Origin of the sequence: Pseudomonas parakoreensis (genome assembly GCF_021602155.1) — a bacterium.
Lineage (GTDB): Bacteria > Pseudomonadota > Gammaproteobacteria > Pseudomonadales > Pseudomonadaceae > Aquipseudomonas > Aquipseudomonas parakoreensis.
Map to the genome: position 1 here is coordinate 57,672 of NZ_BQHY01000002.1, position 461,373 is coordinate 519,044.

At 60.7% G+C, this 461,373-nt stretch carries 378 protein-coding genes, 2 tRNA genes and 6 pseudogenes (1 of these 386 cut by a window edge); 195 read left to right on the plus strand and 191 right to left on the minus strand.

What is annotated here, in order from left to right:
• Window positions 1-327, plus strand: partial view of a phosphoglucomutase (alpha-D-glucose-1,6-bisphosphate-dependent) gene (gene pgm / locus L6D63_RS02820; RefSeq protein ID WP_047294570.1) — the 3' end only. Its footprint begins 1,320 nt before the window's first position; 327 of the gene's 1,647 nt are visible here — the last part of the coding sequence; the start codon falls outside the window, past its left edge; the stop codon is at window positions 325-327.
• Between the two features lie 173 nt (window positions 328-500).
• Here pgm and L6D63_RS02825 read toward each other — a convergent pair whose 3' ends face one another.
• Window positions 501-1,196 carry a pirin family protein gene (locus tag L6D63_RS02825; RefSeq protein ID WP_131670489.1) on the minus strand — a complete coding sequence of 232 codons (696 nt, stop codon included), beginning with the start codon at window positions 1,194-1,196 and terminating at the stop codon, window positions 501-503.
• 279 nt (window positions 1,197-1,475) lie between these two features.
• On the opposite strand from L6D63_RS02825, the gene L6D63_RS02830 reads away from it, so the two are divergent.
• Window positions 1,476-3,950, plus strand: coding sequence for a UvrD-helicase domain-containing protein (locus tag L6D63_RS02830; protein ID WP_131670488.1), 2,475 nt, complete (start codon window positions 1,476-1,478; stop codon window positions 3,948-3,950).
• A 70-nt stretch (window positions 3,951-4,020) separates the two neighbouring features.
• Here L6D63_RS02830 and L6D63_RS02835 read toward each other — a convergent pair whose 3' ends face one another.
• Entirely contained in the window at window positions 4,021-4,293 is a 273-nt protein-coding gene (locus L6D63_RS02835) for a DUF1652 domain-containing protein (protein ID WP_047294563.1), read from the minus strand.
• A 263-nt stretch (window positions 4,294-4,556) separates the two neighbouring features.
• Here L6D63_RS02835 and L6D63_RS02840 point away from each other — a divergent pair, with 263 nt between their 5' ends.
• From L6D63_RS02840 to L6D63_RS02905, 14 genes are all read left to right on the plus strand, one after another.
• Window positions 4,557-5,372, plus strand: a complete 816-nt coding sequence (locus tag L6D63_RS02840; protein ID WP_131670487.1) for a helix-turn-helix domain-containing protein — start codon at window positions 4,557-4,559, stop codon at window positions 5,370-5,372.
• 52 nt (window positions 5,373-5,424) lie between these two features.
• Complete coding sequence (locus L6D63_RS02845; RefSeq protein WP_131670486.1) at window positions 5,425-6,831, plus strand: NAD(P)/FAD-dependent oxidoreductase; 1,407 nt, start codon at window positions 5,425-5,427, stop codon at window positions 6,829-6,831.
• Between the two features lie 31 nt (window positions 6,832-6,862).
• Window positions 6,863-7,207 (plus strand): cupin domain-containing protein, encoded by a 345-nt coding sequence (locus L6D63_RS02850; protein WP_131670484.1) that lies wholly within the window; start codon window positions 6,863-6,865, stop codon window positions 7,205-7,207.
• Between the two features lie 56 nt (window positions 7,208-7,263).
• Window positions 7,264-8,349: a polyamine ABC transporter substrate-binding protein gene (locus L6D63_RS02855; protein ID WP_131670483.1), complete on the plus strand. Its 1,086-nt coding sequence runs from the start codon at window positions 7,264-7,266 to the stop codon at window positions 8,347-8,349.
• 456 nt (window positions 8,350-8,805) lie between these two features.
• A complete protein-coding gene (locus tag L6D63_RS02860; protein WP_047294553.1) occupies window positions 8,806-10,272 on the plus strand; it encodes a serralysin family metalloprotease in 1,467 nt (488 codons plus the stop codon).
• Window positions 10,273-10,364: 92 nt separating this feature from the next.
• Window positions 10,365-10,793: an AprI/Inh family metalloprotease inhibitor gene (locus L6D63_RS02865; protein ID WP_198758677.1), complete on the plus strand. Its 429-nt coding sequence runs from the start codon at window positions 10,365-10,367 to the stop codon at window positions 10,791-10,793.
• 203 nt (window positions 10,794-10,996) lie between these two features.
• Window positions 10,997-12,772, plus strand: a complete 1,776-nt coding sequence (locus L6D63_RS02870) for a type I secretion system permease/ATPase (protein ID WP_131670482.1) — start codon at window positions 10,997-10,999, stop codon at window positions 12,770-12,772.
• Entirely contained in the window at window positions 12,769-14,118 is a 1,350-nt protein-coding gene (locus L6D63_RS02875) for an HlyD family type I secretion periplasmic adaptor subunit (RefSeq protein ID WP_095669112.1), read from the plus strand. The genes L6D63_RS02870 and L6D63_RS02875 overlap by 4 nt, the downstream gene beginning before the upstream one ends.
• A gap of 2 nt (window positions 14,119-14,120) precedes the next feature.
• Window positions 14,121-15,485, plus strand: a complete 1,365-nt coding sequence (locus L6D63_RS02880; protein ID WP_131670480.1) for a TolC family outer membrane protein — start codon at window positions 14,121-14,123, stop codon at window positions 15,483-15,485.
• Between the two features lie 172 nt (window positions 15,486-15,657).
• Window positions 15,658-18,609 (plus strand): autotransporter serine peptidase EprS, encoded by a 2,952-nt coding sequence (gene eprS, locus L6D63_RS02885; RefSeq protein ID WP_131670479.1) that lies wholly within the window; start codon window positions 15,658-15,660, stop codon window positions 18,607-18,609.
• A gap of 303 nt (window positions 18,610-18,912) precedes the next feature.
• Window positions 18,913-21,999: an autotransporter serine protease gene (locus tag L6D63_RS02890; RefSeq protein ID WP_131670478.1), complete on the plus strand. Its 3,087-nt coding sequence runs from the start codon at window positions 18,913-18,915 to the stop codon at window positions 21,997-21,999.
• Window positions 22,000-22,055: 56 nt separating this feature from the next.
• Window positions 22,056-23,744, plus strand: coding sequence for a polyurethane esterase (locus L6D63_RS02895; protein ID WP_131670477.1), 1,689 nt, complete (start codon window positions 22,056-22,058; stop codon window positions 23,742-23,744).
• A 197-nt stretch (window positions 23,745-23,941) separates the two neighbouring features.
• Window positions 23,942-25,795 (plus strand): polyurethane esterase, encoded by a 1,854-nt coding sequence (locus L6D63_RS02900; protein WP_131670476.1) that lies wholly within the window; start codon window positions 23,942-23,944, stop codon window positions 25,793-25,795.
• Between the two features lie 256 nt (window positions 25,796-26,051).
• Window positions 26,052-26,426 carry a hypothetical protein gene (locus tag L6D63_RS02905; protein ID WP_047294539.1) on the plus strand — a complete coding sequence of 125 codons (375 nt, stop codon included), beginning with the start codon at window positions 26,052-26,054 and terminating at the stop codon, window positions 26,424-26,426.
• A 120-nt stretch (window positions 26,427-26,546) separates the two neighbouring features.
• Here the strand turns inward: L6D63_RS02905 and L6D63_RS02910 are convergent, their stop codons facing one another.
• Complete coding sequence (locus L6D63_RS02910) at window positions 26,547-26,771, minus strand: YgdI/YgdR family lipoprotein (protein ID WP_047294538.1); 225 nt, start codon at window positions 26,769-26,771, stop codon at window positions 26,547-26,549.
• A gap of 205 nt (window positions 26,772-26,976) precedes the next feature.
• Here L6D63_RS02910 and L6D63_RS02915 point away from each other — a divergent pair, with 205 nt between their 5' ends.
• The 4 genes from L6D63_RS02915 to L6D63_RS02930 all read left to right on the plus strand — a co-directional run bounded on the left by L6D63_RS02915 (window position 26,977) and on the right by L6D63_RS02930 (window position 33,519).
• Window positions 26,977-28,629 carry a VRR-NUC domain-containing protein gene (locus L6D63_RS02915; RefSeq protein ID WP_131670475.1) on the plus strand — a complete coding sequence of 551 codons (1,653 nt, stop codon included), beginning with the start codon at window positions 26,977-26,979 and terminating at the stop codon, window positions 28,627-28,629.
• Window positions 28,626-30,917 (plus strand): ATP-dependent DNA helicase, encoded by a 2,292-nt coding sequence (locus L6D63_RS02920; RefSeq protein WP_131670473.1) that lies wholly within the window; start codon window positions 28,626-28,628, stop codon window positions 30,915-30,917. Before L6D63_RS02915 ends, L6D63_RS02920 begins: the two co-directional genes overlap by 4 nt.
• A 76-nt stretch (window positions 30,918-30,993) precedes the next feature.
• Complete coding sequence (locus L6D63_RS02925; RefSeq protein WP_131670472.1) at window positions 30,994-32,916, plus strand: hybrid sensor histidine kinase/response regulator; 1,923 nt, start codon at window positions 30,994-30,996, stop codon at window positions 32,914-32,916.
• 66 nt (window positions 32,917-32,982) lie between these two features.
• A complete protein-coding gene (locus L6D63_RS02930) occupies window positions 32,983-33,519 on the plus strand; it encodes a hypothetical protein (RefSeq protein ID WP_041064140.1) in 537 nt (178 codons plus the stop codon).
• 54 nt (window positions 33,520-33,573) lie between these two features.
• Here L6D63_RS02930 and L6D63_RS02935 read toward each other — a convergent pair whose 3' ends face one another.
• The 5 genes from L6D63_RS02935 to L6D63_RS02955 all read right to left on the minus strand — a co-directional run bounded on the left by L6D63_RS02935 (window position 33,574) and on the right by L6D63_RS02955 (window position 38,356).
• The gene (locus tag L6D63_RS02935; RefSeq protein ID WP_047294696.1) at window positions 33,574-33,870 is read right to left on the minus strand and encodes a hypothetical protein; all 297 of its coding nucleotides are present in this window, start codon (window positions 33,868-33,870) and stop codon (window positions 33,574-33,576) included.
• 187 nt (window positions 33,871-34,057) lie between these two features.
• On the minus strand, window positions 34,058-35,401 hold the full coding sequence (locus L6D63_RS02940; protein ID WP_131670471.1) for a cation:proton antiporter: 1,344 nt from the start codon (window positions 35,399-35,401) through the stop codon (window positions 34,058-34,060).
• Window positions 35,402-35,437: 36 nt separating this feature from the next.
• Window positions 35,438-36,049 (minus strand): Yip1 family protein, encoded by a 612-nt coding sequence (locus tag L6D63_RS02945; RefSeq protein WP_121185548.1) that lies wholly within the window; start codon window positions 36,047-36,049, stop codon window positions 35,438-35,440.
• An 88-nt stretch (window positions 36,050-36,137) separates the two neighbouring features.
• Complete coding sequence (locus L6D63_RS02950; protein WP_131670469.1) at window positions 36,138-36,995, minus strand: glucose 1-dehydrogenase; 858 nt, start codon at window positions 36,993-36,995, stop codon at window positions 36,138-36,140.
• Window positions 36,996-37,201: 206 nt separating this feature from the next.
• A complete protein-coding gene (locus L6D63_RS02955) occupies window positions 37,202-38,356 on the minus strand; it encodes a MalY/PatB family protein (protein ID WP_047294527.1) in 1,155 nt (384 codons plus the stop codon).
• A 320-nt stretch (window positions 38,357-38,676) separates the two neighbouring features.
• On the opposite strand from L6D63_RS02955, the gene fdnG reads away from it, so the two are divergent.
• From fdnG to L6D63_RS02990, 7 genes are all read left to right on the plus strand, one after another.
• Entirely contained in the window at window positions 38,677-41,742 is a 3,066-nt protein-coding gene (gene fdnG / locus L6D63_RS02960) for a formate dehydrogenase-N subunit alpha (RefSeq protein WP_143519843.1), read from the plus strand.
• Window positions 41,743-42,678, plus strand: coding sequence for a formate dehydrogenase subunit beta (fdxH, locus tag L6D63_RS02965; RefSeq protein ID WP_131670467.1), 936 nt, complete (start codon window positions 41,743-41,745; stop codon window positions 42,676-42,678).
• Window positions 42,675-43,340 (plus strand): formate dehydrogenase subunit gamma, encoded by a 666-nt coding sequence (locus L6D63_RS02970; protein WP_131670465.1) that lies wholly within the window; start codon window positions 42,675-42,677, stop codon window positions 43,338-43,340. Before fdxH ends, L6D63_RS02970 begins: the two co-directional genes overlap by 4 nt.
• Window positions 43,341-43,343: 3 nt before the next feature.
• The gene (fdhE, locus tag L6D63_RS02975) at window positions 43,344-44,270 is read left to right on the plus strand and encodes a formate dehydrogenase accessory protein FdhE (protein WP_131670464.1); all 927 of its coding nucleotides are present in this window, start codon (window positions 43,344-43,346) and stop codon (window positions 44,268-44,270) included.
• A gap of 49 nt (window positions 44,271-44,319) precedes the next feature.
• Window positions 44,320-45,732, plus strand: coding sequence for an L-seryl-tRNA(Sec) selenium transferase (selA, locus tag L6D63_RS02980; RefSeq protein WP_131670463.1), 1,413 nt, complete (start codon window positions 44,320-44,322; stop codon window positions 45,730-45,732).
• Complete coding sequence (gene selB / locus L6D63_RS02985; protein WP_047294513.1) at window positions 45,729-47,645, plus strand: selenocysteine-specific translation elongation factor; 1,917 nt, start codon at window positions 45,729-45,731, stop codon at window positions 47,643-47,645. Before selA ends, selB begins: the two co-directional genes overlap by 4 nt.
• Before the next feature lie 7 nt (window positions 47,646-47,652).
• Window positions 47,653-47,748, plus strand: a tRNA-Sec gene (locus tag L6D63_RS02990).
• A gap of 248 nt (window positions 47,749-47,996) precedes the next feature.
• Here the strand turns inward: L6D63_RS02990 and L6D63_RS03000 are convergent.
• Both L6D63_RS03000 and L6D63_RS03005 read right to left on the minus strand, forming a co-directional pair.
• On the minus strand, window positions 47,997-49,289 hold the full coding sequence (locus L6D63_RS03000) for an OprD family porin (RefSeq protein ID WP_131670462.1): 1,293 nt from the start codon (window positions 49,287-49,289) through the stop codon (window positions 47,997-47,999).
• Window positions 49,290-49,483: 194 nt separating this feature from the next.
• On the minus strand, window positions 49,484-50,866 hold the full coding sequence (locus L6D63_RS03005) for an aspartate aminotransferase family protein (RefSeq protein WP_131670461.1): 1,383 nt from the start codon (window positions 50,864-50,866) through the stop codon (window positions 49,484-49,486).
• 159 nt (window positions 50,867-51,025) lie between these two features.
• Here L6D63_RS03005 and L6D63_RS03010 point away from each other — a divergent pair, with 159 nt between their 5' ends.
• The 3 genes from L6D63_RS03010 (at window position 51,026) to L6D63_RS03020 (ending at window position 54,391) form a co-directional block, all read left to right on the plus strand.
• Window positions 51,026-51,631 (plus strand): TetR/AcrR family transcriptional regulator, encoded by a 606-nt coding sequence (locus L6D63_RS03010; RefSeq protein ID WP_131670460.1) that lies wholly within the window; start codon window positions 51,026-51,028, stop codon window positions 51,629-51,631.
• A gap of 146 nt (window positions 51,632-51,777) precedes the next feature.
• Window positions 51,778-52,617, plus strand: coding sequence for a hypothetical protein (locus tag L6D63_RS03015; RefSeq protein WP_131670459.1), 840 nt, complete (start codon window positions 51,778-51,780; stop codon window positions 52,615-52,617).
• Between the two features lie 151 nt (window positions 52,618-52,768).
• Window positions 52,769-54,391, plus strand: a complete 1,623-nt coding sequence (locus L6D63_RS03020; protein ID WP_131670458.1) for a mechanosensitive ion channel family protein — start codon at window positions 52,769-52,771, stop codon at window positions 54,389-54,391.
• Between the two features lie 22 nt (window positions 54,392-54,413).
• On the opposite strand, the gene L6D63_RS03025 is transcribed toward L6D63_RS03020, so the two are convergent.
• Complete coding sequence (locus tag L6D63_RS03025; protein WP_373873755.1) at window positions 54,414-55,055, minus strand: DUF3313 domain-containing protein; 642 nt, start codon at window positions 55,053-55,055, stop codon at window positions 54,414-54,416.
• A gap of 65 nt (window positions 55,056-55,120) precedes the next feature.
• A complete protein-coding gene (locus tag L6D63_RS03030) occupies window positions 55,121-55,444 on the minus strand; it encodes a hypothetical protein (protein ID WP_047294501.1) in 324 nt (107 codons plus the stop codon).
• Window positions 55,445-55,609: 165 nt separating this feature from the next.
• Here L6D63_RS03030 and L6D63_RS03035 point away from each other — a divergent pair, with 165 nt between their 5' ends.
• The 6 genes from L6D63_RS03035 (at window position 55,610) to L6D63_RS03060 (ending at window position 62,214) form a co-directional block, all read left to right on the plus strand.
• Entirely contained in the window at window positions 55,610-56,320 is a 711-nt protein-coding gene (locus tag L6D63_RS03035; RefSeq protein ID WP_047294499.1) for a response regulator, read from the plus strand.
• On the plus strand, window positions 56,317-57,645 hold the full coding sequence (locus L6D63_RS03040; protein ID WP_131670456.1) for an ATP-binding protein: 1,329 nt from the start codon (window positions 56,317-56,319) through the stop codon (window positions 57,643-57,645). The genes L6D63_RS03035 and L6D63_RS03040 overlap by 4 nt, the downstream gene beginning before the upstream one ends.
• Before the next feature lie 62 nt (window positions 57,646-57,707).
• Window positions 57,708-58,892, plus strand: a complete 1,185-nt coding sequence (locus L6D63_RS03045) for a DUF2252 family protein (protein WP_121185517.1) — start codon at window positions 57,708-57,710, stop codon at window positions 58,890-58,892.
• A gap of 93 nt (window positions 58,893-58,985) precedes the next feature.
• Window positions 58,986-60,275: an NAD(P)/FAD-dependent oxidoreductase gene (locus L6D63_RS03050; protein WP_131670455.1), complete on the plus strand. Its 1,290-nt coding sequence runs from the start codon at window positions 58,986-58,988 to the stop codon at window positions 60,273-60,275.
• A 13-nt stretch (window positions 60,276-60,288) separates the two neighbouring features.
• Window positions 60,289-60,846 (plus strand): helix-turn-helix domain-containing protein, encoded by a 558-nt coding sequence (locus L6D63_RS03055; RefSeq protein ID WP_121185513.1) that lies wholly within the window; start codon window positions 60,289-60,291, stop codon window positions 60,844-60,846.
• 21 nt (window positions 60,847-60,867) lie between these two features.
• Window positions 60,868-62,214 carry a glutamine synthetase family protein gene (locus tag L6D63_RS03060; protein WP_131670454.1) on the plus strand — a complete coding sequence of 449 codons (1,347 nt, stop codon included), beginning with the start codon at window positions 60,868-60,870 and terminating at the stop codon, window positions 62,212-62,214.
• Window positions 62,215-62,216: 2 nt separating this feature from the next.
• On the opposite strand, the gene L6D63_RS03065 is transcribed toward L6D63_RS03060, so the two are convergent.
• The 3 genes and pseudogenes from L6D63_RS03065 to L6D63_RS03075 form a co-directional block, all read right to left on the minus strand.
• Window positions 62,217-64,838 (minus strand): bifunctional diguanylate cyclase/phosphodiesterase, encoded by a 2,622-nt coding sequence (locus L6D63_RS03065; protein WP_131670453.1) that lies wholly within the window; start codon window positions 64,836-64,838, stop codon window positions 62,217-62,219.
• Between the two features lie 169 nt (window positions 64,839-65,007).
• Complete coding sequence (locus tag L6D63_RS03070) at window positions 65,008-65,946, minus strand: AraC family transcriptional regulator (RefSeq protein WP_131670452.1); 939 nt, start codon at window positions 65,944-65,946, stop codon at window positions 65,008-65,010.
• 24 nt (window positions 65,947-65,970) lie between these two features.
• A pseudogene (locus L6D63_RS03075) lies at window positions 65,971-66,803 on the minus strand (oxidoreductase).
• Window positions 66,804-67,129: 326 nt separating this feature from the next.
• Between L6D63_RS03075 and L6D63_RS03080 the strand changes: the two are divergent.
• The 7 genes from L6D63_RS03080 to L6D63_RS03110 all read left to right on the plus strand — a co-directional run bounded on the left by L6D63_RS03080 (window position 67,130) and on the right by L6D63_RS03110 (window position 74,968).
• On the plus strand, window positions 67,130-67,798 hold the full coding sequence (locus L6D63_RS03080) for a GntR family transcriptional regulator (RefSeq protein WP_041064037.1): 669 nt from the start codon (window positions 67,130-67,132) through the stop codon (window positions 67,796-67,798).
• A 79-nt stretch (window positions 67,799-67,877) separates the two neighbouring features.
• Window positions 67,878-68,684, plus strand: coding sequence for an ABC transporter substrate-binding protein (locus tag L6D63_RS03085; RefSeq protein ID WP_131670451.1), 807 nt, complete (start codon window positions 67,878-67,880; stop codon window positions 68,682-68,684).
• A gap of 11 nt (window positions 68,685-68,695) precedes the next feature.
• Window positions 68,696-69,472 (plus strand): amino acid ABC transporter permease, encoded by a 777-nt coding sequence (locus L6D63_RS03090; RefSeq protein ID WP_027611757.1) that lies wholly within the window; start codon window positions 68,696-68,698, stop codon window positions 69,470-69,472.
• A 2-nt stretch (window positions 69,473-69,474) separates the two neighbouring features.
• Window positions 69,475-70,254: an amino acid ABC transporter ATP-binding protein gene (locus L6D63_RS03095; protein ID WP_047294482.1), complete on the plus strand. Its 780-nt coding sequence runs from the start codon at window positions 69,475-69,477 to the stop codon at window positions 70,252-70,254.
• A gap of 20 nt (window positions 70,255-70,274) precedes the next feature.
• Window positions 70,275-71,366, plus strand: a complete 1,092-nt coding sequence (locus tag L6D63_RS03100) for a polyamine ABC transporter substrate-binding protein (RefSeq protein WP_131670450.1) — start codon at window positions 70,275-70,277, stop codon at window positions 71,364-71,366.
• Window positions 71,367-71,391: 25 nt separating this feature from the next.
• A complete protein-coding gene (locus L6D63_RS03105; protein WP_131670449.1) occupies window positions 71,392-73,002 on the plus strand; it encodes a gamma-glutamyltransferase family protein in 1,611 nt (536 codons plus the stop codon).
• Between the two features lie 106 nt (window positions 73,003-73,108).
• Window positions 73,109-74,968, plus strand: a complete 1,860-nt coding sequence (locus L6D63_RS03110; RefSeq protein WP_047294478.1) for an ABC transporter ATP-binding protein — start codon at window positions 73,109-73,111, stop codon at window positions 74,966-74,968.
• Here the strand turns inward: L6D63_RS03110 and L6D63_RS03115 are convergent.
• Window positions 74,959-76,365, minus strand: a pseudogene (locus L6D63_RS03115) (amino acid permease). The gene L6D63_RS03110 and the pseudogene L6D63_RS03115 sit on opposite strands and share 10 nt — an antisense overlap.
• A gap of 408 nt (window positions 76,366-76,773) precedes the next feature.
• Between L6D63_RS03115 and L6D63_RS03120 the strand changes: the two are divergent.
• Window positions 76,774-77,229, plus strand: a complete 456-nt coding sequence (locus L6D63_RS03120; protein ID WP_131670448.1) for a VOC family protein — start codon at window positions 76,774-76,776, stop codon at window positions 77,227-77,229.
• A gap of 742 nt (window positions 77,230-77,971) precedes the next feature.
• Here L6D63_RS03120 and L6D63_RS03125 read toward each other — a convergent pair.
• Window positions 77,972-79,003, minus strand: coding sequence for a GNAT family N-acetyltransferase (locus L6D63_RS03125; protein WP_131670447.1), 1,032 nt, complete (start codon window positions 79,001-79,003; stop codon window positions 77,972-77,974).
• A 205-nt stretch (window positions 79,004-79,208) separates the two neighbouring features.
• On the opposite strand from L6D63_RS03125, the gene L6D63_RS03130 reads away from it, so the two are divergent.
• Entirely contained in the window at window positions 79,209-79,673 is a 465-nt protein-coding gene (locus L6D63_RS03130) for a DUF3429 domain-containing protein (protein WP_131670446.1), read from the plus strand.
• Between the two features lie 94 nt (window positions 79,674-79,767).
• On the opposite strand, the gene L6D63_RS03135 is transcribed toward L6D63_RS03130, so the two are convergent.
• The 9 genes from L6D63_RS03135 to L6D63_RS03175 form a co-directional block, all read right to left on the minus strand.
• The gene (locus L6D63_RS03135; protein WP_236170271.1) at window positions 79,768-80,817 is read right to left on the minus strand and encodes a 3-oxoacyl-[acyl-carrier-protein] synthase III C-terminal domain-containing protein; all 1,050 of its coding nucleotides are present in this window, start codon (window positions 80,815-80,817) and stop codon (window positions 79,768-79,770) included.
• Window positions 80,818-80,997: 180 nt separating this feature from the next.
• Window positions 80,998-81,891: a LysR family transcriptional regulator gene (locus L6D63_RS03140; protein WP_047294470.1), complete on the minus strand. Its 894-nt coding sequence runs from the start codon at window positions 81,889-81,891 to the stop codon at window positions 80,998-81,000.
• A gap of 81 nt (window positions 81,892-81,972) precedes the next feature.
• The gene (locus L6D63_RS03145) at window positions 81,973-83,025 is read right to left on the minus strand and encodes an alpha/beta hydrolase (protein ID WP_047294467.1); all 1,053 of its coding nucleotides are present in this window, start codon (window positions 83,023-83,025) and stop codon (window positions 81,973-81,975) included.
• A 50-nt stretch (window positions 83,026-83,075) separates the two neighbouring features.
• On the minus strand, window positions 83,076-84,020 hold the full coding sequence (locus tag L6D63_RS03150; protein WP_174376813.1) for an alpha/beta hydrolase: 945 nt from the start codon (window positions 84,018-84,020) through the stop codon (window positions 83,076-83,078).
• Window positions 84,021-84,141: 121 nt separating this feature from the next.
• A complete protein-coding gene (locus L6D63_RS03155) occupies window positions 84,142-84,918 on the minus strand; it encodes a carboxymuconolactone decarboxylase family protein (protein WP_179294982.1) in 777 nt (258 codons plus the stop codon).
• Window positions 84,919-85,144: 226 nt separating this feature from the next.
• A complete protein-coding gene (locus L6D63_RS03160) occupies window positions 85,145-85,612 on the minus strand; it encodes a (R)-mandelonitrile lyase (RefSeq protein ID WP_047294465.1) in 468 nt (155 codons plus the stop codon).
• A 60-nt stretch (window positions 85,613-85,672) separates the two neighbouring features.
• A complete protein-coding gene (locus L6D63_RS03165) occupies window positions 85,673-86,665 on the minus strand; it encodes an aldo/keto reductase (protein ID WP_047294464.1) in 993 nt (330 codons plus the stop codon).
• A 24-nt stretch (window positions 86,666-86,689) separates the two neighbouring features.
• Entirely contained in the window at window positions 86,690-87,280 is a 591-nt protein-coding gene (locus L6D63_RS03170) for a flavodoxin (RefSeq protein WP_047294463.1), read from the minus strand.
• Window positions 87,277-88,266, minus strand: a complete 990-nt coding sequence (locus L6D63_RS03175; RefSeq protein ID WP_131670444.1) for an aldo/keto reductase — start codon at window positions 88,264-88,266, stop codon at window positions 87,277-87,279. Before L6D63_RS03175 ends, L6D63_RS03170 begins: the two co-directional genes overlap by 4 nt.
• Window positions 88,267-88,586: 320 nt before the next feature.
• On the opposite strand from L6D63_RS03175, the gene L6D63_RS03180 reads away from it, so the two are divergent.
• The gene (locus tag L6D63_RS03180) at window positions 88,587-89,258 is read left to right on the plus strand and encodes a lipopolysaccharide kinase InaA family protein (RefSeq protein WP_121185473.1); all 672 of its coding nucleotides are present in this window, start codon (window positions 88,587-88,589) and stop codon (window positions 89,256-89,258) included.
• A gap of 130 nt (window positions 89,259-89,388) precedes the next feature.
• Here the strand turns inward: L6D63_RS03180 and L6D63_RS03185 are convergent, their stop codons facing one another.
• Window positions 89,389-90,141, minus strand: coding sequence for an SDR family NAD(P)-dependent oxidoreductase (locus L6D63_RS03185; RefSeq protein ID WP_047294458.1), 753 nt, complete (start codon window positions 90,139-90,141; stop codon window positions 89,389-89,391).
• A 109-nt stretch (window positions 90,142-90,250) separates the two neighbouring features.
• Between L6D63_RS03185 and L6D63_RS03190 the strand changes: the two genes are divergently transcribed.
• Window positions 90,251-91,168, plus strand: a complete 918-nt coding sequence (locus L6D63_RS03190) for a LysR family transcriptional regulator (RefSeq protein WP_131670443.1) — start codon at window positions 90,251-90,253, stop codon at window positions 91,166-91,168.
• A gap of 62 nt (window positions 91,169-91,230) precedes the next feature.
• Here the strand turns inward: L6D63_RS03190 and L6D63_RS03195 are convergent, their stop codons facing one another.
• The 4 genes from L6D63_RS03195 to L6D63_RS03210 form a co-directional block, all read right to left on the minus strand.
• A complete protein-coding gene (locus tag L6D63_RS03195) occupies window positions 91,231-92,148 on the minus strand; it encodes an AraC family transcriptional regulator (RefSeq protein ID WP_131670526.1) in 918 nt (305 codons plus the stop codon).
• Between the two features lie 81 nt (window positions 92,149-92,229).
• A complete protein-coding gene (locus L6D63_RS03200; RefSeq protein WP_047294454.1) occupies window positions 92,230-92,487 on the minus strand; it encodes an Atu4866 domain-containing protein in 258 nt (85 codons plus the stop codon).
• 25 nt (window positions 92,488-92,512) lie between these two features.
• The gene (locus L6D63_RS03205) at window positions 92,513-92,881 is read right to left on the minus strand and encodes a hypothetical protein (RefSeq protein WP_131670442.1); all 369 of its coding nucleotides are present in this window, start codon (window positions 92,879-92,881) and stop codon (window positions 92,513-92,515) included.
• A 176-nt stretch (window positions 92,882-93,057) separates the two neighbouring features.
• A complete protein-coding gene (locus L6D63_RS03210) occupies window positions 93,058-93,822 on the minus strand; it encodes an SDR family NAD(P)-dependent oxidoreductase (protein WP_236170272.1) in 765 nt (254 codons plus the stop codon).
• 285 nt (window positions 93,823-94,107) lie between these two features.
• On the opposite strand from L6D63_RS03210, the gene L6D63_RS03215 reads away from it, so the two are divergent.
• The 3 genes from L6D63_RS03215 to L6D63_RS03225 all read left to right on the plus strand — a co-directional run bounded on the left by L6D63_RS03215 (window position 94,108) and on the right by L6D63_RS03225 (window position 96,433).
• Entirely contained in the window at window positions 94,108-95,052 is a 945-nt protein-coding gene (locus tag L6D63_RS03215; protein WP_047294449.1) for a helix-turn-helix domain-containing protein, read from the plus strand.
• 178 nt (window positions 95,053-95,230) lie between these two features.
• Window positions 95,231-95,965 (plus strand): SDR family oxidoreductase, encoded by a 735-nt coding sequence (locus L6D63_RS03220; RefSeq protein WP_131670441.1) that lies wholly within the window; start codon window positions 95,231-95,233, stop codon window positions 95,963-95,965.
• A gap of 225 nt (window positions 95,966-96,190) precedes the next feature.
• Window positions 96,191-96,433, plus strand: a complete 243-nt coding sequence (locus L6D63_RS03225; protein WP_103367089.1) for a hypothetical protein — start codon at window positions 96,191-96,193, stop codon at window positions 96,431-96,433.
• A 43-nt stretch (window positions 96,434-96,476) separates the two neighbouring features.
• Here L6D63_RS03225 and L6D63_RS03230 read toward each other — a convergent pair whose 3' ends face one another.
• The 5 genes from L6D63_RS03230 to L6D63_RS03250 form a co-directional block, all read right to left on the minus strand.
• Window positions 96,477-97,379 carry a bestrophin family protein gene (locus L6D63_RS03230; RefSeq protein WP_131670440.1) on the minus strand — a complete coding sequence of 301 codons (903 nt, stop codon included), beginning with the start codon at window positions 97,377-97,379 and terminating at the stop codon, window positions 96,477-96,479.
• A 180-nt stretch (window positions 97,380-97,559) separates the two neighbouring features.
• Window positions 97,560-98,516 carry a 2-hydroxyacid dehydrogenase gene (locus L6D63_RS03235; RefSeq protein ID WP_131670439.1) on the minus strand — a complete coding sequence of 319 codons (957 nt, stop codon included), beginning with the start codon at window positions 98,514-98,516 and terminating at the stop codon, window positions 97,560-97,562.
• Window positions 98,517-98,547: 31 nt separating this feature from the next.
• On the minus strand, window positions 98,548-99,312 hold the full coding sequence (locus tag L6D63_RS03240; RefSeq protein ID WP_131670438.1) for an SDR family oxidoreductase: 765 nt from the start codon (window positions 99,310-99,312) through the stop codon (window positions 98,548-98,550).
• A 45-nt stretch (window positions 99,313-99,357) separates the two neighbouring features.
• Window positions 99,358-100,050: a fumarylacetoacetate hydrolase family protein gene (locus tag L6D63_RS03245; RefSeq protein WP_047294438.1), complete on the minus strand. Its 693-nt coding sequence runs from the start codon at window positions 100,048-100,050 to the stop codon at window positions 99,358-99,360.
• A 99-nt stretch (window positions 100,051-100,149) separates the two neighbouring features.
• Entirely contained in the window at window positions 100,150-101,499 is a 1,350-nt protein-coding gene (locus L6D63_RS03250) for an MFS transporter (protein WP_095669163.1), read from the minus strand.
• Between the two features lie 590 nt (window positions 101,500-102,089).
• Here L6D63_RS03250 and L6D63_RS03255 point away from each other — a divergent pair.
• The gene (locus L6D63_RS03255; RefSeq protein ID WP_095669164.1) at window positions 102,090-103,022 is read left to right on the plus strand and encodes a helix-turn-helix transcriptional regulator; all 933 of its coding nucleotides are present in this window, start codon (window positions 102,090-102,092) and stop codon (window positions 103,020-103,022) included.
• A gap of 93 nt (window positions 103,023-103,115) precedes the next feature.
• Here the strand turns inward: L6D63_RS03255 and L6D63_RS03260 are convergent, their stop codons facing one another.
• The 3 genes from L6D63_RS03260 to L6D63_RS03270 all read right to left on the minus strand — a co-directional run bounded on the left by L6D63_RS03260 (window position 103,116) and on the right by L6D63_RS03270 (window position 108,152).
• A complete protein-coding gene (locus L6D63_RS03260; RefSeq protein WP_131670437.1) occupies window positions 103,116-104,405 on the minus strand; it encodes a carbohydrate porin in 1,290 nt (429 codons plus the stop codon).
• 105 nt (window positions 104,406-104,510) lie between these two features.
• Window positions 104,511-106,916 (minus strand): glucose/quinate/shikimate family membrane-bound PQQ-dependent dehydrogenase, encoded by a 2,406-nt coding sequence (locus L6D63_RS03265; RefSeq protein ID WP_131670436.1) that lies wholly within the window; start codon window positions 106,914-106,916, stop codon window positions 104,511-104,513.
• 366 nt (window positions 106,917-107,282) lie between these two features.
• On the minus strand, window positions 107,283-108,152 hold the full coding sequence (locus tag L6D63_RS03270; RefSeq protein WP_131670435.1) for a LysR family transcriptional regulator: 870 nt from the start codon (window positions 108,150-108,152) through the stop codon (window positions 107,283-107,285).
• A gap of 182 nt (window positions 108,153-108,334) precedes the next feature.
• On the opposite strand from L6D63_RS03270, the gene L6D63_RS03275 reads away from it, so the two are divergent.
• A complete protein-coding gene (locus L6D63_RS03275) occupies window positions 108,335-109,102 on the plus strand; it encodes a sulfite exporter TauE/SafE family protein (RefSeq protein ID WP_131670434.1) in 768 nt (255 codons plus the stop codon).
• Between the two features lie 51 nt (window positions 109,103-109,153).
• Here the strand turns inward: L6D63_RS03275 and tspO are convergent, their stop codons facing one another.
• The 9 genes from tspO to L6D63_RS03320 all read right to left on the minus strand — a co-directional run bounded on the left by tspO (window position 109,154) and on the right by L6D63_RS03320 (window position 117,942).
• Window positions 109,154-109,597 (minus strand): tryptophan-rich sensory protein TspO, encoded by a 444-nt coding sequence (tspO, locus tag L6D63_RS03280; protein WP_047294693.1) that lies wholly within the window; start codon window positions 109,595-109,597, stop codon window positions 109,154-109,156.
• 59 nt (window positions 109,598-109,656) lie between these two features.
• Entirely contained in the window at window positions 109,657-111,846 is a 2,190-nt protein-coding gene (locus L6D63_RS03285) for a PAS domain-containing hybrid sensor histidine kinase/response regulator (RefSeq protein WP_131670433.1), read from the minus strand.
• A 159-nt stretch (window positions 111,847-112,005) separates the two neighbouring features.
• Window positions 112,006-113,544 (minus strand): cryptochrome/photolyase family protein, encoded by a 1,539-nt coding sequence (locus L6D63_RS03290; RefSeq protein WP_131670432.1) that lies wholly within the window; start codon window positions 113,542-113,544, stop codon window positions 112,006-112,008.
• 25 nt (window positions 113,545-113,569) lie between these two features.
• Window positions 113,570-113,875 carry a DUF6482 family protein gene (locus tag L6D63_RS03295; protein WP_131670431.1) on the minus strand — a complete coding sequence of 102 codons (306 nt, stop codon included), beginning with the start codon at window positions 113,873-113,875 and terminating at the stop codon, window positions 113,570-113,572.
• Between the two features lie 14 nt (window positions 113,876-113,889).
• On the minus strand, window positions 113,890-114,600 hold the full coding sequence (locus L6D63_RS03300; protein WP_131670430.1) for an SDR family NAD(P)-dependent oxidoreductase: 711 nt from the start codon (window positions 114,598-114,600) through the stop codon (window positions 113,890-113,892).
• Window positions 114,597-115,139 carry a DUF3833 domain-containing protein gene (locus tag L6D63_RS03305; RefSeq protein ID WP_131670429.1) on the minus strand — a complete coding sequence of 181 codons (543 nt, stop codon included), beginning with the start codon at window positions 115,137-115,139 and terminating at the stop codon, window positions 114,597-114,599. The genes L6D63_RS03300 and L6D63_RS03305 overlap by 4 nt, the downstream gene beginning before the upstream one ends.
• Before the next feature lie 106 nt (window positions 115,140-115,245).
• Entirely contained in the window at window positions 115,246-115,806 is a 561-nt protein-coding gene (gene folE / locus L6D63_RS03310) for a GTP cyclohydrolase I FolE (RefSeq protein WP_047294417.1), read from the minus strand.
• Window positions 115,807-116,044: 238 nt separating this feature from the next.
• Window positions 116,045-117,169 (minus strand): alkene reductase, encoded by a 1,125-nt coding sequence (locus tag L6D63_RS03315; protein WP_131670428.1) that lies wholly within the window; start codon window positions 117,167-117,169, stop codon window positions 116,045-116,047.
• Window positions 117,170-117,264: 95 nt separating this feature from the next.
• Window positions 117,265-117,942 carry a type 1 glutamine amidotransferase domain-containing protein gene (locus tag L6D63_RS03320; protein ID WP_131670427.1) on the minus strand — a complete coding sequence of 226 codons (678 nt, stop codon included), beginning with the start codon at window positions 117,940-117,942 and terminating at the stop codon, window positions 117,265-117,267.
• Window positions 117,943-118,138: 196 nt separating this feature from the next.
• Here L6D63_RS03320 and L6D63_RS03325 point away from each other — a divergent pair, with 196 nt between their 5' ends.
• Entirely contained in the window at window positions 118,139-118,732 is a 594-nt protein-coding gene (locus L6D63_RS03325; protein ID WP_131670426.1) for a TetR/AcrR family transcriptional regulator, read from the plus strand.
• A 44-nt stretch (window positions 118,733-118,776) separates the two neighbouring features.
• Here L6D63_RS03325 and L6D63_RS03330 read toward each other — a convergent pair whose 3' ends face one another.
• The 10 genes from L6D63_RS03330 to L6D63_RS03375 form a co-directional block, all read right to left on the minus strand.
• Window positions 118,777-119,682 (minus strand): amino acid ABC transporter substrate-binding protein, encoded by a 906-nt coding sequence (locus tag L6D63_RS03330; protein WP_131670425.1) that lies wholly within the window; start codon window positions 119,680-119,682, stop codon window positions 118,777-118,779.
• A gap of 48 nt (window positions 119,683-119,730) precedes the next feature.
• Window positions 119,731-121,071 carry a putrescine-ornithine antiporter gene (gene potE / locus L6D63_RS03335; RefSeq protein ID WP_131670424.1) on the minus strand — a complete coding sequence of 447 codons (1,341 nt, stop codon included), beginning with the start codon at window positions 121,069-121,071 and terminating at the stop codon, window positions 119,731-119,733.
• Between the two features lie 67 nt (window positions 121,072-121,138).
• Window positions 121,139-122,566, minus strand: a complete 1,428-nt coding sequence (locus L6D63_RS03340) for an efflux transporter outer membrane subunit (protein WP_131670423.1) — start codon at window positions 122,564-122,566, stop codon at window positions 121,139-121,141.
• Window positions 122,567-125,776 (minus strand): efflux RND transporter permease subunit, encoded by a 3,210-nt coding sequence (locus L6D63_RS03345; RefSeq protein ID WP_131670422.1) that lies wholly within the window; start codon window positions 125,774-125,776, stop codon window positions 122,567-122,569.
• A complete protein-coding gene (locus L6D63_RS03350; protein ID WP_131670421.1) occupies window positions 125,773-126,990 on the minus strand; it encodes an efflux RND transporter periplasmic adaptor subunit in 1,218 nt (405 codons plus the stop codon). The genes L6D63_RS03345 and L6D63_RS03350 overlap by 4 nt, the downstream gene beginning before the upstream one ends.
• A gap of 91 nt (window positions 126,991-127,081) precedes the next feature.
• Entirely contained in the window at window positions 127,082-128,272 is a 1,191-nt protein-coding gene (locus L6D63_RS03355; RefSeq protein ID WP_131670420.1) for a cation:proton antiporter, read from the minus strand.
• A gap of 115 nt (window positions 128,273-128,387) precedes the next feature.
• Entirely contained in the window at window positions 128,388-128,807 is a 420-nt protein-coding gene (locus L6D63_RS03360) for a DUF6691 family protein (protein ID WP_131670419.1), read from the minus strand.
• A gap of 2 nt (window positions 128,808-128,809) precedes the next feature.
• Window positions 128,810-129,244, minus strand: coding sequence for a YeeE/YedE family protein (locus L6D63_RS03365; RefSeq protein ID WP_131670418.1), 435 nt, complete (start codon window positions 129,242-129,244; stop codon window positions 128,810-128,812).
• A 41-nt stretch (window positions 129,245-129,285) separates the two neighbouring features.
• Window positions 129,286-130,395, minus strand: coding sequence for an ArsO family NAD(P)H-dependent flavin-containing monooxygenase (locus L6D63_RS03370; protein ID WP_131670417.1), 1,110 nt, complete (start codon window positions 130,393-130,395; stop codon window positions 129,286-129,288).
• A gap of 85 nt (window positions 130,396-130,480) precedes the next feature.
• Window positions 130,481-131,404: a LysR family transcriptional regulator gene (locus L6D63_RS03375; protein ID WP_131670416.1), complete on the minus strand. Its 924-nt coding sequence runs from the start codon at window positions 131,402-131,404 to the stop codon at window positions 130,481-130,483.
• A gap of 201 nt (window positions 131,405-131,605) precedes the next feature.
• Between L6D63_RS03375 and L6D63_RS03380 the strand changes: the two genes are divergently transcribed.
• Both L6D63_RS03380 and L6D63_RS03385 read left to right on the plus strand, forming a co-directional pair.
• Window positions 131,606-131,818, plus strand: a complete 213-nt coding sequence (locus tag L6D63_RS03380) for a tautomerase family protein (RefSeq protein ID WP_131670415.1) — start codon at window positions 131,606-131,608, stop codon at window positions 131,816-131,818.
• Window positions 131,819-131,864: 46 nt separating this feature from the next.
• A complete protein-coding gene (locus tag L6D63_RS03385; RefSeq protein WP_095669183.1) occupies window positions 131,865-132,578 on the plus strand; it encodes an SDR family NAD(P)-dependent oxidoreductase in 714 nt (237 codons plus the stop codon).
• A 72-nt stretch (window positions 132,579-132,650) separates the two neighbouring features.
• On the opposite strand, the gene L6D63_RS03390 is transcribed toward L6D63_RS03385, so the two are convergent.
• The 3 genes from L6D63_RS03390 to L6D63_RS03400 form a co-directional block, all read right to left on the minus strand.
• Window positions 132,651-133,310: a carbonic anhydrase gene (locus L6D63_RS03390; protein WP_047294386.1), complete on the minus strand. Its 660-nt coding sequence runs from the start codon at window positions 133,308-133,310 to the stop codon at window positions 132,651-132,653.
• Between the two features lie 292 nt (window positions 133,311-133,602).
• Window positions 133,603-134,118, minus strand: a complete 516-nt coding sequence (locus L6D63_RS03395) for a cupin domain-containing protein (protein WP_041063917.1) — start codon at window positions 134,116-134,118, stop codon at window positions 133,603-133,605.
• Between the two features lie 143 nt (window positions 134,119-134,261).
• The gene (locus L6D63_RS03400) at window positions 134,262-135,158 is read right to left on the minus strand and encodes a helix-turn-helix domain-containing protein (RefSeq protein WP_047294383.1); all 897 of its coding nucleotides are present in this window, start codon (window positions 135,156-135,158) and stop codon (window positions 134,262-134,264) included.
• A 161-nt stretch (window positions 135,159-135,319) separates the two neighbouring features.
• On the opposite strand from L6D63_RS03400, the gene L6D63_RS03405 reads away from it, so the two are divergent.
• The 5 genes from L6D63_RS03405 to L6D63_RS03425 all read left to right on the plus strand — a co-directional run bounded on the left by L6D63_RS03405 (window position 135,320) and on the right by L6D63_RS03425 (window position 141,571).
• Window positions 135,320-136,678 carry a glutamine synthetase family protein gene (locus L6D63_RS03405; RefSeq protein WP_041063837.1) on the plus strand — a complete coding sequence of 453 codons (1,359 nt, stop codon included), beginning with the start codon at window positions 135,320-135,322 and terminating at the stop codon, window positions 136,676-136,678.
• 94 nt (window positions 136,679-136,772) lie between these two features.
• Window positions 136,773-137,861 carry a polyamine ABC transporter substrate-binding protein gene (locus tag L6D63_RS03410; protein WP_041063835.1) on the plus strand — a complete coding sequence of 363 codons (1,089 nt, stop codon included), beginning with the start codon at window positions 136,773-136,775 and terminating at the stop codon, window positions 137,859-137,861.
• Window positions 137,858-139,159, plus strand: a complete 1,302-nt coding sequence (locus L6D63_RS03415; protein ID WP_131670414.1) for an NAD(P)/FAD-dependent oxidoreductase — start codon at window positions 137,858-137,860, stop codon at window positions 139,157-139,159. Before L6D63_RS03410 ends, L6D63_RS03415 begins: the two co-directional genes overlap by 4 nt.
• 191 nt (window positions 139,160-139,350) lie before the next feature.
• The gene (locus tag L6D63_RS03420; RefSeq protein ID WP_131670413.1) at window positions 139,351-141,006 is read left to right on the plus strand and encodes a PqiB family protein; all 1,656 of its coding nucleotides are present in this window, start codon (window positions 139,351-139,353) and stop codon (window positions 141,004-141,006) included.
• 16 nt (window positions 141,007-141,022) lie between these two features.
• Window positions 141,023-141,571: a PqiC family protein gene (locus tag L6D63_RS03425; protein ID WP_131670412.1), complete on the plus strand. Its 549-nt coding sequence runs from the start codon at window positions 141,023-141,025 to the stop codon at window positions 141,569-141,571.
• Here the strand turns inward: L6D63_RS03425 and L6D63_RS03430 are convergent.
• A complete protein-coding gene (locus tag L6D63_RS03430; RefSeq protein ID WP_131670411.1) occupies window positions 141,532-142,839 on the minus strand; it encodes a sensor histidine kinase in 1,308 nt (435 codons plus the stop codon). The genes L6D63_RS03425 and L6D63_RS03430 overlap by 40 nt on opposite strands.
• A gap of 314 nt (window positions 142,840-143,153) precedes the next feature.
• On the opposite strand from L6D63_RS03430, the gene pmrG reads away from it, so the two are divergent.
• The 6 genes from pmrG to L6D63_RS03460 all read left to right on the plus strand — a co-directional run bounded on the left by pmrG (window position 143,154) and on the right by L6D63_RS03460 (window position 151,218).
• Window positions 143,154-143,834 carry a lipopolysaccharide core heptose(II)-phosphate phosphatase PmrG gene (gene pmrG / locus L6D63_RS03435; RefSeq protein ID WP_131670410.1) on the plus strand — a complete coding sequence of 227 codons (681 nt, stop codon included), beginning with the start codon at window positions 143,154-143,156 and terminating at the stop codon, window positions 143,832-143,834.
• 294 nt (window positions 143,835-144,128) lie between these two features.
• Window positions 144,129-145,850, plus strand: a complete 1,722-nt coding sequence (gene arnT / locus L6D63_RS03440) for a lipid IV(A) 4-amino-4-deoxy-L-arabinosyltransferase (RefSeq protein ID WP_131670409.1) — start codon at window positions 144,129-144,131, stop codon at window positions 145,848-145,850.
• On the plus strand, window positions 145,847-147,364 hold the full coding sequence (locus L6D63_RS03445) for an ArnT family glycosyltransferase (protein WP_131670408.1): 1,518 nt from the start codon (window positions 145,847-145,849) through the stop codon (window positions 147,362-147,364). The genes arnT (L6D63_RS03440) and L6D63_RS03445 overlap by 4 nt, the downstream gene beginning before the upstream one ends.
• 186 nt (window positions 147,365-147,550) lie before the next feature.
• Complete coding sequence (locus tag L6D63_RS03450) at window positions 147,551-148,564, plus strand: iron ABC transporter substrate-binding protein (RefSeq protein ID WP_131670407.1); 1,014 nt, start codon at window positions 147,551-147,553, stop codon at window positions 148,562-148,564.
• 3 nt (window positions 148,565-148,567) lie between these two features.
• Complete coding sequence (locus tag L6D63_RS03455; RefSeq protein ID WP_131670525.1) at window positions 148,568-150,163, plus strand: ABC transporter permease; 1,596 nt, start codon at window positions 148,568-148,570, stop codon at window positions 150,161-150,163.
• Entirely contained in the window at window positions 150,160-151,218 is a 1,059-nt protein-coding gene (locus tag L6D63_RS03460; protein ID WP_131670406.1) for an ABC transporter ATP-binding protein, read from the plus strand. The genes L6D63_RS03455 and L6D63_RS03460 overlap by 4 nt, the downstream gene beginning before the upstream one ends.
• Here L6D63_RS03460 and L6D63_RS03465 read toward each other — a convergent pair whose 3' ends face one another.
• Complete coding sequence (locus L6D63_RS03465) at window positions 151,219-152,109, minus strand: site-specific integrase (protein ID WP_108182683.1); 891 nt, start codon at window positions 152,107-152,109, stop codon at window positions 151,219-151,221.
• A gap of 437 nt (window positions 152,110-152,546) precedes the next feature.
• Between L6D63_RS03465 and arnB the strand changes: the two genes are divergently transcribed.
• The 14 genes from arnB to L6D63_RS03535 all read left to right on the plus strand — a co-directional run bounded on the left by arnB (window position 152,547) and on the right by L6D63_RS03535 (window position 168,222).
• The gene (arnB, locus tag L6D63_RS03470) at window positions 152,547-153,695 is read left to right on the plus strand and encodes a UDP-4-amino-4-deoxy-L-arabinose aminotransferase (RefSeq protein WP_131670405.1); all 1,149 of its coding nucleotides are present in this window, start codon (window positions 152,547-152,549) and stop codon (window positions 153,693-153,695) included.
• Window positions 153,692-154,723 (plus strand): undecaprenyl-phosphate 4-deoxy-4-formamido-L-arabinose transferase, encoded by a 1,032-nt coding sequence (arnC, locus tag L6D63_RS03475; RefSeq protein ID WP_121185406.1) that lies wholly within the window; start codon window positions 153,692-153,694, stop codon window positions 154,721-154,723. Before arnB ends, arnC begins: the two co-directional genes overlap by 4 nt.
• Window positions 154,720-156,711, plus strand: coding sequence for a bifunctional UDP-4-amino-4-deoxy-L-arabinose formyltransferase/UDP-glucuronic acid oxidase ArnA (gene arnA / locus L6D63_RS03480; RefSeq protein ID WP_121185404.1), 1,992 nt, complete (start codon window positions 154,720-154,722; stop codon window positions 156,709-156,711). Before arnC ends, arnA begins: the two co-directional genes overlap by 4 nt.
• Complete coding sequence (arnD, locus tag L6D63_RS03485; protein ID WP_041063807.1) at window positions 156,711-157,595, plus strand: 4-deoxy-4-formamido-L-arabinose-phosphoundecaprenol deformylase; 885 nt, start codon at window positions 156,711-156,713, stop codon at window positions 157,593-157,595. The genes arnA and arnD overlap by 1 nt, the downstream gene beginning before the upstream one ends.
• A complete protein-coding gene (gene arnT / locus L6D63_RS03490; protein ID WP_131670404.1) occupies window positions 157,592-159,241 on the plus strand; it encodes a lipid IV(A) 4-amino-4-deoxy-L-arabinosyltransferase in 1,650 nt (549 codons plus the stop codon). Before arnD ends, arnT (L6D63_RS03490) begins: the two co-directional genes overlap by 4 nt.
• Window positions 159,238-159,582 carry a 4-amino-4-deoxy-L-arabinose-phosphoundecaprenol flippase subunit ArnE gene (gene arnE, locus L6D63_RS03495; protein ID WP_047294350.1) on the plus strand — a complete coding sequence of 115 codons (345 nt, stop codon included), beginning with the start codon at window positions 159,238-159,240 and terminating at the stop codon, window positions 159,580-159,582. Before arnT (L6D63_RS03490) ends, arnE begins: the two co-directional genes overlap by 4 nt.
• A complete protein-coding gene (gene arnF / locus L6D63_RS03500) occupies window positions 159,579-159,992 on the plus strand; it encodes a 4-amino-4-deoxy-L-arabinose-phosphoundecaprenol flippase subunit ArnF (protein ID WP_047294349.1) in 414 nt (137 codons plus the stop codon). Before arnE ends, arnF begins: the two co-directional genes overlap by 4 nt.
• Complete coding sequence (locus L6D63_RS03505; RefSeq protein ID WP_047294348.1) at window positions 159,989-161,368, plus strand: UDP-glucose dehydrogenase family protein; 1,380 nt, start codon at window positions 159,989-159,991, stop codon at window positions 161,366-161,368. The genes arnF and L6D63_RS03505 overlap by 4 nt, the downstream gene beginning before the upstream one ends.
• Window positions 161,365-162,963, plus strand: a complete 1,599-nt coding sequence (locus tag L6D63_RS03510; protein ID WP_131670403.1) for an ArnT family glycosyltransferase — start codon at window positions 161,365-161,367, stop codon at window positions 162,961-162,963. Before L6D63_RS03505 ends, L6D63_RS03510 begins: the two co-directional genes overlap by 4 nt.
• Before the next feature lie 79 nt (window positions 162,964-163,042).
• Entirely contained in the window at window positions 163,043-163,561 is a 519-nt protein-coding gene (locus L6D63_RS03515; protein WP_131670402.1) for a GNAT family N-acetyltransferase, read from the plus strand.
• 142 nt (window positions 163,562-163,703) lie between these two features.
• Window positions 163,704-164,882 (plus strand): MFS transporter, encoded by a 1,179-nt coding sequence (locus L6D63_RS03520; RefSeq protein ID WP_131670401.1) that lies wholly within the window; start codon window positions 163,704-163,706, stop codon window positions 164,880-164,882.
• A 155-nt stretch (window positions 164,883-165,037) separates the two neighbouring features.
• Window positions 165,038-165,724, plus strand: coding sequence for an HPP family protein (locus L6D63_RS03525; RefSeq protein WP_131670400.1), 687 nt, complete (start codon window positions 165,038-165,040; stop codon window positions 165,722-165,724).
• Between the two features lie 236 nt (window positions 165,725-165,960).
• Complete coding sequence (locus tag L6D63_RS03530) at window positions 165,961-167,067, plus strand: enoyl-CoA hydratase/isomerase family protein (RefSeq protein WP_131670399.1); 1,107 nt, start codon at window positions 165,961-165,963, stop codon at window positions 167,065-167,067.
• A gap of 3 nt (window positions 167,068-167,070) precedes the next feature.
• The gene (locus tag L6D63_RS03535) at window positions 167,071-168,222 is read left to right on the plus strand and encodes an acyl-CoA dehydrogenase family protein (protein WP_095669204.1); all 1,152 of its coding nucleotides are present in this window, start codon (window positions 167,071-167,073) and stop codon (window positions 168,220-168,222) included.
• A gap of 116 nt (window positions 168,223-168,338) precedes the next feature.
• Here the strand turns inward: L6D63_RS03535 and L6D63_RS03540 are convergent, their stop codons facing one another.
• From L6D63_RS03540 to L6D63_RS03565, 6 genes are all read right to left on the minus strand, one after another.
• Window positions 168,339-169,112, minus strand: a complete 774-nt coding sequence (locus L6D63_RS03540) for an enoyl-CoA hydratase (protein WP_131670398.1) — start codon at window positions 169,110-169,112, stop codon at window positions 168,339-168,341.
• A gap of 119 nt (window positions 169,113-169,231) precedes the next feature.
• A complete protein-coding gene (locus L6D63_RS03545) occupies window positions 169,232-170,359 on the minus strand; it encodes an acyl-CoA dehydrogenase (RefSeq protein ID WP_131670397.1) in 1,128 nt (375 codons plus the stop codon).
• Window positions 170,360-170,503: 144 nt separating this feature from the next.
• Entirely contained in the window at window positions 170,504-171,697 is a 1,194-nt protein-coding gene (locus L6D63_RS03550) for an acetyl-CoA C-acyltransferase (RefSeq protein WP_131670396.1), read from the minus strand.
• A gap of 12 nt (window positions 171,698-171,709) precedes the next feature.
• Complete coding sequence (locus L6D63_RS03555; protein ID WP_131670395.1) at window positions 171,710-172,471, minus strand: SDR family NAD(P)-dependent oxidoreductase; 762 nt, start codon at window positions 172,469-172,471, stop codon at window positions 171,710-171,712.
• A gap of 15 nt (window positions 172,472-172,486) precedes the next feature.
• The gene (locus tag L6D63_RS03560; RefSeq protein WP_131670394.1) at window positions 172,487-174,151 is read right to left on the minus strand and encodes an AMP-binding protein; all 1,665 of its coding nucleotides are present in this window, start codon (window positions 174,149-174,151) and stop codon (window positions 172,487-172,489) included.
• Between the two features lie 245 nt (window positions 174,152-174,396).
• Entirely contained in the window at window positions 174,397-175,413 is a 1,017-nt protein-coding gene (locus L6D63_RS03565) for an AraC family transcriptional regulator (RefSeq protein ID WP_131670393.1), read from the minus strand.
• A gap of 288 nt (window positions 175,414-175,701) precedes the next feature.
• Here L6D63_RS03565 and efeU point away from each other — a divergent pair, with 288 nt between their 5' ends.
• From efeU to efeO (L6D63_RS03585), 4 genes are read left to right on the plus strand one after another with little or no spacing between them, the layout of a single operon-like run.
• Window positions 175,702-176,556: an iron uptake transporter permease EfeU gene (efeU, locus tag L6D63_RS03570; protein WP_131670392.1), complete on the plus strand. Its 855-nt coding sequence runs from the start codon at window positions 175,702-175,704 to the stop codon at window positions 176,554-176,556.
• 8 nt (window positions 176,557-176,564) lie between these two features.
• Window positions 176,565-177,764, plus strand: coding sequence for an iron uptake system protein EfeO (gene efeO, locus L6D63_RS03575; RefSeq protein WP_131670391.1), 1,200 nt, complete (start codon window positions 176,565-176,567; stop codon window positions 177,762-177,764).
• 17 nt (window positions 177,765-177,781) lie between these two features.
• A complete protein-coding gene (efeB, locus tag L6D63_RS03580) occupies window positions 177,782-179,080 on the plus strand; it encodes an iron uptake transporter deferrochelatase/peroxidase subunit (RefSeq protein ID WP_131670390.1) in 1,299 nt (432 codons plus the stop codon).
• A gap of 25 nt (window positions 179,081-179,105) precedes the next feature.
• Window positions 179,106-179,930 carry an iron uptake system protein EfeO gene (efeO, locus tag L6D63_RS03585; protein ID WP_131670389.1) on the plus strand — a complete coding sequence of 275 codons (825 nt, stop codon included), beginning with the start codon at window positions 179,106-179,108 and terminating at the stop codon, window positions 179,928-179,930.
• Window positions 179,931-180,039: 109 nt separating this feature from the next.
• On the opposite strand, the gene pssA is transcribed toward efeO (L6D63_RS03585), so the two are convergent.
• The gene (gene pssA, locus L6D63_RS03590) at window positions 180,040-181,383 is read right to left on the minus strand and encodes a CDP-diacylglycerol--serine O-phosphatidyltransferase (protein WP_047294318.1); all 1,344 of its coding nucleotides are present in this window, start codon (window positions 181,381-181,383) and stop codon (window positions 180,040-180,042) included.
• Between the two features lie 204 nt (window positions 181,384-181,587).
• Between pssA and L6D63_RS03595 the strand changes: the two genes are divergently transcribed.
• A complete protein-coding gene (locus L6D63_RS03595) occupies window positions 181,588-182,151 on the plus strand; it encodes a TetR/AcrR family transcriptional regulator (protein ID WP_131670388.1) in 564 nt (187 codons plus the stop codon).
• A gap of 56 nt (window positions 182,152-182,207) precedes the next feature.
• Entirely contained in the window at window positions 182,208-182,687 is a 480-nt protein-coding gene (locus L6D63_RS03600) for a nuclear transport factor 2 family protein (protein WP_047294316.1), read from the plus strand.
• 122 nt (window positions 182,688-182,809) lie between these two features.
• Here L6D63_RS03600 and sfnG read toward each other — a convergent pair whose 3' ends face one another.
• Window positions 182,810-183,892 (minus strand): dimethylsulfone monooxygenase SfnG, encoded by a 1,083-nt coding sequence (sfnG, locus tag L6D63_RS03605; RefSeq protein ID WP_121185367.1) that lies wholly within the window; start codon window positions 183,890-183,892, stop codon window positions 182,810-182,812.
• Between the two features lie 358 nt (window positions 183,893-184,250).
• Between sfnG and L6D63_RS03610 the strand changes: the two genes are divergently transcribed.
• Entirely contained in the window at window positions 184,251-185,030 is a 780-nt protein-coding gene (locus L6D63_RS03610) for a TSUP family transporter (protein ID WP_047294312.1), read from the plus strand.
• Here the strand turns inward: L6D63_RS03610 and nudC are convergent.
• From nudC to L6D63_RS03625, 3 genes are all read right to left on the minus strand, one after another.
• Window positions 184,998-185,828 carry an NAD(+) diphosphatase gene (nudC, locus tag L6D63_RS03615; protein ID WP_131670387.1) on the minus strand — a complete coding sequence of 277 codons (831 nt, stop codon included), beginning with the start codon at window positions 185,826-185,828 and terminating at the stop codon, window positions 184,998-185,000. The two genes, L6D63_RS03610 and nudC, sit on opposite strands and share 33 nt — an antisense overlap.
• A gap of 6 nt (window positions 185,829-185,834) precedes the next feature.
• Window positions 185,835-186,647, minus strand: coding sequence for a crotonase/enoyl-CoA hydratase family protein (locus tag L6D63_RS03620; protein WP_131670386.1), 813 nt, complete (start codon window positions 186,645-186,647; stop codon window positions 185,835-185,837).
• 249 nt (window positions 186,648-186,896) lie between these two features.
• On the minus strand, window positions 186,897-187,670 hold the full coding sequence (locus L6D63_RS03625; protein ID WP_095666616.1) for a class I SAM-dependent methyltransferase: 774 nt from the start codon (window positions 187,668-187,670) through the stop codon (window positions 186,897-186,899).
• 175 nt (window positions 187,671-187,845) lie between these two features.
• Between L6D63_RS03625 and L6D63_RS03630 the strand changes: the two genes are divergently transcribed.
• The 4 genes from L6D63_RS03630 to pncA all read left to right on the plus strand — a co-directional run bounded on the left by L6D63_RS03630 (window position 187,846) and on the right by pncA (window position 190,360).
• Window positions 187,846-188,379 (plus strand): tetratricopeptide repeat protein, encoded by a 534-nt coding sequence (locus L6D63_RS03630; RefSeq protein ID WP_047294307.1) that lies wholly within the window; start codon window positions 187,846-187,848, stop codon window positions 188,377-188,379.
• A 90-nt stretch (window positions 188,380-188,469) separates the two neighbouring features.
• Window positions 188,470-188,928 carry a sigma-70 family RNA polymerase sigma factor gene (locus L6D63_RS03635; protein WP_236170278.1) on the plus strand — a complete coding sequence of 153 codons (459 nt, stop codon included), beginning with the start codon at window positions 188,470-188,472 and terminating at the stop codon, window positions 188,926-188,928.
• Window positions 188,925-189,683, plus strand: a complete 759-nt coding sequence (locus L6D63_RS03640) for an anti-sigma factor family protein (protein WP_131670384.1) — start codon at window positions 188,925-188,927, stop codon at window positions 189,681-189,683. The genes L6D63_RS03635 and L6D63_RS03640 overlap by 4 nt, the downstream gene beginning before the upstream one ends.
• 50 nt (window positions 189,684-189,733) lie before the next feature.
• Window positions 189,734-190,360, plus strand: coding sequence for a bifunctional nicotinamidase/pyrazinamidase (pncA, locus tag L6D63_RS03645; RefSeq protein ID WP_121185359.1), 627 nt, complete (start codon window positions 189,734-189,736; stop codon window positions 190,358-190,360).
• 107 nt (window positions 190,361-190,467) lie between these two features.
• On the opposite strand, the gene L6D63_RS03650 is transcribed toward pncA, so the two are convergent.
• A complete protein-coding gene (locus L6D63_RS03650) occupies window positions 190,468-191,769 on the minus strand; it encodes an ATP-binding protein (protein WP_121185357.1) in 1,302 nt (433 codons plus the stop codon).
• A gap of 4 nt (window positions 191,770-191,773) precedes the next feature.
• Window positions 191,774-192,475 carry a response regulator gene (locus L6D63_RS03655; protein ID WP_003224662.1) on the minus strand — a complete coding sequence of 234 codons (702 nt, stop codon included), beginning with the start codon at window positions 192,473-192,475 and terminating at the stop codon, window positions 191,774-191,776.
• Between the two features lie 277 nt (window positions 192,476-192,752).
• On the opposite strand from L6D63_RS03655, the gene L6D63_RS03660 reads away from it, so the two are divergent.
• The 3 genes from L6D63_RS03660 (at window position 192,753) to L6D63_RS03670 (ending at window position 198,241) form a co-directional block, all read left to right on the plus strand.
• Complete coding sequence (locus tag L6D63_RS03660) at window positions 192,753-193,910, plus strand: efflux RND transporter periplasmic adaptor subunit (protein WP_047294300.1); 1,158 nt, start codon at window positions 192,753-192,755, stop codon at window positions 193,908-193,910.
• Between the two features lie 15 nt (window positions 193,911-193,925).
• Window positions 193,926-197,024, plus strand: a complete 3,099-nt coding sequence (locus L6D63_RS03665) for an efflux RND transporter permease subunit (RefSeq protein ID WP_131670383.1) — start codon at window positions 193,926-193,928, stop codon at window positions 197,022-197,024.
• Window positions 197,025-197,599: 575 nt separating this feature from the next.
• Window positions 197,600-198,241 carry a DUF1345 domain-containing protein gene (locus tag L6D63_RS03670; protein WP_047294296.1) on the plus strand — a complete coding sequence of 214 codons (642 nt, stop codon included), beginning with the start codon at window positions 197,600-197,602 and terminating at the stop codon, window positions 198,239-198,241.
• Between the two features lie 52 nt (window positions 198,242-198,293).
• Here the strand turns inward: L6D63_RS03670 and L6D63_RS03675 are convergent, their stop codons facing one another.
• Together L6D63_RS03675 and L6D63_RS03680 are read right to left on the minus strand one after the other, a co-directional pair.
• Window positions 198,294-200,828 carry an autotransporter outer membrane beta-barrel domain-containing protein gene (locus L6D63_RS03675; protein WP_236170273.1) on the minus strand — a complete coding sequence of 845 codons (2,535 nt, stop codon included), beginning with the start codon at window positions 200,826-200,828 and terminating at the stop codon, window positions 198,294-198,296.
• 259 nt (window positions 200,829-201,087) lie between these two features.
• Complete coding sequence (locus L6D63_RS03680; RefSeq protein ID WP_236170274.1) at window positions 201,088-203,928, minus strand: hypothetical protein; 2,841 nt, start codon at window positions 203,926-203,928, stop codon at window positions 201,088-201,090.
• Between the two features lie 233 nt (window positions 203,929-204,161).
• Here L6D63_RS03680 and L6D63_RS03685 point away from each other — a divergent pair, with 233 nt between their 5' ends.
• The 5 genes from L6D63_RS03685 to L6D63_RS03705 all read left to right on the plus strand — a co-directional run bounded on the left by L6D63_RS03685 (window position 204,162) and on the right by L6D63_RS03705 (window position 209,536).
• A complete protein-coding gene (locus L6D63_RS03685; protein ID WP_121185351.1) occupies window positions 204,162-205,190 on the plus strand; it encodes a LacI family DNA-binding transcriptional regulator in 1,029 nt (342 codons plus the stop codon).
• 178 nt (window positions 205,191-205,368) lie between these two features.
• Complete coding sequence (locus tag L6D63_RS03690) at window positions 205,369-206,151, plus strand: AP endonuclease (RefSeq protein WP_131670382.1); 783 nt, start codon at window positions 205,369-205,371, stop codon at window positions 206,149-206,151.
• The gene (locus L6D63_RS03695) at window positions 206,144-207,202 is read left to right on the plus strand and encodes a sugar kinase (protein ID WP_131670381.1); all 1,059 of its coding nucleotides are present in this window, start codon (window positions 206,144-206,146) and stop codon (window positions 207,200-207,202) included. The genes L6D63_RS03690 and L6D63_RS03695 overlap by 8 nt, the downstream gene beginning before the upstream one ends.
• Window positions 207,203-207,245: 43 nt before the next feature.
• The gene (locus L6D63_RS03700) at window positions 207,246-208,544 is read left to right on the plus strand and encodes an MFS transporter (RefSeq protein ID WP_131670380.1); all 1,299 of its coding nucleotides are present in this window, start codon (window positions 207,246-207,248) and stop codon (window positions 208,542-208,544) included.
• A 14-nt stretch (window positions 208,545-208,558) separates the two neighbouring features.
• Window positions 208,559-209,536 (plus strand): NAD(P)-dependent oxidoreductase, encoded by a 978-nt coding sequence (locus tag L6D63_RS03705; RefSeq protein WP_131670379.1) that lies wholly within the window; start codon window positions 208,559-208,561, stop codon window positions 209,534-209,536.
• 142 nt (window positions 209,537-209,678) lie between these two features.
• On the opposite strand, the gene L6D63_RS03710 is transcribed toward L6D63_RS03705, so the two are convergent.
• The 4 genes from L6D63_RS03710 to L6D63_RS03725 all read right to left on the minus strand — a co-directional run bounded on the left by L6D63_RS03710 (window position 209,679) and on the right by L6D63_RS03725 (window position 215,378).
• The gene (locus L6D63_RS03710) at window positions 209,679-210,866 is read right to left on the minus strand and encodes a pyridoxal phosphate-dependent aminotransferase (RefSeq protein WP_047294279.1); all 1,188 of its coding nucleotides are present in this window, start codon (window positions 210,864-210,866) and stop codon (window positions 209,679-209,681) included.
• Between the two features lie 41 nt (window positions 210,867-210,907).
• Window positions 210,908-212,533, minus strand: a complete 1,626-nt coding sequence (locus L6D63_RS03715; protein WP_131670378.1) for a methyl-accepting chemotaxis protein — start codon at window positions 212,531-212,533, stop codon at window positions 210,908-210,910.
• Between the two features lie 335 nt (window positions 212,534-212,868).
• The gene (locus L6D63_RS03720) at window positions 212,869-214,011 is read right to left on the minus strand and encodes a glycerate kinase (protein WP_131670377.1); all 1,143 of its coding nucleotides are present in this window, start codon (window positions 214,009-214,011) and stop codon (window positions 212,869-212,871) included.
• Window positions 214,012-214,256: 245 nt separating this feature from the next.
• Window positions 214,257-215,378, minus strand: coding sequence for a sugar diacid recognition domain-containing protein (locus L6D63_RS03725; RefSeq protein WP_131670376.1), 1,122 nt, complete (start codon window positions 215,376-215,378; stop codon window positions 214,257-214,259).
• A gap of 172 nt (window positions 215,379-215,550) precedes the next feature.
• Between L6D63_RS03725 and L6D63_RS03730 the strand changes: the two genes are divergently transcribed.
• From L6D63_RS03730 to rarD, 4 genes are all read left to right on the plus strand, one after another.
• Entirely contained in the window at window positions 215,551-216,861 is a 1,311-nt protein-coding gene (locus L6D63_RS03730; RefSeq protein WP_041063709.1) for an MFS transporter, read from the plus strand.
• 177 nt (window positions 216,862-217,038) lie between these two features.
• The gene (locus tag L6D63_RS03735; RefSeq protein WP_131670375.1) at window positions 217,039-217,938 is read left to right on the plus strand and encodes a LysR family transcriptional regulator; all 900 of its coding nucleotides are present in this window, start codon (window positions 217,039-217,041) and stop codon (window positions 217,936-217,938) included.
• A gap of 68 nt (window positions 217,939-218,006) precedes the next feature.
• Window positions 218,007-219,020: an aldo/keto reductase gene (locus tag L6D63_RS03740; protein WP_047294268.1), complete on the plus strand. Its 1,014-nt coding sequence runs from the start codon at window positions 218,007-218,009 to the stop codon at window positions 219,018-219,020.
• A 260-nt stretch (window positions 219,021-219,280) separates the two neighbouring features.
• Window positions 219,281-220,162 (plus strand): EamA family transporter RarD, encoded by an 882-nt coding sequence (gene rarD / locus L6D63_RS03745; RefSeq protein WP_131670374.1) that lies wholly within the window; start codon window positions 219,281-219,283, stop codon window positions 220,160-220,162.
• Between the two features lie 119 nt (window positions 220,163-220,281).
• Here the strand turns inward: rarD and hppD are convergent, their stop codons facing one another.
• Together hppD and L6D63_RS03755 are read right to left on the minus strand one after the other, a co-directional pair.
• Entirely contained in the window at window positions 220,282-221,358 is a 1,077-nt protein-coding gene (gene hppD, locus L6D63_RS03750; protein ID WP_047294263.1) for a 4-hydroxyphenylpyruvate dioxygenase, read from the minus strand.
• Window positions 221,359-221,603: 245 nt separating this feature from the next.
• Window positions 221,604-222,551 carry a DMT family transporter gene (locus L6D63_RS03755; protein ID WP_131670521.1) on the minus strand — a complete coding sequence of 316 codons (948 nt, stop codon included), beginning with the start codon at window positions 222,549-222,551 and terminating at the stop codon, window positions 221,604-221,606.
• Window positions 222,552-222,629: 78 nt separating this feature from the next.
• Here L6D63_RS03755 and L6D63_RS03760 point away from each other — a divergent pair, with 78 nt between their 5' ends.
• The 3 genes from L6D63_RS03760 (at window position 222,630) to L6D63_RS03770 (ending at window position 225,753) form a co-directional block, all read left to right on the plus strand.
• Window positions 222,630-223,502: a LysR family transcriptional regulator gene (locus tag L6D63_RS03760; protein WP_047294259.1), complete on the plus strand. Its 873-nt coding sequence runs from the start codon at window positions 222,630-222,632 to the stop codon at window positions 223,500-223,502.
• A gap of 115 nt (window positions 223,503-223,617) precedes the next feature.
• A complete protein-coding gene (locus tag L6D63_RS03765) occupies window positions 223,618-225,153 on the plus strand; it encodes an EAL domain-containing protein (RefSeq protein ID WP_131670373.1) in 1,536 nt (511 codons plus the stop codon).
• 234 nt (window positions 225,154-225,387) lie between these two features.
• Window positions 225,388-225,753 carry a histone-like nucleoid-structuring protein, MvaT/MvaU family gene (locus tag L6D63_RS03770; RefSeq protein WP_003224630.1) on the plus strand — a complete coding sequence of 122 codons (366 nt, stop codon included), beginning with the start codon at window positions 225,388-225,390 and terminating at the stop codon, window positions 225,751-225,753.
• A gap of 216 nt (window positions 225,754-225,969) precedes the next feature.
• Here the strand turns inward: L6D63_RS03770 and L6D63_RS03775 are convergent, their stop codons facing one another.
• A complete protein-coding gene (locus L6D63_RS03775; RefSeq protein ID WP_131670520.1) occupies window positions 225,970-226,488 on the minus strand; it encodes a DUF4946 domain-containing protein in 519 nt (172 codons plus the stop codon).
• A 139-nt stretch (window positions 226,489-226,627) separates the two neighbouring features.
• Here L6D63_RS03775 and gloA point away from each other — a divergent pair, with 139 nt between their 5' ends.
• Window positions 226,628-227,149, plus strand: a complete 522-nt coding sequence (gene gloA / locus L6D63_RS03780) for a lactoylglutathione lyase (RefSeq protein ID WP_131670372.1) — start codon at window positions 226,628-226,630, stop codon at window positions 227,147-227,149.
• A 126-nt stretch (window positions 227,150-227,275) separates the two neighbouring features.
• Here the strand turns inward: gloA and ahpF are convergent, their stop codons facing one another.
• The 3 genes from ahpF to L6D63_RS03795 form a co-directional block, all read right to left on the minus strand.
• The gene (gene ahpF, locus L6D63_RS03785) at window positions 227,276-228,838 is read right to left on the minus strand and encodes an alkyl hydroperoxide reductase subunit F (protein WP_131670371.1); all 1,563 of its coding nucleotides are present in this window, start codon (window positions 228,836-228,838) and stop codon (window positions 227,276-227,278) included.
• A 132-nt stretch (window positions 228,839-228,970) separates the two neighbouring features.
• Window positions 228,971-229,534, minus strand: a complete 564-nt coding sequence (gene ahpC, locus L6D63_RS03790; protein ID WP_003224621.1) for an alkyl hydroperoxide reductase subunit C — start codon at window positions 229,532-229,534, stop codon at window positions 228,971-228,973.
• Between the two features lie 136 nt (window positions 229,535-229,670).
• Window positions 229,671-230,609: a site-specific integrase gene (locus L6D63_RS03795; protein WP_041067146.1), complete on the minus strand. Its 939-nt coding sequence runs from the start codon at window positions 230,607-230,609 to the stop codon at window positions 229,671-229,673.
• Window positions 230,610-230,786: 177 nt separating this feature from the next.
• On the opposite strand from L6D63_RS03795, the gene L6D63_RS03800 reads away from it, so the two are divergent.
• Window positions 230,787-231,803, plus strand: a complete 1,017-nt coding sequence (locus tag L6D63_RS03800; RefSeq protein ID WP_131670370.1) for a DNA-binding protein — start codon at window positions 230,787-230,789, stop codon at window positions 231,801-231,803.
• Here the strand turns inward: L6D63_RS03800 and gorA are convergent.
• Together gorA and L6D63_RS03810 are read right to left on the minus strand one after the other, a co-directional pair.
• A complete protein-coding gene (gene gorA, locus L6D63_RS03805) occupies window positions 231,800-233,158 on the minus strand; it encodes a glutathione-disulfide reductase (protein WP_121185323.1) in 1,359 nt (452 codons plus the stop codon). The two genes, L6D63_RS03800 and gorA, sit on opposite strands and share 4 nt — an antisense overlap.
• Window positions 233,142-233,369, minus strand: a complete 228-nt coding sequence (locus L6D63_RS03810) for a hypothetical protein (RefSeq protein WP_047294243.1) — start codon at window positions 233,367-233,369, stop codon at window positions 233,142-233,144. The genes gorA and L6D63_RS03810 overlap by 17 nt, the downstream gene beginning before the upstream one ends.
• Between L6D63_RS03810 and L6D63_RS03815 the strand changes: the two genes are divergently transcribed.
• Together L6D63_RS03815 and L6D63_RS03820 are read left to right on the plus strand one after the other, a co-directional pair.
• Window positions 233,356-235,602, plus strand: coding sequence for a TonB-dependent siderophore receptor (locus tag L6D63_RS03815; RefSeq protein WP_131670369.1), 2,247 nt, complete (start codon window positions 233,356-233,358; stop codon window positions 235,600-235,602). The genes L6D63_RS03810 and L6D63_RS03815 overlap by 14 nt on opposite strands.
• A gap of 204 nt (window positions 235,603-235,806) precedes the next feature.
• Complete coding sequence (locus tag L6D63_RS03820; protein ID WP_095666646.1) at window positions 235,807-236,016, plus strand: hypothetical protein; 210 nt, start codon at window positions 235,807-235,809, stop codon at window positions 236,014-236,016.
• 83 nt (window positions 236,017-236,099) lie between these two features.
• On the opposite strand, the gene L6D63_RS03825 is transcribed toward L6D63_RS03820, so the two are convergent.
• From L6D63_RS03825 to L6D63_RS03845, 5 genes are all read right to left on the minus strand, one after another.
• Entirely contained in the window at window positions 236,100-236,597 is a 498-nt protein-coding gene (locus tag L6D63_RS03825) for a GNAT family N-acetyltransferase (RefSeq protein WP_121187753.1), read from the minus strand.
• 153 nt (window positions 236,598-236,750) lie between these two features.
• A complete protein-coding gene (locus tag L6D63_RS03830) occupies window positions 236,751-237,332 on the minus strand; it encodes a DinB family protein (RefSeq protein WP_047294237.1) in 582 nt (193 codons plus the stop codon).
• A gap of 17 nt (window positions 237,333-237,349) precedes the next feature.
• Complete coding sequence (gene zapE, locus L6D63_RS03835; protein WP_121185316.1) at window positions 237,350-238,468, minus strand: cell division protein ZapE; 1,119 nt, start codon at window positions 238,466-238,468, stop codon at window positions 237,350-237,352.
• Window positions 238,469-238,596: 128 nt separating this feature from the next.
• The gene (gene speB / locus L6D63_RS03840) at window positions 238,597-239,556 is read right to left on the minus strand and encodes an agmatinase (protein ID WP_131670368.1); all 960 of its coding nucleotides are present in this window, start codon (window positions 239,554-239,556) and stop codon (window positions 238,597-238,599) included.
• A 16-nt stretch (window positions 239,557-239,572) separates the two neighbouring features.
• Window positions 239,573-240,664, minus strand: coding sequence for a polyamine ABC transporter substrate-binding protein (locus tag L6D63_RS03845; protein ID WP_131670367.1), 1,092 nt, complete (start codon window positions 240,662-240,664; stop codon window positions 239,573-239,575).
• A 99-nt stretch (window positions 240,665-240,763) separates the two neighbouring features.
• Between L6D63_RS03845 and L6D63_RS03850 the strand changes: the two genes are divergently transcribed.
• From L6D63_RS03850 to L6D63_RS03860, 3 genes are all read left to right on the plus strand, one after another.
• Window positions 240,764-241,657 (plus strand): LysR family transcriptional regulator, encoded by an 894-nt coding sequence (locus L6D63_RS03850; protein ID WP_131670366.1) that lies wholly within the window; start codon window positions 240,764-240,766, stop codon window positions 241,655-241,657.
• A 215-nt stretch (window positions 241,658-241,872) separates the two neighbouring features.
• The gene (locus L6D63_RS03855) at window positions 241,873-243,339 is read left to right on the plus strand and encodes a nucleobase:cation symporter-2 family protein (protein WP_086791097.1); all 1,467 of its coding nucleotides are present in this window, start codon (window positions 241,873-241,875) and stop codon (window positions 243,337-243,339) included.
• A 64-nt stretch (window positions 243,340-243,403) separates the two neighbouring features.
• Window positions 243,404-243,877, plus strand: coding sequence for an LEA/WHy family protein (locus tag L6D63_RS03860; protein WP_007966053.1), 474 nt, complete (start codon window positions 243,404-243,406; stop codon window positions 243,875-243,877).
• Window positions 243,878-244,017: 140 nt separating this feature from the next.
• Here the strand turns inward: L6D63_RS03860 and L6D63_RS03865 are convergent, their stop codons facing one another.
• Window positions 244,018-244,941, minus strand: coding sequence for a carbon-nitrogen hydrolase family protein (locus tag L6D63_RS03865; protein WP_047294229.1), 924 nt, complete (start codon window positions 244,939-244,941; stop codon window positions 244,018-244,020).
• A gap of 84 nt (window positions 244,942-245,025) precedes the next feature.
• Between L6D63_RS03865 and L6D63_RS03870 the strand changes: the two genes are divergently transcribed.
• Complete coding sequence (locus L6D63_RS03870; protein WP_047294227.1) at window positions 245,026-245,940, plus strand: LysR family transcriptional regulator; 915 nt, start codon at window positions 245,026-245,028, stop codon at window positions 245,938-245,940.
• Between the two features lie 8 nt (window positions 245,941-245,948).
• On the opposite strand, the gene L6D63_RS03875 is transcribed toward L6D63_RS03870, so the two are convergent.
• The gene (locus tag L6D63_RS03875) at window positions 245,949-246,203 is read right to left on the minus strand and encodes a hypothetical protein (RefSeq protein WP_003224595.1); all 255 of its coding nucleotides are present in this window, start codon (window positions 246,201-246,203) and stop codon (window positions 245,949-245,951) included.
• 153 nt (window positions 246,204-246,356) lie between these two features.
• Between L6D63_RS03875 and L6D63_RS03880 the strand changes: the two genes are divergently transcribed.
• Window positions 246,357-246,674: an ElaB/YgaM/YqjD family protein gene (locus L6D63_RS03880; protein WP_007961870.1), complete on the plus strand. Its 318-nt coding sequence runs from the start codon at window positions 246,357-246,359 to the stop codon at window positions 246,672-246,674.
• 166 nt (window positions 246,675-246,840) lie between these two features.
• On the opposite strand, the gene L6D63_RS03885 is transcribed toward L6D63_RS03880, so the two are convergent.
• Window positions 246,841-247,881 carry an Ldh family oxidoreductase gene (locus tag L6D63_RS03885; RefSeq protein WP_047294225.1) on the minus strand — a complete coding sequence of 347 codons (1,041 nt, stop codon included), beginning with the start codon at window positions 247,879-247,881 and terminating at the stop codon, window positions 246,841-246,843.
• Between the two features lie 233 nt (window positions 247,882-248,114).
• On the opposite strand from L6D63_RS03885, the gene L6D63_RS03890 reads away from it, so the two are divergent.
• Window positions 248,115-252,941, plus strand: coding sequence for a DUF6543 domain-containing protein (locus L6D63_RS03890; protein ID WP_236170275.1), 4,827 nt, complete (start codon window positions 248,115-248,117; stop codon window positions 252,939-252,941).
• Window positions 252,942-252,995: 54 nt separating this feature from the next.
• On the opposite strand, the gene L6D63_RS03895 is transcribed toward L6D63_RS03890, so the two are convergent.
• Window positions 252,996-253,265 carry a PepSY domain-containing protein gene (locus L6D63_RS03895; protein ID WP_047294224.1) on the minus strand — a complete coding sequence of 90 codons (270 nt, stop codon included), beginning with the start codon at window positions 253,263-253,265 and terminating at the stop codon, window positions 252,996-252,998.
• Between the two features lie 152 nt (window positions 253,266-253,417).
• Here L6D63_RS03895 and L6D63_RS03900 point away from each other — a divergent pair, with 152 nt between their 5' ends.
• Window positions 253,418-254,419, plus strand: coding sequence for a FecR family protein (locus tag L6D63_RS03900; protein WP_047294222.1), 1,002 nt, complete (start codon window positions 253,418-253,420; stop codon window positions 254,417-254,419).
• Between the two features lie 89 nt (window positions 254,420-254,508).
• On the opposite strand, the gene pvdQ is transcribed toward L6D63_RS03900, so the two are convergent.
• A complete protein-coding gene (pvdQ, locus tag L6D63_RS03905) occupies window positions 254,509-256,854 on the minus strand; it encodes a bifunctional acylase PvdQ (RefSeq protein WP_131670364.1) in 2,346 nt (781 codons plus the stop codon).
• 288 nt (window positions 256,855-257,142) lie between these two features.
• Between pvdQ and L6D63_RS03910 the strand changes: the two genes are divergently transcribed.
• A complete protein-coding gene (locus L6D63_RS03910) occupies window positions 257,143-257,520 on the plus strand; it encodes a fe2+ zn2+ uptake regulation protein (protein WP_047294218.1) in 378 nt (125 codons plus the stop codon).
• A gap of 18 nt (window positions 257,521-257,538) precedes the next feature.
• On the opposite strand, the gene L6D63_RS03915 is transcribed toward L6D63_RS03910, so the two are convergent.
• The gene (locus tag L6D63_RS03915; RefSeq protein WP_041067099.1) at window positions 257,539-257,727 is read right to left on the minus strand and encodes a hypothetical protein; all 189 of its coding nucleotides are present in this window, start codon (window positions 257,725-257,727) and stop codon (window positions 257,539-257,541) included.
• A 157-nt stretch (window positions 257,728-257,884) separates the two neighbouring features.
• Between L6D63_RS03915 and L6D63_RS03920 the strand changes: the two genes are divergently transcribed.
• The 6 genes from L6D63_RS03920 to L6D63_RS03945 all read left to right on the plus strand — a co-directional run bounded on the left by L6D63_RS03920 (window position 257,885) and on the right by L6D63_RS03945 (window position 265,336).
• Window positions 257,885-258,022 carry a hypothetical protein gene (locus L6D63_RS03920; RefSeq protein ID WP_177327908.1) on the plus strand — a complete coding sequence of 46 codons (138 nt, stop codon included), beginning with the start codon at window positions 257,885-257,887 and terminating at the stop codon, window positions 258,020-258,022.
• 251 nt (window positions 258,023-258,273) lie between these two features.
• Window positions 258,274-259,539 carry an MFS transporter gene (locus L6D63_RS03925; protein WP_131670363.1) on the plus strand — a complete coding sequence of 422 codons (1,266 nt, stop codon included), beginning with the start codon at window positions 258,274-258,276 and terminating at the stop codon, window positions 259,537-259,539.
• A complete protein-coding gene (locus tag L6D63_RS03930) occupies window positions 259,539-260,669 on the plus strand; it encodes a LuxE/PaaK family acyltransferase (protein WP_131670362.1) in 1,131 nt (376 codons plus the stop codon). The genes L6D63_RS03925 and L6D63_RS03930 overlap by 1 nt, the downstream gene beginning before the upstream one ends.
• Before the next feature lies 1 nt (window position 260,670).
• Window positions 260,671-263,073 carry an aldehyde dehydrogenase family protein gene (locus L6D63_RS03935; RefSeq protein WP_131670361.1) on the plus strand — a complete coding sequence of 801 codons (2,403 nt, stop codon included), beginning with the start codon at window positions 260,671-260,673 and terminating at the stop codon, window positions 263,071-263,073.
• A gap of 50 nt (window positions 263,074-263,123) precedes the next feature.
• Window positions 263,124-264,413, plus strand: coding sequence for a phenylacetate--CoA ligase family protein (locus L6D63_RS03940; protein WP_131670360.1), 1,290 nt, complete (start codon window positions 263,124-263,126; stop codon window positions 264,411-264,413).
• Window positions 264,413-265,336: a GNAT family N-acetyltransferase gene (locus L6D63_RS03945; RefSeq protein ID WP_131670359.1), complete on the plus strand. Its 924-nt coding sequence runs from the start codon at window positions 264,413-264,415 to the stop codon at window positions 265,334-265,336. Before L6D63_RS03940 ends, L6D63_RS03945 begins: the two co-directional genes overlap by 1 nt.
• A 42-nt stretch (window positions 265,337-265,378) precedes the next feature.
• On the opposite strand, the gene L6D63_RS03950 is transcribed toward L6D63_RS03945, so the two are convergent.
• Window positions 265,379-265,906, minus strand: a complete 528-nt coding sequence (locus L6D63_RS03950) for a hypothetical protein (protein WP_047294205.1) — start codon at window positions 265,904-265,906, stop codon at window positions 265,379-265,381.
• Between the two features lie 380 nt (window positions 265,907-266,286).
• On the opposite strand from L6D63_RS03950, the gene L6D63_RS28920 reads away from it, so the two are divergent.
• The 16 genes from L6D63_RS28920 (at window position 266,287) to L6D63_RS04030 (ending at window position 286,964) form a co-directional block, all read left to right on the plus strand.
• Complete coding sequence (locus L6D63_RS28920; protein WP_041067073.1) at window positions 266,287-268,278, plus strand: methyl-accepting chemotaxis protein; 1,992 nt, start codon at window positions 266,287-266,289, stop codon at window positions 268,276-268,278.
• A 164-nt stretch (window positions 268,279-268,442) separates the two neighbouring features.
• Window positions 268,443-268,889: a DUF411 domain-containing protein gene (locus tag L6D63_RS03960; RefSeq protein WP_095135615.1), complete on the plus strand. Its 447-nt coding sequence runs from the start codon at window positions 268,443-268,445 to the stop codon at window positions 268,887-268,889.
• Window positions 268,889-269,323 (plus strand): YqaA family protein, encoded by a 435-nt coding sequence (locus L6D63_RS03965; RefSeq protein WP_047294201.1) that lies wholly within the window; start codon window positions 268,889-268,891, stop codon window positions 269,321-269,323. Before L6D63_RS03960 ends, L6D63_RS03965 begins: the two co-directional genes overlap by 1 nt.
• Before the next feature lie 86 nt (window positions 269,324-269,409).
• Window positions 269,410-270,459 carry an alpha/beta fold hydrolase gene (locus tag L6D63_RS03970; RefSeq protein ID WP_095666662.1) on the plus strand — a complete coding sequence of 350 codons (1,050 nt, stop codon included), beginning with the start codon at window positions 269,410-269,412 and terminating at the stop codon, window positions 270,457-270,459.
• A 13-nt stretch (window positions 270,460-270,472) separates the two neighbouring features.
• The gene (locus L6D63_RS03975; RefSeq protein WP_047294197.1) at window positions 270,473-271,426 is read left to right on the plus strand and encodes a D-2-hydroxyacid dehydrogenase family protein; all 954 of its coding nucleotides are present in this window, start codon (window positions 270,473-270,475) and stop codon (window positions 271,424-271,426) included.
• Window positions 271,427-272,001: 575 nt separating this feature from the next.
• A complete protein-coding gene (gene glgA, locus L6D63_RS03980; protein ID WP_095666664.1) occupies window positions 272,002-273,588 on the plus strand; it encodes a glycogen synthase GlgA in 1,587 nt (528 codons plus the stop codon).
• Between the two features lie 17 nt (window positions 273,589-273,605).
• Complete coding sequence (treZ, locus tag L6D63_RS03985) at window positions 273,606-275,408, plus strand: malto-oligosyltrehalose trehalohydrolase (protein ID WP_131670358.1); 1,803 nt, start codon at window positions 273,606-273,608, stop codon at window positions 275,406-275,408.
• Window positions 275,405-277,483 carry a 4-alpha-glucanotransferase gene (malQ, locus tag L6D63_RS03990; RefSeq protein WP_131670357.1) on the plus strand — a complete coding sequence of 693 codons (2,079 nt, stop codon included), beginning with the start codon at window positions 275,405-275,407 and terminating at the stop codon, window positions 277,481-277,483. Before treZ ends, malQ begins: the two co-directional genes overlap by 4 nt.
• Window positions 277,480-280,248, plus strand: coding sequence for a malto-oligosyltrehalose synthase (locus tag L6D63_RS03995; protein WP_131670356.1), 2,769 nt, complete (start codon window positions 277,480-277,482; stop codon window positions 280,246-280,248). Before malQ ends, L6D63_RS03995 begins: the two co-directional genes overlap by 4 nt.
• A gap of 27 nt (window positions 280,249-280,275) precedes the next feature.
• Window positions 280,276-280,596, plus strand: a complete 321-nt coding sequence (locus L6D63_RS04000) for a DUF2934 domain-containing protein (RefSeq protein WP_131670355.1) — start codon at window positions 280,276-280,278, stop codon at window positions 280,594-280,596.
• Between the two features lie 243 nt (window positions 280,597-280,839).
• Window positions 280,840-282,999 carry a glycogen debranching protein GlgX gene (gene glgX / locus L6D63_RS04005; protein WP_047294185.1) on the plus strand — a complete coding sequence of 720 codons (2,160 nt, stop codon included), beginning with the start codon at window positions 280,840-280,842 and terminating at the stop codon, window positions 282,997-282,999.
• 1 nt (window position 283,000) lies between these two features.
• Entirely contained in the window at window positions 283,001-283,999 is a 999-nt protein-coding gene (locus L6D63_RS04010) for an acyl-CoA dehydrogenase family protein (protein ID WP_131670354.1), read from the plus strand.
• A complete protein-coding gene (locus L6D63_RS04015; RefSeq protein ID WP_047294181.1) occupies window positions 283,996-284,769 on the plus strand; it encodes a PIG-L deacetylase family protein in 774 nt (257 codons plus the stop codon). Before L6D63_RS04010 ends, L6D63_RS04015 begins: the two co-directional genes overlap by 4 nt.
• Window positions 284,766-285,365: an SAM-dependent methyltransferase gene (locus L6D63_RS04020; RefSeq protein ID WP_131670353.1), complete on the plus strand. Its 600-nt coding sequence runs from the start codon at window positions 284,766-284,768 to the stop codon at window positions 285,363-285,365. The genes L6D63_RS04015 and L6D63_RS04020 overlap by 4 nt, the downstream gene beginning before the upstream one ends.
• Window positions 285,362-286,048, plus strand: coding sequence for a glycosyltransferase family 2 protein (locus L6D63_RS04025; protein ID WP_041067035.1), 687 nt, complete (start codon window positions 285,362-285,364; stop codon window positions 286,046-286,048). Before L6D63_RS04020 ends, L6D63_RS04025 begins: the two co-directional genes overlap by 4 nt.
• Window positions 286,049-286,205: 157 nt before the next feature.
• On the plus strand, window positions 286,206-286,964 hold the full coding sequence (locus L6D63_RS04030) for a PIG-L deacetylase family protein (RefSeq protein ID WP_047294177.1): 759 nt from the start codon (window positions 286,206-286,208) through the stop codon (window positions 286,962-286,964).
• A gap of 57 nt (window positions 286,965-287,021) precedes the next feature.
• On the opposite strand, the gene L6D63_RS04035 is transcribed toward L6D63_RS04030, so the two are convergent.
• Together L6D63_RS04035 and L6D63_RS04040 are read right to left on the minus strand one after the other, a co-directional pair.
• A complete protein-coding gene (locus L6D63_RS04035; protein WP_131670352.1) occupies window positions 287,022-287,381 on the minus strand; it encodes a DUF6124 family protein in 360 nt (119 codons plus the stop codon).
• 141 nt (window positions 287,382-287,522) lie between these two features.
• Complete coding sequence (locus L6D63_RS04040; RefSeq protein ID WP_131670351.1) at window positions 287,523-287,894, minus strand: DUF6124 family protein; 372 nt, start codon at window positions 287,892-287,894, stop codon at window positions 287,523-287,525.
• Window positions 287,895-288,436: 542 nt separating this feature from the next.
• Between L6D63_RS04040 and L6D63_RS04045 the strand changes: the two genes are divergently transcribed.
• Window positions 288,437-289,219 (plus strand): endonuclease/exonuclease/phosphatase family protein, encoded by a 783-nt coding sequence (locus tag L6D63_RS04045; RefSeq protein ID WP_095669223.1) that lies wholly within the window; start codon window positions 288,437-288,439, stop codon window positions 289,217-289,219.
• A gap of 147 nt (window positions 289,220-289,366) precedes the next feature.
• Here L6D63_RS04045 and glgB read toward each other — a convergent pair whose 3' ends face one another.
• The 3 genes from glgB to L6D63_RS04060 form a co-directional block, all read right to left on the minus strand.
• Window positions 289,367-291,598, minus strand: coding sequence for a 1,4-alpha-glucan branching protein GlgB (gene glgB, locus L6D63_RS04050; protein ID WP_131670350.1), 2,232 nt, complete (start codon window positions 291,596-291,598; stop codon window positions 289,367-289,369).
• A 2-nt stretch (window positions 291,599-291,600) separates the two neighbouring features.
• Window positions 291,601-294,942, minus strand: coding sequence for a maltose alpha-D-glucosyltransferase (gene treS, locus L6D63_RS04055; RefSeq protein ID WP_131670349.1), 3,342 nt, complete (start codon window positions 294,940-294,942; stop codon window positions 291,601-291,603).
• A gap of 156 nt (window positions 294,943-295,098) precedes the next feature.
• A complete protein-coding gene (locus tag L6D63_RS04060) occupies window positions 295,099-297,096 on the minus strand; it encodes an alpha-1,4-glucan--maltose-1-phosphate maltosyltransferase (protein ID WP_121185274.1) in 1,998 nt (665 codons plus the stop codon).
• A gap of 217 nt (window positions 297,097-297,313) precedes the next feature.
• Here L6D63_RS04060 and L6D63_RS04065 point away from each other — a divergent pair, with 217 nt between their 5' ends.
• Window positions 297,314-297,472, plus strand: coding sequence for a hypothetical protein (locus L6D63_RS04065; protein ID WP_003224520.1), 159 nt, complete (start codon window positions 297,314-297,316; stop codon window positions 297,470-297,472).
• A 114-nt stretch (window positions 297,473-297,586) separates the two neighbouring features.
• On the opposite strand, the gene L6D63_RS04070 is transcribed toward L6D63_RS04065, so the two are convergent.
• Window positions 297,587-298,099 carry an MgtC/SapB family protein gene (locus tag L6D63_RS04070; RefSeq protein ID WP_047294165.1) on the minus strand — a complete coding sequence of 171 codons (513 nt, stop codon included), beginning with the start codon at window positions 298,097-298,099 and terminating at the stop codon, window positions 297,587-297,589.
• Window positions 298,100-298,221: 122 nt separating this feature from the next.
• Between L6D63_RS04070 and L6D63_RS04075 the strand changes: the two genes are divergently transcribed.
• The 3 genes from L6D63_RS04075 to mapR all read left to right on the plus strand — a co-directional run bounded on the left by L6D63_RS04075 (window position 298,222) and on the right by mapR (window position 301,673).
• A complete protein-coding gene (locus L6D63_RS04075) occupies window positions 298,222-298,470 on the plus strand; it encodes a DUF3203 family protein (RefSeq protein ID WP_095669224.1) in 249 nt (82 codons plus the stop codon).
• A gap of 195 nt (window positions 298,471-298,665) precedes the next feature.
• Window positions 298,666-300,096 (plus strand): cytochrome c oxidase accessory protein CcoG, encoded by a 1,431-nt coding sequence (ccoG, locus tag L6D63_RS04080; protein ID WP_047294668.1) that lies wholly within the window; start codon window positions 298,666-298,668, stop codon window positions 300,094-300,096.
• 167 nt (window positions 300,097-300,263) lie between these two features.
• Window positions 300,264-301,673, plus strand: a complete 1,410-nt coding sequence (mapR, locus tag L6D63_RS04085) for a GntR family transcriptional regulator MpaR (RefSeq protein WP_008087199.1) — start codon at window positions 300,264-300,266, stop codon at window positions 301,671-301,673.
• Between the two features lie 150 nt (window positions 301,674-301,823).
• Here mapR and L6D63_RS04090 read toward each other — a convergent pair whose 3' ends face one another.
• The 7 genes from L6D63_RS04090 to tpx form a co-directional block, all read right to left on the minus strand.
• Window positions 301,824-302,570 carry an SDR family oxidoreductase gene (locus L6D63_RS04090; protein ID WP_047294160.1) on the minus strand — a complete coding sequence of 249 codons (747 nt, stop codon included), beginning with the start codon at window positions 302,568-302,570 and terminating at the stop codon, window positions 301,824-301,826.
• 152 nt (window positions 302,571-302,722) lie between these two features.
• Window positions 302,723-304,804, minus strand: coding sequence for a putative bifunctional diguanylate cyclase/phosphodiesterase (locus L6D63_RS04095; RefSeq protein ID WP_131670348.1), 2,082 nt, complete (start codon window positions 304,802-304,804; stop codon window positions 302,723-302,725).
• A gap of 253 nt (window positions 304,805-305,057) precedes the next feature.
• Window positions 305,058-306,518 (minus strand): efflux transporter outer membrane subunit, encoded by a 1,461-nt coding sequence (locus tag L6D63_RS04100; RefSeq protein WP_131670347.1) that lies wholly within the window; start codon window positions 306,516-306,518, stop codon window positions 305,058-305,060.
• Entirely contained in the window at window positions 306,515-309,622 is a 3,108-nt protein-coding gene (locus L6D63_RS04105) for an efflux RND transporter permease subunit (RefSeq protein ID WP_131670346.1), read from the minus strand. The genes L6D63_RS04100 and L6D63_RS04105 overlap by 4 nt, the downstream gene beginning before the upstream one ends.
• A 142-nt stretch (window positions 309,623-309,764) precedes the next feature.
• The gene (locus L6D63_RS04110) at window positions 309,765-312,866 is read right to left on the minus strand and encodes an MdtB/MuxB family multidrug efflux RND transporter permease subunit (protein ID WP_041066988.1); all 3,102 of its coding nucleotides are present in this window, start codon (window positions 312,864-312,866) and stop codon (window positions 309,765-309,767) included.
• Window positions 312,863-314,170 carry an MdtA/MuxA family multidrug efflux RND transporter periplasmic adaptor subunit gene (locus tag L6D63_RS04115; protein ID WP_047294150.1) on the minus strand — a complete coding sequence of 436 codons (1,308 nt, stop codon included), beginning with the start codon at window positions 314,168-314,170 and terminating at the stop codon, window positions 312,863-312,865. The genes L6D63_RS04110 and L6D63_RS04115 overlap by 4 nt, the downstream gene beginning before the upstream one ends.
• A 175-nt stretch (window positions 314,171-314,345) precedes the next feature.
• Window positions 314,346-314,846, minus strand: coding sequence for a thiol peroxidase (gene tpx / locus L6D63_RS04120; protein WP_041066982.1), 501 nt, complete (start codon window positions 314,844-314,846; stop codon window positions 314,346-314,348).
• Window positions 314,847-315,178: 332 nt separating this feature from the next.
• Between tpx and L6D63_RS04125 the strand changes: the two genes are divergently transcribed.
• Entirely contained in the window at window positions 315,179-315,604 is a 426-nt protein-coding gene (locus L6D63_RS04125; protein WP_041066976.1) for a YciI family protein, read from the plus strand.
• 37 nt (window positions 315,605-315,641) lie between these two features.
• On the opposite strand, the gene L6D63_RS04130 is transcribed toward L6D63_RS04125, so the two are convergent.
• The 4 genes and pseudogenes from L6D63_RS04130 to L6D63_RS04145 form a co-directional block, all read right to left on the minus strand.
• Window positions 315,642-316,313 carry a DUF3313 domain-containing protein gene (locus L6D63_RS04130; protein ID WP_047294146.1) on the minus strand — a complete coding sequence of 224 codons (672 nt, stop codon included), beginning with the start codon at window positions 316,311-316,313 and terminating at the stop codon, window positions 315,642-315,644.
• 261 nt (window positions 316,314-316,574) lie between these two features.
• Entirely contained in the window at window positions 316,575-317,549 is a 975-nt protein-coding gene (locus L6D63_RS04135; protein WP_131670345.1) for a hypothetical protein, read from the minus strand.
• A gap of 307 nt (window positions 317,550-317,856) precedes the next feature.
• Window positions 317,857-318,336 carry a DUF934 domain-containing protein gene (locus tag L6D63_RS04140; protein WP_047294142.1) on the minus strand — a complete coding sequence of 160 codons (480 nt, stop codon included), beginning with the start codon at window positions 318,334-318,336 and terminating at the stop codon, window positions 317,857-317,859.
• A pseudogene (locus L6D63_RS04145) lies at window positions 318,333-320,006 on the minus strand (nitrite/sulfite reductase). The gene L6D63_RS04140 and the pseudogene L6D63_RS04145 overlap by 4 nt, the downstream one beginning before the upstream one ends.
• Window positions 320,007-320,350: 344 nt before the next feature.
• Between L6D63_RS04145 and ccoN the strand changes: the two are divergent.
• Together ccoN and L6D63_RS04155 are read left to right on the plus strand one after the other, a co-directional pair.
• Window positions 320,351-321,778, plus strand: a complete 1,428-nt coding sequence (ccoN, locus tag L6D63_RS04150; protein ID WP_131670344.1) for a cytochrome-c oxidase, cbb3-type subunit I — start codon at window positions 320,351-320,353, stop codon at window positions 321,776-321,778.
• An 18-nt stretch (window positions 321,779-321,796) separates the two neighbouring features.
• Window positions 321,797-322,015, plus strand: coding sequence for a hypothetical protein (locus L6D63_RS04155; protein ID WP_047294138.1), 219 nt, complete (start codon window positions 321,797-321,799; stop codon window positions 322,013-322,015).
• A 111-nt stretch (window positions 322,016-322,126) separates the two neighbouring features.
• Here L6D63_RS04155 and L6D63_RS04160 read toward each other — a convergent pair whose 3' ends face one another.
• Window positions 322,127-322,618 carry a hypothetical protein gene (locus L6D63_RS04160; RefSeq protein ID WP_131670343.1) on the minus strand — a complete coding sequence of 164 codons (492 nt, stop codon included), beginning with the start codon at window positions 322,616-322,618 and terminating at the stop codon, window positions 322,127-322,129.
• A 205-nt stretch (window positions 322,619-322,823) separates the two neighbouring features.
• Here L6D63_RS04160 and L6D63_RS04165 point away from each other — a divergent pair, with 205 nt between their 5' ends.
• On the plus strand, window positions 322,824-323,516 hold the full coding sequence (locus L6D63_RS04165; RefSeq protein WP_131670342.1) for an aspartate/glutamate racemase family protein: 693 nt from the start codon (window positions 322,824-322,826) through the stop codon (window positions 323,514-323,516).
• 114 nt (window positions 323,517-323,630) lie between these two features.
• Here L6D63_RS04165 and L6D63_RS04170 read toward each other — a convergent pair whose 3' ends face one another.
• Window positions 323,631-324,140: a GNAT family N-acetyltransferase gene (locus tag L6D63_RS04170; RefSeq protein WP_047294132.1), complete on the minus strand. Its 510-nt coding sequence runs from the start codon at window positions 324,138-324,140 to the stop codon at window positions 323,631-323,633.
• 387 nt (window positions 324,141-324,527) lie between these two features.
• Here L6D63_RS04170 and L6D63_RS04175 point away from each other — a divergent pair.
• The 4 genes and pseudogenes from L6D63_RS04175 to L6D63_RS04190 all read left to right on the plus strand — a co-directional run bounded on the left by L6D63_RS04175 (window position 324,528) and on the right by L6D63_RS04190 (window position 331,089).
• Window positions 324,528-324,898: pseudogene (locus tag L6D63_RS04175) on the plus strand (DUF6124 family protein).
• A gap of 184 nt (window positions 324,899-325,082) precedes the next feature.
• Window positions 325,083-327,524: a hypothetical protein gene (locus tag L6D63_RS04180; protein ID WP_131670341.1), complete on the plus strand. Its 2,442-nt coding sequence runs from the start codon at window positions 325,083-325,085 to the stop codon at window positions 327,522-327,524.
• 461 nt (window positions 327,525-327,985) lie between these two features.
• A complete protein-coding gene (locus L6D63_RS04185; RefSeq protein WP_131670340.1) occupies window positions 327,986-328,357 on the plus strand; it encodes a DUF6124 family protein in 372 nt (123 codons plus the stop codon).
• 170 nt (window positions 328,358-328,527) lie between these two features.
• Window positions 328,528-331,089 carry a hypothetical protein gene (locus L6D63_RS04190; protein ID WP_131670339.1) on the plus strand — a complete coding sequence of 854 codons (2,562 nt, stop codon included), beginning with the start codon at window positions 328,528-328,530 and terminating at the stop codon, window positions 331,087-331,089.
• A gap of 179 nt (window positions 331,090-331,268) precedes the next feature.
• Here the strand turns inward: L6D63_RS04190 and L6D63_RS04195 are convergent, their stop codons facing one another.
• From L6D63_RS04195 to L6D63_RS04255, 13 genes are all read right to left on the minus strand, one after another.
• Window positions 331,269-332,246, minus strand: coding sequence for a LysR family transcriptional regulator (locus L6D63_RS04195; RefSeq protein WP_131670338.1), 978 nt, complete (start codon window positions 332,244-332,246; stop codon window positions 331,269-331,271).
• 165 nt (window positions 332,247-332,411) lie between these two features.
• The gene (locus L6D63_RS04200) at window positions 332,412-333,359 is read right to left on the minus strand and encodes a peptidylprolyl isomerase (protein ID WP_131670337.1); all 948 of its coding nucleotides are present in this window, start codon (window positions 333,357-333,359) and stop codon (window positions 332,412-332,414) included.
• Window positions 333,356-333,826: a YbjN domain-containing protein gene (locus L6D63_RS04205; protein WP_095666689.1), complete on the minus strand. Its 471-nt coding sequence runs from the start codon at window positions 333,824-333,826 to the stop codon at window positions 333,356-333,358. The genes L6D63_RS04200 and L6D63_RS04205 overlap by 4 nt, the downstream gene beginning before the upstream one ends.
• 21 nt (window positions 333,827-333,847) lie before the next feature.
• Window positions 333,848-334,477, minus strand: a complete 630-nt coding sequence (locus tag L6D63_RS04210; RefSeq protein ID WP_131670336.1) for a DNA repair protein — start codon at window positions 334,475-334,477, stop codon at window positions 333,848-333,850.
• Between the two features lie 18 nt (window positions 334,478-334,495).
• On the minus strand, window positions 334,496-336,193 hold the full coding sequence (locus tag L6D63_RS04215) for a putative porin (RefSeq protein ID WP_131670335.1): 1,698 nt from the start codon (window positions 336,191-336,193) through the stop codon (window positions 334,496-334,498).
• Between the two features lie 39 nt (window positions 336,194-336,232).
• Window positions 336,233-336,937 carry an energy transducer TonB family protein gene (locus L6D63_RS04220; protein WP_047294116.1) on the minus strand — a complete coding sequence of 235 codons (705 nt, stop codon included), beginning with the start codon at window positions 336,935-336,937 and terminating at the stop codon, window positions 336,233-336,235.
• 3 nt (window positions 336,938-336,940) lie between these two features.
• Window positions 336,941-337,366, minus strand: coding sequence for an ExbD/TolR family protein (locus L6D63_RS04225; RefSeq protein WP_007955109.1), 426 nt, complete (start codon window positions 337,364-337,366; stop codon window positions 336,941-336,943).
• Window positions 337,367-337,377: 11 nt separating this feature from the next.
• Window positions 337,378-339,177: a DUF2341 domain-containing protein gene (locus tag L6D63_RS04230; protein ID WP_131670334.1), complete on the minus strand. Its 1,800-nt coding sequence runs from the start codon at window positions 339,175-339,177 to the stop codon at window positions 337,378-337,380.
• Between the two features lie 12 nt (window positions 339,178-339,189).
• Window positions 339,190-340,788, minus strand: a complete 1,599-nt coding sequence (locus tag L6D63_RS04235; protein ID WP_131670333.1) for a ShlB/FhaC/HecB family hemolysin secretion/activation protein — start codon at window positions 340,786-340,788, stop codon at window positions 339,190-339,192.
• A gap of 57 nt (window positions 340,789-340,845) precedes the next feature.
• A complete protein-coding gene (locus L6D63_RS04240; RefSeq protein ID WP_080963271.1) occupies window positions 340,846-341,457 on the minus strand; it encodes a transposase in 612 nt (203 codons plus the stop codon).
• 228 nt (window positions 341,458-341,685) lie between these two features.
• Window positions 341,686-342,894: a DSD1 family PLP-dependent enzyme gene (locus L6D63_RS04245; RefSeq protein ID WP_236170280.1), complete on the minus strand. Its 1,209-nt coding sequence runs from the start codon at window positions 342,892-342,894 to the stop codon at window positions 341,686-341,688.
• A 74-nt stretch (window positions 342,895-342,968) separates the two neighbouring features.
• A complete protein-coding gene (locus L6D63_RS04250; protein ID WP_236170281.1) occupies window positions 342,969-344,297 on the minus strand; it encodes a D-arabinono-1,4-lactone oxidase in 1,329 nt (442 codons plus the stop codon).
• Between the two features lie 76 nt (window positions 344,298-344,373).
• Window positions 344,374-344,727: a c-type cytochrome gene (locus tag L6D63_RS04255; RefSeq protein WP_131670330.1), complete on the minus strand. Its 354-nt coding sequence runs from the start codon at window positions 344,725-344,727 to the stop codon at window positions 344,374-344,376.
• 348 nt (window positions 344,728-345,075) lie between these two features.
• Between L6D63_RS04255 and L6D63_RS04260 the strand changes: the two genes are divergently transcribed.
• The 3 genes from L6D63_RS04260 to L6D63_RS04270 all read left to right on the plus strand — a co-directional run bounded on the left by L6D63_RS04260 (window position 345,076) and on the right by L6D63_RS04270 (window position 349,756).
• A complete protein-coding gene (locus L6D63_RS04260; protein WP_095666697.1) occupies window positions 345,076-346,701 on the plus strand; it encodes an NADP-dependent glyceraldehyde-3-phosphate dehydrogenase in 1,626 nt (541 codons plus the stop codon).
• A 46-nt stretch (window positions 346,702-346,747) separates the two neighbouring features.
• Window positions 346,748-347,788 carry an FUSC family protein gene (locus L6D63_RS04265; protein ID WP_236170282.1) on the plus strand — a complete coding sequence of 347 codons (1,041 nt, stop codon included), beginning with the start codon at window positions 346,748-346,750 and terminating at the stop codon, window positions 347,786-347,788.
• A gap of 78 nt (window positions 347,789-347,866) precedes the next feature.
• The gene (locus L6D63_RS04270) at window positions 347,867-349,756 is read left to right on the plus strand and encodes an acyltransferase family protein (protein ID WP_131670328.1); all 1,890 of its coding nucleotides are present in this window, start codon (window positions 347,867-347,869) and stop codon (window positions 349,754-349,756) included.
• Here the strand turns inward: L6D63_RS04270 and L6D63_RS04275 are convergent.
• Window positions 349,743-350,639 carry a DMT family transporter gene (locus L6D63_RS04275; RefSeq protein WP_047294091.1) on the minus strand — a complete coding sequence of 299 codons (897 nt, stop codon included), beginning with the start codon at window positions 350,637-350,639 and terminating at the stop codon, window positions 349,743-349,745. The genes L6D63_RS04270 and L6D63_RS04275 overlap by 14 nt on opposite strands.
• A 151-nt stretch (window positions 350,640-350,790) precedes the next feature.
• On the opposite strand from L6D63_RS04275, the gene L6D63_RS04280 reads away from it, so the two are divergent.
• Together L6D63_RS04280 and L6D63_RS04285 are read left to right on the plus strand one after the other, a co-directional pair.
• Window positions 350,791-351,228 (plus strand): Lrp/AsnC family transcriptional regulator, encoded by a 438-nt coding sequence (locus L6D63_RS04280; RefSeq protein ID WP_007915449.1) that lies wholly within the window; start codon window positions 350,791-350,793, stop codon window positions 351,226-351,228.
• A 58-nt stretch (window positions 351,229-351,286) separates the two neighbouring features.
• A complete protein-coding gene (locus tag L6D63_RS04285; protein ID WP_131670327.1) occupies window positions 351,287-351,613 on the plus strand; it encodes a YceK/YidQ family lipoprotein in 327 nt (108 codons plus the stop codon).
• Window positions 351,614-351,676: 63 nt separating this feature from the next.
• Here the strand turns inward: L6D63_RS04285 and L6D63_RS04290 are convergent, their stop codons facing one another.
• Window positions 351,677-352,348, minus strand: a complete 672-nt coding sequence (locus L6D63_RS04290) for a Bax inhibitor-1/YccA family protein (RefSeq protein WP_027613775.1) — start codon at window positions 352,346-352,348, stop codon at window positions 351,677-351,679.
• A 123-nt stretch (window positions 352,349-352,471) separates the two neighbouring features.
• Between L6D63_RS04290 and L6D63_RS04295 the strand changes: the two genes are divergently transcribed.
• A tRNA-Ser gene (locus L6D63_RS04295) sits at window positions 352,472-352,559 on the plus strand.
• Between the two features lie 508 nt (window positions 352,560-353,067).
• On the opposite strand, the gene L6D63_RS04300 is transcribed toward L6D63_RS04295, so the two are convergent.
• The 4 genes from L6D63_RS04300 to L6D63_RS04315 all read right to left on the minus strand — a co-directional run bounded on the left by L6D63_RS04300 (window position 353,068) and on the right by L6D63_RS04315 (window position 357,548).
• The gene (locus L6D63_RS04300) at window positions 353,068-354,444 is read right to left on the minus strand and encodes a GntP family permease (RefSeq protein ID WP_131670326.1); all 1,377 of its coding nucleotides are present in this window, start codon (window positions 354,442-354,444) and stop codon (window positions 353,068-353,070) included.
• Between the two features lie 90 nt (window positions 354,445-354,534).
• The gene (locus L6D63_RS04305) at window positions 354,535-355,365 is read right to left on the minus strand and encodes an amidohydrolase family protein (RefSeq protein WP_047294085.1); all 831 of its coding nucleotides are present in this window, start codon (window positions 355,363-355,365) and stop codon (window positions 354,535-354,537) included.
• A 28-nt stretch (window positions 355,366-355,393) separates the two neighbouring features.
• Window positions 355,394-356,683 carry an MFS transporter gene (locus L6D63_RS04310; RefSeq protein ID WP_047294083.1) on the minus strand — a complete coding sequence of 430 codons (1,290 nt, stop codon included), beginning with the start codon at window positions 356,681-356,683 and terminating at the stop codon, window positions 355,394-355,396.
• A 133-nt stretch (window positions 356,684-356,816) separates the two neighbouring features.
• Window positions 356,817-357,548, minus strand: a complete 732-nt coding sequence (locus tag L6D63_RS04315) for a GntR family transcriptional regulator (protein WP_047294081.1) — start codon at window positions 357,546-357,548, stop codon at window positions 356,817-356,819.
• A gap of 504 nt (window positions 357,549-358,052) precedes the next feature.
• On the opposite strand from L6D63_RS04315, the gene L6D63_RS04320 reads away from it, so the two are divergent.
• Window positions 358,053-358,481, plus strand: coding sequence for a hypothetical protein (locus tag L6D63_RS04320; protein ID WP_236170276.1), 429 nt, complete (start codon window positions 358,053-358,055; stop codon window positions 358,479-358,481).
• 308 nt (window positions 358,482-358,789) lie between these two features.
• Here L6D63_RS04320 and L6D63_RS04325 read toward each other — a convergent pair whose 3' ends face one another.
• Window positions 358,790-359,020, minus strand: a complete 231-nt coding sequence (locus L6D63_RS04325) for a hypothetical protein (RefSeq protein WP_027613841.1) — start codon at window positions 359,018-359,020, stop codon at window positions 358,790-358,792.
• Between the two features lie 214 nt (window positions 359,021-359,234).
• On the opposite strand from L6D63_RS04325, the gene L6D63_RS04330 reads away from it, so the two are divergent.
• Window positions 359,235-359,759 carry a GAF domain-containing protein gene (locus L6D63_RS04330; protein WP_047294079.1) on the plus strand — a complete coding sequence of 175 codons (525 nt, stop codon included), beginning with the start codon at window positions 359,235-359,237 and terminating at the stop codon, window positions 359,757-359,759.
• Between the two features lie 371 nt (window positions 359,760-360,130).
• On the plus strand, window positions 360,131-360,679 hold the full coding sequence (locus L6D63_RS04335) for an Hsp20/alpha crystallin family protein (protein ID WP_095666713.1): 549 nt from the start codon (window positions 360,131-360,133) through the stop codon (window positions 360,677-360,679).
• Window positions 360,680-360,774: 95 nt separating this feature from the next.
• Here the strand turns inward: L6D63_RS04335 and L6D63_RS04340 are convergent, their stop codons facing one another.
• From L6D63_RS04340 to L6D63_RS04355, 4 genes are all read right to left on the minus strand, one after another.
• On the minus strand, window positions 360,775-361,029 hold the full coding sequence (locus L6D63_RS04340; RefSeq protein ID WP_047294075.1) for an Lpp/OprI family alanine-zipper lipoprotein: 255 nt from the start codon (window positions 361,027-361,029) through the stop codon (window positions 360,775-360,777).
• A 189-nt stretch (window positions 361,030-361,218) separates the two neighbouring features.
• A complete protein-coding gene (locus L6D63_RS04345) occupies window positions 361,219-362,106 on the minus strand; it encodes a universal stress protein (RefSeq protein ID WP_095666714.1) in 888 nt (295 codons plus the stop codon).
• A 65-nt stretch (window positions 362,107-362,171) separates the two neighbouring features.
• Window positions 362,172-363,566, minus strand: coding sequence for an MBL fold metallo-hydrolase RNA specificity domain-containing protein (locus tag L6D63_RS04350; protein ID WP_131670325.1), 1,395 nt, complete (start codon window positions 363,564-363,566; stop codon window positions 362,172-362,174).
• Window positions 363,567-363,647: 81 nt separating this feature from the next.
• Window positions 363,648-363,881, minus strand: coding sequence for an Lpp/OprI family alanine-zipper lipoprotein (locus L6D63_RS04355; RefSeq protein ID WP_047294072.1), 234 nt, complete (start codon window positions 363,879-363,881; stop codon window positions 363,648-363,650).
• Between the two features lie 234 nt (window positions 363,882-364,115).
• Here L6D63_RS04355 and L6D63_RS04360 point away from each other — a divergent pair, with 234 nt between their 5' ends.
• Window positions 364,116-364,763 carry a BON domain-containing protein gene (locus tag L6D63_RS04360; RefSeq protein WP_047294071.1) on the plus strand — a complete coding sequence of 216 codons (648 nt, stop codon included), beginning with the start codon at window positions 364,116-364,118 and terminating at the stop codon, window positions 364,761-364,763.
• 27 nt (window positions 364,764-364,790) lie between these two features.
• Window positions 364,791-365,216 carry a potassium channel family protein gene (locus tag L6D63_RS04365; RefSeq protein ID WP_108182555.1) on the plus strand — a complete coding sequence of 142 codons (426 nt, stop codon included), beginning with the start codon at window positions 364,791-364,793 and terminating at the stop codon, window positions 365,214-365,216.
• Between the two features lie 4 nt (window positions 365,217-365,220).
• Here the strand turns inward: L6D63_RS04365 and L6D63_RS04370 are convergent, their stop codons facing one another.
• On the minus strand, window positions 365,221-367,596 hold the full coding sequence (locus tag L6D63_RS04370) for a phosphoketolase family protein (RefSeq protein WP_131670324.1): 2,376 nt from the start codon (window positions 367,594-367,596) through the stop codon (window positions 365,221-365,223).
• Window positions 367,597-367,773: 177 nt separating this feature from the next.
• Here L6D63_RS04370 and L6D63_RS04375 point away from each other — a divergent pair, with 177 nt between their 5' ends.
• Window positions 367,774-368,757, plus strand: a complete 984-nt coding sequence (locus L6D63_RS04375) for a zinc-dependent alcohol dehydrogenase family protein (RefSeq protein ID WP_131670323.1) — start codon at window positions 367,774-367,776, stop codon at window positions 368,755-368,757.
• 56 nt (window positions 368,758-368,813) lie between these two features.
• Here L6D63_RS04375 and L6D63_RS04380 read toward each other — a convergent pair whose 3' ends face one another.
• Window positions 368,814-370,319, minus strand: a complete 1,506-nt coding sequence (locus L6D63_RS04380) for a sensor domain-containing diguanylate cyclase (protein ID WP_131670322.1) — start codon at window positions 370,317-370,319, stop codon at window positions 368,814-368,816.
• 402 nt (window positions 370,320-370,721) lie between these two features.
• On the opposite strand from L6D63_RS04380, the gene L6D63_RS04385 reads away from it, so the two are divergent.
• Both L6D63_RS04385 and L6D63_RS04390 read left to right on the plus strand, forming a co-directional pair.
• Window positions 370,722-371,417 (plus strand): SDR family NAD(P)-dependent oxidoreductase, encoded by a 696-nt coding sequence (locus tag L6D63_RS04385; protein WP_047294060.1) that lies wholly within the window; start codon window positions 370,722-370,724, stop codon window positions 371,415-371,417.
• A gap of 120 nt (window positions 371,418-371,537) precedes the next feature.
• A complete protein-coding gene (locus L6D63_RS04390; protein ID WP_230679373.1) occupies window positions 371,538-372,527 on the plus strand; it encodes an AraC family transcriptional regulator in 990 nt (329 codons plus the stop codon).
• Window positions 372,528-372,533: 6 nt separating this feature from the next.
• On the opposite strand, the gene L6D63_RS04395 is transcribed toward L6D63_RS04390, so the two are convergent.
• A complete protein-coding gene (locus L6D63_RS04395) occupies window positions 372,534-372,947 on the minus strand; it encodes a cupin domain-containing protein (protein ID WP_121185182.1) in 414 nt (137 codons plus the stop codon).
• A 301-nt stretch (window positions 372,948-373,248) separates the two neighbouring features.
• Between L6D63_RS04395 and L6D63_RS04400 the strand changes: the two genes are divergently transcribed.
• Window positions 373,249-374,283, plus strand: coding sequence for an alpha/beta fold hydrolase (locus tag L6D63_RS04400; RefSeq protein WP_131670321.1), 1,035 nt, complete (start codon window positions 373,249-373,251; stop codon window positions 374,281-374,283).
• 25 nt (window positions 374,284-374,308) lie between these two features.
• Here the strand turns inward: L6D63_RS04400 and L6D63_RS04405 are convergent, their stop codons facing one another.
• Genes L6D63_RS04405 through L6D63_RS04425 form a run of 5 tightly spaced genes read right to left on the minus strand, consistent with a single transcriptional unit; the run spans window position 374,309 to window position 379,621 of the window.
• Window positions 374,309-375,331 carry a GlxA family transcriptional regulator gene (locus L6D63_RS04405; RefSeq protein ID WP_131670320.1) on the minus strand — a complete coding sequence of 341 codons (1,023 nt, stop codon included), beginning with the start codon at window positions 375,329-375,331 and terminating at the stop codon, window positions 374,309-374,311.
• Window positions 375,332-375,381: 50 nt separating this feature from the next.
• A complete protein-coding gene (locus tag L6D63_RS04410; protein WP_095666723.1) occupies window positions 375,382-376,503 on the minus strand; it encodes an agmatine deiminase family protein in 1,122 nt (373 codons plus the stop codon).
• 47 nt (window positions 376,504-376,550) lie between these two features.
• On the minus strand, window positions 376,551-377,654 hold the full coding sequence (locus L6D63_RS04415) for an extracellular solute-binding protein (RefSeq protein ID WP_131670319.1): 1,104 nt from the start codon (window positions 377,652-377,654) through the stop codon (window positions 376,551-376,553).
• Between the two features lie 2 nt (window positions 377,655-377,656).
• Window positions 377,657-378,565, minus strand: a complete 909-nt coding sequence (gene aguB, locus L6D63_RS04420; RefSeq protein ID WP_131670318.1) for an N-carbamoylputrescine amidase — start codon at window positions 378,563-378,565, stop codon at window positions 377,657-377,659.
• Window positions 378,566-378,568: 3 nt separating this feature from the next.
• Entirely contained in the window at window positions 378,569-379,621 is a 1,053-nt protein-coding gene (locus tag L6D63_RS04425) for an agmatine deiminase family protein (RefSeq protein WP_131670317.1), read from the minus strand.
• Between the two features lie 111 nt (window positions 379,622-379,732).
• Between L6D63_RS04425 and L6D63_RS04430 the strand changes: the two genes are divergently transcribed.
• Entirely contained in the window at window positions 379,733-380,593 is an 861-nt protein-coding gene (locus L6D63_RS04430; protein ID WP_131670316.1) for a LysR substrate-binding domain-containing protein, read from the plus strand.
• On the opposite strand, the gene L6D63_RS04435 is transcribed toward L6D63_RS04430, so the two are convergent.
• Window positions 380,571-381,497, minus strand: coding sequence for a LysR family transcriptional regulator (locus L6D63_RS04435; protein ID WP_131670315.1), 927 nt, complete (start codon window positions 381,495-381,497; stop codon window positions 380,571-380,573). The two genes, L6D63_RS04430 and L6D63_RS04435, sit on opposite strands and share 23 nt — an antisense overlap.
• A gap of 122 nt (window positions 381,498-381,619) precedes the next feature.
• Here L6D63_RS04435 and L6D63_RS04440 point away from each other — a divergent pair, with 122 nt between their 5' ends.
• The 5 genes from L6D63_RS04440 to phnE all read left to right on the plus strand — a co-directional run bounded on the left by L6D63_RS04440 (window position 381,620) and on the right by phnE (window position 385,525).
• Complete coding sequence (locus tag L6D63_RS04440; RefSeq protein ID WP_108182541.1) at window positions 381,620-382,012, plus strand: RidA family protein; 393 nt, start codon at window positions 381,620-381,622, stop codon at window positions 382,010-382,012.
• A gap of 270 nt (window positions 382,013-382,282) precedes the next feature.
• On the plus strand, window positions 382,283-383,146 hold the full coding sequence (locus tag L6D63_RS04445) for a putative selenate ABC transporter substrate-binding protein (protein WP_041072554.1): 864 nt from the start codon (window positions 382,283-382,285) through the stop codon (window positions 383,144-383,146).
• Window positions 383,143-383,940: a phosphonate ABC transporter ATP-binding protein gene (locus L6D63_RS04450; RefSeq protein WP_131670314.1), complete on the plus strand. Its 798-nt coding sequence runs from the start codon at window positions 383,143-383,145 to the stop codon at window positions 383,938-383,940. Before L6D63_RS04445 ends, L6D63_RS04450 begins: the two co-directional genes overlap by 4 nt.
• Window positions 383,934-384,761, plus strand: coding sequence for a PhnE/PtxC family ABC transporter permease (locus tag L6D63_RS04455; RefSeq protein ID WP_108182539.1), 828 nt, complete (start codon window positions 383,934-383,936; stop codon window positions 384,759-384,761). The genes L6D63_RS04450 and L6D63_RS04455 overlap by 7 nt, the downstream gene beginning before the upstream one ends.
• The gene (gene phnE / locus L6D63_RS04460) at window positions 384,758-385,525 is read left to right on the plus strand and encodes a phosphonate ABC transporter, permease protein PhnE (protein WP_131670313.1); all 768 of its coding nucleotides are present in this window, start codon (window positions 384,758-384,760) and stop codon (window positions 385,523-385,525) included. The genes L6D63_RS04455 and phnE overlap by 4 nt, the downstream gene beginning before the upstream one ends.
• Window positions 385,526-385,535: 10 nt before the next feature.
• Here the strand turns inward: phnE and L6D63_RS04465 are convergent, their stop codons facing one another.
• Window positions 385,536-386,309, minus strand: a complete 774-nt coding sequence (locus tag L6D63_RS04465) for an AraC family transcriptional regulator (protein ID WP_095666732.1) — start codon at window positions 386,307-386,309, stop codon at window positions 385,536-385,538.
• A 200-nt stretch (window positions 386,310-386,509) separates the two neighbouring features.
• On the opposite strand from L6D63_RS04465, the gene L6D63_RS04470 reads away from it, so the two are divergent.
• The 6 genes from L6D63_RS04470 to L6D63_RS04495 all read left to right on the plus strand — a co-directional run bounded on the left by L6D63_RS04470 (window position 386,510) and on the right by L6D63_RS04495 (window position 394,021).
• The gene (locus L6D63_RS04470; protein ID WP_131670312.1) at window positions 386,510-388,138 is read left to right on the plus strand and encodes an APC family permease; all 1,629 of its coding nucleotides are present in this window, start codon (window positions 386,510-386,512) and stop codon (window positions 388,136-388,138) included.
• A gap of 22 nt (window positions 388,139-388,160) precedes the next feature.
• Window positions 388,161-389,087 (plus strand): 4-hydroxyproline epimerase, encoded by a 927-nt coding sequence (locus L6D63_RS04475; RefSeq protein ID WP_131670311.1) that lies wholly within the window; start codon window positions 388,161-388,163, stop codon window positions 389,085-389,087.
• Between the two features lie 51 nt (window positions 389,088-389,138).
• Complete coding sequence (locus tag L6D63_RS04480; protein WP_047294039.1) at window positions 389,139-390,086, plus strand: dihydrodipicolinate synthase family protein; 948 nt, start codon at window positions 389,139-389,141, stop codon at window positions 390,084-390,086.
• A 58-nt stretch (window positions 390,087-390,144) separates the two neighbouring features.
• Complete coding sequence (locus tag L6D63_RS04485) at window positions 390,145-391,722, plus strand: aldehyde dehydrogenase (NADP(+)) (RefSeq protein ID WP_131670310.1); 1,578 nt, start codon at window positions 390,145-390,147, stop codon at window positions 391,720-391,722.
• A gap of 2 nt (window positions 391,723-391,724) precedes the next feature.
• On the plus strand, window positions 391,725-392,990 hold the full coding sequence (locus L6D63_RS04490; protein ID WP_131670309.1) for an NAD(P)/FAD-dependent oxidoreductase: 1,266 nt from the start codon (window positions 391,725-391,727) through the stop codon (window positions 392,988-392,990).
• 68 nt (window positions 392,991-393,058) lie between these two features.
• Entirely contained in the window at window positions 393,059-394,021 is a 963-nt protein-coding gene (locus L6D63_RS04495) for a Dyp-type peroxidase (RefSeq protein ID WP_131670308.1), read from the plus strand.
• A gap of 27 nt (window positions 394,022-394,048) precedes the next feature.
• Here L6D63_RS04495 and L6D63_RS04500 read toward each other — a convergent pair whose 3' ends face one another.
• The 3 genes from L6D63_RS04500 to L6D63_RS04510 form a co-directional block, all read right to left on the minus strand.
• Window positions 394,049-396,037: a peptidase U32 family protein gene (locus tag L6D63_RS04500; protein WP_131670307.1), complete on the minus strand. Its 1,989-nt coding sequence runs from the start codon at window positions 396,035-396,037 to the stop codon at window positions 394,049-394,051.
• Between the two features lie 150 nt (window positions 396,038-396,187).
• Entirely contained in the window at window positions 396,188-396,352 is a 165-nt protein-coding gene (locus L6D63_RS04505; RefSeq protein WP_179294925.1) for a hypothetical protein, read from the minus strand.
• 109 nt (window positions 396,353-396,461) lie between these two features.
• Window positions 396,462-396,704: a DUF465 domain-containing protein gene (locus L6D63_RS04510; protein WP_042559423.1), complete on the minus strand. Its 243-nt coding sequence runs from the start codon at window positions 396,702-396,704 to the stop codon at window positions 396,462-396,464.
• Window positions 396,705-396,907: 203 nt separating this feature from the next.
• On the opposite strand from L6D63_RS04510, the gene L6D63_RS04515 reads away from it, so the two are divergent.
• The gene (locus L6D63_RS04515) at window positions 396,908-397,429 is read left to right on the plus strand and encodes a DUF4142 domain-containing protein (RefSeq protein ID WP_121185148.1); all 522 of its coding nucleotides are present in this window, start codon (window positions 396,908-396,910) and stop codon (window positions 397,427-397,429) included.
• Between the two features lie 62 nt (window positions 397,430-397,491).
• Here L6D63_RS04515 and L6D63_RS04520 read toward each other — a convergent pair whose 3' ends face one another.
• Complete coding sequence (locus tag L6D63_RS04520) at window positions 397,492-397,761, minus strand: hypothetical protein (protein ID WP_095666739.1); 270 nt, start codon at window positions 397,759-397,761, stop codon at window positions 397,492-397,494.
• A gap of 251 nt (window positions 397,762-398,012) precedes the next feature.
• Between L6D63_RS04520 and L6D63_RS04525 the strand changes: the two genes are divergently transcribed.
• From L6D63_RS04525 to L6D63_RS04550, 6 genes and pseudogenes are all read left to right on the plus strand, one after another.
• Window positions 398,013-398,864, plus strand: a complete 852-nt coding sequence (locus L6D63_RS04525; protein ID WP_047294027.1) for an STAS domain-containing protein — start codon at window positions 398,013-398,015, stop codon at window positions 398,862-398,864.
• A gap of 4 nt (window positions 398,865-398,868) precedes the next feature.
• Window positions 398,869-399,231 (plus strand): STAS domain-containing protein, encoded by a 363-nt coding sequence (locus L6D63_RS04530; RefSeq protein ID WP_041072523.1) that lies wholly within the window; start codon window positions 398,869-398,871, stop codon window positions 399,229-399,231.
• Window positions 399,228-399,632 carry an anti-sigma regulatory factor gene (locus L6D63_RS04535; protein WP_041072521.1) on the plus strand — a complete coding sequence of 135 codons (405 nt, stop codon included), beginning with the start codon at window positions 399,228-399,230 and terminating at the stop codon, window positions 399,630-399,632. Before L6D63_RS04530 ends, L6D63_RS04535 begins: the two co-directional genes overlap by 4 nt.
• A pseudogene (locus tag L6D63_RS04540) lies at window positions 399,629-400,638 on the plus strand (ATP-binding protein). Before L6D63_RS04535 ends, L6D63_RS04540 begins: the two are co-directional and overlap by 4 nt.
• The gene (locus L6D63_RS04545) at window positions 400,631-401,506 is read left to right on the plus strand and encodes a sensor histidine kinase (protein WP_131670306.1); all 876 of its coding nucleotides are present in this window, start codon (window positions 400,631-400,633) and stop codon (window positions 401,504-401,506) included. The pseudogene L6D63_RS04540 and the gene L6D63_RS04545 overlap by 8 nt, the downstream one beginning before the upstream one ends.
• Complete coding sequence (locus tag L6D63_RS04550) at window positions 401,496-403,439, plus strand: response regulator (protein WP_131670305.1); 1,944 nt, start codon at window positions 401,496-401,498, stop codon at window positions 403,437-403,439. The genes L6D63_RS04545 and L6D63_RS04550 overlap by 11 nt, the downstream gene beginning before the upstream one ends.
• Window positions 403,440-404,877: 1,438 nt before the next feature.
• Here the strand turns inward: L6D63_RS04550 and L6D63_RS04555 are convergent.
• From L6D63_RS04555 to L6D63_RS04565, 3 genes are all read right to left on the minus strand, one after another.
• Entirely contained in the window at window positions 404,878-407,511 is a 2,634-nt protein-coding gene (locus L6D63_RS04555) for an excinuclease ABC subunit UvrA (RefSeq protein WP_131670303.1), read from the minus strand.
• Window positions 407,512-407,693: 182 nt separating this feature from the next.
• Window positions 407,694-409,805, minus strand: coding sequence for a hybrid sensor histidine kinase/response regulator (locus L6D63_RS04560; protein ID WP_121185137.1), 2,112 nt, complete (start codon window positions 409,803-409,805; stop codon window positions 407,694-407,696).
• Between the two features lie 135 nt (window positions 409,806-409,940).
• Window positions 409,941-410,630 carry a GntR family transcriptional regulator gene (locus tag L6D63_RS04565; protein WP_047294016.1) on the minus strand — a complete coding sequence of 230 codons (690 nt, stop codon included), beginning with the start codon at window positions 410,628-410,630 and terminating at the stop codon, window positions 409,941-409,943.
• Window positions 410,631-410,649: 19 nt separating this feature from the next.
• On the opposite strand from L6D63_RS04565, the pseudogene L6D63_RS28735 reads away from it, so the two are divergent.
• Window positions 410,650-410,748 (plus strand): annotated as a pseudogene (locus L6D63_RS28735) (hypothetical protein); the annotation flags it as partial.
• Between the two features lie 121 nt (window positions 410,749-410,869).
• Here the strand turns inward: L6D63_RS28735 and L6D63_RS04570 are convergent.
• From L6D63_RS04570 to L6D63_RS04605, 8 genes are all read right to left on the minus strand, one after another.
• Window positions 410,870-411,529, minus strand: a complete 660-nt coding sequence (locus L6D63_RS04570; RefSeq protein WP_131670302.1) for a DUF799 domain-containing protein — start codon at window positions 411,527-411,529, stop codon at window positions 410,870-410,872.
• Window positions 411,526-411,894, minus strand: coding sequence for a DUF4810 domain-containing protein (locus tag L6D63_RS04575; protein ID WP_003225593.1), 369 nt, complete (start codon window positions 411,892-411,894; stop codon window positions 411,526-411,528). Before L6D63_RS04575 ends, L6D63_RS04570 begins: the two co-directional genes overlap by 4 nt.
• 29 nt (window positions 411,895-411,923) lie before the next feature.
• Window positions 411,924-412,610 (minus strand): CsgG/HfaB family protein, encoded by a 687-nt coding sequence (locus tag L6D63_RS04580; protein WP_236170283.1) that lies wholly within the window; start codon window positions 412,608-412,610, stop codon window positions 411,924-411,926.
• A 252-nt stretch (window positions 412,611-412,862) separates the two neighbouring features.
• Entirely contained in the window at window positions 412,863-415,940 is a 3,078-nt protein-coding gene (locus tag L6D63_RS04585) for an error-prone DNA polymerase (protein ID WP_131670300.1), read from the minus strand.
• A complete protein-coding gene (locus tag L6D63_RS04590) occupies window positions 415,937-417,352 on the minus strand; it encodes a Y-family DNA polymerase (RefSeq protein ID WP_131670299.1) in 1,416 nt (471 codons plus the stop codon). Before L6D63_RS04590 ends, L6D63_RS04585 begins: the two co-directional genes overlap by 4 nt.
• A 7-nt stretch (window positions 417,353-417,359) precedes the next feature.
• Window positions 417,360-417,977: a translesion DNA synthesis-associated protein ImuA gene (gene imuA / locus L6D63_RS04595; RefSeq protein WP_007968686.1), complete on the minus strand. Its 618-nt coding sequence runs from the start codon at window positions 417,975-417,977 to the stop codon at window positions 417,360-417,362.
• Window positions 417,977-418,594 (minus strand): transcriptional repressor LexA, encoded by a 618-nt coding sequence (gene lexA, locus L6D63_RS04600; RefSeq protein ID WP_131670298.1) that lies wholly within the window; start codon window positions 418,592-418,594, stop codon window positions 417,977-417,979. The genes imuA and lexA overlap by 1 nt, the downstream gene beginning before the upstream one ends.
• Window positions 418,595-418,801: 207 nt before the next feature.
• The gene (locus tag L6D63_RS04605; protein ID WP_131670297.1) at window positions 418,802-419,719 is read right to left on the minus strand and encodes a LysR family transcriptional regulator; all 918 of its coding nucleotides are present in this window, start codon (window positions 419,717-419,719) and stop codon (window positions 418,802-418,804) included.
• 103 nt (window positions 419,720-419,822) lie between these two features.
• Here L6D63_RS04605 and L6D63_RS04610 point away from each other — a divergent pair, with 103 nt between their 5' ends.
• From L6D63_RS04610 to L6D63_RS04620, 3 genes are all read left to right on the plus strand, one after another.
• A complete protein-coding gene (locus tag L6D63_RS04610) occupies window positions 419,823-421,565 on the plus strand; it encodes an amidohydrolase (protein WP_131670296.1) in 1,743 nt (580 codons plus the stop codon).
• A 139-nt stretch (window positions 421,566-421,704) separates the two neighbouring features.
• Window positions 421,705-422,442 (plus strand): TorF family putative porin, encoded by a 738-nt coding sequence (locus tag L6D63_RS04615; RefSeq protein WP_131670295.1) that lies wholly within the window; start codon window positions 421,705-421,707, stop codon window positions 422,440-422,442.
• A 200-nt stretch (window positions 422,443-422,642) separates the two neighbouring features.
• A complete protein-coding gene (locus tag L6D63_RS04620) occupies window positions 422,643-424,301 on the plus strand; it encodes a phosphoethanolamine transferase (RefSeq protein WP_131670294.1) in 1,659 nt (552 codons plus the stop codon).
• 125 nt (window positions 424,302-424,426) lie between these two features.
• Here the strand turns inward: L6D63_RS04620 and L6D63_RS04625 are convergent, their stop codons facing one another.
• From L6D63_RS04625 to L6D63_RS04675, 11 genes are all read right to left on the minus strand, one after another.
• The gene (locus L6D63_RS04625) at window positions 424,427-424,705 is read right to left on the minus strand and encodes a DUF971 domain-containing protein (protein WP_131670293.1); all 279 of its coding nucleotides are present in this window, start codon (window positions 424,703-424,705) and stop codon (window positions 424,427-424,429) included.
• Entirely contained in the window at window positions 424,702-425,664 is a 963-nt protein-coding gene (locus L6D63_RS04630; protein ID WP_131670292.1) for a HEAT repeat domain-containing protein, read from the minus strand. The genes L6D63_RS04625 and L6D63_RS04630 overlap by 4 nt, the downstream gene beginning before the upstream one ends.
• Window positions 425,661-426,509 (minus strand): ABC transporter ATP-binding protein, encoded by an 849-nt coding sequence (locus L6D63_RS04635; protein WP_131670291.1) that lies wholly within the window; start codon window positions 426,507-426,509, stop codon window positions 425,661-425,663. The genes L6D63_RS04630 and L6D63_RS04635 overlap by 4 nt, the downstream gene beginning before the upstream one ends.
• Entirely contained in the window at window positions 426,509-427,291 is a 783-nt protein-coding gene (locus L6D63_RS04640) for an ABC transporter permease (protein WP_131670290.1), read from the minus strand. Before L6D63_RS04640 ends, L6D63_RS04635 begins: the two co-directional genes overlap by 1 nt.
• Window positions 427,292-427,423: 132 nt before the next feature.
• Window positions 427,424-428,827, minus strand: a complete 1,404-nt coding sequence (locus L6D63_RS04645) for an ABC transporter substrate-binding protein (protein ID WP_131670289.1) — start codon at window positions 428,825-428,827, stop codon at window positions 427,424-427,426.
• Window positions 428,828-429,067: 240 nt separating this feature from the next.
• On the minus strand, window positions 429,068-429,313 hold the full coding sequence (locus L6D63_RS04650; protein WP_042559450.1) for a 4Fe-4S dicluster domain-containing protein: 246 nt from the start codon (window positions 429,311-429,313) through the stop codon (window positions 429,068-429,070).
• Between the two features lie 25 nt (window positions 429,314-429,338).
• Window positions 429,339-431,069, minus strand: coding sequence for a fumarate reductase/succinate dehydrogenase flavoprotein subunit (locus L6D63_RS04655; RefSeq protein ID WP_131670288.1), 1,731 nt, complete (start codon window positions 431,067-431,069; stop codon window positions 429,339-429,341).
• Window positions 431,066-431,818, minus strand: coding sequence for a GntR family transcriptional regulator (locus L6D63_RS04660; protein WP_041062347.1), 753 nt, complete (start codon window positions 431,816-431,818; stop codon window positions 431,066-431,068). Before L6D63_RS04660 ends, L6D63_RS04655 begins: the two co-directional genes overlap by 4 nt.
• A 186-nt stretch (window positions 431,819-432,004) precedes the next feature.
• Complete coding sequence (locus L6D63_RS04665) at window positions 432,005-432,970, minus strand: Gfo/Idh/MocA family protein (RefSeq protein ID WP_131670287.1); 966 nt, start codon at window positions 432,968-432,970, stop codon at window positions 432,005-432,007.
• A 27-nt stretch (window positions 432,971-432,997) separates the two neighbouring features.
• Window positions 432,998-433,885, minus strand: a complete 888-nt coding sequence (locus L6D63_RS04670) for a Dyp-type peroxidase (RefSeq protein ID WP_095666760.1) — start codon at window positions 433,883-433,885, stop codon at window positions 432,998-433,000.
• A 141-nt stretch (window positions 433,886-434,026) separates the two neighbouring features.
• A complete protein-coding gene (locus L6D63_RS04675) occupies window positions 434,027-435,067 on the minus strand; it encodes an AraC family transcriptional regulator (protein WP_131670286.1) in 1,041 nt (346 codons plus the stop codon).
• 210 nt (window positions 435,068-435,277) lie between these two features.
• Here L6D63_RS04675 and L6D63_RS04680 point away from each other — a divergent pair, with 210 nt between their 5' ends.
• The 3 genes from L6D63_RS04680 (at window position 435,278) to L6D63_RS04690 (ending at window position 436,947) form a co-directional block, all read left to right on the plus strand.
• The gene (locus tag L6D63_RS04680; RefSeq protein WP_047293969.1) at window positions 435,278-436,225 is read left to right on the plus strand and encodes a SphA family protein; all 948 of its coding nucleotides are present in this window, start codon (window positions 435,278-435,280) and stop codon (window positions 436,223-436,225) included.
• Between the two features lie 271 nt (window positions 436,226-436,496).
• Complete coding sequence (gene relB, locus L6D63_RS04685; RefSeq protein ID WP_131670285.1) at window positions 436,497-436,688, plus strand: type II toxin-antitoxin system RelB family antitoxin; 192 nt, start codon at window positions 436,497-436,499, stop codon at window positions 436,686-436,688.
• A complete protein-coding gene (locus L6D63_RS04690; RefSeq protein WP_131670284.1) occupies window positions 436,678-436,947 on the plus strand; it encodes a type II toxin-antitoxin system RelE/ParE family toxin in 270 nt (89 codons plus the stop codon). Before relB ends, L6D63_RS04690 begins: the two co-directional genes overlap by 11 nt.
• A gap of 64 nt (window positions 436,948-437,011) precedes the next feature.
• Here the strand turns inward: L6D63_RS04690 and L6D63_RS04695 are convergent, their stop codons facing one another.
• From L6D63_RS04695 to gspG, 9 genes are all read right to left on the minus strand, one after another.
• Entirely contained in the window at window positions 437,012-449,503 is a 12,492-nt protein-coding gene (locus L6D63_RS04695) for a filamentous haemagglutinin family protein (protein ID WP_131670283.1), read from the minus strand.
• 203 nt (window positions 449,504-449,706) lie between these two features.
• Window positions 449,707-450,819, minus strand: a complete 1,113-nt coding sequence (locus L6D63_RS04700) for a substrate-binding domain-containing protein (protein WP_047293964.1) — start codon at window positions 450,817-450,819, stop codon at window positions 449,707-449,709.
• A 514-nt stretch (window positions 450,820-451,333) separates the two neighbouring features.
• Window positions 451,334-452,548, minus strand: coding sequence for a type II secretion system inner membrane protein GspF (gspF, locus tag L6D63_RS04705; RefSeq protein ID WP_131670282.1), 1,215 nt, complete (start codon window positions 452,546-452,548; stop codon window positions 451,334-451,336).
• Window positions 452,548-453,954, minus strand: coding sequence for a type II secretion system ATPase GspE (gene gspE / locus L6D63_RS04710; RefSeq protein ID WP_131670281.1), 1,407 nt, complete (start codon window positions 453,952-453,954; stop codon window positions 452,548-452,550). The genes gspF and gspE overlap by 1 nt, the downstream gene beginning before the upstream one ends.
• 613 nt (window positions 453,955-454,567) lie before the next feature.
• The gene (gene gspD, locus L6D63_RS04715) at window positions 454,568-456,952 is read right to left on the minus strand and encodes a type II secretion system secretin GspD (protein WP_131670280.1); all 2,385 of its coding nucleotides are present in this window, start codon (window positions 456,950-456,952) and stop codon (window positions 454,568-454,570) included.
• The gene (gene gspM, locus L6D63_RS04720) at window positions 456,949-457,497 is read right to left on the minus strand and encodes a type II secretion system protein GspM (protein ID WP_131670279.1); all 549 of its coding nucleotides are present in this window, start codon (window positions 457,495-457,497) and stop codon (window positions 456,949-456,951) included. Before gspM ends, gspD begins: the two co-directional genes overlap by 4 nt.
• On the minus strand, window positions 457,490-458,674 hold the full coding sequence (gene gspL, locus L6D63_RS04725) for a type II secretion system protein GspL (protein WP_131670278.1): 1,185 nt from the start codon (window positions 458,672-458,674) through the stop codon (window positions 457,490-457,492). The genes gspM and gspL overlap by 8 nt, the downstream gene beginning before the upstream one ends.
• The gene (gene gspK, locus L6D63_RS04730; protein ID WP_131670277.1) at window positions 458,671-459,624 is read right to left on the minus strand and encodes a type II secretion system minor pseudopilin GspK; all 954 of its coding nucleotides are present in this window, start codon (window positions 459,622-459,624) and stop codon (window positions 458,671-458,673) included. Before gspK ends, gspL begins: the two co-directional genes overlap by 4 nt.
• 8 nt (window positions 459,625-459,632) lie before the next feature.
• The gene (gene gspG, locus L6D63_RS04735) at window positions 459,633-460,091 is read right to left on the minus strand and encodes a type II secretion system major pseudopilin GspG (RefSeq protein WP_131670276.1); all 459 of its coding nucleotides are present in this window, start codon (window positions 460,089-460,091) and stop codon (window positions 459,633-459,635) included.
• 148 nt (window positions 460,092-460,239) lie between these two features.
• Here gspG and gspI point away from each other — a divergent pair, with 148 nt between their 5' ends.
• Window positions 460,240-460,614, plus strand: a complete 375-nt coding sequence (gspI, locus tag L6D63_RS04740) for a type II secretion system minor pseudopilin GspI (protein WP_047293948.1) — start codon at window positions 460,240-460,242, stop codon at window positions 460,612-460,614.
• 209 nt (window positions 460,615-460,823) lie between these two features.
• Here gspI and L6D63_RS04745 read toward each other — a convergent pair whose 3' ends face one another.
• Window positions 460,824-461,180, minus strand: coding sequence for a DUF6124 family protein (locus L6D63_RS04745; protein WP_131670275.1), 357 nt, complete (start codon window positions 461,178-461,180; stop codon window positions 460,824-460,826).
• Between the last annotated feature and the right edge of the window lie 193 nt (window positions 461,181-461,373).

Consider the following 461,373-nt stretch of genomic DNA (forward strand, 5'->3'; position numbering starts at 1 on the left):
GAGCTGGGCGAACCATTCTCGGTGCGCGTCGATGCCAAGGCCAACCCTGAGCAGAAAGCCCTGCTGAGCAAACTGTCGCCGGAGCAAGTGACGTCGACCGAACTGGCGGGCGAGAAGATTCAGAGCATTCTCAGCCATGCGCCGGGCAACGATCAGGCCATCGGCGGTTTGAAGGTGATGACCGAAAACGGTTGGTTCGCTGCACGTCCTTCCGGCACCGAAGACATCTACAAGATCTACGCCGAAAGCTTCATTGGCGACGACCACCTGAAGCAACTGGTGGCTGAAGCGCAAACGCTGGTGGATGGTGCAATCAGCACCAAGTGATCTTCAGGGAGGTGAGTTCTTCCTGTGGCGAGGGGATTTATCCCCGATGGACTGCGTAGCAGTCCGCTCCATTGAAAAGACGGCCGCTTTGCGGTCTATCGGGGATGAATCCCCTCGCTACAACAAAAGGGCGACTGTAATGGTCGCCCTTTTTTTGCCTGCAAATCAGCCGATCAAGCCAGATCCACCAAAACGATTTCGCTGTCTTCGAGTGCCGTCACCATCAGCACCGCCTCCTGCTCGACGGCAACGCCATCTCGAGCTTGTGCACGCAAGCCATTGACTTCAATCAGGCCGGTGGCGGGCACCAGATACGCACGGCGTCCTGCATCCAGTTGATATTCAGCTGTTTCGCCCGCCTTTAGGTTGGCTGCGACCAGTCGCGCATCGGCGCGAATGCGCAAGCTCTGATCATCGCCTTCTTTGCCGCTGGCCAGGGTGACAAAGCCTTCGCGCTGACCTTTGGGGAACGGTTTGGCACCCCACGATGGCGGCGCCCCGGTTTCCGTCGGCAGAATCCAGATCTGAAAGATTCGGGTCTCCTTGTCTTCCAGGTTGTACTCACTGTGCGCAATGCCGGTACCGGCGCTCATGACCTGTACGTCGCCGGCTTCGGTACGGCCCTTGTTGCCGAGGTTGTCCTGGTGGGTAATCGCACCTTCACGCACGTAGGTGATGATTTCCATGTCGCGGTGCGGATGTAACGGGAACCCGGTGCCGGCGGCGATCACGTCGTCATTCCACACCCGCAGATTGCCCCAGTTCATGCGTTGCGGGTCGTAGTATTCGGCGAACGAAAAGTGGTGATGGGCATCCAGCCAGCCGTGATGAGCGCCGCCCAGTGTGTTGAATGGTCTGAGTTCAAGCATGATCGTCTCCTCTAAAGGTCCGTCATGGGGCGTAACGCCAGAGCCACGAAGCGAGACCGTCGGTTAATGACGGGCATCATCCATCAGTCAATCATCGATAAAAAGCGTAAAAAGTGCGGCATTCTCATCGAATCCGTTGATGGGAAGCTGGCTCGAAACGATCTCACCCCACTTTCATTTCATCGCCTAAACCTATGAGCTGTAAGCATTTCGCTAGAACTCAGGGGCAAATAAAGACACCATAGCCCCCAACAGCCTCACACACTGGAGCCCCTCAGCGTGGCGCAACACACTCCCGATCTGCCTCCCGAACTCCGTCCACTGGCCGAGATGCCATGGTTCAAGCGTCTGGCCGCGCGTTTCTTCGGCCACGGCCTGACGCGCTTGCGCGCTCAACACCGCGCGTCATGGTTGCATGGTCAGGCTGACGGCTTTCGCAGTGGCCACACCGCTGGTGTGGAGTACGGCTTCAAGGAGGGCAAACTCGAAGGCCTGGAGGAGGGTCGGCAAGTGCTGTTGATTCGTGACAGTCGCAGCACCGAACATCGTCCGCCGAACGTGGACAATCATTTGTTCGACGACTGGCGCCTGCCCCTCAGTGCCGAGCTGAAGAAGCGTATGAAGGCCGATGTGGCGCGCTTGCTGCCCGAACATGCTCAGCCAAGCGCCGCGCAATGGAAAATGATTTTCAGTGATACGCCTTCGACCTCGGTGATTGCCGGTGCCGGAGCGGGCAAATCGACGACGCTGGTACTAAGGATTCTGTTGCTCACTCACTACCTGGGCTTTGAACTTGATTCGATGACCGTGGTGACCTTCACCCGCGAGTCTCGCAAGGACTTCATCAACAAACTGATCGAATTGTTTGCGCTCTGGGGTTTAGCCCTGAGCCTGAAACAGGCGCGGGAACTGGTGCGCACCTTTCACTCGCGGATTCTGCCGATGGTGCGCAGTCTGCCGGGATTTGAGCGCTTGCAGGCGTTCGAGAACCTCAGCGACCGAATTCAGGGTGCTGACGAAGAGGTCGACAGCAATCCATTCGATTTGCGGATCAACGACGCTCAGCGCCGCCAGCTCAATGCCTGTTACCACCGGTTGTTCACGGAAGACGAGCGTTTCCGTCAGCTCATTCAGCCGTTGGCCAAGGCGGGTTTGCAGCTCAAGGAGCTGGAACGCGATCACCCGGACGTGCAAAAGCGCATGGCGGTGACAGAGTTGGCGGCCAAGCGCGATGAAGAGCTGTGCGATGCCATCGAAGACTTGTGGTTTCGCGCAGGCGCCTGGCCGATCAAAGGCATCGAGCCCAGCCGGCAGACGTTCGAGATCAACGGTTCGACCTTTCACTGCCATGGCTACATTCCCAGCCTCGATGCCTGGGTGATGCTCGGGTTCGATCCTCGGGAAAACCCGCAGATCTGCCGACCCAACGCCAGGCTCGGAGTGCGCGCCGAGTGGGCAGTCAAGCGCACCCTGTTTCAAGCTTTCTGTCGTAAGCCATTGATTTGGTTGGATAGTTACGAAGCTTCGAAGCGGGTCTTGTCGACGTTGGCAGGCGACGCGAGCGCCGGTCCAGGCTTCGATTACAAGGTCAAAGGTGAGCTGGTTTCGGCGCCGCTGCTGGACTGCTTTGTCGCGGCGGCCGGCTTCATCGAAAACCTCGGGCTGGACGTGCCGGACGCTGTCGGCCGGATGAGTTTCGCCAAGGACGATCCGGACCGGTTCTTCTTCGAGGCGCTGAGCCTGTTCTGGCGTGCCCTGGAGGATCATTTGCTCGATCAGAAGCCGCCGGTGATGACCTATAACCGGATGTTTGCGCTGTTCAGCGAACATTCGCCAGAGAACCTCAAACTGCTCAGTGACGAGCTGCTGCGCCCCATGTCGCACTTGATGATCGACGAGTTTCAGGACGTTTCGCCGCAAATCGTCTCCTGGATTCGTGCCAGTCTGGCGGAAATCCGCAGTCGTGGCCCGGCGATGCATGTTGGGCGGGGCGCACAGCGTTCGTCGTTGCTGTGTGTGGGCGATGACTGGCAGTCGATCTACGGCTGGCGTGGCAGTTCGCCGAGTTATTTCATGGAATTCAACAAGGAATTCCCTTCACCGGGCACTACACGGGTGATGCTCAGCGACAATTATCGCAGTCATCAACACATCATCGATGCCGCTGAACACATCGTCCGTGCGGCGCCGGCAATCCCGGGCAAAAAAGCCAAAGCCAGCGGCGCCCCCAAGGCCTTGTGGCCGGTGAGCGTGCTGGAGCGCGATGATCAGGCTTTGGGGCAGCGCTTGGCCGAACACTATAATCGCGGCGATTCAATCTTGATGCTGTATCGAAAAGGTAGCGATAAGTCGTTGATTGAACAGCATATTCATTCTGTAGTTAATGTTGATTCGAGCTTGCCGTACGAAGCGCGACGCCTGAAACAGCTGACTTACCACAGTGCCAAGGGACTGCAAGCCGATGCGGTGTTTCTGCTGGGTGACTGCCAGCACCTGACCAGTTCTCCGTACAAGAACCAGGTGTATCGCATGGCCGGCCTGGGCAAGGCTGGCGACAGTGAGCCCTATGACACGGCGCAGAAGGACGAAATATTGCGGCTGGCCTACGTCGGCATCACCCGGGCGGTCAGCCATTGCTATTGGTACGTCGAGCCGCAGGACACTCAGTCAGTCAATATGCCGAGAGCGTCTGACCGGGTGGCCCAAGACAAGGCATTCTTCGTCGATCATCGTAAGCAGCCGCAAACCGCGTGATGCACGCCCACACGCTCACGCACAAAAAAGCCCGCCGGAATTGGCGGGCTTTTTCATTAAAAACAAAAGGTTAAGCGTAACTCTTGAGAGACTCTGGAGGAATGAAAGTCTCCAGTTCGTCTTCCACGGCTTCAATGATTCGTTCGACATCAGCCGCGTTCATCACCGTGGCGCAGGGAATGCCGGCGATGGCGATCATGGTTTCACCGCTGGCACGATCGAACAGTCGGGCAATCATGCTGCCCGGCGCATCCATCGTCGCTTCAAAACCCATTGGATGAAAATGCCAGCGCATCAGCTGGCACGCGTTGGGGAAGGTGACTTTACTGGAACCTTTATTCATGTGTTGCCCGCCTTCTTCATCGAGCCATTCCTTTTGCTCATGTTAGGTGGGAAGAGCCTTCATTGGCTCAACCGGTCAGTGACATTAAAAGTAGCATCCGCATGTGAATTTTCCGTGAGCTTTTTCAGTTCATTTTGCGATTGCTGCGCATTTTTTGATGTAAGTCACGCCTCATTCACTCATCGCCAAAAGGCCACTACGGTTTACTGATTGATCGTCTGGGTGAAGTTGGGCAAGCTCGGTGCTTTTGCGCAGAGCCCTTTATGCATGTCGACGACGACGGCCCAGAACAGACCCCGGCCACGGCCGCTACGGTCATGCGCTATCACTTGAGCTGGAAACATCGCGACCTGGACAGCGTCATGGCGCTGTACCACCCGGACGTTCAGTACAACGATTTCTTTCAGAATCGGGTGCTCGGTTTTGATGAGTTACGTGAGTACGTGCGTGTCAGCATGCCGCGAGAATCCGACGAAGCGCTGGAGCATTGCGACCGGATCCGCGTGGATGGCAACACTGCCTACATTCAGTACGAAGTGACCTTGCGCGGTGGCGACGGACTGGTGTCGTTCCGTTCCAGTGAAGCGATCACGGTGAAGGACGGCCTGATCTGGCGGGTCAACGAATACGCCTCGCTGGTTCGCACGCCAACCGGTGGCACCGTTGCACCCAGCCAGCGTCCGGCGGTGAGTCGACTGGGCCTGTCACCGCGCCAGATCAGTTTCATGGCCGAAGACCTGCAGCAATATTTCGAACGGCAACAGCCTTACCTCGATCCCGAGCTGGATCTGCAACGGGTGGCGAAGGAGTGCGGGTACAGCCGCAATCAGATTTCCTACCTGCTCAATCAGGTGCTGGGGCAGAGCTTCTATCGATACGTCAACCAGGCGCGCCTGCAGCACTTGCTCAAGTCACTGGATCACGCCACGCCACCGCTGCGGATCGATGAACTGGCATTTGCCGCCGGTTTCAACTCGCTGTCGGCGTTTTACAGTTGCTTTCGCCAGCACACCGGCCAGTCGCCGAAGGCCTACGCCAAACAAATTTCTTTGCGGGCACGCGCGCAAGACAGTGATTGAAGACTCGCACTAGGATCGACGCCATCGAAGGTTTTCAGTGGCGGAGTCTTGCATGCCGGCGTGGCGCACTATCAGTTTGTGGATGGATCAACTCGACGAGCCGCTGATCGCGCGGCCGGCGCTGGAACAGGATCTGGATGTCGACGTGGCCATCATCGGCGCCGGTTATACCGGGCTGTGGACCGCGTACTACCTGAAGAAACTCGCGCCGGGTCTGGATATCGCCATCATCGAGGCGCAAACCGCCGGTTTCGGTGCGTCCGGGCGCAATGGTGGCTGGCTGATGGGCAATCTGCTGGGCGAGGATCGACTGCTCGCCGGCCTCTCGCCACAACAACGCCGCGCCTCTTTTGATCTGCTGCACAGCATCCCCGATGAAGTGGAAGTTGTCCTCGAACGTGAGGGCATCGACTGCGATTACCGCAAGGGCGGGGTGCTGTACTGCGCCGCTCGCTACCCGGAACAGGAAGCCAGCCTGCGCGAATACCTCGACAAGCTGCACGCCCAAGGCCTGACCGACAACGATTACCGCTGGCTGAGCCCCGAACAACTGGCGCAACAGATTCGCGTGGCGAAACCCTACGGCGGCATCTATGCGCCGCACGTGGCGACGATTCACCCGGCGAAACTGGTGCGCGGTCTGGCGCGTACCGTGCAGAACATGGGCGTGAAGATCTACGAAAACAGCCCGGTCACGCACTGGCAGTCCGGTAGTTTGCGCACGGCCAGGGCCAGTGTGCGCAGCCGCTGGATCGTGCCGGCCGTTGAAGGCTATTCGGTGACGCTGCCGCCGCTGGGTCGCTATCAGTTGCCGGTGCAAAGTCTGATTGTCGCCACCGAACCACTGTCGGCTGCGACCTGGGATGAAATCGGCCTCAACCGTGGCCAGGCCTTCAGCGAGTTCAGCCGTCAGGTCACTTATGGCCAGCGCAGTGCCGATAACCGACTGATCTTCGGCGCTCGCGGGGGCTACCAGTTCGCCGGCAAGTTGCGCCACAACTTCGATCTGACCCGCGATGAAGTCGAACTGCGGCGTTATCTGTTCGGTGAGCTGTTCCCGCAACTGAAAAACGTGCAAATCACCCACGCCTGGGGCGGCAACCTCGGCATGTCGCGGCACTTCAAGCCACACATGCTTTGCGATCGCGCCAATGGCATCGCACTGTCCGGCGGTTATGGCGGGGAGGGCGTGGGTGCCAGCAACCTCGGCGGCCGCACCCTGGCCGATCTGATTCTGGAGCGCGACACCGAACTTGCGCAGCAGCCGTGGGTGCTGCCAGACGGCGGGATTCATGCATTGCGCGCCTGGGAGCCGGAACCGTGCCGCTGGCTCGGTTACAACGCGATCATCAAAAGTTTTGTCCACGAAGACCAGACCCTGGCCAATCCGGCCACCGCACCGTGGCGGCGCAAGCTCGCCAGTCAGGTCGCGGGCTTCATGGAAGGTTTCATGCACTAACCGCCGTTTTCTTCACAAGACAGGTCTCACCATGAGCATTACGCAGTTCAAGAACACCGCCAGCCTGCAACTGGACCAATCCAACCCGGTCGCCCTACCGATCGGCGAGCCGGTCGCGATGACCTCGACCACCAGCGTCGAGCGCGACGACCGCGTCGAAACCGGCGTCTGGGAATGCACCCCGGGGCGCTGGCGCCGGCAGATTACCGCGCAAGAGTTCTGCCATTTCATCTCCGGGCGTTGCACGTTTACCCCGGACAACGGCGGTGAAACCCTGCACATACAAGGTGGCGACGCACTGATGTTGCCGGCCAACACGCTCGGCATCTGGGATATCCATGAGACCGTGCGCAAGACCTACGTCCTTATTTTCTGATTGTTTGATCCTTTGATTGCCTGCCAACAAAAATAGCCACTACAGGAATCGACCCCATGATCCAGAAAACCCTCGCTCTGGCGCCGCTGCTGCTGGCTGCCTCCATTAGCCATGCCGCCGAAACGGTGAAGATTTACAACTGGTCCGATTACATCGCGCCGGATACCACGAAAAACTTTCAGAAAGACACCGGCATTGGCGTCACCTACGACGTCTACGACAGCAACGAAACCCTCGACGGCAAGTTGATGACCGGCAAATCCGGGTATGACGTGGTGTTCCCGTCCAACCACTTCATGGCGCGGCAGATCCAGGGCGGGGCGCTGAAGAAGCTCGACAAGAGCCAGTTGCCGAACTGGAAGAACCTCAACCCGGTATTGCTCAAGGCCTTGCAGGTCAATGACCCGAACAACGAGCACGGCTTTCCGTACCTGTGGGGCAGCACCGGCATCGGCTACAACGTCGCCAAGGTCAAAGCGGTACTGGGCGACAACGCGCCGGTGGATTCCTGGGACCTGATCTTCAAACCCGAGTACATGGAAAAACTGCAGAAGTGCGGCGTGGCGATCCTTGATAACGGCCCGGAACTGCTGCCGGCGGCACTCAACTACCTGGGTTTGCCACCGCATAGCAAGAACCCCGAGGACTACAAGAAAGCCGAAGCACTGCTGATGAAAGTGCGGCCGTATGTCAGCTACTTCCATTCCTCGAAATACACCAGTGACCTGGCCAATGGCGATATCTGCGTGGCGGTCGGTTTTTCCGGCGACATCCTGCAAGCGGAAAACCGCGCCAAGGAAGCGAAGAACGGCATCGACATTGGATACGCGATTCCCAAGGAGGGCGCGGCAATCTGGTTCGACATGGTCGCCATGCCCGCCGATGCGCCGGACGAGAAGGCCGGGTACGCGTTCATGAACTACCTCCTGCGCCCGGACGTGATGGCCGGCATCAGCAATTACGTGCACTACGCCAATGGCAACCAGCAGGCCGACGACCTGATCGACCCGGCCATCAAAAGTGACACCAAGGTCTATCCGAGCCCGGAGATGATGGGCAAGCTGTTTGCGCTGGAGGCGATGCCGCTGAACATCGACCGGATTCGCACCCGTGTCTGGAACAAGATTCGTACTGGTAGCTAACCCACCCCAAACCCTGTAGGAGCTGCCGAAGGCTGCGATCTTTAGATCTTCAAATGCAAAGATCGCAGCCTCGTTCCACTCGACAGCTCCTACAGGGGCAGGGGTATCAGGCGCTATTAAATAGTTGATATCAATACACTGGCATCGCACTAATAGAGTGCAGGAAAGTGAGACGCGTCTAACAAAAAACAACTTACCAATATTTAATATTTAAATAGAAAATCGTCAGACAATTGGAGGCGGTGAAACCGGGTAAAACAATCTTTCGACCCCGCAGGCTTTGTTTACGGTAGTTTTGCGCAACAGTGCAATTTGATCTCAAAAAAAGGCTAGACGTATGATTTCAAATTGTGTCAGGTTCGTTACGCCTTCATTGGGCGAGTGATAGGACGATCTCGCCAGGGATCGTCGCTATCTGACAAAAACTGTTCCATTGCTAAACAAGGAAGTGTGTTTATGTCGAAAGTAAAAGCTAACGCTATTGATATCACCGCAGACACATTCGTGCCTGTGGGCGCAGTGCAGTCTCTGGCGGCAACCAGCTCCGCCTGGAATCAGATCAATAGCTTCAGCCATCAATATGATCGTGGCGGCAACCTCACGGTCAATGGCAAACCCTCCTTTTCCGTCGACCAGGCCGCAACCCAATTGCTGCGCGACGGCGCTGCCTATCAGGACAAGGATGGCAGCGGCAAGATCGAACTCACCTACACGTTCCTGACTTCGGTATCGTCCAGCACGATGAACAAGCACGGGATCACAGGGTTCAGCCAGTTCAGTAATCAACAGAAAGCCCAGGCCGTGCTCGCCATGCAATCCTGGGCCGATGTGGCCAACGTCACCTTTACCGAGAAAGCCACTGGCGGTGACGGCCACATGACCTTCGCCAACTACAGCGGTGGCGTGGACGGCGCAGCAGCGTTCGCCTACCTGCCGGGTACCGGTCCTGGTTACGACGGCACTTCGTGGTACTTGATCAACAGCGGTTACACCCAGAACAAGACCCCGGACCTGAACAACTACGGTCGTCAGACCCTGACCCACGAAATCGGCCACACCCTTGGCCTGGCGCACCCGGGCGACTACAACGCCGGCAACGGCAACCCGACCTACAATGACGCCACCTACGGGCAAGACACCCGCGGCTACAGCGTCATGAGCTACTGGAGCGAAAGCAATACCAGCCAGAACTTCAGCAAGGGCGGCGTAGAAGCCTATTCCTCAGGCCCGCTGATGGACGACATTGCAGCGATCCAGAAACTCTACGGCGCCAACATGAGCACCCGTACCGGTGATACGACCTACGGCTTCAACTCCAACGCCGGTCGCGATTTCCTCAGCGCCTCGTCGTCGAGCGACAAGCTGGTGTTCTCGGTGTGGGATGCGGGCGGCAAGGACACCTTCGACTTCTCGGGTTTCACCCAGAACCAGAAGATCAACCTCAATGAAGCCTCGTTCTCCGACGTGGGCGGCATGATCGGTAACGTATCCATCGCCAAGGGCGTGACCATCGAGAACGCCATCGGCGGTTCGGGCAACGACCTGCTGATCGGTAACAGTGCGTCCAACGAGCTCAAGGGCGGTGCCGGCAACGACATCATCTACGGCGCCGGTGGTGCGGACAAACTGTGGGGCGGTTCGGGTTCGGACACTTTCGTGTTCGCCTCCAGCTCCGACTCCAAGCCGGGTGCAATCGACCAGATCCTCGATTTCGTCAGCGGTCTGGACAAAATCGACCTGAGTGCCATCACCAACGGCTCCGGCCTGCACTTTGTCAGCAGCTTCACCGGTTCGGCCGGCGACGCGATCCTGACCTCGTCGGGCGGCAACAGCCTGTTGTCGGTGGACTTCTCCGGGCACGGCGTGGCGGACTTCCAGGTCAGCACCGTTGGCCAGGCAGCGACCAGCGACATCGTGGCGTGATGTAAACGGGAAAGCGGCGCTTCATGCGTCGCTTTCTTTGCTTGCATCGTTTTGATGGCTGGGCAAGGCTAGGTGCCGGAGCGAATTTTCTGATGATCCGTAAAGTTTTTACCTACAAGGGAATGGCGTGGCTTTCGGCGGCGCTGATCATGATTTCTGGAGAAGCAACCATGGCAAGCAGCCTCAGACTGGAAGACCCCTCCGTGTTCGCCGGGCAGTGGCAGGCGATTCTGACTGCGCCCGATGACGCCCCAGAGGCGCAGGCATTGCAGGATAAACCCTCGAACACCTGTCTGATCGATCTGGAACCCAACCAGACACTGGGCAAGGGCGCCGAATGCCTGGGGGCATGGCTTGAGCAAGCGCCAGTCGGCTGGTTTCCTGATCCGGACGGCCTGTCGATTACCGGCAAGGAAGGTTCAAGAATCCAGTTCTTCAGCCGACAACGTGATGGGCTTTATCTGAGCACTTTGAAGTCGGGACTGGTGATTACGCTGACGCGCCATACACCGCAGCCGTGAACAACGGTACCGACTGAACCGTTGACTATAAGGTTTGATGTTGCAGTTATAAGCAACAGCTCAATGCAACGAGTGGCGTTGAACTGTTGAAAGTTGTTATTGAAGTGTAAGTGCAAGTTGCAAGAACCCGTCCGGTCTGTGCACGGATAATTAATAGAAGCGTCTCGCCAAAGAATGGCGGGGATTACATTCAGGAATAATCAATGAAGATGGCGAAGGCCCCAGCCACCGCTCCCTTATTCAAGGCTTTGGGTGACTATAAAAGCATTCTGATCAGCGTTGGGTGCTTTACCGCACTGATTAACGTGCTGATGCTGGTGCCCTCCATTTATATGCTGCAGGTCTACGACCGCGTGCTGTCTTCGCAGAACGAAACCACCCTGGCGATGTTGTCCTTGATGGTGGTCGGCTTTTTCGCCTTCATCGGCATGCTGGAAGTGGTGCGCAGTTTCATCGTGATCCGCATCGGCAGCCAACTGGAGCGCCGCTTCAACCTGCGGGTGTATCAGGCAGCGTTCGAGCGCAACCTGTTCAAGGGCGAGGGTAACGCCGGGCAATCGCTGGGCGACCTGACCCACATTCGCCAATTCGTCACCGGCCCGGCCCTGTTCGCGTTTTTCGACGCGCCGTGGTTCCCGGTCTATCTGTTCGTGATTTACCTGTTCAACGTCTGGCTCGGGGTCCTCGCCACGGCGGGTGCGCTGCTGCTGATCGCGCTGGCGTGCCTCAACGAATACATGACCAAGAAGCCGCTGGGCGAAGCTGCCGGTTACTCGCAGAAATCCAGTCAACTGGCGACCAGTCACCTGCACAACGCGGAAACCATTCAGGCCATGGGCATGCTTGGCGCGTTGCGCAAGCGCTGGTTCGGCGTGCATTCGCGCTTCCTCGGTCTGCAGAATCAGGCCAGCGACACTGGTGCGGTGATCAGCTCAATCAGCAAGACCCTGCGCCTGTGCCTGCAATCGCTGGTGCTGGGCCTCGGTGCGTTGCTGGTGATCAAGGGCGACATGACGGCCGGGATGATGATCGCCGGTTCGATCCTGATGGGCCGGGTGCTGAGCCCGATCGATCAGTTGATCGCCGTCTGGAAACAGTGGAGCGGGGCGAAGCTCGCCTACCGCCGTCTGGATGCCTTGCTGCAGGCGTTCCCGCCGAGCGACGAGGCCATGGCGTTGCCTGCGCCAAAGGGCCAGATTGCCTTTGAGCAAGTCAGTGCCGGCCCACCGGGGCAACGCGCGGCGACCCTGCACATGGTCAACTTCGCGATTGGCGCGGGCGAAGTGCTGGGCGTGCTCGGCGCTTCCGGGTCCGGCAAGTCGACCCTGGCCCGAGTGCTGGTCGGCGTGTGGCCGACCCTGGGTGGCACGGTGCGCCTGGACGGTGCCGACATCCATCGCTGGAACCGCGATGAGCTCGGCCCGTACATCGGCTACCTGCCACAAGACATCGAACTGTTCAGCGGCAGCATCGCCGAAAACATTGCCCGGTTCAGTGAAGCCAACCCGGAAAAGGTCGTGGCTGCCGCGCAACAGGCTGGCGTGCACGAGATGATTCTGCGGATGCCGCAAGGTTATGACACACAGTTGGGCGAGGACGGCAGCGGTCTGTCCGGCGGCCAGAAACAACGTGTCGCATTGGCGCGCGCCCTGTATGGCGACCCGAGCCTGGTGGTGCTGGATGAGCCGAACTCCAATCTCGACACCGTCGGTGAGGCTGCGCTGGCCAGCGCCATCGCCCAGCTCAAGGCCAAGGGCACTACCGTGGTGCTGGTCACACACCGCTCTTCGGTACTCGCCCAGGCCGACAAGTTGCTGGTGCTCAACGACGGTCGTCTGCAGGCATTCGGTAACAGTCAGGACGTACTCAAGGCGCTGTCCGGCGCTCAGGAACAATCACGGGAAAAATCTACGCAGGCACCGGGCGGGCTCAGCATGAGCCGGCAGTACCAGCCCACGACAAGGAATTCGGGTGTATGAGCAGCGCCAGCATGAACACTGAAAACGAAGCCTCCATGGAACACGCATACGTCACCGAGCGCCCGGAGCGCGATGCGAGATTCTTCGCGCGCATGGGCTGGATTCTGGCCATCGTCGGCGCTGGCAGTTTCTTCACCTGGGCCGCACTGGCGCCGCTGGATCAAGGCATTCCGGTGCAGGGCACCGTGGTGGTGTCGGGCAAGCGCAAAGCCGTGCAGTCGATGAGCAGCGGCGTGGTCAGCCGGATTCTGGTGCGCGAAGGCGAGATCGTCAAACAGGGCCAGCCACTGTTCCGCCTCGACCAGACCCAGGTCGCGGCCGACGTGCAGTCGCTGCAAGCCCAGTACCGCATGGCTTGGGCCAGCCTCGCGCGTTGGCAGGCCGAGCGCGATAACCTCAAGCAGGTGACCTTTCCGGCAGAGTTGAGCAATGATCCGGATCCGCGTCTGGCGCTGGTCCTTGAAGGCCAGCGTCAACTGTTCAGCAGCCGCCGCGAAGCGTTCTACCGCGAACAGGCCGGCCTGCGCGCCAGCATCGAAGGTGCCACCGCGCAACTGGCGGGCATGCGTCGCGCCCGCACCGACCTCAACGCCCAGGCCGATTCGCTGCAGCAGCAACTGAGCAACCTGCAGCCGCTGGCGGACAACGGCTACATCCCGCGCAACCGCTTGATGGAGTACCAGCGGCAGCTGTCGCAAGTGCAGCAGCAACTGGCGGAAAACACCGGTGAAAGCGGCCGGGTGGAGCAGGGCATCCTCGAATCGCGCCTGAAGCTGCAACAGCATGGCGAGGAATATCAGAAGGAAGTGCGCACGCAACTGGCCGACGCGCAGCTCAAAAGCGTGACCCTGTCCGAGCAACTGACTTCGGCCGGTTTCGACCTGCAGCACAGCGAGATCCTCGCCACCGCCGATGGCGTGGCGGTCAACCTCGGCGTACACACCGAAGGTGCCGTGGTGCGTCAGGGCGAAACCCTGCTGGAGATCGTCCCGCAAGGCACCACCCTGGAAGTCGAAGGGCACTTGCCGATCAATCTGATCGACAAGGTTGGCACGCATCTGCCGGTCGATATCCTGTTTACCGCGTTCAACCAGAGCAAGACCCCGCGCGTGCCGGGTGAGGTCAGCCTGATTTCCGCCGACCAGATGGTCGACGAGAAAACCGGCGTGCCGTACTACGTGTTGCGCAGCAGCGTCAGTGATCAGGCGATGGAAAAACTCCACGGCCTGGTGATCAAGCCCGGTATGCCGGCGGAAATGTTCGTGCGCACGGGCGAACGTTCACTGCTCAACTACCTGTTCAAACCGCTGCTCGATCGGGCCGGCTCCGCGTTGACCGAAGAATAAGGATGTTCGGCTGTATGAATAAGCTTTCGATGTTGGGGGCGGCGTTCGCGCTGCTCGCAGGAAACAGCGCACTGGCGGCCATGGGGCCATTCGAGGTCTACGAACAGGCATTGCGCAACGATCCGGTGTTCCTCGGCGCGATCAAGGAGCGCGACGCGGGCCTGGAAAACCGCATCATCGGCCGCGCCGGACTGTTGCCAAGACTGGGTTACAACTACAACCGGGGTCACAACACCTCGAAGGCCACGCAACTGACCGCTCGCGGCAACCTGACCGAAGACCGCAACTACAACAGCTATGGCTCGACCCTGACCTTGCAGCAACCGTTGCTCGACTACGAAGCTTATGCGGCGTATCGCAAAGGCGTGGCGCAGTCGCTGTTCGCCGACGAGGCGTTTCGCGGCAAGAGTCAGGAGCTGCTGGTACGGGTGCTGGACAACTACACCAAGGCCTTGTTCGCCCAGGATCAGATCGACATCGCCCAGGCCAAGAAGAAGGCTTACGAGCAACAGTTCCAGCAGAACGAACACATGTTCAAACAGGGCGAGGGCACGCGCACCGACATTCTGGAAGCCGAGTCGCGCTACGAACTGGCGACCGCCGAAGAGATCGAGGCGCGCAACGAGCAGGACGCCGCGCTGCGTGAACTGGGCGCGCTGGTCGGCGTGCAGACAGTGGATATCAGCGAGCTGGCACCACTGGATCAGAACTTCCAGACCTTCGCGTTGATGCCGGCCAACTACGACACCTGGCATGAGCTGGCGATCAGTAACAACCCCAATCTGGCGTCGCAACGGCAAGCGGTAGAAGTGGCCAAGTACGAAGTCGAGCGCAACCGCGCCGGGCACCTGCCGAAAGTCAGTGCCTATGCGTCGATCCGCAAGACTGAATCGGACAGCGGCAACACCTATAACCAGCGCTACGACACCAACACCATCGGCTTTGAAGTCAACGTCCCACTGTATGCCGGTGGCGGGGTGTCGGCCTCGACCCGTCAGGCCAGCCGCACCATGGAGCAGGCGGAATACGAACTCGACGGCAAGACCCGCGAAACCTTGATCGAACTGCGCCGCCAGTTCAGCGCCTGCCTGTCGGGCGTCAACAAATTGCGCGCCTACCAGAAGGCCCTGGCGTCGGCTGAAGCGCTGGTGGTGTCGACCAGGCAAAGCATTCTTGGCGGTGAACGGACGAACCTCGATGCGTTGAACGCCGAACAGCAACTGTTTACCACCCGCCGCGATCTGGCTCAGGCACGCTACGACTATCTGATGGCCTGGACCAAACTGCATTACTACGCGGGAACCTTGAACGAACAGGATCTGGCGCGGGTGGATGAGGCGTTCGGACAAGGCCCGAAAACCCAGTAACACTGAAAATCCTGTAGGCGCTTTAAGCAGAGCAAAAGATCGCAGCCTGCGGCAGCTCCTACATTGAGCAAGGACTGGCTGAACTGTAATCCCTGTAGGAGCTGCCGAAGGCTGCGATCTTTTGATCTGGCTGTCAGTGCCTGCAAAACAATAAGAAAAGTGAGTGGTGAACATGGACGTACGCATCAAGCCGGCAGCGGTCGGCACCCTGTTGCTCGCAGTTTCCATCGCGCAAGCCCACGCGCAGTACCTTGAATCCGGCAAGCCCGGCGATCCGGCCAGTTGGCGCAGTGCCGAATTCCAGCGCGACTGGGGCCTGGCGCGGATGCAGGCCGATCAGGCTTACGCCGCCGGTATCACCGGCAAAGGCGTGAAGATCGGCGCCCTCGACTCCGGCTTCGATGCCGCCCACCCTGAGTTCGCCAGCGACCGCTATCACCCGGTAATGGCCTCTGGCAGTTACGTCGACGGCTCGCTGTTCAACGTCAATGGCACCCTCAACCCCAACAACGACTCCCATGGCACTCACGTGGTCGGCACCATGGGCGCCAGCCGTGACGGCACCGGCATGCACGGCGTGGCGTACAACGCGCAGATCTACGTCGGCAACACCAACAACAACGACAGTTTCCTGTTCGGCCCCAAACCCGATCCGCGCTATTTCAAAGCGGCCTACGACGCGTTGGCCGCCGCCGGCGTACGCGCGATCAACAACAGTTGGGGCAGTCAGCCGCCGGATGTCAGTTACCGCACCCTGGCCGATCTGCACGCCGCGTACGCCCAGCACTGGAATCAGGGCACTTGGCTCGACGCGGCGGCGGACGTCTCGCGCCGTGGCGTGATCAACGTGTTCAGTGCCGGCAACAGCGGCTACCCGAACGCCAGCGTGCGTTCGGCGTTGCCGTACTTTCAGCCGGATCTGGAAGGCCATTGGCTGGCGGTGTCCGGGCTGGACCAAAGCAATCAGCAGAAGTACAACCAGTGCGGCATCGCCAAATACTGGTGCATCACCACGCCGGGGGCGAAGATCGACAGCACCATCCCGGGCGGCGGTTATGCGATCAAGTCCGGCACTTCGATGGCCGCGCCGCACGCCACCGGCGCACTGGCGCTGGTGATGGAACGCTATCCGTACATGAACAACCAGCAGGCGCTGGAAGTGCTGCTGACCACCGCCACGCAACTCGACGGCGCGGTCACCGATGCGCCGACCGAACGGGTCGGCTGGGGCGTGGCCAACCTCGGTCGGGCGATGCGCGGACCGGGGCAACTGCTCGGCGCGTTTGATGCCAATCTGGCCGCCGGGCAAAGCGATGTGTGGAGCAACGACATCTCCGACAAGGCCCTGATTCAGCGGCAAAGCGAAGACCTCGCCGAACATCGCGCCTGGCAGCAAATCCTGCAGGACAAAGGCTGGCAAAACGGTTTCCCGGCCGGCGCGAGTCAGCAGGATCAGACTGACTACGCGGTCGGTATGGCGCGTGATGCCGCAGCGGCGACGCGGATCTATCAGGGCAGCCTGATCAAGTCCGGGGCAGGGCGCTTGCTGCTGACCGGTGACAACACCTTCCGTGGCCCGACCACGGTCAATGGCGGATTGCTCAGCGTCAACGGCTCGCTGGCCTCGGCGGTGACCGTCAACGACAGCGGCACCCTTGGCGGTTCGGGGCGCATCGGTGCGCTGATCGCCAACAGCGGCGGCCGCGTGGCGCCGGGTAACTCCATCGGCACGTTGAACGTGACCGGTGACGTGACCTTCGCCCCCGGTTCGACCTACGTGGTGGAGCTGTCGCCGACCAGCAGCGACCGCATCGTTGCCGGCGGCAGTGCGCGCATCGGCGGCGCCACCGTCAGCCTGTCGCTGGAAAACAGCCCGACCCTGCTCAGCACCACTGAAACCCGCAGCCTGCTTGGGCATTCGTACGACATTCTGCAAGCGGCCGGTGGCATTCAGGGCCAGTTCGGCGCGGTGCTGCCGGATTACCTGTTCATCGGCGGCAACCTCGACTACGCGGCCAACGCCATTCAGCTCGACATCCAGCGCAATGCGACCTCGTTCGCCAGCGTCGGGCAGACCCCGAATCAGCGTGCGGTGGCGACTGCAGTCGAAGGTTTGGGCGCCGGCAACTCGGTGTACGAAAGCTTGCTGCTGTCAGCGTCTGCCGCTTCGGCGCAACAGGCGTTCCAGCAACTCAGCGGGGAAATCTACCCGGCACTGGGCTCGATGCTGATCAATGACAGCCGCCAGTTGCGCGACGCGGTCGGTGAACGTCTGCACGATGCCAACGCCACGCCAGGCAATGGCTGGATCAAGGCCCTTGGCGCCTGGGGTTCGACCGACGCCGGTAACGACACCTCGCGCTACAGCACCTCGATTGGCGGTTTGCTCGCCGGTGTCGACGGCGCGCTGGATGAGCAGACGCGCATCGGTCTGGTCACCGGTTACAGCGACAGCTCGCTGAACATGGGCTCGGACACGCACTCGTCGGCCAAGGTCGACAGCTATCACCTCGGCGCTTACGCCGGTCATGACATCGGCGCCTGGCGCCTGAGCACCGGCGCGGCCTACAGCTGGCATCGCGCCGATGTGAAGCGCGATCTGCAATACGGCGACGTCAGCGCCAAACAGAAAGCCAAGGTCGATGCGGCCACCACGCAGGTCTTCGGTGAAGCGGCTTATCGCCTGAACTTGCAACCGGTCGCGCTTGAGCCGTTCGCCAACCTCGCTTACGTGCATCTGGATACCCAAGGCTTTACCGAAAAGGGCGACGCCGCGGCACTGAAAAGCTCGGGCGATCAGCGCGACGCAGTGCTCAGCACCCTCGGTGTGCGTGCGGTCAAGCGCTTCAATCTGTCGACTCAACAGGCGCTGGACGTCAGTGGTCGTCTCGGCTGGCAACACAGCTTGAGTGACATCGACGCCGAACAGCATCTGCGTTTCGCCAGCGGCAGCACGCCGTATTCGGTTGAAAGTTCGGCGCTGGTGCGTGATGCGGCGCTGGTGGGCGTGCAAGCCAGTCTGGCGTTGAGCAAGGACGTACGGGTCAACCTCGATTACAACGGACAACTGGCCAACCGCGAGAAGAGCCATGGCGTGGGGTTGAGCCTGAACTGGCAGTTCTGACGGAGGGCGTACGCCTATCCCTGTAGGAGCTGCCGAAGGCTGCGATCTTTTGACTTTGATTTCTTAACAACAAGATCAAAAGATCGCAGCCTGCGGCAGCTCCTACAGGGGGATGTGAGCACACACCTGTGGTGAGGGGATTCATCCCCGATGGGACGCGAAGCGGCCCCGATAGTCGTCCGGGTGTGCGACTGCTGCGCAGTCGATCGGGGATAAATCCCCTCGCCACAAGCGTTATTTCCCGGGCCCGGGTGTGGGCCTGGTAGACGGATTTTTCGCAACAACACTAAGGAAGGTCGCTGGATGAATAACAACAATACCCCCGCGCAAACGGGCGGTCGCTTCGCCATGAAAACCCTCAATTGCGCCGTACTCTGTGCGTTGACCAGCTGGGGCACCGCGCACGCGGCGCCTTACGTGGAAACCGGCCGCAGCGGTGATCCCGCCAGTTGGCGCAGCGCCGAGTTCCAGGCAGATTGGGGCCTGGGCGCCATCGGGGCGGATTCCGCTTACGCTGCCGGCTACACCGGTAAAGGCGTGAAACTGGGAATCTTTGACCAGCCGGTGTACGCCGCGCACCCGGAGTTCTCCGGCCCCAACAAAGTCGTGACCCTGGTCACCAGCGGGATCCGCGAATACACCGACCCTTACATCCCGGTCAAAGCCGGGGACGCGTTCCGCTATGACGGCTCGCCCTCGGTCGGTTCCGACGGCAAGCTCGGCGCCCACGGTACTCACGTCGGTGGTATTGCCGCCGGCAGCCGTGACGGCGGGCCGATGCACGGCGTGGCGTTCGGTGCGCAGATCATCAGCGCCGACAACGGCGACCCGGGCCCGGAAGACGGCATTGTGCGTGGCAACGACGGCGCGGTGTACAAGGCCGGATGGGATGCGCTGATCGCCAGCGGCGCGCGGATCATCAACAACAGTTGGGGCATCGGCATCACTGACCGTTTCGACCTTGGCGGTCGCGACCCGGCGTATCCGCACTTCACCGTCAACGACGCGCAAGTGCAGTTCAACGAAATCCGCACATTGCTCGGCACCAAGCCGGGCGGCGCCTACGACGGCGCGATTGCCGCCGCCCGTAGCGGTATCGTGACGATTTTTGCCGCCGGCAACGATTACAACCTGAACAACCCGGACGCCATCGCCGGCCTCGGTTACTTCGTGCCGGACATCGCGCCGAACTGGATCACCGTCGCCGCGTTGCAGAAGAACCCGGATCTGGCCAGCGCCAACCCGTACATCATGAGTACGTTCTCTTCGCGTTGCGGTTACACCGCGAGCTTCTGCGTTTCGGCACCGGGCACGAAGATCTTCAGCTCGATCATCGAAGGCACCAATGCCGACAACCTGACCACCGGCTACAAAAACTACAACGGTACCTCGATGGCGGCGCCGCACGTGGCCGGCTCGATGGCGGTGTTGATGGAGCGCTTCCCGTACATGACGGGTGACCAGGTCGCCACGGTGCTGCGTACCACCGCCACCGACCTTGGCGCACCGGGCATCGACGCCTTGTACGGCTGGGGCATGATCAACCTGCGCAAGGGCATCGACGGCCCGGCGATGTTCGTCACCGAGCAGGACATTCCGGAAGAATTCCGCATCCAGGGTGCCTACGGTTCCGGGCAGTTTGTTGCGGACCTGCCGGGCATTGGCGCGATCATCGACAAGGGCAAACCGACCGAGCGCGTCTGCACCGACATCACCTGCGGGCTCGACACCTGGCGCAACGACATTTCCGGTCACGGCGGCCTGACCAAGCAGGGCATCGGCACGCTGGTGTTGACCGGCAACAACAGCTACAGCGGCCCGACCCTGGTCAATCAGGGGCGTCTGGCGATCAATGGCTCGCTGGCTTCGGCGGTCACGGTCAACGACAGCGGCATCCTCGGCGGTAACGGCCGCATCGGCGCCCTGACTGCGAAAAGTGGCGGTACCGTGGCGCCGGGCAACTCGATCGGCACGCTGAATGTCGCCGGTGACGTGACCTTCGAGCGCGGTTCGACCTACGCGGTGGAAGTGTCGCCAACCAGCAGCGACAAGATCGTCGCCGGTGGCAAAGCGCTGATCGATGGCGCCACGGTCAGTCTGTCGCTGGAAAACAGCCCGACCTTGCTGACCACGACTGAAGTGAAGAGTCTGCTCGGCACTCAGTTCAACATCTTGCAAGCGGCCGGTGGCATTCAAGGCCAGTTCGGGCAAGTGCTGCCGAACTACGCGTTCCTCGGCGGTACCCTGGCGTATTCGGCGAACGGCGTGCAACTCGACGTCGGGCGCAACGGCGCGTCGTTCGCCAGTGTCGGCCTGACGCCGAACCAGCGTGCGGTCGGTGCGGCTGCCGAGGGGCTGGGCGCGGGCAATGCGTTGTTCGAAACCTTGCTGCTGTCGCCAAATTCGGCGTCGGCGCAACAGGCGTTCCAACAACTCTCCGGCGAGATTCATCCGGCCATTGGCACGATGCTGATCAACGACAGTCGCTACCTGCGTGAAGCGGTGGGCGAGCGTCTGCGTGAGCGTGATCTGTTCAATGCCAACGCACCGACTGATGACCGCAGCAACGCCTGGGTCAAGGTGCTCGGTTCGTGGGGCAAGAGCGATGGCGGACATGACAATGCCGACGCCAACAGCTCCATCGGCGGGCTGCTGGCCGGTGTCGACGGCTTGATTGCTGAAGATACTCGTCTGGGTTTCGTTACCGGTTATAGCGACAGTTCGTTGAACATGGGCAGCGGCACGCATTCGTCGGCCTCGGTCGACAGCTATCACTTGGGTGCGTACCTGGGGCATCAGATCGATGCGCTGCGTCTGACCGCCGGTGCGGCGTATAGCTGGCACCGCGTGGACGTGAAGCGTGATCTGCAGTTCGCCGGCGTCAATGGCAAAGAGAAAACCAAGCACGATGCCGCGACCACTCAAGTGTTCACCGAAGCGGCCTACGATCTGCGTCTGCAACCGATGAATGTGGAGCCATTCGCCAATCTGTCGTACGTGCACTTGAACACCGAGAGCTTCACCGAAAAGGGTGATGCCGCGGCGCTCAAGGGCGGTGAAGACAACCGCGATGTGGTGCTGTCGACCCTTGGCGTACGCGCCAAGCGCAGCTTCGCCCTGTCGGACAAGCATCAGCTGGAACTGGGCGCGACCCTCGGCTGGCAACACAACCTGAGCAGTGTCGATGCTGACAGCCACCTGGCCTTCGCCAATGGCAACAGCGCGTTCACTGTACAGAGTGTGTCGATGGATCGTGATGCGGCCGTGGTCGGCGTCCGTGCCGGGCTGGCGCTCAATCGCGATGTCCGGGTCAACCTGGACTACAACGGACTGATCGGTAACAACGAGAAAGACCACGGTGTGGGTCTGACCCTCGACTGGCAGTTCTAAAGGAGTGCCGGCAGCCCTCCAGGGGCTGCCGGTCATGAAGGAAGAGAGAGCACAACATGGGATTGTTCGATTACAAAAATGCCGATGGCAAAGCGTTGTACAGCGATGCCATCGCCCTGACGCTGTATGCCTACACGCCCACCGGCCAGCCTTTGCCGGCGACCGCCTGGAAACCGCTCAACGCCACGGCGCTGGGGTATCAGGGCAAGGTCGGCGCGCAGGGCACGTTCTTCGGCGAGAAGGACGGCTTCACCAGCGCCGAGGCCGAAGTGCTCGGCAAGTACGACGCCGGCGGCAAATTGATCGGCATCGGCGTGGCCTTTCGCGGCACCGGCGGGCTGGGTTACAGCGACACTTTCGGCGACATGAAGAACAATCTGCTGGCCGCCATCGGCCCATCGGATTACGCGAGTAACTACGCGAAAAACGCCTTCGACAACCTGCTCAAGGCGGTTGCCGCGTTCGCGCTTGCCAACGGCATTGCCGCCAAGGACGTGCTGTTCAGCGGTCACAGCCTCGGTGGCCTCGGGGTCAACAGCGTGGCCGAGTTGAGCGCCAGCAACTGGGGCGGGTTCTTCAAGGACGCCAACTACATCGCGTTCGCTTCGCCGACCCAGAGCAGCACCGGCAACAACGTGTTGAACATCGGTTACGAAAACGATCCGGTGTTCCGCGCACTGGACGGCACCACGTTCAGCAGCGGGTCGCTGGGCAAGCACGACGGGGCGCATGAGTCGACCACCGACAACATCGTCAACTTCAACGACTACTACGCCTCCACCGCGCAGAACCTGGTGCCGTTCAGCATCGTCAATCCGCTGAGCTGGTCGGCCCACGGCTCGTTGGGGTATGCCGATGGCTTGAACCGGGTCATCGACTCGAAGTTCTACAACCTGACGCACAAGGACTCGACCCTCATCGTCTCCAACCTGGAGGAATCGTCCCGGGGCAAGACTTGGGTCGAGGACTTGGGGCGCAGCGGCGAGCCGCACACCGGCAGCACCTTCATCATCGGCACCCAGAGCGGCGACTGGCTCAAGGGCGGAGCCGGTAACGACTTTCTCGAAGGCCTGGGCGGTGATGACCGGTTCCGCGATGACGGTGGCTTTAACATTCTGCTCGGTGGTCAGGGCCACAACACGTTCGAGCTGCAGAAACCGCTGCAGAACTTCAGCTTCGCCAACGACGGTGACGGCACGCTGTATGTGCGCGACGCCTACGGCGGCATCAGCATGACCCGCGACATCGGTGCGCTGGTGAGCAAGGAGTCGGGGTCGTGGTGGGGCAGCAAGGACATCACCTGGGGCGTTACGGCCAAGGGTTTGACCAATGGCAGCGAACTGACCCAGTACACCCATTCCCTCAACGGCGATGCGTACGGCAATGCGCTGCACGCCAGCGCCGAGGGTGACTGGCTGTTCGGTCTGGGGGGAGATGACAAGCTGATCAGCGACAAGGGCCACGTGACCTTCGTCGGCGGCGCCGGCAATGACGTGATGACGGCGGTGGGCGGCAACAACACTTTCCTGTTCAGCGGCGCCTTCGGTTTCGACGCGATCAATGGCTACCAGGGCAGCGACAAACTGGTGTTCATGGGCGTCGAAGGCGCGGGGCAGGGCTACGACTACAAGCAGCATGTTGCCCAGTCCGGTGCTGATACCGTGCTGAAGATTGGCGAGTATGCCGTGACCCTGGTCGGGGTGGGAGTGGCTAACCTGTCGGACTCGGCGTTCGTCTTCGCCTAGCTCTAATGTGGGAGCGAGCTTGCTCGCGAAAGCGGTGTGCCAGCCAAGCAAATGGCAGCTGACACTCCCTCTTCGCGAGCAAGCTCGCTCCCACAGATTTGATGTGTAAGTAGTGAAAATGCTCCGGGGCGTGCCCGCGAGGGGCGCCCTGGCTGTGAGCTATCTCTGACAATTCCAACAAAAGAGAGGCAATAGCAATGGGTGTGTATGACTACAAGAACTTCGGTACAGCCGATTCCAAGGCGCTGTTCAGCGATGCCATGGCGATCACGCTGTATTCCTATCACAACCTCGATAACGGCTTTGCCGCCGGTTATCAGCACAACGGTTTCGGCCTCGGTCTGCCCGCCACGTTGGTGACCGCGCTGCTCGGTGGCACCGATTCGCAAGGGGTGATCCCCGGCATTCCGTGGAACCCCGACTCGGAAAAACTCGCCCTCGACGCGGTGAAAAAGGCTGGCTGGACACCGATCACCGCCTCGCAACTGGGCTACGACGGCAAGACCGACGCGCGCGGAACCTTCTTCGGCGAGAAGGCCGGTTACACCACCGCTCAGGTGGAAATTCTGGGCAAGTACGACGCTCAGGGCCATCTCACCGAAATCGGCATCGCTTTTCGCGGCACCAGCGGCCCGCGGGAAAACCTGATTCTCGACTCGATCGGCGACGTGATCAACGATCTGCTGGCAGCTTTCGGCCCCAAGGATTACGCCAAGAATTACGTCGGTGAAGCGTTCGGCAATCTACTGAATGACGTGGTGGCGTTCGCCAAGGCCAATGGCCTCAGCGGCAAGGACGTGCTGGTCAGCGGCCACAGCCTCGGCGGGCTGGCGGTCAACAGCATGGCTGACCTGAGTGGCGGCAAGTGGGGCGGATTCTTCGCCGATTCCAACTACATTGCCTACGCCTCGCCGACCCAGAGCAGCACCGACAAGGTGCTCAACGTCGGTTACGAAAACGACCCGGTGTTCCGCGCCCTCGACGGCTCGACCTTCACCGGCGCCTCGGTCGGCGTGCACGACGCGCCCAAGGAATCGGCCACCGACAACATCGTCAGCTTCAACGATCACTACGCCTCGACCGCGTGGAATCTGCTGCCGTTCTCCATTCTCAACATCCCGACCTGGATCTCGCACCTGCCGACTGCGTACGGCGACGGCATGAACCGGATCATCGAGTCGAAGTTCTACGACCTGACCAGCAAGGACTCGACGATCATCGTCGCCAACCTGTCGGACCCGGCGCGGGCCAACACCTGGGTACAGGATCTGAACCGCAACGCCGAAACCCACAAGGGCAGCACGTTCATCATCGGCAGCGACAGCAACGACCTGATCCAGGGCGGCAGCGGCAATGACTACCTCGAAGGGCGCGCCGGCAACGACACGTTCCGTGATGCTGGCGGCTACAACGTGATTCTCGGTGGCGCCGGCAACAACACCCTCGAGTTGCAGAAATCGGTGAACACCTTCGACTTCGCCAACGACGGTGCCGGCAACCTGTACATCCGCGACGCCAACGGCGGGATCAGCATCACCCGCGACATCGGCAGCATCGTCACCAAGGAGCCGGGCTTCCTCTGGGGGCTGTTCAAGGATGACGTGACCCACAGCGTCACGGCCAGCGGTTTGAAGGTCGGCAGCAACGTCACCCAGTACGAATCCAGTGTCACCGGCACCAGCGGTGCCGACACGCTCAAGGCGCATGCCGGCGGCGACTGGCTGTTCGGTCTGGACGGCAATGACCACTTGATTGGTGGCGCGGGTAACGACGTGTTTGTCGGTGGCGCCGGCAATGACCTGATGGAGTCCGGAGGCGGGGCGGATACGTTCCTGTTCAACGGCGCGTTCGGTCAGGATCGGGTGGTGGGTTTTACGGCCAACGACAAACTAGTGTTCCTTGGCGTGCAGGGTGTGTTGCCCAATGATGACTTCCGCGCCCATGCCTCGACGGTGGGACAGGACACGGTGCTGAAGTTTGGTGGTGATTCGGTGACGCTGGTCGGGGTGGCGCTGAATAGCCTCAGTGCCGATGGAATTGTGATCGCCTGAGGTTGAAGCGGCGTCCTTAAGGCCGCCATCGCGGGCAAGCCCGCTCCCACAGGGTTTTGTGGCGTACACAAGCTTTGTGAACGGCCTATAACCTGTGGGAGCGGGCTTGCCCGCGATTGAAGGATTACTCGGTATCAAAAGTGACTCGATAGCCACACCCTGACTCAAAAGCTGTGCAAACAGCAAAAGCGGCCTAAAGCCAGCACGTGCCCACACGTTCTATAGCCAGCCGCCATTGAGTACAGGAGATGCACACGTGAGAAGGGTCAAGGGGTATGTCGGATTTGTCGGACTGGCGCTGTTATCGGCCAATGCCTGGGCCGATCTGCCGCCAACCTCGATTCTGAGCCGTTACGGCATCAGCAGCGATCAACTGCCGAAACCGGCGAAGACGGAAGCCATCGAACCGGTCGAAGAGAAAAGCCTGTTTCAGATCCAGCCCGAACAGCCGTTCGTGACGTTTCGGCGGGGTGACGACAAACAGGCGCAAGCCACCGGCAACCTGAGCATCGACCGCATGACCCAGCAGGATCTGGAGCGCTGCCGACGTCTGCAAGCCGAGCTGGCGCGGCGCGGTGAGCAGTATTTCAGCTGTGATCACAGCATTGTGGGCCTGCCTGCTTTCGAATAACCCACACAGATCACGCTCTCCCTGTAGGAGCTGCCGCAGGCTGCGATCTTTTGATCTTGTTTTTAAGATCAAAGTCAAAAGATCGCAGCCTTCGGCAGCTCCTACAGGTAAAGCGGGGTGTCAGTCTTCCTTGCGTACGGTCGCGACTTCGTCGGAACGGACTTTCACCTTGGTCCCGGAAATGTCCTCGAACTCATAGAACCCGTCCTTGTTCTTGGTTTTCGGCATGTCCTTGGTCAAATACTGGGTGCCGTTCTGCAAGGTCACCACGGTCGGTGTCGAGCAGCCGGCCAATGCCAGAAAGGCTGCTACCGCCAGGGGAAGACCCAGAGTCTTGATGTTCATACCCACCTCAAATACCTCATTCCATATGAATTGACCGTATCCGGTCTCTAACGCGGTTGGTGCCATCGAACCGGGAAAAGTTCGACAGCACCCTGAAAAAATCCTGATTGCCGCTGCCATTGATCTTTTTCCGTTTGCACGCGACCGGCCATAGCTGGTATCTGTACGCATAACCAGTACTCGCTCGCCATGGCCCTGAATTCCCGTGACTGCCAACCCACTCGACGATCCGTTCTATTACCTCAACAACTTCCGGCAAGTGCTTGATTGGCTTGGGCTTCGCTATGCCGATGTGATGAGCGAATCCGAGCATGGCTTCATTCGCGACTTCAAGATCTTGCCGCGCGCTTCGCAGGGGCTGCTGGTGCGCATGGTCATGCGCAAGGGCGTGCATTTCCGCCTCGGCAAACTCAACTACCCGGAAATCGGCGACATCAGCGACGCCGCGCAACCATTGTTGAGTCACGGCTGGCTCGACGATCAGGCTCTGTTGAGCGTGGCCGAGGTGTTCGACGTGTTGCTCAAGGCTGAACTGCTGCAGGCGTTCGGCCAGTTCATCGAACAGCCCAAGGGTCGCAAGGACGACTGGCTGCCGGTGCTGGCCGGGCAATTCAGCCAATCACGCAGCCTTTGCGAATGGGCGCCGACGCTCGGCGACCGCTTGCTCAGCCTGACCATCATGGACCTGTGCGACCGTCTGCGTCTGATGTTCTTCGGCAACCTGTACCAGGACTGGTCGGAATTCGTCCTTGCCGACCTCGGCATCTTTACTTACGAAAAAGTCGAATTCTGCGCCGACTCCCGTGGCCTGCGCAGCCGCGAAGACGTGGACGCCTGCCTGTTCCTGCATCAGTGCCAGCAACGCTTCGAGGCCGGTGAGCCGTTGGAGATCATCGTCGAACAGGTCAGCGCACTGCAATTCGACAACCCGTGGCTGCAACGGCGGCGCGGCAAGGTGTTGTTCCAGATCGGCCAGCATTGCGAACGCATCACTGAGTTCGCCCTGGCGCTGAGCATTTACCGCGATTGTGCCTATCCCGGCGCCCGTCAGCGAATGATCCGCGTGCTGGAGCGCTGCGGCGAATACGCACTGGCGCTGGAGCTCGCGACGCTTGCCGAACAGGCGCCGGAAAGCGCCGCCGAACAGCAGAGCCTGCAACGGATGTTGCCACGGCTGCGGCGCAAACTCGGCGGGCCACCGCTCAAGCGGGCAACGCCACGCCCGGTCGAGCGCCTTGATCTGCAACTGCCGCGCACTGATCCGGGATTGTCAGTGGAGTTCTACGTGCAGGCGCATCTGCACGAAGACAGCGGCCCGGTGCATTACGTCGAAAACAGTCTGATCAACTCGCTGTTCGGCTTGTTGTGCTGGCCGGCGATTTTCGCACCGTTGCCGGGGGCGTTCTTTCATCCGTTCCAGCGCGGGCCGGTGGATCTGCTCAATGAAGATTTTCAGCAACGCCGCGCCGAACTGTTCCAGGCCTGCCTCGACCAGCTCGACGACGGCCGTTACGCCGCAACCATTCGTGAGCGCTTCGTCGCCAAATGGGGCGTGCAGTCACCGTTCGTGTTCTGGGGCGCGTTGAATGAGCAACTGCTCGAGCAGGCACTGGCGTGTTTGCCGCCCCAGCACCTCAAACACTGGTTCAATCGCCTGCTGCTCGACATCAAGGCCAACCGCACAGGCATGCCCGACCTGATCCAGTTCTGGCCGCAGCACAAGACCTACCGGATGATCGAAGTCAAAGGCCCGGGTGACCGCCTGCAGGACAACCAGCTGCGCTGGCTGGAGTTCTGCCACCAACACCAGATGCCGGTCGCCGTGTGCTACGTGCAATGGGCGGAGCAGAGCGCTTGAGCTACAGCATTGCCGTCCGCGCGCTGTGCGAGTTCACCGCCAAGACCGGCGACCTCGACCTGCGTTTTACCCCTTCGCCGACAGCGCTCGAAGGCATGCTCGGGCACCGTACCGTGGCCTCGCGGCGCAGCGATAAATACCAAAGCGAGGTGGCGCTGGAAGGCGAGTTTCTACAATTGAAAGTCAGGGGCAGGGCGGACGGCTACGACCCGGCGCAGAACTGCCTGGAAGAAGTCAAAACCTATCGCGGCGACCTCAGCAAGCAACCGGCCAACCACCGCCAGTTGCATTGGGCGCAGGCGAAAATCTACGGCTGGCTGATGTGCCGCAAGCTGGAGCTTGCGCAGATCAATCTGGCGCTGGTGTATTTCGACATCGTCAGCGAAAAGGAAACCTGTCTGGTCGAGTCCTTCAGTGCGCCAGTCTTGCAGGACTTTTTCGAACAGCAATGCCGGTTGTTCCTGAACTGGGCCGAGCAGGAAATGGCCCATCGCGAGGCGCGCAATCTGGCCGCGCAGCAATTGGCCTTTCCCCATGCCGACTTTCGCCCCGGCCAACGGCATCTGGCCGAATCGGTGTTCAAGGCGGTCAGCACCGGCCGTTGTCTGATGGCCCAGGCGCCCACCGGGATCGGCAAGACCCTCGGCACGTTGTTCCCTCTGCTCAAGGCCCTGGCGCCGCAGCAACTGGACAAGGTGTTTTTTCTGACCGCGAAGACCCCGGGGCGCAAACTGGCGCTGGATGCCAGTCAGGTGTTGTTCGATCAATCGCAAAACCTGCCGCTGCGGGTGCTGGAGATGGTCGCCCGGGACAAGGCCTGCGAATACCCGGACAAAGCCTGTCACGGTGAATCCTGCCCGTTGGCCCAGGGCTTTTATGATCGACTGCCCGCCGCCCGGCAAGCGGCCAGCCGGATCAATCTGCTCGATCAGGCGGCGATGCGCGAAGTGGCCCGTCAGCACACGGTTTGCCCGTATTACCTGAGCCAGGAGATGGCGCGCTGGGCCGACGTGGTGGTAGCGGACTACAACTATTACTTCGATTTCAGTGCGCTGCTGTTCGGTCTGGCTCAGCTCAACCAGTGGAAAGTCGCGGTGCTGGCCGATGAAGCGCACAACCTGGTCGAACGCGGGCGCTCGATGTACAGCGCCAGTCTCGATCAGGCCGCGCTGGCCAGCGTACGCAAGTCCGCCCCCGAAGCCTTGAAGAAATCCCTGCAACGGGTCAACCGCGAGTGGAACGCGCTGCATCAGCCGCAACTGGCGCCGTATCAAGCCTACGACAAAGCCCCGGAGAAACTGCTGCAAGCCGTGTCCCTGTGCAGCGCGGCCATTGGCGATTACCTCAATGATCATCCGCAGGGGCTCGACAGTGCGCTGCAAACCTTCTATTTCGACCTGCTGCAGTTTGGCCGGGTGGCAGAGCTGTTCGACGAGCATTACCTGTTCGACATCAGCAAGCGCGACCTCGAGCGTAAACGACCGCTGTCGCAACTGTGCCTGCGCAACGTGGTGCCGGCGGCGTTCCTCGGCCCGCGCCTGAAAGCGGCGCGCAGCAGCGTGCTGTTCTCGGCGACACTGAGCCCGCGGCGCTATTACGCCGATCTGCTCGGCACGCCCGTCGACACGGTCTGGATCGATGTCGAATCGCCGTTCAGTGCCGAACAACTGCAGGTGCAGATCGTCAGTCGTATTTCCACGCGCTTCAATCATCGGCAGGCGTCGCTGGAACCTATCGTCGAGCTGATCGCTCGCCAGTTCAGTGAACGCCCGGGCAATTACCTGGCGTTCTTCAGCAGCTTCGATTACCTGCAACAGGTACTGACGCTGCTTGCCGATCGCCACCCGCAGATCAAGCTGTGGCAGCAGTCCCGGGGCATGGCCGAAGGGCAACGACAGGCCTTTCTCGATCAGTTCACCGCCGAGAGCCAGGGTATCGGCTTCGCCGTGTTGGGCGGTGCGTTCGGCGAGGGCATTGATCTGCCGGGGGCACGGCTGATCGGCGCGTTCATCGCGACCCTGGGACTGGCGCAGCTCAACCCGGTCAACGAACAGTTGAAACGGCGCATGGCGGCGATTTTCGGTGCCGGTTACGACTACACCTATCTGTATCCGGGCGTGCAGAAAGTGGTGCAGGCTGCCGGACGGGTGATCCGTACGCGTGAGGATCGCGGCGTGGTGATGCTGATCGATGACCGCTTCGCCGAACCCCGGATCCAGCAACTGCTGCCACGCTGGTGGTCGCTCGGCACAGACTCCTGCGCAACGAGTACTTTGATCACGTCATGAATTGACGCGCGTTTGCACCTTCCCATGGCGCCGGATTGCCGCATACTTGCGCTAATGAAAACCAGCGGTGAACCTGATGAGTGACAACCCGAGCAAAACTGCCGCGATCGAGGAGATGCGTTTCCGTCTGTTGATCGATGCGGTGGTCGATTATGCGATTTACATGATCGATCCGGACGGCATCATCACCAGCTGGAACACGGGCGCCAAACGCTTCAAGGGCTACGAGAAGCAAGAAATCATCGGCGAGCATTTCTCGCGCTTCTACACCGAGCAGGACCGTGCGGCAGGCTTGCCGCAACGGGCGCTGGACACCGCAATCCGCGAGGGGCGATTCGAAGGCGAAGGCTGGCGCGTTCGCAAGGACGGTACGCATTTCTGGTGCCATGTGGTGATCGACCCGATCATCGATCCGGACGGCACGCTGCTGGGCTTCGCCAAGATCACCCGCGACCTGACCGACCGCAAAATGGCCGAAGAAACCCTCAAGCAAAGCGAGCAGCAGTTCCGTCTGCTGGTGCAGGGCGTCACGGACTACGCGCTTTACATGCTCAGTCCGGACGGTCGGGTATCCAACTGGAATCAGGGCGCCCAGCGGATCAAGGGCTATCGACCGGAAGAAATCATCGGCGAGCATTTCTCGGTCTTCTACACCGCTGAGGACCGCGAGCGCGGCGAGCCGCAACGGGCGCTGGAAATCGCGGCGCGGGAAGGGCGTTTCGAAAACAACAGCTGGCGAGTGCGCAAGGACGGCAGCCGATTCTTCGCCCATGTGGTGGTGGATGCCATTCGTGGCGAGACCGGGACATTGCTCGGCTTCGCGAAAATTACCCGTGACGTGACCGAGGTCCATGAATCGCAGCAGGCGCTGGAGAAAACCCGCGAGGCATTGCTGCAGGCGCAGAAGATGCAGGCCATCGGTCAGCTCAGCGGCGGCATTGCCCACGACTTCAACAACCTGCTGACCGTGATCCTCGGCAACCTGGAGATTGTGCGCAAGCGTGTGGGTGACGACCCGAAAATCAATCGCCTGCTGGAAAATGCCGCACAAGGTGCGCTGCGCGGCGTCTCACTGACCCAACGCATGCTGGCCTTTGCCCGGCGTCAGGAACTCAAGACCGAACCGGTCGACATTGTGCACCTTGTGCAAGGCATTACCGGGCTGTTGCGCAGTTCGCTGGGGCCGGGGATCAGTATCGAAACCTCACTGCCCGCGGGACTGGAACCGGTACTGGCCGATGCCAATCAACTGGAACTGGCGGTGCTCAATCTGGCAACCAATGCCCGCGACGCCATGCCCGATGGCGGCAGCGTGGTGATCAGCGCCCGGGCGGAAGTCGTCCTTGAACCGAGCGATTCGACCCTGGCGGCGGGACGTTATGTGTGCCTGAGTCTGCGCGACACCGGCGAAGGCATGGACGAGCACACGCTGGCCTCGGCCCGGGATCCTTTTTTTACCACCAAAGGCCTGGGCAAAGGCACCGGGCTGGGGCTGTCGATGGTGCACGGATTCATTGAGCAGCTCGGTGGCCGTTTCATCCTCAAGAGCGAAAAGGGACAAGGCACGACAGCCGAACTCTGGTTACCGGTCGCGGCGGAAGGCGCACAGGCCCCACGGGTGCAGCCAGGCAGCAAAGCCATCACGGTGCCACGCCTGAGCGTGCTCGTCGTGGACGACGATTCGCTGGTGTTGACCAGCACCACGCTGTTGCTTGAAGACCTTGGCCATCGTGTGGTCAGCGCGACTTCCGGTGCCAGGGCGCTGGCGTTGTTCGAGCAGGGCGAAGTCATCGATCTGATGATCACCGACATGGCCATGCCGCAGATGAGCGGCGCGCAATTGGCGCACGCAGTGCGTCTGCTCAAACCGGATCTGCCGATTGTCCTCGCGACCGGTTACGCCGAACGTCTGGAGGGTTTTGCCGCGCAATTGCCGCGTCTGCCCAAGCCGTTCACCCAGCTGAACCTGATGGAAATCATTGCCCGGTCGATGAAGTGAATCCGCCTGAACTTGTCCGGGGCAGGGGCCTTCTAACAGGTTTCCCCGCCCCGGAGCGCGCGTCCCTTGCCTCGCATACTGACTCAGCCCAGCGCTGAAGAGCACCTGACCGAACACGATGCCAAGATGTTCGGCTCACCCAAGGAACGGCTGGATTTCTATCGCAAGGAAATCCAGTACGAAACCAGCATCCTGGCCAACCGCACCGATGCCTATCTGGCCGCGCAGTCGTTTCTGGTGATTGCGTTTGCTTCGTGCATGTCCAACCTCAACCCCGAGTGGGGCAAACTGTTCACGCTGGTGGTGCCGCCATTCCTGGCGCTGCTCGGGCTGCTCAGCTCGCTCAATGCGTGGCCGGGAATTCGTGCCGCGTACGACATCATTGACCACTGGCATTACAAACAGAGCGAGTTGTTGCGCAGCGAACCGATCATGGGCATGGCTTACGACGAGTCGCCACTGTTCAGCGAGATGGAGTCCAGCCATAAGGGCTATCGCAAATCGCTGTTGTTTTCGGTGCGCACGCCGTGGATTTTCGCCACGTTCTGGATCCTGCTGGGCGCTTATGCGGTGTTCATTCAGGTGACCAACCCCGGGGGTTGAGCGCTGCCCAAAGAAAAAGCCCGGACTTCGCAGCCGGGCTTTTTCTTGTGCGCTTTATTCGACGGTTTCAAGCTGCCGACGCAATGCCTGCGAGTGATGCGGGGACATCGGAATTGGCGGAAAGTCCTCGTTGAGGACACACAAGTGATCGATGGCTTCTGCGAACTTCGCATCGGCTTTGCGGCGCATTGCTCGATAGTGCTCAAACTGCTCAAGGTCCAGATTGTCCGCCTCCAGCAGCTCGTAAGCGGCGCGGTTGAGGGCGTGGGCATCTTCGAACAGTTGACGATTGCGTTCCAGGGCCAAAGCCCTGCAAGCCTTGATTTGTGCCGGATTCGAGCATTCTTTCATGACCGTGACCTTGTTATCCAAAGATTCCTCTTCATGGGCTGCAAGCCGCAGGGGAACCGAACCTGCCGGACCTCGCCGAGTGCATCCAGCGAGGGGTTATGGTTGTGACTGCCGGAATCTGGAGAGGGATCCATTTATTTTCAGAAAAAACTTCGATGAATTTCCCAAGATAATCCCACCGGAAAAATCAGTTTTTTCGTTTCTGCCGTTGCTCGTAGCGCGCCAGCAACGGCTGCGTGCTGATGCCATGCAGCAAAATGCTCAGTGCCACCACCGACAAGGTGATGTGGGTGCACAACGTCGCGACTGAAGGACTCAGACCATGGTTCAAGGCATAAAACAGATAAAACAGACTGCCGATTCCGCGAATGCCGAACCAGCCGATCAATAGCCGCTGACCACCGTCGAGCAAGTTACCCCATGGCATCAGCGCGACGCAGACCGGACGTACCACGAAAAACAGCACCGCGCCGATGACCAACGCCCGCCAGTCCCAATGCGGCACCAGTACCACGCCGAGCAGCGTTACCAGAAACACTTCCATGGCCCGTTCCACCAGGCTGCCGAACGAGAGCATGTCGCCCATCATGATACCGGCGGCGACCTGACTGCTTTCCAGTCGTTCGGTATCGCCGTGCACCGCGTTCTGCGGTTCGATGTTCTGATGGCCCACCACCGGTTGCACCAGATGTTCGGCCGGCGGTTGGCTCGCGCCGGTGGATTTGACTTCCTCCTGGCGCAAGCCGAGGCCGGCAGCGAACACCGACAGAAAACCATAACCGCCAATCGCCTCTGCGCCGACGTAAGCCAGAGCAATCAGCGACAGTGCCAGGTAATCATTCGGGCTCAGGGTGCTGTCGTCGTTACGGATGCGCAGCGACAGGGTCAACCGACCGATGCCGCGACCCATCCAGTAACCGCTCAGCAGTCCGACCGGCACCGCCCAAAGCAAATCATGCAGCAGCCAATCGGTGAGTGCGCCGGGTTGTGCGTCGGCCTGCAACAACAGCAAACCGAGCATCACGAACGGAAACGCGATGCCGTCATTGAGCCCGGCTTCGCCAGACAGGCCAAAGCGCACGCTGTCGACATCCCGTGCATCGTTGACCTGCACCAGCGCTGCCAGCACCGGATCGGTCGGCGCCAGCATCGCCCCGATCAGCAGCGACGGGCCCCACGACAGTTGCAGGCCCCAATGCAGCAATACGCTGACCCCGGCGATGGTCAGCACCATCACCGGGCCGGCCAGCCCGAACGCAATTCGCCAACGCTTGTCGCGCAGTGGCAGGCGCAGCTTGAGGCCGCAGACAAACAGCGAAAACAGCACCGCCACTTCCGTGAGGTGTTCCATCCACACCGAGGCGTTTTCCAGTGACAGTTTCAGCAGGTCCAGACCGCTGGGGCCGATGCCGATCCCCAACAACAGGCACACGGCCGAAGTGGTAACCGGCATCCAGCGCAGGTACGACGAGGTCAGCGCCAAGGTCAGCAACACGGCACCCAGTACCGCGACCCAGATGGCAAAGCTCATCTTTGCTCGTCCAATGACGATAGCGTTGGCACCCGGTTAACCAACGGTCGTTCGCAGGTACTCGGGCGAGAGCACGTTGAACCACAGCAGAATCATCGACACCAGAATGGTCACCATCACCAGCAGGCCGACGCCCCAGACGCAAGCCGAGTACAGCAGACCCTGTTCCTTGCGTTCATGCATAAACGTCGGCAAGCCAACGAACAGCAAGAACGTCGAATACACCGAAGCGGCCCCCAGTACCAGAATCGCCAGCCAGCGACTCGGATAGAGGCCGGCGATCCCAGCGACGAAGAACGGTGTCACGGTATAGGCGGCAAAGCCGATGCACTGGTTAAGCGTGGGGCGCGCGTCGAACGTACGCGACATCCAGCGGATGAACCCGCCGATGACGGCGACCCCGGCGACAATCGCCACATACAACAGAATGCTCAGTTGCAGTGCACTGGCGGTGCTCAAGCGTACTGTCTCGCCAGCTGCCAGACTCCAGCCGACATAGCTGGTGCCGAGGAACAGACACACGGCGGGAATCAGCGCCAATAGCAACAGATGCGCCAGATAGTGACGGGGATGGGCCTCTTCCTCGCGGCGGATGTCGGTCCAGGCGAAGTTGGGCTGGGTGAAGAGTTTGATAAGAGGGGCGGACATGACGACCTCCTGATCCTGCTGACCGGTTGGGGCTGTTACAGGTATGGAGGGACGTCATGCCGCCAGGTTCAGTTTTTTCTTGCGCCGCTCAGAGCATCGGCTTGCCGCCGGTGACGCCATAGCGCTGCCCGGTGATGTAACTGGCTTCATCCGAGGCCAGCAGCACGTAAATCGGCGCCACTTCCACCGGCTGCCCCGGTCGGCCAAGCGGGGTGTTGCCACCGAAGTTCTGCACTTCTTCATCGGGCATGGTCGAGACGATCAGCGGCGTCCAGATTGGTCCGGGGGCCACGCAGTTCACGCGGATTTGTTTCGGGCCGAGGATCTGCGCCAGACCGCCGGTGAAGTTGGCAATCGCGCCTTTGGTGGTGGCGTAGGCCAGCAGGGTTGGTTTGGGCATGTCCGAGTTGATCGAGCTGGTGTTGATGATCGAGGCGCCGGGGCGCATGTGTTTGATCGCCGCCTGGCACAGGCGGAAAATCGCGGTGATGTTGACATCGAAGGTCATCACCCATTCGTCATCGGGGATTTCTTCGAAGGTTTCGTGGGTCATCTGGAACGCGGCGTTGTTGACCAGAATGTCGATGCGCCCGAAGCGCTCAACGGTCTTGTCCACCAGTTCCTGGCAATGGGCCTTGTGCGCGAGGTCGCCGGACAACAGCAGACACTGGCGGCCCGCCTGTTCGACCCAGCGCGCAGTCTCTTTGGCGTCGTCATGTTCATTCAGATAGGCCACGACGACATCGGCGCCTTCACGGGCGAAGGCAATCGCCACCGCACGGCCGATGCCGCTGTCGGCGCCGGTGATCAGCGCAATCTTGCCGGCGAGCCGCCCGGAACCGACGTAGGTCTGCTCGCCACAATCGGGGTAGGGCTGCATGTTGCTTTGCAAGCCCGGCACGGCTTGAGCTTGTTTGGGGAAGGGTGGTTTTGGGTAATCGGTCATCACAAATCTCCGAGGTTCTCAGGGCAGGTATGGGCGGTTGACCCGGACGGTTTGCCGTGAGTTCGATCGGATTTGCGCTGCACACCAACAGCAAACACAAACCCCCTGTAGGAGCTGCCGCAGGCTGCGATCTTTTGACTTTGGTTTTTTAAAACAAGATCAAAAGATCGCAGCCTGCGACAGCTCCTACAGGGGAGGCGGTGTTTTCAGGTATTGCGCTGGGTCAGGGCATGCTCCATGCGGCGGATGCCTTCTTCGAGAAGTGACCGCGGGCAGCCGAAGTTCAGGCGCACGAACTGTTGGTGCTGATCACCGAAATCCAGTCCGGCGCTGAGGCCGACTTTGGCCTGTTCGAGGAAAAACTGCTGCGGGTTGTCCAGGTCCAGCGCCGAGCAATCGAGCCACGCCAGATAGGTCCCTTGCGGCACATTGAGGGTCACGCCCGGCAAGCGGCTGCGCACCGCATCCACCAGCCAGTCACGATTGGCCTGCAGATAGGTTTTCAGTTCGGCCAGCCACGGCGCACCTTCGCTGTAGGCGACGCGGGTGGCTTCCATGCCCAGCGGGTTGACGCTGTCGACCATGCCGCAACGGGCGTGGTTGACGCGCTCGCGCAGGGCGGCGTCCTGGATGATCATGAACGAGGTCTTGAGGCCGGCAATGTTGTAGGCCTTGCTGGCCGACATCAGGGTGATGGTGCGCTTGGCGATTTCCGGGCTCAGGGAGGCGGTCGGAACGTGCACGCGGCCGTCGAAGCACAGCTCGGCGTGGATCTCGTCGGAGATGATCCAGGCGTCATGCGCCAGGCAGATGTCGGCGATATCCGTCAGCTCTTGGGCGCTGAACACCTTGCCGATCGGGTTGTGCGGGTTGCTCAGGAGCAGCGCACCGCCATTGGCCAGGGACTGACTCAACGCATCCAGCGGAGTGGCGTAGGTACCCCCGGCCTGGGCGACGAATTCCAGCTCGACCTTGTTCAGCCCCCAATGCCCCGGCGCGTGACGCAACGGCGGATAGTTCGGCACTTGCACCACGACGTTCTGCTGCGGCTGCACGAGGGCTTTCAAAGCCATGTTGAAACCGGATTCAACGCCCGGCAGAAAGATCAGCTCCTGCGGTTTGACCTGCCAGGCGAACTTGTTCCACAGGTCGGCGACGATGGCTTCACGCAGATTGTCCTGCGCCACGCTGTAGCCCACCAGCGGGTGCAACAGGCGTTGTTGCAATGCCTCGATGATCACCGGCGGCGCGGCGAAATCCATATCAGCGACCCACATCGGCAAGACGTCGGCCGGGTAGCGGCTCCATTTGGTGCTGCCGGTATCGTGGCGGTCGAATACCTGATCAAAATCGAAAGTCATGCGCGGTCTCGTGAAGGCGGGGTTGGTTCTGGGCGCCATTCTAAGCCCAACGCGACCCCTGTGGGAGCTGGCTTGCCAGCGATGGCGTCGTCACTGTCGCTATTAGTGTTGACTGATCCACCGCTTTCGCTGGCAAGCCAGCTTCCACAGGGTTTTGCGTTCATTGGCCAATAGACCGACAAACGGCCGACGGTCGGTTTTCACACAGAGCATGTGGTCATTGTCTACAGTGAAATAGCCGGCAGCCATTCTGCCGTAACCGTGTTTGTCCAGAAAAAGCCCGGCTCAAGTACCGGGTTCCACCTGATCAGGAGTGCACGATGGATCTCAGCCGTCGTCAATTCTTCAAGGTCGCCGGTATCGGCCTTGCAGGCTCTAGCCTGGGCGCGTTGGGCATGGCCCCGACGCAGGCCTTCGCCGAGCAGGTGCGTCACTTCAAGCTTGCCCACACTCATGAAACCCGCAACACCTGCCCGTATTGCTCGGTCGGTTGCGGGTTGATCATGTACAGCCAGGGCGATGCCGCGAAGAACGTCGCGCAAAATATCATCCATATCGAGGGCGACGCCGACCACCCGGTCAACCGCGGCACCCTGTGTCCAAAAGGCGCGGGCCTGCTGGACTTCATTCACAGCCCCGGCCGCTTGCAATACCCGCAGGTGCGCAAACCCGGCAGCAGCGAATGGACGCGGATCAGTTGGGATGAAGCGCTCGATCGTATCGCCGACCTGATGAAGGCCGACCGCGACGCCAACTTCATCGAGAAAAATGCCAACGGGCAAACGGTGAACCGTTGGGTCTCCACCGGGTTCCTCGCGGCGTCGGCAGCGTCCAACGAAGCGGGCTACATCACCCAGAAGGTGATTCGCAGTCTCGGCATGCTGGGGTTCGATAACCAGGCGCGTGTCTGACACGGCCCGACGGTGGCAAGTCTTGCCCCGACGTACGGCCGTGGTGCCATGACCAATACCTGGACCGATATCGCCAACGCGAATCTGATCCTGGTGATGGGTGGCAACGCAGCAGAAGCGCATCCGTGCGGCTTCAAATGGGTGACCGAGGCCAAAGCGCACAACGCTGCCCGGCTGATCGTGGTCGACCCGCGTTTTACCCGGACCGCTTCGGTGGCCGACTATTACGCGCCAATCCGCACCGGTACCGACATCGCCTTCATGGGCGGGTTGATCAATTACTTGCTGACCGAGGACAAGATTCAGCACGAGTACGTGCGCAACTACACCGACGTTTCGTTCATCGTCAAAGCCGGGTTCAGCTTCGAAGACGGCCTCTTCAGCGGCTATGACGCGGCCAAGCGCAGCTACACCGACAAATCCGGCTGGGGTTACGAGCTGGGCGAGGACGGCTTCGTCAAGGTCGACCCGACCCTGCAGGACCCGCGCTGTGTCTATCAATTGATGAAGCAGCATTACAGCCGCTACAACATTGATCTGGCGAGCCAGATCTGTGGGATGCCGGTCGAGGCGATGAAAAAGATCTGGGAAGAAATCGCCACTTGCTCGATCCCGGGCAAGACCATGACCATTCTCTACGCCCTCGGCTGGACGCAACACTCGATTGGCGCGCAGATCATCCGCAGCGCGGCGATGGTGCAATTGCTGCTGGGCAACGTCGGCATGCCGGGCGGCGGGGTGAATGCCTTGCGCGGCCACTCGAACATTCAAGGCCTGACCGACCTCGGGTTGTTGTCCAACGCACTGCCGGGCTATCTGACCCTGGGCGGCGATGCCGAGCAGGACTACAACGCCTTCATCAAAAAGCGCACACAAATGCCGCTGCGTCCGGGGCAACTGTCTTACTGGCAGAACTACAGCAAGTTCCACGTCAGCCTGATGAAGGCGTGGTACGGCGCCAACGCCACCGTCGAGAACAATTGGCTCTATGACCATTTGCCGAAACTCGACATTCCCAACTACGACGTGCTGAAAATGTTCGACCTGATGAGCCAGGGCAAGGTCAACGGCTACATGTGCCAAGGCTTCAACCCCATCGCCGCGTTGCCGGACAAGAACCGGGTCATGGGTGCACTGGCCAAACTCAAGTGGCTGGTGGTGATGGATCCGCTGGCCACCGAAACCTCGGAGTTCTGGCACAACGTCGGGCCGTACAACGACGTGAAAAGCGTGGAGATCCAGACCGAAGTGATTCGCCTGCCCACCACTTGCTTCGCCGAGGAGGACGGCTCGCTGGTCAACAGCAGCCGCTGGCTGCAATGGCACTGGAAGGGCGCCGACGGCCCCGGCGAAGCGCGAACTGACATTCGCATCATGAGCGAACTGTTCCTGCGCCTGCGCAAGCGTTATCAGGCCGAGGGCGGCAAATTCCCCGATCCGCTGCTGAAACTGTCGTGGCCGTACAAGATCGCCGATGAACCCTCGCCGGAAGAACTGGCGAAGGAAATCAACGGCAGCGCCATGGCTGACTTCACCGATGCCAGTGGCGCGACGGTCAAGGCCGGTTCGCAACTGGCCGGGTTCGGCTTGCTCAAGGATGACGGCAGTACCGCGTCCGGTTGCTGGATCTTCGCCGGCAGCTGGACCGAGGCTGGCAACCAGATGGCCCGGCGTGACAACGCCGACCCGTATGGCATGCAACAGCATCAGGGCTGGGCCTGGGCGTGGCCGGCCAACCGGCGGATTCTCTACAACCGCGCTTCGGCAGACGTCGCGGGCAAACCGTGGGATCCGAAAAAACGTCTGGTGTGGTGGAACGGCAAGGCTTGGGGCGGCACCGATGTCCCGGACTACAAGGCCGATGTGCCGCCGGAAGCCGGAATGAACCCGTTCATCATGAACCCCGAAGGCGTGGCGCGGTTCTTCGCCGTCGACAAGATGAACGAGGGGCCATTTCCCGAGCACTACGAGCCGTTCGAAACGCCCATCGGCATCAACCCGCTGCACCCGCAGAACAAGAAAGCCACCAGCAACCCGGCGGCGCGGATCTTCGACTCGGTCTGGGAAAGCCTCGGCGAAGCCAAGGACTTCCCGTACGCCGGCACCAGTTACCGGCTGACCGAACACTTTCACTTCTGGAGCAAGCATTGCAAGTTGAATGCGATTGCCCAGCCCGAGCAGTTCGTCGAAATCGGCGAAGTGCTGGCGAAGGAGAAGGGCATCGCCGCCGGAGACCGGGTGCGGGTCAGTTGCAAGCGCGGGTTCATCGAGGCGGTGGCGGTGGTGACCAAACGCATCCGGCCGCTGCAGGTCAACGGCCAGGTGGTGCATCAGATCGGCATCCCGCTGCACTGGGGATTCACCGGTCAGACGCGTCACGGTTACCTGACCAACACCCTGGTGCCGTTCCTCGGCGATGGCAACACACAGACCCCGGAATCCAAGTCATTCCTGGTCAACGTGGAGAAACTGTAAATGGCCAGCCAAGACATCATTGCCCGCTCGGCCACCACCACGGTGCCGCCCTCGGTGAGGAATCAGGAGGCGGTGGCCAAGCTGATCGACACCACCAAATGCATTGGCTGCAAGGCCTGCCAGGTCGCCTGCTCGGAATGGAACGAGCTGCGCGACGAGGTCGGCCACAACCACGGCACCTACGACAACCCGCAGGACCTGAGCGCAGAAACCTGGACCTTGATGCGCTTCACCGAACACGAAACCGACGCCGGTAACCTGGAGTGGCTGATCCGCAAGGACGGCTGCATGCATTGCGCCGAGCCGGGTTGCCTGGCGGCCTGCCCAAGTCCCGGGGCGATCATCAAGCACGCCAACGGCATCGTCGATTTCGATCAGGATCATTGCATCGGTTGCGGTTATTGCATCACCGGTTGCCCGTTCAACATTCCGCGCATCTCGCAGAAAGATCACAAGGCCTACAAATGCACCTTGTGTTCGGATCGGGTGGCGGTAGGGCTGGAGCCGGCCTGTGTGAAAACCTGCCCGACCGGCGCCATCGTCTTCGGCAGCAAGGAAGACATGAAGGAGCACGCTGCCGAACGCATCGTCGACCTGAAAAGCCGTGGCTTCGACAACGCCGGGCTGTACGACCCGGAAGGCGTCGGCGGCACTCATGTGATGTACGTGTTGCATCACGCCGACACGCCGAAGATCTACGCCGGGTTGCCGGATGCACCGGCCATCAGTCCGCTGGTGGGCTTGTGGAAAGGCATCAGCAAACCGCTGGGCTTGCTGGCAATGGGCGCAGCGGTGCTGGCCGGGTTCTTCCACTACGTGCGTATCGGGCCGAATCGCGTCGAGGAGGATGAACATCCGACGCCACCTGATACCTCGGTGCACGTTGTCGATCCGGCGGTGCACACCTTCGACCCACGCGGGGAGGACCGGCCATGAGCAACAAGACGATCCTGCGCTACACCGCCAACCAGCGCACCAATCACTGGCTGGTAGCGATTCTGTTCTTCATGGCCGGGCTGTCGGGGCTGGCATTGTTTCATCCGTCGATGTTCTGGCTGACCCACCTGTTCGGCGGCGGACCGTGGACGCGGATTCTGCACCCGTTCATGGGCGTGCTGATGTTCGTGTTGTTCCTCGGCCTGGTGTTCCGTTTCTGGCGCGCGAACTTCTTCATCGACAACGACGGGAAGTGGCTGCGCCGCATCGACCGGGTGCTGGTCAACGATGAAGGAAGCGTGCCGCCGGTGGGCAAATACAACGCCGGGCAGAAGCTGCTGTTCTGGACTTTACTGCTGTGCATGCTCGGCTTGCTGTTCACCGGGCTGGTGATCTGGCGTGCGTATTTCAGCGCGTATTTCGGCATCACCGCGATTCGCTGGGCCATGCTCCTGCATGCGCTGGCCGGGTTTGTGCTGATCCTCAGCATCATCATTCACATCTACGCCGGGCTGTGGATCAAAGGTTCGGTGGACGCGATGCTGCATGGCTGGGTCAGCCGCGCCTGGGCCAGGAAACACCATGAACTCTGGTATCGCGACATCACCCGTAATGAACGCAATCCGGACATCCCGGAGCGACCGATGACCAAAAAGGGCTGACTTTTGCCAACCATTCTTGAACCCGGGGAAATCGAAGCGGCGGCCAGTTCGCCGCCGTTTCTGCACCTGCCGCCGCACAACCTGTTCACTTTGCGCGCCCAGCGTCTGGAGCAATTGGCTCATGGGCATCCGCTGGCTGATTACCTGCGACTGATCGCCGGATTGTGCCGGGCTCAGCAGCAGGTTTTCGATGATCCGCCGCTGACAGCACCGTTTGATCAGCAAAGGATCGAAGCCTGTCAGCAACATGGTTTACCGCCGTTCGCCGCCGACACACTGGTGCGCGAAGACGCTTGGCAGGCTTATCTGGATGCTTTATTGCAACGTTACGTGGCGCCCGAGCAACCCGCCGTAGTCGACGCGCTCGCTACACTGCGCAGCGCCAGTGCCGGCCAGTTGCGTGCGTGGGCGGTGGCGTTGGTCAGCGGTCAATACTCGATGGTGCCGGCGCAGTTGGTGCCGTTTCTCGGCGCCGGGCTGCAAGCGGCGTGGAGCCACTGGTTGCTCAGCGCACCGAACCTGCAACTGAAACCCGGCGACAGCCTCAGCCAATGCCCGGGTTGCGGCTCACCGGCGATGGCCGGGGTGATCCGCCATCGCGGCAAGCACAACGGTCTGCGTTATCTGGTGTGTTCGCTGTGCGCCTGTGAATGGCATGTGGTGCGGGTCAAGTGCGTGTATTGCGAGTCGAGCAAGGGGCTGGATTACCTGAGCCTTGAGGATGATCGCCACGCCGCCAATCAGGCGCCGATTCGGGCGGAGATGTGCCCGGGCTGCAACAGCTACCTGAAGCTGGTGTACCTGGAAAACGATGCCGAAGGCGAAGCGCTGTCGGCGGATCTCACCAGCCTGCTGCTCGACATGCGTCTGGCGCAGGACGGCTATCAGCGTCTGGCACCGAATCTGTTGCTGGCGCCGGGAGACGAATGACCAGAACGTCTACACTCGCCGGACAGTCTTGTTTTTTCGGGAGTGGCTGATGTCCGCAAGTGTGGCCCCGCGTTTACCGTCCATTGATGGGTTGTTACGTCACCCGGCCTGTCTGCCGCTGGCCGAGCGTTATGGGCGTGAGTCGTTGCTGGCCGGTTTGCGCCAGTTGCTCGATGAGTTGCGTTCCAGCGTATTGAACGGCCAATTGTCGGCGATTGAAATCAGCCCCGACGTGCTCGCCGGTCGCGTCGGCGAACGTCTGGCCCAGCAGCAGCGCAGCAACGTACGGCGGGTGTTCAACCTGACCGGCACGGTACTGCACACCAACCTCGGCCGGGCGTTGTTGCCCGAAGAAGCCATCGACGCGGTGCAGATGGCCGCGCGCTATCCGCTCAATCTGGAATTCGATCTGGCGACCGGCAAGCGCGGTGATCGCGACGACCTGATCGAAGGCCTGATCCGCGAGCTGACCGGCGCCGAAGCCGTCACCGTGGTCAACAACAATGCCGCTGCGGTGTTGCTGACACTCAACAGCCTCGGCACGCGTAAGGAAGGCATTATCTCGCGCGGCGAACTGATCGAGATCGGCGGCGCGTTTCGCATCCCCGACATCATGGCTCGCGCCGGCGTGCGCCTGCATGAAGTCGGCACCACCAACCGCACCCACGCCCGCGACTACGAAGCCGCGATCAGCCCACGCAGCGGCTTGATCATGCGCGTGCATGCGAGCAACTACAGCATCGAAGGCTTTACCGCCCGGGTGCCCACCGCCGAACTGGCCGAACTGGCCCATCGGCATGGTTTGCCGTTGCTGGAAGACCTGGGCAGCGGCAGTCTGCTCGACCTGACCCGCTGGGGCCTGCCAGCGGAGCCGACAGTAAGGCAGGCGCTGCTTGATGGCGCGGACATCGTTACCTTCAGTGGCGACAAATTGCTCGGCGGGCCGCAGGCCGGGTTGATTGTCGGGCGCAAAGACTTGATCGCGAAGATCAAAAAGAATCCGTTGAAGCGCGCCTTGCGGGTCGACAAGTTGACCCTGGCCGCACTGGAAGCTGTGCTTGGCCTGTATCGCGATCCGGATCGCCTCGCGGAACGGCTGCCGGGTTTGCGGCTGTTGACTCGTCCGCAAGCCGAGATCCTCGCCCAGGCTTGCCGTTTGCAACCGGCGATGGCTGGCGTCTTGGGTGAACCCTGGCAGGTCAGCGCCGTGCAGGCCTTGGGCATGATCGGCAGCGGCAGCCAACCAGTGGCGCGCCTGCCGAGTGCCGCGCTGTGTCTGCGTCCACAAGTGCCGAAACGCTTGCGCGGGCGTTGTCTGCTGAATCTGGAAGCGGCGCTGCGCGGGTTGCCGATCCCGGTGCTCGGGCGTATTGACGACGATGCGCTGTGGCTCGATCTACGCCAACTCGACGATGAACCGGCGTGGCTGGCGCAATTGCCGCAGTTGCAGGTCGAGTCGTGATCGTCGGCACCGCCGGGCACATCGACCACGGCAAGACTTCCTTGCTGCAAGCCCTGACCGGGCAAACCGGCGACCGCCGCCCGCAGGAGCGCGAGCGCGGGATGACCATCGACCTCGGTTATCTCTACGCGGAGCTGAAACCCGGTGCCGGGCTGACCGGGTTCATCGATGTACCGGGCCACGAGAAATTCACCCACAACATGCTCGCCGGGGCGCAGGGCATCGATCTGGTGTTGCTGGTGGTGGCGGCGGACGACGGGGTGATGCCGCAAACCCGTGAGCATCTGGCGATTGTGCAGTTGCTGGGCATTCCCCGGGCACTGGTGGCGATCACCAAATGCGACCGGGTCGAACCGGGCAGGGTGGAAGAGGTTGAACGCCAGGTACTCGACCTGCTGGAAACCGGGCCGTTTGCCGAGGCACCGATGCTGACGGTGTCGAGCGTGACCGGGCAGGGTGTCGATGAACTGCGCCAGAACTTGCTGCAAATTCAAAGCGAAGTCCATGAGCGCAGTCGCGAAGGTGGTTTTCGCCTGGCTATTGATCGTGCCTTCAGCGTGGCGGGCGCCGGGATTGTGGTGACTGGCACCGCGTTGTCGGGCGCCGTTTGCGTCGGCGATAAGCTCGCCCTCGGGCCATCCGGTAAAGCGGTGCGGGTGCGCGGGTTGCACGCGCAGAGTCAAACCGCCGAACAGGCCTTTGCCGGGCAACGGGTGGCGCTGAATATCAGTGGTGACCGGTTGACCCTGGAGCAGATTCATCGCGGCCAATGGCTGCTGGCCGAATGGCTGCACGCACCGACGCAACGGGTCGACATTGAGTTTCAACTGTTGCCCGGCGAGCGCACGTTCGAACACTTTCATCCGGTGCACGTGCACCTCGGCACTCAGGACGTGATCGCTCGCGTGGCATTGCTTGAAGGCCCGCGTCTGCGTGCCGGTGAGCGCATGTTCGCGCAACTGCTGATCAACGCGCCGGTGCACGCGGTGAAGGGCGACCGCCTTATTCTGCGTGACCAGAGCGCGCAACGCACCCTCGGTGGCGGTCAGGTGCTCGATCCGTTCGCCCCGGCCCGGCAGCGCCGCAGCCCGGAACGGCTGGGGCAGTTGCAAGCGCTGGCCGACAGCGACAGTCTTGAGCAGGCGCTGCCACTGCTGCTCGACCACAGCGCGGGCGGCCTCGATCCGCAACGGCTGGAGCGCCAGTTCAATCGCCAGCGTGATGACTGGACGCTACCGGCCAACGTGCGCCTGATCGATACCCGCCAAGGCCCGGTACTGTTCAACGTGCAGCGCTGGGGGCAATTGAAGTTCATTCTGTTGGAACAGTTGGCCAGACTGCATGAGCTGGAACCGGACCAGATGGGACCGGATCGCGATCGCCTGCGACGCTTCAGTGGTCTGGCGCTGGAGCGCTCGACCTTTGCCAGTCTGCTGGAAGAGCTGCGCAGCGCCGGATCGATCAACGCCAGCGGGCCATGGCTGCATCTGCCGGATCATCAGGTGCGCTTGAATGCCGAAGACGAAACCCTGTGGCAACGCATGCAGCCGCTGTTCGAAGAGGCCGGCTACGATCCGCCGTGGGTGCGCGATGCTGCGAAAATGCTCGGTGAAGACGACGCGGCGGTGCGCCTGCTGCTGCGCAAACTGGCGCGCCTGGGGCTGATGCACCAAGTGGTGCGCGATCTGTTTCTGCCTGCCGGGCAACTGCGGCGCATGGCCGATGTCCTGTTGCAGCTGGAGCAGGAAAATCCGCAGATCCAGGTGACAACTTTTCGTGATGCGCTAGGCTTGGGACGCAAACGCTGTATTCAGTACCTGGAATACTTCGACCGCGTCGGCCTGACCCGACGCATTGGCGAATCCCGCGTGATTCGCCACGATAATGCGCTGGCCAGTGCCGACGCACCCTGAGTTCAAAGGAAGGCAATCGCGCCCGGTGGCGCGGCCGGGCTTCAAACCCGGTTGGGGACGGCATCCGTTCCCGGGCAGGTTCGACTCCGGCTGCCTTCCGCCAATTACCGCAGCATTCACGACGCACTGAATCCCCTGTGGGAGCGAGCTTGCTCGCGAATGCGGTACGTCATTCAACATCTGTGTCGACTGATCGGGCGCTTTCGCGAGCAAGCTCGCTCCCACAGGGGATTGGGGTTTTCAGACTGGCGTGTACAGCAGGGTTTCGTTGTCGGTGGCTTCGTGTAGTTTTTCCAGTCGATGGATTCGTAGGGCGACGTCGGCTCTGAGTCTGGTTTTAACCACTCGCCATCAAAGCCCCAACGGATACTGAATCACCACATAAATCCGGTCGATATCATCGCCGGCCTGTGCCTCATTCGCTCGGTGCGAGACATGCGACAGCTGCACCGACAAATCCTTCGCCGCTCCCGATTGCACGATGTATTTCAGGTCGATATCCCGTTCCCAATGCTTGCCGCCAGCGCCTTGCTGCGGCTGATAGTCGCCGGTGTCGGCATCGAACGGGTTGTACGCGCCGCCCTTGGGCGCGTGGGTACCGTCGATGTGGCTGCCGCGAACATATCGGGTCATGAAGGTCAGGCCGGGGATGCCGAAGGCGCCGAGGTCGAGGTCGTAGCGTGCTTGCCAGGAACGTTCGCCGGCGCCGTTGAAGTCGGCGTATTTGATCGAGTTGGCGAGGTAGATCGAGTCGCCGCCCACGAAATCGAACGGCGTGTCGCCATTGATGCGTTGCCAGCCGAGCATGACCGCGTGCGGGCCGAAATTGTACTTGCCGGACAGGCTGAACGCCGTGTTATCGATGGCGCCGGCCAGCGCGCGGCCGGTATCGCGGGTCCGGTAGAGGTTGGCGTCGAGCAGCAGGCCGGACTGTTTGTAGTGCAGATTGGCGTAGTACTGATGCCAGGTGTCCGTCAGTTCCGAAGCGTACAGCGAACCGCCGACGGGGCTGTCGCCGTATAGATCCGCGCCGAGAAAACTGATTCCGCCGGCCTCGGTGGTGGCGCCGTAGCCGGAAAAGTCGCCGTGGCTTGAAGAACTGTCCTGATTCTTGAACGCGGTGAAGTGGCCAGCCGTGAAGTTTACGTTGTCGACTTCACGGCTGTTCAACAGCAAACCTGTGGCGTATTCCGGTTGCAGGCGTTTGTCCGAGGTGTCGAACACCGGGGTTTCCACGGTCATCTCGCCGAACGCGAGGGTCGTTCGCGAAACCTTGAGTTTGAACGCGCCGCCAGCACTGGAGTAGTTCTGTTCACTGCGACCGCTGCTGTCGACCGGCAACAGACCGGTGCCGGAATGACCTTTGCCGCCGTCGAGTTTCAGGCCGAGAAGGGCGTGGGCATCGATGCCAAAACCGACGCTGCCCGGTGTGTAGCCAGAGGTGAACGTGCCAATAAAACCCTGGGCCCACTCCTGCTTATAGTTTTTGCCGGCGGGCGAGGGCGAGCGGTAGTCGTTGCTCAGGAAGAAGTTGCGGCTCAGCACTTCGGTTTTGGCGTCGTTGAAGAAGTCGCTGGCGAAAACAGTGTCGGTCGCTGCACAAAGCAGGGCCAACAGTGCAAAGCGTGGTGTCGAGGGAGCCATCGAGAGAGACCGACAATCAGGGAAAGTCTCCGATGATGGGCACGATCAACCGGGCCGGATTGAGCCGATGTGCTGAGTTCAACCGAGTGCCCTTGTGGGAGCTAGCCTGCTAGCGAAGGCGGCCTGCCAGTCGACATTGATGTTGAATGACACTCCGCTTTCGCTAGCAGGCTAGCTCCCACAGGGGGTATGGGCTACAGGCGGCCGTATTCGCGAGCGGTACGATCCACGGCGATGCGCGTTTTGTCGACCAGCTCATCCAGCTCCGCACGCGTGGCAATCAATGCGGGGGCCATGATCATTCGGCCCAGCGTCGAACGAATGATCAGGCCTTCTTCAAAACCAATGGTGCGGCAGCGCCAGGCGATGTCGTTCTCGTTGGCAAAGCGCTTGCGGGTGGCTTTGTCTTCGGCGAACTGCAATGCCGCCACCAGCCCGACGCCCTGAATCTCGCCCACCAGCGGATGGTTGCCGAACACTTCGCGCAGGCAGCTTTGCAGGTACGGGCCGGTGTCGTTTTTTACCTGCGTGACCACGCCTTCATCGCGCAGGGCCTTGAGGTTGGCGATCGCCACCGCCGCCGCCACCGGGTGACCGGAGTAGGTCAGACCATGGGCGAACACGCCGCCTTTTTCCACCAGCGCTTCGGCCATGCGTCGCGACAGGATCAGGCCGCCCATGGGGATGTAGCCGGAGGTCAGGCCTTTGGCGATCGACAGCGTGTCCGGTTCAAAACCGAAGGCCTGGTGCGCAAACCATTCGCCGGTGCGACCAAACCCGCCAATCACTTCGTCGGCGCACAGCAACACGTCGTACTTGCGGCAGATGCGCTGGATTTCCGGCCAGTAGGTGGCGGGCGGGATGATCATGCCGCCAGCGCCCTGGAACGGTTCGGCGACGAACGCGGCGACCTTGTCGGCGCCCAGTTCAAGAATCTTGTCTTCCAGTTGCCGTGCGGCGCGCAGGCCGAACGCTTCCGGGCTGAGGTCGCCTTCATGGGCGAACCAGTACGGCTCATCGATGTGCGCGACGTCAGGGATGGTGCCGCCCATTTCGTGCATGAATTTCATGCCGCCCAGCGCCGTCGCGGCCAGCGTCGAGCCGTGGTAGCCGTTCCAGCGGCCAATCATGATTTTCTTCTCGGGCTGGCCCATCACCTGCCAGAACTTGCGCACGGTGCGGATCAGCACTTCGTTGGCTTCGGAGCCGGAGTTGGTGTAGATCGCGTGGCTGTAGTGCCTGGGCAGCAGGCTGAACAGCAGTTCGGAGAGCTCGATCACCTGCGGGTGAGTGGTGTGGAAGAACATGTTGTAGTAGGGCAGTTGTTGCAGCTGCGCGGTGGCCGCGGCGGCCAGATCCTTGCGCCCGTAACCGAGGTTGGTGCACCACAGCCCGGACATGCCGTCCAGGTAGCGCTTGCCGTCGTTGTCCCACAGCGCCAGGCGATCCCCGCTGACCATCACCCGCGGGCCTTCCTCGTTGAGCGCCTTCTGGTCGACGAAGGCGTGAATGTGGTGGGCGGCGTCGGCGGCCTGGTAATCGCGGGTACTGCGGGTCGGATCGAATACGGCGGACATGGCGGTTCTCCAGAGAAACGGGGCAAGTGAGTGCGCGTTCATTCCAGCGGTGCACGGCTAATATTTGTCACTTAAAAATATTTTTGTAAAGAAAATATTTGTCGGTGAAAAAAGAAATCCGTAGGCTGATGGCCATCAGCAAGACAGGACACCAGCACCATGAGCGGGCTCAGAGAACGGCAAAAGGAACAGCGCAGGGAAGTCATCGCACAGGCAGCGCTGGAGTTGTTCATCAGCAACGGCTTCGGCGCGACCACGCTGGAGCAAATCGCCAATCAGGCCGGGGTTTCCGCGCCAACGGTGGTCAATTATTTCGGCGGCAAACAGGAAATTTTGCTGGCCTTGCTCAAACAGCCGGACGAGCAGGCGATGCGTGTTGCGCGGGCCAATCTGGACGCCGACAGTGATCCGCTGGAGGCGCTGTGCGAGTTCGAAGGCTTGATGACCGACTACCAACTGCAAGCAATGCCGGCCTCGCTGTGGCGTGAATTGGCGCCGTTTCTGCTGACCGGCGAGCTGGCTCAGGCGATGAGTCCGTGGAATGCGGCGGTGATCGAAGAAACCAAAGCGCTGCTCGGGCATTTCCAGACACAGGGCAAGCTGCGTGCGTCGGTCGATCTGGACGTGGCGGCGACGCTGTTCAACCAGTACGCGAACATGGCGTTCATCCGTTTGGCGACCCAGGAAGTACCGGACCGGCCGGCGCATGCCTTGCACATGCGCGGGGTGCTGACGCTGTTGTGTCACGGCATGCTGGAGGGTTGAGCGGGAGTTACAGATCCGGACCGTCGCGCCGGGCGGTATGGGTACCTGTCAACTCTGACAGTTATGCGGCCAGTCAAAGAGCCCTAGGCTTGGGGAGCCCTTTGTTCGGGGACGATCCACTGGCTGGATAACCAAGGAGTGCCGACATGACACCTACATTGCTGCGTCACACGACGGGACGGGTCGAGGCAACGATCAACGAACAACCGTCTTTGAGTTTCCTTGCAGAAACAGACCTCAAGGTCACTATCGTTGGGGCCAAGTACAAAGTTGCGGCCAGAATGCCGCTGGAAAACAACCGTGAGCGGTACATTGATCTCTCTTTTCCCTCTGACCTTGCAGGCGATGGTCGGGAATACTCTTTTCCACTGACCCCATCCTCTGAGGCACAGGGTCGCTACTCACGCTTCCCGGAAAACGAATCCCTGGCGTCGAATGAAGGTTCGCTGCAGGTGCATTTCGACACCACGCAAAGGCGCTTGTGGGGCACGTTCGATTACCGTGTCGGCTCTGGCGACTTGAGATTCGAAATAAGCAAAGGCAATTTCGATCTCTTTGGCTTCGACACTGCAAAACCGGGAGGCACCGGTACATTCACGGGAACGGTCGACAAACAGACCTTCGACGCGAGTGAAGTGGGTATACGACGTGTAGACGACATCGGACTGCCCGAGCCCTACCTTGAGGTCATTGGCCGTACCCGACCCGCCGTTGGCGCCGAGCATATCGCCATCCAGATCGACACTGACGTGAATGGGCTGCGACACACACTCGGACGCGACGATAGCCAAGTGCGGGCGCTTTACTTTCACTCGCTATCAGGATTTTTTCTCGCCACCAGCGGTGAAGTGAACTTTGACGCCTTGCCCACGCCAACTCAGGCAAAAGGCACGATAGTAAAAGGCATCTTCCAACAAAACACGGAACAACTCCGCGAGATCGACTGCACATTCGATATCACCGAAAACCCGACCGGTAATGGGTGAGGCAACGGGGGGAGGCTGCCAGAGGGCGAACGATGGCAATCAAGAATTATCGTCATCACCCTCATCCTGCAAGCCGATCTGACAACCGTTCAGCGCTCAACTACGCTGCCTTACGTATTCCTCTGACACCCGGGCGTAAGGAAACACGCGCATGCGAAGCAGGCTGCTGGCGGTAGCGATGATGGTGTGTGCCTTGCTCGAGTCCGCAGGTGGCTGGGCGCTTGAGGAGACGGCAAAACCTGCGAATGAAGCGGTGGAGCTGAAGGTCGCCAACCGCAGCATCATGCTGTTTCGCGCGACGCTGCTGGGCGAATCGCCGGCGACCCGCGTCAAGCGAGCGAAGACGGTCATCACCGAGGCGCTGGACGAGTCGGAGAATCTGACGGTCTCGATCGACCCGATCCAGAACAGCTACATGGTTTTACTGGGCGACAAGCGCGCGTTCATCGTCGCGCCCAAGGACGTTGATGGTCTCGAGTACGCCTCGGTGCAGCAGGCTGCCGAAGGCGCTGCCGAGAAACTGCGCCAGGTGGTCACTGAAACCGGGGAGGCGCGCAGCCTGCACCTGATCCTCAGGTCTCTGGCGCTGGCGGCAGCGTCAACCGTGATCTATGTCGGCTTGCTCTGGTGCCTGGCCTACCTGCGTCGCAAGTTGCTGAGCAAATTGCCCGAGCTGATGGAGCGCCATACCCAGGTGCTGAAAATCGGGCGGGTGCAGTTGATCGACGCCAATTTCCTTTATCCGTTGGTCAGTCGCCTGCTGTTGGTGCTGCGTTGGCTGGTGATTGCGCTACTGACCTACGAATGGCTCGGGTTTGTCCTGTCGCGATTTCCCTATACCCGGCCATGGGGTGAAAGCCTCAACAACTATCTGTTCGAGTTGGCCGGCTATCTGCTGGATGGCATTGTCGGGGCTATTCCCGGACTCGGCGTGGCGTTGGCCATTTTCTTTATCGCCCGTGGGGTGACGGCGTTTGCCCGGCGCATTTTGCGGCGCATGGCGACCCCGGGCACCTTCAGTTGGCTGAACCATGAGACCCTGCAACCGACCCAACGCCTGACCTCGCTGGCCATCTGGCTGTTTGCCCTGGCGATGGCGTATCCGTATCTGCCGGGCGCCGGCACCGATGCGTTCAAGGGCTTGTCGGTGCTGATCGGCCTGATGATTTCCCTCGGTGCCACCAGTGTGGTGGGGCAGGCGGCAGCCGGATTGATCCTGACCTACACGCGCACCTTGCGCCCCGGCGAGTTCGTCAGGATCGGCGAATATGAGGGCACCGTCACCGAGCTGGGCATGTTCACCACACGCATCCGCACCGGCTTGGGTGAAGTGCTGACGCTGCCCAATTCGATGATCACTGGCACCGTCACCAAAAACTACTCGCGCACCGTGAAGGGTCCCGGTTACGTGGTCGATACCGTGGTCACCATCGGTTACGACACCCCCTGGCGGCAGGTCGAGGCGATGTTGCTGGAGGCGGCCCGCCGCACGCCGGGTGTTCTGGAAGACCCGCCGGCTCAGGTGTTCCAGACTGCCTTGTCGGATTTCTATCCCGAATATCGCTTGGTGGCGCAGGCCATTCCGAGCCAGCCGCGCCCGCGTGCGGTGTTGCTGAGCATGCTTCACGCCAATATTCAGGATGTGTTCAACGAATATGGCGTGCAGATCATGTCGCCGCATTATCTGGATGACCCGCAGCAAGAGAAGCGAGTGCCGAAGGACAAGTGGTTCACGGCCCCCGCACAAAGGCCGGAGGGTGAGGATTTGCCTTAGTCAGTGCCGTTCTTTGGGGGCGTCAGCGCCGGATCGCGGCATACGACTTGCCCAGATCGCTGGCCCAGCCGTCCAGCACGCCTTTGACGTCATCGGCAGTCAGCACTTGTTTGTCGTTCTCCAGCGGTACGCCGGTGCCCTTGCGCACCACTTCGGCGACCACTTCGCCGGTGGAGCCGTCCTCGAACGAGACTTCGGTGGTGATTTCGCTGTCCTGATCGCGGATACCGGTGGCGGTGCTCACGCCGGCGGCAACCAGGGTCACCGGCAGCCATTCATAAAAGCGCAAGCCCTGGGTGCTGGCGGCGACGCGGGTAATCGCTGGTCTGACGGTCAGGGTGTTCGGGCCGGGTTGCGATACCAGGTGCATGACCTTGCCCAGTTCCAGCCTGAGCGCGGCGTCGTAGTAGTCGGTGACGCCGGACAGCGTGCTCAGCGGAACTCGCTCGGTCGGCGCGACGCTGGGGTAGAACTGACTGGGCGCCAGATAGGCCTGGGTGTAACGCCCTCGGGCCAGCGCCGGGCTGACCCAGCCCAGCACGCTCTGCCCGGATGGCGATGTGTGCTCGCTCAGCACGCTGTAATCGTGCAGGAATCCCGTGTACTTCTGCGGTTCAACGGTTTTGCTGCTGCAGGCCGACAGGCTCAGAGACGCTGTGCACATCAGTGTCATCAGGCAATGGCTTTTTATCATGCGAATCCTTGTTTTGCGCTTTTGACCCACGTCGTTCAAGCGCGGGCAGTGATTGGGGAGGAGAGCGGCGGGGTGTTGTCCGAGCATTCGATGTGCAGCTGGCCGTGGCTCATGATCCACTGGATGAGGTCGGCGGTCGGAATCGAATGCACGTACTCGACCCATTGCGAATCGCCGGGGCCGTACTGCTCGAAATAGCGGCGCAGGACGATACGGCTTTGGTCATCTGACAGGCCCAGGCAGAACTCCTGAAACAGCAACGGCGTATTCTGATCAGGCGCGCTGGTGCGCTGGCTGAGAATCAACGGATAGCGGGCGTCGTGGCCCTCGGCGGTGTACCTGTCGTGCAATGCGCTCATTGAATGCCCCCCGGTTGTCGATGACGAGCAGAGTGCCTGAGGGGTTTTGCCGCAGCATGTCCGCTTGATGTCCGCGACGAAGGAATGTTGCTCGATTGAAATATATGACCTGGCGGCCAGAATGGTTTTAGATGCGTTCTTTTTTGGCCTGAGGATCCTGTGCCCGTGAGCAGACTGCTGATCGTCGACGATGACGTGGAAATTCTCGCCCTGCTGAAGAAGTTCTTCGTCCAGCACGCCTACGAGGTCGATGTCGCCGCTGATGGCGCAGCGATGTGGGCGGCGATTGCCCAGCAGCGCCCGGACACAATCATTCTCGACCTGATGCTGCCCGGTGAAGGTGGCCTGAGCCTGTGCCAGAAAGTGCGGGCGCAGATGGGCATTCCGATCATCATGCTGACTGCCATGGGCGAATTGAGCGACCGGATTGTCGGCCTCGAACTGGGCGCCGACGACTACGTGACCAAACCGTTCGCCCCGCGTGAACTGCTGGCCCGCCTGCGCGCCGTGCAGCGTCGTGCCGGTGAGCAGCTCAGCCCTGTCAGCGAACCTTCGCGACCGGTGATTGCTTTTGCCGGTTGGCATCTGGATATCACTTGTCGCGAGCTGCGCTCCCCGGAAAACGTGATGATTCCGCTGTCCGGTGGCGAGTTCGATCTGCTGGTGGTGTTTCTCGATCACCCGCAACGCATTCTCACCCGCGAGCAACTGATCGACCTGTCTCGCGGTCAGGGCCACGACGCCTTTGATCGCAGCATCGACGTGCAGGTCAGCCGCTTGCGCCGCAAGATCGAGCCGGACAGCAAGCGTCCGGACCTGATCCGCACCGTGCGCAACGGCGGTTACCTGTTCACCGCCAAGGTCACGCGCGCATGATCCATCGCTTCCTGCGCCGTGATCCGCTGAGTCGGCGGATCGCCCTGACCATCGTCGCGGCCATGCTGGCTTCGCTGGCGCTCAATTTTCTGTTCGTGGAGGTGGCCGGGACCTGGGCGCGGCCACCGATTGAGCGCACCGGGTTGCTGGAGCAGATTGCGGCGACCGTCAAGGTGATCGAGGCTGCACCTGCGCCTTTACGCCCGAAACTCGCGCACGCGGCAACCGGCCCGACGCAGGAGGTGACGTGGAGTGCGCAACGTGACGCGCTCGGATTGCCTGCGGGAGGAACGCAGCTGATCGCCAACAAGACCTCGGGGTTGCATCAGTTGCTGGGTGATGAGCGAGACATTCGAGTGTTCAATCCCGCCGACTGGCCGAGCGGCAGTCCGCTGGCGCGCTACGCGGCGCTGATTCAACTGCCGGATGCCAGCTGGTTGTTGTTCTCCTCGCCTGAACGCTCCTGGGGCCTGGACATCGGCACACGCATCGCGATCATCATCGCCCTCGGTCTGATCGCCACCGTGCTGGTGGCCTGGCTGGCCACGCAGCAACTGGCCAAACCGCTGCAACGCTTTGCCAGTGCCGCCCGCCGCTTTGGCGGTGATCTGCGCGCGCCGCCGATCAAAGTCGAAGGCCCGGACGAGATCCGCCAGGCCATCATCGCGTTCAACACCATGCAGGCGCAGATCCAGCACTACATCAGTGAGCGTACGCACATGCTCGCGTCGATCTCCCACGACTTGCGTGCGCCGCTGACCCGCATGCGCCTGCGCAGCGAGTTCATGGAGGACTTTGATCATCAGGGCAAACTGATCCGCGACATTGAAGAAATGCAGTCGATGATCAATGCCGCGCTGGCGTTCTTTCGGGAAGACACTCAGCCGGAACAGAGCACCGCATTCGACCTGTCGGAGTTGCTGCAGACCATCATCGACGACTACCGCGACCAGAACATCGCCATCGATTTCCATGGCCCGGCGCATCTGGTCTACGAAGGTCGCCCGCTGGGAATCAAGCGTGTGATCGTCAATCTGCTGGAAAACGCCGAAAAGTATGCGCAGCAGCCGGCCATTACCTTGAGCAGCGATGGCTACAGCGTCTGCATTGACGTGAGCGACGAGGGGCCGGGGATTCCCGAAGCGTCGTTGCAGCGGGTGTTCGACCCGTTCTTCCGCCTGGAAACCTCGCGCAACCGGGAAACCGGTGGCGTCGGGCTCGGGCTGTCGGCGGCGCGGGCGATCGTGCGCGAGCAGGGCGGCGAACTGACGTTGAGCAATCGCAGCAGCGGCGGCTTGCAGGCTCGGGTTGAGTTGCCTCTGTAATACTTTGAAACATTTGCCCGTGACGGGCGGTCAACAGGACACATTCTCTGCAAGAAGCGTCCATGAAAACCCCACGGCCCTCCGCACGCCTCGAACCGCTCTCACAACTTCGCAATCTGAAAATGGCCCGTTCCGCGCACGCTTATGTGCGCGGCAGTACGGTGCAGTTTTATGAGTGGCTGCACAGCCAGCCCGGGCGCCGCCTGCCGAAAGGGCCGGCGGTGTGGATCTGCGGCGATTGTCATGCCGGCAATCTTGGACCGACCGGCGATCTGAAAGGGCGCATCGATATCCACATCCGCGACCTCGACCAGACGGTTATCGGCAATCCCGCGCATGACCTGGTGCGACTCGCACTGTCGCTGGCGACTGCCGCCCGGGGTTCCGATCTGCCCGGTGTGGCCACGGCGCGCATGCTCGAGGAGATGATGCGCGGCTACGAGCAGGCGTTTGAAGACGACGTCGACAAAGAGCCGCCACGCCCCGCGCAAGTCAAGGCCGGGATGCGCAGCGCAGTGCAACGCACGTGGAAGCATCTGGCCCAGGAACGCATCGAAAACACCAAACCGACCATTCCGCTGGGCAAGCACTTCTGGTCGCTGTCACGGGAAGAGCGCAGTGCGCTGAAGACCCTTTGCGCCACGCCAGATCTGCACACGCTGGTGACCTCATTGAAGGGGCGCAACAAGGACGACCGGGTGAAAATGCTCGATTCGGCCTATTGGGTCAAAGGCTGCAGTTCGCTGGGGCTCAAGCGTTATGCGGTGCTACTCGGTGTGGGCGAGGGTGATGACGAGGAATATTGCTTGCTCGACATCAAGGAGGCCGTTGCCGCCGCAGCCCCGCGCGTCGCCCGCACCGCGATGCCCCGCGACAACGGCAAACGTGTGGTCGAAGGCGCGCGTTTTCTCTCGCCGGGCCTGGGTAACCGGATGATCGCCACCCGGCTGCTCGACCATGGATTCTTCATCCGCGAACTGCTGCCACAAGACATGAAACTGGAGCTCGATCAGTTGAGCCAGACCGACGCGAAGCTCGCCGCCGGCTATCTGGCCCGTGTCGTGGGGCTGGCTCACGCCCGGCAGATGGACATGAGCACCCGCGCCTCATGGATGCGTGAACTGCAGGCGTGTCGCTCGAAGACTCTGGATGCACCGTCGTGGCTGTGGTCCAGTGTCGTGCAATTGGTGGGTCGTCATGAGAAAGGCTATCTCGAACATTGTCGGCGTTATGCGCTGGAGCATTGATCTGTGTGAGTGAAACAGTTGCCGGTTGCCGATATGAAATTTGTTCTGTAGATTTTCATGAAATTATAAGAAATAAATTTCATGAGGCGCCGAATGTTTCAGCAATCCCAGCAGCATGTCGCCAGTTATTACGCCCACAGTTGCGCCGATGTTCTCAGCACGCGGCCGGCGCTGGAACGCGCGCACGACGCGGAAGTGGTGATCATCGGCGCCGGATTCAGCGGGCTGCACACCGCGTTGCGTCTGGCTTTGGCCGGCAAGCGCGTCACTGTGCTCGAAGCCAGTCGCGTGGCCTGGGCCGCGTCGGGACGCAATGGCGGGCAGGCGATTCTGGGCTGGTCGTGCGACATGCCGCCGCTGGAAGCAGCGCTCGGCTATGAGCGCGCCCGTCGCCTATGGGACGGCATCCGCTGGGCCGCGCAGGAACTGCGTGAATTGCCCGTGCGACACGGTTTTGATTGCGACTATCGCCCCGGCCATTTGTGGACCTCGGTGATGCCGCGGCGAGTCAGCCTGCTGACTGAGTGGCAACACGAGGCCAGTCACAAATGGGGCCATGACGGCCTGCAATTCATTCCCCGTGAAGACCTGCCGCAATGGGTCGCCAGCGAACGCTATCAGGCCGGCCTGTACGACGCCGAAGGCGCGCACCTCAATCCGCTGAAACTCGCCCTCGGGCTGGCCGCCGCCATCGAGCGTGCTGGCGGGCGTATTCATGAGCAAAGCAAAGCGTTGAGTTATCAGCAGGAGGGCAATGGCTTCCGGGTCAATACCGAGCGCGGTTCGGTGAAGGCCGATGTACTGGTGCTGGCCTGCAATGCCTATCTCGATGAACTCGATCCGCAGCTCTCCAGCTGCATCCTGCCGGTCGGCACCTACCAGGTCGCCACCGCGCCACTGACCCCGGAGCAAGCCACGGCGTTGCTGCCGAGCAACGTCTGCGTGACCGACAACCAGTTCGTCCTCGACTACTTCCGCCGCACACCGGACAACCGCTTGTTGTTCGGCGGCGGCTGCACCTATCTGGGTGGCATGCCCAAGGACATTGCGGCGGCGACCCGGCCGTTTCTCGAACGGGTGTTCCCGCAACTCAAGGGCGTTGAATTGCAATTCGCCTGGGGCGGGCACATCGACCTGACCATGAACCGTACGCCGGATGTCGGCGGCGAGGGCAACCGTTATTGGCTTCAGGGTTATTCGGGGCATGGCGTGCTGCCGACACTGGCCGCCGCCCGCGCGGTGGCCGATGCAATTCTCGGCGAGACGGATGAACTGGCGTTGTATCAAGGCCTAAGCAATGGCCGTTTCCCCGGTGGCAAGCACTTCGCCGCACCGCTGGAAGCCATCGGCAAGGCCTGGTATCGGCTGCGCGATAGCATTTGATGAGATGTTGACCATGAACAAGCAAGAAGAAATCGCGGCGCTGGCGATCCTGATCCACGACCTGCGCAAGCACAAGAAATACACCCTCAAAGAGTTGGCCGACAAAATCGGCCGTTCGGTGGGGTTTCTCTCGCAAGTCGAACGCGGCCTGTCGCGCCCGACCGTGGCCGACCTCACCGCGATCAGCGAAACCCTCGGCGTGCCGACCACCTATTTCTACAGCCTGCCCAAACCCAGACAAGTGCCGTGGGTTACCCGCCCGGACGAGCGCCGCACGCTCTATTACGCCAGCGGCATTACCGACATTCTGGTGTCGCCGCAGATGCGTGCCTCGTTCTCGATGCTCGAAAGTCATCTGGAACCGGGCGCGAGCAGCGGTGACCGGCACATGAGCGACAGCTCGGAGCAGGGCGGTTACGTCCTCGAAGGCGAGCTGACCTTGTGGCTGGGCAACGACGACGAGCCGGTGACCTTGAGCGCCGGCGACAGCTTTCAATTCGACAGTCACACCCATTGCCGCTACGGCAACCTCACCGCGCAGCTCACCCGCGTGCTCTGGGTCTACACCTGATAACAACAAAGGATGAATACGATGGACGCTGTCTGCTCTGACCTGCTCGCCGAAGTGCGCGCGTTTCGCCAACGCTACCCCGAGGTACGCTATGTCGACCTGATTTCCCTGGACATTCCGGGGCATTTTTACGGCAAGCGCTATCCGGTGGACATGCTCGAAAAAGTTGCGGCAGGCAGCGCCTTGAAACTGCCGCAGAACTGCGTGTTGCTGGGCGTGCAGGGCGGTCTGTTCAAGATCGGCGATTACTGCTTCAACGACGGCGACCCGGACGCTGTGCGCCGCTTGGTGCCCGGCACCCTCAAGCCCGTGACCTGGGAAAATCAGCCGCTGGGGCAGATGCTGATCACCTCCGACGGTACCGCCAAACCCATCGAGTTCGAACCCCGCGAAGTGCTGGCAAAAGTACTGGATCGATTGGCGAGCAAAGGCATTCACCCGGTGGTCGCGTTTGAGCTTGAGTTCTATCTGTTCGACAAAAAACTTCGCGACGGCATCCCGCAATTCCCTCGCGACGAGCTGACCGACGACGCTGATGATCAGCCGAACATGCACATCGAGCGTCTGTCGCGTTTCGCCCCGGTGCTCGACGACATGGTTGAAGCGACGCGGGCGCAGGGCATCGACGCCACGGTGATTACCGCAGAGCTGGGGCCGGGCCAGTTCGAGATCAATTTCGGCCATCTGGATGACGGTTTGCGCGCCGCCGACTGGGCGGCGCTGTTCTGTCGCAGCACCCGCGGCGTTGCGCTCAAGCACGGCTATCGCGCCAGTTTCATGGCCAAGCCGTATGTGCAGCATCCGGGCAGCGGCATGCATGTGCATGTCAGCCTGTATGACGCCGCCGGCAACAATCTGCTGGCCGCCAATCATCAACAGCCGCTGCGCCATGCAGTGGCCGGTTGCCTGGATCTGCTGCCGCACAGCATGCCGATTTTCGCGCCGAACCAGAACGCCATGCGCCGCTTGAGCGGCACGGTAAACACCGCGACCAAAGCGAGCTGGGGTTACGAGGATCGTGACGCCTGCCTGCGCATCCCCGAGTCGGATACGAAAAACCTGCGCATCGAATACCGACTGGCCGGCGCCGACGCCAACCCGTATCTGGTGCTGGCGGCAATTCTGGTGGGCGTGGAACATGGTCTGGAATCAGGCAAGGAACCGATCCCGCCCCTCAACGATGACCGCAACAGCGGCATCGCTTTCCCCACGGAAATCCTCGATGCCGTGCGCGCCTTGCAGCATCAGCCACAACTGCGTGCGGGACTGGGCGCCGAGTTTGTCGACGTGTATTGCGAGAACAAACGTCAGGATCACCTGGCATTCATGCAGGAGATCAGTGCGCGGGAGTATCGTTGGTATTTGTAGCGCTACAGGACGCGCCCTTTTTTTGACGACGAGTAATCGGCCAGCCCGGCTCTGGCCGTTTGCAACAACCGGGCGAACGCCGCTTTGTCGATGGGCCGACTCATGAAATAACCCTGCACCTCATTGCATTGATCCTTGCCCAGAATCGCCAGTTGCTCCTCGGTTTCCACGCCTTCGGCGGTCACGGTCAGGCCCATGGCTTTGCCCAGGCCGATGATCGCCTGAACCACCGCGCGATCGTTGGCGCCGTTGCTGATCGAGGCGATGAAGCGCTTGTCGATCTTGATCCCGTCGAACGGGTAGGCGCGCAGGTAGCCGAGAGACGAATAGCCGGTGCCAAAGTCGTCCATGTTCAGGCGCACGCCGAGTTGCTTGAGCGCATTCATCGTGGCCAGCGCGCCGTCGGTGTCGACGAGCATCACGTTTTCGGTGATTTCCAGTTCCAGACGACTGGCCGGGAAACGGGTCTGGATCAGCGCTTCGCGAACATCTTCGACGACATCGCTGAGGGCGAACTGTGCCGGGGACAGGTTGACTGACAGGAGGATGTCTGACGGCCATTCGAGTGCGGTTTCACAGGCTTCGCGCAACACCCAGCGCCCCAGCGCCACGATCAGATCGGTCTGTTCCGCCAGGCCGATGAACACGTCCGGTCCCAGCAGACCCTTGGTCGGGTGCTGCCAGCGCACCAGCGCCTCGACCGAGACGATGTGCTTGCCGTCGACGGTGTAGCGCGGCTGGTAATGCAGGATGAATTCGTCGTTTTTCAGTGCGCCGCGCAGGTCGCTTTCCATTTGCCGGCGGGTCTGGATCTGGTCGTTCATGTGCGCTTCGAAATAGCACCAGGTGTTTTTGCCCTCGGACTTGGCCTGATACAGCGCGATGTCGGCGCAACGGATCAACTCGCTGGGCACGAAGCCCTGGCGGCGGCTCAGGGCGATACCGATGCTGGCCCCGACGTGCAACGGATGGTGCTCGAAGAGCATCGGTTGATGCAGGCTCTCGACCAGCCGGGTACAGAACCGGTCGACTTCCTGCCGAGTGTCCATGCCATTGAGCACCACGACAAATTCGTCGCCACCCAGGCGTGCGACGATGTCGTGCTCGCGGGTGCATTCGCGCAGACGACTGGCGACTTCCTGCAACACCGCATCGCCTGCCGGATGGCCGAGGGAGTCGTTGATCGGCTTGAAGTTGTCCAGGTCGATCACCAGCAGCGACAGCGGCGGCGCGTGCTCCTTGAGCAGCAGCGCTTCATCCAGATAACGCGCCAACTGGTTGCGATTGGGCAGGCCGGTGAGGGCGTCGTGCATCGACAGGTGCTGGATCTGCGCATGGGCGGCGACTTCGTCGGTGATGTCGCTGGCGGTGCCGCGATAGCCGACCACGGTTTGCTTCTCGATAATCGGCCGCGCCGACAGTCGACAGTGGCGTTGCTGCCCGGCGTGATCGCGGTAGGTGCAACGCAAGTCGCTGGCATTGCTGTCCTCGGTGAGTTTCTTCAGCCACAGCTCCAGCGGCGTGGTATCGCACGACACCAATTGCCCAATGCCCTGGCCCAGCCACTCGCTTTGCGGGTAGCCGGTCACCTCGCTGAAGCGCGCCGAGAGATAGGTCAGGCGCAAGTGCCTGTCGACTTCCCAGATCCAGTCCGACGCCGCTTCGGCGACCGCGCGAAAGCGTTCTTCACTGGCTTCCAGCGCATGGTTGGCCGCCTCCAGTGCCTGATTCGAAGCCTGCAGCGTGCTGAAACTGTGGTCGACGTAGGTTGAAGACCGCACGGCGTGACGCAAGAAATAGGCGGTCAACAGCATCAGCACGGCCAGCACGGCGCCGAGGGTTGGCAGCAGTGACCACAGCAGTTGCTGCCCGGGTCGTTCCAGATCCGCTATCAAGCTGTAACCGGTGCTGTCCAGCGGTACTCGTGGTTGTTCTTCGGCAAGTTGTCCGTCCGGAGTCAGGGTCAGGTTGCTCAGGCCATAAGCGACTCCGATCACCCGCAGTTTGGCGGGCGTCAGCTTGTCGACGAACACCAGCACCGAGGTCTGTGTCGGATCGCCCACTGGACGTTCGTCGTTGGGCAAAATTGCCGCCGCCGTAACCAGTGCCGGCCATCCGTCGAACAGTGAGTAGGTGCTGACAGGCACCGTCAGACTGGATTGGCTTTGCACCTGATCAATCAGTGAGGCGGCAGATACCTCGAGCCAGCGCGAGATGTCACCTTCTTTCTGTTGCCCTTGCACCACGGCGTATTGGGTCCCCTGTCGATTCAACACAAAAACACCGTCATAACCGTCGGTGGTGAACAGGGTTTTGCCGATATTTTGCTGGTTGTACGCCCAGTCGGTATCGACATGTGGATGCAGGTGTTCGTAGGCCGTGTTCCAGTCAGCGTAACTGGAGATGTAGCTTTTGGAGGTCGCGATGCGATTTTCCAGGGCACGGGCCGTATAGAAGCGGGTTTGCTCGACATCCTCGCGATCCAGGCGAGCGGCAATGCTGAGCAGGGTGCCAATCGCAGCAATCACCCCGACGATAAACAGCGTGGCGACCGCAAATGCCAGGCGGCGGGTAATGGCGCTTTGCTGAGGCGGAACCGGCGTGGCAGGAGCGAAACTGTCCATATGCTCGTCCTTGGTAGCTAGGGTTTGCTCATCTGGAACAGCGGCCCGAGCGCATTGTTCAATCTGTTGTTGGCAATGACGCTGCGGCGGATGTCTCAAGCGTAGTGAATGCGCGGGGATTTTGCCTTGAGACCGTAACGGACGCTCGATGGCCCGGTGCTATCGGTGCTCAGTGCGAAGAAACGTACACAGAGGGCGTGGCGGACTGGGGCAGGGCATACGTGGCTTTCATCCACGCGACCTCGGCCAGCGGTGTGCGGCCGAAGAAGCGCTTGAACTCCCGACTGAACTGCGAAGCGCTTTCGTAGCCGACGTTGAATGCGGCCGTCGCAGCCGGCATGGCACTGCGCAACATCAACAGGCGCGCTTGATGCAGACGGGTGGCCTTGAGGTATTGCATCGGCGATGAATCAGTGACGTTGCGAAAATGCACGTGAAAACTCGGTACGCTCATCCCGGCTTCCTCGGCCAGCGACTCGACGTCCAGACGTTGGTCGTAGTCGCTGTGAATCCGCCGGATCGCCCGGCTGACCTTGCCGAAATGCCCTTGCTGCTGGAGCGCCGCCCGCATCGAACCGCCCTGGGCACCGGTCAGGATCCGGTAGTAGATCTCCCGGACCAGCGCCGGCCCGAGGATCTGCGCGTCGCCGGGAGTGCTTAGCGCTTCAAGAAAACGCAAGGTCGATGCGCGCAATGGATCATCCATCGGCGAGGCGTACATGCCTTTGGGCGGAGCGCCGCTGGGGCCGAACACCTCGTCGACCTGCAGCATCAACTCGCTGGCCAGTTGCAAGTCGAGGCGCATATACACCGCCAGCATCGGCTCGGCCGCGCTGGCCTCGGTCTCCATGGTGAACGGCACGGGCACTGACACCACCAGATAATGCTGGGCGTCATACACGTAGACATCATCACCCAGATAACCGCGCTTACGACCCTGGCAAAGAATGACGATGCCGGGGTCATACAGCACCGGGGTGTTGCTCAGCGGACGATTCGAACGCAGCAAACGCACATCATCGAGCGCACTGAGGTTATAGCCTTCCAGCGGCGCGAGCTGCCCCAGCAACTGCACCATGCGCGCGGTGTAAGGATCGGATGGACTCATGGGCATTGATCTCCTTGCCGGGGCTCAGCCATCGGTCGAGCGGGTCAGGGTTTCCCACTGTTCGATCTCGGCCAGGCTGCGTTGCAGTTTTTCGCGTACCAGCGTCAGTGCATCGCTGCCCAATAGCAAGTGCACGGGGGGCGAAGCGCTGCCGATCAGCTGCAGCATGGCCTGCGCAGCCTTGCGCGGATCGCCCAATTGCTTGCCGCTTTTCTCTTCCCGGGCCTTGCGCACCGGGTCGAAGCTGGCGTCATAGTCGGCGATGCTGCGCGCCGTACGCTGCATCGAACGACCGGCCCAATCGGTGCGAAACGAGCCAGGTGCCACCGCCGTGACAAAAATGTTGAACGGCTGCAATTCCTTGCTCAGCGTATCGGAAAGGCCTTCCAGGGCGAATTTGCTTGAACAGTAATAGGCGATACCGGGCATGGTAATGCTGCCGCCCATCGAGGTGATATTGAGGATGTGTCCGGCTCGCCGCTGTCGGAAGTACGGCACGAACGCCTTGATCATCGCTGCCGCGCCGAACACGTTGACCTCGAACTGATGCCGCATCTGCGCCAGCGGTGACTCCTCGAAAACACCCTCATGTCCGTAGCCGGCGTTGTTCACCAGCACATCGACCGGACCCAGTCGGGTTTCGACGTCGGCGATCACGCCGTCGATGCGTTCGAAATCCGTGACGTCAAGTAACACGCCGTGTGCCCGATCTGCTGACAGGGCTTCGAATGACTTCAGGTCGGCGTCATTGCGCACGGTGCCGTCACCCGGTGACCAGCGTTGAGCGCCTCCTGCGCGAGCGCACTGCCAAAGCCGCTGCTGACACCGGTGATGAACAAGGTTTTGAGGCTGTGCATGGCAAGCTCCGACGGATAAGTGAGAGGCCATGGTAGGCAGCCTGGGGCGAGAGGGGTATGCCGGTTAGTCTGCGAGGATTGCCTGTTCCTATTGGCAGGCCTGCGAAAATCAGCGAAGTGTTACTCAGCTACCGATCTGCACCTTTGCGGGGCTCGCCATGAGCCATCGGGTAGCACATACCGAGTCTTGCAAGACAGGAACTTATCGCCGGTTTTCCGCTTAAATCTTGCGAATCAAAAGCTTGGCTGAGTTGAACAGAATCTGGCATGCATCGTGCTTTTTGCATCCGTGGATAATTGGATACAAAAAGTCAAAAGGTGCTGCCATGCAATTCGCTCCTGCCTTCGATCAACGTCAACCGATGACCGCCGAAGAAGAGGCCTACAACTTTCTTTTGGAGGGCATCTGTGGTGGTCGTTACCGCAAGGGCGACCGGTTGATCGCCGAGGACATCGCCAGTGAAATCGGCATGAGCCGCATGCCGGTGCGCGAAGCGTTTCGCCGTCTCGATGCGCAGGGTCTGGTGACGCTGAGGCCCAATCGCGGCGCGGTGGTTAGCGGTCTGGATGTCGAGCAGATGCACGAAGTGTTCGAGATGCGCAGTGCGCTAGAGGGCCTGGCGATTCGCATCGCGGTGCCCAAGATCAGCGAGCGTCAGTTGACGGCGCTGGAGCGGCTTCTCGATGAAATGGATGACTACCGCGACGAGAGTGCGGCGTGGGTCAGCCGTCATCGCAAGTTCCATGAATACCTGTGCAGCCTCAGCGAACGCCCTCGGTTGCTCAAGCAGATCAGCGCCCTCTACGCGCTGATCGAAGCGCCCATGCGCCTGTGGCTGCAGCACATCGAAAAGCCCCTGAGCGCCCGCCAGGAGCACCAGATCATCCTTGATGCGATTCGTGCCGGCGACGCCAGCAAGGCCGAAGCCGTGGTGCGCGAGCACATCGAAGGCACGGTGCCCGAGCTGATCAAATTTTTGCAATCGGAAAAATAACCACAGAGCGGAACACGAGTCCGCCGATGTTTTGACGTTGAGTACTGCCCCGTTACTAACCGAACTGGAGTGTCTGGTCATGCATACGTCTCGCCTGTTATTGGCTGCAATTACCCTCGGACTCTGTTCGCAATGGGCGCTCGCCGCACCCACGGTGCCGGAGCGTCTGGTCAAGGTCGACAAACTGACCTATTGCTCGGGCATGGATTCGCCGCCGCTGGTGTCTTTCGATGAAGCGCAAAAGCCCAAAGGCCTGACCGTCGACCTGGGCCTGGAAATCGCCAAGCGCCTGGGCGACAAGCAGGTCGATTGGCGGGTGATTCCGTTCTCCGGACTGCTCCCGGCCTTGCTTGCCAAACAGTGCGACATGATCGTCGACCAGCTGTTCGACAAGCCCGAGCGCCGTGAGGTGATCGACATCGTCAACTACATGTATTCCAGCCAGGCAGTCGTCGTGCCCAAAGGCAATCCGAAGGCGCTGAAAACCCTGGCGGATCTGAGCGGGCACAAGATCGCGGTGCTTAACGGCTCGACCATCAAGACCTTGCTCGATGCGGAAAATGAAAGCCTGGCCAAGGCCGGCAAGCCACCGATGAAACTGGTGGTTTACAACACCGACACCGATGCCTTCCAGGCCTTGCGCATCAATCAGGTCGACGCTTACGGCACCACGGTGGAAACCGCCGGTTATTACGCGGCGATGGCTCCGGATCTGTTCGAAGAAGGCGTCCCGGCCTTCAGCCGGATCCTTACCGGCCTGGGCATCCGCAAGGACGATGCGCAACTGAGCGCTGCGGTACAGCAGATCATCACCGACATGCGCAGCGACGGCAGCTACAACCAGCTTCTGAGCAAATGGCACGTTTCCAGCGACACACTCGATTGAGGTAAGCGTTGATGAACTTCAATTGGGATGTGTTCTGGCAATACCTGTTGCAGCCGAGCGGGGTTTATCTCACCGGGCTCTGGCTGACCTGTCTGATCAGTGTGCTGGCAATGCTGCTGGGCTGTGTGCTGGGGTTGGCCGCTGCATTGTTGCGTTTGTCGAAGAACCCGTTGCTGCATCTGCCCGTGCGTTTTTATGTGTGGCTGATGCGCGGCACGCCGTTGCTGGTGCAGATCGTTTTCCTCTACACCGCGCTGGCGGCGGGCGGGATTTTTCGCTTCGAAGACATTGAGCTGTTCGGGCTGGTGGTGCCCGGCAACATCCAGGCGGCGATCATTGCTCTGGGGCTCAACGAAGGCGCGTACATGGCCGAGATCATCCGCGCCGGGATCGGCGCCGTGGACAAGGGCCAGTACGAGGCCGGGCGTTCGCTGGGCATGACCTTCGCCAAACTGATGCGCCGCATCGTCCTGCCGCAAGCGTTCCGGGTGATCGTGCCGCCGCTGGGCAACGAGTTCAACGTGATGCTGAAAAACACCACGCTGGTCAGCGTGATCGGCGTGCAAGAGCTGTTGCTCAGCACGCAGATGGTCACCTCGGCGACTTTTCGGGTGTTCGAGTTGTACCTGGTGGTGGCTATTTATTTCCTGTTGCTTACCACGCTGTGGGGCTTTTTTCAGCGCTGGCTGGAGAACCGCTTCGGCCAGTCCGACCGACCTTCTTCGCCACCGCCGGCCTCCAGTCGGATGTTCGGTCGCAGCACTCTGAAACTGCTGAGGGGACGCTAAGCATGGCGCAGCCAAATGACGAACTGATCATCGAAGCGCTGAACATTCACAAATCTTTCGGCGATCTGCAGATTCTCAAGGGTATCTCGCTGCAAGTACGCCGTGGCGAAGTGGTAGTGCTGATCGGCGCTTCGGGCTCAGGCAAAACCACGTTTATCCGCTGTATCAACCTGCTCGAAGACATTCAGGGCGGGGAGATCCGGGTCAGCGGTCGGCCCATGGGCTATCGCACCCGGGCGGACGGCAGTCTGGTGCGTGATTCGGAGCGCAACATCGCTCGCCAGCGCCGCGACATCGGCATGGTGTTCCAGCGCTTCAACCTGTTCCCGCACATGACCGCTCTGGAAAACATCATCGAAGCACCGATTCAGGTGTTGGGTGTGCCACGCCAGGCTGCGCTGGAACAGGCGCGGGCCTTGCTCAAGCGAGTCGGGCTGGCAGACAAGGCCGGGCATTACCCGTCGATGCTTTCCGGCGGCCAGCAGCAACGGGTGGCGATCGCCCGAGCGCTGGCGATGAAACCGCAGGCGATGCTGTTCGACGAACCCACCAGCGCCCTCGACCCGGAAACCGTCGGCGAGGTACTGCAAGTGATGAAAGAGCTGGCCGAGGAGGGCATGACCATGGTCGTGGTCACCCATGAAATGGGCTTTGCCCGCGAGGTCGCCGACCGGGTGGTGGTGCTCGATCAGGGCGAACTGATCGAACAAGGCCCGCCGGAACAGATCTTCAGCCGTCCGACTCATCCCCGAACCCAGGCCTTCCTCAGCCGCGTGCTGTGACTTTCACAAGGAAATCGACGATGCGTTTATCGAGTGTGTTTGCGGCGCTGTGCTGCGCCGCCGTGGTCCCCATGCTTCAGGCCGCCGACTCGGTGGTGAAGGTTTACAACTGGTCCGATTACATCGGCCCCGACACGCTGAAGAACTTCGAAAAGGCCAGCACGATCAAGGTTCAGTACGACATTTTCGACACCAATGAAATGCTCGAAGCCAAGTTGCTCTCTGGGCATTCGGGCTATGACGTGGTGGTGCCGTCCAGCCAGTTTTTGTCCAAGCAGATTCGCGCCGGCGCCTATCAGCCGCTGCAACGCGGATTGCTCGATAACTGGAAGCACCTCGACCCGCGTTTGATGCAACGTCTGCAGGCTGCCGACCCCGGCAACCAATACGCTGTGCCATACATGTGGGGCACGGTAGGCATCGGCTACAACGAGGAGAAAGTCCGCGCCGTGCTGGGCAAGGATGTGCCGCTCGATTCCTGGTCAATGGTGTTCGATCCGCAGAACCTCGCCAAACTGAAAAGCTGCGGCGTGGCCTTTCTCGATGCGCCGGTGAAGATCATTCCCCAGGCCCTGCTTTACCTCGGGCTGGACCCCAACAGCGTCAAGGCGGACGACTACAAACAGGCCTCTAAACTGCTGATGACGTTGCGGCCTTCGGTGACCTATTTCAACTCATCGAAGTACACCGCCGACCTGGCCAACGGCGATATCTGCGTGGCGATCGGCTATTCCGGTGACGTGATGCAGGCCCAGACCCGGGCGCGCGAGGCGGGCAAAAACATCGACATTCGTTACCTGATTCCCAAGGAAGGCGTAAACCTCTGGTTTGACATGCTGGCGATCCCCAAAGACGCCGCTAACGTCGCTAACGCCCATGCGTTTATCAATTACCTGCTGCGCCCAGAGGTGATTGCACCGGTCAGCGATTACGTCGGCTACGCCAACCCGAACAAGGATGCCACGGCGCTGATGGATCCGAAGGTCAGCGGCAATCCGGGGATCTACCCGACTGACGACGTCATCAACCACGCCTTCGTCTCCGCCGATCTGCCGGAAAACATCCAGCGTCTGATCACCCGCGAATGGAACCGGATCAAGTCCGGCCAATGAATTGCTGATTTGAAGAGCCTTTGCCATGTTGAAATTTTCTGCTCACGAATACCCTTATCCGTCGCAACGCCAAAGCGTCTTCGCCCGTCGTGGCATGGTTGCGGCGTCCCAACCTTTGGCCGCGCAGGCCGGTATCGAGATGCTGCAAAAGGGTGGTAACGCGATCGACGCCGCCATCGCCACGGCGGCGGCACTGACCGTGGTCGAGCCTACGGGGTGTGGCCTGGGCGGCGATGCGTTTGCGCTGGTCTGGTTCAAGGATCAGTTGCATGGCCTCAATGCTAACGGTCACGCCCCGGCCAGTCTGAGCATCGAAGCGGTGAAGACGGCCGGCCATGAGCAAATGCCGTTGTATGGCTGGACGCCCGTGACGGTGCCCGGTTGTCCATCGGCCTGGGCCGAGCTGTCGCAACGTTTTGGTGTGTTGCCGTTCGCCGATTTGCTGCAACCGGCGATCAGTCTGGCCAGAGACGGTTTTCCGCTGTCGCCGGTGGTTGCCCATCAATGGCAGATCGCGCTGGATGAATTCAGTCCCTATCGCAATGAAGGGCTGCAGGCCTGGTTCGACACGTTCTTGATTGACGGTCGCGCGCCCAGGGCCGGAGAGATTTTCCGTAACCCGGCGCAGGCGCGAACCCTCGAAGAACTGGCCCTCACGCGTTGCGAGAGTTTGTATCGCGGCGATTTGGCGCAACGCCTGGATGCGCATTCGCGGGCAACGGGCGGCTATCTGCGCGCCACGGATCTTGAGCATTACCGCGCGCAGTGGGTCGAGCCCATCCACGTCAATTATCGCGGCGTGGATGTCTGGGAAATCCCGCCGAGCGGGCAGGGGCTGGTGGCGCTGATGGCGCTGAAGATTCTTGAAGGTTTCGACTTCGACCACCGTGACAGTCAGCAGACTTGGCATCGCCAGCTGGAAGCGATGAAGCTGGCCTACAGCGATGGTCTGCACTACATCACCGATCCGCTGCACATGCGCGTGGCCGTGGTCGATCTGTTGAGTGACGGCTACAGCGCCCGCCGCCGTGCTCAGATTGGCGATCAGGCGCAGCCGCCGAAGCCGGGCGATCCACACGCCAGTGGCACGGTGTACCTGGCCACCGCGGACGGGCAGGGCAACATGGTCTCGTTCATCCAGAGCAATTACCACGGCTTCGGCTCCGGCGTGGTGCTGCCCGACAGCGGCATTGCCCTGCAAAACCGAGGGCAGGAATTCAGCCTTGATCCCGAGCATGCCAACGCGTTGGCTCCCGGCAAAAAGACCTTTCACACGATCATTCCCGGCTTCCTCACCAAGGATGGCCAGGCGCTGGGGCCGTTTGGCGTGATGGGCGGCTACATGCAGCCGCAAGGCCATGTGCAAATGGTCATGAACCTGGTGGATTTCGGCCTGAACCCGCAGTCGGCACTGGACGCGCCGCGCTGGCAGTGGCTGGGCGGGATGAAGGTCGGCATCGAGCAGGGCGCTTCAAGGGATCTGGCCAATGCGTTGGCGCGTCGTGGACATGAGGTGCAGATCGCCAGTGACCTCACGGATTACGGACGCGGACAGATCATTTTGCGTGATCCGGTGACGGGCGTGCTGTGTGGCGGGACGGAGCCGAGGGCGGATTCGCATATTGCGGTCTGGTAGAGACGGCAGGCACTCGTCAGGTCAGGAGCACACACTTTTTCACAAAGACCTCCCGGGATCCAATCGATGGCAGAATCTCCCTGACTTGACTGTTTTGGAGAACACCATGCTTCGTGTGTTTGAACGAAGACTCGACCCTTTCCCGCCTGATGAGCTGCCACCGCCGCCCAACGGTCTGGCCAGGTTTCTCTGGGCCTGCACTCGGGGGGCGCGCGGCTACGTCCTCGCGCTGGCGTTGCTCAGCGCCGCCGTGTCGGTTTATGAAGCGTGGCTGTTTTCCTTCCTCGGCCAGGTCGTCGATCTGCTCTCGACCTGGCAGGCGGGCGGGGAAGCGGCTGCGCAGGAGCGTCGCGTGTTGTGGGGCATGGGCATCGTCATGGTGCTCAGTGTCGGGCTGGTGGCGTTGCGTACCATGGTTCAGCACCAGATTCTGGCAATTAACCTGCCGCTGCGCCTGCGCTGGGATTTCCATCGGCTGATGCTGAGGCAAAGCCTTTCGTTTTTCTCCGATGAGTTTTCCGGACGGGTCACGACCAAGGTGATGCAGACAGCGCTTGCCGTGCGCGATGTGCTGTTCACCATGATCGAGATCCTGCCCGGGATCGGCGTGTACTTCATCGCGATCATCGCCTTGGCCGGCGGTTTTGCGCTGAAGCTGATGCTGCCGTTTCTCGCGTGGGTCGTGTTGTTCGGGCTGGCCATGGGATATTTCGTGCCGCGGCTGGGCAAGGTCGGCCAGGAGCAGGCCAATGCGCGCTCGATGATGACCGGGCGTATCGCCGACGCGTACACCAACATCACCACGGTGAAACTGTTCTCCCACTCCAACCGCGAAGCGCACTTTGCACGGGCGGCGATGGAGGACTTCAAGCAAACCGGCTTTCGCCAGATGCGTCTGGTCAGCCTGTTTGAGATCGTCAATCAGGCCCTGGTGGTGGCATTGATCATGTCAGCGGGCGGCTATGCCCTGTGGCTGTGGCACCAGGGCGATGTCGGCGCCGGCGCGGTGGCGGCGATCACCGCCATGGCGTTGCGGATCAATGGCATGTCGAACTGGATCATGTGGCAGATGACCTCGCTGTTCGAAAGCATCGGCACCGTTCAGGACGGCATGGCGACCCTGACCCAGGGCACCAAGGTGCAGGACGCGCCGGATGCCGGCGTGTTGGTGACCTCGGGCGGCGCGGTGACGTTCGACAAAGTGAAATTCAATTACGGTGGCGAGCGTCAGGTGCTCGATGGCTTGAGCCTGAGCATCCGCCCCGGGGAAAAGATCGGCCTGGTGGGCCGCTCCGGTGCCGGCAAATCGACGCTGATCAACTTGCTGCTGCGTTTCTATGATGTCGACAGTGGCGAGATTCGGATCGACGGCCAGAACATTGCGCACGTGACTCAAGACAGCCTGCGCAGTGCCATTGGCATGGTTACGCAGGACACTTCGCTGCTGCACCGCTCGATTCGCGACAACATTGCCTACGGCCGGCCCGATGCCACCGACGCGCAGATCCGCCGTGCGGCGGCCAACGCCCAGGCTGACGAATTCATCAGCCAGTTGAGCGATCGCCAGGGTCATACCGGTTACGACACTCTGGTGGGCGAGCGCGGGATCAAGCTGTCCGGCGGCCAGCGCCAACGGGTGGCGATTGCCCGGGTGATGCTTAAGAACGCACCGATTCTGCTATTGGACGAAGCCACCAGTGCGCTGGATTCGGAGGTTGAAGTGGCGATTCAGGAAAGCCTCGACGACATGATGCAGGGCAAGACCGTGATCGCGATCGCCCATCGACTGTCGACGATTGCAGCGATGGACCGGCTGATTGTCATGGATGACGGACGCATCATCGAGCAGGGCACCCACGCCGAATTGCTGGAGAAAAATGGCGTGTATGCTCGGCTGTGGGCGCATCAGAGCGGCGGCTTCCTGGGTGAGGACAAAGGCGTGATCGAGGCGGTGGATCAGGCCTGACCCACCGACGTTGCTCGCGTCGCCGGGGCAGGGTGACGCGACGTCATCAAGCCGATAAAGGAGATTGCCAGCGCCAGGCCAATGGTGGTGGTGACTTCGGTGCGGTGCTGCGGAGTAATCATCATGACCGCCAGCGCCGCACAGATGAAGCCGATCACCAGCCACGTCAGCCAGGGAAACAGCCACATGCGGAAGGTCAGCTCGACCTTGCGCTGTTGCAATATCCGCCGCATGCGCAGCTGCGACACCGCAATCGCCAGGTACACCAGCAAGGCAATCGCCCCGGAACTGGCCAATAGAAACTCGAACAGCCCGGCGGGCATGAAGTAGCTCCATACGGTGATCGACGCGCCCAACACGGTGCTGGCGATCACGGCGGCCCGCGGCACACCGGCCGCGGAAGTCGCCTTCAGCGCTTTCGGTGCATCGCCTCTACGACCCAGCGAGTACAACATGCGCGAGGCAATGTAGATCGAGGAGTTCATGCAACTGGCCACGGCGATCAGGACGACAACGTCGACCATGAACTTTGCATTTGGAATGTTCATGATTTCCAGGGCGCGCTGATACGAGCCCACCGAGGCCAGCAACGGATCATTCCAGGGCACCACGGAGATGACCACGAAGATCGACAGCAGGTAAAACACGCCAATGCGCCAGATCACCGAGCGGGTGGCCTTGGCAATGTTCTGCGCCGGGTTATTCGATTCGGCAGCGGCAATGGTCACCGCTTCAGTGCCGATGAAGCTGAACATGATCGTGATGAAAGCGCCGACCACCGCCGACAAGCCGTTGGGCGCAAAACCGCCGTGCGTGGCCATCAGACTGCTCAATCCGCTGACTTCACGGTCGGGAACCCAACCCATCAACACGGCAAAACCGACACCGATGAAGCCGATGATCGCCACGACCTTGGCCATGGCGAACCAGAACTCGAACTCACCATATTTGGACACGCTGAACAGGTTGGTCACCACCAGCGCAATGATCGATCCCAACGCGAACAGCCAGGCATCGACCTGCGGAAACTATTGGTTCAACACATGCCCGGCTGCCAGCGCTTCGATAGGAATGACCAGCACCCAGAACCACCAGTACAACCAGCCGATGGTAAAACCGGCCCAGCGGCCGATGGCCTGGTCGGCATAGGTGGAGAAAGAACCGGTGTCCGGATTGGCCACCGCCATCTCGCCGAGCATGCGCATGACCAGCACGACGAGCAAACCGGAAAACAGATAGGCGAGCAGCACCGCCGGCCCTGCTGCGGCAATGGCGTGCCCTGAACCGACGAACAAACCGGCGCCGATAATCCCGGCGATGGACAGCATTGTGACGTGACGAGGCTTGAAGCCCTGCGCCAATTGGCTACTCGAATCCATGGAGATCGGGCTGATCATCGGTATTTTTATTCTCTGCTGATCGACATTTAAGCGAATTGAACGGGCACCCGATCGAGCACCATCGTTGCCTGCTGAAACTCCCGAAAGAAGCCCGTCCAACCGCCGCAGTTCTTATCAACCCCATGATCCGAGCGGGGTCGTTTGATACGAAGACACGGCACCTTAGCCGGCCTTGTCGCTGACTCAGTAGCCTGATTGCGCCATGATCGTGTCTGATATCGACATGTGAATACCATGAGGTCGTATTGGAATTTTCTACGAATCTCTCAGCTATTCGACCGAACCGCGCATCAGCCGGGAAAAAGATCGAGTCGAATATGCCAACATTCAGGGCGGTAGTTCAGACAGCGTCCGCCGGCGGGTGGCTGACTATTACGATGGGGGCTTTTGGACAGGGGCTATGCAATGGATCTGAAGTTCAGTCATGTAGATGTACTGGTCAATAATCTCGAGGAAGCCTGTGCTTACTATGCACACATACTAAACGCCAGGATTTCTAAAACGCTTGTCTGGGAGCGGGGCGGTCTGCATGTTCGCTACGCGATAGCACTGATAGGTCAAGAACGTTTCATGCTGGTGCAACCGTTGGCAGGCAATCTGAAAGAGCTTTTGGATTCCTCGGGTGAAGGCATGATTTACCGCCACTGCTACTCAACGAAAGATATCGAAAAAGCCTATGACGAGCTGATGGACGCGGGTGTTCAGCCTCAAGACGAAAATGGAGCGCCATTGGCTCGCGCGAATCTGCAATCCCCGGCCGGCGCACGCATTATCTGGCTACCAAAGCGCTTCGGGCATTTCTCTATCGAGATACTCGAAGAAAAGGCGCTGGAAGCGTTTATCGAGACTGCGTTTATCTGAAAAACAGCGGCCACTCCTGGATTAAGTGACTTGGCAATGGCAGCGAGCGGCGCAGTGCCCACGCCGGCTTTTATTCGATTGCAGCCCTTCGCTAAAAAGCAACAACTGGGATAGGTCGGCCAAAAGCAGCCGTTAGGGAAAGACGGATCTACAAAGCAGGCACTGTCTGCCATCGGATCAAGTTCGCTTGAGTTGGAACGCAATCTTAATCGCGGCTTCAGCCTGGCCAGCGAGCAAAGCTATTTGCGGGGGGATGAGAACCTCGCCCCAAGACAAGTTTGTCGCGACGGACACAATCAAATGCAGATCGTAATGGCGCCCGTTCAACTCGGTTTTGACCCAAGCAAGAGTGCTACCTAGAGTGTCAACTGTTACTGGGATAGAGATAAACCTGCTTTGGTCCGTCGGTCGCACACCGCCGCGACGACATTCAAAGTGAACAGCCATCCGTTCATAGGTTTGAGCGTCAATGCCATGCACGACGACGAAATAGTTTGAGCAATCATATTGGTCCACCGTAGTAATCATAAATTTACAGTCCATTGCAGAGACCAATCTGCGTTGATATCTAAGCAGCTAAAGTTTTCTTGGGGCCGGTTTCTGCCATTATCCATTATTGACTGACTGCCTTGGGTCCGTAATCAGTCGACCGGTTGAATCCGCAGCCGATAGCTGCCACCCACAAACAACTGTCATAGGCCAAAAAGCAGCCCGCCAGCAGCCAATAAATCCGCTGTCAGCGTTACTCACCAAGCCACCATTCAAGTACCGGCAGTTGCCGGGGCTCGCCACACACCGGGCGCGATGCATTGCGCACATGCCGGGCCCCGAGCCGCTCGTAGAAGGCTTGGGCCGACGGATCGGACTCTACCGACAAGGTGGACACGCCCAGGCCGCGTGCCACAGCCAGTGCATGCTCCACCAAGCGTCGTCCGTGGCCTCCTTTCATGGCCGACGGGTCGACCCAGCAATGCTCCAGTTGCCAGCCATCCTCGTCGCGCTCCAACCCACAGAATCCCAGTAGCGCGCCATCCGCCGTGACCAGCACCGCGTAATGGCCGGTCAGTTGTGCCGGGGTTAACGTCAGCGCCGGTTCCCAAGCCTCCATCCAGGCTTCGGGATAACCCCAATGGGCCTTGCTGCGCCGGGCCAGGGCACTCAGCGCCGGTGCATCCGCGCCATGGCATGGCTGCAGGATCGGCGTGTCATCCGCCAACAACGCTCGCGCCGCCGGGTCAGTGGCCAGCAGGCTGTACTGGTGCAAGCTGAGGAAGCGCTCGTCCTTGTACTCCAACTCCCGCAGGGTTCCCTCAAACACGAAACCGAGCCGCTCCAGCAGGCGGGCGCTGGCGGGGTTTTCCGGCTCGACGTCGGCGTGAATGCGGTGCACGCCGAGGTTGCACAAGGCGAAGCGCAGAAGGGTGGGCAGGCAAGCCTGCATCAGACCTCGCCCCCAGTAGTCCGGCATCAGCCAGTAGCCGATATCCAGGCTGCGATCGGCTTGAGACCAATCATTGAAGCCACAGGCGCCCACCCATTCATCGCGCCCCGGCAGTGCGATGCCCCACCAGATACCCCGGCGTTCTTCCAGCAATGCGTCGTACCAGCGCATCTGTTCGTCCGTCGCTTCGAGGCTGTTGTAAGACACGCCGTAGTGGGCAATCACCTGCGGGTGAGACAGCCCGGTGAAAATCGCATCGACATCACGACGATGAATTCGCCGCAACGTGCAGTGTGGCAGGAAGAACTCGGGAAAATCAGCAATAAGGGCCATCAAATTCACTGCGCCAGGTGAGTGCAGTAATACTCGCAGCAAAGGGGCCTGGCGCACAGATACAGTCAGGGAAGGGCTGGGCGTAACAGACAGACACTCATGCCGAACTGCTGGAGAGGAACGGCGTTTATACGCGGCTGCGTGCGCATCAGGTCGGAGCTTTTGGGTCTACAGTGTTGTGTATCGGGCACTGGAAGCAATTGAAATGAACCTGTCACCTTCGCTCTCACCGCCAAGGTATGTCAGTCTGCTGGGCTATGGCGGTTTGCTACCGTTTATTGGCCTTGTGCTACTCATCCTCACATCTTTGGAATATCGAACGTTTTGGGCGGTAGCGCTGGTCAACTATGGCGCTGTCATCCTCAGCTTCATCGGCGTCTTGCACTGGGGGTTCGCCATGTCAGTGCAAAACATGAGTGATGAATTGCGCCGCGACCGTCTTATATGGAGTGTCATGCCGGCACTTGTCGCTTGGCTCAGCACGTTACTGCCGGTGCCAGTGGGTTGCTTGCTGTTGATCATCGGATTTGTCGTGCACTTCTGGCAAGACCGGCAGTTGGTTCGGGTTGTGAGCCTGCAAGCCTGGTACCTGCCAATGCGATTGCGCCTGACGGCCGTGGCGTGTGTCTGCCTGCTGACTGGCGCAGTTGCTGTAGTCATTCATTCGTGAAACCGCGCCTGCCCGAATCGTCTGCAGTGAGAGTGTCTTAACAAGATCATGGATGAGCAACTTGCCGCCTCCCGACGGCAAGTTGCATCAGGCCCTACAAGGTAAACGACAGCGCAGAGAAAACCATCCCGCCGCTGCCCGCCCAGCCCATGCAAAACTGCCCGGTCTCGGCTTCGCCGCGACTCATCGCATCGAAGATGCCGTAGGGGATGGACGCGGTAATGATGTTGCCGGTTTTATGCCCGACATGGTGCAGCTTGTGATCAATACCGATCAGTTGTCCAATGTGCTCCCACATCTTGGGTGAACCGGTATGAATAAATACTTTATGAACATCCGCCGCAGAGACGTTTTGCAAGTTGAAGACTTTTATCGCTTCGTTGCGACCATCTTCATGCAAGGCTGCTGCGTAGGAATTGAATTGATACTGGCCGCCGGTCGGTGAAATACGCGGAATATCTTCCTCATTACAGAACAGTTTCCAGTCCGGCAGGGAGATGGTCGACAAGTCACTCAAGTCCGGCCGGTTGATGTACGAGAACTTGAAGTTGCCGGGGGCTTCATGACTGAGAATGGTGACCGTGACAGCTTCGCCAATGGTAAAACTCGGAAACTTGTAAGCCAGTTCCGCCGACGACTGTAAAGAGAAGTTCTTGGGCATCACCGGCCCGCCAGCAGACATGCCAAATTCCATATTGACGATCGCCGCGTAGCGAATCTCGCCGGCCTGCATTTTACTGTTGATGACATCCATGGCGGTCACCCAGCCGTTACAGGCGTCCACCACATCGAAGTTTCTGCAGTTCAGGCCCAGCGCCTTGGCGATGAACGTGCTGTTGGCCGGCTCGATGAAGCCTCGCGTGACGTTCGGATAGATCAACAGATCCAGGTCGGTCTTGTCGATATTGGCTTGGGCGAGCGCGGAGTTGAATGCTGTCTCCATCAGTTCCATCGGCGTCTCGTCGGCGCCCAGCCAGTGCCGCGTGCCGCTGCCGCTTTTTTCAAGCAACTTGCTGATGGTCTTCAAGGTTTTTGGCAAGTCTTCCTGGAACGTATCTTTAGAGTGTTCCTCGACCAGGTTTATAACGTCTTGATTGCTGATAATGCGTGACGGGAGAATCCCGGACAGCCCAACTATTTTCATATGACTTCCTTGTTGAAAGTATGCATCCGTGGACAATGACTGCGGATGAGCAAACCCTTACTCATCCCTGTAAGGAGCCACTGGCGGCAATACTTTTAGCACAAAGAAAATGCGGATCAAGAAAGTTGTTGGTTATTTTCCTTAATCGAATTGAATCATGATCTGAGTCAATTTAACGCGTCATTCCTTATAAACGAGCGCATCCACCACAACCCCGAACGCTGAGGAATGTTCACGACGATTCGGGTAGTAAAGGTGGTAACCGGCAAACGGTTGGCACCAATCCTCAAGTACGCGCACCAGTGTGCTGTTGGCCAACTGGCTGATGACCATGTCTTCCGGCAGAAACGCCAGCCCGCAGCCTGCCTCCGCCGCACGCAGGATCGGCATGCTGCTGTTGAACGTCCATTGCCCCTCGACGCGCGCCTTGAGTTCGTGACCGTCTTTTTCAAAATCCCATTGCATCAGGCTGCCGTGGGTGGGCAGGCGCAGATTGATGCAGTTGTGCGCAGCCAGATCGCTCGGTGCCTGTGGGATCGGTCGGTGCTTGAAATACTCGGGAGAACCCACTACCGCGATGCGCAATGACGGGCCGATCGGCACGGCAATCATGTCCTTCGCCACCTGATCGCCCAGACGCACGCCGGCGTCATAGCGCTGTGCAACGATGTCGGAAAGGGCGTAGTCGACGGTGATTTCGACCTTGATGTCCGGGTAAGCGGGCAGCACCTTCAACAGCTTCGGCCAGAGGATATTGTTGGCGGCATGTTCGGACGCCGAGATCCGCACATTACCGGCAGGGGTGTCGCGAAATTCACTGACCGCAGCCAGTTCCAGTTCGATCTCATCGAAGCGCGGCGCCATCGACTGATACAAGCGCTGGCCGGCCTCGGTCGGCGAAACGCTGCGCGTGGTTCGCGTCAACAGGCGCACGCCCAGCCGAGTTTCAAGGGCGCGCATGGTATGGCTCAGCGCTGACTGCGAGACGCCCAGCTGTGCGGCTGCGCGGGTAAAACTGCCTTCGCGGGCGATCACCACGAAGGCTTGCAGGTCGTTGAGGTTGGCGCGGGACATTGATGAGGGCCTCTCATGAGGGACGCGGGATTATTCCATGAAAGCAGGTTGCGCATGGATGCGCGACCCTCAAGGCGCTCATCACAGGGTGCGTGCGTAAAATTCGCTCAGCTTGCCAATCGCCGCATCAACATATTGCGGCACCCAGTAGGTTTCGATGTGCGTCGCGCCATCGACAATGAACACTTCCTTGTCCGTGGTGCCGGTGGCTTTGGGGAAGGCATCCTGAGTCATGTACAGGCTGTCGGCCTTGCTGCCGGCGATCATCAGCAAGGGTTGATTGATCAGTTCAATGTGGTCGGTGGCGTCGAAACGCATCAAATCCAGCAAGCTGCTGGTGGTGTATTTGAAGGTCGAGTTGGGGTGTGCGTGGGTTTTCCAGTAGTACTCGTAGCCCTGGCGATACAGTTCGAAGGGCAGTTTGGCTATCTGCTCATCGGTGAGGTTGGCATCGCCCGAATACAGCACTGCACCGCCGGCCGCTTCCTGCGCGCGGGCTGCTGATGCCTGTTGCAAACGTTGCTGGATGCTGTCGATTTGCGAGTCGTTGTAGCCGTTGCGGCGTACCCGGCCCGAGTTGAACATGCTTACGGTCGCCAGCGATTTGAAGCGTTTATCGGTTTGCGCCGCCGCCAACGAATAGCCGCCACCGCCGCAGATGCCAAGCAGGCCCAGACGCTTGTCATCGACACCGGCAAACTGGCTGATGAAGTCGGCCATGCCGTGGATGTCTTCGATGCGATACGCCGGTTTATCGATGCTGCGCGGCTGACCACCGCTGGCGCCCTGATAGGCCGCATCGGCCGTGATGGTGATGTAGCCCTGTTCCGCCAGACGCTGGGCATACAGACCGGCAACCTGTTCTTTCACGCCGCCATTGGGGTGTGCAACGACCACGGTCGGGTAAGTCTTTTTCGCGTCGTAGTTGGCCGGGGTGTACACGTTGGCGGCGATGTCCAGACCATTGAGCGTGTACTTGACCGGGTGGATATTGACCTTGCCCGGTTCGTTCTTGCTGATTGCGCCGTCGTAGGCGAGGGTGAAAGGGTTCTTTTTGTAGTCGGCGGCCAAGGCCTCGCCCGCCGAGAGGCCGACCAATGCCGACATGAGCGTGGCTTTGAGAGTGTTCTTCACGTGAAGCTCCTGAGCAATCAATTAGGGCGGCAGTTGCAAAAGTGTTGGGGTCAGTCCAGCTGTTTTTCTTTGAGGAATTGCGCGACCAGGTCAGCGATCTGCACGTTGTTCAGATCCGACATGGGGAAGTGGGTGTTGCCGTGAATGCCAATCTCCGGCAGGTGGATCAGTCGCACATCACCGCCATGTCGATTGACCGCGTCACGCCAGAGCCGGGCCATCTTCAAGCGTGCGCGCCAACTGTCCTGAGCAGGCAGGTCGACGGCCTGTTCCGGGATGTTGTCGCCGTAGAGGATCAGAATCGGAATGCGCGTCAGCGCCATGAATTGCTCCATGGGCACCGCTGCGCCTTGCACCGTGTCGAACGCGCTGGGAATCGGCGCCGGCACTTCACCGTCAGCAAACACGAAACTGCTGCCCGGTTCGAATGCCACGATGGCTTTGACCTTGTCGTTCTTGATCGCCGTCAACCAGCCCGGCCCGCCACCTTGCGAATGGGTGAACAAAATCCCCGGGCCGATTTTGTCGAACAGCGCCGACACGCCATCGGAGACCACGCCCATGTCGAACGGCCCGGTGTTTGGTGTCATCGCCCGGAAAAACTGCTCGCGGGTTTGTGCGTCCTGTGCCACTTGCACGCCATTGAAGTAGTTGGGCCACAGGCCGATGCGGAACTGGTTGAACCACAGTTGTTCGTCAGGCACAGGCTTGAGTGTGGTCTCGACCATGCTGCGTCCGGCATCGCCACGCCGAGGCTGATCGATCAGATAGACGCCGTAGTGACGGCGCAGAAAGATGTTCTGAAACCCCTCGCGGCCATCGGCAGTGGTTTCCCAGGTCTTGGAAAATTGCCCCGCGCCGTGCCACATGACGATGGGCAGTTTTCGCGCATCGACCGGGATCTGATAGAACGCGTAGGCGTGGTCACCGTGGTAAGTCTGGCCGTTGGGCGCCATCGGTTGGCGCGGGTTGAAAGTGCCCGGTGCCGTGATCATCGTTCCGCCAGCGGCGAAGCTGCCTTGCTTCTGGATCAGCAGCGGGCCTTCGGAAGGGTTTGCGCAGGCCGCCAACAGGCTCAACAGTGAGAGGCACACCAAATGTTTTGCAGCTTTCATGTCATGCCCCCGAAGCTGCGAGGGCTTGGGTCAGCGCGCTGTCGGCACGTTCAGCCGTCTGCGCATCGCCGTGTTTTTTCAGCAGCTCGGTAACCTGGCGCAACTGTGCCGCGCTGAGACCGACGCGCAGGCTCGCCGCCATGTGCGAGCGCAGCTGCGATTCCACCCCAGGCGTGGCTGCCAGCGCCCCGACAGTCGCCAGTTCGCGGCTTTGCCAGTCGAGGTTGTCGCGCTCGAAGATGTCGCCGAACAAGTGCGTTTGCAGGAACCGGTTGATCACCGGAGCGAACTCGAACACCGGGCCTTTGACCGGGCCGCCGGAGATTCTGGTTTGATTCGCGGTGCCGGCGGCCAGCAGTTCGTCACCGGTCGGGATAGCGCGTCCCGGCTCGCGTCCCGGCGCATCATCGATGCCGCGCTGTTTGCGCGCCTGCACCACCGTCATCAGTTCGTTCAAGGCGTTGAGGCTGCGCGGGAAGCCCACATACGCGTAGAGCTGCACCAGAACTTCGCGGGTTTCGCTGATGGTCAAGCCGGCATCGAGTCCCTGGTTGAGCGCCGCGTTGAGGTGAGGCATGTCGCTGGTCGCCATGAAAGCCGCGATCAGTGGAATCGCTTGTTGTTGGCTCGACAATGTCGTTGCGCTGGCGGGTGTCTTGGTCATGGTTTGCGCTGCCTCGGCTGCTTGAGTGGTAACGCTGAAGATCGCCGCAACCCCCAGACAAAGCGCCATGAGTGCGGGGAGGGCGGTGCACTTGCGTGCGTCAGTGGTCATCATGAAAGGCTCCATCCATTGCAGGTCACTGCGGTGTTGCTGGATCGTACGGAGGATGGTGGTGGCGATTAACCCCGAAAAGGCGCATGGACTCCTGAGCAAAACTCATGAGTCAACGTTGCCATCACCGCTGGAGTCCTGACTCGGCCCCGCTGTTACGGGGCCCGGAGGTCAGATGATGGTTGGCTGGAAGAGTACCGAGTGAACAACTTCGACACATTCTGTAACTTCATTGGCCGGCGTATTGCGCCTCCGAGACCTGTTCCGCCCAGGTGACGGTCTGGCCGTCTTCGGCTTCAGCGATGGCGATGTGGGTCATGCCACTGTTGGCCGTGGCGCCGTGCCAGTGCCGGGTGTTCGGCGGAATCCAGACAGTGTCGCCCGGACGGATTTCCTGACGCGGGCCACCCTCTTGCTGCACATAGCCAACGCCAGCGGTGACGATCAGTGTTTGCCCCAGCGGATGGGTGTGCCACGCCGTGCGTGCGCCAGGTTCGAAGGTCACCGTGCCGCCGGCGATGCGCGCAGGTGCGTCACCTTTGAACAGGCCATCAACGCGCACCGCGCCGGTAAAGTTTTGCGCCGCGCCCTTGATCGAGGGCTGGGAACCGTTCGGGGTAATGCGGATTTCACTGGCAGCCTGGGCTTCTGCGGTCATGAGTGAGAAAGCCACGAGTGGCGCGATCAATCGGTTCATCGGATCAACTCCGGTCAGGCAATGGAAGCGGCGCCGCACGCAGCGCCGCGTTGGGCAGACTCAAAGTCCGGTCATTTTCAGTGCCGACTCCGGCAGGCGTTCACCGTGCACCTGAATTTGCGCCATCTGCTCTTTGATCACGCGCAGATCATCTGCGCTCAATGGCAACTCGACCGCGCCCAGGTTTTCTTCCAGGCGATGCGGTTTCGTCGTACCCGGGATCGGCACAATCCACGGTTTCTGTGCGAGCAACCAGGCCAGGGCCACTTGTGCCGGCGTGGCGTGTTTGCGTTGCGCGACGGCTTTCACCACATCGACCAGCGCCAGATTGGCCCTGCGCGCTTCAGGGGAAAAGCGCGGGACGACATTGCGGAAATCGCTTGCGTCGAACTGCGTGTGCTCGTCGATCTGACCGGTGAGGAAACCGGCGCCCAGCGGGCTGAACGGAACGAAGCCGATCCCCAATTCTTCCAGCACCGACAGCAGTTCCAGCTCCGGGCCGCGCCAGAACAGCGAATATTCGCTCTGTACCGCCGTGACCGGTTGCACCGCGTGAGCCCGGCGTATGGTCTCAACACCCGCCTCAGACAGGCCAAAATGCTTGACCTTGCCCTCGGCGATCAGCTCCTTGACCGTGCCGGCGACGTCTTCGATGGGCACCTGCGGATCAACGCGGTGCTGATAAAACAGGTCGATGCAATCGGTGCGCAGACGCTTCAACGAGGCCTCGGCCACGGCGCGGATATGCGCTGGACGGCTGTTGGTGCCGCCGCCGCGTGCGCCGGTGATCAGGTCGATATCGAAGCCGAATTTGGTAGCAATGACGACTTGCTCGCGGATCGGCTGCAAGGCCTCGCCCAGCAGTTCTTCATTGGCGAACGGGCCATACGCCTCAGCGGTGTCGAACAAGGTGACGCCTTGCTCGTGGGCCGAACGAATCAGCTTGATCATGCTGGTTTTGTCGGCAGCCGGCCCGTAGGCCGACGTCATGCTCATGCAACCAAGGCCCAGTGCGGACACTTTCAGGCCATTGCCCAACGTGCGGATTTTCATGATGTCACTCCGTACAGAATTCGATTAACGCGTGAGGGGGTGATCGCTCAGCCAGCCATTCACGCGCTCCATGGTCTTGCGCTCTTGCTCACCCTCCATCACAAAACCTTCCAGAACCTTAGTCTTCGGCGCGTGCTTGACGAGCACGCTGCGACTGTTGCCCAAGCCATAACCGCCGTGGGTGTTGAAGGGGATGAGGGTCTTGCCGGTCAGGTCGTGGGCGCTGAGGAAGGTGCGCACGATCGGCGGTGCGGTTTCACCCCAGATCGGAAAGCCGAGATAAATCGTGTCGTAGTCGCTGAGGGCGTGAACCTTGTTTTGCAGTTCGGGTTCGTAGCCGCTGTCACGTTCCTGACGCGCCTGCTCGACGGTTTGCAGATAGTCCTCGGGGTAGGCGTGGGCCGGGCGAATCTCGAACAGATCGGCACCCAGCCCACGCTGGATCAGCCCGGCAACCACGCGGGTATTGCCCGAGCGCGAAAAGTACGCGACCAGAATCCGCGAGCCTGAGCGCGGTGTTTCACTGGCGCCTTGCGTGTCGGCGAGCGACAGCAGCGGAGCGCTGGCCAGTGCGGCGATCACGGTGCGCCGCAGCGGATCGTGATCGTTGCTCATCGACCGACACGCGCTTTAAGGGCCTCGGGATAGCGCTCGCCTTCGATGCGGATCTGCGCCAGCGCAACATCAATCGCCTTCAGCTCGGCGGCATCGAGCGTGATGTCCGCGCCGCCGAGGTTTTCTTCCAGACGATGCAGTTTGGTCGTGCCCGGAATCGGTACGATCCACGGTGCCTGCGCCAGCAGCCAGGCCAAAGCGATCTGCGCCGGCGTGGCGTGTTTCTGCGCGGCGATCTGGCGAATCAATACCACCAGCCCCTGATTGGCTTGCAGCGCCGCTTGGCTGAAGCGCGGCACGATGCTGCGAAAATCGTCGCTGCCGTAAGTGGCCTCCGCCGACACCGTGCCGGTGAGAAAGCCCTTGCCCAAAGGGCTGAATGGCACGAAGCCGATGCCCAACTCCCAAAGCGTCGGCAGGATTTCCTGTTCGGGCTCGCGCCACCACAGCGAGTATTCGCTTTGCAGCGCCGTGAGCGGCTGCACCGCGTGCGCACGGCGAATGGTCTGTGCACCGGCCTCCGACAGGCCGAAATGCTTGACCTTGCCTTCGCTGATGAGGTCTTTCACCGTCCCGGCGACGTCTTCGATCGGCACGTCCGGATCGACGCGGTGTTGGTAAAGCAAATCGATGTAGTCGGTTTTCAGTCGGCGCAGCGAACCTTCGACGGCGACTCGAATACGTTCGGGCCGGCTGTCCAGAGTCTGCTTTGTGTTGTCGGCACCGACGGCGAAGCCGAATTTGGTGGCGATCACGACCTGGGCACGAACCGGGGACAGCGCCTCGCCGACGACTTGCTCATTGAGATAAGGGCCGTAGAACTCGGCGGTATCGAAGAAGGTGACGCCTAGGTCAACGGCCGTGCGAATCAGCGAGATCGCTCGCGGCGTTTCTGTCGCTGGACCGTAGCCATGGCTCAAGCCCATGCAGCCAAAGCCCAAAGCTGACACTTGCAGTGAACTGTTTCCGAGTGTGCGCTTGTTCATGTCGATCTCCCGTCAGACGTTGGGAGCACAGTAAGCGAGCTGATTTAAGGGCACTAGAGGGGTAAATCGGCAAGGGTTTATGAGGCTCACTCATCAGTCACTCGATGTGTCGACCGCGCTCTGCCGGTATCAGTATGTGAGCAACGGTCTCCCTGAAGGGATATACACCGTCAATAGCCAATTTCTGTCACATCGTTGCGTAAAAGCCTCAAGATGGCCCTAACATCCACGATAAATAGGGAACTATTAACGTCCACAAATAGACTGAGCTGCTGTTGCGACGTCGCACGAAATAATTTCTACAAAAAATGGAGCACACAATGGGCAGGGCACGCGATGAGTTTGATTTTTGGTGGGGTACGTCCGGGTCGTGGGTGGAACCGCCGAATGTGCGCCGCAGCGGCACCAGCGGTGTCCAGCTGATTGTTCAAGGTGACAAGACGTTTTTTGTAAAGCGTCAGACCGGCCATTTGTTCCGCAGTCTGCGTTACCCCACTGGCCGACCCACCGCATTGCGTGAAGGCGTTGCCCTTTCAAGACTCGAGCAACTGGGCGTGAATGCACCAAGGCCGGTATTTTATGGCGCGAGAAAAGTTGACGGTCTATGGCAGGGTGTTCTGGTTACCGAAGACCTGGGCGGCTTCATCGATCTGGATACCTGGTATGGCCAGGGCGCTGCAAGCCTGTTGACCACAACGCAACATCTGCGACTGCTTGAACGTTTAGCGCAAATGCTGGCGCGGCTGCACTCGGGCAAATGGCAGCACGGTTGCATGCGTTCCAAACACATCTTTATCAAGGCCTCGATTACCGACGCTGACTTCGATTTCGAACTGGCGCTGCTTGACCTGGAGAAGTCTCGCGGTCGTGCTACGGCAATGGGCGCGGCGCGTCACGACATTCCTCAACTCAGACGGCATTCTTTCTGGGATGAGTCGCAGTGGCGGCATTTCCTTTCCTGCTACGAGCAAGCCCTTGGCAGAACCCTGTAAGACGGTAGTGCGGCAGTGACTCCAGCTCAATCTGCGTCTGACAACAGCACCAGCGAACGCCGTCCGGGTTGGTAATGCTCACGCTCAGGCGTGGGTTGGCGGGCGACCGCAACAGTCGCCCGCTGACTGCTCAGATTTGCGCCTGGCCGCCGTCAACAAACAGCTCGATACCGTTGACGAAACTGGCGTCATCCGAGGCCAGGAACAACGCGGCGCTGGCAATTTCATCAGCCTCACCGACACGCCCCATGGGGATCAGCGACGCCAGGTAGTCGAGCAAGCCCTGCTGTTGAGCGGCATCAGGGCCGGCCAAATCAACCAGGCCGGGCGTGCGGGTGGCGCCGGGGCTGATGGTGTTGATGCGCACCTGGCGGTCTTTCAAATCCAGAATCCAGTTGCGGGCAAATGAGCGCACGGCGGCCTTGGACGCGGCGTACACACTGAAGGCGGCGGTGCCCGAGCTGCCCGCCGTAGAGCCGGTGAGAATCACCGAGGCTTTTGGGGCCAGCAGCGGCAGCGCCTTTTGCACAGTGAACAGCACGCCTTTTACGTTGCGATTGAAGGTATCGTCGTACTGCTGCTCCGTGATGTCACCCAGTGGCAGCATGGATCCACCGCCGGCATTGGCGAACAGCACATCGATCCGACCGTGGGTCGCGCCAATCTGGCGATACAACGCGTCCAGCTGATCAAGGTTGGTGGAATCCACCTGCACGCCGGTGGCGTTGCCGACCGCGGTAACAGCGGCGTCCAGTTCGGCTTGGCGACGGCCGGTGATATAGACATGAGCGCCTTCTTGAGCGAAGCGTTTGGCGGTGGCCAGACCGATGCCCGTAGTGCCGCCGGTGACCAATGCAATTTTGCCTTCGAGTTTGTTAGTCATGGTGTTTCTCCCGTATTTCGATTGAGTGAGTTGCGGTGTGGGAGAAGCTTATCGACGAAGAAAAGCTTTCAAAATAGAATTGTCTGAAACCTATCGTTGCAGAAATGAAATGAGCAGACTTCCGGATTTCGAAGGGTTGGCAATGTTTGCCAAGGTGGCCGAAGAGGGCTCGTTCGCCGGCGCGGCGCGCGTCATGAGCGTGTCGGTGCCAACGGTATCGCGGGCGGTCGCGCGGTTGGAGGCGCGCCTGGGTGGGCGCTTGTTCAACCGTACGTCGCGGCAACTGGCACTTACTGAATTCGGCGCGAGCTTGGCGGCCAAGGCGGGTGAGATTTATCGGCAGGCTGAAGAGGTGGAAAGCGAGGCTCAGGATTTGTCGGTCCAGCCCCGCGGCCAAGTACGATTGGCGATACCCATGTCGTTTGGCTTGCGTTGGGTGGCACCGCTGATGCCGCAGTTGCTGCGCCAGTATCCCGAGCTGTCGATTGATCTGCACCTTTCAGATGCCTCGGTAGACCTGATCGCCGAGGGCTTCGATGCCGCTTTGCGCATCGCCGTATTGCCGGATTCCTCGCTGGTTGCACGGCGCCTGTGTGCCGTCACTCAATACCTGGTCGCTTCACCGGCTTATCTGGATGCTCATGGCCATCCTGGCCACCCCCGCGAACTCGCGTCCCGCACGTGCCTGAGTTATGCCTACCGGGCCCGCAGCCAAGTGTGGCGGTTCACCCATCAAGACGGCAGCGAAGAAGACGTGGTGCCCAGCGGCCCGCTGAGAGTGACCAACTCGGATGCGTTATTGCCGGTGTTGCTTGAGGGCTTGGCTATCGCCGAACTGCCGGAGTTTATTGCCAGCGAGTACCTGAAAGACGGGCGCTTGGTGGTGGTGCTACCGCAATGGAGCATGGCCCGTGGCGGCCTGTATTTCGTCACCCCCTCGGCGCGTACACGGCCGGTAAAAATCAAAGCGCTGTCGGACTTTTTTGCCGAACATTTAAGCCAGCCCGAATGGCGATGGCCGTCATGAAAAATGCCGTGCAATGACTTCAGCATCAGCTCGAGGCCACCCATTCGCCGCCGGTCAGTCGTTCACGCAGGGTGGCGCACCCGGCTGGCATCTCTTGATGGCGGACACCCGAACTGACGACTGTACTCCCGGCTGAATTGCGAGGGGCTTTCGTAGCCCACCCGATAACAGGCACTCGCCACATCCAGTCCTTCGCCGAGCAGCAGACGGCGGGCTTCCTGCAGGCGCAGTTGTTTCTGATACTGCAGCGGACTCATGGCCGTCACTGCCTTGAAGCGATGATGCAAGGTGGAGTTGCCCAGATTGGCGACCCGGGCGAGTTCTTCAATGCGCAAAGGTTGGGTGTAGTGGTTGTTCAACCAATCGATTGCCCGTGTTACCCGACGCGTTTGCGAGTCACCGAGGGCAAGCTCATACAGACGACGTCCGTGTACGCCCCGCAGCAGGCGGTAATACAGCTCCCTCAACGCCAGAGGTGCGAGCATGCCGATGTCTTTCGGTGTTTCCAGCAGCCGGACCAGCCGCAGCATGGTTTCCAGCAGGGGCACATCGACCTTTTCCAGGAACAGGCCAAGCTCCGGCTCGTCCGGGACGCCCGTCGGAGGGGCATCGGCGATGACCTGCGCAATTTCCGTGGCCTCGAAATCAAAGCGGATACACAGGTAGGGCGCCTCCGGACTGGCCATCAGCACACGCCCGGACACTGGAAGCGTCACCGATACCACCAGGTAACTCAGCGGATCGTACAGGTAATGGTCGTCACCCAGGCCGATTTCCTTTTGTCCTTGCACGATCAGGCACAGTGCCGGCTTGTGCACGGTATGGATAAGCTCTGAGGAGGCGTCGAAACGGATGACATGCAAGGGCGCTATCGCGGTTTCATAGACTCCGGGCGTGGAAAAGCGCTGTGTCAGCAGGCGAACCAGTTCGTCACGGTAAATGGCTGTGTTTTGCAGAATGAAAGCGTCGCTCTGTTCCATTTCAAGGCTCTCACAAGTATTCATGAGCGTTTGCCCGGAACTGTCCAGGCGAACGACATTCATCCGACATCATCAAAGTGCTCATTGCCGATAGAGGATCATGCCGGCGTGATAGAGCACGTCGTCATGAAAATGCCCGTCAGCGGTGAAGCCGGTGTCGTCCCAGTACTGGATGTAATCACCGACCAGTTCGTAGCGGCCCTGATAGGCGCTCTTATTTTTACCACGGGCCTCGTCGTAACGCCCAGTCGTCAGAAGCTCGTGACGGATGAATCCGTCAGCGGTGACCCACATGCCCGCGTAACGATGATCCTGAGTGGTTTTCCCGGCATTTTTCATCAGCTCTTCTCCGCGATTGTCCGGCTTAGCAGATACGACCCAAAGCCGTGTGATCAGAGCCGTCTTCGGCCACGCGAAACCCCGGTGTGCGGTCACTGCCGCCTTCACTTACGCGCATGCCGGGAGTGCGGTCCGAACCATCCTCGGCAACCCTGAAGCCGGGGGTGCGGTCACTGCCGCCTTCTCTTACGCGCATGCCGGGGGTGCGGTCCGAACCATCTTCGGCGACCCTGAAGCCGGGAGTGCGGTCACTGCCGCCTTCGCTCACCCGCAGGTTGGGAGTTCGATCAGCACCATCAGCGGCCAGGTTAAGACCGGTGGAGGAAACGTTCATCGCGCAGGCCAGCATCGCGCTGATCACCAGAGAAAGGGAAAGCCGTTTTGCGTTTTTCATTGTTCAGTCCTCATTGACGTTGTTCATCTGAGTGGCCTGCCGTGGCCTGTGTCTGCGTCCGTTGCGTGCTTTCAGATTACGTAGCCGCGCCGGGCGGTGTTAGGACGAAACTGCCGCAGATTTGCCTGATCCTCTCGGGCTTGTCGGGCATGTCGTGCGGCGCCTTGTGCTGCGGCTCAGCCGGCCGTGACAGTCATGCCACCGTCGGCCATGACCACCGAACCGACCATGAAACTGGCGCGATCCGAGGCGATGAAGGCGACCACTTCGGCGATCTCTTCCGGCTGGGCGGCGCGACCGATCGGTGCGGCCTCGCCATGTTGGGCGAGAAACGCAGGGCCATCGCCGACCACATTGTTGAGGATGTTGGTCACCACATCGCCGACGCCAACGGCGTTGACGCGGATGCCGTGGCCAATGACCTCAAGCGCCAGGGTGCGCGTCAGTTGCGCGAGCGCGCCTTTGGAAGCGGTGTAGGCGGCGATGGTAGGGAAGGCGAAATAGGAGGCGTAGGACGCGATGTTGACGATCGATCCGGATTTGTTGGGCATCATCGCTTTGACGGCCTCCCGGCTATGCAAAAATGCCGCGGTGGCATTCACCGCCTGAATCCGTTCCCAGTCTTCGCGGGTCATGTCGATGACCAATTTGTTGATGATGATGCCGGCGTTATTGACCAGAATGTCCAGCCGGCCGAATTGCTCGACGGCCAGGGCGACTGCGCGCTCGGCGGTACCGTCCTGCGAGATGTCAGCCACCAGTGGCACCAGACCTGGGCGGGCCAGCGCTTCCACCTCAGGGTTTATATCTTCGGCAATGACCTGAGCGCCGCGGGCATGCAGCAGCAGTGCGATGGCCTTGCCGATGCCACTGGCCGCGCCAGTGACCAGCGCGACTTTACCGGCCACTTCGTTTGGGGTGCTGTTCTTGATATCAGTCATGATGTTCTCCAGCGTTTTGATCAAGTAGGGATAAGCCGTGTTGGCGCTTGCAAGGCGCTGTCATCGGCGACGGGTCTACTGTCTCGCAGCGGGCGGAGGTCGGCGTTCGTGAGATTGCCCAGACTGTCGGGGTTTTGCGCCGAATGTCAGTGAGGGCGGTTCAGTGCTCGATTCAACCCACGGGAAAAGCCCGATATCATCGAGCCGGTCTACGTGACGCGGAGCACGGGCAAGCCCATCCGACCTGCCTGGCTTTGCACCGCTGAATCCGCAAAGGACGATTTCATGGCCAATACCGGACGCACCTCCCTGGAACCGATGTCGACGTCATCTCGTGACCTGCGCATCACCGGCGAGTCAATGGCTGACTACCTGCCAGGCGAGCCGCAGGCGTTACCATCACGCCTGGAAATCAAGGACATTGTCATTGCGCTGTTTACCCATCGCAGCGTCAGTGAGCCCATTCTTGTGCCTGCAGTGGTGGAACCGCTGCTCGTTCTGGTTCTGGCGGGGGCGGCGAGGGTGGAGGAGCGCGCACTGGGTGGAGAGTGGGAAGCTGCGGAGGTCAGTGCCGGCGATTTTTTCCTCACCAGCTCCGATGAGCCCTATGAAATGCGTTGGCAGACGCATGAAGGCGATACCTTCGAAGTCATGCACCTTTATCTGGGACTGCCGTTGTTCGAGCAGGCGTCTCGGGAACTGTCAGGTGAGCACGCCGAGCCTGTGCGTTTGCGCGATGTTTCAGGGGCGCGTGACGAGCGCGTCGCTTTTGTCATGGAGCAGTTGCGTACCGAACTGGTCACTGAACGCTCGCCAAGTGCCCTTTTTTCCCGCTCCCTGGCGCAGGCACTGGCCGTACATCTGGTGCGCAGCTATCGCGCCGAAAGTCAGCCCGGGCGCCGGGTGAACGCTCTGCAAGCCTACAAGTTGCGCAAAGTCACTGACGCCATGAGTGCGCATCTGGACGCCGATTTCAGCCTGGCAAAGCTGGCCAGTCTTGCCGAACTGAGCGAGTACCACTTCAGCCGCCTGTTCAAACGTGCGACCGGGACTTCGCCGTCGCAGTACTTCATTCGCTTGCGCATGATTCGTGCGCGGCACCTGCTGCTGGAAACCCGCCTTAGCATCATCGATATCGGACTCGAGGTCGGTTACTCAAGCCCCAGTCACTTCTCTCAGGTCTTTCGGCGTGAAGTGGGCGTAACCCCCAGCGAGTTCCGTGGCGCCTGAGCGGCGCTTCATTACAAATGTGCGGCGATGCACACAGACACGAATAGGCAAAAGTTGCGCAGGTTTCGGCACGCGTCGAGCAGGTCTGTACCCTTAATCTTTTCGACACACCCAGCAGCAACGACCGCCCTCTGGTGGTCAGTGCTGACCTTCAATGCAGACAGCAGGAGCTACGGATATGTCGAACATTCAAAACAAAGTCGTCCTGATTACCGGTGCAAGCAGTGGCATTGGCGAAGCGGCAGCCAGGTTGATCGCCGCCAAAGGTGCGCATGTGGTCCTCGGTGCCCGCCGTACCGAGCGTCTGGACAAACTGGTCAGCGAGATCCACGCCGAGGGTGGCTCAGCCAGTGCCTGTGCACTGGACGTTACGGATCTGCAATCGATGCACGCATTCGTGGCATTCGCCAAGGCGCAACATGGCAAGGTCGATGTAATCATCAACAACGCGGGCGTGATGCCGTTGTCTCCACTGGCCTCGTTGAAGGTCGACGAATGGAACCAGATGCTGGATGTCAACGTTCGCGGCGTACTGCACGGTATTGCCGCCGTCTTGCCGGACATGCAGGCGCAAGGTTTCGGTCAGGTGATTAATATCTCATCGATTGGGGGCCTCGCGGTTTCCCCGACAGCAGCGGTGTACTGCGCGACCAAATTCGCCGTCAGGGCAATTTCGGATGGTCTGCGCCAGGAAACGGACAAAATCCGCGTCACTGTGGTGTGCCCGGGGGTTGTTGAATCCGAGTTGGCGGACACGATTTCGGATGAAGTGGCCCGCGAAGAAATGAAAGCCTTCCGGCGTGTGGCGCTCAATGCAGATGCCATTGCGCGAGCGCTCGCCTATGCCATCGAGCAGCCTGACGATGTTGATGTCAGTGAGATTGTGGTTCGTCCGACCGCCAGCCCGCACTGAGTCGTCTTGGACGCAAGGTGATTCGGAGGCAATCGTGCTCTGGTGCGTGCTCGGCACACAAGTCACGCACCAGATTCGTCTGAGTCATAACCCCTGACCGCCGCCAAGGTGCTGGGTCGAGTCAAATAATCTGAACCCCGCCCGAACGCCCACGCCTAACGATCAGCTTGTGTTCATTCGCACAGGCCCGGTGCCAATACCGGCACATTTCGAGAGGTGGTCAACGTGGCTAAAGACGAGAAGAAAAGCAAAAAAGACGACGCTTCGAAAGCCAGCAAGGACTTGAAAGACAAAAAGTCCTCGCCGGAAAAGAAATCAGCGGCAGCTTCGGCGCTTTCCAAGTCTTCCGACAAGAAAGACAAGAAGAAAGACGCCGAACCGAAAAAGTCTGCCAAGAAAGCCGATAGCAAGCCGGAAAAGGCCAAGGACGCAAAGAAGGCTGACAAGCCGGCGAAAAAGAAAAAGTAATACCTGCGACTCGCCAGGGCGTCATGCCCTGGCGTGCATGTGTTTAAACAGTCTCTTCAGCCCTGCGCGCATCCCCCAATGAATCACGCTGCATCGACTGCAGGTTTTTCTCGATGGTTTCGCACAGGGCCTCCATCTGAATCTGGTGCTCGCTGTGACGAAACGGGCTTTGCAGGTCGGTGCCGATGCGCTCGATGGCCAGCAGCATGAAGCCCACCACGGTCGAGGCGAGCGGGGTGAACCAGCCCAGCGACTCCACCAGTCCAACCGGCACAATCAGGCAGAACAGCGAAATAAACAGACGCGGGAAGTACACGTAAGGGTAGGGCAGCGGGGTATTGGCGATCCGCTCCATCCCGCCCTGGCTGTTGGACAGCTCGACCATGGTCGATTCCAGCCGCGCCAGGCGAATGCTGTCCAGACGCCCGGCCTTGTATTCCCGGGCCAGCAACGATGCGGAGCCGGTGAGGATGTCGTTGGCGAAGTTGTTGGTGGTGCCGCTGCGGGCGAACTCATCTGCCGGGATGAACGCGCGGACTTCCTCCGGGCAAGGCTGACCTTGCAGGTGCGCGGCAAGGCAATTGACGTACGCCACATGGCGGCGCAACAGCGTTGCCTTCACCGGGTTGATTTCGTTCTGCGGATCATCCAGCAGCGTCAGCACCTGTCGGGCGAAGCTGCGCGAACTGTTGATCATCATGCCCCACAGGGTGCGCGCTTCCCACCAACGGTTGTACGCGCTGCTGTTGCGGAAACTGATCAGCACCACCAGCGCTGAACCGAGCAGCGTCAGCGGCATCAGCGGCAGGTTGATCTTGGCGTTGAGGAACAACATGAAGTCGACGGTGACGGCGATGTCCCAGAGCAACAGCCAGAACAGCGACCAGCCCACGTAGCCCATGGTTTTGATGATCAAGCGGTATTTTTTGACGATGGTGGCTTTCAAACGGAAACCTCGTGGCGAGCGGTCAACAATTACGTCTTAGCTCGGACGGTGTTTTCGCCATAAAGGTTCGATGGCTGGCCGCATCCGTCAAACGAGGGCAACGCAGGTCACGCTGACAGGCCTTATGCCAGGGCGCGCCTGCGACGCTTTCGAGCAGAGTCGGAGGATGTCTGACTACCGCTAGCCGGTGACGCACCCTTGTGGTGTTTTTCCGGCGAAGCTGTCGAGCAGACTCGCCACGACCATTTCGCCCATTCGTGTGCGCGTCTGCAGCGTTGCGCTGGCGCGATGGGGCTGCAACACCGCCTGTTCGTTGGCGAACAGCGCCTCAGGCACATTCGGTTCGTCGACAAACACATCCAGCGCCGCACCGGCAATCTCGCCGGCCTTGAGGGCTGCCACCAGATCCTCTTCGTTGACCAGCTTGCCCCGCGCCACGTTGATCAGGTACCCATCTTTGCCCAGCGCCTGCAGCACCTGTGCATCGATAATCGCCTCGGCTTTATCGGCGGCGGCTGCCAGTATCAAGGCATCGCTGTCGCGGGCCAGTTGCTTGAGGTCAGCCACGAAGGTGTGGCTGACATCGTTCATCGGTTGCAGATCGGTGTAACTGATCGGGCAACCGAACGCAGCCGCCCGCACTGCCACAGCGCGGCCGACCCGGCCCATGCCCACAATGCCGATGCGCATGCCGGAGACCTGGCGAGCCAGTGGCAGCGGTGCCAGCGGTGTCGGGCTCTGCGGCCACTGGCCGGAGCGCACATAACGGTCGCTGGTACACAGACCGCGACACACGGCGATGAGCAAGCCGATCGCCAGATCGGCGACGTCCTCGGTCAGCGCACCGATGGTTGCGGTGACGCGGATCCCGCGATCCCGGGCGTAAGCCAGGTCTACTGCATCGGTGCCGACGCCATTGACGGCCACCACTTCCAGGTTCGGCAGTTGCGCCATCAGCGCCTGGCTGATCCCCGTATGGCCACCGGTGATCACGCCACGGATATTGGCCCCGTGCTCGTGCACATACGCCGCTTTGTCAGCCTGCTCAAAGTAACGTCTGATCGTAAACAGTTCGCTGAGACGGGCGTTGATTTCTGGAATCAGGATCGGGCTGAGCTGCAAGACTTCTGGCTTCATGTAAACCTCACTTACTCGATAAAGGGCCGGTTTAACCGCGACCGGCAAAAGGCATGGCCGTGGCCATGACTGTCATGTTCAGGACGTTGGCCGACAGTGGAAGGGCCGCGATATAGCGCACGGCATCAGCCACATGTTTGACGTCGACCATCGGCTCCACGGCGATGCTGCCGTTGGCCTGGCGCACACCTTTGGTCATGCGCACCGACATTTCGGTGAGGGCATTGCCGATATCGATCTGGCTGCAGGCGATGTTGAATTCGCGACCGTCCAGTGCCAGCGACTTCGTCAAGCCGAGCACGGCATGTTTGCTGGCGGTGTAGGCGCTGCTGAACGGGCGTGGTGTATGAGCCGAGATCGAGCCGTTATTGATGATCCGCCCGCCCTGCGGTTGCTGGCGGCGCATCAGCCCGAAGGCACCACGGGCGCAGAGGAAAACGCCGTTGAGGTTGGTGTCGATCACGTTGCGCCACTGCTCGAACGTCAGTTCATCCAGGGGGACGGCGGGGGCATTGACCCCGGCGTTGTTGAAGACCACGTCAAGGCGTCCATAGACTTCGGCGATGGTCGCAAACAGCACATCGACACTGGCCGGCTCACGCACATCGGTAGGTACCGCCAACGCCTGATGGCCTTGCAGGGCTGCCATGGCGACCAGTTCCTGCAACGGTTCCGGTCGGCGGCCGGCGAGTACCACCGTGTAACCGTCGGCCATCAGACCGAGGGCCACGCTGCGGCCGATTCCGCTACCGGCACCGGTGACCAGGGCTACTTTCAAAGCTTGAGCGCTCGACATCTTATTGTTCTCCTGTCTAAGAATCAGGTTGGGCGTGGCGCGGGATCAAGTCCGCGGGCCGACGCGCATTTCGAGTTGGCCGATACCGTCGATGCCGGCGTTGATGATGTCGCCCGGTTGCAACACATCGACGCCCGCCGGGCTGCCCGTCATGATCAGATCGCCGGCCTTGAGCGTCACCGATCGGGAAATCCGGCTGATCACTTCACTGACCGACCAGATCTGGTTATCGAGGCTGTCGCGCTGACGCTCCTGGCCGTTGACGTTCAGCCATAGCTCCCCGTCGGGATGGCCCAACCGATTGACGGGGACAACGGCGGTCATCGGTGCGGCACCGTCGAACACCTTGGCCCCTTCCCATGGCAAACCGCTGCTTTTGGCCTGGCGCTGCACGTCGCGGCGGGTCAGGTCGAGTCCGGCGGCGTAGCCCCACACGTAGGCCAACGCTTCACTCTCTGGAATATCGGCGCCCCCTTCACCGATGGCGACGACCAGCTCGATCTCGTGGGCGAACTCGTCGGTCAGAGGCGGGAAGGGCACTTCACCAACGGCATCCACCACGTTGCTTGCCGGCTTCATGAAAAACACTGGAGGCTGGCGAGATTGCCCCTGAGTGTCTGGCCAGGGGTAATTACGGCCGACGCAAAACACCCGGCCGACGGGAAAACGTTGCTTACTGCCGACAACCGGCAAGGTCACTGGCAGATCCGGGGTAAAAACATACTCAGTCATGTTCATCCTGTTAAAAGTCCTGTCAGAAGCTTCAGCGTACGGCGGCGTTCGTTGGCAAAGTTGGACGAAAGCCGCCTCTGGTTGGAGAAAACGGTGCTTTACGGCTCAATTCGCCTTCAACTCGATGCGGTACAAACGGCCGAGCAATAGTGAGTAGGAAAGGGTGCCGATCAGTGCGACAGCGCCGATGAACCAGAACGCCCAGGCAAACGAGCCGGTGGCGTGGACAATCGCCCCGATCACGATCGGCGTGACGATGCCGCCAATGTTCGCCGCCAGACTGGTGATGCCGCCGGTGAGCCCAATGAGTTCCTTGGGCGCTACTTCCGACACCGCCGCCCACGAAGACGAGGCGATGCCTTGAGCGAAGAAGGCAACGGTCAACACGGCAATGCAAATCATGTTGGAGTCGGTGAAATTGACCAGAACAATGGACATGCCGAGCATCGAGCCAATCACCAGTGGCAATTTGCGCGCGAAGGACATCGAGTAGCCCCGGCGAATCAGCAGGTCGGACACAATGCCCGCGAGAAGAATGCCGACGGTGGCGCCCACGAAGGGCATCACGGCAAAAATCCCGGCTTTGATCATGGTCAGTTTGCGTTCCTCGATCAGGTAAGTCGGGAACCAGGTGAGGAAAAAGTACAGCGCAGAGGTGCTGGCGAACTTGCCAATGCAAATTGCCCAGATCTGTCGGTAGCTGAACAGCTCGGCGATTTGCCGCCAGTTGAAACGGGTGCGCTCTTGACTGCTCTTGACCAGACCACCGCCGGCTTCGATGTAGCTCAGTTCTTCTTTGCTGACTTTCTTGCAGTTCAACGGGTCGCGATACAGATAAAGCCACAGCACACCAAAAACGATGCCCAGCGCGCCGGTACTGTAGAAGACATGGCGCCAGTCAAAGGTCGTGGCCAGCCATAACAGCGCCCCGGTAAACAACGCTGTGCCCAGATACTGGCCGCACACATAGATACTGCTGGCCAGACCGCGCTCGCGAGCCGGAAACCATACCGTGACCGCACGACTGTTGGCCGGAAACGCCGGAGCCTCCATGGCGCCCACGGCCAGGCGTAGGCCGAACAGGGAGGCGAATCCGCTAGCAAAGCCCTGGCAGACGGTGACCGTCGACCAACTGATCAGCGAGACACCGTAGGTGAAACGGGAACCGAAGCGGTCGGCAATAAACCCGGCCGGCACCAGAGCCAGCGCGTAGGTCCAGGCGAACGCGGAAAAAATCAGGCCCATTTCGATCTTGTCCAGGCCCAGGTCCTTGGCCATGAACGGTGCGGCAATCGAAATGTTCACCCGATCGATGTAGTTGATGATCGTCGCGATCAGCAGCAAAGAGAGCATGAACCAGCGCCGCCGCGAAGGCAGTCGCTGAGGCAGCACGGTGTCGCGCGCGCCGGCGAGCAACGGCGTAGCGCTCGTCTGGGAAGTGTGGGTATTCGACATGAGTAAGCCTCGTTTTATTGTTAGAAATGTCGAGTTATTTCCGGGCAGCCGACGTCATGCCCGCAAAAGCGCGAGCGAGCCATCGAGTGCTGAAAAAAGACAGTGAGCGTTAGCGGCAGACGTTCAGGTTCGTCGTGCGCCAGGCATTACAGGCGTGAGTTCGGGGGGATCAGCGGGGAGCAATAGCAGGGTCATGACGTGCGCACCTTTGATTGTTTTTGATAGAGGTCGGGCTGCGTGTGCAATCACAGTGGTCGTACAACCTTGTTAAAGCAATCCGGGTGTTAGATCGTTTTTTTGTTGAAAAACCGATTGGGCAAACCTGTCCAAAAATACGCCACAGTAAATCCGCTCGGGATTTTCGTCTTCGAGTCATCTATCTATTTGTTTTATAACAATAAATAGAAATCATCCAAAACTGGTTTTTTTGGACAGTCGGAATCGGTACGCACACGGCCAAATTTTTTTCACGGGCTGAGACATCGTACGACCTCTTGATGGCGTACCCCTGAGGCTTCAAGATGAACACCGCCACTTGCCCGGCAACGCCAGGACAACCTGCCAACGTACCTGTCGAGGATACTCAAAAAATGCCGTCACCCAGCCGTGTCCCCACCTATGTCATGCAGCAACGCAGTGAACTCACCGACTTTTACATTCGCGACAAACAGGGCCGCCGCGCCGAAACCAGCCCGCATCGACATGAGTACTTCCAGATTCAGGTCAACCTCGGCGGCGACACCGTGCAGCACATCGGCAACGCTGTGCGCCCGTTTCCGCGCAATACGCTGGCCTTTATCCTGCCGCATCGGGTGCATGTGATCCCGCATCCGGCGGACAGCAAGTTCATGGTGATCAACTTTTCCCAAACCTTCCTGTTGCCGCATTTGCAGTGCGACCCGATGGATCTGGAGGAGGTGTCGATTCTTCTGGCACCCGAGTTGTCGCCGTTCCGCTTTCAGGAGCATCTGGACTTCGTTCTGGAGGATGCGGATTTCAACCAGGTCTGTGCCTTGATCGAGCAGATGCGCACGCTGGATGAGAACCGCCAGTTCGGTACCCGCGAAATGCTCAAGGGCTTGTTGCTGCAACTGATCGGCAACGTGTGCTTCCTGTATGCCGAACCGCTCAAACGCTTGGCAGAGGAAAATGCGGCTGAAGCCAGTCGACGCGATGCTCTGAGCCGCATGTATGAGTATCTGCGCAACAACATTGCCGATCCCGATCTCAACCTGATCAAGGTAGCGGCCGCGACCTATCTGTCCCCGACGTACCTGACGCACTGGTTGCGCAAGGAAATCGGCAAGACGTTTACCGAACTGGTGCTCGAACGCAGGATGCACGCCGCACGCAACTACCTGCTCAATGGCACGCGGCCGGTGGGCGAGGTGGCGAGGTTGTGCGGATTCGCGGATGAAGCTTATTTTTCCCGGCGTTTCCGCCAGATCCATGGCCAGCCTCCGGGGCAATTCCGGCGTCAGCAGCTTAATCCCGATACGCCGCAGTCAGCGTTGAACACGTGACAAGAGAGCCTCCCGGGTCGAGATAATCGAGCAACAAAAAACCCGGCGAAATGCCGGGTTGTTTGAGGTCTGCTATCGCTTCAAATCGAAGGTTCAGAGCGAAGCTTTCACCTGTAAACCAAACACCAACGCATTGTCGATGTCCTGCCCGGAAAACGCCCCAGGTTCGATGATGTATTGCATGTTCGGGCGTAGTGTCAGCCAAGGCGTGGCCTGGTAGCCGTAGCCGAGTTCGATCAACTGCTCGCCACTGTCCAGATTCGGGAACTGCGTGCCGTTGGCCATGGCGGCGTCCTGCTGCACGTCGCGGCTGCGCGGGTTAGGCACGGCGCGGCCATAGCCCAAGGCGACGGTGTCACGCGGGCGACCTTCGAACGGTTTGTACAGCACCAGACCGGTGCCGTACCACTTGCTGAATGGCGAAGCTGCTTCGCTGGCTGCCGAGTATTGGCCGAACGCATGCAGGCTGCGGCCTTCGGACGTTGGCGAACTCCATACGGCTTGATCGATCAGCAGGTAATGCCCGCCACGCCCGGAGACTTCTTTGTCGCTGCCGATGCGTTTCACATCGGAGCTGTCGTAGTAGTAACCCAGCTTGTATTCGCCGGGCAATTGGCCCGCGTGCTTGTACACCAGTTCGATCGGCACCACGGTGCCAGTGGTGTGTTTCGGGCCCAGATGCCAGGCACGGCTGGAATTGCCGTTGCTTTCCGGATCGACGTTGAACGCGGCCACGCGCAGTTGCCACGATGGCGACACGTCGTACTTCACCCGCACGCCCAGGTGAGCGTTGGGGTAGTTGGTCCAGCCACTGCCGCCGGACATGTTCAGCGGATGGCCGCAGAAACCGGCGTTCATGAAGTTGCACAGAATGCCGCTGTCGAGGCCGCCGAGGTCGTTGCCCATGGCCATGTAGCCGAGTTTTACGTTGAGCGCCGGGGTGAACAGACTGCGCTCGTAGCTGAGTTCCGTCAGTCGGGTGTAGAGGCCGCCGTAGTTTTCCTGGATCGGCAGACGGTTGCCAACCAGGTCTTCGGAGGCGCTGTTGCCGCGGCGGTCGTTGATGGTCAACTGGACCTTGCCGGCGTTCTCCACGCCATACAACTTGCTCAGATCAAACTGGGCGCCGAGCTTGATGTTCTGCGAGTAACGGCCGGAGCGGTGCAGGCCGCCATCGGCGTTGTAAGCCATTTCACCGGTGTAATCGCCGGTGAATTTGATGCCGTCTTCGTCCATCTGGTGACGCAAGCCACCCCAGTCACCGGTCAGGGTGTTGCGGGTCAACAGGTTTGCATCGGTATCGGCGAAGGCGGGCAGGCTGGCGCTGCAGGTCAGGCCTAACAGCACGCCGTTGACCCAGCCGTTACGAGTAAAACCAAACATGGAGATCTTCCTGCTCAAAGCGGTAGCAATATCGGAAAGCGGCGCGGCACCCTCAGGTGCCGCGCGCAAAAAGAAAGCGCCCGTGTTCAACACGGGCACTGCGGTTTACGGCAAGGCGTAAGCCATCACGTAGTCGCCGCGGTCAGTCGACTGACGCGCGCCGCCAGCGGTGACAACGATGTACTGCTTGCCGGTTTTCGGCGAAACGTAGGTCATCGGGCCGCCCTGGCTGCCGACCGGCAGACGCGCTTTCCAGATTTCCTCGCCGTTGCCGCTGTTGAAGGCGCGCAGGTAGAAGTCCTGAGTACCGGCGATGAAGATCAGGCCACCCTGGGTCGACAGGGTGCCGCCCAGGGTTGGCAGGCCGATCTTGATCGGCAGGTGCATGCGGATGCCCAGAGGACCGGTGTCTTCAACGGTGCCGACCGGAACCTGCCAGGCGACTTTCTGGGTCTTCATGTCGATCGCGGTCAGGGTGCCGAACGGCGGCGCCTGGCAAGGAATGCCGGCCACCGACAGGAAGCGGTTTTTGTTCACCGCATACGGCGTGCCTTTGAGCGGTACCGCGCCCATGCCGGTGTTCAACGCTTCGCCACCGGACGAGGCTTGAGCCTTGTTCTGCGACGGAATCATCTGGATCCACAGACCCAGGCGCATGTCGTTGACGAAGATGAAACCGTGGACCGGGTCAGTGGAGAGGCTGCCCCAGTTCATGCCGCCCAGCGAACCCGGGAAGCTCAGCGATTTGTCGGTACCCGGCGCGGTGTACAGGCCGTCGTAACGCATCGATTTGAAATCGATCCGGCACAGCAACTGGTCATACGGGGTGGCGCCCCACATGTCCGACTCAGTCAGGTGCTGGGCACCGACCTGCGGCATGCCCACCGATTTCGGCTGGGTTGGCGAGTACGGTTCGTTCGGGATGTTCGCGGCTTTGACCGGGACTTCTTTAACGTCGGTCAACGGCTTGCCGGTGGCGCGGTCGAGCACGTAGATCTGCCCGGCCTTGGTGCCGATGACTAGCGCCGGAACGGTTTTGCCATCCTTGGTAAAGTCGATCAGGCTCGGCTGCATCGGCAGGTCGAAGTCCCAGAGATCATTGTGCACGGTCTGGAACACCCAGCGTTCATCACCGGTGGTGGCGTCCAGCGCGAGCACCGAGGCGCCGTAGGTGTGATCGAGTTTGCTGCGCTCGACACCATAGATGTCGGTGGACGAGCTGCCCATCGGCAAGAACACGGTGTTGGTCGCCGGGTCGTAGGACATCGGCGCCCAGCTGTTCGGCGTGCTGCGCACATACGTGCTGCCATCGGCCGGGGCCTTTTTATCCTGCGGGTTGCCCGGGTCGAAGGCCCAGCGCATGGCGCCGGTGATCACATCAAAACCACGGATCACGCCACCCGGCATGTCGGTTTGCACGTTGTCGGCCACACGACCGCCGACCACCACGGTGGTACCGGCCATCAACGGAGCGGAGGAGAGCTGATAGTAGCTGTCCGGCACATCGCCCAGACCGGCCTTCAGATCAACCTGACCGTTGTTGCCGAAACCCTGGCAGAACTCGCCGGTGTCGGCATCGACCGCGATCAGGCGAGCGTCGATGGTGTTGGTCAGCAGGCGGCGCTGGCAATTGGCGGCAGGCGCCGGTTTGGCTTCGATGATGCTCGAATTGCTTGGCTGAGCGATGGCCTTGGTGGCATCGAAATAGGCCATGCCACGGCAACGTTGCCAGACTTTCGATTTGGCGTTGATCGCGTTCTTCCACAGCTCTTTGCCGGTGTCGGCATCCAGCGCGATCAGGTTGTTGTGCGGGGTGCAGATGAACACCTTGTTGCCGATCTGCAGCGGGGTGAGCTGGTCTTCGGCACCGTTGCCATCGCTCTCGGCGACGTCACCGGTGTGGTAGGTCCACGCCACTTTCAGTTTGTCGACGTTGTTGCGGTTGATTTGGTCCAGCGCGGCAAAGCGGCTGCCGCCTTCGGTATTACCGTAGTGCGCCCAGTCTTTTTGCGCCTTGTCTGGCTCAACCGGCGTCAGGCCCGGGCCCGTGCCGGTGGCAGCGACAGTCGGATGCGCGACGAACATGTTGCCGGCAGCCACCGCCAGCCCCACGGCCAGGACCGCGGCAACGCCGTAAGCACCACGCCCCGGCACGCCACCGTTGGCACGTTTGAGCAGCGGGTAGACCAGCGCCACCACCAGGCCTACAGCGCTGAACATGAACAGGCGCGAGAACACCGGCCAGAACACCAGCCCGGCATCGCTCACCGCCCAGATTGCGGTGCCCACCAGAAATGCCGCGAACAGCCAGGCGCCGGCCGTCTTGAAGCGAGCGATCAGCAAACCGGAAACGGCCATCACCAGACCGCCCACGAGGAAGTACCACGACCCTCCCAGGCTGACCAGCTTCACTCCGCCAGCCGCAAGTGCCAGGCCGAGCAGGGCGATGATCACCCCCAGCCCGACCAGAATGAATTTTGATATGCCCGAGAGGCGTTGACTCTGCTTCACGTTGAATGTCCCGTTGAAATGAGGCGTGCATTATATAGTTAGGTAACTACCTAGTTAAATCACTAATTCAGAATGAAGCATAGATCAACGCGGCTACGCGGGTTTGCGGGCAGTCCTGAGCGCTCACGGGACCGGCAAGGGCTGATCGAGCGTGAGGCAAGTCGCAATTACGTCTGGTTAAATGGGATTTTTGACAGGTATCAATCAACAGGAGGGAGAGTGAATCGATAAACGCCGATTCGACGTGCCAGTCATCAACCGACGTACGGCTGCTGCCGTTTCGACTCACGAGAACGAATGCTCAGAAAGGACAACACGCCTGGCAGGCACTGAGATCAGTGGGCGTGCAAAACTGTAGAAATGACGTCAGACGTCCTTGAATTCCTCTACGAGCAGCTCCGCAAATTTTTCTTTTGCTCGATGAGGTCCACTGTTTTTATTCCATATAAAATAATTCTGTATTGGGTGCAGGTCGTCAAATACATGGCCGCTTATGTCACCGATCCTGCGAAACTGTTCAAAAACGCCTCTGGGCACTAACGAAACACCCGCTCTTGAGCTGACACACCCAAGAATGGTGCCGTAACTGGCGATGCTTGTTACAGGACTAACAACACCATGCGCTTGCAGCCAGTTTTCCATCGCCTTTCTATAAGGACAGCCTTCAGGCCACATGAATATATCTGTGCCACTCAAGTCCTGCGGATTATGCACGTGCCCCGCAGCTGAAGAGGCAATCAATACCAGTTCTTCCATGTAGATTTCGATACTTTCAATATCAGGATGATCCTGATTGACAGCAATGATGGCGCCGTCGAGTTTATGATCAACCACATCATTCAATAACTGCGACCAGTCACCTGTGCTGAACTGCATTTGCACAGACGGATAGAGTTGATGAAACTTTGAGAGCAACTTGGGCAGTCTGCCGGTGGCCGATGACTCTATTGCCCCGATCTTCAAGAGTCCTGACGGCGCCGCCGCAGGATCGAGCGCTCTTTGTGATTCCTGGCACAAAGACAGGATTTTGTTTGCATACCCAAGAAATAATCTACCGGAAGGGCTGATAACAAGCCCTCGGCCTTTCCTGATAAACAAAGATACCCCAAGTTCTTTTTCCAGAAGTTTGATCCTGTTGGTAATGTTGGACGGCACACAGTGCAGTAATTCAGAGGCGCGAATGATACTTCCGTGATCCGCTACAGTCTTGAACATAGTAAGTTGAGAAAGCTCCATGCTATTGCTCACTTATGATGAATGGTTTGATCACTATAAGTCACTTGTTGAAACCCATCAAGTCACCTATTTTTCAAAGTCTGATCTGATTGTTGAAATTTAAATCAGCGGGTTAGCGGGAAATAATCCGGAGATTTTCATGTTGCTTTGCGAAGAGTTTCAGTCCCGAAAGGATCTCCTGAATGGATTTTGAACAAGCGTTGTTCGCTTTAGGCTTTTTTGCATTCTGTGGTGGTTTGATAGATGCAGCGGTAGGTGGTGGCGGGCTTGTACAGCTGCCAGCACTTTTGCATGCGCTTCCTCAATATAATTTGGCAACCGTATTTGGAACCAATAAGCTGGCGGTTCTTGCGGGCAATCTTTCTTCGATATACAGCTATACCAAAAGAATAAAAATTGTCTGGAAACTGATGCTGCCCACCATGCTGTCAGCATTCGTTTTTGCGTTCATTGGCGCGTTTTCCGTGTCAATCGTTCCCAAAAAAATCATGGAATTCGTTGTTTTTTTTGTTTTGATAGCGATGGCGATCTATACATTCGCGGCAAAAAGATTAGGCCTGATCAGCACTGAATTTCATTGCGGAACAAAGGAAATTGCGTGGGGCATTTTTTTTGGTGGCTTGATTGGTTTTTATGACGGCGTCTTCGGTCCGGGTAGCGGTAGCCTTCTGCTATTCATTTTCGTCAAATATTTTGGCTTTGATTTTTTAAATGCCTCCGCCTCCGCAAAGCTGGTCAATCTGGGCACGTTCTGCGCGGCGCTCATGTTTTTTGTACCAACGGGAAATGTTCTGTGGGCGGTAGGTGGCGTCGTAGCACTGTGCAATATTGCCGGCTCCCTGACTGGAGTTTTTCTCGCACTGCGGTATGGCAGTGGCTTTATTCGGATCTTTTTCCTGATTCTGCTGGTTTTCCTGATTGGCAGAATGGGGCTGTCTCTATTTTCATAGATGAAATCCAGCCCCTTCAGCACTCCAATGAACATTGGCTGTTGCGCTTGATCACCCACGGTTGTTGCGCAAAATCGAGAAATTCAACGCCGCTGCCACACACAACCAGGCCAGATAAGGAAACAGGATCAGCCCGGTGATCACATCCAGGCGCATCGCCAGAAATACCATTGCCGCGACTACCAGCCACAACACCAACAGAATCACCATGGCGGCCAACACCTGATGCGCGCCGAAGAACACCGGCGTCCACAGTGTGTTCAAGGCGATCTGCGCGGCCCACAGCGCCAACACGGTCTGACTGCCGGGAATCAGGCTCAAGCGATAACCGGCCCAGGCCAGCAATAGATAGATAATCGTCCAGGCCACCGGAAACGCCCAATTGGGTGGGGTAAATCCGGGTTTATTCAGCCCTTCGTACCATGGCCCGGGTTTGAAAATCACCCCGGTACTCGCTGCAGCGCCGCACGCAATCAGGAAAATCAGAAACGTCACCATGTATCACTCCTTGGCCGCAGCCATTCTCTCTAGATTCATACCGCCGCAACGGTCGCTCATTCGGATTTCATCGCCAGCAGGTCACTGACCCGCGCCACCAGCGTGTCGACGGCAAACGGCTTGGTCAGCACCTGCATGTCCGGGCCCAATTGACCGGCACCAATCACCGCGTTTTCCGCGTAGCCGGTAATGAACAGGGTCTTCAGGTTCTGGCGGATTTCCCGGCCGGCGTCGGCCAGCTGCCGACCGTTCATGCCACCCGGCAAGCCGACGTCGGTGATCAGCAAGTCGATGTGAATGTCCGAGCGCAACATCTTCAGCCCGACCACGCTGTCAGCGGCCTCTATCAAGGTGTAGCCGAGATCGCCGAGCACGTCAGTCAGCAACGCACGCACCGTAGGCTCGTCGTCTACCACCAGAATGGTCTCGCCTGCCTTGGGCAAGGCGGCCGGCGCGTTGTCCTTGTGATCCTGATTCGGCACCGGTTCGCCATGATAGCGAGGCAGATAAATGCACATTTCGGTGCCCCGGCCGACCTGCGAATGCACACGCACCTGGCCGCCGGATTGCTTGGCGAAACCATAGATCATCGACAGTCCCAGCCCCGTGCCCTGGCCCAGCGGTTTGGTGGTGAAGAACGGGTCGAAGGCCTTGGCGATGACATCGGCGGTCATGCCGGTGCCGGTATCGGTCACGCACAGGCACAGGTATTCGCCCTCTGGCATGTCCAGGGTGCGCGCGGTCTCGCAGTCCAGCGTGCGGTTGGCGGTTTCGATGGTGATGCGCCCACCGTCCGGCATCGCATCGCGCGCGTTGATGCACAGGTTGAGCAGAGCATTCTCCAACTGACTGGCATCCACCAGCGTTGGCCAAAGCCCCGGCGCGGCGCGGGTTTCCAGGACGATGCTGGGGCCTACCGTACGCTGGATCAGTTCGGTCATGCCGGTCATCAGCGTGTTGACGTCGGTGGGACGCGGGTCGAGGGTCTGGCGTCGGGAGAACGCCAGCAGCCGGTGGGTCAGGGCGGCGGCACGCTTGACCGCGCCCTGGGCGGTCATCATGTATTTGTCGACTTCATTCAGTCGTCCCTGGCTGATGCGTGCGCCCATCAACTCCAGTGCGCCAGAAATGCCGGCCAAGAGATTATTGAAGTCATGCGCCAAGCCCCCGGTCAGTTGGCCGACGGCTTCCATTTTCTGTGACTGACGGAGTTTCTCTTCGGCTTGCATCAGCTCTGCAGTGCGCGATGAAACGCGCTGCTCCAACGTATCGTTGAGCGCGCGCAACGCGGCGATGGCGCGGTCGCGCTCCGCTTCGACATTGCGTCGCTCCTCGACATCGATCAGTACACCGGGAAAGCGCAGCGGCGTTCCATCATCAGCACATTCAACCCGGCCGTTGGCCTCGATCCACTGGTACTTGCCGTCCGTGCGACGCACGCGGTACTGATGGGAGTAGGCGCCACCGCGGCCGATGGCTTCGTTGATCGCGCTGGTCAGTCCATCGCGGTCTTCGGGATGCACGGTCACCATCACTTGTTCGAGGCTGAGCCCTTCGCGGCCCAGCGCCGGGTCGAGGTCAAACACCCGAGCAAAAGCTTCGTCCACGGCAAAGCGGTCGGTGAGCAAGTCCCAGTGCCAGGTGCCGATAATGGCCCCGGCGGCGAGCGCCAGTTGCACACGTTCGACGTTCTCCCGTGCCAGCGCTTCACTGGCACGCAAACGCTCCTCGGCGTCGCGCCGCTGGGTGACGTCGTTGAACAGAATGGCGATCTGCCGGTCGGCCGGATCGCCGACACGCACGGCGCGCACGTCGAACCAGCGCTCGAAGGTGTTGGCGTAATTCTCGAAGTTCGCCGGTTCCCCGGTCTTGGCCACATGGCCGTAGGTTTCAAACCAGAAGCTTTCCAGATTGGGCGCGAACTCGGTCACCCATTTGCCGCGCAGGTTGACGCCGCACTGGTGTTCGAACGCCGGATTGGCTTCGACGAAGTAGTAATCGACCGGCTTATCGTTAGCGTCGAACTTGACCTTGACGATGGCAAACGCCGATTCGATGGTTTCCAGAATGGTGATGAAGCGAGCCTCGCTGCGGGCGAGTGCGTCCCGACTGGCTTGCAGTTGCGCCGCCATGTCGCGCTCGAGGTCAACGTCCTGTGTGTCGACCTGAGTGCTTTGAAGCGCCGCGCGCAATCGCCTGACTTCTGACTCGAGTGCTTCGCGACTAAGGTGTTCAAGGGTATCCATGTGACCTGCTTTGTTGAATGTTCAGGGGCTGGCTGCATAGAGCGCGTAAGCACAACACGAGCAGTGGACATTGCGCTCGCAGAGGACTCGAGCGCCGATCATCCGTTGACCGGGCGCGTTGTGCTTAAGTTTCACCACCGGCGCAAGCGAGCGCTGATTTCAGATCGATTCGCCGTTATCCAGACGCGCCAACAGGTTCTGCCCGCGTTGCCACAGCGCCTCCTGTTTGGCTGACGGCATGCGGTCGAGGTTCTTGTACATCATCGCCATGCGCTGATTGCCGCGCAGCTGCTCACCATGGCGCATCAGAAAATGCCAGTACAACGCATTGAACGGGCAGGCGTTGTCCGCGGTACTTTCGCTGACCTTGTAGGCGCAGCTTCGGCAGTAGTCGGACATGCGATTGATGTATTGGCCACTGGCGCAATAGGGTTTGGAGCCGAGGTAACCGCCGTCGGCATGCATGACCATGCCCAGCGTGTTGGGCAGTTCGACCCAGTCGAAGGCGTCCATATAGATCGCCAGGTACCACTCACAGATCTGGCTCGGCGCAATACCGGCGAGCAGGGCGAAATTGCCGGTGACCATCAGCCGCTGAATGTGGTGCGCGTAGGCATGCTGCAGACTCTGGCCGATGGCCTGGCGCATGCAGTTCATCTGCGTGGCACCGGTCCAGTAGAACTCCGGCAGTGCACGGCTGTTGCCGAAGGCGTTGCCCCGTGCGTAGTCCGGCATTTTCAGCCAGTACACGCCGCGCACGTATTCCCGCCAGCCGATCAGTTGCCGAATGAAGCCTTCGGCGGCATTCAGGGCGATCCTGCCGGCCCAATAGGCCGACTCGACGTCGCTGCACACCTGCCGCAAATCCAGCAGGCCGATATTGAGCGCGGCGCTGATGCGTGCATGAAACAGGAACGGCTCGTCACTGGCCATGGCGTCCTGATAGTCACCGAAACCCGCCAGGCCATAATCCAGAAAATAGTCCCACAGCGCCTGCGCGTCGGCATGGGTGACCGGGTAATTGAAATCATCGAGTGCACCGTAGTGCTGACTGAAGCGCGCCTGCACCAGATCCAGCACCTCGCGGGTGATGGCGTCGTTACTGAAACGGATCGGGTAGGGGGCTTTCACACCTTTGGGCAGGGATTTGCGATTCTCGGCATCGAAGTTCCACGCACCGCCCACCGGCGTGCCGTCGCCATTGAGCAGCAAGCGACTCTTGCGGCGCATCTCGCGATAGAAAAACTCCATGCGCAACTGCTTTTTCCCGGCAGCCCAGGCGGCGAATTCGGCGCGACTGCACAAAAAACGCGAATCGGCGTGCCAACAAACGGGCAGGCCACAATCCTTGATCGATTGTTCCAGGCGCCAGTCACCGCACTCGGTGACGTGCACTTGCTCGACCTGCAAGCGCTGTTGCCAACGGCGTAATTCCCCCGGCACCGAACCGCTGTTGTGCGGATCATCCAGCGTCACGTATTCGACACGGATGCCCTGATCTCGCAACGACTGGGCGAAGTGGCGCATGGCGCTGAAGATCAGGGCAATCTTTTGCGGATGGTGCGGTACATGGCTGGCTTCTTCCATGACCTCGACCAGCAGCACGGTGTCGCGCTCGCTGTCGAGCGTCTGCAAGGAGGCCAGATCGAACGACAACTGGTCGCCCAGCACTAGGCACAACCGACGATTCGGGTTCATTCAGTGCAGTCCGGCAGGATTCGTTTCATAACGGCGCGGCCAGCGAAAACGGAATGCGCAGCTCTTCGACCGGCCCGGTATCACGGCCACACATTTCGTCGTGCACGCATTGCTGCACCAGCACGCATGGGAATGCCGGCACGGTCTGCAACAAGTCACGCAGATGGGTGATTGAACGCAGGTGCATCGGTTTGGCCGCGTCGTCGAGCAAGGTGAACTGACCGTGATCCAGGCGAACCCGGGCCAGATAAAAACCACCTTCAAGCGACAGCAACTCCAGCTCACGAATTTCGCTGTTGGCCGCGCGTTCGGTCAGGGTTTGCAGATTCATGCTTCACTCCTTGCCTACCAGGGCAGGCGTTGTCCATCGTAGGCAAAGAACTGGCCGCTGTCGGCCGGCGTCAACTGGTCAATCAGGTTCAGTAGCTGTTCAGCGGCAACGTCCGCAGGGCGGGCGCTGGATGCCCCGCGAAAAGGTTGCGACAACCCCGACACGACCGTGCCCGGGTGCAGACTCAGCAAGCGGCTTTGCGGGCGGGTGCGGGCCAGTTCGATCGCTGCGGTCTTGATCAGCATGTTCAGCGCCGCCTTGGAGGCGCGATAGGCGTACCAGCCGCCCAATCGGTTGTCGCCGATGCTTCCGACCTTGGCCGAGAGCAGCGCCATCGCCCCTTGGGGATCAAGCAACGGCAGAAAATGCCGCAACACCATCGCCGGCCCCAGCGTGTTCACTTGAAACACGGCTTGCAGCGCTTCGGCTTCGATCGCGCTGTAGCTCTTTTCCGGCTTGATCCGCTCACGATGCAGCAGGCCGGCAGCGTGCACGATCAACTGATAGGGCGCTTGCGCGGCCAGTTGGGCAGCGGCGCTGGCGATCGATTGCGGCTGCTCCAGATCCAGCGCTGGAATGGTATGGCGCCCCAGTTCACGAACGCCGGCACAGCGCGGGTCCTGACTGAGCTGCTGGCAAAACGCGCGGCCGATGGCGCCACTGGCACCGATCACCAGGGCACGATAATCATCGCCCAGGGAGGCCATGCTGAAAGCGCTGTTCATTGGCTGACTCCGGCACCCTGACGGCGGAAGAACAAGGTCACCTGGCCGACTTCAACCCCGAGCTTGGACATGCGGGTGCGATTGATCAGCGTGTCCTCGTCCATCTGGTACATCCAGTCGTCCATGCTCATTTCATAGGTCGAGCCATCAACCGGCAGGTTCAGGCGATACCGCCAGTGCAGCGCATTGCCGGCCACCTGACCTATGGCGACGCCCACTACATCACCCGCGCGCCCGCTCCAGCGTCCCTGGCCTTCGGGCGTCAGGGTCCAGACGCGGCGCTGGCGCGTACCGTCGCTGTACAGGAAGTGCTCATCAAGAATCAGGTTGTCACCTTCACGATGGCTGACGATGTTGACCTCGAAGCGCTTGACCACTTCCCCGGAACGCTTCTGGAACATCCCCCAGGCTTTCACCGGTTGGCTGAAAAAACGCTGCAGATCCAACGCCGGTTGCTGATCGGCGTAGCGACTGACATCCACGCTGCCGCAGCTCGCAACGCCGAGTATCAGAGCCAGCAAGAGCACAATTCGGGTCATTGACGTTCTCCCTGAAGGCACAGGCAGGTGGGTGAAATTGGAAAGATCGTGCTTATACAGCCCACTTTCGCTGTACAGGTTTATCGCACCCATCGAGGGTCGAACATCAACTTCGCCGCCCGATCAGTTGCAGGAACTCCTGACGCGTGGTGGTGCTGTCACGAAACGCGCCGAGCATCACCGAGGAAGTCATGATCGAATTCTGCTTTTCAACGCCGCGCATCATCATGCACATGTGCCTGGCCTCGATGACCACGGCCACGCCAGCGGCATCGGTGATCTGCTGGATGGCCTCGGCAATTTGCCGGGTGAGGTTTTCCTGGATCTGCAGGCGCCGGGCGAACATGTCCACCACGCGCGCTACTTTCGACAGCCCGAGCACTCTGCCGGTGGGGATGTACGCCACGTGCGCCTTGCCGATGAAAGGCAGCATGTGGTGCTCACACAAGGAATAGAGCTCGATGTCACTGACGATGACCATCTCATCGCTTTGCGATTCGAACAGTGCGCCGTTGGTGACGTCTTCCAGGCTCATCGTGTAGCCGTTGCACAGATACTGCATCGCTTTGGCCGCACGTTTGGGCGTGTCGAGCAGACCTTCACGTTCGGGGTTTTCCCCGACGCCGACGAGAATTTCACGGTAATGGCTGGCTAGTAGTGGGTTCATTCAAAGGACTCGCAGCAGTGCTGTGCGTGAGGGCCAATCCGTAGCGCAAGAGTTGTACGAAATTAAGTTCTTTGTATAGGTTTTACTCAAGATAGGCTGAAAAAATCCGCCTGACAATGAATCGGCAATCTTTTTTATGCAGATGCGAACACCTCACATCGCAGCGTGCGAGGTTGCGCGTTTGGCGCAGAGGGGAAAGCGCTCCCGGGCAGTGGGAGCGCTGGGCGAATTCGCGGAATTATTCGCTGTAGGTCGGGTAATCCACATAGCCTTCGGCATTGCCGCCGTAGACCGTGGCGGGGTTCAGCGGATTGAGCGGCCAGTCATTGGCGATGCGCGCCGGCAGGTCCGGGTTGGCCATGAACGGACGGCCGAACGCCACCAGGTCCGCCAGCCCCGATTCGAGCAATTGCGCGCCGGATTCAGCGTTGTAGCGCCCGGCGTAGATGATGGCGCCGCTGAAGGTGTCGCGCACTGCGCGGCGGAATGTTTGCGGCATCACGGGCGCGTCGTCCCAGTCCGCCTCGGCGATGGACAGGTAGGCAATCCCCACGTCCTCAAGCACCTTGATCGCTTCGATGTAAGTGGTGTGCGGGTCTTCCTCGACCATGCCCAGATAAGTGCGCGCTTCATCGGTGGTGGTGAACAGCGGCGCGAACCGCACGCCGACTTTTTCCTTGCCGATGCACTCGGCGACACCCGACACCACTTCGCGCAGAAAACGCAGGCGATTGTGCAGCGAGCCGCCGTATTGATCGGTGCGCACATTGCTGTGCGCAGAAATGAACTGGTTCACCAGATAGCCGTTGGCACAGTGCAGTTCGATCCCGTCAAAACCGGCGTCCATCGCATTGCGCGCAGCTTGAATATAAAGCTGAACCAGTGCCTGGACTTCATCGGTGCTCAGCGCTCGCGGTGCGGATGGCTTGACCAGCTCTCCAGCGCCCGGCGTGGTTTCAATGAACACGCTGACCCGTTCAGTAGCGATGGCAGAAGCGGATACCGGGGCCGCGCCGTCGGGTTGCAAGGCGGTGTGGGACACACGTCCGACGTGCCAGAGCTGGGCGAATATCACGCCGTTCCGGGCATGAACCGCTTCGGTGACTGTGCGCCATCCGGCAATTTGTTCCGGCGTGTGAATGCCGGGGGTCCAGGCGTAGCCCTGACCGCGAGGCTCGATCTGCGTGCCTTCGGTGACCAGCAGACCGGCGCCGGCGCGTTGCTGGTAATACTCGGCCATCAATGCGTTGGCGACATTGCCCGGTTGCGTGCTGCGCTGGCGGGTGAGGGGCGGCAGGACGATGCGGTTTTTCAGGGTGTGCTGGCCCAGGGTGAAAGGCGTGAAGAAAGGGCTGTTTTTCATGGAATTCCTGTTTTGGCCTTATTAGACCAGTCGACTATTAATGCGGCAAAAAAACACCGTGCGTGATGCGCACGGTGTCTGGGAGGCTCGGTGGCTCAGGCCAACAGCTTCAACAGCTTTTCAGCAACGGCTGCCGAGCTGGCAGGGTTTTGACCGGTCACCAGTTGGCCATCGGTCACCACGTGAACCTGCCAGTCAGCCACTTTGGCGTAGCGCCCGCCAAGACGCTGGAATTCGTCCTCAATCAGGAACGGCACAACATCCGTCAGGCCCACAGCGGCTTCTTCAGCGTTGGTGAAACCGGTGACGTCCCGGCCTTGAATCAACGGTTTGCCATCGGCAGCCGTGACGTGGCGCAGCACGCCCGGCGCATGGCAGACGAAACCGTGGGGTTTGTTGCTGCGGTCGAAGGCTTCGATCAGTGCGATCGAGTGTTTGTCCTCGGCCAGATCCCACAGCGGGCCATGACCACCCGGGTAGAACACAGCATCGAAATCCTCAGCGCTGACATCCGCCAGGCGCCCGGTGTTGGCCAGTGCCTGCTGGGCAGCAGGGTCCTGGCGGAAGCGCTCGGTTTCAGCGGTTTGCGCATCGGGCTCATCGCTTTTCGGATCAAGCGGCGGCTGGCCGCCAGCCGGCGATACCAGGGTGATCTGTGCACCGGCATCCTTGAAGGCGTAGTAGGGGGCCGCGAACTCTTCGAGCCAGAAGCCGGTTTTCTTGCCGGTGTTGCCAAGCTGATCGTGGGAAGTCAGAACCATCAAGATTTTCATAGAGCGCCCTGTGGTGGTCGGGTGTCCTCGACGGGTTCGTCTGCGACACCTTGGAAGAAATGACGGGCACAGCATAGATTCATATTAGACCGGTCGTCTAGTAGATTTTTACGGCCGTGTTTCCGCGTGATCACTGTGGCAAACTCCTGCTCATCAGAAATATACGACTGGTCTAATGTTTGGTATTTTGCGCCCCATGAAACCGACCTACGACGATACCCGCCAACACCTGCTCGACACCGGCCACCGCATGATGGCCGAAAAGGGCTTCACCAGCGTTGGCCTGAGCGAGATCCTGCAGACCGCCGGTGTGCCCAAGGGCTCGTTCTATCACTACTTCAAATCCAAGGAACTCTACGGCCAGGCATTGCTGGAGGATTACTTCGTCGGCTACCTGGCGGACATGGAGCGACGCCTGACACTGCCGGGGCTCAGTGCCTATGAGCGGCTGATGGATTACTGGCAGGGCTGGCAGAACCGCTGCACCCTGGAAGGTCACGGCGATGAATGCCTGGTGGTCAAGTTGAGCGCGGAAGTCGCCGACCTGTCCGAGTCGATGCGCCTCACCTTGCGTGACGGCGCCGAGCGCATCGTTGCACGGATCACGACGTGCCTGGAAGAAGGGCAGCTGGATAAAAGTGTGCCGGATGCTGATGCTCGCCAGTTGGCAGAAACCCTTTACCAGCTCTGGTTGGGCGCCAGTCTGCTGAACAAGCTGCAGCGCACCGGGCAGTCATTGCAGACCTCGATGGTGATGACGAAGCGGCTTTTGCAGCGGCCCTTAAACTGAAGCGACAGGCCTGTTGAGCGTCCCCGATCGTTGGGGCCTGGCTCTCAAGGTAGTGCGTAGATCTTGAACAGCTTCTTCGCCGCGTCGCCGGCGCCATCCAGGTAGTTGTCGTACGCCTGCTCGATGTCGCCGGCGCGGTACATCTCACTCAGCGCAGTGTCGACCAGCAGACGGAAATCTTCGTCGTTTCGATCCAGCGCCATGGCCGTCGGCGCGTACTCGAAAATCCGCTCCAGCAGCACCAGGTGACCTTCGGGGTCATTCCTGCTCAGCAGATGCTTGAGCACCATGCGTTCAGCAAAGAACGCACTGGCTTTGCCATCGGCAACCTGTTTGAGGCCTGCATCGGCATTCTCCACCGTGACCAGCGTGGCCACCACGCCGAGCAAACGCATCTGCTGATGTATCCACGCCTCGGTCACACCGCCGGCGATGGCAGCATACGTTTGATTGGACAGCCCAAGGTTCGCAGTGGCACGCCACGTAGGCCCGGTATGGGCCACCTTGCCATTGAGCACATTAAGCAAAGGCAGGGAGGCGTCCTCGCGCACCACGGCCGAGAGACCGGCGGTGTAGACCGGCACCGAGTAGCTGACCTGCGAGCGCCGCGCCAGTGTCGGAGGGGTCGGCGTACAGAGAATGTCGATCTTCCCCGAATTGACGGCATTGATTTCGTCGTTGAGGGACACAGGCTGGTAGGCGATCTTCAGCGCGGGCAACGCCAGTTCGCTCTTGACTTTTTCGGCTATTTTCAAACAGAGGTCGATGGCATATCCGCTGGCTTTATCGGCGACCTGCTCGCTGAACGGCGCGAAGTCCGGCAAGTAACCGAGGGTGAACGTGTGGCTCGTGCGGATGCGCTCCAGCGTGCTGCCATGGGCCGTGACCGGCAATAGCGTCAGTAGGCAGACGAGTAGCAGCGGTTTGGATTTGATCAGTTTCACGTTCATGTGCGGGTTCCCCGAATTCAGCTGTCTGAGTCGTCACGAAGACGGCGGTCAAGGAGTGTCGGCCCGGGGGCGAACCGGCACAGGCACGTCGACAAAACGTTTGGCGAGGAAGCCGTAGAGCAGATAGCCGAACACCAGAACCAGAATGCCGCCGAACACCGCATCTTTGCCGCAGGCATACAACGCGTAGAGCGAGTACGCCACGGCCACCACCAACAGCAAGGTATTGCGGGTGTACACGCTGGCACTGACCTTGGCTTTGTACATCATGACCAGCAGCCCGGTGGCCGCCGTTACATAGGGAATCAGGTTGGTCACGGCGGCGAGGCTGACCAGTTTGCCGAACTGCGCACTGGCGTTTGGCGAAATGGTCGACAGCGCCATCAAGGTCTGCAGCACGCCGCAGACCAGCATCCCGACGATGGGGGCATTGCGGGCGCTGACCTTGCAGAACAGTTTGGGAAACATGCCCTGGTCAGCCGTCATCTTGGCGGTTTGTGCCAGGGTGAACTGCCAGCCCAACAGCGAGCCCACGCATGCCATCACTGCCAACGCCATGATGATGTGGCCGACCGTCGGGTTGAACATGTGCGCATAAACCAGCGCGAACGGCGCGGACGAATTAGCCAGCTCGGCATTCGGAATGATTCCCTGAATGACGGTCGTCGAGAGCACGTAGACAACCGCAGCTCCCAGTGTCCCGAACAGGCAGGCCAGCGGCACCGTACGCGTGGGGTTTTCCACTGCGTCGGAGGCTTGGGCGGCCGATTCCATGCCGAGAAAGGCCCAGAGTGTCAGCGGAATTGCTTTGCTGATCGCTTCGGAAATGGGCAGGTGGTAAGGGTTCCAGGCGGCGATCAGCAGATCGGGTTTGAACCAGAACCATCCGATAAGGCTCAAGCCGGCGACCGGAATGATCACGCCCCAGACCGTAATCGCACCGATCTTGCCGGTAACGCCGGGGCCGCCAAAATTTGCCACGGTGGTTATCCAGAGCAAGCCGACCGTTCCGATGAACAAAGGAATGGCGCCGCTTCCCAGCCAAGGCATGAACGACGTCATGTATCCCACTGCAGAGATGGCCACCGCCACGTTGGCGATGGCCAGTGACAGGAAATACAGATACGAGCAGAGGAAAAATCCCGACTTTGCGTGCGCCTCTTCGGTGTAGGCGGATAACCCGCCCGAGCGTAGACAGAAGATGCCGCACTGGGAAAAACAATATGCAATGGCCATGGAACCGACAGCGGTGACGATCCATGACAATAACGAGACCGCCCCGAGTTGCGCCATGCTGGTCGGCAACATGATGATGCCCGAGCCCATCATGTTGACGGTCACCAAAGTGGTGAGTCCCGTCAGGCTCATTTTCTTGTTGGTGTCGGTCATCGAAACCCCCTCGGTCGGCGAAGTGCATCCGCGCCCAGCCCTTGAACGCACTGCAGCGTGGTCATGGTCAATGTTCGCCGACGGTTGAGGTCAACGTGTCTGCCTTGCTTATCCAGCCTCCGCCTGTGGCCTTGTAAACATCGATCATGGCGGTGAACACCGAACCCCGGGTCCGGGTGTAGGTCAGCTCGGCATCGAACAGACTGCGCTCGGCATCCAGCACTTCTATGTAGCTGGTATAGCCGTTGTCGTAACGCAGCCGGGCAAACCGGGTGTAGGTGCGCAAGGCTTCGACCTGATTGCCTTGAGAAGTCATTTGCTCGCGGGATTTGCTCGCGGCAACCAGGGCGTTTTCAACATCCCTGAAGGCTGACTGGATCGACTGTTGGTAAGCCAGCAAGGTTTGTTTTTGAACGGCCTCGGCCTGTTGCACCTGGCCGGCGATCCCGCCAGCGGTGAAGAGCGGCATGCTGGCGGCGACCCCGTAAGACCAGGTGGCGGCCGGCCCGGTGAACAGGTTGGACAGTTGGTTACTGACCGAGCCCAACAATCCGGTCAGCGATATCGTCGGGAAATACAGCGCCTTGGCCGCACCGATTCGGGCGTTGGCGGAAACCAGATTCAACTCGGCTTGCCGCAGATCGGGGCGGCGCTCAAGCAAGTCCGAAGGCAACCCGGCGGGTACCGATGGCAGCGACAGTTGTGTCAGCTCACGGCCTCTGATGATCGGCCCCGGATTGCGTCCAAGCAGCACAGCCAGATTGTTTTCCTGTTGCGCCACCAGTGACTCGAATTGCGCAACGGACGCCTGGGTGCGCTGGAATTCCGAAAGGTTTTGCGCCAATTCCATTTCAGAAATGGTCCCGGCACCGAAACGCAGTTTGAAGATTTCGTAGGAGTCGCCACGGGCCTTGGCCGTGGTGCGGGCGATTTCCAGCTGGCGGTCAAGTTCGCGCAGGGCGATGTAACTCGATGCCACCGACGAGACCAGGCTGAGTATCACCGTCCGCCGACCTTCTTCCGAGGCCAGCAAGTCAGCCCGCGCCGACTCATTGAGTCGCCGCAAGCGCCCCCAGACGTCAAGCTCCCAGCTCACACTCAGGGTGGTCTGATAATTCTGGTAAATCGGGTCGACGCCGGAGTCCAGCGGTACCGGGCCATTGGCGCGTGGCGCCCGGGAACGACTGCCTTGCGCGGCGGCGCCGACTTGCGGAAACAGCTGCGAACGCGCCACACCGTAACGGCCCTGAAACTCCTCGACCCGGGCGGCGGCGATCTTGATGTCTTTGTTCTGCGCCAGCGCGCTGCGGATCAAGTCATTGAGCACCGGATCGTTGAACTGTTCCCACCACAACGCGTTGGACAGGTCGTTGGCCTCTTGCTCTGCGTAGCGATAGGCCACCGGAGTCTCGGTGGCCGGGCGCTGGTAGTCCGGGCCGAGCATGCAGCCGCTGAGCCCCAGACAAATCAACCACGACAAATGGCATGTGCGCATTCATTCCCCCTCATGTCTGTGCAGGGGAGCGCCACCGGGGATCTCTCCGGGCGATGTGAGTGAAGGCGGCGGGGTGGTCTGTTGCGGCGCGCCTTTTTTCTCGGTCAAGCGTTCAACCAGGTAGTAGAACAGCGGGATGAAGAAAATGGCGATGACTGTTGCCGCCAACATCCCGCCGATGACACCTGTGCCGATCGAGTGTCGGCTGTTTTCCGATGCGCCGACGGCAATGGCCAATGGGACACACCCCAGAATGAACTCCAGGGACGTCATCACGATAGGCCGCAGCCGCTCCCTGGCGGCGGTCATTGCCGCATCGTAGGCAGACATGCCGCTTTCCCGGTTCAGTACCGCAAATTCGAAAATCAGGATGGCATTCTTCGCGGCCAGGGCGACCAGCATGGTCAAGCCGATCTGGAAGTAAACATCGTTGCTCAACCCGCGAATCAGCACCGCGAGCAGGGCACCGAACAACGCAAAGGGCACCGCCAGCAATACGCCGACGGGCAGGGACCATTTTTCGTACTGCGCGGCCAGGATCAGGAACACCATGACCAGGCCGAAGATGAACACCTGAGAGGAGGCGCCCCCGCTTTTTTTCTCCTCGAAGGCCTCGCCACTCAGGGCCAAGGCATAGTCATTGGTCATGATTTCAGCGCTGATCTCTTCCAGCGCCTTGAGTGCCTGACCGGAGCTGTAGCCGGGCGCGGCGTTGGCGGTGAGCTTGACTGCCGGGAAGTTGTTGAAGCGCGTCAGCAGGTCGGGGCCGGTGACGTAGCGGGTGGTCAGCAGCGCTTTGAGCGGCACCATCCCCAGGTTCTTGCTGCGTACATAAATCTGCTGCAAGTCTTCAGCCTTGAGTCGGTAGCTCGGTTCAGCCTGCAGAATCACCTGCCACAGACGGCTGAACTTGTTGAATTGAGACACATACAGAGAGCCGAACATGGTTTGCATGGTGCTGTACACGTCTTCCACCGGCACTCCCAGTGTCTCGGCCTTTTCGCGGTCGACATCGACCAGCAATTGCCGGGAAAACACATTGAAGGTCGAGGTAATGGCGCCGAGTTCCGGACGCTGCCTGGCCTTTGCGACAAGCATGCCGACCGTCTCGGCCAGCTGCCCGACGCTGGCGTCGCCCTTGCTTTGAACCCACACCTCCATGCCGCCCGTGGTGCCCAGACCCGGTATGGATGGCGGGTTGACCGGCAAAATGATCCCGCCCTGTACCGTGGAAAAGGCCTGGGCCGCTTTCTGGATGAGCGCTGGAGCACTCTGCTCCTTGATGGTTTGCGAGTCTTTGTAGCGCTCTTCGAAATCCTTGAACCCGACGAAAAAGGCACCAGCATTGTTCTTGTTCTGGCCATCGAGCAGGCTGTAGCCGTTAACGATAGCGACACCCTCGACGGCCTCGTCATGCATGAAGAAATCACTGGCGACCTTGCCCACTTCAGCGGTGCGATCCAGGCTGGCGGCATCGGGCATGATCAGCGCGCCCAGCAGATACCCCTGATCCTCCGGGGGCAGAAAGGCACTGGGAATGCGCTGCGCCATCAGCGCAATCAAAACGATCATGCCGGCGAACAGCAGCAACGCCAGCACAAAGCGTTTGATCATGAACGCCACGGCACGCGAATAGCCCTCGGTCATGCGTTCGAAGCTACGTTCGAACCAGCGGAAAAAAGCGTTTTTTTCGCCTTGGTGAGGTTTGAGCAGCAGGGCGGCCAGGGCTGGTGAAAGCGTCAACGCCACCAGGCCGGAGATCACCACGGAGATGGCGATGGTGATCGCAAACTGTTTGTAGAGCTGCCCGGTGATGCCCCCCATGAAAGCCACCGGCACGAACACAGCACACAACACCAGCACGATCGCGACCACCGGGCCGGCCACTTCATCCATGGCGCGTTTGGCGGCGTCCTTGGGGTTCATCTTGTGTACGTGCATATTGCGTTCGACGTTTTCAATCACCACGATCGCGTCGTCGACCACGATGCCGATCGCCAGCACCATGCCGAACAGCGTCAGCATGTTCACCGAAAACACCAGGGCGGACATGCCGATAAAGGTGCCGACAATCGACACCGGTACGGCGAGTACCGGGATCAGCGTGGCGCGCAGACTCTGCAGAAAAATGAACACCACCACGACCACCAGCACCAACGCTTCGAAAAAGGTGTGAATCACCTCGGAAATCGATGCGCGGGTGAACGCGGTCGTGTCCATCACGATCTTGTATTCGATCCCTTCGGGAAATGTCGTTTTCATTTGTGCCAGGGTCGACGTCACCGCTGCCGAGACATCGAGGGCGTTTGCCCCCGGTTGCTGATACACCGCGATCAGCGTGGCGGGACGTCCCTGATAAGTGCTGCGCAGCGAATAGTCCTTCTGCCCGAGTTCGGCGCGCCCTACATCCTTCAGGCGGACGATGGCCGCGCCGTCGTTGCTGGCGCGCAAGATGATGTTCTCGAATTCCGCAGGCTCCGTCAGGCGGCCCTTGGTGGTCACTGCGAACGATTGCTCCACGGCCTGGCCGGTCGGCGATTGCCCGACACGGCCGACGGCGAATTGCTGGTTCTGGTTGGCGACCGCTGTCTGTACGTCAGCGGCGGTAATGCCCAGTTGCGCCATGCGATCGGGTTTGAGCCAGATCCGCATGGCGTAGTCCGGCGTGCCGAAAATGCTCGCCTGGTTCGCCCCCGGAATACGCTTGATTGCATCCAGAATGTAGAGGTTCGCGTAGTTGGCGACGTAGGTGCTGTCATAGCGTTCGCCGGCGGAATACACGGCAAGCACCATCATGAACGCGGAAGATTTTTTCTGTACCTGAATGCCTTGGCTCTGGACGGCGGAGGGCAGTTGCGGCAAGGCCAGATTGACGCGGTTTTGCACATCGACCTGAGCAAGGGACGGGTCGGTGCCAATCTCGAAGAACACGTTGAGGGTCATGTTCCCCGTCGCCGAGCTCGACGAGTTCATGTAGATCATGTTGTCGGCGCCGTTGACCTGTTGCTCGATCGGCGCTGCCACGTTATTGGCCACCACCTGGGCATCGGCGCCGGGGTAGGTTGCCGAAACGGTAATTTGCGGCGGGGTAATATCCGGGTACTGGGCCACCGGCAATTTGGCCATGGCCACCGCGCCGGCCAGGGTGATGATGATTGAGATCACCGAAGCGAAAATGGGGCGATCAATGCAGTAGTGGGAAATACTCATGGGCTGCGCCCGGTGTCTTGCTGCGTGCTGGCAGCCATCGGTTTTGTCGGCGTCTGGTTAGCTGGCGGGGCAGGAGGGGCAATGATGTTCAGCGGCCCTCCGGGCGTGACTCTGATCGCACCGTCGACCACGATCCGTTCACCGGCCTGCAACCCTTGGGTAATGAACCAGTCATCGCCGTGCCAGTCACCCACTTCGACCACCCGTTGTTCGGGCTTGCCTGCGGCATTGATCACCCACACGAAGTGGCTCTTGGCCCCCTCCAGAACGGCCTTTTGCGGCACGACGATGGCGTTCGGCCTGGTAGCGCCGATGGCCCGCGCCCGTACGAACTGGCCGGGGCGCAACTGGCCATTGGGATTGGCGACCACGGCGCGGACGAGAAAGGTGCCGGTGTCCTGGCTGTAGGAGGGCGCGGCAAAATTCAGTCGCCCCTGTTCGGGCAGCACCGAGCCGTCGGCCAATACCACTTCCACGACAAATTCACTGCGCAGCGGGAATATGAGGTGCCCGGAAGCAATCTCTTCGCGGAACTTGAGCGTCTCGTTTTCCGAAAGACTGAAGTTGACGTAAATCGGGTCCATCTGCGAGACGGTGGTCAGCAGTCCGGACTCACCGGGTGTGACGTAACTGCCTTCCTGCTTTTTGGCAAAGCTTGAAAGACCGGTAAGCGGGGAGGCGATGGTGGTGTAGCTGAGGTTCAGCTGTTCGGTTCGCACCGCCCCTTCGGCAGCCAGCACGGCGGCTCTGGTCTGACGCTCATCGCCGACGGCATTGTCCAGGTCCATCTTGCTGACAGCATTCTGCGCCGCCAGCGGCCGGACACGGGCGAGGGTGGCTTTGGCCACCTCCCAGCGTGCCTGCTGTTGAGCCAGTTGCCCCTGGGCCGAGAGCAACGAAGCTTCAAAGGGCTTGCGGTCCATCTGAAACAGCGTCTGCCCGGTTTTTACCAGGTCGCCTTCGGTGTACAGCCGCTTTTCCAGGAACCCGGCAACCCGGGCGCGGATCTCGACTTCGCGGGAGCTTTGGGTTTGCGCAACGAATTCGAAGGTCACCGGTGTCGTGCGTGCGGTGACCGTTATGATCGTGACATCAGGCGCTTGGCGGGCGAGGGTCGGGGGTTCTTTGCCGCAGCCGGCGAGCAGGCTCAGGCTGCCGACGATAATGGCGACGGGCAAGCCCAGTTGCCTGCCAACACTCATGTTCCTGCCCATATTCTGCTCCGTGAAGGTTTCTCGGACAGACGCTTAGCCATTTGTTGATCACAACGCTAGCACCGGCATTCAGTGGCATTTCTGACAATTATCAAAGAACACGATTTGCCAGCCGCGAGACCCATGGGTTGGCACTCAAACCATGGAGCAGCACACTCAGTAAAACGGTGCAGGCCGCTACAGCCACCAACGTACGACCGACTTGCAGAGGGTAGTCCAGAATCATCACGGCGAAGACAATACTTGCAAGGCCGCGCGGACCGAACCAGCCGATGAACAGCCGGGTTTCGAAATCGAAGTCGGTCCCTGCCAGACTGATGAGCACAGGCAGTACGCGAACCACGGTCAGGCTGAGCACTGCATACAACCAGATATTCAGCGTGAAACTGCTCCAGGCCCAAGGGATTACCTGCGCGCCAAATACCACCCAGGTAATGACGGAAAGCAGGCTGGCGAACTCTTCACTGGCCTTGAGCAGATCATGCTTTTGTTCAGCAAACAGATAACTGGCGAGCAGGCCGCCAACGAACGCCGCGATAAACCCGCTACCGCCCGATGCTTGCGCGGTGGCAAAGCAAACCAGCGCCAGTCCGGGTAGCGTCAGCTGTGACCACATGGGGGTTTGCCAATGGCGTTTCCCGGCGTAACGCTGCAACAACCAGGCGATCAACGTCAGGGCTACGCCGACGAGCGCGCCAATGCCAAGCTCCTCGGCAACCAGCTCCACCGCCAGCGAGACGGGCGACCGCGCCTGTTCTTCGATCAACAGGGCCAGGAACATCAACAGCACCGGCACGCAGATGCCGTCATTGAGCCCGCTCTCCACGTTCAATCCTTCACGCACGGATGCCGCCACCTTCGGATTGCTCACGACAGCCTTGCCCAGTGCCGCATCCGTGGGCGCCAAAAGAGTCGCCAAGATGGCCAGTTCGATCGGGGGAATCTGCGGAAACAGCCAGATGCCGACCAGCCAGCCACTGAGCATGGTCAGCGGCAGCCCGATCAACAACAAGCGTAGCGGTAATCCTTCGTGGGCTTTCAGCACCTTGAGATCAGCGCTGGCTGCATCGCTGAAGAGCACAATTGCCAAGGTCAGTTCGGCCAGGATCCGGAGGCCGTCCTTGCCGATCCGGGGCAGCAGCAGGCCCAGGAATGCCGGGCCAAGAATCAGCCCGGCGAGCATGAACATCAGAGGCCCATTGAGCAGGCGCGACTCGAAACGTCCGGCAAACAGGCTATAGACCAGCAGGAAAGCGGCAAGCAGTGCCAGGTTCTGATACATCGATCACCTGCCTGTCCGGGTTCAGAGTGAAGGGATAAGGCAGGTTTAATTCATTGCTCGTAGCGTCTTCTGATAAAAATCAACGGATGTGCGGATTCCCCAATCAAGTACCTGATCAACGCCTGCGTCGACGCTCCAATAGAGAGAACAGGTACATGCCGGCCAACATGGCCAACACGAATACGATGATCTGCCCGTGCCCGGTAAGCAGAATAGCGACGGCTGGCCCAGGGCAGATTCCCGCCATCCCCCAACCGATGCCGAACAGCAGGCTGCCGCCAATCAGGCGGGCATCCAGCTCCCGTTTCACCGGTAACTGCATGGGCGCCCCCAGCAAGGATTGCGTGCTGTTACGCGCCCAGTTCAACGGGATAACCGCCACGGCGATGGCGCCTCCCATCACCAGAGCAAGTGACGGATCCCAGGCCCCGGCCACATCCAGGAAAGCCAGTACCTTGGCGGGGTTCGCCATGCCTGCCAGGAGCAGCCCCAGGCCGAAGATCAGTCCTGCGAAAAAAGCGCTGAGCTTGATCATTTTCAGGCCCCCACGACATGACGAATGACGTACACCGTTGCAAAACCGGCGAGCATAAAGCACATCGTTGCCGTGATGGATCGGGCAGACAGTCGAGAGATCCCGCAAACCCCATGGCCACTTGTGCAGCCAGAGCCGTAACGGGTGCCCACGCCGACGAACAGTCCCGCAATGATCAGCGTCGGCCATTCTGCCTTGATCTCGATCTGCGGCAGTACGGCAAACACTCCCCACAACAGTGGCGCGAGCATCAGGCCAAGAAGAAACAGTGCCTTCTCGCTCCAGCCTTCACTGCCAAATTGCATCACGCTGCCAATCAAGCCACTGATGCCGGCGATGCGACCATTGGCGAGCACGAATACCCCAACCGCCAGGCCTATCAAGGCCCCACCGCCCAACGAAGTCCAAGGCGTAAAGTTCAGCCAGTCAATGCTCATTTTGTAGCTCCTGCACAGAAGTGCCGATTAAAAGCCATACATCACCGCGCGTGCCTTGGAGGTGCTGATTCGCTAGCCGGCGTGTTTTGCGTCATTAAAAACCGCTCGATCTCCTCAACGGTACTTCGCGCCGTTCGGGTGACGCCGATCAGTGTCGCGGAAGCGGCGCCTGTCCAGTCGCCATACCCCACCAGCCACAAGCGCGGCTCCTTGATCGAACGCGTACCTTCAACGACCACACGTCCATCGGCGGTACACACCCCCAGTGATGCCAGATAACCGAGGGCAGGGCGAAAACCGGTGCACCAGATCACTACGTCGACCGGCGTTTGCGAGCCATCGGCCCACGTCACCCCGGTTTCGGTGAAGCGCAGGAACGGCCGAACCGCATGCAGCACGCCGCGCTCCCGAGCCTCGACGACTGGCGGGACCATCACGATATCGCCCAGGCCTCCGACCGGTTGTTCAATGACGGTCCCGGCGAGCTGGGCTTTCCAGCGCTCGGTGGCGCGCTCGAACAGCACGCGGCCATCGACCTCATCGGCGAGAAATTCTGGCGGCTGCGGAGTAACCCAGGTGGCGTCGGCCACTTTTGAGACCTCAGCGAGGATCTGTGCACCGGAGTTGCCACCGCCCACCACCAGGACTTTTTTTCCCGCAAAAGGCTTCGCATTGACGTAATGGGCCGAATGCAAATGCTGGCCGGTAAAGGTTTCACTGCCGGGGTAATGTGGCAGGTAAGGATGACGCCAGGTGCCGGTCGCACTGACCACTGCGCGGGCCAGCCAGCAACGGCCCTGGGCTTTGACCTGAAGTCGATCGCCCTGGCGCTCAACAGCATCGACCCAATAAGGCCGTTCGACAGGGAACTGATAGCGTTGCTCATACTGGCGCAGGTAATCGATCACGTTGTCGCGACTGGGATAGCCGTCGGTGACCGGCGGCATCATCCAGCCGGCGATGGAGCTCCAGGTCGAAGGTGAAAACAATCGCAGGGAGTCCCAGCCATGCCGCCACGCACCACCCGGTGCGGCTTCGGCATCAATGATCACAAACGAGCGCCCGGTGCGACGCAGGAAGTAAGCCACGGCGAGTGCGGACTGACCGCCGCCAATAATCGCGACATCCACTTCGGTACAGTTGGCAGGCATTGGGAGAGTCCTTGAGGCAGCGCAAGTCAGGCCAGATTAGCGCATCCGAATCGGGCGTTTGTTGATGATCCTCAAATGGCGGTATCTAGATCGCCGCCCAATCGGTTCGATGCTGCAGCAGAAAATCGACGAATGCCCGGACCCGCTGAGGAACGTAGCGGCCATGAGGGTAGAGCAGGGTGTAAGGCCGGGAGCGCCCATTGTAGGGCTGGAGTACCTCGACGAGGCGCCCATCGGCCAATTCGTTCTCGACAATGAATCGGTAAGTCTGGAACAGCCCAGCGCTGTGTTTGGCCAGGGTGACGCCGCCCAGCACATCGTCCGAGCAGCAATAGCGGCCCTCTGTGAAGATCTCGCGATGTTTGCCGTCGACCTCGAACAGCCATGAGATGCGACGGCCGCTGCTGGGCAGTTCAAATTGAATGCACTCGTGAGTGACAAGGTCATCCAGTGTCGTTGGCGTGCCGGCCTTGGTCAGGTATTCAGGTGTCGCGACCACGACCAGTTCTGCGTCCTCCAGCAAGCGGGCGATCAGGGTCGAGTCCGGTTGAGCCCGGACCCGAATCGCCAGATCATAGCCCTCCGCCACAAAGTCGATATTTCGGTTACCCAAATGGATATCCACGCTGACGTCTGGATAAAGCGCCCGAAATTTCGGCAGAAGCGGCAGGATCCGATGATGCCCATACGTGGTCGGAAGACTGATGCGCAGCCGCCCTGAAGGCGTCGATTGAGCGCCCATGACTTCTTGCTGTGCTTCCACCAGTTGCGTCAGGGCCTGTCGGCATTGTTCATAGAACACCCGGCCCGGTTCAGTCATCCGGATGCTGCGTGTGGTTCTGACGAAAAGACGTGACCCCAGACGCTCTTCAAGACGCAAAATCGAGCGGCTTACTGCCGCAGGCGTCACACCGGCTACCTGCGCGGCTGCCGTAAAACTGCCCGTTTCCGAGGCCAGGCAAAATAGCTCGATGCTTCCTAGCTGCAGGTCATCAAAATGACGCTTCATATTCATCACACCGAGTATTCGCGAAGTGCCCAAAGCATACCGAAGTCGATGACGCAGTGGCGAAGACCGCGGCTTTTATTCATTACACGGCGTCATAAATGAAGTAACCGGGCCCGCATTTATTCATTCAAGGCCAGCTTATAGAGTTCATTCCACTTGCCGTCTCATCATGCCGATGAGACGCGAACTGGAGACTTTCCCGTGCCTTTCATCAACGTTTGGATCACCCGCGACGGCGTTACCAGAGAACAAAAAGCACAGGTGATCGCCGAGATCACCCAAACCATGCAGACGGTGCTCAACAAGGACCCGCACCTGACGCACATCGTGATCGAGGAAGTCGATACCGATAACTGGGGCTACGCAGGAATAACCACGACCGAGTACCGCCAGTCGCTGGTGGAGCCCAGGTAATGCTGAGGCACTTGAAACCGCTTTTTTCAACTATCGAGGCATTATCATGAGCCATTCAAAAAAAGTCGTTGTGGTCACTGGCGCATCCCAGGGGCTGGGCGCGGGCATCGTCGAGGGTTTTCGTAAACTCGGTTATCAAGTGGTGGCGACTTCGCGCTCCATCCAGCCGTCATCGGATCCGGACATCCTGACCGTCGCTGGAGATATCGCCGATCCGGCTACGTCCGAGAAAATCATTCGCGAAGGTGTAGCGCGTTTTGGCCGCATCGACACGTTGGTGAACAACGCCGGGATCTTCCTCGCCAAACCGTTCACGGCCTATACCCGCGAAGAGTATGTAAATACCGTGGCCACCAACATGGGCAGCTTCTTCCATATGTCGCAGCAGGCGATTGCCCAGATGGAGAAGCAAGGCGAGGGCGGTCATGTGGTCAGCATCACCACATCGTTGGTCGATCACGCCATCGAGGGCGTGCCATCGGTGCTGGCGTCGCTGACCAAAGGTGGGATGAACGCCGCGACCAAATCCCTGGCGATCGAGTACGCCAAGCGCGGCATCCGCGTTAACGCGGTCTCGCCGGGCATCATCAAGACCCCGATGCATGGCGAGGAAAGCCACGCCGCATTGGGCCGCCTGCATCCGGTCGGCCACATGGGCGACGTGCAAGACATCGTCGCAGCGGTGTTGTATCTGGACAGCGCCCACTTCGTCACGGGCGAAATCCTGCACGTCGATGGTGGCCAAAGCGCCGGCCACTGATGGAGACGGCGGCCTGGCTAACCAGGCGACCGGCAATCTGAAGCAAGAAGCCGCCATCGGCGGCTTCTCCCATCACATTTGAGGGGCGTTGCGAGCAGCGATCGCGACGGTGCTCGGCGAATCCGCAAGTGGGACGAATTGCCGTGTCGCGCCATCAAGTGCATCGATGCATCCGGCTTCGATGTCGTAAACCCAGCCGTGCAGATTCAGCCGTCCTTGCTCGAGCGCGAGGGCCACTGAGGGATGCGTACGCAGATTCGCCAGTTGCGCGATCACGTTTTCACGCACAAGGCCATCGAGCTTGGCGCCGGGCGTATCGAACTCATGCGCCGCATTGATCGCTTTCGCGGCGTCCGCGTGACGGAGCCAGTTAGCGACCGCTGGCAGATGATCCAGACAAGTGCAGCGCGAAATCGCGCCCATCGCGCCGCAGTCCGAATGGCCGCAGATCACGATGTCCTGGACGCCGAGCACAGCGACCGCATATTCGACAGTGGCCGAAACGCCGCCGGGCTCGGGGCCGTAAGACGGCACAATATTGCCGGCGTTACGAATCACGAACAGTTCGCCCGGTTCACGCTGCGTAAGGAGTTCCGGCACAACACGACTGTCCGAGCAGGTGACAAACAGCGCCTTGGGATTTTGTGCCGTCGCGAGCTGCTTGAACAGCTCGATACGCTGAGGATAAACCTCGCGCTGAAAGCGCAGAAAGCCGTCAATGATGTCACGCATGAAGTTCTCCAAACCCGATTAACAGATGGGGGCACAAGCACTCAATGTGCTGTCGCGCCGCGGTGACCGGTATTATCGCAAACGTTGCGCGTGTTAGCTGTACTTGACTTGATGTCTGCAGCCTGTGGGCATTGGTGCAGGAGGGACGTAACGTAACACCTCGTTTAACATAATATACATTACACGTAACAAGATGTTTCCGAATCAGCCCGGTTGCACGCCACATTCAATCCAGAGGCTCACCTGAAGCCGCATTTTCCAAAACCTCGGTATGGCCTGAAATTTGTGAGCATCAATCAGCATCCCGCGTCAGCTTTTCTATCAATATCCGGTGCTGTGGAAATTGCGCAGTCAGTCTGCGTCTGTCACCCATCTCCATATCCGCGAAATCAAATCCTGGCGACACGGTTTCGCTGATCAAACCAAAGCCGTGTTCACCCTCAAGCAGTCGCGATGCTTTCCAGATGCCACCAGGTACGTGCATTTGCAAAAGCTGTCCCGCCAGAATGTCGCTACCCAATACCAATGTTTGAAGCGAGCCGTCACCTGAGATCATGCTGTACTCGATGGGATCGCCCAGATGGTAGAAATGCAGGATGTCCGATTGGTTGAAATGAAACTGGCCCACCGGCGAATCTTCAGTCAGCAAGTAATAGATCGAAGTCACCAAGTAACGTGGGCCACGGGTGGTTTGCAGCATGGCACGATGATCTGTTTGAAAAGTCCTGCGAAAATAGCCGCCTTCAACATGAGGCTGCAGATCCAGTGCAGCAATCACGTCCACGATCTCTGTTTTCCCTCGATTCATGGCCTGCTCCATTGATTGAAAGGCAGATAGGCTGATAGCTCTACTAAACGGCTATTTAGTGGAGTTAACTGTATTTCGACGAATATCGAAGACAATTCCCTCCACTTCAACGATCTAACGCAAACCCACGTCAGGGACACTCGCTAGCGCTTCAGCGTCTCGCTCGGCAGCTCTTGGAACAGCGCCCGATAACTGTTGGAAAACCGCCCCAGATGCCAAAACGACCAGTTCATCGCCACTTCGGCCACGGTGGTTTCCGTGGGCCGGCGATTGAGTAATTCGCGGTGTGCACTGTTAAGCCGGCGTAGGCGCAGCCAGTGGCTCGGGGTCATACCGGTGTAGGCCTTGAACGCCTGCTGTAATTGACGCAACGGGACCCCTGCCACCTTCGAAAGCTCAAGCAGATTAACAGTCTCTTCTGGCGAATCTGCCGCCCATTCCCCTACTCGCTTCATGATCGTCCGTTCTTCAGTACGACGCTGCAAACCGCCTCGATCAAGTCGGGTGTGAGCGTTGTCGAGAATGAACAGACAGTCTTCGAGCAGCTGCTGCGTCAATGAGTTTTTATCAAACGGATCAACAGCTTGCGACAACTTCGTGAGCGTTGAGCTTAACCAGCGACTGAACAAGGCGTTCTGCCCGCAGTTAAGCGGCGCCATGAACAATCCCTCGAGTTTCGCCACATCCAGACCGTGTTCACGGACGAATTGCGGGCCGAACACCACGGCGATTTCCTGGTAGTTCTCCGGGGTGATCCAAATGTTGCGGCTGTCTTCGTTAAGCAGGTACAGCGCGTTGTCACTGCGATCAAAACAGAACGCCAAGGCACCCGATGGCGCACTGAATGCCTGCTCGACGCGGGTGTTCATCTGTTCTTCGTAGACCTGCACACCTTCCAGATCCAGATAGCGAATCTGCCCGGCGAAATGCCCGGGCGACATCTGCTGGTAATGCTGGACCCAACCCGGTGTGGCGCGGATTTGTTCGGTGACATCAGCGGTATTGAACGCCTGAACCTGAAGCGGATTACACGTTGTCATGGGAGACCTTGCGCACTCTTTTGGTGCGCTTTGGTGCTGCTTAAAGTGGATAGATGGAACGGCAAGGCACGCCCAAGATAGTCGTCAACGCGCCACAGGGGAAGGGGCGGAAGATGAAACCCGCCCTCCCCGGCGTCTATAAAACCAATAACGAGGTCTTTATGAATGCCCCTTTCGATCAGCTGTTCACATGGCTGAAAGATCACAAGATTACCGAAGTTGAATGTGTGGTCAGCGACCTGACCGGCATTGCCCGCGGCAAGATTGCACCGACCAACAAGTTCCTGCATGAGCGAGGCATGCGCCTGCCGGAAAGTGTGCTGCTGCAAACGGTAACCGGGGATTTTGTCGACGACGACATCTACTACGACCTGCTCGACCCGGCCGACATCGACATGGTCTGCAAACCGGTGAGCGATGCCGTGTATGTGATTCCATGGGCCATCGAGCCGACCGCCATCGTCATCCACGACACCTTCGACAAGTTCGGCAACCCGATCGAACTGTCGCCGCGCAACGTGCTGAAAAAAGTCCTGCAGCTTTACACCGACAAGGGCTGGAAGCCAATCGTTGCACCGGAAATGGAGTTCTACCTGACCCAGCGCTGCGAAGATCCGGACCTGCCACTCAAGGCACCACTGGGTCGTTCGGGCCGTGCCGAAAGCGGTCGGCAGTCATTCTCCATCGACGCCGCCAACGAGTTCGATCCATTGTTCGAAGACGTCTACGACTGGTGCGAGCTGCAAGGTTTGGATCTGGACACGCTGATCCACGAAGACGGCCCGGCGCAGATGGAAATCAACTTCCGTCACGGCGACGCCCTGGATCTGGCCGATCAGATCACCGTGTTCAAACGCACCCTGCGGGAGGCGGCGCTCAAGCACAACGTCACTGCGACGTTCATGGCCAAACCGATTGGCGACGAACCTGGCAGTGCCATGCACCTGCACCAGAGCGTGGTGGAAATCGCCACGGGCAAGCCGATTTTCGCTGATGCCGACGGCAAGATGAGCGACTTGTTCCGCCATCACATCGGCGGCCTGCAAAAGTACATTCCTAAAGTACTGCCGATGTTTGCGCCCAACGTCAACTCGTTCCGCCGCTTCCTGCCGGACACCTCGGCACCGGTCAACGTCGAGTGGGGCGAAGAAAACCGCACCGTCGGTTTGCGTGTACCGACCTCCGGGCCGGAAGCCATGCGCGTGGAAAACCGCCTGCCGGGCGCCGACGCCAACCCGTATCTGGCGATTGCCGCGAGCCTGTTGTGTGGCTACATCGGCATGGTCGAAGGCATCGAGCCGAGTGCCGCCGTCGAAGGCCGCGCCTACGAACGCCGCAACCTGCGCCTGCCGATCACCATCGAAGACGCGCTGACGCAAATGGAAGAGTGCGACACCGTTGCCCGATACCTTGGCAACAAGTTTGTGCGCGGCTACGTCGCGGTCAAACGCGCCGAGCATGAAAACTTCAAGCGCGTGATCAGCTCCTGGGAGCGCGAGTTCCTGCTGCTGAGCGTCTGAGCAACACACACAAACCCTGTGGGAGCTAACTTGCCAGCTCCCACAAGGGGCCGTGCTCACCCGAAAAACTCCAATAACTCCAAGAGGTGTCGATATGCGTCTATTGAAATCCATGGTTCCCGCCGCACTGGCGCTGTTGTGCAGCACCGCAGCCCTGGCCCAGCCCCAGGTCAGCGTCTACAACTGGACCGACTACATCGGTGAAACCACCCTCGCCGACTTCCAGGCCAAGACCGGGATCAAGGTGATCTACGACGTGTTCGACTCCAACGAAACCCTGGAAGGCAAACTCCTCGCCGGTCGCACCGGCTACGACGTGGTGGTGCCGTCCAACCACTTTCTCGCCCGTCAGGTAAAAGCCGGCGCGTTCCTCAAACTGGATCGCGAGCAGCTACCGAACTGGAAGAATCTCGACCCGAAATTGCTCGAATTGCTCGAAAAGAACGACCCGGGCAACCAGCACTCGGTGCCGTACCTGTGGGGCACCAACGGCATCGGCTACAACGTCGACAAGGTCAAGGCAGTGCTTGGCATCGATCACATCGACTCCTGGGCCGTGCTGTTCGAGCCGGAGAACCTGAAGAAACTCACCCAGTGTGGCGTGTCGATGATGGACTCGGCGGACGAAGTGTTCCCGGCGATCCTCAACTACATGGGCATGGACCCACGCAGCGAAAACCCGGAAGACTATAAAAAAGCCGAAGCCAAACTGCTGAGCATCCGCCCCTACATCACCTATTTCCACTCCTCGAAATACGTTTCCGATCTGGCCAATGGCGACATCTGCGTAGCCTTCGGTTACTCCGGCGACGTGTTCCAGGCGGCCAACCGCGCCAAGGAAGCCAAGAACGGGGTGAACATCGCCTATGCGATTCCGAAAGAAGGCGCCAACCTGTGGTTTGACTTGCTGGCGATCCCGGCCGACGCCAGCAACACCAAGGAAGCCCACGCCTTCATCAATTACCTGCTTGATCCGCAAGTGATCGCCAAGGTCAGCGCTTCAGTGGGTTACGCCAATCCGAACCCAGCAGCCAAGCAATACATGGACCAGGCGCTGGTGAACAATCCCGAGGTCTACCCGTCCCAGGCGGTGCTGGACAAGCTCTACATCTCCTCTACCCCGCCCCAGTCGATCATGCGTCTGATGACCCGGTCCTGGAGCAAAGTGAAGTCGAACAAATGAATCAGTACACGCAAGAACACGCCCGCTCCTATTACGCGGCTTCGGCCCGGGCCAGCACGCCCTGGCCGGCACTCGACGCTGACCTCAGCGCCGATGTCTGCGTAATCGGCGGCGGCTTCACCGGGGTCAATACCGCGATTGAACTGGCGCAGCGCGGGCTGTCGGTGGTGTTGATCGAAGCAAGGCGCATCGGCTGGGGCGCCAGCGGACGCAACGGCGGCCAGTTGATTCGTGGCATCGGTCACGAGGTCGAAGGCTTTGCCCGTTACGTCGGCAACGACGGCGTGCGTTATCTGCAACGCGCCGGTATCGACTCCGTGGAACTGGTGAGCCAGCGCATCACCGAGCATGCCATCGAGTGTGACCTGCGTTGGGGCTTCTGCGAACTGGCCAACACCCCGGCGCAGTTCGCGGCGTTCAAGGACGAACAGGTCAGCCTCGACGAACTCGGCTACCGCCATGAGACCAAGCTGGTCGGCCCCGAGCAAATTCGCCAGCAAGTGGTCAACGCCGACGGCTACGCCGGTGGTCTGATCGACATGGGCTCCGGCCATCTGCACCCGCTGGATCTGGTGCAGGGCGAAGCGCGTCTGGCGGCGTCCCTCGGTGTACGCATTTTCGAGCAGAGCCCGGTCCAGCAGATCATCCACGGCGAAACGGTTGAAGTGCGCTGCGCCACCGGCAGCGTCCGCGCCGGCAGTCTGGTGCTCGGTTGCAACGCGCATCTGGATGAACTCGAGCAGCAACTCAGCGGCAAGGTACTGCCCGCCGGCAGTTACATCATCGCCACCGAGCCGCTGTCCGAGGAACGTGCCGCGCAATTGATCCCGCACAACCTTGCGTTGTGCGACCAGAAAGTCGGCCTCGACTATTACCGGCTCTCGGCGGATCGACGCCTGCTGTTTGGCGGCGCCTGTCACTATTCCGGTCGCGATCCGGCGGACATTGCCGCCTACATGCGCCCGAAGATGCTTAAAGTCTTCCCGCAACTGGCGGACGTGCGCATCGACTATCAATGGGGCGGCAAGATTGGCATTACCGCCAACCGCTTTCCGCAGGTCGGGCGGCTCAAGCAACGGCCGAACGTGTTCTACGCTCAGGGTTATTCCGGTCACGGTCTGAATGTCACGCATTGGTGCGCCAGTCTGCTGGGCGAGGCCATTCACGCCGGCCACAGTCAGGGCATGGACGTATTCAGCGCGGTACCGCACATGACCTTCCCCGGCGGCCCGGCCTTGCGCTCACCGCTGCTGGCACTGGGCATGTTCTGGTATCGTTTGCGCGAAATCCTCGGCTAACGCGCGCCCCTGTAGGCGCTGCCGAAGGCTGCGATCTTTTGATCTTTAAAATCAAGAGATCGCAGCCTGCGGCAGCGCCTGCACAAAACCACATCGACCCGCGAATTTGCTCTATCGCCAAGCACTTCTATATTGATGAAGTGCTTTTGCGTTCCTGACGCTCAGCATCCACAAAACCGAGGAGGACATGGATGAAGTCGTCAGCCGCCGATGAACCACGAACACCGGGCCACGCGCCAATCAAGACCCGGCGTTTCAGCATCTCCCTGGTGTGGATCGTCCCGGTCGTCGCGGTGCTGGTCGGCATTTCGCTGGTGGTGCACAACCTGCTGCAGGAAGGCCCGACCATCGTCGTCAACTTCAAGACCGGCAGCGGCCTGGTTGCCAACAAGACCGAGGTCAAATACCGCAGTGTGGTGATCGGTCAGGTGACGGATGTCGAGTTGAGCGGCGATCAGAAGAGCGTCGACGCCACGATCAAACTGGCCAAACAGGCCGAAACCTTCACCCGCGAAGACTCGCAGTTCTGGGTCGTGCGCCCACGCATCGGTGCGGGCGGCGTTTCGGGCATCGATACCTTGCTTTCCGGCGACTATATCGGCGCCGACATCGGTCAGGCCAACAACCGCGCCAAGCATTTCAAGGGGCTGGAGAATCCGCCGCCGATCACTTACGGCGAACCGGGCAAGCGCTTCATGCTGCATGCCTCGGATCTTGGCTCGCTGGATATCGGTTCCCCGGTTTACTACCGCAAGATTCCGGTGGGTCAGGTCGTGACCTACGCCCTCAATCCCGAGGGCAAAGGCGTGGACATCGAGGTGTTCATTCACGCACCGAACGACGCGTTCGTCACCGAAAATACCCGCTTCTGGAACGCCAGCGGCATCGACATCAATGTCGGGGCCAACGGTTTTGCGGTGAAGACCGAATCGCTGTCCACTATGCTGGTCGGCGGCATTGCCTTCCGCGCGCCGGATTACAGCCCCAACGACGTTGCCGCCGCCGACGACAAAGACTTCGAACTGTTCGCCGATCAGCAGACCGCTCTCGCTCCGCCCAACGGCAAGGCGCAATACCTGGTGTTGCGATTCGAGCAGTCGTTGCGCGGGCTCAAGGTCGATGCGCCCGTCGAGTTTCTCGGCATGGAAATTGGCCGGGTCGTCGGAATCAACCTCGACTTCGACGCGAAAAAACGCACCTTCCCGCTTAACGTCGGGATCGTCATTTACCCGCAGCGCCTCGGCCTGGCCTACAAAAAGATGCTGACCGAATTCAAGCACGATCCCAACGACGAAGCGGCCGGTATTCGTCTGCTCGGCACCTTCGTCGAGAATGGTCTGCGCGCCCAGGCCCGCAGCGGCAACCTGCTGACCGGGCAGTTGTATATCGCGCTGGATTTCTTCCCGAAAGCCGAGAAAGTTGCATTCGACGCAACGGCCCGACCGGTCGCCTTGCCCACCGTGCCCGGCAGCCTCGAACAGTTGCAGGAAAAACTCGAAGCGGTGGTCGACAAGCTCAACAAACTGCCGGTCGAGCGGATTGCCGGTAACCTCGACAGCAACCTCGTCGAGCTGCGCAAAGGCCTGCAACAGTTCAATGCGAAAACCCTGCCGGGCGTGCAGACCACACTGGCCGACGTCAGCAAGACCTTGCAGTCCGCCAGTTCGACCTTGGCCGAAGATTCACCGCAGCGCGAGAAACTCACCGAGACCCTCGACGAACTCGGGCGCATGTCGCGTTCGCTGCGTGAGCTGTCGGACTATCTCGGTCGCCATCCGGAATCGCTGATTCGCGGTCGTCCCGACAACGCAGCGCCGCTGGATCTGAAAGGACCGCCACGCAATTGAGCCCAGGAGCTATCCCATGGCTGTACCGCTGAAGATCACCGTGCTCGCTGCGTTCATGCTCCTTGGCGCCTGCCGCAGCGAGCCGATCAACTTTCACACCCTGACGCCGGTGGAGCTGTCGGCGTCCCGGGCCGGCGCGCAGATTCCCATTGAGGGGATCAGCGTGCCGCCGCAAGTCGACCGCCCGCAAATCGTCATTCGTCAGGGCAACAATGGCCTGGCGATTCTGGAAACCCAATGGTGGGGAGCGAGTCTGGCGGACGAGTTGCGCAGTGCCTTGAGCGATCAACTGAGCAATACCGGCAGTCGCGGCAATGTTTCGGTGCGTATCGATGTGCAGCGTTTCGACTCGATCCCCGGACAATACGGGCTGATCGACGTCAAGTGGCGCCTGCGCCCGAGCGGTGCGGCGGACAACGCTCTGCTGACCTGCCATTCAACCTTGCAAACACCTTCCGGCCCGAGCATCGACGAACTGGTGGCCGCGCAACAGAACAACGTCAAACGCCTGGCCGCCCTGATCAATCAGGCGGCGGGCAACGCTCGCTGCCCGTCAGCCTCGTGAGCCGCCGACAGCGTGACCGTGAAACGGCAGCCATTGGGCTCGCGAGTAACCAACTGAACCTGCCAGTGTTGATGGCTGCAGATCCGCTGCACCAGCGACAAACCCAGCCCAAGGCCTTCACCGCGCTGTTCGTCACCGCGCACGAACGGCTGGAACATCGCGTGACGTTTTTCTTCCGGAATACCGATGCCGCTGTCCTCGACCACAAAGCTGTCGTTGAGCAGGGTCAACCGGACAAAGCCCTGATCGGTGTAATGCCAGGCATTGCGCAGCAGATTGCCCATGACCGACTGCAAGAACGTCAGGTCATAACGCGCGCTGCCCGCCAGTTGCGGCTCGTAGATAAACTCCAGACCCTTTTCGCCAATCAATCGCCCCCAGATTTCCACCTGGGCGTCGGCGATAGATTTGAGTGTGCAAGTGGATTCGGTGCCAAGCGCTTCCGGTTTGCGCGCCAGCATCAAGAAGGTCTCAACCAGCTGGCGCATTTCTGCGCTGGCCCGGGCGATGCGTTTGACCTGTTGGGTGGAGCGCGAATCCAGCGAGGGGTTGGCCAGCAACAGCTCGCAGGAACTGGCCAGAATCATCAGCGGTGTGCGCAATTCATGGCTCACGTCACTGGTGAAAAGCTTTTCCCGGTTCAGGGTTTCGCGTAACCGGCCGAGTGTCTGGTCGAAAGACAGCGCCAGCGCCCCAACCTCGTCATCGGCGTAATCCGGATGCAGCGCCGGTGCCAGTGCAATCAACTGGTCACGATGACGCACCTGCCCCGCCAGGCGGATCACCGGCGCCATGACTTGCCGCGCCAGCAGCCTGCCGAGCGCGACCGCCAGCATGACGCTGAGGATGAACCCGACTATCACTACCACGAACAGCAGGTGCTCGCGTTGTTCGAAGCTTTCCTGATTGCGCAACAGCACATATTTGCGGCCGCCGACCGCCTCGACCATCGCATAGAAGTCGTCGCCGTTGAACGTGATCTCTTGAAACCCCACGGGCAGTTCCGCCAGTTGCGGTGTCAGCGCCATGGGCCCGGGGCCGTTCTCGAAAAAAAACAGTTCGCTCTTTTCCGGCTCGTGGCGCCACTGGTTGATGTCGTCCATCGCCAACAACCGGCGCAAGCCACCGCTGAGGGCGGTCATGGTCAACTTGTGCTCCACGACATGCACGGTAGCCACAATGCCCATTGCGAAGACACCGGCCACCACCGCGCTCATCAAGGCGAACACAATCACAATCCGATTGGCGAGGCTTTGCTTGAGGTCCATCCGGTTGCTTGGCTCCAGTGCTGATGTCGGGGACTGCAAGCAGCTGCGTCACGACGTTATCCAGAGTCGCAGCTTCGCCTCGACTGGCGCTGTTGTTAAGTGGCCCTAATAAACAAAACGAGTATTTGAGTTTATTTATCAAATAGACTTTTCCGTTAATGCCTGCGCCGCTCTCGCAAATTTTTCACATGTTCTTCACTGCACCGCCACGACTCTGAACGTAGTGTTCAGCAGCCATTCAAGTAGACCACCGTAAAGTAACTAACCTCCTGGAGCTTACGTTGCACTGTGCGTGTACTGAGTGGAACTCGGGAATGACAAGGGGCAACGTCGTGGTTGAATTAGTACACGTACAATCAGCGTCTAAACGATGGGTTCTGTCTCGTCCGCGCACTTGGGCAATCATTGCTGTCGGTTTGCTGTTGATTACACTGATTTGCGGCTTCGTCTGGGTCCAACGCTCGCCCGCCAACCTGCGCTACGCCAGTGCATCGGCGACCCACGAATGGGTGAAGGCCTGGCAGGCCGGTGAGGTCATCGCACTGGTCCGTCATACTGAGCGTTGCGACCGATCGGCCAATACTTGTCTGGGGCCGGCAGACGGTATCACCCAGGCTGGCAGCATTGCTGCAGCCGAGGTAGGCCGTGGCTTTACGCAACTGGGCCTGGAAAAGACCCGGTTCTTCAGCAGCCCGCTGACGCGCACCCTGCAAACCGCGCATTACATGCTCGGCCACGATGCCGTGGCCGCGGAATGGCTGGAAACCTGTGGCCCGACGATGCGCAATGAAGTGGTGGCGCACAAGACCGCAGGACAGAACATGATTCTGGTGACCCACAGCGGCTGCATCGCCGATTTCGAACGGCAAACCGGTTACCCACGCGCGGTCGCCGCCGAATATGGCAGCACGGTTTTAGCCCGGATAGATGCGCAAGGCCAACTTGAAGTAATCGGCATCATGAACCCAGAAGGCTGGCAACGATTGGCCAAGTAATCATCAGACTTGATCAAGTAAAAACGCTCGGGCAATGCTCTGGCACAGACTAATTAGCATTTATGAAATTGTAATAAGAAATTTTTTTCACTTTAAAAAACTGGAAATATTTCATTTTAAAGCTTGGCTGTTCGAGGAGAACTTAACGCTGGAAGCAGACCCGTTCTCTGAATACAGGACACGCCCTTCGGGCGTGCTCGCCTCTGCATTCATTCAACCCAGTGCCGCGCCTGCTATGGAAATCGCCAGACGCAACACTGAAACGCACACTTTGTACTGCACCAAGGTCCAATCATGACGTCTGAGAACAAACCGTTGCGCCATGCAGCGTTGAATTTGCCGTGCCTCCACCAGAGCACCCTGATCGAACGCTTTGCGATACCCGGGCTGGTACTGGCATTCGTGATGTTTTATCTGCTGCCGCTGATGACCCACGGCCTGTGGATTCCCGATGAAACCCGCTATGGGCAGATCAGCCAGGAAATGCTGCAGAGCGGCAACTGGGTGGCGCCGCACTTCATGGGCATTCGCTATTTCGAAAAACCGATTGCCGGCTACTGGATGATTGCCATCGGCCAAGCCATTTTCGGTGAAAACCTGTTTGGCGTACGCATCGCCTCCGCGCTCAGCACGGGCGTGAGCGTCTGGCTGGCCTATCTGCTGGCCCGTCGCCTTTGGAACAACCCGCGCATCAGTGCCGCTTGTGCCCTCCTTTATATGAGCTTCGGCCTGATCGCAGGTCAAGCCGGCTATGCCAACCTCGATCCGCAATTCACCTTGTGGGTCAACCTCAGCCTGGTGGCGATCTGGTTTGCCATCGACAGCAATACCCCCCGCGCGCGTCTGGGCGGCTGGGCATTGCTGGGATTCGCTTGTGGCATGGGCCTGATGACCAAAGGTTTCCTCGCCCTGATGCTGCCGGTGCTGATTGCCCTGCCCTACATGATCTGGCAGCGACGCTTTGGCGAGCTGGTGCGTTATGGTCTGGTCGCCGTGGCGGTGGCCGCGCTGGTCAGCGTGCCATGGGCACTGGCCGTGCATTACCGTGAACCGGATTTCTGGCGATTCTTCTTCTGGCACGAACACATCCGTCGTTTTGCCGCCGGCGAAGATGCACAGCACGCACGGCCATGGTGGTTCTACCTGCCGTTGCTGTTTGCTTCGACCTTGCCATGGGCCCTGCTGTTGCCTTCGACACTGCTGCGCACCTGGCGCGAAAAACGCGATCCGAAAATCGCCTTCCTCGCCTTGTGGTTCCTGCTGCCGCTGGCATTTTTCAGCGCGAGCAGCGGCAAACTGCCGACCTACATCATGCCGTGCCTGCTGCCGTTGGCCCTGTTGATGGGCTACACGGTAATGAACTGGATAGCTGACCAGAACGGGCGCGTCTTGCGCATCAACGGTGTGGTCAACGTAGTGCTGGCCATTGCGTCGCTGGTTGCACTGATCTACCTGCAAGCGACCCGTGAAATTTACGAACACACCGAAATGTTCAGTCTGTCGCTGGGTTATATCGTGTTGCTCGGCTGGCTCATTGCCGGCGCGCTGCAAACCGTGCGCCCACTGACGCTGTGGGCGATGCCGGCGCTGGGCATCGGCTTGCTCGTCGCACTGCTGCCTGCCGCCATGCCGGCGACCGTCGTCAACAGCAAGATGCCGGATCAGTTCATTGCCGAACACCAGCAGGAACTCAGCCAGACCCGCTCGTTGCTGAGTAACGATCTGGGGGCCGCCTCTGCGTTGTCATGGCGTTTGCGTCGCCCGCAAGTCGACCTGTTCAACACCGTTGGCGAGCTCAAGTACGGCCTCGATGACCCGGCCATGGCGTCACGCAAAGTCAGCCTCGACGGTGTAGGCGAATGGATGACCGAAGCGCGCAAAAAAGGCTCGGTGGGCGTGGTGATGCGCGTCAACAGCACCTCCGACGAACAACAACTTGAGCTGCTGCCGATCGATGGTCAGCACTTCCGGCGCGGCAACCTGGAAATCTTCATTTTTGCCCAGAGCAAACCATGACCGCAGACAAAAAAGATCGGGGCGCGTTGCTGCTTCTGCTCGCCGCGACTGCCCTGCTGTTACTGCTCGGCCTGGGCAGTCGTGAGCTGTGGGGGGCAGAAACCCGCTGGGCCAACATCGCCTTGCAGATGCTGCAGAGCGGCGACTATTTCGACCCCTATCTCAAGGGCAGCCCCTATTACGACAAGCCGCTGCTGTCGTACTGGCTGATTACCGCCACCGCCTGGTTCACCGGTGGGCTGGGGCACTGGTCGCTACGCCTGTCCTCGGTGATTTCCGCATGGTTCAGCGTGTGGCTGGTGTACCTGATCGGCGAGCAATTGTTTCGCAAAGGCACCGGGCTAATTGCCGGCTGGATGCTGGCGACCACGTTCTACTTCGTGTTCTGGGCGCGAGTCGCCACTGCCGACATCCTCACCGTCTGCGGTGTGCTTGCCGCGGTCTGGTGGTACTGGCGCGGCCCGGATGACACCCGGTTCTGGCGCTATGTGGTGTTCTTCGGTTTGCTGTCGCTGACCTCGCTGTTCAAGGGCCTGATCGGTTTCATCCTGCCGGGGCTGGTGCTGCTGCCACACCTGCTCAGTGAGCACCGCTGGAAACGTCACCTGAACCTGCGACTGTTCGCGGCGATAGTGATCGCCGGGGCGTTTTACATGACGCCGTTCGTGCTCTCGCACTTCTACGGCGCGCCCAACTACGAACAAAGTGGCCTGGGGCTGGTACTGCGTGAAAACGTTGTGCGGTTTTTCCAGCCGTTCGATCAGTTCGGGCCGATTTACACCTACTTGATCTACCTGCCGGTCTACACCCTGCCCTGGGCGCCGTGCTGGTTGATCGCCTTGTGGGTGGCCGCGCGCAACTGGAAGCACATCGAACCGGATACCCGCTGGCTGATTCAAGGGCTCGCGTTGCTGATGCTGTTCTTCACCGCCAGTGGCAGTCGCCGCAGCTATTACGTCTTGCCGCTGGTGCCCTTCGCGCAACTGCTGGGTGCCTGGTGGGTGACCCGGCGCATGGCCGCTCGCCACAGCGAAGGCCGCGGGCTGAAGATCGGTTTCGCCGTCACCACCGTGTTGCTTGCCGCGATTCTGGGTGTGCTTTACCCGTGGACCAACAGCGGCGGCGGTGTCATCCGTTTCGGCGAACAGGTTCGCGAGCAGGCCAGCCAGCAGGCACCGTTGAATCAATGGCGCATGGTCATGGTCGAGGTCGACAACAAAGTGCCGATGTACCTGCAAACCGGTGGTGCACCGTTCTACTACGTGCCGGAAACGATTCAGGACTTTCCGCACAATGGTGACACAGCAACGCTGATCGCCTGGCTGGAACGCACCAGCGGAGAACGGTGGGACCCGCAACGCACGATTTTCGTGGCGCAATACCGTTCCGGTGACGCCGTGCCGCTCGATGCGCTGAAGGCTGACCATCAGGTCATCACCACCACGCCCACCCGTGGCGAGCAGGTCTTTCACGGGCGGGAAGACCAGAGCGTGGCCTACATCCCCCACTCCTGAGCGATGACGTTAAGACAAAAGTAGAGAGTCGCGGTAAATTTGAATGGCAATGACAACTATTAACGGCTTCTTTGACGTTTTTTTCTCATTTGCCACCCTACATTGCCGCGACTCGACACTTGCAAATCGTTCGCATTGTTTCCTGCGAGGGTTTGCTCATAACGTCTGAAAACAGGAGCTGCCCGAATGAATCCACGCCTTCCATCCATCTTCAAGCGCGCATTGCTGGCCACCGCGCTGCTCGGCACCGGGAATGCTGTTGCCGCCGACTCGGTGGGCCTGGTGGTTTACAACGCGCAGCATGAAACGCTGACCAAGGCCTGGGTGGCCGGTTTCACCGAGGAAACCGGGATCCCGGTGACCATTCGCAACGGCGATGACACCGAGATGGGCAACCAGCTCGTGCAGGAAGGCGCCGCCTCGCCGGCAGACGTATTCCTCACCGAGAACTCCCCGGCGATGGTGCTGGTGGACAACGCCAAACTGTTTGCGCCGCTGGCGCCCGCGACCCTTGAGCAAGTCGATGCTGCCTACCGTCCGGCCCACGGCAATTGGGTCGGCATCGCTGCCCGTTCCACCGTGTTCGTCTACAACCCGAGCAAGCTGACTGAAAAAGACTTGCCCAAATCCCTGCTCGACCTCGCCACCCCGGCCTGGAAAGGCCGATGGGCCGCCTCCCCGGCTGGCGCGGACTTCCAGGCGATCGTCGCCGCTGTGCTGCAACAGAAAGGCGAAGCTGCCACGCTGGAATGGCTCAAGGGCATGAAGACCAACGCCACGATCTATCGCGGCAACAGCGCGGTGCTCAAAGCGGTGAACGCCGGGCAGATCGACAGCGGCGTGATCTACCACTATTACAGCTTCGTCGATCAATCCAAGACCGGCGAGAACAGCAAAAACACCCAGTTGTACTACTTCAAACATCAGGATCCGGGCGCGTTCGTCAGCACCTCCGGCGCCGGCGTGCTGGCATCGAGCAAGCATCAGGATGAAGCGCAGAAGTTCGTCCAATACATCACCAGCAAGGAAGGTCAGGAAGTACTGGAAACCGGCACCTCCTTCGAATACGCCGTGGGTAAAGACGCGCCGTCCAATCCGAAGCTGACCCCGCTGAAAACCCTCGATGCGCCGAAAGTCGATGCGTCGACCCTCGACAGCAAAAAAGCCGTCGAGCTGATGACCCAGGCCGGGTTGCTCTAAGTGATGCCCAAAACCTTGCCTGCAACGGCCGTGGTGACGGCCCCCGCCAACCTCCTCCACCCGCCCCGCACGCTGGCCGGGCGCGGCAGTTCGTGGGTGGTGAGCTCGGCGGTGCTGGTGTCGTTGCTGTCACTGCTGCCGATTGCCTTCGTGATCGGCGTGGCGTGGTACACCGGTTGGGCGACCCTCGAAGCCCTGGTGTTTCGCCCGCGAGTCGGCGAGTTGCTGATCAACACCGTGCTGCTGGTGCTGATCACCTTGCCGCTGTGCATTGTCCTCGGGACAACCCTGGCCTGGCTGACCGAACGCAGCAATCTGCCCGGCCGGCGTCTGTGGTCGCTGCTGGCGGTTGCGCCACTGGCCGTGCCGGCGTTCGTCCACAGTTATGCGTGGGTCAGTCTGATTCCGTCGATCCACGGTCTGCCGGCCGGCGTGCTGGTGTCGGTGATCGCCTATTTCCCGTTTCTGTATTTGCCGATTGCCGCGACCTTGCGCCGTCTCGATCCAGCAATCGAAGACGTTGCGCAATCCTTGGGGCTGAAGCCGTGGGCGGTGTTTTTCCGGGTGGTGTTGCCGCAACTGCGGCTGGCCATCTGCGGGGGAGCCTTGTTGGTCGGCCTGCATTTGCTGGCCGAGTACGGCTTGTACGCGATGATCCGTTTCGACACCTTCACCACGGCGATCTTCGATCAGTTCAAATCGACCTTCAACGGCCCGGCCGCCAACATGCTCGCCGGGGTTCTGGCGCTGTGCTGCCTGGCGATGCTCACGGCGGAATCCGCTGCCCGTGGCCAGGCGCGTTATGCGCGGGTCGGTTCCGGCAGCGCCCGGGATCAGCGCAGCGTGCAACTGGGGCGCGGCGCGACAACCTTGGCGCTGCTGCTGCAAACGCTGACGTGCCTGTTGGCACTGGGTGTGCCGTTGCTCACGTTGGGCCGCTGGCTGGTGGCCGGTGGTGCGCAGGTCTGGCAAGGCGACGAGCTGTTGCCAGCCTTGCTGCAAACCCTGTCGTATGGCGTGGCCGGCGCATTGTTGACCAGTGTCGCGGCGATTCCCATTGCGTGGCTGTCGATCCGCTCTCCGGGCAAGCTCCAGCGCTTGCTGGAAGGCTGCAACTACATCACCAGTTCACTGCCCGGCATTGTCGTTGCTTTGGCGCTGGTCACCGTGACCATTCATTTCGCCCGGCCGATCTACCAGACCACCATCACGGTGCTCTTGGCCTATCTGCTGATGTTCCTGCCGCGGGCGCTGGTCAGTCTGCGCGCCGGTTTCGCGCAAGCCCCGGTCGAGCTGGAAAACATCGCACAAAGCCTTGGCCGCTCGCCGTTGCGCGCATTGTGGCTGATCACTGTGCGCCTGGCGGCCCCCGGCGCGGCGGCAGGTGCGGCGCTGGTGTTCCTGGCAATCACCAATGAGCTGACCGCAACCCTGCTGCTCGCGCCCAACGGCACGCGCACCCTCGCTACCGGTTTCTGGGCGATGACCAGCGAAATCGATTACGCCGCCGCAGCGCCTTACGCGCTTTTGATGATCCTGCTTTCACTGCCGCTGACGGCCATTCTCTATCACCAATCCAGGCGTACCGCTGGCCGATGAACGCTCTCGAACTGCACAACCTCAGTAAAACCTTCGGCGCGCAAAAGGCGCTCGACGACGTCAGCCTCAACGTACCGACCGGCAGCCGCACGGTGATCGTCGGCCCCTCCGGTTCCGGCAAAACCACGCTGTTGCGGATGATCGCCGGGTTCGAATTCCCCGACAGCGGCAGCCTTACGCTCAACGGTCAGACGCTGGTGGACCGCAGCCACGCGGTGCCGGCCTATCAACGGCAGATCGGTTACGTGCCGCAGGACGGTGCGTTGTTCCCGCACATGACGGTGGCGGCGAACATCGGCTTCGGCCTGGCCCTGACCGGAGCGGCCCGCACCCAGCGCATCCTTGAGTTGATGGATAGCGTGGCGCTCGACGCCAACATGGCCCAACGTTGGCCGCATGAGCTGTCGGGCGGCCAGCAACAGCGGGTCTCGCTGGCCCGCGCTCTGGCGCAACAACCACGACTGATGCTGCTGGATGAGCCGTTCTCCGCCCTCGACACCGGTTTGCGCAGTGCCATGCGCAAAATGGTTGCGCGCCTGCTCGAAGACGCCGGCGTCACCACCATTCTGGTGACCCACGATCAGAGCGAGGCGTTATCGTTTGCCGATCAATTGGCCGTGATGCGCAGTGGCCGGCTGGTGCAGTCCGGGCATCCGATGGATCTCTACCGCTATCCGCAGGATGAACAGACCGCGCACTTTCTCGGCGAAGCGGTGATCCTGCCCGCGCAGATCGAGTCCGGTTGGGCGCATTGCGATCTGGGTCAGGTGGCGGTGAACAGCAACGGTTTCAGTGGCGCCGCGCAAATCATGCTGCGCCCCGAACAGCTGCAGATCGCCGAGGTGGCCTCTGACAGTCACGGCTGCCACGCGCGGGTCACCGACCGTGATTTTGCCGGCAACACCTGCACCTTGACGGTTGAACTGAGTTCATCCGCGACTCAGGATCCGGCCCGTTCGATTCTGGTGCGCAGCTCCGGCATGCACGCACCGCCCGCCGGCAGCGCGGTGCAGCTGTCGGTGCTCGGGGCGGCGCATGTGTTTGGCCTGAACTGATCAGAGATCGAAGCGATCCACCGCCCGCCGCCGCTCGTTGTCATCGCGCACATCGTAGTTGGCGGTGGTCTGGATGTTGCTGTGATGCGCCAGTTTCTGCGCAATCGACAGGTCGTGCTCCTCGATCACCCGAGTGATGAACGAGCGACGGAAGTCGTGGGGCATGATCTTCACTCCGACCTGCGTGCCGCGCTGGCGGGCAATGTAATAGATCGCATGCTTGGTAATGCGCTCGCGGGTGATGTGGCTGCCACGGCGAATGCGGTTAAACAGAAAGGCATCGTCGCTCTCACCTTCCTTGAGCTGCGAACGGCGCAGTTCGAGCCACGCATCAAGCTTGCTGAATGCCCACGCCGGCGCGTACTTGATCAACTGCTTGTTGCCCTTGGCGGTGACGCACAGGCTGCGCTCGGTGAAGTCGACCTGATTCAGGTCCAGGTCCACCGATTCCGACTTGCGCATACCCGTGCCGTACAGCAACGCGATGATCGCCGCATCGCGCAGGCCCTGCGGGCGCGGGTCGGCAGCGCAGACTTCCATCAATTCGTGAATCAACGTGCGCTTGAGATTGCGCCCCTGGGACAACCGTGTGCCGGCAATGCCCTTGACCGAGCGCATCTTCAAAAGATGTTCCTGGCTGATCAGGCTCATGCGCCAGGCCTCGTTCATGACGCCGCGCACCGCATTCACATACAACGAAGAAGTATTGGGTGCGTAGTTGTCTGCGCGTAATGCAGCGACCAGTGCAACAACATCTTCTGGTTGCAACGCATGCCAGGGAATCTCTTCGACATTCATGTCTTCAAAGCCCAGGCGATCGGCCGCATCTTGCAGCACGTAACGCATGGTCAATTGGCTGGAGGGCGCCAAACGCGCGAGGTACAGACTCATCGGGTTGGCTTTTGGAGCGTCGGGGGTTGCAGCAACTAAATCAATCAAACGTTAAACCTTGAGTAAAAAATGTACAGCACTACAACAACTAACAAATGCAATGTACTTGAAGTAAAGAAGGTACTTGAGCGGAACTGTCCGACAAAAAACTGCGATGGACGGCAGAAGCCTGAACAGCGGCTGTATAAGTGACAGATAAACGATTCGCCAACCGGTTTTTCATGTTCCTTTCACAAAAACCGGCATAACCTTAATTCCCATAGGTTCGGTAGTGGCTATGCCCCAACCTGCCGGGCAAATCGTGAAAAGTCAATCTATCCCCGACGTCATGCTTTTTTTGCCAAGTTATTGATGCAGGAGCGCTTTTCTGTGTCTACGCTGAGGCTGGATCCAATAATCGCGTGAATCCATCCTTTATTTTTTGTAATGAGGTGCCCATGAGTCAGGCGTTTCTCCCCTTCTCTCGCCCCAGTATCGGCGATGAGGAAATTGCCGCTGTCGAGCAGGTGTTGCGCTCGGGCTGGATCACCACGGGGCCGAAAAACCAGGCACTCGAAGAGCAATTTGCGCAGTACGTGGGTTGCAAGCACGCGGTGGCCTTGTCTTCGGCCACCGGCGGGATGCACATCACGCTGCTGGCCCTGGGCATCGGCCCGGGCGATGAAGTCATCACCCCGTCGCAGACCTGGGTCTCGACCGCCAACATGATCTCCCTGCTGGGCGCCAAACCGGTGTTCGTCGATGTCGACCGCGACACGCTGATGACCGACGCTGCGCGCATCGAAGCGGCCATCACTCCGCGAACCAAGGCGATCATCCCGGTGCACTATGCCGGCGCTGCATTCGATCTCGATCCGCTATATGCCCTGGCTGACAAGCACGGCATTCCGGTCATCGAAGACGCCGCCCACGCTGCCGGCACCCGCTACAAGGGCCGTCATGTCGGTTCGCAAGGCACGGCGATCTTCTCGTTCCACGCGATCAAGAACATGACCTGTGCCGAAGGCGCGATGTTCGTCACCGACGACGAAGCCCTCGCCAGCCGCGTGCGCATGCTCAAATTCCACGGCCTGGGCGTCGACGCCTATGACCGTCTGACCGGTGGCCGCAAGCCACAGGCACAAGTGATGGAGCCGGGCTTCAAGTACAACCTGGCCGACATCAACGCCGCGATTGCCCTGGTGCAACTGCAGCGTCTGGACGAAATCAACGCCCGCCGCACCGAACTGGCCACCAGCTACCTGCAAAAATTCGAAGGCCTGCCAGTGCAACCGCTGGCCCTGCCCGACTACGCCCAGCAACACGCCTGGCACCTGTTCATCCTGCGCATCGACAGCGAGCGTTGCGGCATGGACCGCGAAGCCTTCATGAAGGCGTTGCAGGATCAGGGCATCGGCACCGGTATCCATTTCATCGCCACCCACTTGCACACCTGGTATCGCCAGCGTGACCCCGACCTCTACCTGCCCAACACCGAATGGAACTCGGCGCGGCTGTGCTCGATTCCGCTGTTCCCCGACATGACCGGTCAAGACCTTGACCGGGTGGTCGGTGCCATCGCACACATCATGGAAAAACGCCTGTGAAACCTTATCCAATCCGTAGCGTGTCGATCGTCATCCCGGTCTACAACGAACAGGAAAGCCTGCCCGAGCTGCTGCGTCGTACCGAGGCGGCCTGCCGCCAGTTGCATCACGATTTCGAAATCGTGCTGGTCGACGACGGCAGCCGCGATGAGTCGGCCAACATGCTTGAAGAAGCCGCCGGTCGTGAAAACAGCCCGTTCGTGGCGGTCATTCTCAACCGCAACTACGGTCAGCACGCCGCGATCATGGCCGGTTTTGAACAGTGCAAAGGCGACGTGGTGATCACCCTCGACGCCGACCTGCAGAACCCGCCGGAAGAAATCCCGCGGCTGGTGGCCGAAGCCGAAAAAGGTTACGACGTGGTCGGCACCGTGCGCGGCAACCGTCAGGATTCGGCGCTGCGCCGTTATCCGTCTAAGCTGATCAACCTTGCCGTGCAGCGCTCCACTGGCGTCGCGATGAGCGACTACGGCTGCATGCTGCGTGCCTACCGCCGCACCATCATCGACGCGATGCTCGCCTGCCGTGAACGCAGCACATTCATTCCGATCCTGGCCAACAGCTTCGCCCGTCACACCACCGAAATCGTCGTGGCCCACGCCGAGCGTGAACACGGCGACTCGAAATACAGCCCGATGCGCCTGATCAACCTGATGTTCGATCTGGTGACCTGCATGACCACCACGCCGCTGCGCCTGCTCAGCATCGTCGGCTTCGCCATGGCCGGTCTGGGTGTGCTGTTCGCCGTTGCGCTGATCGTACTGCGTCTGGCCTTCGGTGCCGGTTGGGCCGGTGACGGCATGTTTGTGCTGTTCGCCGTACTGTTTGTGTTTACCGGTGGCCAGTTCATCGGCATGGGGCTGCTGGGTGAATACCTCGGTCGCATGTACAGCGATGTGCGCGCCCGTCCGCGTTTCTTCATCGAAAAGGTGTTGCGCAGCCAGCCGGCCGATCCGGCCCCTGCCGTCACCGTTGATGGTCTTTCTTCTACCGCTACTTCTTCCACTTCCGATCAGGTTCTCTCATGAGTGCAAAAACTGTTGTCTTCGCCTACCACGATATTGGCTGCGCCGGCATTGAAGCCCTGCTCAACAGCGGCTTTGACATTGCAGCAGTGTTCACTCACGCCGATGATCCGAAAGAAAACGCGTTCTATGCCTCGGTGGCCCAGCTGTGCGCCAACAAAGGCATCCCGGTACATGCGCCGGAAGACGCCAACCACCCACTGTGGATCGAGCGCATCGCCAAGCTGGACCCGGAATACATCTTCTCCTTTTATTACCGCAACCTGCTGAGCGAGCCACTGCTGGCCCTGGCCAAAAAGGGTGCATTCAACCTGCACGGTTCGCTGCTGCCACGCTATCGCGGTCGCGCTCCGGCGAACTGGGTGCTGGTCAACGGCGAAACCGAAACCGGCGTGACCCTGCACCGCATGGTCAAGCGCGCCGATGCCGGCGCCATCGTTGCTCAACAGCGTGTTGCCATCGAACGCAGCGACACCGGCCTGACCCTGCACGCCAAACTGCGCACTGCCGCCAGCGACCTGCTGCGCGACACCCTGCCGAACATGCTGCAAGGCAACATCACTGAAACCCCGCAGGACGAATCGAAAGCCACCGTGTTCGGTCGCCGCACCCCGGCGGACGGCAAGCTGGTCTGGGCCAAACCGGCCGAAGAACTGTTCAATCTGGTGCGCGCCGTGACCCGTCCTTACCCGGGCGCCTTCTGCGCCGTGGGCGAGCACAAACTGATCGTCTGGAGCGCCGACGTCGTCAAGGGCAACGAAGGCCAGGCGCCAGGCCGCGTGATCAGCGTCGATCCGCTGCGCATTGCCTGCGGTCAGGACTCGCTGGTGATCAACGCCGGTCAGCGCAACGACAACGGTCTGTACCTCAGCGGCCCGCAACTGGCCAACGAACTGGGTCTGGTGGATGGCTCGCTGCTGCGCGGCGCCGAATCCGGGCGTGCGCCACGTCGTACCCGCGTGCTGATCCTCGGTGTCAACGGCTTCATCGGTAACCACCTGTCCGAGCGCCTGCTGCGTGACGACCGCTACGAAGTCTACGGTCTGGACATCGGCTCCGACGCCATCGACCGCCTGCGCAGCCACCCGAACTTCCACTTCGTCGAAGGCGACATCAGCATTCACTCCGAGTGGATCGAGTACCACATCAAGAAGTGCGACGTGGTCCTGCCGCTGGTGGCCATCGCCACGCCGATCGAATACACCCGCAACCCGCTGCGCGTATTCGAACTGGACTTCGAAGAGAACCTGAAACTGGTTCGCTACTGCGTCAAGTACAACAAGCGCGTGATCTTCCCGTCGACCTCGGAAGTCTATGGCATGTGCCAGGACAAGAACTTCGACGAAGACAGCTCGAACCTGATCGTCGGTCCGATCAACAAGCAGCGCTGGATCTACTCGGTCTCCAAGCAACTGCTGGACCGCGTGATCTGGGCTTACGGCGCCAAGGGCCTGAACTTCACCCTGTTCCGTCCGTTCAACTGGATGGGCCCGCGTCTGGACCGTCTGGATTCGGCGCGTATCGGCAGCTCCCGCGCCATTACCCAGTTGATCCTCAACCTGGTGGAAGGCACGCCAATCCGCCTGTTCGACGGTGGCGAGCAGAAGCGTTGCTTCACTGACATCGCTGACGGCGTTGAAGCCCTGGCGCGCATCATCGACAACGACAACGACGTGTGCAACGGCCAGATCATCAACATCGGCAACCCGGACAACGAAGCCAGCATCCGTCAACTGGGCGAGGAGCTGCTGCGTCAGTTCGAAGCACACCCGCTGCGTCACAACTTTCCGCCGTTCGCCGGTTTCCGCGACGTGGAAAGCAAGGCGTTCTACGGTGCCGGTTACCAGGACGTAGAACACCGCAAACCAAGCATTGCCAACGCCAAGCGCCTGCTGAACTGGGAGCCGACCGTGGAAATGCGCGAGACCATCGGCAACACCCTGGACTTCTTCCTGCGTGAAGCCATGCTCGAAATCGCGGACAAGAAGTAATGCAGGCAGGTCTTCGTATCGATGTCGACACCTACCGCGGCACCCGAGAAGGTGTGCCGCGTCTGTTGGAGATGCTCGACGAGGCGCAGGTCAAGGCAACGTTTTTCTTCAGTGTCGGCCCGGACAACATGGGCCGGCATCTGTGGCGCCTGATCCGCCCGCAGTTCCTCTGGAAAATGCTGCGTTCCAACGCTGCCGGCCTGTACGGCTGGGACATTCTGCTGGCCGGCACTGCCTGGCCCGGCAAACCGATTGGCCGTGATCTCGGGCATCTGATGCGTCAGGCCCGGGACGCCGGTCACGAGGTTGGCCTGCACGCCTGGGATCACCATGGCTGGCAGGCCAATGCCGGTCGCTGGAGTGACGCGCAACTGATCGAACAGATCCGTCGCGGCGTCGACACCTTGAGCGACATCCTCGGCGAAAAGATCCAGTGTTCGGCCGCCGCCGGTTGGCGTGCGGACGAGCGCGTGATCGAGGCCAAGCAGACTTTCGGCTTTCGCTACAACAGCGATTGCCGTGGGCAGAGCCTGTTCCGTCCGCTGCTGGCGGACGGCACACCGGGCACGCCGCAGATTCCAGTGGACCTGCCGACCTTCGATGAAGTTGTCGGCCCGCACGTGGCGGCGAAGGACTTCAACGCCTTCATCCTCGACCGGTTCCAGTCGCAAGCACTCAACGTCTACACCATTCATGCCGAAGTAGAAGGGATTCTGATGGCTCAGGACTTTCGTCAATTGCTGGCCGATGCACGCCAGCGCCACATTGACTTCCAACCCTTGGGCAACTTGCTGCCCGAGTATTTCAACACCTTGCCCGTGGGCCGCGTGCAACGCGGTGCGCTCGAAGGCCGCGAAGGCTGGCTGGGAGTGCAAGGCGCATGACCAGACGCTGGGCACTGCCGCTGTTGGTCGGCCTTTGTCTGCTGGCCTATCTGTTGCCGTTGAGCACCCATGGCCTGTGGATCCCCGACGAAACCCGTTACGCACAGATCAGCCAGGACATGCTGCTCAGTGGCAACTGGGTGTCGCCGCATTTCATGGGCCTGCGGTATTTCGAGAAGCCGATTGCCGGCTACTGGATGATCGCCATCGGCCAGGAACTGTTCGGGCAGAACCTGTTCGGCGTGCGCTTCGCGTCGGCCCTCAGCACGGCGCTGAGTGTGTTGCTGGCCTACCTGGTCGCGCGCAGGCTATGGAACGATCCGCGCAAGAGCTTCGTCTGCGCCCTGCTCTACATGAGTTTCACCGTCGTCGCCGGTCAGGGCGGGTACGCCAACCTCGATCCGCAGTTCACCTTCTGGGTCAACCTGAGTCTGGTGGCGCTGTGGTTTGCGCTTGACAGCAAAAGCACCGGGCACCGTCTGGGCGCCTGGGCGCTGCTCGGGCTGGCCTGCGGCATGGGCTTCATGACCAAGGGCTTCCTCGCCTGGTTGCTGCCGGTGCTGATCGCATTGCCGTGGATGCTCTGGCAGAAACGCTGGCGCGAACTGCTGATATTCGGCCCGGTCGCTATCGCTATCGCGATCATCGTCAGCTTGCCGTGGGCACTGGCGGTGCACGCACAGGAACCGGATTACTGGCGGTTTTTCTTCTGGCACGAACACATCCGCCGCTTCGCCGGTGACGATGCGCAGCACGATGCGCCATGGTGGTTCTACCTGCCGCTGTTGGTGGCGTTCAGTTTGCCGTGGGTTGGTCTGTTGCCGACCGCGTTCAAGCAAGCCTGGCAAACCCGGGCCCAGCCGAACATGGTTTTCCTGCTGTTATGGCTGTGGTTGCCGCTGGGCTTTTTCAGCCTGAGCAACGGCAAGCTGCCGACCTACATCCTGCCCTGCCTGTTGCCGATGGCACTGCTGCTGGGCAATGCGCTGGCTGATCGCCTGCGTCTGGAACAAGGCCGGGCGCTGGGGATCAATGGTCTGCTGAACCTGCTGCTGGGTGTGGTCACGCTGATCGCACTGGTTTACCTGCAACTGAACAAACCGGTGTACGACCACGAACTGCACAGCATGGTGCTGGTGTTCATTGCGTTGATCGGCTGGATCATCGCCAACCTGGCGCAAGCGTTCCTGCCGCTGCAATGCTGGGCGGCACCGGCGCTGGGCAGCCTGTTGCTGGCCGGGATCCTGCCGGCGGCATTGCCCAAATCGGTGGTGGCCAACAAAACCCCGGATCAGTTCATCCGCCATCACGTCACTGAACTGTCCGGTGCCACGCACTTGCTGAGCAACGATCTGGGCGCCGCAGCGGCACTGGCCTGGCGCATGAAACAACCGCAAGTCGCGCTGTACAACACGGTCGGCGAACTCAAGTACGGTCTGTCCTACCCGGAAGGTGCTGAACGCCGACTCACCAAAGACAACGTTCAGCAATGGGTCCGTGAAGCGCGCCGCAGCGGCTCGGTCGGCGTGCTGATGCGCGTCAAGGGCCAGGACGAACTTGAAGAACTCGATCTGCTGCCTAAAGACGGTACCCGTTACGAATCGGGCAATCTGGTGATCATGGTGCTGCCCAAGGATCCGTCATGAGCTGGCTGCTGTTACTGACGGCGTGTCTGCTGACGTGTCTGGGGCAAGTCGCACAGAAACTCGCCGTGGAGAGCTGGCGCGGCGTTGAGTCGTCGTGGGCTGACAAACTGCGTTCACCGTGGTTGTGGCTGGCGCTGTTTTCACTCGGCAGCGGGCTGCTGGTCTGGCTGCTGGTGCTGCAGCGTCTTGAAGTGGGCATCGCTTACCCGATGCTCAGCCTCAACTTCGTACTGATCACCCTGATCGCCCGCTTCGTCTTTCACGAGCCCATCGACCGCCGGCATTGGCTGGGCGTGGCGCTGGTAATCGGTGGTGTGGTTTTGCTGGGGCAACAGTCATGAACCAGGTACGAGGTATCGGTTTTGCGCTGGCCAGCGTGGGCCTGGTCAGCGCTGCCCAGTTGGGCATGCGCTGGAGCATGACGCGCCTGCCGCAACCGGAACAATGGCTGGCGGCGTTGAGCACCGGCAGTGTCGATCTGTCGGCACTGGCCGTGGTGCTGGCGGCGATTTTCGCCTACGCCCTGTCGATGTTCTGCTGGCTCGCGGCCTTGCGCGATCTACCGCTGGGGCGGGCCTATTCGCTACTGAGCATCAGCTATGCGCTGGTGTACCTGCTGGCGGCCAGTCTGCCGCTGTTCAACGAATCGTTCAGTTTCACTAAATCGCTGGGCGTGGCACTGGTCATGCTCGGGGTCATCACTATTAACACTCGTCCGTCTCGTGCGCCCGAATTCAGGAGTGCTCCATGAAAATCACAGTATTTGGTAGCGGTTATGTCGGCCTGGTGCAGGCCGCCGTGTTGGCCGAAGTCGGTCACGACGTCGTGTGCATGGACATCGATCAGAAGAAAGTCGAACTGCTGCGCCAGGGTCACGTCAGCATCTTCGAACCGGGCCTGTCGAGCCTGGTGCGCGAAGGCCTGGACTCCGGCCGCCTGCATTTCACCTCTGATGAAAAACTTGCCGTGCAGCACGGTCGCGTTGCGTTCATCGCTGTCGGTACACCGTCCAGCGACGACGGCTCGGCGGATCTGAAATACGTGCTGTCGGTGGGTGACGCCGTGGCGCGCCACCGTGAGCAGCCGCTGATTCTGGTAGAGAAATCCACCGTGCCGGTCGGCACCGGCGACACCTTGCGTGCGCACATTCAGGCGGCGCTGGACAAGGCCGGTCGTGAACTGCAGTTCGATATCGTCTCCAACCCGGAATTCCTCAAGGAAGGTTCGGCGGTGGCCGACTGCCGTCGTCCCGATCGCATCGTCATCGGCTGCGAAGGTGACGAAGTGCAGGACGTGATGCGTGACCTGTACTCGCCGTTCAACCGCAACCATGACCGCATCATGTTCATGGACCTGCGCAGCGCCGAGCTCACCAAATACGCCGCCAACTGCATGCTGGCGACCAAGATCAGCTTCATCAACCAGATCGCCGAACTGGCCGAACACCTGGGCGCCGACATCGAATCGGTCCGTCAGGGCATCGGTGCCGACACGCGCATCGGTTACCACTTCATCTACCCGGGCTGCGGTTATGGCGGCTCGTGCTTCCCCAAAGACATGCGCGCGCTGATTCACAGCGCCGAGCAGGCGCACTGCTCCAGCGACCTGCTGCAAGCGGTCGAAGCGATCAACGAGCGGCAGAAGCACAAGCTGTTCGACCGTATCAACGCGTTCTACAAGGGTGACCTGCGCGGCAAGACCTTCGCCCTGTGGGGCCTGGCGTTCAAGCCGAACACCGACGACATGCGCGATGCACCGAGCCGCGTGCTGCTCGATTCGCTGTTCGCCGCCGGCGCCAGTGTGCGCGCGTTCGACCCGGAAGCGATGCAGGAAACCCAGCATCTGTACCCGAACGAAGAAAAACTGATGTTGATGGGCACGCCGGAATCGGTGCTGTCAGGTTCCGATGCGCTGATCATCTGCACCGAATGGCAGCAGTTCAAGGCGCCGGATTTCGACCTGATCGAGCAACGCCTGAAAGCCCCGGTGATCTTCGACGGCCGCAACCTGTACGACGCCGAGCGTCTGGCGCGCAATGGCTTCAAGTACTTCCCGATCGGCCGAGGCGATTCGCGCAAACTGCCGATGCCACTGCAGCAGTGGCCTAACAAAGCGGAAGTCGCTTGATCACGTTGTCGCCTGTCATCCGCCGGCAGTCCCTGATCGCAGGGCTGCTGGCACTGCTGTTGTTTATCGCCGGGGTTTACGGACAGGCTCCCATTGGCTTCGATTCACGTTTTGTGCTGTTTGCCCAAGAGATGCTCAGGCACGGGCCAACGGTATTCCCGACGACCTACGGGCAGCCGTACGCCGATTATTCGGCGCTTTCGACGCTGTTCATCTGGCTGTTGTCGCTGCCCTTCGGCGCGATCAACACCCTGACGGCATGGCTGCCCAGCGCCATTGCCGGCGGCGTGATCGTGACGTTGATGTACCGCTTGCTGGCGGTGCATTCGCAACGCTGGGCATTGATCAGCATTGCGCTGCTGATGCTCACCAGTACCTTCGTCACCGAAGTGCGCGCGGTGTCGCAAGACCTGATGCTCGCCGCCGTGGCGCTGTCGGTGTTTTATCTGGGCTACGCTCGCGACCACTTCGGTTCCGGCCCTCGCTGGCCGTTGATCTTTGCCCTGCTGTTGCTGGGCTTCGGGATTCGCGGGCCGATCGGCCTGGTGGTGCCGACCGGCATGCTCTGCAGTTACTACCTGCTCAATCGTGAGTGGAAACGCCTGTTGGTGTTCGGTGTGCTGGCGTCGATCCTGCTCGCCGCGTGCGTGGGGCTGCTGTTGTGGCTGGCCAGACTCAGTGGCGGCGAAGCGTTCCTGCAAGACGTGATCCGCATGCAGTTCATGGGGCGCATGGACGGCAGTGAAGGCGTCAGCGGTTCGCTGTATTACTTCACCAGTTCCATGGGCAACTACGCACTGGCATATCCGCTGGCGATCCTGGCGTTGGCGGCGACCTGGCTGAGCAAACCGCATCAGCGCGGGCCGGCCTTGCGTCTGGTGCAATACTGCGCGGCTGCCGGACTGATCGTCATGGTTGGCCTGTCGATTCCGCAGGCGAAGAAGGCGCGTTACCTGCTGCCGATGTTGCCGATGGCGGCGATCATCGCGGCGTACCCGTTTCAGGTGCTGCACGGTCGGGTGTTCCGCGTATTGCGCGGGGTTATCCAAGGCATTTGGCTGGTGACGCCGGGACTGTTGATGGTGGCCCTGCTGGTTGCCAAACGCCGCTTTCCCGAGCAGCTCGACAGTCTGACCCTGGTGCTGATCGTGCTCGGTGTTCTGCAATTGCTCGCGTTGTCGCGCCTGTTGATACCGCGTTGGCGTGCCGAAGTGCTGGCGCTGTGCTCGGTGCTCGCGTTGTGGATGGTGTATGCCGCGGTGTTCGAACCGGTGGAGCGACGCTTGTACGACACGCAGGCGTTCAGTCGCGCCGCATTCGCGCAGGTGCAGCAGAACCCGGCACCGCTGGTGCTGCACGGCATGGGCAAAGACGCCAAGGCGATCAAGTTCATGGTCAACGTCGAGCAGGACCTGCAACCGCAGTTCACCGAAACGGTGCAGCAACTCGAAGCCCTCAAAGGCCCGGCCTGGCTGATGATGGACAGCAAGGACCTGCAATCGCTGCAGGGCACCTCGCTGGCGGGCCTGCAACCGGTGCTGGCCGGCCGTTTCGACAAGAACGATTACGTGCTGTTGTACCTCAAACCCTTGTAGGAACTGATTGAGGCTGCGATCTTTTGCGTTTTCAGGAAAAAGATCGCAGCCTGCGGCAGCGCTTACAGGGACTTTTACCATGAGTTTTGTTGTACGCCGGGCGCGGCAGAGTGACGCCGACGCCCTCCCCGCCATTGAACGCTCGGCCGCCGAGCTGTTTCGCTCAGATCCGACCCTCGCCTGGCTGGCCGACACCGACGTGGCCAGCACCGCGCAACATCGCCAATTCATCGACCATGCCCATGTCTGGGTCGCCGAAAACACCTCGGCGCAGCTCGCAGGGTTTATCCGCGCACTGGATGTCGGCAAGCAACTGCACGTTGAGGAATTGTCCGTCAGCCTGGCGTTTCAGGGTCAGGGCGTGGGCCGTCATCTGCTGCTGGCCGCGATTGAACATGCCCGCCGCGAGCAGATGCGCGCCGTGACCCTGACCACGTTCCGCGACGTGCCGTGGAATGCGCCGTTTTATCAGCGGATGGGGTTTGTGGACGTCGCATCCGGTGAGCACGACGCGCATTTGCTCGATGCCCTGCAGAACGAAATCGAACAGGGTTTTGCCGCCGAGCGACGCTGCGCCATGCAGCTGAGATTGCCCTGACAGGGAAAATCCCTTGTAGGAACGAGCCTGCTCGCGATAGCGTCCTGTCAGTCAACTGCGTTGGCGCCCGACACTCGGTATTGGCGAGCAGGCTCGCTGCCACACGGGTTTTCATCATAAAAATAAGGACATTTGCACTGCCGTGGCCACTTACTCCCGCCTGATACGCAGACTGATGATCACCTCGCTGAGCATCGTCATCAGCCGTGCCCTGATCAGCCCACTGCTGACCCTGTTCCTCAGCAACAAACTGGACCTCAACCCGCAGGACGTCGGTCTGCTGTTGGGCATCGCCGTGTTCAGTGCCACGCTGTTGTCGCTGTACGGCGGCTACATCATCGATCGCCTCGACAAGCGTCAGCTGTTGATCCTGACCATGCTCTCCAGCGGTGTCGGCCTGATGCTGCTGACCTTCGCGCAGAATCTGTACCTGGTCACGCTGGTGCTGATCATCAGTGAAACGGCGTCGGCACTGTTCCTGATCTGCTCCAAAGCGATGCTCAGTGAAAACCTGCCGGTCGGCCAGCGGGTCAAGGCGTTTTCACTGAACTACACGCTGACCAACATTGGCTACGCCGTGGGCCCGATGATCGGTGTAGTGATTGCCGGGGTTCAGCCATCAGCGCCGTTTATCGTCGCCGGGCTGATTGCCGCCGGCAGCGTTTTCCTGCTGCTGGGCGTTTCCCGCGAGACCGGTCCGCTGTCGCCAGCCAGCCCGCCACAGAGTTTCCTGAACACCCTGATCATCCTGAAAAACGACCGCACGATGATCCTGTTCACCCTCGGTTGTCTGCTCAGCACCCTGGTCCACGGGCGCTTTACCCTGTACCTGTCGCAATACCTGCTGGTCACCCATACCCAAGAACAGACACTCGACACCATGGCCGCCCTGCTGGCCTGCAACGCGATCACGGTGATCCTGCTGCAATACCAGATCGGGCGTTTACTCAAGCGCGAGCACCTGCGGTTCTGGATTGCCGGCGGCACGGCGTTGTTCATTGTCGGTCTGATCGGTTTCAGCCTGGCGGACAGCCTCGTCGGCTGGTGCGTGGCGATGTTCATCTTTACCCTCGGCGAGATGATCATTTACCCGGCGGATTTCCTCTTCGTCGATACCCTCGCGCCGGAAGCGCTGCGCGGCAGTTATTACGGCGCGCAGAACCTCGCGGCACTGGGCGGTGCGCTGAGTCCGGTGATGTGCGGTTTTTTGCTGATGCATACCTCAGCGCCGAGCATGTTCTACGCCCTGAGTGCCTTGGCCGCGCTGGGTGGTTATCTGTGTTTTGTCAGTGGACGTCGCGTGGCCACAATTCAAAAATAATGCACTGAAGCAGCATTTATATGAATTTGTCAGCATCGTATTTGCACGGCACACTGTGCGCGTTCCTCCCCCAATAGTTGGAACGCTTAGAGGACTTTCCGAAACGGACAAGTCCTTTTTTTTGCCTCGATTTTACTGCCAAGGACCCGTTTCACATGCTCGCTCGCTGGTTCCCCGCCGCCATCAACACCCGCCCCACCGAATGGAGCCGCGCCGCCATCGGTATGGCCTTGGGCACCTTGTTCAGTGTCTGGGCGTGCAGTCAGGTATTCGGCCATGAAGTGGCGTATCACCTGCTCGGGCCATTGGGTGCTTCGGCGGTGCTGTTGTTCGCCGTGTCCTCCGGCGCGCTGGCGCAGCCTTGGTCGATCATCGGCGGCTACCTGTGCGCCAGTGTCATTGCGTTGCTGGTGGCTCATGTTCTTGGGCGAACCCTGGGCAGTGCCTGTCTGGCGGCAGGCATGGCGCTGATTCTGATGTGCTGGTTGCGTTGCCTGCATCCACCGGCCGGCGCGCTGGCGCTGACGTTGGTGCTGGCCGATCCGGCCACCATCGCCATGGACTGGAAAGCCATGGAACCGGTGATGCTCGCCGCCGCGTGCATGCTGCTCAGTGCGCTGGCCTACAACAACCTGACGCGCATCCGCTACCCGAAGCGCCCGGCCGAAACTGCGCCGCTGCAGACTCCCGTCGACAGCCAGTCAATTACCGCCGAAGATTTGAAACGGGCACTGGCCGAGATGGAAGCCTTTATCGACGTCACTCCCGAAGACCTCGAACAACTGATCCACGCCAGCGAACTGCACGCCAAACGCCGCAGCATCGGCGAAGTCTTCTCCTGACACCTCACGCACCCTGTAGGAGCTGTCGAGTGCAACGAGGCTGCGATCTTTTCAAGATCAAAAGATCGCAGCCTTCGGCAGCTCCTACACAAGCACATCCGATTTTTACCTAAGGCAAAAACGCAAACTCCCCCTGCACATATCCCGGTTGTACACGGCAAATTTGCACTGTTACGATCCGTTAACGCTCGCGCGCGAGCTTCTCGAATAAAGACAATAAAAGCAGGGAGTTAGTGATGACTGCTCAGGCTTCATCCCCGCGGACGCCGTCCATGGATGCCACGCAAAACGACGTGCTGGCCGAGGTTCGCAACCACATTGGTCACCTGACCCTCAACCGCCCCGCCGGTCTCAACGCCATCACCCTCGACATGGTTCGCCAGTTGCAGCAGCAACTCGATGCCTGGGCCGCTGATGCCAATGTGCACGCAGTGGTGCTGCGCGGTGCCGGTGAAAAAGCTTTCTGCGCCGGTGGCGATATTCGTTCCCTGTACGACAGTTTCAAAAGCGGCGCCACGCTGCACGAAGATTTCTTCGTCGAGGAATACGCCCTCGACCTGACGATTCATCACTACCGCAAACCGGTACTGGCGTTGATGGACGGTTTCGTCCTCGGCGGCGGCATGGGTCTGGTGCAAGGTGCGGATCTGCGGGTGGTTACGGAAAAGAGCCGGCTGGCGATGCCGGAAGTGGCGATCGGTTATTTCCCCGATGTCGGCGGCAGCTATTTCCTCTCGCGGATTCCCGGTGAACTGGGAATCTATCTGGGCGTCAGCGGTGTGCAGATTCGTGCGGCGGATGCGTTGTACTGCGGGCTGGCGGACTGGTTTGTCGACAGCCGCCAGTTGGCGAGTCTCGACGAACAACTTGATCACCTGGAATGGCACGACACGCCGCTCAAGGATCTGCAGGGCCTGCTGGCGAAAAACGGCGTGCAAACCCTGAGCGACGCGCCGCTGGAGAAGCTGCGCCCGGCCATCGACCATTTCTTCGCCCTGCCGGACGTGCCGAGCATTGTCGAGCAACTGCGCGCAGTCACCGTCGCCGACAGCCATGAGTGGGCGACGACCACCGCTGACCTGCTGGAGACCCGCTCGCCGCTGGCGATGGCCGTGACCCTGGAGATGCTCCGTTGCGGTCGGCAACTGAGCCTGGAACACTGCTTCGCCCTCGAACTGCATCTGGATCGTCAGTGGTTCGAACGCGGCGACCTGATCGAAGGCGTGCGTGCCCTGCTGATCGACAAAGACAAGACACCTCGCTGGAATCCGCCGACCCTCGCCGCGCTGGACGCCGGGCACGTCGCGAGTTTCTTTAACGGTTTTGATGAGAGCGGGAGCTGAGCCATGCACGATCTCGAACTGACTGAAGAACAAGTAATGATCCGCGACATGGCCCGGGATTTTGCCCGTGGCGAAATCGCACCTCACGCGCAAGCGTGGGAAAAGGCTGGCTGGATCGACGACGCGCTGGTGGCGAAGATGGGCGAACTCGGTTTGCTCGGTATGGTGGTGCCCGAGGAATGGGGTGGCACTTACGTTGATTACGTCGCCTATGCGCTGGCCGTTGAAGAAATTTCAGCCGGTGACGGCGCGACTGGCGCGTTCATGAGCATTCACAACTCGGTGGGTTGTGGGCCGGTCATGAATTACGGCAGCGAAGAACAGAAACAAACCTGGCTGGCCGACCTCGCCAGCGGTCAGGTCATTGGCTGCTTCTGCCTCACCGAACCGCAGGCCGGCTCCGAGGCGCACAACCTGCGCACCCGCGCCGAACGGCGCGACGGCCAGTGGGTGATCAACGGCGCCAAGCAATTCGTCAGCAACGGCAAACGGGCGAAACTGGCGATCGTGTTTGCGGTGACCGACCCGGATCTGGGCAAGAAAGGCATTTCTGCGTTCCTGGTGCCGACCGATACGCCGGGTTTCATCGTTGATCGTACCGAACACAAGATGGGCATCCGTGCCTCCGACACCTGCGCAGTGACCCTCAACAACTGCAGCATTCCCGAGGCCAATCTGCTCGGCGAACGCGGCAAGGGTCTGGCGATTGCCCTGTCCAACCTCGAAGGTGGCCGCATCGGCATTGCTGCGCAAGCCTTGGGCATCGCCCGGGCGGCGTTTGAAGCGGCGCTTGTGTACTCCCGTGATCGCATCCAGTTCGGCAAGCCGATCAACGAACACCAGAGCATCGCCAACCTGTTGGCCGACATGCACATGCAAATCAACGCGGCGCGCTTGATGATCCTGCACGCGGCGCGCCTGCGCACGGCGGGCAAGCCGTGTCTGTCAGAGGCGTCACAGGCCAAACTGTTCGCCTCGGAGATGGCCGAAAAGGTCTGCTCGTCGGCGATTCAGATTCATGGCGGGTACGGGTATCTGGAGGATTATCCGGTCGAGAAGTACTACCGCGATGCACGGATTACCCAGATCTATGAGGGGTCGAGTGAGATTCAGCGGATGGTGATTGCTCGCGAACTGAAGAACTACCAACTGTAAAAGCATCGCGGGCAAGCCCGCTCCCACAGGGAATTCTGTCGTTCACAAAAGTTGTGTACTCCAGAAAAACCTGTGGGAGCGGGCTTGCCCGCGATAGCGTCAGTGAGGACGCAACATTACTTTCCGGTAAACTCCGGCGCGCGCTTGGCCACAAACGCCGCCATCCCTTCCTTCTGATCCTGGGTAGCAAACGCCGCGTGGAACACCCGGCGCTCGAAACGCACGCCTTCAGCCAGGTTGACCTCAAACGCACGGTTGACGCTTTCCTTGACCATCATCGCAATCGGCAGCGACTTGCTGGCGATCACGGCGGCGACCTTCAACGCCTCGTCGAGCAACTCATCGCTCGGTACGATCCGCGCAACGATGCCGCAACGTTCGGCCTCCACCGCATCGATCATCCGCCCGCTGAGGCACATGTCCATGGCCTTGGCCTTGCCCACGGCGCGGGTCAGGCGCTGAGTGCCGCCCATGCCCGGGAGCACGCCGAGGTTGATTTCCGGTTGACCGAACTTGGCGTTGTCACCTGCCAGAATGAAGTCGCACATCAACGCCAGTTCACATCCGCCACCAAGGGCGAAACCGTTGACCGCAGCGATGATCGGCTTGCGACGGTTGGCCACGCGGTCGCTGTCGCTGAACAGGTCGTCCATGTAGATTTGCGGGTAGGTCAGCTCGGCCATTTCCTTGATATCCGCGCCGGCGGCGAAGGCTTTCTTCGAACCGGTGATGACGATGCAACCGATGTTCGCATCCGCTTCCAGAGCATCAAGGGCGTGGTTGACTTCGCTGACCAGTTGCGCGTTCAGGGCGTTCAGTGCCTGCGGACGGTTCAGGGTGATCAGGCCGACGCGGCCGTGGTGTTCCAGCAGAATTGTTTCGTAGCTCATACATGACTCCTGAATTTGTACCCTGTAGGAGCTGCCGCAGGCTGCGATCTTTTGATCTTGTTTTTAACAATCAAAAGCAAAAGATCGCAGCCTGCGGCAGCTCCTGCAAAGGGTTGGGGTTAAAGGTTGCGTGAGATGACCATGCGCTGAATGTCGCTGGTGCCTTCGTAGATCTGGCAGACGCGCACGTCGCGGTAGATGCGTTCCAGCGGGAAGTCGTTGAGGTAACCGTAACCGCCCAGCGTCTGCAACGCCATCGAGCAGACTTTCTCGGCCATTTCCGAGGCGAACAGTTTGGCCATCGAAGCCTCGACCAGTGCCGGCTGACCGCTGTCGCGCAGCGCGGCGGCGTAATGCACCATTTGCCGGGCGACGGCGATCTGCGTGGCCATGTCGGCGAGACGGAAGGCCACGGCCTGGTGCTCGATGATCGGTTTGCCGAAAGTGTCGCGCTCACGTGCATAGTCGCGGGCCGCTTCGAACGCAGCGCGGGTCATGCCCACCGCTTGCGACGCGATGCCGACCCGCCCGCCTTCGAGGTTGGCCAAGGCGATCTTGTAGCCTTCGCCCTCCTCACCCAAGCGGTTGGCGACCGGTACTTTGACGTCTTCAAACAGAATCTGGCAGGTGTCCGACGCATGCTGGCCGAGTTTGTCTTCGACCCGTGCGACTTTGTAGCCCGGGGAATCGGTGGGCACGATGAACGCCGTGATGCCGCGCTTGCCGGCACTCGGATCGGTCACCGCAAACACGATCACGATCCCGGCGTTCTGCCCGGACGTGATGAACTGTTTGCAGCCGTTGAGCACGTAGTGATCGCCCTCCAGCCGCGCCCGGGTTTTCAGGCTGCTGGCGTCGGAACCGGCCTGCGGCTCAGTCAAGGCGAAAGCTCCGAGCATGGCGCCGCTGGCCAGCGGTTTGAGGAAGCGCTCGCGCTGGTCGTCGTTGCCGAACTTGAGGATCGGCACGCAGCCGACCGAGTTGTGCACGCTCATGATGGTCGAGCAGGCGCCGTCGCCGGCGGCGATTTCTTCCAGGGCCATGGCGTAGGCCAGGTAGCCGGTGTCACAGCCGCCCCATTGCTCCGGCACGAGCATGCCGAAGAAGCCCAGTTCGGCCATCTCGCCGATGGCTTCCTTGGGGAATCGATGTTCGCGATCCCACTCGGCGGCGAACGGTTTCAGCCGTTCCTCGGCGAATTGCCGGGCCATGTCGCGGATCTGGGTCTGGTCTTCGTTGGGAATCATGGTGAATCCTTAACTTAAATCCGGGTTACACACCGCCCCCTGTAGGAGCTGCCGCAGGCTGCGATCTTTTGATTTTGATTTTAAAAACAAGATCAAAAGATCGCAGCCTCGTTGCACTCGACAGCTCCTACAGTGAGAGGGTGTTCAGTACACGCATTCCACGGCCATCGCCGTGGCTTCACCGCCGCCGATGCAGATCGCCGCAATCCCGCGTTTCAGGTTTTTCTGGCGCAAGGCCGAGAGCAAGGTCACCAGAATCCGCGCGCCCGAGGCACCGATCGGATGGCCCAGCGCGCAGGCGCCGCCGTGCACGTTGAGCTTGTCGTGGGGGATTTCCAGGTGAGTCATCGCGGCCATCGCCACCACGGCGAACGCTTCGTTGATTTCGAACAGATCGACCTCGTTCAACGCCCAACCGGTCTTCTTCACCAGCTTCTTGATCGCGCCAATCGGTGCCACCGGGAACAGGCCCGGCGTGTCGGCAAACGCCGCGTGACCGTGAATCACCGCCAGTGGCTTGAGACCAAGTTTCTGCGCTTGCGACTGGCGCATCAGCACCAGCGCCGCCGCGCCGTCGGAGATCGAGCTGGAGTTGGCCGCTGTCACCGTACCGCCTTCGCGGAACGCCGGTTTCAGTGAGGCGACCTTGTCCAGTTTGGCTTTCGGCGGCTGCTCGTCGTTGCTGATCAGCAGCTGTTCTTTGCCGACGGTCACCGTGAGCGGCACGATCTCGGCTTTGAAGCTGCCGTCCTTGATCGCCTGCTGGGCGCGGGTGGTCGAGGCGATGGCAAACGCATCCTGGGCTTCGCGGCTGAAGTCGTTGGTTTCGGCGCAGTCTTCGGCGAAGGTGCCCATCAGACGGCCCTTGTCGTAGGCGTCTTCGAGGCCGTCGAGGAACATCGAGTCGAGCACCCGGCCATGACCCATGCGATAACCGGCGCGAGCGCGGTCGAGCAGATACGGCGAGTTGGACATGCTTTCCATACCGCCGGCGATCACCACATCTGCGCTGCCGGCCAGCAGCATGTCGTGGGCCAGAATGGTGGTTTCCATGCCCGAGCCGCACATCTTGTTGACCGTGGTGCAGCGCGTCGATTTATCCAGCCCGGCGCCCAAAGCTGCCTGCCGCGCCGGCGCCTGACCGAGGCCGGCGGGCAATACGCAACCGAACAACACTTCATCAACCGCGTCGCTGGCAACCCCGGCGCGTTCAACCGCTGCCTTGATCGCCGCAGCGCCCAGTTGCGGCGCGGTGAGGCTTTTCAGTTCGCCCTGAAAACCGCCCATCGGGGTGCGGACGGCACTGACGATAACAATCGGATCGTTGGCAATAGTCATGACAAATCCTCCTTACTTGGCGGCCATGCGCAAGGCGCCGTCGAGACGGATCACCTCACCGTTGAGCATGCTGTTTTCGATGATATGCCGAACCAGCGCGGCGTACTCGGCAGGTTTGCCCAGGCGCGGCGGGAACGGCACGCCGGCGGCCAGCGACTCGCGCACTTCCGGGGTCATGCCGGCCATCATCGGGGTTTCGAAAATGCCCGGAGCGATGGTCATCACGCGGATGCCGAAACGCGCCAGTTCACGCGCGGCCGGCAGGGTCAGGCTGGCAATCGCGCCTTTGGAAGCAGAATACGCCGCCTGGCCGATCTGGCCATCGAACGCTGCGACCGAGGCGGTATTGATGATCACCCCACGCTCGCCATCGGCATTGGCTTCGCTTTCGGCAATGGCCGCTGCGGCCAGTCGCAGCATGTTGAAGCTGCCGATCAGATTGACGTTGATCACTTGGGCAAAACTCGACAGCGCATGCGGGCCGTTCTTGCCGAGAATCTTCTCGCCCCGGACGATGCCGGCGCAGTTGACCAGACCGTTGAGGCTGCCAAAGGCTTTCAGCGTTGCCTGCACCGCCGCTTCGGCAGCGGCTTCATTGCTGATGTCGGCCACCACGCTGTGCGCGCCGAGGCGCTGGGCCTGCGCGGCGACGGCTTCGGCATTCATGTCCACCAACATCACTTTGGCGCCCGCGTTGACCAGCAATTCGGCGGTGGCGGCACCCAGGCCGGACGCGCCGCCGGTGACGATAAAAACCTTGTTCTCGATCTGCATGACGGACTTCCTGATTCAAGCTGAAACGTTGTGCGCCGCGGCCTCTTGAGCCTTGGCGATTTCCTGGTTGCGCAAGATAAAGCGCTGCAATTTGCCGCTTGGGGTTTTCGGCAACTCACTGACAAATTCGATTTCCCGCGGGTACGAATGCGCGGCCAAACGCTTGCGCACGTGTTGCCGCAATTCTTCGGCCAGCGTCGGTTCGGCGCGGTATTGCGGGTTGAGCACGACGAAGGCCTTGACCAGTTCGGTACGCTCCGGATCCGGCTTGCCGACCACGGCCGCTTCGACCACTGCCGGGTGTTCGATCAGCGCACTTTCGACGTCGAACGGGCCGACGCGGTAACCGGAAGTCGTGATCACGTCATCACTGCGCCCGACGAAGCTGATACTGCCGTCCGGGTTCCATTCCACGGTGTCGCCGCTGAGGTAGTAATCGCCGACGAAAGCTTTGGTCGGCACGCCCTCGTAGCCGCCGAACCAGCACATCGGCGACTGGGTGCGGTCGATGGCGAGGATGCCCGGTTGGCCGACGCCGAGTTCGTTGTAATTTTCGTCGAGCACCACGATGCGATGGCCCGGCGAGGCGAAACCGGCGGCGCCGAGGTGGATCGGATGCTGCAGACCGTGGTGGTTGCACAGCACCATGCCCAGTTCGGTCTGCCCGTAATGGTCGTGAATCACCACATCGAGGTTGTCGGCGAACCAGCGAATCACTTCCGGATTCAGCGGTTCGCCGGCGCTGCTGACAATGCGCAGCTTGCCCTTGATCGACTTGGCGAACTCGTTGCCACCGGCAATCAGCAAGCGGTACGCGGTCGGCGAACCGGTGAGGTTGGTGATGGCGTATTTGTTGATCACCCGGCAGGTGCTTTCGAGGGTGAACGGGCCATCGTAAAAGGTGATCGGATGCCCCATCGCCATCGGCCCGGTGACGCCGAAATAGATGCCGTAGGCCCAGCCCGGATCGGCGACGTTCCAGAACGCATCTTCAGGGCGCAGATCTACCGCGTCACGGGTGTAGCTCTGGAACGCGACGATGGCCTTGAGCGGCACCGACAGCGCTTTCGACGGGCCGGTGGTGCCCGAGGTGAACATCAGCAGGAACGGATCGTCACCCGTCAGCAGGACCGGTTCGCAAACGCTGGAATAGTTGGCCAGCTCGGCCCAGAAACTGAAGTCGCCACGGACGATGCCCTGACCTTTGGCACCGCCGACGGTGACGATGGTCGGGCAATCCATGACTTCGGCGAGTTTTGGCCGGTTGACCGCGTCGGTGACCACCACTTTGGCGTCGGAGCTGTTCAGCCGATGCTCGATGGCCTTGGGGCCGAATGCGGTGAACAACGGCTGATACACCGCGCCGATGCGCCAGGTGGCGAACACGGTGATGAGCAATTCGATGTTGCGCGGCAGCAGGCCGGCGACCTTGTCGCCCTTTTGCACGCCTTGTTCGAGAAGGAAATTGGCGAAACGCGCGGCTTTGTCTTGCAGTTCGCTGAAGGTGTACGTGGCACTGGCGCCGTCGCGGCCTTCCCAGAACAGCGCGATGCGCCCCGGCAAGGCATGGCGGTCGCAACATTCGACGCAGGCGTTGAGCGCCTCCAGCGTGCCGCTGAGCGCAGCGTCCACGGTGTGCTGATAGTTGAACTGTTCGGTGGCAGACAAGTAATCGCGCATTGCCAGAATCCCTCGGTGTTTTTATTAGGCTGGGAACCGTAAACAACACAGGGATAGTCGCGCTGCGGCGCGGAGGCGGCAATGGTCAAAGCCATCAAAGTGACTGACTGGTTTGGCCATGTTTCAAGGATGTGTTGCCTTGACCGGCCCTATCGCTGGCAAGCCAGCTCCCACAGGGTTAGCGCAAACTCTGTGGGAGCTGGCTTGCCAGCGATGGCGGTGGGCCAGGCGACAGATGCTCTGAATCAGACCGCTTCGTTAAGGATCAACGTACGGTAATGCCCAGGATTGGACCCCGACCACTTGCGAAACGCCTTGTAGAACGAACTCGCATCGGCAAACCCCAGCCGCGTGGCGATCTCGACGAAGCTGATCGACGGCTCCGCCAGCCAACTGATCGCCAATTCCTTGCGCACGCTGTCCTTGAGACCCTGATAGGTCTGCCCTTCCTCGGACAAACGCCGGCGCAGGGTCGAGGCGGACATGCACAGTTGCTGCGCCAGCGTCTCGGTCTCCGGCCAATGTTCGGCGGGCAACTGCCGCAGGTCCTGCTTGATCCGGCTGGCAAGGCTCTCAGGATCGCGGTACTTCACCAGAATGTTCGCCGGCGCATGGGCCAGAAAGCGTTTCAGTTCTTCGGCCGTACGCTTGATCGGCAGATCAAGGCAGTCAGCGGCGAAAATCATCCGCGTACGCGGACGTTCGAAACGCAGGTTTTCCGAGAACATCACCCGATAGTCGTCGCAGAAATCCGGCTCGGCGCAGCGCAATTCGATCGCCAGAATCGGAATCCGCCGCCCCGCCAGCCAGCAGGCCACGCCGTGGACGATCATCCAATAGGTGAAATAGGTGAACGCGCGGCGCGGTTGCGGGTCGTCTTCGAGCAGGACGATTTCCGCCAGGCTCTGCTGATGCACCAGTTGCGCGGGCATTTTTTCCAGCATCAGCGAGAGAAAACCCAGGCCCATGTTCAGGCTGGCGGCCAGCGTCGATTGCGCCATGGCACTGCGGCAGAGGAATTCGAGGCTGCCGGACCTGAGCCGGCGCGGATCCATGCCAAAGAACTCGTCATCGCCGCGCCGGGCCAGCAGACGCCAGAGCCTGGCGTATTGCGAGGCGGGCACCCTGCCCTGTTCGCTGTGCAGCAGGGCGGGCGCAATCCCGACCTTGTTCAAGGCTTCATCCGTGGCCACGCCCGGGGCACAACTTTGCAGCAGCGCTTCACGCACCAGCTGCACGGCGATGGTGTCTTTTTCCGACATGGAGCGAGGCAGACCTTGTGGTTTTCGGGTGACGGGCATCTTACCCCAGTCATCCGATTCACCGAAAACCCTGTAGGAGCTGCCGAAGGCTGCGATCTTTTGACTTTGATTTTTAAAAACAAGATCAAAAGATCGCAGCCTGCGGCAGCTCCTACAGGGGGGCTGTGCGGGGGACGAAAAACATGCCGTTCAGCGAATGTTCAGGTAAATGTCAACCATCCCCATTTGGGAATGAGTGTCATTATGTTACAACTTAGCCACCTATCTAAATCGCTCGTGGTTGCCTGAATGCTCGTTCCCTTTCTGATCATGCTGCGCGAAGGCATTGAAGCCGCGCTGATCGTTGGCATCATCGCCAGCTACCTGCAACAGACCGGTCGTGGCCAATGGATGCCGGCGGTGTGGATCGGCGTCTTCCTCGCCGCTGCGCTGGCGTTGCTGGTCGGCGGCGGCCTGGAACTGGTCAGTGCCGAATTCCCGCAGAAACAGCAGGAATTGTTCGAAGGCATTGTCGGACTGGTCGCGGTGGGCATCCTCAGTTCGATGGTGTTCTGGATGCGCAAGGTCGCACGTTCGATCAAGCATTCATTACAGGCCTCGCTGGATCACGCCCTGACCTCGTCAAAGCATCAGGTGATCGCGCTGATCGCCATGGTGTTCTTCGCCGTGGCTCGCGAAGGCCTGGAAACCGTGTTCTTCCTGCTCGCCGTGTTCCAGCAGAGCGAAGGCCCGGGCGCGCCGATCGGTGCCCTGCTCGGCCTGGTGCTGGCAATCGTCGTCGGTTTCCTGATCTACAGCGGCAGCATGCGCCTGAACCTGTCGGCGTTCTTCAAGTGGACCGGGTTGTTCATTCTGGTGGTCGCCGCCGGAATCCTCGCCAACTCGGTGCAAGCCCTGCATGAAGCCGGTGTGTGGAATCACCTGCAAAGCGTGCTGTTTGATTTCAGCGCGACGCTGCCGATGGACGGCCCGCTGGGCTCGGTGCTGGCCGGCATGTTCGGTTATCAGGATGCGCCGACCGTCAGCACCCTCGGTGCGTACCTGATCTATCTGGTGGTGGCGCTGGTGATGTTCTTCTACCCCGCCGCGCCGGCCTCAAGCGCAGACACAGCCGGCAAATCGTCTTCCGTTTCCAGCCAATAAGGGCACCTATGTCAACGCCTAATACTCCTCAGGCCTCGCCTCCCCGCGCCTTGCGCTGGGCGGTGGCCGGCTCGGTGGTCGTGATGATCGCCGCCGGTGGCTTGTTCTACTACGCCTCGAAAATGGCCGCCGCCAAGCGCCAGCACAACCACGACGAAGTGGTGGTCAACATCAACGCCCACAGCTGCGATCCGAACGAGCTGACGGTGCCCGCCGGCCGCGCCAGTTTCCGCATCGTCAACCGCTCCGAGCGGGCGGTGGAATGGGAAATCCTCGACGGCGTGCTGGTGATCGAAGAGCGCGAAAACATCGCCCCGGGCCTGAGCCAGGTGATCAACGCCAACCTGCAACCCGGCGACTACGCGATCACGTGCGGTCTGCTGAGCAATCCGCGTGGCGTGTTGCACGTAACGCCGACCGCCGCCTCCGACGCTGCCGCCAAGGCCAAACCGTCGATGGTCGCTTTCGTCGGGCCTTTGTCGGAGTTCCGCGTGTATCTGGCGACTCAGGGCAGCGCGCTGATCAAAGCCGTGACCGCGCTGAATCAGGCAATTGCCAGCGGCGACCTGGCTCAGGCACAAGCGCTGTACCTGCCGGCGCGTGCGGCTTATCAGCGTCTGGCCCCTGCCGCGCAACGGCTGGCGGAGCTGGACAACAGCATCAATGCCCGCGCCGATTACTTCGAAAAACGTGAGCAGGATCCGGCGTTCGTCGGCTTCCACCGGGTCGAATATGCGCTGTTCCAGCAACGCAGCCTCGACGGCTTGAACCCGGTCGCCGAGCGCCTGCTGGCCGACGTCACCACGCTCAAACAGCAACTGCTGGCCCAATCGCTGCCGCCGGAGCAATTGGTGAGCATCGTGGTGCGCAACCTCAACACCCTGGCCGACGTGCGCGCCGCCAGCGGTGAAGAGGAACGCTACAGCCACGCCGATCTCAATGGCTTCGCCAGCAACCTTGAAACCGCACACAAAGTGGTCGAGCTGCTGCGGCCGATGCTGAGCAAGTCGGCGCCGGAGCTGCTGCCGAAAATCGACGCGGCGCTGAGTGATTTCGACAGCGTACTGAACAGCTTCAAGGCCAAGGACGGCTACGCCACTTACGACACGGTCAGTGGCGCACAACGCAAACAGATCGCCGACAAGGCTCAGGCCCTGGCTGACGCTCTGGATGGCATCGATCCCGCCCTCGGCCTCTCCGGCCTGTAAGCAGAAGACGAATACCGATGAAAGATTTGCAAAACCTCGATCTGCAACGTCGCCGCCTGCTGATGGGCATGGGTGTCGCCGGCGTCGCCCTGGCCGGATCGGCCCTGAGTTGCCCGGCGATGGCTGCATCCCCGGCGCAAGTCACCGAAGCGCCGAGCAGCGACAAGACCGAAGACCGCCACGATTTCCACGGTGTGCACCAGACCGGGATCGTCACCCCGCGCCCGGCGTCCGGCATGCTGGTTTCGTTCGACGTACTGGCCAGCGATCGCCAAGACCTTGAGCGGCTGTTCCGCACCCTCAACGAGCGCATCGCGTTCCTGATGAAGGGCGGCCCGGTGGCACAGGTCGATCCGAAACTGCCACCGCCGGATTCCGGCATCCTTGGCCCGATCGTGACCCCGGACAACCTGACCATCACCGTCTCGGTCGGCGAATCGCTGTTCGACGAACGCTTCGGTCTGGCCGCCGCCAAACCGAAGCGCCTGCAACGCATGGTCGGCTTCCCCAACGATGCGCTGGAGGCCGAGTGCTGCCACGGCGACTTGAGTCTGCAGTTCTGCTCGAACACCGCCGACACCAACATTCACGCCCTGCGCGACATCGTCAAAAACCTGCCGGATCTGCTGCTGGTGCGCTGGAAACAGGAAGGCAGCGTGCCGCCGCAAGCCCCGGTCAAACCGGGGGTGCCGGCGCAATCGGCGCGTAACTTCCTCGGTTTCCGTGACGGCTCGGCCAACCCCGACTCCAACGATGCCAAGGCGATGGACCAGATTGTCTGGGTGCAACCGGGCAGCGATGAGCCGGCCTGGGCGACCCACGGCAGCTATCAAGCGGTGCGGATCATCCGTAACTTCGTCGAGCGCTGGGACCGGACGCCGTTGCAGGAACAGGAAAGCATCATCGGTCGGGTCAAGACCACGGGCGCGCCGATGGGCGCCCACCATGAAACCGAGGTCCCGGATTACAGCAAAGACCCGCAAGGCAAGCTGACCAAGCTCGACGCGCACATTCGCCTGGCCAACCCGCGCACCGCCGCGAGCCAGGCCAACCTGATCCTGCGTCGGCCGTTCAACTACTCCAACGGCGTGAACAAGAACGGCCAGCTCGACATGGGCCTGCTGTTCATTTGCTACCAGGCCGATCTGGAAAAAGGCTTCATCACCGTGCAGACCCGGCTCAACGGCGAGCCGCTTGAGGAGTACCTCAAACCGGTCGGCGGCGGTTACTTCTTCACCCTTCCGGGTGTCACCGGCGACAAGGACTTCATCGGTCGCTCGCTGCTTGACGCCACCCAACCCAAAACAGCTGCCTAACCATAAAAAACCTCGGAGCCGCTCCATGAAAAAGTCGCCACTCGCGTTATTGCTGACCCTCGGTTTGCTCAACACCCCGCTGTCGGCGTTCGCCGCAACAGCGCCGCTGGATCTGGTCGGCCCGGTGTCGGACTACAAGATCTACGTCTCCGAGCAACTGGATGAACTGGGCAGCCACACCAAGCAGTTCACCGATGCGGTGAAGAAAGGCGATCTGCCCACCGCGCAAAAGTTCTACGCGCCGACCCGCGTCTACTACGAGTCGATCGAACCGATTGCCGAGCTGTTCAGTGACCTTGATGCGTCCATCGACTCGCGCGTCGACGACCACGAAAAAGGCGTGAAGGCTGAAGATTTCACCGGTTTCCATCGCCTCGAATATTCGCTGTTCTCGGAGAAGAGCACCGAAGGCCTGACGGCGCTGGCTGACAAGCTGGACAGCGACGTGAAAGACCTGCAGACCCGCGTCGCCGGCCTGACCTTCCCGCCGGAGAAAGTCGTCGGCGGTGCGGCCGCGCTGTTGGAGGAAGTGGCCGCGACCAAGATCTCCGGTGAAGAAGATCGCTACAGCCACACCGACCTGTACGATTTCCAGGGCAACATCGACGGCGCTAAGAAGATCGTCGACCTGTTCCGTCCGCAGATCGAAAAGCAGGACAAGGCGTTCGTTGCCAAAGTCGACAAGAACTTTGCCACCGTCGACAAGATCCTCGCCAAGTACAAGACCAAGGACGGTGGTTTCGAGACGTATGACAAGGTGAAGGACAACGATCGCAAGGCACTGGTCGGGCCGGTCAATACGTTGGCGGAAGACCTGTCCACGTTGCGTGGCAAGTTGGGTCTTAACTGACGGATCTGAGTCGCCAGTAAAAAAGATCGCAGCCTTCGGCAGCTCCTACAGGGTGTTCACATACCCAATGTAGGAGCTGCCGGAGGCTGCGATCTTTTGCTTTTAACGGTTACAAAATCCGGTACAGCAACCGCTCAATCCGCACCCGGCTCACCCGCTTGAGAAACTTCGCCACTCCCGCCGGATACTCCGGCAGAGTCTCAAGGTTCTGGAAGCTGGCAATCCGTGTGGTGTTGCGGAAGATCTCTGCCTGCTCCTTCGCCCGTGGCTCAAGCCACTCGCCTTGCGGATCATCGATCAGCAGCGCGTTTTCCAGGTCGAGACGAAACGCCCGCGGGTTGAGGTTGTTGCCGGTCAGCAGCGTATAGCGCTGATCCACCCACATGCCCTTGAGGTGGTAACTGTTGTCGCCGTCACGCCACAGGTGCAGGTTCAACTGGCCGCTGTCGATGTTGCGCTGATGACGCTTGGCGAAGCGGCGCAGGCTGATTTCGTACAGGTACGGCAGCGCCGCAATCACCTTGAACGGCTCGCTCGGCGGAATGTAGAAATCGTTGGCGGTTTTGTCGCCGACCACGATGTCGATCTTCACCCCACGGGCCAGCGCGCGGTTGATCTCGCGGATGATCGGCAGCGGCAGATTGAAGTACGGGGTGCAAATCGTCAGTTGCTGTTGCGCACTGGCGATCAGCTCGACAATCACCCGGTTCAACGGGTTGTTCTTGCCCACGCCCAGCAGCGGACTCACCGACAGGCCGCTATGCGCTGTACTGCCGGCGCTGGTGTCGTACGCCGCGTATTTGAGACGGCTGCGCAGGTCGCCGATGTCGTTGCGCAGGCTGCGGGTAGTTGGCAGGTTCGGCAGGTCGAGGCGATGCACAGCCTTGGATTCGATCAGACCGTGCTTGACCAGATGGTGCATCGAGTCTGCCAGTTCGCGGCTGTGCAGTACGTGGTAGCGGTCGAAACGGTACTTGTCGAACTTGTGCAGGTAGACGTTGTTCAGGCTCGCACCGCTGTAAACCACACAGTCGTCGATCACGAAGCCTTTCAGGTGCAAGACGCCAAACAGTTCGCGGGTCTGCACCGGGACGCCGTAGACCGGCACTTCACTCTGATGCGTGCGGGTCATTTCCTGATACCACGCCGAGTTGCCCGGCTGCTTGCCGGCACCGATCAACCCGCGCTGGGCGCGCAGCCAGTCGACCACCACGACGATCTCCAGCTCCGGGCGCTTGAGCTTGGCGGCGTGCAAGGCATCGAGGATTTCCTGACCGGCCTCGTCGTGCTGCAGATACAGCGCAACGATGTAGATGCGCCGGGTCGCCTCGGCGATTTTCTCCAGCAGGCAACGACGGAACTCGGCGGCGCCGGACAGAATCGTCACGGCCTCGGCAGTCAGCGGAAAGCTGCGCAGTTTGGGCAGCAAAGAGCGTTTGAAAAGCAACGGCATAGGGCTCGCAATGGGTCGAATCCGAAGAACCCGAGAGCTTACACCATCAACCGGTTCGGGTCTTGTGAGTGTCTGTAAAGAGATCAAAAGATCGCAGCCTTCGGCAGCTCCAACAGGGATCAGTGTAGGAGCTGCCGAAGGCTGCGATCTTTTGATCTTAAAAATAGCTTGCGAAAGGAGAACGATCGTTCTACTGTTTGCCACATGAACGAAATCAATGACACCTCAACCCGCGACATCATTCTGGATGTCACCGAAAAGTTGATCTACAAAAGTGGCATTGCAGCCACCGGCATGGATCTTCTGGTGAAAACCGCCGGCGTCTCCAGAAAAAGCATTTACCGCTACTTCGCCAACAAGGAGGAGCTGACCGTCGCCGCCCTGCAACGCCGCGACGTGCGCTGGATGCACTGGTACCGCAGCGCTGTCGATCAGGCCGAAACCCCGGCCGACCGCCTGCTGAACCTGTTTACCGTGCTCAAAGGCTGGTTCGCCTCGGAAGGCTTCCGCGGCTGCGCCTTCATCAATACCAGTGGCGAGACCGGTGACCCCGAAGACCCGGTGCGCCAGGTCGCCAAAGACCACAAACAGAAGCTGCTCGACTACCTGTGCGAGCTGTGTACCGAACATGGCGTCGAAGATCCGCAACGTCTGGCCAGGCAGTTGCTGATCCTGATTGACGGCGCCATTACCGTAGCGCTTGTGATGGGTGATCACAGTGCCGCTGATAATGCGCAATGCATGGCGCGTAAGTTATTGGACCTGTAACGCCTTAAATAAGCCTGAACCGTTGTTTAATCGTTTATTAGATCGGGAGACTGACAATGTCGACTGCTGCCCAAGTGCGTCCGCCTTTACCGCCGTTCAACCATGAATCGGCCATCGAAAAAGTTCGACTGGCCGAAGATGGCTGGAACTCCCGCGACCCCGAGAAGGTGTCGCTGGCCTACACACTCGACACGAAATGGCGCAACCGCGCCGAGTTCGCCAACAACCGTGAAGAAGCCAAGGCGTTCCTGACCCGTAAATGGGCCAAGGAACTCGATTATCGCCTGATCAAGGAACTCTGGGCCTATTCGGATACGCGGATTGCCGTGCGCTACGCCTATGAATGGCGCGACGATTCGGGCAACTGGTTCCGTTCCTACGGCAATGAAAACTGGGAGTTCGATGAGCACGGCCTGATGTTCCAGCGCTATGCCTGCATCAACGACATGCCGATCAAGGAAAGTGAACGCAAGTTCCATTGGCCGCTGGGTCGGCGTCCGGATGATCATCCGGGGCTCTCCGATCTCGGTCTCTGAGTTCATGTAGATCGAAAATGTGGGAGCGAGCTTGCTCGCGAAGGCGTTGTGTCAGTCAATACTCATGTAACTGACAAACCGCTTTCGCGAGCAAGCTCGCTCCCACATTGGTTTTGTAGTGGTCAGGCGACGGCGGCAGTCTTTTCAGCCTCCAGTTCGCGCACCAACGGCAACACACGCTTGCCGAAATACTCCACCTCCTCCTGAAAGTGCAGAAACCCCGCCAACACCAGATCCACCCCCACCGCTTTCAGCGCCACAATCCGCTCGGCAATCTGCTGTGGCGTGCCGACCAGGTTGGTCTTGAAGCCATCGTTGTATTGCACCAGATCCTCGAACGTCGATTTCGCCCAGTTGCCCTCACCTTCCGGCGACGCCCTGCCCGCCTGCTTCGCCGCGTCACCGAAAGCATTCACCGCTTCCGGGTCGGCCTGGTCGATGATCTGCGCCAGTACAGCTCGGGCCTCTTCTTCGGTGTCGCGGGCGATGACAAAAGCGTTGACGCCGATTTTCACCGAATGATTGTTTGCCGCCGCTTTGGCCCGGATGTCATCGACCTGCGCCTTGATCCCTTCGACGCTGTTGCCGTTGGTGAAATACCAGTCCGAAACCCGCGCCGCCATGTCCCTTGCCGCACGGGAACTGCCACCCTGGAAGATTTCCGGGCGGCCCAGCGGTTTCGGTTTGAGGCTGTAATTGTCGAAACGGTAGAAGTCGCCGCGAAAAGTGAAGTTGTCCTGGCTCCAGATCCCGCGCAGCGAGCGGATGAATTCCTCGGAACGCCGGTAGCGCTCGTCGTGTTCCAGCCAATGTTCGCCGATGGCCTGGAATTCGCCCTTGAACCAACCGCTGACGATATTGACCGCAATCCGGCCGTTGGTGAGTTGATCGATGGTCGCCAGTTGCTTGGCTGCCAGCGCCGGTTGCCAAGGCCCCGGCAGAATCGCCGCGATCACCTTGAGCCTGGTGGTAGCTGCCAGCAGCGCATGACTGAACGCCACCGATTCATGCTGGAACTCGGCACCGTAACCGGCGGTAAAGCGGATCTGCGTCAGGGCATACTCGAACCCCGCCGCTTCGGCGAGTTGCGCCAGTTTGCGGTTGTAGTCGATGCCCCAGTCGGTGCGCTGCTCGATCTTGCTGACCACCAGGCCGCCACTGACGTTCGGCACCCAGTAGGCGAATTTCACGGCTTGCTTGCTCATTGGCGTGTCCTCGGGATATTTGCGGAGATGTGGGGGATAGAGCAGCAAGCGTGCCAGGGTTGAAATGCCCGGTTTTGTTGGGCTTGGGGCTGATGGTGTTGCATTCTTGGAGGGTAATTTGTCGTCGAGGTGTTGGGTAGGCAACAGTTGAATAGCCTTTGCCTGTGCAGGCCGCGTCGCTGGCAAGCCAGCTCCCACAGGTTTTCGGTCTGTTCTCAACATTTGTGATCGCTGAAGATCCCTGTGGGAGCTGGCTTGCCAGCGATGCGGCCATACGGGTCGCCGCAACAGTTGGATACAGGTAACATGTCAGCCCTTCCCCGCAGCCCTTCTGCGCCCTGCCGAATAAGCCGATTCCATGCCTTTCGAACTCAGCGTTGACCTCACCACCCTGGCCATCCTGGCTTTCGTCGCTTTCATTGCCGGTTTCATCGACGCCATCGCTGGCGGCGGTGGTCTGCTGACCACGCCCGCGCTGCTGACGGCCGGCCTGCCGCCACACCTGGTGTTAGGCACCAACAAACTCAGTTCGACTTTCGGCTCGGCCACCGCCAGCTTCACCTTCTACCGGCGCAAACTGTTCCACCCCCGGCAATGGATGCACGCGATCGTCGGTACCCTGGTCGGGGCGTTGACCGGCGCGATTGTTGCCCATTACCTGCCAGCGGAATGGCTGAACAAGATGCTGCCGGTGATCGTCTTCGCCTGCGGCCTGTATCTGTTGTTCGGCGGAACGCCAAAAGCGCCGCTGGACAGCGACGCACCCATCAAGAAGAAATGGCAATCGAGCCAAGGCTTCAGCCTCGGTTTCTACGACGGCGTGGCCGGCCCCGGCACGGGCGCGTTCTGGACCGTCAGCAGCCTGCTGCTCTACCCCATCGACCTGGTCAAGGCCAGCGGTGTAGCGCGCAGCATGAACTTCGTCAGCAACATTGCGGCGCTGTCGGTGTTCATGTTCTCCGGGCAGGTGGACTGGATCATCGGCCTGAGCATGGGCCTGTCGGTGATGGTCGGCGCATTCTTCGGGGCGCGCACCGCGATCAGCGGCGGCGCCAAGTTCATTCGTCCGGTGTTCATCACCGTGGTGCTGGGGCTTACTGTGCGCCTAGCCTGGCAGCACTGGTTCAGCGTGGCCTAAACGGCGCGCCACGTAGACGTCGATCAGGTAACGGGCAATCGATTTTGACGCCGGCAACGGCGGCAGATCGTGCACGTTGAACCACTGGGCGTCTTCGATTTCGTCTTCCTGGCAAACGATCTCGCCACCGGCATATTCGGCATGGAAGCCCAGCATCATCGAGTGCGGGAACGGCCAGCACTGACTGCCCATGTACTGGATGTTCTTCACCTCGATGCTGACTTCCTCGCGCACCTCGCGAATCAGACAATCCTCGGCCGATTCGCCCGGCTCGGCAAACCCGGCCAGCGTGCTGTAGACCCCGGTGACGAAACGCGGTGAGCGCGCCAGCAGGATCTCGTCACCGCGGGTGACCAGCACGATCATGCTCGGTGAAATGCGCGGGTAACTGCGCAATTCACACGGCTGGCAATACATGGCCCGCTCCCGTGGCACCTGGGTCATGGCCTGACCGCAATTGCCGCAAAAGCGATGTTCGCGCGCCCAGGTGCCGATCTGCGCGGCATAACCCAACACCTTGTAGACGGTGTGATCGCCATCGAGCATGAACGCCCGCAGCCCCTTCCAGTTGCAGCCCGGCACTTCGCTGTGACTGTGCAGCTCCAGCAGATACACCGGCTCGCCATCAAGATGGCCGATGCCATGCTCGGCGAGGATCGACAAGTCCTGACGCTTGAGCCATTCCCGGGGGAACAGCGCGCCGTTGTCATCGAACAGAAAGCCTTCGGGGCTGCGCGCCACGGCCCAGCCGCCGGGTTGATCGGTGTCCAGTACTGCAGTGGTCCAGCGAGCTGTCATGGTTTCTCAATCCAGAAATTCAGGTTTCTGTTTACTCATATGGGCGGCCATGGCCACGCGCAAGTCGGTGGATTGCAACATGGCGGCGTTCCAGGTGGCAACGTATTCGAGACCGTCGTCAATGCGGTGGTCACGCATGTAGCTGATCATTTCCTTGGTGCCGGTGACCGCGATGGGCGATTTGCGGGCGATCTCGCGAGCAATGTCCATCACGCCTTCGAGCAGCAGTTCCTTGTCACTGTACACGCGATTGACCAGGCCAATGCTGCGCGCTTCCTCGGCGCCAAAGGTGCGACCGGTATAAGCCAGTTCACGCAGCATGCCGTCGCCGATGATCCGTGGCAACCGTTGCAAAGTGCCAACATCGGCGGCCATGCCGATATCGATTTCCTTGATCGAGAACTGCGCATCTTCCGCAGCGTAACGCATGTCGCAGGCGGCGATCAGGTCGATGGCACCACCGAGGCAATAGCCTTGAATCGCCGCCAGCACCGGTTTGCGGCAATTATCGACGGCGTTGAACGAGGCTTGCAGGGTCAGGATCTTGCGCCGCAGCAGACGCGCGTTACGGCCGACGTCCTTGCCCAGCTCATTGGCGACGCCAGCGAGCATCATCAGGTCGATGCCGGAGGAAAAGTGTTTGCCGTTGCCGCTGAGCACCACCACTCGCACTTCGTCGGTGTCATCGATCCACTGGAAAATCTCGACGATCTCGCTCCAGAACGCGGCATTCATCGAGTTGATCTTCTCCGGGCGATTGATCTGCACATGCGCGATGTTGTCGGCCAGTTCGACGCTGGAGGCGGTGTATTGAGTCATGGCAGTGATCCTTTACCGGGCAGAAAATGAGGCCCGAACTATAACAAGGCATCACGATGGCGGTTCGGCCAAATGCGGGACTGACTTCCACAAAGAATTTTGCCGCGCTCCAGTCCGTGTAGGAGCTGCCGAAGGCTGCGATCTTTTGACTTTGAAGATCAAAAGGTCGCAGCCTGCGGCAGCTCCTACAGGCTTTGTATCGATGCAAAAATGTGGGAGCCAGCCTGCTGGCGATGAGGCCGCCCCGATCTAACCGCCCTTCACCGCCACATACGCCGCCGTCTCATAAGGCACCGTCAGCACATGCCGCCCACGCAACGCCGGCTCCGAGGCAATCAGCGCGCGAATCTGCTCATCGACCTTGTCCCGCTGCGCCTGCGGCAACGCGGCAATGAAACTGGTGGAGCGCACCCGATTGAAAATCACGTCCTCCGGCGAGCCGGTATGTCCATGGTGGAACTGCTGCAAGTGCAACGGCCCGAACGCCGGATGCGGAAACACCTGACGCCATTGGCCGGTGTAGTAACGCGGCGTGTCCCCTTCCAGCGCGTTAACGATGGCATCGAGTTTCGGTACCCAACTGACTTGCGTGTCGCGCAGGTTCCAGATCAGGCCAAGCTTGCCGCCGGGCTTGAGCACCCGAGCGATTTCGCTCAAGGCCTCGGGCGTGGCGAACCAGTGAAACGCCTGCGCGCAGACCACTGCATCCACCGACGCATCCGGCAGTGGCAGATCGGTCGCCGTACCGCTCACCGCCAGCACCTGCGGCCAGGCGGCGGAAAGTTTTTCCAGCATCTGCGCCACCGGCTCCACGGCGATTACCTGTGCGTCAGTCGCCACCAGCCGGCCGGTGAACTTGCCGGTACCGGCACCCAGATCGATGACCGTCTTGTGACTGTCCAGACCCAACGTCTGGGTCAACCACTGGCTGACCTGCGGCGGGTAGTCCGGGCGCCCCTTGATGTAGGTGTCGGCGGCAGTCTTGTAGCCGGCAGCAGCGGAGTGATGGACCTGATCGTTCATGGCAGTTCCTCGTATGGCAGCGCGGAGGCATCGTCAGGCGCTGGATGGACGGCTGGCGTTCTTGAGCATAACGCCACAATTTGCGCTTACCTTGAACAGAGCCTGACAAAGCAATGAATAAAATGCCGTGCTGTGGTGTTCAAAGTGAAACATAACCCTCTGTGGAGCCTTGCCCATGACTATCCGTTCCGTTATGTTCGCCGCCCCGTTGCTGCTGGTGACCGCGTTGTCTGCATCGATGGCGTTTGCCAACGGTGATGAAAGTGCGCCCGTGCAGAAACCCAATTGCCCCAAAGGCCAGGTCTGGGACAGCCAATCGCAGAAATGCGTGATGCAGACTAGCCGTGCCGTGCCGGATGCCGACCGTACCGATTACGCCTACAGGCTGGCCAAGGACGGTCGATACGAAGAAGCCCTGGCCCTGCTCGACACCCTCAAACAACCGAACACTGCCAAAGCCCTCAACTATCGCGGTTACGCCACGCGAAAACTCGGGCGTACCGATGAAGGCATCGGCTATTACCTGCAATCGGTGAAACTCGATCCGCAGTACGCGCAAGTGCGTGAATACCTCGGCGAAGCCTATGTAATCAAGGGCCGCGTCGACCTGGCGCAGGAACAGTTGCAGCAGATCAAATCGATTTGCGGAACCTCTTGCGAGGAATACCAGGACCTGGCTGAAGCCATCAACGATTCATCGAAAACCTGAAACAGATAAAGGAACGCCACCATCGTCAGCGATCAGGCATTCAGAGCAGAACTCGGACAGCATCTGGCGCGACTGTGGCGCTACGGCCTGCTGCTGTCGCGCAATCGGCACGTGGCCGAGGATCTGGTGCAGGCCACGTGCGTGCGGGCGCTGGAACGTGCCGACCAATACGTGGCTGGCACGCGCATGGATCGCTGGCTGCTGAGCATCCTGCATTCGATCTGGCTCAATGAAGTGCGCGCCCGCCGGGTGCGTCAGGGGGCGGGCCAGGTCGATGCCGACGGGCAACTGGCCTTCGACGGCGAATACGCCGCACAAACCCACGTCATGGCGGCGCAGGTGATTCGCCGGGTCGATGCGTTGCCGGAAACCCAGCGCGAAACCGTGTACCTGGCTTACGTCGAAGGCCTGTCCTACCGCGAAGTTGCCGAGATCCTGCAAGTGCCGATCGGTACGGTGATGAGTCGTCTGGCCACCGCGCGGCTGAAACTGGCCGAATACCCGCCGCTGCAAGCCGTGCCGAAAACCACCGGAGGTGACCGCCCATGAACAAGCCCTCCGACGAACAACTGGTGGCCTACCTTGATGATGAGCTGGACCCGGCGTATCGCAAGCAGCTCGACAGCGCAATTGCCGACGACCCGTTGCTCAGCCTGCGCGTGCAATGGTTCGAGCGCAGCAGTCTGCCGTACAAGGATGCCTATGACGAACTGGCGCAACAGGCGCCGCTGGAGCGTTTGCAGGCGCGCCTCGATGCCATCCCCGCTCCCCAGCGGCCGGGCTTGAGTCGACGCTGGTTTATCGGTGCGGCTGCCGCGAGTCTGCTGGCGGGCGGCGTATTGGCCGATCGCCTGTTTCTCGCCTGGCAGTCACGGCAGGCGCATAACTGGCGCGCCTTGGTGGGCGACTATATGGCGCTGTATGTGCCGCAGACGCTTGATCATTTGCCGGGCGACGAAGCCAGCCAGCGCGTGCAACTGCGTGCGGTGAATGCACGATTGGGGCTGAGTCTGTCGCCGGCACTGGTGAGGTTGCCGGGCGCGGAACTCAAACGTGCACAAATGCTCGAGTACGACGGCGTACCGATTGCGCAACTGACCTATCTGGACGCCCGGCATGGGCCGCTGGCCTTGTGCGTGACCCGCTCCAATAGCGGCAGCCGGCCACTGGCGCACGAACGGCGCCATGAAATGAACGTGGTGTACTGGACCGAAGGCGAGCATGCGTGGATGTTGATCGGGCGCAACCCGGCGCCGGAACTGGAAGATCTGGCCAGGCGCCTGATCGAACGGTTGAGCGCATGAGTGCCGCTGCCATTATGCTGAGCGCGTGATTATCCAAGGAGGAACCACCGATGCAGATTTCACCCCGCAGCGCCCTGCTGGTCATTGACGTGCAGAACGACTTCACCCCGGGCGGCCAGTTGGCCGTACCCGAGGGCGATCTGATCGTGCCGCTGATCAATCGCCTCAGCGGCCTGTTCAAACAAGTGATCATTGCCCAGGACTGGCACCCGAGCGGCCACGCCTCGTTTGCCTCGAGTCACCCCGGGCGCAAGCCTTACGATGTGATCCAGTTGCCCTACGGCGAGCAGGTCCTCTGGCCGGATCACTGCGTGCAAGGCACCGTCGGCGCCCAATTTCACTGCGAGCTGAAGCTGCCCCACGCGCAACTGATCATCCGCAAGGGCTGCAACCCGGACATCGACAGCTATTCGGCGTTTGTCGAGGCGGACCGGCGCACCACCACCGGTTTGGCCGGATACCTGAAAGAACGCGGTATCGACACGGTGTACATGGTCGGTCTGGCGCTGGATTTCTGTGTGATGTTCTCGGCGCTGGACGCGCGGGCGGCGGGGTTCAATACGTTTGTGGTGCTGGATGCCTGTCGCGCGATTGATATGGAGGGCTCACTGGCGACGGCCATGGAGCGGATGCAAACGGCCGGCGTTGGCCTGATCCAGTCAAACCAACTCATCTGACCCTGTAGGAGCTGCGGCACGCTGCGATCTTTTGATTCTGATTTCAAGAACAAGATCAAAAGATCACAGCCTCGTTTCACTCGACAGCTCCTACAGTGGGTTGATGCTCAGCTTGCAGTGGGCAACCACAACCTGAACCGCGCCCCACCCAACGGCGAGCTTTCCACCGTCAGCGTTCCGCCCTGCGCCTCCAGCGCCCGGCGGCTGATGGCCAGGCCCAGACCAAAACCACCGGTAGCGCGGTCGCGGCTGCGATCCAGGCGATAGAACGGTTCGAAAATCCGCTCGCGCTCGTCATCCGGGATACCAATCCCATCATCGTCGACCCAGATCCCGCAGCCATCAGGGCTGACCTGCACGCCAATCTGGATACGCTTCTCGCAATAGCGCATGGCATTGCGCAGCAGGTTCTGGATCGCTCGGGCGGTCAGACGCGGATCCAGCGAAAAGCGTTCGAGCTGACCATGCAGCAGCACATCAATGACGATGTCCGGTGATTCCAGCTCTTCATCGACGCTGCCCAGAATGCTGTCGATGAACTCATCCAGCGAAACCTCAACCTGTTCCGGTAATTGCGCCGGATTCTGCAGGCGGCTGTAAGACAACAGTTCCAGCACCAACTCATCCAGTTCACGAATGTGCGCCACCAGCCCTTGCAGGCGCTCGCGACTGGTCGCCGGCAAATCATCGGACAGCGCCAGGGCCAGACCGAAATCCAGACGGGTCAGCGGCGTGCGCAATTCGTGAGACACCGCATTGAGCAGGTCGCGCTGCTGGTTGAGCAAATCCTCGATATCGCCGGCCATGGTGTCGAAGACATTGGCCAGGCTGCCGATGTTGGAGCTGGCGGGAATCTGCGTACGCTCGCTCAGGTGGCCTTTACCGAAGCGCTCGGCGGCACCCTTGAGACGCTCCAGATCACGCCAGTGCGGGCGAATCCACAACAGCAGGCAGGCGAGCATGGTCGCGCCGATCAGCACGTTGATGCTCCAGTACAACAGATTGACGTCCAGCGGATCCGGCGGCACCACCATTTGCACCGCGACATCGTCGTTCAGCGGGGTCACCGCCAACGTGCGCCAGCCCCAATCACCTATACGCACCACGTTTTCCCCACGGCGCAAACGCGCCTGCTCGGGGGCGGTGAAACCGGCGTCGTCGATGCGCGCCAGAACGATGTGCAGCGGCTGAAAGTCCTTGTCCATCGACTGCGCCAGCGCCGGCCATTGATCCTGCGGCACCGCGTGAAACTGGCGGGTAATCAGCGATTGCAGGCCCCGCGAATAGTCGAGGTTATAAGTGATAAAGCGCTCGCGGAACGCCATGATCACCAGATCCGGCACCAGATAGATTGCCGCGCTGTAGGAGACGATCGTCACCAGATACAGGCGAAACAGGATTCTGAACATCAGCTCAGCATTCCCATTCGGAACGGCTGAACAGATACCCCTTGCCCCATACGGTCTTGATCTTGCGCGCCTCGCCCGCGTGGTCGTCGAATTTGCGCCGCAGCTTGGAAATCGCCACGTCCACCGAACGATCGGTGCCGTTGAACTCGATGCCGCGCAGACGTTGCAGGATCTGATCGCGACTCAGCACTTCACCGGCATGCCGGGCCAGCACCACCAGCAAATTGTATTCGCCGCTGGACAGCTCCACCGGCTGCTCGCGCCAAGTCACAGTGCGCTCGGACAAATCGATGCACAGGTTGCCCATGACGATCCGGTCATTGACCGTCATCGGCTCACCAAGGCTGCTGCGGCGCAGCAAAGTACGCACCCGGGCCAGCAGAACCCGTGGCTCGCAGGGCTTGGTGACGTAATCGTCGGCGCCCATTTCCAGGCCCAGCACCTGATCGTGGCTGTCGTCGCGGGCGGTCAGCATCAGAATCGGCAGCGTCGCCGAATCGGCCCGCAGCAGACGGCAGACTTGCAGGCCGTCAAGCCCCGGCAGCATCAGGTCGAGAATGACCAGATCCGGCGGATTGATCCGTGCCCGTTCACGCACATGGTCGCCACGACCGATCACGCTGACGGAGTAACCGTTGCGCTCCAGGTAGCTGGAAATCAGTTCGGCGAGGGCGGTGTCGTCTTCGACCAGGAGGATGTTGGGCATGGGGGTGTTCCAGATATTGCTGTGGTGGATGTCAGACCCTCTTCGCGAGCAGGCTCGCGCCCACATCGATTTTGCGTCGTTCACAAAACCTGTGTGGGGGCGAGCCTGCTCGCGAAAGCGGTCCAACCGTCACAAAAGAATTCAAGGCGTAAAGGATATACGCCCTCACCCGTCCCTGAGTAAAACCCTTACACAATTTCACACAGCGCCTACAAAGCTTCACCGCTACCCTCGGCGTCTGGCCTTAGGATGCGGGCTTCAATATTGGGGGTGGTACATGTCGAAAAAACTTCTGGCCGGGCTCGGCCTGATCGCTGTTGCGTCGTTGCTGAGCGCCTGTGATTCATCTTCGAAGGCCGAAGAAGAAGCGCCGCCGGCCACCGTGCGTATCGAAACCATCGAAGCCCGCCCCCTGTCGATCAGCAGTGAACTGAGCGGGCGCATCGCTTCACCGCGCATCGCCGAAGTGCGGGCTCGGGTGGCTGGCGTGGTCCTGCAACGCACGTTCCGCGAAGGCAGCGACGTGAAAAAGGGCGACGTGCTGTTCCGCATCGACCCGGCACCGTTCAAGGCTGATCTGGACAGCGCCGAAGCCGCGCTGCGCAAGGCCGAGGCCAACGCCTTTCAGGCAAAGTTGCAAGAGCAGCGCTACGCGCAGTTGATCGACGACAAGGCCATCAGCGCTCAGGACTACGACAACGCCCGCGCCAATGCCCGGCAAACCGCCGCCGACGTGGCCGCCAATAAAGCCGCAGTAGAGCGTGCGAAGCTGAGCCTCGGCTACGCCACCGTCACCGCGCCGATTTCCGGCCGCGTCGGCCGCGCGCTGGTTACCGAAGGCGCGCTGGTCGGGCAGAACGAAACCACGCCACTGGCACTGATCCAGCAGCTCAACCCGATCTACGCCGACCTTACCCAGTCGACCCGTGAACTCAACGAACTGCGTCGCGCGTTCCGTTCCGGGCAGTTGCAGGCAGTCGGTCAGGATCAGGTCAAGGCCACGCTGATTCAGGATGACGGCAGTCTCTACCCGTTACCGGGCAAGTTGCTGTTCAGTGACATCACGGTCGATCCAGGCACTGGCCAGATCATCCTGCGCAGCGAGTTCCCCAATCCCGATCTCGACCTGTTGCCGGGCAGTTTCATTCGCGTACGCCTGCAACAAGCGACCGTGCAGAACGGCATCACCGTACCGCAACGTGCGGTGCAGCGTGACAGCGCAGGTATCGCTCAGGTGCTGACTGTCGACCAGCAGATGCGCGTGGCGCAGCAACCGGTGCAACTGGGCGCAGTGCAAAACGACCGCTGGATCGTCACCGGCGGCCTCAAGCCCGGCGACCGTATTGTCATCGAAGGCCTGCAACACGCCCGTCCCGGCGAAAAAGTGCAGATCGACGACACCCCTCTTCCCCTTGCCCAGACTTCTGGTCAGTAAGCAGGACGCTCTTCTATGCCGCAGTTCTTTATCGACCGCCCGGTGTTCGCCTGGGTTGTCGCGCTGTTCATCCTGTTGGCCGGTGCGCTGGCCATCCCTCAATTGCCGGTGGCGCAGTACCCCGACGTCGCGCCGCCACAAATCGAAATCTATGCGGTGTACCCCGGTGCCTCGGCGCAAACCGTCGATGAAAGCGTGGTCAGCCTGATCGAAGAAGAGCTCAACGGCGCCGATCACCTGCTGTACTTCGAATCGCAGAGCAGCTTGGGCAGCGCGACGATCAAGGCCACCTTCCAGCCGGGCACCAACCCGGAACTGGCGCAGGTTGATGTGCAGAACCGCCTCAAAGTGGTCGAGTCGCGCCTGCCGCAAGCGGTCAATCAGCAAGGCCTGCAGGTGGAGAAAGTCTCCGCCGGCTTCCTGCTGCTGATCACCTTGACCTCCAGCGACGGCAAACTCGATGACGTAGCGCTCAGCGATTACCTGGCGCGCAACGTGATGAACGAAATCAAACGCATCGACGGCGTCGGCAAGGCCCAACTGTACGGCGCTGAACGCGCGATGCGGATCTGGATCGATCCGCAGAAGCTGATCGGTTTCAACCTGACCCCGGCCGACGTCAACGCCGCCATCGTCGCGCAGAACGCCCAGGTCTCGGCGGGCAGCATCGGCGATTTACCCAATCCGTCTACGCAGGAAATCACCGCGACCATTCTGGTCAAGGGGCAGCTGTCGACGCCGGAAGAGTTCGCCGACATCGTGCTCAAGGCCAACCCCGATGGTTCTACCGTACGCATCGGCGATGTGGCGCGGGTCGAGATCGGCAGTCAGGAATACCAGTTCGGCACGCGCCTGAACGGCAAGCCGTCCACCGCCGTTGGCGTGCAACTGGCGCCGGGGGCCAATGCGCTGGCGACCGCCACGTTGATCCGGGCGAAGATGGACGAGTTGTCGCGCTACTTCCCGGCGGGCGTCGAATACAAGATTCCGTACGACACCTCGCCGTTCGTCAAAGTCTCGATCACCAAAGTGGTCTACACCCTCGGCGAGGCGATGCTGCTGGTGTTCGCGGTGATGTTCCTGTTCCTGCAGAACATCCGCTATACGCTCATCCCGACGCTGGTGGTGCCGGTGGCGCTGATGGGCACCTTCGCGACCATGCTCGCGCTGGGTTTCTCGATCAACGTGCTGACCATGTTCGGCATGGTGCTGGCCATCGGCATTCTGGTGGACGACGCCATCGTGGTGGTGGAGAACGTTGAACGGATCATGGCCACCGAAGGCCTGTCGCCGAAAGAGGCGACGCGCAAGGCGATGACCCAGATCACCGGAGCGATCATCGGCATCACGCTGGTGCTGGTGGCGGTGTTCATTCCGATGGCATTCATGCAGGGTTCGGTGGGCGTGATTTACCGGCAGTTCTCGCTGTCGATGGCGACGTCGATCCTGTTCTCGGCGTTCCTGGCCCTGACGCTGACGCCTGCCTTGTGCGCCACGCTGCTCAAGCCGATTGCCAAGGGCGAGCATCATGAAAAGAGCGGTTTCTTCGGTTGGTTCAATCGCCGCTTCGAGCAACTGACCGATCGCTATCAAGGCTGGGTCGGTTACGCGCTGAAGCGCAGCGGACGTTATCTGTTGATCTATGGCGTGCTGCTGATCGGCATGGGACTGTGCTTCGCGCGGCTGCCCTCTTCGTTCCTGCCAGTCGAGGACCAGGGTTACACCATCACCGACATTCAATTGCCGCCGGGCGCGAGCAAGAACCGTACGGTGCAGGTGGTCGAGCAGATCGAGGCGCACAACGCCAGTGAACCGGGGGTGGGCGACAGCACGGTGATTCTCGGCTTCAGTTTCTCCGGTAGCGGTCAGAACGCGGCGCTTGCATTTACCACCCTCAAGGACTGGTCGGAACGCGGCAGCGACGATTCGGCTACTTCCATTGCTGACCGCGCCAACATCGCCCTGAGCCAGATCAAGGACGCCATCGCGTTTGCAGTGTTGCCGCCACCGGTCGACGGCCTCGGCACATCCAGTGGCTTCGAGTTCCGCCTGCAGGATCGCGGCGGTCTCGGTCACGCGACGTTGATGCAGGCGCGTGCCGAATTGCTCGCCGCCGCCGAAAAAAGCCCGGTGCTGATGAACGTGCGCGAAAGCGCGCTGGCCGAAGCGCCGCAGGTGCAACTGGAAGTGGACCGCAAGCAGGCCAACGCGCTGGGTGTGTCGTTCGCCGACATCGGCAACGTGCTGTCCACCGCCGTGGGTTCTTCGTACATCAACGACTTCCCCAATCAGGGGCGCATGCAGCGGGTGGTGGTCCAGGCCGAAGGCGATCAGCGCAGTCAGGTCGATGATCTGCTGAAAATGCACGTGCGCAGTAACGCCGGGCACATGGTGCCGCTGTCGGCGTTCGTCCAGGCGAAATGGACCCAAGGCCCGGCGCAACTGACCCGTTACAACGGTTACCCGGCGATTGCGATTTCTGGCGAACCGTCGCCGGGGCACAGTACCGGTGAAGCGATGGCAGAGATTGAACGACTGGTCGCCCAAGGGCCGAAAGGCCTGGGTCAGGAATGGACCGGGCTGTCGCTGCAGGAACGTTTGTCCGGCAGTCAGGCGCCGATCCTGCTCGGCCTGTCGCTGCTGATCGTGTTCCTGTGCCTGGCGGCGTTGTATGAGAGCTGGTCGATTCCGACTTCCGTGCTGCTGGTGGTGCCGCTCGGTGTGCTTGGCGCAGTGCTGGCGGTGACTTTGCGCGGGATGCCCAACGACGTGTTCTTCAAGGTCGGCCTGATCACCATCATCGGCCTGTCGGCGAAGAACGCGATTCTGATCATCGAGTTTGCCAAGAGCCTGTACGACGAAGGTCACGATCTGATTGACGCCACGTTGCAAGCGGCGCGTCTGCGGTTACGGCCGATTGTCATGACGTCGCTGGCGTTCATTCTGGGCGTGGTGCCGTTGGCGATTGCCACGGGCGCGAGTTCGGCGAGTCAGCAGGCGATTGGTACCGGAGTAATTGGCGGGATGATTACCGCGACTTTGGCGGTGATCTTTGTGCCGGTGTTTTTTGTGGTTGTGGTGAAAGCCGTAACCCGATGGGCCGGAAAAAAATGATGCTTCACTATAAGACGGTCGGCTTTTACACCTGTCAACATTGACAGGTTCGCCGATGGCCTGAGGCGTTCAGGCTAGCTCCTGTCGCGTTTCACTTCGCGGTTTGACTTGAATCAAGAGCTGCTCATGTCGAATGTCAAGGGCAATGCAGATGGCAACCGCTGATGTCGATGGTCTGAAGCCGCCAGTGAAGGGAAGCTACGGATTCGAGTCTGGTCAGGGCAGTGTTCGTGGAAAGACTCGCCGTTGGTATCGACCCTTTTTACCGAGCGATTCGAGGGACAGTCACTTTTTTCAAGCTCCCTGCTGTCGGCTCAGACAAGGGGCAGATTGAAGCCGAATTCGAGTTCCAGGGGCAGAACGGGGATCCTCTTCCGGAAATCGTGACGGTCTCCAAAGGCAAGCTTCATATCCAAAACCGATGCTTTTATGCGCCAGTCCATCTGAAACGAAAAAACCTTGAACCTCTGTCAAAGCTGACAAAGGTTCAAGGTTTTTTTGTTCGCCCTCCTGCCACCTGCCAGAACCCACACCCATGCTATGGTTTGCTCGACACCGTCAACACAGAGCCTCCCATGCGCTTCCTCGCCCGCACCCACCCTCGCCTCTCTGCCGCCGCCTTGTTAGGCCTTGCCGCAGGCCTCCTGGCCCCAGCGGAATCCGTCATCAGCAAAATCCTCATCGGCTGGAACGCCGGAGTCTGGACTTACCTGATCCTGATGCTTTGGCTGACCATCCGCGCCAAAGCGCCGGACGTCAAACGTATTGCCGAAGTCGAGGATGAAAATGCCGGGCTGGTGCTGTTTGTCGTCTGCATCGCGGCGTTGGCGAGCCTGGCGACCATTACCGTCGAGCTGGCTGGCAGCAAGGATCTGGAAACCACCCGTAAACTCCTGCACTACGGTTTTACCACGCTGACCGTCATCGGCTCGTGGCTGCTGATCGGGGTGATTTTCTGCGTTCACTATGCCCGGCTGTTTTACACCTGGGACGGCAAGGAGCCGGCGCTGCGATTTGCCGAAGGTCTGACGACGCCCAACTACTGGGACTTTCTGTACTTCTCGTTCACCATCGGCGTGGCTGTGCAGACGGCGGATGTCGGCGTGGCAACGCGGGAGATTCGAAAGATCGTGCTGGCACAGTCGCTGATCGGTTTCGTATTCAATACGGCGATTCTGGGTTTCTCGATCAACATCGCCGCCGGATTGTTCGGCTGAGCGCAAAAAAACGCCCCGACATCTCTGCACGGGGCGTTGTTGTTTCAGCGCATCAGAAGAAATAACTGACTCGCAGGCTGCCACTCCAGTCCTGGTTGACAGTATTGCCCTTGCTGCCGCCAACCTGGCCCGAAACCTGCCAGTTGCGTTGTGCCGGCGTCCACTTCAGACCCGCTCCATATTCAACCCCGCTGCTGGCGCGATCATCATCGAAGCTGTCGTCGTTGATCTTGATCCGGTTGGCTTTGACGAACTCATGGTTGGCACCCAAAGACAGGCTCGGCTCCAACAGACTGCCGTTTTCAAGCGCAATGACTCGCCCCCCCCTTACACCGACATTGCCCTGAAGCGAACGCATGGTGTCGGCTTCGACTTCAAGACCGTTGTCCAACCGATAGCTGTCGCTCTGGGTCACACCGGTCGATACCCGGACCTGCGGCTCGACAAACCAGTTGTCCTTCAGGCGAATATGCTTGCCGACCGCCACCGAACCGCTGGCGCCCAGAGCCTTGTAATCGCCCTTAGCCCGCGTGCCATCGCTCATGGTGACCTTGGCCTTGTTGTCGAACTGATTGACCTTGGCCATGACGTTGACGAACACGCCGCTTTCAACATCGTAGGTGCTGCCGTAGACGCCGACGTTCAGACTGTCGACCGTCGCGCTGGAGCCGTATTTGAGATCCATGTTGGTACGGCTGGAACCTACAAAACCACCGATCACCCAAGGGCGACCGCCGATGTCCACGGTGGTATCGGCACCACCAGTGACGCCGTTCTGGTTCTGGGTGTAGCCGTCGCCGTAGGCATTTTTGACGTTGTACTGGTTGCCATAAGTGCGTACCCAGACGCTGTTGCTCAGCTTGGTGGTATCACTGTCACTCGCCGCGCGAAGCGCAGCATCGGGGCGGATACTCAGACCACGATCGCCGATCTGGTCGCTAAGCATGTTCATTTCGGCGTTCAGCACGCTGCGGGCACTGCCGGCCAAAGCCAGCGCGGTGTTGGCCGAGGTGCTGACAGTTTCCTTGTCCGGGGTGAGGTACAAGCCCTGCCCCTCCTGCTTCAATCGGTAAACGAATGTGCCGGCATCCACTGTGTCCTTGTTGGCCAGCGCAAAAGCAGCAGTGCCGGCGGCAATGTTGCCGACTTGCACCGGTTCTGCAGTAACCGGCGTCGTGCCCGTGGCAGAAACCAGCAATTGATGCTGACCGCTTGCGGTGCCGGTCACGTTCAGGAAGTCGGTACTGCCTGTTCCCAGGTCGGTGCCCATCACGAAGGTGCCGTTACCTGTGAGATTGCCGACGTTCAGTCGCTGAAATTGCTCGTTGGTGCCCATTTGCACGACACCATTGTTCATGCCCAGTTGCTGCACGGTGCTCTCGTCGGTCATGACCCATCGCGCAGCATTGTTGATGGTCAGGTTAGCCGAGTTATTGATCTGGCCGGTGAGTACCGAACTGTTATCCAGCAGCACACTGCCGTTGGCATCGCTGGTGACGTTACCGGTCAGCGTGCTGCCATTGTTCAGCGACAGGCTGGCGACATTGTCGACGTTACCGTTGATGGCTGAGCCATTGTCCAGGCTGACAGTGGCCGCGGTTCCCGCCACGGCTTCTACGTTGCCGTTCAAGGTAGCGCCGGTGTCGAACCGGGACCGGGTGACATTCTGCAGATTGCCGTTGAGCGTGGCGCCGTTCTGCATCAGCAGTGCAACCGTACTGCCGGTCTCGGCATTCACATCACCTGCCAGGGTACTGCCATCGACATTGAAGTTGGCGGTGGAGCGGTTGATCGCCTTCAAAACCGAGCCATCGCCGCCGATCAGTTCAGAGTTGCCACTGACATTGATGTTGGCGACAGTCCCGGCCCTGGCGGAGGAACCCAGCACGATAGCTGACCCGGTTCCACCGTTCACGCGAGTATTGTCAAGCGTCACGGTACTGGCGTTGACGCCTTCCGAGTCAGTCACGATCTGCAACCCGTCCTTCGCGCCAGTGATCGTGCTGCCCGTCGCTGAAAGTGTTGCGCCGCCCAATTGCACGCCGTAACTGGTAGCGCCCGTGCCGACGACAGTGGAGTCTGTAAGGTTCAGCAAGGCAAAACCTACCGCGTTTACACCGCCAGTCACGCCGGTGATGACACTGTTACCCGAAACGGTGGCGGAGGAAGAGGCTGGCGTGTTGATGTTTCGTCCCAGCAGAAGCCCGAAACTGTTGGTACTGGTAATCGTCGAGTTGTTGATCGTTGCATTGCTGTTGAGCAGTTGAATGGCTCCCCGGCCCGCCGCGCTATTGACCGTGGCGCCGGTCATATTCAACGAGGAGGTGTTGGCATCGATACGCCGGCTCTGGCCACCGTTGAAAACGACATTGGCATTTTGTGAAGCGATGGTCAGCGCTGTCGCGTTGTTGACGGTCAACGTTCCCCCCTCGGACACCACCCAGGCTTCCGGTGCAGGTGGATTGGTGACCACTTCACTTTCGCCCGGCAACAGGGTTCGGCTGTAGGCCTCGGGAGAGGCGATCAACGCCGCTGCCATCATCAGTCTGATAGTGTTCGAGTGTTTTGGAAGAAAAAAAATGGACATGGGTACTCCTCAAACCTGCACGATTACAGAAACTGTTTTTTGGCAGTGTTGAAAGCTCCCACCCAAAAAACGTCCGACAGCCTAATGAGAAAACCGAATGTTTAATGTAGGAATAGTCCTTATATGAGTGACGATTTGTCCTTCAGAAGTGAAAGACATTCAGGATATTTCCCTCCTTGATATCGGTAGAAATCGCGAGAGAGACCGTCAGATCCCTCTCGCGGTGCAAACAACATCCACTCTGTTAATCAACACAGCGTTAAGCAGGAGCCACTGTCAGATCGCAATACTGGAAGCTGCTATTGATGGTATCCAGAGGTTTGATGATCGGAGCTGACGATTGCGTACCGCCAGCAGCCGTATACCAGTACTTCCCATACGCAATGACACCTCGCTTCGGCTGTGCAGCCTTGAAGTTTGTGGCAGTACCTACACCTGCGACGTCAGGCACATCGGCAGCCTTGATGGTGTAAGGTTGCGAGTCCGCCGTACCGTTAATCAACTGTGTACCTGCAGCATCCGAGTACGCTTCAAAGTGTGCGGTAATAATGGTGCCTGGCGGTAATAACGGGTCTTTTGTGATATTCAGCCCCATCACATAATTACTCGTAGGGCTGATCATCGCGAAGCACTCGATATAGTCGCGAGTTGCTGGTTTGCGGACATTGACCGTTGGAGGCGGCAGCACGATCGGGATCTGGTTGACTACCACTGCTTGAGGCAAGGATTTATTGATGTTCTTACCCAGTCCCGTGATTTCGATCGTGTAGCGGGCCGTATCGCTTGGTGGTTTCAACTTTGCCATTTCACTTGCCGGGATAGGAACAGAAAAACTCGACACAGGCCTAAACGGACTAAATGTTTCAAAAGGTACTGTAGCGTTACCCAAGTAACACTTGACCTCATGCTCCGGCAGAATGTCCGGATCTGCCAGGGCGTTTGTCACTGTAAATGTGCCTGGTTTGTCACGATCAGTAGCCGCCACAACGTTTGCAACACCGGAAGCCCCCGTCACAACCGGTCGTTGGAGATCCGCGTTCTCCAGATCAGGTGGATTCGTAGGTATTACACCCGCGAGACGCGAGTCAAAAGTAAAGGTTGCAAGCGGTGATTCGGCATCAGGCGAAAGACCGGCACGCACTATTACGGAGTTGATATTAATGTCGACAGGGCTATCGGGATCAGCAAACCGCGGATATACATTGTTGAAGTCAATGCTGTAAGTCAAATTACCGTTAGCCCATGGCTGTTTCGCAGTATCGAAAGAAACAGTGACATCGTTGGCTTTAGTAAGCACCAGATAGATTTCATCCCCCGGCTCCGCGTCTTGAATTGTCGAGTTTTCGACGATAGCCGTAAGCGCGATGGGGGCCGGAGGTGTAGTCGTGCTGAGAAAATCTTCCCAGTAAAGCGTCGTGGTGTAACTTGGATCAGTCTTTGGCACCAATGGGGCTTTATTGATCGACGGTGCTAATGGTAATTTCAATGTCAGCAAGGGTGCAGAAACAGATTCCTGGCCTTGATTACCGATCCAGTCGGTCCATTCATAAATCCAATTGACGCGCCCGTTAGGGAATACAAGCAACTCGGTGCTAGGAAAACTGAACTTACCCGTCGCATCGACAGTTCCATTGAAGACCTCAACTCTTTGCGTACCGGAAACAAGCCAGACTCTTAAATTGTCATCGACCCTGCGCCCGAAATACCCGACGTTAACCGTACCCTCCACATCTTGATTCGAGTTTATCCAAGTGGAATCAACCGTCTTTTGTGCATCCGCAGGACCGTTGTCAAAACTTGGAGCGGGCGTTGGCTTGATTTTTTTGGGAGGGTTTTTTGTATCGACCGGCGCGAGTTGGTCAACGATAAACTCCACTTGGCCGTCATCGAAATTACCGCCCCCCTCTTTGTAGTACCTGACCAGCAGCTCCCAAACAGTCGGGCCTGGGGATGTCGCCTTTTCCTTAAACAGATTCGCGTCCAAGTCCAACGGGATAGGCGAGACAGGTCGACCAGCGATTGGGCCAAGCACCGCGTCATCCGGGTAATCAATCCAGGTCACTTCGCCTTTTTCACGATATTTGAATCCAACTTCATCATCATCATGTTCATCATCGGGGCGAGCCAGGTTGATCATCAATTTACCGGAATCCATCATGGCTTTCTTGATAAAACCACCCGCCAGCGTATCAATTGTTATAGTCAAGTTAAGAACCCCACCACCTGACAAAACAGAAACCGGGCGTTGTTTTCTAGGTACAAATGTAATTCCCATTGTCGTCTCTCCTTGCGAGTTCAGGCCGGAAGGGCCAGATGTACCAGGTGTTATTCGATCGATTTTCACCAATCCTTCTTTTGATTCAGCAACGAGCCTGCTGCCATCAAACACCTGACAAATAAAAACAGCAGAGCCATAATTTCCCAACGAACTTATATAGCTTGGAAATGGCACTTCATGCATAAAGCCATTTATTATTTCTGTTTCGGAAAGCGTTCTCCTCCATTGACCAAAAGCTTCTTCCACTTCCGTACCACTTCCGTTGATTGACTGGTATCCCCTCCAGGTAATCACTGCAACATATCCCGACAGCGCAATGTTAAGCAGGGAAGGAATTTTTACAGCACCGCCACTTGTCAATGGAGGAATTTTGTCGTTATTCCAGTACCCCCAGGTTGTTGCACCCACCGGCGAAGGTTCCGAAAAGGTTAAAGGCAGCGTGTGATTAATGGTCAGTTTACGGAGTGGAGATAAATCCGGATTACCTCCACCTCTCTTCCATAAATTGTAATAAACATGCGCAACACCATTAGTTGCCATTTGTTGAGGCGTCAAAGGCACATAAACAAAAGGATCAATAATTCCCGCTGGATATTCATTATCAAAAATAAGTGTTTCTACTGAGTTTTGTACCCAGAACACCATCAGTTGATCTTTGGGTCCCGTGTCATCCGGGCGAGGTATTTTGATTTGAGTACCAGCCAGCAGGATATCTCTGGGAATATGTCCGTCCAGATCATTGTCATCAACACCTTCAACTGAAAGAGGTGCGGCAAATATGCCGTTTGAAGGACTGTTTCTGGAAAAATCAGCTGAACTCATGATTCAAATCCACCACATTAATCGGGGTTCCGTTTGTGAAATCCCCTGCTGATCCGTTGGTCAAATTAGGCGCTTCTGTATGTCTTTCTCCAACTGTCAGATCTGACAGGTGCAGCTACCGCCTGTCGGAAACGGCGGACCTTTTTTCCAATCAGCCCCCCACCCTTCACTTGACGCAGCCAAGGAATCTGGTGTTACCTGAAACCGGTTTCAGACAATAAGAAGACTCAACCGTGAACGATTTCTCCGCCGCCCAGCGCAGCCGCGTGACCATGCTTGATGTCGCCGAACACGCCGGCGTGTCCAAGGCCAGCGTCTCGCGCTTTATCGGCGATGACCGTGCCCTGCTCTCCGATACCATTGCCCAGCGCATCGAGCAGTCGATTGCCGAACTCGGCTATCGCCCCAATCAAATGGCCCGTGGTTTGAAACGCGGCCGGACCCGCCTGATCGGCATGCTGGTGGCCGATATCCGCAACCCTTATTCAATTGCCGTGATGCACGGGGTAGAAACCGCCTGCCGGCGGCACGGCTACAGCCTGGTGGTGTGCAACACCGACCGTGATGACGAGCAGGAACGTCAGCACCTGGCGCTGTTGCGCTCGTACAACATCGAAGGGCTGATCGTGAATACCCTCGGCCATCACCGTGACGAACTCCACGAGCTGCACCGCGAGATGCCGTTGGTACTGGTGGACCGCAAAGTGGAAGGCCTGGACAGCGATATGGTCGGGCTGAACAACCCACAAGCTATCGAGATGGCGCTGGAGCATCTTCAACATCGTGGCTATCGCGACGTGCTGATGGTGACCGAACCGTATGACGGCACCAGTTCGCGGATCGAGCGGGTCAGCAGTTTTCAGGCGCAGATTGCCCAGCGCTCCGGGCTGACCGGGGCAGTGCAGGAAACCAGCGACGCGCTCGTCACTGATCTACAAACATTTTTAAACACCAAGGCTACCGGCCCCAAAGCACTGTTTTGCGCCAATGGCGTGGCGGCGCTGGCCTGCACGCTGGCCTTGCGCGAAATCGGGTGTCGGCTATTCGAAGATCTCGGGTTGATTGCCCTGGATGATCTGGATTGGTACCCGTTGGTGGGCAGCGGAATTACCGCCCTCGCCCAGCCGACGGCCGAGATCGGTGCGCGGGCGTTTGAGTGTTTGCTCAAGCGTTTGCGGGGGGATGTTGAGGTGACCCGCAGGCTGGATTTTGCGCCGGTGCTGGTTGAGCGCGGGTCTACCCGAGGGAATGGTGGTGTTTGAGCTGACGCGTTCGCTGGCAAGCCAGCTCCCACAGGGTTTTGTGGTGTCAATGCAATCTATCCCATACCCCGGAACATTGTGGGAGCTGGCTTGCCAGCGATGCGGCCCGAAAGGCCATCACAGAACCACCTGATATTTTTTTGCACAAAAATGAAACCGGTTTCAGAGGCAGATAACAATGAATAAACCCGCCGTTTCCATCAGCCTGTCCAGCTACGGCGCCGAGCTTGTGCGCCAACGCGGGCAAGATTTCTTCATCGACGTGCTGGCCGCCGCCGGTGCCAATCGCATCGAATGGCGCGAAGAGTTGCTGACCCGCGAAGTGCCTGCACAACTGCAGGCCGCCACCCAGGCGCAGGGTCTGCAAAGCATCTATTCGTCGCCGACCGAACTATGGCTCGCCGGTCAGGCGCGGCCCAATCCCGAACTGATCAACGCCCTGCAACACGCCCGGGCGTTTGGCTCGAAATGGCTGAAAGTCTCGCTCGGCTACTTCACCGACAACTGTGATCTGCAGGCGCTGCAGCAACTGCTGGGCAACACCCCGGTGCAACTGCTCGTGGAAAACGACCAGACCTTGCAGGGCGGCCGCATCGAGCCGTTCCAGCGTTTTTTCGCGGCGGTCGAGCAGCATGATTTGCCGATCAAGATGACCTTCGACATCGGCAACTGGCAGTGGCAGGACCAGTCCGCCGCCAACGCCGCACGTCTGCTTGGACGGCATGTCGGCTACGTGCACTGCAAAGCTGTGGCCCGGCGCGCCGACGGCAAACTGGTGGCGGTGCCGCCCGCCGTCAGCGATCTGCATTTGTGGGAACAACTGCTGCGCCACATGGCCCAAGGCGTTATGCGCGCCGCCGAATACCCGTTGCAGGGCGAAGATCTGGTGGCACTGACCACCGAACACGTCGCCGCCCTCGTCCGCCTTGGTCAATCGCGTCTGGAGCCTGCCCATGTCTGAGATCGATATTCTGTCGTTCGGTGAAACCATGGCGATGCTGGTCGCCGAGCAGACCGGTGATCTGGCGGCGGTCGAACATTTTCACAAACGCATTGCCGGCGCCGACAGCAATGTGGCGATCGGCTTGTCGCGCCTGGGTTTCAATGTGGCGTGGCTGAGCCGGGTCGGCGCCGATTCCCTCGGCCGGTTCGTGGTCCAGACCTTGATCGAGGAAGGTCTGGATTGCAGTCACGTCGCGGTCGATGACCAGCACCCGACCGGTTTCCAGTTCAAATCCCGTAACGACGATGGCAGCGACCCACAGGTCGAGTATTTCCGCCGTGGCTCCGCGGCCAGTCGTCTGTCCGTACAGTCGATCACCGATACCTTGCTCAGCGCCCGTCACCTGCACGCCACCGGGATTCCACCGGCACTGTCAGCCAGCGCTCGGGAAATGTCGTTCGAACTGATGACTCGCATGCGCTATGCCGGGCGCAGCGTGTCGTTCGACCCGAACCTGCGCCCAAGCCTGTGGGCCAGCGAACGGGAGATGATCCGCGAAATCAACCGCCTCGCCGCCCTCGCCCACTGGGTACTGCCGGGTTTGAGCGAAGGTCGCTTGCTGACCGGGTTCGAAGACCCGGCGGACATTGCCGCGTTCTATCTCGACCAGGGCGCTGAAGCCGTGGCGATCAAGCTTGGCCCGCAGGGCGCCTATTACCGCACGCAACTGGATCAGGGGTTTGTCGCCGGAGTACCGGTGGCCAACGTGGTCGACACCGTGGGTGCGGGTGATGGATTTGCGGTCGGCATGATCAGTGCCCTGCTGGAGCATCAGAGTTTTGCCGAGGCGGTGCAACGCGCCAACTGGATTGGCAGTCGGGCGGTGCAGAGTCGCGGGGATATGGAGGGGTTGCCGACCCGGTCCGAGCTCATCGCTGAATTCCAGTCCGCCATCGCTGGCAAGCCAGCTCCCACAGGGTTCGGCGGTGGGAATGCAATAGTCGACTTACCCGAGATACCTGTGGGAGCTGGCTTGCCAGCGATGAGGCCCGCTCAGACAACCCATTAATTGAACCTGCTGCGACAAAAACAACAAGCTCAGGAGCAACACCATGAAAACCGCAACCCTCGCCGCCCGCCGCTGGTGGTACATCATGCCGATCGTGTTCATCACCTACAGCCTGGCGTATCTCGATCGCGCCAACTACGGCTTCGCCGCCGCCTCGGGCATGGCCGCCGACCTGATGATCACACCGGGCCTGTCTTCATTGCTCGGGGCGCTGTTCTTCCTCGGCTACTTTTTCTTCCAGGTGCCCGGGGCGATCTACGCGCAAAAGCACAGCGTGAAAAAGCTGATTTTCTTCAGCCTGATCTTCTGGGGCGGGCTCGCCACGCTGACCGGCGTGGTCTCCAATGCCTATTGGCTGATCGTCATCCGCTTCATGCTCGGCGTGGTCGAAGCCGCGGTGATGCCGGCGATGCTGGTCTACCTGTGCCACTGGTTCACCCGTGCCGAGCGCTCGCGGGCCAACACTTTTCTGATCCTCGGCAACCCGGTCACGATGCTGTGGATGTCGGTGGTCTCGGGCTATCTGGTGCAGCACTTCAGCTGGCGCTGGATGTTCATCATCGAAGGTTTGCCGGCGGTGCTCTGGGCGTTTATCTGGTGGAAACTGGCTGATGATCGTCCGGCTCAGGCCAAGTGGCTGAACGCGCAGGAAAAGCACGATCTGGAAAGCGCTCTCGCCGCCGAACAGGTCGGGATCAAAGCGGTGAAGAACTACGCCGAAGCCTTCCGTTCGCCGAAGGTGATCATTCTGGCGCTGCAGTTTTTCTGCTGGAGCATCGGCGTCTACGGCTTCGTGCTGTGGCTGCCGTCGATTCTCAAGGCCGGCGCGCAAATGGACATGATCGAAGCCGGCTGGCTGTCGGCGCTGCCGTACCTGGCGGCGGTGATCGGCATGCTCGCGGTGTCGTGGGGCTCGGACAAACTGCAAAAACGCAAACGCTTCGTCTGGCCGCCGCTGCTGATCGCCTCCATCGCGTTCTACGGCTCCTACGCCTTGGGCGCGGAACATTTCTGGTGGTCCTACACGCTGCTGGTGATCGCCGGCGCCTGCATGTACGCGCCTTACGGGCCGTTCTTCGCCATCGTTCCGGAGATCCTCCCGGCCAATGTTGCCGGTGGGGCTATGGCGCTGATCAACAGCATGGGCGCGCTCGGTTCGTTCGGCGGCTCGTACCTGGTCGGTTATCTGAACAGCTCCACCGGCTCGCCCGGCGCTTCGTACCTGCTGATGAGCGGCGCGTTGCTGCTGTCGGTGGTGCTGACGATTTTTCTCAAGCCCGGCGCCAGTGATCGTGTCGTGGCCAAAGCCGTTGCCACGCGTCCCGTGCCGGCACATTCCTGAAGAGATTTTTGCCCATGAAAAAGCAAGTCGTGCTGTACAAAAAACTGTCGCCGGCGCTGATGGCGCGCCTGCAACAAGCGTGTGAAGTGACGCTGATCGAAAGCCTCGACGCCGACGGCCTGATGAAGCTGCGCGACGCCTTGCCGAGCGCCCACGGTTTGCTCGGCGCCAGCCTCAGACTCGACGCCGCGCTGCTCGATCTGGCGCCGCACCTGCAGGCGATTGCCAGCGTTTCGGTCGGTGTCGACAACTACGACATCGACTACCTGAGCCGGCGCAAGATCCTTCTCAGCAACACCCCGGATGTGCTCACCGAAACCACCGCTGACACTGGCTTCGCCCTGATCCTCGCCACGGCCCGGCGCGTGGTGGAACTGGCGAACATGGTGCGCAGCGGCCAGTGGCACCGCAACATCGGCCCGGCGCATTTCGGCACCGATGTGCACGGCAAGACTCTGGGCATCATCGGCATGGGTCGCATCGGCGAAGCGCTGGCGCAACGCGGGCATTTCGGTTTTGGCATGCCGGTGCTTTATCACAGCCAGTCGCGCAAACCGGCAGTCGAGGCACGTTTTGACGCGCAGTACCGCAGCCTTGAGGCGCTGCTGCAAGAGGCGGATTTCATCTGCCTGACCCTGCCGCTGACCGCGCAGACCGAAGGTTTGATCGGCACCGAGCAATTTGCGTTGATGCGCCCCGAAAGCATCTTCATCAATATCTCGCGGGGCAAGGTGGTGGATGAAGCGGCGCTGATCGGCGCGCTGCGCCATCAACGGATTCGCGCGGCGGGGCTGGATGTGTTCGAGCGTGAACCGCTGAATCATGACTCGCCGTTGTTGCAGCTGAATAATGTGGTGGCAACGCCGCACATGGGTTCGGCGACGCATGAGACGCGGGAGGCGATGGCGCGGTGTGCGGTGGACAATCTGCTGGTGGCTTTGGCTGGGGAGAAGCCGGCTAATCTGGTGAATCCAGCGGCTTGGCAGGGCTGAGATCTTCAGTGGCTGTTCTGTCCAAATCGCTGGCAAGCCAGCTCCCACAGGGTTTTGTGTCGTTCTGAACTGTAACGAACACTGAAGAACCTGTGGGAGCTGACTTGCCAGCGATGAGGCCGGGACAGGCAACACAAAACTGTCAGGCACTGCGCGCCTGCAACAACTGCACCGCACACAACGCAATCCGTGCACAGGCATCCGCCAGCTTCACCCGGTCCAGCACCAGCCCGATGCGAATATGCCCCGCCGCACTCGGCCCGAAGGCCTCACCGGCCAGCACCGACACCCCGTAACCTTCCAGCAGCCGCTCGGCAAATGCCTGCGCACCAAACCCGGTCTGGCGCACATCGACCATCACGAACATCCCGCCATCCGGGCGAATCGGCTGCAGCCCCGGGCAACCGCGCAAGCGTTCGCACACCAGATCGCGACGCAACCGATATTCCTCGCGCATCTGCGTCACCTCCGGCAGATCTCTTGCCAACGCGACCTCTGCTGCTTTCTGCACAAAATCCGGCAGACCGAACAGCATGCTCAACGACAGGTTCACCAGATGCTCGGCCAGCGCTTTCGGCCCGATCGACCAGCCGATGCGCCAACCAGTCATGGCGTGGGATTTCGACAGACTGTTGATGGTCGCCGTGCGTTCGGCCATGCCCGGCAGACTCGCCGGGCTGATGTGCTCGCCCTCGTAAAGCAGATCGCTGTAGACCTCGTCGCTGATCAGCCACAAATCGTGACGCACGCACAGCGCCGCCAGCGCTTGCCAGATCAGCAGGGAAAGGCTCGCGCCGGAAGGATTATTGGGACTGTTGAGCAACATCGCGCGGGTCTTCGGCGTGATCCGCGCGGCGACATCGGCGGGGTCAACGCGAAAGCCGTTTTCCGGCCGTACCGGTACCGGCACCACCGTCGCGCCGCACGCGCCGAACACGCCCTCGTAGGTCACGTACATTGGCTCGGCGACGATCACCTCGTCACCCGGATCCAGCAGGCATTGAGCGACCGAATACACCGCGCATTGCGCACCGGGCAGCACGATCACGTGCTCGGCATCCACCACCTGACCGCTGCGCCGCTGGTGGCGAGCGGCGATCAGCTTGCGCAGCGCCAGTCGGCCACGCACTTCGGAATAATGCGTATCGCCAGCCAGCAGACTGTCGATGGCGCCGTGAATGATCGGCAGCGGCGTGTCGAAATCCGGATCACCCACGCTCAGCAGCAGAATGTCGACTCCCTCGGCGCGCAACGCCAGCGCGCGGTCATGAATCTGCCAGGCCGCTGCCCCCTCCCCGGCGATGCGTTGGGTCAAGGCTGAATAGCGCATGTACGTCTCCTGATGGCGCGGTCTCCAGCCTTCACCCTAGGTCAAATCACAAACCGCGCCACCATCGCGTTCAAATCCACCGCCAGACGCGACAGTTCATGGGTCGCGGCGCTGGTCTGGTTGGCCCCGGCAGCCGATTGCGTGGCCAGGTCACGGATGTTGACGAGGTTGCGATCGACCTCACGCGAGACCTGTGCCTGCTCTTCCGAAGCGCTGGCGATCACCAGGTTGCGCTCGTTGATCTGATGGATCGACTGGGTAATCTGCTCCAGTGCCACGCCAGCGGCACGAGCCATTTCCAGGGTGGTCTGGGTGCGCTGGTTGCTTTGCTGCATCGACGACACGGCTTCACCGGTGCCGTTCTGAATACCGGCGACCATTTTTTCGATTTCCTGAGTCGACTGCGCGGTGCGATGGGCCAAGGCGCGCACTTCGTCCGCCACCACCGCAAAACCACGTCCGGCCTCACCGGCACGCGCCGCTTCGATCGCCGCATTGAGGGCCAGCAGGTTGGTCTGTTCGGCGATGGCGCGGATCACGTCCAGCACCTTGCCGATGTCACGCCCCTGCGCGGCGAGGCCTTCGATCATTTGTGCAGTGCTCTGCACGTCATGGGTCATGGTCTGGATCGCGTCGACGGTTTTCACCACTTGATCGCGCCCTTCGCGGGCGGCCTGGGTCGACTGGTTCGACGCTTCAGAGGTCGACACCGCGTTGCGTGCCACCTCTTCCACCGCGGCGGTCATTTCGTTGACGGCGGTGGCGGCCTGTTCGATCTCGTTGTTCTGCTGTTGCAGGCCACGGGAGGCTTCTTCGGTGACCGCGCTGAGTTCTTCGGCTGCAGCGCCCAATTGAGTGGCGGAGCCGGCAATCTGTTCGATGGTTTTGCGCAGATTGGTCTGCATCGTCGACAAGGCTTGCAGCAATTGTGTGGCTTCGTCTTTGCCATCCACTTCAATCGACTGGGTCAGGTTGCCGCCAGCGATGGTTTGCGCCGCCTGCACGGCACGGTTCAGCGGGGTGACGATGCTGCGGGTCAGCAACCAGGCCAGCAATACCGTGGCCAGTGCTGCGATGACCGCGACAATCACGATGCCGGTAATTGCGCTGTCGTAGTGGTTGCCCGCCAGGGTCGAAGCCGTTTTGGCGTCGGCGGCGTTGATCGCAATCAACTTGTTCAGTTGCTCGCCCATCTTGTCGGTGCCGTCCTTGATCTTCGTGTTGATCAGGGCGCGCATCTCGTCGAGTTTGTCCTGGCGCGACAGGTCCAACATCTGGTTTTGTGCCTGCAGATAGTTGTCCAGGGTCGTCGAGAACTCCTGATACAACGCGCGCTCTTCCGAACCTGCCGGCAGTACCGCGTAACTGGCCTGAGCAGCGCGCACCTTGTCTACCAGCGCACCGATGCGGGTCTGGGCTTCCTGCAACCCGGCCGGTTCACGATTGACCAGAACGCGGAACGAAAGAATACGCAGGCGCAGGACATTTTCCGTCACCACCGCGAGTTGGGTGACGCTCGGCAACTGCGTCGAATCCATCTCCAGGGAGGCCTGACGGATGATCGACATGCGATTGACGGCGAACACGCCGAGTAGGATCACCAGCAGGGCAATAAAGGCAAAACCGAGGAAGGCACGGGGCGCGATATTCAGATTACGCAAGGACATGGTTGGACTCTCGGATAGAGGTAACTGCGAGCGTCCTTGCCGTCATCACTGGCCCTTGAGCGGGGTCAGTCCGGCGGCACTGTTCGAGGGAATCTGTGTGCGCCTGACCTCTGTATCGGCGGCGCTTTAGGAAGATTTCGTGTAAAGCGAAAATATTTCTCAAGGTGCTTCACAACTGAAACACCCTGACACCAACCCTCTGTGGCGAGGGGATTCATCCCCGATCGGCTGCGCAGCAGTCGCAAAATCTCAAAACTGGTTTTTAGCGAAAAACGCAGGAGGCTGCTTCGCAGCCCATCGGGGATGAATCCCCTCGCCACAACATCTTCACGCAGTCAGTTATTGACTTTGGCCATCCGCCAGACGCGGGCAATGTCAGTCGCGCGTTCACGCAACAAGCGTGGAGCTTCGGCGCAGGCCTGCTCCAGGGTCATCGGGCCGCTGGTGACTGCGAATGCGGCGTCGATGCCGTGTTCGTAGAGCTCCTGGTAACCCTCGCCGAGCGTGCCGGCGATGACAATGACCGGGACACCGTGTTTTTTGGCAATCCGCGCCACACCAAACGGCGTTTTGCCGCGCAGGGTCTGCGCGTCGAAGCGACCTTCGCCAGTGATCACCAGATCGGCGCCGTCGACCGCTTCCGCAAGGCCCACCAATTCGGCCACCACTTCCACGCCTGCTTGAAATTGCGCACCGAGAAACGCTTTCGCCGCAAAGCCCAGCCCGCCGGCCGCGCCGCTGCCCGGCTCATCGCGAACGTCTTTGCCCAACGCTTGCGCGCAGAGCTCGGCGAAGTGACCGAGGGCCTGATCCAGTTGTTGCACCTGTACCGGTGACGCGCCCTTTTGCGGGCCGAAAATCGCCGAGGCACCGTGCGGCCCGCACAGTGGATTGTTGACGTCGGCGGCGATATCGAAGCGCACGTGGGCCAGACGCGGATCAAGCTCGCTCAAGTCCAGCCGCGCCAGTTGCGCCAAGGCCAGGCCGCCCGGCACCAGAGCCTGCCCCTGAGCATCGAGCAATTTCACCCCGAGCGCCTGCATCGCGCCGGCGCCGCCATCGTTGGTGGCGCTGCCGCCAATGGCCAGAATCACCCGTTGCGCGCCGGCATCCAGCGCGGCGCGAATCAGTTCACCGGTGCCGAAGGTGCTAGTGATACAGGCATCGCGCTGCCCCGTAGGCACCAACTGCAAACCACTGGCCTCGGCCATTTCAATGATCGCGGTGTGGTTGTGCGGCAACCAGCCCCACGCCGCATCGACCGGAGTGCCCAGCGGCCCGCGCACCCGAGTCCGGCGCAGTTCGCCTTCACAGGCAGCAAGAATCGATTCCACCGTGCCCTCGCCGCCGTCGGCCATCGGGCATTTGACCAGCGTGGCGTGTGGCCAGACTTGCGCCAGCCCCAGCGCAATGGCCTCGGCAACGCCTTGGGCACTCAGGCTGTCCTTGAACGAATCGGGGGCGATGACGATCTTCATGCGAATTCTCCAGTTCCAATGCTCCTCATGCTGCCAGTCGGCATGCGCATTGACGCCTGTCCGCTGCACAAGGGCGGTTGGCGTTTATTGTTCATTTCTACAAAAGCCTTGGACTTGATGCCGAATGCTCTGGCCTCATCGCTGGCAAGCCAGCTCCCACAGGGATCTTCAGTGGCTACATAACTTGTAATCACCTTGTAACCTGTGGGAGCTGGCTTGCCAGCGATGGCGGCCTTAAGAACAACTCATACCGCCGGATCAGTCTGCGGCAGTAATTGCACCCCAAGGTACAACGCCAACATCCCGTCCAGCCGCAACGGATCAACTCCGCTGATCTCGGCAATCCGCTCCATCCGGTAACGCAAGCTGTTGCGGTGAATGCCCAGCGCATCGGCACAGGCCTGGCTCTGGCCGTCGTGTTCGCACCAACTGCGCAGGGTCGCGAGCAACTGGCCGTTACCGTCTTTGGCAATCACTTTGCGCAACGGTTTGAGCAGTTCATCCAGCGCGTCGTCGTTGCGATGGCGCCAGAGCATCACCGGCAAACGATAGCGATTGAGCGTCAGCAGTCGCGACTGCGGCAGTACCTCCCGCCCATACGCCAGCAGATCACCGACCCGTCGATAACAGCGGCGCAAACCGGCCAGCCCATCCGCCTGCCCGCCGACGGCGATGCGCAGAATGTTCCAGCCCTGGCCATCGAGCTTTTCCAGCAAACGATCATGCTCAACCGTCTGACTGGCGGGCCGGCACCACAGCAGCGATGACTTGGCCGAACTCACGCACCAGCTGTCCGGGTAGCGCGAGGTCAGCCACGCACTCAGCACCTCGACGGTTTGTCCCGGCCCTTGTTCCAGGCCCAGCTCGAACAGGTATGGCACCCGGGTCAACTGCGGCTTGAGCCCCAGTTGCTGCGCCTCATCGACCAGCCGCGGCGAGTCGCCGGCGTCGCTCAACAGCAACGCCAGCAGGTCATCGCAACGCTGGCGCCGCCATTGCTGCTCGGCCTGCTGATTGCGCTGACCAACGAGCATTTCGGCAGTCATGCGCACCAGTTCGGCGTAGGTGCGCAGTTGCTCCGGCTCGCCGGTAATGCCGAGCACGCCAATCAGGCGCTGATCAAGCAACAGAGGCAGGTTGATCCCCGGTTGCACACCTTTGAGATGCACCGCGGTTTGCGCATCGATTTCCACCACCCGCCCGTTGGCCAGCACCAGTTGCGCGCCTTCGTGGCGGGTGTTGATGCGCTCCGGCTCGCCACTGCCGAGGATCAGCCCCTGGCTGTCCATGACGTTGACGTTGTAGGGCAAAATGGCCATGGCCCGGTCGACGATATCCTGAGCGAGGTCGTGATCGAGTTCGAACATGATCGGCAAAATCCTTAAGCAACGGCGGCGGACGGTTGTTCACCCGCACAGGGTCTGGCGGCAAACCCTGTGCTCAGGCACAAAGACAATCCGGCCACAGGTGGCCGAGACTCTCAGGGCGATCAACGTTAACCTGTGCATCGCAAAAAATCATAATAAAGAGAGAGCCGCTATGTCGCAGAGCGCCGCAGCTACCCAGACCATTGATGACGGTAAAAACGCCGTCTACAAACGCATCACCCTGCGTTTGATTCCCTTCATTTTCATCTGCTACCTGTTCAACTACCTCGACCGGGTCAACGTCGGCTTTGCCAAACTGCAGATGCTCGACGCGTTGAAATTCAGCGAAACCGTGTACGGCCTCGGCGCCGGGATCTTCTTCATCGGCTACGTGCTGTGCGGCGTACCGAGCAACCTCGCGCTGACCAAGTTCGGTCCACGGCGCTGGATCGCGCTGATGATGATCACTTGGGGCACGCTGTCGACCTGCCTGCTGTTCGTCACCACGCCGACCCAGTTCTACACCCTGCGCCTGTTCACCGGTGCGGCCGAAGCCGGGTTCTTCCCCGGTGTGGTGCTGTATCTCTCGCAGTGGTTCCCGACGTTTCGCCGTGGGCGGATCATGGCGCTGTTCATGTCGGCGATCCCCGTCTCGGGCCTGCTCGGCAGCCCGTTTTCCGGTTGGATCCTCAATCACTTCGCCGCCGGCCAAGGTGGACTGGCGGGCTGGCAGTGGATGTTCCTGCTGCAAGGCATTCCGACCGTGATCCTCGGCGCCCTCGCCTATTTCCTGCTGAGTGACAGCTTTGCCAACGCCAAGTGGCTGAGCCCGCACGAGCGCGCGGTGCTTGAAGCCGATCAGGCCGAAGACCTGGCGAACAAACCGAAAACCACCTCGGACTCGTTGCTCGCGGTATTCAAGAACCCGGCTATCTGGGCGTTTGGCCTGATCTACTTCTGCATCCAGAGCGGCGTTTACGCGATCAACTTCTGGCTGCCGTCGATCATCAAGAACCTCGGTTTCAGCGACAACCTGGTGATCGGCTGGTTGAGCGCGATTCCGTATCTGCTGGCGGCGGTGTTCATGCTGCTGGTCGGGCGTTCGGCGGACTTGCGCAAAGAACGTCGCTGGCACTTGGTGGTGCCCATGCTGATGGGCGCCCTCGGCCTGCTGATCGCGGTGAACTTCGCCGCCAACCCGGCCATCGCGATCCTCGGCCTGACCCTCGCAACCATGGGCGCGCTGACCGGTCTGCCAATGTTCTGGCCAGTGCCGACCGCGCTGTTGAGCGCGGGCGCGGCGGCCGGCGGCCTGGCGTTGATCAACTCGATGGGGCAGATGGCCGGTTTCCTCAGCCCGTACCTGGTGGGTTGGGTCAAGGACAGCACCGGGTCGACCGATGCGGCGTTGTATCTGCTGGCGGGTGTGATTGTTGGCGGGAGTTTGCTGGCATTGCGCATGACGCGGACGCTGCGCGCGTAATTACGCTTGCAGATCAAAAGATCGCAGCCTGCGGCAGCTCCTACAGGGAAACACGTATTTCCGTGTAGGAGCTGCCGCAGGCTGCGATCTTTTTTTGCTCATTGATTGCCGCGTCAGTTCTTGCCAATCACGGAAAAATCCCGCAAAAACGCACAGTTTTTTAAAGGATTTTTACCAATGAGCTCGATTCTCGATCTGGAGATATTCGTCCGCGTGGCCGACTCCGGCAGCATCTCCGCCGCCGCCCGCGCCCTGGAACTGACGCCGGCCGCCGCCAGCATTGCGTTGAAGCGCCTGGAAACCCGTCTCGGCATCCGCCTGCTCGCGCGCTCCACCCGCAGCATGCGCCTGACCGAAGAAGGTCGGCGCTATCTCGACAGTGTACGCATTGCCTTGTCCGCCCTGGCCGAAGGCGAACAAGCGCTCAAGCAACACGGCGAAGGCCTCAGCGGGGTGCTGCAACTGGCGGCGCCGTCGGATTTCGGGCGCAACGTATTATTGGCATGGCTGGATGATTTCAAACGCGAACACCCGAATATTCAATTGCAACTGCTGCTCAACGATCGGCACGCCGATCTGTTTCGCGAAACCGTGGATGTCGCGCTGCGCTTCGGCGTGCCCAGCGACTCGACGCTGGTGGCGCTGCCGATTCTGCCGGCGCATCGACGGGTAGCCTGCGCCAGCCCGGACTATCTGGCTCGCCATGGTACCCCGCAACATCCCGGCGAACTGAACGAGCACAGCGCCCTGCTCTATTTGCGCAACGGCCGGCCTTACAACACCTGGCGCTTCAGTCGCGAGGACGAAACGCTGGAAGTTGAAGTCCACGGTGACTATCTCAGCGATGACGGCGAAGTCGCGCGGCGCTGGGCGCTGGCCGGGCATGGCATTGCCTACAAGGCGTGGCTGGACATCGCCGAGGACGTGCGCGGTGGACGCCTGCTGACGCTGCTCGATGACTGGCATGGCGAGAGCGTGCCGTTCAATCTGCTCTGCCCGCATCGGGTGCAAGTGTCCGAGCGCGTTCGGGTGCTGCAGGCGTTTTTGCAAACGCGTTGCGCGGCACTCAGCCGATAATTCACTTTGCCCCGTCGGGCGCTTCTGGTATTTGATGGAAGCTTTCCCACCGATAAAAGGATTTCGCCATGAGCTATCGCACACTGGGGCACTCGGGGTTACAGGTGTCCACCCTCACCCTCGGCACGATGATGTTTGGCGAGCAGACCAGCGCTGAAGACTCACTGCGCATCATCGACAAGGCCTGGGATCAGGGCATCAATTTCATCGACACCGCCGACGTCTACACCAACGGCCGCTCGGAAGAAATCGTCGGCGAAGCGATTGCCCGCCATCGTCACGAATGGGTGTTGGCCACCAAGGTCGGTTTCGGCCCGGTGGATGGCGTGCCGAACCGCAGCGGCTTGAGCCGCAAACACATCTTCAACGGTCTGGAGGCCAGCCTCACGCGCCTGGGTACCGACTATCTCGACATCTATTACCTGCACCGCGAAGACCACAACACGCCGCTGGAAGTCAGCGTGTCGGCGATTGGTGATCTGATTCGCCAGGGCAAGATTCGTTACTGGGGCCTGTCGAACTATCGCGGCTGGCGCATCGCCGAGGTGATTCGCATCGCTGACAAGCTCGGGATCGACCGCCCGGTGATCAGCCAGCCGCTGTACAACATCGTCAACCGCCAGGCCGAAACCGAACAGATCACCGCCGCGCAGACCTATGGCCTCGGCGTGGTGCCTTACAGCCCGCTGGCCCGCGGCGTGCTCAGCGGCAAATATGCACCCGATGTCACGCCGGATGCCAACAGCCGCGCCGGGCGTCAGGACAAACGCATTCTGGAAACCGAATGGCGGGTTGAATCGCTGCGCATTGCTCAGCAGATCCAGCAGTACACCCAAGGCCGTGGCGTGGGCATGGTCGAATTTGCGATTGCCTGGGTGCTGAATAACAGTGCGGTGACTTCGGCGATCGTCGGGCCGCGCACCGAGCAGCAGTGGGACGCTTACACCAAGGCGCAGGCGGTGCAGATCACGGCGGAAGATGAAGCGTTTATCGACTCGCTCGTGACCCCGGGGCACGCGTCGACACCGGGGTTCAATGATGTGAGCCATTTTGTGTCGGGCCGTAAACCGCGTCAGGCCTGAAAGCCTCACAAGCCGGGCATCAGCGGCGTCAGCAGATTACGAGGGCAACACAAATCCATTGTGGGAGCGAGCCTGCTCGCGAAGAGGCCGGCACATTCAACATCTGCGTTGTCTGGCACACCGCTTTCGCGAGCAGGCTCGCTCCCACAGGTTTTGTGCTTATCTTCAGAATGTGGGAAATATTGAGCACTCGGCCAATATTCAGCACAAAAACCACGTATCCTGCGCGCCCTGTTTGATCACCCACCCGCGAGGACAGTTTGTCTAAAGGTATCGCTCTATCGGTATCAGCTTCGGTGCTGTTTGCCGTCATGTATTACTACACCTCGCTGCTCACCCCGTTGAGCGGCGTGGAAATCTTTGGCTGGCGGATGCTGCTGACCGTGCCGTGCATGACCGTGTTCATGCTGGTTTCCGGTGAATGGCGGCGAGTGCTGGAGTTGCTGCGGCGCGTGGCCGGCTCTCCGAAGCTGATAGGCGGCCTGAGCGTTTCGGCAGCGTTGCTCGGCGTGCAGTTGTGGCTGTTCATGTGGGCGCCGCTCAACGGTTATAGCCTTGACGTGTCGCTGGGCTATTTCCTGCTGCCGCTGGCGATGGTGCTGACCGGGCGCATCGTCTACGGCGACAGCCTGTCGTACCTGCAGAAAATCGCGGTGTTCTTTGCCGTTCTCGGCGTGGCAAACGAGCTGTATCGGGTCGGCGGTTTTTCCTGGGCGACCCTGGTGGTTGTGGTCGGTTACCCGCTGTACTTCGTGCTGCGCAAACGCTTGAAGACCGACAACCTCGGCGGTCTGTGGGTCGACATGACGCTGATGCTGCCGGTGGCGTACTGGTTTGTACGCGGTGGCGAGCAAGGCTTTGCCGTGTTCGATCAATACCCAGGCCTGTTGTGGCTGATTCCGCTGCTCGGCCTGATCAGTGCCTCGGCGCTGGTGGTGTACATCATTGCCAGCCGCTTGTTGCCGTTCAGCCTGTTTGGTCTGCTCAGCTATGTCGAGCCGGTATTGCTGCTCGGTGTCGCGCTGTTGCTCGGTGAAAGTATCAAGGCCGGTGAATGGCTGACTTACATCCCGATCTGGCTGGCGGTGGTGGTGCTGGTCTTCGAAGGCTTCAAGCACTTGATGCGGCAACGCCGCTCTTAAAAGCAAAAGATCGCAGCCTTCGGCAGCTCCTACATTGGAATACATTCTCTGTAGGAGCTGCCGAAGGCTGCGATCTTTTGATCTTAAAAAGCCTGGCATCAGCCAGGCTTTTTCATGGCTTACTCGGTCGCGAGCACACCACGGCGCACCTGGTCACGCTCGATCGATTCGAACAGCGCCTTGAAGTTGCCCTCGCCGAAGCCATCGTCGCCCTTGCGCTGGATGAATTCGAAGAACACCGGCCCCATCAGGGTTTCCGAGAAGATCTGCAACAGCAGGCGCTTGTCGTCCGGGTTCGACGAGCCGTCGAGCAGGATGCCACGCGATTGCAGTTGATCCACCGGCTCGCCGTGGTTCGGCAGGCGGCCTTCGAGCATTTCGTAGTAGGTGTCCGGCGGCGCGGTCATGAAGCGCATGCCGATTTTCTTCAACTGATCCCAGGTCTTGACCAGGTCATCGGTGAGGAACGCCACGTGCTGGATGCCCTCGCCGTTGAACTGCATCAGGAACTCTTCGATCTGCCCGGCGCCCTTGGACGACTCTTCGTTCAGCGGGATGCGGATCATGCCGTCCGGTGCGGTCATCGCTTTCGAGGTCAGGCCGGTGTATTCGCCCTTGATGTCGAAATAGCGGATCTCGCGGAAGTTGAACAGCTTCTCGTAGAAGTTGGCCCAGTAGGCCATGCGGCCGCGGTACACGTTGTGGGTCAGGTGATCGATGATCTTCAGGCCGGCACCGACCGGGTTACGATCAACGCCATCCAGGAACACGAAATCGATGTCATAGATCGAGCTGCCTTCGCCGAAACGGTCGATCAGGTACAGCGGCGCGCCGCCAATGCCTTTGATCGCCGGCAGGTTCAGCTCCATCGGCCCGGTTTCGATATGAATCGGCTGAGCACCCAATTCCAGGGCGCGGTTGTAGGCTTTCTGCGAGTCCTTGACCCGGAACGCCATGCCGCAGACCGACGGCCCATGCTCGGCAGCAAAGTACGACGCTACGCTGTGCGGTTCATTGTTGAGGATCAGGTTGATCGCGCCCTGGCGATACAGGTGCACGTTCTTGGAACGGTGGGTCGCGACTTTGGTGAAGCCCATGATCTCGAAGATCGGCTCCAGGGTGCCAGGAGTCGGCGATGCGAACTCGATGAACTCAAAGCCCATCAGGCCCATTGGGTTTTCGTATAAATCTGCCATGGTGACGCCTCATCATTCTTATCAATTAACCAGAGTTAGTTGTCAGTAATGCTGAGACCGGCGGGTGGTGCGCAGGAGATGCCTCGCACACTGCGGGCGAGGAAGTCACCATAGATCAGTTGAAACCCGAATATCTTCATTGTCGACCCAAGGCTCTTGCGGGCGAGGCTTCTGCTGCCAGAAGACGTTTATTATTGTATGCGTAACCGGATTCTACACAGCGTAAATAGGGTTGTCTGCCCTCTCTATAAAATCCGCCTTTTTCGCATCGGTGCAAGGGGTTTGTTGCACAGATAAATTCCCGCCAGCACCAGCGCGCCGCCAAGGCACAGAGTCAAAGTGAGTCGTTCGCCAAGCAACAGCGCGCCGAGCAGCACTGCGGTCAGTGGATTGAGGGCTATGAACACGCCGGAACGGGTCGCACCGATTTTGCGGATGCCGTCGTAGTAGCCGATGTATGCCAATGCCGAGCCGAACACGCCGAGGTAGATCAGGCTCAGCCATTGTGGCGTGTCGAGGTTGAGCAAGGCTGCCGCGCTCATCTCGCCACGCAGTGTTGCCAGCACCAACAGCATCACGCAGCCGATCAATACCGAAAACGTCACCGTCTGCAGCGGGCCGAGTGCCTGATTCAACTCACGGGAACACAGCGAGTAAATGCCCCAGCCCGCTACGCAACCGAGAATCAACAAATCGCCGATCCAGGCATTCGGTGTCACGGCGAGCAATTGCGGGTTGCGACTGACGATCACCAGACTCGCGCCGCCAATGCACAGGGCGATGCCGGCGACTTTCACCCGGCCCAGGCGCTCCTTGAACAACAGCCAGGAAGCCAGGCCGATCACGGCTGGATTCAACGCGACGATCAACGAAGCGCGCGAGGCATTGATGTACTGCAGGCCATAAAAGAAACACAAGTTGTAGAAAAAGATCCCGAAGAACCCCAACAGCGTCAATTGCAGCCATTGCCGAGGCGTCGGTCGTGCCAGCGGGATGCGCGCAACCCCTACAAACCCGAGCAACGCCACGCTGGCGAGCAGGAAGCGCAGGCTGGCGGCGAACAGCGGGCTGAGGCTGCCCGCCAGAAAACGCCCGGCGACAAAGGTCCCGCCCCACATCATGGTCACGGCTGCCAGCGTCAGATAAACCGACCGGTCAGAAACGTTACTGCGAGTTTGCTCCACGTTGCGCATGACGCTCCAAACCAGAGAAGCCAAAGGATGGCGTATCATTCACTTCATTCCTTGTCATCGTAAAATGAGCAAACACTCATGACCCTCACGCAACTGGAGATCTTCTCACTGGTCGCCGAACTGCGCGGCTTCACCCTCGCCGCCCATCGTCTGGGGATTTCGCAGTCAGCGGTATCCCACGCCATGAAATCCCTGGAGCAGGAGTTGGGCGTCGAGTTGTTGCGCCGTCACTCGTCGCAGGTGGAGCTCACCGATATCGGCGAGCAGGTACTCCAGCGCGCACGCGCCATGCTCGGTCTGGCCAACACGCTGCGCCAGGAGGCGGCCGATGCGCGGGGCATGAAAAGCGGTACGCTGCGCATTGGCTCGTTCGGCCCGACGGCGTCGATCAAGTTGCTGCCGAGAATTCTGCAGCGCTATCGCCAAGTCCATCCCGGCATAGAAGTGCACATCGATGAGGGGCCGGACCGGCAGGTGCTGCAGTGGCTGGAAGAGCGGCGAATCGACGTCGGTTTCGTGGTGTTGCCCGAGGAACGCTTCGACACTTTCGCGCTGGTCGAAGACCAGATGGTTGCCCTGCTCCCGCTCGGTCATCCACTGGCCGCCAGCGCGGCGCTGAGCCTTCAGGATTTGTGTGCCGACCCGTTTGTGCTGACCGAGGCCGGTTCAGCGGAACTGGTTTCACGCCTGTTCACTGCCGCGCGCCTGCAACCGAACATTCGCTACCGCTGCTCGCAATTGCTCAGCACACTTGACGTTGTCAGCCGGGGCGATGCAGTCACGGTCGTCGCCGAAGGCTCATTGCCAGACGATCCAGCGCCGTGTTACGTGAAGAAGCCGCTGTTGCCGGCGGTGCAACGTCTGATCGGCCTCGCTGTTCTCGATCAGCGTCAGGCTTCGCCCGCCACGCGGGCATTTATCGAACTCGCCAAGCAGATCAATCAGCCGTGAGCGGCACAAGCGCCAGCGGCCATCTATCATGCCTTCTGACTCCGCTGTTCCTCACCGGTGCGCCGTTGCCAGGCCTGCATTCGAGCGTTCCACCTCATCGCAACAGGATGCGCCTATGCCCTTGACCGTCAGACCCCGCCGCAAACGTAGCGTACGCATTTTGATGACCCTGCTCTGCGGTGTATTGCCCGTCCTGCTGGGCGGCGGGATTCTGTATATGCAAGCCGAACGGGCCTTGCAGCAGAGCACGCAAAATACCGCCGATGAGGCGTTGCGCCAATTCGAGCTGATGCTCGACAACACCGCCCAGGCCGCCAGCGAATTATTGCCCCTGGCTGGCCAGCCCTGCGAAAGCGTAAAACTGGCTTTACGTGAGCAGGTAACCCGCCGGCCTTTCGTGCGTTCGACCAATCTGGTGTGGGACAACAACCTCTATTGCAGCTCGCTGTTCGGTGAATTCAAGGAAGCCGTCAACCCGGGCGACTATGCGCAAGGCAAACTGTGGTTGATGAATGGCAACCCCGTCACGCCCGACACCGCGCTGCTGGTGTATCGCCTCAGCGAAGGTCGCGGCGGCGCGCTGACTACGCTCGATGGCTATCACTTGAGCAACATCCTGCGCCTGATCGGCCGGCAGACGCAGTTGGTGCTGCTGGTCGGCGACAACTGGCTGTCGGCCGATGGCAAAGTGCATCAGGGCGCCCTGCCGCCGCTGCCGATAGCGCAAAGTACGTTGGTGTCTTCACGTTACGCCTTCAGTGTCAGCGCAGGGTTCGCGCAAGGGCAAACGTGGCGCTACATGGCCGCCGAATACCCACCGCTGTTCAGCCTGCTGATCTTTTTCGGGGTGATCTCGGGCGCGATCGCTCACGTCCTGCAACGACGTGCCACCTCGCCCAGTCATGAAATGCTCCGCGCCCTGGAGGCCGGCGAGTTCATCCCTTACTTTCAGCCGGTGGTGCATGGTGACAGCAGGAAATGGTCCGGCACCGAAGTGCTGATGCGCTGGAAACACCCCAAGGAAGGTCTGGTGCGCCCGGACCTGTTCATCCCGTTCGCTGAACATTCGGGGCTGATCGTGCCCATGACCCGTTCGCTGATGCAACAGACTGCCGCCCTGCTCGGCCCGCTCTCTGCAGACTTCGACCAACCCTTCCACATCGGCATCAATATCACCGCCAGTCACTGCCAGGACCTGGAGCTAGTGGAGGACTGTCGCGAATTTCTTGCCGGGTTTGCCCCCGGCAGTATCAATCTGGTGCTGGAGCTGACCGAGCGCCAACTGATCGAGCCGACCGACGTCACGCACCAGTTGTTCGAGCAGTTGCACACGCTCGGCGTGATGATCGCCATCGACGACTTCGGCACCGGGCATTCAAGCCTGGGCTACCTGCGAAAATTCAATGTCGACTTTCTCAAGATCGACCAGAGTTTCGTCGCGATGATCGGCATTGATGCGCTGTCGCGGCATATTCTGGACACGATTATCGAACTCTCGGCCAAGCTTGATCTGGGTATTGTTGCCGAAGGTGTAGAAACTCCGGCACAGGCTGACTACCTGACCGCCCACCACGTCAACTTCCTGCAAGGCTATCTGTTCGGAAAACCCATGCCCGGCGCTGACTTCATCGCTGCATTAAGTGATCGTTAACTAAAAATAAATTAAGCCCGACGCTTCGACGCGACGCACCAAATTGATACAAAACACCACTGTTGTTACATGACGACAAGATCAGGATTTACTCTTGGCGCATTAACTACTACAATTTTTTCAGCCTGTGCAAGATTGACAGGTGAGCCATTATCACCGAGTCGCTTCAAGGCTCTTGGCTTATAGCTTTGTTTGCGGTTGGTATCAGCCAAACACACTATTGGAGTAAAGATATTGTCCAGACTCGCTGAATTTCGTGCAGCTGAAAAGGCCCTTCAGGAACAGCTCAAGCAGCTGGAATCGCTGAAGAACGATGCCGGGCTCAAGAAAGAAATCGAATTCGAAGAAAAGCTCCAGGGGCTGATGAAAACCTACGGCAAAGGCCTGAAAGACATCATCGCCATCCTCGATCCGAACCCGTCCAAGTCCGGCTTGCAAGTGTCCGCCGCACCAAAAACCCGCCGCGCTCGCGTGGTCAAGGTTTATCAGAACCCGCACACCGGTGAACTGATCGAAACCAAGGGCGGCAACCACCGTGGCTTGAAAGCCTGGAAGGAACAATACGGTGCAGCCACCGTTGATTCCTGGTTGCGCGGTTAATCTTGCGCCAACAAACAAGCCCTGCTGTATGCAGGGCTTTTTTTTGGACAATATCTAACAAAAGCAACGATTTCCCCCGCGCTAGTTATCAATCCGCTTTAACACCCACAAGACGTGAGGCTAAAAACTCTTGCCGGATGTTGCGACGGTCATCGCTGCTAAACTTTGTGCTTAATGCCTTCGAGGTATCTAACCTGGCCGAGGTGAAACAGAGGCTTAAAGTTTCAAGCTGTTTCTCGCGGCGACTATTTCGTCAGCGCTGGCCTTATAAATCTCAGCCTGACCCGCGTAAGAAAGTACATACGCCTTATCCGCCCCGACCGCCGCAACCAATGTTTGCGACAACACATGTCGGCCATTTTCAGTGATCGTACAGGTGGTTTCCAGTGCCTCCAGGGCGCCGAGTTTCGCCGGGTGCACCTTATTGCAAACACTCTGATAACCGCCCTGGAAAAAGTCTTTCTGAATCGACTTGCGCATCTCCAGCAGCACGCCCTGCACATTGACCTGATGACCAGCTTCAACCTGAGTCATGGTCAACTCCATCACCATGACCTGATTGCCATCGGCGTCGTTTTTCACCGCACGCTGGCGCGACACCTGCGGCGGCGTGTCGGGCAATGCCTGGATTTCCCACCCCGCAGGCCAGGTGATACTCGGCTGATCGGCCCATGCCGGAGCGGCCAGCAGCGACGAGAAAAGGCAAACGAACAGCACTTTGAACGGTCGGATCATTACCAGAGGCACTCGCAGATTGAGCAGCAAAGTCTGAGGCCCGGTCGCCCACAGAGCAAGCCGCGCATTCGGTTTGGCGATGCCGCCCCGCATGCGTATCATTGCGCCCATTCACTCGCCCCATTGTTACGGAGGGCCTATGAGCCTGCACGAACTGAAAACTTTCCCCGGCGTTACTGCCACGCCAGACAGCGCAACCCGCAACTTCGTCTTCAACCACACCATGCTGCGCGTGAAGGACATCACCAAGTCCCTGGACTTCTACACCCGCGTCCTGGGCTTCTCGCTGGTTGAAAAGCGTGACTTCCCGGAGGCCGAATTCAGCCTGTATTTCCTCGCGCTGGTCGACAAGGCGCAGATTCCGGCCGACGCCGCGGCCCGCACCGAATGGATGAAGTCGATTCCCGGCATCCTCGAACTGACTCACAACCACGGCACTGAAAACGACGCCGACTTCGCCTATCACAATGGCAACACCGACCCGCGCGGCTTCGGTCACATCTGCATTTCGGTGCCGGACATCGTTGCAGCGTGCGCGCGTTTTGAAGAGCTGGGCTGTGATTTCCAGAAGCGCCTGACCGATGGCCGCATGAAAAGCCTGGCGTTCATCAAGGACCCGGATGGCTACTGGGTAGAAATCATCCAGCCTGCACCGCTGTAAAAAGATCGCAGGCTTCGCCAGCTCCTACACATTCCTGGTAGGAGCTGCCGCAGGCTGCGATCTTTTGCTTCAGCCATAAAAAAACCCATGATCGCTCATGGGTTTTTGCGTTTCAGCGACTGATGCTTATGCCGGCGCCGAAGTACGGATCAAGTGATCGAACGCGCTGAGGGAAGCCTTGGCGCCCTCGCCCACTGCAATCACGATCTGCTTGTACGGCACGGTAGTCACGTCACCCGCCGCGAAGACCCCCGGGATCGACGTCTCGCCACGGTTGTCGACGATGATCTCGCCGCGTGGCGACAGCTCGATGGTGCCTTTGAGCCAGTCAGTGTTCGGCAGCAGACCGATCTGTACGAAGATCCCTTCCAGCTCGAGGTTGCGCAGTTCGTCAGTCTTGCGATCCTTGTAACGCAGGCCGTTGACCTTCTCGCCATTGCCGGTGACTTCCGTGGTTTGTGCACTGGTGATCACGGTGACGTTTGGCAGACTGTGCAGTTTGCGTTGCAGCACCGCGTCGGCACGCAGTTGCACGTCGAATTCCAGCAACGTCACATGGGAAACGATACCGGCCAGGTCGATGGCCGCTTCGACGCCGGAGTTACCGCCGCCGATCACCGCCACACGCTTGCCTTTGAACAGCGGGCCGTCGCAGTGCGGGCAGTACGCCACACCCTTGTTGCGGTATTCCTGTTCGCCCGGCACGTTCATTTCACGCCAGCGTGCGCCGGTCGCCAGGATCACGCTCTTGGCTTTCAGGGTCGCACCGCTGGCGAAATGGACTTCGTGCAACTCGCCGTTCTTGCCGGGAATCAGCTTGTCGGCGCGTTGCAGGTTCATGATGTCGACGTCGTACTGTTTGACGTGTTCTTCCAGCGCCGTGGCCAGTTTCGGACCCTCGGTTTCCTGCACGGAGATGAAGTTTTCGATCGCCATGGTGTCCAGCACCTGACCGCCGAAGCGCTCGGCCGCCACACCGGTGCGGATGCCTTTACGGGCGGCATAGATAGCAGCCGAAGCACCGGCCGGGCCACCGCCAACTACGAGCACATCAAAGGCTTGCTTGGCGCTGATCTTCTCGGCCTGACGCTCGATGGCGCCGGTGTCGAGTTTGGCGAGAATTTCTTCCAGCCCCATACGGCCCTGACCGAAGTTTTCACCGTTGAGGTAGATGCTCGGCACAGCCATGATCTTGCGATCGTTGACTTCGTCCTGAAACAACGCGCCATCGATGGCGACGTGACGGATGTTCGGGTTCAGCACGGCCATCAGGTTCAACGCCTGGACCACGTCCGGGCAGTTCTGGCACGACAGTGAGAAGTAGGTCTCGAAGCTGAACTCACCCTTGAGCGAGCGGATCTGTTCGATGATTTCAGCACTGGCTTTCGATGGGTGGCCGCCGACTTGCAACAGGGCCAGCACCAGCGATGTGAATTCGTGGCCCATCGGAATGCCGGCGAAACGCAGGCTGATGTCGGCACCTGGGCGATTGATCGAAAACGACGGCTTGCGCGCATCGGTGCCGCTGTCGATCAGGGTAATCTGGCTCGACAGACTGGCAACGTCTTCGAGCAGGTCAAGCATTTCCCGGGATTTCGCACCGTCGTCGAGGGAAGCAACGATCTCGATCGGCTGGGTGACCCGTTCCAGGTACGATTTCAACTGGGCTTTAAGATTGGCGTCCAACATACGGGCGATCTCCTGTGTCTTTATTCAAGGCGAAAAAAAGCCCGAGCGAATCTCGCCCGGGCTTTTTCAATGGGCGGTGCAGCTTACTGAAGTAGGTGCGGAGTACCGCCCTGTGTTGCGTGTCTCACAGACTCAGATCTTGCCGACCAGGTCCAGGGACGGAGCCAGAGTGGCCTCGCCTTCTTTCCACTTGGCTGGGCAAACTTCGCCTGGGTGAGCAGCAACGTACTGAGCAGCCTTGATCTTGCGCAGCAGTTCGGAAGCATCACGGCCAACGCCGCCATCGTTCAGTTCGACGATTTTGATCTGGCCTTCAGGGTTGATCACGAAGGTGCCACGATCCGCCAGACCAGCTTCTTCGATCAGCACGTCGAAGTTGCGGGAGATGACGTGGGTCGGGTCGCCGATCATGGTGTATTCGATTTTGCCGATGGCTGGCGAAGTGTTGTGCCAGGCAGCGTGAGCAAAGTGGGTATCGGTCGAAACGCTGTAGATTTCCACGCCCAGTTTCTGGAACGCAGCGTAGTTGTCGGCCAGGTCTTCCAGCTCGGTTGGGCAAACGAAAGTGAAGTCGGCTGGGTAGAAGAACACTACGGACCATTTGCCTTTCAGGTCAGCGTCCGAGACTTGTACGAAGTCGCCGTTTTTGAACGCGGTAGCTTTGAACGGTTTTACTTGGCTGTTGATGATAGGCATTGATGACTCTCCGTCAGGGTTGTGAATTCGATGGGTGAATCCTACCCACTCACTTGACGGATGGCTCATTGGCAAACCTGATGCTGCTGATTTGTTTTCGCTATTAGCTGACTGTATTAATAGAAGAAAACCATATCTACGATGAAGCCGGCTTATCCGTAATCCGAGCCATCCCGTGAAAGGGGCTCGCTTCAACATAGCGCATGGCTGACTTCATATCCTTCCAGCCGACATAGCTCATCAAGGATTTCAAATCCCAGCCACTTTGATGCGCCCAGGTGGCAAAGCCGCGACGCAGGGAATGGCTGGTGTAGCGCTCGGCCGGGATGCCGGCGCGTTCCAGCGCCTGACGCAGTAATGGAATGACACTGTTGGCGTGCAAGCCCTCCTCGCTCAGATGTCCCCAGCGGTCGATGCCGCGAAATACCGGACCGCGTACCAGCGCCGCCTCGGTGATCCAGTCGATATAAGCCTGCACCGGGCACAGCTTGAGCAGCGCCGGCGCCTGATACGTCTGCCCGAGGTTCTCGCGGTCGCCCTTGCTGCGTGGCAGATACAAGGTGATGCCGCTACCGGCGTGCGCCTGCACATGCTCAATCTGCAAACGGCACAGCTCATCGCTGCGAAAGCCTCGCCAGAAGCCCAGCAGGATCAGCGCCCGGTCGCGACAGGCCTTGAGCAACTGCGGGCGATCTTGCTGCTGCCGCGCACTGCGGACTTCCTGTTCAAGCCAGTCGACCACTTGCTGCAGATCGTGCAATTGCAGCGGCTCGGCCTGTTTTTCCTGCGCCGGATGCAGTGCGCGAATGCCTTTGAAGACCTTGCGCACCACTGGCGCCTTGGTTGGGTCGGCAAAACCCTGACTGTTGTGCCACTGCGCCAGCGCTGACAAACGCAGCTTCAGCGTATTGATCGACAGCACGCCGGCATGCTCGACCAGATACCGCGCAACGCTATCGGCCGTCGCCGGCAGGAACCCGCCCCACTTCACTTCAAAGTGTTCAATCGCCGAACGATAGCTACGGCGGGTGTTGTCACGGGTGGCGGCTTGCAGATAGCGATCAATCTCGCTCATGGACAGTGTTCTCGCTGGCGTACTGATTCAGGGCGAAAAAAAGCAATTTAATCACCTGACATTGGGTAATACCAGTATATCCCGTCTGTTATTAATCAAACATTTAACTTTATTTTCAGTGTGGTACACTGCGTACTTTGATGGCATGTACCACAGTACGAAACGGTAGGAGTTCACATGGCCCGTGGCGGCGTAAATAAAGCAGTGGTCCAGATCGCGCGCACAGCGATTCTGGCCCGAGGCGAACACCCCAGCATCGATGCGGTACGCATTGAGCTGGGCAACACCGGCTCGAAAACCACGATCCATCGCTATCTGAAAGAGCTCGATGACGGCAGCCAACCGGTCGAAGCGTCCGCAGAACCGATCAACCATGAGCTGACGGCGCTGGTCTTACGCCTCGCCCAGCGCCTGAAAGAACAAGCACAAGAGCCCATTGAACAAGCGCGCGAGCAGTTCGAAGAGCAGCGTGAAACGCTGGAAGCGGAACTCAAGCAAGTACGCCAGGCACTCGAACAACTGGAGCAACAGCACGACATCCAAGGCGCGGCGCTGGCCAAGGAATCCGAGGCGCTGAAAGAAACCCGTTCGATGCTGCAGACCGAGCAAACCCGCAACGCGGGACTCAATCAGGCGCTGGCCGATTTCGAGTTGCGCCTGCAGGACAAGGACGAGCAGATCCGCTCGCTGGAAGAGAAACACCTGCACGCCCGCGATGCGCTTGAGCATTACCGCAACGCCACCAAAGAGCAGCGCGAGCAGGAACAGGCCCGTCACGAGGGACAGCTGCAGCAGTTGCAGATGGAATTGCGCCAGGCGCAACAAAGTGCACTGGTGCGTCAGGACGAGATCACCCAGCTGCATCGCGACAACGAACGTCTGCTCACGGAAAACCGTGGTACCCAGCGCGAACTGAGCCTGATGCAGGATCAGCTCAAGCACAGCAACCAGCGTCAGGATCAGTTGCTGGAGCAAGCCACTCGCGTCGACAACGAACGCACCCTCCTCCAGGAACGCCTGCGCGTGGCCCTGCTGGAGAGTCAGACGCTGAAACAGGATGCCGACGAACAGCGGCAGCTCAATCAGTCACTGGAGAAGGAATTGACCAAGACTCAAGCGAGTCTGGAAGACAGCTTGCGCCTGGCGGCTACCGTTGCAGCAGCGCCAGACACAGGCAAAGCGAAGGATGCTTAAGCGCCGACCGGCGTACGCATGGTGACGAACTCTTCGGCGGCCGTCGGGTGTACCCCGATTGTGTCGTCGAAGTCACGCTTGGTCGCGCCAGCCTTCAGAGCAATTGCCAGACCTTGCACGATCTCACCCGCGTCCGGGCCGACCATATGGCAGCCGAGCACTTTGTCGGTTTTGCCGTCGACCACCAGTTTCATCAGGGTTTTCTCCTGACATTCGGTCAGCGTCAGCTTCATCGGGCGGAAGCGGCTTTCGAAAATCACCACTTCGTGGCCCGCTTCCCGCGCCTCTTCTTCGGTCAAACCGACAGTGCCGATGTTCGGCAGGCTGAACACCGCCGTCGGGATCATCTTGTAATCCACCGGGCGGTATTGCTCCGGCTTGAACAAGCGCCGCGCCACCGCCATGCCTTCGGCCAGTGCCACCGGCGTCAGTTGCACCCGGCCGATGACATCACCCAACGCCAGAATCGACGGTTCGCTGGTCTGGTATTGCTCGTCGACCTTGATGAAGCCCTTGTCGGTGAGCTGCACATCGGTGTTTTCCAGACCCAGATTGTCCAGCATCGGACGGCGACCCGTGGCGTAGAACACGCAGTCGGCTTCCAGTACGCGGCCATCCTTGAGGGTCGCCTTGAGGCTGCCGTCTGGCTGTTTGTCGATGCGCGCGATGTCGGCGTTGAACTGCAGATCCATACCGCGCTTGGTCAGCTCTTCCTGCAAATGCTTGCGCACCGAGCCATCGAAACCACGCAGGAACAGATCGCCGCGATACAACAGCGTGGTGTTGGCGCCCAGGCCATGGAAAATCCCGGCAAACTCGACCGCGATGTAACCACCACCGACCACCAATACACGTTTCGGCAGTTCTTTGAGGAAGAACGCTTGATTGGAGCTGATCGCGTGTTCGTGTCCCGGAATCTCCGGAATCTGCGGCCAGCCACCCGTAGCGATCAGGATGTTTTTCGCGGTGAAGCGCTCACCGTTGACCTCGACCTCATGCGGGCCAACGATCTTCGCGTGGGCTTCGTGCAGGGTGACGCCGCTGTTGACCAGCAGGTTGCGATAAATGCCGTTGAGGCGATTGATTTCGCGGTCCTTGTTGGCGATCAGGGTCGCCCAGTCGAAACTGGCTTCACCCAGACTCCAGCCGAAACCGGACGACTGCTCGAAGTCTTCGGCGAAATGCGCGCCGTACACCAGCAGTTTCTTCGGCACGCAGCCGACGTTGACGCAGGTACCGCCCAGATAACGACTCTCGGCCACCGCCACTTTCGCGCCGAAACCGGCCGCGAAGCGCGCTGCACGTACACCGCCGGAACCGGCACCAATCACATAAAGGTCAAAATCGTAGGCCATTGCTATCTCCTCGGCAGGCCAACAGCATACCCGCCACCGTCCATTGGGCAAGCGCCGTGCGCAGCTTTTCGCCCGCCTCGGCGAAGTCGGGAAACTTCTCCAAATAATAATATTTCTTGTTTGATACTAAATCGTCGGGCTGCACCTCGTCTTTGAACCAACGGATTTTTTCCCTCGAAGACAAGGAGTCGGCTGCGATGTTCGCGCCCATTACCCGTTCCATGACCTTGACTGTCGGCTTGTTCAGCATGGCGTTGAGTCCCGATCTGCTGGCTGAAACCGACCCTGAAACAGCGCCACAATCCGCCGCCCAGGCGCTGGAACTGGACGCCACCAGCGTCAGCGCTGAAGGCCTCGGCCTCAATACCGAAAACACTCATTCCTACACCACCGGCGCGATGAGCACCGCAACGCGGCTGAACCTGTCGATCAAGGAAACCCCGCAATCGGTGTCCGTGGTCACGCGCCAGCAGATGGATGATTTCAAGCTCGGTACATTGTCCGAAGCCATGCGTCAGACCACCGGTATCGTCGTGCAACACAACGACTCGGACCGAGTCAGCTATTCGGCGCGGGGTTACCCGATCAACAATTTCCAGATCGACGGCATGCTCAACACCTTCGGGCGCATGAAGTCGGATTCGGACACCATCATCTACGACCGCATCGAAGTGGTCCGCGGCGCGACCGGCCTCACCACCGGCGCCGGTGATCCCTCCGCCACCATCAACATGGTGCGCAAACGCCCGACTGCCCAGTGGCAGACACTGGCCGGGGTCAGCGGTGGCAGCTATGACAACTATTACAGCTATGTCGACGTTGGTGGGCCGCTGGCTTTCGACGGCCGGCTGCGCGGGCGCACGGTGCTGGCCTATCGTGACAGCCAGTCGTTCCGTGACAAATACGCGCTGCAACGCGAGGTCGGCTACGGCATTCTCGAAGCTGATCTGACCGATTCCACGGTGCTAGCCGTCGGTTACGACTATCAGGACAAGCAGGTACAAGGCACCTCCTGGGGCACCGTGCCGTACTGGAACGCCAACGGCAGCAAGGCGGGCCTTGGCCGGTCGACGAACATGGCGACCTCCTGGAGTTCCTGGCCGCTGAAGGACAAGACCGCATTCGTCACCCTGGACCAGCAATTGGGTGATGGCTGGAAGTTGAAGGCCGCCTACACCCACCGCGAAAGTGATACCGACGGCAAGGTCTATTACGGCGGCAGCGGATTCCCCGAGGCCGACCGCAGCGGCATGACGGCCTACATGGGGCACATGCTTGGCACGCAGAAAATGAGCGTGTACGACTTCAACCTGTCGGGGCCGTACCAATTGTTCGGCCGCGAACACGAGATGATGTTCGGCTACGGCGAGGCGGAAAACCGCTCGACTTCGCCCTACGCCTTCAACGGCCCCCAAGCCGCCGACTACGGCAAGATCCGCGACTGGAAATACATGGGTGACATCGGCAAGTTCGCCGACACCGTTACCGGCCTGCCGGGCGCGCGCGGCATCACTCGGCAAAAGGCCGGTTACCTCGCGACCCGCCTGAGCCTGACCGATGAGCTGCATGCCGTCATCGGCAGCCGCTATGGCAGCTGGGACGAATCCAGCACCGATTACTACTATGACGCGCAGCAAAAACTGACCAGCACCGATGCCACCCATCAGCGTCAGAACGATATCTGGACGCCCTACGCCGGCCTGCTTTATGACCTGACGCCGGAGTACACGGCTTACGTGAGCTACACCGACATTTTCAAACCGCAGAGTAAACGCGACAGCAACCGCAATTACCTCGACCCCGTGGTTGGCAGCAACTACGAAGTCGGGCTCAAGGGCAGCCTGCTCGACGAACGCCTGAACCTGGCGACGGCAGTGTTCTGGAGCAAACAGGACAACGTCGCCGAGCGCGACAACTCGGTGCCCCCAGACCCGGTGAGTGGCGAGGAGTTTTTCAAGTCCGGCGGCAAGGGCAACAAGGTCAATGGCTTCGAGGCCGAGGTGTCCGGCGAAATCCTCAATGGCTGGAACATGACTGCCGGCTACACCTACACCCATTCCGTCGACGGCGAAAAACAGCGCAGCAACACCGCTCAACCGCTGAACATGCTGCGGCTGTCCACGACCTATCGCTTGCCGGGCAACTGGCACGCACTGACTGTCGGTGGCGCGGTGAACTGGCAGAGCGACGTCTATGGCGCAGCCAACCGCCCGATCGGGCGTGGCGCCAACGGCCGGATCATCACCGAACCGGCGCGGATCAATCAGCAGGCCTACAGCGTGGTCAAGCTGATGTCACGTTATGAATTCGACAAGCACCTGTCGGCATCGCTGAACGTCGATAACCTGTTCGACAAGAAGTATTACGACAACGTCGGTTTCTACAACGGCGTGTACTGGGGCGACCCGCGCACGGTGACGCTGAGCCTGGACTGGAAGCTCTGAGCGAACAGGCTCAATAAACCCCCTGTGGCGAGGGGATTCATCCCCGATGGGTCGCGTAGCGGCCTCACTCGCAAGGTGACGCGCAATGCGTCACCCAATCCCTCACCACCGCTGTTAACCCCGAGTTAATGCCGCGCTGGGACACTGTGCCCCGAGATCTGCTTCATGGACGAACGGCTCCCACGTTTTTCAGTAGGAGGCACCATGAAAACCACCACCGCCATTCTTGCCGGGCTACTCGCCCTCGGTTCCGCCAGTGCCTTTGCCGAGGGCGGCGCCGAACGCATGCGGCATTACTACGACAACTTCCCGGTCCACCCCGCGCCAAGCGAACAACCGACCGACAGCAAAGCAGCGGAACTGCAGGTTCCGGACGATCAGACCGCGCAAGTCACCGAGTCTTATCGCAACTGATTCACCGAGCAACCGATGGACCTCCGATGGCTCCGCTCTGGCCTCGGAGACGACAGTTGGGCGCCCTGTGTGGGGCGCCTTTTTTATGCCTGCAGATCCTTGATCCAGAACAGCATGCGGCCATGTTCCGGGTCGAACATGCCAGGGGCGAAGCCGAACTTTTGATAGGCGTTCTGCGCCACCGCATTGCCTTCGAGCACTTCCAGGGTGATCTTGCAGCAGCCGCGCTGGCGGGAAATCTCCTCGACCTTACGCAGCATTTTCTGGCTCAGCCCGAGGCCGCGAAATTTCGAAATCACCGCCACGTCATGAACATTGACCAGCGGTTTGCAGGCAAACGTCGAGAACCCTTCAAAGCAGTTCACCAGCCCTGCCGGCTCACCACCGACAAACGCCAGCACGCTGAACGCGTGGGGCCGGCGGGCCAGTTCTTCAGGCAGGCGACGCAGCAGCTCGGGGGCAATCGGCTGACCGCCGCCCATCGGATCTTCTGCGTAGTGATTGAGCACAATGCCGATAGCTTCGGCGTGCAGCGGATTGGTGTAGCTGGCTTGCAGCACAAGTATTTCTGCGGAATCCATTTCCATCCCCGATCAAAGCCCCGGCGTGCAAGGTGCGCACCTGAAAGGCTGCTCGACCTTAACGCGAGGCTGCCGTGGGCCACAATCGGAGAAACGCTGATAGCAAACGCCTGCAGGAGCTGCCGCTGGCTGCGATCTTTTGATTTTCCAGCGTCAGCGCCCCCAGATCAGCTCCTCGGTCCAACCCAGTTCGGCAAAATCCTGAGCACGCAAGCCGCTCTCGCCAGCGCAGAAAAACTCATCCAGCTGCGGCGGATTTACCGAGGTCGCGCTGAGCATCGCATGCACTTGCCCACGATGATGGATCTGATGCTCGAACAGGTGCGAAAGCATGCGCAGGCGACTGTCGTGCTGCGGCGTTTCCCGGGCGATGGTGACGATCCGCCCCAGATCGGCATCGCGCAGTTGCTCACAATAAGCGATCAACCGACGGTCCACGTGCGCCTGCTCTTCACGCAGCGCAGAGGCCTCGGTAAACGGCTCGTCACGTTCGAAAAACACATAGCAGTCGGGATGCGGCTCGTCACCGCGCAACTCGCGCTCCAGCGCGTCGACGTAGAACCAGTCGCACGTCAGGATGTGATTGAGCGTGAGGCGGATGCTCGGAAAAAAACTCACCCGTGGCGCTGCCAGAGCCTCAGCGTCGAGTTGGGCCCAAGCGTTGCCCAAGCGATGATTGGCCCACGCGTTCTGGTAGGCCATGGTCAATAAATGATGCGACAGCGGTTGGCTCATGTTCGCGCCCTCTGCGCTCAGGATTCGGCAAAACGCTGCAACTGCATCTCCTGCAATCGGCTGAGGGTGCGCCGGAACGGAAATTCCAGATAACCCTCGGTGTACAGCGCGTCCATCGGCACCTGCGCCTCAATGTACAGCGGGACTTTACGGTCGTAACACTCGTCGACCAAGGCGATGAAGCGACGCACGCCGTCGTCGTGCACCGACAGTTGCGGCAGTTCGCGGTCGCCGGCCACCACCTGCGCCGAGCCATCCTCGGTACCGCGAGCGATACGCCCTTCGCGCTTCTGCGCGCTGAGGTTCGGCACGTCGCTCAACAGAATAGACCGATAGCGGTCGCACAGCGCGATGAAGTCCATCGCGGCGAACGGTTGTTCGCAGAGATCGGTATAGCGGCACCAGAGCACCGATTCGCTGGCCTGCACCACGTTCAACAGGCGATGGCCGACGGCCACCGGCGCGTTGCTGGCAGGCTGCCCGGCGTTGAGCGACTGAAAGACCTGCTGCAGCGCGCTGTCCTGCCCCGGCGCGACGACAAAATACCGCTGCTGGCCCGCGCCCGGATGCAGGCGATGATCCTCGGCGCCATTCACCGCCACCACCTGCATGTGCGCCTTGATCGCGGCAATCGCCGGGACAAACCGGTCGCGGTTGAAGCCGTCGGCATACAGCTCATCCGGCGGCAAGTTGGAGGTGCAGACCACCACCACGCCTTCGTCGAACATCACCTGAAACAGCCGACCAAGGATGATCGCGTCGCCGATGTCGTTGACGAACAGCTCATCGAAACACAGCACCCGCACTTGCGCCGCCAGCTCCTTGGCCAGCGCTCGCAGCGGATCGGCGATCCCGGTCAACTGGAACGAGCGCTGGTGCACCCAGCCCATGAAATGATGAAAGTGCTGCCGTCGGGCCGGCACCCGCAGGCTCTGATAGAACTGATCCATCAACCAGGTCTTGCCGCGCCCGACCGGGCCCCACAAATACACGCCGGCGACCGAACGGGCACCGGCATGCAAGGCTTCATGGCATTTTTGCAGCGCCCAGACCGCATGTTCCTGGGCTTCATCCTGGATGAAGCCCTTGTGCTTGATCGCGTGTTGCCAGGCGCTTAGAGGAGAGTCGAAAGTCATGCGCGGCAGTATATATCCCTGCAGGAGCTGTCGAGTGCAACGAGGCTGCGATCTTTTTATTTTGTTTTTCAAGATCAAGATCAAAAGATCGCAGCCTTCGGCAGCTCCTACACAGGGGTTGTGGGGTGTCAGAGGTCGACTTTGTGTCGGGCAGCGTAGAGGCAGAGCATTTCCATGGCCAGGGTTGCCGCTGCCAGTGACGTTACGTCCGCATGATCATAGGCCGGTGCCACTTCCACCACGTCCATGCCCACCAGATTGATTCCGCGTAAGCCGCCGAGGATCTCCAGCGCCTGCAGCGTGCTCAACCCGCCACACACTGGAGTGCCGGTACCTGGAGCGAAGGCCGGATCGAGGCAGTCGATATCGAACGTCAGGTACACCGGGTGATCGCCAACCCGTGCGCGAATTGCCTCGACAATCGCCTCGCAGCCACGCCGATGTACCTGACGTGCATCAAGCACGGCAAAGCCTTGATGATCGTCATTGGTGGTGCGTAAACCGATCTGCACCGAGCGCGCCGGATCGACCAGGCCCTCCTTGGCCGCATGCCAGAACATGGTGCCGTGATCGACACGTTTGCCGCCCTCGTCCGGCCAGGTGTCGCTGTGCGCATCGAAGTGGATCAGCGACAGCGCGCCGTGTTTGCGCGCATGGGCCTTGAGCAGCGGATAGGTGATGAAGTGGTCGCCGCCAAACGTCAGCATGGCGCTGCCGGCATCAAGAATGCGTTCGGCGTGAGCCTCGATGCTTTCCGGAATGGTGTGCGGTGAACCGTAATCGAAGTCGCAATCGCCGTAGTCGATCACCGCCAGATGATCGAACGGATCGAACGCCCACGGCCAGTGCCGTTCCCAGGCGATCCCGGTGGACGCGGCGCGAATCCCCCGAGGCCCGAAACGCGCGCCCGGGCGGTTGCTGGTAGCGGTGTCGAACGGAACCCCGCTGACCGCCACGTCGACGCCGCGCAAATCACGGCTGTAGCGGCGACGCATGAAACTGGTGATCCCGGCGTAAGTGCTTTCGGCGGCAGTCCCGTACAGGCTGTCACGGGTCATGGCCTGGTCGTTGAGCATCGGCACGTCCATCGGTGTGCTCCTTTGATTATTGATGGCTACGGAAAGTGGTCCACAGACGCGTGCGCTGACGCATGTCCTTGAGGCTCATGCTGCGGTCGGCGTACAACCGATCGCGCACTTCGGCGGGTGGATAGATGTCCGGATCATTGCGCACCGCTTCGTCCACCAGCGGCGTTGCAGCCTGATTGGCGGTGGCAAAAAACAGCGTGTTGGTCAGCTCGGCGACCGATTCGGGGCGCAGCATGAATTCGATGAACGCCCGCGCCGCCTGCGGGTTCGGCGCGTCCTTGGGAATGGCCAGGTTGTCCTGCCAGATCAACGTACCTTCGCGCGGAATCCGGTAAGCGACCTCGTACGGTTTGCTGGCCTTGTGCGCCTGATCGGCAGCCATGCTCACGTCGCCGTTGTAGGTCAGTGCCAGACAGACGCTGCCATTGGCCAGGTCGTTGATCTGCCGGCCGGTGGCGACATACAGCACCGAAGGCTGGAGTTTCTGTAACAAGGTTTCGGCGGCGGCCAGATCATTCTTGTCGGTGCTGTAGGGATCTTTACCCAAGTAGTGCAACGTCAGGCCAATGACTTCCTGCGGCGAGTCGAGCACGGCAATCCCGCAGTCCTTGAGCTTGCTGGCGTACTCGGGTTTGAACAGCAGGTCGAGGCTGTTGAGTGGCACATCCGGCAGGCGTTTTTTCACCGCCTCGACGTTCAGCCCCAACCCGAGCGTGCCCCAGGTATAAGGCACGGCGTAGCGATTACCGGGATCAACGGCGGCGAGTTTTTCCAGCAGATCGGGATCAAGGTTGGCGTAACCCTTGAGGCCTTCATGCGGGATTTCCTTCAGCGCGCCTGCTGCCAAGCCGCGGGCCAGCACGCTGGACGACGGCACCACCACGTCATAACCGCTGCCACCGGTCAGCAGTTTGGTTTCCAACACCTCGGAGGTATCGAAGGTGTCGTAGCGCACATGAATGCCGGTCTCCTGCTCGAAACGCTGCAGCGTCTGCGCCGGCACGTAATCGGCCCAACTGTAGAGATTGAGGGTTTTATCCTCGGCCTGTGCTTGGATGACCACGGACAACAACAGCGCGGGAAAACACAGCTTGAATACGGGAGCCATGACGAATACCTGACCGGAGGAAGTGGTGGCAGGATGCGCCGTCGGATACATTGCAGAAATATCAAGTTTGTTAACCTGACTTTATCCGGGAGTAATGTAATGCTCGGTCAGCTTCACGACGTCGACCTGCAGTTGCTGCGCCTGTTTGTGCGGGTCGTGGAATGTGGCGGCTTCAGCGCGGCGCAAGGTGAGCTGGGCCTCAGCCAGTCGAGCATCAGTCAGCAAATGGCCAAGCTGGAAACCCGCCTCGGTTATCGCCTGTGCAGCCGGGGCAAGGGTGGTTTCAGCGTGACGCCCAAGGGCGAGCAATTGCTGATCGCAATTCGCACGCTGTTTGCGTCCATCGAGACCTTCCGCCATCAATCCAACGGCGTCGCCGGACGGTTGATCGGTGAGGTGCGGCTGGGCCTTTCCGAAGCAGTCGATCAGTCGGTGCTGCTGCGGGTGGCGGATGCGATCCGGCGCTTTCGTGAGCGCGATGAGTCGGTGCGCATCGAGTTGATCAGCGCGATGCCCGGGGAGATGGAGCGCCTGCTGCTGCAAAAGCGGCTGGACCTGGCCATCGGTTATTTCTCACAGGTGCAGAGCGCCTTCGATTACCGCGAACTGTTCAGCGAAACCCAGCATCTGTACTGCGCACAGGGACATCCGCTGTTCAGCGTCGATGCGCCGGATGACGCGGCGTTGCAGGCGTGCGACCGGGTCGATCATCCGTATCGGTTCATGCGCCGTGGCGAGCCGATTGCGGACCAGCGCTGTTCCGCGCGTTCGGAGCAGGTCGAAGGTACCCTCGCGTTCATTCTTTCCGGCAAGCACATCGATTATTTGCCCGATCACTACGCGCGGGTCTGGGAGGACAAGGGACTGCTGCGCGCGCTGCGGCCAGGGGAACTGAGTTTCGACGTGGCGTTTCATCTGGCACGGCACCGCGCGCAGGTGCCGGGGGATGCGCAGAAGGCGTTTGAGGAGGATTTGCTCGCAGCCTTTGTTTGAAGATCAAAAGATCGCAGCCTTCGGCAGCTCCTACAGGAATGCAAAATGTAGGAGCTGCCGAAGGCTGCGATCTTTTGATTTAAGGGAAAATCCTCCTCAAACCCAATAAAACCTGACCTTTCAGGCAATTTTTGCTCGTTGCCCTCGCCGCCCTCTTCCGGCATCCTGCGCCTCCATTTTCTGACCCGGCCCCGCCTCACGGCGCGCAAAACACCATGACCGCCTCTGAAAAAGTCCCGCGCAACAACGATCTGATCTACGGCCTCAACGACCGTCCGCACCTCACCGCCACGGTGTTCGCCGCACTGCAACACGTACTGGCCAGCTTCGTCGGCATCATCACCCCGACCCTGATCATGGGCGGCGCCCTCGGTCTGCAAAGTGAAATTCCGTACCTGATCAGCATGGCGCTGTTCGTTTCGGGCCTGGGCACGTTCGTTCAAGCCAAGCGTTTCGGCCCGGTCGGTTCCGGGCTGCTGTGCCTGCAAGGCACCAGTTTTTCCTTTATCAGCGTGATTCTCAGCGCCGGCTTCATGGTCAAGGCCCGGGGCGGCGGCACCGATGAAATTCTCTCGACCATTTTCGGCGTGTGCTTTTTCGCCGCGTTCATCGAAGTGGTGCTGAGCCAGTTCATCGGCAAACTGCGGATGCTGATCACTCCGGTGGTCACCGGCACCATCATCACCTTGATGGGTCTGTCGCTGATCAAAGTGGCGATGACCGACATTGCCGGCGGTTTCGGCGCGCCCGATCTGGGCGCAGCCAGCCATGTATTCCTGGCCGCTTTGGTGATCGGCACCATCGTTGTGTTGAACCGCGTTGACGTGCCGTTTCTGCGCCTGGGCGCCATCGTCATCGGCCTGACCCTCGGCTACGTGGTCGCATGGCTGATGGGCACCGTGGATTTCGCTTCAATGCCCGAAGTGCCGCTGGTCAGCGTGCCGGTGCCGTTCAAGTACGGCTTCAATTTCGACTGGGTGGCGTTCGTGCCGGTGGCGGTGATTTTCCTGGTTTCGCCCCTGGAAGCCGCTGGCGACCTGACCGCCAACTCGATGATTTCACGGCAACCGGTCAAGGGCCCGCTGTACATTCGCCGGATCAAGTCCGGTCTGCTCGCCGATGGCCTCAATTCGGCGATGGCCGCAGTATTCAACAGCATGCCGATGGTCACGTTCGCGCAGAACAACGGCGTGATCCAGTTGACCGGCGTCGCCAGCCGCTACGTGGCGTTCTTCATCGCCGGCCTGTTGGTGCTGCTGGGGCTGTTCCCGATGATCGGCGCGGTGCTGCAACTGATGCCCAAACCGGTGCTCGGCGGCGCCGAACTGGTGATGTTCGGCACCGTGGCCGTGGCCGGGATCAAGATCCTCGCCGAGGCTGGCCTGCATCGGCGCAACATGTTGATCGTGGCGATCTCCGTGGGCATGGGCCTGGGCATCGCCGCCGTACCGGAAGTGCTGCGCGAGTTGCCGCAAGCGCTGCGTAACATCTTCGAATCGCCGATCACCGTTGGTGCGTTGTGCGCTATCGTGCTGAATATCTTCCTGCCGGAAGAATTCATTGAACTGGAAGAAGACGATTTCGATCCGGAAGCGTCGATTCTGCAGGTCATGGAAAACCCCGATCTGCCGGCCAAAGCTGAACCTGCCAGCGCAGCGGCGGTCGCACAGTTGAACCGCTGACGCGACGCCATGAAAAAAGGGCTGAACCGGCAACGGTTCAGCCCTTTTCGTTGAGAGACTGTTTATGCGCCGCGTCCACGCCGTCATCCTGTCCCTGCTGCTGTTGTCCCTGAGCGCCTGCGCGCTGTTTCCCAACCGGGACCCGGTGAACATCAACGTGGTCGGCCTCGAACCGTTGCCAAGTCAGGATCTGGAAGTGCGTTTCGCGATCAAGCTGCGGGTGCAGAACCCCAATGAAACGGCCATCGATTACAACGGTATCGCCCTGGATCTGGAGGTCAACGGCCGTCCCTTGGCCTCGGGCGTCAGCGATCAGGTCGGCTCGATCCCGCGCTTCTCGGAAACCGTGGTCAGCGTGCCGGTCAGCGTTTCCGCGTTCTCGGTGCTGCGCCAGACCCTCGGCCTGAGCCAGACCCAAACCCTCGATAACCTGCCTTACGTCTTGCGCGGCAAACTCGCGGGCGGGGTGTTCGGCACCATGCGTTTTGTCGACAGCGGCAAGCTGAGTTTGCCAAAGGCCACTGCTGCGACGTGGTAAATACACAATTTTGAAACCGCTCATAAATACCTGTAGGAGCTGGCTTGCCAGCGATAGGGTCGCTCAGCCAACATCGTCGTTGCTGACAGTCCGCCATCGCTGGCAAGCCAGCTCCCACAGTTTTTTCAATCAGCCCGACGTTATGCGGTGAACCGCACACCCGGTTTCGCCCGTTCATCGACACTCAACTCAAACACATCCGGCCGCGCATAGTGGCCAACCACGTCATAGTCGTAGCGCGCCCGTACCAGTTCATCGGTATCGATCTCAGCGGTGAGCAACCCGGCCTCGCCACGCAACGGCCCGGCGAGCACATCGCCCATCGGCCCGACAATCACGCTGCCGCCGGCAATCAACGGTCGATCCGCCGGCCAATTGGCAATCTCCACGCCCAGCGCGTTCGGCGAAGCCTGCACCTGACAGGCACTGACCACAAAGCAACGGCCCTCGTGGGCGATGTGACGCATGCTGACCTGCCACATCTCACGCTCGTCCACGGTCGGCGCGCACCAGACTTCAATGCCTTTGGCGTACATCGCCGTGCGCAGCAGCGGCATCATGTTTTCCCAGCACACCACCGCACCGAGTTTACCGACCTGAGTGTCGAGCACCGGCAGCGTCGAGCCGTCGCCCTTGCCCCAGATCAGCCGTTCGGTGCCGGTCGGCATCAGCTTGCGATGCTTGGCCACAAGCCCCGCCTGCGGGTCGAAATACAGCGCCGTGCAATACAGCGTGCTGCCGGCACGCTCGATCACGCCGATCACCAGATTGGCCCCGGTGCGCGCAGACAGGCCGGCCAGTGCCTCGGTCTCGGGCCCCGGCACGTCAATGGCGTTCGCGAAATAGCGTGCGAAGGCCTCGCGCCCCTCGGGCAGGCGATAGCCCAACTGAGTGCCAAAGCCCTCGCCTTTCGGATAGCCACCGAGCAACGCTTCCGGCATCACCACCAACGCCGCGCCGGACTCGCTGATCGCGTCTTCCCAGCTGAGGATCTGTTCCAGGGTTTCACCCTTGCCACCGGGCAAGGCGCCAATCTGCAGGGCGGCGACGATTGATTTGGGCATTGCAGTCACTCCATCAGGTTCAAGTGTTGCCGATTCTGCGGCGGCGCGGGATCATGAATAAAGACCGATTCACTGCTGAATGATATGAGCCAAATGAATATCGCATCCGTCGATCTCAACCTGCTGAAAGTCTTCGAAGCCCTGCATGAGGAGTCCAGCGCCAGCCGTGCGGCGCTGCGTCTGGGCGTGACCCAATCGGCGGTCAGCGCGGCGTTGCGCCGGTTGCGTGACGTGTATGGTGATCAATTGTTCGTGCGCACCGGACGCGGTCTGGCACCGACGCTCAAGGCCAATCAACTGAAGCCGGTGGTCAGCGAGGCGCTGAACAAATGCCGGCAAAGCCTGGCGATGGTCGACCCGGCGGCCCATCACTATGACGGCCGTTCGGTGACGGTGGGCCTGTCCGATGACTTCGAAATAGCCTATGGCCGGCGCCTGATCGAAGAAATCGCCCGCTGTGCACCCAAGCTGCGGCTGATCTTCCGCCAGACCCACAGCCAGATCGTCGCTCGCGCCCTGATGGAGCGCAGCATCGACCTGGCGATCACCGCCGGCGGATTTGCCGAGCGCCTGCTCAGTCGTCTGGTATTGGGTGAAGGGGATTATGCCTGTCTGGTCGATCCGGGCAGTCTGGCGCCCGGTCAACAGGGCATCGATTTGCCGGAGTTCGTCGCCCGTGAGCACATTCTGGTGTCCTCGGGCGGCTTTATCGGCATAACTGATGAAGGTCTGGCGGCGCTGGGGCTGAGCAGGCGGGTCTGCGCCTCCACCACCCACTTTGCCGCGCTGCCGCATCTGCTCAAGGGCAGCAACGCCGTGGCAACCATCCCGACCCATGCCGCCCAGGCCATTGCCCAGCTCAGCGGACTGATGCTGCTGCCCTGCCCGCTGGCGCTGCCGCGTTACCCGATCGAACTGGGCTGGCGCACCAGCACGCAGATCGACCCGGTGGTGATCAAGGTACGTGAGGCGATTGTTGCGTGTTTCAACGCAGACTGACGGCTGTGTTACTTGTTGGCCGCCATCAGTCGATTGACCTCACTGCGCACCATGTTGGCGAATTCCGGCGGGGACATGCCATCAAGCTCGGCGCGCACCCACTCGGCCCATTTGCCCTTGCGCTTGGAGCGTTCGCCGAACAACCGCGCGGCTTCGCCTTTGGCTTTGCCCAGATTGTTCTGCCAGAGTTCGAACAGACGGGATTTCTCGTCTTCCAGCGCAGCGCGCTCGGCGAGGGATTTGTCGGCCAGATTGAAACTCATGGGGAAATACCTGCTGCGTAAAATGGCGACATCTTACACGCTCGGCGAAAATCTCCCGCGCAGGTTTTTCTTTCGCACCTAAAATCAGTGCAACTTTTCCGTCAGCGCCACACTCCATTGATCACTGTTCATCCATCTGCAAGGAGTCACCCAATGGCCCGCAAATCCCGCGTGCAAGCCGTCGAAGACCAAATCAAGGATCAGGCGTTCAGCGAACTTCAGGCTTTGATCGAAGAGTCCGACAAACTGCTCAAGAGCAGCGCCTCACTGGTGGGCGAGGAAGCCGAGACCCTGCGCGGACAAATCGCCCTGAAGCTGCAACAGGCGCTGGACTCGGTGTCCAGCGTGCGTGAACGCACCAAACCGGCGGTCGAGGCCACCGAGAGCTACATTGGCGGCCATCCGTGGCAGACCGTGGCGATTTCCGCCGGTTTTGGCCTGGTGGTGGGCTTGTTGCTCGGTCGTCGCTAAGCGACGTTTGTCAGCGCGCATTGTTCAAGGCCTGACAATAAATCTGTAGCGAGGGAGCTTGCTCCCGCTGGACTGCGCGGCAGTCCCCCTATTCTCAAGCAGACAAAGGGGGCCGCTTCGCAACCCAACGGGAGCAAGCTCCCTCGCCACATCGGTCATCTGCCCATTATTCCCCCGCCAGCGCTCGCAACTGCGCCAGCGTCTGCTCATCCAGCACGATCCCTTCGGCCATTGATCGCGCGCGCTGCAAATGCCGACGATCGCCCGGCAAACGTTTCAACCCCACGCCGTGCATCTGCCGCACCAGCTCTTCGCTGCGCTCGGCAAACGGTTGCCCGGCAGCCTTGCTCGGGTCGATGACGATCAGCAACTGCCCGGTCCACGGTGTTTTGGCCCCGGGATGGTTCGACCAGTCGAATTCGAAAGAAAAGTTCCCGCCGGTCAACGCCGCCGCCAGCAGCTCGACCATCATCGACAGCGCCGAACCTTTGTGGCCGCCAAACGGCAACAGTGCGCCGCCCTCAAGAATGGCCTTCGGATCCTGCGTCGCCTGACCCAAACCGTCCACACCCATTCCGGCAGGCAGCCGTTCGCCCTTGCGTGCGGCAATCTGCACGTCGCCGTGAGCTATGGCACTGGTCGCCAGATCGAACACGATCGGTGCTCCGCCGGCCCGGGGCGCGGCAAAGGCAATCGGGTTGGTGCCGAACAGCGGTCTGTCGGCGCCATGGGGCACCACGCAGGTCATGCTGTTGACCACGCTGAGCGCCACCAGGCCTTCCTCGGCGAACGGCTCGACGTCCGGCCAAAGCGCCGCAAAGTGATGGGAATTGCGAATCGCCAATACGGCGATCCCGGCGTTGCGCGCTTTCTCCACCAGCAGCGACCGGGCCGCCGCCAGCGCCGGCTGGGCGAAACCATTGCCGGCATCGACTCGCACAAAACCGGAGGCCACGTCCTCCACCAGCGGCACCGCCTGACCATTGACCCAGCCACTGTTGAGCGTCGAAACATACCCGGGGATACGGAACACCCCATGACTGTGCGCGCCGTCACGCTCGGCACCGGCACAATTGGCAGCCAGGGTACGGGCGACGGACGCCGACGTACCATGGCGCAGAAAAACCTTTTCAAGCAATTGCGTCAACGCTTCGAGCGAGAGTGTGGACGCAGCGAGGGAAGACAGGGGTTCGTGTGGCGCAGACATCTGAAGCTCCAGACTAATTATTGGAGGGAACAACAGCGTACGAATATCCAGCCCACCGATTAACCACGTCAGACACGGGTGCTGTCAACCGTTGCGGTGAAGCCTTGTCGCAGCAAGCACACGGCGCTGCCGCTGGTGCGGTAACTATGTACCACCCGCGTCATCTGGCCGGTCATTAGTCTCGAGTCTCAATTTACCGGTGCACCGGACGGTGCCCTGAACGAGACCCGATGATGCCTGCTCCCCTGCCTCCGCTGCTGTTCCTGTCCTTTCTCGATTCCCCCGGATTGTGGCGTGAACTCGGCAATGTCCATCACTTGTCCACCGCTGACTTCCAGTGGCTGAGCCACGTGCAACTGGCCACCCACGCACTGCGCAGTCAGCAAACCCCGCCCATGCTTGCCCATCGAATCCTGCTCAACACCGACGATACGCCTGCGGTGCCTCTGGCCGGCAGCTTCATACTCAGTGCCACCCCCGATGATCGCGGCGTCATGTTGTACACCCCCTTCGACGGGCTGAAAAAACATGCCAGCCTCGCCAGCCTGACCGCACACCTGGAGGAGCGCCTGAACCGTGTCACCGAAGATGATCGGCTGCTGGCGTTGCTCGCCCTGTCACAACGCAAACGGCTGGTCGAACGACGCGCTGTCAGCGTGACCTATCAGCTTGTCGAGGGCGATATCTTCGAAGATCAACGCGCTGCCATCGATCACTGCCTGCGACTCAACGCGCAGGCAATGCACGATGAATTGATGCAACTGCCCGAACTGGAAAGCCTGCTCCAAAGCATACTCGACGCACTCCTGACGCCGACGATGCCTGGCGTCGACCAGACCCGCACACGCGTGAACCTGTACGCAACCGGCGCAGCAAACGGCCCGGCATCGAGCGACCGTCCTTCACTGGGCGGGTTTGAAGCGCTGTCACTTGGCGATGCGCTGCTTTTGCACTACCGCCACGCCGGATGGCCGGTTGGCCAGACCCATGAGTTTTCGCACCCGGACCGGACAGTCCAGGCCAGTGATCAGCAACACTGGGAAACAGCCATTACCACGGCGTCGGGCAAACTGTTGGTGTGGCTGTATCAACAAATGGAGCGTTACTGGAATGGGCCCAGCGCTGACGGAGTCTCGCGGCGCAGCGTATTGGCGCAGATCATTCGACAGCAGGCGCTGGCAGACTTTTTGCTCAAACGCGAGGCTGGCATTATCGAGCAGCACACCTTCGACAGCCTGCTGACCTCGTTGGGTTTCAGTGACGGTCCGGCACGCCGCGCGACGCTGGAAACCGTACGTTTGTGGGAGCATCAGGCAAACTTCGTGGAGCTGGCCGGCGCGTTGATGATCAGCCATTCCGACAGCTGCCTGTATACCCCGACCCACGGCTTGCAGGTACTGAGGGATTACGAAGATCTCAAAGCCATGCTGCTCGGCAAATTTGCCAGCCCCGGGCACGAAGACGAACTCTACGGTCTGTTGAATCTCGACGAGCGGCAACGCTTTCTCGGTTTCGACAAGCCGCAGGTTTCCGGCCAATCGATTGCCGGAGATGTTTTCAGCGTGCTGCTCGAGTTGATCATCACCAAGCAGCGACAGAACATCGACTACGCCTTGCAGTGGTATCGGCACAGCGACGGCGCCGTAGATATTCGCGCACTGTTCGACAAGGCCCTGGACATCCGTTCGATGCTCCACGAGCGGCTTGAGACCCTGGATGCCCACGGGCGCTGGAGCACCCGGCCGACGCTCGCCGGCAACCAGTTACCTTCAAGGGTGCTGGCGGATACCGCCGCGGCCGAAGTGCGCAAATTCGACAGCATCATGCCCAGCCTCGCCGCAGACTTTGCCGCCCAACCGCTGACCGTCACGGCGCTGCAGCGCACCTACCTGCAAGGAATCGCCGCGAAGCTGGCGCACGCCCTGGCTGTCGGCATAACAGCCGAAGCACGGCTGAGCGTCCTGAATGGCACGCTGAGCCGCCATGAGCAAGCGCTGGTCGACACCGTGTTCAATCCGGATCAACCGGATCGCGGCCGCCGCAAGGCACTCAACGGTTTTCAGCCGGATGCCTGGTCATTGACGTTGCAGGTCGCCGGGCAGAGCGAAATGCTGCCGCTGGCCAACTGCGTCCTGCTCACGGAACGCGGTGGCCGCGATACGCAGCACTCGGGACGCGCGATACTGTGGACACCAGCCCTGGGCCTGGAAGTCTTCCGTTCGATCGAGCATGCCAGACAGGTGTTGGACCAGCGGCTGGTGGATCCGCACAAACGCCTGATGCTGCTGGATAACCTCTTTCCCCGGCACCAGGGGTTCCATCAACACTACACCCTGGGACAGTGGCAATTGATCAGCCGCAGTGTCCTGCAGGATCGGGCCGACTCGGCGATCGAACAGTTTCTTCAGCGCTGTGAACAGGTACGGGGCCGTCAATGGCCAAAGCCGCGGGAAACTCAAATCCTCAGGACGTTGAGTGAGCACGTCGTGGAGACCAACCTGCAGCGCGCCACCGCTCTGGCGCGGGCGATCGGCAAACAGCATTCGTTGCCTGCCTGGCTGGGCATGGCCACGCTTGAAGCGCAGCAGTTGCATCTGGAACTGCTGGAACAGTGGCGCCACAGCGTCATTGACGATCAGGATTATCTTCACGCGCTGCCAACCGTGCGTGACTATATCCGGCAGACGCTTCAAACGTTGTTGAAAAGCCGCTTGCAGAGGCAGGATCTTGACCCCGAGCAAATCATCGTCACTCCGGCACTGGCGCTGATCGGGCCGGCGATGAGCCTGACCGATTTCGCCCTGAACCATGCGCATCTCGCACAGAACACGGCATTCACCCTCCGCTCGGGCACTGACCGGGCGCTGCCGACAGGGCTTGATCAGCAAGCAGTCAGGAGCCTGCTGCTGTCCCTGAATGTTGCAACAACGTTTGCCGATAAAATCACCTCAGCGTTGTCCGCCAGTGATGTCGCCGCTGAACAACGCAAACAGCGTTTCCTGCGCCAACTGCCTTGGCAATTGCTGCAGCACGCCCATCAGTTACAACTGCAACAACGCTTGTCGTCGAAAGCCTTCGGCTTGATTTCTCAGGTGTTCGACATGCCCGACGCCGTGGCCCGCGCGACCGTGCCAGGGGCCGACGCCATTGCCCGGCCCCTGGCGCTTGTCAAGACTGCCGGAGCATCAGCGGTCAAGGCACTGGCGCTGTACTTGATCGGACCTGCGGGAAAACCCGGCCCCCAGGTGTTGTATGCGCCCTACCACGGTGAAAACGCTTTCAGTGAATTCGAGGATGAGGCGGCAGTGATCGCCGCGCTCAATACGCCGGGCTCACTGCAGGACCTGTTGCTGCGCCGCTTGCCGGAAACTCAACGTTCGATCTTCAGCGCGTTGTTCAACGCGAGCAGCGGCCAGACGAGCGAGATGACCCTGGCCACCACCCCGGTCAACGGTAACTGGTTGCTGCAGTTGTTCGACGACAACCTGGCCTTGTTGCCAAGCTTGCTGAGCGGCCATTCAATGCCGTCGGCGCAGACGGACTGGGACACCGCGAAGCACCTGTTCAGTTCCGGCATCCAGTTGGTCCGGGGCGTGCTGCCGGGCAAACTCGCCTGTGCGCAGTTTCTCTGGCAAAGCTACAAGGATTTCAAGGGCTCGGCCGAAGCGTTGCAGGATCACCACTGGAAACGTGCGCTGGAAACCTTTACCGCCGGCGCAGCGCAAATGATCAGTCTTGGGCGGCTGGCTCTGGAGTCACGTCTGGAATCTCAAGACCCGATGCTGCCGCAACCGTCGCAGCCAACCGCGCCGAGCGCCCCCGTCCTTGCGCAGACCAAGCCGACCGATCCGCAGCGCACCGCGTTGCAGGCATTCGAAACCTCGAAGATCGCCCTGAAGGATCTGACCCACAATGCTGCCGAGGGCACGTATCAGGACCTGAAAACCCAAGCGACCTACGCCCCCATTGCCGGCAAAGTCTATCCCGTGCAACGGCCGGGAGCCGTCTGGCAGATCAAGGGCGCCGGCCAGCCAGGTCCGGTGTTGCAGCACACCGCTTCCCGGCAGCTGGTGCTGGACCCGGATCGCCATACCGTGCATTTCGGCAAGACCCTGTCGAAGATGGTCAACCATTACACCACCCATCGCCAGGCCCGCTACATGCTGAATATCGAGGCGCAAGGCATGGAAGAAATCCGCGCCCGCCATCCGGAAAAAGCACACATGTTGATCGAGGCAATTGATCTGGCCCGGCATTACGCGTTCAACAGCCTGCACAATCTTGTTCAGCTACGAAACGATGTGCCGGGCACCCGCCTCGATACTTTTCTCAAGTCTTTTTTTGACGTGCAACAGATTGATGCCGAGATACTGCGCAAGTTGAAGCAGTCCATCGTGCCGATCTGTGATGCTCTGGTCGATCCAACAGAGGACCTGTTGAATACCCGACGCTTTGTGGTCGGCTCGAACAGACAGCCCGATTCGGGTGTAATTGCCTTCGTACTGGAGGGCGATCTACTCAAGAAAGTCCATTTCACCGAAAAGTTCTTCAATCAAGAACTGGAATGGTACAACACGGGGCTGACCGAGCCCTTCAATGTCGAAGGGCATGCGCGGGCAGCGACGCTGATCCACGAGTTTTCCCATCAGTTCAACAAAACCGTAGACATTGCCTCCCTCGAAGCACGGCGTCCGTTTGCTGATTTGATCGCTACGGTGACCGGTTATGGAGCGGACCGCAAACAGGTACAGACACGATTTCAGCGTGAAGCACTGTCACTGTCCACGCCCCGTGAAGAGCTGTTTTCACGCTGGAGTCATGACGCTCAAGAGTGGCTGGATATCGACAAGATCGAGGGCATGAATCATGTACGCAAGGAAATTCTCAAGATCACACGTACCGCGAATCTGGAAGACGCGCGAACGGCTTTTCTCAACCCGACCAACCCACATCCACGAATCGACACCATATTACGCAATGCCGATTCGATCGCCTTTCTGATCTGTGAAATGGGCCGTCAGCTTGATCCGGTGCCACAAACTCACCCAGGACTCGACTGAAGCAAAAAAAATGCGCAGGCGGTTGGCCTGCGCATTGTTTATCGCGAGTTGAAATCAGTCTTTCTGGTCACGCAGGACATTGCCCGAGGCACCGTCGATGCGGAATTCATACACCGAACCATCGGCCTTGCGTCCCTCACCCTTCCAGTAGCCGTCATTGTCGGCCTCGATTTCATAGATTTCGACGTAACCGGCCTTGGTTTTCACGATCTCGATAGCCTTTTCGATGGTGACCCAGCCCGCACCGGGACGGTCAGCCATGGCAGCACCGGCACTGAACAAGGCGGCGGTGGCGATTGCAGCGGCCAAGGTTTTTTTGATCATTTTTTCACTCCATTTGTGGATGATGTTCGTCTAACGTCCTGTTTTTGGGCGCCACACGGAAAAATAAGTTCCACTTTGATGGGCAATTGCCATGACGGATGTTCTCGGCACCCGACCCGCAAGGTTAGAATGCAGCAAATCAGGACGAGTCAATGACCCAAGAATCTCTCTCGGAAGCCGAATACGATGCAATCACCGATGCCGCCGCGCACTGGTGCATGCGTCTGCACGCCGCAGACTGCTCCGCCGAAGAGCGTCTGGCTTTCGAGCAATGGCGCGATGCGCATCCGCTGCATGCGTTCGAATATGACGCCATGCTGGAAATCTGGGACGTTGCCGAACACTTGCCCCGTCCGCAGGCGCTGCCGGAAGTACCGCTGAATAAACCGGTTCCCGCCTGGCGTCGCTATGCAATGGCGGCGAGCGTCTGCGCACTGGCCTTGCCACTGGCGGCGTACAGTGGCTGGAATCTGGGCTGGTTGCCCGACAGCTATCAGCACTTCGAAGCCACCGACAATGTCCGTCAAGTTACCTTGAACGATGGCAGTCAAGTCGAACTCAACCTCAACACCGAGCTGACTTTCAGCAATTACAAGGACCAACGCCGAGTCACCCTGAAAAAAGGCGAGGCGTTTTTCGAAGTCAGTCACGACCTCTCCCACCCGTTCGTGGTCAGGGCCGGCGAAGGCAAGATCCGCGTGACGGGTACCCGTTTCAATGTCTGGCTCTACGAAGATCAGGTACGGATTAATCTGATCGAAGGCTCGGTGCTGGTAACCAGCAACGCCGCACTGCCCGGCGATGGTCTGCGCCTGGGGCCCGCCATGCAGGCGCAGTACCGGCATGGCGACTACATGCCACAGATCAGTCAGACCTACGCCAACGACAACGCTCTGGCCTGGCGCAATGGCAAACTGGTGCTCGACAACCTGGCACTGAATGAGGCCTTGCCGCTGATCAATCGCTACCTGAGCAAACCGTTGAAACTGGCTGACGCCAGTACCGGCGCCATCCGTGTCGGCGGTGTCTACAACGTCAAAGAACTCGGCGGCCTCGTCAACACCCTGCCCAAGGTGTTGCCGGTCTACCTGACCCGTAACACCGAGGGTGATCCGGTGATCAATTCGATGCCGCGGCAGCCGCCGAAAACCTGAAACCGGACACCACCTGCCAGGGTGAACCCGGAGCAATAAAAAGCCGCTGTCCCCATTCAGGGAACAGCGGCTTTTTTGTTCAGACTGACTTACTGCGCAACCACCTCAGCGCTCTTGCCCGCCACATCGCGAACGGTCTGCAATTGATACTGCGGGTCAGCAGCGATCTGCTGTTCAGTGAATGGCAAGACGCTCCACTGTTTTTTCGAAAACGCCTGGGTCTGATCCCGGGAATATTTCGACTCGGGGTCGCTCGACAGCGAGAACGCCAGCAGCCCTTGAGCATGCGGGCCTTTGTCATCAAAGCTCACCACTTGCAGATAGCTGGTACCGCTGATCACTTCGAGTTTGCCGTCTTCACGCGGCACACTCTGGATCGCGTTGTAGATTCCCAGCGTCCCGGGCCCGCCGTGGATCGCAGTTTGTTGAGCGCCGTTGCTCACCACTTGAATATCGCCCCAGCGGGTTTCAGGTTTGAGCCCCATTTTCTGCGCGGTGGCGGCCGACGTCAGCAGCGCTTCATGCAGGGCCTTGCTCACGGTCGGTTGCTCGATCGCCAACCCGCGTGGCGTATGTTGCGGGTCTTTTGGATCGAACGGCACCCGCCAGATATCCGGCGACGCTTGCAGCGCCTGCATGATGTTCTGGAAATGCACCAGACCGATGCCCGAATCCAGATTCGCCCGGCCATCCCAACCCTTGAGGCTGACGCAAACCGGCTTCAACGCCGCCGCGTCTGCCCCCAGATCCGCAGCGCAGAACTTCAACAGATCGGGCAGCACCTGGGTTGCCAGATAAACGTTGTCGTCCATTACCATCTGCTGCAGATCCTTGACCGCCAGCGGCCCCTTTTTGCCCAGCGCACTCAGACGCTCCAGCGCAAATCGCGATCGCAGGCCCAGTGGTTGGCCATCCTGACTGATCAGTGGCGAGAACCCGGTCAGCGGTTGTGCCGGGTTGGCCAGCCACGCGGAATCGTTGGAGTGCTGGACGAAGTCCTTGCGCAACAGTTGCGGCAGCTGGCTGGCGGCATAGATGCCCTTCTGCGCCGCTTGCGGATCGATATCCCAGGCGCAAGCGCTGTTGGAACCGTCGAGCACGATCATCTGCAAACCGATGCGCGGGTCGCTGCACTTGGCCAGTTTGTCGGCGCTGACGTTCGGCACCACCGACAGGTTCATGTACAGCGTTTGCCCCTTGTCATCCACGGCCAGCGTGTTGACCCACGGGATGCCCTGGATCTTGTGCACCGAATCCTGCAGGGCTTTGAGGCTTGACGCCTGGTTCATCGCGTACCACTGCGTCAGCACGCGATCATTGTCCAGATTGGCGTCGCGCAGGCTGTAAGCGTACTGATGATCCCAGTCGAGTTTGCCCGGCCACTGAACAATCGGGCCGAACTGCGAGCTGTAGACATCGCGCGAAACCGGCACCACTTGGCCATCCGCCTGTTTGACCTGCACGGTGACGGTCTGCTTGTCCAGCGGCAGCGATTTACCGTCGAGCAGGTAGCGGGTCGGATCTTTCGGGTCGAGTTGCAGGCGATACAGGGTGAAGTGTTTCGATGAATCGACCGTGTGGGTCCAGGCCAGATGCTGGTTGAAACCGATGTTGATCATCGGCAGCCCCGGCAAGGCGGCGCCCATGACGTCCAGTTTGCCGGGGATGGTCAGGTGCATCTGGTAAAAGCGCATGCCGCCGACCCAAGGAAAATGCGGGTTGGCCAGCAACATGCCGCGTCCGTTGAATGAGCGTTCACTGCCGACCGCCACGGCGTTGCTGCCGCGATCCAGAGCGAAGCGCTGCAGGCGCGCGTCCGCCAACTGATAGGCCTTGGCACTGCTGTCGAGCTGCGCCGTGGCCTGCGGCGGGGTCGCGCCCGCCAGGGCTTCGGCGAACTGCCCGACACCGCCCTCGACCAACAAGCGCCGAGTAAGCTTCACCAGATCTTCGGCAGCGATATCGCGCACCCACTCGCCCTGGCACTGTTGCGGCAGACCTTGCTCACGGCGTTCGGCCAGATAGCGGTTGTAGCCGGCGGCGTAGCCTGCCACCAGATCGCGCACCTGCGCCGGTTGCGCGTCCCAGAAGGCTTTCACCGCTTCGGGGGTGTTGAGCCAAGTGAAGAACAGGTCGCTGATGCGATTCTCGCGTTGTTCGACGGTGAACTGATGCGGCCCGAAATAGCGCGAGCGCTGACCGTTGACCGTGACAATCTCGTTGGCCAGTAAGCACAGGTTGTCCTGCGCGTAGGCGTAACCGATGCCGAAACCCAGCCCGCGCTCGTTCTCGGCGCGGATGTGCGGCACGCCAAATGCGGTGCGGCGGATATCGGCACTGGCTGGCGTGGCGGGACTGAATGCATGGGCCGACAGACTGAGCCCGAGAAACGCGCTGGCGAGGGCCAGCCCGGTTAACTGCCTGGAAATAATCACACTCGCTCCTGATCGATAGGACACGGTTCGGCGCGTGCTTTGCGCAAGCTTCGAACTCGGTCTGAAGTTGACGCCTGCGCCTGGGCGCAAGGTGGCTGTTCAGGAAACGAATGCAGCAAAAAAATATTTAGCCCGTTTGCCCAAGGGACAAACCGCCGATGACGGGAAAACAACGAATAACCGACAAAATTTCTACATATTTCCTTTCATGATTTGTCGTGCTGAAACGTCTTGTTTACTGAGAGCAGCCAAAACGTTTCCTGAACAGGCTCTGCAAAGGAGTAACCCATGTACAACTCGCAACTACCAACGGACGGTAGCCAGGCGTCACAAGGAGCTTCCATGAGTCCCCGCGCGAGCAGTTTCGCACCCAGCCCCGAACGCCAGGGCAATGAGCGCATTCGCCTGTTGCTCAAAAGCTTCGGCCTGCGCACCAGCCTGATTCGCCTGAAGGTCATCGACGCGCTGTTGGTCGCCGCGCAAAACGATCGACGCCTGGGCGTGCGCGGTGTGCACAGCCAGTTGCTGGACCTGGATATTCCGTTGTCCTTTCTCAGCGTGCGCGAAGTGTTGAAGCGTCTGTGTGCCGAAGGGGTTGTCACCTTCAACCCGGACAAGAGTTACAGCCTGCATCCACAGGCTGCTGCCGTGCTCAATCACGATTGAAGCGTCCCGCGATCGCCGTCAGGGTTTGACCTTGCGGCGCATCACCCCGTTGATCACCACCACGACCACCGCCACACCGATGGCGATGTACTGGAACGTCTTCTCGCTGATCATCCCGGCATTTTGCAGCCACGACAGGCCGAGCATGATCGCCAGCACCGACAGCGCGATCAGTATCGAATATTTCAAACGTTGCTTCTGGGTCATTGCGGGTTCCTGAACCTTTCAAATGTATCCGGTTTGTATCCGGTTGCATGCCATGCACATACCGTGTTGCGGGGATGGGCTTTGATAAACGCGGTCTCATGTTACAGCCGATGAAGAGTTTTGGCTTCATGACGGCGTAACCATGAGGATTTTTGAAATGTTCCGTCGAATCACCTGGCTGATTCCCGTCCTTGCCGTACTGACCCTGAGCGGCTGCATCATTTTCCCCCACGGCGGCTGGCATGACGACCACCATCGGTACCAGGAAGGTCCCGGTTATTACCAACATCGATAGGCGATGACTCCCCCGCATAAACGTTAAAAACTGTGTTTCCGGAACGACCGCGCCTGCTGAATAGCAGGCGCTTTCTGTCTCTAATCTGACCTGCTCGTGTAAGACGTTGATCAAGCTTTTGTAGGACTCTTCGAGCTGCAACGATTTGCGCATTTTTGATATTTCTGGTCACACCCGTCTGGTGTAAATCCCCCTTCCCTCCGCTCTACTCTCTGCGCCCCTGAAGCCCAACCAGACGAGCTCATCCGCGCATGCAACGAACACTTATCGATATCAGCCCCGGACAAGTCATCGGCTTCTGTCTGGCCGTCTCCCTGTTTGAACTGCTGACCTACATGGCCAGCGACCTGATCATGCCGGCAATGCTGGCCGTTACCCTGGAATTAGAAGCAGACGCGCGGCATGTTCCCTACGCATTCAATCTGTACCTGATCGGTGGTGTCTGTCTGCAATGGCTGATAGGTCCACTCTCCGACCGTTTTGGCCGGCGGCGGCTGCTGTTGAGCGGGTGCCTGTTGTTCGGCGTGGCCTGTGCCGCGACCTTCGGCACCAGCAGCATTGAAGCGTTCAACCTGCTGCGGCTGATGCAGGGGATGGGCCTGGGCTTCGTTGTGGCCGTCAGTTATCCGGCCCTGCAGGAAGTTTTCCGTGAAGCGGATGCCGTGCGCTTGATGGCACTGCTGGGCAATGTGGCCTTGCTGTCGCCGCTGCTCGGGCCATTGCTTGGCAGCCTGCTGCTCGAATGGCTGAGCTGGCGGACGCTGTTTCTCGGCCTGGGCCTGGCGGCGGCCGTTGCCTGGCTGGGGCTGTATGTCTGCATGCCCGAAACCATCGACGTCATGCGCAACGACGGCCAACAACAGGCACCCGTGGCGTTCAACGCACGGCAGGTTGGACATCGCTATCTGACCCTGCTCGGCAACCGCCACTTCCTGTACGCCAGCCTCGCACTGGGCTTGATGAGCCTGCCGCTGATTGCCTGGATCGGGCTGTCGCCGCTGCTGCTGATGCAGTTGCTGGGCCTGTCCTCGCGCGAATACGGGCTGTGGCAGATCCCGATCTTTGGCGCCGTGATTGTCGGCAATCTGATCCTCGATCGTTTGCTCGCCAGCCACTCGTTGACCCGGGTCATTCGCATTGCGCTATGGCCACTGTGCCTGGGCCTGACCGGATTGATCGGCACAGCCCTGTTCAGCACTGCGCTGCCGCTGTTGATTGCCAGCCTGTCGCTGTATGCCATTGGCCTGGGCATGAGCAATGCAGCGCTGTACCGGTTGGCACTCTTCGCCAGCGATGACAGCAAGGGCCTGGTTTCCGCGACCATCGGCATGCTCTCGATTGTCGTAATGGGCACGGGCGGTTCGCTGATAGCCGCTGTTGGCGGTGCCGACAGTCTCGAGGGTTTCGCCCTGTGCGCGGCACTCGCTGGTTTGCTGTGCCTGCCGCTGATCCGGCGCTTTGTGCACTTGTCAAAGCAACCCAACCTTGCACCGGCTACACCTGAGGAGGCCCGCTGATGCACCTTTTCCCTCACAGTGACGCACTCTGTGCATCCCCGGCCGCCTACTGTGCGGACTCGTTGGCGCCCGGTCTGTTTGATCGGGCCATGCTCGAAATCACCCGTTTTCACATCGAACAGACCCCAGGTTATGAGCATTGGCTAAACGCCAATGGTATTGCAGCCAAAGACCTCGAAACCCTGGAGGACTGGTCGCAGCTGCCACCGATTTTCGCCAATTTCTTCAAACAGCATTTGCTGCTCAGCCCCACGGGCGAGGACGCGCTGGAACTGACGTCCTCCGGCACCAGCGGGCAAAAAAGCCGCATGCGTTATGACGCGCGCAGCCTGGGTGCGGCGCAGTACATGGTCGAGCGGATCTTCGCGCAGTACGGCTGGATTACACCGCATACGCCCTGCAATTACCTGTTGCTGAGCTACGAACCCCAGGCGCGAATCACCTTGGGCACATCGTTCACCGATCAGTTTCTGTGTGGCTTTGCCCCCGTCAATCGGGTGGTGTATGCACTACGGGCCGACGGTGACGGCCATCGCTTCGATCTGTTCGGCGTGATAACAGCCCTGCAAGCCTTTGCTGAAGAAGGTTTGCCGGTGCGCATCTTCGGTTTCCCGGCCTTTCTCTGGGAAACCCTGCAACGCATGCGCGCCACCGGCGTGACGGATCTGCAACTGCCGGCTGGATCGCTGGCGTTTTTTGGCGGCGGCTGGAAAACCCGTGCCACCGAAGAAGTCCCCAAGCAACAGCTGTACGCGCGGATCCAGCAACAATTGGGCATTGATGCCAAAGACTGTCGCGATGGCTACGGCGCCGTCGAGCACGCGGTGCCTTACATCGAGTGCGCCCACCACCATTTTCATGTGCCGGTCTATTCGAAAGTGTACGTGCGCAGCCCCGTGGACTTTTCGGTCCTGCCCTATGGGCAGTGCGGCCTGCTCAGCCTGGTCTCGCCTTACATCTCGTCAAGTCCCGCCCACGCGGTGGTCATGAGTGACCTCGCCACGCTGCATCCCGCTGCAAGTTGCGGCTGCGGTCTGGCGAGCGACTGGTTCCAACTGCAAGGCCGTGCCGGCACGGCGGCCGCGCGAAGCTGCGCCATGGCCGCTTCGGAATTCCTGGGGAAACACTGATATGTACTTGATCAACGGAAAACTGCGCGGCGATTGCGATCTCGACAGTGCGTTGCAACAACTTTACCCGCTGCTGCCAAACCGGCTGCAGACGCCCCTTGAGACCTCCACTTTACTCACCGCTGCGCAGGCGTTCGCCGAACGCCTGCAACATCAATCTCTGGCGCTGTCACTCGACACCGGCCAGCGCCAAACCCTGATCGACTTTTGCCAGCCAGCGACGCTGCAGGCCAAGCTGGATCATGAGCTGGGCCTGCAACCCGACTCCCTGCGCCGCATCGACTATCGGCAGTCGCGTTTCGAGCGCTGGAGCCCTCTGGGACTGGTGGTTCACATCACGCCGGCCAACGCGCCGTTGCTGGCGTTCTGCGCAGTGCTGGAGGGCCTGTTGAGCGGCAACGTCAACTGGCTGCGGCCTAGCAGCAGCGACGGCGGACTCACTGCGCGCCTGCTCCAGAAGTTGCTGGAATGTGACCCGAGCGGGCAACTCGCTGGTTACGTCGCGGTGTTGCCGACAACGACCGGACAAATCGGTCAGTTGTGCAGACACGCCAACGGGGTCTCCGCCTGGGGCGGCGAAACCGCGCTGCAAGCCATCCGCCAGCAGATCCCGCCAGGCTGTCGCTGGATCGACTGGGGTCACCGCATCAGCTTCGCCTACCTGACCCCGGATGCGGCATCACCCGCCGTCCTCGATGCCATTGTCGATGAAGTCTGCCGCCTCGATCAGCAAGCCTGCTCCAGCCCGCAATGGTTGCTGGTCGACAGCGACGATGTGAGCGTATTGAACGATATCGGGGCGCAACTGGCTGCCGCGTTCGAGCGTCGCAGCGGGCACTGGCCGGCGCTCACCCCGACGCTCGAAGAAGCCTCACAAATCACCACCAGTGCGGCGATGGCGCGGCTGGGGCAAAGTTTTGTCGGGCAGACCGGCCGGGTCTGGAGTACGCCGCGCTGGCGGGTGATCTGGAGCCATGACCGTCAGCTCGAACCTTCTGCGCTGTTTCGCAGCCTGCTGCTCAAACCCCTGCCCCGCGAACTGCTGGGTACTACGTTGTTGCCGTGGCGCAACGTACTGCAAAGCTGTGCCTTGCTGTGTCCCGAGGCGCAAATCGCCGAACTGGCGCAGATGCTGATCGCCGCCGGTGTGACCCGCATCGCCCCGATTGAAGCCATCCACGACGGCTACGACGGCGAACCCCATGACGGTGTCTACGCCTTGCAGCGCCTGAGCCGTCGCGTGTCGGTCAGCCTGCCGCCGGACGCGCTGGCGGGGTGTGCCACGCTTGACCGCCAGCCTCCTGCGCCAGCGCTATCGGGGGTGTCGATCATGGACAAGGCGACATTTGCAAGTCAGCCAGCGAACGCCAAGGCGCAACTGTACTTTCGGTCCGGCGGCAGCAGCGGTACGCCGACACTTTCCGCTTTCAGTTACCACGATTTCCAGCTTCAGATGCGTGCCACTGCCGACGGCCTGCTCGCGGCCGGCCTGGATCCGGCGCAAGACAATGTCATGAACCTGTTCTTCAGCGGCGGGCTGTACGGCGGATTTTCAAGTTTTGCCAAGGCGCTGGAACAACTGGAGGCCCGACACTGGCCCATGGGCGCTCCAGCGGATGACGATTACCGGGAGATCGCGCAACTGATCGTGGAACAACGGATCACGGTGCTGATCGGCATGCCCAGCACCGTGCACCGGTTGTTTCTCAATGAACAGCAGACGCTGCAGCGCTACGGCGCCATCGACAAGGTTTTTCTCGGTGGCGAGCACGTGAGCGCGCCCACCCGCGAGTTGTTGCAACGCTGCGGAGTCAGGCTGATCCGGTCGGCGATTTACGGCAGTGTCGATGCCGGCCCGCTCGGCCATGCCTGCCAGTTCACGGCAGACGGTGTGTTCCACCTGATGAGCGACATCCAGCACCTGGAAATCGTCCATTTCGATCAGGACGCGCCGGTCGATCACGGTGAGTCGGGGCGTCTGCTGGTGACCTCCCGGGCGCGTCAGGGCCAGTCCGTGCAGCGCTATGACATCGGTGACAGCGGACGCTGGCTATCCGGCCCATGTCCCTGCGGTCTGACCTCACCGCGCTTCGAGCTGCTGCAACGGCACGGCAAATTGCTGCGCATCGCCACTGACTTCATCTCGCTGGCAACGCTGGAGCAGCGCCTGCAAGCGCCGTTTCAACTGATCCTCGACCACGGCCCTGACGGCCGGGAACGCATGCGACTGCGCAGCCCACTGGAGCCGGCTCAGGCCCATCTTCAGCTGCAAGGCTATCAGACGCTGAGCACGCTGGTGCAGACCGGACTGCTCACCGTAGACGTCGAGCAATGTGCCGTTGCGCAATTTGCCCGAAACAGACACAGCGGCAAGACACCGTCCGTGATTGATTCACGCCGCTGAAAACGGGGCGCCTGCTGGCGCCCCACCGCTCCTTTCCATACGAAACCACCATGAACACCACCACAGATTTGAATGCCTTGCTCGATTTTGCCCGCCGACATTCGCCTTATTACCGTGATCACTTCAAGAACGTCCCAGTCCCCATCAACGGTTTGAACGAGCTGCCCCTGGTCGATCCCGGGCAGTACTGGCACGGCAGCCAGTCCCTGCAGCAGTGGTCGGCGTTGACTGGCCCGACCGCGGATGCGCTGGTGTTTCAGACCGGGGGGACCACCGGTTCAGGCAAACTGTCGCTGTTCACCCGCGGCGAATGGCAAACCCTGACGCGTGATTTCGGTAGCCACCTCACGGCACAACTGAACCCCGGCGACCGGGTCGCCAATCTGTTCTTCGTCGGTGACCTGTATGCCAGCTTCATTTTCGTCCACGATGCCCTGGCACATGTCGAGACACCCGTCAGCGAGTTTCCGTTCACCGGGGCCGTCGATAGTGCTGTACTGGCCAGGTCGATCGTGGCGAACCGGATCAACGTGCTGGCTGGCGTGCCGGCGCAACTGTTGAAATTTGCCGCCTGGCTCGAGCGCCGGTCGCAGGTTCTGGTGGGTGTCGAGACCCTGCTCTACGGTGGCGAGAGCCTGTTCGAAGCACAGTTGCAAATGCTGCGTCGGGTGCTTCCGAATGCGCGTATCGCCTCCATCGGTTACGCCAGCGTCGATGCCGGATTGATCGGCGTCAGCACTCGCGATTGCGCTCTGGGCGAACACCGAATGCTGGAGCGCCACAGCGTGCTGGAGATCATCGATGAGGTGAGCGGTACTGTCATCGAAGAATGCGACCGTAACGGCAAACTGGTCATAACCAATCTGACCCGTCGCCTGATGCCCGTCCTCCGCTATCCCGTCGGCGATCTGGCGTGCTGGCGTGAACCGCCCGGCACGCCCATGCGCAAATTCGCGCTGATGGGACGCAGCATGAGCAGCCAGCGCGTACGGGTGGGCGTTTTGAGTCTGGACATGCGTGACATTAGCGATCTGGTGCAAAGCCTCGGTAACCGCGCCGACTGGCAATTGGTCATCGAGCAACAGGGAAAAAAAGACCTGCTGAGTCTCAGATGGGTACCCGACAGGCACATGACTGATATCGCCCAGACCAGCGCAAACCTGCGCAGCACATTGATCGAGCAATATCCGTGGATCGAGAAGCTACACGGCGAGCAATTGCTCGATCTGCATGTGATCGCCTGCGCCAGCGATGAACTGACGTGTCACCCACGTTCCGGCAAGCATCAGCGGGTCGTGGACCGGCGCGACTATCAGACTCCGTGCGAGCAGCAAGCCTGATGGCCAAGACCCTCCTGCGGCGTTATCGCATCACCGACGCACCGGCAGTCAGTGGCCTGTTCGAAGCCATTTACGGCACTCGCTATCCTCAACCGCATGTGTATCTGCCGTGCATGATCAATCAGAACCACAGTGACGGGCGCTGGCACTCGCTGGTGGCGGAGGTAAACGGGCAGATTCGCGGGCATGCCACCCTGTTTCGCCGGTCAGGCAGATCCTCACTGGCAGAACTGGCACTGACGGTGGTACATCCGGATACCCGCGGGCAGAACATCGCCACACGGTTGGGCCGGCAATTGCTGATTCATGCCCAGGCCCTGGATTGCCGGGGCGTCACCATCAAGCAGGTTACGCACCATCCGTACACTCAGCGTATGGCCGCCAGTCTCGGCTTTCACAGCTGCGGTCTGTTGCCGGATTACGCCGCTTCGCCCTTCGAAGGACAGGACCGAGAGAGCATCGTTGTCGGCCACTACGACATCGAGGGTTTTCGACGCCCGCTGCCCGCGCTGGCCTGGCCAACGGATTGCGGCGAATTGGTGTCGCATCTGGAGGGGGCGTTTGGTACCACCGACAAAGCGGCGCCCTGGAGCGGCCCGAAGGTCCATGTCGAACACGCCTCGGGGCGCTATGACATTGTGCTCAAGGAACTCGATGACAACCTGCTCAGGCAACTTGAGCGACTGCCGGTGCAATGGCTGGTTTCGCTCAGACTCAGGCTCGCCCAAGGATTTCCCGGCTCACTGAGCCAACTTGCCGATGTGGGTTTCGCTTTCACCGGAATCGTTCCCGATGAGCGTAGCGAAGGCTGGCTTGGGCTGTTTCATCGCGGTTACCAGCCGTCAACGCTGACATTGCACTGTCCGCACATGCAACGCTTGCAGGACCAGGTCCGACAGGTCGGACAAATGCACCGAGGCTGAAAAAACGGCCCGCCCACAAAATGGGCGGGCCGTTTTCAAGATTCAGGCCTTGGCTTTGACACCTTGATCCACAGGTTTCGGCGCGTTGCCTTCACCGTAGGTTTTCAGGTTCTGCAGCACGTAGATCGCCTTTTTGAATTCGGGGATCAGGTTCTTGCCGTAAGCGTTGCCATTGAGGCCATTGCTCTGGATCGCGTCGAGCTGGGTCGCGAAATATTCCAGTGCGTTGAATTTGGCATCGACGTCTTTGGTCACGCCGAACCGGTCGAACTTGTCGCCGGCATTGAGCAAGGTGAACGAGGTGATCTCGGAGATCAGCCCGCGGCTGCGCAGGAAAACGCTCAGATTGCCCAGTTGTTTGACGGAAGTGTTCGACGGGTCGAAGCCCTTGATGTTCTTGCGCAGGCCCTGCTTGTCCATTTCTGCGGTGTTCAGCGCGTTCGGATCGTTGCCGACCATGGTCAGCATCTGCTGCACCTTGACGCTCTGACTCACCTGCTTTTTCGCGCCCGTATTGCGAACCAGCACCCCTGCCTTGCTTTCCCAACCACCGACAATGCCGATCGTCATGAGAAGACTCCCTGTGAAATAACCATGAAATGTCCTTGGTGACACTTTGAATGACGCGAAGTATCTAACGGCCAACTAGTGGCACCAACCCTTTTAGTGCAGTCGCTTACAATTTCTGTACATTCTCGATACAAATCACCGCAAGCTCACTATCACTGGGCTTCATGGCAGTTTGACGATGGCTGGCGATGCTTTTTCCTTACCGGTTAAACAGGCGGTCAATTCATTTGTATCAGGATCAATACGCCCCTTCTGTCAGCCCGAAACTTTCTTGCACGAAAGTACCTAAAGCTTCCCCGCTCGCCGACGATACGCTGGTGTAACCCCGCCGTTTTTCCCTCGACCCCACAATAAGAATCGCAGCTCAAGGACCGGTCTCCATGCCCGCATTCCGCACCATCCAGGCTCGCTACACGTTATTTCTGGTTCTGTTCATCCTGCTGCTGTCGGTGCTGACCGTGGTCGGTATCAGCCAATTGGTCGCACCCAAGCTGCGACATACCGAAGAACAGGTGGTGCTCAATCGCATCGCCGAAGTCGCCGAGCAGATTCAGGGCGAACTCAATAAGGTTCAGTCGCAGCAACGCAGCATCACCCAGACCATTCCGCTGCTCGACAGCGCGGCCATCGACACGGTGTTGCCGGGGCTGGTGGATCAGTACGGCGAACTGAAAGTGTTTGGTGGCGGGATCTGGCCGTTGCCGGGCCAGCGCGAGGCCGGGCGGAACAAGTTCAGCACGTTCTGGCACCGCGATGCCTCGGGCAAACTGGCGGTGAACACCTTCTGGAACAGCGACGCGGCGCCGAACTACTACGATCAGAGCTGGTACAAGGGTGGCATGCAGACCCCGCGCGGCCAGTGCGCCTGGGCGGCCGCCTATAAAGACGATGCGAGCGCCGAGCCGCGCACCAACTGCGCCATGGCGATCCAGAAAAACGGTGCAGCCTGGGGCGTATCGACCATCGACGTGACGCTGGGCTTCTTCAATGATCTGGTGGCGCGCAAGGAAAAAGACCTCAACGCCGAAATGCTGATCGTCGAGGCCGACGGCAAGATCATCAGCAACAGCTCGCGCATCAGCGGCCCGATCGTGCTGAAGAACATCAGCGAACTGGCCGCTGGCTCGACTTTCGCCAGTCAGGTCAAGGCCGGCCTGCAAAACCGTGATCAGGCGCAACGTGTCGAGTTCGACAACAATGGCGAGGCCAGCACGTTCTTCATGCGCCCGATCGAAGGCACGCCGTGGTTCCTCGCCACCGCCCTGCCAACGAAAATGCTCACCGCCCAGCGTGACGACGTGCTCAGCAGCCTGAGCCTGCTGCAGATTCCGCTGGTGATTCTGCTGGTGCTGTTGCAGGTGTATGCGATCCGCCAACTGGTGTCGCGGATGAAAGCGCTCAAGGCCAATATCGACTCGTTGTCCAGCGGCGATGCCGATCTGACCCGGCGCATCACCATCCGCGCCGAAGATGAACTGGGCGCCATCGGCCACTCGGTCAACACCTTCATTGCCTACCTGCAGAACATGATCGGTGAAGTGACGCAGGCCACCGGCGCCATGGCCTCAAGCCTCGATGATCTGCAACGCACATCGGCCAACACCAGCCAGATTCTGCTGCGCCATGCATCGGAAACCGATCAGACCGTTACCGCCATCACCGAGATGAGCTCGACGGCTGAAAGCGTCGCGCAGAACGCCGCAGAAACCGCAGCGTTCACCCAGCGCGCCAACGAAAACGCCGACCGCTCGCGGGTGGTCGTCGGTGAAGCCACCAACAGCGTGGTGGCCTTGATCGATGAAGTGGCCAGCGCCACCAAAAAAGTCGAGAACATGCAGCAGGACGCGCAGCGCATCACCGAGATTCTCGGAGTGATCGGCGCCATCGCCGGCCAGACCAACCTGCTGGCGCTTAACGCCGCCATCGAAGCCGCCCGGGCCGGTGAACAGGGTCGCGGCTTTGCCGTGGTGGCCGACGAAGTCCGCGCCCTCGCCGCCCGCACTCAGGCCAGCACCTCGGAGATCAACGAAATGCTGACTCGCCTGACCCAAGGCGTGAGCTCCTCGGTCAGCGCCATGGAAAACACCCAGGCCAGTTGCCAGTCCGCCGCCGACGCCACGGCGCGGGTCAACTCGGGTCTGGATGAAATGGCCGGCTCGGTCAGTCACATCAACAGCCTCAGCACACAGATCGCCACCGCTGCCGAGCAGCAGAGCGCAGTCACCGAAGAGATCAATCGCAGCATGGTGCAGATCCGGCACATGGTCGAAGAACTGGTGCACAGCGGCCAGGCCAGCGAACGCAACACCCACCAGCTGCTGGAAGCCAACAACCGGGTGAGCGCGATCATGGGGCGGTTCAAGGTTCGTTGAGCCTGACAGATTTGTAATCTTTCACTCAGCAGGCTGTCAGGCTTGATCAATGATCATCCTGCCAGCCTGTCTTGTATCAACTTGAAACACACCGTTGATGCCCGGCAGGATAATCCGGTCAAAATGCTTTCCTTTTTGATCGTCATCCGAGCCGAGAATCCATTATGCGAACCTCCCTGCGACTGGCCGCCCTCAGCGCCCTGCTCCTCTCCTCCCTGGCCCAGGCGGCCGACCTGATTCCGATCGAAGTCCATCGCGATGCCAATTGCGGCTGCTGCAAAAAATGGATCAGCCACCTCGAAGCCAACGGCTTCAAAGTCGAAGACCACGTCGAAAGCGACATGAGCAGCTTCAAGCAGCAACACGGCGTACCACCGCGCCTGGGCTCGTGCCATACCGCGCTGATCAATGGCAAGTTCGTCGAAGGCCACGTGCCGGCTGAACAAGTACTGGCCCTGAGCAAGCGTGACGATCTGTTGGGTATCGCCGCACCGGGCATGCCCATGGGGTCGCCGGGCATGGAAATGGACGGCATGAGCGATGCCTATCAGGTGATCGGCCTGAAGAAAGACGGCACGGATGTGGTAGTGGCGGACTACCCGGCGCATTGATGGCTGCCGGTTACCTCGGGCTGTTCGCGGCGGCGTTCGGCGCTGCGACGCTGCTGCCGCTGCAATCGGAAGCGTTGCTGGTCGGCCTGATCGCCAGCGACCGTTACTGGCTCTGGGGTCTGTTAGGCGTGGCGACGCTGGGCAATGTCCTCGGTTCGCTGGTCAACTGGTGGCTGGGGCGTGGCCTCGAACGGTTTCAGGATCGACGCTGGTTTCCGGTCAGCGCGAAACACATGGCCACCGCGCGTAAACATTACGAGCGGTACGGCCACTGGTCACTGCTACTCAGTTGGCTGCCGGTGATCGGTGACCCGCTGACCCTGATCGCCGGCGTCATGCGCGAGCCACCCGGGCGCTTTCTATTGATCGTCACCCTGGCCAAGGGCGCGCGCTACGCGGTGGTGGCGATGCTGACCCTGGGCTGGCTCGGTTGAACATTCTGCACGCAGCGTTGCCTGTGGTTAACGTCGCCCTAATCCGGGCGTTCCAGCATCGGCCGATTTTCATGGAGTTTGTCCCTATGTCCGTCACGCTCTCCCGCTGGCTGCCCGGCCTGTTCCTCAGCGCCGCGCTGCCGCTGTTTGCCCATGCCGCTGCCTCTGAAGCAGCCCCCGCCGACGGCCCGACTTATGGTCCGGAGCTGCAGGGTTTTCAGTATCCCTACACACTCAAGCACTTTGCCTTTCAGTCCCAGGGGAAGTCCCTGCAGATGGGTTACATGGACGTTGCCGCCCACGGCAAGGCCAACGGCCGCACCGTGGTGCTGATGCACGGCAAGAATTTCTGCGCCGCCACCTGGGACAGCTCGATCAAGGCCTTGAGCGAAGCCGGTTACCGGGTGGTTGCGCCGGATCAGATCGGCTTCTGCACCTCGAGCAAGCCCGACCACTATCAGTACAGTTTCCAGCAACTGGCGACCAACACCCAACAACTGCTCAAGGCCCTCGGCATCCAGAAAGCCACGCTGCTCGGCCACTCCACCGGCGGCATGCTCGCCACCCGCTACGCGCTATTGTTCCCGGAACAGGTCGAACAACTGGCGCTGGTCAACCCGATCGGTCTGGAGGACTGGAAAGCCCTTGGCGTGCCTTATCGCACCGTCGATCAGTGGTACCAGCGCGAACTCAAGGTCACCGCCCAAGGCATTCGCGACTACGAACGCAACACCTATTACGACGGCCGCTGGAAACCCGAATTCGACCGCTGGGTCGACATGCTCGCCGGCCTGAGCAATGGGCCCGGCAAGACCCAGGTGGCATGGAACTCGGCGCTGATCTACGACATGATCTTCACCCAGCCGGTGTACTACGAGTTCAAGGACTTGAAAATGCCGACCCTGTTGCTGATCGGCACGTCCGACACCACGGCCATCGGCAAGGATCTCGCCTCCCCCGAGGTCAAGGCGAAAATCGGCCACTATGAGGTGCTCGGCAAGCAGGTCGCCAAACTGATTCCACAGTCGACGCTGGTGGAGTTCCCAGGCATGGGCCACGCGCCGCAGATGGAAGAACCGGCGAAATTTCACCAGGCCTTGCTCGGCTGGCTGAACAACCCCAATCCCGTTCGTTGATGAGGTAAGGCTGATGGCGGTGCAGATTGCAGTAATCGATGACTGGCAAGACGTGGCGCGGGACGTGGTCGACTGGTCGGTGCTCGACAGCATCGGCGAAGTGACGTTTGTGCACGACTACCCGGCGGACAATGCCACCCTGGCCGAACGTCTTGGCCAGTACCAGGTGATCTGCGTAATGCGTGAGCGCACGCGTTTCGACCAGGACCTGCTGCAGCGCCTGCCCAACCTCAAGCTGCTGGTCACCGGCGGCATGCGCAATGCGGCGCTGGACATGCAGGCGGCTGCCGACCTCGGGATCAAGGTCTGCGGCACCGACAGCTACAAGCACGCGGCGCCGGAGCTGACCTGGGCGCTGATCATGGCCGCCACGCGCAATCTGTTGAACGAAGCCAATGCCCTGCGCGCCGGGGGCTGGCAGCAAGGGCTGGGCGGTGATTTGCACGGTAAGACCCTGGGCATTCTTGGTCTGGGCAGCATCGGTCAAAAGGTCGCGCAATTCGGTCAGGTGTTTGGCATGCGGGTGATTGCCTGGAGTGAGAATCTCACCGCCGAACGCGCTGAAGCCGTCGGCGTGACCCGGGTCAGCAAACAGCAACTGTTCGAGCAGGCCGATGTGCTGTCGGTGCATCTGGTATTGAGCGAGCGCAGCCGTGGGCTGGTCGACGCACAGGCGCTGGACTGGATGAAACCCGGCGCGCTGCTGGTCAACACCGCCCGCGGGCCGATCGTCGATGAAGCGGCGCTGATCAAGGCGTTGCAGAAACGCAAGATCGCTGCAGCGGCGCTGGATGTGTTCGATCAGGAACCGCTACCTGAACTGCACCCGTTTCGCACACTGGACAATGTGCTGGCCACACCGCATGTGGGGTATGTCAGCCGACAGAACTACCAACAGTTCTTTTCGCAAATGATCGACGATATTCAGGGTTGGGCGGCCGGCAACCCAATCCGAATCCTCAACTGACCCCGTGTAGGAGCTGCCGAAGGCTGCGATCTTTTGATTTTGATTTTCTAAAAACAAGATCAAAAGATCGCAGCCTTCGGCAGCTCCTACAGGTTCACCAGCGTTCAGCAGATCAACAAATCTGACCGCACCACAACAGTGCACATTGCCTTTCCTCTAGCACAAAATCGTGACCGGCCAGTCACCGTTTTAGCCCTCCCCATCAAAAAATCTGCCCTTCGTCGGTGCGTTCCGGCTTGAACACCACGGTTTTCGCTGCCTGCAAACCGATTGTCGAACAATTTACCCGTTTGCTCTCGCCCGCTCTAGGATCTGGCCTAGACTGATTTTCGCGGGTTAAAACCGGTCAGTCACAAAGCCGAAAAATTGTCGAAACTTTTGCCGATGGCGGCGGGTCATCTGAAAGGCAGGGTCAACGCGACTGGTGCAATCCTTGCAACGGCCCTTTCACCCATTCTGCTTGCGCGTGTTGGGTAGCGTTTGCTCACCGATGCGTGGCGCGTTTGCGCCCGGCCACAGGATTTGGCCACAGCTTGTTCGATACAAGAATCAGATCAACGACACGGGAGATTCATATGATCAGTGCGGCATTGGATATTCAGGGAGAGCGTGCTCAGCAGGCGGTTGGTGAATCGAGCACCATGAGTCTTCCCGGCAGCCGGTCGATCAACGTCCCGGGCACCAAAACGCTGACGCCGGTCGCCAGCCAGAATCCGAACAAGAAGAAAGTGCTGTTCGTCACCTCGGAAATCGCCGACCTGGTGAAGACCGGCGGTCTGGGTGACGTCTCCGCCGCCCTGCCCCGCGCCATGGCGCACTTGCACGATGTGCGGGTGTTGATCCCTGGTTACCCGCAGGTGATGCACAGCGAGAACCCGATCCATATCATCGGCGAACTCGGCGGCCATGCCGCGCTGCCCCCGTGCAAGATCGGGCGCATGGACATGCCGGACGGACTGGTGATCTACGTCCTGATCTGCCCTGAACTGTATGAACGTGAAGGCTCGCCCTACGGCGCCAACAACGGTCGCGACTGGCCCGACAACCATATCCGTTTCGCCCGCCTGGGCCTGGCCGCTGCCGATATCGCCGCCAACCTCGCACAAATTCACTGGTGCCCGGATCTGGTGCACGCTCACGACTGGCCGGCCGGTCTGGCCCCTGCCTATATGCACTGGCGCGGGCAGCGCACGCCGACCCTGTTCACCATTCACAACCTGGCCTATCAAGGCGTGACCAGCCTCGGCTCGTGCCCGGAACTCGGCATCCCGACCCATGCCCTGCAACAGGAAGGCATGGAGTTCTACGGCAAGATGTCGTTCCTCAAGGCTGGCATGGCCTATTCGAGCCACATCACCACGGTCAGCGCGACCTATGCGCAAGAGATCACCACCCCGGATTTCGGCTGCGGTCTCGACGGTTTCCTCGCCGCCAAGACCCAGCAAGGCTTGCTCAGCGGCATTCCCAACGGCATCGACGAGAGCTGGGATGCGGCGACGGATCCGCACCTGTTCGCGCCGTTCGCTATCGGCGACTGGGAAGGCAAAGCGATCAACGCCGCCCATGTGCGTGAACTGTTTGGCCTGAGCGACTCCAGTGGTCCGCTGTTTGCCGTGGTTTCGCGACTGGTCTATCAGAAAGGTCTGGACCTGACGCAAGCCGTCTCCGAATACATCGTGCAGAACGGCGGCCAGATCGCAATCATCGGCCGTGGCGAGCCGGAAGAGGAACAGGCCATGCGTGAGCTGGCGCTGCGCTTCCCCGGGCAGATCGGCGTGCGCATCGGCTTCAATGAAACCGACGCCCGCCGCATGTTCGCCGGCAGCGATTTCCTGCTGATGCCGTCGCGTTACGAGCCTTGCGGCCTCAGTCAGATGTACGCCCAGCGTTTCGGCTCGTTGCCGGTGGCGCGCAATACCGGCGGGCTGGCCGACACCATCGAGAATGGCGTCACCGGTTTCCTTTTCGACGAATCCACCGCCGACAGCTACCGCGAAGCCCTGAGCCGTGCGTTCAAGGTCTTCGCCTTCCCCGAATTGCTCAACGCGATGCGCTGCCGGGCCATGGCCGCGCCGTTCAACTGGTGCAAAGCGGTCGAACCCTACGCCGAACTCTACGAACGACTGGTCGCCAAGGCGCTGGGTAAAGCCGGCCACAAATAACTCAAGGAGCTTTCACGATGCCGTTACGGACCCAAGAAAACTGGCCCCACGGCGCGATCATGCAGGACGCCGAACACACTCAGTTTGCGCTGTGGGCACCGGATGCGTTTTACGTCAGTGTCGAACTTGAAGGCGGCCAGTCCCTGCCGATGTTGCCGCAGGGCGATGGCTGGTTCGTGATCAAGGCCCGGTGCCCGGCGGGCACCCGCTACCGCTTCAACATCGACGGTGAACTGGAGGTGCCCGACCCGGCCTCCCGCGCTCAGAACGGTGACCTTGACCGCCACAGCGTGGTGGTCGATCCGCTGGCCTACGAATGGCGGCACACCACCTGGCACGGCCGGCCGTGGAGCGAAGCGGTGATCTACGAGCTGCACGTCGGCGCACTCGGCGGTTTTGCGGAAGTCGAGCAGCATCTGGCGCGTTTGGTCGAGCTGGGGATTACCGCCATCGAACTGATGCCTGTCGCGCAATTTCCCGGTACCCGCAACTGGGGTTACGACGGCGTCCTGCCTTTCGCACCGCAAGCCTCCTATGGCACCCCGGAACAACTCAAACACCTGATCGACAGTGCCCACGGCCATGGTCTGGCGGTAATTCTCGACGTGGTCTACAACCACTTCGGCCCCGATGGCAATTACCTCGGTCGCTACGCCAAAGGCTTCTTCCGCGAGGACAAGCACACGCCCTGGGGGGCGGCGATCGACTTCCGCCGCCGTGAAGTGCGGGACTTCTTTATCGAAAACGCGCTGATGTGGGTGCTCGAATACCGTTTCGACGGTCTGCGCCTGGACGCAGTGCATGCGATCGAAAGCCCGGATTTCCTGCCGGAGCTGGCACAACGCATCCGTCAACAGATCGATCCGTCGCGTCACGTCTGGCTGACCGTGGAAAACGAGCTCAACCAGTCGAGTCTGCTCGAAGAGGATTACGACGCCCAGTGGAACGACGACGGGCACAACGCCCTGCACGTGCTGCTGACCGGCGAAACCGATGCCTATTACGCTGACTATGCGCTGCAACCCACTGAGCAACTGGCCCGCTGCCTGAGCCAGGGCTTCGTGTTTCAAGGCCACATCACTCGCCACGGCGAACCGCGCGGCGAGCCCAGCGAACACCTGCCCTCCACCGCTTTCATCCTGTTCCTGCAGAACCACGACCAGATCGGCAACCGGGCCTTCGGCGAACGCCTGCATCAATTGGCCGACCCACGCGCCGTGCAGGCCGCCACCGTGCTGTTACTGCTGTCACCGATGATTCCGCTGATGTTCATGGGCGACGAGTTCGCCGCCGAGCAACCGTTCCTGTTCTTCACCAGCCACCACGGTGAACTGGCGGATCTGGTGCGCGAAGGTCGGCGCAATGAGTTCGCCGCATTCAGCGCCTTCACCGATCCGCACCAGCGCGAAAAAATTCCCGACCCGAATGCTGAACAGACCTTCCACGCCTCACAGCCACGCTTGATCGGCAGCGGCAGCGCAAAACAGCAGGAAACCCTCGCGCTGTACCGACGCCTGCTGCAATTGCGCCATCAATACATCATTCCCAACCTGTCCGGTACTCAGGCGCTCGGGGCGCACATGCTCGGGCGTGGCGCGGTCAGTGCGCGCTGGCGCCTGGGCGATGGCAGTGAGCTGCGAATTGACCTGAACCTCAGCGACACGCCAGTGGTCAACCCAGCACAGAGCGACGCTGTGTGGCTGTTTCAGCAACCGCCCGCCGTTGCCCTGTCGGAACCGGGCCAACTGCCCGCGTATTGCGCGCTTGTCAGCCTCACGGCCGCAACCCCCTTGCAACCTCTGGATGGAGAGCGCCTATGAGCGATGCGCAACTGGAAATACTCGCAAGCCGCGCCGGCCTCGCCGTCGACTGGATCGACGCCAACGGCCGCCCGCAGAAAGTCGCCCCGGCGGTACTGCGCAACGTTCTTACCGGGCTGGGTCATCCGGCCAACACCGCGCAGGAAATCGATGCCAGCCTGCTGCAACTGCAACAAGTACAGCAAGATCGTCACTTGCCACCGCTGTTGACCGCCGATTTCGGGGTCGGCGTTGATCTGGCTCGCTATTTCGAGCCCGAGACGCCTTGCGAAATCCACCTCGAAGACGGTTCCCGCCTCAACCTCAAACTCGACGCCGAAGCGAAACTGCCCGGCTTGATCCCGGTCGGGTATCAGCAGGTGCATATCGCCGATCAGTATTTCACTCTGGCAGTGGCCCCCGAGCGCTGCTTCAGCGTGGGCGATGCGGTAGACAACCCGATCCCTCGCGTCTGGGGCCTGAGTGCGCAGCTGTACAGTCTGCGGCGCCCCGGAGACTGCGGCTTTGGTGACACCCAGGCACTGGAGGAACTGGCTCGTGTAGCCGGCGAACGCGGCGCCGATGCGCTGGCGATCAGTCCGTTGCACGCGATGTTCAGCGCCGATACCGGGCGCTACAGCCCTTATTCGCCCTCCAGCCGTCTGTTTCTCAACCCCCTGTATGCCGCACCGGGCGCCATCCTTGGCGAACGGGCTCTGCGCGATGCGATCGACGCCAGCGGGCTGACGGAACAATTTCGCCAACTGGAAGATTCGAAACTGATCGACTGGCCGACCGCCGCCAACGCCAAACAGGCATTGCTGCAAGCCTTGTACGATGGTTTTGTCGCCGGCGAACATCCGTTGCACCCGGACTTCGCCAGTTTCCGTCATGCCGGTGGCGAAGCGCTGGAAAACCACTGCCGCTTCGAAGCGATTCAGGAAATGCGCGCCGCCCGTGGCGAAAGCCTCGACTGGCGCGAATGGCCGGAACACTGGCACGACCCGCGCGGTGCCGCCCTTGAAGCCTTTGCCGAGGAATACGCCGAACGCATCGGTTACTTTGCCTTCTGCCAATGGCTGATCCACCGCTGCCTTGAGCGCGCGCAGACGGCTGCCCGTAGCGCCGGCATGGGCATCGGCCTGATCGCCGACCTCGCGGTCGGTGCCGACGGCGCCGGCAGTCAGGCCTGGAGCTTTCAGGATGAATTGCTGGCCTCGCTCACCGTGGGTGCGCCCCCGGACATCCTCAACCGCTCCGGTCAGGGCTGGGGGATATCCGCGTTCTCGCCCGAGGGCCTGGTCCGTAATGGATTTCGCGCGTTCATCGACATGCTCCGGGCCAACTTCGCCCATGCCGGCGGACTGCGCATCGATCATGTGATGGGCCTGCAACGCCTGTGGGTGATCCCCAATGGCGCCGTTCCGGCCGATGGCGCTTATCTGTATTACCCGTTCGACGACCTGCTGCGCCTGCTGACCCTCGAATCCCATCGGCATCAGGCCATCGTCCTCGGCGAAGACTTGGGCACGGTGCCCGAGGGGCTGCGGGAAAAGCTCAGCGCACGTTCGATTCTCGGCATGCGCGTGCTGTTGTTTGAACAGGACAACACCCGTTTCAAGCCGATCCTTGACTGGCCGGACAACGCACTGGCGACCACCAGCACCCACGATCTGCCGACGCTCAACGGTTGGTGGCACGGCCGTGACATCGACTGGAATGCGCGCCTGGGCTTTGTCGATGCCAACGGTGAAATCGACTGGCGCCGTCATCGCCAGCGCGAACGCGAAGGCCTGCGCGGAGCCCTGAGTCAGGACCCGCAGAACTTTCGCGAAGAGTCCCACGAAGCCGATCAGGTAGTGGACGCCAGCGTGCGTTTCCTCGGCCACACCCGCGCGCCGCTGGTGTTGCTGCCGCTGGAGGATGCGCTGGGCATCGACGAACAAGCCAACCTGCCGGGTACCATCGACAGCCATCCGAACTGGTCGCGGCGCCTGCCTGGCAACAGCGAAGCATTGCTCGACGGTACCGATGCTGCGCGGCGTCTGGAACTGCTGGCCTGTGCCCGCCTGCAAGCTGCCGAGCGTGACCAATGAACCAGACGCTCATCCAGCCCCTGCGCGCCACCCTGCGCCTGCAATTTCACAAGGGTTTCACGTTGGACCAAGCGGTGCCGCTGGTACCCTACTTTGCCCGTCTCGGCATCAGCCACCTCTACGCCTCACCGCTGCTCGCGGCCCGCGCCGGCTCGATGCACGGCTATGACGTGGTCGACCCGACCCAGGTCAATCCGGAACTCGGCGGCGAACCGGCGCTGCGGCGTCTGGTCAGCACCCTGCGCGAACACAACATGGGGCTGATCCTCGACATCGTCTCCAACCACATGGCCGTCGGCGGCGGGGACAACCCATGGTGGCTCGACCTGCTGGAATGGGGCCGACTCAGCCCTTACGGCGAGTTCTTCGACATCCAGTGGCACTCGCCGGATCCATTGATGGAAGGCCAGTTGCTGCTGCCGTTTCTCGGCAGCGATTACGGCGTCGCGTTGCAGGAAGGCACGCTGAAACTGCACTTCGACGCACAGCACGGGCGCTTTTACGTCGAGCATTACGAACACCACTTCCCGATCTGCCCGAATGACTACGGTGAACTGCTCAAACCCATTGAGACGCTGAAGTCACTGGCTGATCGTTTCAGTGCGTTGAGCTACCAGAACGACGCGCATGCGCTGGCGATGCCGCTCAAAGCTGAATTGAAGGAGCTGGCAAGCGATCCGCAGATCTTCGCCGCGATCAAGGAAAGTCTCGCGCATTACGATTCCACCACTGCCGAAGGTTTCGACAAGCTGCATCAATTGCTCGAACGCCAGAGCTACCGTCTGGCCAGTTGGCGCACCGCAGCGGATGACATTAACTGGCGGCGCTTTTTCGACATCAACGAACTCGGCGGCCTGCGTGTCGAACGCCCGGCGGTGTTCGAAGCGACTCACGGCAAGATTTTCCAGTTGATCGCCGAAGGGCTGGTCGACGGTTTGCGCATCGACCACATCGACGGCCTCGCCGACCCGCGTGGCTATTGCCGCAAGTTGCGGCGGCGCCTCGACTTGCTCGCGCCGGGACGGCACTTGCCGATCTACGTCGAGAAGATTCTCGGTGAAGGCGAAACGCTGCGCACCGACTGGGCAGTGGATGGCAGCACCGGTTACGAGTTCATGAATCAGCTCTCGTTGCTGCAACACGATCCTGATGGCGAACACGTTCTCGGCGATCTGTGGCAGCGACGTACCGAGCGTCCGGCGGCGTTCATCGAAGAAGCGCAACTGGCGCGCCAGCAGATTCTCAATGGCTCGCTGGCCAGCGATTTCGAAAGCGTCGCTCAGGCGCTGCTGCAGGTTGCCCGGGACGACCTGATGACCCGCGACCTGACCCTCGGCGCGATTCGCCGTGTGTTGCAAGCGCTGATCGTGCATTTCCCGGTGTATCGCACCTACATCAGCGCCCTCGGTCGCTCGGCCCAGGATGAGCACTTCTTCCAGCAAGCCATGGACGGCGCCCGGCAGACCCTGAGCGAAGGCGACTGGCCCGTACTCGACTGCGTGGCAGCATGGCTCGGTGGCACGCCGTGGCGGCACACACCGCGCGGACGCTCGCGCAAGATTCTCAAGCACGCCTGCGTACGTTTCCAGCAACTGACCTCCCCAGCGGCGGCCAAAGCCGTGGAAGACACCGCGCTGTACCGCTCGGCGGTGCTGCTGTCGCGCAACGACGTCGGCTACAACACCGAACAGTTCAGCGCACCGCTGAGTGACTTCCACGCGATCAATCAACAGCGCATGGAGGCGTTTCCCGACAACTTGCTGGCCACCGCCACCCATGACCACAAACGCGGCGAGGACACCCGCGCGCGGCTGGCGGTGCTCAGCGAGCGCAGCCACTGGTACGCCGAACAGGTCGAGTTGTGGCGCGCCCTCGCCCGTCCGCTGCGTGACGATGATCAACAGCCTTCGTCCGCCGATGAACTGATCCTCTATCAAGCCCTGCTCGGCAGTTGGCCGCTGCATTTGCGCGATGACGATCAGGCGGGTTTGGCCGATTACGCCGAGCGGATCTGGCAATGGCAACAGAAAGCCCTGCGCGAGGCCAAGCTGCAAAGCAGTTGGAGTGCGCCGAATGAAGCCTATGAAAACGCTGCGCAGGCGTTCACTCAACGCCTGCTCACCGGTGAAGCGGGCGAGCTGCTGCGCGCCGCGCTGAGCAAAACCGTCAACAGCATCGCTGCGGCCGGCGCCCTCAACAGTCTGGCGCAAACCTTGCTGCGCATGACGGTGCCGGGAGTGCCGGATCTGTATCAGGGCAACGAGTTCTGGGATTTCAGCCTGGTCGATCCGGACAACCGCCGGCCGGTGGATTACGCCGCTCGCGAGCAGGCCCTGCATGAACGTGTTGAAGTCGAGACGTTGCTGGCGAACTGGCGTGACGGGCGTATCAAGCAAGCGTTGATCGCCGAGGTGCTGAACCTGCGCGTCGAACACGCCGAGCTGTTCCGGCGCGGCGCGTACCAGGCCCTGGAGGTACTGGGCAGCCAGGCGCACAACGTGCTCGCGTTTGCCCGTGAGCACGAGGGGATGTACGCCATCGTGATCGTCCCGGTGCGCTGCGCGACGCTGCTGGAAAACGGTGCCGTCCCTCAAGTTGATGCGCTGCGCTGGGGCGATACGCGGGTGGTTTTACCGTTCGCCGCCTCTGACACAAACCTGAAGGGACTTTTTCACAGCAGCGCAGTCACAAAAAACAGGGAGCTGAACGTCAGCGCCGCGCTGGGGGATTTCCCGGTCAATCTGTTTATCCAACTCTTTACGTAACGATGAGTTCAGTTCAGGAGCATTGCGATGAGTACCGACGATAAACGCATCCGCGAGTTCGCCTATCAGATCTGGGAATCAGAGGGCAAACCTGAAGGTCATGAAGCACGCCACTGGGAGATGGCGCGCAAACTGGCTGAAGCCGAGGCTTTGGCGCCGAAGAAAGCGCCGAAAGCGGCGGGCAGCAAGACCGCCGGCAAAGGCACCGACAGCAAGGCTCCGGCGGCCAGGCCCAAGGCGCCAGCCGCCGCCAAGGCCAAACCGGCAGGCGCCGCCAAAGTCGTCCCGCCGGGTGAAAAAGCCGCCGAGAAAAAGCCCCGCGCCCCACGCAAGCCCCCGGCCAACTGACACACCCGGATTATCGAACTGAATGACCGTGTGGCGGGTTGGCCCGCCACGCAGGGACAACTCGTCCTTAAAAAACCCAATAACCCCTGTCAGGGAGAGATGTCTGTGGTGAGGGGATTTATCCCCGATCGGCTGCAAAGCAGCCACAGGGCCGCTGCGCGATCCATCGGGGATAAATCCCCTCACCACAGATTCTTTTCCCACCGTTGATTATTCGAACCAACCCGTTTTGCAGGAGCAATCATGACCAGTCCAAAAAAAGCCGAGCCCGCAGCGCACGCTGAACCGTCGAGAATCCGTGAAGGCCTGCCCTTCCCGCTCGGTGCGACCTGGGATGGTCTGGGGGTCAACTTTGCGCTGTTTTCCGCCAATGCCACCAAGGTTGAGTTGTGCATCTTCGACGACGCCGGCGAAGTTGAACTCGAACGTATCGAACTGCCGGAATACACCGACGAGATCTACCACGGTTATCTGCCCGACGCCCACCCGGGGCTGATCTACGGCTACCGCGTCTATGGCCCGTATGACCCGGCCAACGGCCACCGCTTCAACCACAACAAACTGCTGATCGACCCCTACGCCAAGCAACTGGTTGGCGAATTGAAATGGTCCGAGGCGCTGTTCGGCTACACCATCGGCCATCCCGACGCCGACCTCAGTTTCGATGAGCGCGACAGTGCGCCGTTCGTGCCCAAATGCAAAGTCATCGACCCGGCGCACACCTGGGGCAACGACCATCGCGTCAGCGTGCCGTGGGACAAGACGATCATTTATGAAACCCACGTACGCGGCATCAGCATGCGTCATCCGTCGGTGCCGGAGAACGTGCGTGGCACCTTCGCCGGGTTGATGGTCGATGATGTGCTCGAACACATCCGCAAACTCGGCGTGTCGTCGGTGGAACTGCTGCCGATTCACGCGTTCGTCAATGACCAGCACCTGCTGCACAAGGGCATGACCAACTACTGGGGCTACAACAGCATCGCCTTCTTCGCCCCCGACCCGCGCTATCTGGCCAGCGGCAAGATCGCCGAGTTCAAGGAGATGGTCGCGCACCTGCACGAGGCCAATCTGGAAGTGATCCTCGACGTGGTCTACAACCACACCGCCGAGGGCAACGAACAAGGCCCGACCCTGTCGATGCGCGGTATCGACAACGCCTCGTATTACCGGTTGATGCCGGACGACAAGCGCTACTACATCAACGATTCCGGCACCGGTAACACCCTCGACCTGAGCCACCCGTGCGTGCTGCAGATGGTCACCGACTCGCTGCGTTACTGGGCCAGCGAAATGCATGTCGACGGTTTCCGCTTCGACCTGGCAACGATTCTCGGGCGTTATCACGACGGTTTCGACGAACGCCACAGTTTCCTCGTCGCCTGCCGTCAGGATCCGGTACTGCGCCAGGTGAAAATGATCGCCGAGCCATGGGACTGCGGCCCCGGTGGCTATCAGGTCGGCCACTTCCCGCCGGGCTGGGTCGAGTGGAACGACAAATTCCGCGACACCGTACGCGCGTTCTGGAAAGGTGACGATGGCCAGGTTGCCGACTTCGCCAGCCGCATGACCGCGTCCGGCGAGATGTTCAACCAGCGCGGGCGACGGCCGTATTCGTCGGTGAATTTCATCACCGCCCACGACGGTTTCACCCTCAACGATCTGGTGTCGTACAACGACAAGCACAACGAGGCCAACGACGAGAACAACCAGGACGGCAGCAACAACAACCTGTCGTGGAACCACGGCGTCGAAGGCCCGACTGACGATCCGGAGATCAACGCGCTGCGCCACCGGCAGATGCGCAACTTCTTCGCCACGCTGCTGCTGTCGCAGGGCACGCCGATGATCGTTGCCGGCGACGAGTTCGCCCGCACGCAGGACGGCAACAACAACGCCTATTGCCAGGACAGCGAGATCGGTTGGGTCAACTGGGACCTGAGCGAGGATGGCAAGGCGCTGCTCAAGTTCGTCAAGCGCCTGATCAAATTGCGCATGGCTTATCCGATTCTGCGCCGTGGGCGCTTCCTGGTCGGCGAATACAACGAGGACATCGGCGTCAAGGACGTCACCTGGCTGGCGCCGGATGGCACCGAGATGACCACCGAGCACTGGCATGACGCGCATAACCGTTGCCTGGGCATGCTGCTCGATGGCCGTGCGCAGGAGACCGGGATCCGCCGCAAGGGTGCCGACGCGACGCTGCTGCTGGTGGTCAACGCCCATCACGACATCGTCAATTTCAGCCTGCCGGAAGTGCCCGAAGGCAGTTTCTGGACCTGCATGATCGATACCAATCAGCCGGCCATTCGCGGTCAGGAGCGCTTCGAGTTCGGCCATGAATACTCGGTCACCGGCCGTTCGCTGCTGCTGTTCGAACTGCAACGCGAAGAAGAAGACTGATATGGACCTGCAACACTATCTGGCGCGCCGCCCGCCGGACTACGCCGACACCGCCGCCCTCGGCCACTGCCTGCGGGCGTTGGTCGAAGCCGGGCTGGATCAACTGCCGTTACCGGGCAGCGGCCTTACGCTGGAGCGTTTTCAGCGTCTGGCCGAAGTCGGCGGACACGACTTGGGCTTGTGCAAACTCTACGAAGGCCACACCGACGCACTGGCGATCATCGAACAGCTGGGGGGTACGCCCACGCCGGGCAGCACCTGGGGCATGTGGGCCGCTGAACCGCCGCAGGCGCGGGTGCAAGTGCGACCGGCCGGGCACATGGTGCGTCTCGACGGGCGCAAGGCCTGGTGTTCCGGGGCGGCGGTGCTCAGCCATGCGCTGCTCACCGCGTGGGACGCCGAAGATCGTCAGCAACTGGTGGCGGTGGCGCTTGATCAACCGGGCGTGACCATCACCGATCAGGGCTGGCAAGCGGTCGGCATGGGTGCCACCGGCAGCGTCGAAGTGTTGTTCGACGGCGCCGAAGCCCAGGCCATCGGCGAACCCGGCGACTACCTGAAACGTCCGGGTTTCTGGCAAGGCGGGATCGGCATCGCGGCGTGCTGGTACGGCGCGGCGCGGCAGATCGCCGAGGCACTGCGGCAACACTGCGCGCAACGCCAGGAGCCACACGCCCTCGCCCACCTCGGTGCGGTCGATGCGGCGTTGTACGCAGCGGCGAATGTGCTGCGTTTCAGTGCTCTGCACATTGATGCGCACCCCGAAGCCGATGCCCGACTGTTGGCCCAGCGCGCCCGCGCGGTGGTCGAACAATCCGCTGAGCAGGTGATGCGCGATGTCGGCCGGGCGCTGGGGGCCGGACCATTCTGCAAGGATCGACACTTCGCCCGGTTGAACGCCGATCTGCCGGTGTTCCTGCGTCAGAGCCATGCCGAGCGTGACCTTGCCGCGCTCGGCCAAGCGCTGGCCGAATACCCTGAGGAGGCGTGGACGCTATGAATGTCGCGAACAAACCCGATCCGATCATCGGCCACCAAGGCACGTCCCTGCTGCAATGGCAACATTCCCGGCACTTGGCGGCGCTGGACAGCGTCGATGTCCTCAGTCTGGTGCCACCGGGCGCGCGGGCAGTGATTGTCGCGCCGCACCCGGACGACGAAGTGCTCGGCTGCGGCGGGATGCTGCAGTTGCTGGCCGCCGCCGGGCGGCAGTTGCAACTGATCTCGGTCACCGATGGCAGCGCCAGTCATCCCGGCTCCGAGCGCTGGCCGGTCGAACGTCTGAGCGTGGTGCGGCCGCAGGAATCGGCGGAAGCCCTGCGCCGCCTCGGCGTGCCGCTGCACCGGATGAAATGGCTGCGCGGCGGTTTCAGCGACAGCCAGGTGGCCGAGGATGAAACGTCGCTGGTCGCGTTCATCGAACGCCATCTGCGCCCCGGTGATGTGGTGTTCAGCACTTGGTGCGAGGACGGCCATTGTGATCACGAAGCCGCCGGCCGTGCCAGCATCGAAGCGGCAAGACGGGTCGGCGCCACCTGCCACGAACTGCCGGTATGGACCTGGCACTGGGCCTCCCCCGAAGACGCCGCGGTGCCGTGGCAGCGCGCGCGTAAAATCCTGTTATCACCCGAGCAAGTGGCGCGCAAACGGCACGCGGTGCATGCCTTTGCCAGCCAACTGGAAGGCGACCCGCAAGCCGGGCTGCAACCGGTGCTGGCGCCGTACGTGCTGGATCGGCTGTTGCAACCTTTCGAAGTGGTGTTCCTGTGAGTGTCGATGATCGCTACTTCGAAGGCTTGTTCCGCGCCAGCGATGACCCTTGGGCGTTTCGCGAGCGCTGGTACGAACAACGCAAACGCGCGATCACCCTCGCGGCCCTGCCCCGCGCGCATTATCGGGCGATCTTCGAACCCGGATGCGCCAATGGTGAATTGAGCGCCGAACTGGCTGGCCGCTGCGACCGCCTGCTGTGTTGCGACACCGCCAGCGCGGCGGTGAGCCTGGCGCGCAGCCGATTGAGCCTGTTCGACCACGCCGAAGTCCGCCAGAGTCGCCTGCCCGGCGACTGGCCGGAAGAAAAATTCGACCTGATTGTATTAAGCGAAATCGGCTACTACCTAGATGCCCAGGATCTGACAGACGTGATCCGGCGCATCAGCGATTCCCTGACCGCAGACGGGCAATTGCTCGCTTGCCACTGGCGCCCGCCCATCGACGGCTGCCCGCTCAATGCCCGCCAGGTGCATGACCTGATTCACGAACAATTGCCGCTGCCGCGTCTGGCGCTGCATCAGGAAGCCGACTTCATCCTTGAGGTCTGGAGCCGCGAGCCGCGCTCGGTGGCCGCACTGGAGGGCCTGCGATGATTGGCATTCTGATTCCCGCGCACAACGAAGAAGACTTGCTCGAGCAGTGCCTGACAGCCGCCCTGCGCGCCAGCAAACACGGACTGCTGGCCGGCGAACCGGTGGAGGTGCTGGTGGTGCTCGACAGTTGTACCGACCGGTCGGCACAGATTGTCAGCGGCTTTCCGGTGCTGAGTCTGCACATTGACGCTCGCAACGTCGGCCAGGCCCGTGCCGCCGGCGCGCAGGTTTTGCTGGAGCGTGGTGCACGCTGGATCTCCTGCTCCGACGCCGACAGCCGCGTGGCCGACGACTGGCTGGTGGCGCAGTTGGGCCTGGGCGCCGACGCGGTATGCGGCACGGTAACCGTCGAACACTGGGATCAATCGTTCGACGAAGCCGCGCAAATCCGCTATCACAGCCACTATCAGGCACGTGACGGGCATCGGCACATTCACGGTGCCAACCTCGGAATCAGCGCAGACGCCTATCGTTGGGCCGGGGGTTTCAAACCTTTGGCCTGCGATGAAGATGTCCAACTGGTGCGGCAACTGGAGCTGTCCGGTGCCGACATCGCCTGGAGCCATCGCCCGCAAGTGCACACCAGCGCCCGTCTGGACAGCCGAGCCCGGGGCGGATTCGGTGATTACTTGCGGAAAATGGTACAGATAGACATAAAAAAAGCGGATCAGATTGATCTGTGACGCGACGAATCGACTTTCATGAGCAATACTCTGCTGCGCGGCAATCCAGGGTTCGGAGCGACGCACGGCAATTCATCCGCCTTCACGGGTCGCGCGCACCTGGTTTTCCACGGTGTCTGCACGACTGAGGGCCAGAGACAACAAGGACGTAATACCCATGAAACCGTTATTCCTCAGCGAACACTCGCTGCCGGCGCAGATATGGAACAGCGCCCCGCAGCTGGACAACATTCCCGTCATCAACACCCACAGCCTCGTTCCCCCCGGTGCCCGTGCCGTCGTGGTCGCCCCGCATCCGGGTGATGAAGTGGTGACCTGTGGCGGTCTCCTGCAACTGCTTTCCAGCCTCGGTCATCCGCTGCAACTGCTGTCGATCACCGACGGCAGCGCCAGCCATCCGGGTTCACGACAATGGTCGGAAAAACGCCTGAGCGTATTCCGTCCCCAGGAAAGCGTCGAAGCCCTGCGCCGGCTCGGCCTGCCGATGCACAGTCTGAAATGGGTACGCGGCGGGTTTACCGACAACGCGCTGCTCGACTGCGAGGCTGACATCACCCACTTCATCGCGCGCTACCTGCGCCCCGGCGACGTGGTGTTCAGCACTTGGCGCAACGACAGCAACGACGACCATGAAGCGGTCGGCCGTGCCAGTGCCCAAGCGGCTGCGCAAGTCGGCGCGACCTTCCATGACGTGCCGGTCTGGGCCTGGCACTGGCCGGAACGCGAGCAGAACCTGATTCCCTGGGAACGTGCGCGCAAACTGCGACTCGACACCTGGACCGTGGCGCGCAAAAGTCACGCCACCCACGCCTATGCCAGCCAGCTCAAGGGCGAACCGGCGATCGGCATTGCGCCGATGCTGCCGCGGGTGATCCTCGAGCGCATGCGCTTGCCGTACGAAATCGTGCTCATCTGAAACACGTTTCCCCTGTGGGAGCGGGCTTGCTCGCGAAGAGGCCAGTACTGCCGGCGCCTATTCCTTTGGCACCACATTATCCAGTGCCTGATTCACCGCCAGCTCCCCCAGCATCACCACCTGCGCGATGCCCAACACCGTATGACGGCCCGGCCCTTCTAGCATGCCGGCGAAATCACCGAGCATCACCGTGGCCGAGGCCAGGGACTCGCAGGCGTTGGCCAGCAGCGATTCGGTATCGGTTTGCGGGTTGACCAGGAACATGCTGCTGGGGGTGTACGGCGTTGCCATGATGTGCGCGGGCGCGAGGTAGTGGTCGAGGGCGCGTTCGGCGGCTTCGTGGAGTTTTCTGGAGTTGAGGGATTCGTACGGCGAAACCGATTCTGTGATCGGCGGATTGGGTGGGGTTTCGGACATCAGCTGGAACTCCGATCGAGGCATTTTGGAAGAATGAGTCTCTGTAGGAGCTGCCGCAGGCTGCGATCTTTTGATGTTGCTTTTAAAAAAACAAGATCAAAAGATCGCAGCCTTCGGCAGCTCCTACAGAGGACCGGGCAGTTAGTTCGGCACGCGGCGGCTGTCCAGTACTCGGTTGACCATCAGTTCACTGAGCATGATCACCTGATGCAGCATCAGCATGGCCCGGCGCTGTGGGTGGTCGGCGACATCGCTGATGTCCCGGGCCATGTCGCTGGCGGCGGCTAAGGATTCGCAGGCTTCGACGAGCAAGGTTTCCTCGTCCACGGTGGGGTCGATGAGGAAGATTCTGCTGGATTTGTGTGACGAGGCTGAAGGGATCGAGATCTTCAGGGCGCCGGGGTTGAGGTAGAAGTTGATGGCACGGTCGGTTGCCGCTTTTATCTTCTGCGGGTCGAGGGCCGGGTCGTACGGGATTGAGGCGTCCGGGGGATTGGGTGTGGCTTTGAACATGGATGAAACTCCGTATCGAGAAATAGGAGCCATCACCCTCGCTACCAAACGATGGGTGGCGGCCATGCGCGGGTTGGTAGACCGGTCGATACAGAACCCGGCGCTCACGAATGAGCCCCACGCATGTCCACCATAAAACTGAGCCCCAAAAAGAGGCTACATAAGGTGACGCCATACGACCGTACCGAAATGGGCTACCAAACCCGATCACTGTTTTCCAGTGACAGGGAAACGATAAGCCCAACGCATAGCCGTGTAAGCCGGCGGATTCTGGCGTACGCGTAGGTAACGGCGCAAGGCGTTGTAGCCGGTATGGCGTAACGGTTCGTGTACTTTAAACGTGGTTGCGCGGTTATGTTTATGTGCGGGGTTTGGTCTGTTGTTTTGATTTTGTCTGGCAGGCCGCTTTCGCGAGCAGGCTCGCTCCCACAGGTTTTCTGGCGGCAAGGGTGATTTGTGTTACGGCCTGAGGCATCTGGAAGGAACTGCCCGCGCACAGACCAGTCGCATGAACAGGAAGCCGTTTTTTCAGAGGAGTGAACGTGTCCAGTGATCCCGAGCGTCACGCCGTCGACGCCCCCGTCATTCATCGCCTGCGCGTGCTGACGGTCAATACCCACAAGGGCTTCACCGCCCTCAATCGGCGCTTCATCTTGCCGGAACTGCGCGAAGCGGTGCGCAGCACCTCGGCCGATCTGGTGTTTCTCCAGGAAGTCGTTGGCGAACACGAGCGCCATTCCAACCGTTACAACGAATGGCCACAAACCTCGCAATACGAATTTCTTGCCGACAGCATGTGGAGCGATTTTGCCTACGGACGCAACGCGGTGTACCCAGATGGCCACCACGGCAATGCCCTGCTGTCAAAATACCCGATCCGCGAATACCGCAACCTCGACGTGTCGATCACCGGCCCTGAACGTCGTGGCTTGCTGCATTGCGTACTGGACGTGCCGGGCCACGCCGAAGTCCACGCCATCTGCGTGCATTTGAGTTTGCTGGAAAGCCATCGCCAGTTGCAGTTGCAGCTGCTTTGCCAGTTGCTCGAATCCTTGCCCGAGGACGCGCCGGTGATCATTGCCGGCGACTTCAACGACTGGCAATTGCAAGGCAATGTCGCCCTCGCCCGCCGTGATTACCTGCACGAAGCGTTCGAACGCCACCATGGCCGTCCGGCCAAGACCTATCCAGCGCGTTTTCCACTGTTGCGCCTGGACCGCATCTACCTGCGCAATGCCAGCAGCCACGACCCGCAGATCCTCGGCAACAAACCGTGGACGCATTTGTCGGACCACTTGCCACTGGCGGTGGAAGTGCACCTGTAATCCTGCTGCGGCAACGATCCCCGGATCACCGAAAACGCCTGTGGGAGCAGGCTTGCCCGCGATGACGGCCGATCAGGCAACAGAGATGTTGAATGTTCCGACCTCTTCGCGGACAAGCCCGCTCTCACAGGGTTAGCGGTGGCTGGACTAGCCCTCCGGCTTGAGAATCAACACCGCCAGCGGCGGCAGATTCAGTTCCAGCGACAGCGACTGCCCATGGCTCGCCACCTCTTCGGTAAACGCCCCGCCGCCATTGCCATAGTTGGAACCGGCGTAGGTCTCGGCATCGCTGTTGAGCAGTTCATTCCAGCGTCCGGCAAACGGCACGCCGACGCGGTACGACTGACGCGGCACCGGGGTGAAGTTGGCGACCACCAGCACCGGTTTGCCGTCTTTGCTCCAGCGCAGCCACGCGTACACGCTGTTGATCGCGTCATCACCGATCAACCACTGGAAGCCCTGCGGCGCGTCGTCCTGATCGTGCAGCGCCGGTTCTTCGCGATACAGGCGATTGAGGTCCCCGACCAGTTTCTGCACGCCTTTGTGTTCCGAGTATTGCAGCAGGTACCAGTCCAGCTGCTGATCGTGGTTCCACTCACGCCACTGGCCAAATTCGCAGCCCATGAACAACAGCTTCTTGCCCGGGTGAGTCCACATGAAACTCAGATAGGCGCGCAGGTTGGCAAATTTCTGCCAGCGATCGCCGGGCATCTTGTCGATCAACGAATGCTTGCCGTGCACCACTTCGTCGTGGGAAATCGGCAGGATGAAGCGCTCGGACCAGGCGTAGACCAGGCCAAAACTCAGTTCGTTGTGGTGGTGCGCGCGGTACACCGGGTCCTGCTGGATGTAGTGCAGCGAGTCGTGCATCCAGCCCATGTTCCATTTGTAAGCGAAACCGAGGCCACCCTGCTGGGTGCTCTGGCTGACGCCCGGCCAGGCGGTGGACTCTTCGGCGATCACCAGCGCCCCCGGGGCTTCCAGTTCGACCACGTCGTTCAAGTGGCGTAGGAAATCGATCGCCTCAAGGTTCTCGCGCCCGCCGTGGCGGTTCGGGATCCACTCGCCGGCCTTGCGCGAATAGTCGCGGTAGAGCATCGAGGCCACCGCATCGACGCGCAGGCCATCCACGTGAAAGTGCTTCAACCAGTGCAGTGCCGATGCCAGCATATAGCCGTGTACTTCGGTGCGCCCCAGGTTGTAGATCAGCGTGTCCCAGTCCTGATGGAAGCCTTCCAGCGGGTTGCCATATTCGTACAACGCCGTGCCGTCGAACTGCGCCAGACCATGGGTATCGGTAGGAAAATGTGCCGGTACCCAGTCGAGAATCACCCCGATTCCGGCCTTGTGACAGGCGTTGACGAACTCGCCGAACTGCTCAGGTGTGCCGTATCGCGCGCTCGGAGCGAATTGCGAGAGCAGTTGATAGCCCCACGAACCGCCGAACGGGTGCTCCATGATCGGCATCAGTTCGATGTGGGTGAAGCCCAGTTCCTTGACATAAGGAATCAGCCGCTCGGCCAGCTCCGGCCAGGTGTACTGACGGGCGACTTCGCCCAGATCATCCAGCTCGCACTGCCACGATCCGGCGTGCAGCTCATAGATCGACAGCGGCTGCGAATGCTGTTGCCGTTCGCGACGACCGCTCATCCATTCCTGATCCTGCCAGTCGACTTGCAGCGGCGCGGCGACTTTCGACGCGGTGTCCGGCGGCAGGCTGGTGGCCAGCGCCATCGGGTCAGCCTTCAGCGGCAGAATGCCGTGGGCGCCGAGGATCTCGTATTTGTACAACTCCCCCGCCTGCAGGCGCGGAATGAACAACTCCCAGACCCCGGATGGATGGCGCAGGCGCATCGGATGGCGGCGCCCGTCCCAGACGTTGAAATCGCCGACCACCGAGACGCGCCGGGCATTCGGTGCCCACACAGCGAAACGCACACCATCGACGCCATCGACGGTTTGCAGCTGGGCGCCGAGGCAACTGCTCAGATCGCGGTGATTGCCTTCGGCGAACAGATACAAATCCATTTCGCCGAGCAACTGACCAAAGCTATAGGGATCTTCCGCCACTTGCTCGCCGCCGGCCCAGCGCGTGCGCAGCAGATAGGGCCGGGCCTGGGCGAAGTGCCCGACAAACAGCCCCGGGGTTTCGGTGGCGGTCAGTTCGCCACGTTCTTCACCACTGTCCTTGTCCAGCACTTCAACTTTCAACGCACCCGGCAAATAGGCGCGGATGAACTGCCCGCCGGCACCATCACCGTGCGGGCCGAGAATGGAAAACGGGTCGCGATGTTCCGCACGTACCAACGCGTCGATGTCTTGCGCCGTCGGCAATAACGCTTCTTTAGCGTGACCCTGTTCCTTGTTCGAGACACTCATGACTACTCTCCACCAAGATCGGAAAAGGGTTTAAGCCCCGTCAATAACCCATACAAACCGTGCAACGGCACGGGCAGCCACGTGGGGCGATTTTCGGCTTCATAGGCCACTTCATAGGCCGCCTTCTCCAGGCCGAACAGCGCCAGCGCTGCGTCGGCACCCGCAGGATCCTGCCAGGCATGATCAAGACTAGCCGCCGCTTGGCGATATGCCTGAACAAATGCCTCGCGCGCCTCACGCAGGTAGCGCTCGGCGACCCGATGCCGGGCCGCTTCCGACTCTGCACTGTGATCGACGTTATGCACGTTGATGGTCATGGCCGCCGCGTAATCGAAGGATCGCAGCACGCCGCTGACGTCCTTGTACGGACTGTGTTTGCCGCGCCGCTCGTGCAGCGGCCGCGCCGGTTCACCTTCGAAGTCGATAAGATAGGCATCGCCCTTGATCACCAGCACTTGGCCCAAGTGCAAGTCGCCATGCACACGAATGCGCAAGCCGCCCACGGCTTTCTGCGCGAGTTCCTGCACATGGCCGAGGATGATTTTTTTGTTGTCCAGCAGCCGCGCGACCATTTTCTGATCCGCCGCGCTCAGATGACTTTGATGTTGCTTGAGCAGCTTCAGCGCATGCTCGACCTGCGCCGCAACGTCCTTGCCGGTGGCTTGGGCGTCCTTGGCGCTGGTGGTCTGCGGGGCGAAATCGGGATTGTCGCTCGGCGCCGCCAGCACTTGATGCATCTCGCCCAGACGCTGGCCGAGCATGCCGGCAAAGTCCTTGAGCTCGCCGAGGGCGTTGTAATGCTGTTCCTGCTCGGACATGGCGTCGGCCAGTTCATCGCGCAGCGCCCGTTCGAGGTTGTTCTGCGTCCATTCCCAGGCATCACCCTGATTGCTCAGATAGCCTTGGGCGATCATCAGCAGATTGTCTTCGCCCTGGGCATCACGACGAATCACCGAACCCAACAGCGGCGAGATGTTCTCGAACCCGGCCTCGGTCAGGTAGGCACTCATTTCCAGTTCCGGGTGCACCCCCGAGGCGACTTTGCGGATCAGTTTCAGCACCAGGCTGTTGCCGATCACCACCGAACTGTTCGACTGCTCAGCCGACAGATAACGCACCTCGGATTCAGCGCCGAGGCCAAGTTTTTCCAGCTGCGCAGTCGGTGCGAAACGGATCTCGCCCTGCTCGGAGTTGAGCACGGTACTGCTCTGCATGCCGTGCAGCACGGCGTGCACAAACGTTTCGAGGCTGAACGCATCAGTGATCAGCCCCACCTGACGTCCGCGGCGTACCCGGGACAAGGCCAATTGCTGCGGCAGCGCCGCCCCGACCTGATCTTCCGAGATAAACCCGAACGGCAGTTGATAGCGGCTGGTCTGCCCGGCGCTGGTGACTTCGATCTCACTGAGCAGCACCGGATGCTGGGCATCGCCGAAGCGCACGCCGTAGGCCAGATTGACTTTGTCGATGGCCGTGTCCTTCCCGGCGAACCAGCGGCGGTTCTGCAGCCAGCTCGGCAAGATGCTCTGCTCCAGCGTGTTGCGGGTCGGTGCTTCGAGCAGTTCTTCCATGCGTTTTTTCAGCACCAGCGTGGTGAAGTCGGGCAGGCTCTGCGCCGGTTCGACGTGCCAGCTCGGCATCTGGTTTTCCGCCGCGAGGGCGAACCAATAGAAGCCGTACGGTGCCAGGGTCAGCAGGAAGTTCAACTGGCCGATGGGCGGGAACGCGTTACCGCCAAGCATCTCCACCGGGACCATGCCCACATACGCAGACAGATCCAGCTCCGCCGCTTGCGCGCTGCGCGAGACGTTGGCCACGCAGAGAATGATTTCGTGCTTGCCGTCAGCGTCGGTGAACTCGCGGGTGTAGGCCAGGATGCGCCGGTTGCTCGGCGAGAGCATCTTCAGCGTGCCGCGCCCGAAAGCCTTCGACTGCTTGCGCACGGCGAGCATGCGTCGCGTCCAATTGAGCAGCGAATGCGGGTCGCCGGCCTGGGTTTCGACGTTGACCGACAGGTAACCGTATTGCGGGTCCATGATCGGTGGCAGCACCAGGCTTGCCGGGTCGGCCCGGGAAAAACCGCCGTTGCGGTCGATCGACCATTGCATCGGCGTGCGCACGCCGTCGCGGTCGCCGAGGTAGATGTTGTCGCCCATGCCGATTTCATCGCCGTAATACAGGGTCGGCGTGCCGGGCATCGACAGCAGCAGGCTGTTGAGCAGTTCGACGCGGCGGCGGTCTCGCTCCATCAACGGCGCCAGACGTCGACGAATGCCGAGGTTGATCCGCGCGCGACGGTCAGCGGCGTAGTAGTTCCACAGGTAATCGCGCTCCTTGTCGGTGACCATCTCCAGCGTCAGCTCATCGTGGTTGCGCAGGAAGATTGCCCACTGGCAATTGGCAGGAATCTCCGGGGTTTGCCGCAGAATGTCGGTGATCGGGAAGCGATCTTCCTGGGCCAGCGCCATGTACATGCGCGGCATCAGCGGGAAGTGAAAGGCCATGTGGCATTCGTCACCGTTGACGCCTTCGGCATCGGTGTCGCCGAAGTACAGCTGAGTGTCTTCCGGCCATTGGTTGGCCTCGGCCAGCAGCATGCGGTCAGGGTAATTGGCGTCGATCTCGGCACGGATCTGCTTGAGGACGTCGTGGGTCTCGGGCAGGTTTTCGTTATTGGTGCCGTCGCGCTCGATCAGGTACGGAATGGCGTCGAGACGCAGACCGTCGATGCCCATGTCCAGCCAGTAGCGCATCACCGACAGCACGGCTTTCATCACTTGCGGATTGTCGAAATTCAGATCGGGCTGGTGCGAATAAAAGCGGTGCCAGAAGTATTGGCCGGCGACCGGGTCCCAGGTCCAGTTGGACTTTTCAGTGTCGAGAAAGATGATCCGGGTGCCGTCGTACTTTTGATCGTCATCCGACCACACATAGAAGTCCCGCGCCGCCGAGCCGGGTTTGGCCTTGCGCGCCCGCTGGAACCACGGGTGCTGATCGGAGGTGTGGTTGATGACCAGCTCGGTGATCACCCGCAAGCCACGTTTGTGCGCCTCGGCGATGAAGCGCTTGGCGTCGGCCATGGTCCCGTAGTCGCTGTGCACGCCGCGGTATTCGGCGATGTCGTAACCGTCATCGCGGCGTGGCGACGGGTAGAACGGCAACAGCCAGATGGTGTTGACGCCGAGTTCGGCGATGTAGTCGAGTTTGGCGATCAGGCCGGGAAAGTCGCCGATCCCGTCATTGTTGGAGTCGAAAAACGATTTGACGTGAACTTGATAGATCACCGCATCCTTGTACCAGAGCGGGTCTTTGATGAAGGTGGCTGCCTTGGGTTTCTTCGCCATGTGAAACTCCTGAAAAATTCGTCTCTGCACATAATGTGATCGTGCTGATACTTCTGTAGGAGCTGCCGAAGGCTGCGATCTTTTGATCTTGCTTCTAAAAAATCAAAGGCAAAAGATCGCAGCCTTCGGCAGCTCCTACACGGGTCGGTGTCTGTCTTACGCGGCAGTAATCCGCCATATCCCGAACGGCTGGTACGCCGGGTCTATGCGCATGAACTGATACTTGCCGTGCCAGTCCCAGCGATGCCCGTTCATCAAGTCTTCACCGTGGGTGGTTGCGTCGTCGGGCAGGCCCATCTCCCACAGCGGCAATTCGAAATTGGCTTCCTGCACGTTGTGCGGATCGAGGCTCACCGCCACCAGAATGAAATTGCTGCCGTCGAAGCTGCGCTTGCCGAAGTACAGAATGTTGTCGTTCCAGGCGTTGTAGATTTTCAGGCCCAGGTGCGTGTGCAGCGCCGGGTTCTGCCGGCGGATGCGATTGAGCTGGGCAATTTCGGCAATGATGTTGCCCGGCGCATTGAAGTCGCGGACGCGGATCTCGTACTTCTCCGAATCAAGGTATTCCTCCTTGCCCGGCACCGGTGCCGATTCGCACAGTTCATAACCGGAATACATGCCCCACAGGCCCGAACCCATGGTCGCCAGCGCCGCGCGAATCAAAAAGCCCGGCCGCCCCGACTCATGCAGGAACGCCGGGTTGATGTCCGGCGTGTTGACGAAGAAGTTCGGCCGGTAACATTCGCGCCATGGCGACTGGTTGAGCTCAGTGAAGTAAGTCGCCAGCTCGGACTTGGTGTTACGCCAGGTGAAATAGGTGTAACTCTGGCTGTACCCGACCTTGCCCAGCCGCGCCATCATCGCCGGCGTGGTGAACGCCTCGGCGAGGAAGATCACTTCCGGATGCAGTGCCCGCACATCGGCAATCAGCCATTGCCAGAACGGCAGCGGCTTGGTGTGCGGATTGTCGACGCGAAAGATCTTCACGCCTTCGTTGACCCAGCCGACCACGATATCGCGCAGCTCGACCCACAGACTGGGGATCGCGTCCGGCGCATAGAAGTCGACGTTGACGATGTCCTGGTATTTCTTCGGCGGATTCTCCGCGTACTTGATCGTGCCGTCCGGGCGCCAGTTGAACCAGCCCGGATGCTGCTTGAGCCACGGGTGATCCTGGGAACACTGAATGGCAAAATCGAGGGCGATTTCCAGACCATGCTCAGCGGCAGCGGCCACCAGTCGGCGGAAGTCTTCGCGAGTACCGAGCTGCGAGTGAATCGCCTCATGGCCACCCTCCTCGCTTCCGATCGCGTACGGACTACCGGGATCATCGGGACCTGCGGTGAGGGAATTGTTGCGGCCCTTGCGGTGGGCGCGGCCGATGGGGTGAATCGGCGTGAAATACAACACGTCAAACCCCATGTCCTGAATCATCGGCAGACGCGCGTGCACGTCGTTGAACGTGCCGTGACGGTTGGGATCATCGGTGATCGAGCGCGGAAACAGCTCATACCAACTGGCAAACTCGGCCAGCTCCCGTTCGACGTCCACCGGGAATTCGGCGCTCAGGCTCAGATAGGCGCGGTGATCGGCCTGCGCCATCAACTGCGCACTGCGCGAGTGCAGAAACAACGCCACCTGCTCGGTTTCGAGCAGACCGGACAATTCATGGTGCAGTGCGGCGAGTTGTTCGCTGAGCTGACCGTCGCTGCGCTCGGCGGCCTGTTGCACCATGGTGCGGCCTTCCTGCAGTTCGAGCGACACCGGGACGGCGGCGTTGTGCTTTTTCTCCAGTTCGTACTGGAAACTGGCGAAGTGATCGATCCACGCTTCGATGCAATACAGGTAGCGACCCTGGCGTTCGGGACGAAACTGCCCCTGCCAACTGTTGTTGCCCAGCTCGTTCATCACTTCGCTGTGCCAGCTCTCTTCGCCCTCCGCGCGCCAGCGGATGCGCACCGCCAGCTTGTCGTGGCCGTCGGCAAAGACCTTGCTGGTGACGATCACGTCACGCTCGACGATCGACTTGACGGCAAACTGTCCGCCATCCAGGGTCGGCATGGTGTTTTCGATCACGATGCGCGGCAGCAGTAACGCCTGCGACAGCGGCATATGCGGGTTATAGCTCTGCTCTGAAGGTTTTTCAGCGGACATCGAGCCTCTCTCCTTTACGCCCCAAGGACGCTCTTGTGCCGGATCCGTGTCCACAAGGAGGCACCGGCCCCGACATGAACTCACTTAGGTTCCGAGCGACCGGCGCGGGGAAAAGTTCACAGGGATTTGCCTGGGCAAAAAAGCGGATCGAATTCGCCAGCAGGTGGTCAATCCACTTAAGCACTTCTCACGCCATGTGCCACACGGAGGTCTACAGATGAACATCCCGATCCCGGCAGAAACGCCTGATCCGAACATCGACAAACCCACCTTGCCCGAGACCGAGCCGCAGCCGATTCCCGAGCAGGAACCCCCAGGCACCACGCCACCGCCGAAGGAAGAACCGCCGACGACAATGCCGCCCGTCATCGTCTGAGCAACACGCCCCCCTGTAGGAGCTGCCGCAGGCTGCGATCTTTTGATCTTGTTTTTAAAAATCAAAGTCAAAAGATCGCAGCCTGCGGCAGCTCCTACAGGTTGTTCGCGGTGTTCACAGATGCTGGTTTTTCTCGTCTTCTTTCTCGAACAACCTGACCACCCGCGGCATTACGCTGAAAATCCCCAGTGCCAACAGGGTACTGAGCAGTGCCGTCGCCTCCTTGCCCAACCCGGTCGCCACGCCGATCGCCGCCGTCATCCACAACCCGGCTGCAGTGGTCAGCCCTTTGACATGGCCCTCATCGCCTTCCTTGTTTTTCAGGATGGTTCCGGCGCCAAGAAAACCGATCCCGGCGATCACGCCCTGCAACACCCGGCTCATCGCATCGGACTCCGCCCCGCTGGTTTGCGGCACCAGCACGAACAGCGCCGCGCCGAGTGCCACCAGCATGTGCGTACGTACCCCGGCGGCCTTGCCTTTGTGCTCACGTTCAAAACCGAGAATTCCGCCCAGCACGGCGGCCATCAGCAGACGCACGGTGATGCGCGTCAGTTGCGAAGCGTCGCCGATGTCGGCGAACTCCGCTTGCAGCGTTTCCCACACTTCATCCCACCAGGCGTTCATCGCTCCGTCCTTTTTATTTGTCGTTAGTGCATGGACAGCGGCGACCATTAATCAGTTGCGCAGAACGATCGGCCCCGCGCGCGCCCTAACCTCTCAGGTACCCATGAAAAAAGGACAGCCTCATGCCCGTTCGAATCGATGAATCCAACCCCGAATCAAAAGTGTGTTTTTTCACCGTCGAAAATGGCGAAGAAATTCGTATCTGCGACACCCTGGAAGTCAAAACGGATAGCGAAAAAGCCATGTCGTTCGTGGAAATTGAAAACCGGCGCGTTTACATCACTGAAGCAGAGGCGGATGCCTTGACCGTCGCTGGCGCGAAAGACGGCCGCAAGCATCTGAAGGCTGACGACAGTGATTCGGTGATTTGACTGACCCTGATCAACACTGGGTGCAGACGCCTGCGATAGGCGTTTGCGCCTGCCCCTGCGGGCTGCTTCAAGTTGTCGCAGGGCGTCGCTCAGACGCCATCTGATCCGCTTTTTATTAAAATAGCTGAGTCTGTTATGCAAACAGATCGGCGCTCATAGTTCGTTCGCCTGATGGAGGCTGATGAGCGAATGACCATGAGCGAACAAATCCCCGTCCGAACCGTAGAAGCAAGCCCCACCATTAAAAATGTGCCAGGTCGCCCAATGAAGGCGAAGGCCGGCTCCACCGACAAGCAGATCCACACCCGCAGTTTCACCGGGCTCTTCCGCCGCCTGCGCATCAGCGGCGCAGGGTTTCTGTTTTTACTGTTTTTCGGCACCGTGTGGTTGAACTGGGGCGGTCGTCAGGCCGTACTGTGGGACCTCGCCGAAAGCAAATTCCACATCTTCGGCGCGACCTTCTGGCCACAGGATTTCATCTTGCTCTCGGCGCTGCTGATTATTGCTGCGTTCGGTCTGTTCGCCATCACCGTGTTCGCCGGCCGGGTCTGGTGCGGTTACACCTGCCCGCAGAGCTCGTGGACATGGATTTTCATGTGGTGCGAGAAAGTCACCGAGGGTGAACGCAATCAGCGCATCAAACTGCAAGCAGCGCCGTGGGGCCTGAACAAACTGGCGCGGCGCGCCGCCAAGCACACCTTGTGGCTGGCGATCAGCGTGATGACCGGGCTGACCTTCGTCGGCTACTTCACACCGATTCGCCCGCTGGCCGAAGAGCTGTTCACCCTGCAGATCGCTGGAGTCAGCCTGTTCTGGGTGTTGTTCTTCACCGCTGCCACGTACATCAACGCCGGCTGGCTGCGCGAAGCGGTGTGCATGCACATGTGCCCGTATGCGCGATTCCAGAGCGTAATGTTCGACAAAGACACCCTGGCAATCGCCTATGACGCGGCCCGTGGCGAAAACCGTGGCCCGCGCAAACGCGACGTGAAGCCCGCCGAAGCCGGTCTCGGCGATTGCATCGATTGCCAGTTGTGCGTGCAGGTCTGCCCGACCGGCATCGACATCCGCGACGGTTTGCAGATGGAATGCATCGGCTGCGCGGCGTGCATCGACGCCTGCGATTCGATCATGGACAAAATGAATTACCCGCGCGGCTTGATCCGCTACAGTTCCGAGCGCGAATTGCAGGGTGGCAAGACCCACCTGCTGCGGCCGAGGCTGATCGGCTACGTCGCGGTGCTGCTGGTGATGATCGGCGCACTGGCACTGGCTTTGGTTGAACGGCCCATGGTCTCGCTCGACGTGACCAAGGATCGCGGGCTGTTCCGCGAGAACGGTCAGGGCCAGATCGAAAACATCTACACCCTGAAGGTGATCAACAAGACCCAGCAGCGCCAGGACTACACCCTGAGCCTGGTGGATGGCGAAGGCTTCCAGTTACAGGGCAAGACCGAACTGAGCCTGGCGCCGGGTGAGATTGTCGACGTGCCGGTATCGGTGGCGATGACCACCGAACGCCCGGCCAGCAGCTCGCAGACCTTGAGCTTCAAGATCGCCGACAGCGACGAGCCGCAGATTTACAGCGTGGCGAAAAGCAGGTTTGTGGCGCCGATGAATCGCTGAGCCTTTAAGATGCAGCTCTCTTTTGACACTGCGATACCTGTGGCGAGGGAGCTTGCTCCCGCTGGGCTGCGTAGCGGCCCCAAAAACTGTGAGTGCTACGCACTCAAGCGGGAGCAAGCTCCCTCGCCACAACAAGCAATCCGAATTCAGTCCATCGCGGGATACCGATGAAACGCTACGAAAAATTCGCCGACGACATCGCTGAACTGATCCGCTCTGGCGTCCTCGGCCCAGGGCAGCGAGTGCCGTCGGTGCGCTACGCCAGCCAGACCTACGGGGTCAGCCCGTCCACGGTGTTCCAGGCCTATTACCTGCTCGAACGTCGCGGTCTGATCCGCGCGCGGCCGCGCTCCGGCTACTTCGTCAACACCCACGCGCCGAGTCCGTTTTCCGAGCCGGTGATCAGCAGCCACGTCAACGACTCCACCGAAGTCGACGTCAGCGAACTGGTGTTCTCGGTGCTCGAATCGATCAAGGACCCGAGCACCGTGCCCTTCGGCTCGGCGTTCCCCAGCCCGACCCTGTTCCCGTTGCAGCGTCTGTCGCGCTCGCTGGCCAGTGCGGCGCGGGAGATGGACCCGCGCATGGTGGTCACCGACATGTCGCCGGGTAACCCGCAACTGCGTCGGCAGATTGCCCTGCGCTACATGGTCGGCGGGCTGATGCTGCCCATGGAAGAACTGCTGATCACCAACGGCGCCCTCGAAGCGCTGAACCTGTGCCTGCAAGCAGTGACCGAACCGGGCGATCTGGTGGCCATCGAAGCCCCGGCGTTCTACGCCAGCCTGCAAGTGCTGGAGCGCCTGAAACTCAAGGCCGTGGAAATCCCCGTGCACCCGCGCGACGGTATCGACCTCGGCGTGCTCGCCCAGACCCTGGAACGCCATCCGATCAAGGCCTGCTGGTGCATGACCAGTTTCCAGAACCCGATGGGCGCGACCATGCCCGAGGCGAAGAAACAGGAACTGGTGGAACTGCTGCGCCGGCATCAGGTGCCGCTGATTGAGGACGACGTCTACGCGGAGCTCTATTACGGCCAGCAAGCGCCGAAACCGGCCAAGGCGTTCGACACCGAGGGACTGGTGATGCACTGCGGTTCGTTCGCCAAGAGTCTGGCCCCAGGCTACCGTATCGGCTGGGTCGCTGCCGGGCGCTACGCGCAGAAAATCGAACGGCTGAAACTGATGACCTCGCTCTGTGCTTCAATGCCGGCGCAAGCGGCGATTGCCGACTACCTGCAACACGGCGGCTACGACCGCCACTTGCGCAAATTGCGCTACGCCCTGGAAGAACAGCAAAGCGCGATGCTCGCGGCGATTGCCCGCTACTTCCCGGCGCAGACCCGGGTCAGCCAGCCGGCGGGTGGCTACTTTTTGTGGCTGGAATTGCCGCCGCAGATGGATTCCTTGAAGTTGTTTCAGATGGCGTTGGCGCAGGGCATCAGCATCGCGCCGGGGCCAATTTTCTCGCCGACCCAGCGCTTCAGGAATTGTATTCGCTTGAATTACGGCAGCCCGTGGACCGAGGATTCGGAAAAGGCGATGGAGACGCTGGGGCGGATTGTGCGGTCGTTCTGACAGTCAGGTATTGCCTGTGCTGGCCCTATCGCTGGCAAGCCAGCTCCCACAGTGATCGATGTCAGTCGCAAATATTGTGTACGACACAGAAACCTGTGGGAGCTGGCTTGCCAGCGATGGGGTCGGATCAGGCAACACAAAGGCCGAAGATCAACGCCCACCACCCAGATCAACAAACGTCCCGGTCGCATAAGAAGCCTTGTCCGACAGCAACCAGACAATCGCCTCCGCCACCTCATCCGGCCGCCCGCCCCGAGCCATCGGAATCGCCGACTCAAGCTTGCTGACCCGATCCGGATCACCGCTCAATGCGTGGAAATCGGTGTAGATATAGCCCGGACGCACCGCGTTGACGCGAATGCCCTCGCCCGCCACTTCCTTGGACAGACCGATGGTGAAGGTGTCGAGCGCGCCTTTGGACGCGGCATAGTCGACGTATTCGTTGGGCGAGCCCAGGCGTGCGGCGACCGACGACACGTTGACGATACTGCCGCCCTGGCCGCCGTGTTTGGGCGACATGCGCAGGATCGCGTGCTTGGCGCAGAGGATCGGCGCCAATACGTTGGTTTTCATGATTTTAAGGATGCGGAATTCGGACATTTCATCGACCCGCGACTTGTGCCCGACGGTGCCTGCATTGTTCACCAGTGCGGTGACCCGTCCCAGTTCGGTGTCGACCCGGTGAAACAGTGCGATGACTTCGTCTTCGATGCTGACATCGGCGCGCACCGCAATGGCTTGCGCCCCCAGCGCCCGCACTTGCTCCAGCACGCTTTGTGCGGCCTGTTCATCCGACTGATAGTTGATGCAGATCCGATAGCCCTGCCCGGCAGCCAACAACGCCGTAGCGGCGCCGATTCCGCGGCCGCCACCGGTGATTACCATGACTTTATCCATGCTGGCCCTTCCCCCAATGCACACGTAACAGTCGGGGTGAAGAATAACCGTCATTGGGCGGTTTTGCATGGGCTCTGTCCAAGACAAAACCCTGCATGAGACTGAGATGTTTTTTGTGGCGAGGGAGCTTGCTCCCTCGCCACCGTTTGCAGTCAGACAGCCGCCTGAGCCTTTCCACGGGTGAGGTTCTGCATGAACGCGTCCGCCGGCATCGGATGCCCCAACAGATAGCCCTGCAACGAATCACAGCCCAACTGCGTGAGGAAGTCCTGCTGTACGCCAGTCTCCACGCCCTCGGCAACAATGCGCAAACCGAGCGCCTGGCCCAGCGCCACAATCGCCGAGACGATGGCCGCGTCATCGCTGTCGTGCTCCAGATCGCGGACAAACCCTCGGTCGATCTTCAGCTCGTTGGCCGGCAAGCGCTTGAGGTACATCAGGCTCGAATAACCGGTGCCGAAGTCGTCGATCGACAGGTCGACGCCCATGTCCGACAACTCCTGCAACACCGTCATGCTGGCATCAGCGTCACTCATGGCCGTGGTTTCAGTGATTTCCAGCGTCAGGCTGTTGGCCGGCAAATGATGCGTGGCCAGCGCCCGGGCCACACTCTGTACCAGTCCCGCGTGGCAGAACTGTAACGCCGAGAGGTTCACTGCAATGCGCCAGTCGGTGTAACCGAGCACATACCATTCGCGCATCTGCCGGCAGGCCTCGTTGAGTACCCAGTCGCCGATGGCGATGATCAGGCCGGTCTTCTCCGCCAGATCGATGAACTTGTCCGGCAGCAACATGCCCTGGGTCGGATGCCGCCAGCGCAGCAACGCTTCGGCCCCCACCGGACGACCGCTGGCAGCGTCGAATTTGGGTTGAAAATACAGGCTGAACTGCCGGTGCTCCAGCGCGGCGCGCAGATCTTGCAGCAACTGCAGCTGCTTGCGTGCGTTGCTGTTCATCGAGGCATCGAAGAAGCTGTAGCCGTTTTTACCGCCGCCCTTGGCGTGATACATCGCCGCATCGGCGTTCATCAGCAGTTCCTGAGCGCTCTGGCCATTCCCCGGGTACAGGGCAATGCCGACGCTGGCGGAAATCTGCAACTCATGCTCGGCCACGCGGAATGACTGGCCGATCAGGCCGACCTGACGCGCTGCCAGGCTCAGGGCATCGTTGGGCTCGGTCAGACGCACCAGCAGCACGAACTCGTCGCCGCCAATTCGCGCCAGCGTGTCCTGACTGCGCAAATCTTCGCGCAGGCGCACACCGACTTCGCGCAGCAACTGGTCGCCCATGTGGTGGCCGAAGGCATCGTTGACCGGTTTGAAACCGTCCAGATCAATGAACATCAGCGCAAAACAGCCGCCCTGCTCCTCGACCTTCTTCATCGCCTGATTGATCCGGTCGTCCAGCAGCATGCGGTTCGGCAGACCTGTGAGGGTATCGTGCAACGCCAGTTGCGTCAGTTCACGGTTGGCCAGGGTCAGCGAATGCGCCAGATCGGCAGTGCGTGCTTCGAGGCGAGCATCGAGAATCGAGGTCAGCAGGGCGATCGACAGCACCGCCAGCGTGGTGATCAGCACCAGATTGTCGAGGCCGTTACCCTTGAGACCGTCGAGCGTCGCGCCGCAGAAACTGCCATCAGGAAACTGCGCGGCGGCCATGCCCGTGTAGTGCATGCCGACAATCGCGATGCCCATGATCACCGCCGCACCGCCGCGAATCAGGCGCACATAAGGCGAGTGCTGGCGCAGGCGAAAGGCGATCCATAACGCCGCCGCCGATGCACCGACCGCAATCAGCAATGAGGCGCCGAACAGGGTCGGGTCGTAATCGATGCCCGGCGTCATGCGCAGTGCCGCCATGCCGGTGTAATGCATGGCGCTGATGCCGGCGCCCATGACCAAGGCGCCGAAACCCAACTGCAGAATCGGCAGTTTCGGCTGGCTGACCAGCCACAGGGCAAACCCGCACGACAGAACGGCAATCAGCAGCGACAGCGCGGTCACCGGAATGTCGTAGCCCAGTTCGATCGGCAACTTGAAGGCCAGCATGCCGATGAAATGCATCGACCAGACGCCAACCCCCATTGCCAGTGCGCCACCCGCCGTCCAGAAATGCACCGCGCGCCCACGGGCACTGGCAATGCGCCCGGTCAGGTCGAGCGCGGTGTAGGACGCGAGGATCGCCACACACAAAGAAATGAAAACCAGGGTGAAGGAATAATTACCGATGAGCATGAAGATTCTCGCGACCACCCGCGCCGTACTGCGTCCATTCTCGGCCGGGCAAATGCGGCGATTGTACTGATTGCGCGGAAGAACGCACTGACAAAGTAATCATTTTGCCATCAACCCGATGAAACGCTTGTTTGAGGGTTTTGCGAGGCTCTGGAGCAACCATCACAACCTGTAGGAGCTGCGGCACGCTGCGATCTTTTGACCTTGTTTTTCAAGATCAAAAGATCGCAGCGTGCCGCAGCTCCTACACGATTTATTCGGTGGCCAGTTGACCGTCCCAGCCGCCACCCAGCGCTGCAATCAATTGCACGCTGGCAATCAGGCGATTCTGCAGGATATTGAGCACAGTGCGCTCGTTGCTCAGCGCCGTGGCTTGCACCACAACCACATCGATGTAGGCGATCAGCCCGGCCTTGTACTGGTTCTGGGTCAGACGCAGCGAGTCGCGCGCCGCATCCAGTGCTTCCTGACGCACCGCAGCCTCGTCTTCATATACCTTCAATTGCACCAGATAGTTTTCCACTTCGCGGAAACCATCGAGCACCGTCTGGCGGTACTTGGCGACGGTCTGGTCGTACACCGCCTCGGTACGGTCAACCTCGGCCGAACGGATGCCACCGTCGAAGATCGGCAAGTCCAGCTTCGGCCCGACCGACCAGAAACGGTTGGGTATGGTCAAAAGATTTTTCGAAGTACTGCTGCTGTAGCCGCCGCTCATGCTCAACGTCAGATCCGGGTAATAGGCGGCTTTGGCCACACCGATATTGGCGTTGGCAGCGATCACCGAGCGCTCCGCCGAGGCAATGTCCGGGCGCCGTTCCAGCAACTGCGACGGCAGGCTCAGAGGAATTTGCGGCAGGTTCGGGATGTTCTGGGTCTCGGCGATGCTGAACTCGGCCGGCGCCTGGCCGGTGAGCACGGCGATTGCATTTTCGAATTGCGCACGTTGCCAGATCAGGTCCACCAGATCGGCCTGGGTGGTTTTCAACTGGGTCTGTGCCTGCGCCACCGCATCGCGCCCGGAGATCCCGGCGCGGTACTGGTTCTGAGTCATTTGCAGGGATTTCTCGTAGGCCGCGACTGTGGCCTCAAGCAAGCGTTTCTGCTGATCGATCACCCGCAGTTGCAGGTAGTTCTGCACCAGTTCCGACTGCTGGCTCAGACGCATCGCGGCCAGATCGGCGAAGCTCGCCTGGGCGCTGGCCTCGTTGGCCTCCAGGCCTCGGCGCAATTTGCCCCAGATATCCGCTTCCCAACTCACGCCCAACTGCGCGTTGTAGGTATCGCGAATCCCGCTGGAAGAACTGCTCAGGCTCGAACTGCTGCTGCCGGTGCCCTGACTGGAGCGGGTCTTGCCCACGCTCAGGTCGACATTGGGGTAAAACGCCCCACGGGCACTGCGCACCAAGGCCTGGGCCTGACGGTACTGCGCTTCGGATTGCGCCACGGTCTGGTTGGAGCTGTTGAGTTTCTCGATCAGGCCATTGAGCTGCTGATCGCCATACAACTCCCACCAGGCACCGCGCGCCAGCGCGTCACTCGGATTGGCCTGGCGCCAGCCCTCGGCCTCTTTGTACTGTGCAACCTCGGCAGTCTGCGGGCGCTGATAGTCCGGGCCGACGGCGCAGGCACTGAGCATCGCCACGCACAGCGACAGGCTCAACAGGCGCGAACCGCGCGCAGTGGCCAGATTGAGTAGCGAACGGTCGGTCATAGCGGAGTTTCCAGAGCAGCGTCAGTACGCACGCCACGCCACTTGTTGAAGCGGTGGCGCAGCTTGTCGAGATAGAGGTAAACCACAGGCGTGGTGTAAAGGGTCAGGACCTGACTGAAGATCAGGCCGCCGATGATGGTCAGGCCCAGGGGCTGGCGCATTTCCGCGCCTTCCGCACGGCTGAGCAACAGCGGCAAGGCACCGAGAATGGCCGCCAGGGTGGTCATCAGAATCGGCCGCAGCCGTTGCAGGCAGGCGCTGCGGATCGACTCCAGCGGCGACAGGCCCTGATGGCGCTCCAGTTGCAACGCCAGGTCGATCATCAGAATGGCGTTTTTCTTCACCACCCCGATCAGCAGGAACAGTCCGAGCAGCGAAATCAGACTGAATTCGCCGCCCAGCGCGTAGATCGAGAGCAATGCGCCGACCCCGGCCGAGGGCAAGGTCGAGAGGATCGTCAGCGGGTGAATGTAGCTTTCATACAGCACACCGAGCACCAGATACACCGCGAGCAATGCACCGAGGATCATGAACGGCTGGCTCTTCTGCGTCGCGGCAAAGGCATCGGCGGTGCCGGCCATTTTCGCGATCACGTCTTCCGGCAGACCGACCTTGGCAATCGCCCGCTCGATGGCGGCACTGCCCTGCTCCACAGTCACGCCTTCGGCCATGTCGAAGGCGATGCTTTCGGACGCAAACTGGCCTTCGTGGCTGACGCGGTCGTCTTCCAGGCTGTTTTCGTAATGGGCAATGGTCGACAACGGAATCCGCGCACCGTCAGCGGTAATCACCTGCACCTGATTGAGGGTCACCGGATCCTGCGCGTACTTCTGATTGACCTCCATCACCACCTGATACTGGTTGAGGCTGTCGTAGATCGTCGAAATCTGCCGCTGGCTGTAGGCGTTGTTCAGCACCGCCGTGACCATGTTCATGTCGACCCCGAGGCGCTTGGCCTGATCGCGGTCGACGATCAGCGTCACCTGCTGCGCACCGCGTCCTTCGCGGGCATCAATCGCAGTCAGCTCCGGCAGTGCGCGCAGCGCAGTCACCACTTTCGGGTACCACTCGCGCAGGGCGCCCAGGTCCCCGCTTTGCAGGATATAGCTGTATTGCGAGGTGGTCTGTTCGCGACCGCCGCCGAACTGCAGGTCCTGATCCGCCATCAGCATCAACTGGGCCCCGGGGACCTTGGGCATCTCCTTGCGCAGGCGTTCGATGACTTTCTGCGCCGACAGGTTGCGTTCCTTGATCGGTTTCAGGCGCACCAGCATGAACGCGTTGTTGGTGCCGTTGGTGCCACCGATGAACCCGGCCACGCTCTCCACCGCTTCGTCCTTGAGTACGGCGCGGCGGAAGGTTTCCATTTTCGGCTGCATCACGCTGAACGACAGACCGTCGTCACCCCGCACGAAACCGATCAACTGGCCGGTGTCCTGCTGCGGCATGAACGTCTTCGGCACCACCACGTACAGCGCGACGTTGACCCCGACCGTGATGATGAGGCTGAGCAAGGTCAGACGCCGATGGCGCAACACCCAGTCGAGGCTGGTCGCATATTTGCCGACCATCCAGTCGTTGGTCTTGCGGCTCCAGCGTTGCAGGCGGTTTTCCTGGCCCGGCGTATGCGGTTTGAGCCAGCGCGCGCAGAGCATCGGCGTCAACGTCAGCGAGACCACCAGCGACACCACGATCGCCGCCGCCAGGGTGATGGAAAACTCGCGGAACAGGCTCTCGACAATGCCGCCCATGAACAGGATCGAGAGGAACACCGCCACCAGCGACACGTTCATCGACAACAAGGTAAAACCGACTTCCTTGGCCCCGAGGTACGCGGCCTTCATCGGTTTGACGCCTTCGTCGATGTGCCGGGAAATGTTTTCCAGCACCACGATGGCATCGTCCACCACCAGCCCGGTGGCCAGAATCAACGCCATCAGCGACAGGTTATTCAGCGAAAAACCGTAGAGGTACATCACCGCGAACGTGCCGACCAGCGACACCGGCACCGCCAGCGTCGGAATCAGCGAGGCGCGGAAGTTACCCAGGAACAGGAACACCACCAGAATCACCAGCGCCACAGCGATCAGCAAGGTCATTTCCGCTTCGTGGAGGGTGGCCTTGATCACCGGCGAGCGGTCCATCGCCAGATTCAGCTTCACGCTGGCCGGCAGCACCGCTTGCAAGGCCGGCAACTGCGCCTTGATCTCGTTGACCGTCTCGATGATGTTGGCGCCGGCCTGGCGGTTGATCACCAGCAACACCGCCGCGTCATCGTTGAAGAAACCGCTGTTGTAACGGTCTTCGACGCCGTCGCTGACCTTGGCCACGTCCTTCAGACGCAGGGCCGCGCCGTCCTTGTAATGGATGATCAGCGACTCGTAATCCTTGGCTTTTTCCAACTGGTCGTTGGCCTGGATCTGCCACAGGCGCTCGCCGTCTTCGACCGAGCCCTTGGGCCGGCGTACGTTGGCCGCGGCGATGGTCTTGCGTACATCGTCGAGCGCCACGCCGTACTGGTTGAGCGCCTGCGGTTCGAGTTCGATACGCACCGCCGGCAGCGAACTGCCACCGATCTGCACCTCACCCACGCCCTGCACCTGGGACAGGCTCTGCGACAGGATGGTCGAGGCCAGGTCATAGAGCTGGCCTTTTTCCAACACGTCCGAGGTCAGCGACAGCACCATGATCGGCGCTTGCGACGGGTTGACCTTCTTGTAGGTCGGCATGCTGCGCATCCCGCTCGGCAACAGGTTGCGCGAAGCGTTGATCGCCGCCTGCACCTCGCGCGCCGCGCCGTTGATGTCGCGGTCGAGGTCAAATTGCAGAATGACCCGGGTCGACCCCTGGCTGGAACGGCTGCTCATGGTGTTGACGCCGGCAATCGCGCCGAACGAGCGTTCCAGCGGCGTCGCCACCGTGGACGCCATCACTTCGGGACTGGCACCGGGCAGACTGGCCTGGACCACGATCACCGGGAAATCCATTTGCGGCAGCGGCGATACTGGCAGCAGGCCGAAACTGACACCGCCCAGCAACATGATCGCCAGGCTCAGGAGCATGGTCGCGACCGGGCGCTTGATAAAAGGACCGGAGAGGTTCATTGACCGCAATCCCCATCAACACACCTACCCACTGTGGGAGCGAGCCTGCTCGCGAAGACGGTCTGACATTCAACCTTGATGGTGACTGATCCAGCGCTTTCGCGAGCAGGCTCGCTCCCACAGTGGATGAGGTGCTGCAACGTCATACCACCACCTCATCACGGTCAGCATTGGTCTTGCCAAAGCGCCGACCGAGGCGGTCGAAATACAGGTAGATCACCGGCGTGGTGAACAGGGTCAGCACCTGACTCACCAGCAGGCCGCCGACCATCACCAGACCCAGCGGCTGACGCAGTTCAGCCCCGGAACCGGTGGCGAGCATCAACGGCACGGCACCGAACAACGCCGCCAGCGTCGTCATCAGAATCGGCCGGAAGCGCAGCAGCGCCGCCTGATAGATCGCCTGTTCCGGCGCCATGCCCTGGGTGCGTTCGGCGTCGAGGGCGAAGTCGATCATCATGATCGCGTTTTTCTTGACGATGCCGATCAATAGGATGATGCCGATGATCGCGATCATGCCCAGGTCATTGCCGCTGAGCAGCAACGCCAGCAAGGCGCCGACCGCCGCCGACGGCAGGGTCGAGAGAATGGTGATCGGGTGAATGTAACTTTCGTACAGCACGCCGAGCACGATGTACATGGTCACCACCGCCGCCAGAATCAGCAGCAAGGTGCTCGACAGCGAAGCCTGGAATGCCTCGGCCGCCCCCTGGAACTGGGTCTGCACGCCAATCGGCATGCCGATGTCCTTCTGTACCTGTTCGATGATGTCCACCGCATGCCCCAGCGCCACGCCGGGCGCCAGGTTGAACGACATCATCACCGCCGGGAACTGGCCGATGTGGGTGATCGCCAGTTGCGCCTGACGCTCTTCGACATGGGCCAGACTCGACAGACGCACCTGTGCACCGTCAGTGGTCTTGACGTGAATCTGGTCCAGCGCCGCCGGCCCGATCTTCTCCCCCGCCTGTGCCTGCAGCACCACGCGGTACTGGCTGGCCTGGGTGTAAATGGTCGAGATCTGCCGCTGCCCGAAGGCGTCATACAGCGCATCGGTGATGTTCTGCACCGAAACGCCGAGGCGCGACGCCGCATCGCGGTCGATCACCAGATAGACCTGCAAGCCTTTGTCCTGCAAGTCGCTGGCAACGTCGGTCAATTCCGGTTGCTGCGCCAAGGCTTCGACCAGACGCCCGCTCCACTGGCTGAGCAATTCGGCGTCCGGTGAGGACATGCTGAACTGGTACTGGGTACGGCTGACCCGATCCTCAATAGTCAAATCCTGCACCGGTTGCATGAACAGACGAATGCCGACCAGTTTGTCCAGTTGCGGCTGCAGACGCGCGATCACCTCGGTGGCGCTCAGGTCACGCTGGCCGTGAGGCTTGAGGTTGATCAGCAGACGACCGCTGTTGAGCGTGGCGTTGTCGCCGTCGACACCGATGTAGGACGACAGACTCTCCACCGCCGGATCTTCAAGAATCACCTTGGCCAGCGCCTGCTGACGCTCGCCCATCGCCGCGAAAGAAATCGACTGCGGTGCTTCGGAAATACCCTGGATCACCCCGGTGTCCTGCACCGGGAAGAAGCCCTTGGGCACCACCATGTACAGGAACACGGTCAGTGCCAGCGTGCCGATGGCCACCAACAGGGTCAGCGGCTGGTGTTTGAGCACCCACTGCAACTTGCGTCCGTAGGCGGCGATCATCCAGTCGATGAAGCCGCCGCTGGCCCGGTAGAAACGGCCCTGCTCGTGGGCTTCCGGCTCTCTTTTGAGCAGGCGTGCACACATCATCGGCGTCAACGTCAGCGAAACCACCAGCGAAATCAGGATCGCCACCGCCAGAGTGATGGCGAACTCGCGGAACAGTCGACCGACCACGTCAGCCATGAACAGCAGCGGAATCAGTACCGCGATCAGCGACAGGGTCAGGGAAATCAGGGTGAAGCCGATCTGTTTCGCGCCTTTGAGCGCCGCCTGCATCGGGCTGTCGCCCTCTTCGATGAAGCGCGCGATGTTTTCCAGCATCACGATCGCATCGTCGACCACGAAACCGGTCGCGATGGTCAGCGCCATCAAGGTCAGGTTGTTGACCGAGAAGCCGGCCAGGTACATCACGCCAAACGTACCGATCAGCGACAGCGGCACCGCCACCGACGGAATGATCGTCGCGCTGGCCCGCCGCAGAAACAGGAACGTCACCATCACCACCAGCGCGATGGCGATCAGCAGTTCGTGCTGCACGTCGGTGACCGAGGCGCGGATGGTCTGGGTGCGGTCGGTGAGCACGGTGACGTCGAGGCCAGCCGGCAGGTTGTCGGTGATGCTGGGCAGCAAGGCCTTGATCCGGTCGACCACCTCGATCACGTTGGCGCCCGGCTGACGCTGGATGTTCAGCAGCACCGCCTGATTCTGGTTGGCCCACGCAGCGAGACGTTCGTTCTCGGCGCCGTCGACGATTTCCGCCACATCCTTCAGGCGCAGCGGCGCGCCATTCTTGTAGGCGAGAATCAGGTTGGCGTAGTCCTTGGGCGACGTCAGCTGGTCGTTGGCATCGAGCATCGAGACCCGGGTCGGGCCGTCGAAGTTACCCTTGGGCTGGTTGACGTTGGACGCACCGATCAGGGTGCGCACGTCTTCCAGATTCAGGCTGTTCGCCGCCAATGCTTCCGGGTTGACCTTGATCCGCACGGCCTGACGCTGACCGCCGGCAATACTGACCATGCCGACGCCACTGATCTGGGCGATCTTCTGCGCCATGCGCGTGTCGACCAGGTCATTGAGCTTGGGCAGCAGCATGGTTTTCGACGTGATCGCCAGGGTCAGCACCGGGGTGTCCGCCGGGTTGACCTTGTTGTACACCGGCGGTGCCGGCAAGTCGGTCGGCAGCAGGTTGGTCGCGGCGTTGATCGCGGCCTGCACCTGCTGTTCGGCAACGTCCATGTTGATGTCGAGGCTGAAACGCAGGGTCAGCACCGACGCGCCGCCGGAACTGGTCGAGGCCATTTGCGTCAGGCCCGGCATCTGCCCGAACTGGCGTTCGAGCGGCGCGGTCACGGCGCTGGTCATCACGTCGGGACTGGCGCCGGGGTACAGGGTCATGACGCGAATGGTCGGGTAATCGACCTGCGGCAACGCCGAGACCGGCAGCAGGCGATAGGCAATCAGGCCGGCCAGCACAATGGCCAGCATGCTCAGGGTGGTAGCTACCGGACGGAGGATGAACAGCCGCGAAATGTTCATGCGCCCTTCTTGGCCTTGTCAGCCGCAGCAGCGTCCGGTGCACTGGCGGCGGGTTTGCCCTGCAGGTGGCCGGTCGGGGTGGTCGGCACGTCATTACTGTCGTTGACCACCTCCACTTCACTGCCTTCCTTCAGGCGGTCGGTACCTTCCAGCACCACTCGGTCGCCCGCCGCGAGGCCTTCGGTGACCACGGTGTTGGTGCCGTCGCTGGCGCCGATCTTCAATTGGCGGATGGTGACTTTCTTGTCGCCGTCCAGCGCGTAGACGAAGGTGCCGTTGGTGCCGAACTGAATCGCGGCCGACGGTGCCAGCACCACGCCTTTGAGGGTGTCGGCCAACAAATGAACGTTGACGAACTGATTGGGGAACAGCGACTGGTCGCGGTTATCGTAACGGGCCTTGAATTTCAGGGTGCCGGTGGCGACGTCGATCTGGTTATCGAGACTTTGCAGCACGCCGCTGGCCTGGATTTTGGTATCGCCGCGATCCCATGCCTCGGCCGGCAGCCTGGCGCCGCTGTGGTAGCGGGCCAATACGGTTTCGAGGCTGTTTTCCGGCAGGGTGAAGACCACGCTGATCGGTTGCGTCTGAGTGATCACTGCAAGGAACGTGGTGTCGTTGGCCGCAACGAGGTTGCCGACGTCGACCTGACGCAGACCGACGCGGCCGGCAATCGGTGCGCGGATCTTGGTGAATTCGAGATTGAGTTTGGCGTCGTTGACCGCCGCCTGGTTGGTCTTGACCGTGCCCAGGTACTGGCCGACCAGCGCCTCGGCGGTGTCCAGGGTTTGCTTGGCGATGCTGTCTTCCTTGTACAGGCCGCGATAACGCTCGACGTCGACCTGCGCATTTTTCAACTGCGCCTGATTCTGCAGCAAGGTGCCTTCAGCCTGGAGCAAGGCGTTCTGGTACGGACGTGGGTCGATCTCTGCCAGCAAGTCGCCGGCCTTGACCATCTGTCCTTCTTCGAAATTGATCTTCACCAGCTCGCCGCCGACCCGGCTGCGCACGTTGATGGTGTTGAGTGCAGTCACCGTGCCCAGTGCCTTGTAATACAGCGGGAAGTCACCGGTGACCGCCGGGGCCACCCGCACCGGAATCGGACCGGCCGCACCGCCGAAGCCTGGCCGCATCATCCCCGAACGCCCGGTATGGCCGGCTGCGGCCTTGTCGGCGCCCTCCTTGTGGGCCGAACCGGCGGGCCAGAATTTCCAGCACAGGACGGCGATGACCAACAGGACGAGCAGGCTGATCAGCCAGCGACGGGCGTTATTAGGGGACGATTGCATGGATTGATTGACCATTGGGCGCGTGGGCTTCTTTTACGGGAGGCTGAACGATAAGCACTGGTGGGATTTAAGCAAAGCAGCTTTACCGGCAATTTACCTTCAACTTACGTTTCAAGGTGTGAGGCAAAACACTGATACACAAATGAAAACGGCCTGGACAGGGCCAGGCCGTTAACAATTGTAAAAGCGCTTACTTGAGTACGGCGAGTGCTGCGTCGTAGTTCGGCTCTTCAGCGATTTCCTTGACCAGCTCGCTGTGCAGCACGTTGTCGTTCTCGTCCAGAACCACTACGGCACGGGCGGTCAAGCCTTTGAGCGGGCCGTCAGCGATGGCTACGCCGTAGTTTTCGATGAACTCGGCACCGCGCAGGGTCGACAGGTTCTGCACGTTTTCCAGGCCTTCGGCGCCGCAGAAACGGGCCTGGGCGAATGGCAGGTCAGCCGAGATGCACAGCACCACGGTGTTGTTCAGTTCGTTGGCCTGAGCGTTGAACTTGCGTACCGAAGTCGCGCAGGTCGGGGTGTCGACGCTTGGGAAGATGTTCAACACTTTGCGCTTGCCGGCGAAGTCTTTCAGGGTGACGTCGGACAGATTGCCGGCAACCAGGGAAAAGGCTGGCGCCTTGGAACCGGCTTGTGGCAACTGGCCGTTGACTTGAACCGGGTTGCCTTTGAGGGTGACTTGAGCCATGACTTTAGTCCTTCTTAACGTGGTGATTGAGCATGCAAGAGGCCGAAGTTAACCACGAAATTGTCCGACGACCTATGCCCTGACTGAAAATTGTCAGGGGCCTGCGCAAAAAATTGTATACAACTGCGAATCATGTGGGAGCGAGCTTGCTCGCGAAAGCAATCTGCCAGTCAACGCTATGCTGAATGTGCCGCCGTCTTCGCGAGCAAGCTCGCTCCCACAGTGATCTTCACGGATCCTGAGTCTGCATCATTTATTCAGAAGTTCTGTCGATTCGTGAGGTGCCCGTTCGACTAAGCAGTGAATCAACCCCATTCCCTGGAGAAACCACCATGCGATTCATGATCCTTGTCAAAGCCAGCGCCGACTCCGAAGCCGGCATCATGCCCAGTGAAGAGCTGATCACTGCCATGGGCAACTTCAACGAAGAACTGGTCAAGGCCGGCGTTCTCATCGACGGCAATGGCCTGCACCCGAGCAGCAAAGGCACCCGCGTGCATTTCTCCGGCGACAAGCGCACCGTCATCGATGGCCCTTTCATCGAGACCAAGGAGCTGGTGGCCGGCTACTGGATCTGGGAAGTGAAGTCCAAGGAAGAGGCTATCGAATGGGTCAAGCGCTGCCCCAATCCCATGCCGGGCGATTCCGATATCGAAATCCGCCAGATCTTCTCCGCCGAGGATTTCGGTGCCGAGTTCACGCCTGAGGCGCGGGCGCAGGAAGAGCGTGTTCGCGAGCTGGCGAAGAAAAATCTGTAATCCTCTTGGCTTCGGCAGCGCCTATAAAGGCCCCAGCTTATCTGGACTTGAGCTTCACATACATCTGACGCATGTCATTGGCCCAGCCATCAATCACAGGTTTAACGTCGGAGGCTTTCATTGCCTGAGTTTCATTTTCCAACGGTTTGCCGGTGCCTTTGCGCACCACCTGCGCCACGACCTTGTTGCTCGCACCGTCGAGGAACACCGCTTCGGTGGCCAGCGTGGTTTCCTGATCACGGATACCGCTGGCAGTGCTGACGGCTGCCGCCACCAGAGCCACCGGGATCACTTCATAAGCGTGCAGGCCTTCGGTCTTGCTGCTCACAGCAGTGATGGCCGCACGCACCACAATCACGCCAGGGCCAGGGCCGTTGGCCAACGGCAGATCCTTGCTGATTTCACGCTTGAGCGCCTGATCGTAATAGGAGGTGATGCCGTTGAGGGTCTGTTGGGAAATCTTTGCGGTCGGTTGCGGCTTTGGATAGAGCTGGGTTGGCTCGATGTACACGCTGGTGAACTTGCTGATATCCACTTTCGGATCAATCCAGCGCATCACCTCGGCACCGGACGGCGACTTGGCCTCCTTGAGCTGGCTGTAGTCCTTGAGAAAGCCGGAATACTCATCGGGAGCGACGGTTTTGCTGGAGCAACCCACCACGCCAAGGGTGGCAATGCAGAGGGTGCCCATCATTACTGCTAGCTTCATGCTGTAACTCCTGTCAGAAGGCCTGAATGTATTGCGTAGGGGGAGTTACAGGTATAGCTAAAACCCAGCCGATTGCGTCGCGAAACCACAAAATTTATAGGAGACCCCGCGCGGCCTGACATACCTCACTTGAGCCACAGTTGCAGATTCCATTTAAGAAATCGAACAAGATGAACATGGGAGATCCGGCGCTGAAGAGAACGGGTCAGGAATGACAAGGCCCGCTCCCACAGGGTCAGTATTGATTTCAAGCGCCGTGTGTCACCAGGAAGACGTCGCCCCGCTCTTCAACGCCATCTCCCGGCGACTGTTGGCGCGCATCGCCTTGATCAGCGACACCGAGCCCACCAGCAGAATCGCTGCGCCAAACAGGAAGTCGATGTTGTACAGCTGGAAGTCCTGCACCGGTCCCACCAGCAGCACGCGCACCACGGCAATCGCCACCAGCGTAGCGAGGAAGTCGATCCCCGGTTCGTCGCGATAGAACACGTGCAGCAGCGGCAGGCACAGCACCAGCAGCAACAACAGCACCACAACCTTGAACGAGCCTTTGCGCTCGACGCTGAACGCGCATTCGTGCGGGCCGTAGGCCTTGTAGTCCTCGTCGCGGATCATCGAGTTTTTCTCGTTGATGTACTCGACGCGGTTGTATTTCTGAATCGGTGTGAAGGTGTTGGACAGGTCCATCAGCGTGGTGATGTTCTTGAAGCGCAGGTCGATGCGCTCGCTGCCCTTGAGGTAATACAGCACCGGTTTGTAGCCGTAACGATAGGTGTCGAACGGAAAGTCGGTGACCTGACCCTGCACGCCGATTGGCCGTGGTTCAAGCTCGGCGTAGGCGCTTTTGGTCGGTGAGGCGAGGTTGCGGTTCAGCGGCTGAACCTTGACCTGTTCGAGGAAGATCGGCGTGACGCCGTACGACCACTGTAACGGTTCGAGGCGCAGACGCAGTTCGTTGCGACCCAGATCGTAGCGGTTAAAGGTGCGTTCGGAGACCACCAGCGAGCCACTGAGCATGAACTCGCCGCGCAGGTTGTTGGTGACGCGCAGGGTCAGTTGATCCTTGCCCAACAGCGCCGCTTCGGTGGACGGCGGCGTGCCGCACCACGCGGTGCTTTCACCGGCGGCGCCCAACTGGCCGTCGCGGTTTTCCTTGAACACATAGAAGTAACTGGCCCACAGCGTCAGCATCAACAGCAACGCCGTGAGGCCCAAAATCTTTTTGCCCGCACTCACTACCCAGACTCCCTTCTTCGTTCCGTCGTCCAGCCGAAAACCCGCTGGCGACGGCGACTCTACCAAAAGGCCAGCATCGACCCAAGGGAAAATCCGGGAATGGTGCGGGGTGTAAGGGTTTCCCCTGTATAGCAGGGGCCGCTAGACAATTGTGGTGAGGGGATTTATCCCCGACCGGCTGCGCAGCGGCCGCAGAACCAGCCAACAGGTTTTAGCTGAAGAAATGCTTCGGCAGATTTTAGGTCTGCTTCGCAGCCCATCGGGGATAAATCCCCTCACCACAAAGTATCTATCAAGCAATGGATATTCAGCGTCTGCGGAACAGCGGGCGCGGCTCGATCACCGAGCGGCCGTACAGCACGCTCATCCCCGCCAGTCCTTTCAGGGCATCTTCGGCCGACTTGTCCTCGCGCACCGCAAAACTGTCGAACCCGCACTGACGCATATGGCTGAGCTGGTCACGCAATACATCGCCAATCGCCCGCAACTCACCGCTCCAGCCAAACCGGCTGCGCAGCAGATAGGCCTGACTGTAGGCGCGACCATCGCGAAAGCTCGGGAAATCCAGGGCAATCAGCGGCAGCGAAGCCAGCCACGGCACCACGCTATCAACGTCGTCGTCCGGCCCCAGCCACACCGCGTGGGTCGACGGCGATTGCAGCCAGTGCGCCAGCGGCAGGATCAGCAATCCTTGCGGCCTGCCCTGCTCCGGCTCGCGGATCAGCGTCCACGGATCATCCTCGACCTGCCGCGCCACACCCTGCTCCAGCCGCAGCAGATTGTTCATGCCGAGACCTCCAGCATTTTCGGGTAGACCCGCTCCTTGAACGGCTCCAGGCCAATGCGCGCCACGGTGTCGACAAACAGTTCCTCGCTTTCGCGGTAACGCACGAAGGTGCCGATGATCCGCTCGATCACCAGCGGCACCTCAGCCGCGCTGAAGGACGGGCCGATGACTTTGCCCAATGCGCTGTGTTTGCCCTGCGCGCCGCCGAGGGTGATCTGGTACCACTCGCTGCCGTTCTTATCGACGCCGAGGATGCCGATATTGCCAATGTGGTGGTGGCCGCAGGCGTTCATGCAGCCGGAGATGTTCAGGCTGATGTCACCCAGATCGTGCAGGTAATCGAGGTTGGCGAAACGCGCCTGAATCGCCTGGGCAATCGGGATCGACTTGGCGTTGGCCAGCGCACAGAAATCCCCACCCGGGCAGGCGATGATGTCGGTCAGCAGGCCGACATTGGCGCTGCCCAGCTTGTGTTCGCAGGCCAGTTGCCAGAGCGCATACAGTTCAGACTTCTGCACATCGGGCAGAACGATATTCTGTTCGTGGGCAATGCGGATCTCGCCGAAGCCGAAACGCTCCGCCCAGTCGGCCACCGCCAGCATCTGCAACCCGGTGACATCCCCCGGGGGCGCACTCAGGCCGGGTTTGGTCGACAGCACTACGCTGGTGTAACCCGCTTTCTTGTGCGGCTGCACATTGCGCGCAACCCAGCGAGCGAACGCCGGGCTTTCGGCCAGACGCGTGCCGAAATCCAGATCGGTATCGGCCAGGGTGTGATAGATCGGCGGCACGAAGGCACTGGCGACTCGCGCATATTCAGCCTCGGTCAACTGCGCCGGGCCGTCCTTGAGGTGTTGCCATTCTTCCTCGACCTCTTTGGCGAACGCCTCGATGCCCAGCGCCTTGACCAGAATCTTGATCCGCGCCTTGTACTTGTTGTCGCGCCGGCCGTGGCGGTTGTAGACCCGCAGGATCGCCTCGACGTAGGACAGCAGATGCTGCCACGGCAAACCTTCGCGGATCTGCACACCGAGAATCGGCGTGCGCCCCAACCCGCCACCGACGATCACACGCAACAGCATTTGCCCGTCGCGCCCCGGATAAAGATAGAGGCCGATGTCATGCATCATGATCGCCGCGCGATCCTGTTTTGCCGAGCAGATGGCGATCTTGAACTTGCGTGGCAGGAAGAGGAATTCCGGGTTGATCGTCGACCATTACCGGAGGATTTCTGCCAGCGGGCGCGGATCGATCAGCTCGTCCGCCGCGACCCCGGCGAAGGCTTCGGTGGTGATGTTGCGCACACAGTTGCCGGAGGTCTGGATCGCATGCATGTTGACCTGCGCCAGACGTTCAAGGATGTCCGGCACCTGCGCCAGTTCGATCCAGTTGAATTGCAGGTTCTGCCGCGTGGTGAAGTGGCCGTAACCGCGATCGTAGTCGGCGGCGATGCTCGCCAGCGTGCGCATCTGCTCGGCACTCAGGGTGCCGTAGGGAATCGCCACCCGCAGCATGTACGCGTGCTTCTGCAGGTAGAGGCCGTTTTGCAGGCGCAGCGGCAAGAACTCCTCTTCGCTCAATTCACCGGCCATGAAGCGCTCGACCTGATCGCGAAACTGCGCAACGCGCTCGAACACCAATGCGCGGTCGTAATCGTCGTATTGATACATGTGCCTGCCCCACCTCATCAATTAATTCTGTGGGAGCGAGCCTGCTCGCGAATGCGGTGTGTCAGGCAACTGCATTGTTGGCTGACACACCGCATTCGCGAGCAGGCTCGCTCCCACAGTTTTCGTAAAGGCACTATGGACGAGCAGCGCAGCACGCAACAGATTCACCTGAAACGATAAAAACCGTATCAGGACGCGGCAGAACGCCGCAGGCAGCACTCCAATCTGATCCGCACAAATGAAATATTCCTGAGCCTGTTTTGTTTCTGGCGGTATTCCTACAGTGCAGCTCGTGCCAGACCAGGGTGGCCTGGCAAGACTTTGCAACCGTGGAAGAACTGACCATGAGCACAGCAACAATCGGACAGGCTTATAACTACAAGGTCGTCCGCCAATTCGTTATCGCGACGGTGTTCTGGGGTGTCGTCGGCATGGCGATGGGGGTATGGATCGCCTCGCAACTGGTGTGGCCGGACATGAACCTCGACCTGCCCTGGACCACCTTCGGCCGCTTGCGGCCATTGCACACCAGCCTGGTGATTTTCGGTTTCGCCGGCAGCGCGCAATTCGCCGCCAGTTACTACGCGGTGCAGCGTACCTGCCAGGTGCGGCTGTATTCGGACAAGCTCGCCGCCTTCACGTTCTGGGGCTGGCAATCGGTGATCGTGATCATGCTGATCACCCTGCCGCTGGGCTACACCACCACCAAGGAATACGCCGAGATCGAATTCTCCGGCGCGGTGTGGATGGCGGTGGTCTGGGTGGCGTATGCCATCGTGTTTTTCACCACCGTGGTGCAGCGCAAGACCAAACACATCTACGTCGGCAACTGGTTTTTCGGCGCGTTCATTCTGGTGATCGCCATGCTGCACGTGGTCAATCACCTGTCGATTCCGGTGGACTGGTTCAAGTCCTATCCGGTGTATTCCGGGGCCACCGATGCCATGGTGCAGTGGTGGTACGGGCATAACGCGGTGGGGTTCTTCCTGACCACCGGCTTCCTCGGAATGATGTATTACTTCGTGCCGAAACAGGTCAATCGCCCGGTGTATTCCTACCGGCTATCGATCGTGCATTTCTGGGCACTGATCACCCTGTACATCTGGGCCGGCCCGCACCACTTGCACTACACCGCGCTGCCGGACTGGGCGCAGTCGCTGGGCATGGCGATGTCGCTGATCCTGCTGGCGCCGAGTTGGGGCGGGATGATCAACGGCATGATGACCCTCTCGGGCGCCTGGCATAAGTTGCGCACCGACCCGATCCTGCGCTTTCTGGTGCTGTCACTGGCGTTCTACGGCATGTCGACGTTCGAAGGCCCGATGATGGCGATCAAGACCGTCAACGCCCTCTCCCACTACACCGACTGGACGATCGGCCACGTTCACGCCGGGGCGCTGGGCTGGGTGGCGATGATCACCTTCGGCGCGACCTACCACATGGTGCCGAAGGTTTTTGGCCGCGAGCAGATGTACAGCACACCGCTGATCAACCTGCACTTCTGGCTGGCGACCATCGGTACGGTGCTGTACATCGCCTCAATGTGGGTCAACGGCATCACTCAGGGCCTGATGTGGCGGGCAGTCAACGAGGACGGCACGCTGACCTACTCGTTTGTCGAGGCGCTGCAGGCCAGTCATCCGGGCTTCATCGTGCGCTTTGCCGGCGGGGTGTTCTTCCTCAGCGGCATGCTGCTGATGGCCTACAACGTCTGGCGCACGGTGCGGGTCGCCGACGTGGCGCTGGCGCGCAGTCAGGCGCAGATTGCCTGAGGCCGGGAGCTGAAGAGAATGGATATTTTCTTGAATGTGCTGGGCGTGGTGTTTCTGTGGCTGGCGGTGGAGTACTGCCTGCGCCACCAGACGGCGGAAAGCCTCGACGATGCGAGCATGGTGCCATTTGCCGATGATCCGGAGGTGGCACGGCGGGTGGAACTGGCGACCGGAAAACCCGTGAAAGCGGTGGCGCCGGAAGAGGCGAAACCGGGCTGGATCAACCTCGACATGTAATCCCCGCCCCGTGTAGGAGCTGCCGAAGGCTGCGATCTTTTGATTTTGATTTTCTAAAAACAAGATCAAAAGATCGCAGCCTTCGGCAGCTCCTACAGGGTTTGTGGCGGGTCAGGCGCGATCGCGGGGAATCAGGCTCTGCAACTGCTGCGCGAGAAAGTCTGCATCAAACACAAAGGTGTCCGGATCCTTCAGGCCATTGGTCTTGCGCCACTGCCACTCGCCGCTCGGTAATCCCACCAGCGAAATGCTGCCATAGCGCGCCGCCGTCAGGCCCATCACCGCCAGAGAAATCTGCCCAGCGCTGCCCATCACGTCCGGCACGAATTCCACCATTTTGCCGGCAATCACGATGCTCAGTTTCTCGGTCTTGAAGGTCGAGGTTTCTACCGGCGTGCTCGGCCCGAATGCGACGTAAGCTTCGCGGCTCACCTCCAGCAGGCTCGGTGCCTGCACCGGTTCCAGCCATTGCTGGATCTGGCCGAACAGTTCGGTGATGCGGCAGGCCCACGCCTGCGACTGGGTTTCGAATAATTGCTTCTTGTGCGCTTCACTCTCGGCATAGTGACGAAGCATTTCGCCCAGTTGTTGTACGTCGTTCATCGGTACGTTCCTCGGGGAGAGCCTGCGAGAGTCGATAGTGACAGATCGAGGCGCCGGCGTACGTTTAACCTCGAACGCCGACACCGTGACACTTGGCAAATGGATCAACGGTACAGTTGCTTTGTACTGGCATCCGTCGTGCAACCGATGGACACTCGGCCGGAGCCCGACTTTTCCAATACGGGCCATTGAACGAGGAACTTCAATGCGTACCATCGGCTTGATCGGCGGCATGAGCTGGGAATCCAGCGCTGAATATTATCGACTCATCAATCAACAGGTCCGCGACCGCCTCGGCCCGCTGCGCTCGGCGCAAATCCTGATGTACAGCGTCGACTTCGGTCCGGTCGAACAGGCCCAGCATGCCGGGCGCTGGGACGATGCGGCGGCGATTCTAGTGGATGCTGCCCGCAGGCTGCAGGCCGGCGGCGCCGAATGCGTGGTGCTGTGTACCAACACCATGCACAAGGTCGCGGCGCAGATTCAGGCAGCGATCAGTATTCCGTTCCTGCACATTGCCGAACCGGCAGCGCAGGCCGCCCTGAATATTGATGCGCACACGGTGGGCCTGCTCGGCACGGCGTTTACCATGGAGCAGGACTTTCTCAAGCAGCGGCTGATTGCGCAGGGTCTGACGGTACTGGTGCCGGACGACGTCGAGCGCAAGGACGTGCACCGGATCATCTACGACGAATTGTGCGTCGGGGTGATCAGTGACGAATCACGCAAAATCTATCAGCGAGTGATCGAATCGCTGACCGCGCGCGGTGCCCAGGCGATCATCCTCGGCTGCACGGAAATCGGTCTGCTGGTCAAACCCGAACACAGCGCCCTGCCCCTGCTCGACACCACAGAACTGCATGCGCAGGCGGCGGTGGCATTCGCGCTGGGCGACTGACTCGCGCAAAACCTGTGGCAGCGTGCCTTGCCCGCGAAGAACGATGACGCGTAATACCTGAAAAACCGCGGTGAGTTCTTCGCGGGCAAGCCACGCGCCCACAGGATTTTTGGCTTATCGACGACGCAGACGGGCCATGCTCAGGGTGTCGACCCATTGCCCGTCACGCACGGCGTAGTCACGGAACAGGCCCTCGGTCTCGAAGCCGAACTTGCGGTAGAGCCCGATGGCCGCCTCGTTGTCGGCGTACACCGAAAGCTCGACCCGGTGCAGGTTCATCCAGTTGTCCGCCACGTCCAGCGCCGCTGCCAGCAGCTTCGAACCGACGCCCTTGCCCTGCCACGCCAGCGCAACGGCCATGCCGACACTGCCGGCGTGGCTGCGACGAATCCGCGAAAAAGCCTCCAGTCCGAGATGCCCGATCACCGCACCTTGATGCAGCGCCACCAGTTTCACCATCCGCTCATTTTCCGGCATCAGTCGTTGGCGCCAGATCTCGGCAGACTGAAACGGCATCTGCAACACCTGCCGGGTCACGGCCGGGTCGTTGTAAAGCGCGGTGACGCCCTCGACGTGGGATTCGCTGAAGCGTTCGAGGTGAATGGCGGGGTTGTGCTCAGGCATGAAAGATCCCTCCTGGATCAGTGCGTGGCCGGTCACTTTAAACTGCTTCTTCACGGACTCGCCACGACTGTTTAAAGCCGTTGACCGAAACGTCCGGTGAGCCACAACGCCTTGCGCCATTGCCTACGCATCCGCCAGAATCCGCCGGCTTGTACGCCTTGAGGGCCGGCTCTATCGTTTCCGGGTCGCTGATGAATCAGCGATCGGGTTTAGCAGCTCGGCAATTCTCAAGGCACGCTGGTTTCGCCATTTCTGTTTTATGGCGGCTTGCGTGGGGCACTTCGGTGCGCCGGGATCCTTGAGCCTGGACTGCTAACCCGCGTACAGCCGCCACCCCATTCGTTTAGCAGCGATGGATGACGGCTCCATTTCTCAAGGAGCTTCACCATGATCAAACCAACGCCAAACCCACCCGAACCGACACCACCTCGCCTTACGAATCCGTGGATTCGAAGACCTTCCACGAAGCCGCCGAACGCGCCCTCGACCACTACTTCAATCCCCTGCTCCCCAGAAAACCGCTGCTCAAACCCAACACCCGCTACCTCATCGCCCCCGGCATCGACAGCGAAGAACTGCTGGCCGACGCCTGCGAAACCCTGACCTCGGCTAAAACCATGGCCGCCGACTTCGCCGGGCTGGTAGACGGCTCGCATCGGCATGTGCTGCTGGGGATTGCGCAACTGATCATGCTGGCGGAACTGGCGGTGAACCGGGTGCTGGATAATCTGGATGTGGCGGCTGAACCTCAGCCCTGAGTGTTGAAACTGAAACGGCCCCTTCGCGGGCCGTTTTTGCGTCTGCAGGAAAACTGTTCATTGATGACCATTCGTCTTGAAACCACGCTCACCTGTCAGATCTGACAGGTGACGGTTCTTTTCTATCGCGGTGTGATGGGGCACGTCCCGAAGATAGCTACGCACCCTACGCCAGGAGAGCAGCATGAGCACGAGCATCAACATCAATTCGACACAGATCAGCGCCTTGCTCCAGCTATATCCGATGGCCATCCCGGGCGCAGTAGAAAACCTGCAACCGCCAGGGGCCTACCATCTCGGCATTCCCGAAAGCATTCATTCGCCATCCACCAAACTCTTCATGGTGATCGACCCGGTCACGTTGTTTTCTACTCCCTCTGAAGCAGGTAACTCCGTAAGGCTGTGGGTCAACGGCCAGGCGACATCCGTGATCAAGCCGATCAAGCCGGGCGAAGAGAACAACCGCATTTTTATGGAGTTGCTTTGGGGAGTGATGAAGGATGGCCTCAATACGCTGTACTACGAAGTCACCCGGGTCAGCGGTAATAAAGATCAATCCACCCCGATACTGAATGTGCTGTTCAACAACCCGGTCTCCGGTATCACGGTCAGCCATCCGGCCAGCATTGGCCCGGGGCAGCCGGCCACGTTCACCCTCACGCGCGACTACCCGCGCGAATATGACGTGATGACGCTGACCGTGGGGACGTGGAGCAAAACAATTCCCTACGTCCATCCTGCCAACCCGGTTACCTACACCCTGACGACCCTTGACCTCCAGCAGATCGGTGACGGTACTCGTTCAGTGAGCGCCACCAATGAAGATCAACTGAGTAACCTCAGAGTGTCGCCGACGACCTCCATCGTCATCACTGCCAACACACTTGTTTTACCGCCCCCTTCCGTCACAGGGCAGACAGGCAACAACTTCAATCCGACGTTGCAGAATGTCGAGGGAGTGGTGCCTGCGGGCACTTTGCTGCCCAGCGACAAGATCCACTTCGTGTGGGAGGGCGCGATCAGTGCGCCAGGGGCTTCCTTCACCAGTCCGCAACGCCTGGTCAGTGCCGGTCTGAAATTCGTGGTACCGCGCTCGGTGCTGGCCTACAGTCTGGGCAACGGGATCAAGGTCTCCTATGTCATCGAACGCAATGGTGTTACGACCTCGTCGAAAGTCTTGCCACTGAATATCCTGCCATTGCCCGCCACGGCGTTGGTCCCTCCGAAGATTGTGGAAGCGGACGCGAACAACGTGCTGGACGTTATCGCGCTGGGCGCGAAGAACGCGACGATGCACGCCTTGCTCTGGACGCTGATTGCCGATGGCATGCCGTGCTGGCTTTCGCTGGAGGGCAAGAAGGCGGACGGCACGGCGCACAATCTGGTCTTGTGGAATGGTCTGCCGGCGCGGGTCAATCCGACTTGGGTCAGCCAGGGTTTCTGGCCTCAAGCGTTGGTGAACAGTTACTTGAAGCAGCTGGGAGATGGCACTTCACTGATCATCAAGTTCGCGGTGTCGATGGACATGAGCAATGTCAGGGCGACGGCCGTGGAGTTTCCGGATCGGGCCTACATGATCAAGGCTGTGGCACTGGTCGTGCCGACCATCGGCAACGTGAACGAGGACACCGCCACCGGTAAACCTGTTGCGGGCGCAGGATTCACCACAGCGACCACGCTGGTGATTAGAGGCAAGCTGAGCCCTGGCCAGCAGGGCGAGTTGTACGATGGCAGCGGCGCGAGCGCGAAGCCGTTGGGCAAGATGACCGCCAACTCGGCGGGAGACTATTCGATCACCATCACGGTCGCTCAGGGCGCCCATCGGTTCTACATTCAGTCGCTGTATCACCCCGGGACTGTGTACTCCAATGTCTGGACCCTGACTGTGGTGGCCAACGTCAACGCAATCATTGACTGGATAAAAGAAAACAGCGCCACCGGTGCACTCGTTCCGAAGGGAGGGTCGACCACGGCGACCACGCTGGTGATCAGCGGTAAAGCGAGTGCCGGTCACACGCTCCAGTTGCTGGATCATGCTGCCTTTAAAGCCACGATCCCGGTCGATGTTAAAGGCGTTTACACTTACACACTCACGGGCCAGGCACCGGGGGAGCACAGTTATACGGTAAAAGCGAATTATGGGAGTGGAGTGGAGTCTTCAGCGTGGGCTCTCAGAATTATCCTGTTTTCTCCACTATATGATCTGACTGACTTTAATGATCTATCAATGCGTGGTTGGATAAAAGGTCCTGCAGGTAGGGAACTCCAATTCTGGCCTACTCAAGATCGCCCTGGATATCATTTATTTAACAATACTTCCGGCTCGGGCTCTCATGCTGGAACAGTGTTGTCGAAGGAATTTGAGGTTTTCAGCGGACGAACATATGAATTTAGAGTAACCGCAAAAAAAGTTAATCCCGGCACACCTAATGATGCACTTTTAGTTTTGTACATTGGAAATAGTGCTTCTTCAACATTTAGAATTTCCAGTAATCCGTTTCAGGATTATTCATTTAGAGCTGCGGCCCTGACAACGGGAAAAATTGCTTTTCAGATTGTCAATCTTCAAAGTGCTATGGATGGTAACGACTATGATATTGATAGCCTTCTGGTTCGATCATTGTGATTTTTTTAGGGAATGATAAAGGGGACGCATTTATTTAATTCTGAAGCGCTCGAAGTGAATGGCGGGGTCGTGCTCAGGCATGAGAAATCCCTCCTGGATCAGTGCGTGGCCGCTCAATGTAAACCGCTTCTTCACGGATTCGCCACGACTGTTTAAAGCCGTTGACCGAAACGTCCGGTAAGCCACAACGCCTTGCGCCATTGCCTACGCATCCGCCAGAATCCGCCGGCTTGTACGCCTTGAGGGTGGGCTCTATCGTCTCCGGGTCGCTGATGAATCAGCGATCGGGTCTCGCAGCCCGCGATCTCTAGACGCACAACATCCTCCAGTTTTATGGCGGCTGTACGTGGGAGACCCTCGGGTCTGCCGGTTCTAGAGTCCCGGTCTGCGACCCGCGTATAGCTGCCCCCCCTTCGTATCGCAGCGAATCGTGGCGGCTCCATGACTCTGGAGATTCAATCATGATCAAACCAACACCAAACCCACCCGAAACCGACTCGACCTCGCCCTACGAAACCCTCGATTCAAAGAAATTCCACGAAGCCGCCGACCGCGCCCTCGACCACTACCTCAATCCGTTCCACCCCAGAAAGCCGCTGCTCAAACCCATCACCCGCTACCTCATCGCCCCCGGCGTCCCGAATGAAGAACTGCTGGCCGACGCCTGCGAAAACCTGACCTCGGCCAAAACCCTGGCCAGCGATTTTGCCGGGATGATCGATACGCCGCGGCGGCATGTGCTGCTGGGCATCGGGCAACTGATCATGCTGGCGGAACTGGCGGTGAACCGGGTGCTGGATAATCTGGATGTGGCGGCTGAACCTCAGCCCTGAGTGATGAAACCAAAACGGCCCCGCATGGGCCGTTTTCGCGTCTGTAGGAAAACCGTTCTCCGACGACCATTCGTCTTGAAACAGCGCTCACCTGTCAGATCTGACAGGTGACGCTTTCACGTATCCAGCGTTTGATGACGCCTGCATCCCTACCTCGCCGGAGCATCGACATGACTACGCCTACCTCACTGCAAAACACCAATCTGGTGCTGGCACCTCCTTTCGTGCAGGGCGCCACTGATTCAGTTATCGGCGCGCGCATCGGTGTCCCGCTTGCCATTTACAATCTGGTGCCCGACGGCCTGGGCGCGAGAGTTCGAATCGATCCGCCACTGGCAGGCACGGTCGATCCGACTGATACCATCGTGCTGAAGCTAAAGGGTGAGGTGGCGCCACTGGACAGCAAGCCTGTCGGCAACCCGGACGCCCCGATTGAAATGCGTATTCCAGTGGGGCGACTGCACTCCGACCGAGTCAACGAGCTGTACTACGAAATTTTTCGCAACAGCCAGAACTTCAGCTCTTCCACGCCGATGCTGGAAGCGCTCTTCAACATGATCCGGCCTGGCTTGAAAGACGTCCGCCCCGATATCGTGGGCCATTCCGAACTCGGCATGACGCTGCCTGACGAGATCAAGAATGGCGTCGGGCCAGGGTTTGTCAGCGCACAGGTGTGCTTCACCTATCCCTATTGCCGGGCCTACGACACGATCACACTCAAGTGCAATGGGGAGATCGTCACTTTCGAAGTGGGCGCCAACGACGCACCGCAACCACCTGACCCCGGCTCGCCGGCACCGACCACCGTGTGTTTTATCGTGGATCGCGCATTCCTCGACAAGGCCATCAGGCCGAGCGGCAAACTGGACTTTTCATTCACCGTGACTGACCAACTCCTCAATACACCCGACCCCGACGCCGTGTGGTCAGCCTCGCAAACCGTCGACGAGGACCTGGACGGCAAACGCTTGCAGGGGGTGATCTATCGTGAACGCCCGAACGATCCTGGCGATGTGTCCGAGATCATCGACCTGGAGTTACTGGGTACCAATCGACTGCAAGTGATTGTGCTGACCAACGACCCGCGCCTGCTTGCGGGGGATGTCATCGATGGAACCTATACGGCAAGCGCTGAAGGTAAACTCGACGTCGTGGTGCCGTTGAAGGGAGTTGTGGAAGCCGACGAGTTCGGACAGAAAAAGGTCTTGATCCTGTGGGTAGACAATAACAAGGTGATCGCCGGCAGCACAGTGAAGAGCATGTATGCGGTGCTGCGCAATGGCACATCTATCGGCCAATCGGTCGCGGCCATGGCCCGAGTGGTGGGTGAAGGGTTACCGGATCTGCTGCCACCACGTTTTCAGAAATCGGTGGGTGGTGTTCTGGACCCGTTGGATCCCGCTAACCTGAAAGGTGCAAACGGCCAGGTGGAAGTGCTCGGTTTCCGTTCAGGCGATGTCGTAAAACTGATTGGCTCTTGGGCTGGCTCACCGACATTCGATTTCAAACCATTGAATTCCGCAAGCCGGGCCAACTTTCCTTTGGACAGCGCATTTCTCGCGGCGAACATGGGTAAACAGTTGAAGTTACGTTATGTACTGCAACGTAGTGGCAAGCTGTACGACTCGCAAGTACTGGACGCCTCAGTAAAGAGAATTGCGGATCACGATCCGAGACTGCCTGTGCCGACGATTGATGGGAACGACACATCTAACCTGGACGCTACAAAACTGCTTCCGTCCTCCGTGCTTCAGTTGCCGGCGTATGCACATCAAGTGTCGGGACAGAGCGGATGGTTACGCTATGAGGGGGTGGACAGCAAGGGTAATCCGGTCTTCCACGACGACCTGAATGGTGACGCCCTGAGCGCCGGACCGGGACTGGTCCGGCCTGTACCGTTGACTTGGTTGCAAGGGCTCATGGATGGCAGTGTGTTCACCATCCTGTTCAGTTTGAACTATGACGGGGTGGCCAATGCGGGATTGGCGGTGAAGTTTCCGGTTCGCAGTTACACCGTTCAGGCACAGCCTGAGGTCGTGGTGGCGTTTCTCAATGCGCCTTACACCGCTACGACGGGCGAACAGGTGACGGGGATTGAACTGCTTGTCACTCAGGCAGGGCTGCCCAGTGCAGGACAGACTGTCACCATCACCTTGCCACAGGGGACGACGTTTGCCGGAGGGGCGGGAACCAAGGACTTCGTGACCGGCGTTGACGGGAAGATAGCGGTTAATGGGGTTAAGGCGGGGAGTGTGGAAGGGGATCATTCAATTACTGCTGTCAGTGGTAGAGCAACGGCCAGCGCGAGGTTGAGCATTCGTGCGGATGAAGGAGAAGTGATCGATCATACGGACTTCACTAATGGTACAAATGGTTGGTCGGTTCATAGCGGAGCTCAGACATTAATGAAGGAAGGCCAAGATGGATTCTTACGATTCATCTCCGGTACCAATTCCCTCTCAGCCATTACTAAGACATTCAGCTTAACCAAAGGAAAATACCAACTCACAATAACAGCGAGAACGACTCATCAAACTTCGAACTTATGGTATCTTTTCCATAATGCCTGGGCAACAGCGCCGCTCGGCACATTCTGGAGCGAAGTTAGCAGCGAACTAACCTTAAGCGCAGACGTAAATAAATCCGTATCTTGCGGCTTTCCACGGGCAGGTACCAATGGCAATCTGGGCGACATAACCTCTATAAAAATTATAAAACTAAAGGCCAATTAACCCGACACATCTAATACAGCAAAAAAAATGAAAAATGGACAAGGAAAAAGTGGACGGACTTATTAAATTAATCCCGTCTTTTTTACGAGAAAATAAAAGGTGACGGATTTATTTGGCTGCAATAAAAGCAAATAAACGGGACGGATTTATTTAACTGGATAAATCCGTCTTTTTTACCGTTATTCAAACCACTCCCCACGTTCGCTAAACGTCCGCCGAATCAACTCCACGAGCACCTGTACCTCTTCAACACCCTGCGAGTCACTGTTCACCGCCAACCACGCCTGCAACCGCATCGCCTCCTCAAACAACCCCGGCAAAGCCACCAACCCGCGATCAAACCGGCTCATGTACATCGGCAACAAACCAATGCAAGCGCTGCACCGGATCATTTCCAGCATCAGCTCGTAAGACTGCATCTGCACCACCCCGGCCAAGCGCTGTTCGACGAGATTGTTCCACGGCCGGAAGCTATCGATCTGCCGGTCATGCTGCCATTGCACCAGCATGAAATCGGCAAGATCATCCGGGCTCCCTGGCCGTGCGGTCACGCGGGAATAGCGTTTGGCAATGTGCGGCTGGTATACCAGTTGCGCGAGGCGTTGTGGTTCGCTGGTGGCGAAGGTCGGGCCGGGGTATGGGGTTTCACCATGGGCGAGCCACAGCACGATGTCGGCGCTGACGGCGCGCAGAGCCAGTTCGCTGTCGAGGGCGATGATCTCGAGGCGCACGCTGGCGTTGCGGCGCAGCAGTGCGATGAGGTCGCGGCCGAGGATGTCATGCAGGATAGATTCGGCGACCGCCAGCCTGATCAGGGGTTGCTCGATCACCGGCAATTTGCGTTCGTGGGCCAGCGCGATCAGTTGCGCCTGCAATTGCTGGCCTTCGCGGGTCAGGCTCAAAGCGCTGCCCTGAAAGCTGAACAGCGCGCATTGCAGTTGTTGTTCGAGCTGCGCCAGTTGTTTGCGCAGCAGGGTCGAGCGCACGTTGAGGCTGCGGGCGGCCTGCATGAAGCAGCCGCAACGGGCGCTGACCAGAAAGTATTGCGCGACCTCGGCATCGATGCTCGCGGCTTGCGCGAGCCACGACTCGTGCTCGCCCTGTGCCCAGCGATAGTCGGGGCTACCCTGTCGTCCTGCGGGTTCGGTGAATGACATCGATGACTCCCTGTCGATCTTTGTTGTTGATGCTTCCGGCGCGGTATGGAACGTCTGAACCTGTGAAGATCCTGTGGGAGCTGGCTTGCCAGCGATGGGGGACTCACATCCAGCCCCTGTGTTGCCTGACACTCCGCCATCGCTGGCAAGCCAGCTCCCACAGGGTTATTGGTGGGTTTCGAGGACCTTGTTCAGCTCGGCCCCGTCGATACTCAGCGTTGCGGTATTGAGCATCCCGTCCAGATACGCCTGGGCAATCTGCTCCTGCCGTTGCGCCCGCAAGGCCTGGGTCAGTTGATCGCGCAATTCATCCAGAGTCGCGGTACGCGCCGGTTGCTGTTCGGTGAGTTTGATCACATGGAAACCGGCTGCGCTCTGCACCGGGTCGGACACCGCGCCGACCTTCAACTTCGCCACCACGCCCCGCACCTCCGGCACCAGTTGCTGCAACGGTTGCAGCCCGCTGTCGCCGCCGCGTTCGGCGGTCAGCCGATCCTGCGAGTACTGAGTCGCCAGCGCGGCAAAATCCCCCGGCGTGCCCTGAGCTTTCTTGCTCAGCTCGGCCGCCTGTTTGCGCACAGCGTCCAGGCTCTGGGCATCCGGCACCGCGAGGAAAATCTGGCTGACCCGATACAACGGCGGGGTCATCCAGTTGGCTTTGCCGGCGTCGTACGCCTGTTGCAACTCGGCCGTACTCGGATAGTCCGCCGGCACGGTGCTGACCGAGCGCAGGTAATCGCGAAAGACGATCTGTTCGCTGGCCGCGCGGGTTTGCCGCACCACGTCCGGACGCTGCGCCCAGCCCTGAGCGTCGGCCTGCTCGAGCACGGCTTTCTCCGCCAGACGGGTACGAATCCAGCGCTCCAGTGCTTCACGGTTGCCGCGCAGTTGCTCGGCACTTGCCGGTGGCAATGTCGCCAGCAACGCCTGCAACTCCTGCGGCGTCACCTGCTGATTGCCCAGTCGCGCCACGGCCGGCCCCGCAGCAACCGCCGCCAACGGCGACGATTGCTGGGCGGCAACCGGGTCAGTACCCGGTCGCAGCACCAGCGCCACGGCTACCACCAACAGCGCCACTGCCCCGGCGCCGATCACCATGGCAGGCTTTTTCACAGCGCGACTTCCTCTTGCTCAGCGGTAGCGACTTTGGCTGTCGAGGCTTGCGCGGCCTGGGTGAAATCACGCAGGTAGACGATGAATTCCTGCAGCAAACGGTCCCACAGCTCCAGGCTGCCACGCAGGTGATCGTTGCTCACACCCGCCGCGACCACCACGTCCATTTCCATCACCAGAAACTCGCCCTGCAACGACAACCGGGCAAAACGCCGGGTGGCGTTCCACTGCTCGGCCACACCTTGTGGCAACTCACCTTGCACCCGCAGCGCACAGCTGAAGGTGAAATCGACATAGCTGCCCTGCTCCACCGCCGGGTTGCCGAAACGCACGGCATAACCGATGCCCTGACTGGCGCTGAGCAACTGCACGATGCCGTTCTGTTCCGTCTGGTTGACGCGATAACCGGCCGCTTGCAGGACTTCGGTCAGGGATTGCGGGGATACATGGCTGATCAATTGAGTCATGACTTCTTCCTTGTTTGTTAATCAATGCGCGAGCACAGCTTGCGGCGCGTCGAATTGAGTCTTGTAGAGCTCGTCACCGAACCCCTGGGCCAGTTCATCGAACTTGACCCGGGCGCTGCCCGCAAAGGGCTGGCGGATCTTCATCACCTCGGCGACATCGATGTTTTCGTAAGCGCTGAGGATCTGTTTGGCGACGCCGTACATCTGCTGATTCTTGACTGAACATTGCTGCACTTGTGTGTCACGTTCAGCCAATTGCGCTTGAAGCTTAGACCGTTCTGCCTCTTTGGCACGGGCCATGACCAGCAACTCGTCGTAGGCCTTCTTGAACTTGCCGACCTGTTCGCTACTGGCGGCGACTTGCGCTTGGGCCTGGTTGTGCAGGTTCTGCTGCTGGCCGGCCAACTGCTCGGCCAGGCCTTTAGCCTTGGCCAGTTCAGCGGTCAATTGCTTGATCTGCGCCTGCGCGGCCTTGGCCTCATTCTGCGCCGCCAGTTGCGCGGCGCTGGCCTGGGCCTGCTGGCTCTGCAGGGTCTGCAACTGCTGGGTGGTGCTGCGCAACTGGGTGCGCAGACGCTCCTCCATGCCTTCGGCGTGCGCGCCGTGCGCGATGAAAAAACTCAGCCCCAACCATAAAACTCGTGCGTGCATGACCGTACTCCCGGCGCCTTAGAAGCGCGTATTGATCTCAAGCTGCAAGACGTCGATGTCGAACGGCGCACCGTACACGGCTTCGGTGCTCATCCAGCGACCGGTGGCGTAGACGTTCTTCGCCAGACCGTAGTTGCCGCCGAGGATATAGCCCTTGGCGTTGGTGCCGCCGAGGTGGAACGACGAGTCGTTGAAGCCATCAGGCAAGGCGTCCGGCTGGATGTACTTGTAGCCGGCGAACAGGTTCCAGTCGCCCTGCTTCTTCAGGTCCAGCGCGTTGCCGAGGGTGAACTGGACCATCCACGCATTGGCGCCGCTTTCGATCTCGCCGTTGCTGTTGAGGTTGTTGACAATCTGCCCTTCCGAGCGTTTGCGCATGTCGCCTTCGTCGTAACCGAGGTTGTGGATGTAGTTGCCCTGGCTGCGCAATTTGAAGTCTTGTGGCAGATCGGCGTCCCATACCAGGTTCAGGTCGAGCAGGTTGAACTCCGAGGCGAGACCGACGAATTGTGGCTGCGGCGTGGTGGTCGGGTTGGCCGGGTTCGGCGTGATGTCGCGCAGCAGGAACACGCTGTTGCCTTTCTGCATGAACGCCGCCCGAGTGCCGTCGGTGTCGCAGCCCGGGGCGCCGGCCCACGGTGCGCAAGGGCTGGAACGCTGCCCCTGAATGTCGTCGAAACGGTAGTAAGCCAACGCGCCCTTGAGGCGGTTGTTGCTGTTGATTGCCCACTTGGCGCCGAGCTGCGCACCGTACAGCCACTTGTTGTCGCTTTCTTCCTTGTCGAAGCCATTGCTGGTGCTGGTGTCGTTGGTGTAATCCACCGGGAACGCGCCGACGGTGCCGAACACACCCCAGTCGCGGTTGAGCTTGTGATCGAAAATCGCCGCCACGCCGTCGAAGTTGAGGTCGTTGGAGTACAGCATGTCGGTGGACATGAACGGGTTGGCGAAACGCCCGCCGGTCAGGGTCAGCTCATCGGTCGGCTTCCAGTTCAGGTAACCCTGATCGAGCCAGATGTCTTTCTTGGCGAAGCCGCCGCCGAGGTTCTGCGTGGTCGACACCGGGTTGTTGTCCGAGCCGGTGCCGATGCGGATGCCGGCAGTCCATTCCGGCGAGATCACCGCTTTCATCCCTAGCCGCGCGCGCAGCCGGAACAGGTTGGTGCGGTCTTCACGGGTATTGAGCAACGGCGGCAGGTTGGTGCTGCTGTTGGGGTTCACGTCGTACGGGCCGTTGTTGTTGAGTTTGGCGAAGTCGACGATTTCGTTGCTGTTGCTGCCCGAGTAGTAGCGCGATTCGTCACGCAGACGAATGTCGCCGTCGAAGCTGATGCGCGATGCCCAGTCCGGGAAGGTATTGGGCGCGGCCCAGTTTTCCTGCTTGGCGGTGGCCATGACTTCGGCCTTGACCTGATCGCGGATCTGATCGCGCACTGCGGCCGGCACATACTGCACGCGCACATCGCCCGGTGCCGCTACCGGTCCGACCGCTACGGCGGTGGAAGTGGCGGCCTGTTTGGCCTGCGCCGCTTCGTTCTGCGCCTGAGCGATCAGCGCGTCGGCCTTGTCCTGTTTCAGAATGCCCTGCTCGACCAGCAAGCGGATCAGATTGATCGTGGCGTTCTCCGAAGGCGCAGGCGCTGCCGCGGCCTGACCGACCAGGGTCGCGATGACCATGCCGACCGCCAGGGACAATCGATTCACGTTGGAAATCATCTGCACACAACTCCTTTTCATACAGCTTTATGAATTCGGTTAACCCGGACGCCGCCCTTGCAGGGACAGGCGCACAGGCAAGGTGATGGAGGCCGGTGGCCGTTCGCTCAGATGCGGCGCGTTACGCAATGCGGCCAGCACCTGAGTGTCGATCTCGGGCTTGCCGCTGGACTTGACCAGCTCGACCCGGGTGATTTCGCCGACGCTGCTCAGCCACACATCGGCCTGCAGCGAAAACGCAAGGTTGCGCAGGTCCGGGTTCTCGCGCAGCAAACGCTGGAAGGTGAACGCCAGGAACTGGCTGTAGGTGCCGGTACCCAAGCGTCCGCCACCCGCTCCGGCCATACCGCCGCCCTTGCCGGCGCCGATGTTGAAAGCGTCATTGCCGCTCTGGGCGTCGCCGTCGATTTGCATCGGGTTGGCCAGATCGTCCGCCGGTGATGGCGGCGCCTCCTCCTCGGGCTTGACCTCTTGCGGCTCGGGCGTTGGCTCGGGCTCGACGACTTTTTCTTCCACCGGGGTTTCCGGTTCCGGCGGTTTTTCCGGAGGTGGCGGTGGTGGTGGCGGCAACGGAATGATCGTCGGCACCTTCGGCGCTTCACGGCGGATGCCGCTCATGTCATTGGCCCACTGCCACAGGAACCACGCGGCGAACGCGCCCAGCAGCAGCCCGGCGCCCCACTTCAGGTAACGCAACGGCGAGCGCTTCACCGGCAGCGGCTCAATCGGAAGTTGTGCGGTCATCACTCAACCCTGCGTCGGTTTGCCGGTCACCAGACCGACCTGAGACAGTTCGAGCCGGCGCAGCAGATCCAGCACTTCAATGACCTTCTGGTACTGCACCGTGGCGTCGCCGCGCACGATCACCGGGAAGTCCGGGTTCTGCGCTTTCTCGATGCGCAGGCGCTCTTCCAACTCCGGCAGGGTCACCGGGTAGGCATCGAGGAACACCTGACCGCCATCATTGACCGAAATCGCCTTGGTCTTGGCCTCCGACAGCGACACCGCGGCGCTGGCCTTGGGCAGGTTGATCTGGATCCCGGAGACCTGCGCCGTGGCAGTGAGGATGAACATCACCAGCACCACCATCAGCACGTCCACCAGTGGCGTGATGTTGATGCTGTCCACCGCTGCATCTTCGTCATCGTCGTGGGAGGCATTTACGGACGCCATGGCAATGCTCCTCAGGCCGGTACGGAGTGGTTGGCGTGATGGCCGCGCTGATGCGCCGCTTCACTGGACTGACCTTCACCGTGCATCTCCGCCAGACGGGTAATGAACTCGTCGACGAACACGCGCATGTCGGCGCTGACTTCCTTGTTACGGGTGATCAGGCGGTTGTAGCCAAACAGCGCCGGGATCGCGACAAACAGGCCCATGGCGGTGGCGAGCAACGCCGCCGCCATGCCCGGCGCGATGGCGTTGATGTTGACGTCGCCGGCCATGGCGGTGCCGAGGAACACCACCATGATCCCCAACACGGTGCCGAGCAGGCCGATGTACGGGCCGCCAGCGATGGCGTTGGACAGGGTCGAGAGTTTCGAACTGAGCGCCTGGTTCTCGCGGGTACGTACGCCGTCCATCGAGCAGCGAATCGCTTCAATGGTCGCTGCGGACACCGAAGAGGTGTCGGCGCCCTGCTCGCGCCGGGTGCGGATCTCCTTGACCGCCACCGCATACAGGCGCCACAGCGGCGAATGCTGCAGACGCTGGGCCAGGTGCGCGTCGTCGGCGAACATCTCCAGACGGGTACCGACCTTGGCGAACTGCTCGCGGAAATCCTCGTTGGCCTTGCTCACGCGGCTGAGGGTGCGGTTCTTGCGCAGCATGATGATCCACGACTGAAACATCATCAGCACCAGCACGGCGATGATCACCCAGGCGTCGACCGGCACCGCGTTGAGCAGGAAACCGAGGCTGCCGAAGCCGAAACCGGACTGTTCTTCGTCGACGCCGTAGGTCACCAGTTTCGACTCGGCACCTTGCGCGGTGGCATCGGCCAGCAGCAACGGCGCCGGGCGGGCAACTTTGGAAAGGCGCAGTTCGTCGATAGCCCCTACAAATGGCTGGTACGGGCCAGCGGCCAGGTCACCGCCAACCGCCATCACCGAATTGAACGCCGGCATCGCTTGAGCGAGAGTCGCACCCTCACGACCGTTGATGTACAGGCTGACTTTCGAACCTTCCGCGGTCAGCGCAACATGCTGCCATTGCCCTGGATTCAGCGGCTGAGTGGCCACGGCGCGCTGGCCGCCTATCTCCACAAACGGCACGCCTTGATTGACCCCGACCAGCAGACTGTTGGCGCCTTCGCGACGGGCCAGAATCAGTTGCTCGCCATTGGCCTGATCCAGCCGCAGCCAGGCACTGAAGGTGAACGCACTGCCAGCGCTGTGCTGCAACGACGGACTGGCCGGCAGCATCAACGGCTGGCCGCTAAACTGCAAGGCGCGCCCGACCACGCCGTCAATCGCCGCGCCGGTGGCACTTTGTGCGGTGTTGCCGTAGGCGGTGGTGTCTTTGGCCGGGGTGCCGGTGGCGCCGTCGAAGTGATACAGCGCGGTGTAATTCGGATCGAAGGTCAACTGGCCGTTGCCGGTCGCCGGAGCCTTCTGGTTGCCGTAATACATCCAGATGTCCTGACGCTGGCCGCCCTCGACATTCGGCACATCGACCCAGATCAGCGCCATGCCCATCAACGCGTCGAAGCTTTCGATCTGGTGATTGAGCACGGTCTTGTCATCGGCGGCGACAAAGCGCAAATCCGCGCCGTCTTCCTTGACGCCGTCGAAGGTGAAATTGCCGGTGTGCAGGCGCACCAGCAGCGCGGTGCGGCCCAGGGCCTGGTTGATCCCGGCACCCTGCGGCGTGGTGTCGACGGCAATCTGTTTGCGGTAATGCCAGTCGTCCTGCCACCAGGCCTGCGCCGTGGCCGGGAGCACGAAGCCCAGGCAGATCAACAACGAAAGAATGAGGCGCTGCATGAACGTGCTCCTTTAGAACGTGGCTTGAAGGTTGAAGTGCAGGCGCGATGCCTGCTTCGAGGTGTTCGGCCCTTCGAGTAGCGGGTAGCCCCAGTCGAGGCTGCCGGACAGCCATTTGCTGAGGCTGGCGCGGGTACCGAGGCCGACGCTGGCCAGGGCGTAACTGGCGTCCTGGTCCGGTAACTCGTCGCGCAGGTACAGTTGCGCGCCTTCGGCAAAGGCGTAGAAGCGCCATTCCTGCATCCAGTTGCCGGCGTATTTCGCCAGCGACGGCGTGCGCAGTTCCTGACTGAGCAGCACGCCGTCATCCCCGGTGCGTTCAGCGGCCAGATAGCCGCGCACCGAAGTGGCGCCGCCGGCGGAGAATTGTTCGTTGGAGACCAGTGGCCCCGACGCCAATTGGAAGGCGCCTTTGCTCGCGCTTTGCCAATCGTTGTCGAAGGTCCAGGTGAAGGTGCTGTCGCCCTTGACCACCGCGAAACTCGGGTTGGCGCGGTAGCGTTTGTAGTCGAAGTCTTCGTCAGAACTGCCGTAACCGAAGATGCTGCGGGTGGCCGCCACCAGGCTCAGGCCGAGGCCGAGCTGGCTCTTTTCGGTGTAACGGAAGCCGTTGTAGGCGAAGGTGAACGGCGCGTATTTCAACGGCACCTTGTCGCTCTCGCCGGACAGGGTCAGGCGCTCGTCGAAATCCTTGAAGTCGATGCCGGCCGACAGCGAGTTCGACCAGTTGCCGCTGGACGGCAACGTGTAGATCGCCGACACGCCATAGGAGTGGCCCTTGCCCAACACGTTGCTGCCGCCGATGGTCGCGACATTGCTGTCGGACTGGTAACCGGAGAACTGCACGCTCCAGCGCTCGGTCAGCGGCGCGGTGTAGGACGCCGACCAGACCTTGGCGTTGTCGGTGTCCTGCGGCGCGGTGAAGTACGTCAGGTTGATGCTGTGGCCAAGCTGCCAGAGGTTGTTGTAGCCAAGGCTGGTCACGGCACGGAGCTTTTCGGTGTCGGCACTGTAGTCGTTGTTGAGGCCGACGCTGGCGCTCCACGGGTTCTGGTCTTCGACCTGCAAGTCGACGTCCATGGTCCCCGGGCGTTGGCCTTCGCGCACCAGCGGCATGACCTGGCGCCCCGGGGTTTTATTGAGCTGCGCCAGTTCGCCCTGAACCTTGGCGAAGTCCGGCACCTCGCCTTCTTTCAGCGCCGGGACGTTGTCGCGGATGTCCAGCGGTGAATAGTGTTTGGCGCCGACCACGCGCACCCGGCCGACCTTGGTTTCGCTGACTTGCAGGTAGACGATACCGTCAGCCACTGCTTGCTCCGGCAACTCGACGAACACCGATTGGTAGCCGCGCTCCTGATAAGCCTTTTGCAGGGCATCGCGGGCGCCTTCGATGTCAGTCATGGCTTTTTGCGGGCCGAGAAACGGGTACACCGCCTCTTCGATCGCCCGCGCGTCGAGCACGGTGTTGCCGCGCACGAAGTATTCGTTGACGTCCACCAGACGCTGCGGCGCGGCATTTTCGGCAGCCTCTTCGGCGAATGCCGGTTGCGCGCCGACCGTCACCAGCAGCCAGCCCCACAGCGCCAGCCGTGACGTGAAAATCTGATCCACACTACCCCCTGAATTCGCGATGACCTGTTGGCGCTGTCGCGCGCCTTGTGAATTGCGTCAGTTGCTGACTGTCGAGGCACCGCTGTGCTTGCCGAGCCAGGTGTGCAGCAGCGCGAAGTTCAAGGAGAACTCAGGCATTTGCAGCAAGGCACCGCAGAACACTTCGCCAATGATTTTTTGAATGAGCAGCACCGCACGCGGCTCGTTGAGCAGCGTGGCGATGTCGCGACTGAGGACGTTGAAGCTCCAGACTTTCTGGTTCAGGCCAAGACCGACGAACCAGCGGAACAGCAGGTTGTAATTGAGCTGTTCATACAGTTGCTGCTCGCTGGGCACCGAATACAGCAGTTGCAGGAGCAGGATGTGCATGACCGTTTGCGCGGGAATCAGCATGCCGGGCTCGGCATTGAGGTCATGCAGCAGGTCTTGGTGGGCCGCAAACAAGTCGTCGATCTGCGGGCGCAGCAACACCAGCGAATGGCCTGGCGGAATGTAGCTGGAGACCTCTTTCAAGGCGCCCTGCCAGTCATCCTGCGACACGATCCAGACCCACGGCGCACCGTAGCGATACACCGACACCGGCTTCTTGCGCGCCGCTTCGACGATCTTCGACAGGCGCTGATCGAGTTCCTGCATGCCCACTTTCGAGTAGCGTTCCATAGTCCCCATTGCCTCACTCCCGGCGTCCCGCCTCGGCTTGTGAAAAGCGCCCCGTTGGGCCCCTCAAGCGCGTTACATAGGCATGACCGGACTGGCTATGTGCTACCGAACTTTTGTCATGAAAGCTTCATGCTGGAATTGATGGGAGAGCAAAATCAAAAGATCGCAGCCTTCGGCAGCTCCTACACCGGGACTAGTAGACCCTGTAGGAGCTGCCGAAGGCTGCGATCTTTTGCTTCAGGAATAGACCGGCCAGGTATCGACGATCTTGCCGCCACGCACCGCCAGCAGATCACCGAATTGCAGGAGAACGGCCTCAGTCTGGGTCGGGCGTAGAAAGACTTGATCTTCGACGGTCAGGCCCACCGCATTCGAACCGTTGACCATTTCCTGATTCGAACTACGCCCATACACCCCATTACTCTGCAAGCCGGCGGGCGATTCGAACTCGGCCATCCAGTTGCCGCCGTAAATGAAAAAGGTCTGACGCTGATTGACATCCCACCACGAGAAGAGCTTTGACTGTTCATTCAGCGCCGGGATGTTCACCGCGCCGGTGCTCTTCAACACCGGGGTGGCAATGTAGGTCGCTGGCACGTGGTCAACCAGCGATGGCAGGTCGTAATGCGTCGGTTTGAGCATCGCCGTGCCCACCGACACCTCGGTGCTCAGTTTCTCGTTTTCGTGGATGCGGTAACTCGGGCTGCCGGCGGTGTTCAGGCACAAGTGGTCACTCCATAACGCCGGAAACTGCTGGCGGGCGAAATCCACGCAGCGCTGATAAATCACCATCACCTTGGCGAACAGTTCCTCGGGCGAACCGAGTATTCCCGGCACGCCCATGCCCACAAACGGGTCATAACCCATGAACCCGGCGAACGCCAGGTGCTGCGGGTTGGCGCTGATCAACGCGAGCATCTGCCTCAACACATTCACATCACTGACCCCGCCGCGATGCAGGCCGACATCCAGCTCGATGTTGATGCGCATCCGTGCGCCCAATCCCTGCGCCAGCGCCAGGTATTGCTGCAGACGTTCGGGGTTGTCGATCAGCCATTGCAGTTGCTTCGCCGGGTCGAACGGGCCTTTGTGGGTTTGATAGAACAGCTGTGCCGAACGCACCGGCAGCGGCTTGCCGAGCAGGATGTCGGACTGGGGAAACGTGACTGCGTCGTGATTGAGGAACGGCTGGTGAAACGACATGAGCTTTTGCGTCCCGGCCCGTTGCGCGATGTAGCTCAACAGCCCCGGTGACGGCAGCGACTTTTCCACCAGCCGCAATTGCTTGCCGCCGCGTCGCACCGACTGCATGACCACGTCGATGTTGTGGTCGAGGCGATCCAGATCGATCAAAAGCACCGGACGCATTGGGCCGTGGTCTTTCAATTCTTTATTCAGGGCGCGGAAATACTCGCTGTACGGGTTGCCATGATCGCCCGGTCGCAACCAGGCACCGACTCCCAGCAATAAGGCGCCAACGCCCACGGTGCCCAGCATGAAATTGCGTCGATTGACCGCCATCAGCTCACCCCCAGAATTGACGACAGATGCGCGTTGAGAAAACGTCCGCTGGGGTCCAGTGCCTGGCGTACGTCGACAAACTCGCGCCAGCGCGGGTACAGCGGTTGCAGGGTGCGCGCATTGAGCGTGTGCAATTTGCCCCAGTGCGGGCGACCGTTGTACTTCCAGAAAATCGGTTCGATGGCGGCGAAGAAGTTGTGATGGTCCATCTGATAATGCTGGTGCACCGAGATCGAACAGCTGTCGCGGCCCTCGAACATGCTCAGCGCAATGTCGTCGGCCTTGACGTAGCGGTACTCGATGGGAAACCAGGTGCGCAGGTCCTTGTCCTGAATCAGCTTGAGGATTTCGCGCAGGCAGGCCGGGCCGTATTCGGCGGGCACCGAGTACTCCATCTCGTTGAAGCGCACGGTGCGCACGTTGGCGTAGATGTCGAACGAGTCGCCGACCCGGTCATCGAAACTCGCCAGATGCCGCAAACTGTTGAGCAAGGAGGTACGCAGGCCGGGGAAATCACTGCCGTACTTGTCGATCTTCTCGATCAGGGTCACGAACTCGTTGCCACCCTCCTCCTCGGGCGGGATCGGCGGTGTGGCCGGGTCGCCGGTTTCGTTGAGGGCGATGGACAAGGCGTAGTCGGAATGGGTGACAACGAGCATTTCCCAGTGCTGGTTTTCGCGGGTGTTCTTGTCCAGATCTTCAAGCAGTTCTTCGGTCTTGGCGATCCACTGGGTTTCCCGCAGACGATACGCCGGACGGTTTTGCAAGCGGATTTTAGTGGCAACACCCAACGCGCCGAGGGATACCCGGGCAGCGTTGAATACATCCGGATGACGCTGGCTGTTGCAGTCCAATACTTCGCCACTGGCGGTCACCAGTTGCATCCCGCAGACGTGGGCCGAATAAGACTGAAAGGTCTTGCCGGTGCCATGGGTCGAAGTGGAAATGGCGCCGGCGAGGGTCTGGTAGTCGATGTCGGCCATGTTCTGCAGGGCCTGGCCGATGTCCTTGAGCGGCTTGCCCATACGCGACATCGGCGTGCCGGCGGCGAATTCGGCCTGCAGGGTTTTCGGGTCGTGATCGAGCAGACCGTTGAAGTAGCTCAGCGACAGCAACGTGCCGTCGGTGGGCACCAGCGCACTGAAGGAATGCGCCGAACCGACCGGACGAATCTTGCCCGGTGCCTGTTGGATGACTGCGGTCAATTCATCCAGATTCTTTGGCGCTACCCGCGCCGCCGGCAGGCAACTCTGCCCGCCCGACCAGTTGCGCCAGGGAATCAGCCGTGGCGCGCGCATCAACTGGCCCAGCGCCGGATTGGAAGCCAGCGCGCTGAACGCGCCGACGATACTTGCCCGTTGCAACAACTGACGGCGTGTCAGATCCATGCTCATGCGCGCGCCCTTATTGTGGGAGGGGCTGATCGGCCATGAAGCCGATCAGTTGCAGGAATTGTTCTTCCGAACACTCGACGCACTGGCCCATCGGCGGCATGCCGTTGTAGCCGTTGATGGCGTGATCAAGCAAGGTGTCGGTGCCCTGCTGCAGGCGTGGTTCCCAGGCCTTGCGGTCGCCGGTCAGCGGCGCGTTGGCGGCCGGGTTGGCGTGGCACAGCTGGCAGCTGTTGGCGTAGATCTGCGCCAGTGCCGGGTCGGAGGGCATAGCGTTGTGGGTGGTCGCCGGCGGTGCGGCTTTTTCGCCGCAGCCGCACAGGGCGACAGACAGCGCCAGCATTAAAGTGAGTGGGATTGCCCGCATAACGATCCTCGCCTGGGTAGCGCTTTTTGTTGTGATCACACCTTAAGGCAGGCACGGCAGCGGGTTGAGGGCATTGCGGGACAACGAGGGGGGCAAACGGGGCCACACCGATGCCCTCTGTAGGAGCTGCCGCAGGCTGCGATCTTTTGATCTTGATCTTCAAAAGCAAAGTCAAAAGATCGCAGCCTGCGGCAGCTCCTACAGGGACTGGTGTGAGCATTGCGGCTCTACTCCGGGACTTGGCGTGACATTCGCGTGACATTCGCGGGTTTAAATTCCCGCGTATTCAGGCGTATAACCTGTACAGACTTTTGGATCTGCATACGGACATCAATACGGGGTAGCGACATGACCACAGCAAACATCCTTGGCAACCTGTTCCCTTCTGTCAGCGACATCCCGGAAAAATACCGCCTCGACGCTCAGGTCGAGCAACGCGAATACCTCGTCGATGGCCAACTGCGGCGCTGGGACGGCCCGCTGGCCACGGTACGCAGCCCTGTGTACCTGCACGGCGAGAATGGCGATGAACAAGTGATTCTCGGCAGCACCCCGCTGCTGGATGCCGACACCGCCCTCACCGCCCTCGACGCCGCCGTACGCGCGTACGATCGCGGTCAGGGCCTGTGGCCGACCATGCGCGTGGCCGAACGCATTCAGCACGTCGAAGCGTTCCTCGGCCGTATGCGTCAGCAGCGCGAAGCCGTGGTCAAATTGCTGATGTGGGAGATCGGCAAGAACCTCAAGGACTCGGAAAAAGAGTTCGACCGCACCTGCGACTACATCGTCGACACCATCAATGCACTGAAAGAACTCGACCGCCGCTCCAGCCGTTTCGAACTGGAACAGGACACTCTCGGCCAGATTCGTCGCGTGCCGCTCGGTGTCGCGCTGTGCATGGGCCCTTACAACTATCCGCTGAACGAAACCTTCACCACGCTGATCCCGGCGCTGATCATGGGCAACACCGTGGTGTTCAAACCGGCCAAGCTCGGCGTGCTGCTGATCCGCCCGTTGCTTGAAGCGTTCCGCGACAGCTTCCCCACCGGCGTGATCAACGTGATCTACGGCAGTGGCCGCGAGACTGTCAGCGCGCTGATGGCCAGCGGCAAGATCGATATCTTCGCCTTCATCGGCACCAACAAGGCCGCCAGCGACCTGAAAAAACTGCATCCGAAACCACACCGTTTGCGCGCCGCGCTGGGTCTGGATGCGAAGAATCCGGGCATCGTCCTGCCCGAAGTCGATCTGGACAACGCGGTCAGCGAAGCGGTCACCGGTTCGCTGTCGTTCAACGGCCAGCGCTGCACCGCGTTGAAGATCCTGTTTGTGCATGAGGATGTGGTCGACGCCTTCATCGAAAAATTCAACGCCAAACTCGCTACGCTGAAACCTGGCATGCCGTGGGACAGCGGCGTGGCACTGACCCCGCTGCCGGAGTCGGGCAAGGTCGACTACCTGCACGGTCTGGTGGCTGACGCGCAGAGCAAGGGCGCGCAAGTGGTCAACCCCAATGGTGGCGAGAGTCGAGAGTCGTTCTTCTACCCCGCCGTGCTATACCCGGTGACGCCGCAGATGCGCGTGTACAACGAAGAACAATTCGGCCCGGTGGTGCCGATCGTGCCGTACCGCCACCTCGATACCGTGATCGATTACGTGCTGGAATCGGACTTCGGTCAGCAACTGAGCCTGTTTGGTACCAACCCGGTGGCGATCGGCCGACTGGTCGATACCTTCGCCAACCAGGTCGGGCGGATCAACCTCAACGCCCAGTGCCAGCGCGGCCCGGATACCTACCCGTTCAACGGGCGCAAGAACTCCGCCGAGGGCACGCTGTCGGTACACGATGCACTGCGGGTGTTTTCGATCCGCACACTGGTGGCAACCAAGTTCCAGGACAGCAACAAGGAGCTGATCAGCGAAATCATTCGCGGCCGCGATTCGAGCTTCCTGACCACCGACTACATCTTCTGACGAGGACCTTGCACTGAGTACATTCAGCACCCACCGACTGCCACCGCTGCTGCGGCGAATCCTGCGTCCGTTGCTGGACCCGTACCGCCGCTACCGGCATGCCCGGCTGATCCACGCGGTACGGGTCGCGTTGGGGCTGCTGGCGACCATCCTGCTGACCACCGGCATCAACCTGCCCCATGGCGAATGGGCGTCGGTGACCATGCTGGTGGTGATCGGCGGCTTGCAGCATCACGGCAACATTGGCAAAAAAGCCGCCGAACGCGCCACCGGCACCCTGATCGGTGCCGGCGTCGGACTGGTGCTGGTGGCGCAACAGGCATGGCTGGGCCTGCCATGGCTGACCTACTTTGCCATGGCGGTGGTCTGCGGATTCTTCTCCTATCACGCGATCGGCAAAGGCGGATACACCGCCCTGCTCTCGGCGATTACCGTCTTCATCGTTGCCGGTCATGGCGACAACCCGATCACCGACGGCTTGTGGCGCGGGGTCGACATCCTGATCGGCATCGCCCTGGCCCTCGCATTTTCCTTCGCCCTGCCGCTGTACGCGGTGTATTCGTGGCGCTACAACCTGGCCGATGCCCTGCGCGACTGCGCCACGTTGTACGGGCGAATCATCAGCGGCCAACCGGTCAGCGCCGATGAACACCTGAAGCTGATGGGCAGGGTGACCGCGGTGATGGTGCAACTGCGCTCGCTGATGCCTTCGGTGTCCAAGGAAGTGAAAATTTCCATGACCGAACTGGACGCGATTCAACGCAACCTGCGCATGTGCGTCAGCACGCTGGAAATCCTCGGCAACACCCGCCCGGATGCGAACGACCCCGACGCCATGGCGCACCTGCAATCGGCACTGCGGGCCGAGCACCGGGTGATCCGCGTGCAACTGATCGGCATGGCCCGGACCTTGAAATCCGGCGCCACGCAGCGCCTGCAGCGCCCGCTGGAGTTGCCGGACGCCAGTCTCGACACTCCGGTCTACAGCACGCTGGACGGTTACCGGTTGCTGACCCGACAACTGGCCGCGAACATTGGTGAACTGCGCCAACGCCTGGCGATGACGGCGCCGCGCTGGAACATCTGAATCAGCGGAAAAATCCGTGTAACAAAGCGGACACCATCACTACAATGCGCCCACAACGGATGTGACATGGACGCATAAATGCAATTCAGGAAGAGTATCAACGCCCTGCGGGCACTGGCCGTGCTGTCGGTCGTGCTGTTTCATTTCAAGTTGCCAGGGTTCGAGGGCGGGTTTGCCGGGGTTGACGTGTTCTTCGTCATCTCCGGATTCCTGATGACCGGCATCATCGTCAATGGCGTGCAACAACAGAACTTTTCCCTCCTCGGCTTCTACGCCTCTCGCGGCCGCCGCATTATTCCTGCCCTGCTTGTGCTGTGCGTTACGCTGCTGGTCTTCGGCTACCTGTACCTGCCGCTGGACGACTTGCGCGAGACGATCCGCACGATCAAGAGCAGTCTGCTATTCAGTTCGAACTTCAGTTTCGCCGAAAGCGGCAATTATTTTGCCGCGCCGCTGCATGAAAACTGGTTGTTGCATACCTGGTCACTGTCGGTCGAATGGCAGTTCTATCTGCTCTATCCCGTGCTGATCATGGGTTTGCACAAGTGCTTCGGCGCCGATAAAACCCGCTTTGCCCTGGTTGCCCTGGCGTTGGTGTCGCTCGCGGCGTCCATCATCGTGACCCGCGTCAACCCGACGTTCGCCTTCTACATGCTGCCCACCCGCGCCTGGGAAATGATCGCTGGCGGCCTGGTTTTTTTGTTTCCGCTACGATTGAGCCCGCGCGGCGGCGCGATTTGCGAAAGTCTCGGCCTGCTGGCGATTGCTGTCAGTGTGCTGGGCTTTTCTGAAGCCGATCTGAGGCCGGGCTACCTGGCACTGCTGCCGGTGCTGGGGACGATGCTGGTGATTCACGGCAATACCCGGTCGGTGTTCAGCAGCAATTCTGCGCTGCAATTTGTCGGGAGTATTTCCTACTCGGTGTATCTGTGGCATTGGCCGCTGGTGGTGCTGCTGTACTTGTGCGGGTTGTTGACCAGTTGGCCACATGTGATCGGCGCGATCATCGCCTCGTTCACGCTCGGCACCCTGTCCTTCTACATGGTTGAGTCGAAGGTGAACAAAGGTACGACCGCCACACGCACAGTAATCAAGTTCGCGTCGCTGACGGTGGCTGTGGTTGCCGTGTCGGCAGTCACGTCGTCGCTGGTCAAGCAGCATCCCGATTGGCGCCCGGCGCTGGTCGAACTCGGTCAGCCGGAATACACCAGCAAGCTGTATCCGCAGGAATGCTATCCCAACGCTTATGCAGCGGCGGATTGCAAACTCGGCACAGGCGAGGTGTCGGTGATTCTGTATGGCGACAGCCACGCGCAATCGACTGCAGCAGCAGTGCAGATAGACAACCCTCAAGCCGCGCTGTCTTGGTCACGGGGCGGTTGCCCGACCCTGGCGCACTTCGCCATGCACGACAAAACCGTCGAAAGCCAATGTCGAGGCTTCAATCAGGAAAAGCTGCAACAACTGAAAACCGCGTACGCCGGCGTGCCCGTGGTGCTGTTCAGCCGCGCGGCGCTGTACGCGGATTCAGGGCGGGAAAACAGCTATCGGATTTCCTTTCCCGAGCGTCAGGCCGCGTTTGCCGAAGCCTATACCGAAGAGTACGTCAGCACGGTCTGCTCGATCGCTGAAAACCATCCGGTGTATATCGTCAAACCGATCCCGGAAATGCCCTTCAGCGTCTACAAGGGTTTGAATCTGAATCAGCGGTTGTTCGGGCAAACCTCGGACATTTCCCTGCCGTTACAGGCTTACGAGAAACGCAATCGCATCGCCATCGCGACCATCGAAGCGGCGGCCAGCCGCTGCAACGCGACGGTGATCGACCCGACGCCGTACCTGTGCCCCGATGGCCACTGCATGGGCTCCATGGACGGCGTCCCGCTGTACTTTGACGACAACCATCTGGTGGATGCCGGCAATCAGCAGTTGAAAGGACTGTTCCGGGCTGTGATCAAACCGATCTGAGCTGACGCCGGGCTTTCAAGCCCCAGCCCTGTTGCATCCCGGCGGCGGCCAGCAGAATCGCCGCCACGCCGACCCATTGCAGGATCTGCAGGCGATGGCCGAAGGCAAACCAGTCGACGAAGATCGCCGCAATCGGGTAGATGAACGACAGCGCACCGGTCAGGGCGGTCGGCAGTTTCTGGATCGCGCCGTACAGCAGCACATACATCAGGCCGGTGTGGACGATGCCCAGCGTCACCAGACTGGCCCAGGCTCCGTGTGTTTGCGGCAAGCCGTTTAGGTGCGCGAACGGCGCGAGCAACAGCACTCCGGTGCAGACCTGGATCAGCGCGATCAGATGCGGCGGCGTGCCAGTGAGGCGCTTGATGATCAGCGCCGCGATCGCGTACAGCAACGCCGCGCCCAGCGCCAGCGCAATGCCCAGCAGATATTCGTGACCGCTCTCGCCCTGCCCGCCGTGGGCGCTGACGATCGCCAGCATGCCAAGGAAGGAAATCGCTAGCCAGAACAGTTTCTGCAAGGTGATTTTCTCGCCGAGAAACAGTGCCGCGAGGCCAACCAGCATGAACGGCTGCACATTGTAGACGGCCGTCCCGATGGCAATTGAGGCCCGGGAATACGAAGCGAACAACAGCACCCAGTTGCCAACAATCGCGGCGCCGCTGAGGACGGCCAACAGGAACGTGGTACGGGTCAGAATGCCCGGACGCAGGAAGCCGAACGCGGCACAGATCAGCAGCAAGGTGCCGGCGCCGAACACGCAGCGCCAGAACACCACGTCCAGCACCGGCTGCCCGGAGACCAGCACGAACCAGCCAATGGTCCCGGAAATCAGCATGGCAGCGGTCATTTCCAATGAACCACGGCGGATTGAGTTGTCCATCATCGATCTCCCTAAACGTTTTGACGAAAGCGTGGGCAAAGTATGCCAAGCCGGCTCCCTGCGCCTCCAGCGCAAAAAGCAGGCTAAACTCGATTTTTGCCTTTTTTATCGCGGGTGGTTTCCCGCAAATGCCTTATGCCGGAGTTGCGCCATGACCGACGATATCGACCAGATCCTCATCAGCGCCCTGATGGAAGATTCACGCCGCTCGCTCAAGGCACTGGCGCAGATCAGCGGCCTGTCGTCGCCCAGCGTGGCCGAGCGCCTGCGCCGACTGGAGGAGCGCGGCGTGCTCAAGGGCTATACGGTTGAGATCGACCCGAAATGCTTCGGCTATCAACTGCAGGCCATCGTCCGGGTGAGGCCGCTGCCGGGGCAATTGCAGGAAGTGGAACGACAGATCCTGTCAATTCCGGAATTCACCGAGTGCGACAAAGTCACCGGGGAGGACTGCTTCATCGCCCGCCTGCACGTGCGCTCGATGGAACAGCTCGACACCCTGCTCGACCGCCTCAACACGCTGGCCGAAACCAACACCGCGATCGTCAAGAAGACACCGGTCAAACGCCGCTTGCCGCCGATGGCGTGAGTGCTTTTTGCGCGTGTTCGGCGTAGATTGAGATTTTTCCGGCGAAGGATTGGCGGTAATGAAATTTCAGGCATTGATGCTGTCGGCAGTATTGCTCACCGGGTGCGGGACGGTGCAAACGGTTGCGTTCAGCGACAAGTTTTCCGTGGACCAGCTGAAAACCGAGAAAACCTACTGTGGCGCCGTTCCGCGCATTTACAGCGGTGCGACCTACGACTTTTGCATGCTGCACGCCGAAAAACCGGATGACGTCGACGCGTTCAATTACAACAATGCCTCTTTTGGCCTGGTGGTAGATGCCGCGGTTTCGGGTGTGCTGGATACATTTCTGCTGCCCTACACCATTTACAAGCAACAGGCCGATGGCAGCATCGTGATCAACTGATCTGCTTTTCGCAGACAACAAAAAACCCGCCGATGCGGGTTTTTTGTTGTTTCAGGCCAGCGATCAGTCGTCGCGGCTCATGATGCCGAAGATCTGCAACAGGCTGATGAACAGGTTGTAGATCGATACGTACAGGCTGATGGTCGCCATGATGTAGTTACGCTCGCCACCGTGGATGATCGCGCTGGTCTGGAACAGAATGCAGACTGACGAGAACAGCACGAAACCGGCGCTGATCGCCAGTTGCAGGCCGCTGATCTGGAAGAACATGCTTGCCAGAGTGGCACCCAGCAACACGAAGAAACCGGCGGTGATGAAACCACCGAGGAAGCTCATGTCCTTGCGGGTGATCAGCACGTAGGCCGACAGACCACCGAACACCAGCGCGGTCATCGCGAATGCCGAACTGACCACTTCAGCGCCGCCCTGCATGCCCAGGTAACGGTTGAGGATCGGGCCGAGCAGGAAGCCCATGAAACCGGTCAGCGCAAAGGCGGAAACCAGGCCCCACGCGGAATCACGGAGTTTGTTGGTGAGGAAGAACAGCCCGTAGAAGCCGATCAGCACCACGAAAATGTTCGGGTAGCCAACACGCATCTGCTGGGCCACAAACGCCATCACACCGCTGAATGCGAGGGTGAGCGCCAGCAAGCCGTATGTGTTGCGCAGGACGCGGCTAACCTCTAGCTGCTCAGCCTGCACGCTGTTGTGAACTGCGTAATCCTGTTCGCGCATGGCGACACTCCTGTTGGTTTGAAACGTTCAGTGGCAAAGATCATAACAGACGCTCTGTAACAAGCCATGCACAGAGTTTGACAGTGTGTTTCATTCAGGTATTATGGCGCCCGCAACGCAAACGGAGGTGTGGCCGAGTGGTTTAAGGCAACGGTCTTGAAAACCGTCGACTGTAACAGGTCCATGAGTTCGAATCCCATCGCCTCCGCCATATTTGATACGACAAAGCCCTGATTATTCAGGGCTTTGTCGTTTCTGGCATTCGGAAATTTTGCTCATTTTTTACTGGATGGTTTCCGCATCTTTTCAGTCATTTCGTCAAGCCGTGACGAATTGGCTGGCAGCCACTACCGTTACCTCAGTCGAATCGAAAGGGGCGGACTCGAGTCACCGATAGTGGCTAGCGATGGCCAGCCCATATGGTGAATAACCAGTTCTGGTTCACCTACCCCCCGTCAACCCGGCTCGTGCCCTATCCAGCCAACTGCTGGTTACAGACTTATATCTGCGATTTGACTGGCTGCTGGAAGCAAGGGGCCGAGTCGATTGCGAGTAGCATCTATTGGCCGAATGCGGTTCGCCCCAAAGGGCAGCAACCGGCCAAAAGCGATCAGTGAGTCACCGCGCGAGTCCAATCCGCTTCCACTGCCGCGCCTGATCGACGGCCAACAAGGGGGTTCACAGATGGCGGCGTCCTGATTGGACGCCGCCTCAGGTCATTACACGACCACGTTCAACAGCAACACCACAAGCAAACCGACCACGGCGACGATCGATTGCACCACCGAAATAGTCTTGGTGGCTTCGCCCATCGTCATGCCGAAGGATTCCTTCACCATCCAGAAACCTGCATGGTTGGCGTAGTTGAAGAACAACGAGCCGCAGCCAATGGACAAGGCCAGCAGCGGCAGGTTGAGGCTGGGATCAGCACCGGCAAGCGGCGCCAGCAAGCCGGCAGCCCCCACGATACCTACCGTGGCGGAACCGGTAGACACCGAAAGCAACATGGCGATCAACCAACCGAGGATCAGCGGAGGGAACGCCGACTGCTGAGTCAGGTGCACAATCGCATCGCCCACCTTGGCGCTGGCCAGCAGTTCCTGAAAGGCACCGCCGCCGGCGATGATCATGATGATCGAGGCGATTGGCTTGAGGCTCTTGCCCAGCGAGTCGCGCAATTGCCCCGCATCGCCGCCGCGCGCGAGTACCAGACTGGCCCCGGCGAACAGCACGCCCAGCAGCATCGCTATCAGCGGATTGCCGAGGAAACCGGCCATTTTCAGCAGCGCATTGTCCTTGGCCAATACCATTTCGGCGACGGCATGGAACAGCATCAGGATCGCCGGCAGCAAGGCTGCCAGCACGCCAAGGTATACGCTGGGGCTTGGTTTATCGTCGGCTTTTTCAGCCAGGGTGAACTGATCCAGCAACACCTGATCGGGCCGAGTGCTCATGCGCGGGGAAATGAATGCGCCATACAATGGGCCGCCTAAAATCATGGCCGGGATAGCCGCCAGGAAGCCATAGAGCATGGTCGGCCCGACCGAGGTTTTCAGCGCGGCGATGGCCGTCAGCGGGCCAGGGTGCGGCGGAACCATGCCGTGCATGGCGGCCAGTGCGGCAATCACCGGAACGCCCACATAGATATACGCTGAACCCTTGAAGCGCGCCTGACTTTCCAATTTCCGGGCCACGCTGAAGATCAGCGGCAGCATGATCACCAGGCCGACCTCGAAAAACATCGGTATGCCAATCACAAACGCGACCATCATCATCGCCCACGGAATCATCCGATCCGTTGTGCGCTTGAGGATGACCGCAGCAATCTGCTCGGTGACGCCAGCGTCAGCAAGAATTTTGCCGAGCATCGCCCCCAGCGCAATGACCACCCCCACTGCCCCCAGTGTCTTGCCGGCGCCGGTGACCAAGTGGGAGACGATGCCATCTGGCTCCATACCGGTTGCAAAGCCTACGCCGACGGAAACTACCAGCAAAGCCAGCAGCGGGTGCATTTTGAGGCGCGAGACGATCAGCGCTACCAGCACCAGGACGCTGATCAATGCGGTCAGTAACAGATCTATATCTAAGGGAGTCATGAAAGGTTCTCGGTTGGGCTGGTGCCCAAATTCTTGTATGTGGGTGAGATGAATGGCATCTGCAACGGCCAGGTTTCAGCGTTCGACTTTCTAAAAACCGAATAACCTTCGAGGCGCTTGCACCAGCAGCGAGTCGCTGGCTTGCGCCGAAAGTTCCAAGGCTTGCAACTGGTCGACGACGGTGGCGAAACCGATGCTTTGCTCATGCTGCGTATGCGGCCAGTCACTGCCCCATACCAACTGATGCAGGCCGAAGCTTTGTTCCAGCAACGGTAATGCCCTTCGAGCGAAATCAATGTTCTGTTGTGGCGTACCTCCCAAACGATAGATTCCCGATACCTTGATCCAGATCGGACTTTTCGATCCGGCCTCAAGCAACTCGCCAAACCCGGGCTGATCGAGACCCGCATTCGCGTCCGGCCGCCCAAAGTGATCGATCACCAACTTCACGCCGAACGGCGTCAATTGCTGGATCAGGCCCGGCAGTTCCTTGACTTCCCGGTGCAACTCGACATGCCAGTCGAGATCAGCGATATCGCTGAAAAACCCTTGCCAGGCACTGTCACGAAAATCAGGTAACGCCTTGCCGATCAGGTTCAAGCGCACGCCGACCACGCCCAGTCGAGCCATGTCATTCAAGGTAGAACGACTGACGCTTGGCTCCAGCACTACCACACCGCGCAACTGCTGCGGCGCGTGCTTCAACGCCGCCAACAGGTAGCTATTGTCGGTGCCAAGGAAACTGGGTTGCACCAATACACCGTGACTCAGACCATGCGTTTGCAAATGCTCAAGGTACTGGCCAAGCGTGGCGTCGTACTCAGGGGTGTAGCGCCGTGCACCGATCAGATGCAGATCACGGCTGAACACATGGGCATGGGAGTCGATGCCGGTGATCGACTTGGGGCGGGTATCTGACATGGGTTTTATCTACTGAAGGTTAGGATCATCACGCCCGAGCGCGTTGATTGCCGCTGATACCGGCCGAAACGGAGGTGGCATTGGCTTCAAGGTCCCTGCCCCGGGTTTCAGGCAGGCACAGTGCGGCAAACACCGCCACGCCGTAGGCGATCCCGGCATCGATACCAATCGCCGAACCCAGCGACATGGAGTCACTCATGTGCCCGACCAGGAATGGAAATACAGCGGACAGCACCCGGCCAAAGTTGTAGCAAAAGCCAACGCCGGCGCCGCGTACATCGGCAGGGTAAAGCTCGTTGAAGAGCGCTCCCAGACTGGCCGGAATACCGGCGGCGAAGAACCCCAACGGGAATCCCAGGAACAGCATCTGCGTATTGGTCAGCGGCAAAAATACGTAGCACTGCACCGTGACCACGCAGCACAAGGCAAACAGCACAATGTTTTTACGGCGGCCAATGCGATCGATCAAATAGCCGCTGGCCACACAACCACACCAGAAGGCGAAGATGATCACCGCCAGATACGCGCCCGAGTTCAGCACAGAGAGATTGCGCTCGGTCTTGAGGAAGGTCGGCAACCAGGTCATTACCGCGTGATAGCCACCGTGCGCGCCCAGTCCCAGCAGCCCGCCAAACAGGGTCACGCGAATCAGTTCCGGGCGAAAAATGCCGGCGAGCGACTTGAAGAAACTCTGCGGAATGGCGTTGTCTTTTTGCAGACGCTGGAAGCTGTCCGGCTCCTCAACGTTACGACGTACCCAGATGATCAGGAACGACGGCAGCAACCCGACAAGGAACATCACACGCCAGGCCATGTCCTGTGGCACCCAGGTATAGATCAGCGTGAACACCCCGACCGCCAGGCCCCAACCCACCGCCCAGGCACTTTGCACAGTGCCCATGACCTTGCCGCGATAGTGCGGATTGATCGTCTCGGCCATCAGCACCGCGCCGGCCGCCCACTCCCCGCCAATCCCGAAACCCTGTAGCGCCTTGACCACCAACAGCTGATTGAAGCCCGTGACGAAGGCCGAGAGAAAGGTGAAGAACGAGAACCACACAATCATCAACTGCAACGTGCGCACACGGCCATAGCGGTCAGACAACGTCCCACCCACCCAGCCACCGAGTGCCGAGGTGACGAGGGTAACGCCGCTGATCAATCCGGCATCGCCCTTTGTCAGCGCGAACGCGGCGATCAGCGCCGGAATCGCCAGACCGAACATTTGTACTTCCAGCGCGTCGAGCGACCATCCGCCGAAGCAGGCCCAAAACGTTTTGCGCTCCCGAGGAGTGACTTGGCGATACCAGCTGAACATGATTCTTATCCTTATAGGTGTTACGCAAGGCAGCCGACAGCCAACCGCACCGCGACAGGGTCAGCTTTGGCAAACAAACAGAAATCGGGCGGCGATCTAGCCGCCGCAGAACGCTCCGCTACGCAGGCAGACGTCAGCGAATATCCACGCTGTAGCGAAAGTGCTCCGCGTGGCCGCGCGAGCGACGCCATTCCAGCGGGCTACCCGCGTAATCGCGGGCCAGACGCTCGATCACGATCACCGGACTGTTGACCGCTACCTGGAGCAATCGGGCATGCACGTCATTCACCGATTCAGCGGTCAGCGTCTCTTCGGCCGATGCAACAACCTGTCCGCACACTTCTTCGTAGATCGGATACAGCAGCGGTCCTTCGCGACTGAGGTCGATCTCCAGCAGCGCCTGAAACCGCTGGCGGGGCAACCAGATTTCTTCGGCGAGCACCGGCTTAACATCGAGCAGACGCACGCGAACAATACGAATGACCGGCGCATCGGCGGGCAACCCCAGTGCTTGCGCTACGGCCGACGGTGCGGCAACGGGCTCGATCGAGAGGATGCGACTCTCCGGGACCTGACGCTCACCGGAAACAGTCTGGAATCGGAAGAAACGGAACAATGAGGATTGAAACTGCGCCCGGCGAATGAACGTCCCTCGCCCTTGCTGACGCTCCAGAATGCCCTCACTGACCAACGCATCAATCGCTTTGCGCACCGTGCCGGTGGACAGTTGGTATTCCGCAGACAGCGCCGCTTCAGTAGGGATCGCCTCCCCCGGACGCCAGCGATTATTGGCGATCTGCTCAGCCAATTGGTCACGCAGGCGTTGGTAGAGCGGGAGTCGGGCATCACTGGATAAAGAATTCATCGACTTTATTCACCTTGTTATCTAGTCATCTATATGAATCTTGCGGCGAGTATTTGCCCAGATAACTTGCCTGTCAAGGAGCGGCTGTTCGTCCTGCTGACGAATGGCTGCCCCACTGCCCTTTTCATAGACATGCGGGGTTGAGCTGGCGATGTCAGATGCTGGCCGAATGTGGGGGGTCAGGAGTGACAGCCGAAAGCTGACGGCCGAGGATGACCGCTCCTGGTCGAAACCCGCCTGTCACGAAGGGCAACCTAATCATTAACCTGGTGCGATTTCAACATGTTAAAGCGTCGTTCCCAAAGACCGCTTCTGCCCGGTAGCGGTCGGTTTCCCGATGTCCGCTTCTGACTGTTTCCTGCCTGTCACGACTGACTAGCGCAATCTCTCAGCGGATCGATGCCGTCGAGATTTCTGGTTCATCAATGATGAAACTTCTCCAACTTGAGATGGTGCGATCAACATGCTCAAATAAGTAATGGCCTTTTGCTACGGTACTCTCAATTGAAACAGAATCGCGGAATGATCCTATTTTTTTTGGCTATGACTTTGCTCTTTATCCTGGTACAGGTATGGCACGCAAAATCTGCCCAGGAAGAGAAAAAACAGGAGCGGGAGCGCCAACTCAAAGGGCTCGCGCTCATCATGAGTGTGCTGTCCGAAAAAGTATCTGATGACTCAACTCGCGTCGATTCTGTGACCTACAGCGATGAGGTCATGCGTATCTCTTACACACTCACAAAAGTTACCAAAGACGAAATCGATTCTGAAGAATTCACCAAAAATGCAAGAGCGATTGCAGCTTCTGCATTCTGTAATGAAAAAGGTTTGGGACAGTTCGTGAAATCGGGTCTTTCCATTGACCTCCTCTACAAAGATTCAACCAGTTCACCGATCGTCAATTTTCAGATAGGCAAGTCCGACTGCCTCTGAAGCCCCTTGAAGCCCGCCTCTCTCGCGGGCTTTTTTCTGCGTGTCGTGCCACAGTGAGTCCGCGCAACAGACACAACTTCCGGTGGCTGCATCAATCATTTCTGATCGGAAGATCTGTCAATCCCCTCACGCGCAGGCCAGTCAGTGGCGCGCCTTTCATCAATTGAGTCGTGCTTGTGTCTGCCGGTGTACAGGAAAACATAACTCATTGGAGTCGCTTCAGCTCCGACAGGCAGACGACAGACAGCGGTGCTTGGCTCACCGGTCTTGACCTGCCTGCAAAATACAGTTGAAGCCTGACAAGCCGCTCAAGACCGTGAAAGCGTTTTCAGGCGCTCCACCAACGCCGCTTCAAAAATGACGTACAGCTTTTCAGCATCGCCAGCACGCAAAACCTCACTGGTTTCCAGCCCCAGCACGAAGCCATCCGCACGCGCCCCCGCCTTCACCGCAATGATCATCGAATCTGCCCGGACAATCTGCGCCAGCAGCCGATCAGCTTCGCGCTGCATCTTCTCGCTCAACACTACGCCTTCCACTTTCTCACCTTGCCTTCAATGCGACATCGAACAAATGTGTGTTCAAGGCTACGCCGCCGATAACGGTGCCTCAAGCCACACGCAAACGATCCTTAATTATGGTAGCCATCAGACCCCTTCAAGTGAACGAATCCGTTTTGCCGGCAATCAAACGCGAAGTTTCAAACGCGTTTAGCCGTTGCCAGCTCGAACAATCATGACCGGAGAACACTGCATGCCTCTCAGTGACACCATTCACAGAGCGTTGCTAAGCGCAGAGGAACGTTCCTCTATCGCTGAAATTGAAGCCACTACCAATATTCTGCAACTGGTCACACGCATGACCGGGACGCGCTTTGCGGCGATCGCCAAATTCACCGACACGGAATGGATTGTCTGTTCCGCCTACGATCCGATCGAGCTTGGAATCCACACCGGTGACACGCTGGAACTGGAAACCACGCTGTGCAGTGAGTTTCGCAGAGACCCCCAAGTGCTGTTCGTGCCACAAATCAGTCGCGACGGCAGGTTTTCCACGCGTCCCGTAGTGAAGCAATATTTGATTGAAAGCTACGCCGGCGCGCCCATTTTTCTTCCCGACGGTCAACTGTGGGGCGCACTGTGTGCCTTGGACTCCAGGGCGGTCATATTCGACGACCCGGATCTGGCGGACACGTTAGGCCTGTTCGCGAGGCTGATCGGCTGTATCTTTTATTCGAATCTGACAGACGTCGGCAGCGGCTACAGCAAGAACGGATGAAGTATTTTCGAATAACTAAAAAACAGCCCTGAATATTCAGGGCTGTTTCATTTCTGGCGTGTGAGATTGGCGCTCCCTCCTTCAACACCGCGCAGGAAACATCGATGTGGTGCGCAAAACCTGGTTCCAGGACAGGCGCTACGAGTCCGCCGCCCAAGAGCGGGCCGACGTTTGCATAGGGCTGAGCCGCACGCTGCCACTTGGCTTCTGAGCGAAACGCCGTTTCCCCGGTAATTGACTTTTATCAACCACTGACACGCTGTTCTCGCCGACATTGAAGCTGACGTGGCAGGGCGAAATCTATGCCGACCAGTGAGCGCTCCGGTTCGGATGTCCGTAAGCCGCCGTCCATTCGCAAAGGAGAATTCAAAATGAGCAACTCCGTGAAGAAAATGCCGGTCACTACCGATACCAAAGACAAATCCCTTCAGCATCCGCTGAATGCAGACTTGTGGCGCCCTCTGGAAAAACTGCGCCAGCAGGTCGATCACCTGTTCGAAGACTTCAACCGCGGTTCGGGGCTTTCACCCTTTGGTCGTGGGCTGTTCGACGTCGAACCGCTCTGGCGGCGCGAACTGATCGGTCACGGCATGCCGGCCGTGGATATCAGTGAAAAGGACAAAAGCTACGAGATCACCGCCGAATTACCCGGCATGGATCACAAGAACATCGAGATCAAATTGTCGAACGGCAGCCTGATCATCAAGGGCGAAAAGAAAGAGGACAAGGAAGAAAAAAGGAAGGGCTACCACCTGAGCGAGCGTCACTATGGTTCCTTCGAGCGGGTCTTCAACCTGCCCAAAGGCGTCGACGCCGAGAAGATCGACGCGAGTTTCAGCAAAGGTGTGCTGAGTATCTCGTTGCCGAAAAAGCCTGAAGCCATTAAAGCGGACAAAGTCGTACCGATCAAGGGCGAGTAAGTTTCGCGCTGTCGTACCCCTTGCCGGGAAACCGGCAAGGTTTTTTTTCCGCCACCCTTTGCACAACTGCTGCAAACGCTGGCCGCACGGACTCACTATTTGCGGCTGGCCTTTTCCAGCATCCGGCTGGCGCGTTCATTGGCCTCATCGGCCGTACGTTGTGCCTGACTGGCTGCAGCGGCTGCCTGATCCGCCCTGGAGTAAGCCGCGTCGGCACGGGATTGTGCCGCGTTTGCAGTGCTCTGGGCGGCGTCGATTCGCGTGTCCATTTCCTGCGCCTTTTTATTGCTGCACCCCGCGCTCATCGCCAAAAGGACGCTGAGCAGAACCACAGATAAACGCTTGTTCATGATGACTCTCCTTGGGTCATTGCGCCGGGAAAAATCCGGCACCCCTGAAGTATCTGGCGTCAGCACGGCCGGCCTCTGATTTTTGTCAATGAACGGCCAACCGGCAGGCAACTGGATGTTGGCAGTGTTAATCACCGGTCGACACTGCAATAAACCCATCACGGCATTTGTCGCAGGCAGACGTCGCTGTCAGACCGCCAACAGGTTGCACGGCACCTGATAAAGAATATGTTCGGTGGTGCTGCCCAGCAGCTTGTCCAGCCCGTGGTATTGCACCCGGCCCATGACGATCACATCCACATGCTGTGCATCGGCGAACTCACTGAGTGCGGCAACCGGGTGGCCGACCACGAAATGCCGGCGCTCGGCGGGTACTCCATAGCGCTTGGCCAGGTCGATATACGCGCTCTCGAACTCTCTGCGCAGTTCCTTGGTCAGCTCTGAAACCGTCAAGCCTTCGCCCAGCTCCTCCAGGTACTCCTGCGAAATGTCGTAGGCGTACAACAGATGCAACTCGGCGTCACACTGGATCGCCATGGCCGTGGCCTGATCGATGATGCGCTTGTTCAATTGGTCGTTGACCGGGTCGCTTGCGGAGGCGTCGACCGCTGCCACGATCTTGCGTGGCAATGCCTGGCCTGCCCCGCCCAGCAGATAGACCGGGACCGGGCAATGACGCAACAGGTGCCAGTCCAGCGGGGTGAAGAAGGCGCGTTTGAGCAACGACTCATGCTGCACTTGCTTGATCAGCAGGTCGGGCATCATCTCGGTGACGAGGTCGAGGATCTCTTGCTTCATGTCATCCGACCAGGCGACTTCGACTGTCACGTCAATGCCTCTGTCGCGCAGGTTGCCGGCCTGATATTTGAGCCAGTCGCGGTGATCCTGCAAATAGTTGGCCCGGGCTTTTTCCCGGTCGCCTTCTTCAAGCAACCAGAGAATGTCCAATGACTTGACCAGCGCCACGATATGCAAGGTCGCCCCACTGGCCTTGGCCAGCGCAGCCGCATGGCTGATCGCCGGAGAGCGGCGCAGAGCCGGATTGATCACCAGCAACAGACTTTGATATTGGCTCATGATTGTTCTCCAGTCGGATGAACCGTGCGGGACGGTCAAGATCGTCACCAGCGGATATGACGCTGTTACACCTGCCGTTCGGCCGAACGCACATCGGCCGCGTTACCCAGTTCGGCGCTGTCCCGGTACTCCGGCACTGACACCGACCAGCCCAGTTCCAGGCTGATACGCCGCCGCAAAACGTCCGAGGCGTTGGGTTCGCCATGCACCACGTAGGTGTGTTTCGGTGCACGTTTGAAACCGCGCAGCCACTCGATGATTTCATCGGCATCGGCATGCGCGGACAGGGTCTGCATCGGTACCACTTCGGCGCGGATCGGCACCTCCTGACCGTGGATACGCACTGACGGCGCACCGGCAACGATCTGTGCGCCCCGCGTGCCGCCGGCCTGGAAACCGGGCATCAGTAGCGAGTTGGCCGGGCTCGGCGCCAATGCCTTGAGGTGGTGCAGCACCCGTCCGCCGGTGGCCATGCCGCTGGCGGCGATGATCACGGCCGGAATGCGCTGATGATCGAGATCGATCGACTCCTGGGTCGAACGTATGAAACGCGTGCCTTGGCACATGCCCTCGCATTCTTGCAGCGACAACCGGTGCTCACTGCGAAAACGCTGATACAGACGCGTGACATCCGTCGCCATCGGGCTGTTGAGGTAGATCGGCAGATCCGGAATCGCGTGTTTCTGCTTCAAGCGATACAAGTGATACATCAGCAGTTGCGCCCGACCGACCGCAAATGACGGTACCAGGGTAATGCCATGGCGCAACGCCGTGCGGTTGATCACGTCGGTCAGTTGTTGCTCGGGGTCGTCGTCAGGGTGCTGGCGGTCACCATAGGTCGACTCGATCAACAGGTAATCCGTTTGCTCGATGGTTTCGGGGGCAAACATCAACGGATCGTTGGGCCGCCCCAGATCGCCGGAGCAGACCAGCGTGACACCGTCGGCAACCACCTCGACCGTGGCCGCACCCAGAATGTGTCCGGCACCGCGCAGCAGGATGCTCAGACCGGGAACAATCTCGACCCGATGATGCAGCTCCACCGGCTGCAACAGTTTCAATGCCTGCTCGGCGTCCTGCTCGGTGTACAGCGGCAACGCCGGCGCATGCCTGGAAAAACCATGTCGGTTGGCGAATCCGGCCTCTTCTTCCTGCAGGCGCCCACTGTCGAGCAACAGGATTTTCACCAGTTCACAGGTTGCTGCGGTGGCATAGATCGGGCCACGGTAGCCGTTGCGCACCAGCACCGGCAGGTAGCCACTGTGATCCAGATGAGCGTGAGTCAGCACGATCGCGTCGAGATCCCGCACGGGCAGTTGGAAAGGATCCCAGTTGTGCAGGCGCAATTGCTTGTAACCCTGAAACAGCCCGCAGTCGATCAGCACATGCCGGTCGCGGTGATCCAACAGGTATTTGCTGCCGGTGACCGTGCCTGCCGCTCCCAGAAAGGTGATTCGCATGGCCGTCTCCTGAATGTGGATAAGAACGCCGACACTTTCAGCCCAAAACGCTGATTCATGGTGTTTCGAGATGGTTGCCGGCTATTTGCGATTGGCCTTCTCAGCCAGTCGTTTGGCACGCTCATTCGCTTCATCGGCAGCACGTTGCGCCTGTTCCGCCTTGAGCACCGCCTCATCGGCCCTCAGCCTGGCAGTCGCCGCGTTGTCTTCAGCGGACTCCAGCCGCGCGTTGAGTTCATCGGCCTGCCGATGACTGCAACCAGTGGTCGCTGCCAGCAGCACACTCAGCACCACAATCGGCAAGCGCTTGTTCATGGTTGTTCCCTCGATTGCTCACGACGGTAAAGGTCATGATTCGAGTATCTGGCGTTATCCGGTCACCACTCTGATCTTTGTCAAACAATCACCGACTTGCAGGCGCCATCAGCCAATGCGAGGGCGAGGCCGGCATTGTTGATATACCTCAATGCGCGCGCGTCACCGCGGTGTAGAAAAACAACAGCAGGCACGTTTTGACCTGATCAACACCTACTGAAAGAGGACACCGTCATGAGCGACTTGAACCTGCGCAAAAATATTCTCGAAGAACTCGAGTTCCAGCCGGAAATCGATGCCGCCAACATCGGCGTCACGGTGGAGGACGGTGTGGTCACCCTCAGCGGGCATGTCAAAAGCTATGCCCAGAAGGTCAGTGCCGAGCGCGCGGTGAAGCGCATGAAAGGCGTGCGCGCAGTGGCTGAAGAGCTCCAGGTACGACTGGACAGGAATGCCGGCACCGCGGACGACACCATCGCTGCCCGGGCGCTGAAGATAATCCACTGGAGCTGCGACATTCCCGAAGGTGACGTCAAGATCATCGTGCAGAGCGGACGCATCACCCTGGAAGGTGAAGTCGACTGGCAGTATCAGAAGGAAACCGTCGAGCGTTCGGTACGCAAGCTGTCCGGTGTGACCGGCGTGAGCAATTGCATCACCCTGCGTCCACGGCTGGATGTCTTCGATATTCAGCAACGCATCGAGGCCGCGCTCAAACGTAACGCCGAAGTCGATGCCCAGGACATTCACGTCAAAGTCGAAGGCGATGTGGTGCGGCTCGAAGGCCGGGTTCACCTGTGGCGCGAACGCCAGATCGCCGAGCGCGCGGCCTGGTCAGTGCCCGGCGTCGGCCGGGTCGAAGACCATCTGTTGCTGGCGTGACACGCTCGTCTTCCTGGAGCCAGGCCAATGCTTGCCGTCACCCTGATCAACAGCCTGGTCGTGATCATCGCAGTAGTGATCCACTATGAGTGTCTGCTACGCCTGAATGACTGGATGCCGCGCCTGAAAATCTGGAGCCGGTTCAGAATCGTTGTCGGGGTGTTGGGCAGTCTGCTGGCCCATGCCATCGAGGTCTGGGCGTTCGCCGTGGTTTATTTCCTGATGTCCCGCGCGGGCGAATGGGGACAGCTGACCGGCAACTTCGACGGCTCTTTGATGGATTGCGTGTACTTCTCCTTCACGACGTACACGACCATCGGTTTCGGCGATATTTCGCCGGTCGGCCACCTCAAGTACCTGACCGGGCTTGAGGCCTTGACCGGCCTTGTCCTGATAACCTGGACCGCGTCGTTTCTGTTTCTGGAAATGCAGAAATACTGGAAGAACAAATAGCCGCTCATGGCGTCTGGCGGGGTGTCCATTGCCAGTTGCGCACTTCGGGAAGGTCTTCGCCGTGCTCGATGAGGTACAGCTTGTGTTGCTCCATGACGGCCCAGTAACGCTCCCGCGCAACGTTTACGAGATCCTGCAGGCGTGGCACCCGCTCGATCACGTCCAGCGCCAGTCGGTAGCGATCAAGATCGTTGATCACGGCCATGTCGAACGGCGTAGTGGTCGCGCCCTCCTCCTTGAAACCTCGTACGTGAAAGTTGCCATGATTGGCGCGTTTGTAGACCAGCCGATGGATCAGCGCCGGATACCCGTGAAAGGCAAAAATCACCGGTCTGTCGACGGTGAACAGCGCATTGAACGCGCTATCCGACCAGCCATGAGGGTGCTGACTGGACGGCTGCAGCAGCATCAGGTCGACGATATTGACCACCCTGACGCGCAAGTCCGGCACGTAGTCGCGCAACAGGGTCAAGGCGGCCAGGGTTTCCAGCGTCGGCACATCGCCGGCGCAAGCCATGACGACGTCCGGCTCCTGATCATCGTGACTGGCCCACGCCCACCGGCCGCCACCTGCCTGGCAGTGTTGCTGTGCCGCGTCGATGCTCAGCCACTGCCATTCCGGTTGCTTGCCGGCGACGATGACGTTGATGTAATTACGGCTGCGCAGGCAGTGGTCGGCGACCGATAACAGGCAGTTGGCATCGGGCGGCAAGTAGATGCGCGCCACGTCCGGCTTCTTGTTCGCCAGCATGTCGATGAATCCCGGATCCTGATGCGAGAACCCATTGTGGTCCTGACGCCAGACGTGGGAGGTCAACAGCAGGTTCAGCGATGCCACAGGTTTGCGCCACGGCACCTCGGCGGCTGTCTTCAGCCATTTGGCATGCTGATTGACCATCGAGTCGACGATATGGATAAACGCCTCATAGCACGACAGCCATCCATGCCGACCCGTCAGCAAATAGCCTTCCAGCCAGCCCTCGCACACCTGCTCGCTGAGAATTTCCATCACCCGGCCGTCCGCCGACAGGTTCAGGTCGTCAGGTTCCAGCGGATCGATCCAGGTCTTGGCGCTGACCTCATACACCGCATCAAGGCGATTGGAGGCGGTTTCGTCAGGGCCAAACAGCCGAAAGTTGCGGCTGGCCAGGCTGTTTTTCATCACATCACGCAGGAATCCTCCCAGCACTCGGGTGGCTTCGGCGCGCAAAGTCCCCGGCCCAGCCACGCTCACGGCGTAATCGGCAAAACCCGGCAGGTCCAGCGCACGCAGCATCACACCGCCATTGGCGTGGGGATTGGCACTCATGCGCCGGTGTCCGCTGGGCGCCAGCGCGGCGATTTCCGGCATCAAGGCACCTTGGGCATCGAACAAATCCTCGGGACGATAACGGCTCAGCCACTCTTCCAGTTGTTGCAAATGGAGCGGCTGGGTGAAGTCGGCCAGCGGCACCTGATGCGCGCGCCACGTGCCTTCAACCCGATGGCCGTCGACAAATCCGGGGCCGGTCCAACCCTTGGGCGTGCGTAACACCAGCATCGGCCAGAGCGGCCGTGACACGGCCCTGGACGGCGGCCGTTGCCGCGCTTCGAGCTGAATCTGGCGAATCCTCAGCACGATGGTGTTGAGTGTCTGCGCCAATGCCTGATGCACTTGCACCGGATCATCGCCCTCAACGAAAAAGGGATCGTAGCCATAGCCGTACATTAGCGCCGAGAGTTCATCCTCGCTGATTCTGGACAGCAACGTCGGGTTGGCAATCTTGTAGCCGTTGAGGTGCAGGATCGGCAGCACCGCCCCGTCACGCACAGGATTGAGGAATTTGTTCGAGTGCCAGCTGGCCGCCAGCGTGCCGGTCTCCGCCTCACCGTCGCCGATCACGCAGGCGACAATCAGGTCAGGGTTATCGAACGCGGCCCCATAGGCATGCGCGAGGCTGTACCCCAACTCCCCGCCCTCGTGAATCGACCCTGGAATCTGTGCCGACACATGACTTGAAATTCCGTACGGCCAGGAAAACTGACGAAACAGGCGCAGCAGACCGTTGGTATTGCGCTCCACCGCCGGATAACACTCGGTATAGGTGCCTTCCAGATAGGTCTGCGCCACGATCGCCGGCCCGCCATGACCGGGGCCGGTCACAAAAAGCATGTTGAGGTCGTACTGTTTGATCAGCCGGTTGAGGTGGGTGTAGATCAGGTTAAGCCCCGGCGTCGTGCCCCAATGCCCCAGCAAACGCGGTTTGATATGAGCCCGGCGCAACGGCTCCTTGAGCAGCGGGTTGTCCTTGAGGTAAATCTGCCCGACAGCCAGGTAATTGGCAGCGCGCCAGTAAGCGTCCAGGCCTTCCAGTTGTTGCGCATTGAGGAAATCGCTCATGAGGTTTACCGCCCCGGGGTTCGCTGAACAGAGATTCGTCCGTCGATTCTGAAAGCCTGAAACCTGCAAGACTTGATTTAAATCAAGCGCCGTCATCAGTGCTCCGGTTCTATGGGAAACAGACGCTGCAGGAGGGAGCGCAACTCAGCGCTTTCTTGCAACGCGAGGAGAATCATCGTGCGTGCCATGGTCCTGTATTCACCCGGGCAACCGCTGCAATGCGAAGAACGGCCGATCCCCACGCCCACCGCGCAGCAACTGTTGCTCAGGGTACTGGCTTGCGGGGTGTGTCGTACCGATCTGCACCTGTTCGACGGCGAGTTGCCACAAGCGGTTCTGCCCCGCGTGCCGGGGCATGAAATCGTCGGAGAAGTCATCGCCGCAGGCGCCGATGTGGCCGCTGAATGGATTGGCCGGCGGGTTGGCGTGCCGTGGCTGGGCTGGACCTGTGGCGAATGCGTCTTCTGCCGCTCGGGTCGGGAGAACCTCTGCGATCAGGCGCAGTTCACCGGTTGTCAGCTGGATGGCGGCTATGCCGAATACACCGTCGCCGATCAGCGCTTCTGCTTTGCAATCCCGGACACGTTGAGCGACATTCAGGCGGCGCCGTTGTTGTGCGCCGGCCTGATCGGCTTTCGCGCCTTGCAAATGGCTCAGGGCGCGCAACACCTGGGGCTGTACGGATTTGGCGCGGCGGCACATCTGGCAATTCAGATTGCCCGCGGTCGCGGGCAACAGGTCTACGCCTTTACCCGAGCGGATGACCACGAAGGCCAGGCCTATGCACGCACCCTCGGCGCCGAATGGGCCGGGCCTTCGGATCAGCCACCACCCCATGCGCTGGACGCCAGCCTGATCTTTGCGCCCGTCGGGGCGCTGGTGCCACTGGCACTGTCCGCCACCGTCAAGGGCGGCTGCGTGATTTGCGCCGGCATCCACATGAGCGATATCCCCGCCTTTCCCTATCGTCTGCTGTGGGGCGAACGCAGCGTACGCTCCGTGGCCAACCTGACCCGTGAAGACGGCGTTGCGTTTTTTGCGCAGTTGCAGCACACCCCCGTGCATTGCGACGTCACCCGTTTTGCCCTGAAGGACGCCAATCAGGCGCTGACACGTCTGCGCAGCGGGCACTTCAACGGCGCCATCGTGCTGACACCCTGAGACTCTGCGGGAGGCGCCCGACGCCACTGATTGACAACGTCCTGCTCGCCCCCCCGTCACCACTCGGCCGGTACAAACCGGTTACGCCCCGCCGTCTTGGCGTTATACAGCGCCTGGTCGGCCACCTCGATCAAACCTGGCACGTGATCCAGTCGTGCCCCCGACGCCGCCGCAATCCCGATGCTCACGGTCACACGCCCGACCGGGCTGGAGGGGTGCGCAATATGCGCTTGCGCGAGGCGATCCAGGATCAATTGCGCGACGACCGTTGCACCGGCGACGTCGGTGTCCGGCATGATCACCGCCATTTCTTCTCCGCCATAACGCGCCAGCAGATCCGACGGGCGCCTTACGCAACCCTCGAGGATTCTGCCGACCTTCCGCAGACAAGCATCGCCGGCGACATGCCCGAATGAATCGTTGAACAGCTTGAAGTAATCGATATCGATCATCAGCAACGCCAGCGTCGTGCCGTCACGTTGGGCGCGCCGGGCTTCCATGGCGAGGCTCTCATCGAAGCAGCGCCGGTTGGCCAGACCGGTCAGGGCATCCTTCATCGCCAGCAACTCAAGCTGGCGATTGGAGGAGAGCAACTGCTGCTGCGTGCCACGCAATTGCTCTTCAGCCCTGGTACGCCGGCGGATATCCAGCATCAGGCACCAGCCGATCAGCCCGGTCAGCCCCAGCAATCCCGTGACCACCACAGCCGACAGCCAGGCTTCCATGCGCCAGGCCGCGAGGGCCTCGCGCTTGCCGAGAGCGACGGTGGTGATCAGCGGCAGCCGGTCGCTCTTGCGGAAAGCGTAAAGCCGCTCGACGCCATCCAGGCTGGAGGTAAACGACGCGGTGCCGACGGATCGATCGACCAGATACTTCGCATAGATCGGCGACTTGGAAAAGTTGCGCCCCATGTCCTGCTCGCGGAAGGGATAGCGCACCAGCAACGTACCGTCGGTATAGGACAAGCCGATGGCGCCCTCCTGCCCCACATCGATCTTGCCGAACAGGCGCAGAAAGTTTTCGACCCCCAGCGTCACCGCCACCACCCCGGCAAATTCGCCGTGCGCATCGTTGAAACGGCGGCTGACGGTTATCACCCACTCCTGATTGGAGCGGCTCTGGATCGGCGGACCGATAAAGGTGTCGCGGCTCGGATCGTCGCGATGATGGATGAAGTAGGCGCGATCACGGCTGTTGGCCCCGGCCGGAATCGGTCGGTTGGACGACATCAGCCAGCGGCCCTGATTGTCGTAGATGGTAATGCCGCTGAGCTGCGGCATCAGCGGTTCCTGACGGTTGACCAGTGCGCTCAGACGCTGGATCTGCGCGGGGCCACTGCCTTCGGTTTCCAGACGTTCGACGAGCCCGAGCAGCAGCAACGAACTCTGGCGCACGATCCCTTCGGAATAAGTCGCCAGCGCCTGGGTCAGGTTCAAGCCATGAACGTTGACTTCCTCCAGCGCACGCTCGCGAGAGGCCAACACTTTCCATACCGTCAGCGACGCGAGGGAACAGCCGATCACCAACAACAACAGCACTACCAGGCGGGTATCACGCTTCACATCACTACCTTTGGGCAAATCCGGTTTCCGTTCCTGCGGCGGGTCGACCGACTCGATGACTACAGCCGCTTGTCCTTGTCGCGGGCAAGAATACAAGTCGCACGGGCTTGCTGCAGCAACAGAATAGGTGGCGCAAAAAAACACGCCGCAGACGTCAGACAAGCCATCGCGCCTGGGGAAACGATGACAAGCATGCCAGACCAAACCATCGCCAGGCTTTCAGGACTGGACGGCTGAAGAGCGGCAGAAGCCAACTTTCTGACGCCTGTTTCACGACCCTTGGCCGAAGATTTGCCAAGCAAAAAAAATTGGCACTTTTGCACAACAAGTTGACATCCAAAAGCATGCCACGGGCGACCGATATCATTAGAGTATGCGCCCTTAAAAAGGAAAGGACTCTTGATGACTCAGTCACTCTCACGGCGCGTTGTGGCGATTACCGGCGCCCTGGGGAATCTCGGCGAGACCCTGGCGGACATGGCCGCCGCCCGGGGCGCGGATCTGGTGCTGATCGATCAGGCGACGATCACGCTGCCCAGTTCCCATAACCGACTGGTCCTGTCCGGCATCGACCTGACTTCCTTTGCCGATTGCCAGGACGTCGCCCACCAGATCAATCGCTACTTCGGGCGCCTCGATGCATTGGTAAACGGCGCCGGCGGTTACGCGTGGGAGCCATTGCTCGGTGGTGCGATAGAAGCTTGGGATCGGCTCTACTCGCTGAACCTTCGAACCGCCTTGAACGCCAGCAAAGCCCTGCTGCCGTTGCTGCTGCAATCCTCAGCGGGGCGCATCGTCAATATCGGCGCGAGCATGGCAGCCAGGGCCGGACTGGGGATGGGCGCTTACGCTGCGTCGAAATCCAGCGTACTGCGCCTGACCGAAAGCCTCGCCGAAGAGCTCAAGGACATGAGCATCACGGTCAATGCCGTGCTACCGAGCGTGCTCGACACCCCGCAAAACCGTGAGGCCATGCCCGACGCCGAGCACCAGCGCTGGGTGACGCCCGCGCAACTGGCGGCGGTCATTCTGTTTCTGATTTCGGAACAGGCGTCTGCGGTCACCGGCACCGGCATTCCGGTGATCGGGCGCATGTAGGGTCTACTGACGCCGCGCGCCTTGGCGACGTCGCTTTCTTCACTTTTCGGAAAAGCAAGATCACCGGATGACCGGACTTCCCCTCCCCCCATGCGACCCGCCACTTCCAGCGCTGCTTTCGTGAACCACGTCCTTGATGTTGCCGAGCAACACGGTTGCGATAGCGACTGGCTGTTGCAACAGACCGGACTCTCACGCGAGCAGTTGTCCGATTCGATTGTGCGCATTCCCATGCACCAACTGCGGACCTTGCTGGAACTGGCGGCGCGCAGCAGCGACCTGCCGCATTTCGGTCTGCTGGTCGGCGCCGCCGTGCGCCCCGGCACCTACGGCGTACTGGGTTACGTGCTGATGACCAGTGCGACGCTCGGCGAATCGCTGAACATGATTCTGCGGTTCGGCAAGATCGTTTATGACAGCCCGTCCAGCCAGACCCGGATCGTCATCGGCGACGGCCGCGTGACCCTCGAAGATCAGCGCATCAATGAACTGGAGCCTTACTGCGCCCTGCATCAGGAAACGTTAATGGCCGGCTGGGCGGCGTTCGGTCGCTGGTTGATCGCCAGCAACTCGCCGATGCTGGAGGTCAGAATGAGGCACCCGGCGCTCGGCGAGCCGGCACTCTACGAAGCGTTTTTTGGTTGTCCGGTGCAGTTCGAAGCCGGGAGCAATGCGCTGGTGTTCGCCGAATCGACCCTCTCGTCACGCATCCAGGGCGCCGACCCGCGCATGCATCGCAGCATGCTGCTGGAGGCCGACTGGCAGCTGTGTCTGTCGTACCCGGCATTTTCCGTGACCGACCGCTTGCGTGCCTTGCTCACCGAACAGTTGCCGACCGGCGATTTCAGCCTGAAAAGCCTGGCCCGGCAGCTGGCGATTTCGCCGCGCACCTTGCAACGCAAACTGGCGGCGGAAGGGGAAAACTTCAATCAGGTGCTGGAAACCATGCGCATGGAACTGGCCGACCATTATCTGCGCCGCACCGAGACCAGCATCATGAACATCGCCCTGATGCTGGGTTACTCGCAGGCCAGTTCTTTCAGCCATTCCTTCCGTCAGGCGCGCGGGATTTCGCCGGTGGATTACCGCAAGTTGCTGCGCGCCAGATAAGCCCGATCACGGTTTCAGCTCCAGCAGCGGCTGACCCTTTTTCACCACATAGGTTGCCAGTTCCACGCCTTGGTCCTGACCGACGTTCCTCGCCACATGAGCAACACCTGCCGGGATGAACAGCGAGTCCCCGGCTTTTAGCGTGACCGCCGGGCGCCCCTCCAGTTGATACTCCAGCGTGCCGCTGAGCACGTGCGCCACCTCGACGCCGGGATGCGCATGCCGCGGCGCGGTGACACCCGGCTCGAAATCGATACGTGCCTGTATCAACTCGCGATCCGCGTCACCCAGGTCCTGACGCATCAGCTCAGTACGGCTCAAGCCCTGTTGCCAGCTCATGGCCTGAGCCTCCGCCGCCTGCGCCAGACCGGTGAATGAAACCAGTGCGGCCACAGTGGCCAGAATCAGTGTGCGTTGCATGCAGTTGCCCTCTCGACAGTGGTGGTGTGAAGGCCTGCACTGTGAGTGCCGGGTGTAGCGCCGATGTGTCGAAAAACCCCGGTTTGGTCTCGCCGTGTATCGTGCGCACCGCTGAATACACGGCCGTACAAAACACACCGGCTGTGTATCGCAGTGTGTACAGACGCCCCGGCGATACATGAACTTGAATCACCGCGTTTTTTCGACATGGGCCAGATACGTCCCGGCGTTTCAATGCCTGCAAGGTTTGCCGGGTTCAGCCCGCACCTGCCCCCGACAGGTTTGCCAAGGAGACTTCAGCATGAAAAACGCAGCATTCAACCGTATGAACATCCTCGCCGTGGCACTGTTCGGCGCGATGGCGGCGACGCAAATGCCAATGGCCGCCGCCGCGCAGCCGGTTCCCGCTAACCCCGGCGTCAGCTATGCCGCCCCCTCGCCGTTCGGCCCGCTCAAGCATGTGCAGGCCGGCCTGCTGGATGTGGCCTACGCCGAAACCGGTCCGGCGCAGGGGCCGGTGGTGATTCTGCTGCACGGTTGGCCGTACGACATTCACAGTTACGACGAAGTCGCGCCGTTGCTGGCCGCCAAGGGTTATCGGGTGCTGATGCCGTATGCGCGGGGTTATGGCGACACGCATTTCCTCTCGGACCAGACACTGCGCAACGGGCAGCCTGCGGCGCTGGCCAGCGACGTGATCGACTTCATGGATGCGCTGAATATCCAGCAAGCGGTACTCGGTGGCTACGACTGGGGCGCGCGTTCGGCGGACATCGTTTCGGCGTTGTGGCCGGAGCGGGTCAAGGCATTGGTCTCGGTCAGCGGCTACCTGATCGGCAATCAGGCTGCCGGGCAGAATCCATTGCCGCCCAAGGCCGAATTGCAATGGTGGTATCAGTTCTACTTCGCCACTGAACGTGGCCGTGACGGCTACCGGAAAAACACCCACGACTTCGCCAGACTGATCTGGCAGCTCGCCTCGCCGAAGTGGGCGTTCGATGACGCCACGTTCGACCGCAGCGCCAAAGCGCTGGAGAACCCCGATCACGTCGCGATCACCGTGTTCAACTACCGCTGGCGTCTGGGCCTGGTGCAGGGCGAACCGCGATACGCAGCGCTGGAACAGAAACTCGCCAGCGCCCCACCCATCAGCGTGCCGACCATCACCCTTGAGGGCGATGCCAACGGCGCGCCGCACCCGGCGCCTGAGGATTACGCCAAGCGTTTCACCGGCAAGTACCAGTTCCGCCTGATCAACGGCGGCATCGGCCACAGCCTGCCGCAGGAAGATCCGCAGGCGTTCGCCCAAGCAGTGATCGACGCCGATCACCTCTGAGACCGAAGGCAGAAAACGCCTCGGTCTACTTGACCAGGCGTTTTTCCCTGGACGGTCGATACCCGAAAAACGCGCTGTAGCATTTGCTGAAATGGCTCGGCGAAACGAAACCACAGGCCACCAGCACTTCCATCTGCGACAGCTCGGTGTGCTGCAACAGGCGCCGGGCTTCAGTGATGCGCAATTCCAGGTAATAGCGTTGCGGCGTGGTGCCCAACTGCTCCTTGAACAAACGCTCCAACTGGCGCCGCGAGCGCCCGGCGTACACCGCCAGTTGCTCCAGCTCCAGCGGCTCCTCGAGGTTGGCGTCCATCAGTTTGACCACCTCGCGCAACGGTGCGCTGACGCAGAGGTTTTCATCCGGTTTGATCCGCCGATAGCGCGACTCCTCGAACGCCAGAATGTCCTCGATACCCTCGACCAGCGCCTTGCCGTGCAGGCCCTTGATCCAGTCCAGCGCCATGTGGAAGGCGCCGGAGGGGCTCGACGCCGTGAGCCGGTCGCGATCGATCACATAAGGCTCGCTGCTGACCTGAGTGGCCTTGGCAATTTCCGTGAGCGCCGGACGGTGTTCCGGATGAATCGCGCAACGGTAACCATCGAGCAGGCCGGCCCGCCCGAGAAACCACGCACCGTTCCACAATCCAGCCAGACTGGCACCGCGTTCCGCTGCCGTGCGCAGCAGGCTGATCAACTCTTCGCTGGCCTTCAGCTCAGTGCGGTAACCGCCACACACCACCAGCAAGTCCAGATCCGCAAGGCTGGCGGCGTCAATCCGCGCATCCGGGCGAATCACCAACCCCAGGTCGCTGATCACCTCTCCCTCGCCCAGCCCGAACGTACGCGAGCTGAACAGTCCGGCGCGCAACAGATTGGCGGTGATAATCGTGTCCAGCGCCTGGGTGAAGGCCGGCAGCGAAAAATGCTCCAGCAACAGAAAACCGGTGCGGGTGATGCGGGTCTCGGCGGCTTGCTCATTCAGATAGCGGAGGTTTTTGCCCTTCATGCCTCCGCTGAATTGACGTCGTTCGATCAAGGTCTGGTCCATCGGTCATGTTGTTATGCGCCGATAGTTGGCTTGATGGGCCAAAGAGTCAATCACGCTTGCGGCTGATGACTGGTCACGCAGTGAATCCCGCCGCCACCGGCAGCGATCGCATCGATGTTCAGCAGCTCGACTTTGCGTTCCGGGTACAGCTTGGACAACAAGTCGTAGGCCTTCTGATCAGCTGCCTTGTCGCCGAATTCCGGGGCGATGATCGCGCCGTTGATTACGAAGTAGTTGATGTAACCGGCGGCGAAATCCGGGTTGTTCTGGTTGAACTTGCTCTTGCGCGGTTTGAGTGGCGGCGAAATCGTGTGGATCTGCAGCGGGCGACCGTCAGCGTCGGTGGCTTTCTTGAGAATTTCCAGGTGCGCCAGCGTGACCTGGTGATCATAGGACTGCGGATCGGTGTCGAGGTTGACGATCACCACGCCGGGCCTGACGAACCGCGCATAGAAATCGACGTGGGCGTCGGTGATGTCCTTGCCCTTGATCCCCGGCAGCCAGATGATTTTGCGCAGGCCCAGACGTTCCTTCAGTTCGGCCTCGACATCGGCCTTGCTCCAGCCGGGATTGCGGTTGCTGTTGATCCAGCTGCTCTCGGTCATGATCCCGGTGCCGTGGCCGTCGACTTCGATGCCACCGCCCTCGCCCACCAATTCACTGCGCAGGTACGTCGCTTGCGCGTCGCTGGCCACTCGCGCAGCGATTTTCGCGTCCTTGCTGTGCCGCTGCTTGTTGCCCCAACCGTTGAAATTGAAGTCCACGGCGCCGAGTCCGCCCTTGTCGTCGATGACGAAATTGGCGCCGATATCGCGCATCCAGATATCGTCGAGCGCGGCGGTCACGTAGGTGACGTTGCCGGTGCCGCAATACTCTTCGGCGAGGCTGCGTTCGCCACTGCGACACAACACCGTGACTGGCTCATAACGGGCAATGGTGCGGGCAATCCGGCCCAGCGCCGCCTGCACATCCGCGGTGAAATCTTCCCAGATCGCCTCCTGTGCGCCGAAAGCGATGAAGGCGCGCTCATGCGGGTCGCCCTCGTCGGGCATGAACCAATCCCCCGTGCTGGCCGCCAGCAGTTTGCCGGGTGCCAGGCCAAGGCCCATGATCGCGGCGCTGATGCCTGCAGCGACCGATACCTGTTTGATGAAATCACGACGCGTCGACATAACGGGCTTTCCTGAAAGGAGCCGGCGACCGGGCGCCGACCGTTGAATCATGGGTGGGTGGCGGTTTTGAATTTGGTCCAGGTGCGCATGCGGGCGCGCATATCGGCCTGGGGAATGTCCTTGCCCGGGATCAATCGAGCATAGGTTGCCTCGTCGAGGTAGATGTCCGGGTTATTGCGCATCGCCGCGTCGACGCTGCCCCGCGCCTTGGCGTTGGAAGTCGGGTAACCGGTGAAATTACTGATCGCCGCCATGTTCTGCGGGCGCATCACGAAGTTGATGAAGGCGTAGGCGTATTCCGGGTGCTGCGCATCGACCGGAATCGCCATGGTGTCCATCCACACCGTGGTGCCTTCGCGCGGGATGCGGTACTCGAAGCGGGTGCTCTTGCCAGCGCTGTCCGAGGTGCGCTGGGCCTGGGTCATGTCGCCGCTGTAACCCAGCGACAGGCACAGGTTGCCATTGACCAGATCGGTCACCGGTTGCGACTGGAACTTGCGCACGTAAGGCCGCAGCTTCATCAGCACCTCACCGGCCGCTGCCAGATCCGCCGGTTTCGCGCTGCGCGGATCACGGCCCAGATAATTGAGCACGACTGCCAGCACTTCGTCCGGCGAATCGATCAGCGAAACGCCGCAGTCGGCAAACTTCACCGCCAGCTCCGGCTTGAACAGCATGTCCAGGCTATTGACGGGTGCATCGGCCATGCGCTGTTTGATCTGCGCTGCGTTGTAAGTCAGGCCGATGGTGCCCCAGGTATAGGGCACGGTGGCCTGGCTGGAGTGTTCGTAATGGCTGCGCAGTTTCTGCAAACCGGGCTCGATGTCGGCCAGCGCTGTCAGCTTCGATTGATCCAGCGGCATCAGGCTGCCGGCACGCATCAGGCGCTCGGCCACGGTGTCGCCGGGGAAAATCAGGTCATAGCCGCTGCCACCTGAAAGCAGCTTCGCTTCGAGGGTTTCACTGCCGTCCATGACGTCGTAGATCACCTTGATCCCGGTTTCGGCGGTGAAGCGGCTCAGGGTGTCTTCGGCAAAATAATCGGCCCAGTTGTACAGCCGCAGGGTTTTGTCCTCGGCATGCAGCGACGGGATCACGCAAATCAATGTCAAGCCCAGAACACCGAGCAGTCGTTGGTGGTGCGAAGCCATGTTCAAACCCCTTGAGTGGTCCAGCGTGCGTGGAGGTGGTGGCCGTCCTGACTGAGCAGCGCGCCATACATGTCCGGGCGCCGGTCGCGGTAAATGCCCCAGCTCAGGCGCTCTTCGCGCATCGCGTCGAGATCGAGGCTGTGCACCAGCACGCCAGTGCTGTCGCGGTCGGCTTCGGCCAGCAATTGGCCCTTGTGATCGCTGATGAACGACGAACCGTAGAAGCTCATCTGCAGCGACTGATCGGTGCTCGCCGCTTCTCGCCCGACCCGGTTGGCCGCCACCACCGGCAGCAGATTGGCGGCGGCATGGCCGCGCATGGTCATCTGCCAGTGATCGCGCGAATCCAGCGCCGCGCAACCTGGCTCGGAGCCGATAGCCGTGGGAAACAGCAACACTTCAGCGCCCATCAGCGCCAGACAACGCGCGGTCTCGGGAAACCATTGATCCCAGCAGATGCCCACGCCGAGGCGGCCGAACGCGCTGTCCCAGACTTTGAAGCCACTGTCGCCGGGGCTGAAATATTCCTTCTCCTGATAGCCGATGGCGTTGGGGATGTGCGTCTTGCGATACACCCCCGACAGGCGCCCGTCGGCATCGGCCACGCTCAACGAATTGAAGTAGGCATTGCCAGCCTTTTCGAACCAGCTCAGCGGCAGCACCACGCCCAGCTCTTTGGCCAGGGCGGCGAAACGCTGCAGTACACGGCTGTCGCGATACTCCTCGGCCAGCGCCAGATGTTTGTGGCTCTGTTCGATGCAGAAATACGGGGTGGCGAACAGCTCCTGCAACAGGATCACCTGCGCGCCCTTCAAGGCCGCGTCGCGGACCAACTGCTCGGCCTGATCGAGGTTGCGCGGCAGGTCCCAGGTACACGACATCTGGGTGGTGGCGACGGTCAGATGGCTCATCGTTCAACCCTCCACCGGCCAGGCGGGTTGCTGCTGGGTGATGCAATGCACCCCGCCGCCGCCATGGGCCAGATGATTAATGCGCACCGGTACCACTTCGCGTCCGGGGAACGCCTGCGCCAGCACTTTCGCCGCCGCCTCGTCGGCCTCGATGCCGTAAGCCGGCATGATGATCGCGCCGTTGGCGATGTAGAAATTGGTGTAAGAGGCGCAGAACACTTCGGCTTCGGTATCCACGGCTTCGCTGGCTTCGAACAGTTCGATCAGCTCGAACTTGCGCCCCTGAGCGTCGGTCGCCAGCTCCAGAGCGCGGCGGTTTTCGCGCACCACTTCGGCGTACACCGAGCGTTGGTCATGGGTGGCATCCACCAGCAACACGCCGGGACGGGCGAAGGCGCAGACGCCATCGACGTGGCCGTCAGTCATGTCGCCGGTGACGTAATCAGGATCGCCCGGCAACCAGATGGTTTTCTTCACGCCGAGCAAGCGACTGAAGATTTCTTCCATTTCAGCCTTGCCGATGTCCGGGTTGCGATTGGGGTTGAGCAGCACCGACTCGGTGGTGATCAGCGTCCCCTCGCCGTCAACGTGAATCGCCCCGCCTTCGTTGCTCAGCGGCGTGCCGAAGCATTCCAGCCCCAGATGATTGAGTGCGCGGCGTGCCAGGCTTTCGTCCAGCTCGTGCGCCGACTTGCCGCCCCAGGCGTTGAAGCGCCAGCTGACACCGGCCAGCCCTTGCTGTGGGTGGCAGACAAAGCTCGGGCCAGAGTCGCGGCACCAGCTGTCGTTGACCGCCAGCGGGATCAGCTCGATGTTCGGCCCGCACAGCGCTTTGGCACTCGCCAGCGCCGACGGATCGACGACCATTTTCACCGGCTCGAAACGGGCAATGGCATTCGCGACTCGAGCGAAATCCTCTTGCACCCGCGGCAAAGTCACACGCCATCCCGATTCCCACAGCGCCTGGTTGTGCGGCCAGACCATCCAGGTGGCAGCGTGGGTGGCCCACTCCGCCGGCATCATCCAAGCGCTGTTTTTATTGTCATTGTGCTGCATGATAAGCCTCGTAAGTTAAGCCAATGTGTTCACGCCGACCATGCTACGGACGCGCAAACAGGCAAACAAACGATGGATTTTGCGCAGAACTGATTAGAGGAACTTATCGATATGCTCAAACACTGGCCACCGCTCAGCTCCCTGCGCGGCTTCGAAGCGGCGGCGCGCCTCGGCAGTTTTCACAAGGCTGCCGATGAGTTGCACCTCACCCAATCGGCAATCAGCCAGCAGATCCGCAGCCTTGAGGCGTACCTTGAACAGCCGCTGTTTTTTCGCAACGGACGCAGCGTCGCGCTGACCGATGCCGGCCACGATTTGCTCAGCACCACTCAGGCGATGTTGCAGCAACTGGCGGTCGGTATCCGGCGTCTGGGGCAATATCAGAAGCCCAATCAACTGGTGCTCAACACCACGCCAGCCTTCGCCCGACATTGGTTGTTGCCGCGTCTGGCGGATTTTCGCGCTCGATATCCAGAGGTGGACCTGTGGATCTACAGCACCGATGAAGTGCCGGACATGGCCACGCAAACCATCGATCTGGCGGTGCGTGACGACATCAGTTCGCAGGCCGAATGCAGCTTCAAAGTGCTGCATGCCGACCGCCTGTTCCCGGCGTGTCACCCTAGCGTCCTCGCCCAGCCCGCTGCGCAGCGCACAACACTGCACGGTGAACGGGAAATGGACTGGAGCCATTGGGCAGTGGAAGCCGGGGTCGATGTCGGGCAGCAAGATCAGGGGCTGAATTTTTCCGATCCGGGCTTGTTGCTCGATGCCGCTGCGGCAGGGTTGGGGATCGCGCTGGTCAGTCAGTTGCTCAGCCAACAGGCGCAGCAAAACGGACTGTTGCAGCCCCTGGTGGAGCAAACCATTCGTGGCCCGAACTGGGCGCTGCTGACCCATCGCGACAGCGAGAATGACCCGATGGCGCGAGGCTTCAGTGAATGGCTGATCAATCAACTTGGCGAGCCATGAGCGGCGCATGTTGCGCCATCAGCTCGACGATCCAGTCAATGAACACCCGCAGTTTCAGGCTGACATGCCGGTTCGGCGGGTACGCCACGTAGAGCGGCATCGGCTCGAGTTGCCAGTCCTCGAACAGCGGCACCAACTCACCCCGAGCCTGATGCGCGTGCGACATGTACCGGGGCAACCACAGCACGCCCATGCCGGCCAGCCCTGCCGCAAGGTAGGCGTTACCGTCATCGACGGCCAATACGTGGCGACCCTTGATCTGCAGGTGTTCGCTGCCATTGCGCAAGGCGTAAGGCACGGGTTTGCCGGTGCGCGCCCAAAGAAAGCCGACCACCCGATGATGGGAGTCCTCCAGCTCGCGGGGATGCTGCGGCGTGCCGGCGCGGGCCAGGTAACTCGGCGCGGCGAAGACCCCGAGCTGCAGGTCGGCCACCCGCCGGGCCATCAGTGACTGATCGAGCAATTCACCGCCGCGCACCACGCAATCGACATTCTCATCGATGATGTCGACGATGCGGTCACTGACACCCATGTCGATCTGGATATCCGGATAACGCGCATGAAACTCAGGCAATGCCGGCAGCAGAATCAGTCTCGCCAGCGGGCTCGGCACATCGACGCGCAAGCGCCCTCTGGGCAATGCCGAGGCGCCGGACAGACTGGTTTCGGCGTCGTCCATGTCGGCCAACAGTTTGATCACTCGCTCGTAATAGATCGCACCGTCGGCCGTGACGTTGACCTTGCGCGTGGTGCGGTTGAGCAACTTGACCCGCAGGCGTGCCTCCAACTGCTGCACCAGTTGCGTCACCGTGGTCTTGCTCATGTGCAAGGTCTCGGCGGCCTTGGTGAAACTGCCCGCCTCGACCACCCGGGCGAACGCCTGCATTGCATCGAAACGGTCCACTTCGCGCCCTCTGATTGTTTGGAAAATGCAAACAGTGAACGCCAAGGTTGCGCGTTTATCACCCCTGCGCAAGCCCCTAAAGTCACTCCATCAACAATCACCAAATAATGATGGAGACACCCATGACCCAACGCGACGTTGTTTTCCCGCCTGCCCGCCATGCGCTTTACGAGCGTCATCGTTATTCACCGGCCATTCGTTCCAACGGTTTTCTGTTCGTCTCCGGGCAAGTCGGCAGTCGTGAAGACGGTTCGCCGGAGCCGGATCTGCAGGACCAGGTACGCCTGGCCTTCAACAACCTCAATGCGATCCTCGAGGCCGCCGGTTGCAGCTTCGCCGATGCGGTGGACGTCACGGTGTTCATGATCGATCCGCAAGCGACCTTCGAAACCATCTGGGCCGTGGTCCCGGAATTCTGGGGCAGCGCGCCGTATCCGACGATTACCGCGGTCGGCGTGACCTGGCTGGCCGGGTTTCAATTCGAGATCAAGGTGATTGCCAGAATCCCCGTGTAGGAGCTGCGGCACGCTGCGATCTTTTGATCTTCAATCGAAATGTAAAGATCGCAGCCTCGTTTCACTCGACAGCTCCTACAGGTGTTTTCGTGGTGACAGCGGCAGTGGGCTGCAGGAAATGTGGAGCAAAACATCACCGGACAAGCGCGCTGGCCTTTCACGGCGCGGCTGCGTATAACCTCGCCGTTTCGTCTAACCTGATTGAGCGCCCGGGCGCGACACCGCGCCCGGTGGCGCTTAGAATGCGACGCTCATGAAACGGAGATTTCCATGCTCAAACGAACCCTGGCACTGACTGCTGGTCTGGCCCTGTCTTTTTCTGCTTTGGTGGCGCATGCCGCCGATGTGTTGCGGGTCAGTGCAATTCCCGATGAAGCCCCGACCGAATTGCTGCGCAAATTCGAACCGCTGGGGGCCTATCTGGAGCAGCAACTGGGCATGAAAGTGCAGTTCGTACCGGTGGCCGACTACCCGGCAGTGGTTGAAGCGTTGGCGACCGATCGCCTCGACATGGCCTGGCTGGGCGGTTTCACCTTCGTTCAGGCACGCCTGAAGACCGACGCCACCACCCCGGTGATTCCGCTGGTGCAGCGCGAGCAGGATGCGCAGTTCACCAGCAAGTTCATCACTGCCGACCCGAACGTGAAGAGCCTGGCCGACCTCAAGGGCAAGACCTTTGCCTTCGGCTCGGTGTCGTCGACCTCCGGCAGCCTGATGCCGCGTTACTTCATGCTGAAGAACGACAACATCAAGCCTGAAGCCTATTTCAGCCGTGTCGCCTACTCCGGTGCGCACGACGCCACCGTCGCCTGGGTCCAGGCCGGCAAGGTCGATGCCGGTGTGTTGAACGCCAGCGTCTGGCAGAAACTGGTGGACGCCGGCAAGGTCGATACCAGCAAGGTGCACGTGTTCGCCACGACCCCGGCCTACTTCGATTACAACTGGACCGTGCGCGGCACCCTCGACCCGGCGCTGGCGGCGAAGATCAAGAAAGCCTTCCTCGACCTCGACCCGGCCAACCCGGAGCAGAAGAAGATTCTTGATCTGCAGGCGGCCAGCCGTTTCATCGACACCAAGCCCGAGAACTACAAGGGCATCGAGGAAGCTGCTCGCGCCGCCGATCTGTTGAAATGACCCTGAGCCTCAAACAAGGCCGCCTGCACCACGCCAATGGGGTCGATGCGCTACGTGGCGTCGATTTGCAGATTGCGGTGGGTGAACAGGTGGCGATCATCGGTCCGTCCGGGGCCGGTAAATCCAGCCTGTTGAACCTGCTTGCCACCGCGTTACGCCCCAGCAGCGGTGAAATCGAGGTGCTCGGTGAACGCCCCTGGCACCTCCCCGCCCGTCAACGGCAACGCCTGCGTGCGCGCATCGGCCTGGTGCACCAAGCACCCCCGCTGCCGCCGCGCCAACGCGTGGTGACGGCGGTGCTGGCCGGCAAACTCGGGCAGTGGAGTGTGGGCAAGAGCCTGCTCAATCTGCTGCATCCGACGGATATTCCCGGTGCCCGTGCCGCCCTCGCCCGGCTGGATCTGGGCGACAAACTCTTCGCTTACTGCCAGCAATTGTCCGGCGGCCAACTGCAGCGAGTGGGGATTGCCCGGGTGCTGTATCAGGCACCGGAGATTCTGCTGGCGGACGAACCGGTGTCGGCGATGGACCCGGTGCTCGCCGGGCACACCCTGTCGATCCTCTCGCAGCACGCGCGGGCGCATAACGTCACGCTGGTGGCGAGTCTGCATGCGGTGGAACTGGCGCTGGCACACTTTCCGCGCATCATCGGCTTGCGCGACGGCCAGATCCTGTTTGACAGCCCGGCCGAGCAGGTCAGCCGCGAAATGCTCGACACGCTGTACGCCAATGAGCAATTGCAAAGCCCGACGACGCCGAGTGCGCCGCTGATTGTGCAGATCCCGCGATGCTGACGGCTGATTCCCGCGACCCGGCCGCTGCACCGCGACTGCTGCTGACCCTGCTGGCGATTGCCCTGCTGTGGCCGGGCATCCAGCTCAGCGAACTGGACCTTGGCGTGCTGCTGCACAGCGACAGCCAGACCGAAATGGGCCGCTTTATCTCCGGGTTCTGGCCTCCGGCGCACGACCACGATTTTCTCCAGTTACTGCTCAAGGCCACCCTGCAAACCCTGGCCATCGCCACCGCCGGCATGGCGTTGGCGTTGCTGCTGGCGGTGCCGGCCAGCCTGATTGCCAGCCGCGCGCTGTCGTTGTCGGCGGCGTCCCGCAGCGGCATTCCCAGTCGGCTCGGGCGCTTGCTGCGCTGGCCGGTGCGCGGACTGCTGATCTTCTTGCGCAGCGTGCCGGAAATCGTTTGGGCGCTGCTGTTCGTGCGTGCCGTGGGCCTCGGCCCGGCGGCGGGTGTACTGGCGATCGCGATCACCTACAGCGGCATGCTCGGCAAGGTCTACGCGGAGATTTTCGAGTCCACCGACCAACGCCCGGCGCACGCCTTGATGCAGGCCGGCAGCGGACGACTCGCGGCGTTCGCCTACGGGATTCTGCCGAATGTCGCGGCCGAGTTGCTGTCGTACACGGTGTATCGCTGGGAGTGCGCGATTCGTGCCTCGGTGGTGATGGGGTTTGTCGGCGCTGGTGGCCTCGGCCAGCAGATCGACCTGTCGCTGCGCATGTTCGCCAGCGGTGAAGTGGCGAGCATGTTGCTGACGTTCCTGATTCTGGTGCTCGGCGCCGACCAACTCAGTCGCCTGCTGCGCTGGAGGCTGACATGAATCGTCTGATCAATCTGCTGCTGGTGGTCGGCATCGGCGTCGCGGTGATCGCCTCGTTCGGCTACCTCGAACTCGATCTCGGCGAACTGGGCAGCGCCACCAGCCTCAAGCAGATGGGTACCTACGCGCAGCGCTTTCTCAGCCCGGACCTGAGCGCCTCGCATTTGCAGGCGATCCTCAAGGGCGCGCTGGAAACCCTCGCCATGTCGGCCCTCGGCACCCTGCTCGCGGCCGTGTTCGGCATTCTCCTCGCGCTGCCTGCGGCCGGGCGTTTCGGCTGGCCGTTGCAAAGCGCTTCGCGCCTGTTGCTCAATGGTTTGCGGGCGATTCCGGAACTGGTGTGGGCGGCGCTGATGGTGCTCGCCGCCGGCCTCGGGCCGAATGCCGGCACTCTGGCGCTGGCCTTGCACACCACTGGCGTGCTCGGTCGACTGTTCGCCGAAGCGCTGGAAAATACCCCGCCGGAACCGGCCGAAGCGATCCGTTTGCAAGGCGGCAATCCCGTGCTCGCCTTCTGCTACGGCACCCTGCCCAACCTCGCCCCGCAATTGCTCGCCTATTGCCTGTATCGCTGGGAAAACAACATCCGCATGGCCAGCGTGCTGGGCTTCGTCGGGGCCGGTGGTTTGGGGCAGATGCTGTATGTCAGCCTCAGCCTGTTTCAGGAAGCGCAGGCCAGTACGGTGATTCTGGCGATGCTGATTCTGGTGCTGGGCGTGGATTCGCTGAGTGCCTGGAGCCGGCAGCGCTGGATCAAGGCCTGACAGGCAAGCCTCACTGCGCCGTCGCCAATCGATACTGGCGCGGGGTGAATCCGGTCGAGGCCTTGAACTGCCGGGTGAAGGCGCTGTGGTCGGTATAGCCGCACTGCAGCGCCACCTCGGTGATCGGCAACTCGCCGTGCAACAGCCGATGCGCGTGCTCAAGACGCACTTTCTGGATCATCTGCCGCGGCGTCAGGTGGAACACCCGTTTGCAGTAACGCTCCAGTTGCGCCACTGAAATACCGGCGATGCGCGTCAGTTCGCTCAGGCTGACGCGCTGATTGAAGTTCGCCCGAATGTACTCGTCCACCGCCGCCAGACGCTGATACGCCGGATGGGTTTCGCTGGCGGTTTGCAGGTCGACGGAAATGCCCGCCAGGCCAATGATCCGGTTATCACGATCGTACAGCGGACGCTTGTGGGTCAGGCACCAGCCGGGTTCGCGGCTGCCGTACAAATGCAGCTCCAGCTGATCCTCCAGCACCAATCCCTCTTCCAGCACGCGCCGATCCTGCTCGGTGTAGCCCGGGCCAAGTTGCGCCGGAAACACTTCGGCGCTGGTCTTGCCGAGTAACGGTCGCAGGTCTTTCAAACCGCAGCGCTGCACCAGCGTCTGGTTAGCCATGACGTAGCGCGCCTGCGGATCCTTGATGAAGATTGCCGCGTTGGGAATCACATCCAGCATGGGTAACAGCAGCGCCATGCTGGCGAGCAGATCGTCGAGGCATTGCGGTCGGCTCGCCTCGTTCTGCTGGCTCAGGATCGCAAACGCATTCTGCGTCATGACTGTCACTCCCCACTGTGCGCATTGGCTTGCGCGCAGATTGCCCGATGGCTGGCAGCCTGTCGAGCCGGGCCTTTGCCGTGGGCCATTGTGCTGATTTCGTCATCGACACCGGCAAAAAACATCAATCGCGCAGCGCCTGACAAGTTCACTGTAGCGCCACTGCACGCCCCTCCAACAACCAACAAGAAGGCGACGCTATGACAGGCCAAGGCAAGTTCAAGAAACAACTTTCACTGATAGACCTCACGTTCATCGGACTGGGGGCGATCTTCGGTTCAGGCTGGTTGTTCGCCGCCAGTCACGTGTCCGCCATCGCCGGCCCGGCGGGGATTTTTTCCTGGCTGCTCGGTGGTTTCGCCGTGTTGCTGCTGGGCATTGTCTACTGCGAATTGGGCGCCGCGCTGCCCCGTGCCGGTGGCGTGGTGCGGTACCCGGTTTACTCCCACGGCCCGCTGCTCGGTTACCTGATGGGCTTCATCACGCTGATCGCGTTTTCCAGCCTGGTGGCGATCGAAGTGGTCGCCTCGCGGCAATATGCAGCAGCGTGGTTTCCCGAGTTGACCAAGGTCGGCTCCAGCGACCCGACCGTGCTTGGCTGGTTCGTGCAGTTCGGGCTGTTGTGCCTGTTTTTCCTGCTCAATTACCGCAGCGTGAAGACCTTCGCCATGGCCAATAATCTGGTCAGCGTGTTCAAGTTCATCGTGCCGCTGCTGGTGATCGGTGTGCTGTTCAGCTTCTTCAAACCGGCCAACTTCCAGGTGCACGGCTTTGCGCCGTTCGGCCTGTCCGGGATCGAAATGGCCGTGTCGGCCGGCGGGGTGATCTTCGCGTATCTGGGCCTGACACCGATCATTTCGGTGGCCAGTGAAGTGAAGAATCCGCAACGCACGATTCCGATTGCGCTGATCCTGTCGGTGCTCCTGTCCACCGCGATTTACGTGTTGCTGCAAACCGCGTTCCTCGGCGGTATCCCGACCGAAATGCTCGCCAATGGCTGGGCCGGTGTCGCCAAGGAACTGGCCCTGCCGTATCGCGACATCGCGTTGGCACTGGGCGTCGGCTGGCTGGCATACCTGGTGGTGGCGGACGCGGTGATCTCGCCCAGCGGTTGCGGCAACATTTACATGAATGCCACGCCGCGAGTGATCTACGGCTGGGCGCAGACCGGGACCTTCTTCAAGATTTTCACCCGCATCGACGAAAAATCCGGCATCCCGCGCCCGGCGCTGTGGCTGACCTTTGGCCTGTCGGTGTTCTGGACCCTGCCGTTCCCGTCGTGGGAAGCGCTGATCAACGTGGTCTCCGCCGCGCTGGTTTTGAGCTACGCCGTGGCTCCGGTGTCGGTCGCCGCCCTGCGCCGCAGCGCGCCGGGCATGCCGCGTCCATTCCGGGTCAAGGGCATGAATGTGCTCGGGCCACTGTCGTTCATCATCGCCGCGCTGATCGTCTACTGGTCGGGTTGGGGCACCGTGTCGTGGTTGCTCGGCCTGCAAATCCTGATGTTCGTGATCTACCTGCTGTGCGGGCGCATGGTGCCGACCGCGCACCTGAATCTGGGCCAGCAAGTGCGCTCTTCGGCGTGGCTGATCGGCTTCTACGCCGTGACCATCGTCCTCTCCAAGCTCGGCAGTTTCGGCGGTATCGGCGTGCTCAGTCATCCGTTCGACACCGTGATCGTCGCGGCCTGTGCACTGGGCATCTACTACTGGGGCGCGGCCACCGGCGTACCGGCACACCTGATTCGTCTGGAAACCGAAGACGACGAAAGTGAAGCCGCTGAATCCTCCACCCGTTCGGCAACGGGCCAACGCCCGGCGCACGCCTGATATTCATTGAAGGGACGCGTTCATGAAACGACTGCACATCATCGACTCCCACACCGGCGGCGAACCCACGCGTCTGGTGATGAAAGGCTTCCCCGACCTGCCCGGCAACAGCATCGCCGAGCAGCGCGATGCCTTGCGCGAAGGCCACGACCAATGGCGCCGCGCCTGCCTGCTGGAACCGCGCGGCAACGACGTGCTGGTCGGCGCGCTGTACTGCGCGCCGGTCTCGCCGGACGCCACCTGCGGGGTGATTTTCTTCAACAACGCCGGTTACCTCGGCATGTGCGGCCACGGCACCATCGGCCTGGTCAACTCGCTGCATTACCTGGGCCGCATCGAACCGGGCGTGCACACGATCGACACCCCGGTCGGGCCGGTCAGCGCGACCCTGCACGAGGACGGCGCGGTGACCCTGGGCAACGTCCCGGCGTACCGCTACCGCAAACAGGTGCCGGTGGACGTGCCCGGTTACGGTCGCGTGTTCGGCGATATCGCCTGGGGCGGCAACTGGTTTTTCCTGGTTTCCGAACACGACCAGGACCTGCGGATGAGCAACGTCGAGGCCCTCACTGATTACACCTGGGCGATGCTCAAGGCCCTGGAAGCCCAGGGCATTCATGGCGAGGACGGCGCGCTGATCGACCACGTCGAACTGTTTGCCGACGACGCCCACGCCGACAGCCGCAACTTCGTCATGTGCCCCGGGAAAGCCTACGACCGCTCGCCTTGCGGCACCGGCACCAGCGCCAAACTGGCGTGCCTGGCCGCCGACGGCAAACTCGCCGAAGGCCAGGTCTGGACGCAAGCGAGCATCACCGGCAGCCAGTTCGAAGGTCGCTTCGAATGGCACGGCGAACGCGTGCGCCCGTTCATCACCGGGCGCGCCTACATGACCGCCGACGCCACCCTGCTGATCGACGAGCAGGACCCTTTCGCGTGGGGCATCTGACCTGCCCCGCTTTTTTACCGATCTGAATGAATGTCCCGAGGAGCTACAACAATGAGCGATAACATCTTCACTGGCTGCATTCCCGCGCTGATGACCCCGTGCACCGCCGCACGCAAACCGGACTTCGACGCCTTGGTCGCCAAAGGTCGCGAACTGATCGATATCGGCATGAGCGCGGTGGTTTACTGCGGCTCGATGGGCGACTGGCCGTTGCTGACCGAGGCCGAACGTCAGGAAGGCGTGGCGCGGCTGGTGGCCGCCGGGGTACCAACCATCGTCGGCACTGGCGCGGTCAACAGCCGTGAAGCGGTGTCCCACGCCGCGCACGCTGCAAAAGTCGGCGCCCATGGCCTGATGGTGATTCCACGCGTGCTGTCCCGTGGTGCTTCGGCGACTGCGCAAAAAGCCCACTTCGCCGCGATCCTCAAGGCCGCACCGAACCTGCCGGCGGTGATCTACAACAGCCCTTACTACGGCTTCGCCACCCGCGCCGAGCTGTTCTTCGAACTGCGCCGCGAGTATCCGAACCTGATCGGCTTCAAGGAGTTCGGCGGCGGCGCCGACTTGCGCTACGCCGCCGAGAACATCACCTCGCAGGACGATGCCGTGACCCTGATGGTCGGCGTCGATACGCAAGTGGTGCACGGTTTCGTCAACTGCAACGCCACCGGCGCGATCACCGGCATCGGCAACGCTTTGCCGCGCGAAGTGCTGCAGCTGGTGGCGCTGAGCAAACAAGCGGCCAAGGGCGATGCCAAGGCCCGGCGTCTGGCGCGCGAACTGGAAGCAGCGCTGGCAGTGCTGTCGTCGTTCGATGAAGGTTGCGATCTGGTGCTGTATTACAAGCACCTGATGGTGCTCAACGGCGACCGCGAATACGCCCTGCACTTCAACGAAACCGACGCCTTGAGCGATGCCCAGCGTCGTTACGCCGAGACCCAGTACGCGCTGTTCCGTCAGTGGTACAAAAACTGGTCCGCCGAGCAGAACCTCGCCTGATCGCAGTCCCTGCCCCGGTGCGATATCGGGGCCTCACCTCTTTTATCAAGGAAGCGCCATGACTCTGACAGGCCACATGTTGATCGGCGGCCAAGGCATTGCCGGCAGCCGTGAAGCGATCCGTGCGATCAATCCCGCCACCGATACGGTGCTGGAACCCGCGTACGCCGGGGGCAGCAGCGAGCATGTCGACCAGGCCTGCGAACTCGCGTGGCAAGCGTTTGATCCATATCGCGAGACGTCCCTCAGTGCTCGCGCCGAATTTCTCGAAACCATCGCCAATGAAATCGAAGCCCTCGGTGATGCGCTGATTGACCGCGCCGTGGCCGAAACCGGCCTGCCGCGCGCACGGATTCAAGGCGAACGCGGACGCACCTGCGGACAATTGCGCACTTTTGCCCGCACCGTCCGCGCTGGCGAATGGCTGGACGTTCGTGTCGATCAGTCACAACCACAACGTCAGCCACTGCCACGCGCGGATCTGCGCCAGCGGCAGATCGCGCTGGGGCCGGTGGCCGTGTTTGGTGCGAGCAACTTTCCGCTGGCGTTCTCCGTGGCAGGCGGCGACACCGCTTCGGCGCTGGCCGCCGGTTGCCCGGTGATCGTCAAGGCGCACAGCGCGCATCCCGGCACAAGCGAACTGGTCGGCCAAGCGCTGGCTCGCGCCGTGAAAAAGTGCGCGTTGCCCGAAGGTGTGTTCTCCCTGCTGTTCGGTTCCGGCAATGAAGTGGGGATTGCGCTGGTCAGCGATTGGCGCATCAAGGCCGTGGGCTTCACCGGCTCGCGCAGTGGCGGCCTTGCCTTGAGCCGAGCGGCGCAGGCACGGCCCGAACCGATTCCGGTGTACGCGGAAATGAGTTCGATCAATCCAGTGTTGTTGTTTCCCGCAGCGCTTGCAGCTCGCGGTGAGGCGTTGGCGCAGGGCTTTGTCGCCTCGCTGACTCAGGGCGCCGGGCAGTTCTGCACCAATCCCGGGTTGGTCATCGCTCGCCAAGGGGCGGCGCTGGACGCTTTCATCACCGCTGCCGCCGAGCTGATCCAGCGCAGCCCCGCGCAGACCATGCTCACGCCAGGGATCTTCCGCGCGTATGAAACTGGCGTCGGCGCGCTGGCCGAACATCCGCAGGCACAACGCCTGGCGAGCGGTCTTGCAGCTGAAGGCCCTAATCAGTGTCAAGCGCAGTTGTTCCTCACTCAGGCGCAGGACTTCCTCGCTGACGCACGCCTGCAAGGTGAAATCTTCGGCGCCGCGTCGCTGATCGTACAATGCGCCAACGACGATGAAATCCGTCAGGTCTGCGAGCACCTCGAAGGTCAATTGACCGCCGCCCTGCACTTGGATGACGCCGATCTGGATCACGCCCGGGCCTTGTTGCCGACACTGGAACGCAAGGCCGGACGCCTGCTGGTCAACGGCTGGCCGACCGGGGTCGAAGTGTGCGATGCGATGGTGCATGGCGGGCCGTTCCCGGCGACGTCGGACGCGCGCAGCACCTCGGTCGGCACCGCGGCGATTCTGCGTTTCCTGCGTCCGGTGTGCTATCAGGACTTTCCTGACGGTTTGCTGCCGCTACCGTTGCAACAGGCAAATCCGCTGCACTTGCGGCGCTTGCTCGATGGCCAGAGGGAAGCCTGAACATGCCCGACAACCTCACAGCGGACCACGCCGATATCGCCGTGATCGGTGCCGGCATCATCGGCGTCGCCTGCGCTCTGCAACTGGCGCGTCAGGGTAAACGGGTGGTGGTCATCGACAAGCAGCCGCCCGGTCATGGCGCCTCGTTCGGCAACGCCGGACACTTGGCCACCGAGCAGGTGTTTCCGATTGCCGACGCGTCGATCCTCAAGCGTCTGCCGGCGATGCTGATGGACCCGATGGGCCCGCTGCGCCTGGACTGGAAATACCTGCCGTGCGCCGTGCCGTGGTTCACCCGCCTGCTGCTGAACCTGCGTCCGGCGCCGTTCCGGCGCACCATCGCAGGCCTGCGTGCGCTCAACGAAAGCAGTCTGGACGCCTGGAAGCGCCTGCTGCACAGCATCGCCCGCCCCGACCTGCTCAAGGAGGACGGCTCGCTGCTGGTGTTCGAGCGCGCCGAATCGCGACAAGCCGTCGACGCCTTGCAGGCGCGCATGCGTCAGCAGCAGGTGCCGGTGGACTTCTGGTCCGCCAACGTCGTCAGGGAGCGCGCGCCGCAGCTCAGCGAACAGATTCAGGGCGGGTTGTTCTACCCGCGCACCGGGCATTTTCTCGATCCGTATCAGGTGGTGTGTGAACTGGTGAGTGCGGCGAAAACGGCCGGCGTGCAGTTCATTCAGCAGGACGTTCAGGGCGGCCAGTTGCAGGCGCATGGCGTGTCGTTGCTTACCGATCAGGGGCGTTTCAGCGCGCGGCAGGTGCTGATCGCCTGTGGTGCGCATTCGGCAAAGCTCACCGCCGCGCTGACCGGCAAGCAGGTGCCGCTGGACACCGAGCGCGGCTATCACCTGATGTTGCCGCACGAGCACGGGCGCCTGCCGTTTGCGGTCACGTCACTGGAGCGCAAGTTCATCATGACGCCGATGACCGGCGGCCTGCGCCTGGCCGGTACGGTGGAGTTCGCCGGCCTGCAGCGCCCGCCGTTCATGCAGCGCGCCTGGCAATTGCATCGCTTGAGCAAAGGTTTGTTCCGCCATGATTTGAACGCTGAAGACGCGACGCCGTGGATGGGCTTTCGTCCGTCGCTGCCGGACTCGCTGCCGGTCATCGACCAGGTTTGCGACGGCAAGGTGCTGCTTGCCTTCGGCCATCAGCATCTGGGGCTGACGCAGGCGGCGGTGACGGCGCAAATGGTCGCGCAGCTGGTATCCCCTTCGGCAAACGCTGGCTTGCCGGCACAGGAGGCCTATCGACTGGAGCGTTTCTGAGATACCGATGAAACGTTTTTGGTTTCATACTGAGCGCCGACCTTGGCCCCGCGCATATGGAACCGACGATGACCTCAGCAATGGATACCCCCGAGCCGCAAGCGATCTGCAACCCCATCACCAGCAGCGCGATCTTCATCGTCGCCACGTTGCTGCCCGGGAACGACGCCGCCAGTCAGGTGCGCGGCTGGTGCGGCGACATCGCCGCCCTCACCCGTTCGGTCGGCAAACGCGTGCCCAACGGCAACCTGTCGTGTGTCTGCGGGTTCAGCGCCAGCGCCTGGGACTCGCTGTTCGGCAGCCCGCGCCCGGCCTCGCTGCATCCGTTTCGTGAGTTCGGCGTCGAGGGTCGCCGTGCGGTGGCGACGCCGGGGGACATTCTGCTGCACATCCGTGCCGAGCAGATGGACCTGTGTTTCGAACTGGCCACGCAGCTGTGCAGCGCACTCAACGACGCAATCACGGTCGTCGATGAGGTGCAGGGTTTCCGCTACTTCGACATGCGCAGCATCATCGGTTTCGTTGATGGCACCGAGAACCCGGTGGGCCGCAAGGCCGATCACTTCACACTGATCGGCAACGAAGATCCGGCGTTCGAATCCGGCAGCTATGTGCTGGTGCAGAAGTACCTGCACAAGATGCAGGCGTGGAATGCGCTGAGCGTCGAGGCTCAGGAGAAGGTGATCGGCCGCACCAAACTGGCTGACATCGAACTCGGTGAGGAGGTCAAGCCGAGCAACTCCCACAGCGCCCTGACCACCATCACCAAGGACGGCCAGGAGCAGAAGATCCTGCGCGACAACATGCCGTTCGGTCGCCCGGGGGCTGGCGAGTTCGGCACTTATTTCATCGGTTACGCGCGCTCGCCGGAACCGATCGAGCAGATGCTGGAGAACATGTTTGTCGGCAAACCCGTCGGCAACTACGACCGTTTGCTGGACTTCAGCACCGCAGTCACCGGAGGTTTGTTTTTTGTACCATCAGCCGACTTGCTCGAAGACCTCGCGGAGCGCGAGCCCGAGCAGGCGTGACAGCGTAGTGCCACGCCCGCCCGTCACTCAGTGTGGCGCGCGCGGGATGGTTTTCAGCAGGTCTTCAGGGCTGATGTGGCCCACCACGCTGCCCGGCTGCGGCATGTTGAGGATGTGGCCTTTCATCTTGCCGATGATGTGCATCTCGCACGGCTTGCAGTCGAACTTCAGGGTCAGCACTTCGTCGCCGTGAATCAGCTGCATCGGCGCGACTTTGGTGCGCACGCCGGTCACGCCCTTGGCCTGTTTCGGGCACAGGTTGAACGAGAAACGCAGGCAGTGCTTGGTGATCATCACCGGCACTTCACCGGCCTCTTCGTGCGCCTCGTAAGCCGCATCGATCAGCTTCACGCCGTGACGGTGATAGAAGTCGCGGGCCTTCTGGTTGTAGACGTTGGCCAGGAACGACAGGTGCGACTCCGGGTACACCGGCGGCGGCGTGGTTTCGGCCTTGCGGCTGCCACGCGGGTGCGCCGCAACGCGGGCGGCGGTCAGCGCTTCGATGACTTCACGACGCAGGGCTTTGAGCTGCGAGTTCGGAATGAAGAATGCCTGCGGTGCGTCCAGTTTCACGTCGATGGCGTGATATTGGGTAGTGCCGAGCTGGCCGAGCAGATCCTGCAATTGCTCCAGCGCCTGCTCCGGTTTGTTGGCCACCCCGAACGGACCGTTCAGGGTCACGCTGGCACTGATGCCCTCTTCACTGGTGGCGGTCAGTTCCAGCTGCTCTTCACGCAGACGCGCCACCCAGCTCAGGGCCACGCGGCGTTCGGCAGAGGTCTTCAGCAGTGCCTGTTGCCAGTTGTGGTCGAGGTTGCGGTTCAGCGGATGGTTCGGGCGCAGCTTGTACAGGCCTTCGGGCATTTCGTTCGGCTCGACGCGGTAGCGGTAGCGCTTCTCGCCGTCTTCTTCGAACTCGCCTTTCGGCTCGGCGATGTTGGCGCGGAAACCCACCACTTCACGCTTGACCAGCACGTTGAGGCCATCGCCGTTGGACAGCGGCTCCTGCGTCACCACCTGCATGTCACGCTTGCCGACTTTCTCGACGGTGCCCACTGGCAGGCCGGTGAAGGTTGGCGAGTCGAACGCGCCGATGTCGATCTTGCGATCAGTGACGAAGTAGTCGGTGCTGCCACGGTGGAAGGTCTTTTCCGGGTCCGGCAGGAAGAAATGCGCGGTGCGGCCGCTGGAAGCGCGGGCCAGATCCGGACGGTCTTCGAGCACATCGTCGAGACGCTGGCGGTAATAGGCCGTGATGTTCTTCACATAGCCCATGTCCTTGTAACGACCTTCGATCTTGAACGAGCGCACACCGGCCTCGACCAGCGCGCGGATGTTGGCGCTCTGGTTGTTGTCCTTCATCGACAGCAGGTGTTTTTCGTAGGCGATCACGCCACCCTTTTCGTCTTTGAGGGTGTACGGCAGACGGCAGGCCTGGGAGCAGTCGCCACGGTTGGCGCTGCGCCCGGTCTGCGCGTGGGAAATGTTGCACTGCCCGGAGAACGCCACGCACAGGGCGCCGTGGATGAAGAACTCGATGGCAGCATCGGTTTCATCGGCGATGGCGCGGATTTCTTTCAGGTTCAGCTCACGGGCCAGCACCAGTTGCGAGAAACCGGCCTGATCAAGGAACTTCGCCCGCTCCAGGGTGCGGATGTCAGTCTGGGTACTGGCATGCAGCTCGATCGGCGGAATGTCCAGCTCCATTACGCCCAGATCCTGAACGATCAGCGCGTCGACGCCGGCGTCGTACAACTGGTGGATCAGCTGGCGGGCCGGCTCCAGTTCGTTGTCGTGCAGAATGGTGTTGATGGTGGTGAAAATGCGCGCGTGATAACGGCGGGCAAACTCCACCAGTCCGGCGATTTCACTCACTTCGTTGCAGGCGTTGTGGCGCGCGCCGAAGCTCGGGCCACCGATGTACACGGCGTCGGCGCCGTGCAGGATGGCTTCACGGGCGATGGCCACGTCACGGGCGGGGCTGAGCAGTTCCAGGTGATGCTTGGGCAAGGACATAGTTTTTTTAGTCAGGCGGTCACGGTCAAGGCGCGCATTGTAGCCGCGAAACGCCCGAGCGGCACGCTTGTGCTGCCAAGTGGCAAATGTCCCGACGCCACTGAAAGACACATCCCCTGCGATAACCGGCTTGCCAGCGCTTAGGGCCTGTCAATTGCCGGATCGGTCGAACGTGTCCGGATCTTCGTCTTCAGGGAGATCTTCGTCCGGCTCTTCGGGAAAAGTGGTGGTGTGCGCCGGGCTGTTGGGCTCAGGATGCGTGGGAACCGGGTCGAAACCGCCCTGCTCTTCACTGGGGAATCTGGGTGTGTTCATGAGGCACCTCGCAAAGAGTCGCTAAATGAAGACTCTGTACATTCGAGGTGCCGAGGGTGGTTGTCGTTCCAGTCAATCCGCAACCGTGGGTCGGCGGATCATCCGGGGATCAGGACGGCGCCTGCAAATGGCTGACTATTTCGTCCTTGACCTTCAGACGCTTCTCTTTGAGTTTTTTCAGTGCGTCGTCGCTGGGGGCGTCCGAGGTGGCCGTTTCGGCCTTGACCACGTCGGCGTCAGCCTGGGAATACTTGTTGATCAGTGAATCCAGTCGTGGATCCTGGGTGCGTTTTTGCTGGATCTCTTCCTTCGTGCAGCTCAAGTCCTGAAACAGGTCATGGGGAACCGGCATGGAACACCTCCGTCAGTTGATCGGCAGCCAACGCGACCGATGCGTCAGCCCGTATCAGAATGGCCTCGGTTGAGGGGTTCTGTCGACCACCTGTCAGACCAGCGGTGGCCGTTCGTCGCCCTGTCGTAAACGCGATCAAACCTTTGCCTGCGCCATTGCCTCCATTACATAACGTCAACAAAAACCTGTGTGGAGAAATACCAATGGACGGATTCAACCTGCGTCACCTCGTTCTCGCTGTCGCGTTGAGCAGCGGCATGGGCAGTGCCTTTGCCGCCACTTCCAACAGTTTCGTCGACAATGCCGCAGCCGGTGGCATTGCAGAGATCGAGACCAGCCGCCTGGCCCTGGAAAAAAGCCAGTCGGCCGACATCAAGGCCTTCGCCAACATGATGATCACCGACCACGGCAAGGCCAACGACGAACTGGCGAGCATCGCCAAGGCCAATGACATCGAGGTGCCGGACAGCACCACCCTGGTCAAGCAGGCCAAGGAGAAGATCCTCGACATGCGTGACGAATCCTTCGATGCGGCCTACGCCAACAACCAGGTCAAAGCCCACGAAGAAACCATCGAATTGTTCAAGAAAGAAGCGAACACGGTGACCGACGACAAGGTCAAGGGCGCCACGGAATTGAAAGCCTTCGCGCAGAAGATGTTGCCGGCGCTGGAAAAACACCTGGCGGCCGCCAAAGAGTTGCAGGCCAAGCACCCAAGCAAGTAACCCGGGCGCTGTACAACGAAAGGCCGCATTGATTAATGCGGCCTTTTGTCATTTCAGCGTGATCAACCGCCGTCAGTATCGATGTCGGCATCGGTTTCTTCGCCGGGCTTCGGACGATCGGGCTCAGGTTCGAAACCGGGGCTGAACTCGTTGTCGTTGTCGGTGTGTTTGTTCTTCTGGTCCACCGCAGGGTCAGCGCTCTGGACTTGCTCGCCCTCGCCCTTCGGCGGGATGGGTGAGCTCTGTCCCGGCACTTGCGGGTCGATGGCCGGGTCGTTGCGATTGATCGGTTCGGCACCCGGTTGCTGCTGGTGTTGCGATTGCTCGTTCATAGCCACCTCGTTTTTTCAATGCTGGCGCGACTCAAACCCGCCGCCCCTGAATGTTCGAAGCCGCTACAGTGCCAACGTTCAAAACATCGCTGGTTTCAGAGGCGCCGACTACAGTTACCGGGGCCTTTCTTGCGCCAGATCAAAAATATCCTTGCGCAACCGAACAACTATTTTGAACGGCAAAGGTCACTGAGTTCGCACCGGTCACTTTTTACAGAACCGGCCCCCATACGCTACGGAGCAACAGGCACATGGCAGCACTGCAGAACAGCACATTCGATGCGATGAAAAACAAACAATCCCAACTGCTGAGCGAATGGATCAACGGCCTGGAAGCCAGCGGCGCCACCCGCAACCTCAAGGACCATGACCTGCAACAACAGACCAGCGAATTCCTGCAACTGGTGATCAATGGCTTGCAGGATGACAACGGCACCCACATCAATGCGCCGGGTTGGGAAGCCACCCGCCAGTTCCTCGAAAAGCTTTCCCACAGCCGCGCCCTGCTCGGTCAGGATTCGCAACAGACCGCCAGCTTCATTTTTGCGCTCAAAGGCCCGCTGTTTGCCTTGCTGCAAAGTCACTATCGCGAACAACCGGCACTGCTGGCCGAACAACTCTGGGAGATTTCCGAACTGTTCGACGCCTTCGGCATGCACACCATCCGTACCTTCCAGAAGTCCCGCGAAGCGGTGATCAAACGTCAACAGGAAGAATTGCTGGAGCTCTCCACGCCAGTGGTCAAACTGTGGGATGGCGTGCTGGCGCTGCCGATGATCGGCACCCTGGACTCGCAACGCACCCAGGTGGTGATGGAATCCCTGCTGCAACGCATCGTCGACACCGGTTCGGAAATCGCCATCATCGACATCACCGGCGTCCCCACCGTGGATACCCTGGTCGCGCAACACCTGCTGAAAACCGTGACCGCGATTCGCCTGATGGGCGCCGACTGCATCATCAGCGGCGTGCGTCCGCAGATCGCCCAGACCATCGTGCACCTGGGTCTGGACCTGCAAGGCGTGGTCACCAAGGCCAATCTGGCCGATGCATTGAAACTCGCGCTTACCCGCCTGGGCATCAGCCTCGGCAAAGCGGTCTGAGCCGATGGAGCGTATTCCGATTCTTCAAATGGGCGACTTTCTGCTCGTCACCATCCAGGTCGACATGCATGACCAACTGGCCCTGACCCTGCAGGACGACCTGTCCGAGCGCATCAGCAGGACGTCGGCGCGCGGTGTGTTGATCGATATCTCGGCGCTGGACATGGTCGACTCGTTCATCGGGCGGATGATCGGCACCATCTCCGGCCTGTCAAAAATCATGGATGCCGAAACCATGCTGGTAGGCATGCAACCCGCCGTGGCAATTACCCTGGTCGAACTCGGCCTGACCCTGCCCGGCGTCAGCACCGCGCTGAACGTCGAGCGCGGAATGAAACTGCTGCAGGAACGAGTACGCCAACAATGACCGTACGCAGCAGCGGTACTCAACCGATCAGCATCGAGCAGGACGTGGTGCTCGCCCGGCAGACGGCGCGCAAACTGGCCACCGAATGCGGCATGCGGCTGATCGACCTGACCAAACTGGTGACGGCCGTTTCAGAACTGGCGCGCAACACCATGGTCTACGGCGGTGGCGGCGACATGGATTGGCAGATCCTCGACGAAAACGCACGTGTCGGCCTGCGCCTGACTTTTCGCGATGAAGGCCCGGGCATTCCCGACATCAAACTGGCGATGACCGATGGCTGGACCTCCGGCAGCGGTCTGGGCCTGGGGCTTACGGGCGCGAAACGGCTGGTCGATGAATTCGAACTGGACACCGAGCCCGGCAAGGGCACTCGAATAACGATCACCCGATGGACATGAATATCGCTGGGTCGCTGACCCAGGTGCTGCTGATCGAAGACAGCAGCCAGATCGGCCACGCCCGGCGCACCGCGCAACGGCTCGCCGAGCAACATGGCTTCGATGCGACCGAAGCCGGACGTGTGGCGCTGGTCGCCACCGAACTGGCCAGTAATGTGCTCAAGCATGCCAGCCGTGGCGAGTTTCACCTGCGGCTGCTACCGCGAACCGGCGGCTTCGGCATCGAAATGCTTGCGGTCGATCGCGCTCAAGGCTTTGACCTGGACGCGTGCCTGACCGATGGCTTTTCCACCGGTGGCACCCAGGGCATCGGGCTGGGCGCCGTGGCGCGCCAGACCGACGTGTTTGACGTTTATGCCGACACCCGTGGCGCGGTGCTGCTGGCGCGTTTGTATCCACGCGCAGACCGTCAGCCGACCTGCGTTACGGCGTCAGCCAGCACTCACTGCACAACGATCCGGCGTGCGGCGACACTTGGCACCTGGCGTACAACGGTACCAACGTCAGTGCGCTGATCATCGACGGCCTCGGCCACGGTGAAGACGCCGAGCGGGCGGCCAAGGCCGGCGAACAGGTGTTCGCCCAGAGCCCGTTCGCCAGCCCGGTGCTGCTGATGGAGGACATGCACCGCGACATGATCGGCAGCCGCGGTGGTGCTGCCGCGTTCGCGCAGTTCAATGCCGCCCGCGACGGCCTGACCTATACCGGCGTGGGCAACATCGGCGCCAGCCTGATCAGCGCCGACAAGTCGCGCGGGCTGGCCTCGCATCCGGGGATCGTCGGCGGCCAATACCGGAAAGCCCAGCCCTTTGACTATGCTCACGTGAACGGACATCTATTGATCATGTACAGCGACGGCCTGCAGTCCCGTTGGAATCTTCAAGACTACCCCGGTCTGGTGCACCGCCATCCCGCCGTGATAGCCAGCGTCCTGCACCGCGATTTCTGTCGCGGACGCGACGACGTAACGGTGCTGGTCGTTGCCCTGGAGGCCGCCCATGGCTGAGTCGCCCACCCTGAACGCGGCGGAGCAGGCTGCCCTGATCGCCCAGTTGCAAAGCGAGACCGCCGCCCTGCGCGACGAACTCGACGAAACCAACCAGGGCGTGCTCGCGCTTTACGCCGAGCTCGACACCCAGGCCGAACAACTGCGCCAGGCTTCGGATCTGAAAAGCCGTTTCCTGTCGTACATGAGCCATGAGTTCCGCACGCCGCTGGGTTCGATCCTGAGCGTCAACAGTTTGCTCGCCGACGAGCTCGACGGCCCGCTCAGCCCCGAGCAGCACAAACAAGTGGCGTTCGTCAGCAGCGCCGCCCGGGAACTGAGCGACATGGTCGATGACCTGCTCGATCTGGCGAAAATTGAAGCCGGACGAATCAGTATTTCTCCGGCGTGGTTCGACATGTTCGATCTGTTCAGCGCGTTGCGCGGCATGTTCCGGCCGATCGTCGATGCGTCGGCGGTTGATCTGATTTTCGAAGAGCCGGTCGGATTGCCGCGCCTGTACACCGACGACAAGAAACTCGCGCAGATCCTGCGCAATTTCATTTCCAACTCGCTGAAATTCACCACCCGTGGCGAAGTGCGGGTCTCGGCGCGCCTGGAAGGTGCGGACAAAGTACGTTTTGCCGTCAGCGACACCGGCATCGGTATCGCGCCGGAGCTGCATGGTGCATTGTTCGAGGACTTTTCTCAGGTCGACTCGCCATTGCAGAAACGCCTGCGCGGCACCGGTCTCGGCCTGTCGCTGTGCAAGCGCTTTGCCGCCCTGCTCGGCGGCGAGGTCGGAATGGACAGCAAGCCAGGGGTCGGCTCGACCTTTTTCGTGATCATTCCACTGGCGCTCGCTCTGGAGAATATCGATGAAACGTGACATCCGTCTGCTGATCGTCGACGACAACGTCGCCACTCGCTACGCCTTGCGCCGGCGTCTGGAGCGCCATGGCTATGAGGTGCTGGAGGCCGGTACCGGCAGCGAAGGCCTGACACTGGTCGCCAGCGAAGCGCTCGACGCCCTGATCCTCGACGTCAATCTGCCGGACATGAGCGGTTTCGATATCGTGCGCATTCTGCGGGCTGATGCGCATACCGCGCTGCTGCCGGTGATCCATGTGTCTGCCGCATCGATCCAGACCGGCGACATCATCACCGGGCTGGACGCCGGGGCCGATGCCTACCTGATTCACCCGGTGGACCCGGACGTGCTGTTGGCGACCCTGCGCACTTTGCTGCGAGTGCGTGATACCGAAAATGCGCTGCGTGAGAGCGAGGCCCGGTTCCGCGAGATTTTCGTCAATGTCTCGGCGCCGATTGCCGTGCTCGATGCCAACCTGAAAGTGCATGAATGCAACCATGCCTTCACGCAAATGATTCAGGACAACCGCAACCCGCACACCCTCAGCGAATGCTTCGACGATGACCAGGGCGCGATCCTCGACGAGTTGCGCCTGCGACTGGTCGATGGCGAGCGCTGGAAAGGCACGTTGAACATGCGCGTACAGGGCGAGATTCGCGAAACCGAGTGGCAGATTTCGCCGTACCGCACGCCGCAGCTCAGCCTGGTATTCGTCGAAGACGTCACCGAGCATCGCCACCGCGAACGCTCGCACCTGGCACAGCTGGACGACACCACCACACAACTGGCCAAGGAAGTCGCCGAGCGCGTGCGTGCCGAATCGCAGCTGCTGCAAGTGCAGAAAATGGACGCGCTGGGCAAGCTCACCGGAGGCATTGCCCACGACTTCAACAATCTGCTGACCGGGATCATCACCAGCCTGGAACTGATCCAGAAACGCGTGGCCGATGCGCGTCCGGACAAGGTGCAGTTCTACGCCGAAGCCGCACTGAATTCAGCGATGAGCGCCGCGTCACTCACTCATCGCCTGCTGGCCTTCGCTCGCCAACAGCCATTGGATACCCGACCGGTAGACATCAATGAGCAAGTGCGCTCGCTGGAAGAGTTGCTGATGCGCACCATCGGTGAACGCATCACGCTCAAACTTGAGCTGACCAACAAACCGGCGATTGCCCTGGTCGATCCGGTGCAACTGGAAAGCGCGGTGCTGAATCTGGTGATCAATGCCCGGGATGCGCTGCCCAGAGGCGGCAATATCTGGGTCAACACCTATGCGGCATATTCCCACGGCGACCCGAACCTGGCCGATGGTGCGTATGTGGCGCTGTCGGTGCGCGATGACGGCACCGGTATCGAGCACAGTGTAATCGACAAAGTGTTCGATCCGTTCTTCACCACCAAACCGCTGGGTCAGGGGACCGGTCTGGGGTTGTCGACGATCTACGGTTTCGCCCGCCAGTCCGGCGGCGATGCGCACATCCGCAGCGTGGCACGGCGCGGCACCGAAGTGACCCTCATGCTGCCGGCGACCAACGACCCGACCGGGGCCGATATCCCGGCGCCGAAAGTTGATCCGCAGGGCGCCGGTGAGCATGTCCTGATTGTCGAAGACATGCCGGCGGTGCGCATGTTCGTCACCGAAGTGCTGGAGGATGCGGGTTACCGCTGCACCCAGGCGGCGGATATCGAAACCGCGCTGGAGCGCTTGCAGAATGATCCGACCATCGACCTGTTACTGAGCGATGTTGGCCTGCCGCGCATGAGCGGTCGTGAACTGGCGGACGTGGCGCGGGGCTGGCGTGAAAGCCTGCCGATTCTGTTCATGACCGGTTATGCCGAGACCGCGATCAATCGCCAGGTATTTCTGGGCAGCGGCATGGAAATGCTGGTCAAGCCGTTCCAGATCAGCGAACTGCTGGACAAGGTCCGGCGCACGCTTGATGGCGCCTGAGCGGCCGCTTTCGCGAGCAGGCTCGCTCCCACAATGGCTCTGTGTAGATCAACCATCCTGTGCACACCACAAAATCCTGTGGGAGCGAGCCTGCTCGCGAAGGCTTCGGTACATCCGGCATCTCTATTGCCTGACACACCGCTTTCGCGGGCAAGCCAGCTCCGACAGGACTGATGCCATCCGCAGGTATTGTGAACACCGCAAAAACCTGTGGGAGCCGGGCTTGCCCGCGATGGCGTCGGTACATTCCGCCTCTCATTGCCTGACATTCCGCTATCGCTGGCAAGCCAGCTCCCACAGGACTGATGCCATCCGCAGGTGTTGTGAACACCGCAAAAAACTGTGGGAGCGAGCTTGCCCGCGATGGCGTCGGTACATCCAGCCTCTCATTGCCTGACCTTCCGCTATCGCTGGCACGCCAGCTCCCACAGGACTGATGCCATCCGCAGGTGTTGTGAACACCGCAAAAACCTGTGGGAGCGGGCTTGCCCGCGATGGCGTCGGTACATCCAGCCTCTCATTGCCTGACATTCCGCTATCGCTGGCAAGCCAGCTCCCACTGGACTGATGCCATCCGCAGGTGTTGTGAACACCGTAAAAACCTGTGGGAGCGGGCTTGCCCGCGATGGCGTCGGTACATTCAGCCTCTCATTGCCTGACCTTCCGCTATCGCTGGCAAGCCAGCTCCCACAGGACTGATGCCATCCGCAGGTGTTGTGAACACCGCAAAAAACTGTGGGAGCCGGGCTTGCCCGCGATTGCGTCGGTACATTCAGCCTCTCATTGCCTGACATTCCGCTATCGCTGGCAAGCCAGCTCCCACAGGACTGATGCCATCCGCAGGTGTTGTGAACACCGCAAAAACCTGTGGGAGCGGGCTTGCCCGCGATGGCGTCGGCACATTCCGTCTCTCATTGCCTGACATTCCGCTATCGCTGGCAAGCCAGCTCCCACTGGACTGATGCCATCCGCAGGTGTTGTGAACACCGCAAAAACCTGTGGGAGCGGGCTTGCCCGCGATGGCGTCGGCACATTCAGCCTCTCATTGCCTGACCTTCCGCTATCGCTGGCAAGCCAGCTCCCACAGGACTGATGCCATCCGCAGGTGTTGTGAACACCGCAAAAACCTGTGGGAGCCGGGCTTGCCCGCGATGGCGTCGGTACATTCAGCCTCTCATTGCCTGACCTTCCGCTATCGCTGGCAAGCCAGCTCCCACAGGACTGATGCCATCCGCAGGTGTTGTGAACACCGTAAAAACCTGTGGGAGCGGGCTTGCCCGCGATGGCGTCGGTACATTCCGCCTCTCATTGCCTGACATTCCGCTATCCCTGGCAAGCCAGCTCCCACAAGGTTTTATGTTGATCAACAGCCTTGTGCACACCGCAAAAAACTGTAGGAGCCAGCCTGCTGGCGATGGGGCCGGTCGGGACGGCGTCGCTATCGGCTCAAGGCCCGGGCCAGAAACGGCGCCGTCCGGCTCTTCTTGCTCGCTGCGACTTTCTGCGGTGTGCCGGCCACGACAATCCGGCCGCCCTGATCCCCGGCCCCCGGGCCGATGTCGATCACCCAGTCACTCTGCGCTACCACGCGCATTTCATGCTCGACCACGATGACCGTGTGCCCTGCCGTCACCAGGTTGTCCAGTTGTTCCAGCAGCCGATCGACATCCCGCGGATGCAAGCCGGTGGTCGGTTCATCCAGCACATACAAGGTCGCGCCGCGCTGATTGCGCTGCAGTTCGGTTGCCAGTTTGATCCGCTGCGCCTCGCCACCGGACAGCTCGGTGGCCGGCTGCCCGAGCCGCAGATAACCGAGGCCGATGTCTCGCAGCACCTCCAGCGAACGGCGAATTGCCGGCTGTTCGCCGAACACCTCGACCGCCTCATCCACGGTCAGTTGCAACACCTGCTCAATGCTCAGGCCTTGCCACTGAATCATCAACGTCTGCGGGTTATAGCGCGCGCCATGGCAGGTCGGACACGGTGCATACACGCTCGGCATGAACAGCAACTCAACGCTGACAAACCCCTCACCCTCGCAGGTCGGGCAACGGCCCTTGGCGACGTTGAAGGAGAACTGCCCGGCGTCATACCCCGCCGCCCGCGCCTCGGGGGTGGCGGCGAACAGTTTGCGGACGTTGTCGAACAGCCCGGTGTAGGTCGCCAGATTCGAACGCGGCGTGCGGCCAATCGGCTTCTGATCGACCTGCACCAGTCGTTTGATCGACGCCAGCCCTGAAGTCACCTGACCGCTGCTGGCCTGCGGCGCGTCGTCTTCGAGACTGAGCTCTTCCGGCGCCTCTTCAATCACCGGCCGCCCGAGTTGCGCACCGACCAGTTCGAGCAACGCCTGACTGACCAGACTCGACTTGCCCGAACCCGATACCCCGGTCACCGAGGTAAAACAGCCCAGCGGAAATTCAGCGCTGAGGTTGTGCAGGTTATTGCGGCTGATCCCGTCAAGTTTCAGCCAACCGCTCGGCTTGCGCGCGGTGCGGGTCTGCCGCTGGCTCTCGGCAAACAGATAGGCGCGGGTCTGCGATTCGTCGATCTCGGCCAACCCGGCCGGAGGGCCGCTGTACAACACCTGCCCGCCCTTCTCACCCGCCGCCGGGCCGACATCAATCAGCCAGTCGGCGCGGCGCATGGTTTCCAGATCGTGCTCGACCACAAACAGCGTGTTGCCGTCGGCCTTCAGGCGCTGCAAGGCCTCGAACAGCGCCTCGCCATCGGCTGGATGCAGGCCGGCGGACGGCTCGTCGAGCACGTAGATCACGCCGAACAGTTGCGAGCCCAATTGTGTCGCCAGACGCAGGCGCTGCAGCTCACCGGCCGACAAGGTCGGCGTGCTGCGCTCCAGCGCCAGGTAACCAAGGCCCAGATCGGTCAGGGTGCTCACCCGTTCCAGCAAGTCCTCGGCAATGCGCTGCGCCGCCAGACGCTTTTCCAGCGACAGGTTCGGCGTGTGGCGTACGTCCGGCGCGCTGGCGTGGCCGCTGGCACCGTGGGCGACGCGTTGCTGACGTGCCTCGCGGGTTTGCGCATGGCTGAGGGTTTCACCGCTTTCCTCGGCCTGTTCCAGGTACGTCGCCGCGGCCACGGGCTTCAATACTTCGGCCACTTGCAGCAACGGCATCTGCGACAACTCGCCAATGTCGTATCCGGCAAAGGTCACCGACAACGCTTCACGCTTGAGGCGCTTGCCGTCACACAACGGGCACGGGCTGCCGAGCATGAATTGCGCAACGCGCTTCTTCATCAGCGCACTTTGCGAGTGGGTAAAGGTGTGCAGGATGTAACGGCGGGCGCCGGTGAAAGTGCCCTGATAACTCGGTTCCATCTTGCGTTTGAGCGCGACCCGGGTTTCCTCCGGGGTCAGCCCGGCGTACACCGGCACGGTGGGCGTTTCTTCGGTGAACAGAATCCAGTCGCGCTGTTTTTTCGGCAGCTTCTTCCACGGAATGTCGACGTCGATGCCCATGGTCACAAGAATGTCGCGCAGGTTCTGCCCTTGCCACGCCAGCGGCCAGGACGCCACGGCGCGCTGGCGGATGGTCAGGTCCGGATCGGGCACCATCAGCGCCTCGGTCACTTCGTAGACCCGGCCAAGGCCGTGGCACTCAGGACAGGCGCCCTGCGGCGTGTTCGGAGAAAAATCCTCGGCATAGAGCATCGGTTGCCCCGGCGGATAACTGCCGGCGCGGGAATACAGCATGCGGATCAGGCTGGACAAGGTGGTCACGCTGCCCACCGACGAGCGCGTGCTCGGCGTACCGCGCTGCTGTTGCAAAGCCACGGCGGGCGGCAAGCCTTCGATGGCATCGACGTCCGGCACACCGACCTGATCGATCAGGCGCCGCGCGTACGGCGCCACCGATTCGAAATAGCGCCGTTGGGCTTCGGCGTACAAGGTCGAAAAGGCCAGCGACGACTTGCCCGAACCGGAAACGCCAGTAAACACCACCAGCGCATCGCGAGGGATGTCGACGTCGACGTTCTTCAGGTTGTGCTCACGGGCGCCACGCACCCGGACCATGCCGGCGGGTGCTTTGGAATTACGCTTGGAAGTCATTGGCTGTCCCTGCAGAAAAAATAGGGGCGAAGCTGAACCCTGTGGTGAGGGGATTTATCCCCGATCGGCGGCGCAGCCGGCGCAGTCACTGCAAATGCCATATAGCTGGAAAAATGCAGGGGAGTGCTGCGCACTCCATCGGGGATGAATCCCCTCGCCACAGGGAATCGGGAATTGGCCAGCTAGGCACTGAGCACCGATCGAATCATCTGCAACAGTGACTTCGGGCCATACGGTTTGCTCAGCAAGTGCGTGTCCGGGCTCAACTGGTGGTTGCGTGAAATGATGTCGCGGGTGTGCCCAGAGGTGAACAGCACCGCCACCGGCGGCACCTGCACCTTGGCCCATGCCGCCAGATCGGAGCTTTTGATCAGCCCCGGCATCACCACGTCGGTGAAAATCAGATCCACTTCGATACCTTCCAGCAGCCTCTGCATCGCCACGTCGCCATTGCTCGCAGTCAATACGCGGTAGCCTTCCTCGCGCAGCAATTCCACGGCCGAGGCGCGCACCGCGTCGTTGTCTTCGACCACCAGAATGGTTTCATGGCCGCCGCTCTGCTGCGGGTCGACGCTCGGCGTCTCATCAAGGACCGGACGCAGGCTGCGCGGAAAGTACAGTTGCACCCGCGTGCCTTCGCCCACGGTGCTGTCGATCTCGACATGGCCACCACTTTGTTTGACGAAGCCGAACACCATGCTCAAACCGAGCCCGGTACCCTGGCCGTCAGCCTTGGTGGTGAAGAACGGCTCGAATACCTGCTCAAGCATTTGAGGCGCAATGCCAACGCCGCTGTCGCTGACCATCACCCGCACGAAATCGCCGGCGACGATGCCTTTGCCTGCGCAAAAAGTGCTGTCCAGCCGCGTATTGATGGCGCTGAGGACAATCGTGCCCTCGCCTTTCATCGCGTCCCGGGCGTTGATCGCCAGATTGAGAATGGCGTTTTCCAGTTGATTGCGGTCGACGTTGATGTGCCAGGGGTCCTGCGGCAATTGCACGTCGATCTGAATGGTTTCGCCGAGTGCACGCTGGAGCAGTTCGCCAACGCCGTCGAAGATCTGTCGTGGATCGCACACCGCCGGCGACAACGGTTGGCGCCGGGCAAAAGCGAGCAATTGTGACGACAGTTTCGCACCGCGTTCCACCGCTGCCAGCGAGGCGCTGACCCGGCGTTGCACGTTGGCATTGTCCGGCTCATGCCGCGCCAGCAAATGCAGGTTGCCGGCAATCACTTGCAGCAGGTTGTTGAAGTCGTGGGCCACGCCGCCGGTCAGTCCGCCGATGGCTTCAAGTTTTTGCGACTGGCGCAATTGCTCTTCCGCCGCCAGCCGGGCATCCACTTCACTGGCCACCCGCTGCTCCAGGTTGCGCGTGAATTTGAGCAGGGATTCTTCGGCAATCTTGCGTTCATGGATGTCGATCAACACCCCGGGGAAACGAAACGGCGCGCCGTGTTCGTCGAACTCGCAGGCGCCACTGGCGAGCACCCACAGGTAGCTGCCGTCCGCGCGCCGCACGCGGTATTCGGCGTTGTACGGCTCGCCGGTCTGCAGCGAATGATTGACCCGGTCCTGCACCCACGCCAGGTCATCCGGGTGAATCCGCGACTCAGTCAGGGATTGCGGCAGGTTGCTCAGATCCTGCTCGGGCGGATACGAAAACGTGCGAGCGAAACGCTCGTCCGCCGACAACACATTGTTCTTCACATCCCAGACAAACGAGCCGAGCAACGCCCCGGCATTCAGCGCCAGACGCACCCGTTCGTTGTCGGCCCGATAGGCGTCTTCTGCCGCCTGACGCAGGCGCTCGGAGCGCACCAACTCGGTGGTCTCGACCACCATCGCCATCACCCCGGAAGGCACGCCGTCGTCGTTGGCCACCGGGCTGTAATACAGATCCATCCAGACATCTTCAGGCACGCCATCGCGCAACAGCACCAGTTCCTTGTTGCGGTAGGACAAGGTGCCGCCCGCCAGACAGGTGTCAACCACATGCCGATTGAAGTCGGCGACTTCCGGCCACCCCAGTTCCACGGGTGCACCCAGCAGATATGGGTGGCGACCACCGGCAAACTGCGAGTACGCGTCGTTGTAGATCATGTACCCGGCGTGGCCCCAGAGCATGACCATCGGCAAGGGCGAGGCCAGCATCAATTGCACGGCGCTGCACAGGCTGGCAGGCCAGGTGTCGAGCGGGCCGAGTTCGGTGTGGCGCCAGTCGAACGCGCAAATGCGTTCGGCCATCTCGCCTTTCCAGCCGTCACAACCGTGGCTATCGGATAAAAACTGCATCGATTGACTCGGTGTCCTGTGGTGTTTGCCCGATATATCGCAACGCTGAACGGACGCAGCGCCCCTGTGTTTCGAGCGCCGCCGGTCGCATTGGTTTCATTGAAGGTATAGCCGATTTCTCGCGGCGCCCCGGGTTCAGACCCCGATCAGGTGTTTGAGCGGATGGTAGCCAGTTTTCATCTTCGCAGCGACGTCGAGAATCGCCTTTTCGACGCCATTGAGGTGCAGGCAGGTCAGCTCGATGGCGGCGTTCTGGTCGCCTGCCTCGATGTATTCGATCAGGCGCAGATGTTCGTTGTCGCGGCAGGCTTCGTGGCTGTCGTCATCCAGTGCGGCAACGTACAGCGAGGCACGGGAAATCAGCTTCTGGAACCAGTCCAGCAACACCGGATTATTGAGGCTGCGCGCCAGTTTGATATGGAACTCGCCGAGCAGGTGGATCAGTCGTTCATGATCGCCGGCGGCGTGGGCTTCATCTTCCAGCAACAGGTGTTTGCGCAGGTCTTGCATCGCCGCGGCGTCCTTGCGGCGGCACAGCTCGGTGACGATGCCGATCTCGATCAGCCGCCGGGTTTCGAACAGCGAGCGGATCTCTTCATTGCTCGGCAACGACACCGACGCCCCCTTATTGGGCTCGGTGGTGACCAGGCCTTCGGCCTCCAGTTGCTTGAGCGCAGCGCGCACCGACGTACGGCTGACATTGAACAGTTCGGCCAGCGAAGCCTCGCCCAGCTTCATCCCCGGACGCAGCGAACGCTTGCTGATCGCCTGGTAAACCCCTTGGTAGACGCGGTCGACCGTGGTTTCCAGTTTCTTCTCGGTCATTCGAACACTCCTTTAGCCTCAGGCAAACACGGTGTTCCAGAGTTTTGCGCTGTTTGCTTCGATAAGTGTGGCGCAGGATATCGCCTTTGGTGGCGAGATGCAGGGGATGAATCGCAAGTCAGGAGGGGGCAAGTGAGCGGGAGGCCGTCATGATGCAAAAAGATCGCAGCCTGCGGCAGCTCCTGCATTTGGGATGCGTTTCCCTGCAGGAGCTGCCGCAGACTGCGATCTTTTGATCTTCAGTCAGTACCGTACTTGGGCGAACGCGGACCGTACAACAGACCGGCGTGCTGACCGGCCGACAACAGACGATTGCTCGCCACGCCGGCAATCGGGTAACCGGCGTCGGTCGAACTGTTGATCACCTGTTTCACCGCCGCCGTGATCAGCATGCCAATCAGACCGCCACCGCTGTTGTTGCCGCCCTCTTCGCTCGACGCCCGCGCCGAACCGGTCCACAGCGTGGTGCCGGATTTCAGGTCCACCAGTTTGGCGGTGGCGGTCACCGCGGTTTCGCTGCTGATGACCATGTAACGCGTACCGTATTCGGTCACGGTGATGTACAACGCAGCGTCGGCGCCGAAGATTTCCTTCAGTTTGTTCGCCGGAGCCTGATGGATGTCATCCGGTGTGGTCAGACCGTTCTGGCGGAAGGTTTCGTCCACCAGCGTGATCGGCAGTACGTAGTAACCGGCTTCAGCGAGTGGGAATGTCACCTGCGACAGCAGGCTGTACGACGCCTTCACGTCGGGCGAGGTGTTCAGCGGCGGCAGCACCAGAATGGTCTTCGGCCGTGCCTGCTTGTACGCCGAGTAATCCACGGTTTTCGGCGCGACGCAGCCACCGAGCACGGTCAGGGCCAAACCGGCGGCCAGCAGTTTCAGGGTGCGCGAGATCATTTGGCGTCTCCGGTCTTGGCGTTTTTAAGCAGAAAATCCATGTACGGGCCGGACTCGGGAAACAGCGCTTTTTCGGTGCGGAACTGCTGCACCATCTGATCGTCCTTGCCCATGCTCAGGTACAGCAGGCCCAGGTGCGCGTGATAGCCCGGCGGCACGGCCTTGCCGGTGGAACGGATCTTTTGCAGATCGCGCTCCAGCACTTCGGCCTGGGCTTCCTTCGGTTCTTCGCCTTTGAAGTATTCGTAGACCTGCGGTTGATAGTCTTCCCACTGGTACAGGGTTTTCGGGCTGCTGCAACCGGCCAGCAAGGCGCTGGCGGCCAGCGTCAGGGCCAGCAGCGACCGCGACAAAGTCAGATTCATGGGGTGTTGCTCCTTGCAATGAATAACGATCAGTTAGCCGGTTTCCAGGCACCGGCGTTCATGCCATCGACCAGACGATTGATCGCCTCGCGCATGGCCAGATCAAGGACTTTGCCGTTGAGGGTGGAGTCGTACGCGGCGGTACCGCCAAAACCGATGATTTCGCGGTTGGACAAGGCGTACTCGCCGGCGCCCTGCGTCGAATACACCACTTCGGAGGTGCTGATGTTGACGATGTTCAGGTTGACCTTGGCGTAAGCGACCTGAGTCTTGCCCCGGCCGAGAATGCCGAACAGTTGGTGGTCGCCGGTTTCCTTGCGGCCGAACTCGGTGACGTCACCGGTGACCACGTAATCGGCGCCCTTGAGGCGCTGGGCCTGGCCCTTGATCGCGGCTTCCTGCTGGATCTCGCCCATGTTGTCGCGGTCCAGTACCGAGAAACGGTTGGTCTGCTGCAGGTGAGTGATCAGGATGGTCTTGGCCTGGCCGCCGAGACGATCGACACCGTCGGAGAAGATCCCGCGCATGTAGCTGGAGCGGTTATCGAACTTGCCCACCGCCATCGGTACGCGAGCGCCGGTCCAGACTTGCGTGGCGCTCTCGACCTTGGCCACCGGCAGTGCGCGGGAGCTTTCGGTGGCGCAGCTGGCAAGGGAGCTGGCAAGGGTGCCGAGCACGGCAATCGCAACGCCTGAGACCAACATCCGGGAGATCATTCTCACTGTGCATTCCTTCTGAAAAAACGGTGTGTCCCGGCACGGCAAAGCGGTGGGGAGCAGGAAAAGGGGCGGCATTATGACAAAGTGCCATCATTCGCGACAGATTTTTTTGACGCCAATGAATTGGCTGATCTGAACACCACAAATCCCCCCTGTAGGAGCTGCCGAAGGCTGCGATCTTTTGACTTGGCTTTTTAAAAACAAGATCAAAAGATCGCAGCCTGCGGCAGCTCCTACAGGGGATCGGTGTTAATGGAAGTCGCGGCTCTGTACGCGGATGCCGTCGAGCAGCGGACTCAGATCGCTCAGCCGCCCGGCGATCAGGTGCCGCACTTCGCCCTCACGCTCCCAGCGGCCGTCAACCTTGAGCAGTTGCGAGCCGACCAGCACCTGACGCTGACGCTCGGCCAGATCGCGCCAGACCACCACGTTGACGTTGCCGAATTCGTCTTCGAGGGTGACGAAGGTTACGCCGCTGGCGGTGCCCGGTCGCTGACGCCCGGTGACCAGCCCGGCGATGCTCACTGGCCGGCCGTGTTCCACGTCCAGCAACTCCTGTGAACTGCGGCAACGCCGGGCCTTGAGTTCGCCACGCAGCAACGCCAACGGATGCGGCCCCAGGGTGGTGCCAAGCGTCGCGTAATCGGCCTGCAAGTCCTCGCCGACACTCGGTTTGGGCAGCAGCACATCGGGCTCTTCCTGGCTCGGCAAGCCGGCAAACAGACCCAGCTGTTTCTGCACCCCGGCCACTTCCCAGCGCGCGCGATGCCGATGCCCGGCCATCCCGCGCAACGCCCCGGCATCGGCGAGCAACGCCTGGGCCCGACTGTCGAGCGCGGCCCGTTCGCCCAGGTCGGCGACATCGGCAAACGCTCCCCGCGCCCGCGCCGCCTCAATGCGCCGCGCATCGTCCTCGCGAAAGCCCTTGATCATCCGCAGGCCCATGCGGATCGCCGGTTGCGCGCCGCTGATCGGTTCCAGGCTGCAATCCCAGTCGCTGGCACGCACGTCCACCGGACGGATCTGCAATTGATGGCGGCGCGCGTCCTGAAGGATCTGATCCGGGCTGTAGAAACCCATCGGCCAGCTATTGATCAGCGCACAGGCGAAGGCTGCCGGTTCGTGGCACTTGAGCCAGCAACTGGCGTAGGTCAGCAAGGCGAAACTGGCAGCGTGGGATTCGGGAAACCCGTAACTGCCGAACCCCTTGATCTGCTCGAAGATCTGCGCGGCGAACTCCGGGCTGTAGCCGTTTTTCTTCATCCCGGCAGCCAGACGCTCCTTGTGCGGCTCCAGCCCGCCGTGGCGTTTCCACGCGGCCATCGAGCGACGTAACTGATCGGCCTCACCGGGGCTGTAGTCGGCGGCGACGATGGCGATCTGCATCACCTGTTCCTGAAACAGCGGCACGCCGAGGGTGCGCTTGAGCACCACTTCCAGTTCCGGTGAGGGATAGGTTTCCGGCTCTTCCTTGTTCCGGCGACGCAGGTACGGATGAACCATCCCGCCCTGAATCGGCCCCGGGCGGACGATGGCGACCTCAATCACCAGGTCGTAGAACTTCGTCGGCTTCAGGCGCGGCAGCATCGACATCTGCGCCCGCGATTCGATCTGGAACACGCCGATGGTGTCGGCGCGGCTGATCATCTCGTAGGTCGGTTTGTCTTCTGCGGGAATCGTCGCCAGGCTCAGATCCAGATGCCGATGCCGACGCAGCAAGTCGAAGCAGCGACGGATCGCACTGAGCATGCCGAGGGCGAGGATATCGACCTTGAGCAGCCCGACCGCGTCGAGGTCGTCCTTGTCCCACTGAATGATCGTGCGCTCGGCCATGGCCGCGTTTTCCACCGGCACCAGGGTGTCCAGTGGCTGTTCGGAAATCACGAAACCGCCGGGGTGCTGCGACAGGTGCCGGGGGAAGCCGATCAGTTGCCCGGTCAGGCTCAGCACCCGGCGCAGTACCGGGCTGTCGGGATCGAAGCCGCCTTCGAGCAAGCGTGCCAGCGGCGGTGTTTCATCGCTCCAGTGACCGCAGCAATCGGCCAGCGCATTGATCTGATCCGGCGGCAAGCCCAAGGCCTTGGCTACATCGCGCACCGCACCGGCGGCGTGGTAAGTACTGACCACCGCCGTCAGCGCTGCCCGCTGGCGACCATATCGGCGAAACACGTATTGCAGGACTTCTTCGCGGCGTTCGTGCTCGAAATCCACATCAATGTCCGGCGGCTCGTTGCGCTCCTTGGACATGAAGCGTTCGAACAGCAGCGTGGTGCGATCCGGGTCGATCTCGGTGATGCCCAAGGCAAAACACACTGCCGAGTTGGCCGCCGAGCCGCGGCCCTGACAGAGAATCCTTTGCCCGCGGGCAAAGCGCACCACGTCGTGCACGGTGAGGAAGTAGCTTTCGTAGCCGAGTTCGGCGATCAGTTTCAGCTCGTCATCAATTTGCTTGAGCACTTTGGCCTGTGGTCCTTGCGGCCAGCGCCAGGCAATGCCTTCTTCGGTCAGTTGCCGCAACCAGGAACTACCGGTGTGTCCCTCTGGCACCAGCTCTCTCGGATACTCATAGCGCAACTCGCCAAGATCGAAGGTGCAGCGCCGCGCCAGTTGCACCGAGGCGTCGAGCAACGCTTGCGGATACAGCTCGCGCAACACCTCGAGGCTGCGCAGATGGCGCTCGCCGTTGGGATGCAGGCGCAACCCGGCCTCGGCCACCGGGACGTGATGGCGGATCGCGGTCATGGTGTCCTGCAGGGCGCGCCGGCCACGGGCGTGCATGTGCACATCACCGCTGGCCACGGCGGCAATCTGCAGCTGCTCGGCCAGACTCCGCAGCGCCGCCAGCCGGCGCTGATCGTCCTGACCGCGATGCAACTGCACCGCCAGATACAGGCGCGCGCCGAAAGTCTGTTTCAGCCAGCACCCCTCTTGCACGTCATCGACGCTGTCCGGCACCCACACGATAAACAATCCCGGCAGCGGCTCGCTGAAATCCTCGCGCAGCACCTGATACTGGCCCTTCTGCGTACGCCGCCGGGCCTGAGTGATCAAGCCGCACAAGGCCTGATAGCCCGCAAGATTTTCCACCAGTAGTAGCAGTTTCGGGCCGTTGTCGATGCGTATTTCGCTGCCGATGATCAGCGGCAGCTCTACCGATTTCGCCGCTTGCCAGGCGCGGACGATCCCGGCCAGCGTGCACTCGTCGGTGATGGCCAGCGCCTGATAACCGTGTTTTTTCGCCCGCTGAAACAGCTCAAGGGCACTGGAGGCACCGCGCTGGAAACTGAAGTTCGACAGGCAATGCAGCTCGGCATAACCATCGCTCATGCAAACCAGCCCTGCAGCCACAACGGGCCGCCCTCGCCCACTGCCCGATAGGCCCAGCCCTGCTGACCGGCGCGGTTCTGGATCAGGTAGTAATCGCGGCGCACGTCGTCACCGTCCCACCAGCCGGATTCGATGCGCTCCGGCCCCATGAGGATTCGCGCCGAACCTTCGGGCACGCTTTGCGGTTCGCCGAGCAACCAGCCCGGACGCTGCACGCTCGGCAAATCGCTGCAACGCTGTTTGTCGACAGCGTTCTGCCACGCACATTCGGGGCGATGGTCGGCCTGAAAGCGCAAACCCTGCACCGCGTCATCGCCGAGCCGTGCGCGCAGGCGTTCGCGCAACTGTTCCCAGGGCAAGGTCTGTTGCGGACGGTCATCGAACAGTTCCTGAAACTGCGGCACAAAACTCGGCAGGTCTTCGGCACGCAGGCGAAAACCGCGCACCGGGGCCTCGACCTGGACTTGCTCCAGTCGCCCGCGGGCCAGTTCAAAGAGCATCGCCGGATCGCGCTCGGCGCTGAGCAGGCCGACCTTGATCAGCGTGTCCGGCAGCCCGGCGTGCTCCAGATGCAGGTCGAAACGCTGCACGCCGCTGTCACGTCCGCAGAGGAACGCCGACAGGTCAGCGGTCAAGCGGCGTAACGGGAACAGCAGCGCCTGATGCGACTGCACATCGAAATTGAGTTCGATGCGCACATCGAAACGATCCGGCGGCAGGTAGAACGCCAAGGCCAGCGGCCGTGCACCGAACAGGGTGTCGAGATGCTTGAGCATCGACGCTTCGAAACGCCGGGCCAGGGCCTGACGTGGCAGGCTCTGCAGCTGGCTCAGGTGGCGCAGGCCCATGCGCGTCAGCGCCGTGGCGACTTGCGGCTCCAGCCCGACGCGGTCGACGGGCAACTGCCCGAGGTGATGTTGCAGGGCTTCACCGTCCGGTACGACGAGACCGTCGTAGGCGTTGGCCAGCACCCGCGCCGCCACCGGATTCGGTGCCGCGACGATGCGATGGCGGAAACCCAGCTCGGTCAGTTCCTTGCGCAGCCGCGCTTCGAACTGCGTCCAGGAACCGAACAGGCCCAGACTGGATTCGATCTCGAACACCACGGTACGCGGGTAATGCACGCTGACCTGCGCGCTGAAACGATAGGCCCACGCGGCGAGAAACTGCTGCCAGTGTTCGACCTCGGCCAAATCGTAGTCGGCGGTGGCAAAACCTTTGCTCAACGCTTGTGCGGCGGTCATCGACTGGCCGGCACGCAGCCCGAGCTGACGCGCCGCTGGATTGACCGCTTGCAGCACCCGGCGCTGGGCCGGGCCACTGAGCAGCACCAACGGCTCATCGGGATCGGCACGCTGACGCAACACCGCGTCGAGGGCCAATTGCGGGAACAGAATACACACCCAGCGCATGACGACCTCAGTGCCCCACGGCAAACGCAATCGGCGCCGTGCGCGCCAGTCCGCCCCGGCATTTGAGCACGCGCAACTGGGCCGGTCTGGCATCGATGGCAATCCGTAGCGCGGCCGGCGACGGGTTGATTGCCTCGCTCAGCGGGCGCCAGGCAAACGCCAGGGTCTGGCCGGTTTCCGCCGCCACCTGCAAGCGCCGCAACGCGCGGTCATCGGCCTTGTGCGGCCAGCACAGCACCGCGCCGCAACTGCCCGAACGCAGGCATTGTTCCGCCGCCCACAAGGCATCGCGTTCGCTGGCCTGGATTACCGACAACTGACGCAGATCGACCCCGGCGTTCGCCCACGCCTGCGGGTACGGTACGAACGGTGGCGCCACCAGCACGATGCGCTCGCCCGCCGCCGACAGCCGCGCCAGCGTCGGCCACACCAGTTGCAGCTCGCCAACCCCGGGCCCGGCCAGGAGGATTTCGCTCAGCGCCGCTTCCGGCCAGCCGCCGCTGGGCAACGCCGCATCGAGCGCGGCATGCCCGGTGGGTTGCGGGCTGGCCGCCGGCGGCGCAGGCCGGCCCTTCCAGACCTGGCCGCCATTGAACAGCGTATCGAGTGCAACGACGGCGCCCATCAGCCTTGCCTCACCAGACCGCAGAACACCCCTTCGATGGCCAGGTCCTGATCGTCGCGCACGACAATCGGCTGGTACGCCGGGTTGCGCGGTAGCAGCCGCACTGTAGTGCCGACACGTTCGAAGCGTTTGATCGTCACCTCACCGTCGAGTCGCGCCACCACGATCTGGCCGTTGAGCGCCTCGGGATTGCGCTTCACTCCCACCAGATCACCGTCGAGAATGCCGTCCTCGATCATCGAGTCGCCCTGCACCCGCAACATGTAGTCGGGCGCACGGGAGAACAGCGCGGGATCAAGCATCAAGCGGTTATGGATGTCGGCATCGGCACCGATCGGTGCGCCGGCAGCGACCCGGCCGAGCACCGGAATATCCAGCAGCTCCGGGCGCGGCGCTTGCCCAAGCAGGCGAATGCCCCGGGCCTGGTGCGGGTTGACCTCGATAAACCCGGCTTCGGTGAGCGCCAGCACATGCTTGCGCGCCACGCTGCGCGAGGCAAAACCAAAAGCCTCGCTGATTTCAGCGAGGCTTGGGGACTGACCGTGTTCGGCGATGCGTTCGCGGATAAAGGTCAGGATGGCGGTACGGCGAGGAGTAAGATTGATCATGGAGTACATTTGTACTCCTGTGGGATTTTACTGACAAGCACCGCCAGTCGGCCTGGATTGATCATTCACAAAAATCAAAAGATCGCAGCCTCGTTTCACTCGGCAGCGCCTACAAAGAAGACGACTCGGGAACCTGTAGGAGCTGCCGAAGGCTGCGATCTTTTGATCTTTTTTAAAAATCGCAGCCTGCGGCAGCTCCTACAGGGGAACGGGGCTTCAGTTGAGGCCGCGTTCGGCGAGGAAGGCGGCAATGTAATCGATGAACGCCACGACCTTGGCCGTGGCCCGCCGATGGCTCGGGTACACCGCGAGAATGTGCGGGCCGAAGCTGTCCGGGTCGATTTCGTAGTCAGCCATGACCCGTACCAGACGCCCGTCGGCGATGTACGGCGCGGCGCTCCACAGCGGTGTGTGCAGCAAGCCGCGTCCGGCCAGGGCGCTGGCCAGCAGCAGGTCGTAATTGTCACTGCGCAACCGCGGCGCCGTCGGCTGTGACAGGCTCAGACGCTGGCCGTCGCGCTCGGCCCACCAGAACTCGCGACTGAGCAACGGGTGCTGATACAACAGCCATTCATGCTGCTCAAGGGTTTGCGGATTCACCGGCAAGCCCTTGCGCGCCAGATACTCCGGGCTGCCGCACAAGGCCAGACGATTGCTGCCGACCACCCGCGCAATCAGCCCCGGCAAGTCGTCATGGCCCTCGCGCAAGGCCAGGTCATAGCCGCTTTCCAGCAGATTGACAAACGCGTCGCACAGATCCACTTGCAGGCTGATCTGCGGGTATTGCTGCAAGAAACCGTCGCACACCTGATCAAGAAACGCCCGCCCATAAGCCAGTGGCGCGGTGATTTTCAGATTGCCGCGCAGACCGTGCTGCAATTGCTCGATCTCTTCGCCGGCCTCCTCCAGCCGCTGCAACACCAGCCGTGCGGTTTCCAGGTAGACCCGGCCGATTTCGGTCAGCAGGATCCGCCGCGTGCTGCGCTCGAACAGTCGCGCACCGAGTTCCGCCTCCAGGTGATTGACCGCTTTGGTCAGGGCCGACGGGGTCTTGCCCAGTTGCTCGGCCGCGCGACTGAAACTGCCGAGTTGCGCGGTGACCACGAACATTTTCAGTGCACCCAACTTGTCCATGTTTTTTCCATTCAGGCAAAAACGTTTTTCGTGAGGAAGGCGTTCTGTTGGCCAGTGTCAGCCACTAATCTGGCCATCAGACGCAATAACAAGGAAATCTTCAATGAAAAGATTCATCCCGAGCCTGCTGGTGAGCGCTATAAGTTTTGCCTCGATGGAAGCCATGGCCGCCACCGATCTGGTGCTGGTCAACGGCAAGATTTTCACCGCCGACCGTGCACAGCCAAAGGTTCAGGCGCTGGCCGTGGAGAACGGCAAGGTGCTGAAAGTCGGCACCAATGCGCAGATCAAAGCGCTGATCGAACCCGGGACGCAGGTGATCGACCTCGGCGGCAAAACCCTGATGCCAGGCTTGATCGACAGCCATTCCCACGCAATTTTCGGCGGCCTGGAAATGGTCTCGGCCAACATGGAGGACGAAGTCGTCACCCTCGAGGAATTGCAAAAACGCCTGCGCGCCTGGCGTGACGATGGCAAGGCCAGGCACGGCGACGTGCTGAGCATTGCCGGCATGAGTTCAGCGTACTGGGCGCAGGCCGAAGCGCTGGGCAAGACCTTCAACCAGGGCGAATGGGCCGACGTACCGGTGGTGTTCACCGGCAGTGACCACCACACCGCGTGGGCCAACAACGTGATGCTCAAGCGCGCCGGCATCGACGCGGCGTTGCTCAAAACCCTGCCCGCTGCGGAAAAAGACACGATCGGCACACTGGCGAACGGTGAACCCAACGGTTTTCTGGTCGATGCTGGCTGGGACCGGGTCGCAGCCAAAATGCCGGTGCCGAGCCCGGCCGATATGCTCAGCGCAGCCAAATCCGCCGTGCGCTTCAACAACAGCCTCGGCATCACCGCGTGGATGGACCCCGCCGCCAACGCCGCCCCGGGCGAGGCCGTGTTCGCGCTCAAACCCACCGAGAAAACCGTCGGCGTGCTGCCGGCCTACAAAGCGCTGTCGGCAAGCGGCGACATGAGCGTGCACGTCGCAGCGTTGCTGGTCGCCAACCCGAAAAGCCTGCCGGCCGACCTCGACACGCTGGATAAAGTGCGCCAACAGTTTCAGGGCATCCCCAACCTGACCCTGCCCGGGGTCAAGATCTTCGCTGACGGCGTGATCGAGTACCCGGCGCAGAGCGCGGCGATGATCGATCCGTACCGCAATTCGCACAAACAGGGCGAGCTGCTGATCGATCCAGCGCATTTCGGCGAACTGGTCAGCGCCATCGATCAACGCGGCTGGCTGGTGCACATTCACGCCATTGGCGACCGCGCGGTGCGTGAGTCGCTGAACGGCATCGAACGCGCGCGCAAGGATCGGCAGAGCGGCATCACGCACTCGATCACCCACTTGCAGATGGTCAACCCAAAAGAGTTCGCCCGCTTCAAGCCGCTGAACGTGATCGCTTCAATGCAACTGCTGTGGGCCAGCGCCGACGACTACACCACCGATATGATCAAGCTTTACGTCAGCGCACTCGCCTTCCGCTATCAATACCCGGCGCATTCGCTGCTGAAACAGGGTGCGACGATTGCCGGCGCCAGCGACTGGCCGGTGTCCTCACCCAATCCGTTCAATGCCATGGCTCAGGCCATCACCCGCGTCGGGCCGATGGGCGTGCTGAATGCCGACGAGCGTCTGGATCGCGAAACCATGTTTTACGCCTATACCGCCAACGCGGCGCGGACCATAGGCCTGGACAAACAGATCGGCTCACTGACGCCCGGCAAACAGGCCGATTTCATCGTGGTCGATCGCGACGTGTTCAGCGTCGACGAAAAGGCCCTGCATGACACCCGGGTGCTGCAGACCTGGTTCGCTGGCCGTCAGGTCTACACCGCCACCCCATAACAACTCGTTCCCCGTGTAGGAGCTGCCGAAGGCTGCGATCTTTTGATTTTTCAAGATCAAGATCAAAAGATCGCAGCCTTCGGCAGCTCCTACAGGTTTCCCTTTCTGCCCAAAAATAATCACAACACCGGGACTTCACATGAAAGCCTTGCCCTTGCTCGCCCTGAGTTCCTTGAGCCTGCTGCCCCTGAGCAGCCACGCGATTCCCTTGAACGACGATTTCGCCGTGCTGGTCGACCTGACGCTGGCCAGCGACTACCGCACTCGCGGTATCTCGCAAACCCAGAATGACCCGGCGGTGCAGGCCGGTCTGACGCTGGCCCACAGCAGCGGTTTGTACGTGGGGGCCTGGAGTTCCAACGTCGATTTCGGCGGTGGTCTGAAAACCCGGCAGGAAGTCGACTACTACGCGGGCTGGCTGTGGCAGGCCACCGAGGATGTCAGCCTCGATCTGGGCTACATCAAGTACGCCTACCCCAAGGAAAGCCAGTTCAACCAGAGCGAGGTTTACGGGATTCTCGGCGTCTACGGAGTGAAGCTGGCGGCGTATTACTCCAGCGATGCGCCGGGGATCGACAGCAAGCAGAGTTCGCTCTACAGCTATGTCGGTTATGAAACCGAACTGCCGTTCGACTCTGGCTTGAAACTGCGTTACGGCACTATGGATTTCAAAGATCCGCATTTGTACTCGGCGTCCGGGCATGGCGAGGACAGCTACCGCGAATGGGAGGTCAAACTGACGCACAACCTGGCCGGCGTGGTATTGGGCCTGAGCTACATCGATACCGATCTGTCGCAGAGCCAGTGTCTGAGCAACTGGGGGTTCAAGGATGTGTGCACGGCGACGGTGGTCGCCAGCCTGAGCAAATCCTTCTGACTCCCCGCCTTGTGTAGGAGCTGCCGCAGGCTGCGATCTTTTGATTTTGAAAAGCAAGATCAAAAGATCGCAGCCTGCGGCAGCTCCTACAGGGAACGGGGTTATTTGTTACAGGATGTTTACGAATTTTTTACTATTGTTCTTCTACAGTTACGCGCGTTACCGCGCGTGTTTTCTATTCTGCTAGAGGAATGTCTGTAATGGCTTTGGGCAAAGGACTGCGTTTACCGTCCATCACTTCCACCCGTCTGGTGCTGGTGTTTTCCCTGGCACTGGTGACGCTGTACAACCTGGCGACCTGGAAGGCGCTGGGGAATCTGATCACCTTGCAAGGCGCGCACAAACTGGCGTTTTTCGCCTCGTTCGGGCTGTTCCTGTGGGCGGCGATCACCCTGCTACTGACCCTGGTGTCGTTTCGCTGGACGCTGAAACCGGCACTGACCGTGGTCGCCCTGCTCTCGGCCTGCGCCGCGTATTTCATGAACGAATACGGGATCACCATCGATACGGTGATGATCCAGAACGTATTCGAAACCAATCCCGCCGAGGCTGCCGCGCTGTTCAACGGCAAGTTGCTGGCCTACGTGCTGTTGCTCGGCGTGCTGCCAGCGGTGCTGATCTGGCGCTGGCCGGTGCGTTATCGACCGTTCTTTCGCGGCGTGCTCAACAAGCTGCTGGTGATCGCCGCCTGCGTGCTGGTGATCGGCGCCTCAGTGGGCGCGTTCTATTCGACTTATGCGCCGATCTTCCGTGAAGAGGACAAGCTCACCCATTTCATCAACCCGACCAATTACATCTACGCCATCAGCAAGTACACCAAGCAACGCCTGGGCATCAAAAAGCATTTTGTAGTGCAGGCCATCGGGGAAGACGCGGTGATGAGCGCCAAAGCCGCCAGCCGCGAGAAGAAGTCGCTGATGGTGTTTGTGGTCGGCGAAACCGCCCGCGCCGATCATTTTTCGCTGAACGGCTATGCGCGCGAGACCAATCCCGAGCTGAGCAAACTGGACATCCTCAACTTCACTCAGGTGCATTCCTGCGGCACGTCCACGGCGGTGTCGGTGCCGTGCATGTTCTCGATGTTCCCCCGTGAGGATTACAGCGACAAGAAAGGCAAAACCTACGAAGGCCTGCTGGATATCCTGCAACGGGCCGGCGTGCAGGTGCTGTGGCTGGACAACAACAGCGACTGCAAGGGCACCTGTCTGCGCGTACCGCACCGCGACATCGCGAAGAACCAGCCGGGGCCGTTCTGCGACGGCAACAACTGCCTGGACGAAGCGCTGCTGGCCGACCTGCAAGGCTACATCGACAGCCTCAAGGGCCACGCGATCATCGTCCTGCACGCCGACGGCAGCCACGGCCCGGAATACTACGAGCGCTACCCGAAAAGCATGGAGCGCTTCGCCCCGATCTGCCACACCAACCAGCTGGGCAGTTGCAGCCGCGATGAACTGGTGAACGTGTACGACAACACCATCCTCTACACCGACCACTTCCTCGCCAAGGTCGTCGAGTTGCTCAAACGCAATCAGGATTCACTGGACACCTCGATGGTGTATGTCTCCGATCACGGCGAATCCCTGGGAGAAAACGGCCTGTACCTGCATGCGGCGCCGTATGCGCTGGCGCCCGAGGCGCAGACTCATGTGCCGATGGTGATGTGGTTTGGCAACAACACGCTGGCGCAGTTGGGGATTAATCGCGATTGCCTGCAAGGCAAGACCGGGCAGCCGGACCTGAGCCATGACAACCTGTTCCATTCGGTGCTGGGCTTGTTCGAGGTGAAGACCGCGCTGTATCAGCCGGGGCTGGATGTGTTTCGCGGATGCCGGCCAGCCATGACGGCTGCGCAATAATCCGGACATTGCACAAAACCCTGTGGGAGCTGGCTTGCCAGCGATGGCGGTCTGTCAGTCACATAGATGCCTGATATGCCGGCCTCATCGCTGGCAAGCCAGCTCCCACAGGGAAAGCAGTGTTCTCAAGAACTGAGTTGTGCCAAATAGTCCCACGGGTAAATCCCGCGTTGATGGCCGTCACTGAACACCAGTTGCACACCATAGCCCTGCGGGTTGATTTCGATCAGGCGAACACGCTCATCGACCCGCAGAGTCACACCTTTCAGGCGAAACGCGCGGCACTGCGAGCACGGGCACTGGCGACGCAGTTCGGCGTGGTTGAACAGCGATTCACGGCCGTCCGGCCAGCTCAGGCACAGTGTCCGTTCGCTTTGCGAGTTGCCCACCGACAGCGGATTCATTGCAGCTGACTCAAGGCAATCCGCACCGCTTTGCGCACTTCCGGGTCACCGTCATCCTGCGCCGCCTGCAACGCCGCCACCGCGCCGCGATCATTCAACTCACCGAGGGCCAGCGCGGCCTCCTTGCGCAGGTTGCTGATGCGATGGCCGAGGGTCTCGATCAGGGCGTCCAGCGCTGCAGCGAAGCGCAAACGCCCGAGGCTGCGGGTGGCGCGCAGGCGCACCTGCCAGTAGTCATCGCCAAGGGCTGCGATCAATGCCGGGCCGGCGTCGCTGTGGCCGACTTTACCCAGGGTTGTTGCCGCCTCTTCGCGCACTTGCCAGGCGTGATCGTGCAAGGCCTGACGCAGCGCCGGCAATACCTCGGCGCCAGACGCCAGACCGAGAGCACCGGTGGCGGCGCGGCGCACTTCGGTGTCCGGGTCGGCGCTGGCCAGTCGCGCCAATGCCGGCAGTGCGTCGAGCTGCTTGAGCCAGCCGAGCACGCCGATGGCTTCGCGGCGCACGCTGGCGTCGGCATCATCAAGTGCCGCGACAGCGGCAGGCGCTGCAGCGGCGAAACGCAGTTCGCGCAAGGCGCGGAACGCGGCGATCCGCACACTGACCTCGGCATGCTCGGTCCACGGCAGAATCACCCGGCCTGCCGCCTCGCTCTTGAGCAGACTCAGACTTTGTGCGGCGGCGGTCTGCACGGCTGGAGACGGATCGGTCAGCGCCTGGCACAGCGCAGCCACCACCGGTTCGTCTTCCCACGCTTCCAGCAGCCGCGCGGCTTCGGCGCGGACGTCTTCAGCCGGATCATCGGTCAGCCTTTCGACCAGCCACAGCAGGCCGTCCGGTTCTTCCAGGTCTGCCAGCTCGATCAGGGCAATGCGCCGCACACCGGCATCGTCAGCGGTCAGACGCGGTTGCAGGGCGAGGATGTCGTCATTATCGGTCACAGCAAAAAATGAGGTCATAGGGCAAATCGCGGCAAGGGGTTTTCGGGCGGCAGGCCGAGCGGGTTGAGGCGCGGCAGCGGTCGGGAGTTGTCATGGCGCAGCAGGTCGAGGCAATGGCGCTTGAGGCGGGAGAATTCGGCGCTGGTCACCAGCTCAGAGGTACGCGGACGCGGGAAGTCCAGGCGCAGGTCTTCGATGATTCGCCCCGGACGTGCGCTCATCACCAACAGTCGATCGGCGAGGAACAACGCCTCGTCGATGTCGTGGGTGACGAACACCACGGTGGTGCGAATCCGCGTCCAGATGTCCAGCAACAGCTCCTGCATGTTCAGGCGGGTCAAGGCATCCAGCGCGCCGAACGGCTCGTCCATCAGCAACAGCCGTGGACGGTTGACCAGCACCCGGGCGATTTCCACCCGTTGCTGCATACCGCCGGACAGCTGATCCGGCCAGCTTTCGGCAAAGCCTTCAAGGCCCACCAGTTGGAGGATTTCATCGGCTGCGCGATGGCGTTCGGTTTTGCCGATGCCGCGCATTTTCAGGCCGAAAGCCACGTTGTCGCGTACCGTGCGCCACGGGAACAGCGTGTGGTGCTGAAAGACCATGCCCCGTTGCGGCGATGGCCCGCTGACCTCGCCACCGTCGACTTTGAGGCTGCCGGCATGGGCGCTCAAGTGTCCGGCGAGTGCGCCGAGCAAGGTGGATTTGCCGCAACCGGACGGGCCGAGAATGCACACGAACTGGCCCGGTTCGATCTGGCAGTCCAGACCTTGCACGGCTTCGAAAGCCTGTTGGCCTTCGCCGAGCACGATCGACAACTGGCGAATATCGATCCGCCCTTCCGGGGTTTGCATCGCGCTCATCAGGCTTTTCCTCGTGGTCGGTGCCAGGGCGTGAACAGCCCGCCCAGGCGTTTGATCAACAGGCTGCTGCCCATGCCCAGCACACCGATCAGCAGCATGCCGACGACGATGTCGGCGTAGTTCTGGATGGTGTAGGACTCCCAGGTGTAGTAACCGATGCCGAACTGTCCGGAGATCATCTCGGCGGTCACCAGACAGAACCACGAGGTGCCCATACCGATGGCGAGGCCGGTGATGATGCTCGGCGCGGCGCCGGGCAAAATCACTTCAAGCAAAATCGCCCGGCGCCCTGCCCCGAGGCTTTTCGCCGAGGCGATCAGCCGTGGATCAACGCCTTCAACGCCGTGCACGGTGTTAAGCAAGATCGGGAACAGCGCGCCGGTGAAGGTGATGAACACCATCGACAGCTCCGACGACGGGAACATCAGGATCGCCAGCGGAATCCACGCCACCGCCGGAATCGGCCGCAGCACCTCCAGCGGTGGCAGCAGCAGGTCTTCAGTCCATTTCGAGCGGCCGATGGCCAGACCCAGAGCGATGCCGATGAAAAGTGCCGCGAGGTAACCGGCGAACACGCGGCTGAGACTGGCGCTCAGGTGCTGCAGCAGCTTGCCGGAATCGCCCAGGCCCAACGCCGCTTCGATCACCGCCAATGGGGTGGGCACGTTGGCGAAAGTGACCAGACCGAGATTCCAGTGGTGGCTGGCGGCGAGTTGCCAGAACAGCAGGCAGAGCAGCAACGACGCCGTTCTTGGAATCCAGCGTAAATAGGATCGGTACACAATTCTTCCTCTCAACCGAGATCCCCTGTAGGAGCTGCCGAAGGCTGCGATCTTTTGATCTTGTTTTTTAAAATCAAAGTCAAAAGATCGCAGCCTTCGGCAGCTCCTACAGTGACCGAGGTGTTCTGCGGGTTAGCGGGCAGCTACGGCCTGGGTTGTGGCATCGATAAAGTCGAAAACCTTGCCGCCCTGCGCCGCCGCATAGTGCTGCGCCTGGCCCTTGAGCAGGAACGCGCTCAGGCGGCCCTTGGCATCACTGGCAAACCACGCCTGATCGGCGAGCAACTTGATCCCGCTGTCACTGGCCTGGGCATACACGGCGCGGATGTTTTTGCCTTCCTGTTTCAATGCGGCCAGCGCAGTGAAAGCGGATTCGGCGGAGGCGTACCGGCGTACTTTGTCTTCGCCGCGCACCCAGATTTCGGCGACGTGGCTAACGTCAGTGATGGCTTTGCCGGTCGCTGCATCCACGGCTTTCAACGGCGTCTGCGCGTAATTGGCGAGTTGCGCGCTGTAGTCCAGATTCGACGCCTTGAAGGCGGCGCGGATGTACTGATCGTCGATGAAGGTGTTGAGGTCGAGGCCGCGATCGGCTTTCTTCAGCAGCTTCAGGGTGTCGATCGCCGTCCCCACGGCCTGGCGGTATTCCGGCTTCCAGCTCAGGTCGCGGGTCTGCACGCCCAGCGGGCCGTGGAACAGGTAGTTGACCTCGGCATCGACGCCGGTGACCTTGGCGATCAGCTCGCTGTACTTCTCAGGCTCAGCAGCCAGCAACTGGTTGGCCTCGATGCTTGCGCGCAGGTAGGCGATGACGATTTCCGGGTATTTTTTCGCGTAAGCCTGATCGACCAGCGCGCCGTGGAACGTCGGCGCATTGGCCTGGGCGCCGTCGTAGATCTTGCGGGCGAAACCACGGCTGGGGAACAGTTCGGCGAACGGCACGAAGTCGGCGTGGGCGTCGATCTTGCCGGCCTGCAACGCGGAGCCGGCGACTTCCGGTGGCTGGGCGATGATGTTCACGTCCTTGAGCGGGTCCCAGCCCTGCTCCGCCACCGCGCGCAGCAACATGCCGTGGGCGGTTGAAGCAAAGGGCACCGAAATGGTCTTGCCCTTGAGCTCGCTCAGCGCCTGCACCCCGGACGCGCTCGGCACCACGATGCCGTTGCCGCTGCCCTTGATGCTGCCCGACAGCACGCTGATGAACAGGCTGTGCTTGCCGGCGGTTTCGAACGCCACCCCGTTGAATGCGCCGGGGAAATCGGCCATGGCGCCGAAATCGAGTTTGCCGGCGACCATTTCGTTGGTCAGCGGCGCGTCGCTGGTGAAGTTTTTCCACTGCACATCGTACTTCGCGTCTTTGTAGGCGCCGTCGTGCGGCAGGTATTTGTCGAGCAGGCCGAGCTCACGAATCAACAGGCCGCCGGCGGCGCAGTTGATGGTGGTGTCCTGGGTGCCGATGGCAATGCGGATGGTTTCGGCCGAGGCCGACAGGGTGAATGAAGCCAGTACCAGACCGGCGAGTGCTGCACGCAACATGGTGTGTTTCCCCTCGAATCATTGATTGGATGTTCGTCTCCGCCGCGATCAGGGCGCGGTGGGAAACGAGGGGGTTTCGGTTTTTCCAGCGTCCGGGGTATGCCGGATGGCTTTAGTGCTGTCCAGGCGGGCCTCATCGCTGGCAAGCCAGCTCCCACAGGTTTCTCGGGTGTTCGCGAAATCCATGTCCCACTACGAATCCTTGTGGGAGCTGGCTTGCCAGCGATGGCGTCAGCCCAGTCAGCGCAGTAAATAAGGGATGTCGACCTTTACGGCACCGGTCGGGCAATCCTTCTCACACGGCATGCAGTACCAGCATTCATCGAACGCCATGTAGGCCTTTTGTGTGGCCGGGTTGATCGCCAGCAGGTCCATCGGACAGACGTCGACGCACACGGTGCAGCCCTTGTCGGCGATGCATTTGTCCTCGTCCACGGTGACCGGGGCGTTGGAGCGGAAGAAGATTTCCTGGGCTTGATAGGCCATGGTTCGGACTCTCTCTGGTGATGCATCAAGCGGCAAAAGCGCCCACTCGCAAGCGGTCGTAAGCCTGCATGTCTTCGGCATCGAGCGCGATGATGTAAGGCTCGACGGGTTTCTTGAAACTGGTCATCCGGCCGTCGTCACCCTTCTTCAGGTGGCAGTGGCAGAACCATTCGCTGTCGTTGCGCTGCGGATGATCGACGCGGTAGTGGTACAGGCCCCAGCGACTCTCGGCGCGGAACAGCGAGGCGCGCGCGGCCATTTCGGCGCAGTCGCGGATCACGCTGGTTTCCATGGCGCGCATCAATTCGTGGGCGTTGTTGGCCTTCATCTGCCCAAGGTCGCGTTCGATGTCGCTGAAGCGCTGCAAGCCGATCTGCATTTTTTTGGTCACTTTCGGCGGTTGCAGGTAGTCGTTGACGAAGCGTCGCAGCTTGTACTCGACCTGCGCCGGAGGCAGACCGTGTTCACGATCCAGCGGCGCGTAGACCCGCGCTTTCTCTGTTTCGATCTGCACGGCGTCCAGCGTCGAGAACTCGCGCCCGGCGACGAAATCCGCCGCGTTCTGCCCGGCGAACCAGCCGTAAGTGAACGCGCCGAGCATGTAGTTATGTGGCACGGCGGCCATGTCACCGGCCGAGTACAAACCTTTGACCGAGGTCTCGGCGCGCTCGTTGACCCACACCCCGGACGCCGAATGGCCGCTGCAAAAGCCGATCTCGGAGATGTGCATCTCGACCATCTGCGTGCGGTAATCGGTGCCGCGATTGGCGTGAAACTGGCCGCGACTCGGGCGTTCGTTGCTGTGCAGGATCTCTTCGATGTTCTGGATGGTTTCCTCGGCCAGGTGATCGAGTTTGAGAAACACCGGGCCGTTGCCGCTTTCCAGTTCCTGGTGGAACTCCCACATCATCTGCCCGCTCCAGCAGTCGCACTCGATGAAGCGTTCGCCCTTGTTGTTGGCCGTGTAGCCGCCGAGCGGGCCAGTGACGTAGGCGCAGGCCGGGCCGTTGTAATCCTTGATCAACGGGTTGATCTGGAAGCACTCGAGGTTCGCGAGTTCGGCTCCGGCGTGATAGGCCATGGCGTAGCCGTCGCCGGCATTGGTCGGGTTTTCGTAGGTGCCCATCAGGTAGCCCGAAGATGGCAGCCCCAGGCGTCCGGCCGCGCCACAGGCGAGAATCACCGCTTTGGCCTTGATCACATGGAAGTCGGCGGTGCGGCAATCGAAGCCCATCACGCCGTTGACCGTGCCCTCCTCGTCAGTCAGCAATCGGGTGCAAACGAGGCGATTGGTGATGCTCACCCGCGCCCGTTTCAACTGGCGGTAAAGGACTTTTTTGATGTCGTGCCCTTCCGGCATCGGCAGCACGTAGGCGCCCATGTGGTGGACTTTTTTCACCGCGTAATCGCCGGTCTCGTCCTTCTCGAACTTCACCCCCCAGCGATCCAGCTGTTCGATGGTTTCAAAACTGTGAGTGGCGTAGGCGAACACCGCGGCCTGATTGACGATGCCGTCGTTGGCGATGGTGATTTCCTTGGTGTACTGCTCCGGCGTCGAGTGCCCGGGGATGATCGCGTTGTTCAGGCCGTCCATGCCCATGCTGATCGCGCCGCTGCGCTTGACGTTGGCCTTGTCCACCAGCAACACGCGCAAATCACGGTTCTTTTCTTTGGCCTTGATCGCCGCCATCGGCCCGGCAGTGCCGCCGCCGATCACAACGATGTCGTATTCCTGCTCCAACGTGTTGCGCGTCATGCCTGCTCCCCTTTTTGCCGGTCGATCCGCAAGCGGTACTGGAACGCATCGCCACGGTAGTAAAGGTGTTCGAAGTCCAGCGGCTGGCCGTCGGCGTCGTGGGTCAGGCGCTCAATGCGCATGATGGGCGAGCCGGCTTCGACGTTCAGCGCCTGGGTCAAATCGCTGTCGGCCAGTACCGCGTCGATCGCCAGATCCGCGTGGCCGAGGGCAATGCCGCAGTCGTTTTCCAGAATCAGGAAGATGTCGCGCGTCACCAGATCCGCCTTCTCCAGGCGCTCGCCGATGGCTTTGGGCAGGTAGGTGATTTCCAGCGAAATCGGTTCACGGTTGATCAGGCGGACGCGTTTGATCTGCGCCACAGTCTCGCCTTCCGCGACCTGCAGGCGCTCGGCCACGCGTTTGTCGGCAGGGATGAATTTGAAGCTGCGCAGGCGGTTGATCACCTCGTAACCGCGCCCGGTCATGGACTCGGCGAGGCCTTGCAGGCTGCTGACGTTCTGGAAGGTTTTCGGCTTGGCGACGAACGTGCCTTTGCCGTGGATCTTGAAGATCAGCCCTTCTTTCTGCAGATCGCCCAGTGCCTGACGCACGGTAATGCGGCTGACTTTGAACAGCGCGCCGAGCTCGCTTTCGGAAGGCATTTGGCTGTCTTGCGGGTATTCGCCGTCAAGAATGCGGGCGCGCAGCACGTCGCGCAGTTGCGTGTGCAGCGGGACACTTGCCAGGGACAGTACGTTATCGGTCATCACGGAATCACTTGTCATAACGAGTTATGACGTGATCTTAGAGACGTTATGACAAGCTTGAGAAATATTGTTTGGGCATAACCTTAGACGCGCTGTTGAAAAGCAAAGATCGCAGCCGTCGGCAGCTCCTACAGTTTGAAAATGCGATCCCCTGTAGGAGCTGCCGAAGGCTGCGATCTTTTGACTTTAGCGTTTGAGGATCTGGTCCATCACCCAGTCGGTCTTGACGGCTTGCTCGGCGACGGCCGGATGCTGCGAATCCCCCCGAATATGCGCATTCATACCGAGCACGTGGTGCCACTGAATGTGCTCGTGATGCGGGATCTCCAGGCTGATCTGCTCATCGGCGAATAGCTGCACCGGATGCTCGTCAAACACGGAGAACGCGATGCGCCCCTGATTGCCGATTATTTCCACCCGGTCCTCGCGCCGATCCGCGACAAAACTCCAACAGCCCATGCCCAGTGCTCCAGAGGCGAAGCGCCAACTGGCACTGACCGCGTCTTCCGCCGCATACAACCCGGCTTGCCGGGCGGTGAAACCGGCGACTTCAACGATGTCGCCGACCAGGTACTGGAACAGGTCGAAACCATGGCTGGCCAGATCGGCAAAGTAGCCGCCACCGGCCACGCTCGGGTCGGTTCGCCAATTGGCGCTACCGTCCAGATCCGCTGCCGAGGGGGCTTTGGTCAGCGTCCAGCTCAGGTGTCGTACCTCACCGATGCGGCCCTGCGCCAGCCATTGCCGCACTTGAGCAAAACGCGGCAACGACCGGCGGTAGTAGGAAACGAACAGGTGCAGACCGGCGTCGGCAAACGCCTGCTGCATCTCGCGGCTTTGCCCGGCGTTGAGCGCCATCGGTTTTTCGACGCAGCAATGCTTGCCGGCGGCAGCGACTTTCAGGCTGTAGGCGTGGTGGCTGTCGGGTGGCGTGGCGATGTACACCGCGTCCACCTCGGGGTCGTTGATCAGCGCATCGACATCGGTGCAGATCCGGGCGATGCCATGGCGCGCCGCGTAATCGCTCACCGCTTCGAGGCGCCGGCCCATCACCGCCACCAGCGCTGAACCCGGGGCCTTGTAGAAGGCCGGCCCGCTCTTGCGCTCGGCGACGCTGCCGCAGCCGATCATGCCCCAACGCACCACGTCCATGGTCAAACCCTCCGTGCTTGCAAAACCTCAGCCCAGGCGCAGCGCGCGCAGATCGAGGTGGCCGTCCTTGATGGGCGGGCACCAGTAATAGCCGCCGGTAATCGGTCGGCTGATGCGGTACAGACCATCAGCGATACCGTCTTCCAGACCGCTCATGCGCCGCAGTTGCGCCTCGAAGGCGTCCAGCGAGAACCCGAAGGCGAGGAACATCAGACCGGCCCGGTCACCTTCAATCCATGGCATCGAACGGCGCACGACGAAGGCTTCGGGGGCGAAGCTTTCCTGGGCGGTGCGTTTGACGTGGGCAGAGACTGGCGCATCGTCGATCTCTTCGTTGTCGCTCAGGCGACGGCCCATGATGTTGTCTTTGTCTTCGCCGGACAATTGATGAAAACCCTTGAGGTCGTGCTGCCACTGCTGGATCGCGGCGAAGCTGCCGCCGACCAGACCTTCTGCGCCCTCGCCCAACAAGGCTGCAGCGATGGCGGCTTCGTCGTGCGGGTTTTCGGTGCCGTCTTCGTAGCCGGTCAGGTCATGGCCGTCCTTGTGGCGGAAGGCTTCCTGCCTGTCGACCAGGCGCAGCGCCGGGGCCAGTGCGGCCTCGACGGCGTTGCAGCGGTTGAGCAGTTCGCCACGGTCGTCACCATGCAGCCAGACCCACAGCGCGTGCTGGGTAGAGGGGTTTTCCACGCCGACGCCGGTCATGGCCGGGAAGCTGCGCAGTCCATCAATCTGTACGTTCAGCGCCTTGGTCAGGGATTCACCAAAACCGACCACCGCCGACTTGCCGTCCACCAGGCTCAGCAGGTTGTCGATCGCCTGCGGCAGTGCTTCAACCGACGCCAGGGCGAAAAACAGGTGGCGCGCTTGTGCAGGAACGGGGGTGGCGAGAATGCCCGGCTGGTAGTAACTCATGTGAACTCCTTGGGAAAGTGCGCGGGAGTTTACCTGTAGCCGGAGGGTTTGTGGGGGCTCTGAAAGTCAAAAGATCGCAGCCTTCGGCAGCTCCTACACCGATCCCTGTAGGAGCTGCCGAAGGCTGCGATCTTTTGATCTTCAGAGAGTTACGATGCTCTCCTGCCGCCACGCACTCGGGCTCATCCCGGTCCAGCGCTTGAACGCCCGGCGAAAACTGCGCACGTCGCTGTAGCCGACTTCTTCGGTGATGCGTTCAATCGGCATGTCCGGATTGGCCAACAGACTCAGGGTCCGCGCCTGCCGCACCTGTTCCAGCAGCGCTTCGAAGGTCAGTGCGTGCTCGGTGAGGCGCCGGCGCAAAGTGCGGCTGCTCATGTTCAAGTCGCCGGCGATTTTTTCGATATGGCTGCCCCGGCTCAGATCCCGGGCAATCGCCCGTTCCACCGCCTGAATCAAATCGAGTTTCTGGTGCACCTGCGCCGCTTCCAGCTCCAGCAAGGCAACCGCCTGGCGCAGCGCCAGCGAATGATGATTGGGCAAGTTGACGTCCAGCCACTGAACATCGATCAGCATGCGATTGTGCAGACAACCGAAACGCACATCGGGCCCGAGCAAGCGGTGATATTCGCTCAGGTAATCCGGCGCGGCGTGCACAAACTCCACGGCAATCGGCTTGAATTCACTGCCGGCCAAGGCCCGGCCATACACCAGCAGGCTGGCAAAGAATTCTTCGACGGCGAACACCTGAACCTCGGCGAACGGCAAGCGGCACTCGGCGTCGAGGTGCACCTGATCACCCGCCACATCGACGCTGGACACCACGATCCCGCCGGAGGTGTGCTGATGGCGGATGCCGAGGGTAAAGGCATCACGCAAGGTCTTGCACAGCGACAGCACATGCCCGAGCAGCCCCAGCGTACCCAGCACATTCTGCGCGCCGACCCACAACCCCAAACCCTGATTGGGCAACACTTTGAGCGCGCGCTGAATCATTGCCACAGCCTGGCGATAGGAAATCCGTTGCGCCGGATCCTGCAGATCATCGAGGGTGAAGCCCAGGCCACGGCACAGGCTTTGGGGGTCGATGCCTTTGTTGTGCACGACTTCGGCGAGGGTTTGCAGGAGGAATGGCGAGACCAGCGCCAATTCAAAAGTGGGGTCTTGGACTTTTACGTTCATGGGGGCTGACATTCCGGATCACGCTTGATTGTTATTTTTGTTACCGGTTATGTCGAAGGAAGTTAGCACAGGGTTGGCCGACTGTCCGCAGAAGTCCCCCTAACTGTCCGCCAATACCCTGCCCCGTCGGGCCTCTAGCGCTTATTTCTATGGTGCCGGACGTTTCGCGTACCGGCGCCACGTCCCACCACAATAATAATGAGGACAGCCATGAGCCCGAACCGCGCCACTTTTCCCTTGCGTCTGGCACTGACTTTGCTCGGTTGCACCGCGTCCCTGTCGGCCCTGGCCACCGAAGCCGGCGTCGACAACATCGGCCCCGGCACCGACGGGTTCTTCATGCTGCCGCTGGAAGTCGACAGCCTTCCGGAGAACATGGTCGCGTTCAACCTTTACTACAACCATTACAAGTCGACCAAGCTCAACATCAGCTCGTTGGGCGGCAAGGTGCCGAATGTCGATATCGAATCCACGGCGGTCATTCCGCGCATCGATTACCTGAGCCCGGTACGCGTGTTCGGTGGACGCCTGGCCGGCTACATCGCCCAGCCCTGGTTGAAGCAGGAAGTGTCGGTATTCGGTCTCAGCGATACTCGCGAAGGCATGGGCGACACCACGATTGCACCGATCATCCTGTGGGACATGGGCAAGAACCTGACCCTCGGCGCCGCCCTGGAAATCACGGTGCCCACCGGTGAATACAGCGTCGATCGGCTGGCCAATACCAGCAACAATTTCTACACCTACAAGCCGCTGTTCTCGTTCACCTGGCTGCCGACCGACAAGACCGAGGTGTCACTCAAGACCACCTACAGCTTCAACGAAAAGAACAAGGACACCGACTACAAGTCCGGACAGATTTTCCACTTCGATTATTCGGCCAGTTACAAGATCACCGACGATGTGATGCTCGGTATCAACGGCTATTACCTCAAGCAAACCACCGACGACAAACAGTACGGCCACACCGTGCAATTCGCCGGGCAGGATGTGGACGACGGCGTGCGCGGCCAGGTCTTCGCGATTGGCCCGGCGTTGCACTTCACCTTCCTCAAATACGCCAGCGCGGAGATTCGCTGGGCCAAGGAATTTGACGTGGAGAACCGGCCGGAAGGCGACATGCTCTGGGCCAAGGTCAGCATCCCCTACGCCTTCTGACCTCGACCTGCAGGAGCTGCCGCAGGCTGCGATCTTTTGACTTTGGTTTACAAGCCAGATCAAAAGATCGCAGCCTGCGGCAGCTCCTACACAGACGGCGGTGTTGTGGAGGAATCCGATGACAACGTGCGTCGATTTTCCCTTATGGGCAAGGGAAACGTCTGACATCTTTCCCGCCAGCGCTTCGGGATACTGCGCACTTCGTCTTGCCAGTGACGACAGCGAGCCACATCCCCCCTTAGACTGCTTCACATTGATCATGGAGGTCACTATGAGCGCCGAACTTTCCTCTATCGTTTCAGACTTCGAAACCCCAGAGCAGGCCGCCAGCTATGATCGCTGGTTCCGGGCACAGGTACAGGCCTCGATGGATGATCCGCGGCCCAACATCCCCCACGAGCAGGTGATGGCCGAAATGCGCGCCCTCATCGAATCGAAACTCAACAAAAACAGTGCGGGTTGACTGGCGACCTGAAGCTCGCACTCAACTCTGGCAAACCCTGAACTACATCGCTGACCGTAACGCCGTGGCGGCCAGTCAACTGAACGCCGCCATCGAAGCGGCTACCTCCGCCCTCCCACTTCACCCCTACCTTTATCGCTTCGGCAAGGTCGCCGGTACATGGGAAATCGTTGTCCATCCCAACTATGTCGTGGTTTATCGGGTGACCGACCGGATCGAGATTCTCAACCTTTTGCACGCTCGACAGGCGTATCCCTAAGCCTTCCGCTCCACACAAAAAAAGGGCGACCCACCGGCCGCCCAAAGTACTGCACGAGAGTCCTTTACAACGTCAGCTGCCCCCGTTCCTCCTCGGTCAGCTGCTGTTTCGCCTGTTCATCCAGCACTCCGGCGCCCAGCACCTGCACCGGGCTGTCCGGGTTGTATCCGGTCGTCGGCGCACGGCTGGCGCCATCGCGGTTTGGCGCCAGTTGCTCGTTACCGAAACTCAGCACCTGCACGGTGAACACCGACGCCTGGTTCTGTCGCGCTGCTGCCTGCTGCTGACGGGCCACGTCTTCAGCGGCCTGGGTGGCTGAAGAGGCAGCGGAGCTTGCCGAGGTGATCGCCCCGGTGTTCACCGCCGACACAACAGGCACACCCGTCGCCTTGCCCTGCACCGCGATGTTGGCGGCGTTGACCACGGTCAGCGCGGCGATGTTGACGTTGCCCGAGACGCGAATCCCCGCCTCCCCCGCGTCGATGGTGCCCAGCGGCGCGATCAGGTCGATGTCGCCGGGCGCCACTTCGGCAATCGGGTTGAGCGTGGCGATGCCGGCGCCGGTGCTTGGCACCGAAGGCGACAGCGTGACGTTGCCCCAAGTGTCATAGACGCGTTTGGGCGGGGTGTAGACCACGGTGGTTTTCGAGCCGCGACCGGCGTTGATGTCGCCCTCGGCCGACCAGCCGAGAATCGAACCACCGAAGGTGGTCATGATCCGGCTCTGCCCCAGCAGAATGCTGCCCTGCGAATAGAGCTGAATGTTGCCCGAGCCCTGCGTGATGATCCCCGCCGTGGACGGTGGCGCCGCGCCTTCGATGCCGAACACCTGACCGCCGCCCGGCGTAAGCATCTGGATGTCGCCGCCGAACAGGGTTTTGACCCCGGCGCCGCCGTACAGCGTGATGTCGCCGTCGTAGCGGAGCGGATTGCCCGCCACATCAGTGCTCGGGAACAGCGCCGCAATGGCGTTGCGACCACGCAGGTAACTGCCTTTGCGCGGGCCGTCGGCGTCGTTGTATTCCAGGCCGCCGGCGCGCAGTTCGGCGAAGTACACCTGCCGCGCAAAGATCGCCTGCTCGGCACTTGGCAGCGCGGCATAAAAAGCCTGTGCCTGCTCTGCGTTGCCGCTGAAGCCGTAGCCGAGGGTCAGCCAGCTCTGCAGTTCATCGACATAGGTCTTGACCACTTTGCCCGGCTGCGCGCTGAGCGCTACGTCCGCACTGGCAACGTTCTGCGGATTCAGGTAACGCGCGATGAACCTTGTGTAATCCGGCCCCTGCGCGCCCGTGCCCGCCTGCAATACCACGCTTGCACCGGGCTGCGTATCCCCGGCCACTATCGCGCCGAGGCTGGTAATGCTGGCGCGATTTTCCATCAGGATGTTGCGCCCGGCATTGATATCCAGCGTGCCAGGGCCGGCGATATCGAAGCTGCTGTAGAGAATGTCGCGACCTGCCGAGACGCGCGATACATCTCGCACGTCGTTATGAACGAACAGGTTGCCGGTCGAGGTAATGCCCTCCTGACCGACGCCCATTTCCTCGGGCTGCACGGCTGTCGGTTGGCCCAGGTGGGTTCCGGATGCCACGATGTCACGTCCGGCAATCATCCAGACAGGGCCTGCTGCTTCGTACCAAGTGCGTTTCGAGGTATCGAAACTCAACGTCTCGCCACTGCGTACCCCCACCAGATCGCCGGTCAGGGCATAGAACCGTGCGGGCCCCTGCACTTCACTCAAACCGGAATAGCTGTCGGGCCCAAAAGCGAACAACGGATAACGCGAATTACCTTCCGGTTTAACACCGTCACTGCCGTAATTGCTGTTGAGTGGCTTGTTGGGGTTATTGCCGGCAAAGGCCAGGAATGACGGCCTGAACGGGGTGGCGATGGCCAGTGGGCTGGCACCCGACTGATTGATCGCATAGCCGCCGGCGTAGATCGAGTCCCCGGCCAACAGTTCGAGTTGTCCGGATGTCGAAGGGGCCAGTAACAGTGAATAAGCGGTTGTCCGTGACAAGTCACGCTCGCTGTAAGCCGCCGATGGCCCGGCATAAATCGCCCCCTGCGCCGCCACCGCCCGAAGAATCGACGGGTACACAAAACGTCCATCGGTGGGCGACGAGTTGGCGCCGCTCACAGGGGATAGATTGGCCTCGGTCTCGGCTAATTGAGTACTCGGCGTGAGATTGCCTCCAGCGGAAAAAAGATTGATGGCGGTGTGATCAGTCCACAGCGAGAAGCCGCTCAGGATGCCACCAGTGCGGATATTGCCGTTGTCATCAAGCAGTGGCGTGGCATTGAGCAGGCGCACACGTCCGGGATCTGCCGCACCGCCCAACACCAGGTCTCCACGGGTACTGAGGCTCATGCCCGAGTCGCCGGGAATCAACACCAGGCCACCGGAGGCGTTGCTGGTCGTCGAGGTGAACGGATCCAGCGGTCGGGTTTCACGGACATCATGCAACTGCGAGCTGGCACCGTATTGCAGATTGAGGCCGCCCAGCGCCCCTCCGGTCAATTGCGCCGCACCGCGCAAGTTGATCAGTGCGCCTTGCAGGTCGTGCCTCGGCGGCTGAGTCCCGCTATCCCCGGCCCGCGCTTGCAGCGATGGGTTGAATGCGCCGCCAATGCGAATGTCCATATCGCCACCGCCAGTCATCTGCACGCTGCCATCGTCGGCGACACGCCCGGTGCTGCCCACGGCAACGATCAGCCCTTGGCTGCGCGGATAATTGACCGCATCGCCCAACGGTCTGAGCATCCCGGCGTCGCCACCGGCACGCAGGCTGATGTTGCCGCCGCCCAGGGTGCCGAATCCGGTGAAGCCCACCAGGTAAGGTTCGGTATTGCCGTCAGGCGTCATCAACCGAGTAGCGTAACTGCCAAAGTTGATCCACCACGCTGTGGGCACATCCGGGTTGCCCGTGCCTTGGCGCCACAGCCAGTTACCCATTGCCACACTGGCGATCTGTTCGCGGAAACCGCCATTCACCGATTGTGCTTTTGTGCCGACGGAATCACCGGAAACCGAGCCACCGGCATTGATGTGCAGATTGCCACCCAATTGCGGATACCAGGCCTGATAGAGGCTGTCGCTGCCACCGTTGACCCACTTTTCATAATCGGCACCGGCTGTGCCCAACACCGAGTTATTGTCCGAGAGATGCCCGCGTTTCTGGTTATACAACGGGTCGACATTCGATGACTGTGTACCGGCGGTGTACACGCCGAAAGGCGAATCCATGCTCAGGTTGCCGGCAGCCATCAGATCGAGATCGCCAGTACCGGTGCGCAGAACACTGAACATCTGCGTATGGGCCTTGGCCGTTTTCCCCGGATTGTTGCCGATGCACAGCTCTGGCTGCAGATCACAAATGAATTGAGCCTCCTCGGGAACCGGTTCGTAGTCCGGCCCCATTCCGCTACCTGGCGCCCAGACCCAACGGGCCATGGGTACGCACAAGTCGGCAATCTGCTGACAGTACTCGAGCATGTCATCAGGGACCGGCTCGTAGGGGGTAAAAAAGGGATTATCCGGAGCCCAGACCAGCTTGCCCGCCGCCGTGGTGATGTTGACGCCGTAATGACTGTCCGCCAGCCGCAGATTGCCTTCAGGGGTCAGCGGTTTGACCGCACGGCTGTCGGCCGCAGCAAGATCTGCACCGGCGACCACACGCATCGACCATGAGGCACTGCCCGACGGCAGCATGCTGGCCAGCGCCCAGTTCTTGCCTTGTTGTGTGCCGTTGAACGGGCGCAACTCGATCAGCGAAGTGCCTTCGGCGAGCTTCACATCGGTCATCGACGGAATCAGCGATCCGCGCAACAAGGCCAGTTCGCCCTTTAACTTCACCCCGGAGAACGTAGTCAGGTCTGCATCGTAAACGCTGGGCAACGGCACTCCCTTGGGCCAGTTCATCGCTTGCAGGGCGGTGGCCTTGTTCAAACGGATCCCGGCACCCAGGCGTGTGTCGGCAGGCAACGTCACACTGTCGCTGAGCAGCGTACCGGCGGCGTACAGCAGATGACCGCTGCTGTCGTGGATCGCCCCCGCCAGCACGGTGCCGGCGCTGAAGGTATACGCCTCACCCAGCACCGCCTGAGTCGGCAACAACGTGCCACTGGCCAACACTGCGCCCTGAATGGTCACGTCGTAATTGAGCGTGGCGCCTATCGGGAACTGTGTCCCTTCAGCCAGCGAAACACCGCTGCCCGGCACGATCAGATCGCCACCGAACGGCTGCACACCGGCAATCAGTTTCCAGCCGGCATCGTCCTGGGTTTCCGGTGGCGGCGCGAAGCCGTCGTTGATGCTGCCGTAAATATCGAGGTTGCCACCGGCACGAATCACCAGGCTGCCCGCTTCCCCGGAACCATATACGGAGGGGTTCAGCTGCGTGTGCGGATTGAGGCTGGCATAGCGATAACCCGAAAGGTCCAGATCGCCCTCCACCACCAGATCACCGTCAGCCGCTTTGCTGGCGATCTCCACACCGGGCCGCAGATGGAATGCATCGGCGTAAGTGGCGTTATTCAGCCCGGCGAGTTTGCGTTGCAGCAGATCGTTATTGCCCAGTGCCGCGTTGATAAAGTCGTTGCTGTCGCCATGAATGCGTTCGAGCATGGCCTGATCGATGACTTGATACGGCCGGCCACTGACCGCCTGATCGACACCCTCGCGGGCATCGGTGTAGCGGCGCATACCGTTGAGGCCGATGGAGCGTGCGCCCTGAATGGTCAGCGCACCGCTGGCGTCGATGGCGATGTCATTGCTGCCCAGACGCGGCGCGTTCAGCTCCAGCGTACCGCGCAGCATTCCATCGTGTTGCCCGGCGAGGACACCGGGCACGGCATCGGTGCCGTGACGCAGGTCGATGCGCGCACCGCTGCCCAGCGTGAGCAAACCATCGCCGGAATTCAGTTCGACCGTGGCGCGGTTGGGTGCATCGATGATCTTGCCGTAGCTGTCGACACGCAGCACGCGACCATGGGCATCGAGCACGCTGCTGCCAGCCAGGGTCAGGCCATTTTTCGCCGACAGGCGAATGCTGCCGACACGCTCGCCGCTGGCATCGATCAGACCGGCCACCGTCAGGCTGCCATTGTCCACCGACACATTGACCTCACCGGCCTTGAGACCGTCGCCGATCACCAGGTTGCCTTGTTTGAGTTGCAGGCTGCGGCTGCCGTAAACCTGCCCGGCATTCAAGCGCTGATTGAGCGCGGCGAACTGCTCGGTGGCGTCACCGCCCAGACGCTGTGCGCGAATGTCCACGCCACCGGCCTTGTACGGCACCAACGTGCCGCCGGCGTCGTAATAACCGCTGCTGCCACCGGCAATCTCGCCTTGCAGATCGACCGTCCCGGCCGCATCGGCCAGTGCGATGACGCTGAGGTTACCAGCCTGATTGTTCTTCGCCGACAGATCGATCCGCGAGCCCGCGGCCTGATGGATATTGCCGTTGGCGCTGTACAGCGATACGTCGCCGCCCCAGCTGTATTTGCTGACATCATTGAACGGCAAGGTCCGCCCGGCCATGTCCAGCACGGCACGAGTGCCCAGCGTCAAATCGCCCTCGGACTTGACGGTCAACTTGCCGCTGGCCAAGGCGATACGGCTGTCCAGCACGATGTCGCGGGCTTCAAGATTCAACTCCGCACCCAAGGCATTCGCCAACCCGGCAGTCCCGCCGCCGCTGAGCGTCAGGCTGTTGCCGGCCTTCAGCAGGCTGACCGAAGCTGCTTCACCGGTGAGCAACGGCGTGCGCAGGTTCAGATTGCCGCCGCTGTAGCGGTAACCCTTGAGCGGATCGTAAGCGCCCTGCTCCTGATACACCGCCAGTCTGCCCTTGTGATTGGCGGTGATGCGCTCGCTGGCGCTGAGGTTGACGTTGGCAAAACCCAGCGCCAGACGATTGTTCTGATCCAGCCCGCTGGCCTGAGGCATCGGGCCGTAACCCAACTCGATCCGCTGGGCCTGAATATCCAGCGTGCCGCTGCCCGTACCGGCGCCACCGGTGATGACGCTGCCGGGGCTTTGCGTCGCACCGTTCCAGATCAGGTTGGCCGTACGAATGCTCGCCACATCGTTGGCATCGCCCAGGCCGTAGATCGCCGGGGTGACCAGCAGCAGGTTCTGCAGTTTGCTTTGGCCGGTCTGCGGATCGATTGTGTCGAGGCTCACGCTGCCGTAGAAATTGAAGGCATCGCGGGTGGTCAGGCTCAGGGTTTCCAGGGCCGGCGCGGCAAACTGCGTATCACCGCGCAGCAAGCGGTCGAGTACGTTCTGGTTCAGCGTTAGACCGGCCGGCACGCGACTGCCGGCCGCCGCCAGCGCCTCGGCGCTGCCGGCATTGACCGCACCGACCGACAGTGCCAGATGACGGGTGCCGAAACGCACCGCTTCACCGAGTTCGAACTGGTTATCGGTGGCGGCAGTGATGCTGCCGTTCGAATAGAGCAGCGCCGGATCGTTGCAAGATGACGTGACACACACGCCAATCCGGATGCTGCCCGCGCCACTGATGCCGCTGGCCGCTGCCGGCGCCAGCACATTGGTCCAGCCGTTGGACACTACCAACAGGCTCGAGGCTTGCGGCTGGTAGAGGTAGCCGGACGTTGAATCGAAGGCCACATTGCCACGCCCCAGGGTGTTGATCCCGGCGCCCGCTTCGACCGTGATGCCACCGGTGGTCGAGGTGGTGCGCAACACGACTTCCGGCGCAGACAGGATGGCCCCTTCACGCAGCGTGATGTTGTCCGAGGCCCCCAAAAACTTGATGATGTTGCCCGTCGTGTTGTAAATCACCTCCGGCAGCGCACCGAGCGTCAGACGTCCGGCATTGAGGTTGTTCAGCGTGTCGGCGTACACCGACACGCCACTGAAACCCGGCGTCGGCGCATGCCCCGCAGCGAGCACCTCGAACTCGGCGCCGGCGTAACCGCCGCGTAGCGCCGCCGTGCCGATCAGCCCACCCTCGGCGGCATCAAACAGCGCTCGCCCATCGAACTGCAACGCAGTGTCGTGCTTGCCCCCCGTGCTCAGGCGCAGATCGAGCACCTTGCCGTCCATTGGCGCCAACGCACGGGGCACGCCACGCCGGGCGGCATCGCTGCGGATGAACTGGGTGAACGACGTTTCGTTGTACTGCGAGTAACGGCGCAACACGTCAGCCGACGTCAGGATCACCTGACTGGCCAGACTGTCGCGCAGTCCGGTGTTGGCAATCGACATCTGCCCGCTGCTGGTCCACGAACCGTTGCGCAGTTGCAACGCTGCCGTCGTCGCAGCCGGCGTCGCCTGACCGTTGACCTCGACCCGGAATGCGCCCGGCAACAAGGCAAAGGTGGATGGCAGCAGCGTGTAAGTCCCCGCCGCCAGCCCCGGCACGCCGGCGCCAATAGTGACCTGCTGGCCGATGCGCGGATCGACCGCTCCGGCTTCGGCCAGGATCGGCGCGTAACGGCTCTGTTTGCCCGGCACGATGGCGTAGACCGGATTACTCGCCAGCCCCGGCAGACTGAAGGTGCCATCGGTGGCATTGCGCACCAGCGGATTGAAGCGCGCATCGGTAGAACCGCCACGTCCGGAAATGAAACCGGCGCCGCGAAGATCGCCACCGCCGGACAGATCGATCAGCGCACCGTTCTGCACCTCGATGTATTGCCCACCGATGGCCACGCCGTTTTTATCGCCCGTGATGCCGTTCAACACCACCGATTTACCGTTGTAGAGATAGTCGATGCCGTCCGTGGTGCCACCGTACGGCATGACCAGACCGGCGCCGCTGACCGACGTGGTGCTGCCCGACAGCAGTCGAACCTCATGACTGGTGGTCTGCAAATCGTCACCCAGAACAATCTTGCCCAGCGGGGCCCGCACCACCCCGCCCTGCTCGATGTACGCCGCGGAAAAACTCAGATTGCCGAATACCGAGTACGGCACCTCAGCGGGTGCCGCACCGTGGCTGCTGATCCGCAGCGTATGGTCGGACACCGCAACGGCGCCCTGATAGCCAACGCGCACTTCAGCCTGGACATCACTGGCGGGATAGATTTGTGCAGCACCGAGGTTCAAGTCACCCGGCGTCCACAACCGGGTTTTTTCGGCACCGTCGTTGGGCGCGAGGAAACGCAGATCGCCACGACTGTCGAGGCTCACCTGACCAAATGCCCGTCGGCCATACGCAACCGCTGGCGCGCCGAGTTGCAGGATCGAACCCTGTGTACCGAACGACAGGCCATTGCCCACATCCAGCAGGTCGGCTGATGCGTTGAAGGTCGCGTCCGACAATTGTGTCGTCGGATTATTGGTCAATCGCGGCCGTATCAGGCCGAAGCCGGCGTGGTAAGTGCCCACGCCGGACAGACGCAGGTACGGCGCGCTCAAATCGACGCGGGTCGTACTCGCGGAGGCGTCGGCCAGCGACAACGCCCCGGCATACAGCGTCAGGCTCTGGTTCATGTGCAGATTGACGTCGCCGTCAAACGACAGCAAACCGTTGCTCAACAGGCTCAGGTTATCGAAGCCGCCCGCCATCAGGCCGTCTGCGCTCAAGCGCGTCTGACCGTAGCGCAGGCCAGCGGCGCCCTCGCCCGGACGCCGATCCGGCGCGAGCGGTTTGTCCGCAGGTGCCTGGCCAATGATCATCTCTCGCGGCGCCCGCACGGCATTGCTTGCCGAGTCAACGTACAGCGGTGTCTCAAGCGCAATGTCCAGACGACCGCCGGCAGCCCCGACACCGCCCGCCGCTGCACGCAGATGGCCCTCAAGGAACAGGCCGTTGTAGGAACTCAGGCTGATCCGCCCGCCGTCGGTTGCGACGCGGGTCGGCCCTTGGCCGGCGATATCCAGAACGGTCTCGCTGCCGGAAGCCTCCAGCCGAGCGCCTTCACGGACGATCACATAAGCATCGGAGGCCGTGGCAGAGGCCAGTTTCGCATCGATTTCACCGCCGATGATGATGCTGCCACCCTTGGCGACCTGACCGTAAGTGCGGCCCAGCGCATCGACTGCCGTATTGGCGCGTCCGGCGACATCCAGCACCGCCTGTTCACCGATCCAGATGGAACGGTCATGTGCGCCCGGATCGGCCACGACAATGGAGGTCGCCGGTTTGTTCGAACCGAACTGTTGTTGACGGATATCAATCGTGCCGCCCCAGGCATTCAGCTCACCTTCCACGGTGATCTGCCCGGCACCGCGCAGTTTGATGCTCTGCCCCGGATCGACGCTGATCCGCGAACCGCGGCCCAGGGTCAACGAGCTGTTGGCGGCATCGATCAAACCGATCAGGCTGGCCCCGCCCTGCAACGTCAGGCTGGCGCCGGCGCGTTGGGTCAACAGGCCCTTGGTCGGGCTTTCCTGGAACAGCGTCGGTGTCCACAGCTCCAGCGCCGTTTGCGGATCGATACCACTGACCTGATTCGGCGCGGCATCAGCGAAACGGTACACCGGCATGTACACATCGATCGCCGTACCTTCAGCAACGTCCAGCCCATTCAGGCCAATCAGGTTGTAGGCGGAAAAGCCCTTGCGCAACAGATCGGCAGACAGCTGCAGGGTATTCTCGGCCAGCGCCTTGTCGGTCTGACCGATGAGAATCCTGTTGGCCTGCACCGTCAGCGTGCCGCCGCCCGTGACACCGTAGCCACGCAGATCGCCCGCAAGGTTCAGGTGGGTTTCACCGGGCGCCGAAATCGCACTGGATTCCAGCGTCAGGTCGCCGCCCTTGCCACCCCGGGTCTTGCCGTTGGCCAGCACAGCGCCACCGGAGGAAACATCGAGCAGACTGCCCGCGCCAAGGTCGATATCGCCGCTGCTGCGGATCGATACCAGGCCACCATTGAGAGACGCCAGACTCGCACCGTCATCCGGGTTGCTGCGCAGGTTGCTCCATACTCCACGAGTATCGAGTCGCACACCGTCGGCCACAGTGACTTGCGTCGCCTTGCCGACCTTCGCCGTGAGCCGAGTGTCAGCGGTATCGCTACTGAGAAACTGGTTGAGCACATTGCCCAGACGCAGGCTACCGCCACGCGCGGTCAGGTCGGCGCCGATCTGCACATCCGGGGAATACAGGGTGATGTCGCCACCGTTGTCGACCGTGAGCGCACCGTGAACGGCAATCTGATCCTTGGTCGAAACCTTGAGCGCACCGAGGTGGAATCCGTTGAGCAGATCGTTATCGAGATAGAGCTTGCCCTTGCGGGCATCGGACACCGCGCCGGTCAAGTCCGGATCGTTGCCGGCAACCGGGCGCGTGCCACCGATCTGCACCTGATCGAGCAAGGGATTGAGGGTGTAGAGCAGGCCATTCGACGCCGCGACGAAGGTCGGGTCGTAACTGCCGACGATCAACTGCGCCCGCCGGGCCAGCGCGGTCTGGCTCTGCTGATAGCCGTCGAGCAGCGGTTTCGGCGCCTGATTCTGCCGTTCGCCCTGATACACCTCGCCGATCATCTGCCCGTCAAGCACGGCGCTGGTCGTGGAAACCACCAGTTGCCCGGCATCGCGGCCCACGGTGTAACCCGACTCGAAACGCGAGCGCGGGGCAATCAGCGGGCTGTAGTAATGGCTGGTCTGACCCCAGCGTTCGCTGCTGTCTTCATAGCCTTTGTACAGGCCGGTGTAGAGCAGATCCCCCGGCGCGCGCGACACTTCATACAACTTGCCGTCGGCGCCACGCAGCCAGCTCTGGCGGATCTCGCCGCTCTGCACATCCAGGGTGCCGCCGGACAGGTTGATCAACGAACCTTTTTCCGTGACCACGTCGTTGCCGGCAAAACTCACCGTGCCGCCCTGAGCCATCCATTCGCCGACGCTGTGCCCTTGGGTGCCCAGATAACCGCCCACTTCCAGCAGGCCACCGGCGGTGTACCAGCGGTCGGTGGCATAACCATTGGTGCCCGCCGGCACATACACCAGCTCGCGCACATCGACCCAGATGTCATTGCTGTTGAGCGCGCCTTTCTCGCGGTTGACCGACGCATCACGCTGCTCGTTACCCTGCACGTTGATCTTGATGCTGTTGTTTTCCATCGCCACTTTGACGCCGAGGGCACCGGACACGTCGATCATTGCGCCGTCGCGCACCAGGCTGCGGCGCTGTGCGCTGACCGCAACCTGACCGCCGGTGACCAGGGTGATCGAGCCGTTCTGGAACTCGACACTGCCACCGCTCTGAATCTCGACGCGTGACTGATCGCCACGGATCCGGTTATTGGCCGTGACGCCCGTCAGCGCGGCCTGATGCTGGCTGTCGAGGGCGGTCATGTCGCTGCTGTCGAGCATGATCGCCGTCGCACTGCCCTGCCCCAGCGTCACGCTGCCGTTGGTATCGGTGATCGGGTTGGTGAGGTGAATCGTGCCCCTCGTCGCCACTGATGTGCTGGCAAGCGATACGCCGTTTTGCACGACCTCGTGACCCGTCAGAGTGATGTCGCCGGTAGACGACTGGATCAGTCCGTTGTTAGTGACGTTGCCCGCAACGGCACCGGCCTTGAAGCCGGGAATGACTTCGCTGCCGAAGGTGGTCGACAGCGCATTGCCCTCGGTGCCCGAGCCCTTGCGAATGTAGAAACGGTCACCGGCCGCCAGCACGGTCTGGCCCTTGACGGTGTTGATGCTGCCGTCGTTCTGTACTTCGCTGCCAAGCAGCAAGGCATAACCCCCGGCAGCGGTAGACGATGCCGGCTTGTGGGTGTCGATGGAGGCTCCGCGCTCCACCAACACTTTGCCAGCGGCATCGGTGAAGGTCGGCTGAGTGCCGGTGCTGTCGAAGTACAAGCCGCGATCACGGAACTGGATATCGGTGATGTTGGCGGCAGCGGCCACCAGGTTGCGCACGTTGACCTGGCTGCTGCCGCTGAACACGATGCCATTGCGGTTGATCAGCATCACCGTGCCGTCGCCCTTGATCTGGCCCTGGATCTGGCTGGCCCGGGCATTCGGGTCGTTGACCCGGTTGAGCACCGCCCAGTTGGACTGTTGGGCGAATTCAACGGTGGTGTTGCGGCCGACGTTGAAGGTTTCCCAGTTGAGGATTGCCTTGTCGGCGGTCTGCTCGATCTTCACCGTGGTCTTGCCGTCGGCCTGGGTCTGTTGCGGGCCCTTGGCGTTCTGCCAGCCTTGAGTCAGGCTGTTATCGACTTTCAAACCGCCCTCGCCCAGACCGTCCGTTACAAACTGTACCGTGCCCAATGCAGCAGCGCGTCCGGCCGCCTGCGCCGCTTGTTGCGCGGCAATCGCGGCGACGGTGTTGTTCAGGGTCTGGATCGAACGCTGCAATTGCGCATTGGCTTTTTGTTGCTGGGCCAATGGCGGTGTCATCCCCGGCAATCCGCCAACGCTCGGACGCGCCGCTGCGGCCTGCTGCGCCGCACCTTTGGCAGCAAACCAGCCCGAGCTGAACGCCGTCTGCGCCTGCGCGCTGCCCGCCACCAGACACAACGCCACTGCGTGCGCCAACGGCTTGAGCAACCACAGCGCCGGCTCGACGGTTTCACGCTTGGAGGACAGAACGTTGGTACAACGGGATGGGCGAGCGAGCATCACTACGAGATCCTTTTTGATTGCCACACTTGGGTTGCCAAAGATGCCGCAGGCCTGCAAAAACCTGCTGTTACGACATAGGCCGTTGGCGAGGGGCGCGACCGAACGGATGTCACACAAACTTCATGTTCGGCGTGTATTCGAGCCAAAAAAAATGACGGCAACCCCAAGGTTGCCGTCATCGGTGTTACGACCGCGCGAGTTTACAAAGGACGGCCGATAGCGTTGCAGACGCTGGCGTTGTTGATGTCCAGGTTGTTGCCCGACGTGTTGGTGATGAAGTTGGCGGTCACAGCAGTTTTCCAGGCGTTAGGCACGGCGACGAACTTGTGGGCCTGAGTCGCAGTGTTGTTGCCCGGGTTGCTGTAGTGCTGAGTCAGGAAGGCTTTGACGTCCGCGGCCACGGCTGCATCCTTGTAGCACTGACCGAAGATGAAGTTGGTGTAGGCAGCCAGTTTGTAACCCGAAGCCGGGTTAGCCACCACGGGCGACCAGTTGGCAGGGTTTGCAGCCTGGGCCGGGGTCGAAGGAGCGGACACCGACGACAGTGCGAGGGTGACGTTGAGCGAAGTTGGCTGAACGCCGTTAACACGAGCAACAACAGCGTTGCTGGTGGCGTCGACACCGTCCGGACCGACATAACCGATCGAGCCGTCAACCGCGTTCACGGTAGTGGCGACATCAGAAGTGTTGGCGACGCCGACCCAGTTCGACGGCAGTGTCGAACCGGCTGGCAGACGCGCGTTGGTGAAGGTGGAGCTGGTGGCGAACTGAGTCGGGCAGACCGAGTTCAAGTGACGGCTGAGGATTTCCGAAGTGCCGCTGGAAACGTTGCGGTACACAACGCGAATCGGCGTGGTGTCGGTCGTGCCGAGCAGCTGGCCCCAAGTGGTCTTGGCACCGGAGAACGCATCGCATAGCTGAGCGCTGGTCAGGTTCAGCGCGGTCTGGCCGGCTTTTTTGTACGGGATGGCAACCGAAGTGGCCACCGAAGGCAGTTGAATCAGCGGGCCGTACGAAGCGCCGTAGGTGGTGTTGTAGGTGTTGATTTCCGCAGCGCTGAGGATCGAATCGCTACCGGCGAAATGCACGGTGCCGGTGGTGCTGAAACCGGCCGGGTTGTTGGTCAGGAAAGCGGTCTTGCCGGCACCGCTACCCACGGCGGCGTAGCTGAAGTTGGCAGGCAGGATGCTGTCGGCCGAACCTTTGTACAGAGCGGCTGGCAGCGTGGCGCCGCCACCGGTAACGGCCATGGCCTGGGCGGAAGCCAGAGCGGCGACGGTCAGGGAAGCGGCGATCAGAGTGCGCTTGAACATGAAGAATCTCCTTTTCAACGATGGTTGTGAACACAGGTTTTCAGGGGTCTTGCATGACACTGGGAAGACTCACCGCTGACCTTCGCAAGCGGGGTCCGTGGTTAAGTCGCAATGAAAAATTCGCAGGTTCCGGTGACAGATAAAGGAAAAAACCTCGGGAGCTGCGCGGGGATTTTCCGACGGTTTTCTCGGGTGTTTGCGGGGGATTGCGCGGCGTCTGGATCGTTGGTTTGGCTGAAATTGGCTGCAGCCGTTGCGGGGTGGTTGCAGATGACAGAAAGGAGAACCCGAGGATGGTTCTTTTGAGGGTCGGGTGATGCTGAAGTCCTGGTAAAAAAGTCTGAGTTATTTGTTGTTCTGCATGGCCCTATCGCTGGCAAGCCAGCTCCCACAGGTGGATGGTGCTTACTCCATTCTCTGTAGGAGCTGCCGAAGGCTGCGATCTTTTGATTTTGCTTCTGCTTTTCAAGATCAAGATCAAAAGATCGCAGCCTTCGGCAGCTCCTACAGGGGGTTATTGCACCAGCTGGTTGATCTCAATGATCGGCAACAACACCGCCATCACAATCACCAGCACTACCCCACCCATCACCACAATCATCAGCGGTTCGAGCAACGCGGTCATGCCCATCGCCCGCCGTTCGATATCGCGCGACAGGGTCTGCGCCGCACGTTCGAGCATCGGCGGCAGTGCGCCGGTTTTCTCGCCGCTGGCGATCAGGTGAATCAGCACCGGCGGGAACACGTTCTCCACCCGCAACGCCGCCGCCAGGTTGACCCCTTCGCGCACCTTGGCCGTGGCGTCGCTGACACTCAGGCTCAAGCGATCATTGGATAGCGTCTGCCGCGCCGCCTCCAGCGCCCGCAACAACGGCACCCCGGCACCGCCGAGAATCGCCAGGGTCGAGGCGAATCGCGCAATGTTCAGGCCCAACACGAAACGCCCGATCAGCGGCAATTTCAGCACCCGATGATGCCAACTCAAGCGCGCCGCCGGATTGCGCAGGTACAGGCGCCAGCTCCAGAACGCCCCGGCCATGATCGCCGCACACAACCATCCCCATGCGCGAATGAAATCACTGGCGGTGAGCATCGCCAAGGTCAGCCCCGGCAAGTCCTGCCGCGCCTGGGAAAACGCACTGACCACCTGCGGCACCACATAGCTGAGCAGGAAGATCACAATGCCGATCGACACCAGCCCGACCACACCGGGATAGATGAACGCGGTGAGAATCTTGCCGCGCAGGTTGTTGCGTTCTTCGATGTAGTCGGCCAGCCGCTCCATGACCTGCGCCAGATCACCAGATTCTTCCCCCGCAGCGATCAACGCGCGATAGATCTCCGGAAAATCCCGTGGCCGTGCGGCCAGCGATTCGGCCAGACGCATGCCGCTGCGCACGTCGGCACGCACCGCGCTGAGGGTGTGGGCGATGTGTTTTTTCTCGGCCTGCTCCACCGTCGCGCTGAGCGCCGCCTCCAGTGGCAGACTGGCCCCGAGCAGGCTCGCCAGTTGCCGCGTCGCCCAGGCCAGATCGTTATCCGACATCCGCGCACTGAACAAGCCACTGCCGCCGCCATGCTGGGCGACGTTGCTTTCCTTGTGCACCGACAACGCGGTCAACCCACGGCTGCGCAACACGCCGAACGCCGCACCTTGGCTGTCCGCCTCCAGGTGCCCGGACTCGATCTTGCCGGTGGCATCGGCGGCTTCAAAACGATAGCGATTCATCAGGCGTCCCGGGTCACACGGAGGATTTCTTCAGGCGCGGTGGCGCCGCTGCGAATCCAGCGCTCGCCGTCCTCACGCAGGCTGAACATCCCGGCCTTGGCCGCTGCCGCGCGCAAGGCCTGTTCCCCTGCCCCTTGGTGAATCAGGGTGCGGATGTCGTCATCGATGCAGAACAATTCGTGGATGCCGGTGCGGCCGCTGTAACCGGTGTGATTACACGCCGCGCAACCGACCGGGCGCCATGTGCCCGGCGCTGCCGGGTCTTCCTGTTTGCACTGATTACACAGCCGTCGCACCAAGCGTTGCGCCAGAACGCCGAGCATCGACGATGCGAGCAGAAACGGCTCGACGCCCATGTCGATCAAGCGGTTGACCGCCGACACCGCGTCGTTGGTGTGCAGCGTCGCCAGTACCAGGTGCCCGGTGAGCGAGGCCTGCACGGCGATTTGCGCGGTTTCCAGGTCGCGGATCTCGCCGATCATGATGATGTCCGGGTCCTGACGCAGAATCGCGCGCAAGGCCAGGGCGAAGGTCATGTCGATCTTGGCGTTGACCTGAATCTGGCTGATCCCCGGCAGGTCGTATTCCACCGGGTCTTCGACGGTGAGGATGTTGCTGGTGCTGGCATCCAGTCGCGCCAGCGCGGCGTAGAGGCTGGTGGTCTTGCCGCTGCCGGTGGGGCCGGTGACCAGCACAATGCCGTGGGGCTGGCGGATGAGGTGATCGAGTTTGGCCAGCACCTGTGCGTCCATGCCCAACGTTTCCAGATGCAGGCGCCCGGCCTGTTTGTCGAGCAAGCGCATGACAACACGCTCGCCATGCCCGGTCGGCACGGTGGAGACGCGAATATCAATCGGCCGCCCGGCCACCCGCAGCGCGATGCGGCCGTCCTGCGGCAAGCGTTTTTCGGCGATGTCGAGCTGGGCCATGATCTTGATCCGCGACACCAGCGCACCGTGCAATGCCTTGCGCGGCGACACCACGTCGCGCAGCGTGCCGTCGACCCGGTAGCGCACCACCGAATGGGTTTCGAACGGTTCGATGTGAATGTCGCTGGCCTCATCGCGCGCGGCCTGGGTGAGCAAGGCGTTGATCATGCGGATCACCGGCGCACCGTCCTGGGTGTCGAGCAGGTCGGTGATTTCCGGCATGTCCTGCATCAGGCGGTCGAGATCGACTTCGTTTTCTGCTGCGCCAACCACAGCGGCGGCGCTGCCTGTATCGGCGTAGGCCGTGGCGAGCAGGCCGTCGAGTTCGTCGTCGCGCACGCGCCGGAGCGACGTCTCACCGAACTGCCGCCGCACCTCGCTGATCGACCAGCCCGGTGTCGATGGACATACGGTCAGCACGCCGTCGCACAACAGAATGCGCTGGGCCTTGGCCCAGGCGTAGGGAAGCGAACTCATCTACACCCTCCCCCCATGGCAATACATTCCCGTGTAGGAGCTGCCGCAGGCTGCGATCTTTTGCTTTTAAAGATCAAAAGATCGCAGCCTGCGGCAGCTCCTACAGGTCCAGCGTCGTCCCGGCTTTCTACGGTGAGGGGAATTCTTGTGGTGAGGGGATTTATCCCCGATGGGCTGCGTAGCAGCCCCGAAACCTGACATCCGAATACATCTGACTGACCGCGCGCATAGGTTTTGGGGCCGCTTCGCTGCCCATCGGGGATAAATCCCCTCACCACAGGTTTACTTCTCAGATTGAGGGTCGGATTCAAAAGCGTAGGAGCTGCCGCAGGCTGCGATCTTTGGATCTTGATCTTCAGCGACATTGAAAAAAGCCAAAGCAAAAGATCGCAGCCTTCGGCAGCTCCTACAGGTCCAGCGTCGTCCCGGCTCTCTATGGTGAGGGGAATTCTTGTGGTGAGGGGATTTATCCCCGATGGGCTGCGCAGCAGCCCCGAAACCTGATATCCGAATACATCTGACTGACCGCGCGCATAGGTTTTGGGGCCGCTTCGCTGCCCATCGGGGATAAATCCCCTCACTACAGGGTTACTTCTCAGATTGAGGGTTGGATTCAAAAGCGTGTACTCCCTTCAATCGGCACCGCTTTGATCGTCGCGCGAGGTCCCGAAGCCGGAACCGGACTCGGCACTCCCTGCGCCGCCGTCGGCAACTGCGGCGCCTGCATGTCCGGCATTGCCCAGCTGCGCTCCGGTTGCAGGCCGCCCTGGGCGCGGCGCATGAAGTCGTAGCGGTTGAGGGTGATGCTGCGCCCCGCTTCGCTGTCGCGGATGATGTACGGGCGCAGGAACACCATCAGGTTGGTCTTGCTGATCGCCCGGCGCTCGTTGCGAAACAGCGCGCCGATTCCCGGCAAGGTGCCCAGCCATGGCACCGCTTCGTTGCTCTGGCTGTAGCCGTCCTGCAGCAAGCCGCCGAGGACCATGATCTGACCGTCGTCGAGCAGGATGCTGGTGTCGATTGCGCGCTTGTTGGTGACGATCCCCGCCGCTCGCGCGCTGACCGAAGCACGTTCGTCGATGCTGCTGACTTCCTGATAGATATCGAGCTTGACCGTGCCGCCCTCGGAAATCTGCGGCCGCACGTTGAGCTTCAAGCCCACCTCCTCACGGGTCACGGTCTGGAACGGATTGTTGCTGGTGCCACCGCCGCCAGTCACGTAGCTACCGCTGACAAACGGAATGGTCTGGCCGACAAAAATGCTCGCCGCCTCGTTATCGAGGGTCAGCAGATTCGGCGTCGACAACACGTTGGTGCCGCCCTTGCTCTTCAGCGCCCGGGCCAGCACTTTCAGGTCGAGAATCTTGCCAATGCCGGGGATGTCGACGGTGCCGTTGACATAACCGAGGTTCAAACCCTGCGGCAGCACATCGAGACTGGTCTTGCCGTTGAGGTTGATCCCCGAACCGCCAAGATTCGCTCCGCCGATCACGCCTTTACCGCCGAGATTGCCGGTCTGCCATTGCACGCCGAATTCGCTGGCATCGTCCTCGCCGACCTCAACGATCAGGCTCTCGATCACCACTTGCGCGCGGCGCTGGTCGAGCAAATCGATGACCTCGCGCAGGTTGCGATACAACGGCTCCGGCGCGGAAATCAGCAAGGTATTGGTGGTGGCGTCAGCCTGAATCGTCACCCCGCCCGCGCTGAACGCAACGTTCTGTTCGCTGGCTTGATTGCCGCCGCTGCCGGTCGAACTGCTGCTCTGCGCATAACTGCCGCCGGTGCTGCCCGTGCTGGAAGTGGTCGAGGTGCTGCCGCTGGTTTGCGTGCCGCTCTGCGCACTCGATCCGCCATTGTTGTTGCCATTGCTGCCCATGGCGCTGAGCACCGAGCGCGCACTGTCGCTGGTGCCGCTGTCGCTTTCGCCAGTCAGCAGGCCGCGCAAGGCCTGCGCCAGTTTCGCCGCTTGCGCGTTACGCAAATAAACCACGTGCAGGTTGCTCGGATTGCTCTGCGCGTTGTCGAGTTTGTAGATCAGATTGCGCGCCAGCTCGGTGCGCTCGGGGCTGCCGGCGCGGATGATGATGGTGTTGGAACGCGGATCGCCGATCACCGCGATTTTCTGTGTCGGGTCGTTGCCCGGCGCGTCAAGCAGATCGGCGACCATCGGCGCAATGTCGGCGGCGATGCCGTTCTGGATCTGCACCACGTCGGTGTCGATCGCGCTCGGGGTGTCGATGGTCTGGATCAACTGGGCGACGCGGGTCAGGTTCTCGGCGTAATCGGTGACGACGATGGTGTTGTTGCCGGGGTAGGCATTGATCGGGTTGTTCGGCGAGACGATCGGGCGCAACACCGGAATCAGGTTCACCGCGTTTTCGTATTGCAGGCGAAAGGTACGCGTCAGCATGCCGTTGCCAGCGGGTTTGTCCGGGCTGTAGATCGGCCCGCCGAGCAGTTTCGCGTCGGCTTCCGGCACCACCTGGGCGACGCCGCCGACATCGACCACGCTGAAACCCTGCATGCGCAACGCCGCCAGCAACATGTCATAAGCCTGGCGTGCCGGCACCTGACCTTCCGAGACCAGCGTCAGGCTGCCCTTGACCCGAGGGTCGACCAGAAACTGCTGGCCGGTGGAACGCGACAACGCGCGCACCACAGCCTGAATATCGGCATCGACAAAATTCAGCGTCACCGGCTGATCGCCCAGCGGATTGCTCGGCAGTGTGCTGCCGCGTGGGGCGCCGCCACTGCGTGCGCGTTCGGTGATGTTGTGCATCTGCCGTGGTTGCGGCGCGGTTTGTACCTGGGCGCGTTGCCGATCAAGCAGCGCATCGCCGCTGCGCTGGGTGTTGGCCAATGGGCGGCCGAGTTCGCTGTCCACCAGCAACGGCGGCTGGTTCGGCGGCGTGGTGGTGGTGTTGCTGCACGCGCTCAACGCCATCAGCAGCATCGGCAACGCCATGCGCGCCGGTTTGGATCCTGACCCCTTCATGAAGCTTCCTTAGCGCCCAGCGCCTGATCCATGCGAACGGTGCCTGACAATGTGCCGGCAGTGACTTCGGTCGAAGCGTTGTCGGCGCGTTGCAGACGGGCCTCGACCACTTGCAGAGAAAGTTGCGCCGGGGTGCTCAGCAGCCAGTCGAGCACCGCGTCGGCCGGTGCCGCGTCGAACGTCAGTTGCCACGCACCGGCCTCTCCGGCCTGCAATTGAAAGTGTCCGGCCAGGCCGCTGGCCTGCAGCGTCTGCTCAAGAGACTGCGCAAGACTTTGCCCGTCCGGGCGCACGCTGACTTCGCGCAACAGCACTTCAAGGGCTTCGGTCTGCGCACGCAACTTCGGCGTTTCGCTTTGCCAGTAAGTGATTTTTTTCAGCGGCGGCTGAATCAGTGCGACCCACACCAACAGCGCCAGCAGCATCGCCGCCATGCCGCCGACCATGCGCTTTTCGCGCAGGGCCAACGCTTGCCAGCGCGCCTGAAGCTGCGCGCTGAAACGCTGCCAACGGGCGCGATAGACAAACAGCATCGCCTTATTCATCTTCTGCCCCGCTGTCGTCAGCGCTGTCGTCGGGGGTGGTGACTTCATCGCTCGGGCGCAGCAGCCAGCCCTCATCGTCAGCCGTCGCACTGATCCCGATCTGGGCCAATGCGGCTTGCCAATCCTTGTCCTTGTCATTGGCGCTGCGCCGGGCGTCGGCCAGCAAACTCAACTGCAACGTGCCGTCGACAAACGTCAGGCGCTCGACCGTGCCGGCCATGAACGGCATGCCGCTGCCGGCCTGCAACACCAGCCGATTGAAGGGCTGCGCCGGATCCTCCGCCGCGCCCTTCTGCCGCGCCGCCAATTGCTGACGGGCCTGCTGCAGCGGATTGAGGATCACCGGCAATTCGGGAAAAGCCTGCTTCACCCGCAGCGCCATCTGCGCCTTGAGCTGCTGGCCCTGACTGGCCTCACGGGCGGCATACAGGTTCAAGCCGATGACCCACACCGCCACCGCCAAGGCGCACAGCCCCAGCGCCCGGCCCCAACCGCGATGCTCGCTGCGCTGCTGTTGCACCGCACCCTGCAGGCCCCAACCGGGCAACGGCCCGGTCCAGCGCTGCGCCTCGGCCATCGGCAATTCTGCATCCGGCGGTGGCGTCGAACCGATCCAGTGCAACGGCGTGCCGCAGCTCAGCAGCCAGTCACCAATCTCGTCGTCGAACAGCGGCTGCACCCGCGCCACCTGCACGCTTCCGCGCAGCAACAAATGGCCGTCCTGCCGACAGGCCACCGTGCCCGGCAGCACCGGCAAGCTGTACGCCGCCGGGTACAAGCCGCGCAGATTCAGCCCGCCCTGCTTCAGCAGTTGCCCCAGATGCTGCAAACGCTGACGCGGCGCCCAGGCAATCTGCACCTGCCCCGCTTCATCCCGCGAACTGTGAGCGATGTGCATGTCATTGCAGTCACCGAGCATCAAGGCCTGCGCCGCGCATTGCACCGCCGCTGCGGTCTTGTTCGCCGGTAATGGCGGCAGGTCGATGCTCGCCAGCAGGCTGTCCGCCGGGTGCAGAAAAGCGCTGAGCGGTGGCTGCTTCGGTAACTGCCCCAGTTGGCTAAAGGTCTGGCGCTGCTCACGAATGACCTGCCCCTGCCGGTCCAGCCACGCGCAGTCCATTTCACTGTCGAGACTCAACTGCGCCAGTGGCGGCAAACTCACACGCAACTGGCTCATGCACCCACCCGCGACCAGATCACTTGCGGCAGACGTTCCTCGCTGCGGTGCAACAACGCATCGAGACTGACCCGACGCTGCTCACGCCGCGCCTCGCCACGCAGGCGAAACCAGTCACTGGTGATGCCGACCTTGACGCTGGTCAGCTCCAGATTCGGCATGCGCAAGCGGTTGACGAAATCGCCACGGTTGATGAACCAGCGCCCGGCATCGCGCTCATTGATCAGCGCCTGCGCGCGCTCCAGCGACAACCCCGGCACATACGCGGCCAACACCGGTGCAGTGGCGGTATTGCCATTGAGCCAGGTGGTTGCCGGAATAACCGTCAGGTACGGCGCCAGTTTGCCAATGACCGCGTCATTCACACCCTCGACGCTGCGCAAATCATCAACACTGCGCAGCATCGGCAACTTCGGATGCTGTGGCTTGCGCGACGCATTCGGCGACGTGGCGCGGCCACTGTCAAAGGCGTTTTTGCTCGTGGTGTTTTCGGCAATCTGCGGGTTCAACAGGTACGGATAAGAGCTGATCACCCGCTGACTGATGCGCTGACTCAACCCGGCGCTGATGCCGATCAACTCGCACAACCGCTGAAACGCCTGCACCTGCGCCTCATCGACACGCTCGTTGGCCACCAGATTGCGCAGGTTGAACTTGCCCTGCTCATCCTCCAGCCGCCCCTCGAAACCCTGCGCATTCAAGCGCTGCGCCCACGGCTGATCGAGCCGGGTCAGCGGATCACGCTGCCGCGCATCCCAAAGCAATTGCCGGCTGATCTCCAGCCCGCCGTGCAACAACCAGCGCCCCTGAACCCGCTGCTGATCCGCCTCCAGTGCGCGGGTCGAAACGCTCTGCCGGGTCAACATCCCCGCCGCAATCACCGCGACCACCGCCGCAATCAACAGCGCACTGATGATCGCCATCCCCTGCTGGTTCGATTGGCTGTTCATCGCCGGCCTTACAGCTGCCAGGAACCGATGTCGGCATTCACGCCGTCGCCGTCAGGCTGACCGTCGGCACCGAGGGAAAAGATATCGATCTCGCCATTCGCGCCGGGGTTGAGGTATTGATAAGGACGACCCCACGGGTCATTCGGCAGACGCTCCAGGTACGAACGCCAATTGCTGTTCTTCGCATCCGCCGGCCGCTCCACCAGCACTTTCAAACCCTGAGTCATGCTCGGGTAAGTGCCGTGATCGAGCCGATACAACTTCAGCGCCTGCATCAAACCGCCAATATCCTGCTTCGCCGCCGTGGCCCGCGCCTGATCCGGCCGATCGAGCACTTTGGGCACCACCATCGCCGCCAGAATCCCGAGAATCACCACCACCACCATGATCTCGATCAGGGTAAAACCCTGCTGCCCACGGGGCACCCGGCTCGGTCGGTTGGGCTGTTTGAACTGCGCGATATCCATCTCGACATTCCCTTGGCTTGATTCGATTCGACGCGCAGTGTTGCAAGAAGATATGTCAGGGATGTTGAAAATCCTCGGGAGTTTTCGTCGTCAAGCCGTCAAGGACGCGGGTTAGGGTCGAGGGCTGTGTTTTGGTTTTGGGCCTTATATGCGCGCGTGTTCCCGAGAAGCGGGTTTCACCTTGATTGAAGTGCTGGTGGCGCTGGCGATCATTGCCGTGGCGATGTCGGCGGCTGTGCGCGTGGCCGGGCTGATGACCCAAAGCAGCGGAGTTCTGCGGGATCGCTCAATTGCAATGATTGCGGCGCAAACCCGCATGGCAGAGCTGCAACTGGAAGGTCGATTGCCGACCGGTGTGAAAGCTGTTGATTGTGATCAGGGACGATTGTCGTTGCGGTGTGAGCAAGTAATCGCAGCGGCTGAAAATGGCCGACTACTCAAAATCGCCATCCAAGTCTTCGACCGCAACCAGGACGCCCCGCCCCTAGCCCGCCTGGAAACCCTACTGAATCGCCCCCTGTAGGAGCTGCCGAAGGCTGCGATCTTTTGATCTTGTTTTTTAAAATCAAAAGATCACCTTCCGGCAGCTCTTACACAAACATCTCAGGCAACAAAACAACGCATGCCCCACACGACATCCGCAATCAGCCTGAAACCCTGTGGGAGCGAGCCTGCTCGCGAAGGCGCCAGAACCGACACCTAATCAACCAGCAGGCACGCCCAGCACAATCATCACCCCTGCAACTGCAAATTATCCAACGCCCGATTCACCGCCAACTCCCCGAGCATAATCAACTGCGCAATCCCCAACAGCGCCCGACGCTGCGACACCGGCACCAGGCTGGCAATGTTCTGCGCGATATTTTTGGCCGAAGCAAGCGTCTCACTGGCATCCACCAGCAGCTCTTCGGTTTTGTTGTCCGCCGTCACGGCATACATCCCACGGGTTTTACGCGGCGGCGTGGACCCGGGCGCACAGAGGTAATGATCGAGCGCACGGTCGGCGGCTTCGTGGAGTTTTTTGGAATCGATGGATTCGTAGGGGGAAACCGAGGCGGTTTCGGGTGGGTTGGGAGTTGGTTTGATCATGAGTGAATCTCCAAATCATAGAAAAGGAGCCATCATCTTTCGCTACCAAACGAAGGGGTGGTGGCCATACGAAGGTTGGTAGACCGGTGACTTGGAAAACCGGCGCGCCCGAAGACGCCCTGCGCATGGCCACCATAAATACACAGCCCCAAAAGGGGCCTGTATAGGGTGACGCTATGCGCCAAGTCTAAGC

Bases quoted from the DNA above. Each gene is read 5' to 3' on its own strand.
- L6D63_RS02825 (WP_131670489.1), bottom strand. From the start codon at position 1,196: ATGCTTGAACTCAGACCATTCAACACACTGGGCGGCGCTCATCACGGC.
- L6D63_RS02835 (WP_047294563.1), bottom strand. From the start codon at position 4,293: ATGAATAAAGGTTCCAGTAAAGTCACCTTCCCCAACGCGTGCCAGCTG.
- L6D63_RS02840 (WP_131670487.1), top strand. From the start codon at position 4,557: ATGCATGTCGACGACGACGGCCCAGAACAGACCCCGGCCACGGCCGCT.
- L6D63_RS02845 (WP_131670486.1), top strand. From the start codon at position 5,425: ATGCCGGCGTGGCGCACTATCAGTTTGTGGATGGATCAACTCGACGAG.
- L6D63_RS02850 (WP_131670484.1), top strand. From the start codon at position 6,863: ATGAGCATTACGCAGTTCAAGAACACCGCCAGCCTGCAACTGGACCAA.
- L6D63_RS02855 (WP_131670483.1), top strand. From the start codon at position 7,264: ATGATCCAGAAAACCCTCGCTCTGGCGCCGCTGCTGCTGGCTGCCTCC.
- L6D63_RS02860 (WP_047294553.1), top strand. From the start codon at position 8,806: ATGTCGAAAGTAAAAGCTAACGCTATTGATATCACCGCAGACACATTC.
- L6D63_RS02865 (WP_198758677.1), top strand. From the start codon at position 10,365: ATGATCCGTAAAGTTTTTACCTACAAGGGAATGGCGTGGCTTTCGGCG.
- L6D63_RS02870 (WP_131670482.1), top strand. From the start codon at position 10,997: ATGAAGATGGCGAAGGCCCCAGCCACCGCTCCCTTATTCAAGGCTTTG.
- L6D63_RS02875 (WP_095669112.1), top strand. From the start codon at position 12,769: ATGAGCAGCGCCAGCATGAACACTGAAAACGAAGCCTCCATGGAACAC.
- L6D63_RS02880 (WP_131670480.1), top strand. From the start codon at position 14,121: ATGTTCGGCTGTATGAATAAGCTTTCGATGTTGGGGGCGGCGTTCGCG.
- eprS (WP_131670479.1), top strand. From the start codon at position 15,658: ATGGACGTACGCATCAAGCCGGCAGCGGTCGGCACCCTGTTGCTCGCA.
- L6D63_RS02890 (WP_131670478.1), top strand. From the start codon at position 18,913: ATGAATAACAACAATACCCCCGCGCAAACGGGCGGTCGCTTCGCCATG.
- L6D63_RS02895 (WP_131670477.1), top strand. From the start codon at position 22,056: ATGGGATTGTTCGATTACAAAAATGCCGATGGCAAAGCGTTGTACAGC.
- L6D63_RS02900 (WP_131670476.1), top strand. From the start codon at position 23,942: ATGGGTGTGTATGACTACAAGAACTTCGGTACAGCCGATTCCAAGGCG.
- L6D63_RS02910 (WP_047294538.1), bottom strand. From the start codon at position 26,771: ATGAACATCAAGACTCTGGGTCTTCCCCTGGCGGTAGCAGCCTTTCTG.
- L6D63_RS02925 (WP_131670472.1), top strand. From the start codon at position 30,994: ATGAGTGACAACCCGAGCAAAACTGCCGCGATCGAGGAGATGCGTTTC.
- L6D63_RS02935 (WP_047294696.1), bottom strand. From the start codon at position 33,870: ATGAAAGAATGCTCGAATCCGGCACAAATCAAGGCTTGCAGGGCTTTG.
- L6D63_RS02940 (WP_131670471.1), bottom strand. From the start codon at position 35,401: ATGAGCTTTGCCATCTGGGTCGCGGTACTGGGTGCCGTGTTGCTGACC.
- L6D63_RS02945 (WP_121185548.1), bottom strand. From the start codon at position 36,049: ATGTCCGCCCCTCTTATCAAACTCTTCACCCAGCCCAACTTCGCCTGG.
- L6D63_RS02950 (WP_131670469.1), bottom strand. From the start codon at position 36,995: ATGACCGATTACCCAAAACCACCCTTCCCCAAACAAGCTCAAGCCGTG.
- L6D63_RS02955 (WP_047294527.1), bottom strand. From the start codon at position 38,356: ATGACTTTCGATTTTGATCAGGTATTCGACCGCCACGATACCGGCAGC.
- fdxH (WP_131670467.1), top strand. From the start codon at position 41,743: ATGGCCAGCCAAGACATCATTGCCCGCTCGGCCACCACCACGGTGCCG.
- L6D63_RS02970 (WP_131670465.1), top strand. From the start codon at position 42,675: ATGAGCAACAAGACGATCCTGCGCTACACCGCCAACCAGCGCACCAAT.
- selA (WP_131670463.1), top strand. From the start codon at position 44,320: ATGTCCGCAAGTGTGGCCCCGCGTTTACCGTCCATTGATGGGTTGTTA.
- L6D63_RS03000 (WP_131670462.1), bottom strand. From the start codon at position 49,289: ATGGCTCCCTCGACACCACGCTTTGCACTGTTGGCCCTGCTTTGTGCA.
- L6D63_RS03005 (WP_131670461.1), bottom strand. From the start codon at position 50,866: ATGTCCGCCGTATTCGATCCGACCCGCAGTACCCGCGATTACCAGGCC.
- L6D63_RS03010 (WP_131670460.1), top strand. From the start codon at position 51,026: ATGAGCGGGCTCAGAGAACGGCAAAAGGAACAGCGCAGGGAAGTCATC.
- L6D63_RS03015 (WP_131670459.1), top strand. From the start codon at position 51,778: ATGACACCTACATTGCTGCGTCACACGACGGGACGGGTCGAGGCAACG.
- L6D63_RS03020 (WP_131670458.1), top strand. From the start codon at position 52,769: ATGCGAAGCAGGCTGCTGGCGGTAGCGATGATGGTGTGTGCCTTGCTC.
- L6D63_RS03025 (WP_373873755.1), bottom strand. From the start codon at position 55,055: ATGTGCACAGCGTCTCTGAGCCTGTCGGCCTGCAGCAGCAAAACCGTT.
- L6D63_RS03030 (WP_047294501.1), bottom strand. From the start codon at position 55,444: ATGAGCGCATTGCACGACAGGTACACCGCCGAGGGCCACGACGCCCGC.
- L6D63_RS03040 (WP_131670456.1), top strand. From the start codon at position 56,317: ATGATCCATCGCTTCCTGCGCCGTGATCCGCTGAGTCGGCGGATCGCC.
- L6D63_RS03045 (WP_121185517.1), top strand. From the start codon at position 57,708: ATGAAAACCCCACGGCCCTCCGCACGCCTCGAACCGCTCTCACAACTT.
- L6D63_RS03050 (WP_131670455.1), top strand. From the start codon at position 58,986: ATGTTTCAGCAATCCCAGCAGCATGTCGCCAGTTATTACGCCCACAGT.
- L6D63_RS03055 (WP_121185513.1), top strand. From the start codon at position 60,289: ATGAACAAGCAAGAAGAAATCGCGGCGCTGGCGATCCTGATCCACGAC.
- L6D63_RS03060 (WP_131670454.1), top strand. From the start codon at position 60,868: ATGGACGCTGTCTGCTCTGACCTGCTCGCCGAAGTGCGCGCGTTTCGC.
- L6D63_RS03065 (WP_131670453.1), bottom strand. From the start codon at position 64,838: ATGGACAGTTTCGCTCCTGCCACGCCGGTTCCGCCTCAGCAAAGCGCC.
- L6D63_RS03070 (WP_131670452.1), bottom strand. From the start codon at position 65,946: ATGAGTCCATCCGATCCTTACACCGCGCGCATGGTGCAGTTGCTGGGG.
- L6D63_RS03080 (WP_041064037.1), top strand. From the start codon at position 67,130: ATGCAATTCGCTCCTGCCTTCGATCAACGTCAACCGATGACCGCCGAA.
- L6D63_RS03085 (WP_131670451.1), top strand. From the start codon at position 67,878: ATGCATACGTCTCGCCTGTTATTGGCTGCAATTACCCTCGGACTCTGT.
- L6D63_RS03090 (WP_027611757.1), top strand. From the start codon at position 68,696: ATGAACTTCAATTGGGATGTGTTCTGGCAATACCTGTTGCAGCCGAGC.
- L6D63_RS03095 (WP_047294482.1), top strand. From the start codon at position 69,475: ATGGCGCAGCCAAATGACGAACTGATCATCGAAGCGCTGAACATTCAC.
- L6D63_RS03100 (WP_131670450.1), top strand. From the start codon at position 70,275: ATGCGTTTATCGAGTGTGTTTGCGGCGCTGTGCTGCGCCGCCGTGGTC.
- L6D63_RS03105 (WP_131670449.1), top strand. From the start codon at position 71,392: ATGTTGAAATTTTCTGCTCACGAATACCCTTATCCGTCGCAACGCCAA.
- L6D63_RS03110 (WP_047294478.1), top strand. From the start codon at position 73,109: ATGCTTCGTGTGTTTGAACGAAGACTCGACCCTTTCCCGCCTGATGAG.
- L6D63_RS03120 (WP_131670448.1), top strand. From the start codon at position 76,774: ATGGATCTGAAGTTCAGTCATGTAGATGTACTGGTCAATAATCTCGAG.
- L6D63_RS03125 (WP_131670447.1), bottom strand. From the start codon at position 79,003: ATGGCCCTTATTGCTGATTTTCCCGAGTTCTTCCTGCCACACTGCACG.
- L6D63_RS03130 (WP_131670446.1), top strand. From the start codon at position 79,209: ATGAACCTGTCACCTTCGCTCTCACCGCCAAGGTATGTCAGTCTGCTG.
- L6D63_RS03135 (WP_236170271.1), bottom strand. From the start codon at position 80,817: ATGAAAATAGTTGGGCTGTCCGGGATTCTCCCGTCACGCATTATCAGC.
- L6D63_RS03140 (WP_047294470.1), bottom strand. From the start codon at position 81,891: ATGTCCCGCGCCAACCTCAACGACCTGCAAGCCTTCGTGGTGATCGCC.
- L6D63_RS03150 (WP_174376813.1), bottom strand. From the start codon at position 84,020: ATGATCACGGCACCGGGCACTTTCAACCCGCGCCAACCGATGGCGCCC.
- L6D63_RS03155 (WP_179294982.1), bottom strand. From the start codon at position 84,918: ATGATGACCACTGACGCACGCAAGTGCACCGCCCTCCCCGCACTCATG.
- L6D63_RS03160 (WP_047294465.1), bottom strand. From the start codon at position 85,612: ATGAACCGATTGATCGCGCCACTCGTGGCTTTCTCACTCATGACCGCA.
- L6D63_RS03165 (WP_047294464.1), bottom strand. From the start codon at position 86,665: ATGAAAATCCGCACGTTGGGCAATGGCCTGAAAGTGTCCGCACTGGGC.
- L6D63_RS03170 (WP_047294463.1), bottom strand. From the start codon at position 87,280: ATGAGCAACGATCACGATCCGCTGCGGCGCACCGTGATCGCCGCACTG.
- L6D63_RS03175 (WP_131670444.1), bottom strand. From the start codon at position 88,266: ATGAACAAGCGCACACTCGGAAACAGTTCACTGCAAGTGTCAGCTTTG.
- L6D63_RS03180 (WP_121185473.1), top strand. From the start codon at position 88,587: ATGGGCAGGGCACGCGATGAGTTTGATTTTTGGTGGGGTACGTCCGGG.
- L6D63_RS03185 (WP_047294458.1), bottom strand. From the start codon at position 90,141: ATGACTAACAAACTCGAAGGCAAAATTGCATTGGTCACCGGCGGCACT.
- L6D63_RS03190 (WP_131670443.1), top strand. From the start codon at position 90,251: ATGAGCAGACTTCCGGATTTCGAAGGGTTGGCAATGTTTGCCAAGGTG.
- L6D63_RS03195 (WP_131670526.1), bottom strand. From the start codon at position 92,148: ATGGAACAGAGCGACGCTTTCATTCTGCAAAACACAGCCATTTACCGT.
- L6D63_RS03200 (WP_047294454.1), bottom strand. From the start codon at position 92,487: ATGAAAAATGCCGGGAAAACCACTCAGGATCATCGTTACGCGGGCATG.
- L6D63_RS03205 (WP_131670442.1), bottom strand. From the start codon at position 92,881: ATGAAAAACGCAAAACGGCTTTCCCTTTCTCTGGTGATCAGCGCGATG.
- L6D63_RS03210 (WP_236170272.1), bottom strand. From the start codon at position 93,822: ATGACTGATATCAAGAACAGCACCCCAAACGAAGTGGCCGGTAAAGTC.
- L6D63_RS03215 (WP_047294449.1), top strand. From the start codon at position 94,108: ATGGCCAATACCGGACGCACCTCCCTGGAACCGATGTCGACGTCATCT.
- L6D63_RS03220 (WP_131670441.1), top strand. From the start codon at position 95,231: ATGTCGAACATTCAAAACAAAGTCGTCCTGATTACCGGTGCAAGCAGT.
- L6D63_RS03235 (WP_131670439.1), bottom strand. From the start codon at position 98,516: ATGAAGCCAGAAGTCTTGCAGCTCAGCCCGATCCTGATTCCAGAAATC.
- L6D63_RS03240 (WP_131670438.1), bottom strand. From the start codon at position 99,312: ATGTCGAGCGCTCAAGCTTTGAAAGTAGCCCTGGTCACCGGTGCCGGT.
- L6D63_RS03245 (WP_047294438.1), bottom strand. From the start codon at position 100,050: ATGAACATGACTGAGTATGTTTTTACCCCGGATCTGCCAGTGACCTTG.
- L6D63_RS03250 (WP_095669163.1), bottom strand. From the start codon at position 101,499: ATGTCGAATACCCACACTTCCCAGACGAGCGCTACGCCGTTGCTCGCC.
- L6D63_RS03255 (WP_095669164.1), top strand. From the start codon at position 102,090: ATGCCGTCACCCAGCCGTGTCCCCACCTATGTCATGCAGCAACGCAGT.
- L6D63_RS03260 (WP_131670437.1), bottom strand. From the start codon at position 104,405: ATGTTTGGTTTTACTCGTAACGGCTGGGTCAACGGCGTGCTGTTAGGC.
- L6D63_RS03270 (WP_131670435.1), bottom strand. From the start codon at position 108,152: ATGGAGCTTTCTCAACTTACTATGTTCAAGACTGTAGCGGATCACGGA.
- L6D63_RS03275 (WP_131670434.1), top strand. From the start codon at position 108,335: ATGGATTTTGAACAAGCGTTGTTCGCTTTAGGCTTTTTTGCATTCTGT.
- L6D63_RS03285 (WP_131670433.1), bottom strand. From the start codon at position 111,846: ATGGATACCCTTGAACACCTTAGTCGCGAAGCACTCGAGTCAGAAGTC.
- L6D63_RS03290 (WP_131670432.1), bottom strand. From the start codon at position 113,544: ATGAACCCGAATCGTCGGTTGTGCCTAGTGCTGGGCGACCAGTTGTCG.
- L6D63_RS03295 (WP_131670431.1), bottom strand. From the start codon at position 113,875: ATGAATCTGCAAACCCTGACCGAACGCGCGGCCAACAGCGAAATTCGT.
- L6D63_RS03300 (WP_131670430.1), bottom strand. From the start codon at position 114,600: ATGAACAGCGCTTTCAGCATGGCCTCCCTGGGCGATGATTATCGTGCC.
- L6D63_RS03305 (WP_131670429.1), bottom strand. From the start codon at position 115,139: ATGACCCGAATTGTGCTCTTGCTGGCTCTGATACTCGGCGTTGCGAGC.
- folE (WP_047294417.1), bottom strand. From the start codon at position 115,806: ATGAACCCACTACTAGCCAGCCATTACCGTGAAATTCTCGTCGGCGTC.
- L6D63_RS03315 (WP_131670428.1), bottom strand. From the start codon at position 117,169: ATGAAAAACAGCCCTTTCTTCACGCCTTTCACCCTGGGCCAGCACACC.
- L6D63_RS03320 (WP_131670427.1), bottom strand. From the start codon at position 117,942: ATGAAAATCTTGATGGTTCTGACTTCCCACGATCAGCTTGGCAACACC.
- L6D63_RS03325 (WP_131670426.1), top strand. From the start codon at position 118,139: ATGAAACCGACCTACGACGATACCCGCCAACACCTGCTCGACACCGGC.
- L6D63_RS03330 (WP_131670425.1), bottom strand. From the start codon at position 119,682: ATGAACGTGAAACTGATCAAATCCAAACCGCTGCTACTCGTCTGCCTA.
- potE (WP_131670424.1), bottom strand. From the start codon at position 121,071: ATGACCGACACCAACAAGAAAATGAGCCTGACGGGACTCACCACTTTG.
- L6D63_RS03340 (WP_131670423.1), bottom strand. From the start codon at position 122,566: ATGCGCACATGCCATTTGTCGTGGTTGATTTGTCTGGGGCTCAGCGGC.
- L6D63_RS03345 (WP_131670422.1), bottom strand. From the start codon at position 125,776: ATGAGTATTTCCCACTACTGCATTGATCGCCCCATTTTCGCTTCGGTG.
- L6D63_RS03350 (WP_131670421.1), bottom strand. From the start codon at position 126,990: ATGGGCAGGAACATGAGTGTTGGCAGGCAACTGGGCTTGCCCGTCGCC.
- L6D63_RS03355 (WP_131670420.1), bottom strand. From the start codon at position 128,272: ATGTATCAGAACCTGGCACTGCTTGCCGCTTTCCTGCTGGTCTATAGC.
- L6D63_RS03360 (WP_131670419.1), bottom strand. From the start codon at position 128,807: ATGATCAAGCTCAGCGCTTTTTTCGCAGGACTGATCTTCGGCCTGGGG.
- L6D63_RS03365 (WP_131670418.1), bottom strand. From the start codon at position 129,244: ATGAGCATTGACTGGCTGAACTTTACGCCTTGGACTTCGTTGGGCGGT.
- L6D63_RS03370 (WP_131670417.1), bottom strand. From the start codon at position 130,395: ATGCCTGCCAACTGTACCGAAGTGGATGTCGCGATTATTGGCGGCGGT.
- L6D63_RS03375 (WP_131670416.1), bottom strand. From the start codon at position 131,404: ATGAAGCGTCATTTTGATGACCTGCAGCTAGGAAGCATCGAGCTATTT.
- L6D63_RS03385 (WP_095669183.1), top strand. From the start codon at position 131,865: ATGAGCCATTCAAAAAAAGTCGTTGTGGTCACTGGCGCATCCCAGGGG.
- L6D63_RS03390 (WP_047294386.1), bottom strand. From the start codon at position 133,310: ATGCGTGACATCATTGACGGCTTTCTGCGCTTTCAGCGCGAGGTTTAT.
- L6D63_RS03395 (WP_041063917.1), bottom strand. From the start codon at position 134,118: ATGAATCGAGGGAAAACAGAGATCGTGGACGTGATTGCTGCACTGGAT.
- L6D63_RS03400 (WP_047294383.1), bottom strand. From the start codon at position 135,158: ATGACAACGTGTAATCCGCTTCAGGTTCAGGCGTTCAATACCGCTGAT.
- L6D63_RS03405 (WP_041063837.1), top strand. From the start codon at position 135,320: ATGAATGCCCCTTTCGATCAGCTGTTCACATGGCTGAAAGATCACAAG.
- L6D63_RS03410 (WP_041063835.1), top strand. From the start codon at position 136,773: ATGCGTCTATTGAAATCCATGGTTCCCGCCGCACTGGCGCTGTTGTGC.
- L6D63_RS03415 (WP_131670414.1), top strand. From the start codon at position 137,858: ATGAATCAGTACACGCAAGAACACGCCCGCTCCTATTACGCGGCTTCG.
- L6D63_RS03420 (WP_131670413.1), top strand. From the start codon at position 139,351: ATGAAGTCGTCAGCCGCCGATGAACCACGAACACCGGGCCACGCGCCA.
- L6D63_RS03425 (WP_131670412.1), top strand. From the start codon at position 141,023: ATGGCTGTACCGCTGAAGATCACCGTGCTCGCTGCGTTCATGCTCCTT.
- L6D63_RS03430 (WP_131670411.1), bottom strand. From the start codon at position 142,839: ATGGACCTCAAGCAAAGCCTCGCCAATCGGATTGTGATTGTGTTCGCC.
- pmrG (WP_131670410.1), top strand. From the start codon at position 143,154: ATGACAAGGGGCAACGTCGTGGTTGAATTAGTACACGTACAATCAGCG.
- arnT (WP_131670409.1), top strand. From the start codon at position 144,129: ATGACGTCTGAGAACAAACCGTTGCGCCATGCAGCGTTGAATTTGCCG.
- L6D63_RS03445 (WP_131670408.1), top strand. From the start codon at position 145,847: ATGACCGCAGACAAAAAAGATCGGGGCGCGTTGCTGCTTCTGCTCGCC.
- L6D63_RS03450 (WP_131670407.1), top strand. From the start codon at position 147,551: ATGAATCCACGCCTTCCATCCATCTTCAAGCGCGCATTGCTGGCCACC.
- L6D63_RS03455 (WP_131670525.1), top strand. From the start codon at position 148,568: ATGCCCAAAACCTTGCCTGCAACGGCCGTGGTGACGGCCCCCGCCAAC.
- L6D63_RS03460 (WP_131670406.1), top strand. From the start codon at position 150,160: ATGAACGCTCTCGAACTGCACAACCTCAGTAAAACCTTCGGCGCGCAA.
- L6D63_RS03465 (WP_108182683.1), bottom strand. From the start codon at position 152,109: ATGAGTCTGTACCTCGCGCGTTTGGCGCCCTCCAGCCAATTGACCATG.
- arnB (WP_131670405.1), top strand. From the start codon at position 152,547: ATGAGTCAGGCGTTTCTCCCCTTCTCTCGCCCCAGTATCGGCGATGAG.
- arnA (WP_121185404.1), top strand. From the start codon at position 154,720: ATGAGTGCAAAAACTGTTGTCTTCGCCTACCACGATATTGGCTGCGCC.
- arnD (WP_041063807.1), top strand. From the start codon at position 156,711: ATGCAGGCAGGTCTTCGTATCGATGTCGACACCTACCGCGGCACCCGA.
- arnT (WP_131670404.1), top strand. From the start codon at position 157,592: ATGACCAGACGCTGGGCACTGCCGCTGTTGGTCGGCCTTTGTCTGCTG.
- arnE (WP_047294350.1), top strand. From the start codon at position 159,238: ATGAGCTGGCTGCTGTTACTGACGGCGTGTCTGCTGACGTGTCTGGGG.
- arnF (WP_047294349.1), top strand. From the start codon at position 159,579: ATGAACCAGGTACGAGGTATCGGTTTTGCGCTGGCCAGCGTGGGCCTG.
- L6D63_RS03505 (WP_047294348.1), top strand. From the start codon at position 159,989: ATGAAAATCACAGTATTTGGTAGCGGTTATGTCGGCCTGGTGCAGGCC.
- L6D63_RS03515 (WP_131670402.1), top strand. From the start codon at position 163,043: ATGAGTTTTGTTGTACGCCGGGCGCGGCAGAGTGACGCCGACGCCCTC.
- L6D63_RS03525 (WP_131670400.1), top strand. From the start codon at position 165,038: ATGCTCGCTCGCTGGTTCCCCGCCGCCATCAACACCCGCCCCACCGAA.
- L6D63_RS03530 (WP_131670399.1), top strand. From the start codon at position 165,961: ATGACTGCTCAGGCTTCATCCCCGCGGACGCCGTCCATGGATGCCACG.
- L6D63_RS03535 (WP_095669204.1), top strand. From the start codon at position 167,071: ATGCACGATCTCGAACTGACTGAAGAACAAGTAATGATCCGCGACATG.
- L6D63_RS03540 (WP_131670398.1), bottom strand. From the start codon at position 169,112: ATGAGCTACGAAACAATTCTGCTGGAACACCACGGCCGCGTCGGCCTG.
- L6D63_RS03545 (WP_131670397.1), bottom strand. From the start codon at position 170,359: ATGATTCCCAACGAAGACCAGACCCAGATCCGCGACATGGCCCGGCAA.
- L6D63_RS03550 (WP_131670396.1), bottom strand. From the start codon at position 171,697: ATGACTATTGCCAACGATCCGATTGTTATCGTCAGTGCCGTCCGCACC.
- L6D63_RS03555 (WP_131670395.1), bottom strand. From the start codon at position 172,471: ATGCAGATCGAGAACAAGGTTTTTATCGTCACCGGCGGCGCGTCCGGC.
- L6D63_RS03560 (WP_131670394.1), bottom strand. From the start codon at position 174,151: ATGCGCGATTACTTGTCTGCCACCGAACAGTTCAACTATCAGCACACC.
- L6D63_RS03565 (WP_131670393.1), bottom strand. From the start codon at position 175,413: ATGTCGGAAAAAGACACCATCGCCGTGCAGCTGGTGCGTGAAGCGCTG.
- efeU (WP_131670392.1), top strand. From the start codon at position 175,702: ATGCTCGTTCCCTTTCTGATCATGCTGCGCGAAGGCATTGAAGCCGCG.
- efeO (WP_131670391.1), top strand. From the start codon at position 176,565: ATGTCAACGCCTAATACTCCTCAGGCCTCGCCTCCCCGCGCCTTGCGC.
- efeB (WP_131670390.1), top strand. From the start codon at position 177,782: ATGAAAGATTTGCAAAACCTCGATCTGCAACGTCGCCGCCTGCTGATG.
- efeO (WP_131670389.1), top strand. From the start codon at position 179,106: ATGAAAAAGTCGCCACTCGCGTTATTGCTGACCCTCGGTTTGCTCAAC.
- pssA (WP_047294318.1), bottom strand. From the start codon at position 181,383: ATGCCGTTGCTTTTCAAACGCTCTTTGCTGCCCAAACTGCGCAGCTTT.
- L6D63_RS03595 (WP_131670388.1), top strand. From the start codon at position 181,588: ATGAACGAAATCAATGACACCTCAACCCGCGACATCATTCTGGATGTC.
- L6D63_RS03600 (WP_047294316.1), top strand. From the start codon at position 182,208: ATGTCGACTGCTGCCCAAGTGCGTCCGCCTTTACCGCCGTTCAACCAT.
- sfnG (WP_121185367.1), bottom strand. From the start codon at position 183,892: ATGAGCAAGCAAGCCGTGAAATTCGCCTACTGGGTGCCGAACGTCAGT.
- L6D63_RS03610 (WP_047294312.1), top strand. From the start codon at position 184,251: ATGCCTTTCGAACTCAGCGTTGACCTCACCACCCTGGCCATCCTGGCT.
- nudC (WP_131670387.1), bottom strand. From the start codon at position 185,828: ATGACAGCTCGCTGGACCACTGCAGTACTGGACACCGATCAACCCGGC.
- L6D63_RS03620 (WP_131670386.1), bottom strand. From the start codon at position 186,647: ATGACTCAATACACCGCCTCCAGCGTCGAACTGGCCGACAACATCGCG.
- L6D63_RS03625 (WP_095666616.1), bottom strand. From the start codon at position 187,670: ATGAACGATCAGGTCCATCACTCCGCTGCTGCCGGCTACAAGACTGCC.
- L6D63_RS03630 (WP_047294307.1), top strand. From the start codon at position 187,846: ATGACTATCCGTTCCGTTATGTTCGCCGCCCCGTTGCTGCTGGTGACC.
- L6D63_RS03640 (WP_131670384.1), top strand. From the start codon at position 188,925: ATGAACAAGCCCTCCGACGAACAACTGGTGGCCTACCTTGATGATGAG.
- pncA (WP_121185359.1), top strand. From the start codon at position 189,734: ATGCAGATTTCACCCCGCAGCGCCCTGCTGGTCATTGACGTGCAGAAC.
- L6D63_RS03650 (WP_121185357.1), bottom strand. From the start codon at position 191,769: ATGTTCAGAATCCTGTTTCGCCTGTATCTGGTGACGATCGTCTCCTAC.
- L6D63_RS03655 (WP_003224662.1), bottom strand. From the start codon at position 192,475: ATGCCCAACATCCTCCTGGTCGAAGACGACACCGCCCTCGCCGAACTG.
- L6D63_RS03660 (WP_047294300.1), top strand. From the start codon at position 192,753: ATGTCGAAAAAACTTCTGGCCGGGCTCGGCCTGATCGCTGTTGCGTCG.
- L6D63_RS03665 (WP_131670383.1), top strand. From the start codon at position 193,926: ATGCCGCAGTTCTTTATCGACCGCCCGGTGTTCGCCTGGGTTGTCGCG.
- L6D63_RS03670 (WP_047294296.1), top strand. From the start codon at position 197,600: ATGCGCTTCCTCGCCCGCACCCACCCTCGCCTCTCTGCCGCCGCCTTG.
- L6D63_RS03675 (WP_236170273.1), bottom strand. From the start codon at position 200,828: ATGTCCATTTTTTTTCTTCCAAAACACTCGAACACTATCAGACTGATG.
- L6D63_RS03680 (WP_236170274.1), bottom strand. From the start codon at position 203,928: ATGAGTTCAGCTGATTTTTCCAGAAACAGTCCTTCAAACGGCATATTT.
- L6D63_RS03690 (WP_131670382.1), top strand. From the start codon at position 205,369: ATGAATAAACCCGCCGTTTCCATCAGCCTGTCCAGCTACGGCGCCGAG.
- L6D63_RS03695 (WP_131670381.1), top strand. From the start codon at position 206,144: ATGTCTGAGATCGATATTCTGTCGTTCGGTGAAACCATGGCGATGCTG.
- L6D63_RS03700 (WP_131670380.1), top strand. From the start codon at position 207,246: ATGAAAACCGCAACCCTCGCCGCCCGCCGCTGGTGGTACATCATGCCG.
- L6D63_RS03705 (WP_131670379.1), top strand. From the start codon at position 208,559: ATGAAAAAGCAAGTCGTGCTGTACAAAAAACTGTCGCCGGCGCTGATG.
- L6D63_RS03710 (WP_047294279.1), bottom strand. From the start codon at position 210,866: ATGCGCTATTCAGCCTTGACCCAACGCATCGCCGGGGAGGGGGCAGCG.
- L6D63_RS03715 (WP_131670378.1), bottom strand. From the start codon at position 212,533: ATGTCCTTGCGTAATCTGAATATCGCGCCCCGTGCCTTCCTCGGTTTT.
- L6D63_RS03720 (WP_131670377.1), bottom strand. From the start codon at position 214,011: ATGAAGATCGTCATCGCCCCCGATTCGTTCAAGGACAGCCTGAGTGCC.
- L6D63_RS03725 (WP_131670376.1), bottom strand. From the start codon at position 215,378: ATGTTCGAACTCGATCACGACCTCGCTCAGGATATCGTCGACCGGGCC.
- L6D63_RS03730 (WP_041063709.1), top strand. From the start codon at position 215,551: ATGTCGCAGAGCGCCGCAGCTACCCAGACCATTGATGACGGTAAAAAC.
- L6D63_RS03735 (WP_131670375.1), top strand. From the start codon at position 217,039: ATGAGCTCGATTCTCGATCTGGAGATATTCGTCCGCGTGGCCGACTCC.
- L6D63_RS03740 (WP_047294268.1), top strand. From the start codon at position 218,007: ATGAGCTATCGCACACTGGGGCACTCGGGGTTACAGGTGTCCACCCTC.
- hppD (WP_047294263.1), bottom strand. From the start codon at position 221,358: ATGGCAGATTTATACGAAAACCCAATGGGCCTGATGGGCTTTGAGTTC.
- L6D63_RS03755 (WP_131670521.1), bottom strand. From the start codon at position 222,551: ATGCGCAACGTGGAGCAAACTCGCAGTAACGTTTCTGACCGGTCGGTT.
- L6D63_RS03760 (WP_047294259.1), top strand. From the start codon at position 222,630: ATGACCCTCACGCAACTGGAGATCTTCTCACTGGTCGCCGAACTGCGC.
- L6D63_RS03765 (WP_131670373.1), top strand. From the start codon at position 223,618: ATGCCCTTGACCGTCAGACCCCGCCGCAAACGTAGCGTACGCATTTTG.
- L6D63_RS03775 (WP_131670520.1), bottom strand. From the start codon at position 226,488: ATGATCCGACCGTTCAAAGTGCTGTTCGTTTGCCTTTTCTCGTCGCTG.
- gloA (WP_131670372.1), top strand. From the start codon at position 226,628: ATGAGCCTGCACGAACTGAAAACTTTCCCCGGCGTTACTGCCACGCCA.
- ahpF (WP_131670371.1), bottom strand. From the start codon at position 228,838: ATGTTGGACGCCAATCTTAAAGCCCAGTTGAAATCGTACCTGGAACGG.
- ahpC (WP_003224621.1), bottom strand. From the start codon at position 229,534: ATGCCTATCATCAACAGCCAAGTAAAACCGTTCAAAGCTACCGCGTTC.
- L6D63_RS03795 (WP_041067146.1), bottom strand. From the start codon at position 230,609: ATGAGCGAGATTGATCGCTATCTGCAAGCCGCCACCCGTGACAACACC.
- L6D63_RS03800 (WP_131670370.1), top strand. From the start codon at position 230,787: ATGGCCCGTGGCGGCGTAAATAAAGCAGTGGTCCAGATCGCGCGCACA.
- gorA (WP_121185323.1), bottom strand. From the start codon at position 233,158: ATGGCCTACGATTTTGACCTTTATGTGATTGGTGCCGGTTCCGGCGGT.
- L6D63_RS03815 (WP_131670369.1), top strand. From the start codon at position 233,356: ATGTTCGCGCCCATTACCCGTTCCATGACCTTGACTGTCGGCTTGTTC.
- L6D63_RS03810 (WP_047294243.1), bottom strand. From the start codon at position 233,369: ATGGGCGCGAACATCGCAGCCGACTCCTTGTCTTCGAGGGAAAAAATC.
- L6D63_RS03820 (WP_095666646.1), top strand. From the start codon at position 235,807: ATGAAAACCACCACCGCCATTCTTGCCGGGCTACTCGCCCTCGGTTCC.
- L6D63_RS03825 (WP_121187753.1), bottom strand. From the start codon at position 236,597: ATGGATTCCGCAGAAATACTTGTGCTGCAAGCCAGCTACACCAATCCG.
- L6D63_RS03830 (WP_047294237.1), bottom strand. From the start codon at position 237,332: ATGAGCCAACCGCTGTCGCATCATTTATTGACCATGGCCTACCAGAAC.
- zapE (WP_121185316.1), bottom strand. From the start codon at position 238,468: ATGACTTTCGACTCTCCTCTAAGCGCCTGGCAACACGCGATCAAGCAC.
- speB (WP_131670368.1), bottom strand. From the start codon at position 239,556: ATGGACGTGCCGATGCTCAACGACCAGGCCATGACCCGTGACAGCCTG.
- L6D63_RS03845 (WP_131670367.1), bottom strand. From the start codon at position 240,664: ATGGCTCCCGTATTCAAGCTGTGTTTTCCCGCGCTGTTGTTGTCCGTG.
- L6D63_RS03850 (WP_131670366.1), top strand. From the start codon at position 240,764: ATGCTCGGTCAGCTTCACGACGTCGACCTGCAGTTGCTGCGCCTGTTT.
- L6D63_RS03855 (WP_086791097.1), top strand. From the start codon at position 241,873: ATGACCGCCTCTGAAAAAGTCCCGCGCAACAACGATCTGATCTACGGC.
- L6D63_RS03860 (WP_007966053.1), top strand. From the start codon at position 243,404: ATGCGCCGCGTCCACGCCGTCATCCTGTCCCTGCTGCTGTTGTCCCTG.
- L6D63_RS03865 (WP_047294229.1), bottom strand. From the start codon at position 244,941: ATGCCCAAATCAATCGTCGCCGCCCTGCAGATTGGCGCCTTGCCCGGT.
- L6D63_RS03870 (WP_047294227.1), top strand. From the start codon at position 245,026: ATGAGCCAAATGAATATCGCATCCGTCGATCTCAACCTGCTGAAAGTC.
- L6D63_RS03875 (WP_003224595.1), bottom strand. From the start codon at position 246,203: ATGAGTTTCAATCTGGCCGACAAATCCCTCGCCGAGCGCGCTGCGCTG.
- L6D63_RS03880 (WP_007961870.1), top strand. From the start codon at position 246,357: ATGGCCCGCAAATCCCGCGTGCAAGCCGTCGAAGACCAAATCAAGGAT.
- L6D63_RS03885 (WP_047294225.1), bottom strand. From the start codon at position 247,881: ATGTCTGCGCCACACGAACCCCTGTCTTCCCTCGCTGCGTCCACACTC.
- L6D63_RS03890 (WP_236170275.1), top strand. From the start codon at position 248,115: ATGCCTGCTCCCCTGCCTCCGCTGCTGTTCCTGTCCTTTCTCGATTCC.
- L6D63_RS03895 (WP_047294224.1), bottom strand. From the start codon at position 253,265: ATGATCAAAAAAACCTTGGCCGCTGCAATCGCCACCGCCGCCTTGTTC.
- L6D63_RS03900 (WP_047294222.1), top strand. From the start codon at position 253,418: ATGACCCAAGAATCTCTCTCGGAAGCCGAATACGATGCAATCACCGAT.
- L6D63_RS03910 (WP_047294218.1), top strand. From the start codon at position 257,143: ATGTACAACTCGCAACTACCAACGGACGGTAGCCAGGCGTCACAAGGA.
- L6D63_RS03915 (WP_041067099.1), bottom strand. From the start codon at position 257,727: ATGACCCAGAAGCAACGTTTGAAATATTCGATACTGATCGCGCTGTCG.
- L6D63_RS03920 (WP_177327908.1), top strand. From the start codon at position 257,885: ATGTTCCGTCGAATCACCTGGCTGATTCCCGTCCTTGCCGTACTGACC.
- L6D63_RS03925 (WP_131670363.1), top strand. From the start codon at position 258,274: ATGCAACGAACACTTATCGATATCAGCCCCGGACAAGTCATCGGCTTC.
- L6D63_RS03930 (WP_131670362.1), top strand. From the start codon at position 259,539: ATGCACCTTTTCCCTCACAGTGACGCACTCTGTGCATCCCCGGCCGCC.
- L6D63_RS03935 (WP_131670361.1), top strand. From the start codon at position 260,671: ATGTACTTGATCAACGGAAAACTGCGCGGCGATTGCGATCTCGACAGT.
- L6D63_RS03940 (WP_131670360.1), top strand. From the start codon at position 263,124: ATGAACACCACCACAGATTTGAATGCCTTGCTCGATTTTGCCCGCCGA.
- L6D63_RS03945 (WP_131670359.1), top strand. From the start codon at position 264,413: ATGGCCAAGACCCTCCTGCGGCGTTATCGCATCACCGACGCACCGGCA.
- L6D63_RS03950 (WP_047294205.1), bottom strand. From the start codon at position 265,906: ATGACGATCGGCATTGTCGGTGGTTGGGAAAGCAAGGCAGGGGTGCTG.
- L6D63_RS28920 (WP_041067073.1), top strand. From the start codon at position 266,287: ATGCCCGCATTCCGCACCATCCAGGCTCGCTACACGTTATTTCTGGTT.
- L6D63_RS03960 (WP_095135615.1), top strand. From the start codon at position 268,443: ATGCGAACCTCCCTGCGACTGGCCGCCCTCAGCGCCCTGCTCCTCTCC.
- L6D63_RS03965 (WP_047294201.1), top strand. From the start codon at position 268,889: ATGGCTGCCGGTTACCTCGGGCTGTTCGCGGCGGCGTTCGGCGCTGCG.
- L6D63_RS03970 (WP_095666662.1), top strand. From the start codon at position 269,410: ATGTCCGTCACGCTCTCCCGCTGGCTGCCCGGCCTGTTCCTCAGCGCC.
- L6D63_RS03975 (WP_047294197.1), top strand. From the start codon at position 270,473: ATGGCGGTGCAGATTGCAGTAATCGATGACTGGCAAGACGTGGCGCGG.
- glgA (WP_095666664.1), top strand. From the start codon at position 272,002: ATGATCAGTGCGGCATTGGATATTCAGGGAGAGCGTGCTCAGCAGGCG.
- treZ (WP_131670358.1), top strand. From the start codon at position 273,606: ATGCCGTTACGGACCCAAGAAAACTGGCCCCACGGCGCGATCATGCAG.
- malQ (WP_131670357.1), top strand. From the start codon at position 275,405: ATGAGCGATGCGCAACTGGAAATACTCGCAAGCCGCGCCGGCCTCGCC.
- L6D63_RS03995 (WP_131670356.1), top strand. From the start codon at position 277,480: ATGAACCAGACGCTCATCCAGCCCCTGCGCGCCACCCTGCGCCTGCAA.
- L6D63_RS04000 (WP_131670355.1), top strand. From the start codon at position 280,276: ATGAGTACCGACGATAAACGCATCCGCGAGTTCGCCTATCAGATCTGG.
- glgX (WP_047294185.1), top strand. From the start codon at position 280,840: ATGACCAGTCCAAAAAAAGCCGAGCCCGCAGCGCACGCTGAACCGTCG.
- L6D63_RS04010 (WP_131670354.1), top strand. From the start codon at position 283,001: ATGGACCTGCAACACTATCTGGCGCGCCGCCCGCCGGACTACGCCGAC.
- L6D63_RS04015 (WP_047294181.1), top strand. From the start codon at position 283,996: ATGAATGTCGCGAACAAACCCGATCCGATCATCGGCCACCAAGGCACG.
- L6D63_RS04025 (WP_041067035.1), top strand. From the start codon at position 285,362: ATGATTGGCATTCTGATTCCCGCGCACAACGAAGAAGACTTGCTCGAG.
- L6D63_RS04030 (WP_047294177.1), top strand. From the start codon at position 286,206: ATGAAACCGTTATTCCTCAGCGAACACTCGCTGCCGGCGCAGATATGG.
- L6D63_RS04035 (WP_131670352.1), bottom strand. From the start codon at position 287,381: ATGTCCGAAACCCCACCCAATCCGCCGATCACAGAATCGGTTTCGCCG.
- L6D63_RS04040 (WP_131670351.1), bottom strand. From the start codon at position 287,894: ATGTTCAAAGCCACACCCAATCCCCCGGACGCCTCAATCCCGTACGAC.
- glgB (WP_131670350.1), bottom strand. From the start codon at position 291,598: ATGAGTGTCTCGAACAAGGAACAGGGTCACGCTAAAGAAGCGTTATTG.
- treS (WP_131670349.1), bottom strand. From the start codon at position 294,942: ATGGCGAAGAAACCCAAGGCAGCCACCTTCATCAAAGACCCGCTCTGG.
- L6D63_RS04060 (WP_121185274.1), bottom strand. From the start codon at position 297,096: ATGTCCGCTGAAAAACCTTCAGAGCAGAGCTATAACCCGCATATGCCG.
- L6D63_RS04065 (WP_003224520.1), top strand. From the start codon at position 297,314: ATGAACATCCCGATCCCGGCAGAAACGCCTGATCCGAACATCGACAAA.
- L6D63_RS04070 (WP_047294165.1), bottom strand. From the start codon at position 298,099: ATGAACGCCTGGTGGGATGAAGTGTGGGAAACGCTGCAAGCGGAGTTC.
- L6D63_RS04075 (WP_095669224.1), top strand. From the start codon at position 298,222: ATGCCCGTTCGAATCGATGAATCCAACCCCGAATCAAAAGTGTGTTTT.
- ccoG (WP_047294668.1), top strand. From the start codon at position 298,666: ATGAGCGAACAAATCCCCGTCCGAACCGTAGAAGCAAGCCCCACCATT.
- mapR (WP_008087199.1), top strand. From the start codon at position 300,264: ATGAAACGCTACGAAAAATTCGCCGACGACATCGCTGAACTGATCCGC.
- L6D63_RS04090 (WP_047294160.1), bottom strand. From the start codon at position 302,570: ATGGATAAAGTCATGGTAATCACCGGTGGCGGCCGCGGAATCGGCGCC.
- L6D63_RS04095 (WP_131670348.1), bottom strand. From the start codon at position 304,804: ATGCTCATCGGTAATTATTCCTTCACCCTGGTTTTCATTTCTTTGTGT.
- L6D63_RS04100 (WP_131670347.1), bottom strand. From the start codon at position 306,518: ATGACCGACCGTTCGCTACTCAATCTGGCCACTGCGCGCGGTTCGCGC.
- L6D63_RS04105 (WP_131670346.1), bottom strand. From the start codon at position 309,622: ATGAACCTCTCCGGTCCTTTTATCAAGCGCCCGGTCGCGACCATGCTC.
- L6D63_RS04110 (WP_041066988.1), bottom strand. From the start codon at position 312,866: ATGAACATTTCGCGGCTGTTCATCCTCCGTCCGGTAGCTACCACCCTG.
- L6D63_RS04115 (WP_047294150.1), bottom strand. From the start codon at position 314,170: ATGGTCAATCAATCCATGCAATCGTCCCCTAATAACGCCCGTCGCTGG.
- tpx (WP_041066982.1), bottom strand. From the start codon at position 314,846: ATGGCTCAAGTCACCCTCAAAGGCAACCCGGTTCAAGTCAACGGCCAG.
- L6D63_RS04125 (WP_041066976.1), top strand. From the start codon at position 315,179: ATGCGATTCATGATCCTTGTCAAAGCCAGCGCCGACTCCGAAGCCGGC.
- L6D63_RS04130 (WP_047294146.1), bottom strand. From the start codon at position 316,313: ATGAAGCTAGCAGTAATGATGGGCACCCTCTGCATTGCCACCCTTGGC.
- L6D63_RS04140 (WP_047294142.1), bottom strand. From the start codon at position 318,336: ATGAACAATCTGCTGCGGCTGGAGCAGGGTGTGGCGCGGCAGGTCGAG.
- ccoN (WP_131670344.1), top strand. From the start codon at position 320,351: ATGAGCACAGCAACAATCGGACAGGCTTATAACTACAAGGTCGTCCGC.
- L6D63_RS04155 (WP_047294138.1), top strand. From the start codon at position 321,797: ATGGATATTTTCTTGAATGTGCTGGGCGTGGTGTTTCTGTGGCTGGCG.
- L6D63_RS04160 (WP_131670343.1), bottom strand. From the start codon at position 322,618: ATGAACGACGTACAACAACTGGGCGAAATGCTTCGTCACTATGCCGAG.
- L6D63_RS04165 (WP_131670342.1), top strand. From the start codon at position 322,824: ATGCGTACCATCGGCTTGATCGGCGGCATGAGCTGGGAATCCAGCGCT.
- L6D63_RS04170 (WP_047294132.1), bottom strand. From the start codon at position 324,140: ATGCCTGAGCACAACCCCGCCATTCACCTCGAACGCTTCAGCGAATCC.
- L6D63_RS04180 (WP_131670341.1), top strand. From the start codon at position 325,083: ATGAGCACGAGCATCAACATCAATTCGACACAGATCAGCGCCTTGCTC.
- L6D63_RS04185 (WP_131670340.1), top strand. From the start codon at position 327,986: ATGATCAAACCAACACCAAACCCACCCGAAACCGACTCGACCTCGCCC.
- L6D63_RS04190 (WP_131670339.1), top strand. From the start codon at position 328,528: ATGACTACGCCTACCTCACTGCAAAACACCAATCTGGTGCTGGCACCT.
- L6D63_RS04195 (WP_131670338.1), bottom strand. From the start codon at position 332,246: ATGTCATTCACCGAACCCGCAGGACGACAGGGTAGCCCCGACTATCGC.
- L6D63_RS04205 (WP_095666689.1), bottom strand. From the start codon at position 333,826: ATGACTCAATTGATCAGCCATGTATCCCCGCAATCCCTGACCGAAGTC.
- L6D63_RS04210 (WP_131670336.1), bottom strand. From the start codon at position 334,477: ATGCACGCACGAGTTTTATGGTTGGGGCTGAGTTTTTTCATCGCGCAC.
- L6D63_RS04215 (WP_131670335.1), bottom strand. From the start codon at position 336,193: ATGATTTCCAACGTGAATCGATTGTCCCTGGCGGTCGGCATGGTCATC.
- L6D63_RS04220 (WP_047294116.1), bottom strand. From the start codon at position 336,937: ATGACCGCACAACTTCCGATTGAGCCGCTGCCGGTGAAGCGCTCGCCG.
- L6D63_RS04225 (WP_007955109.1), bottom strand. From the start codon at position 337,366: ATGGCGTCCGTAAATGCCTCCCACGACGATGACGAAGATGCAGCGGTG.
- L6D63_RS04230 (WP_131670334.1), bottom strand. From the start codon at position 339,177: ATGCAGCGCCTCATTCTTTCGTTGTTGATCTGCCTGGGCTTCGTGCTC.
- L6D63_RS04240 (WP_080963271.1), bottom strand. From the start codon at position 341,457: ATGGGGACTATGGAACGCTACTCGAAAGTGGGCATGCAGGAACTCGAT.
- L6D63_RS04255 (WP_131670330.1), bottom strand. From the start codon at position 344,727: ATGCGGGCAATCCCACTCACTTTAATGCTGGCGCTGTCTGTCGCCCTG.
- L6D63_RS04260 (WP_095666697.1), top strand. From the start codon at position 345,076: ATGACCACAGCAAACATCCTTGGCAACCTGTTCCCTTCTGTCAGCGAC.
- L6D63_RS04270 (WP_131670328.1), top strand. From the start codon at position 347,867: ATGCAATTCAGGAAGAGTATCAACGCCCTGCGGGCACTGGCCGTGCTG.
- L6D63_RS04275 (WP_047294091.1), bottom strand. From the start codon at position 350,639: ATGGACAACTCAATCCGCCGTGGTTCATTGGAAATGACCGCTGCCATG.
- L6D63_RS04280 (WP_007915449.1), top strand. From the start codon at position 350,791: ATGACCGACGATATCGACCAGATCCTCATCAGCGCCCTGATGGAAGAT.
- L6D63_RS04285 (WP_131670327.1), top strand. From the start codon at position 351,287: ATGAAATTTCAGGCATTGATGCTGTCGGCAGTATTGCTCACCGGGTGC.
- L6D63_RS04290 (WP_027613775.1), bottom strand. From the start codon at position 352,348: ATGCGCGAACAGGATTACGCAGTTCACAACAGCGTGCAGGCTGAGCAG.
- L6D63_RS04300 (WP_131670326.1), bottom strand. From the start codon at position 354,444: ATGACTCCCTTAGATATAGATCTGTTACTGACCGCATTGATCAGCGTC.
- L6D63_RS04305 (WP_047294085.1), bottom strand. From the start codon at position 355,365: ATGTCAGATACCCGCCCCAAGTCGATCACCGGCATCGACTCCCATGCC.
- L6D63_RS04310 (WP_047294083.1), bottom strand. From the start codon at position 356,683: ATGTTCAGCTGGTATCGCCAAGTCACTCCTCGGGAGCGCAAAACGTTT.
- L6D63_RS04315 (WP_047294081.1), bottom strand. From the start codon at position 357,548: ATGAATTCTTTATCCAGTGATGCCCGACTCCCGCTCTACCAACGCCTG.
- L6D63_RS04330 (WP_047294079.1), top strand. From the start codon at position 359,235: ATGCCTCTCAGTGACACCATTCACAGAGCGTTGCTAAGCGCAGAGGAA.
- L6D63_RS04335 (WP_095666713.1), top strand. From the start codon at position 360,131: ATGAGCAACTCCGTGAAGAAAATGCCGGTCACTACCGATACCAAAGAC.
- L6D63_RS04340 (WP_047294075.1), bottom strand. From the start codon at position 361,029: ATGAACAAGCGTTTATCTGTGGTTCTGCTCAGCGTCCTTTTGGCGATG.
- L6D63_RS04345 (WP_095666714.1), bottom strand. From the start codon at position 362,106: ATGAGCCAATATCAAAGTCTGTTGCTGGTGATCAATCCGGCTCTGCGC.
- L6D63_RS04350 (WP_131670325.1), bottom strand. From the start codon at position 363,566: ATGCGAATCACCTTTCTGGGAGCGGCAGGCACGGTCACCGGCAGCAAA.
- L6D63_RS04355 (WP_047294072.1), bottom strand. From the start codon at position 363,881: ATGAACAAGCGCTTGCCGATTGTGGTGCTGAGTGTGCTGCTGGCAGCG.
- L6D63_RS04360 (WP_047294071.1), top strand. From the start codon at position 364,116: ATGAGCGACTTGAACCTGCGCAAAAATATTCTCGAAGAACTCGAGTTC.
- L6D63_RS04365 (WP_108182555.1), top strand. From the start codon at position 364,791: ATGCTTGCCGTCACCCTGATCAACAGCCTGGTCGTGATCATCGCAGTA.
- L6D63_RS04370 (WP_131670324.1), bottom strand. From the start codon at position 367,596: ATGAGCGATTTCCTCAATGCGCAACAACTGGAAGGCCTGGACGCTTAC.
- L6D63_RS04385 (WP_047294060.1), top strand. From the start codon at position 370,722: ATGACTCAGTCACTCTCACGGCGCGTTGTGGCGATTACCGGCGCCCTG.
- L6D63_RS04395 (WP_121185182.1), bottom strand. From the start codon at position 372,947: ATGCAACGCACACTGATTCTGGCCACTGTGGCCGCACTGGTTTCATTC.
- L6D63_RS04400 (WP_131670321.1), top strand. From the start codon at position 373,249: ATGAAAAACGCAGCATTCAACCGTATGAACATCCTCGCCGTGGCACTG.
- L6D63_RS04405 (WP_131670320.1), bottom strand. From the start codon at position 375,331: ATGGACCAGACCTTGATCGAACGACGTCAATTCAGCGGAGGCATGAAG.
- L6D63_RS04410 (WP_095666723.1), bottom strand. From the start codon at position 376,503: ATGTCGACGCGTCGTGATTTCATCAAACAGGTATCGGTCGCTGCAGGC.
- L6D63_RS04415 (WP_131670319.1), bottom strand. From the start codon at position 377,654: ATGGCTTCGCACCACCAACGACTGCTCGGTGTTCTGGGCTTGACATTG.
- aguB (WP_131670318.1), bottom strand. From the start codon at position 378,565: ATGAGCCATCTGACCGTCGCCACCACCCAGATGTCGTGTACCTGGGAC.
- L6D63_RS04425 (WP_131670317.1), bottom strand. From the start codon at position 379,621: ATGCAGCACAATGACAATAAAAACAGCGCTTGGATGATGCCGGCGGAG.
- L6D63_RS04430 (WP_131670316.1), top strand. From the start codon at position 379,733: ATGCTCAAACACTGGCCACCGCTCAGCTCCCTGCGCGGCTTCGAAGCG.
- L6D63_RS04440 (WP_108182541.1), top strand. From the start codon at position 381,620: ATGACCCAACGCGACGTTGTTTTCCCGCCTGCCCGCCATGCGCTTTAC.
- L6D63_RS04445 (WP_041072554.1), top strand. From the start codon at position 382,283: ATGCTCAAACGAACCCTGGCACTGACTGCTGGTCTGGCCCTGTCTTTT.
- L6D63_RS04450 (WP_131670314.1), top strand. From the start codon at position 383,143: ATGACCCTGAGCCTCAAACAAGGCCGCCTGCACCACGCCAATGGGGTC.
- L6D63_RS04455 (WP_108182539.1), top strand. From the start codon at position 383,934: ATGCTGACGGCTGATTCCCGCGACCCGGCCGCTGCACCGCGACTGCTG.
- phnE (WP_131670313.1), top strand. From the start codon at position 384,758: ATGAATCGTCTGATCAATCTGCTGCTGGTGGTCGGCATCGGCGTCGCG.
- L6D63_RS04465 (WP_095666732.1), bottom strand. From the start codon at position 386,309: ATGACGCAGAATGCGTTTGCGATCCTGAGCCAGCAGAACGAGGCGAGC.
- L6D63_RS04470 (WP_131670312.1), top strand. From the start codon at position 386,510: ATGACAGGCCAAGGCAAGTTCAAGAAACAACTTTCACTGATAGACCTC.
- L6D63_RS04475 (WP_131670311.1), top strand. From the start codon at position 388,161: ATGAAACGACTGCACATCATCGACTCCCACACCGGCGGCGAACCCACG.
- L6D63_RS04480 (WP_047294039.1), top strand. From the start codon at position 389,139: ATGAGCGATAACATCTTCACTGGCTGCATTCCCGCGCTGATGACCCCG.
- L6D63_RS04485 (WP_131670310.1), top strand. From the start codon at position 390,145: ATGACTCTGACAGGCCACATGTTGATCGGCGGCCAAGGCATTGCCGGC.
- L6D63_RS04490 (WP_131670309.1), top strand. From the start codon at position 391,725: ATGCCCGACAACCTCACAGCGGACCACGCCGATATCGCCGTGATCGGT.
- L6D63_RS04495 (WP_131670308.1), top strand. From the start codon at position 393,059: ATGACCTCAGCAATGGATACCCCCGAGCCGCAAGCGATCTGCAACCCC.
- L6D63_RS04500 (WP_131670307.1), bottom strand. From the start codon at position 396,037: ATGTCCTTGCCCAAGCATCACCTGGAACTGCTCAGCCCCGCCCGTGAC.
- L6D63_RS04505 (WP_179294925.1), bottom strand. From the start codon at position 396,352: ATGAACACACCCAGATTCCCCAGTGAAGAGCAGGGCGGTTTCGACCCG.
- L6D63_RS04510 (WP_042559423.1), bottom strand. From the start codon at position 396,704: ATGCCGGTTCCCCATGACCTGTTTCAGGACTTGAGCTGCACGAAGGAA.
- L6D63_RS04515 (WP_121185148.1), top strand. From the start codon at position 396,908: ATGGACGGATTCAACCTGCGTCACCTCGTTCTCGCTGTCGCGTTGAGC.
- L6D63_RS04520 (WP_095666739.1), bottom strand. From the start codon at position 397,761: ATGAACGAGCAATCGCAACACCAGCAGCAACCGGGTGCCGAACCGATC.
- L6D63_RS04525 (WP_047294027.1), top strand. From the start codon at position 398,013: ATGGCAGCACTGCAGAACAGCACATTCGATGCGATGAAAAACAAACAA.
- L6D63_RS04530 (WP_041072523.1), top strand. From the start codon at position 398,869: ATGGAGCGTATTCCGATTCTTCAAATGGGCGACTTTCTGCTCGTCACC.
- L6D63_RS04535 (WP_041072521.1), top strand. From the start codon at position 399,228: ATGACCGTACGCAGCAGCGGTACTCAACCGATCAGCATCGAGCAGGAC.
- L6D63_RS04545 (WP_131670306.1), top strand. From the start codon at position 400,631: ATGGCTGAGTCGCCCACCCTGAACGCGGCGGAGCAGGCTGCCCTGATC.
- L6D63_RS04550 (WP_131670305.1), top strand. From the start codon at position 401,496: ATGAAACGTGACATCCGTCTGCTGATCGTCGACGACAACGTCGCCACT.
- L6D63_RS04555 (WP_131670303.1), bottom strand. From the start codon at position 407,511: ATGACTTCCAAGCGTAATTCCAAAGCACCCGCCGGCATGGTCCGGGTG.
- L6D63_RS04560 (WP_121185137.1), bottom strand. From the start codon at position 409,805: ATGCAGTTTTTATCCGATAGCCACGGTTGTGACGGCTGGAAAGGCGAG.
- L6D63_RS04565 (WP_047294016.1), bottom strand. From the start codon at position 410,630: ATGACCGAGAAGAAACTGGAAACCACGGTCGACCGCGTCTACCAAGGG.
- L6D63_RS04570 (WP_131670302.1), bottom strand. From the start codon at position 411,529: ATGATCTCGCGCACCCTGAAACTGCTGGCCGCCGGTTTGGCCCTGACC.
- L6D63_RS04575 (WP_003225593.1), bottom strand. From the start codon at position 411,894: ATGAATCTGACTTTGTCGCGGTCGCTGCTGGCCCTGACGCTGGCCGCC.
- L6D63_RS04580 (WP_236170283.1), bottom strand. From the start codon at position 412,610: ATGATCTCCCGGATGTTGGTCTCAGGCGTTGCGATTGCCGTGCTCGGC.
- L6D63_RS04585 (WP_131670300.1), bottom strand. From the start codon at position 415,940: ATGAGCGATGGTTATGCCGAGCTGCATTGCCTGTCGAACTTCAGTTTC.
- L6D63_RS04590 (WP_131670299.1), bottom strand. From the start codon at position 417,352: ATGCGCTGGGTGTGTATTCTGTTCCCGCAATTGGCCCTCGACGCGGTG.
- imuA (WP_007968686.1), bottom strand. From the start codon at position 417,977: ATGGGCGCCGTCGTTGCACTCGATACGCTGTTCAATGGCGGCCAGGTC.
- lexA (WP_131670298.1), bottom strand. From the start codon at position 418,594: ATGTACTCCATGATCAATCTTACTCCTCGCCGTACCGCCATCCTGACC.
- L6D63_RS04605 (WP_131670297.1), bottom strand. From the start codon at position 419,719: ATGGACAAGTTGGGTGCACTGAAAATGTTCGTGGTCACCGCGCAACTC.
- L6D63_RS04610 (WP_131670296.1), top strand. From the start codon at position 419,823: ATGAAAAGATTCATCCCGAGCCTGCTGGTGAGCGCTATAAGTTTTGCC.
- L6D63_RS04615 (WP_131670295.1), top strand. From the start codon at position 421,705: ATGAAAGCCTTGCCCTTGCTCGCCCTGAGTTCCTTGAGCCTGCTGCCC.
- L6D63_RS04620 (WP_131670294.1), top strand. From the start codon at position 422,643: ATGGCTTTGGGCAAAGGACTGCGTTTACCGTCCATCACTTCCACCCGT.
- L6D63_RS04625 (WP_131670293.1), bottom strand. From the start codon at position 424,705: ATGAATCCGCTGTCGGTGGGCAACTCGCAAAGCGAACGGACACTGTGC.
- L6D63_RS04630 (WP_131670292.1), bottom strand. From the start codon at position 425,664: ATGACCTCATTTTTTGCTGTGACCGATAATGACGACATCCTCGCCCTG.
- L6D63_RS04635 (WP_131670291.1), bottom strand. From the start codon at position 426,509: ATGAGCGCGATGCAAACCCCGGAAGGGCGGATCGATATTCGCCAGTTG.
- L6D63_RS04645 (WP_131670289.1), bottom strand. From the start codon at position 428,827: ATGTTGCGTGCAGCACTCGCCGGTCTGGTACTGGCTTCATTCACCCTG.
- L6D63_RS04650 (WP_042559450.1), bottom strand. From the start codon at position 429,313: ATGGCCTATCAAGCCCAGGAAATCTTCTTCCGCTCCAACGCCCCGGTC.
- L6D63_RS04655 (WP_131670288.1), bottom strand. From the start codon at position 431,069: ATGACGCGCAACACGTTGGAGCAGGAATACGACATCGTTGTGATCGGC.
- L6D63_RS04660 (WP_041062347.1), bottom strand. From the start codon at position 431,818: ATGACCGATAACGTACTGTCCCTGGCAAGTGTCCCGCTGCACACGCAA.
- L6D63_RS04665 (WP_131670287.1), bottom strand. From the start codon at position 432,970: ATGGACGTGGTGCGTTGGGGCATGATCGGCTGCGGCAGCGTCGCCGAG.
- L6D63_RS04670 (WP_095666760.1), bottom strand. From the start codon at position 433,885: ATGAGTTACTACCAGCCGGGCATTCTCGCCACCCCCGTTCCTGCACAA.
- L6D63_RS04675 (WP_131670286.1), bottom strand. From the start codon at position 435,067: ATGAACGTAAAAGTCCAAGACCCCACTTTTGAATTGGCGCTGGTCTCG.
- L6D63_RS04680 (WP_047293969.1), top strand. From the start codon at position 435,278: ATGAGCCCGAACCGCGCCACTTTTCCCTTGCGTCTGGCACTGACTTTG.
- relB (WP_131670285.1), top strand. From the start codon at position 436,497: ATGAGCGCCGAACTTTCCTCTATCGTTTCAGACTTCGAAACCCCAGAG.
- L6D63_RS04695 (WP_131670283.1), bottom strand. From the start codon at position 449,503: ATGCTCGCTCGCCCATCCCGTTGTACCAACGTTCTGTCCTCCAAGCGT.
- L6D63_RS04700 (WP_047293964.1), bottom strand. From the start codon at position 450,819: ATGTTCAAGCGCACTCTGATCGCCGCTTCCCTGACCGTCGCCGCTCTG.
- gspF (WP_131670282.1), bottom strand. From the start codon at position 452,548: ATGAATCGCTATCGTTTTGAAGCCGCCGATGCCACCGGCAAGATCGAG.
- gspE (WP_131670281.1), bottom strand. From the start codon at position 453,954: ATGAGTTCGCTTCCCTACGCCTGGGCCAAGGCCCAGCGCATTCTGTTG.
- gspD (WP_131670280.1), bottom strand. From the start codon at position 456,952: ATGAAGGGGTCAGGATCCAAACCGGCGCGCATGGCGTTGCCGATGCTG.
- gspM (WP_131670279.1), bottom strand. From the start codon at position 457,497: ATGAATAAGGCGATGCTGTTTGTCTATCGCGCCCGTTGGCAGCGTTTC.
- gspL (WP_131670278.1), bottom strand. From the start codon at position 458,674: ATGAGCCAGTTGCGTGTGAGTTTGCCGCCACTGGCGCAGTTGAGTCTC.
- gspK (WP_131670277.1), bottom strand. From the start codon at position 459,624: ATGAACAGCCAATCGAACCAGCAGGGGATGGCGATCATCAGTGCGCTG.
- gspG (WP_131670276.1), bottom strand. From the start codon at position 460,091: ATGGATATCGCGCAGTTCAAACAGCCCAACCGACCGAGCCGGGTGCCC.
- gspI (WP_047293948.1), top strand. From the start codon at position 460,240: ATGCGCGCGTGTTCCCGAGAAGCGGGTTTCACCTTGATTGAAGTGCTG.
- L6D63_RS04745 (WP_131670275.1), bottom strand. From the start codon at position 461,180: ATGATCAAACCAACTCCCAACCCACCCGAAACCGCCTCGGTTTCCCCC.